Genomic DNA, 458899 nt, shown 5'->3' on the forward strand with positions numbered 1-458899 from the left:
TTATCTTCCAGCAGGAATGCAGGTAACAACGTAATACCGGCTCCGGCAATCGCACACTCACGGGCGTACACCAGGTTATCCGTCATATGGGCGTTATCCGGCAGATAGCGGTAATCCCCGCTGTCACTTCGCAGCAGCCACTCTGACCAGGCTTTGTGGGTAATGCAGCGGTGCTCTACCAGCTGACGAGGATGCGTCAGCGGCGCTCTGCGCGCGAGGTAGTCCGGTGAGGCCAGCATGTAGCGCGGGCAGTGGCCGATTATGCGGCCAATCAGCGAGGAGTCCTGCGGCTTGCCGGTGCGCAGGGCCACGTCAAATCCGGATTCGACCAGATCCAGCACGTCGTCAGAAATTGAGACATCAAGCGAAACATCCGGATAACGATGCTGAAATTCCGCATTCAGGTGCGCCAGTAGCGTCGCGCCAATCCCTGCCGGACAGGTGATACGAAGCCGTCCACTGGGATTGTCACGCAGGCGTTGAATGGCGTACTCCGCCCGTTCGCTAGCCGCCAGCATCTCCCGGCAGTGCACCAGATAATGTTCACCTGCAAAGGTCAGATTGAGCCTGCGCGTGGTGCGATTGAGCAACCGTAGCCCCACCTGCTGCTCAAGCTGGCTGATACGCTGGCTGACGCTGGATTTCGGCAAATCGGCCTTCTGCGCAGCCGCAGTAAAACTGCCCATCTCCGCCACCAGCGCAAACAGCGCCATATCCTGAAGCTGTTTAAACATGATTGTTCATCCTGTACGAACACTTTGTTCCTGATTGTCCATCTTATCATGCAGCTGACCACTTAATAGACTAGCCTCAACAAAACGCATTCCATTGAGGAGCACCCTATGTCAGTTAAAGCCATTGCCGTTAACCCTGCTGATCCCGTCACTTTTGTTGAAATCACTCAGCCGATGCCGCAGCCTGGCGAGCACGATCTGCTGGTAGAGGTGAAAGCCGTCTCTGTTAATCCGGTAGATACCAAAGTACACGCCGGGCTCGCCAGAAACGGGCTGAAAGATCCGCGTATTCTCGGCTGGGATGCCAGCGGTATTGTCAAAGCCACTGGAGCCAGCGTGACCGGATTCAACGCGGGGGATGAAGTGTGGTACGCGGGCGATATCACCCGTCCTGGCAGCAATGCCACACACCAGTTGATTGATGCGCGCATCGTCGGGCATAAACCCGCAAACCTCGGCTGGGCCGCCGCTGCTGCATTGCCATTAACGGCGCTTACCGCCTGGGAAGGGTTGTTTGAACGGCTGAACATTCAGAATGCCGGATCGGACAACACGCTGCTGATCATCGGCGGTGCGGGTGGGGTGGGATCGCTGGCGATCCCGTTTGCGAAGCACAACAGTCAGGTGAAGGTGATCGCCACCGCATCGCGGGAAGATTCTGCTCAGTGGTGTCGCGATCGCGGTGCAGATCTGGTGGTGAACTACCGCGATCTGAAGGGTGAACTGGCAAAACAGGGGATCGCCGTTGTGGATTATATCTTCATCCTCAACGACACAGACGGCCACTGGGATGCCGTCAGCGAGCTGATCGCACCACAGGGGCATATCTGCACTATCGTTGAGAATGAGCATCCGCTGGATCAAAGCAAGCTGAAATCCAAATCTGCCGCGCTGCACTGGGAGTTTATGTTCACCCGCAGCATGTACCAGACTGCTGACATGACGCGTCAGGGGGAGATTTTAAATGAAGTGGCAAAGCTGGTGGAAAATGGCGTGGTGGAAAGCTCGCTTAGCGAAACGCTGCACGGGCTGAGCGTGGAAAACATTACTGAAGCGCACCGTAAGGTGCTGGAAGGGCATATGCGCGGGAAAGTGGTGGTTGAGTATTGAGGTTTTATCCCCTCACCCCGGCCCTCTCCCCAAAGGGGCGAGGGTGAAAAGACAGCTCCGTGCAATCCCCTCTCCCCTCTGGGGAGAGGGTTAGGGTGAGGGGTAAGAATTACCCCTGCTCCCCCATCATCTCCTTCACCAGCTCGACGCAGCGCAGGAAACGGGAGTCGTAATCCGACTCCTCCACATGCACGAACTCAACGTTATTCTCGTTAAGCATCTCCACCAGCATGGTCTGGAACTCTTTCCTGTCCACTGAACTGCCGAGGCTGCGCATCCCATCGGCTACCCACGGCGTGTTGTTTTCCAGCAGGATCACCAGGTCGAAGCGGTATTCGTCAATCAGCGCCTGCACAAACGGATGTTCGCGTCCTTCGTACTTTTTACAGAACGCCTGAGTGGTGACGAAATCGGTGTCAATAAACGCCACCTTGTTGGCATATTTCACCGCAAAATCAATGTACTGGGCATGGCCGAGGGCGATTTTATCGTAATCGGAATACTGCAACGCCATCTCATCACCGCCGAGATGCGAGAAGACATAATCGCGTCCGTACTCCCACGCGCTGGTGGTATTGAAGATATTTGCCAGCTTGTTGACGAGGGTTGATTTGCCGCTCGACTCACCGCCAAGAATCGCCACCGTGCGCACAAAGAACGGCTTTACTTCAGTGGGGATGTAATCCCAGTAGCGGAACGGGTTTTCGCGGATCTGCGCCCCGCTGATGTTCATGAAGGTGCGTTTCGGATCGATCAGCACCGTCTCGATGCCCAGATGCTCGCGGAACTGCGGCGCATCGGACTCTTCGGAGGTGTAGATCCAGTTCGGGGTAATGCCCTTCTCTTCCATAAAGGCTTTGACGCCGTTGCTCCATACATCCCAGCCGTGCGGATACGGTTCCATCCCCTCTTCGTTAAAGGCATGAATACGAATGTTTTTCTGATACTTAAACGTCTGAAGCAGCCAGCGCAGACGGTCCGGCACCGTAGGTTGCTGCGACATGGCGCTGTCTTCAAACAGCTGGCGGTCACGGGTTTCATCGTAACCCATGATGATGTGCAGCTCATCGACCTGGCTACAGGCGCGCTGGATCAGATAGATGTGCCCGGTATGCAACGGATAAAACTTGCCGAACACCACGCCGATGTTCTTTTGCATACGCGGGAATTCAAGCCCCAGAAAGCGGTGTAATGCTTCCAGCTTCTGCGCGCTGGGGCTTTTGATTTTGGCGTTCAGCAGTTGGCTAAGGTAGCCTTTGGTCATACCGCTGGCGTCCGCTACCTGCTGCAGCGTGCAGCCTTTCTGGCGGATTGCGGTTTTGATGTAGTCAAATGATGACATAAATTACGGTGCCTCCTGCAAAATCGAATACGTAATTATAAGTCGTCAAAGACATTTAACGCATCTGCGAGTTTCTTCACGCCAAAAACCTGCATCCCTTCCGGGATTTTTTTCGGCACGTTGGCGGCTGGCACAATCGCCCGACGGAAGCCGTGCTTTGCCGCTTCGGAGATACGCTCCTGGCCGCTTGGCACCGGACGGATCTCCCCGGCGAGGCCAACCTCGCCAAAGACCACCAGATCCTGCGGCAACGGTCGGTCACGCAGGCTGGAGACCATCGCCAGCAGCAGCGCCAGGTCCGCACTGGTTTCCGAAACTTTAACGCCACCGACCACGTTGACGAAGACATCCTGATCCGCCATTTGCAGGCCACCATGACGGTGCAGCACCGCCAGCAGGATCGCCAGACGGTTCTGTTCCAGACCTACCGCCACGCGCCGCGGGTTGCCCATCATCGAGTGATCGACCAGCGCCTGAATTTCGACAAGCAGCGGACGCGTTCCTTCCCACAGCACCATCACCGAGCTGCCGGAAGTGACTTCATCACCTCGGCTCAGGAAGATGGCCGACGGGTTGCTGACTTCGCGTAGCCCCTGCTCGGTCATGGCAAATACGCCCAGTTCGTTCACCGCGCCAAAACGGTTTTTGTGGCTGCGAAGGGTGCGGAAGCGGGAATCGGCATCGCCGTCGAGCATCACGGAACAGTCGATACAGTGTTCGAGCACTTTCGGCCCCGCCAGCGAACCGTCTTTGGTGACGTGGCCAACCATCACAATCGCCACGCCGCGCGTTTTGGCGAAGCGCGTCAGGTAGGCCGCCGTTTCACGTACCTGCGCCACGCTGCCCGGCGACGACTGGATATCCGCCATATGCATCACCTGGATGGAGTCGATGACCATCAGCTTCGGCTGCTCTTCTTCCGCAATCATGCAGATCTGCTCGATGCTGGTTTCCGAAAGCATATTCAGGTTACCGGTCGGCAGGCCAAGACGGTGAGCACGCATCGCCACCTGCTGCAGAGACTCTTCCCCCGTGACGTACAGGGTTTTCATCTGTTCGGCGAGCTTACACAGCGTTTGCAGGAGTAAGGTAGATTTACCCGCTCCAGGGTTACCGCCGATCAAAATCGCGCTGCCTGGCACGACACCGCCGCCGAGCACGCGGTCAAACTCTTTGAACCCGGTAGAGAAGCGCGGCAGTTCTTCCAGACTGATATCCGAGAGCTTTTGCACTTTCGCCACACCGGCATTGCCTGCATAGCCGCTGAGACGTTCATTGCGCGCCACGCTCGGCGAAGCCGCCACACCACGCACTTCAGTGATGGTGTTCCAGGCATGGCAGGCGCTACACTGGCCCTGCCAGCGCGGATAATCCGCACCACATTCATTACAGACAAATGCGCGTTTTGGAGCTTTCGCCACGGTTTACCTCGTTATCTCAGTGCGGCCTGCAATCGCATGCCGTTATTTCTGGTTCACGCTGCCAGAGAGAATGCAGAACACCCCCATCAGATCAGCATGACGGATAGTCACTTCCGTCTTTTCATTTACTTTTGGCTTGGCGTGGTAAGCAATACCGAGGCCCGCCGCTTTGATCATCGGCAGATCGTTAGCACCGTCGCCGATCGCCACCGTCTGCTCAGCAGGAATGTCATATTTTTCCGCCAGACGTGTCAGCGTGTTGGCTTTGTACTGCGCATCCACGATGTCGCCGAGCACCTGCCCGGTCAGTTTGCCGTCCCTGATTTCCAGCTCATTGGCGACTACTGTCGTCAGACGCAGCTTATCGCGCAGATAGTCCGCGAAGAAAGTAAACCCGCCCGACGCAATCGCCACTTTCCAGCCCAGCGTTTCCAGCTTGAGCACCAGTTGCGTTAACCCTGGCATCAGCGGTAATTCGTCCCGGACCTGACGCAGAATGTTCGCATCGGCACCTTTCAGGGTCGCCACGCGCTGTCTCAGGCTGGCGGTAAAGTCCAGCTCGCCGCGCATCGCGCGTTCAGTCACTTCTGCCACCAGCTCACCGCTGCCCGCCAGTTTAGCGAGTTCATCAATACACTCGATCTGGATGGCAGTAGAGTCCATATCCATCACCAGCAGCCCTGGCGTTTTCAGATGAGGTATTTTGCCAAGCGGCGCAACGTCCAGCCCGGCGTCATGCGCCAGGCGCGTCGCACGCTGCGTCAGAGAACCGGCCAGGCGAATGACCTGATAATCTTCCACGCACCAGGCCGCGACGATAACCATCGCCGCCCCCAGTTTGGTTTGATACTGGGTGAGGCGTTGCTTATCCAGGCCACGTCCGTACAGCAGCCAGCCACTACGGCCAGCGTGGTAATCCAGAGGCATCACCTCATCACCACTTAAAGAGAGCGGCAGTCCTGGCCATAAAGAGACATCGTCAGGCAGGTCGCACCAGGTAATGTTCGGCATTGAAGCTCCTGTGAATTCGTTCGCGCCGGAAGGTTGCAGAGGGAAAATAACGCATGAGGCTACCCTGTAACCATCACTTCTGGCAACATTAAGCCGTAAATTTTCAACAGGTGGAATATGGCTCGCGCAAAACTGAAATTCCGGCTTCATCGCGCCGTGATTGTCCTGATCTGTCTCGCACTCCTCGTGGTGCTGATGCAGGGGGCATCGTGGTTTAGCCAGAATCATCAACGGCAACGCAACCCACAATTTGAAGAACTGGCTCGCACGCTGGCGCGCCAGGTCACGCTCAACGTTGCGCCGTCCATGCGTACCGAAACACCGGATGATAAGCGGATAGCCCAGGTTTTACGCCAGCTAACAGAGAATAGCCGTATTCTGGACGCCGGTGTCTACGACGAACAGGGCGACCTGGTAGCCCGTGCAGGCGAGCATGTCGACGTGCGCGACAGGCTGGCGCTGGATGGGAAAAAAGCCGGAGGATATTTCAACCAGCAGATCGTCGAACCCATTCAGGGCAAAAATGGCCCACTGGGTTATCTGCGCCTGACGCTCGATACCCATACACTGCCAACCGAAGCCAAACAGGTAGATAACACCACCAATATTCTGCGCCTGATGCTGCTGCTCTCACTGGCTATCGGCGTTGTACTGGCGCGCACCCTGCTACAGGGTAAGCGTACCCGCTGGCAGCAGTCACCTTTCCTGCTGACCGCCAGTAAGTCGATTCCCGAAGAGGAAGAGAGCGAGAAGAAAGATTAATGATAAAGTAGGCAGATGATTCGGAAAAGGAACTCTGCCATGACGACGTTACGCCTGCTTATCTCTGACTCTTACGATCCCTGGTTTAATCTCGCGGTGGAAGAGTGCATCTTCCGCCAGATGCCCGCCACCCAGCGTGTCCTGTTTCTCTGGCGCAACGCCGATACCGTCGTTATTGGACGCGCACAAAACCCGTGGAAAGAGTGCAACACGCGGCGCATGGAAGAGGACAATGTCCGTCTTGCACGCCGAAGCAGCGGCGGCGGCGCGGTGTTCCACGATCTCGGCAATACCTGCTTTACCTTTATGGCGGGTAAACCGGAATACGACAAAACCATCTCTACCTCCATTGTGCTCCATGCACTTAACTCTCTCGGCGTGACGGCTGAAGCCTCCGGGCGCAACGATCTGGTGGTGAAAACCGACGAGGGAGACCGTAAAGTGTCCGGCTCCGCCTACCGTGAAACCCTGGATCGCGGGTTCCATCACGGCACGCTGCTACTGAACGCCGATTTGAGCCGTCTTGCGAACTACCTGAATCCTGATAAGAAAAAGCTGCAGGCCAAAGGCATCACCTCCGTGCGCGGTCGCGTGGCGAATCTGGTGGAATTGCTGCCGGGCATAACTCACGCGCAAATTTGCGACGCGATCCGCGAGGCATTCTTTGAGCATTACGGCGAGCGCGTGGAAGCGGAAGTGATTTCACCGGATAAGACCCCGGACCTGCCAAACTTCGCTGAAACCTTTGCCCGCCAGAGCAGTTGGGAATGGAATTTCGGCCAGGCACCGGCCTTTTCGCACCTGCTGGACGAGCGTTTTACCTGGGGCGGCGTGGAACTGCATTTTGACGTAGAAAAAGGTCATATTTCCCGTACGCAGGTGTTTACGGACAGCCTGAATCCGGCCCCGTTAGAGGCGCTGGCGGCACGCCTGCAGGGCTGTTTATATCGGGCGGATATGCTACAGCAGGAGTGTGATGCATTAATCGGTGATTTCCCGGAACAGGAAAATGAATTACGGGAATTGTCGGCGTGGATTGCCAAAGCCGTTCGATAATTTACGACCGTGGGTTGCATTTTTTGTCTTGCCCTCAATGGTTGTAAATACATTCGCATATGTATTTACAACCATTAACAACACTTAACATCAAGATTAGAATTCCTAATTATCTAAATGAGTCCTACCCTCAATAGAATCTCCTCGCTTGTTAGTTGACAAGTTAATTACCTATATAAAAATCCAATCCTTATTTTTCTGTAAAGGAATAACAATGAAAAAAGTGATCCTTGCTGCGGCTATCGCAGTGGCGACTTCTGCGGCCTGTGCTGACTCTTCTGTGGTAATGAAAGTTCAGGGGAAGATGAATAATGCATCCTGTACGCCTGAATTAAGTAACGGCGGTTCTATTAATTTCGGAACTATTGCATTAGACCAACTTTCTCCCACTCAGACTAACCAGATGGGTCAGAAAGATATGTCTCTGACAATTCGTTGCCCGTCGCCAACAAAAGTCGCATGGAGTATTGCCGATAATAAAGAAGACTCTAATGCCGCAGCCCATCTCTCCTCCAGCGAGTTTTATATTCGTGATGCAATGGATAACGGCAACGATGCCTGGGGAGCAGGAACGACGTATGGTGTAGGTAAAACCGATGCGGGTGAAAATATTGGCGCGTATGCGATCAGTACACGTATAAATGAAGTAACAGCAAACGGAATGCCCGCTCAGGTTATTTATGCCCCCGCTTACACAAATGCGAAAGGTGAATATATGTGGCGTAACCTTAGCACGGGTGTCATTGCTAATGGAAATGCCGAAATTGAAACCGCGACAACGCCAGGGAAAATGTCACCACTGGCAGTGACTAACGTTGTATATCCATTTAAAGTCTCTCTGGCTATTGTTAATACTAACCGCCTGACGACAACTGACGAAGCGCAACTCAGTGGTGAAACCACAATAACGCTCATTTATCTTTAATGAACGAAACACAATAGTGTCTCTTTTCACGGCGGGAATATCCCGCCATTTTTATTCCATCACGACTTATACATACGCGAATGTTTATTCATGACATAACAAATTCTCAAACACTTCGTAAGAAAAACTAACTAATTAATTACGGGTTTCATTACTAGAATCTACGCCGCTTGTAATTCAAGTCGTTACCCAATAACAAGCGATATGAAGGTTATAAATATCTTCTGTTACTTAATATTTCAATGGTTAAGGAATAACAATGAAAAAACTTCTTCTTGCCACCGCGTTATCTCTGGCGGCAACGGCAGTATGTGCAGAACCTACCGCAATGCTGAAAGTCCACGGCACGCTGACCAGCGCAGGATGTGTGCCTGAGCTGAGCAACGGCGGTATGGCTGATTTTGGTGAAATTGGTCTGAACTCACTCTCCTCTGCCGTGCCTTATCAGGCGGGCCACAAGGATGTCACACTGACCATCAACTGCCAGTCGCCAACCCGCGTGGGCTGGAACATCACCGACGATCGCGCGGATTCCAACGCAGGTGGAAGCCTGACCTCGACGGAATTCTGGATTGAAAATGGCACGACAGATGGTCAGAAAGCCACCGGCCGTAAGTCACTGAACGGCGTAGGTAAAACCAGCGCAGGTGAAAATATCGGTGCGTACGCGGTATCCACTTACCTGAGCGCTATCACTGCAAATGGCGCGGCGGCACAGCCAATCGCTTCATCACTGTACAAAGGTGGCACCATCAGCAAGTCAAGCTGGCAGAACATGTGGGCTAACGGCATGCTCAAAAGCGATGGTTCGGACGTTCTGACCGTTTCTAAAACGGGCGAGCGTTCTCCGCTGGCGTTCACCAGCGCTGTCTTCCCACTGAAAATTGCGCTGGCCGTTGCGCCAAGCAAAACCTTAACGCTGACAGACAAAACCGAACTTGACGGTCAGTCCACTATCACGCTGGTTTATCTCTAAGCGCGAATAGCCATTCAAAACTCTCTATGTAAATAGAGAGTTTTGTTTTCATTCTCTTCTGAAGAAAAATCATATCTATGAACCTGAAAGTTGCGCTTTTCTTGCCTTCCCTTGTCGTTGCCCTGCCGTCGACACTGTTTGCCGCAGGCATGGTGCCAGAAACCACATTATTAATGATTGATGAAGCCAATCACGGCGGCATCATGAACGTTAAAAACACCGATAATATCCCAACCCTTCTCTATACCTCGATCAAGGATGTGGAAGGTGACGAAGGCGTGAAACTTAATGTCACTCAACCCGTTGTGCGCCTTGAGCCCGGCCAGGAACAACAGGTTCGTTTTATCCTTGAAAGCAAGGAACCGCTCACCGTTGAGCATTACAAACGTGTCGTATTTGAAGGGATACCTCCCAAATCCAGTGACAAAAATGTGAAAGTTGGGATCAACCTCCGCCAGGACTTACCGGTATTAATTCATCCGAAAAATCTTCCTGTCGTCACCGATGCATGGAAATTATTGACCTGGTCCGTTACGGATAATCATATTCAGGTCCGTAATACATCCGCTTATGTGGTACGTTTTTCGACCGCAGTAACGTTACTTCCCTCTCATCAAGCCGGATTACTGAATAAAACCTTTATTCTGCCTGGCGAAACAATGGCTGTGCAGACCCAATCGCCTTTGAGCAATACGGATAATGCGGTCGAATTCAGCCCAGCCAGCCGCTATGGCATTGAAGTCGACAATTTTACCGCCTCCCTTACGCATTAATTTCGGGAAACACTGGTGATTACGTCCTCTTTTCGCCCTCGAACATACCGGGTAGCGCTTGTTGCGGTAGCCTTGCTGCATGCGCAGGCGTTGCTTGCCGCTGACGTTGATTTCAACACCGATATTCTGGCGACGCGGGGCATCAGTAAAAACCTGGCGCATTATTTTTCAGAAGAACAACGCTACCTGCCGGGATCTCACGCGGTACAGGTGAAAATTAACGGTGTTGATAAAGGCACGCTGGCTATTCGTATTGGCGAAAACGGCCAGCTTTGTGCTGATGATGATTTCACCCATGCGGTAGGGCTTCTACCCCTGAGTATCAGTTCCAGCGAGAAGTGTCACGATTTGCTGAAAGATTATCCTTCAGCAACGATTACATTGCTGCCGAACACAGAATCACTGGAATTGTTTGTCCCTGCAGAAGCCATGGATAACGGCTTTTATGCGGCACAGTATTACTCGCACGGTGGCTTTGCCGGACTGATTAACTACAACGCATTCAGTAATTACAACGAATATGGTAGCGGAGGCAACAGCACATTCTCCCAGGGAAACATTGGTGCGGGCCTCAATCTTGCAAACTGGACGCTGCGCAGTAATTACATTTTAACCGATGATAACGGAACCCGAAGCGCTGAAAATCTTTATACCTATGCGGAACACGTTTTTGAAGAACGTAAACTTCGGGCGCAGGTTGGCCAGATAAATGTCAGTTCTTCCCTCTTCGGCGGGAGCCAAATTACGGGTCTGCAGTTTCTGCCTGAAACCGGGTTACAACCCGATATCCCTGCGACCAGTGTTTCAGGTATTGCGCGAACCAACCAGGCACGTGTCGAGGTTCGACAGTCGGGCCAGGTTATCTATTCGTCATTGGTTAATGCGGGTCCATTCACGTTAACTGATGTTCCCGTTGTACGCAGTAATATCGATTTGGATGTCAATGTCGTTGAAACCGATGGTTCAACCACACGCTTCACCGTTCCCTCTTCCGCGCTGAATATTAACGGCTTATCACGGGTTGAAGGTTTAAGTTTTTCCGTGGGGCAGGTCCGTGATAGCGGAGAGGAAGCGCGTTCTCCCTGGGTGGTGAATCTGTCAAATGGCTCACGCATCGGCTCGCGCGTTTCAGCCACCACCGCAGGCGTTGTGGCTGAAAAATACCAGGCGGCAGGGGCTATGCTGGAGTGGTTTATTAACGAAAACTGGCAAGTTTCTCCCGGCATTATGATGAGCAATGCCCGTTATCACGGCCAGCAACAGGGAAATAAGGCCGAACTGCAAAGCAACATTATGCTTCCCGCGCAGCTGTCATTAAGCCTGAGTGCCTCTCATTATACCGGTGGCTATCGCGAAATGACGGAAGCCATGGACCCGGATTCACAATCTTACCAGAATTCCTGGAACGCCAGCCTCAACTGGAATAATGACATTATGGGATCAGTATCGGTGCAATACAGCGCCGATTCCGGGGATGAGAACGGCGGTGGCTCGCGCTACCTGATGGCATCCTGGAGCAAAACGCTGGGGCATGCCTCTCTGTCGTTAAACTGGCAGCATGCGCTGAGCAGTGATGATTCTGAATATAACAGCCAGAATGATGGTGATACGTTTTATGCCAGCTTAATTATTCCCTTCGGCACAGAGCGTATCAGCACGTATATGCGCAGCCAGGGTGATAAACGAAATTATGGCGTCCAGGACAGCGGGAATATTGGGCAAAGCATCAACTACAATCTCTCTGCCGATCGCGAAAGCGAAAGTCGAAGCTACTCCTTCAATGGGAATATCAGCTCTAACCTGCATTATACGCAGTTAGGCCTGGCGGCTGGTCAAAGCGATGACGATCAACACAACTACAGCGCCTCTTTAAACGGTGGCGTTGCGTTACATCCTCATGGGATCACTTTTACGCCTTACCCGATTAAGGACACCTTCGGTATTGCGCGGTTGAGCGAGCCTGAAAGCGGAATTGAGATCAACACGCCGGATGGTACTGTCTGGACAGATGCCTGGGGTCAGGCCGTCGTACCTGGATTAAGGGAGTGGCAGAAATCACAGATTGTTATCAATACCAGTTCTTTACCACAAGGAATGGATTTGTCTAATGGTATCCAGACGATTAACGCGGCATACGGATCGTTTGCACAAATTGATTTCCATGTACTGAATACCCGTCGGGTCATGCTGGAGGTGAAAAGAGGTGATGGTTCCTGGCTCACCCGAGGTCTGAGCATTGTCGATAAAGAGAGCAATTATATTGTCAGCGTTATGGATAACGGCAGCGTATTTATTCCCGATGCGACGGGCACGCCAGAGCTGTTTGTTGTCGATGACAATATGACAAAAATATGCCAAATCCATTATTCCCTGAGTGACGAGAAAAACAAAGACGCCTATTACGAAAACGCAAAAGGATTATGCCAGTGAGTAAATTGCACAAAAAACTGCTTCATACATTGACGTGTTTGACATTGCTCTTTTCAGCGCAAGCGATTTGCGAGGAGTGTCATGTGGCATTTTCCCAGCCGAATGTCTCTTTTGGAAAATTCAGGCAGGACGATATTGTCGCTTCGCAAAAAAACTGGCAGCGAATGCCCGCAAAAGACGTTATGGTCAATGTGTATTGCCCTGAGCCCGTAGTCATGGCCCTTTTTGTCCAGGCGGCATCCGGCCCCGGTGGAGCCGTATTGTTTGGTGATGAAAGCCGGCTGGTAATAAGCGCCTACAATATGATCATTGATGGTCACTCTCACAACCTCTCAAAAACGACCGATCAGGCTAATTTTGCTTATGCTGATAATCCCGCAGCAAAAATACTTTTGAAAAATAACGAAGGTGTAATTGCGCGAGACAATATGAACTATGTTCGTGGAAAAAACATGAGTTTCACGATCAAACTCATTCCTGTTATTAATAATAGCCAACTGCGACATACCAGTGACATCACGGAACTGGAAAGCCATTTGTCATGGGTGTTATTAACGAAGGAATAAATAATTCACCGTCTCGGGTTTATCACTCGGGTGAATAGTTAGAAGAAAAACAGGCATCTGAACTGTGAAAGCAGGTCACGATTGCGCTTAATTATATCTATGTTAAGGAATAACTATGAAAAAAAGTTTGATTGTCGCCGCTCTGGCAATGGCGGCAACAGCAGCCCATGCTGGTGACAGTGCGGTGTTGAAAGTCAAAGCGACACTAAGCAGTGCCTCTTGCGTTCCTGAACTGAGCAATAACGGTGTTATTGATTTCGGTACCATTAAAGTGGGGGAGCTTTCTCAAACCCAGACAACACAGTTGGGTGAAAAAGGGCTCACGCTGACGATCAATTGCCCGACACCAACAAAAGTGGGCTGGAGTATTGCGGATAACCGCACGGATTCCAACGCCAGCACTGGCAGCAGTTCAAACCTGAAAGTGGCGCACGCCACGTCAAACGGCGGCGAGCTGCGCGGCAGCATGTCTACATTTGGCCTGGGCAAAACGCATGATGGTAAGAACATTGGTGCTTATTCAATCTATACCAGCACAGGTGAAGTAACCGCGAATGGTGCAACAGTTGAGCCGATCCGTACTGCGGTGACGGCAGGTTCTGGCATGAGCCGCTGGCAGAAAGCCAATGGCGGCACTATCGCCAATAAAGACCTGGGACTGATGAGCGTAGCACCAGCAGGAAAAACCGACCCGATGTCTGTATACAGCGTCTCTTCCCCCTGAACGTCTCGCTGGCCGTTGAAAGCCTGAAAAAGCTGTCTTTGACGGAAGATACGGAATTTGATGGTCAGGCGACCATTAGCGTGGTGTACCTGTAAGGTGAAAAAATGCCGGGCAGCGAGCGCCGCCCGGCATTGACAACATTACTCTTTATCGCCCAGCAGAACGGATTCCAGCGCGATTTTGATCATGTCGTTGAAGGTGGTCTGACGCTCAGCAGCAGAGGTTTGCTCATGCGTACGGATATGGTCAGACACGGTGCAGATGGTCAGCGCTTTCGCACCAAACTCCGCCGCCACGCCGTAGATACCGGCCGCTTCCATTTCAACACCCAGAATGCCGTATTTCTCCATCACGTCGAACATTTCGCCGTCCGGGGAGTAGAACAGATCGGCGGAGAAGATGTTCCCCACGCGCGCGTCAACGCCCAGCGCTTTTGCGGCGTCAACCGCGTTACGCACCATGCCGAAGTCTGCAATCGCCGCGAAGTCATGATCTTTAAAACGCATGCGGTTGACTTTGGAATCGGTGCAGGCACCCATGCCGATAACCACGTCACGCAGTTTAACGTCCATGCGCACCGCGCCGCAGGAGCCAACGCGGATGATTTTCTTCACACCGAAATCGGTGATCAGCTCTTTGGTATAAATAGAGCAGGATGGGATGCCCATGCCGTGACCCATTACGGAGATTTTGCGGCCCTTGTAAGTGCCCGTGAAGCCCAGCATGCCGCGAACGTTGTTCACTTCACGCACGTCTTCCAGGAAGGTTTCTGCAATGTGCTTCGCACGCAGCGGGTCGCCCGGCATCAAGACGACGTCAGCGAAATCACCCATTTCTGCATTAATGTGAGGAGTTGCCATCTTCAGTTCCTTTTACATTGTTGTTTTTGCCGGGTGGCGGCTGCGCCTAACCCGGCCTACATACTGTTCTCCCTCTCCCTGTGGGAGAGGGCTGGGGTGAGGGCATCAGGCCGCACCCAATCCGTTTAGAACATAGCCTTGCCATATTCCATGTCAGACGTACCAAAATATTTCGCAATCGTCTGGCCGATATCCGCGAAAGTTTCACGGTGACCGAGCGAACCTGGTTTCACTTTCGGGCCATACACCAGCACCGGAATATGCTCACGGGTGTGGTCAGTACCGGTCCAGGTCGGATCACAGCCGTGGTCCGCGGTCAGGATCAGAATGTCATCTTCACCCACCAGCTCCATCAGCTCCGGCAGACGGCGGTCAAACAGTTCAAGACCGGCAGCATAGCCTGCAACGTCACGACGGTGGCCCCATGAGGAGTCGAAGTCCACGAAGTTGGTGAAGACAATAGTCTTGTCACCCGCTTCTTTCATCTCTTTGATGGTAGCGTCGAACAGCGCATCCAGACCGGTGGCTTTCACTTTTTTGGTGATACCGCAGTTCGCGTAGATATCCGCGATTTTACCCACGGAAACCACATGACCGCCTTTCTCGTCGACCAGTTTCTGCAGCACGGTTGGTGCCGGTGGCTCAACGGCCAGGTCGTGACGGTTACCGGTACGCTGGAAGTTACCCGCTTTGTCGCCGATAAACGGACGCGCGATCACGCGGCCGATGTTGTAGCCGCCTTCGGTCAGCTCTTCACGGGCGATTTCGCACAGCTCGTAGAGTTTATCCAGACCGTAGGTCTCTTCGTGGCAGGCAATCTGGAACACGGAGTCAGCAGAGGTGTAGAAAATCGGCTTGCCGGTTTTCATGTGTTCTTCGCCGAGCTGATCCAGAATCACTGTACCGGAAGAGTGGCAGTTACCCAGATAACCCGGCAGGTTGGCGCGCTTAACCAGCTTATCGAGCAGCTCCTGCGGGAAGCTGTTCTCGTGATCGGAGAAGTAGCCCCAGTCGAAGAGAACCGGTACACCGGCGATTTCCCAGTGTCCAGACGGCGTATCTTTACCGGAAGAGAGCTCATGCGCCCAGGCGTAGGCACCCACGACTTCCGCGTTGCCATCCATACCGGCTGCGATTTTACCGGTAGAACCTTCGTGTGCTTTCACCAGACCCAGACGGGTCAGGTTTGGCAGGGTCAGAGGGCCTTTACGACCGTTGTCCGCTTCGCCTTTCGCACAGGCTTCCGCGATGTGGCCCATGGTATCGGAACCCACGTCACCAAAACGTTCTGCATCTTCTGTTGCGCCGATGCCGAATGAGTCCAGCACCATAATAAATGCACGTTTCATAATTGTTCTCCGTACGTAGTGCTTCAAAAAATAGCGATCAGATCAGTATACCGTTATTCGGTGATACGACGATAGACCGTAGGTGTGCTTTCCGGTGCTTTATCGTCAAGCGTGATTGCCGCTTTCACTGCTTTCGCCGCGTCCTGCCAGCTGGCTTCGTCTTTGGCATGGATCACCGCCAGCGGACGTTGGCCGTCAACGCTGTCGCCCAGACGGGCCATATCAGTGAAGCCGACGCTGTAATCAATGGTGTCCGATGCCTGACGACGTCCGCCGCCCATTGATACCACCGCCATACCGAGCGCACGGGTATCCATTGCCGACACAAAGCCTTCCGTATCCGCATAAACCGCTTTGCTGAGCGTCGCGGTTGGCAGATATTTGGCGTAGTTTTCCACGAAATCGGTCGGGCCTTTCTGCGCCGCAACCATACGGCCAAAGATCTCTGCCGCTTTGCCATTGTCCAGCACCGCCTGCAGTTTCGCACGGGCGTCTGCGTCGTCTTTGGCGAGCTTGCCGGAGATCAGCATTTCCACGCACAGCGCCATCGTCACATCAAGCAGACGCGGATTACGGTATTCACCTGTCAGGAACTGCACGGCTTCACGCACTTCAACGGCATTACCGGCGCTGGAGGCCAGAACCTGGTTCATATCCGTCAGCAGCGCGGTGGTGCGCACGCCTGCGCCATTGGAGACGCCCACGATCGCTTCAGCCAACGCAGCAGAAAGTTCATAGGTTGGCATAAACGCGCCGCTGCCCACCTTCACGTCCATCACCAGCGCGTCCAGTCCTTCTGCCAGCTTTTTGGCAAGGATAGAAGCGGTGATCAGCGGGATGGAGTCTACGGTTGCGGTAATATCGCGCGTCGCGTAGAAACGCTTGTCTGCCGGAGCAAGAGAGCTGGTCTGGCCGATAATCGCCACACCAACGTCTTTAATAATGTCGCGGAAGCGGTTGTCATCCGGGAAGATATCGAAGCCCGGAATGGCTTCCAGTTTGTCGAGCGTGCCGCCGGTATGGCCCAGGCCGCGCCCGGAGATCATCGGGATGTAACCGCCGCAGGCCGCCACCATTGGGCCAAGCATCAGAGAGGTCACGTCGCCCACGCCGCCGGTGGAGTGCTTATCCACAATCGGGCCGTTGAGGTTGAGGCTTTTCCAGTCCAGAACGGTTCCTGAATCTCGCATCGCCATGGTCAGCGACACGCGCTCAGGCATCGACATATCGTGGAAGAAAATGGTCATCGCCAGAGCAGCAATCTGCCCTTCAGAGACGGTGTTGTCACGAATGCCGTTGATAAAGAAGCGGATCTCTTCGTCGCTTAATGCATGACCATCACGTTTTTTACGAATAATTTCTTGTGCGAGAAACACGGAAACCTCCATGCGGAATCGGGGGAATTGTGGCGGGTGGCGCTACGCTTACCCGCCCTACGATCCTGTAGGCCGGATAAGCGAAGCGTCATCCGGCGTTGTCTGGCAATCAGTAGCTGCTTGCGCTCTTACCGTCGCCGTGACCCAGCGCTTTCAGCAGGCTTGCCAGCAGGCTGGATGCGCCGAAACGGTAGTGACGGGAATCCGCCCAGTCTGCGCCGAACAGTTCATCCGCAATCGCCAGGAACTGCTGCGCGTCTTCAGCCGTGCGCACACCGCCCGCAGGCTTGAAGCCAACAGTTTTAGACACGCCCATATCACGGATCACTTCCATCATGATGCGTGCGCTTTCTGGCGTGGCGTTGACCGGCACTTTACCGGTAGAGGTTTTAATGAAGTCCGCACCGGCTTTGATGGAGATTTCAGACGCTTTACGAATCAACGCCTCTTCTTTCAGCTCGCCGGTTTCGATGATCACTTTCAGCAGCACGTTTGCCGCCGCGCACGCGTCTTTACAGGCTTTCACCAGGTCAAAACCGACCTGCTCGTTGCCCGCGATCAGCGCGCGGTACGGGAACACCACGTCAACTTCGTCAGCGCCGTAGGCAATCGCCGCGCGGGTTTCCGCCAGCGCAATCTCGATGTCGTCGTTGCCATGCGGGAAGTTAGTCACGGTTGCAATGCGCACGTCCGGCGTGCCCTGCTCTTTCAGCGTCTTACGGGCAATCGGGATAAAGCGCGGGTAGATACAGATGGCTGCGGTGTTACCGACGGGCGTTTTCGCCTGATGGCACAGGGCGATGACTTTCTCATTAGTGTCGTCATCGTTCAGGGTGGTCAGGTCCATCAGTTTCAACGCGCGCAGGCTGCTTGCAGTTAAATCGGTCATAACATTCTCCAACGGCAGTGCCGTATCAATTTTACCTTGCGGGTCTGTGAGTATTCTAACATTCACCCGCATCTACACTTCGACATTCATCACAGTTAATGAAAACTTCGTACAAATTTGCATTACTGTAATGAGATCTGACTCAAATTTTTATTCGCTAACTGCTGGCTAAAGCAGCGATACACCGTGTCGGATCAAAAGCCTCAACAGAACGACTTCCTACAATCTGTGCATCATCCGCAGAACACTAAAGGAAGCGAATATGTCCCACTCCAGCCCCGATGACCTGCAACAACGTTGCCAGCATATTGTGACAAGCCCGGTATTGAGCCCGGAGCAAAAACGTCACTTTCTGGCGCTGGAAGCGGAAAACAATTTGCCCTATCCACCGCTTCCCCAGGCGGCCCGCGCCGCGCTGGACGAGGGCTTTATCTGCGACATGTTCGAAGGCCATGCGCCTTACAAACCGCGCTACGTTCTGCCGGATTATGAAAAATTCCTGGCTAACGGTTCAGAGTGGCTGGAGCTGGAAGGGGCAAAAGATCTCGACGATGCCCTCTCGCTGCTCACGATTCTTTACCATCATGTTCCGTCCGTCACATCAATGCCCGTTTATCTGGGCCAGCTCGATGCGTTGCTGCAACCATATGTTAGAATTCTAACACAAGAAGAGATCGATAGCCGAATAAAACGTTTCTGGCGCTATCTCGACAGAACGCTGCCGGATGCCTTTATGCATGCCAATATCGGCCCGGCTGATACCCCTGTCACCCGCGCCATTCTGCGTGCCGATGCAGAACTGAAGCAGGTTACGCCTAATCTGACCTTTATTTATGATCCTGATATCACCCCGCAAGATCTGCTGCTCAGCGTGGCGAAAAACATTTGTGAATGCAGCAAACCGCATGTTTCTAATGGTCCGGTGAATGATAAAATTTTCACAAAAGGTCGCTATGGTGTGGTGAGCTGTTACAACTCCCTGCCGCTTGCAGGCGGTGGCAGCACGCTGGTGCGCCTCAACCTGAAAGCGATTGCAGAACACAGCGAATCAATCGAAGACTTCTTCACCCGCACCTTGCCGTACTACTGCCAGCAGCAGATAGCCATCATTGATGCCCGCAGCACGTTCCTGTATGAAAAATCCGCCTTCTTTGAGAATAGCTTCCTGGTGAAAGAGGGGCTGATTGATGCCGATCGTTTTGTGCCGATGTTTGGCATGTACGGTCTGGCGGAAGCGGTGAACACGCTCTGCGAAAAAGAAGGTCTTGCGAGCCGTTACGGTAAAGATGAGCAGGCCAACACGCTGGGCTATCGCATCAGCGAACAGCTTGCGGCGTTTGTTGAAAACACGCCGGTGAAATATGGCTGGAAACAGCGGGCAATGCTTCATGCGCAGTCGGGGATCAGCTCTGACACAGGCACTACGCCTGGCGCACGTCTGCCTTACGGTGATGAACCGGACCCAGTCAGCCATCTGCTGGCCGTCGCCCCACATCATCAGTTTTACCACGCCGGTATCAGCGACATCCTGACGCTGGAAACAACGGTGAAACGCAACCCGCAGGCGGTCGTTCAGCTTTGCCTGGGCGCGTTCAATGCGGGGATGCGGGAATTCACCGCTAACGTGGCGGGTAACGATCTGGTGCGCGTCACCGGGTATATGGTGCGGTTATCGGACCTGGAAAAATACCGCGAAGCCGGATCGCGTACTAACACCACCTGGCTTGGCGAAGAAGCTGCACGCAATACCCGCATTCTGGAACGTCAGCCGCGCGTGATAAGCCATGAACAACAGATGCGCTTTAGTTAGTCAGATTATCCCCTTCTCCTGCGTGGACGGGCCGGGCAGCCGCCTGGCGCTGTTCCTGCAGGGCTGTAACCTGCGCTGCAAAACCTGCCACAACCCGTGGACGATCGGACGCTGCAACGACTGCGGCGACTGTGTGCCTCACTGTCCGCACGATGCGTTAAGCATTCAGGCCGGACGCGTCTGGTGGCAGGAGAGTGACTGCCACCAGTGTGATACCTGCCTGCACCTGTGCCCGCAGCAGGCAACGCCGATGGCGCACCGCTTCAGCGTGGAAGAGGTCCTTACCCAGATCCGCAGAGCCGCGCCGTTTATTGAGGGAGTCACCGTGAGCGGCGGCGAGGCGACAACGCAACTGCCGTTTTTGATCGCTCTTTTCACGGCGATCAAAGCCGATCCCGCACTACGCCATCTCACCTGCCTGGTGGACAGCAATGGTTTGTTGAGCGAAACCGGCTGGCAGAAACTACTGCCCGTACTGGATGGTGCCATGCTGGATCTGAAAGCCTGGGGAAATGAACACCATCGCTTCCTGACCGGCCGCGAGAATCCGCAGATTAAGCAAAGTATTCACTGGCTGGCGCAGCATCAACGGCTGACTGAACTGCGGTTGCTGGTGATCCCTGACCAGTGTGATTATCTGGAACATCTGAAGCCGCTGACGACATTTATCCACGGGCTTGGGAACATTCCGGTGCGAATCAACGCATTTCACGCCCACGGGGTATACGGTGAAGCGGCAACATGGCGCAGTGCAACACCGGAGGATATAGAACCGCTGGCGCTTGCGCTTGAAAAACAGAAGATTACAGTCATCCGCCCGGCACTTTATCTATAGCGTAATGCCAAAGACCGAGCGGGTATTCTCAAGCAGCGCATTCGCAATCACCTCTTCTGGCTCATCGCGAAGTTCGCACAGCGTAGCAAACACGCGCGCCGCCTGTTCCGGGCGATTAGGCTGCCCCTGAAAACCGTTCAGCGGCATGTCGGGGGCATCCGTTTCCAGCAGCAGGGAGGTAAGCGGTAGTTGTGCCATCACGTCGCGGGTTTTGCTGGCGCGGGGATAGGTGATCGTCCCCCCGACGCCAATTTTATAGCCCAGATCGATAAAACGCTGCGCCTGCTGCAGGCTGCCGGAAAAACCGTGCACAACGCCCTTGCGCGGCAGATCGATGCGTTTCAGGTGCATCGCCAGTTTATCGTGGGTACGCCGGGAGTGAAGGATCACCGGCAGATCGTGGCGCTTTGCCAGACGGAGCTGCGCGTCGAGGATCGTTTGCTGGCGTTCAAAATGCGGAGCCTCGCGATAAAGATCGAGGCCGATCTCACCAATCGCGACCAGCTTCTTTTCTGCCGTTTGTAAGAGGGCATCCAGCCTGTCAACATGATCATCCGTATGATGCTCAATGACGATGGGATGCAGGCCCAGCGCGGCATACAGCGCCTCGTGGTGGCGAGCAAGCTCTAAAACCCTGTCGAAATGTGCGGCTTCAGTCGCGGGTACAACGATTGCCTTAACGCCTGCCGCCGCCGCGCGTTTGATACTTTGCGCTTCATCACCAGTAAACGGCGGAAAATCAAAGTGGCAGTGCGTGTCGATAAAGCGGTGCATCACGCCAGATCCTCGTTATCCAGTGGAACATCGTTCGCCTGCGGAACATCCACCAGCGGCACGGCCAGTGGATCATTAGCGACAATGGCGGGTGGCGTAATAATGCGTTTATGCCGATGAATCGGAGGTTGCTCCGCCAGCATTTTACCCACCGTTGCCAGGAAGTAACGCCCGCACAGCCGCCCTGTTTTGTAATCCATACGCAACGCCGGTAAGCGACTGCCCAGCGCCATGCTCACCAGTGGCTTAGGTGGATAAATTTCAAAGATGCGCAGTTTTCCCGGCGGTTTTTCGATAAAACGCTGCATCGCACCGTAAGTCGATTCATGCAGCTTTGCGATGTTCACCAGCGGCTGCAGGCTGCTGTCGCCCAGCCAGCGTTCCATGCGCTTAAACCACTGCGGGGTGTAGTACATTTGCGAAGGCACCGTGCGGATGACAACAATGGTTTTCGCCCCCCGCCGTGCCGCTTCCTGAACTGGCACCGCATCGCTGATACCGCCGTCGAGATAGCTGATGCCATCCAGCAATGCGCCAGAACGATAAAAACCAGGAATGGCGCTGGAGGCGCGAATGATATCCAGCCAGTTCTCTTTCTGCGGAGAGAAATAGCCCGGTGAGTAATCATCACCCCGGCTGGCACACATCCAGAATTCTTTCCCGGTATCGAACAGACGCGCAGCGGTATCCATCGCCAGCGGCATCTGGCTGGAAGTAGAATCCAGCAACCAGTCGAGGTCGATCAGGTTTCCTCCGCGCACAAAGCGCACCGGATTAAAAAATTCCTTTGAGGTGGTATAGCGCATAATGACTTTGCGCGCGTAGCCCGGCTGGTTGCAGACATAGGCGGAGAGGTTCTGTGCCCCGGCAGAGGTGCCAAAGTAGAGGTCGAACGGGTTGAATTGCGCGCGCATAAATTCGTCCAGCACACCGGCGGTGAAAATGCCGCGCTGTCCGCCACCTTCACATACCAGTGCAAGCTGACCTGCGCGAAACGGCTTTAACGCCAGCGGCGCAATATTGCCGAGCGTAACGGGAATTCGCTGTCCCACCTCTGCTTTCCTGTTTTTAGTTGTTCTGTTAAGACACAGTAACGCACATCGGCCCTGGGACTCAAACGAGAAAAAGCCAGTCACAAGGACTGGCTTTGGTTGGTATTCTCAGATAGCGTTTTGCTAAGGACGGCGTCGACCCGTAAACAGGCTGACCAGGAACAGGATGATACCTACGACGAAGACAATTTTCGCTGCCCATGCCGCTGTACCCGCCAGTCCGCCAAAGCCCAGTGCGGCGGCAATTAACGCGATAACCAGAAATATAATGCCCCAACGAAACATAAGCCTCTCCTTTACCATAGTTAATGTCGGCCGCTAAACGTGAGCGCTCAGGTCACTCACCGGCGTTATTCCAGTGTCGTTCTTATTTCGCCCGCTGACCTCAGCCAAACGGGCGAATGATGATTTACTTCGCTTTCAGATCATTTTTGACGCTTTTCACACCATCAATCGCTTTCGCGATCGTTTCGGCACGTTCAATTTGTGCCTGTGAATCTACCGTACCGGAAAGCTGAACCACACCATCGGTCGTTTCAACTTTCACTTTACGTGAAGGTACGATGTCATCCGCTAATAGTTTAGCTTTGATTTCACTGGTAGTTGCCGCATCCCCGGCATAACCTTTCACTGACGCATTTTTACTGTCACGAACGTGCAGTTTGTCGCTCACGGACGTTACACCTTCAACGCCTTTCGCCACTTTTACGGCCTGTTCAGCCTGAGCCTGGCTTTCAACAAAACCACTCAGGGTGACCACTTTTTTGTCGGTTTTGACAGAGATATCGGTGCTCTTGATGTTTTCATCATCCACCAGTGCGGCTTTCACTTTTGCTGTGATAGAGCTGTCATCCATGAAATTACCGACTTTATTCATAGAGCTATCGATTTTTTCCCCTGCGCTATTGGCAGTGGACTGTGCTTTATCCATGGTACTGGTTTCCGCAAAAGCAGAACCACTTACCAGAACGCTACCCAGCGTCACAGCCAGCAGAGTTTTAGAAATCTTCAGTCTTGTCATATTCATCGATGTATTCCTGTGTTTTGCCCGTCATTCGGGCGACATACTTCCCTAATTGCTAGTTTTATATATTGCGAATAAACACCAGGACGAAATGGAGAACCAAATGACATGCATTGAACAGTTAATTCATCCACGCCCGGTGTTAAACACTGAGTTAAATATAGATCACAATCACAGTGTCGCTTTCAGAATCGGGTAAAAAACGAGCGATAAGCGAAAAAATTCGATGAATTAAGAACATTCCGCAAGGGATTAATAAGACAGGAATAAAAGAAGAGCACGGCGGCTGCCGTGCTCTGAGAGGGAATTAGTGCTCGCGTGTTTTGCGGAACTGCACGTCAGGATAACGTTCCTGCGTCAGGTTCAGGTTCACCATCGTTGGCGCGATATAGGTCAGGTTATCGCCGCCATCCAGCGCCAGCTGAATTTCGTTCTTACGCTTAAACTCTTCGAATTTCTTCACGTCAGAACACTCAACCCAGCGCGCCGTCGCCACGTTCACCGATTCGTAAATCGCTTCCACGTTGTACTCGCTCTTCAGACGCGCAACGACCACGTCGAACTGCAGCACACCGACGGCACCCACGATCAGGTCGTTGTTAGCAATCGGACGGAACACCTGGACTGCGCCCTCTTCGGAAAGCTGTACCAGGCCTTTCAGCAGCTGTTTCTGCTTCAGCGGATCGCGCAGACGAATACGACGGAACAGTTCCGGCGCGAAGTTCGGAATACCGGTGAACTTCATCATTTCGCCCTGGGTGAAGGTGTCGCCAATCTGGATGGTGCCGTGGTTATGCAAACCGATGATGTCGCCCGGATACGCTTCTTCAACGTGGGAGCGATCGCCTGCCATAAAGGTCAGCGCGTCGGAAATCACCACGTCTTTACCAATGCGCACCTGGCGCAGTTTCATGCCCTTCTCATATTTGCCGGACACCACACGCATAAAGGCCACGCGGTCGCGGTGTTTCGGGTCCATGTTGGCCTGAATTTTAAAGACGAAGCCGGTGAATTTCTCTTCCTTCGCTTCCACTTCACGGGTATCCGTTTTGCGCGGCATCGGTTGCGGTGCCCACTCCACCAGACCGTCGAGCATGTGGTCAACACCGAAGTTACCCAGTGCGGTACCAAAGAAGACCGGAGTGATTTCACCACTCAGGAACAGCTCTTTGTCGAATTCGTGAGACGCACCTTTGACCAGCTCCAGCTCGTCACGCAGTTGTGCGGCCAGCTCTTCACCTACCGCAGCGTCCAGATCCGGGTTGTCCAGACCTTTCACAATGCGCACTTCCTGAATGGTGTGGCCTTTACCGGTCTGATAAAGATAGGTTTCGTCTTTATAAAGATGATAAACACCCTTGAACAGCTTACCGCAGCCGATCGGCCAGGTGATTGGCGCACAGGCGATCTTCAGCTCGTTTTCCACTTCATCCATCAGCTCCATCGGATCGCGGATGTCACGGTCGAGTTTGTTCATGAAGGTCAGGATCGGCGTATCGCGCAGACGGGTGACTTCCATCAGTTTACGGGTACGGTCTTCTACACCTTTCGCGGCGTCGATGACCATCAGGCAGCAGTCCACCGCCGTCAGCGTACGGTAGGTATCTTCAGAAAAGTCTTCGTGACCAGGGGTGTCCAGCAGGTTCACCAGGCAGTTGTGATACGGGAACTGCATCACGGAGGTGGTAATCGAAATACCACGCTGTTTTTCCATCTCCATCCAGTCGGATTTCGCATGCTGGCTGGAGCCCCGGCCTTTTACCGTACCGGCAGTCTGAATCGCCTGTCCGAACAGCAGCACCTTCTCAGTGATGGTCGTTTTACCGGCATCGGGGTGCGAGATAATAGCAAAAGTGCGGCGCTTGGCCACCTCTTGCAGATAAGGAGACAACGTCATAATCAAATCTTCTTATATAAGCGCGGCAGCAGGCCGCGCATCATGGAATACGGAAAATGCGGCTATTTTACCCATCAATGGGGGGCAGGCAATCATTGTTTACACAGGAGCTGCTCCAGTTCGTTCAATGACGTGACGGTCCAGGTCGGCTGGATACCTTCAGGTTGTTCACGGCCGTGCGCATTCAGCCAGACGGTCGACAGGCCGGAGTTCATGCCGCCGAGTATATCCGATTCAGCGGTGTCGCCGACCATCAGGACACGCTCGCGGTCAGGATTACCCGCCAGTTCCAGCGCATAATCGAAAATGCGCGGGTCCGGTTTAGGCACGCCCACCTCTTCGGAAATCACCAGCGCGTCAAAATGATCGCGCAGGCCGGTACGCTCAAGACGGATCTGTTGAAGCGCGGTAAAGCCGTTGGTGATAATCCCGAGCTTTACCTTGCCTTTCAGTGAATCCAGCAGGGAAACGGCCCCAGGCAATGGCGCACAAATATCCGCCATTGCGTTGAGAAACGCATCGTTCAGCAAGCCAGGGCTGACGTTCAACCGCTCCGCCCAGACATCAAAGCGCTGGTGCTGCAGCTGTAACGCGGTGATGGCACCGTTCTGGTAATCCACCCACAGCGGTTTATTCACCGCCTGATAGTCCTGAAAATCTTCTGCGGTGAAGGTAACACTATAATCCAGAAACATCCGCTGTAGGCCACCGAACGAGTCAAACGTAAACAGCGTTTCGTCAGCATCAAAGAAAATCCAGTCCCATTTCATCGTTACAACCTTATTTTCGTTATCCAATCGGCAGAGCCATAATGATGGCGTCTTCACGTCCCTCTGCGGTGGGGTAGTAGTTACGGCGAATTGTCGCCTCGTTAAAGCCCAGGCTTTCATAGAGCGCGATGGCAGCGGCGTTCGATGCGCGTACTTCCAGCCACAGGGTGAAAACGTCACGGGTTTCCAGTTCGCGAATCAGATGCTCCAGCAGTTGCCTTCCCAACCCACGGCGCTGAAATGCGGGATCAACCGCAATATTAAACAGCGTCGCCTCATCCAGTACGACCTGCGTGATGGCAAACGCGGCCATTGTGCCGTCAACATCCAGCCGGTAATTCAGATAGCGTTCGCCCTGATTGCTGGCAAACGTTTTTTCGCTCCACGGAAAGGCATGGGCGCGCGTCTCAATCGCAAACGCCGTTGTCAGATCAGGCGTCGTGAGGGAAGAAATCGTGTTCATATTCGCAAATTTGTTGCCATAGCGCGCTGCGCGCTTTTGGGTTGGCTTTTAGTTCTTCCAGCACAGGCGAGCAAAGGTGGCTCCCCTCAAAGGCGATGTCATCGACCGCCCCCATTCGCCAGCTGTTGCAACGGCTGTCAGGCGGGAGCATCGCAACCCTTTCTGGTGTCAGTTGTAATACCTGTTCGGGCGTCAGCTTCAGGCTTCGAAGAACATCCACGATCAGCGTTTCATTCAGGGCAGGCAGCGCTTCCGCCACCATCACCAGGCGAACATGCGCAGGGATGGAGATAGCGATTTCGCCCTGCAACGCCGTCGGGCGACGCAAGGCCCACTGGGTGATGCCCAGTTGCTGCAACTGCCAGTCTCGTCGGGATGTCATAGCGAAAACTCCTGTCTCTCAGGCGCGCAAATATAGCAAATGTGTCGAAACTGCGCCATCTACCTACTATAATCCCCGCCTGAGTTTATTGAGGAACAATTCATGTCTGCATTTACCCCGGCAAGTGAAGTCTTGCTGCGCCACAGTGATGATTTCGAACAAAGCCGTATTCTGTTTGCCGGAGATATGCAGGATGACCTGCCTGCGCGTTTCGACTGTGCTGAAAGCCGTGCCCACACCCAATATTTCCACCACTGGCAGGTGCTGAGCCGCCAGATGGGCGAACGCGCGCGTTTTAGCCTGGTGGCAGAACCGAGCGATGTCGCCGACTGCGACACGCTGATCTACTACTGGCCGAAGAACAAACCGGAAGCGCAATTCCAGCTGATGAACCTGCTTTCTCTGCTGCCCGTCGGTTGCGATATTTTCGTGGTCGGTGAGAACCGCAGCGGCGTGCGTAGCGCAGAGCAGATGCTGGAAGCGTACGCGCCACTGAACAAAGTCGACAGCGCCCGCCGCTGTGGTCTGTACCATGGACGTCTGGAAAAACAGACAACATTTGATGCTCAGGCATTCTGGGATGAGTATCAGCTTGACGGCCTGACCATCAAAACGCTGCCGGGCGTGTTCAGCCGTGACGCGCTGGACACGGGCAGTAAGCTGCTGCTCTCCACTCTGACGCCACACACCAAAGGGAAAGTGCTGGACGTTGGCTGTGGCGCAGGTGTGCTTGCTACCGTGCTTGCCAGCCATTCACCAAAAGTGCGTTTAACCCTGTGTGATGTCAGCGCCCCGGCGGTAGAAGCCAGCCGCGCAACGCTTGCCGCAAACGGGATTGAAGGCGACGTGATTGCCAGCAACGTCTTCTCTGACATCACCGGTCGTTTCGACATGATTATCTCTAACCCGCCGTTCCACGACGGTATGGAGACCAGCCTTGAGGCCGCACAAACGCTGATTCGTGGTGCCGTTCGCCATCTTAACAGCGGTGGTGAACTGCGTATCGTGGCTAACGCCTTCCTGCCGTACCCGAAAGTGCTGGATGAAACCTTCGGCTTCCACGAAGTCATCGCCCAGACGGGACGCTTTAAGGTCTACCGTACCGTGATGACCCGACAGGCGAAGAAAGCGTAAACATAACGGCCATTTTTGCAGCAATTAAAACCCCGAGCGCATTTTTCTGTTGACGTAAAGCTGAAAACATCTAGAATGCGCCTCCGTGGTTACGATACTTTTACAGTGTCGATGGTATGCGAAGGTGGCGGAATTGGTAGACGCGCTAGCTTCAGGTGTTAGTGTCCTTACGGACGTGGGGGTTCAAGTCCCCCCCCTCGCACCATAAATCACGTTGATATTGCTCGCACTGGGCGAAGGTGGCGGAATTGGTAGACGCGCTAGCTTCAGGTGTTAGTGTTCTTACGGACGTGGGGGTTCAAGTCCCCCCCCTCGCACCAACGAGGCGATATCAAATCAGTAAGATGACTGTGCGAAGGTGGCGGAATTGGTAGACGCGCTAGCTTCAGGTGTTAGTGTCCTTACGGACGTGGGGGTTCAAGTCCCCCCCCTCGCACCAATTATCTTACATCCCTTCTGATGTACCTCTGATTTTTCCCAGTTATTTCAAACTCATCAGTATTACCAGGATTCCACTGACCAGCGCGACGCATGATGGTAACAACACAAAGTGCCGCAATTGCTTATGCCAGATCATTCCCGACGTCACCAGTAAACCTGACACTATCATCGCTTTCCAGACGTCGATGGAGAGATCGGCAAACATTAAACCGCCAATGATTGCCCCAGGCAGTAACACTCCCCAACCACTTCCCAGCGCTCTGCTCAACATGGTTCACCCTCTCGCAGCGATAATGATAACCAATATCATATGATAAGGATTATCATTTGTCAGCATGAAAGGCGCAGATTTTCTGCCTGACATTTACCTTTCCCATAATGACAGGAAATGTGTAAGGTGATAAATTGCACACCGGTTAGCAACCTATAAAATTTTTCTGATAATTATTATTCAATTTCTTGCATTCGCTATTTCACACCAACACCTATTTATTTGTTTTAATTAATAATATTAAAAACGCACTAATATGACATCACAATCCTGGCGGTCTTTAGTCAATAAGAAATATCAATTATCGTTACGTTTGTTTTTATTGCTGAATGCGACCTCTGCGCTGTTCTCGGTAACGAACCCGCTCTATTCAGTGCGCGTGTTATCTCTTCCCCTGTTTGCCATTTTCGCGATCAGCATCGGCCTGCTCATCTGGCACTGGAAAAAAAGAAACCGCAAAATAAATATTCCCGTTGTTTCAGCGATCTTCGGTCTTTTATGGGCCTGGCAAATCGTCTCTAAATTTGAGTTAATCAGGCACGATCAGTCGACCTATTTAATAATGGCACTATTAACTGTGCTGTTTATAGGATCGCTGGCCTTTGTCAGTAACATCAAAGGCTTTACATTACATTCACTGCCCACTTTTACGGTCTGCCTGTGGCTGAGCACTCCTGATAGCTGGCTCAGGATGGCGTATTCATTCGCTCTGCCAATGGTCGCTATTGGTATTCATCACGTTTTGCAGCGACGCAACGATCGTTTCGCCCAGGAGCTGCTCTCCCGCCTGCTGGAAGAACGGGAAACGCTTACCGATTTGAGCATGATGGACCCGCTCACCGGTCTCTATAATCGTCGCGGCCTGCAGAATCGACTGGAGAACCTTCCAACAGCCGATAACGGAGAACATTTTGTATTGCTGCTGGATATTGACCACTTTAAGGCATACAACGACCACTACGGCCATATGATGGGCGACCAGGCGCTGATCCGTGTCTCGGCGGCCATCCGTGATGCCGTGCGTTCACGCGATATTGTGGCTCGTTTTGGCGGTGAAGAGTTTATGGTTCTGCTGTCCAACATTCCGCTCGAACACGCCCGCCAGACGGCAGAGCACATCAGGCAAAAAGTGTACGATCTGAAAATCCCGCATATGTTTAACGAAAGCGTTGCCACGAACGTGACCATCAGTATTGGCATTGCCATATTCGAGAATGAAGACATCGAGGGCGCGCTGGAAAAGGCAGATAAGGCACTTTATGAAGCAAAACATATGGGACGAAATAACATCCTCCTGAGTGAAGAGTTGCCCGTGGCCTGACTGTGCTTCGCCTTTCCGGGACAAAAGGCTTGCGATCGGTATGACCAATAGTTAGGATTGGCAATCATTATCATTTAGATTCTTATCCTATGGCCACTCGTACCGCACAAGCCGTTGAACCGATTCTCTGGCGAGCCAGTCTCTCCGCGGGGAGTGTGACGCTTGCGGACGCCATCCGGGAAAAAATTGCCGAAACCCGCTCCCATCTGCTGGATTTTATCAAGCTCGATGAAACCCACCCGCATCACGCATTGACGCTGGCACAGTGGCAGCGTCCTGTGGAACGGCAGTCATTGCTGGCCACCTATTCCGATCATATCTACCGCAATCAACCAGGGCTGGCACGAGAGAATAAGCCGCTGTTGTCCCTGTGGGCGCAGTGGTACATCGGGTTGATGGTTCCTCCTGTCATGCTGGCGTTGTTGACCCAGGACCGCGTGCTGGATCTCTCACCGGATCATTTCCATGTGGAATTCCACGAGACGGGCCGCGCGGCCTGCTTCTGGATAGATGTTCATGAAGACCAGAACGCGCGTCAATTATCTGCTCAGGAACGAATGGAAATGCTGGTGACACGGGCACTGATTCCGGTTATTGAGGCGCTGGAACAAACGGGTGAGATAAACGGTAAACTCATCTGGAGTAATACCGGGTATTTAATCCACTGGTATTTAACAGAGATGAAACCGCTGCTGGGTGACGAGAAAGTCGATGCACTGCGCCAGTCCTGTTTTTTCGCAAAGCAACTTTCTGATGGTCGCGATAACCCGCTGTTCCGGACGGTAGTCCCGCGTGACGGTCTTCTGGTCCGTCGTACTTGCTGCCAGCGCTATCGCCTGCCGGACGTTCAGCAGTGTGGGGATTGCACGCTGAAGTAGAATCATGAATTGCCCGGTGGCGCTTCGCTTACCGGGCCGACAAATCCCTCGACGCGAAGCCGCCACCTGGCGCACATGACTCAGGCTATCTGCTGATTTTCCTCTTCGGCATTACGTTGTGCTTCTTCCGCTTCCTGCTCCAGCAACTGTTTCTCGTACACTTTAAAGAACGGGAAGTAGATAATTGCCGATACGCATGCCAGAACAATCACCAGGATGGCTGCACGGAAATCCCAACCCAGTGCCCATGCGGCCCCTACCGGTGCCGGGGCCGTCCACGGCACAACAGAAATCACGCGACCAATCAGATCGAACTTCATCGCCGCCCATGCCAGCACGGCGTTAACCATTGGTGCCAGCAGGAAGGGAATAAAGAACACCGGGTTCATCACAATCGGCGTACCGAAAATTACAGGTTCGTTGATGTTAAAGAAGCTCGGCACCACGCTTAAACGGCCAATTGAACGCAGGTGGGCAGAGCGGCTTCGCAAGTAGCAGATAACCAGTCCCATCGTGGCTCCTGAACCGCCGATAACAATAAAGAACGTCCAGAAGGCTTCCATAAAGATATGTGGCAGCGGCAGGCTGGCCGCAAGCGCGGTCTGGTTTGCCCCCAGATTGGTCAACCAGAACATCTGCAGCATCCCGGAGACAATCGCGGCCCCGTGGATACCGGCGAACCACAGCAGGTGACCAATCAGAACCGCCAGCAGGATCGCAGGAAGGGAATCCGCCGCGGAAACCAACGGTTTGAAAATAGACATAATGGCCTGAGGGATCAGCATACCGAACTGAGACTGAATCAGCAGACTCAGCGGATAAAGCGTCAACACCACGACCAGCACCGGGATCAGCAGATCAAAGGAGTTTTTAATCATCGGCGGCACCTGATCCGGCAGGCGAATGCCGATATTGTGCGCCTTCAGGAAACGCATCATTTCAACGCAATACACTGCCACCAGAATGGCAGTAAAAATACCGGTTCCGCCAAGGCTATCGACTGGTAATGTGCCTTTGGTTTTCGGTGCCGCGACCAGCAGAAACGCCATCAGCGACAGCATCGCGCACATGAACGGGTCCAACTGATGCGACTTAACGTAGTGTTTGCCCAGGTTATAGGCGATTGCCGCACAGATATAGATGGACATGATGCCCATCGTCATATCAAACGGCGTCAGGATCTGACCTTCAAACTGCTTCGCCATATCCAGCCAGGCACGCGCGAAGCCCCAGGTGGTATCAGGCGAAAAAGGTGGGTAAGCGAACACTAACAAAAATGAGCCGACGATCATAAACGGCATTGCGGAAATAAAGCCGTCACGGATCGCCATAACATGACGCTGGGAAGAGATCCGCCCGGCAACGGGGCTGACATAGTTCTCAACGAAACGGAATATCAAATTAAACGCAGCATGGTTGGCAGACATAGCAGATCTCCTGTCAGACGTTCGTTACGGGCGCATTCACGCCATACGTTGTTCCATAAATCAGCTTCACAACCTTGCTGGCTCGTGTACCAGCGGTACTGCTCAGACGGAATGATTTCATAATTTGCTCTTATTATTGGATACAGGGGACGTTACGTACTCAGTATTAATCTCTGCATCACGCTCTGCAACCGGTTACTGTAACCGGTTTCTGTGAATGTGAAGGCGATCCAGAAATCGGGCCTGTGGGGTATTTGTTACTTAAGAGATATTTACAGAGCATAAATTCTTATGACAGATTACGCAGGATATTTGTCAGGAGGAAACAATGAGTTTGCAGTCTGTACAGCAGTTTTTTGCCGACAACGCGCCGGATATAGAAGTAATTGAGCTAAGTCAAAGCACCGCGACCGTTGCCCTGGCCGCTGCCGCACACAATGTTGAACCGGGTCAGATCGCCAAAACCTTATCCCTGAAGGTTAAAAATGAGGTGATTCTGGTGGTTGCAAAAGGAGATGCGCGGCTGGATAACAAAAAGCTGAAAGAGGCATTTGGCGCGAAAGCGCGCATGCTCAGCAGCGATGAAGTGGTAACCGTAACCGGTCATCCCGTCGGTGGCGTTTGCCCTTTCGGGCTGGAAAACCCGCTTTCAGTTTACTGTGATGTTTCATTGAAACAGTATCCTGAAGTGCTGCCCGCAGCGGGTGCTATTCACAGTGCTGTGCGAATCTCACCTGACAGAATGGCGGAACTGACTTCAGCGAAATGGGTGGATGTCTGTATTTGATCTGAGCGCCAGAACGCATCTGGCGCTCGAAAGGAAAGCTATAAAAATACGGGGGTACTTAATACCGCGCTACGCGCGTCTCTGGCGGGAAGATGCCTGATAATATCCGCAGCATCCAGTAATCCCACATCTGAATTGACTCCCAGCTTTACCATTGCATTGAACTTGTGAGCCCGAATGGTTTTAATATTACGTTCCAGCTGTGCTGCAATTTCCGGTATGGAATAGCCGAAAGACATATATCGCAAAATCGCCCGCTCAGTTGGGCTCAGCATCCGGTTCTGGCTGACATACCAGTGGCTCAGCATGTTATCGTTGATCCGTTGTGTCTCACTTAGCAACGCGACCACGCCTTCCAGCAGATGATCAAGCGGAACCGACTTACTAATAATACCGTGAAGGCGTGAAGGCGAAAGGTGACTGATTAGCCGTGCTTCCATCTCATCAGATGCCAACACAATTCGCTGAATATCAGCATGGGTAAAAGCCAGATCCCGTAAACAGGCCAGACAGTTACGACGCTCCTCACGCTCATCGGACAACGAATAAATCACCGAGAAAAAAGGCGTATGAGAAAGCGCAGCTTTAAAGCTGTCAAATTTGTTAAAAAGATGCAATGTGTAATGATCGAGCGGAGACATGGCGAAGAGATGCTCCAGCCCGACAGCACTCATTGTGCAATTTTCGATGACGGCGATATGTCTTGTTGCAGTGGTCTTTTCCATTCCTCGAACTCTCCATAGGCCGACATTAAACTCAGCTCTCGCATTCCTTGTGTACTGCTAATCCACGCGTACATATCGGCATTACTGCGCAGGGATAACCGACGCATCGCACTGTTTTTCTGGGCGCTAATCGTTTTGTTGCTCTTCTTGAGCAGGGTCGCAATTTGGTTAATGCCCCAGCCTTTACCCAGCAGACGTAACACCTTGCGCTCGGAGTGAGTCAGGGCAACAAACTGCTCATTCTCATCATCAGGGTCGGTTGTTTCGGGCATTAATAAGGTCTGACTTATCCGTTCAGCGCGTTCACTGCCAGCACGAATAGCGCTTATCACGCCTTCAATAGGCTCGAGATCTGACAGCAGCGTCGTTTCAGGACGCATGAGCAACTCTACGGCGAGTGGGTAAAGCGGGCGGGACACTAAAAATATCCAGTGGATATCGCGGTACTGATTCAGCAATCCGTAATACTGCTCAAGCGTGCCACGTGGGTTCCGATAATCACCTGAAATATCGGCGATAATGACCTCTGCGCGGCGCAGCTGTAGCAGCGTTAATTCCTGTAAAGAACGGCAGTACGTCAAATCATACTCGGGAAAATGACGCGCCATTACGCCACCCAACCCGCTTTGCATAACGGGTACTCTGCTAATTACAATTCCATGTTTACCATTCGATGGCGTCATAGACCCTCCATGTCCTTTTCAATTACCGAATAACGTTCAAACGCTTCAAGGTTAAACCTGTTTCCATCCCTGAGTGCAAAACGGGTTAATACAAGCATAATGTGAGATATACTTAGTCAATTAAGAATCGCCCAAATCAGGACTAATATCTCACAAATAACAATTAATTTTAATTGGTACACCATGAAAATAATAACAATATAAATTAGAAAAACTTAATACGACTTTTATATATATTCACAACAACCATTCATAATATAAATAAAGTAAGCCTCCCTTTGCGCCATAAGTCTCTGCAACTGTTTGCACAAATCTTGATCTGACCAGAGCAAAGGCCATGGCACTTTGTGCTAAAAGTAAGCATTACGGGCCAACGGGCAGGCAGTCTCTCTTTTCTTCAGGGCATTACATGCAGGCAGATCAGTCAACGCAACGTGCTACTACGCGGCTATGTATCCAGTGCGGGCTTTTTCTACTCCAGCACGGGGCGGAAAGCGCCCTGGTCGAGGAACTTTCGACACGGCTCGGGCTGGCGCTCGGGATGGACAGTGTGGAAAGCTCCATCTCGTCAAACGCCATTGTGCTGACCACCATTAAAGACGGGCAATGCCTGACATCCACCCGCAAGAACCACGACCGCGGCATTAATATGCATGTCGTGACGGAGGTGCAGCATATTGTCATTATGGCGGAACACAAACTTCTCGACCTTAAAGAGATAGATAAACGCTTCAACCAAATCAAACCGTTACGTTACCCACGCTGGCTGGTTGTGCTGATGGTGGGGCTGTCATGCGCCTGTTTTTGTAAACTCAATCAAGGCGGATGGGACGGCGCGGTTATCACCTTTTTCGCCAGTAGCATTGCCATGTATGTCCGCCAGTTGCTGACCCACAGGCAACTGCATCCACAAATTAACTTCTGTATCACCGCCTTTGTAGCGACAACGGTCTCCGGCCTGCTGCTGCGTCTGCCCCAGTTCGCCAGTACGCCAACCATCGCGATGGCCGCCAGCGTATTGCTACTGGTGCCTGGTTTTCCGTTAATCAATGCCGTTGCTGATATGTTTAAAGGGCACATTAATACCGGCCTGGCACGCTGGGCGATCGCCAGCCTGCTGACGCTGGCAACCTGTATCGGCGTGGTAATGGCGATGACGTTGTGGGGGTTACCCGGATGGGCGTAATTGATTTTCTGCTCGCACTGGCGCAGGACATGGCGCTGGCTGCTATTCCAGCCGTGGGTTTTGCGATGGTATTCAATGTGCCGCAGCGTGCGCTGCCGTGGTGTGCACTGCTGGGTGCTATTGGTCACGGCTCACGCATGGCTATGATGACGGCGGGCTTTAATATCGAATGGTCGACGTTTATGGCCTCCATGCTGGTCGGCAGCATCGGCATTCAGTGGTCGCGCTGGTATCTGGCGCATCCCAAGGTCTTTACCGTCGCGGCGGTGATCCCCATGTTTCCGGGCATTTCAGCTTATACGGCGATGATTTCGGCGGTAAAAATCAGCCACTTCGGCTACAGCGAACCGCAAATGATCCTGCTGCTGAGCAATTTCCTCAAGGCATCGTCCATTGTCGGCGCGCTCTCCATCGGCCTGTCGATCCCCGGTTTATGGCTGTATCGCAAGCGCCCGCGCGTTTGACATTTGTGTTCTCACGCTGCCATGGTGATAATCCTTTATTCCGTCTGGTGATGATAAGGAAAAGCAGTGGCTAACCCTGGCAGCGAACGCGTCGACCATAATGAAGAATCCAGCCTGAAGGACAAAATTTTTCAGAGCGCCATCGCGCTGTTTGCTGAATACGGGCTGAACGGTGCGCGCATGGAGCAAATCGCCGAGAAAGCAGGCACCACCAAACGGATGGTGGTGTATCACTTCAAAAACAAAGAAAACCTTTACCTTCTGGCGCTGGAGTATGTCTATACCCAAATCCGCGCCAGTGAGAAAGCGCTCAGTCTTGCCGGGATGCCGCCGGTCGAAGCGCTGGTACATCTGGTTGAAGCCACGTTTGATTATCACGCCGACCACCCGGACTACATCCGCATCATCTGCATGGAGAACATGCAGCGCGGCCGCTTTATGCAGCAGTCCAGCTATTTGCGCCAGGTTAACCGCAGCGCTCTGGAATTGCTGGAGGAAATTTTGCGTCGCGGAAAGGAAAAGCAACTCTTCAACCAGACGGTAGACGCGCGCGATCTTCACCGTCTTATCAGCAGCTTTAGCTTCCATTACGTCGCCAACAGCTACACCTTTACCCTGCTGTTTGAAGATGGCGCAGACGAGCAGGCCCAGCGTCAACACTACCGAAAAATGGCGGTTCAGGTGGCGCTTCGTTACACCTGTCCTTAAAATCGCTTGCAATTATATCGCGCACTATCTATATTTTCTTCATGAACGCAAAAACGAACGATACCACCGCCGCGCTGCTGCTGGATAACCAGCTCTGCTTTGCTCTCTATTCGGCAAACCTGGCGCTGAACAAGCTGTACCGGCAACTGCTGGCACCGCTGAACCTGACTTACCCGCAATACCTTGTGATGCTGGTGTTGTGGGAGCAGGATGACATAACGGTGTCGGACATTGGCGAACGGTTGTTCCTTGATTCAGCCACGCTGACGCCACTGCTGAAACGTCTGGAAAGCGCAGGGTTGATTCTCCGCCAGCGCTCCCGTCAGGATGAGCGTCAGGTTGCTGTCACCCTGAGTGATGCGGGTCGCAGCCTGCAGCAGCAGGCCGTTGGTATCCCACAGGCCGTAGGATGCGCGGCGCAGTGTGATACTGACACGATGCTGGTGCTCAAGCAGCAGCTCGAACTTTTACGACAACAGCTCCAGCGCGCGTAAGGCTATACTTTACGCGTATTTATTTAACCTTATATATCGCACGCTATTTAATAGCACACATAAATGTAAGATGAGGAACCTGCCATGTCTTTAGAAAAAGTTGTCTACACTGCCAAAGCCAAAGCCACCGGAGGCCGCGATGGCCGCGCTACCTCTTCCGACGGCGTCCTGGATGTCAAACTGGGTGTGCCAAAAGAGATGGGCGGCATGGGCGGTGACGTCACCAACCCGGAACAGCTGTTCGCTGCTGGTTATTCAGCCTGCTTCCTGGGCGCGATGAAGTTCGTTGCCGCACGCGATAAATTCGCCCTGCCGAAAGACGCCTTTATTGAAGGTGAAGTGGGTATCGGCCCACTGCCAACCGGCTTTGGTATTGAGGCGAAACTGAACATTCACGTAGAAGGTATGGACGCAGCAGAAGCCAAAAAACTGGTGGATGCCGCACACATTGTTTGCCCGTACTCCAATGCCACTCGCGGTAACATTGATGTGACGCTGAATATCATCGCGTAATGCAGGCCGCAACCCTCTTCCGACCGGGAGAGGGTTGCCCCCTCCTTCCCTCTTTCTCTCTGTGCTACCATAAGCCCATATCACGCCCGTCGTCATCAGCAGAGAAAGTGTTATGTCCTCCAGAATCCTGACCACCAGCATTGCTGGCATTGATGCCTTTATGCGCGACCCTCGCGGTGTGTTAACTCATGCCGACGGCGGTACGCTTGCGGTATTTGCCGACAACGCCCCGGCGTTTTATGCGATAACGCCGGAACGTCTGGCGCAGCTTTTGGATATCGAAGCGCGACTGTCTCGTCCGGCGAGCGATGTCACCCTGGACAACCAGTTCTTTGAGGAACCGGATAACGCCCCCGTGGCGGTGCCGATGGGGAAATTCCCCATGTACGCTGGCTGGCAACCGGATGCGGATTTCCAGCGACAGGCTGCGCTGTGGGGTATCGCGCTCTCACAGCCCGTCACACCGGAAGAGCTGGCCGCTTTCATCGCTTACTGGCAAGCGGAGGGAAAAGTGTTCCACCATGTTCAGTGGCAGCAAAAGCTCGCACGCAGCATTCAAATCAACCGGGCCAGCAACAATGGCCAGCCAAAACGCGATATCAACGCTTTTTCAGAACCGGATAAACAGATCCCAAATGGATTCCGAGGTGCAAAATGAAAAACGTCGGCGACCTGATGAAACGTCTACAAAAGATGATGCCTGCCAACGTGAAGCCCGCTTTCACCACGGGTGAGGAGCTGCTGGCATGGCAAAAAGAGCAGGGAGAAATTCGCGCAGCGGCCCTCGCCCGCGAAAACCGCGCGATGAAAATGCAGCGCACCTTTAACCGCTCAGGCATCCGCCCGCTGCACCAGAACTGCTCTTTCGATAATTACAAAATTGAAACCACCGGACAAATGAACGCCCTTGCCGCGGCCCGTCAGTATGTGGATGAGTTTGACGGCAACATTGCCAGCTTTATCTTTAGCGGCAAACCTGGCACCGGGAAAAACCACCTCGCGGCAGCCATCTGCAACGAACTGCTGCTGCGCGGGAAATCCGTCTTGATCATCACCGTGGCCGATATTATGTCCGCCATGAAAGACACCTTCAGCAACCGCGAAACCAGCGAAGAGCAGCTCCTGAACGACCTGAGCAACGTGGATCTGCTGGTTATTGACGAAATTGGCGTCCAGACCGAATCCCGCTATGAAAAAGTGATCATCAATCAGATTGTCGACCGCCGCTCGTCATCGAAACGCCCGACCGGCATGCTGACGAACCATAACATCGACGAGATGACCCGCCTGCTGGGTGAGCGTGTCATGGACCGCATGAAGCTCGGTAACAGCCTTTACGTCATCTTTGACTGGGAAAGCTATCGCAGCCGCGTCACCGGTAAAGAGTATTAGGATATTTCCAGGAAAGGGAGAGGGTCCGGCAGTATATACTGGTGCCACTTCCGACCCAAACGGCCCCTTTTGAGTAAACCATGATGAAAAAACAGTTTCTTCTCAGCACGTTTTTAGGCGCACTGCTGGTGACCGGCGCAGTGCAGGCGGCGTCCTGGCAGGAATCCCTGTCCAGCGCGGCCAACGAGCTAACCAAAGAGAGCGGCAGTTCTCAGGGCGGGCTGTCAGCCTCTTCCCTCACCAGTCTGCTGGGTAATAGCTCCCAAAGCCTGAGCGCAGGTACAATGAATAACGCGGCGGGTATTCTGGAGTATTGCGCGAAGCAGAAACTGGCTTCTGTCACCGATACCCAAAACATCAAAAATCAGGTACTGGGCAAACTCGGTCTGGATACGCAGGAGCAGAAAGCCGATACCAACTATATGGACGGCATTCAGGGCTTACTGAACGCGCAAAATGGCCAGCAGCTCAACCTGAGCACCCTCGGAAACTCTTCCCTGGCGAAGCAGGTGAAAACCAAAGCCTGCGATCTGGTTCTGAAACAAGGCGTTAATTTCCTCTCCTGATCCACCTCATTTTCTGCCACAACACGCCGCGTTTATTACGTTACTCTTTCAACGCGGCGTGAAAGCAGCCTTTTACCACCCTGCCACCGTCTCAGCATCCGCATGTCAGGATGCGACCAGCGTCAAAAAAACTTTTTTATAAACCAAATCCTAACAACAGCACATTTTCGTGACACTAAAATTGCAGCTAAACGTCATCGCAATTACATTGTATTACCCAAAAAATAATCACTTAGCCAGCGAAGTAACTGGCATCATGAGGATATGCAGTTGTCAGAGTTAATGTCCCTTATCCTTTTTCTGGCTTCCGTCGGCATCTACGCCTGGAAAGCTGGCCGTAACACCTGGTGGTTTATTGCTACCCTGGCGGTGCTCGGCATTTTTGTTATTTTGAACATTACCTTATACGCCAGCGATTACTTTACCGGTGACGGTATTAACGATGCCGTACTCTATACCCTTACCAACAGCCTGACCGGCGCGGGAGTTAGTAAGTACATACTTCCTGGTTTGGGTGTGGTCGTTGCACTGGTGGCCATCTTTGGCGCACTGGCCTGGATACTGCGCCGTCGCCGCCACCATCCACACCATATGGGCTACAGTCTGTTGGCGCTTTTCCTTGCGCTGGCCTCGGTGGATGCCAGCCCGGCGTTCCACCAGATCACCGAACTGGTGAAATCTCAGTCGCGCGATGGCGACCCGGATTTCGTTGCGTACTATAAAGAGCCTTCGAAGAAGATCGACAACCCGAAGCTCAATCTGGTCTACATCTACGGCGAAAGCCTGGAACGGACCTATTTTGATAACGATGCCTTCCCGAATCTGACCCCGGAACTTGGCGCGTTAAAAAACGAAGGCATCGACTTCAGCCACACCATGCAGCTCCCCGGCACCGATTACACCATCGCTGGGATGGTTGCATCCCAGTGCGGTATCCCGCTGTTCGCCCCGTTTGAAGGCAACGCATCGGCGTCTATGTCGAGCTTCTTCCCGCAGAATATCTGCCTTGGCGATATCCTGAAAAATTCCGGCTACGAAAACTACTTTATGCAGGGCGCTAACCTGCGTTTCGCCGGGAAAGACGTGTTCCTGAAATCGCACGGTTTTGAGCATCTTTACGGCTCGGAAGAGTTAAAAACCACGGTGGCAGACCCGTCCTATCGCAACGACTGGGGTTTCTACGACGATACCGTTCTTGATGAAACCTGGAAAAAATTTGAAGAACTGTCCCGCTCCGGCAAGCGTTTTTCCCTCTTTGCCCTGACCGTAGACACCCACCACCCTGATGGCTTTGTGTCACGCACCTGTAAACGCAAAAGCTATGATATTAATGGCAAAAACAACAAATCCTTCAGCGCTGTCACCTGCAGCCAGGAGCATATCGCCGCGTTAATCGAGAAAATCAAAGCCTCGCCGTACTTTAAAAACACGGTGATCGTCGTCTCGTCTGACCATCTGGCGATGAAAAATACCGCGTGGGATGAACTGAACAAACAGGATCGCAGCAACCTGTTCTTCGTGCTGCGCGGCGATCGGCCTCAGCAGGAAGTGATTGCCACAAAACGCAATTCGATGGATAACGGCGCAACCGTGCTGGATATTCTGGGCGGGGATAACTTTATCGGACTTGGCCGCAGTACGCTGTCCGGGCAGTCGCTGTCGGAAGTTTTCCTCAACATGAAGGAGAAAATCCTCGCGTGGAAGCCAGATATCATTCGCCTGTGGAACTTCCCGAAAGAGATGAAGGAATTCACCATCGACCAGGATAAAAATATGATTGCCTTCTCCGGCAGTCATTTCCGCCTGCCGCTGCTGCTGCGCGTTTCGGATAACCGCGTCGAACCGCTGCCGGAAAGCGAATATTCCGCGCCGCTGCGATTCCAGCTGGCCGATTTCGCCCCACGCGATAATTTCGTCTGGATCGACCGCTGCTACAAAATGGGCCAGATCTGGTCTCAGCCGCTGTCGCTTTCTACCGACTGGTGTGTCTCTCAGGGGCAACTTGGCGGGCAGCAAACTGTTCAGCATGTTGATAAACCACACTGGAAGGGCAAAACGGCGTTTAACGATACGGTTATCGATACGGTGCGCTATCAGCGTAACGTCGATATGCTGAAAATCGTCGACAACGACATTCGTTACAAGGCGGACAGCTTTATCTTTAACGTAGCCGGAGCCCCGGAAGAGGTTAAACAGTTCAGCGGTATCTCCCGCCCTGAATCCTGGGGACGCTGGTCCAACGCGCAACTGGGTGATGAGGTGAAAATTGAATACACCCATCCGCTGCCGGAAAAATTCGATCTGGTGATCACCGCCAAAGCGTTTGGCCCGAATGCTAACCGCCCTGTGCCGGTACGGGTTGGCGATACCGAACAGATGCTGACGCTCGGCAACGACATCACTACTACCACGCTGCATTTCGATAACCCGTCGCGCAGCAATACCGTGGTGATTGTGCCGCCCGATCCGCAATCCACGAATGAAGGCAACATCCTCGGCCACTCCCCGCGCAAGCTGGGCATCGGAATGGTGGAAATCAAAATAGTAAGTCGCGCAGGCTAACGGTTCGCTATGCTGAACTTTCGTCTGACAACCGATAAAGACATCGCCGCTCTGCCCGCCATTGAACGCGCTGCTGGTCAGCGCTTTCGTGAATGGCCAGCCCTGGAGTGGCTTGCTGACAGCCCCGTCATCTCCGTCGGGGAACACCGGCGCTACGCTGAAAAGGGAATGAGCTGGCTGGCACTGGCGGAGGAAAAACCGGTTGGTTTTATTCTTGCAGAGGTGCATCCCTCATCGCTGTTTATTGTGGAACTCTCGGTACATCTGGACTGGCAGGGAAAGGGGGCAGGCCGGCAGCTCATCTCGTGTGTCGCAGACACGGCCCGCACGTTGGGGCTAACTTCGCTGACGTTGACGACATTTCGCGACGTGCCGTGGAATGCGCCCTTTTATGCGCGGCTGGGTTTTGAAATGATCGCGGTGCTAACGCCTGAACTGCACCAGAAACGAGAGGAAGAAACGGCGCACGGTTTAGCGTATGAATCCCGCTGCGCCATGCGCCTGCCTCTGTAATATCGCCGCTTACCGGGCCTACAAAAACCGCACGCGCCGGGTCAGACAAAGCCGTCACCCGGCGCAACGCACAGTGTTAGAACGTTTCCCAGTTATCACCCGCATCGGCCGTCGCAGTTTTACGCGCCATTACCGGAGCAACAACGGTTTTCGCGGAGGCAAGCTCACGCGCTTTCATCTGCTCCTGCTGAATGCGGAACACTGCGACCGCCTGCGTCAGACGGCTCGCCTGCTCTTCCAGCGCTGCCGCCGCAGCAGCAGACTCTTCCACCAGCGAGGCGTTCTGCTGAGTCACGCGATCCATCTCAGCCACCGCCAGGCCGACCTGATCAATACCGCGGCTCTGCTCGTCAGAGGCAGAGGCAATTTCGCCCATGATGTCGGTCACGCGGGTAACCGCATTAACGATTTCGCCCATCGTCTCACCAGCGCTTTCAACCAGCGTAGAGCCAAGCTCAACCCGCCCGACAGAATCTTCAATCAGGCTCTTAATTTCACGGGCCGCCTGGGCGCTACGCTGCGCCAGGTTACGCACCTCACCGGCAACCACCGCAAAACCACGTCCCTGCTCACCCGCACGAGCGGCTTCAACCGCGGCGTTAAGAGCAAGAATGTTGGTCTGGAAGGCAATGCCGTCGATCACGCTAATAATATCTGCGATTTTCTGGGAACTGCCCGCGATATCACGCATGGTTTGCACCACGTTATCCACCACTTTACCGCCTTTCTGCGCGGTTTCAGACGCGCTCAGCGCCAGGTTACTCGCCTGACGGGCGTTCTCGGCGTTCTGTTTCACGGTGGCAGTCAGTTGTTCCATGCTGGCCGCGGTCTCTTCCAGGGAAGCGGCCTGCTGTTCAGTACGTGACGAGAGATCGTTATTGCCCATTGAGATCTCGCTCGCACCGCTGTAGATAGCGTTTGCGCCGTTACGCACGTCGCCAACGGTACGCACCAGCTCGCCCTGCATGTGGCGCAGCGAGTCGGCCAGCATACCCATTTCGTTAGAGCCTTCCACATCGATACGCTTCACCAGATCGCCGCTGGCGATATGGCGGATACTGTCGATCAGACGGTTCATCGGAGAAATCAGCGCCTGCTTAATGCCCAGCCAGACGGCAACGATCACCACCAGTACAGCCACCAGCACGCTAATCAGCACCCAGATAGCCTGGCTGTAGGAGCTATTGCTGTCTTTCACCGCCGTTTCGTACAGCTTGTCGTTCTGCTGCAGGTAGTTCACGTACTGCTTCTCAAAGCCATCCTGGTAGCTCTGGGTCGGCTGGTCGAAGAAGTCGTTAATTTTGCCTGCACCCAACAGCTGGATCAGTTCAGCCAGCGCACCGTGATAGATATCGTAGTTACGCTTGATCTCCATCGCGGCGGCCTCGCTCTGACGCGGGTCACGTGGCAGAGCCTCGTAGTCAGCCCAGTTTTTTTCCGCCTGTTTCAGAGAGGCAGACGCAATCTGCATCAAATCAGAAACGGTCGCGCCGCTGCCGATATTGTTCTGATCCATCATGTAGCGGATGCCTGCGCGGTTCAGGGTATTACGGGTTTGCAGCAGCGCCACCCAGCTACCGTTCAGGGTGGATTGTTGCTGGCGAATGGTTTGCAGGACGGTGAAGTTCTCTTTGTCATGCTTGAGAGCATTGAAGAAAAGACCACCGGAAGTGAGTTGTAAAAGGCCAAAAATAGCTAAGACCAGCAATAAACTGGTGACAATCTTGATACGGTTTAACATGTTTTCTCTTTCCATCAGACAGATAACAGGATTTTCGGCCTGGGAAAGGAAAACTTTACGAAAAACGTACTATTAATAGTGATATTTCCATCAGGACACCATGTTGAGGTGTTACGAAACGATTAACCCCCAATCTGCGAGGCACACGATTTCATTCTTTTGCTGTATTCCTCAAAGTACGTACTCACCGCAACGTAGGCTTTATGACCGTTAATCATAAAATTCACCCCGGCGATTTGTTCATCATCATTTTTCATGACAACACGCCCTCCACTGATAGCAGTTTGTAGTGCTGCAAAGTCAGGTGTAGCCAGTACAAGATTGGTTTGTATATTACGTAATTTTCTTTTGAGCGCAAAAAGTGATTCAAGTGCTAATAGTGTAAATGCTTTATCATCATCAATATTAAGGTATGAGCTCGACGCAATAAACATACACTGTGCAATTTGAGAAGCCAGATCATAATTATGGCTTTGAATATCTAATGCATATCGTTTGTTATAAATTGTACCAACTGCGCCAGCACTCCCTCCGACTATAATCGTTTCTGTAGATTTTGTCGCAAGTCCAATTGCACTGGTCAATAAGCCAATAAAGGTGACCTCTCCCGCAGCGCTGGCTTGCATTCTTTTTTTATCAGCTTCGCGTTCCCATAGAGTTGCGTAAAATGCAAATCTTTCGTTCACATCACTCAAACTGTTCAGGGAGTATTCAGAAAACTTACACATTTTCTTACTACTATCACGACAATTATCATCCAAATCAACAACAGGGACAGGTAAAGGGCTTGTACATGCGGTCAAAAAAAGGATAAAGAATGATGCTATTGTCTTTTTCATCCTGAGATACCCCTACCGCGAATACAGGGTGAAATTTATAACATGGGCCCCATCAGCATCAATATCCGCATCAGAAATATAATAAACGTGTTCCCCAAAAGGGGTTTGCTCAAGATATATCACCACGGGAGGATTACCCTCCGTATCACTTTTAATCTCCGCCAGCACCGACATATTCACCACCTGAATATAACATAAGTAACTGTACATTTTCAGTTATAGACAGGCGAATTAGTTTTGTCACTACGACTTATTCATTGTGATAAAAATATAAAAACTAAACCTTTTATCAATGCTTCCCTCTCCTTTATCAGAAGAGGGCAGAATAAAAGACAACTATTCACTGCGTTCGGCGAGATGCCGGTTCCCCAGTTCAATAAACTCTTCCAGCAAAGCCGTGAGCTGTTTCATCTTCTCTGGCGTGTATTCCGCCTCAATCTGCTGGTACGCCTCTTCCACCTGCGCCTGGGCGTGCTCATACAGCGCGTTGCCCTCTTTGGTCAGCGACACGTACAGCTTGCGCTGGTCATTCACCGGCTTTAAGCGCAGCACCAGGCCGTCGCGCTCCATACGCGTGAGAATGCCCGTCAGGCTCGGCCGCAAGATGCAGGTACGAAACGCCAGGTCGTGAAAATCCATCGACGGATGTTCGGCCAGCACCCGCACGATGCGCCACTGCTGCTCGGTCAGGTTATGCCGCTTCACAATCGGGCGGAAGTAGGACATCGCCGCTTCCCGCGCCTGCAACAGCGCGATAGTTAATGAATCATGCATAGCCACCTCCGAAAATCATTAACAAGTAAACAATTCAATAATGATGTTTTTATAAACAGCCTGTTTTACGTCAAAAAGTCTAACAGAAACAACCTGATTTTATTAACTATATGATAAATATATTCTTTATGGTTTATATGTAAATTTATTGTTATTCATATCACAAATTTTTCACTTCTGATTGCGAAACGAACAGCAAAAGCATAAAACCAGATCATTAACATATTAATGAAATCGATATCGGAAATCCGGCCTGAGGAATATGTCAATGAAAGGTACTGTTTTTGCCGTAGCGCTGAACCATCAAAGCCAGCGTGAAGCCTGGGGTAAGGCGTTTGAAAAAGCCCCCTACAACACGCCGCCGAAAACCGCCGTCTGGTTTATCAAGCCGCATAACACCGTGATCCGCACGGGTGAGCCGATCCCGTTCCCGCAGGGCGAAACGGTATTAAGTGGCGCGACAGTGGCGCTGGTGGTCGGCAAAATAGCCAGTAAGGTACGTGTGGAAGACGCACCGGAGTACATCGCCGGATATGCGCTGGCGAATGAAGTGAGCCTGCCGGAAGAGAGCTTTTACCGCCCGGCGATCAAAGCCAAATGCCGCGACGGATTTTGTCCGCTGGGTGAAATGACCACCGTTGATAACGTTGATAACCTGACCATCATCACCGAAATCAACGGTCGCGAAGCGGACCACTGGAACACCGCCGATCTTCAGCGCAATGCCGCCGAACTGCTCAGCGCCCTGAGCGAATTCGCCATCCTCAACCCCGGCGATGCGATCCTGCTCGGCACGCCGCACTCACGCGTGCCGCTGCAGCCGGGCGATCGCGTGCGCATTCTGGCGAAAGGTTTTCCGCCGCTGGAAAACCCGGTGGTGGATGAGCGCGACGTTGCCATCGCTCACGGCCCGCACCCGCACGCCACGCTCTTCGCCCTCGGGCTGAACTACGCCGACCACGCCAGCGAACTGGCGTTTACGCCGCCCACCGAGCCGCTGGTATTTATCAAAGCCCCCAACACCTTCAACGGCGATAACCAGACCTCGGTACGCCCGAACAACGTTGAATATATGCACTACGAAGCGGAGCTGGTGGTGGTCATCGGCAAAATCGCCCGCAAGGTGAGCGAAGCCGAGGCGATGGACGTTGTTGCGGGCTACACGGTCTGTAACGACTACGCCATCCGCGACTACCTGGAAAACTACTACCGCCCGAACCTGCGGGTGAAAAGTCGCGACGGGCTGACCCCCATCAGCCCGAACATCGTGCCAAAAGAAGCCATTCCCGACCCGCACAACCTTCGCCTTCGCACCTTCGTCAACGGCGAATTGCGCCAGGAGGGAACGACGGCAGATCTGATTTTCAGCATCCCGTTCCTGATTGCGTACCTGAGCGATTTTATGACCCTGCAGCCTGGCGACATGATTGCCACCGGCACGCCCAAAGGGCTGTCCGACGTGGTACCGGGCGATGAAGTGGTGGTGGAAGTGGAAGGCGTGGGCCGCCTGGTGAACCGGATTGTCAGCGAGGAGACTGCAAAATGAAAAAGATTAACCACTGGATCAACGGTAAAAACGTCGCCGGAAGCGACTACTTCCACACCACCAACCCGGCCTCCGGCGAGGTATTAGCGGAAGTCGCCTCAGGCGGTGAAACCGAGATCCATCAGGCCGTTGCCGCCGCCAAAGAAGCCTTCCCGAAATGGGCCAACCTGCCGATGAAAGAGCGCGCGCGCCTGATGCGTCGGCTGGGCGATCTGATCGACCAGAACGTACCCGAGATCGCCGCCATGGAAACCGCCGATACCGGCCTGCCGATCCACCAGACCAAAAACGTGCTCATTCCGCGCGCCTCGCACAACTTCGAGTTCTTCGCCGAAGTGTGCCAGCAGATGAACGGCAAAACCTATCCGGTCGACGACAAAATGCTGAACTACACCCTGGTGCAGCCGGTCGGGGTTTGCGCGCTGGTGTCGCCGTGGAACGTGCCGTTTATGACCGCCACCTGGAAGGTCGCGCCGTGCCTGGCGCTGGGCAACACGGCGGTGCTGAAGATGTCTGAGCTCTCCCCGCTGACTGCCGATCGTCTGGGCGAGCTGGCGCTGGAAGCGGGCATCCCGGCGGGCGTGCTGAACGTGGTGCAGGGCTACGGTGCCACGGCGGGCGACGCGCTGGTGCGCCACCACGACGTTCGCGCCGTCTCTTTTACCGGCGGTACCGCCACCGGGCGCAACATCATGAAAAACGCCGGGCTGAAGAAATACTCCATGGAGCTGGGCGGCAAATCCCCGGTGCTGATATTTGAAGATGCCGACATCGAGCGCGCGCTGGACGCCGCCCTGTTCACCATCTTCTCCATTAACGGCGAGCGTTGCACCGCAGGCTCGCGCATCTTCATCCAGCAGAGTATCTACCCGGAATTCGTCAAACGCTTTGCCGAACGCGCCAACCGCCTGCGCGTGGGCGACCCGACCGATCCGAACACCCAGATTGGCGCGCTGATCAGCAAGCAGCACTGGGAGAAAGTCTCCGGCTATATCCGCCTCGGCATTGAGGAAGGCGCGACCCTGCTGGCGGGCGGGCCGGACAAACCAACCGATCTGCCTGCGCACCTGCAAGGCGGCAACTTCCTGCGCCCGACCGTGCTGGCGGACGTCGACAACCGAATGCGCGTGGCGCAGGAGGAGATCTTCGGGCCGGTGGCCTGCCTGCTGCCGTTCAAAGACGAAGCGGAAGGTCTGCGTCTGGCGAACGACGTGGAGTACGGTCTGGCGTCATACATCTGGACGCAGGACGTCAGCAAAGTGCTGCGTCTGGCACGCAACATTGAAGCCGGAATGGTGTTTGTGAACACCCAGAACGTGCGCGACCTCCGTCAGCCGTTTGGCGGCGTAAAAGCCTCCGGCACCGGTCGCGAAGGCGGCGAGTACAGCTTCGAGGTCTTCGCGGAGATGAAAAACGTCTGTATCTCCATGGGCGACCATCCGATTCCAAAATGGGGGATCTGATCATGGGAAAATTAGCCTTAGCAGCAAAAATCACACACGTTCCGTCAATGTATCTCTCTGAACTGCCGGGCAAAAACCACGGCTGCCGCCAGTCGGCCATCGACGGGCATAAAGAGATCAGCAAGCGCTGCCGCGAGCTGGGCGTGGACACCATCATCGTGTTCGACACCCACTGGCTGGTGAACAGCGCGTATCACATCAACTGTGCGGATCACTTCTCTGGCGTCTACACCAGCAACGAGCTGCCGCACTTTATCCGAGACATGACCTACGACTACGACGGCAACCCGGCACTCGGGCAGCTGATTGCCGACGAAGCGGTGAAGCGTGGCGTGCGCGCCAAAGCGCACAACATCCCGAGCCTCAAGCTGGAGTACGGCACGCTGGTGCCAATGCGCTACATGAACAGCGATAAGCACTTCAAAGTGATCTCCATCTCGGCGTTCTGCACGGTTCACGACTTCGCCGACAGCCGCAGGCTCGGTGAGGCCATCGTCAGCGCGATTGAAAAATATGACGGCACCGTGGCGGTGCTTGCCAGCGGCTCGCTCTCGCACCGCTTTATCGACGACCAGCGTGCGGAAGAAGGGATGAACAGCTACACCCGCGAGTTCGACCGCCAGATGGACGAGCGCGTGGTGAAGCTGTGGCGCGAAGGCCAGTTCAGGGAGTTTTGCAGCATGCTGCCGGAGTACGCCGACTACTGCTATGGCGAGGGCAACATGCACGACACGGTGATGCTGCTGGGGATGCTCGGCTGGGACAAGTACGAGGGCAAGGTGGAGTTTCTCACCGAGCTGTTCGCCAGCTCCGGCACCGGCCAGGTCAACGCCGTTTTCCCGCTGCCCGCGTAAGGAGCCACCATGCCGCACTTTATTGCTGAATGTACCGACAATATTCGCGAGCAGGCCGACCTGCCGGGGCTGTTCGCCAAAGTGAACGAGGCGCTGGCCGCCACGGGCATTTTCCCGCTCGGCGGCATCCGCAGCCGTGCGCACTGGCTGGATACCTGGCAGATGGCCGACGGGAAGCATGATTACGCCTTTGTGCACATGACGCTGAAGATCGGCGCGGGACGCAGCCTGGAAAGCCGTGAAGAAGTGGCGGAGATGCTGTTTGCGCTGATCAAAACCCACTTTGCAGAGCTAATGGCGAGCCGTTATCTGGCGCTGTCGTTTGAGCTCGCCGAGCTGCACCCGACGCTCAATTACAAACAAAACAACGTGCACGCCTTGTTTAAGTAACACGCTCGGTCAGTCCCCTCTCCCTGTGGGAGAGGGTTAGGGTGAGGGGATACCACTGCGGCCTGATGCCCTCACCCCGGCCCTCTCCCACGGGGAGAGGGCGAAAACAAATAAAAACAGGATATCGCCATGCTCGACAAACACACCCATACCCTGATCGCCCACCGCCTGCATCAGGCGGAGCAATCCCGCGAGCAGATCCGCCAGATCTCGCTCGACTACCCGACGATCACCATTGACGACGCCTACGCCGTACAGCGCGAATGGGTGAGCCTGAAAATCGCCGAAGGCCGCGTGCTGAAAGGCCACAAGATCGGCCTGACCTCAAAAGCGATGCAGGCCAGCTCGCAAATCAGCGAACCGGACTACGGCGCGTTGCTGGATGACATGTTCTTTCATGACGGCTGCGATATCCCCGCCGACCGCTTTATCGTTCCGCGCATCGAAGTGGAGCTGGCGTTCGTGCTGGCGAAACCCCTGCGCGGCCCGAACTGCACCATCTTCGACGTCTATAACGCTACGGATTACGTCATCCCCGCGCTGGAGCTGATTGACGCCCGCTGCCACAACGTTGACCCGGAAACCCAACGCCCGCGCAAAGTGTTCGACACCATCTCCGACAACGCCGCCAACGCTGGCGTGATCCTCGGCGGCCGCCCGATTAAGCCCGACGAGCTGGATCTGCGCTGGATCTCCGCCCTGCTCTACCGCAACGGCGTGATTGAAGAGACTGGCGTCGCCGCAGGTGTGCTTAACCACCCGGCGAACGGCGTGGCGTGGCTGGCAAACAAACTTGCGCCATACGACGTGCAGCTTGAACCGGGCCAGATCATCCTCGGCGGATCGTTCACCCGCCCGGTGGCCGCCAGCAGAGGCGATACCTTCCACGTGGACTACGGCAACATGGGCTCCATCAGCTGCCGTTTTGTTTAGGAGAGAACCATGCAAAACGCTTTCAAAACGGCGCTGAAATCGGGCCGTCCGCAAATCGGCCTGTGGCTGGGGCTGACCAGCAGCTACAGCGCCGAACTGCTGGCAGGCGCGGGCTTCGACTGGCTGCTGATCGACGGCGAACATGCGCCAAATAACGTGCAGACCGTCTTAACGCAGCTGCAGGCCATCGCGCCATATGCCAGCCAGCCGGTGGTGCGCCCGTCGTGGAACGATCCGGTGCAGATCAAACAGCTTCTGGACATTGGGGCGCAAACCCTGCTGGTGCCAATGGTGCAAAACGCTGACGAAGCGCGTCTGGCGGTAAGTGCCACACGCTATCCCCCCGTGGGCATTCGCGGCGTGGGCAGCGCACTGGCAAGAGCGTCACGCTGGAACCGCGTCCCGGATTACCTGCAACAGGCCAACGACGCCATGTGCGTGCTGGTACAGATTGAAACCCGCGAGGCGCTGAAAAATCTGCCGCAGATCCTGGATGTCGAAGGCGTCGATGGCGTGTTTATCGGCCCGGCGGATCTCAGCGCCGACATGGGTTTTGCCGGTAATCCCCAGCACCCCGAAGTTCAGGCGGCGATTGAAAATGCAATCGCGCAGATCCGTGCGGCGGGTAAAGCACCCGGCATCCTGATGGCGAATGAACAACTGGCAAAACGCTATCTCGAACTCGGCGCGCTGTTTGTCGCCGTCGGCGTCGACACCACCCTGCTCGCCCGCAGCGCCGAGGCGCTGGCAGCACGTTTTATCGATAAACCGGTTACGTCAGTCAATAACAATAAATCCGTCTACTGAACGGACGATGTGGAGCGCAACATGACGACCTCAACTCAAGCTGTAGAACATCGCGTGATTAATAAGCTGTTCCGTCGTTTGATCGTGTTTCTCTTTATCCTGTTTGTCTTTTCGTTTCTCGACCGCATTAACATTGGCTTTGCCGGGCTGACGATGGGTAAAGATCTGGGCCTCACCTCCACCATGTTTGGCCTGGCGGCGACGCTGTTTTACGTCACCTACGTACTGTGCGGTATCCCCAGCAACATCATGCTGGCGAAGGTCGGCGCGCGTCGCTGGATCGCCGGGATCATGGTGGTGTGGGGTATCGCCTCCACCTGCACCATGTTCGCCACCAGCCCCGAAACGCTTTACGTGCTGCGCATGCTGGTGGGCATTGCCGAGGCCGGTTTCCTGCCTGGCATTCTGGTCTATCTCACCTGGTGGTTCCCGGCCTATCACCGCGCCCGTGCCAACGCGCTGTTTATGATCGCCATGCCGGTGACCATGATGCTCGGCTCGATCCTCTCCGGGTACATTCTGGCGATGGACGGGCTGTGGAACCTCAAAGGCTGGCAGTGGCTGTTCCTGCTGGAAGGGCTGCCGTCGGTGGTGCTCGGCGTGGTGACCTGGTTTTACCTCAACGACACACCGGATCAGGCCACCTGGCTGGATGAGGACGAAAAACAGGCGCTGAAAACGATGATCGCCCGCGAGCAGGAGATCGCCGTTGCCCAATCCGTCACGCCACGATCGACGCTTCGCGAAGTGCTAACGCCCGCAGTGCTACTCTATACGCTGGCCTACTTCTGCCTGACCAACACGCTGAGCGCGATCAACATCTGGACGCCGCAGATCCTGCAGAGTTTCAACACCGGCAGCAGCAACATTGTGATCGGCCTGCTGGCGGCGATCCCGCAGTTTTGTACCATCCTCGGGATGATCTGGTGGAGCCGCCGCTCCGACAGGCTGAAAGAGCGAAAAAAGCACACCATCCTGCCGTACCTGTTCGCGGCGGCGGGATGGATGCTCGCCTCGGCAACCGATCACAGCCTGATCCAGCTGCTTGGCATCATCATGGCCTCAACCGGATCGTTTACCGCCATGGCGATATTCTGGACCACGCCGGATCAGGTTATTAGCCTGCAGTCCCGCGCGGTGGCGCTGGCGGTGATTAACGCCATCGGCAACGTCGGTTCAGCCGTCAGCCCGCTGTTAATCGGCATCCTGCGCGACGCGACCGGCAGCTTCAGTTCGGGGCTGTGGTTCGTCGCCGGGCTGCTGGTGGTCGGCGCGCTGGTGCTGACGCGCATCCCGATGACGCAGCGGGAGAGCCAGGTGCGTGAACCCAATATTGCGGCGCAGAAGATCCATTAGGGGCGATGATGTGCCAGAGTCCGATCGCTAACATCGACATCAGCAAAGAGTACGACGAAAGTCTGGGCACCGACGATGTGCATTACCAGTCGTTCGCCCGCATGGCGGCCTTCTTTGGCCGCGACATGCAGGCGCATCGCCACGACCAGTATTTTCAGATGCACTTTCTCGATACCGGTCAGATTGAGCTTCAGCTCGACGATCACCGCTACTCGGTGCAGGCCCCGCTATTCGTCCTCACGCCGCCGTCGGTGCCGCACGCGTTTATCACCGAATCGGACAGCGACGGGCACGTGCTGACGGTGCGCGAGGATCTGATCTGGCCGCTGCTGGAGGTGCTCTACCCCGGCACGCGTGAAGCGTTTGGCCTGCCGGGCATCTGCCTCTCGCTGGCGGATAAACCGGACGAACTGGCGGCGCTGAAGCACTACTGGCAGCTGATCGCGCGGGAATCCACCGCGCAACTGCCGGGCCGTGAGCATACGCTGACGCTGTTAGCCCAGGCGGTTTTCACCCTGCTACTGCGCAATGCGAAGCTCGACGACCACGCTGCAGGCGGTATGCGCGGCGAGCTGAAGCTGTTCCAGCGCTTTAACCAGCTGATTGATGCCCACTACCACCAGCACTGGACGGTGCCGGAATATGCCAGCGAACTGCATCTCACCGAATCTCGCCTGACTGATATCTGTCGCCGCTTCGCCAACCGCCCGCCGAAACGGCTGATCTTCGACCGTCAGTTGCGCGAAGCCAGGCGGCTGCTGCTTTTCTCCGACAGCGCGGTCAGCGAGATTGCGTGGCAGCTGGGGTTCAAAGATCCGGCCTATTTTGCACGGTTTTTTAACCGCTTAGTGGGGTGCTCGCCCAGCGCGTATCGGGCGCAGAAAGTACCGGTGTCGCCTGTTCCCCTCACCCCAGCCCTCTCCCAAAGGGAGAGGGAGTAACCGTCCCCTCTCCCTTTGGGAGAGGGTTAGGGTGAGGGAAATCACACTCTCCGATCTCTCGCGAAAAGTACCCGTCGTTGTCCCAATCGTCCCTTCACGTCGTCCCGCTCTCAGGCTTCAATTAAACAACAAAAACAAAACATATATTTAACAACTTTATTCCGATACGAGGTCCCTATGAAGCCTGAAGATTTCCGCGCCGATGCCAAACGTCCGTTAACCGGCGAAGAGTATTTAAAAAGCCTGCAGGACGGTCGTGAGATTTATATCTACGGCGAGCGCGTCAAAGACGTCACCACCCACCCGGCCTTTCGCAACGCGGCGGCCTCCATCGCGCAGATGTACGATGCGCTGCACAAACCGGAGATGCAGGACACGCTGTGCTGGGGCACCGACACCGGCAGCGGCGGCTACACCCACAAGTTCTTCCGCGTGGCGAAAAGCGCCGACGACCTGCGCCAGCAGCGTGACGCCATCGCCGAATGGTCGCGCCTGAGCTACGGCTGGATGGGCCGCACCCCGGATTACAAGGCGGCGTTTGGCTGTGCTCTGGGGGCTAACCCGGCGTTCTACGGCCAGTTCGAACAGAACGCCCGCAACTGGTACACCCGCATTCAGGAAACCGGCCTGTACTTTAACCACGCTATCGTCAATCCGCCGATCGATCGCCACAAACCGGCGGACGAAGTGAAAGACGTTTACATCAAGCTGGAGAAAGAGACCGACGCCGGAATTATCGTCAGCGGTGCGAAAGTGGTAGCGACCAACTCGGCGCTGACCCACTACAACATGATCGGCTTTGGCTCTGCACAGGTGATGGGCGAAAACCCGGACTTCGCGCTGATGTTCGTCGCGCCGATGGATGCCGAAGGCGTGAAGCTGATCTCCCGCGCCTCTTACGAGATGGTGGCAGGCGCTACCGGCTCCCCTTACGACTACCCGCTCTCCAGCCGCTTCGATGAGAACGACGCGATCCTGGTGATGGATCACGTGCTTATCCCATGGGAAAACGTGCTGATCTACCGCGATTTCGACCGCTGCCGTCGCTGGACGATGGAAGGCGGCTTTGCCCGCATGTACCCGCTGCAGGCCTGCGTGCGTCTGGCTGTAAAACTCGATTTCATCACCGCCCTGCTGAAAAAATCGCTGGAGTGCACCGGCACGCTGGAGTTCCGCGGCGTGCAGGCTGATCTCGGCGAAGTGGTGGCCTGGCGCAACATGTTCTGGGCGCTGAGCGACTCCATGTGCTCTGAAGCGACGCCGTGGGTGAACGGCGCGTACCTGCCGGATCACGCGGCGCTGCAGACCTACCGCGTGATGGCCCCGATGGCCTACGCGAAAATCAAGAACATCATCGAACGTAACGTCACCTCCGGGCTGATCTACCTGCCGTCCAGCGCGCGGGATCTGAATAACCCGCAGATCGACCAGTATCTGGCGAAATACGTGCGCGGCTCCAACGGGATGGATCACGTCGAGCGCATCAAGATTTTGAAACTGATGTGGGATGCCATCGGCAGCGAGTTTGGCGGCCGTCACGAACTGTATGAGATCAACTACTCCGGCAGCCAGGATGAGATCCGCCTGCAGTGTCTGCGCCAGGCACAAAGCTCCGGCAATATGGACAAAATGATGGCGATGGTCGACCGCTGCATGTCCGAGTACGACCAGCACGGCTGGACCGTGCCGCACCTGCACAACAACACCGATATCAACATGCTGGATAAGCTGCTGAAATAACGCAGCGGGAGGTTTCAATGCAATCAGATGAACAACGCCTGCGTTTTCGCGACGCGATGGCCAGCCTGTCGGCGGCGGTCAATGTGATCACCACCGAGGGCGAGGCAGGCCGCTGCGGCATCACCGCCACCGCCGTCTGCTCGGTGACGGACACGCCCCCCTCGATCATGGTCTGCATCAACGCCAACAGCGCCATGAACCCGGTCTTTCAGGGCAACGGCAAACTGTGTGTCAACGTGCTGAACCACGAGCAGGAGATCATGGCCCGTCACTTCGCCGGGATGACCGGCATGGCGATGGACGAGCGTTTTACCCTCTCGTGCTGGCAAACAGGCCCGCTGGGGCAGCCGGTGCTCAGGGGCGCGCTGGCAAGCCTGGAGGGGGAGATTAGCCAGGTGCAAACCATCGGCACACATTTGGTCTATCTTGTTGAAATAAAAAATATCATTCTCAGTGAAGAGGGCCACGGCCTGATCTATTTCAAACGCCGTTTCCATCCGGTCATGATGGAACTGGAAGCCACCGTTTGACCCGCCTTTGCGCTGGCCCTTCATGGCCAGCGCTGTTCCCCGCAAAAAATCCTAAGGTTTCCGCTAAATCACGCCGTTATATATCCATAAGAGAAATTTTCTGTGTCTGAATACTGACATCCCCTGTCAGTGCTACCCGCATCATTCAGCGCAGACCCATTAAATATACAGGAAGACCTTATGGCTAAATCGACGCGTAGCCGCTCGGCTGAACGTCTGGTCGATATTCTGGTTGAGCTACATTTAAACGGTGCGGTAAACCGCAGTGCGCTGATGGAAAAATTTAAAATTACCGAACGTACCGTCTATCGTGATTTAAATGCTCTCTCTCCGATTGTTGAACATACCGGAAACGGGCTGTATCGGCTGATCCACTCTGCACAATCGCCTGGCACACAAGGACTGCATCACACGATTGCTAACTTCCTGAATGTGGATACTTTTTTCCCTGAAAGAGATGCAGAGTTTTGGCACAAACTTGAAACCAGGGTGGATGAGAATCATATTCTCATTCTGAACGGTGATGCCGAGAATGAAATCAGCGAGAATATTAACCGCTATTTGCCGATAATTGAGAAATCGATTAAGAATCATAATGTATGCCAGATACAGTATAAAAACAAAACCCGGCTGATTAATCCTTACAAACTCATTAACAAAAAAAACATATGGTATTTACAAGCCACAGAGAATAGTCGGTTAAAATCTTTTTCGCTGAGCCAGATTACCTGGCTGGATATTCAAAGTACGACCTTTATACCCGAAGAAAACGCCGTTGAACTGCTGGAAAAACGCCTCGACCCGTGGGTGTCTGAAGATACTTTCGAAGTGAAAATATTTATCAATCGTAATATTTCTCACTACTTTACGCGCCGCAATTTACTGCCGGAGCAAGAGGTCGTCAGCCAACATAGCGGAGGCATCACGCTACGCTGCCAGGCGGCACATGAAAATCAGATCCTGCCGCTGATTTTCTACTGGCTCCCCAACATTCAAATCCTGGAGCCGGAATGGTTAAAGGATAAGCTCCTTGGAACGCTGGAAAATTATCTTTCGGAGGAGTCAGCGTAGCTAACGTAGTGATCTGAATCACATAATTTCAGCGGCTGGCGGCGAGCCTTAACCACTCGCCCTCCTTTTTGACCGCTCACCTGGCACTTTCAACCACTCACGCATTTACCGTCCTTTACACGCGCACGGATCTGGCAAGATCGCTCCAGCATTAATCAATACCTCCTCACAACGAACCCTGACCCTTTTTTCTTTACATAAAAAACCAGGTCTTACTATGGATACGAAAAAACTACTGAAGCACGTGCCCTGGGCCTTACTCGGGATCCTCGGCGCTTTCTGTCTGGCGGTTGTCGCATTACGCCGGGGCGAACACGTAAGCGCCCTGTGGATCGTGGTCGCGTCGGTTTCCGTCTACCTTGTGGCTTATCGCTACTACAGCTTGTACATCGCGCAGAAGGTCATGAAGCTCGACCCGACGCGCGCCACTCCGGCGGTCATTAACAACGACGGCCTGAACTACGTGCCAACCAACCGCTACGTGCTGTTTGGTCACCACTTTGCTGCCATTGCAGGCGCGGGCCCGCTGGTCGGCCCGGTACTGGCCGCACAGATGGGCTACCTGCCGGGTACGCTCTGGCTGCTCGCTGGCGTGGTGTTGGCGGGCGCGGTACAGGACTTTATGGTGCTGTTTATCTCTTCCCGTCGTAACGGTGCCTCTCTGGGTGAGATGGTGAAAGAAGAGATGGGCCGCGTGCCGGGGACTATCGCGCTGTTCGGCTGCTTCCTGATCATGATCATCATCCTCGCGGTGCTGGCGCTGATCGTCGTGAAAGCGCTGGCTGAAAGTCCGTGGGGCGTGTTTACCGTTTGCTCTACCGTTCCGATTGCGCTGTTCATGGGTATCTACATGCGCTTTATCCGTCCGGGACGCGTGGGTGAAGTGTCGGTCATCGGTATCGTGCTGCTGGTTGCCTCAATCTACTTCGGCGGTGTGATTGCGCACGACCCGTACTGGGGCCCGGCGCTGACCTTCAAGGACACCACCATCACCTTCGCGCTGATCGGTTACGCGTTCATCTCTGCCCTTCTGCCGGTATGGCTGATTCTGGCACCGCGTGACTACCTGGCAACCTTCCTGAAAATCGGCGTTATCGTCGGTCTGGCGATCGGTATCCTGGTGATCAACCCGGATCTGAAAATGCCAGCAGTGACTCAGTACATCGATGGTACTGGCCCACTGTGGAAAGGCGCGCTGTTCCCGTTCCTGTTCATCACCATCGCCTGTGGTGCGGTCTCTGGTTTCCACGCCCTGATTGCCTCCGGTACCACACCTAAGCTGCTGGCGAACGAGAAAGACGCACGCCTGATCGGCTACGGTGCCATGCTGATGGAGTCCTTCGTGGCGATCATGGCGCTGGTTGCAGCCTCCATTATCGAACCGGGCCTCTACTTTGCGATGAACACGCCTCCGGCTGGCCTCGGCATTACCATGCCAAACCTGCATGAGATGGGTGGCGACAACGCGGCGCTGATTATGGCGCAACTGAAAGACGCGAGCGCACACGCTGCGGCGACCGTCAGTTCCTGGGGCTTCGTGATTTCGCCTGAGCAGATCATGCAGACCGCGAAAGACATTGGCGAACCGTCCGTACTGAACCGCGCAGGTGGCGCACCGACGCTGGCTGTCGGTATCGCACACGTGTTCCACAAAGTGCTGCCGTGGGCGGACATGGGCTTCTGGTATCACTTCGGTATTCTGTTTGAAGCGCTGTTCATCCTCACCGCACTGGATGCCGGTACTCGTGCGGGCCGCTTTATGCTGCAGGACCTGCTCGGTAACTTCGTGCCGTTCCTGAAGAAAACCGACTCTCTGGTGGCGGGTATTCTCGGTACGGCGGGTTGCGTAGGTCTGTGGGGTTACCTGCTGTATCAGGGCGTTGTCGACCCGCTCGGCGGCGTGAAGAGCCTGTGGCCGCTGTTCGGTATCTCTAACCAGATGCTGGCCGCCGTTGCCCTGGTACTCGGCACTGTCGTCCTCGTGAAGATGAAGCGCACCCAATACATCTGGGTGACCGTGGTACCTGCACTGTGGCTGCTGCTCTGCACCACCTGGGCGCTTGGCCTGAAACTGTTCAGCGCTAACCCACAGCTGGAAGGCTTCTTCTTCATGGCTAACCAGTACAAAGAGAAGATTGCCGCAGGCGGCACAGACCTGACCGCGCAGCAGATTGCCAACATGAACCACATCGTGGTGAACAACTACACCAACGCAGGTCTGAGCATTCTGTTCCTGGTAGTGGTGTACAGCATCATCTTCTACGGCATCAAAACCTGGTTGAAAGTGCGTAACGCTGACGGCCGCACGGATAAAGAAACCCCGTATGTGCCCGTGCCGGAAGGCGGCGTGAAGACCTCTTCACACCACTAAAAAAATGGCGGGTGGCGCTACGCTGACCCGCCCTACACAGGTACTGTAGGCCCGGATCGCTGCGCGTCACCGGGCTTTTTCTTATCAGGACATGTTATGTTTGGTAACTTAGGCGAAGCGAAAAAATACCTCGGTCAGGCGGCGAAAATGCTGATTGGCATTCCGGACTATGACAACTACGTTGAGCATATGAAGACCAACCATCCGGATAAACCGTACATGACCTATACCGAATTCTTCCGCGAGCGTCAGGAAGCGCGCTACGGCGGAAGTGGAGAAGGCGGCGTCCGCTGCTGCTAAAGGAGAAACCATGACCCCGATTGCCGTCACCCTGCTGACCGGTTTTCTCGGCGCAGGGAAAACCACCCTGCTGCGCCATATTCTGAACGAACAACACGGCTTTAAAATTGCCGTAATCGAAAACGAGTTCGGCGAAGTCTCGGTTGACGATCAGCTGATTGGCGACCGCGCCACGCAGATCAAAACGCTGACCAACGGCTGCATCTGCTGCACCCGCTCCAACGAACTGGAAGATGCCCTGCTGGATCTGCTCGACAGCCGCGATCGCGGGGAGATCGACTTCGACCGCCTGGTGATTGAATGCACCGGCATGGCCGACCCAGGGCCAATTATTCAGACCTTTTTCTCCCACGATATTCTTTGCCAGCGCTACCTGCTGGACGGCGTCATTGCCCTGGTCGATGCGGTTCACGCCGACGAACAGATGAATAAGTTCACCATTGCTCAGTCTCAGGTGGGTTACTCCGACCGCATCCTGCTGACCAAAACCGACGTGGCGGGCGATAGCGAAAAACTGCGCGAGCGCCTGACCCGCATTAACTCACGCGCACCGATTTATACCGTGACGCACGGTAACATCGACCTTTCCCAACTGTTCAATACCAACGGTTTTATGTTGGAAGAGAACATTACCTCAAAACCGCGCTTCCACTTTATGGCCGATAAGCAAAACGACGTCTCCTCTATCGTGGTCGAGCTGGATTATCCGGTGGATATCAGCGAGGTCTCCCGCGTGATGGAGAACCTGCTGCTGTCGTTTGCCGATAAGCTGCTGCGTTATAAAGGAATGCTGTGGATTGACGGCGAGCCGAACCGCCTGCTGTTCCAGGGCGTACAGCGTTTGTATAGCGCCGACTGGGACAGGCCGTGGGGCGATGAACAGCCGCGAAGCGTGATGGTGTTTATAGGATTAGAACTGCCGGAAGATGAGATTCGGGCGGCGTTTGCGGGGTTGAGGAAATAACGAGACGCTAAAGCATTGAGCCTACGCTTACCTGTAGGCTCAAAGAAATTTATCTCAACCACTTAGGTATATTATTAGTGGGTAAAGACTCAATGACGTAATAGTCATCACCATTCGCTATTTATAGCCGAATTTAGAACATAATAAGCCCCACTGCCAAGCAGAGATGGAATCAGAACAAATAAAAATATTGAAGTGATTAAGGCACCAGAAAGCGTAAAAATTCTGTATCCTTTTGCTTTATCGCTGAATGCCAGGAATAAGCCATAACAAAATGGCTGAGACAACATTAAAAATAACATAAGAAAAATAACGATTTTGGCTACTTTTTTAGTAGAAAAGAGGTTATAAACGCAGACGGTCAATCTGACCTTAGTAAAACCTTTGTTCCAGTGGTCAAAACACGCCCCAAAATGTAAATTTACGTTTTAATTTATGACATTTGAAATATTTTTTGGAAATTATTAGAACCTTAATTGTTTCACTTCAAATCATTATTTCGCCCCCATTCAGCCTCTGTTTAGAGAAAAAATTAAACTCATTCTAAACGTAAAAACATTACGCATTGACGTCATGAAAAATCAACCACCCCATAACATTCAAAAGCAAAATAATTAACAAAAACAGCATAAAACTGCGTCCCCCATCACATTTGCAGTCATAAACATCGCTTGTTAAGGTGGCCTCAGATTAATTTGATGATGAGGCATAAAACATGAAAAAACTGAACATCCTTCTCCTTTCTGCTCTGACGGCCGTATCAGGTTCCGCACTGGCAATGGGCGGCAGCATTGAGCAGGGTAAAAACTTTACCAATTTAAATCTGGAAATGGGGAAATCCTCATCCGGTATTTATGTAGACAGTAACTGGCTCAAAAATACCGATGACGGCACCCAGACTGGCGGTGTTGGCGCGGGTTATAACCTGGAACTCGGCCCGGTGATGCTGAACGCGGGTGCGAAAGCTATCTACATCGGCCCGAAAAAAGGCGATAACGGCGTCGCATTCCCGGTCGGTGGCGGTGTGAACGTTGCCCTGACCAACAGCATTCACGTATATGGTGAAGGCTATGTGGCACCAGATGGCCTGAACAACAGCGTGAAAAACTACGTTGAAGCCAACGGCGGTGTAAGCTGGACGCCAGTGAAACCTGTCACTCTGAAAGTAGGCTATCGCCACGTGAGTGTTGACGGCAAAGACGGTCGTCCAAACCACACCCTGATTGACGGCGCATACGTAGGCGGCGGAGTGACCTTCTGATGAAACACCGCATCGCCGCGCTTTGTCTTCTCAGCGCTACGTTACTTCTGACCGGTTGCGTCCAGTATAAATGGGTCAAACCTGGGGTGAGTGATGTTGAGATGAATAAAAAGCTCACGGAATGCGAAGCGCAGGCACTGATCGATCTGCCTCCGGACAATGTCGTCACCGGTTCAAGCTCGGAAAAAACGGACAAAAAGCACAAGAAAAAGGATATTTCCACGAGCTATACGGTTGAAGACGCTAATGAATATCGCAGGGATACGTTAGTAGACAGCTGCATGTTCAAAAGTGGCTGGGACAAGATCGAAGTAAAATAACGCCCCCATAAAAAAACCTGCCAGAAGGCAGGTTTTTTATTACCGCATTTACTGACGTACCACCACCAGCTTCTGGTTCACAAACTCTTTGATCCCCAGGTCCGATAGCTCACGCCCGTAGCCGGAACGCTTCACGCCACCAAACGGTAGCTCTGCCGCAGTATCAGTAAGCCAGTTGATATAGACCATCCCGGTCTCAATTCGTGAAGCCATTTTCTTCGCGCGTTCAATATCCTGGCTGAACACCGCCCCACCCAACCCGTAGTGGGAATCGTTCGCCAGCGCGACCGCTTCATCGTCACTTTTCACCACGTAAATCTGCGCGACCGGGCCGAAGAACTCTTCAAAGTACGCCGGATTCTCGCGTGAGATATTGGTCAGGATTGTCGGTTCAAAGAAGCTACCCTCACGCTGTACCGACTTACCGCCATAGTGCAGTTTTGCACCGTTTTTCACCGCCTCGTTGACCTGCTTAGTCAGCGTCTCAAGCGCATCTTTGGATGACAACGGCCCCAGCGTGGTGCTTTCATCCAGCGGATCGCCAACCTTCACCTGCTTAAACGCCTCGGTGAATTTGGCCAGGAACAGGTCAGCGATTTTTTCATGCAGAATAAAGCGCTTTGCTGCAGTACAAACCTGCCCGGCGTTGGCGAGACGCGCGTTTACGCCAGTTTTCACCGCGTTGTCGAGATCTGCGTCGTCGAGCACCACGAATACATCATTACCGCCCAGTTCCAGGGTCGATTTTTTGATATGTTTCGCCGCCTGCGCCGCAACCACGCTACCGGCTTTTTCAGAGCCAGTTAACGCTGCGCCCTGCACACGCGGGTCCGCAATAATGCTCGCCACCTGATCTGAAGAGATAAACAGGTTGGTCCACGCCCCTTCCGGCGCACCGGCTTCACGTACCAGATGCGCAAACGTCTCAGCACAGTGCGGCACGATGCTCGCATGTTTGGCGATCACCGGGTTCCCCGCCGCCAGGTTAGGAGCCAGGACGCGCATCAGCTGGTAGTAAGGGAAGTTCCACGGCTCAACAGCCATCAGTACCCCGATGGGATGATGCTCGACCCACGCGTCGCCGAAGTCGGTTTTATATTTTACCGGTGCCAGAAACTGTTTCGCGTTGTCGGCGTAATAGCGGGCGATTTGCGCGCACAGTTTCACCTCGTCGCGACTCTGTTCGATGAGCTTACCCATCTCCTGACTGGCAATTTTGGCCAGATCCTCAACGCGCGCCTCAATCAGATCAGCAAGTTTGTGCAGCACCGGCAAACGCTGGTCGATATCGCCTTTCGCCCAGTCGGAGTGGTAGAGCGCATCGGCCGTTTTCAGCGCCTTGTCGACATCCGCGTCGGTGTGGGAGGGATATTCTTTGATGAGCTGGTTAGTAGCAGGATTTACTGTCTGGTAAGCCATATCGAATCTCCATTAATTACCGCTTAGGGTATTAAGGGTAGTCAATATGACTGGGTACGGGCGTAAAGTTGGGTATATACGGAAGGTTCTGAGTAAAGCCCTAGTGCTGCGGTGATGTGGCGATTTTTGCACTTTCCCCCCGCTTCCCTCTATCCTTAACCCATGGAAAAATTAGCTGAACTCAAACGCGCCAAGCTGCTGGCGCTGTCACTGCTGCTGATTGCTGCTGCGGCGTTTATCACTACCCTCTTCCTGCCTCAGACCTTCTGGGTGCGCGGCGTGAAGGCCATTGCTGAGGCGGCGATGGTCGGTGCGCTGGCGGACTGGTTTGCGGTGGTCGCGCTGTTCCGCCGGGTGCCGATACCCTTTATCTCGCGTCATACGGCGATTATCCCGCGTAATAAAGACCGCATCGGCGACAATCTCGGTCAGTTTGTGCAGGAGAAGTTTCTTGATACACAATCACTGGTGGCGCTAATCCGCCGCTATGAACCGGCACAAATGATTGGCACCTGGTTCAGTAAGCCCGACAACGCCAGCCGGGTCGGGCAGCATCTGATTCAGGTGATGAGCGGTTTTCTGGAACTCACCGACGACGGACGCATTCAGCGCCTGCTCAAACGGGCGGTACATAAGGCGATTGATAAGGTCGATTTCACCGAAACCAGTGCGGTGATGCTGGAGAGCATGACCAAAAACAACCGCCACCAGGTGCTGCTGGATGCGATCATTAACCGCCTGATCACGTTGATTCAGCGGGAAAGCACACGAGATTTTATTGCTGCGCAAATAGTCCACTGGCTTAAGACCGAACACCCACGCAAGGCGATGGTGCTGCCAACGGAATGGCTGGGCGATCAGAGCGCCGAGATGGTGTCGAACGCGGTGAATACCCTGCTGGACGACATCAGCCATGACCGCACGCATCAGATCCGCCAGGCGTTTGACCGCGCCACGCTGAAACTTATCGACAACCTGAAAAACGATCCGGAAATGGCGGAAAAAGCCGAGAACATCAAACACTACCTGAAGAACGACGAGGCGTTTAACCGCTATCTGGGTGAGATGTGGGCCGATCTGCGCCAGTGGCTGAAGACGGATATGCAGAGCGACGATTCCCGCGTGAAACAGCGTATTGCGAATGCCGGGCTGTGGTTCGGGGAAACCCTGACGGCCGATGCCAGCCTGCGTGCATCACTCAACGAGCATCTTGAGCAGGCGGCGCACCGTGTGGCCCCGGACTTCGCCGCGTTTTTAACCCGCCACATCAGCGACACGGTAAAAAGCTGGGACGCGAAAGATATGTCGCGCCAGATTGAGCTGAACATCGGTAAAGATCTGCAGTTTATTCGCGTCAACGGCACGCTGGTTGGCGGAACGATTGGCCTGATCCTCTTTCTCTTGTCCCAGTTGCCCGCCGTGCTAGCGCTTTAATCCTCTTCTGGCGGCGCGATCACATAGCGCGTCGCCGCAAAGCGGTTGAGGATCAGGTGCACCAGAAACACGAGGGTGAGCGTCGTCACCAGTGCAACGGTGACGGAGGTAATACGATAAAGATCGCTGAACACCAGGTCAGTGTCCGGGTGCATGTTCTGCCCGAACATAATGCCGATGGTGGTGATACTGGCAAACCCGACGCCCGCACCAACCTTCTCCATCACATGCAGCCGTGCGCCAAACGCCAGCCCAAGACCGATAAGCGGCATCATCAACAGCATATGGCTGCTGTGATCGTAGAGAATAAGTTGCACCACCAGAATATAGAGACAACCCAGCACCACGCCGACCACGCGCCAGATCGAGCTCATCACCGAGCCGCGATAGTGCATCGGAAACAGGATCAAAATCCCCGCCATCAGCGCCGAGAGCGAATCGCTTAAATCACCGATCTGGAAAACGACGAAAATCATCGTTGCAACGGTACCGGAGAGCAGCGACTCATGCCGCACGCGCGCGTCGTCTTTTTCTATCAAAGGTGGCGGCTTGCGTGGCTCAACGTCCGGCAGCAGGTAGTTCATCAACGCGCTCAGGCACACCGCCATCACGCTCGCTTCGATGTTAGAGAACAGAAGCGTGTGCCAGTCGGTGGTGGGATAGCTCATAAAGTTGAGCATCACACTCTGGCACACTACCCCCATTGAGCCGAACAGAAACAGCGGCCCCTTGCTCATAAAACGAAAACGCATCACGTACAGGGCAAATACCACCAGCGTCATGATCGCCGGCCATTGCGACAGATAGCCAATGATAATCACCATTTCAACGCAGTTGAGCGAGGCGCTGAAGATAAACTGCTTCGCCACGTGGCGGTTAAAGACCGGCACCAGCGACAGCAGCATGATCGGGTAGACCACAAAAAATACGCCATAGCTGGTGTTGTAGAAACTGGAGATACTGAGCGCAATCATCCCGGCAAAGACGATGCGCAGGGTCTGGCGAAAGTCGTTTGCCGTATAGACAATGTTACCGTGCGGAGTAAATACCCGCGCCAGAGTGCTAATAGACATAGTGAAGCAGGCTCACCAGATGGATCTGCATCCCGGAGAAGAAGCGCGCAAACGGTCCTTCGCTGTTGTAGAGCTGCACGGTGGCCCGCGCGCCGGTCGGCAGATGTTTCGGCAGCGCCTCATCCAGCGCAACATGGATGCGCATACGCTGGGCATCACGCACCCAACGGTTGGAGGTTTCAGGCTCAGACAGTTCGCCATTCACCGCCTCCTGCCCTGCGAGGATACCGGCATCGCTGCTGGTCACGTGGGCGCGGAACACACGTCCCGGAAAGGCATCAAATACCACGGCGGCATCGGTGCCCTGGTGCGTATGGCGCAGGCTTTTTTCGCGGAAATCGGCCACAATATCGGTCTGGTTATTCACCAGCGCCAGCGCGGCCGAGCCGGACGAGGCATAAAACCCAGGGCTTAACTGCAGGTTACTCACCGTACCATCCGCTTCGGCGTAAACTTTCGTCCAGCCAAGATTCAGTTCCGCTTCATCCAGCGCATTACGGTATTTTTGCAGCGTCACGTTGCGGTGTTCATCCCGCTCACCGCGCTGAATGCGCAGGTTATGAATGTTCGCCTGTAATGCGCTGACGGACTGCTCGCTGCTCTGCCAGGTGGTACGGACTTTATCCAGATCCGCCTGCGAGACATTCTGCAGGGTGCTCAGCTTCTGGTAGCGATCAAAAGTCACTTTGTCGTTACGCGCCGTCAGCACGGCGGTTTTCAGGCTGGCCTGTGCAGAGGCGATCTGCGCGTCCAGCTGATCGTTGGCGAGGCGAGCCTGCTCAAGCGCGATTTGAGCGGCTTCAACCTTATTACGAAACGGCGTGTCATCCAGCTCAAACAGCAGATCGCCCTTCTTCACCTGGCTGTTGTTATGCACATGGACGGCCGCCACATAGCCAGAAACGCGCGCGGAAACCGGCGTCACCACGCGCATCACGGTGGAGTCCGGCGTCAGCGGTATCCAGATATCCGCGACGATAAAGTAGACAAACATCAGCAGGAAAGAGGCAATACTGACCCTTACCCAGCGGGCAAACTTTTGTTCAGGCGTCATTATTTTTCGGTCTTATTATCTTCTTCGCGGATTGTCCGCAAATTGCAGGCGATTTGATTCAGGGTAGCGCTGAAAATCTCAATATGTTCCGGCGCGATGTTTTGCGATACGCGAGCCTGAAACGTCTCAATCACGCGGGTGAGCGTTTTCAGCACGGCGTTGCCTTCAGGCGTCAGGGTAAGCAGCCGGATGCGCTTGTCATAAGGGGACACGGTGCGCAGCAGGTAGCCCTGCTTTTCCAGCTGTGTCAGTGTGCGCATCAGCGGCGGCAGTTCGATACCCTGCACCTCCGCCAGTTCACTCACCGAGACGTTATCCCCCAGTTGCTGAAGCTGCATCATCACCGTCCAGCTCGACTGGGTTAACCCGGTATCGAGAATGGCATCATCAATCACCGCGCGCCACTGGCGCACGACCATCGCCATCCGCATGCCCATCGGCCTGCGGCTAAACAGATCGTCTTCACTCATGGGAAATCCTCTCGTATCACACACTCAAGATAATGGTTATCAGGGTAAGTATCAAGAAACGAGAGGTGAAAGAGCAGGAATTGTGAAAGTTTAATTTAAAAAATACCGTTGGCTCACCAGATAATTTTCAACTGCAATCCATTCGGTGAGGTGCTTATAAAGCAAAATAATGGCGGCGGGAAGTTCAGTACCGACTGAACGAATATACGCCTTTTCAGGTGATAATGGCTGAAAATGGGCACTCTCCTGCCCCACATGTAAATCATGAAGTAAGGTTAAAATTGAATAGTAATCTTTACGCATTACCCTGGGGATTCTATCCACGGTAATTTGACTAAAACATTCCTGGTAGACACGAAGCTGCTTTTCTTTACTCCTTCCCTCTTCAGCCAGAATCAATAACGATTCTTCCAGTTTTTTTTGAACAGCAATCATGTTATCCACTTAATTACCTCGTCCTTTGCTGCATCACACGTTGTGATCAAATTTCTTATACAGTCCTATCAAATTTGTAACAGAAAACTTACGATAAATATTTCTGCGGTGATGACTGACCGTTTTCCCTGTTAAGTTAAGATAACGTGATATTTCTTTATTCTTTTTTCCAGAGACGATATAGGGAAGTAAAATACTCTCCATCTTCGTTAAATCTTTTTCTTTTTCGAGATGATACCACCGGGTATTTTTAATGATAGTAACTTGCTGCTCCGCCTCAGCAAAATGTGCCAGACAGGCGCTCAATTTTCGCACACAACTTTTACAATCTACGGTGAAATCCGCAATCGTGTTGATGAGAATATTTTCAATTGTGCTTTCAAAACAGGCATCACGGGTAATAAAAATTATGTAGCTATGCTCATATTTATTTTTGATTTCCATCAACGCATTCAATGCGTTAGTATCAGACTGACCATAATCCACTACTATTGCTTTGGCTTTTAATAAATGTTCTTTGCTTACTTTTTTTAAGTCATCAACATAAAGGACATTTTTAAATGCGGGAGTTTCTGAAAGAAATTCCTCTATGAGGACATTAAATCCCTGTCTAAAATATCTACAGGATGTCAATACAATAATCATTGCTTAAGCCTTACCATCTCTGTGGATAGCGTTAATCATCACTGGTAATGTTTAAAATTTCAATTCCCACTTTTCCCGCGAATTATAAGAATATTCTTAATCAGAATGAGGCAAAACGTGCGCCTCTTCACAAGTCCAAACAAATATTTTCTTAAAAAAACTGTAATAACATGCAGATACATCTTCGTTTGCGAATTATCCAGGTTCAGAAAGATCAATCTGAATAATGACGCGGTTTCGTTTTGATATGCTGCTAAATGTAACAAGGGATGAATCAATTTTGGGCTTTTTGGTATCTGTTCGGACTAAAGCCATAAAAACAACAGAGGGAAGGTAAAGATGAAAAATGTATTTCAACTGACCCAACTTGCAACACGCATCAGCGTGATTGTAGGTAGCAGCGTTATCATTTCTGTACCCGCATTTGCCAACAGCTGTACGGTATTTTCTGCAGATGGCGTCTGTGGCTTAAAAGAATACCAGATGACTTCACCGTTCAGCCCGGTGCCTACGGCATGGTATTTCACCAGCCCCACCCAGGAAACCGCAATTAATGGCACAGCGAAAGCGCAAAATATCTACTTTGCCAGTGGAACCTCAGCGCGTAATGAATCTGATATACAGCAACTGCTGGTCGATGGTGCAAACCTTAACGGTTATTATATCAACGCCAGTAAGGCTGGCACTGCGCATATTCTGCTGGCAAACAAGGCTTCCGTCGACTGGATCGAAGCGGGGGGTGCCTTAACCCATACGCAAATTAGTGTCGACAACGCAACGCTAAACGGTGCAGATGCCGACATCAATTACGATCAGAAGGATAAAAACGCCGCGGGCAACTTCAGTAAAAATTATGCCAGGGGTAATGCTATCTATCTTTCTCCGGGCGATAACGGTAACACCGACATTGATATTACCAACGGCAGTTCTGTTCATGGTCGTATATTGGCCGGAGGGGCAGGAACACATGATATAACCCTTCAGGACAGCGTCATAGAGGCAGGTAGCGTGTTGTTGTACAACGCCAGCAATGACAACACGATCAATGTGCTTAACAGTAAGATCGATACTACTCATGCGCTTCTTCCCACGGAAAACGCCATTGAAATAAACAATACCGCGCATGCAGGCAAAACCAATACGATCTCTCTTGTCGACAGCGAACTCACCGGGTCGCTGGCAATAACCAGCGCAGGGGGAACCAATAGCCTCTCTGTAAATAACAGTACGATTAACGGCAATATTATTGCCAACCAGGCAGCGCAGACGGCGATGGAGATCACTCGTTCCGTACTCAACGGCAGCATCGATATCAACGGCGACACGGCCACCCTTAAACTGGACGACAGCACGGTTTCAGGAGATATTCGTCTGGATACCAGCACGGCAGACCGCTCTGAAATATGGCTAAATAACAGTGACGTGCAAGGTCATCTTTACGGCAACGGGCAGAACAGCACGCTTCATCTGGCGGGGAAATCGCAGTTTAACGGTACACAGTTCAGTAAATTCAGTGATCTGAACATTGCTGGCAACGTGGCGATTGCTGGTGGCTTCACCAACGATAATGTCGGCCAACAGCTGACAGTCAAAGGTGAGACCCTTACCGCACCGATCCAGCTCAGCAGTGGCAAGCTGGCTTTTGATGCGACAAAAATTATCGCGAATACGTTGTCTCTGAAAGAGGGAGCATCGCTGGCGTTAACCAACCACAGCCAGTTGCAGACACAATCGGATCGGTTATTTAAAGCATCCGCATCTGCTGCATTGCCTGGCGGATATACCGACACCGGGGCGCGTATCACATTTAAAGACAGTACCCTGGTATTAACCGATGCTGACTACCAGCTTGAATACGTTCAGGCGGTCAATAACATGCTGGATCTCACCCAGGGCAACAGCCTGGTGATGCTGGGCGTGATCCGCGACCCGCAAAATGCAGCAGGTACGGCCAGCGTCATCGACGCGGCCACAACGAAGGCTGTACTGGCAAACACGCAGGTCACCTCCAGCAAAAATAAACTGACGATTGGCGCTGAAAACAGCGTTACGGACGATCGCATTGCCGTAAGCAATGGCTTTGGTGCGGCGCAATTACGCTTTGAGGGCAACGATGCACCGTCAATTGAAATCGTCGGTAATCAGGCGCTGACGCTGACCGGCGCTGCCGGTGGCGCGTTGTTCGATGTCGTGAATGCGCCCGATGCGGAAGTGAATGTCACCGTCACCCAGGGCACTTTTTCTATCGGTTCATCTGCTATCGACAATATTACCAGCCAGCTTACCGGCAGCGTGAATGTTGCCGAAAAGGGCACGATGAATATTCTGGCAGGCGATCATACGATAATTTCCCATGGCGCAGGCATTACCAGCAGCGGCCTGGTTAATATCGATCCTGCTGCAACATTGCACGCGGATATAAATCTGCAAAACAATGCCCAGCTTGTCGTCAATGGTTCACTGCAGGCAAGCCAGCTTTCTGCCAGCCAGGATGCACAGATTAGGGTTGGCAAAGCCGACGCCGCAGGCACGCTGATCGCGAATGCGCTGGATCTCCAGGGCGCAAGAATGTTTATCGACCCGGCATGGTCAGATGGCGGCACGCTGGCAGACGCATCAAGAGTCGCCAGCGGCGGCACGGAAATCAATGGTCGCATTACTGTAGGCCAAAACGCGTTGCTGGTGCTGGGCGATACCTCGACCACTGCGGCAGAAGCAGCGTTTGCCGACAGCCAGTTGAAGTGGGGTCCACAGGGTATCACCGCTGCGCTGGCAATCCAGGCACCACAGACGCTCACGGCAAACCAGGGCGGTTTGCGCGTTGACGGCGCGCTCACGGGTAGCACCGGGATGTATGATGCGGAATACAATAAAGCCGGGTTCGCGGACCATTCTCTGCTGATGGTTGACGCACAAGACACAACCGGTGGCAAAGCCGCGCTTTCCGCCGTTGACGGGACGTTAACCGTCGCGGATTCCGCAGCGCTTTACGTTGCGAATGCCAAAGCTAACCAGACCTACGTTGTTGCTAAGGGCTTTAGCGATGTGCAACTTAACGGTGATGGCTGGCAGAAAGACAACCTTTTGTTGAATAAATTACTGATTGCCCGCACCGGGGAAAATAACGGTGAGGTGACAGTGACGACTCGTGCCAGAGCGGCTCAGGACGTGCTGCCTGGCGTGGTCACTGCCCACGCCCTGGATACGCTGATCAATAGTGGAGAAAACTCCAGAACCGCTCAGCATGCGGGACAGCGCTTCCTTTCTGTCGCCATCGACACGCCACAAGCAAGCGTGGATCAGGTGGTGAAAACCGTCAACAGCGCCGCACAAATAGCTTTCGCAGGCGGCGTACAAAGCAACACTCTGGCGGCAGGCGCGTCTGCGGTTAACGCCATTATCGACCGAAACTCAGTGACCAGCCGTGGTTTACAAGCTCCTGAGTCTGACGCCAGCGTATGGGTTCAGACCCTCTACGGTAACCAGCGCAGCCGCGATCTGAGTGCCGGATCGATGCGTTACGGCCTTGACAGTGATTTTTACGGGCTGATGCTGGGCGCGGATAAAGAGTACGAAACCTCGCTGGGCAACATGCGTAGCGGCGCTGCCTTCCATGCCGGGAATGGCGACAGCAACTCGCGCGGGGATTTCAACTCAACGCATAATGATTTCAGCTTCTGGGGGATTTCGCTTTACCAGAACTGGCGTCACAACCAGCTTAGCGTCACCGGTGATGTCAGCCTGACGGAGAGCAATAATGATCTCTATCAGAAACAGCCTGGCTGGATGAACGCAGGCAGTAAGCTGAACGCCAGTGTGGATTCCCGTCTGTTCAGCGCTGGATTGCGGGGCGAATATCTGATTGAGACTCACGTCGTCGATCTCATTCCCTATGCCGCAGTACGCTATAACCAGCTGGTTACACAGTCCTTTGACACTAAAAACAAAGGCGGTGAAAACGTTTTTCATACCGACAAAGGCACCCAGAATATCTGGCAGTTCCCGGTCGGGGTAAACATCAACAAAACGTTCGCGCTGGATTCCGGCTGGAATCTTAGCTCGCAGGCAGGCGTTGGGGTTACCGCCGTCACGGGCGATCGGGATGCGAAAAGCACTCTCCATACCGTTGGCATTCGCAGCAGCGACGCGCTTTCCGCTGAAATCATTGACGACACAACCTTTAACGGGCAGGCAGGCTTGAAGTTCCAGAAAGGAAACATGACTTTCGGGGTAGGTTACAATATTAACGCCTCCAGTCATGATACCGATCAGATTGTCAGCGCAACCTATAAGCTCGCTTTCTGATTATCATCTGCCGCATGCCTGCGGGCATGCGGCATTATTCCAGGTTAGCTTTATTCAACCCGTAAGCCGCATCCAGCGAGCCGGGCTCCATGCGGGACGTGATACCCAGACGGTTCCAGGCGTTGATTGCCACGATGGCGAAGTTCAGCTCTGAAATCTCCACGTCCGAGAAATGCTCCGCCACGCTGCGGTACAATGCATCGCTCACTCCGTGAACGCCAATCTGCGTCAGCGCTTCAGTAAATGCCAGCGCCGCTTTTTCACGGGCGCTAAACAGCGGGGACTCGCGCCAGGCCGCCAGGTGGTACAGACGCAGCTCGCGCTCCCCGGCAATTTTGGCCTCTTTCGAATGCATATCCAGGCAGAAGGTACAGCCGTTCAGCTGTGAAACACGAATGTCGATCAGGTGCTTCAGCGCCGGGTCGATGGAAGTTTTCGCCACTTCCATGCTCAGGGCGGACAGCGCGTTGGCGAGGGCCGGCGTGGCTTTATGATGGTTTACGCGAGTGCTCATTGTCTTTCCTCTTTTTTGTGCGGCAGATGTCATGCGATGAGGCAAATCTACGCCGTTCATGACATAGTAAAAAGATACAAAATGCGTGAAATGAGGTAGGACATGAAGCCGGGCTATCACGAAATCTATTCGCGCTATCGCGATAACATCACGCGCGGTGTGCTGAAGCCTGGCGACAAAGTGCCGGCCATCCGCGTGCTGGCCGAAGAGCTGAAGGTGGCACGCAAAACCGTCGAAACGGCCTACGCCATCCTGACGGGCGAGGGGTATCTGGTGAGCCAGGGCGCGCGCGGCACGCGGGTGAACCCGGATTTATTACTGCCTGATCACCACACCCCCGCAGAACAGACCACCGGTACGCTGCCGGAATCGCTTATCACCCAGCGCGAACGCGCCGGTTTTTTACGGCCTGGCATACCGGCTCTCGACAGCTTTCCCTACAAAAAATGGCTGCTGCTGTCAGGCCAGGCGACACGTTCGATGCGCCAGGAGGAGATGCTCAACCCGCCGGTACTGGGCTGGTATCCCCTGCGCCAGGCCATCGCCAGCTACCTCAATATCTCACGCGGATTGTCCTGCACGCCCGAACAGGTGCTGATCACCAGCGGCTACAGCGGCAGCCTGCGTCTGATCCTCGATACCCTTGCCAGCCGCAGCGACAAAGTGCTGTTTGAAGACCCAGGCTATTTTATGGGCCAGCAGTTACTCAAGCGGATCGTGCCGCGACTGCACACCGTGCCGGTCGATCGTTCAGGTATGGATACGGACTATCTGCTGCGTAATCATCGTGATGCCCGCTTCGCTATCGTCACGCCGTCGCACCAGAGCCCGCTGGCGGTGACGCTCTCACTGCCGCGCAAACAGCAACTGCTCGACTGGGCCTCACAAAACGAGGCATGGATCATTGAGGACGATTACGACGGGGAATTTCACTACACCCGCAAGGTCCTGCCGTCGCTGAAAAGCCTCGACCAGCACGACCGGGTGATCTTTATGGGCACCTTCAGCAAAACTATTATGCCGTCGCTACGGATGGGCTACGTGGTGATGCCCGCCAGCACGGTGGAAGCATTTACCGACTGCGCCGATATCGTCGCCAGCGGCCAGCCGGTGCTGACGCAAAAGATCCTCACCGCGTTTCTCAACGAAGGGCATTTTTTCCGTCATCTGAAGAAGATGCGTGCGCTGTACCAGACCCGCCGCGACTGGATGATTGCCGCCCTGCGTGAGGTGTATGGCGATCTGTTTTTCACCGAGCAAAACGACGGCGGAATGCACATCGTGGCGTTCCTGGCGAAAGGGAGCGGCGACAGTGAGATCGCGCGCTGCTGGCAAGCGCAACAGTTGCAGGTGAATGCGCTCTCGGAGTGGTATCGCGGAACAGGAAAACGCTACGGGCTGGTGATGGGCTATAACAACGTGCGAACGTATCAGGAGGCGATCGCGCTACTGGAAAGACCGAAACAGCAGACGCTGGAACTTCTACTCCGAAATCAGTGAGCTGCCCAATATTTTGCAGGCGGCTGGCCTGCTTGCTCCTGTAGGCCCGGTAGGCGTAGCGCCACCGGGCAATATTACCTGCTCAGAACGTCCACGACACGCTGCCGACAATGCTGCGCTCCGCACCAAAGTAGCAGTAAGAGAGCGAGTTACACGCCGCCACGTAGCTTTTATCCGTCAGGTTATTGACGTTCAACTGCGCGCTCACGCCCTTCAGCCCGACGTTCGACAGATCATACCCCACCACCATATCCACCAGCGTATAAGACGGCAGCGTATGGGTGTTCTGGCGATCGCTGGTGACACCGTTCACGTAACGCACGCCGGAGCCAACGGTCAGGCCATCCAGCGGGCCCGTTTTGACGTCATAGCTCAGCCAGGCGCTGGCCATATTACGCGGGGCATAAACGGCGCGCTTACCCTCCTCTTCCGGGCTGCTCTTCTTATAGCGGATATCGGTGTAGGTATACGCCGCCTGCAGGCGCAGACTGTCGGTCAACTGACCAATCGCCTCCAGTTCGACGCCTTCAGACTCGATTTCCCCGATAGAGCGGTACGGATCGGTCGGCTCCTCTTTGGTGGCGATATTCTTCTGGTTGATGCGGAACACCGAGGCGCTGAACTGGCTGTTCATCCCTTCCGGCTCATACTTCACCCCGGCTTCCCACTGCTTGCCTTTCATCGGGTCGAGGATGTTGCCCTGTTCATCGGCAAAGCTGGTCGGCGTAAACGCGGTGGAGTAGCTGACATACGGCGCGACGCCGTTATCAAACAGATACAGCAACGCCGCGCGGCTGCTGAAGTTGTTTTTGTCCAGATCGCTGCGGGTATGGTTGAAATTGTCGACATTCGACACGCTCACCTGATCGTAACGGCCGCCGAGCGTCAGACGCCAGCGGTCAAAGGACATCTGATCCTGCAGGTAGTAGCCCGTCTGGCGTAGCTTGTGCTTTTCCTTGCTGTACTGAGTGATGTAGTCCGGCTTCGCGCCGTAAACCGGGTGGAACGCGTCGATAGGCGGGAATCCGCCGTAATAGCCGGTCACATTGTTGCTGCGATCCTGATAATCCATCCCGATCAGCACGCGATGGTTCACCGCCCAGGTATCAAAACTGCCGTCCACCTGGTTATCCAGGGTGATGGCATTCATCTTCTCGTCGGAGCCAGAATAGCCGCGGTTCAGCTCGGTTTCGTTCAGCCAGCCTGCGGCATACACCTGGTTCAGTTCCACTTTAGTATGCAGGTAACGCAGCTTCTGGCGCACCGACCAGCCGCTATCAAACATATGCTCGATGTTGTAGCCAACCATGTTTTCACGACGATCGTATTTGTCGTAATCGTCCTCACCCTCAAAGAAGGTGTTGGAGATCTTCTTGCCGTAGTGCGGAACAACGGTGCCGTCATATGGCAGCCCGGAGTGGCTACCGCCTTCCGGATCGCGGTGCAGATAAGCCATCAGATCCAGACGTGTGTTATCGGTGATGCGCCAGGTCAAGCTCGGCATCAGCGCATAACGCTCCTCTTTCAGCGGGTCGAACTGGGAATCGGCGTAGCGGGTCATGCCGCTGAGGCGCACCGCCACGCGGTCGTTATCGTCGAGCGGGCCAGTGACGTCGAACATAGCGCCGCGCTGATCGTTATTCCCGGCGAACAGCTTGATCTCCCCGCCCGGATCGAAGGAGGGCTTACGCGAGGTCAGCGCGACAATGCCGCCCGGCGATGAACGGCCATACAGTACAGAGGCCGGACCGCGTACCACTTCAATATTGTCAAGGAACCACGGGTCCACCACCAGCGAGCTGTGGGAGTTGGTGTCACCCATCATTTTCAGGCCGTCGAGGTAGACGTTATCCAGGCTGCCATCTGAGAAGCCGCGCAAGACAATGTAGTCGAAACGGTTTGAAGCCCCGATCTGGTTGCTGTAAACGCCGGGCGTATAGCTCACGGCCTGGCGCACGCTGGTTGCGCCCTGCTCTTCGAACTGCTCGCGGGTAACAATAGACACCGACTGGGGCGTCTCGATATCCGGGGTTTCAAGTTTGGTGGCACCAGACTGCATCTGCGACGTAACCACCACGGTTTCAGTTTTTTGGGCATCCTGCGCCAGTAAAGGAAAAGCGACGCTACCGGTAATCCATCCCACCAGCAGTGCCAGACGCGACTTAGCAAACATGGTCCTCTCCAAAGGCATTTCTAATTGTTAATAAGAATTATTACCTTTTTGAGAACGCAAACGGCTATGCGCGCTGCCAGGTTACGTATGCGCGATGCCAAACCGCACGGATCGCGTTCGCGCGGGAGAGAAAAATGCGTTAGCGATGTTTTCGCACGTCGCCCGGTGAAACACCGTAGCGACGACGGAATGCAGTGGAAAAGTTGGTAGCGTGCTGATAACCGCACATCCATGCCGCCTGCTGCACGCTATAGCCTTCCAGGAGATAGCGTCGAGCCAGTGCAAGACGGCAGTCGCGCAGGTAGTCAAACAGCGTGGTGCCGTAGCGCTGGCGGAACTTGCTGCGCAGGCTGCTCTGGCTCATTGCGGTCAGCGCCGCGAGCTGAGCGAGAGTGTAGTCCTGCTCCGGTGACTGTTCCAGCATGCTCCGCACGCGCTCCAGACGCGCATGCTCAGGCCGACACGGGCAATGTTGCTGGCGCTGATTCAGGCCGTGGCCAAGCAGTTGATACATCAACCCTTCCAGCAGCAGCTTGCGGGAAAGCACGCTCAGGCCCTGCTGTTGCGCATGCTGAATGCCTGACAGCACAAACCCTGGCACCTGCCAGACGAACGTGGGCGCATTCAGGCTTTGCCACTCCACGAGCAACGTTTCCAGCAGGTTCTCACGCCTGACATCATGGGGATACACGCCAAACGAGAGGGTTTTCAGCGTGCTGTCTGCCGTGTGGCGCGCGCTCATCACCTGTTCCTCACTAAGCCGGGAACTGAACGCCATACCGGAGCGCACCACATACTCATTGCCATTCAGCGTGAGCGTGACGCACCCTTCCAGCACCACCAGCATATAGAGCGGGCTGCTGTGGCGAGAGGTGGTTTCATAGGGTTGTAAAACCCGAACATCCGAGTGGGTAAGTGAAATACCTGACGAGAGTGTCATCTCTTCCACGTCGCCGTGCAGAACCGGGCTACCCGTCGCTGCGTTATCTTTCAGCTGTGGAAAACGATAGTCGATGCCGTAACGCTCGCCAAAGACATGAAAATCCTCAACAAAGAAAACGCGTTTCGTTGACGTATTTTCATTCTGGAGCATAACGCGGTGCCTGCATCGTGTAATAGAGAGCAGACAGTATCACTCATTTAACGCGACGGCAATCTGGTTGCGGCCAGCCATGTTTAATACGCTAAAAGCTCCGGCGTAAAACCGGAGCCTCGAAATATATTTCGCTATCTGAAATATATTTATGCTTCCTGCCACTCAGCAAAAACCTCTTTGTGGTTTTTGGTCAGGATGACTTTATTATCATCCACTTTGTCGACCCAGCCGAGAGGAATATAATGGTGTTTCCCGCCAGATTCCGGATCGCTTTTCGCAAGTTTAATACGCTCGCCATCCAGGTGGTCAACAACGCCGACGTGCGTTCCGCAGCTGGCTACAACCTGAGTGTGATCCTTAATTTCGCTTTTATCTACCATGTCTATTCTCCTGTTTCGGTTATATGGCTGTTGCACGAAATTAACTGTAGCGTATAAATCACGACGATGAAGCCGTATTAGCATTTTGAAACATCATTGACAGAATATAATATTGCGACTATTCAGGCGCGAAGCCCTCACGTCAAAAAATAAGTATCAGATAAATTATTATCTGATAATTTACCTGGCATGATTAAATTAACTAACGGAGAGCTTTTATAATGAACCACAATAATCGTACTGAAATTTGTGAAGCGATAGCAGAGGCGGCGCTTAGTTCTTACTAAACGCCGCAACGCGTTACTCGTCGAAGAACCAGTAGCCCTGGTTAATCAGCCCGGTCAGCTCCTCAACAAAGGCCGGATTATTCAGGGCATCCCCTAGTTCAGCCTGGCCCAGTTCGGTATAACGGCACAGCGCATCCGCTGCCTTCGCATCTGCTGTCTCCAGCAGTTCGCTGTTGATAAAGAAATGACCGTCAATGTTCAGCACGCGCAGTCCACTCAGGCGGGTCAGGGTTTCGCCGCCCTGCAGTGCATCCAGCACCTCTTCCGGCGCATAAGGCGGCTCGGCGGCGGCAATATCCAGCTCATGGCGCGGCGTGGAAACAAAGCTGCCAAACCATCGGGTGAAATCATCAGGCTTGCTGATCATGTCGATCATCATCTGACGAATACGATCGAGTTCGTACTGCTCCACGCGGCCAGGATGTTCGCGACAGGTCAGATCCGGATCGCTGTAATGTTCCCCGCCCAGATCGTTCTCCAGCGCGTAATCAGCAAAGCTGCTGATCAAATCGCGTCCGTTTGGCCCGCGGAAACCAACGGAGTAGTTGAGCGCGGTTTCATGGGTAAAGCCGTCGTGCGGGAATCCTGGTGGAATGTAGAGAATATCTCCCGGCGCAAGATCTTCGTCGATAATGGGTTCAAACGGATCAACATGCAGCAGCGCCGGATGCGGGCAGAACTGACGCATCGGCAGTTTGTCGCCCACGCGCCAGCGGCGGCTTCCCATTCCCTGAATGATAAACACATCGTACTGGTCGATATGTGGACCCACGCCGCCGCCAGGGACCGAGAAAGAGATCATCAGGTCATCGAGACGCCAGTCCGGCAGAACGCGGAACGGACGCACCAGCTCAGCGGCCGGCATGTGCCAGTGGTTCACCGCCTGCGCCAGCAGCGACCAGCCGGTTTCGCCGAGACCGTCGAAGTGCTCAAACGGACCATTGCTGGCCTGCCATTTGCCGTTGGAGTGGCTCACCAGACGGCTATCGACTTCCGGCTCCATCGCCAGACCAGCCAACTCGTCAGGCGTGATCGGATCGACAAAATTCGGGAAGGCATTTTTCAGCACAACGGGTTGCTTTTGCCAGTATTTTTCGAGAAATTCCGGCCAGTTCAGGTTCAGTTGATACGCCATGGTTAGCACCAGTGAAAGGGTAGACAGGCGCGATTATAGGCAAGAAGGCTGAGAGGGAACTTGTCGTGGGTCAATCGACCGCGTGTGGCATGTAGGTCGGGTAAGGCGAAGCCGCCACCCGACACAAACACGACGGGTAAACTTAATCCAGCTTCAGCTCGTCATAATGGGTAATCAGCTTACCCACAATGCCGTAGTCCAGCGCTTCTGCAGGTGACATCCAGAAGTTGCGGTCGGTGTCTTTTTTCACTTTCTCCAGCGGCTGACCGGTCGCGTCAGCGATCAGCTTGTTCACGCGATCCAGCATGCGAATGATCTCACGCGCTTCGATTTCGATATCCGTTGCCTGACCGCGCACGCCGCCCAGCGGCTGGTGGATCATAAAGCGGGTGTTTGGCAGAGAGTAGCGGTGCTCTTTTTTCGCTGCCAGGAAGATGGTGATGCCCGCGCTCGCCACCCAGCCGGTGCCAATCACGTGTACGTCCGGGCGAATGAACTTGATGAAATCGTGAATGGTATCGCCCGCTTCCACGTGGCCGCCCTGGCTGTTGATGTACAGCTTGATCGGATCGTTGCTGACGCTTTGCAGCAGGATCATCTGGGTAATCACTTTCTGCGCCAGTTCCTGGTTGATCTCACCGGAGATCACAATCGAACGAGACTCCAGCAGTTTTTGCTGCAACGCGCCCGCGCCGGTTGACCCTTCCGTTTTATCCTTGTCGCTTTCTTTCAGTGTGTAGTGCATTGTTATGTCCTCAGCATGTCGCGCTCAAAACCAGAGTGTAGCCTGTTTTACCCGTGAAAGTCCTCAGACACAAACAAGGAGGGCGTTTATGAATATTGCTCATGTCGCGCTCTGGACCCGGACGGCAAACGGATTGAGCTTGTCGGTGCAGACGATTAAAAGCGAAGCCTGACGGCGCTTCGCTTATCAGGCCTACATGTCTCGTGCGATTTGTGGATTCACGGGGTCTTGTAGGCCGGGTAAGGCGTAGCCGCCACCTGGCGCATTCCGCTCAGCCAGGAGCCGACAAATCTCCGCATGCTTCTCCTCGGTAAAGGTAAAGCGCGACATAAACCCAAGCCGAATCAGCGAGCCAATCGCCGGCAGCAAGCAAATGCCGAAGAACAGCCCCGCGAGCACGCTGTCGCTCTGGGTTTGCGCCTGCGGCACATAGCCAATCATCGTCAGGAACACGCCGATTAACCCGCCACCTACTGCCACCGACATCTTGCCGGTAAAGGTCTGGCCGGAGAAAGTGATCGCCGCGCAGCGCTTGTGGGTGTGGTACTCCGCGTATTCGATGGTGTCGGCAATCATCGACGAGGTGAGAATGTTGGTCATCATCACAAACAGGGTACTGAGGCCAAGCAGAATAAACAGCAGCGCCGTGTGCTGATAACCCGCGAACCACATCACCACGCGTACCGCGATATCCAGCCCGCAAAGGATCATAAACAGCTTTCGTTTCTGCATCTTGCGCGTCAGCATCGGGGCGATAAGGCACACCACCGCCGCCACAATCCCCATCACACCAATCGCCATCTGCAGGCTACCGTCGCCCATATTGTTGATAAAGAAGTAGATATACAGGCCATTGGCGACGTTATGGAACACGCAGAAAAAGAACGACAGCAGGACGATAAACAGCGGCTTGTTCTGACGCAGGTTGTGGAAAGTGTCACGTATCGTCACCTTTTCCGGGCTCGGCGGGACGCGTTCTTTGATCTGCATAAAGCCATTAAGCATCAGCGGCAGGCCCACCAGCATCATCACCAGTGCCGCCATAAAGTAGCCTTTATCGTTGCTGTACTGAGTGAAAAACGCCGCCAGTTTCGGGAAGAAGATGTTGGCGCAGGCGATCCCGGCGTTGACGCCCAGCATCGCCGCCGTCACCGCGCGGGTGCGCTGGCCGGAGTCGTTGGTCATCACCGACGACATCGACCAGAACGGGATATCGGAGATGGCGTACAGCGTCCCCCACAGGATGTACGTCACCCCGGCGTAGAGGATTTTGGTGGTCATGTCCGCTTCGATTTTGTAAAACGCCAGCAGCGTGACGCCGGTAATCAACAGCGGCGCGATCAGCAAAAAGTGGCGAAACTTACCGAACCGGCTGTTGATGGTGTCCATGATGCTGGCAAACAGCGGATCGTGAACCGCATCCCACGCGCGGGCAATCAGGAAGATGGTGCTCGCTGCCAGCGCCGAGATCCCCAGTACATCGGTGTAAAAATAGTTAATAAACGAGCCCACTAAACCAAAGCTAAAACACTGACCTAACCCATAACCAAAATAAGACCACAACTCGCGAGACGGTATTTTCATTGTCATTGCCATTGTTATATGCCTGCCTGGTTGCCCGACGGTAGCCCGCCGGGTCGTTATGATTAGCCCTGTGCTTTCGGGGCGATCTTACGGAGTTTCTGCATCAGCGCGATTTCGCTACGCGAGAACGGAATACCGTTCTCCTCGAATACGTCGTGGAACCACAGGCGGCAGTAGTCCGTGGACCCTTTCATCACTACCGGCCACGGCAGCCAGGTCTGGGTTTTTCCGCGCACCAGCCCCCACTGATACGGCGCGACCTTCGCCATATACATCAGCGGAAGCTGCTCTTCGATGGTGCCGCCCACATGACGCGCCAGCCATTCGGTGCAGAAGATCGGGCGGCCCAGCGCCTGCAACTGCTGGATAATCGCCGTCATGCGTCCGGTGTTGGTGTAGGCGTGATAGCTCACCACGTCCGACAGTTCCAGAGCGGTCTGGTCCAGCGGATGCTGATAAAACGTCTCACCTTCCTCTTCCGCAGGCAGACGCCACGCACAGACGGTGAGCGGCTGAACCGGATCTTCTTCGCGTACCCAGCGGAACGCCTGCTTCATCAGTTCGTGCGCGCAGGTCTCCAGCTTTTCGTCATACAGCACCTCTTCCGTGCCGCTCGCAAAAATGCCGCGGTTGCCTGGCTCGTTGTAGAGATCCCACAGCAGCACGCGCTTATCGTCGCGGAACTGGCGGACAACATCGCGAATATAGCGCTCAATTTCTGGCCAGCAGTTACGATCGCACACTTTATCGCGACCTGGGCTCGCTGCCGCCTGGCTGTTGTGTTTGCCCGGCACCGGTGGCTTTTGTGGCCCCAGATACGGTTCATCGCCTGAGAATCCGCAGTCGTCCATCAGGGTCAGCATGGTGCTGAACCCGTGGTTATCCGCGATCGCCAAAAATTGATTAATGCGCGCCATCAGGCCGTCACGGTCGTGCTCCCAGACGATAAACGGCAGGTTAATGCGCAGGGTGTTATAGCCCGCCTCCGCCGCCCAACCCAGCTCCCGGTCAATCGTTTCGGCATCGAAGGTCTCTTTCTGCCAGATATCCGTCCAGTTCACCGCCGTCGACGGCAGATAGTTAAACCCGCACAGCCAGCCTTTTTGTTGATACCACGCCTGCGCCTGCGCTTTGCTCCATTGCTCTTTCATTGCATCTTCTCTCACTGATAATGTTTAGCTAATAAATATTAGTTGCATTATAAATGAGCAAATTGCGTTGCTAAGAAAAGCGACGGTCCTCACAAAGTTTATGCTCTGGCGAATAAGAAACGTGATCGGCGGCGCGTCGGCGACCAGTTAGGGTATGATGCGCTTTCGCAAGAGGGAGAAGACGGATGAAGCGAAAGACCAAAGTCACGATGAACGATATTGCGCGGGCGGCGGGGGTATCGCAGGCGACGGTATCGCTGGTGCTCAACCAGTCCCGCAACATCAAGCTCAGCGACGACACGCGCCAGCGAGTCATCAGCATCGCCACTGAACTCGGCTACGACCGCCTTCCCGCCATTCACGCCCCGCGCAACCAGGAAGAGATCGCCCTGCTGGTCAGCTCGTTACAGAGCTACGATCCGTTTATCGACGCCATCAGCCAGGCGCGGGAAGCCGCATGGCGCAACGAATCCCTGCTCACTGTATACGACTACGGCGATGATATTGAGCTGGCGCTGAATATTATCCGCCAGCTGGAGAAACGCAACTGCGTGGGGATTATCCTCGCCTCCCCCGTCACCACGCTGGTCGATATGACTGAATTCCAGGACTGCACCCGCATTCCGCTGGTATTACTGAACCAGCGCGACCCCGGCTCGCCGCTGCTGCCGTCGTTTATTCCGGACGACTACGCCAACGCCTTTCAGGTAACGAAACATCTCATCGCCTGCGGCGCGACGCGCATCGCCCATATCACTGGTGAAAGCTGGATGGAGGCCTCCCGCCAGCGGCTGGCAGGCTACCAGGCCGCGCTGCAACAGGCCGGTTTAGCCTGTGATGAGAGTCTGGTACGCCAGACCAACTGGCAGTTTAGCGAGTCCTTTACCGCCACCACGGCGCTATTGGCGCTGGACGAACGACCGGATGCCATCTTCTGCGCCAGCGACTGGCTGGCGATTGGCTGCTATCAGGCGCTGGCGGTGAACGGCGTTCGTATCCCGCAGGACATGCTGCTGGCGGGCTACGATGACCAGAAGATCTCCGAGCAGCTCACTCCGTCTCTAACCAGTATCCAGCTCCCTTACAGTGAGCTGGGACGACTGGCGGTGGAGTATCTGTGCAATCAGGAAGATGCCGCCACGCACGTGACGCTGGCGGGCAGGCTGAAGGTGCGCGCCTCAAGCAACCAGACCTGAGTCGCTTTACCCCTGCGCTCAGGCGTGATAGGTTAATTTAATGAACACACACTCCGCCGTACTCACCGTGAACCGCTGGTGGCTGCCTTCTTAAAGGCGGCATGGAGTTGTTTTCCCCATTTTCAGATAGCCGCCGAAAGGCGGCTTTTACATTTTAAGACCCCTTTCGGCAATTGCACATTAAGGAGTCTTTATGAACGCGCAAACCATCCTCACCGGCGATCGCCCAACCGGTCCGCTGCACCTCGGCCATTTCGTCGGTTCGCTGCGCCAGCGCGTGGCGCTCCAGCAAACGCATAAGCAGTTTGTGCTGATTGCTGACCTTCAGGGGCTGACCGACAACGGCAGCAACCCGCAAAAAATTCGCGACAACATCCCCGAAGTGCTGGCCGACTACCTCGCCGCGGGCATCGACCCGAACCTGACCACCATCTGCCTGCAGTCCGCCCTGCCCGCCCTTGCCGAGCTGACGATGCTGTATATGAACATCGTCACCGTCGCCCGCGTGGAGCGTAACCCGACGGTGAAAAACGAGATTGCGCAGAAAGGCTTTGCCCGCTCGCTGCCGGTCGGGTTTATGGCCTATCCCATCAGCCAGGCGGCGGACATCACCGCGTTTAAGGCCGAGTGCGTGCCCGTCGGCGACGACCAGCTTCCGATGATTGAGCAGACCAACGAGATTGTGCACAAGATGAACAGCCTGCTACCCGCCCCGGTGCTGCGCCACTGTAAGGCGATGCTGAGCGACACCAGTCGCCTGCCCGGCATCGACGGCAGCGCCAAGATGTCGAAATCGTTGGGCAACACGCTGCATCTTTCGGCCAGCGAGGAGACCATTCATCGTGCGGTCAGCGCCATGTACACCGACCCAAAGCATCTGAAGGTGAGCGACCCTGGGCAGATTGAGGGGAACGTGGTGTTTACCTGGCTCGACGCGTTTCATCCGGACAAGGAGAAAGTCGCGGCGATGAAGGCGCATTATCAGGCGGGCGGGCTGGGCGACCGGGCGTGTAAGAACGAGCTGGAAGCGTGTTTGCAGGAACTGATTGCACCGATGCGGGAGCGTCGGGCGATGTACATGCAGGATAAGGGGGAGTTGATGGCGATGCTAAAGCGCGGGACGGAACGGGCGCAGGGGGTGACGCAGGCGACGTTGAGGGAGTTGAAATTGGGGCTGGGGGTGCCGGTGTTTTGAGCAATGGGTTGCGTGGGTTTTATCGGCCCCGCAAGCTGAAGCGCCGGACGACATTAGCTAAGCATACTGGGCATCATAAGGATTCGTTAAGTGATAGCCCTGTCACTAATGTTGAATATAGTGCTTGTTAAAAATTCCTTATAACAATCAAAGTAGATTGCGAAGGCCGGACTCAAATCATCATTTAACACAATGAAAAACAATAAAAAAATACAAAAAATACTTCGAGGTGCCCCCCTTTTGTGCCCCCACCATTTATTTTGATGTTTTTAAGCTCAACTATTTGGTTTATCTGGGAAAAGATAACAAATCTTCTATTCGGTTTGGATCCGTTGCACGGATCCAAACCAGAACAGAAAAAAACTTTTTTTTGGAAAAACTGTTCACACTGTTCACTAAGGTTTTTTATTCATCATATTCAATCACTTATGCGGTGAACGGTTGGTGAACAGTGAACACTTTACTGTTCACTTTTGCCTTTCGCAGGTAAAAAAAGACCGGCAATTGCCGGTCAGGTCAGGTTATTTCGCTATGGGGTCATCGCATTTCGGTAGCCAGTCGGCGTTGCTTTCTTCCCTTAGCGCGAGATTGGTCTGTATGCCCTGATTTTTACGGCGCTTTTCATAACTCAGCCCGTACTCTTTCAGCATGGCAGGCAGTCCCTTGCCGAACATGGTCAGGCTGAGTGTATTTTTGTAGCCGTGGGCTTCCATATACGCCAGATAGGCATGATACAGATACAGGCGCGGCTGACGCGGAATAATGCTGGCATTGCCGATATACATCCCCTCAGGCTCCGGCAGCGCTTCAAGGTAACCACAAAAATCAAAGGTCGGGTCGGCTTCGCGTTTAATACTGAGCGCCTCGTCGGAGTTTTGCTGTGACTGGAGCAGGGTGCGGGCGGTCATCGGGTCGCTGAACTTCTGCATTAGCTGGCGCACAATCACGGCCAGCTCGCGGGCGATTTTGTTCTTAAGCTGCGGGTCGCGTTCCTCCGGGGCAATCTGTTCCGGAAAATGCAGAATCACCCGGCGACGGGAAACGCCGCCGCTGCGGTCGGTAAAGCGCATCGGGTTATTGTTCACGGCCAGAATCACCGCCGGAATATGGGTGGAGTACGCATCCTTGTATTTCGGGTCTACCGAGACCGCATCCCCGCCGGTGATGGCCTTAAGTCCTGCCCCGTCACCGCTCCATTTTTCCTGGTCAGGCAGGCGTATCAGCGAGAAGCCAATCAGCGCAGCGCGTTCGCGGGGTGATTCCAGCGTTTCGATGGTGGCCGATGTGGCGTTATCTTCCCCGGCAAGCATGGTCGCAATTTCGGCCAGAATACTTTTGCCACTGCCACCGGGGCCGGTCACCTCAAGAAAGAGCTGCCAGTCGTAGCGGTTAGCCAGCACCATAAACAGGGCGGCAAGTATCACGTCGCGTTTTTCCGGTCTGCCACCGGCGGCACGGTCGAGCCAGCGCCAGAAATCAGGCGCATGGGTTTCCAGCGTTTCGCCCTCCACCGGCGGGGTAAAATCGACATCACAGAGCGTGCGCAGCCAGTGTGACTGATGGTGTGGGCTGAATATGCCGGTGGCGGTATCAAGTACGCCGTTGCGAAAACCAATCAGACGCCGTGCAGGGGCGGCCTGCTGCGGAATAACCAGTTTCAGGGTGTCGACCACGGAGGTGATTTTCCCCGACGAGAACGGGGCGCGCAGTCGCTGGAACAGCCCGGCCACATCGCGCTCAAAATCCGACGTCGGGATGATTTTCCATATACCTTCCTCATAGCGGGACAGGAGCTGGCCGTTCGCATCCACAGCCAGCGCTTCGCCGTAATGCTCATGCACCCGCATCGCCTTGTCGCTGGCGCTCATGGCGGTAAATTCCGCCTCGCTCATGGTGTCGAACGGGCTTTGCGCCGGTAGCCGAGTGGCGTCATAAATCGCTTTCCGCGTCGCCTCTTCGCCTTTCTGCATTAACGCATCATTCCAGTCACCAAACACCGGCGGCAGGGCAACAATGCCCTCACAGGCTTCTGCGGCCACTGCGGCTTTTGTCTGGCCGTCGCCATTAAGGTCACGGTCGGCGGCAAGCACAATCTGACAGGCCGGGTGTTTTTGTCGGGCACGGCTCGCCAGAGAAAGGAGGTTCACGGAGGACAGCGCCACCATGACGGTTTCGCCGGTCAGGTGATGGACGGTGAGTGCGGTCGCATAACCCTCCGCTATCCACAGACGTTTTCCTGCCTGTTTTTTCCCTTCAATGATATGACATGCCCCTTTGACCTGACCGCCTTTCAGCGTGCGTTTGAGACCGTCAAAATTGATAAGCTGAAGGTTAACCAGTACACCCGTACCGTCATACAGCGGCACCACCACATCACCGGCGCGGAACGTCACGCCGCCGGTTTTATGCTGGGCGGTGAGCGTCAGACATTCCAGAGCGGGGAAGCCCTTGCGGGTAAGGTAGGCGTTGCCGGTGGCCGGTCGGGTTTTCTCCATCAGTTTCGTGGCCAGCGCGGCCGCCGCTTTACGGTCGGCATCGGTTTCAGTCTCTGCGGCTGCAATCACCTCCGGGTCAACCGGTGACAGATTGCCGGTGACAGTATTCACCTTTTGGGCGGCCTCTGAGGCAGAAACGTCGAATACCTTCTCAACCAGCTTAAGCCCGTCACCTGCGCCGCACTGGTTGCAGAACCATGTGCCTCGCCCCTCTTTATCGTCAAAGCGGAAACGGTCAGAGCCGCCGCATACCGGGCAGGGCTGATGGCGGTTTTTAATGACCTTCACACCCAGCGCCGGGAGAATGTTCGGCCAGTGGCCGCACGCCTGTTTTACGGTTTCCGTTACGTTCATTTTCATTGTTATTTTCTCCCTCAGTGCAGTACAGGCGATGTGATGTGACGGGCGCAAAGTTCATCCATCACCGCGAGCCCGAGAAAGGACAGTGACGGCGCGGCTTTCAGTGGCCCGGCTTCCATTAAATCTTCCAGCAGTGCACAGGCAATCTGACGGCCTTTTTCCTCGCCGTGCTGGCGCAGATAGAAGCCCTCCAGCTCGGCAGCAATGGCGCTTTCCAGCGCGTCGAGGGTGATGTGTGGATAGCGGCACTGATGTTCGCACAGGGTCAGCCACGCACAGGCCACGGCGCGGCGATAAAGTGCAGCACGTAATACGGGCGGTAATGGCTTTTTCATACGTTGCCCTCCCCGGTCAGCCAGTGCTGATTGCAGCGTTCGACCACGCCGTCGAGCTGTGCGGTCATAAGGTAAATCACGGAGGTGAGCTGTAACTGCTGCGCAGGGTCACGGCGCACGGTCGTGCAGTCCTGCACCTGCATCAGGTCGCCGACGAGCTGGCCGACGTTGCGCATATGCTCAAGGCATTCGAGGTCACGGGCGGTAATGGTGGTATTTCTCATGCGTGCACCTCAGCAACCGGCAGACGGCCAGCGAACGAGAGGACGTAATCGCGAACGAGGGAAAGACGTGCGGCGTGTTCATCACCGGCAATGGTGCGAAGCATACAGATACGGGGTTTACGGTCTGCGCGACGAACGGCGGCAAACACAAAGACATACTGCGGGTGTGACGGGGTGAGGGTCGTAGCCATAAGGGCAACCTCCTGTGAATAGCGGTTATTGCCACCACCGGAGTTCCTACGCTCATGGGTGGTGACCCGAACGGGGGTAGGAATACCGGCTTCACAGAATACCGGCCAGCCCGAAGGCTGCCCCGCCCGGACCACCATTATCTGACAAGGGCTATGGGATAAGCACCACAGCCCGAAAAATGGGTGTGCCTGAGCAACGACGTAAAAAAAGACGCATGGCGCGTCTGTTGTCGCCTGTGAATTACACGGGTTCCTACGCCCGGCTGCCGATTTTGCGACAGCGGGGAAACTATACCTGGAAACGGCGAAAAGAAGCAAGCCAGAAAAAGGGGCTGTTTGCTGAACGGTCATCATCATGCGTCATAGCCCCGGTTGCGTTCGGCAATGCGGTCAGTCATCCATTCGGTGATTTCAGACTGCGCCCACGCCACGTTTTTTCCGCCCAGGCTGATTTGTTTCGGGAAAGCCTCGCGGCTGATGAGGTCGTAAATGGTTGACCGGGACAGGCCGCACAGATGCATCACTTCAGGCAGGCGGATAAAGCGCTCCTGAACGGCATCAGACACCGGCATCAGCGGCGCGGCAGGGGCAGAAGACGGGAAAGAAAAAGCGGTGTGCATCGGGCTACCTCACAAAGTCCATACAATGCCGGTCGTGTCCGTCCGGCTTCGGGTAGCTCTCTATTTTGTGAATATTTCCCCTCAGGGCAACAAGTCATTTTGTAGTGCTTCACCACACAACAGAGCGATTTTTATACAGTGGCAAACAGTGACAATCGTTGACAATCTCTGATAACAAAATGGCAAACCGTTGATTACTTTTATTTATATATTTTTATTTTTTAATCGAAATAAAGTCTAAGCAAGCTGGTCAGTCAAAATCAGAAAGGTGAACAGTAGTGAACAGTCGGTGAACAGTTACACCCTCAACTGTTCACCCTTTATCTCACTGTATTACTTATCTTTTTCTTTTCAGTGAACAGTAGTGAATAGTTATAAGTAAAAAAACAAACAGTGAGTAAGGTTTTCCTGAGACTTTTCTCTGGCCAGCCGGGTTTTAAGGTCTGTTTGTGCCATTTTTGCCACAACGGCAATGAATCGTGTTGTTGTGTCTGGCGCGGCAGAATCTCCTCAGATTGAAACGAAGAGGAGACCCGACATGACTCAGACTGCTGTTATTCCCGACTACCTTAAACCCGCAATGGAGCGTCTTGAGACGGCCAGAGAAGCGCATCTCACCAGTGCCCGATGCATGAATGAAACCACGGCGGCCATCAGCCAGGTGAAAGCACAAAAAAAGGAACTGGAGCAGGAAAACGGCAATGACTCCGGCGCATGGCGCGCCGCCTTTCGTGCCGGTGGTGCTGTCATTACCGACGAGCTGAAACAACGCCATCTGGCGCGCGTGGCACGGCGGGAACTGGCGCAGGAATGTGACAATATGGCTGAGGTGCTGTCTTTCGAGCTGGACAGCCTTAAGGGAGCCTGCGACCGGACGGCCAGAGCGTATCGTCAGGCACATCACAGCGTCCTCAGCCAGTATGCAGAGCATGAGCTTGATGTTGCCCTGCGTGACACCTGTAGCGCGCTGGTCAGGGCAATGAAGCTCAACATACTGGTTCTGAATAACCCGCTTGCCAATACCACCGGGCATCAGGGATATATTGAGCCGGAGCAGACCGTTATGCAGCAGGTAAAAGACCGGCTTGAGCAGGCGGTGAAAGGCTGCAATATCCGTCTGACCGATGAACCGGTGCTGTTTAAAACAGGGCTGTCGGCCTCCACGCTGCCGCATATGGAGTATGACGTTGCGGCCACACCCGTTCAGCGGAAAGTCTGGCAGGAAAAAATGCGGGAACGTGAAGCCAACCTTAAAGCACGGGGGTTACTGTCATGATGCGCTGTCCTTTCTGCCGCACTGCGGCCCACGTTCGCACCAGCCGCTATATGTCTGACAGCGTCAAAGAAAGTTACCTGCAGTGCCAGAATGTGCACTGCTCGGCGACATTCAAAACGCATGAGTCCATCTTTGAAGTGATACGTTCGCCGGTCATCGATGAGAAACCCGCGCCGGTGCCGACAGTCCCCGTGGCACCCCGTCGGGTAAAAGGCTGCTACAGCTCGCCGTTCCGCCATTAATCAGGAGAGACAACCCGTGACCACCCTGACCTTACAGCAGGCCTATGAAGCCTGTCAGACGAACAAAACCGCGTGGCTGAACCGTAAAACCGAACTGGCCGCCGCAGTGCAGGAATATCAGGAATTATTGCTGGATGACAATGCATCAGGCTCCCGCAGATTACAGTCGCTGCGCGACCTGATTGACGTAAAAAAGTGGGAAGTTAATCAGGCCGCCGGTCGCTACATCTTCTCGCATGAGGAGGTACAGCGCATCAGCATCCGTAACCGGCTGCATGATTTTATGCAGCAGAACGGCGCAGAGATGGCCGCCGCTCTGGCACCGGAGCTGATGGAGATTAAAAACCAGCCCGCGATGATAAAAAACCGCGCGCTTGACCGTTCGATGGCATATCTCCGTGAAGCCCTTTCCGTCTGGCTGACCGCAGGAAATGACATTAATTATTCTGCACAGGACAGCGATATTTTAACGGCCATCGGATACAGGCCTGACGCGCCTTCGCGGGATGATAATCGTGAAAAATTCACCCCTGCACAGAACATGATTTACACCCGTCGACGCGCCGAACTGGCCGAGCAGTAACCTGTCAAAAAATCCCCATAATTCCCGCCTTTTTTCCCGAATTAAGCCATGCATCCAAAGGGTGCATGGTTTTGCATGCGTTTTCCCGCTCCTGTACTCCCGACCAGCGCCAGTCCCGGCGCGGCCTGAGGCCGCCTTTGCACCTGCATTAAAAGCGGCCCCTTAAGCGGGCAGGCGTGGCGGGGAGAGCATTGCGCGCTATTGCAACTGACAATTTACTTAAGACATTATAGATTTAATGTAATCTTTGATAACATTAACCAATTAGTATGAAACCAATCTTCCAAAGTTAAGCCCCTAAAGGGGGTAAATCTAAAAACGGGAAAAGTTATGGAAAGCATAGTTTTTTTTAATAACAAAGGTGGTGTCGGTAAAACCACATTGCTGTGTAATGTTGCTGCCTATTTAAGTTTGGAACTTAACAAAAAGGTTCTGGTCGTTGACGCTGACCCTCAATGTAATACCACTTCGTATTGTTTAGGTGAGCAGAAGATATCTCAAATATATAGCAATGAAAAACGAATTACTATCGAGCATTTTTTAAACCCCGTGCGTCGAGGAAAAGGATATGCTTCGGAAAGAATAGTCCCTATCAAAACAAGTAGGTTTGGATTTGATCTAATACCAGGAGACCCCAAATTAGCTCTGAGCGAAGATTTTTTAGCATCCGATTGGGATCCAGCAGTGGCTGGGAAACCTCGAGGCATGCAAACAACATTTGTCTTCTCTCATCTCTCCTCACTATATAACGACTATGATTATGTATTATATGACGTTGGTCCATCCTTAGGTGCTTTGAATAGAGCAATAATTATATCGTGCGATTATTTCATAATTCCGATGTCAGTTGACATGTTTAGTTTGCTGGCATTAAACAACATTAATCTGTCATTAAAGAATTGGATGAATGGTATTAAAACTGGCTTAAAAAACCATATGAGCGAAGAAGGGGAAGAATTTACAATTGGAAATGAAAGTCTAGAGTGTAATTTGCAATTTTTAGGTTATGCAATGCAGCAATACCGAGGGAAAACAGTACGAGGTGAGAAAGTCAAAGTTAATGCTTATGAAAAAATAGCATTAAAAGTCCCTAAAATTATAAAGACGGAAATAGTGGCAAACTACTCTCACAATAAAAATATTGATTTTGAACTAGGTCAAATTGAAAACATGTATAGCCTAATTCCATTATCACAACTGGCCAACGCACCTATTTTTTGCCTTAAGAATAAAGATGGTGTCGTGGGGTCACATTTTTCAAAAGTAAATGACGCTAAGAAATTATTTGACAGCATTTGCTCAAATATCCTAAAAAATATTGAGGCAGTTAAACCATGATAAATTGGGATGAAGCTTTAATATCTGATCTAGCCAGAAGAAAATGCATTCTTTTCCTTGGCGCAGGTGTGTCAATGAATAGCACTGGTAACGGAGGAGTCAGGCCTCCAAGTTGGAAGGAGTTTTTGGAAAACTGTTTGCCGGAATTGAATGCGGCTTCTTCAACCCAAATAAAAAAACTAATTAAAAATGAAGATTACTTAACGGCCTGTGAACTAATCAAGTCAAAATTAGCAAAAGGTAAATTCGACCACATAGCTAAGAGTGCATTTTTAACCCCACAGTATACTAAAGCAGAAATACACGAGCTTTTATTCAAGTTGGATTGTAGAATTGTAGTCACTCCAAATTTTGATAAAATTTATGAAACTTTTGCGATAAGAGAAACGGAAGGCACGGTAAGTGTACGGAACTATTATGATACAGATATAGTTTCTGCCGTGAAAGATAGCGGCAGGGTCGTTTTGAAGATTCACGGTACAATTGATAACACCTCAAAATTAATTTTTTCTAGGACGGATTACGCCAGTGCAAGATCGCAGCACAGAGACTTTTATGAAATACTTAATGCATTAGGATTAACACACACATTCCTATTTATAGGATGTGGGGCAAATGATCCGGATATCAGATTGCTGCTTGAAGATGCATTTTTCAAACATAATGCCGTAAAACCACACTATATGGTTGTTTCAGACAAGAGTATTCATAAAGACATGATGCCTGTTATCGAAAAAACATTAAATGTCAACATGCTTGTTTACAAAACAAGTAAAGGTAGCCATCAAGAATTAATTGATAGTTTAAAAAATTTAGTCCAACAAGTTGAGATTGCACGAGTTGAATTAAAGGAGAATATGAATTGGTAATCCCCCCCCCCCTCATTCATATATTTTTAAATGAGGGGGCAGACTTAGCAAAATCGAATGGTGATATGTAGCCATTAGAATTACTATAAATATAATCAGCCCACCACTGAACCATCAATCGACGTTCATCCAAATGCTCAGAAGTATGAATATATGCAGCACGTACATTGTTGCGCTCCGAATGGCTCAACTGACGCTCAATAGCATCATCGCTCCATAGCCCTGACTCCCCCAGTGCCCCACGCGCCATTGTTCTAAATCCATGCCCGCAAACTTCGGTTTTCGTGTCATAGCCCATCGCACGCAATGCACCGTTTACCGTGTTTTCACTCATAACCTTGGTTGCGTCATGATCCCCCGGAAACAGCAGCTCTTTATCGCCACTAATTTTCTTGAGCTGCTCTAACAAAGCCATAGCCTGCCGACTAAGAGGAACAATATGTTCCTCTTTCATTTTCATGCCACGATACGAGTAACGCACGCCTTCGATTTCTTCTCGTTTTGCAGGTATACGCCAAAGAGATTTATCGAAGTCGAACTCATCCCAACGCGCGAAACGTAGCTCACTGGAACGCACAAAAGTTAGTAAGGAAAGCTCGACCGCGATCCGTGTCATTACACGGCCACGATAAGCAGCAAGACGAGCAAGAAACTCTGGGAACCGGCTGGAGGGTAAAGCGGGGTAATGTCGCGCTTTGGTTGTCGATAGCGCACCGGCCATATCACTGGCTGGATTTGAGTCGATGTAATCATTCTGTACGGCGTAACGCATTATGGCTGTGACACGCTGTTGCAGGCGCTGAGCAACATCATGCTTGCCACTGGCATCAACCTTTTTAATCGGGGCTAACAGCTGACTGGTTTTGAGCTGGCGAATGTCGGACGAACCGATATGAGGGAAGATATAAAGCTCAAGATAGCGAAGAACGCGCGATCGATGGTCTTCACTCCATCGCTTGTTACTGGCGTGCCATTCGCGAGCAATGGTTTCGAAGGTGTATGCCCCCGAATTCTCGGCCTGAGCTTCTTTCTGTTCAGCTTTAGGGTCGATACCCTGCACTAGCAGCTTTTTAGCTTCGTCGCGCTTTGCTCTTGCCTGAGCAAGCGTCACAGTTGGCCAAACACCAAAAGCGAGGCGATCCTCTTTTTTGTCAGAGGGGCGTCGGTACTTCATGCGCCAGTATTTAGAACCCTTGGCCGACACCTCGAGATACAAACCGCCGCCATCGGCCATTTTGTAGGTTTTATCTTTTGGCTTTGCGGTCTCGACCTGTCTGGCGTTGAGCTTCATTTGGGGGCACATTTCTAATCGAAGTTAAGATGCCCCCAATTATGCCCCCAATGACATCCGGATTTCAACGGACAACCTCGGACGACTCAGGATGAAAAAAACGCTGCAAGCACTGATTTTAAAGGGATAATTGGACTTTCTCGGATGGTCTTGGAAGTACTAATGGTGCCGAAGGCCGGACTCGAACCGGCACGTATTTCTACGGTTGATTTTGAATCAACTGCGTCTACCGATTTCGCCACTTCGGCACTGAAGGGGATGCGGAAACGTTCTGGATTATACCTGTCGCGCGCCGCCATGCAAGCGGCGACGCGCTAAACCCGCGCTAAGTGCCCAAAAAACCAGCGCCCTTCGTCAGTCCAGCTCGGAAACCGCCAGCCGAATCACGCCTGCCGCTTTCTGCTCCGGTAGCTTCAGTACCTTCGCCCACATCTCCTGTACCATATCGCAGGAGAGCTTCTCTTTGCCCACCGCGTTCTCCGGCATCTGCAGCAGCTGGATGTCTTCGCCGTACTTGTCGGCCAGCTCTTTCATAATCGGGCGGACGGTCGTCACGGCGGCTTCACGTTCTGCCGGGGTCACGGTGTGGCGGTTTTTGCCGTAGGCGGCGCGCATCATGTCGGCGTCGGCCTGCATGCGGCGGGCCATCATCTGTTTATCCAGCACGCGCATCGGGTTGACGCCCCCCTTCACTGCCGGATAGAGGAAACGGAAACAAGCATCATCACTTACCTTCTGTATAGCGGCGGTCTGCTCCATATTGGCCTTCATATAATCCACCACGTTGGCGTCCGGAGCGTGCTGCAGACGCGACATTTGTAGCGTCAGGATCTGCGGCTGGATCACGTCGATGATGTGCTGCTCGGACTCGCCCATCTTCTGCATGGTGAGGATCTGCTCGCGGATGCGCTTCTGGAACGCGGGCTCCTGCTCTTTAATCACCTGCCAGGCGGGCATCGCGTTGAGGGTCGAATCAAGCTGCTGTTCGGGGGTTTGCTGCTGGCGTTGTTTGTCGAAGTACACCCAGAACGCCACGGCGGCGGCCAGGACGGTGACAACGACAATACGGGTCCACGTTTTATTCATCTCGCATCCTTATCCTTTCGCTATGCCGGTTTACACCGGCACGCCGCTGTGGAAGCGAAACTCGTTGTCCGGTGTTGAGATAAGTGTGGCTTCAATTTCGCCAAAATGCTGCACCCGATGTGAGATATCGTTGCCGCTCACCTGCTGGGCAAGTGTCAGATAGTCCTGATAATGGCGCGCTTCCGAGCGCAGCAGTGAGAGATAGAACTTCTGCAGCTCGTCGTCGAGGAACGGGGCCAGAGCGGCGAAGCGTTCGCAGGAGCGGGCTTCGATGTACGCCCCGCAGATGAGTTTGTCGATGAGCGTCAGCGGTTCGTGGGTGCGCACTTCCCTCAGCATCCCTTTGGCGTAGCGGCTGGCAGTGATTTTGACGTACGGAATGTCGCGTGCCAGCATCGCCTCGCGCACCTGCCAGAAATGGTGCAGCTCTTCTTTTATCAGCAGCACCATGCTGTCGATAAGCTGCTGGCCCCACGGGTCGTCAGTTTTAGGCATCACGCTTTTGCCAATCTGCTTATGCAGGGTGATGAAATCCGGCTCCGGCCCTTCACGGAAGGTGAAGGCTTCGTAGGGTTTGAGCCAGTCGAGCAACGCATCGGCACCGCTCTCGTCGGCGACGTATTTACGCACCAGCAGCAGCGCGGTCTGCGCGGCCTTGAGCTCGCACACCATGTGGTCGGTGAGCAGCAGCGGCAGGTTAGCCGGGTCGCGGGCTTTATCAATCCATGCTTGCGGGGTCGGGCACTGGAGGAAGTTAAGAACAGGGGCAAGTATCTGCGGGTAATCCATGGTTCTGCCTTGAAAAAGCGGTGGCCATCGCCACCGCCTGAATCGCTTAGTGACGCACGCCGTCGTCGTCTTCGTCGATGTAATCTTCGTCGTCTTCGTCGCCGTCTTCACCGTTCGGATCTTCGAAGTAGGTTCCCCAGCCGTCGTACTCCACGTCAAACTTCTCGGCCAGGTTCATCAGTTGTTCGACCTGGGCGTCAATCAGTTCCGCGTTCAGCGCGCCTTCGCTCAGGATATCGCAGCAGATGACGGTGTCACCCTCTTCCACTTCCAGCTCTTCCGGCTCGGTCACTTCGTAACCCAGTTTGAACGCTTCTACCGCCAGTTTTTCCAGCGCGTCGAAATCGTCAGCAGAGAAATGGTGCTCGATGGTGTACAGCGCGTCCGGATCGCTACCGTCTTCCAGCAGTTCTTCAATAATCAGACGCGTCTCTTCGCGTTGCTCTTCCAGGTGTTCCGGGTTTGCCATGGCTCATTCCTCTTTAAAGTGCGGCAGATACTTCTATTTTCACACACGGATGTGTTTGCCTCCACCTTTGTTAGAAAGATTTGTGAAACGGGGTTGCAAATGAATAATTACACATATAAAGTGAATTTTAATTCAATAAGTGGCGTTTGCCATGTGAGGATAAAATGTCTGATCTGTACAAGAAACACTTTCTGAAATTGCTCGATTTTACCCCTGCACAGCTCACTTCTCTGCTGACCCTTGCCGCACAGCTAAAAGCTGATAAGAAAAATGGCAAGGAAGTACAAAAACTTACCGGTAAAAATATCGCGCTCATCTTCGAAAAAGACTCAACCCGTACACGATGCTCTTTCGAAGTTGCCGCATTTGACCAGGGCGCACGCGTTACATATTTAGGGCCGAGCGGCAGCCAGATTGGGCATAAAGAGTCAATTAAAGACACCGCGCGCGTGCTGGGCCGGATGTACGACGGTATTCAGTATCGCGGTCACGGTCAGGAAGTGGTTGAAACGCTGGCGCAGTATGCGGGCGTGCCAGTGTGGAACGGGCTGACCAACGAGTTCCACCCGACGCAGCTTTTGGCAGACCTGCTGACCATGCAGGAGCACCTGCCGGGCAAGGCGTTTAACGAGATGACGCTGGTTTATGCGGGCGATGCGCGTAACAACATGGGCAACTCGATGCTGGAAGCGGCGGCGCTGACCGGGCTGGATCTGCGCCTGGTGGCCCCGAAGGCCTGCTGGCCGGAAGAGAGCCTGGTGGCGGAGTGCAGCGCGCTGGCGGAGAAACACGGCGGGAAGATCGTCCTGACGGAAGACGTGGCGGCGGGCGTGAAGGGTGCAGACTTCATCTATACCGACGTGTGGGTGTCGATGGGCGAGGCCAAAGAGAAGTGGGCGGAGCGGATTGCGCTGCTGCGCGGGTATCAGGTGAATGCACAGATGATGGCGCTGACCGGCAACCCGAATGTGAAGTTCCTGCACTGTCTGCCTGCGTTCCATGACGACCAGACCACGCTCGGCAAACAGATGGCGAAGGAGTTTGATCTGCATGGCGGGATGGAAGTGACGGATGAGGTGTTTGAATCGGTGGCGAGCATTGTGTTCGACCAGGCAGAAAACCGGATGCATACGATTAAGGCGGTGATGGTGGCGACGCTCGGGGAGTAATGGACTCCTCTGCGCGCTGGTGCCCTCACCCCGGCCCTCTCCCACAGGGAGAGGGAGTAAACCCGTTTAGCTAATCAGCATCTTCACCACAACTTTACGCACCTTCGCAGGCGTGCCCACCGCACACAGCGGTTTGTGCACTTCGCCCGGCCAGAACACCACAAAATCCCCTTCGCTTAATACCACGGTTTTCTCCTGCTCACCTTCCGGCAGAAACGCGATGTCTTTGTCCGCCAGCCAGTCGGTGTCCGGCGTGCCATGCGGCAGGGTGCTGAAGGTCATCCCTTCCTGGCCTTGCATAATGATTTGAATATCCAGGTAACGCGCGTGGTACTCGGCGCGACGTTCGGCAAACGGTTGAGTCATGTCTTCGGAAACCAGATAAAACAGGTTGTTGCCGTCGATATCGTGTTTACCGAGCGGTGTGGCGTCGGTGACGTGTGCTTTGACATGCTCAATGGCCTGACGCAGCTCGTGTGGCAGCCAGGACTGCAGATGGTGGATATTGCCAACAATCATGATTAAACCCTCAATATAAAACATTGTTTCATTTTTGTCTTTTATACGAGAATTCAGGCTGCCATACCACTCCTTTTTAGAACAGTTTTGCGCAAGCGCATGTTTATCGAAAAATGTGTTAATACGCTGTTAACCCCTCGCGGGCAATTATGCAGTGGTTATGCATAACATCTGCCTGCACTCGCCAGTCGGAAGTTTTAACTCATTGAATTAAAAGCCTTAACAACAAAAACCGCTACCGCTTCACATTTTGTCATTTTGGTAATTTGCGCTTTAAACCCATAATTATTTATTGATTTCCCTTAAGTCAAAAATAGTTAATTGCGATAATTGCATAGTCATTCCCGCACCTTAACTTAATTATTCAAAATCAATAGGTTAACTGAATATTTCAAAACATTAAATTCTACAAAATAATAACAAACACAAATAATGCAAACAAATCCTGCTTAGCTATTCACCTGCCATTAATATTAAATTAATCATTATCTGATGCGAATCATGCAAATGAAAACAAACCGCTTAATATCCATTTCTGCGTGAGCAACATCACAATACGAATTATTTAACCGCCTAGTATTGGCCCTGAAATCAATTGAGCTTAGCCGCCATGAAATAAACATACACACATGGCGCATGCCCTTTTTATTCTGAAAAAAGTCAAAGGAATAATTATGGAAAAGCACTACGTCGGTTCTGAAATTGGTCAATTGCGTAGCGTTATGCTGCATCGCCCAAATTTAAGTCTGAAACGGTTAACCCCGTCGAACTGTCAGGAGCTGTTATTTGATGATGTGCTCTCGGTTGAACGGGCGGGTGAAGAGCATGATATCTTCGCAAACACGCTGCGCGAGCAGGGTGTGGAAGTCCTGTTGTTGACCGACCTTCTGACACAAACGCTTGATATTGCGGAGGCTAAAGCCTGGTTACTGGAGACACAGATCTCTGATTATCGTCTCGGGCCGACCTTTGCCGCTGACGTTCGCAGTTGGCTGGCGGATATGTCACACCGCGAACTGGCGCGTCGTTTAAGCGGCGGATTAACCTACGGCGAAATTCCTGCCGCGATTAAAAATATGGTGGTTGATACCCACACGGCGAATGATTTTATTATGAAGCCGCTGCCTAATCATTTATTCACCCGCGATACTTCCTGCTGGATTTATAACGGTGTCTCCATTAACCCAATGGCCAAACCTGCGCGTCAGCGTGAAACCAATAATTTGCGTGCAATATATCGCTGGCATCCGGCGTTTGCTGACGGTGATTTTATTAAATATTTCGGTGACGAGAATATTAATTACGATCACGCCACCTTAGAAGGCGGCGACGTATTAGTAATTGGCCGTGGCGCGGTATTAATCGGCATGTCTGAACGCACGACGCCACAGGGTGTGGAATTCCTCGCTAACAGCCTGTTCAAACATCGCCAGGCCGAGCGCGTAATTGCCGTTGAGCTACCAAAACACCGCTCCTGCATGCACCTCGACACCGTCATGACCCACATCGACGTAGATACCTTCTCCGTCTACCCGGAAGTGGTGCGCAAAGACGCCCAGTGCTGGACGCTCACCCCGGACGGACGCGGTGGCCTGCAACGTACCCAGGAAGCCGACCTGCTGCACGCCATCGAAAAAGCGCTCGGCATTAATCAGGTCCGCCTGATCACCACCGGCGGCGACGCCTTTGAAGCCGAACGCGAACAGTGGAACGACGCCAACAACGTCCTGACCATCCGTCCGGGCGTGGTGATCGGCTACGAGCGCAACGTCTGGACCAACGAGAAGTACGACAAAGCGGGCATTACCGTGCTGCCCATTCCAGGCGATGAGCTGGGACGCGGGCGCGGTGGCGCGCGCTGCATGAGCTGCCCACTGGAACGTGACGGAATTTAAAGGAGCCATCATGGAACGAAAACCCACTCTGGTTGTGGCACTCGGCGGTAACGCCCTGCTCAAACGCGGCGAGCCGCTGGAAGCGGAGATCCAGCGCCAGAACATTGCGCTGGCCGCCCGCACTATCGCCGGGCTGACGGAACAGTGGCGCGTAGTGCTGGTTCACGGCAACGGACCACAGGTCGGGCTGCTGGCGCTGCAAAACAGCGCCTACGACAAAGTGACCCCGTACCCGCTGGATATCCTCGGTGCCGAAAGCCAGGGGATGATCGGCTACATGCTCCAGCAGGCGCTGAAAAACAATCTGCCCCAGCGCGAGGTGAGCGTGCTGCTCACCCAGGTGGAAGTGGACGCCGCCGACCCGGCATTCAGCAACCCGACCAAATACATTGGTCCGGTCTACAGCGAAACGCAGGCCCAAACGCTGGCCGCGGAAAAAGGCTGGGTATTCAAGGCCGACGGCAGCTATTTCCGCCGCGTGGTGCCCTCTCCGCAGCCGAAACGCATCGTCGAGAGCGATGCCATCACGGCACTCATCCAGCGCGACCATCTGGTGATCTGCAACGGTGGTGGCGGCGTACCGGTGGTGGAAAACGCCAGCGGCTACCACGGTATTGAGGCGGTGATCGATAAAGATCTCTCCGCCGCACTGCTGGCGCGCCAGATAGAGGCAGACGCTCTGCTGATCCTCACCGATGCCGACGCGGTGTACCTCGACTGGGGCAAACCGACCCAGCGACCGCTGGCGCAGGTCACGCCGGAACTGCTCAAAGAGATGCAGTTCGACGCGGGTTCGATGGGGCCGAAAGTGGCCGCCTGCCGCGAGTTTGTTGAAGCCTGCAACGGCATTGCCGGGATAGGCGCGCTGGCGGACGGCGCGGAGATCCTGGCGGGCGAGAAAGGCACGTTGATTCGTAACTGAGTCGTTTTCCCCTCACCCTAACCCTCTCCCAAAGGGAGAGGGAATGTAAGCTCCCCTCTCCCTTTGGGAGAGGGTCGGGGTGAGGGCATCAAACAGCTAAATTTTAAAAAGGATTTACCCATGGCCATTAACCTGAAAAACCGTAACTTCCTGAAACTGCTGGACTACACCCCGGCAGAGATCCAGTACCTGATCGACCTCGCCATTGAGCTGAAGGCCGCCAAAAAAGCCGGACGTGAAAAGCAAACCCTGGTCGGGAAAAACATCGCCCTGATCTTTGAAAAAACCTCCACCCGCACCCGCTGCGCCTTTGAAGTGGGGGCGTTTGACCAGGGTGCGCAGGTGACCTACCTCGGCCCAAGCGGATCGCAGATCGGCCATAAAGAGTCGATGAAAGACACTGCCCGCGTTCTGGGACGTATGTATGACGGCATCGAGTATCGCGGCTACGGCCAGGCCATCGTTGAAGAGCTGGGCGAGTACGCGGGCGTGCCGGTGTGGAACGGCCTGACAGACGAATTCCACCCGACCCAAATCCTCGCGGACCTGATGACCATGCTGGAGCACGCACCGGGCAAAACCCTGCCGGAGCTGAGCTTTGCCTACCTGGGTGACGCGCGCAACAACATGGGCAACTCATTGATGGTCGGCGCGGCCAAAATGGGCATGGATATCCGCCTCGTCGCGCCGAAATCCTTCTGGCCGGAAGCGGGGCTGGTGGAACAGTGCCGCGCCATCGCCAAAGAGACCGGCGCACGTATCACTCTCACCGACGACGTGGAAGAAGGCGTGCAGGGAACTGATTTCCTCTACACCGACGTGTGGGTCTCTATGGGCGAGCCAAAAGAGGCCTGGGCCGAACGCGTCAGCCTGATGAAGCCGTATCAAATCAACGCAGAGGTGATGAAAGCCACCGGCAACCCGAACGTCAAGTTCATGCATTGCCTGCCAGCGTTCCACAACGAGCACACCAAAGTGGGCCGCGAAATCGAAATAGCCTACGGCCTGAAAGGGCTGGAAGTGACGGAAGAGGTCTTTGAATCACCGAACTCTATCGTTTTCGACGAAGCAGAGAACCGCATGCACACCATTAAAGCGGTCATGGTGGCGACACTCGGCGACTAACCACCGCCCGGCGCGCCACTGGTGCGCCGGGTTCAGGAGAACATCATGGGCAAGTTCAAATTTCCCTCCGCTTACACCATTCTCTTTTTTCTGATTGCTGTTGTTGCTGTGCTGACATGGATTGTTCCGGCCGGGCAGTACCATATGGCGATGAACGAGGCGCTCGGTAAAGAAGTGCCGGTTGCCGGTACTTATGCGCACGTGGCGGCACACCCGCAGGGGCTGGTTTCCGTGCTGATGGCACCGATTGCCGGGCTGTACGATCCGGAGTCCGGCCAGGCCGGGGCGATCGACGTGGCGCTGTTTATCCTCATCATCGGGGGCTTTCTCGGGATCGTCACTAAAACAGGGGCGATTGACGCCGGGATCGAGCGCGTCACCACGCGGTTACGCGGCCGCGAAGAGTGGATGATCCCGATCCTGATGGCGCTGTTTGCCGCAGGCGGCACCATCTACGGCATGGCCGAAGAGTCGCTACCTTTCTATACGTTACTCGTACCGGTGATGCTGGCCGCGCGGTTCGATCCGGTTGTCGCGGCATCTACGGTGCTGCTCGGGGCGGGGATCGGCACGCTCGGCTCGACCATCAATCCGTTCGCCACCGTCATCGCCGCCAACGCCGCTGGTATTCCCTTTACCAATGGCATCGCCCTGCGCGTGGCGCTGCTGGTAATCGGCTGGGTAATCTGCGTGGCGTGGGTCATGCGTTACGCCCGTAAAGTGCGCCGCGATCCGTCGCTCTCCATCGTCGCGGACAAACAGGAAGAAAACCTCGCCCATTTCCTCGGCAACAAAGGCGAGCAGTCGCTGGAATTTACCCCGGTGCGCAAACTCATCCTCGTGATTTTCGCCCTCGCCTTTGCGGTGATGATCTACGGCGTAGCGGTGCTGGGCTGGTGGATGGCGGAGATCTCGGCGGTGTTCCTTGCCAGCGCGATTATCGTCGGCCTGATCGCCCGCATGAGCGAAGAGGAGCTAACCTCAACCTTTATCAACGGCGCGCGAGATTTGCTGGGCGTCGCGCTGATTATCGGCATCGCGCGCGGTATCGTAGTGATCATGGATAAGGGCATGATTACCCACACCATTTTGCACAGCGCTGAGGGGATGGTCACCGGGTTGTCGACGGTGGCGTTTATCAACGTGATGTACTGGCTGGAAGTGGTGTTGTCATTCCTTGTGCCTTCTTCGTCCGGCCTGGCCGTTCTGACGATGCCGATCATGGCACCGCTTGCCGATTTCGCTAACGTCAACCGCGACCTGGTGGTTACGGCTTACCAGTCGGCGTCCGGTATTGTTAACCTGATCACTCCTACTTCTGCCGTCGTGATGGGCGGGCTGGCTATCGCCCGCGTGCCCTACGTGCGTTATCTGAAGTGGGTCGCGCCGCTGTTGGCGATCCTGACGGTGGTGATTATGGTGGCATTAAGCCTGGGGGCGTTGTTGTGACATTTTGAAGTTGTAGGCCCGGTAAGCGTCGCGCCACCGGGCGTTTTTTCAGCCACTTACATGGGAAATAGTTATGACGGAATATGGTGATTACTCTCCAAAAGAACAGCTACAGCTGACGGTCTGCCAGCGTCTGATCGCGGAAAAGAGTTATCTCTCTCAGGAAGAGATCCGCCGCGACCTGCAGGAGCATGGTTTTGAGACCATCAGCCAGTCCACCGTTTCACGTCTGCTCAAGTTGCTCGGCGTCATAAAAATTCGAAATGCCAAAGGGCTAAAGATTTATTCGCTGAATCCTCAGCTGCGCCCTGCCCCCGATGCCGCGCGTACCGTTTCCGAAATGGTGGTCAGCGTGGAGCATAATAGCGAATTTATCCTTATCCATACCGTCGCCGGATATGGCCGTGCGGTAGCGCGAATTCTGGATTATCACCAGTTACCGGAAATTTTAGGCGTGGTTGCCGGAAGCAGTATTGTCTGGGTTGCGCCTCGTTTCGTTAAGCGCACCGCGCTGGTGCATAAACAAATTAATTATTTACTCAGAACGCATTAATATTCACAAAGAACCGTTTGCATTGAGTAAAGTGTGCATTAAATCGCTTGATCCGAACGTCGGGGTGCGTATAATGCCCGACAATTTGCCGGGAGGAAGCATGGTCAAGCGTGTACGACATATCGTCTTACCGCGTCTGAAATCAGACGCTGGCCTGCCGTTTTTCTTCCCGTTGCACAATCTATTCCCAGAGCCCCTCATTTGAGGGGCTTTTTTTTGCCCGGCGTCAGGAGATAAACATGAATCCGCTTTATCAAAAACACATCATTTCCATAAACGACCTCAGCCGCGAAGAGCTGGAACTGGTTCTGGAAACCGCGGCAAAACTGAAAGCGAATCCGCAACCGGAGCTGCTGAAGCACAAGGTGATTGCGAGCTGCTTCTTCGAAGCCTCCACCCGCACGCGCCTCTCCTTTGAAACCTCCATGCACCGCCTGGGCGCGAGCGTGGTGGGCTTCTCGGACAGCAGCAATACGTCGCTGGGTAAAAAAGGCGAGACCCTGGCGGATACCATTTCGGTTATCAGCACCTACGTTGACGCCATTGTGATGCGCCATCCACAGGAGGGCGCGGCGCGTCTGGCGACGGAGTTTTCTGGCGGCATTCCGGTGCTCAACGCCGGGGACGGCGCTAACCAGCACCCGACGCAGACGCTGCTGGATCTGTTCACCATTCAGGAAACTCAGGGCATGCTTGAGAACCTGAACATCGCGATGGTCGGTGACCTGAAGTATGGCCGTACCGTTCACTCGCTGACCCAGGCGCTGGCAAAGTTCAACGGCAACCGCTTCTTCTTCATCGCCCCGGACGCGCTGGCGATGCCGCAGTACATTCTCGATATGCTGGACGAGAAAGGCATTGCGTGGAGCCTGCATGCCAGCATCGAAGAGGTGATGGGCAACGTGGATATTCTCTACATGACTCGCGTGCAGAAAGAGCGTCTGGACCCGTCCGAATACGCCAACGTGAAGGCACAATTTGTGCTGCGCGCCAGCGATCTTGAAGGCGCACGTAGCAACATGAAGGTGCTGCACCCGCTGCCGCGCATTGATGAGATCACAACAGATGTGGATAAAACGCCGCACGCCTGGTACTTCCAGCAGGCCGGAAACGGCATCTTTGCCCGCCAGGCGTTACTGGCACTGGTTCTGAATCGCGAATTAGCTCTGTAAGGGGAGACGACCATGACACACGATAACAAACTCCAGGTTGAAGCCATCAAGCGTGGCACCGTGATTGACCACATCCCTGCGCAGGTCGGCTTTAAGCTGCTGACGCTGTTCAAACTGACCGAAACCGACCAGCGCATCACCATCGGCCTGAACCTGCCGTCGGGCGAAATGGGCCGCAAGGACCTGATTAAAATCGAGAATACCTTCCTGACTGACGAGCAGGTGAACCAGCTGTCGCTGTACGCACCGGACGCCACGGTTAACCGCATCGACGATTACGACGTGGTGGGTAAATCCCGTCCGAGCCTGCCGGAGCGCATCGAGCGCGTGCTGGTCTGCCCGAACAGCAACTGCATCAGTCATGCTGAGCCGGTTTCATCCAGTTTTGCAGTGAAAAAACGCGCCGATGACATCGCACTCAAATGCAAATACTGCGAAAAAGAGTTTTCTCATTATGTGGTGCTGGCCAACTAATTGAGGTTGGTAATGAAATCCCGGCTGTTATAATGGCCGGGAACATTCTTAACGCTGTTATTCTGGAGAAAACATGAGCAAAGTACTCGCGACGGAAAATGCACCAGCCGCTATCGGCCCATACGTTCAGGGCGTCGATCTGGGCAGCATGATCATCACTTCAGGCCAGATCCCGGTTAACCCAAAAACTGGCGCTGTGCCGGAAGATGTGGCAGCGCAGGCGCGTCAGTCGCTGGAAAACGTGCAGGCAATCGTCGAATCCGCTGGCCTGAAAGTGGGCGATATCGTGAAAACTACCGTGTTCGTGAAAGATCTGAACGATTTCGCCACCGTTAACGCCACGTACGAAGCATTCTTTACCGAACACAATGCCACCTTCCCGGCGCGCTCCTGCGTGGAAGTGGCGCGTCTGCCAAAAGACGTGAAAATTGAAATCGAAGCGATCGCCGTTCGTCGCTAAGTCGGTTTCATTTGCAAACAGGCAGCCTGCGCTGCCTTTTTTTTCGACTTTTTTTCTCCTCGTAACAGCATGACTTCCCCGCTGGTCCCTCTCTACACTGCGCGGCAGCAAACTCTTTCCCCGCTTATGGACTAAAAATGAAAATCTCAAACATTGCGCTTGCGGTTGCCACACTGACCGTCGCTTCTTCCGCCCTTGCACACGGATATATTGAATCCCCGGCCAGCCGCGCCTATATGTGTAAACTGGGCCAGAACATTGATTGCGGGCTGGTCGAATATGAACCTCAGAGCGTAGAGCGCGCCTCGGGTTTTCCGGCGGGTGCACTGCCGCCCGACGGTGAACTCGCCAGCGCGGGGATTGCCAATTATTCCCAGTTAGACAAGCAAAGCATCAACGCATGGACTAAAACGCCGATGACAGCGGGCATGCATGCGTTCGTCTGGCATCACACCGCGCCCCATAAAACCACCAACTGGCGTTATTACATCACCAAACAGAACTGGAACCCGAATAAACCGCTAACCCGCGATCAGTTTGAACTGACGCCGTTCTGTACCGTTAACGGCAACGGGCAAGCTCCTGCGATGACGCAATCCATGAACTGCAATGTGCCGCAACGCACTGGCTATCAGGTGATTTATGGCGTGTGGGAAATTGCCGATACGCAGAACAGCTTCTACCAGGCAATCGATGTGGATTTCGGTAATGGGGGTAACACCACGCCAGACGAAACGCCCGCGCAACACACGGAATGGAGCAAAACGCTGAGCGGCCAGATTGCGGGTAATAATCTCAACGCTGGCGATAAAGTCATTGCCCGCTTCTTCGATGCCAATGGCGAAGTGTTAGCCATGAGCACCTCACTCACTATTGCTTCCGCGGAACAGGGCGACGCCAACCAGTGGGCATTCGATCTGGCTCAAAAGATCAACGCGGAGCACAGCGACGTGCGCGTCGGAGTGAAAGACGAGAGCGGTACGGTCAATCCGGCGCATGGCGCAAACAGCGTGTTTGTGCGCGAAGGCAGCCCACTACGCAGCGTGGCTATCTCGTATGAGGAGCAGAAACCGCAGGTCAACGAAACCCTGCAGATTTCTGACGTTCGCTACAGCAAAGTCGACAATGGCCAGGCGACGGTAACATTCCACGTCAACACCAGCGGCGACGTAAACCTTGAAGCCCACGTGATGAACCACATGGGGGCGGATAAGGGCTATCTGAAACAGGATATGAATAACAGCAATCAGGACGTCACTATGACCCTGACAGGCGTAACCGCGGGTCATCATATGCTGAAATACTACGCCACCAACAAATCCGGGACGCTGTTTGCTCAGGATGTGATCGATATGATGCTGGAAAATGCAGACTCATCCGCACCAGCCGGACAGTACGATTATACCTTCCCGGAGAACATCTCTTCGTATACCACGGGTACAACCGTATTCCAGCCGAAAGACGGTAAAACCTATGAGTGCAAGCCGTTCCCGTACAGCGGATATTGCAAACAGTACAGTAAAACATCAACGCAGTTTGAGCCAGGTACAGGCTCTCACTGGAAAGAGGCGTGGGTACTGAAGAACTGAGTTGCCTTTACGCCCGGCGGCACTTCGTTTGCCGGGCCTACACGTCACGTAGGCCCGGTAAGCGTAGCGCCACCGGGCGCTTTTGTTACGGATTTCGCGTCGCCCTAAGCAGCGTCTCCAGCGGATAGACCGCTGCAATCACCACCTCATCCTGAATCTTCGCGGCGCTATCCAGCTCGCCCTGAATCGACGCTATTTCTTTATCATCCAGCGTCCCCTGACGCGCCACCAGATCTGTCAGCCTCAGACCAATGGAGGCCAGCTTATCCACCTCCTCGATCACCGGTTTCAGCGCCTTCAGTTGATAGCTGTTTTCACTGAGCGCCAGCGCATCGCTGGTGTTGCCCTGCCAGCGGTTAAACACGTGGCGCAGCGCCTCGGCGCTTTCCGTATCTTCCGCGTCGCTCACCAGCCTGTCGGCCCACTTGTTCATCTGGCGCACGGTGGTGCTTTCGGCGTTAATCGCATCAGCGAAGCGGTTAAGGGGCTCAAACTGATGATAGTTCCCGGCCTGGAATTTCAGATGCTGACGCGTGTAATACTGCGCCGGTTCAATCGCCTGGGCGAGGATCTGCAGCGGCAAGGTATCGGCATTGTTCGCCAGACGTGTGAACTGCACCTGCTGCTGAGTGTGCTGCTGCAGTCCGACCGACACCGTCGACCAGCTGTCCATCGCCTGCAGACGGGTGTACATATTGTCGACATCGTTGACGTCCTGCGCCGACCATAACCGCTCCGCCACCGCAAAGGCGCGCGGCCACAGGCGGATATCCAGTACCGGCGCGACCACGTTTTCGGCCCACAGTGCAGCCTCACCGCCCAGCAGGTTGACCTGATTAGCAGCATCCGGCACCACCGGAGGAATGCCTTTCGGCACCTCGTCCAGACGCGTGCCGCTGATCGGGTAGCGGGCGTTGCCCACCAGGAAATAACCGCTTAGCTTGTCGTTATCAACGGAGACGACCGGGCGCGTTTCCCCCATCCAGGTGTCGACGGTAAACGTCACCTGATTGTCATCACGCCACTGAATGTTATCCACCGCACGACGGGATTTCCCCGCAAAATCAATAAATCCACGCCAGCCGGAATCCCCTTTCACCAGCGTAAAGCTCCCTTCCACCGGTTTACCTTTCAGGCGCGGCATAGAGAAGGCCCAGCTCTGGGCACTGTCGGTGTCGGCTATCACATCCACACCATTCAGACCCTGCGGCACAATTTCATTGCGATAGTGATAGGCGGTGGACTGAGGCTGATCGAGATAGAAACCGGTGGAGAGAATGCCCTTATAGCCATTCTGCGCCACCTGTCCCAGCGCATCCTGCCCTTGCCAGGACTGGATCAGAATGCTTTTTGGCAGATCGGGATGGTAGATCTCATCCCAGCCCACCATCTGGCGGTGATGTTTTTCGAGGATCGTTTCCAGCTTGCGGTTGAAATACGCCTGTAGCGCGTGGCTGTCTGCAAGCCGGTTGTCGCGCATGAATGTCTGAATCGCCGCGTTCGCTTTCCATTGACTGTCGTCAACCTCATCACCACCGATATGCAGACACGGATCGGGGAAGATCGCCGCCAGTTCGCTGACCATCGCATCGGCGAAGGTATAGGTCGCCTCTTTTGTCGGGTCCAGCACCGGTTTCAGCACACCCCAGTGACGCTCCATCTGGTACGGCCCCGGCGCGCTCATCAGTTTCGGGTAAGCAACAGCGATGGCAGAAGCATGGCCCGGCATGTCTATTTCCGGCACCACGCGGATGCCGCGTTCGGTGGCGTAACGCACAATATCGCGCATCTGTTCTGGCGTATAAAACAGCCCGTCGCTGGCAAGTTGTGTCAGTTTTGGATAGCGCTTCGAGGCAAACCGCCAGCCTTGATCGTCGGTCAAATGCCAGTGCAGGACGTTGAGTTTGGCGGCAGCCATGCCGTCAATCTGGCGTTTAATATCCGGCAGAGGAATAAAGTGGCGCGCCGAGTCGAGCAGCAGTCCGCGCCACGGGAAACGCGGGGAGTCCTCAATGGAGACCCACGGCAGAGAGGTATTTTCCGGCCCGTTCTGCATCAGCTGAAGCAGGGTTTCCATCGCACGAAGCGCACCGAAGCGGGTGTTGGCGGAAATCGTTACACCGTTAGCGTCCACCGTCAGTTTATAGCTCTCATCGCTGTCCGGCAGCGGCTGCGGCTTCACCTTTTTAGCTATCGCGATGCGAATGGTCGGTTTTTCAGGCTTGTCGGCCTGCGGCTGTAGCGTCCAGCCGGTTTGCATGGCGATACGCTGGCGCAGGCGGTTGACCGCGTCACCGAGATCGTCCCCGCTGACGCTGACGGAAATCGTGTTGCTGAGCACCAGCGCGCCCTGGGTCGTCGGACGTTCGACCTTTGCAGGCCAGGGCATCAGGGGGAGATCGCCTGCCGGAGCGGCAAACGCTGACGCGCCGAGCATAAGCCCGGCGGTTAAGAGGCTGTACCGTAACATGAATGTTCCTTATCTGACGGGCCGAAAAGAGGCAAAACATTCTGTTAACATGCGCTTAATTTGTCGTCAAGCGAATGGCATGACGGAGATCACAGGTTGTTGAATTTGGGAGGAAAGCCAGCTGCCGGGTGGCGGCTTCGCCTTACCCGGCCTACGTTTGGATCGTAGGCCCGGTAAGCACAGCGCCACCGGGCGTGGTGTTTACTGCCACCCATACCGACGGCTGTAGAACCCTTTCACCATCTGCGTCAGCACCATGTAGCCCGCAAGGATCGCCACCAGCCACGGGAAGTAGCTCAGCGGCAGCGCCTGCAGTTGCAGATAGCTTGCCAGCGGCGAGAACGGCAGCGCGATCCCGAGCACCATTACAATGCCGGTCATGATAATCAGCGGCCACGCGGCGCGGCTCTGGATGAACGGAATGCGACGGGTACGGATCATATGCACAATCAGCGTCTGCGACAGTAGCCCCACCACGAACCAGCCGGACTGGAACAGCGTCTGGTGCTCTGGCGTATTGGCGTGGAACACAAACCACATCAGGCAGAAGGTCAGAATGTCGAAGATGGAGCTGATCGGGCCGAAGAAGAGCATAAAACGGCCCAGATCGGACGGATTCCAGCGCTGTGGCTTTTGGATCTGCTCATCGTCAACGTTATCAAACGGGATCGCCACCTGAGACACATCGTACATCAGGTTCTGGATCAGCAGGTGCAGCGGCAGCATCGGCAGGAACGGCAGAAACGCGCTCGCCACCAGCACGCTGAAGACGTTACCGAAGTTAGAACTGGCGGTCATTTTGATGTACTTAAGCATATTGGCAAAGGTACGACGCCCTTCAATTACGCCTTCTTCCAGCACCATCAGGCTCTTTTCCAGCAGGATGATATCGGCCGCTTCACGGGCGATATCCACCGCACCGTCTACGGAGATGCCAATATCCGCCGCACGCAGTGCGGGTGCATCGTTAATGCCGTCACCCATAAAGCCCACCACATGCCCCTCACGGCGAAGCAGGGTCACGATGCGCTCTTTGTGCATCGGCGTCAGACGGGCAAACAGCGTGGTGCGCTGGGCCAGTTTTGCCAGCTCATCATCCGTGAGATGCTCAATATCGCTGCCCACCACCACGTCGCCCGCGTCCAGCCCGACTTCGTGGCACACTTTGGCGGCCACCAGCTCGCTGTCGCCGGTGAGGATTTTGACGGTGATGCCGCTCGCTTTCAGCGCTTTTAACGCAGGCGCGGTGGTCTCTTTCGGCGGATCGAGGAATGCGATGTAACCTTCGAGGATCAAATCGGATTCGTCGATACGCTGATAATCCCCTTCACGCGCAGGCAGGAATTTACTCGCGACGGCCACCACGCGCAGCCCCTGACGGTTCAGGTTATCAGTGACGCGTTTAATGCGGCGCAGCATGGTGTCATCCAGCGGCACAATGTCGCCGTTATAGCGCACCTGGCTGGAAACGTTGAGTATTTCCTGTAGTGCGCCTTTGCAGATCAGCTGATGCACATCCTGCTGCTCACTCACCACGACTGACATGCGGCGGCGCTCAAAGTCGAACGGGATCTCATCCACCTTTTGCCAGCGTCCTGAGAGCGTGCGGGCAGACTCTTCATCGACACCTTCCAGCACGGCGACGTCGAGCAGGTTTTTCAGCCCGGTCTGGTAGTGGCTGTTCAGCCAGGCGCTGTGCAGCACGCGATCGCTGGTTTTGCCGGAAATATCGGTGTGGTTCTCCAGCACGATTTTATCCTGCGTCAGCGTGCCGGTTTTGTCGGTGCAAAGGATATCCATTGCGCCAAAGTTCTGGATAGCGTCGAGGTGCTTGACGATCACTTTCTGCTTAGAGAGTTTTACCGCCCCGCGTGCCAGCGTGGAGGTGACAATCATCGGCAGCATTTCTGGCGTTAAGCCGACGGCCACGGAGAGCGCGAACAGCGCCGCTTCCCACCAGTCACCTTTGGTGTAGCCGTTGATCAGCAGCACAATCGGCGTCATTACCATCATAAAGCGAATTAAGAGCATGCTGACGCGGCCAATGCCTTTCTGGAAGGCATTCGGCTCGCTTTCCTGCTCGGTCACGCGTCCGGCAAGCTGTCCAAACCAGGTGTTTCCGCCTGTTGCAGTTACAATTGCCTGCGCCGTCCCGCTCACCACCGTGGTGCCCATAAAGCACAGGGTGTCGCATTCCAGTGGGTTAACCTGCTGCGGATCGCGGCTGCGCGCCACCTTTTCAACCGGAAGCGATTCACCGGTCAGCGACGCCTGCGCCACGAACAGATCGCGCGCCTGAATGATGCGTAAATCGGCCGGGATCATATCTCCGGCGGCCAGCTTCACCAGATCGCCCGGCACCAGTTGGTCGATAGGCAGTTCGACCCAGGCATTTTCACCGAGATCGTTAATCACACGCGAGACGGTCGCCGTGTTGCTCACCATGGCTTTCAGGGCATCCGCCGCTTTGGTGGAGCGGGCTTCCTGAATAAAGTTCAGCAGCGTGGAGATACCCACCATCAGGGCGATCACGCCTGCGGCAAACAGATCTTCGGTCGCGTAGGAGATAATGCCCAGCACCGTTAACAGCAGGTTGAACGGGTTACGATAGCAGAGCCAGAGATGGACCCACCACGGAGAGGGTTTTTGCGCCGGGATTTGATTATCGCCGTGCACGGCACGGATTTTTTCCACTTCGGCCGCATTCAGCCCTTCCGGATGCCCGCCAAAGGCGCGCCAGACTTCGTTTTCGTCCATTGCGGCCACATTCAGGCAGCGCTCGGTCAGGCTGGCCGGGATCGTTGCCCCCGCCAGATTTTTGGCGTTCGGTAGCGGGTCGCGCTGGACAAGGCGATGTGGCAAATGGCGGCTCAGCTGTGCAAGGAGCTGCCGGGTGATATTTTTTAGCATAGTCATTCCCCCGCATCCGCGAAGGCGGACACAGTTATTCCTTCAGGCGTGGCAATGCCGTACCTGAGAGGCACTTAATTTTTCAAGCAGGAACGTTTGAGCGTCACTGCCTCACATCACCGGTGAGACAGCAAAGGGCTGGCTTACCGGAAAGAAGGTTTTCTCCCGTTCAGGAGAGGTGTGGGATCAGGGTCCATGTCGCCTCCGGTAAGTAAAAAGTAGGGTGTCGCCGCGCAGTATAAGGATTTATCCATACCGTTTGTGGCAAATCGGGCGGTATTATAACTTCACATAAATAAACCGAACGTAAACCAGACTTTGCCCATAGCGAAATCACGCTATAGCATTAGGCTCTATTGATTGTCGTTGTTACAGGGAAATCAGCATGCAGAACCGCCTTACGATTAAAGACATCGCGCGTTTAAGCGGCGTGGGGAAATCCACCGTCTCGCGCGTGCTTAACAACGAAAGCGGTGTCAGCGAACGCACGCGCGAACGCGTCGAAGCGGTGATGAATCAGCACGGCTTTTCCCCTTCCCGCTCGGCGCGCGCCATGCGCGGGCAGAGTGACAAAGTGGTCGCCATTATTGTCTCACGTCTGGATTCCCTGTCAGAAAACCTCGCCGTTCAGACCATGCTGCCCGCCTTTTATGAGCAGGGTTATGACCCGATCATGATGGAGAGCCAGTTTTCGCCGCCGCTGGTGGAGGAGCATCTCGGCATGCTTCAGCGGCGCAACATTGACGGCGTGGTGCTGTTTGGCTTTACCGGCATTAAAGAAGAGATGCTGAAACCGTGGCAGCCGTCGCTGGTGCTGCTGGCGCGCGATGCCAGCGGGTTTGCCTCTGTCTGCTACGACGACGAGGGGGCGATCATCACCCTGATGCAGCGCCTGTACGATGACGGCCATCGCCACATTAGCTATCTGGGCGTCCCGCATGTGGACGTCACCACCGGTAAGCGTCGTCATGAAGCGTATCTGACGTTTTGCAAAAAGCATAATCTGCCCGCTGTCGCCTCCCTGCCAGGGCTGGGCATGAAGCAAGGCTACGAGCAGGTCGCGAGTGTGCTCACACCACAGACCACCGCGCTGGTGTGCGCCACGGATACCCTGGCGCTGGGGGCGAGCAAATATCTTCAGGAGCAACGCATCGACGGACTGCAGGTGGCAAGCGTGGGGAGCACGCCGCTAATGAAGTTTTTACATCCGGAAATTATCACCGTCGATCCCGGCTACGCCGAGTCCGGCAGACAGGCTGCTGCGCAGCTCATCGAGCAAATCAACGGGCGCGCAGAGCCGCGTCAGATCGTTATTCCCGCCTATCTCTCATAACCCACTTGAATGGTTTATTGTGATCTTCGCCCGATTTCGGGAACGTTCCCATTTTCGCCGTCACGCTGAAGGAGTAGGCTTGCGCTCAGGTCATTTCCCCCTTCTCCATCTGTCATGAGGTTTCATGATGAGTAAAGTCAAACAAGCAGATATCGACCAGTTGATCGTCCTGGTTGGCGGCCGCGAAAACATCGCCACCGTCAGCCATTGCATAACCCGCCTGCGCTTCGTGCTGAACGATCCGGCAAAGGCCAACCCGAAAGCCATTGAAGAGCTGTCGATGGTCAAAGGCTGCTTCACCAACGCCGGACAGTTCCAGGTCGTCATCGGGACCGAAGTGGGCGATTACTATCAGGCGCTGCTGGCCACCACGGGGCACTCTTCTGCCGATAAAGAGCAGGCAAAGAAAGCGGCACGCCAGAATATGAAATGGCACGAGCAGTTAATCTCCCATTTTGCGGAGATCTTCTTCCCGCTGCTGCCAGCGCTGATCAGCGGGGGCTTGATTTTAGGCTTCCGTAACGTCATCGGCGATGTCCCGATGAGCGACGGTAAAACCCTGGCGCAGATGTATCCGGCGCTGCAAAGCATCTACGACTTCCTGTGGCTGATTGGCGAAGCGATCTTCTTCTACCTGCCGGTGGGGATTTGCTGGTCCGCGGTGCGTAAAATGGGCGGTACGCCGATTCTGGGTATCGTACTCGGTGTCACGCTGGTCTCTCCACAGTTAATGAACGCTTACTTACTTGGGCAGCAGGTTCCGGAAGTGTGGAATTTCGGTCTGTTTACCATCGCGAAAGTGGGCTATCAGGCGCAGGTCATCCCGGCACTGCTGGCAGGTCTGGCGCTGGGCTTTATTGAAACCCGCTTAAAACGCATGGTGCCGGATTACCTTTATCTGGTGGTCGTACCCGTCTGCTCCCTGATCCTGGCCGTCTTCCTGGCGCATGCCTTTATCGGTCCGTTTGGTCGCATGATCGGTGATGGCGTGGCCTTCGCGGTTCGCCACCTGATGACCGGCAGCTTCGCGCCGATTGGTGCCGCGCTGTTTGGCTTCCTGTATGCGCCGCTGGTGATCACCGGTGTCCACCAGACCACGCTGGCGATTGACATGCAGATGATTCAGAGCCTGGGCGGCACGCCGGTCTGGCCTATCATTGCGCTCTCTAATATTGCGCAGGCCTCTGCGGTAACGGGCATCATCATCGTCAGCCGTAAACACAACGAACGCGAAATCTCGGTTCCGGCGGCCATCTCTGCGTACCTCGGCGTCACCGAACCGGCGATGTACGGTATCAACCTGAAATACCGCTTCCCGATGCTCTGCGCGATGATCGGCTCTGGTCTGGCGGGCTTGCTGTGCGGTCTGAACGGTGTAATGGCGAACGGGATTGGCGTCGGCGGCCTGCCGGGCATCCTCTCCATCCAGCCCGCATTCTGGCAGGTGTTCGCACTGGCAATGGCGGTAGCAATTATCGTCCCAATGGCACTCACCACTGTGGTTTACCAGCGTAAGTTCCGTCAGGGCTCGCTGCAGATTGTTTAACGTCTTCTTTCGGGGCGCAGTTGCGCCCCTTCGCATTTGCAGGAACGCATTATGAATACCCTTCCTCACTGGTGGCAAAACGGCGTCATCTATCAGATCTACCCGAAGAGTTTCCAGGACACCACCGGATGCGGCACCGGCGATTTACGCGGCGTCACGCAACGCCTGGATTACCTGAAAACCCTCGGCATTGATGCCATCTGGCTGACGCCATTTTATATCTCTCCACAGGTGGATAACGGCTACGACGTGGCGAACTACACCGCCATCGACCCGTCCTTTGGCACGCTGGATGATTTTGACGAGCTGGTCGCACAGGCGCATTCACGGGGCATCCGCATCGTCCTCGATATGGTGTTTAACCACACGTCAACGCAGCATGCGTGGTTCCGTGAATCGCTGAATAAAGCGAGCCCGTATCGACAGTTTTATATCTGGCGCGACGGCACACCGGACCAGTTCCCCAATAACTGGCGCTCCAAATTTGGCGGTAACGCCTGGCGCTGGCACGCCGGGAGCGAGCAGTATTACCTGCATCTCTTCGCACCGGAGCAGGCCGATCTCAACTGGGAAAACCCGGACGTGCGCGCCGAGCTGAAAAAAGTGTGCGAGTTCTGGGCAGATCGCGGCGTGGACGGTTTACGTCTCGATGTAATTAACCTGATTTCGAAAGATCAGGCCTTCCCGAATGATGACGTTGGTGACGGTCGTCGTTTCTACACCGACGGACCACGCATCCACGAATATCTGCAGGAGATGAGCCGCGACGTCTTTACCCCGCGCAACCTGATGACCGTGGGCGAAATGTCCTCGACCTCGCTGGAAAATTGTCAACAGTACGCCTCTCTTGACGGGCGCGAGTTGTCGATGACCTTCAACTTCCACCACCTGAAAGTGGATTATCCCGGCGGCGAAAAATGGACGAAGGCAAAGCCGGACTACGTAGCGCTGAAAACTCTCTTCAGCCACTGGCAGCAGGGGATGCACAACAAAGCCTGGAACGCGCTGTTCTGGTGTAACCACGATCAGCCGCGTATCGCCTCACGCTTTGGCGACGAAGGAAAATACCGCGTTCCCGCTGCGAAGATGCTCGGCATGGTGCTACACGGGATGCAGGGCACGCCGTACATTTACCAGGGCGAAGAGATTGGCATGACCAACCCGCACTTTTCGCGCATTACCGATTACCGCGACGTGGAAAGCCTGAACATGTTCGCCGAACTGCGGGCAAAAGGCCGCGATCCGAACGAATTACTGGCGATCCTGGCGAGTAAATCCCGCGACAACGGACGCACGCCGATGCAGTGGGACGCCTCGCACAATGCGGGCTTTACCGAAGGCGAGCCGTGGATTGGCGTGTGTGATAACTACGAAACCGTGAATGCTCGTGCAGCGCTCGATGACCCGGATTCGGTGTTTTACACTTATCAGTCGCTGATCCGCCTGCGCAAAACCCTGCCGGTGCTGACATGGGGAGATTATCAGGATCTGCTGCCTGAGCACCCTTCCCTGTGGTGCTATCGTCGCCAGTGGCAGGGGCAAACCCTGATTGTGATCGCGAACCTCAGCGCTGAATGCCAGCAATGGCAGCCAGATGCGCTCAACGGCGAGTGGCAGGTAGTCATGAGCAACTACACCGAAACGACAAATCATCCGCTGGCAATGACCCTACGACCGTTTGAAGCCGTGTGGTGGCTGCAAGGTTAATGTTCAGGAGAGACGGCTCAAAGGCCGTTTCTCTTTTATTATCAGGTTTAACGATACGCTAAATGTACGACGATAACTTTTACATTTTATATCAGCCAAAATAAAAATAGCCCTGCCAATAAAATAACCTCGGCAGGACATTATGAAAAACATTATTATTAAAGCAACGTGTATTAGCGCATTATTGTTAAGCAGTCAGGGTTGGTGTGGAAATACCTCGGTCGATCTTCGCTTTGGACATAACACACGCTCCGACGTCAATGATTCTCGCATTAAAGTCATGCATCAGGCTGATAACGGTTTTTATTTCTCCGTCGAAGCCGCGCAAAACCACAACGATACCTTTTTTGGTGATACAGACCGCTATAATTCCGACGATAAAGGCTTAACAGAGGCCGCACAAGAGATCGAAACGCGCTGGCGTTTTGACCTCGGCAACGGCTACGCTGTCGCCCCCGGCATGGTGACCGTGTTTACCGCCAGCAATACACACTATCGTCCTTTTATTCAGGGCTGGAAATCCTTTGATAACGGCCTGAATCTGTCGGCACGTTATCGCTATAACACCGTTAATGACGCGCACAGCGACAAGGCGTTAGACGGTAGCGGCTACACCCGACGTGAGTCTCACCAGTTCGATATCTGGTTTGCTTATAACATCGGGAAATTCGGCATGTCCTATAACCCGCGCTTCCGCTGGCAGGATAATGTCGATCAGGGAACCGGTGATGATACCTACTGGGAACACACGCTCGCCTTCAACTATAAACTCGACGACGGCTGGACGCCTTACGTTGAGCTGGTTTCACTGGATAAAACCTATATCAACGATGACGGCAACCATGAAAATGATTACGCCGTCCGCCTGGGCATTGTGAAACAACTTTAAACGCCCTTACACCGTATCGTGCTGCAACAACCTGCAGCCGATACGGTCAACGGCGCTCAGCAGTTCCAGTTGGCCTTCCCGCTGATAAAGCGAGATGGCATTGATATCAATGTCTAAAGGCCAGCACAGCGTTGAGATCGCCGCCAGCGTTGAGCCACGGCGGGTTATCGCGACAACTTTCAACCCCTTTCGCAGCGCGTTGCGCGCCATTTCGATTAAAGACTGCGTCTCACCCGATTTACTGATAAGGACCAGCGTGCCTTTTGATACGCGGGTTAGCTGGTGCATATCGTTCAGAATCAGATGCGGCAGGCTCGCGAGCGACAGAAAGCGTGATAAATAGTTAAGACTGGTGAGTGATGCCCCGCGCGCATAAAGATAGATATGGCTGGAATGAATAAGTTGCCCGGAAACGTCCGCCTCAATCTCTTCACTTTCCACACGCAACAGCGTGTGTGACGGTGCCGCCGCATGCTGGTCGCGCAGAAACCGATACCGCAGCTCCGTATAGCTCTTATACCCCATTTTCTTACAGACACGGTTAACAGACGTTGTCGTGGTATAGGTATCACGAGCGATCTCTTTTGCCGATATATCAGAAATATTATGAGCGTGATATTGAATGTATTCAAATATCAAACGTTCGCTTCCCTGGAAAGAATTCATGCTGTGTATCCTTTTAAAAACCGCTTTGATATTAGCAGCTTTCATTAATACGCGCTGGAAGGCGCTTCACATATTTCCTGAATAAGTATCACGATACGTAATAAGTATTATCAAACATTAATCTTTGTATTTGATTCTCCTTATACTGCCGATACTTTCACAGCAGGAAGCCATTATAATGACGAAACAAAAAATTGTCGCGGTAACCGCCTGCCCGACAGGCATTGCCCATACGTTTATGGCGGCAAATAAAATTACTGAATGGGCGAAACAGCACAATATTGAGGTTAAGGTCGAAACGCAGGGAAGCGATGGTGTAAAAAACCGTCTCACCGCGCAGGATATTGCCAGCGCCACTGCCGTCGTACTGGCGATCGATGTCCCCATACAAGATGCAGAACGTTTCGATAATGTGCCTCATCTCAAGGTCCGTACTCAGGAACTGATTAAACATACCGATCGCTATCTGGACCAGGCACTGTCGCTGGACAAAACGGTCGCCCACATTGAGAACGACGCGGAAAACCACCGCTCGGCATACCAGATTTTTATCGGTCACATCATGGCCGCCATTAGCTATATGTTACCGGTTGTGGTAATGGGCGGCCTGATGATGGCGACCGCAAAAATCACAGGCCAGTTTATCGGGATTGAGAATTCGCCGTTTAGCGTGCTGGATAAGCTCGGCTTTATGACGATTAAGTTTATGTATCCGGTATTTGCCATGTACCTGGCATTTTCCATTGCCGGAAAACCCGCGCTCATTCCAGGGCTTGTTGGCGGCATCATGTCGGACGAGGTCTATAAACGTTTCTTTGACATCGAAAACTTTATGCCTTCAGGCTTTTTTGGTGCCATTGGTATCGGGTTCTTTGTGGGCTACCTCGTGCGCTGGCTCAACGATAACATCCACGTCAGACAGCAACTCACCACCATTAAGACCATGCTTATCGTGCCGCTCATCACCGGTATTACGCTGGTAATGGTGATGGAATATCTGATTAATCCTGTCTTTGGTTCGCTTAATCAGCTCATGGTGACTTTTTTCACCTCTGCGGGGGACACCGGACGAGGCTTCTATTCGGCCATGATCGCCGCAGGTACGGCGTTTGACCTGGGTGGGCCAATCAATAAAGCCGCCGGTTCAGTGGCACTCGGCCTGAACGGTGTAAGCGAAACGTTCGACTTAACCGCGCGTGAACTGGCGATTGTCATCCCTTCCATCGGCGTTGGTTTCGCCGCTTTTCTTAACGGGCGGTTTGGCCTTCCCGCCGTTTTCAGCAGCGAAGAGAAAACGGTCGGCAGTACCTCATTATTGCTGGGCGTCATTGGTATCTCAGAGGGTGCCATTCCTTTCATTCTGAAAAACCCGCGTTTGATCCCCGTGTTTATGGCAGGAGCCGTCTCCGGTGCGTTACTGGCGATTACGTTAGGGGTAAAGCAGACCTTACCACTGCCAGCAATATGGGGATGGCCGCTGGCGACCAACGTCGTTGGCTATCTGGTCAGTGTCTTGGCAGGGTCGCTGATCTGTGCGCTGGGCGTGCTTTATCTCAGCCCGAAGAGCACTGACTAAGGACACTATCATGAGCCAAATTCACGTTATTGCACATACGCACTGGGATCAGGAGTGGTATTTCACCCATCAGGACAGCACCGTCCTGGCGGCATATAACTTCGCTGAGGTGGTTGCTACGCTGGAGCGCGACCCCGCGTATACCTGCTATCACCTTGATGGTCAGATGGCCGTAGTCGACGATTTTCTGGCGATCAACCCTGACTATACCCCTCGCCTGCAAAAACTGGTGCGGGATAAGCGCCTGTTTGTGGGGCCGTGGTATAGCCAGACGGATACCTACAACGTTCACGCCGAATCAATGATTCGCAACCTGAAATACGGCATATCGGCAGCAGAGGCGCTGGGGCACGCTATGCAGGTGGGCTATCTGCCGGATACGTTTGGTCACAATGCACAGATGCCAGCCCTGCTGCGCGGCTGCAATATCGACAATATTGTTTTCTGGCGCGGCGTGAATCACGATGAACAGGCCAAAAACAGTCAGTTCCTCTGGCGCGCGCCATCGGGCGCAACCATCATCGCCTGCGCAATGGCGATGGGATATGGCGCAGCGAAAAACATCCGCGCAGAGGCGAGCTACTTAGAAGAAAAAATCTATCCTGCCGTTAATCTGTTACGCGAACGTGCGGGTATCACCGACCTGCTGCTGCCCTGCGGTGGCGACCAGGTCAACATCGATCCGACACTGCCTCACATACTGAAACTCGCAAGTGAGCGTTCACCCACTCACGATGACTATCAGATTGACTCCTTAGAGCACTATGTCGAACTTTTACGTGCCCAGAGCCAGGACTTTGAAGTCTGGGAAGGAGAACTGAAATCACCGCGCTATACCCGCATCCACAAAACCATCGGATCGGTTCGCTACGATATCAAAAAGAAAAATTATGAGATTGAACAGTTCATTCTCCGCCAGCTGGAGCCAACCATTGCGCTGGCTCGCCATCAGGGCCTCGCGGTGAATCTTGCGCTGGTCGACAGCATCTGGAAAATGTTGCTGCGTTGCCATGCGCACGACTCTATCGGCGGTTGTAACAGCGATGCCACGAACCGCGACATCCTTCATCGCCTGGAGCAGACTGAGCAGCGCTGTCACAGCCTGTGGAACCTGGTGATAAAAGCGCTGGCGGCTTCCTGCTGCCAGGAAAATGATCTGCTGATCGTTAACCCTCTGGGCACAACAACGCAACGGATCGTAAAAACCACGCTCTATAGCCGGTCTGAGCATATTGCCCTCTCGCACCTGGGAAAACCGGTCGCGTTTGAGGTTCTGGCACGCGAGATGCTTCCCGGAGGCAGTGTTATCTCACTCACCTCTGAAGGCGAAAACGAAACAGACCTTCCCCCGTATTATCGCTGGCACATCGCCCTGGAGACACCAGCTCTGCCGCCCGTGGGTTATCTGTCAGTCAGCGTAGAAGAGAATGCGCTTCCTTATACATTGCCCCAGGCCGAACCCGGCCGGACGATTGAAAACACAGCTTATCGGCTTGAGTGTGATGCGGGAGTGCTGACGCTTGTAGATAAATGCCGCGACAGGTGCATCGCCGGGATCTTTAGCTTTGAAGATTGCGCCGATGCCGGGGACAGTTACGATTTCTCGCCACTTGCGGGGGATAAACCGATCCTGAGTAGTGATTTCACGCTCATCAACTGCATCAAAAATCCACTCCTTGAGAGAATGTACCTTGAGGCAGTTTTGCACCTGCCGCCGGATTTATCCTCACGCGGGCAAAACAGTACCAGACCGCTGCACATTCACATGGAGTGTGAATTACGTAAAGACGATCCAAACCTGTATGTCGACATTTCGCTGGAAAACAACAGTTGCGATCACCGGTTACGCTTGCTGATCAACAGTGATATCAGCACACAACACTCTGTTGCTTCCCAGCCCTTCTCGGTGATACAGCGCACGATCGGGCATGATGCCAATCGCTGGCAGGCGCGCTACCGGGAGTTACCTGTTGATATTGAAACCAGCGAGGGCATTATCAGCATTGCTGAGCCTGGCAAAGCGTTAGCGATCAACAGCCGGGGGATGAAAGAGTTTCAGATCCTCGATCGTCAGCCTGCCACAATCGCGCTGACACTGTTTAAATCTACGGGCGTTCTCGGTCGTAGCGATCTTGAATGGCGGCCAGGACGTGCTTCGGGTATTAACAATACGGTGGTTGAAACACCGGATGCTCAGTTGCTTAAGCCGCTGCACTTTTCCTTTACGCTGGCGCTGGCGGACAACGCGGAGCATTCCACGTTACGTAACCTGGAAAACCTGGCGCTCGGGCAACCCTTTACCTATCAACGGCAAACATTACACTCACTCGATAATCGTCTTGAGCGTTTTGCCCTGGACGTTAATGCTCGCCCCCTCCCGGCTGTTTTTTCATTGCTGGAAATACCCGCGCCTCTGGTGCTTTCCGCTCTGCCACACGCCCGTGTATTGAGCGGCACGCTTGTGCGTGTTTTTAACGCCGGGACACATCCCGTGCCCGTACCACCGGGCCTGGCGGAACGGGCTCAGGTGAATTATCTGGAAGAAAAAGTACCGCCCGTGAAGCTAATCCAACCCTGCAGTACCTGCGATTTCCTTATTGAGGCCTGACATGAACTTGCTTGCTTTGACGCACCCCGAACTTATTTTTATCAATCCACCTGCCCGTTCGCCGGAATCACTCATCCGGCTGATGTCTGAAGCATTGTTCAGGCAGAAGGTCATTGATGATAAAGCAGCTTTTGTCCAGAGCGTTTTACACCGAGAAAATGAAGGACCGACGGCGCTTGGTGAAGAACTTGCTGTACCACACGGTAAATCCTCCGCCGTGCGGCAGGCTGCATTTTGCATGGCGCTCTTTGATGAGCCGGTGATGTGGCCTGGCCTTGAAGGGGATGAACCGGTCAGGATCGTCTTCCTGCTGGCGATTCCTGAAGCCGAAGCGGGAACCACCCACATGCAATTGTTAACAACGCTCACGTGTACGCTTATGGAAGAGAGCGTTCGCGCAAATCTGGTCGCGGCGCGAACAGGCGAAGAAGCACTGGCCGTTCTGCAGCCCGCAAAAGCCCACCCGGATGCGGACGTTAAGCCGGCGCGCACGATGTTGATTCCTTTACTGCTCGGCATTATCACCGCCATCGCTTTTGTCAACGCAGGGTTGAGTTGGGCTGCAGGCAGCTAATGTCATGGGCGCTCAGCGGCGTATACGCTGAGCGCCTGTTTTTGTTGAATTTTTAAGCGAAAATTTGATGTCTATTTTTTACAAACGCTGTGATGCCCGCCATTTGTACTCTCCTCTTTTTACTTTGTTCTGAATCAAGAAAATCGCAAACATGTTTGATGCAAATCACTATATGTAGCATTTAAAATGCATGCCGACCCAACATCTTGTATTTATCGTCTACTATTTCAACAACAACACGGCGACTCAGCTCTCCGGAATTGTGGATAACACGTGTTGGGAACGAGGGAAGTCTCTGGCCTGGTTGGTAATCCGACCGCCGCAGTCTTCTCCACCTCTGTGGATAACCTGTTTTTAAAATGGAGTGATCATGACACCGCATGTGATGAAACGTGATGGCTGTAAAGTGCCGTTTAAATCAGAGCGCATCAAAGAAGCCATTCTGCGTGCAGCTAAAGCAGCGGGAGTCGATGACGCAGATTACTGCGCCACCGTCGCAGAAGTCGTTAGCAGCCAGATGAATGAACGCAGCCAGGTGGATATCAACGATATCCAGACCGCAGTAGAGAACCAACTGATGTCTGGTCCCTACAAGCAGCTGGCACGCGCCTACATTGAGTATCGCCACGACCGTGACGTTCAGCGTGAAAAACGTGGTCGCCTGAACCAGGAAATTCGCGGTCTGGTGGAGCAGACCAACTCCTCGCTGCTCAATGAAAATGCCAATAAAGACAGCAAAGTGATCCCGACCCAGCGCGACCTGCTGGCCGGTATTGTCGCTAAACACTACGCGCGCCAGCATCTGCTGCCACGCGACGTGGTTTCCGCGCACGAGCGTGGGGAAATCCATTACCACGATCTCGACTACTCGCCGTTCTTCCCGATGTTCAACTGCATGCTGATCGACCTGAAAGGTATGCTGACCCACGGCTTTAAAATGGGTAACGCCGAGATTGAACCACCAAAATCCATCTCTACGGCCACGGCGGTAACGGCACAGATTATTGCTCAGGTCGCCAGCCATATTTACGGCGGCACCACCATTAACCGCATTGATGAAGTGCTCGCGCCGTTCGTCACCGCGAGTTTTAACAAGCACCGTAAAACAGCGGAAGAGTGGCAGATCCCGGACGCCGACGGCTATGCACATTCCCGCACCGAGAAAGAGTGCTATGACGCCTTCCAGTCGCTGGAGTATGAGGTCAACACACTGCATACCGCCAACGGCCAGACGCCGTTTGTCACCTTCGGCTTTGGGCTGGGCACCAGTTGGGAGTCACGCCTCATTCAGCAGTCCATTCTGCGCAACCGTATTTCTGGCCTGGGCAAAAACCGCAAAACGGCGGTATTCCCGAAACTGGTATTCGCTATCCGCGATGGCCTCAACCATAAGTCTGGCGATCCGAACTACGACATCAAACAGCTGGCGCTGGAGTGCGCGAGCAAGCGCATGTATCCGGACATCCTCAACTACGACCAGGTCGTGAAAGTCACCGGCTCGTTTAAAACACCGATGGGCTGCCGCAGCTTCCTCGGCGTTTACGAGGATGAAAACGGTGAGCAGATCCACGACGGGCGCAACAACCTGGGCGTGATCAGCCTCAACCTGCCGCGCATCGCGCTGGAAGCCAAAGGTAATGAAGACGCCTTCTGGACACTGCTTGATGAACGCCTGCAGCTGGCGCGTAAGGCGCTGATGACCCGCATCGCGCGTCTGGAAGGGGTCAAAGCCCGCGTAGCACCCATCCTCTATATGGAAGGAGCCTGCGGCGTGCGTCTGCAAGCGGACGATGACGTATCGGAAATCTTTAAAAACGGTCGCGCGTCTATTTCTCTGGGCTATATCGGCATCCACGAAACCATTAACGCGCTGTTTGGTGACAAGCATGTCTACGACAGCGATGTTCTGCGTGAGAAAGGTATTGCTATCGTGCAGCGTCTGCGCGATGCGGTAGACCAGTGGAAAGACGAAACCGGCTACGGCTTTAGCCTCTACAGCACGCCGAGCGAGAACCTGTGCGACCGCTTCTGCCGTCTGGACGCTGCGGAATTTGGTATCGTTGAAGGTGTCACCGACAAAGGTTACTACACCAACAGCTTCCACCTTGACGTCGAGAAAAAGGTGAATCCATACGACAAGATCGACTTCGAAGCGGCCTATCCGCCTATCGCCAGCGGCGGCTTTATCTGCTACGGCGAGTATCCGAACATCCAGCACAACCTGAAAGCGCTGGAAGACGTATGGGATTACAGCTATCAGCATGTACCGTATTACGGTACCAACACGCCTATTGATGAGTGCTATGAGTGCGGCTTTACTGGGGAGTTTGAGTGTACGAGCAAAGGCTTCACCTGCCCGAAATGCGGTAACCACGATGCGGCCCGCGTTTCCGTGACTCGTCGCGTGTGCGGCTATCTCGGTAGCCCGGATGCGCGTCCGTTCAACGCCGGTAAGCAGGAAGAGGTGAAGCGCAGGGTGAAACATCTGGGGAATGGGCAGATCGGGTAATCCGCTGCCACGTTAATGCCCGGTGGCGCTGCGCTTACCGGGCCTACGGACCGCTCTCTTTTGTAGGCCGGGTAAGCGCAGCGCCACCCGGCGTGGTTATTCGCGATGAACTATCACCAGTACTACCCCGTCGACATCGTCAACGGACCCGGCACCCGCTGTACCCTGTTTGTATCAGGCTGCGTTCACGAGTGCCCCGGCTGCTACAACAAAAGCACCTGGCGCTTAAATTCAGGCATGCCGTTTACCGCTGAGATGGAAGACCGGATCATTAACGATCTGAACGACACGCGTATCAAACGCCAGGGGATATCGCTCTCCGGCGGCGACCCGCTCCATCCGCAAAACGTACCGGAGATCCTCAAGCTGGTAAAACGCATCCGCCGCGAATGTGAGGGCAAAGACATCTGGGTCTGGACGGGCTACAAACTGGATGAACTGAATGCGCATCAAATGGAAGTGGTGGATCTGATTAACGTGCTGGTCGACGGCAAGTTTGTGCAGGATTTAAAAGACCCTATGCTTATCTGGCGCGGCAGCAGCAACCAGGTTGTGCATCATTTGCGTTGATCGCTACAGCCGTTTGTTTGCGTCATGATAAACGGCTGATTTTTCACGTTTTCCCACGGCTACCACAAACACGGTCACAACCTTATCCCGCACCTGATAGACCAAACGGTAACCGGATGATTTAAGTTTAATTTTGTAGCAGTCAGCTATTCCGTTTAAGCGGGAGGATTCTACTCTGGGATTTACCAGTACAACAGCCAGCTTCTTTTTAAACTGGGTTTTCACCGTCTCACCCAGTTTATGCCACTCCTTTAATGCCCTCGGGTCGAATTCCAGTTCATAAGTCATCCAGACTAACCTTAACTCCCTTTTGCGGATGAGCCAGTCGTTCCCGGACTGTCTGTATTAATGCGTCTTCGCTGTCGCTGAGGGTGACGGTTTTCACCGGCATACGCCCCGTCTCCGCGACGTACTGAAACAATAAGCGCACAGCTTCCGTAGGAGTGATGTTGAGTTTTTCCAGCACGGCATAAGCCTCGTTTTTGAGTTTGTCGTCCAAACGGACGTTCAGCGTGGCCATTATGCCTCCAGTAGAATCGAATGTGTAATGCAGTTTAGCATTACATTTGCATTACATCGAATTTTGGATAGCGCCTCTCAAAACCGGCTCAAACTCTCCATTGCCACCGCCTTAAACTCGGCAAAATCCCCGCAACTACACAGCCGCGTCATGGCACGTTCGCGCAGGAAGGTGACGAAAATATCGTAAATAGCCATCGCCTCTTCGTACTCGCTTTTGCTGATGGCGAGCAGGAAGATCACATGCGCGGTTTCGTCTCCCCATTTAATGCCCTGCGGGGCCAGCACGGTATAGACCACCGTTTTCTGCGCCAGCAGCCCGAGGGAGTGCGGCAGCGCAATGCCGTCACCCAGCATGGTGCTGACGATGGCCTCACGCTCGACGACGGACTCCAGAAACTCCGCGCCAACAAAGCCTTCGCTTTCAAGCTGTTCGCACAGTTCGCGGAACAGGGTTTGCTGGTCAATCGGCTTATCGATAATACGGAAATGGGCGGCGTCGAAGTATTTATCCAGCATCCACGGACGTGTTCTGTCCACCAGCACCAGCTTGCCGATCTGTTCTAACTGATAATCGGTCGGGAACGGGGCGATCATCACCGCCGGTTTAGATTTTTCGCTCACGCGGGCAGTTGAAATCACGAAGTCTTCGCCGATGGATTCGGCCAGTTCATACTCGCGTAAGGTGAGTGTACGGGTGATCTCTATCTGCGGGTATTTGCGCTGCAGCACCGCCTCGATCATGCGCACCATCGCGTTACCGGCGTCGCACACCAGCAGCACGCGCGGCTGACGCTGGTAGCCAATGTTGTAGTGACGCTCCAGCCCGACGCCGATATGCAGCACCAGGAAGCCAATCTCGTTTTCGCTGATCACGTACGGCGTGTATTTGCCCCAACTAGAGACCGCCGCGAGCGTCATGTCCCAGGCCATCGGGTAGTGCTGCTTGATGTTATCCAGCAGTGGATTCGGGATCATGATTTGATAGCGCACGCGGGTGATCATGGTTTTGATGTGCGTGAGCAGATCCGCATGCAGTTGTTCGTCGCTGAGCAGGTTGTAATTATAGTGGGTGTTGATGTAGCGCAGAATATAGTTCACCAGCGCTTCATCGTCGTCGGCGTTAATCGCGCTTGGCGCAATCTCCTGAATCTGACGGGCGGCAATGTGGACGCACAGCCAGCTCTCTTCCGACGGGGAAAGCGCTTTGCCCGCCAGTTGCTGTATCGTCACCGCGATATCTTTCGCCGCCTCGCGGACGTTCTCTTCCACATCCTCCGCATGGAATTCCGGCAGCGGGTAGCCTTCGCTGATGCGGCGGACCGACACCGCACAATACAGACGCAGGAACAGTTCACCTTCGTCGGTGAGGCGGATGTGATGGCGCGTAAGCGCGTCGTGCAGTACAGGCACCATCTGTTCAGCCACACCCGCATTCAGCGCCACGTCGGTCACCAGCGGGTTCAGGCTGTCCTGCTGCGCCAGCTCCCAGAGCAGGTCAGTCAGGCAGGCGCGGGTCGCCATCTCGCTGCCAAACAGCTTCATGCCGTGGCGCGGGCGGGTTTCCAGCGTCAGGTTGTAACGGTGAAACCACTCGCGCACTTCCACCATGTCGCTTTGCAGCGTGGCACGGCTGACAAACCACTCATCCGCCAGATCTTCGAGCTTGAGGGAAAACGCCGAGGTAAGAAAACGTACTACCAGATAGTGCACGCGCTCAGGCCCCGTCCGGGGGATACGCAAGGTGCGCGGGTGAGACTCCTGAAGTTGCTGATAACGCGCTGCATCGTCAATTCTAAGCTGGTAGCCATTGCCGCGGCTCAGAATAAACTGCGCGCCGTGGCTCGCCAGCAGCGCGTTCAGGGCGGTGATATCAGCACGGACGGTTCGCGTGGAAACCGACAGCCGCTGCGCCAGTTCGTCCTGCGGCAGCGTCTCGTTTTGCAACAGATCGAAAAGTTGCGCTAAACGTTGGTTCGGAAATCGCACGGGGTTGTCCTCTTACTGCTTAGGGTGAAATAACCATCTGGGATGGACTGCCAACCGGCGTATAGTCCGGTTCAAAACTCAGTTTGCCGTCCCGCCCAACGCGGAAACGGGTAATGTTGTCGCTGCGCTGATTCATGACGTACAGCCAGCGCCCCTGTTTATCGAGCGTCAGGGTGCGCGGGTAGTCGCCCCGCGTCCAGACATCATCCTGATGCGTCAGCGTGCCATCCGCTGTTACGGTAAAGTGCCCGATGCTGTTATGCAAACGGTTAGCTACGTACAGCTGCTTGCCGTCGGCGCTTAATACGAGCCCGGCAGCAAAACTGGTGCCTTTGTAGCCTTCCGGCAGGGCTGAGACCGTTTTTCCCTCTTTTAGCCGCCCCTGACTGTCCATCACATAATGGGTGAGCGTAGACGCCTCTTCGTTAATCAGCCACAGGGCATCACCTTTCGGCGTAAAGACAAAATGGCGCGGCCCCGCCCCTTTTGAGGAAGCGTTGATAAATGGCGGATCGTTCGGCGTCAGCTTTCCGCTTTGATCGTCAAAGCGGTACTGATAGATGCGATCCAGCCCCAGATCGGTAGAAAAAACAGACTTCCCGCTCGGATCGGCGGCGATCATGTGCGCATGGGGGCCGTTGTGATCGCTGATGGCGAAGCTACCCTCAACAGCGGCTTCCGGTTTCGCCGCACCCGGTTCACCTTGATCCTGATGTGTGTCCGTCGCGTCACCCAGACTACCGTCTGTGTTGATCGGCAGAACAGCAATCGATCCGCTGACGTAGTTCGCCACCAGCAGGTGCTGGCCGTTCGGTGTCAGAGAGAGATAAACCGGCCCCGCACCGCCGGAGGAAACCTGATTCAGCTCACTCAGTTCGCCGTTCTCGCCCACCCGCAGCGCCTGCACTACGCCCTGCTCTACTTCACTTGCCAGATAAAGCGTTTTGCCGTCGTGCGAGACGGCCAGTTGCGCGGCGTTCGGCAACTTGCTCACCAGCGTCTTATTACCGAGCGCTCCGGTTTGCGGATCGACGGTAAAGCGGTACAGCCCTTCACCGTTCGGATTATAGGTGCCGACCCAGGCATACTGGGTTTGAGCGACAGCGGCGGTAGCCAGTAAAGAGAGTGAAGCGACAAGCAGGTTACGGGTGTGCATGGTGGCTCCTTCAGGTTTGTGCGGTGTGTTTCCCCTCACCCCGGCCCTCTCCCAAAGGGAGAGGGTTAGGGTGAGGGGTGTTGTTTTTGCTATTTAACCAGCTTCTTCGTCATTTCAAGCAGCGTGCGCACATCTTCCGGGCGCGTGTCGCCGCTGGCTTTGTCGATAATCGAGCTGTAAATATGCGGGATGATTTTGCTCACGCCTGCATCCAGCGCAATCTGCAGGATCTCTTCGAAGTTTTCCAGATCGATACCGCCGGTCGGCTCCAGCCAGAAATCGTGACGGGCGCAGGCTTCCGCCACCGCTTTGTACTCATCACGGCACTTCAGGCCACCCATCGGGAAGTATTTGATGGAGCTGCCGCCAAAATCTTTCAGCAGAGCAATCGCGGTTTCAACCGGCACAATACCGTCCGGCGCGGCGCTGCTCAGCGGGCCGGTGGAGATTTTCACCATCCCGACGGTGCCAGTCGGAGAGACCAGACCGTTGACGACGGAATCATTCTGCCCCAGCAGCGCGCGGCTGGTGGCCACGCCGGTGAAGACCTGGTTGACGTGCTGCGGCTGCACCTGGCGGGAAATTTCACTCACCATCGCCGACTGGTTTGGATCGCCCGCGCCCAGACCCACAGAGAGCGCATTATCAATCAGTGCCGCGTACTCACGCATATCCGCGACCGCGCTCGCTACGTCCGGGTAGTTTTTGGAGAGCACGCCCACCAGCACATGACCTTCCGCCGCCTCATAAATGGCGCTGGCGTTGGCCTTAGAGCCAGCCAGTACGTTCAGGCAGACGCGGTCACGGTAAAAATTGGGGGTCAGTTTCATGCGTTTTTCTCCTGTCCTAACACTTCGCTAATGCGGCGGTACACGATGTTCAGCTGATCAGCGTTCACGCTGCGCACATCCGCTTCGATAATCCCTTCGTTGGCCTTGTAGCCACGGAAGTAAATGGCGTATTCACCCTGCTTCAGCGCATTCACCAGTTCGCCAGTGCCGACACCCGTGGTGGCTTCGTCGAACTTGATCTCGGTGCGGGCGATGTCACGACCGGCGCTGTCCCAGACCACGCGCGCCGTGACGCCGTTCAGGGTATTCAGCGCGTCGATAAACGGCGTCATTTTGGCGACCATCTCGGCACCGCTCTCTTTGGTCGCCGTGAGGTAGTGTTCGATGGCGCAGGTCAGGCCGAGGATGCCCTCTTTGCCCACCTTCATGGCACGGCCAATGCCCGCCGTCTGGCGTTTTACCCACTCAACATATTGAGTTTTACCGATCACCAGCCCGCTGGTTGGCCCTTCGATCGCCTTCGCGCCGCTGTAGATCACCAGGTCAGCACCGGAGCGGTAATAAACATGCAGATCTTCTTCCGCTGCAGCATCGACGATCAGCGGCAGATCGTGTTTACGCGCCACCACTGCCGCTTGCTCCACGCTGAGCATGCTTTTCTGCACGCAGTGGTGAGATTTGATGTAGAGGATCGCCGCGGTGCGTGGGGTGATCGCCGCCGCCAGCTGATCGGCAGAGCACTCATTAGCGTAGCCCGCTTCCACCAGCTTGCCGCCGCCCAGCGCCACCATCGTGCCGACCGGCGCGCCAAAGTTGACGTTGTGGCCTTTCGGCAGAACGATTTCATTGTTTTCAATTGGCGTGACGTGCAGATTTTCCAGCAGCCAGTCGCTGTCTTTTACCAGCACCGCCGCCACGGACTGGGCAATGCCTGCCGACGCACAGGAAACCACCGTCGCCCCTTCCACATCCAGCAGTTTCGCGATGTATTCGCCGGTTTTGTTGACCAGATCCTTCATCTCAAAATAGTGGTTCATCCCGTCCATCGCCGCCTGCACCACTTCCGGGCGCGGCGTGGAGACACCCAGCGCCGTCATGCGGCCAGAGGTATTGATAACTTGCTTTAAGTGGTACTTCTCATAAATCGAAGGCATGTTCCGTGCTCCCTTGTTCGGTCATATAGCCCTTGCCCGCGCGGATCGCGGCAAGCGGCACCAGAATGTGTTCAGCCTGCAGGCTGTCGTTTTCGGCATCCGTCAGCACCGTCGGCTGGCGTTTAATGGTGAACAGCGTCAGGTCGGCGTCGAGCCCTGGCTCAATACGCCCTTTGCGCGTCAGGCGCAGGCCGTCGGCGGCGTTCGCGGTCACGCACGCAATGACCTGCGGCAGTGACATGCCAATAGCGAGGAATTTCGACATTACGCTTGCCAGGCTGCCCACCGGACCGTTGATACGGTTGCGGCAGTAGATATCCGAGCTGATGGTGTGCGGCAGAATGCCCATCGCGATGGCGCGTTTCGCCACCTCAAAGCTAAAGCTCGCCGTGCCATGGCCGACGTCCAGACGCACGCCGCGTTTCAGCGCAGACGTGATGGAGGCGCGCAGTTCGCCGGAAGGCGTCAGAATGCGGTTCGGTTTGCCGTTGTAGCAGTGGGTAATGATGTCACCAGAACTCAGCAGCCCGGCAATTTCGTCAAGGTTTGGCGGGTTGTTGCCAATGTGGACCATCAACGGCAGATCGCCGTTCTCTTTCTGGATCGCTTTCGCGCGTTCCAGCGGCGTAATGCCGTTTTCACCGACCACGCTGCTGCTCATGCGCGCTTTCAGGCCGACAATAAAATCAGGGTGGCGTTTAACCGCCTGCTTCACTGCATTAGCATCAATGTTGGCCATATTGGCCAGTTCGTTCTGGGCAATCAGCCCCACGCGGGAGATGTTCAGCAGGGCAAAGACTTCGGTGGAGGCTTTGCGGGTGATGTCATAAAAATCGTCCACGTCGTCCGCGCCGGTACTGCCTGCGTCCACAACGGTGGTCACGCCCGTAGCAATGCCTACGCTGTCCGGCTCGTCATGGTAAATCGGCGAATTCGGGTAGCAGTGAACGTGAGAGTCAATCCAGCCTGCGCTGACGAACACTTCGCCGTTCAGCTCAACCGTTTTATGAGCGGGCGCGTCAATCTCGCCAAGCGCCGCGATTTTCCCGTCCTGAATGGCGATATCGGTCAGGGTATCGTCGGTAAGGCGCGCACGGCGCAGGAGTAAATCAAACATGGGGATCTCCTGATAAGGCGGGCGCAGATGCGCCCGCAGGTATTAAAGGGCGACCGGGAACAGCCAGCCTAAAATCATTGCGCCGAGGATGGCACCACCGGTAATAGGCTTCTGCCAGATATAGAACAGCAGTGCGCCAACCAGGGAACCGACGCCGATGGGAATGGAGGCGGTCATGGCGCTGAGGATAATCAACGGCCCGAGGAAGCGGCCAGAGGCGTTACCCGCGCCCATCATCACGTCTGCCCCGTAGGTGGAGTTGCTCTGATTGATGGTGAACTTACGCGCCAGGATAATGACGTAACCAATCGCCAGACCAATCACCAGGCCGGTAATCAGCGAGGCAATAAAGTTGGTCACCGGGAACATGATGCCCGCACCCAGCAGCAGCGCCGGCACGCCGAGGCCTACACCGGTCTGGATCGCGCCGCCGATATCAAGAATACCGACCAGCGAGCCTTCAATAATACGGGCGAACAGGAAGCTCGCGCCGAACGCCGCCACCGCGCCGTACACGCCGGTATCGATGCCTGCTTTCAGCATCGCCACGAAGGCCACTTCGTTAAACGCGCCGATGCCGTACAGGTAGTACATGTGCGTCCCGGCGAACACACCGGAGGAGAGCAGGCCAACGAAGATCGGGAACGACCAGTCGGCATACCAAAAACCTTTATTTTGTTCCATGTCGAGGCTCCTGTTATTTACCGCTGAGCGAGTTGTGGATCATGTCGAGCCAGTTCGGCACGGTCAGATGGAAGGATTCGATCATCTTCATGTCGAAGCCGCGGAAGAAGCCGCTCAGCACGAACAGCAGGACGATGGCCGCCATCATCACTTTGGTGACGTGGTTCCAGCCGCTCTCTTCAACACCTTTACCAATCAGAATACCCAGTACCAGCCCCGGTACGGCGTTACCCATGATCAGCTGTGCAGCACCGCCAAAGATGGTGGCCCAGAAGCCGGATTTTTTACCTGCGTCGATGGCCGCCAGCCAGAAGATCACTGGCATCACGGTGTTCACCAGCAGGTTAGCCGCGGGCACCAGTACCTTCACGGCGGTCACCTGGAGTGCGGCCGGAACGGAAGAGGCGGTCAGGTTAAGGAAGGTCACAACAATCATGCCGATGATGCCGCAGGCAATTGCCATTTTGCGCGGGTCATGCAGTGTTTCACCGACGTTACGGTTTTTGATCATCAGCGCCGCCGCCCCCCAGTTCGGGATGATGCGGTGGTCAACGTCCTGTGTGAAGGCACCCGCGGCCACGGAAGAGGCCCAGGCGTTAAAGAAGAAACCTAACCCAAAGGAGAAGTGGGATGCCGGGTCCCCTTCACAGGAGTTCAGTTCCCCCAATGTGCGAAACGCGCCCATACCCTGAGTGGTAGGCGCATGAAACATGCGTGCAGCCCCGGCTCCTACACCGACGCCAACCAGGCCGCCAATGATGAGCGATTTTATTAAAATAATTAAGAACATCAGTCTGCCCTTTTATGAATAATCAGCGTTGCGTGACGAAATCCACCTGGTCGAGATTGATAGCAGTCACGTTGACGGTCACATCCAGCTCCACGCTGTAGGTGCGTCTTTCCCGGCGCAGAAAGAAGAACAGAAATGCTTCTTTACGCACCGCTTCTTGCGCCTGAACAACCTGCACATCCTGTGGCTCAATACGCAGTAAGATATGCGGTGAGGCTTTCATCACCGCGGCCTGAACGTGGTTGAGTGCATCGGCAAAGGCGCGCGCTTTGGCGTCGCCCTTCCCCTTCACTCTCACCGTGGTTGTGAACTGTTCTTTCATACTTACGCGCCGTGCTTCTTCTGCCACGCCTGTACCAGACGCTCGCCCAGCTCTTCTTTATCCATAAAGCCAAAGCCCAGCACGTTGCAGCCTTCGTTGATGGCGGTGACGCCTTCATCCACTGAACGCATACCGTATTTCGCTTTGTAGCCATATTTGGTTTGCGCGGTAATAGCCCCCGCGCCGCCGCTGCCGCAGAAAGAGATACCGAAAGTGGCGTTTTCCGCTTTCATTACGTCGCCCAGTTTCATATCTGCTGCCATACCCGGCACGACAACCGCGCGTCCACCTGCTTTTTCCACACCCGCAGCCACTTTCTGACCTTTACCCAGGCGATCGCCAATCACGACTGTAATCTGTTCCATGTGTTGCTCCTTAAAGGTTGTCTTTCGCGACTTCGAAGTGAACGGAGAGCAGCCAGGCTTCTTCATCAGGAAGGTTGCCAAACTGCGCGACCACTTCACGGGCAAGCCGCATTGAATCAGGTGAAATTTCATCGAACAGCTCCGCTTCAACCTCCGGCAGCGGCTCGCCGGTCACGGACCGGTGCGCCATCGCGCGGACGTGGGAGGTCAGCATCTGTTCCTGTACTGCATTGGGGATGATGTTGTGCCGGGCCAGCAGGGCATAGACCTGCTGCAGCATGGTGTTCGCGAGCTGTTCTGTTTGCACCGCCTGTTCCCCAACGTCGTTCATTACCGCTCCGTTAATCACTGGTCTTACCCCGTTAATGGCTCTGGGATAAAACTAACGTTCACGGTGGAGGGTTTGTAGCGAGTTGTTTTCCACTTCAAAGTGGAAAGGCGAGCAGCAGCAGTGATCTGTGCCACATAAATACGGTGAATATGGATAAATAGCCATATTTACGTGATGAATATCACGCTATTAAGCGGCAAATAAGGGTCAATCACAGCGAAAAAGATTTCGAGCAGGCTCGTAGAAATGTGATGTGGATAAGGTTTTCTTATGGGGATTCGCTAGAGTGGCGACGGGTGCTTGAGACTGACCGTCTCATGCATGGGACGGAAAGTGGAAAGCCCCTACCTGAATTTAAATCAGGACGGGGCTGTAAACGACACGTCTAGCCACGTGATGTTTGCTACCTCGCCCGCTTAAAGCAAGGAGGCATCCATGAAACGCAGAAACCCAAGTATCGGGGTTTTGATGATTATTTCTTTGACAATAATCATCTTAACACTGGTGACGAGGAAAACACTGTGCGAGATCCGTTTTCGAAACGGCTCGCTTGAAGTGACAGCGCGGATGGATTGTCGCTCCGGAAAGTAGGGAGCAAGCATGCGGGGGCGCTTAGTGCGCCTCCGCACACGGAAAAAAGACGTACAGCTCAGGCACCCAATTAGCGGTACTTTTTGTGATACGTGTTGCGTGTTGCCACTATCTGGTCGGCTACCGTCTGGGCTTCCTTCACTTTACCTTCATTCGCCAGCTTCAGCGCACCGTCGATCTGGCCGACCAGCACGTCAAAACCGTGGCGGAAATCTTTCATCCCGGCGCTATCAGGTGCCTGGTTTTCCAGCTTCGGTGGTGTGGCTTTTTGCGCGTCCAGCGCCGCTTCACGCATCTTCGTCAGTGCGTCTTTCATTTCCGTCGCATTGTCGGTTTTCTGAACGACCTTCAGGTTTTCACTGAGGATATCCATGTTGTCTTCAAGATCGGCAGCAAACGCAGAAGAACCAAGAACCAGCGTTGACGCTGCGACGATCGCTAACAGGTGTTTACGCATTGCTCACTTCCTTTTTTATTATTAATAACGCTTTTCAGGTCTTACTGTCCGGCGATTTTCATCTCCGGCAGAAGCACTGAACCACACTGTATATTGCTGCGTGTTTCAATATCGTTACCGACCGTAACAATATTGCGCCACATATCCTTCAGATTACCGGCGATGGTAATTTCGCTTACCGGATACTGAATTTCGCCGTTTTCAACCCAGAAGCCTGCCGCACCGCGAGAGTAGTCGCCAGTAATGCCGCTCACGCCCTGCCCCATTAACTCGGTAACCACCAGACCGGTGCCCATCTCTTTCAGCATCTGCTCAAAGCTCAGGCCCTGTCCGGCAATGCGCCAGTTATGAATACCGCCCGCGTGACCGGTGCTTTTCAGCCCCAGCTTGCGCGCAGAGTAGTTAGTCAGCAGCCACTGGGTCAGTACGCCGTCTTTGATGATATCGCGACGTTCGGTACGCACGCCTTCGCTGTCGAACGGGGTGGAAGCCAGCCCTTTCAGCAGATGCGGGTGTTCTTCAATGGTCAGCCATTCCGGCAGAATTTGCTTGCCCAGCGAGTCGAGCAGGAAAGTGGATTTACGGTAAACCGATCCGCCCGCAATCGCGCCCACCAGATGACCAAACAGGCCGGTGGCCACTTCATTGGCAAAAATCACCGGGGCCTTCATGGTGGACAATTTGCGTGGAGATAAACGTGAAAGGGTACGCTGCGCGCACTCAGCACCGACCCACTCAGGAGATTGCAAATCGCCCAGCGCGCGCCCAATGGTATAGGCGTAGTCACGCTCCATATCGCCGTTCTCTTCGGCGATCACACAGCTTGAGAGCGAATGGCGGGTGGAGCAGTAACCCTGCAGCATGCCGTGGCTATTGCCAAACACTTTGATGCCGTAGTGGCTGTTAAAACTGCCGCCTTCGGTATTCGTGATGCGTTTATCGGCCTTAAGAGAGGCTTGTTCGGCACGGGCTGCCAGTTCGATCGCCTCGTCAGGCGTGACCTCCGCCGGGTGGAAAAGATCGAGATCCGGTGCGTCAAACGCCAGCAGATCTTTATCCGCAACGCCTGCGTAAGGATCGGGTGAGGTGTAGCGCGCAATATCCAGCGCCGCCTGAACCGTACGGGCGATGGCATCCGGACTGAGATCGGTGGAGGATGCGCTACCTTTGCGGTTCTGGTGATACACCGTGATCCCCAGTGCGCCATCGCTGTTGAATTCCACATTTTCCACTTCGCCATAGCGGGTGCTCACGCTAATGCCGGTGGTTTTGCTGACCGCCACTTCCGCGCCATCTGATTTACCTGAAGCGAGCGTCAGCGCGGTGGAGACGGCTTCTTCCAGAATCTTACGCTGCGCTTCAACTTGTGAGGTTACTTTCATCGCAAATGCCATACTGTAAGAGAGAGTTAACTGAAGTCTAACAGAGAACCGTTTTTCAGTGCGCGTCTTAACTGGTAACATTAGCCTCTTTTTTTAAGGAGCCTGACATGACTAAGCAGCCCGAAGACTGGCTCGACGACGTTCCCGGTGATGACATCGAAGACGAAGATGATGAGATCATCTGGGTCAGTAAAAGTGAAATTAAACGTGACGCCGAAGAGTTAAAACAGCTTGGCGCAGAAATGGTAGATCTGGGTAAAAACGCGCTGGATAAGATCCCGCTCGACCAGGATCTGCGAGATGCCATTGAACTGGCACAGAAAATCAAAAAAGAAGGCCGCCGTCGCCAGCTTCAGCTTATCGGTAAAATGCTGCGTCAGCGTGACGTCGAGCCAATCCGTCAGGCGCTGGACAAGCTGAAAAACCGCCACAACCAGCAGGTTGCGTTGTTCCATAAACTGGAGCAAATCCGCGATCGTCTGATTGAACAGGGTGATGACGCCGTACCGGAAGTGCTGAACCTGTGGCCGGACGCCGATCGCCAGCAGCTGCGATCGCTTATCCGCAACGCGAAGAAAGAGAAAGAAGGGAACAAGCCGCCGAAGTCTGCGCGCCTGATTTTCCAGTACCTGCGCGAGCTGTCTGAGAACGAAGAGTAATCTGTGCGGTTTTGCGCCGGATGGCGGCGTAAGCGCCTTATCCGGCCTACAAGGTCGTGCGAAAGAATGTAGGCCCGGTAAGCGCGAGCGCCACCGGGCTTTTTTTTACTCTGCGGCCGCGGCTTTCTTCGCCAGGCCGTCCAGCAGCTTCTGATGAATCCCACCAAAACCGCCGTTACTCATCACCAGAATGTGGTCGCCAGGCTGTGCCGCTTTTACCACCATATCCGCGAGCGCATCCACGTCCGCACTCCAGTGCGCAGGCTGAATGCAGGCGTCGGCCACTTCAGCCACTTGCCACGGAATATGCTGCGGCTGCAGCAGGAAGACTTCGTCGGCACGTCCTAAGGACGGTGCAAGGTCATCTTTGCAGATGCCCATTTTCATGGTGTTAGAACGCGGTTCCAGCACCGCCAGAATGCGTGCGGTTCCGCCCACTTTGCCACGCAGGGCGGCAAGCGTTGCCAGAATCGCCGTTGGGTGATGCGCGAAATCGTCATACACCGTCACGCCGTTGGCTTCACCGCGCAGCTCCAGACGGCGACGGGCGTTGATAAATGTGCCCAACGCATGAGCGGCATCCGCAGGCTGAACGCCCACATGACGCGCCGCGGCAATTGCCATCAGGCCATTGTGCATGTTGTGTTCACCCACCAGGCCCCATTTCACCTCACCCACTTTTTCGCCGTCGAGCAGCACTTCCCACTCGGAGGCGTCTGTATTGAGTTTTTTCGCCTGCCAGTGGCCCTGCTCGCCCACCAGTTCCTGCTCGCTCCAGCACCCCATCGCCATCGTCTGCTTCAGGTTGATGTCGTTCTCCGGCAGGATAATGCGGCCCTGACCCGGAACGATGCGCACCAGGTGGTGGAACTGTTTCTGGATCGCTTTCAGATCGTCGAAGATATCCGCATGATCGAATTCAAGGTTATTGAGGATCAGCGTGCGCGGGCAGTAATGTACGAACTTGGAACGCTTGTCGAAGAACGCACAGTCGTACTCGTCGGCCTCGATCACAAAGAACGGGCTGTCGCCCAGGCGTGCAGAAACATCAAAATTGCCCGGCACTCCGCCAATGACAAAGCCCGGCTTGTAGCCGCAGGCTTCAAGTATCCAGGTTGCCATTCCGGCAGTGGTGGTTTTGCCATGCGTACCGGCCACGGCGACAACCCAGCGATCGCGCAGCACGAAATCATGCAGCCACTGTGGGCCAGACATAAACGGAATATTGCGTTCCAGCACCGCTTCTACACACGGGTTACCGCGGGTCATCGCGTTGCCAATGATGACCAGATCCGGCTGCGGGTCCAGCTGGCTGGCATCATATCCCTGAATGAGTGAGATCCCTTCTTTCTCAAGAAGCGTGCTCATCGGCGGATACACATTGGCGTCCGAACCTGTCACCTCATGGCCCAGCGAGCGCGCCAGCATTGCCAGTCCGCCCATGAAAGTGCCACAAATCCCCAATATATGAATGCGCATACGTCACTATCCTTCTTCAATGTGGCGCACATTTTACTCACATGTCAGCGGCTGTGAAACGCATTTCAGGTAAATCCGTATTTTGCTGGCGCGATTCACCTCTGCGCTAATATTTGAATGTTTGTTAAGATTGTTGGACATCAACCGCTTTACTCAACATAAGATGCAGGGAAAGTGTTATGAAAACGTTAGGTGAATTTATTGTCGAAAAGCAGCACGAGTTCTCTCATGCTACCGGTGAGCTCACTGCTTTGCTGTCGGCAATAAAGCTGGGCGCTAAGATCATCCACCGTGATATCAACAAGGCCGGTCTGGTCGATATCCTGGGTGCCAGCGGTGCCGAGAACGTTCAGGGCGAGGTTCAGCAAAAACTTGACCTGTTCGCGAATGAAAAACTGAAAGCAGCACTGCGCGCGCGCGACATCGTTGCGGGTATCGCCTCTGAAGAAGAAGATGAGATTGTCGTTTTCGAAGGGTGTGAACACGCAAAATACGTTGTTCTGATGGACCCTCTCGACGGCTCCTCCAACATCGACGTTAACGTCTCTGTTGGAACCATTTTCTCTATTTACCGTCGCGTTACGCCGGTGGGTACGCGGGTCACCGAAGAGGATTTCCTGCAGCCGGGTAGCCAGCAGGTTGCCGCCGGTTACGTTGTTTACGGCTCCTCCACCATGCTGGTCTACACCACCGGTTGCGGTGTACACGCTTTCACCTACGATCCGTCGCTGGGTGTGTTCTGCCTGTGCCAGGAACGTATGCGCTTCCCGGAGAAGGGCAACACCTACTCCATCAACGAAGGCAACTACATCAAATTCCCGAATGGCGTGAAAAAGTACATCAAATTCTGCCAGGAAGAAGATAAGTCGACCCAGCGCCCGTACACCTCCCGCTATATTGGCTCGCTGGTGGCGGACTTCCACCGTAACCTGCTGAAAGGCGGTATCTACCTCTATCCAAGCACCGCCAGCCACCCGGATGGAAAACTGCGTCTGCTGTACGAATGCAACCCAATGGCATTCCTGGCTGAACAGGCGGGCGGCAAGGCGAGCGATGGTAAAGAGCGCATTCTGGATATCGTGCCGGAAAGCCTGCACCAGCGCCGTTCGTTCTTCGTCGGCAACAACCACATGGTTGAAGACGTTGAACGCTTTATCCGGGAATTCCCGGACGCGTAACACACTGCCCAGGGGAGCCCTCTGGCTCCCCTTTTCTCCGTCAGGCAGTCTGAGCCGTCAGTTTAAATGACGCCATCGCCTCCATCAGTTCGCGTGACTGCTCCTCCAGCGAGCGTGTCGCTGCCGAAGATTGCTGTACCAGCGCCGCGTTTTGCTGCGCAGTTTCATCCATCTGATTCACGGCGATATTCACCTGCTCAATGCCACGACTCTGTTCCTGAGACGCGGTCGCAATTTCACGCATCAGTTTGGTCATACGCAGCACTTCGGTCGCGATCTCATCCATCGTCTCACCGGCCTGCTGTGCCAGCTCACTGCCCTCGTTAACGTGAGTTTGCGAATCACTGATAAGCGAGCGGATCTCTTTCGCGGCATCGGCACTGCGGCTGGCAAGGTTACGCACTTCCCCCGCGACAACTGCAAACCCGCGCCCCTGCTCACCCGCACGCGCGGCTTCCACGGATGCGTTCAGCGCCAGGATGTTCGTCTGGAACGCGATACCGTCAATCACGCTCAGGATGTCGGCAATGCGCGCCGAACTGCCGGAAATATCGCGCATCTTCTCAATCACATAGCAGACCATTTCGCTGCCGTGATCGGCGGTATCAGAAACGGATTTCGCCAGCTGGTGCGCCTGCTCGGCGTTATCCGCATTGAGTTTCACCGTGGCGGTGATCTGTTCCATACTGGCGGCCGTCTGTTCCAGCGACGTCGCCGTGGACTCGGTGCGTTGCGCAAGGTTCATGTTCCCCGCCGTCAGTTCGCGGCTGCCGGTATCAATCTGCGAACTGGCATCACGCACGCGCAGGACCGACCCCATCAGCGACTGACGCATCTCTTCAATAGCCGCATTGAGCCGATTAAACTCCTGGCTCGCAGGCGCGTTCAGCGTATGGGTTAAATCACCGGCCGCCACGTGCTCCAGCTGGGCAATCGACGCCGACAGCGGCTTCAGCAGCATATGGCGCAACACCAGCCAGGCGAGCACAATAATGCCAGCCGTCAGCAGCGCCGCGACGATAATCAGGATCAGTACGCGGGTTTTGCTCGCCTGCACGGCGCTCACTTCCGCCTTCCCGCGCGCTTCGCTCCACGTCTGAAACGCCTGCATATCATTATCAAACTGCTTCGCCACCGGGATCAGCGAGTTCTCCAGCAAATCGTAATAGCCGTCCGCGCTTTGCTCGTTCAGCGCTTTCAGCATCGGGTTGATCCCCTGCTGATTGTACGCCGCGAGGCTCTTTGCCACCTTATCCAGCAGCTTTTGTCCCTGCTCATCCGCCACGCCACCGTCGATCACACCTTTCAGCGTTTTCTGTGCCTGGACGATTTCCTGATTGATGTTTTTCACCGATTTCGCGGCATCGTCCAGCATGCCGATTTCCATCATACGGACGGCCTGGCCCGCTTCATTGCGCGCGCGCAGGATCAGCGTATAGCCAGAATTCAGCCGCACCATCTGCTCACCCTGAAGGTGGTTGATGCGCTGCAGTGAACTGGAACTCTGTGTGAGGGCATAAATACCAATGCCGCTGACAATCAGCAGCAGAAAGGTCATAACGGCCAGTAAAGAAAGCAAGCCGGTACGAATCGATAGCGTTTTAAGCATGATGTTATTTCCGGTAGCGAGATATTTCTGGGCATAAAAAGAGAATATCGGCCGCGACCGGAAAATGTTTAGACTTTAAGCAAATTCAGTATGTTATCACTTTGTTGAAGATGTACTTACACGTGTTACAGGCGAGCTCTGGCGGTTCTCCCAGAGCACCGTCAGACCGCGCTGTAGCGCAATAAAAATAAACAACAAAATGCCGATGGCGATTTTGGTCCACCAGGAACTGAGCGTGCCGTCGAAATTGATATAGGTCTGAATCAGCCCCTGGATCGCCACGCCAAACAGCGTGCCCAGCACCGTACCGACGCCGCCGCTAAGCAGCGTGCCGCCAATCACTACCGAGGCAATCGCATCCAGCTCCACGCCGACACCTGCCAGCGCGTAGCCCGCCTGGGTGTAAATCGAGAACACGATTCCCGCGAGCGTCGCCAGCCCCGTTGAAAGCATATAAATGCGAATGGTAGTGCTGCGGGTGGAAATCCCCATCAGGTTTGCCGAAGTCGCGCTGCCGCCAATGGCGTACACCTGATTACCAAACCGGGTACGATGGGCGAGGAAGATCCCAATCACGACCACGCCGAGCATTAACAGCCCCATCGCACTCAGGCGTCCGCCGCCGGGGATTTTCCACGCCAGGCTGGAAAGCGTGTCGTAGATCGGGTGGTTAATCGGAATCGACTCTTCGGACACCAGATAACTGACGCCGCGCAGGAAGAACATCCCGGCAAGGGTGATAATGAAGGCCGGAATTTTTAGCGCGTCGATCAGAAGCCCCATAAAAGCACCAAAGGCGCAGCCCATCACCAGCACCAGCGGGAAAGCCAGCAGCGGAGAAATCCCCCAGAAGCCAATCGCTTTGGCAAGGAATACGCCGGTAAAGGCAATCACCGAACCAACGGAAAGGTCAATCCCGCCGGAGAGGATCACAAAGGTCATACCAACGGCGATAATACCTAAAAAGGCGTTATCGGTCAGGATGTTGCAAATCACACGCGTGGAGGCGAAGCCGGGGAACTGGGTCAGACAATAGAGGTAGCCCAGCACAAACACGCCCAGCGTAATCATCAACGGTAAATTACGTTTTATCATGACCGCGGACCCCCTTAATGATGCTAACAAAGCGCGGCGACTGGACGATCAGCACACAGAGCACGACCACCGCTTTCACCACCTGATTGAGTTCCGGCTGGAACCCGGAGAGCAGAATCCCGGTATTCATCCCCTGGATAATCAGCGCCCCGACAACGGAAAGCAGCAGGTTGAAGCGTCCGCCCATCAGCGAACCGCCGCCGATGACCACCGCCAGGATCGCATCCAGCTCCAGCCATAAACCGGCGTTATTGGCATCAGCCCCGCGAATATCTGCCGCCACAATGATGCCCGCGATGGCGGCACAGACGCCGCTCAGGACGTAGGTCAGCATCACCATCAGCCGCGTATTTACCCCGGCGTTTTTCGCGGCACGAATGTTGATCCCCACCGCTTCAATAAACATGCCCAGTGCCGTTTTGCGCGTGAAAAGCCAGAAGACGATCAAGGTTACCAGGGCAATGATCACCGGCGTCGGGAAGAACAGGAGGTTGCCGCTGCCGATCCACGCGAGGCTCGGGGAGTTAAACGTGACGATCTGCCCGGACGTGATGAGCTGCGCCACACCGCGTCCGGCCACCATCAGAATCAGCGTGGCGACAAACGGCTGGATCTTGAGGATCGCCACCAGAATGCCGTTCCACAGCCCGGCCAGCACGCCGGTGCCTAACGCGGCCAGCAGCACCACTGGCAGACTATGCCCGGAGACGGTCATTGAGGCCGCCGTCGCCCCCGCAATAGCCATCACCGCCCCAACGGAGAGGTCAATCCCGCCGGTGGCAATCACCAGCGTCATCCCAATCGCCAGCAGCGCCACGGGGGCGGCACGGTTTAAAATATCTATCGGACTGCCGAACAGGCGGCCATCCTGCACAATAATCTGGAAGAAATGCGGCGCGACCAGGCTATCAACCAGCAGCACCAGCAACAGCGCAGCGATTTGCGGCGTGCCGGTCGGCCAGTTGAAGCGGCGCTTTGATTCTCCAGTTTGCGGAAGCGAACGGGGCATCACGATTAACTCCTTATGCCGCGATGGCATTCATGATCGCCGGAACGGACAATTTCTCCAGCGGGATCTCGGCCACCTGCTTGCGATCGCGCATGATAATGACGCGATCGGCATACCCCACCAGCTCCTCCAGCTCAGACGAAATAACCAGCAGCGCCAGCCCGTCGGCACACAGTGTTTCAATCAGGCGGATAATTTCCGCGTGTGCGCCAACATCAATGCCACGGGTCGGTTCATCAAGGATCAGGAACTGCGGTTTGGTCAGCAGCCAGCGCGAGAGCAGCACCTTCTGCTGGTTACCACCGGAGAGAAATTCGATTGGCTGTTCGGCGCTCGGGGTACGAATTCCCAACTGGCGGATAAAGCGCTCGGCAATGGCGTTCTGCTCTTTACGCGGGATGGGCCGCAGCCAGCCGCGCTGGGCCTGCAATGCCAGAATGATATTTTCCCGCACCGAGGCGGCGGCAATAATGCCGTCCGTTTTTCGGTCTTCCGGGCAGAAGCCAACGCCCAGACACGAGGCCTGATGCGGCGATCGCAGCGTTTGCGGTTTGCCTTTAATCAGTGCGCTGCCGCTGTCGGCAGGCTTGATCCCGAAGATCACTTCGGCGGTTTCGGTACGGCCTGAACCCAGCAACCCTGCCAGACCGACAATTTCGCCGGGCCGCACCTCCAGGTTAAACGGCGCGATCACCCCTTTCTTGCCGAAATGGCTAAACGCAGCGACCGGTTTTTCACTCAGCAACGTGCGCCCTGCACGCTGTAGCGCGTTGGTCTCCAGCTCTCGCCCCAGCATCATTTTGACCAGCTCGATCTGCGGCAGCTCGCGGGTTTCACGGCAGCCAACAAAACTGCCGTTACGCAGTACCGTGATGCGATCGCTCACTTCATAGACCTGATCGAGGAAGTGAGTCACGAAGATCAGGCTAACCCCCTGATCGCGCAACTGACGCATCAGGGTGAAAAGCATCTCTACCTCCTGCGTATCAAGGCTGGCGGTCGGTTCATCAAGGATTAACACTTTGGCCGAGAGATCGATAGCGCGGCAGATGGCGACAATCTGCTGCATCGCCACGGAGAAGCGGTTCAGCGGTTCACGCACGTCGAGGGAGAAGCCGTAAGATTCCATCAGCGTTGCGGCCCGCGCTTCCATCTCTTTGCGACGGAGCAGGCCAAAACGTCTTGGCTCACGGCCAATAAACAGGTTATCCGCCACCGACATGTTCGGCAGCAGGTTGACTTCCTGATACACCGTTCCGATGCCCAGTTGTTGGGCATGGGCGGTATTTTTGGGCGAAATGGCGTTGCCTTCCAGCCAGATAGTGCCGCGATCGGCATGATAAACGCCGGTCAGGGCTTTGATTAGCGTCGATTTCCCCGCGCCGTTCTCACCGAGTAACGCCATGATCTCGCCGCGCCGCAGACTGAAATCGACATTATCCAGCGCTTTTACGCCGGGAAAGAATTTGCTCAAGCCCTCTGTGCGGAGGATTTCCTGGTGTTGTTCTGTGGTCATGGTTCCCCCTCACCCTGACCCTCTCCCCGGAGGGGAGAGGGGACTATTCGTGCCAGTCTTTAATTTTCTGCCCAACCCGCCTTTTTCCCTCTCCCCTCCGGGGAGAGGGCTAGGGTGAGGGGCTTAGTAACCCATATTTTTCTTCTTCTCTAACTCTTCTTTGGCCGTGTCAGGCAGGTAGAGTGTGGATTTGGTGATGGTCAGCTGTTCCGGTTTGGTGCCGTCTTTCTTGAATTTCTCCAGCGCATCGAATGCCGGGCCGGCCATGTTTGGCGTCAGCTCAACGCTGGCGTTCGCTTCACCGTCCATCATCGCTTTATAGATGTCAGGTACACCGTCGATAGAGCCAGTGAGGATATCTTTGCCCGGCTTCAGGCCCGCTTCTTTAATGGCCTGGATAGCACCGATCACCATGTCATCGTTGTGGGCGTAAACCATGCAGATGTTTTTGCCGTTGTTTTCAGCTTTGATAAAACTTTCCATGACCTCTTTGCCCTTACTGCGGGTAAAGTCACCGGACTGAGAACGGATAATTTTGATATTTGGCGCTTTAGCGATAGCTTCCGCAAAGCCTTTCTTACGGTCGATAGCCACGCTCGCACCCACGGTGCCCTGCAGTTCAACCACGTTACACGGCTTGCCGTCGACCTGTTTTACCAGCCAGTCGCCAATCAGTTTGCCTTCCAGCACGTTGTCGGCCGTAACGGTGGTCATATAGAGAGATTTGTCTTTTACATCAATGGAACGGTCAAGGAGGAAGACCGGAATTTCAGCATCTTTGGCTTCCTTCAACACCGGCTCCCAGCCCGTTGCCACGACAGGAGCAATGAAGATGGCATCAACGCCCTGCGCGATAAAGGAACGCACGGCTTTGATCTGATTCTCTTGTTTTTGCTGCCCGTCCGCGATTTTCAGCGTGATGCCGCGTTTCTGGGCCTCGCTTTTCGCTACGTTGGTTTCAGCCGCGCGCCAGCCAGACTCGGAGCCAACCTGCGAAAATCCTACGGTTAATGGAGCAGCGAATGCCATAGACGACATGGCTGCTGAAACTGCTGTGACAAGAAGTAAGCGCTTCCACATATGAACGTCCTCGTAGGGGGTTTATTGTTGGTTAAAAGATGTTCTGCGAAAAAACTATAGCCAATGAAATATGTAACGGATTGCGTTACATCACACTTCAGAAAAGTGAATGAAACGTTAATCACAAGTTTGTAATCGCTTTCATTTCCGCATTTAAAATGCAGCTGAGTTTATGGATTTTCCTGTCATGGAATCGGTCTGAAAAGTGAGACGAACAGGGAGATAAGGCGAAAACAGGCGGAGACATTCAGCGTCAGTTGGCTATAATACCTGCCACTTGTTTCCCATCCAATTTAAAGGACACAGACATGAGCTTACTCAACGTCCCTGCGGGTAAAGAACTGCCAGAAGACATCTACGTTGTTATCGAAATCCCGGCCAATGCCGATCCAATCAAATACGAAATCGACAAAGACACGGGAGCGCTGTTTGTTGACCGTTTCATGTCTACCGCGATGTTCTATCCGTGCAACTACGGCTACATCAACCACACCCTGTCTCTGGACGGTGACCCGGTTGACGTGCTGGTCCCAACGCCGTACCCGCTGCAGCCAGGTTCTGTGATCCGCTGCCGTCCGGTTGGCGTTCTGAAAATGACCGACGAAGCCGGTGAAGATGCGAAGCTGGTTGCTGTTCCGCACACCAAGCTGAGCAAAGAGTACGATCACATTAAAGATGTGAATGACCTGCCAGAGCTTCTGAAAGCACAGATCGCTCACTTCTTCGAGCACTACAAAGACCTCGAAAAAGGCAAGTGGGTTAAAGTTGATGGCTGGGACAACGCTGAAGCTGCAAAAGCAGAAATCATCGCGTCCTTCGAGCGTGCGGCTAAGAAGTAATTCTTACTGCTGCTCATTAAGGCCCCGCGCGTCGGGGCTTTTTTGTGGCTGGTGAGTTTCGCCCGGCGGCGCTACGCTTGCACGGGCCTACAATGAATAGTGCAATTTATTGAAATAGTTGCGGATTGTAGGCCGGGTAAGCGCAGCACCACCCGGCAAGAAAGGCGGCTAAACTGTTGATGCCGGGCGCGAAAAAAACAACGCCACCTTTCGGTGGCGTTATCGTTTATCAGTACTGGTCTCTGTCTAACCAGTTACCGCTTTCAATCCGCGTCAGCCCCTCGACCGGACGCTGGTAGACGTACATCCACGCACTTCCGTACGGCGTCTGGATCAACTGGCGTGCGTATTCACCGCCCCTGGTGCGCAAGGCATCAAGTTCGGCAAGAGTAGCATTATCAATACGATAAACCTCACCCTGTACCGTTCCGTTCCCCGGAACCGCGCCTGGATAGTGGCCCAGACTGTACAACTGGTAGTTCTCGATATTGTAATTTCCCAGCAACTGGGCGTTGGTCATCCAGTGGCTGTTGCCTTGCTTGGTTCGTAAACTGCCGTAAACAAATATTCGCATTGCTAAAACTCAAACTGATAGAGCAGATCAAGTGCCTGGTCTACGCCGGACACTGCTTCCAGATATAGCTTGGGCATCAGGCGGTAGCGTAGCGTGAGTGTTGCCAGTGAGTCAAAGATACCCACACCATATTTTACCTGCAGACCCGGCAGTACATAGCCGCTGACCACCACCTGCGAGGAGTCACCCACGCCCTGGGTGTCCAGCGCCAGATTGCTTACGCCGAACGTCTCGCCGATTTTACCCACAACCTGACCACTTTGTGCAACCCCCAGCCCCACTAACATTGATGTCATCGCCGCACTGTCGCTTTGACCGCTCTCCAGGCCCTGTCCACGCAGCAGGTAAGACAGCGCTTCCTGTTGTGACATAGCCGGGTCGGAGAAGATTTCCGCCTTCGGTTCATCAGCAGAGCCGGTCACGCGCACGCCAGCGATCACATCGTCTTCGGTCGCTTCCGGGTTACGAATCGCCTCAATATTCAGCAGGGGCTGATCCGGTGGGCCGGAGAACAGCAGCTCGCCTTTACGCACAATCAAATCCTGACCGTAGGCATGGAAACGCCCTTCAGGAATGTTGATCTGTCCGTTCAGGCCAAGCCCTTGTTTATCCTGCGCCACTTTCAGGTCGCCCGTGAGTCTCGCCTTCAGCCCAAACGCATCCAAACGCACGTTATTCCCCACGTGCACGATAAGATTACTATTGATCGGTATGCCTGCGCTCTGCTGTTCGACAGGTTTCAGATTTTCATTGAGCATAACTTCATCACTGGAGACGCCGACCGCGCTTTCCGGCACCTCATGAACCACGATACGCGCCCACGGCACGTCCACACGTCCGTCCAGCGTAAAGAGGCTTGGCGTGGCTTCAAAGACCACGTCCGGCGACACGTCGAGGCGCACCATCGGCGGCACCGTGATGCGTACCCGGCTGCCCTTCGCAGCGATGCGGGCACGCCAGTTATCAAGCTGACTCCAGTCGGCATCACCGCTCAGGTTGATTTGTCCCTGCTGAGTCAGCACCGACCCGGTAAGCGTCGAGCTTCTGCCGTTAAAGTTCATGGCAAGCTGGCTCGGCTGCATATCAAACGGCATAAAGTTGCCGTCGATATCGATACCGCTCAGCCGCATCTGTCCGAACAGTTGCGGGCTTTGCGCATCACCCGCCAGACGCAGATTGGCATTCAGCGTTCCTGCGGCTTTCTCCCCGCGCGAGAAAATCGGGTTCACCATTGCCAGGTTGAAGTTGCGGATATTCACGTTGCCACCGAGGTTACGTCGTCCTTGCGGATCGGTAACTTGCACCTGTCCGTCGAACTGGCCGTTATTGGTCAGACGGATCATCCACCCCAGCTCAGCGCGGTTGTTATGCAGATCCGCGTTCAGACTGAGGGTATCGAACGCTACTGGCAGCGGAGCGTCGTTTACCTCCTGCGTCACCTTCACGTTGCGCCCGGAGAGCGTGACGCTGCCCTGCGGCAGCCCCTCTTTGGTGGTGTCCCACGCCACATCCGCTTTACCGCTAAAGACACCGCTCGCCTGCGTGGTGTCCGGCATAAACGGTTTCAGCATCGCCAGGTCGAAGCGGTTGAGATTAACCTGCGCACGCCCTTCAGCGCCTGCATCAATGGTTTGTGGCACGCACAGCTCAGCGTTCGGGTTGGTCCAGCAGTGCGGTCCAATGCTGATCTTCTGCTCGGCGTTACGGTAATCCAGAGCGATGGAACGCGACAGCACCAGCGGGCCGACTGGCGTACTGAAGCGGGTGTTATCCAGCGTCCCCTTCCAGCGCGTCTCTTTACGATCGAAACTCCCGGAAAGGTGCAATTGCCCGGATACCGGCTCACCCTGTACGCGCAACTGGAGATCGTGCTGCTTTTCGTTGCCTTTGGCGTCCAGCGTCACCAGATTGATATTCACATCCGGCTGAGAAATACGCTCCACGCGCAGGTTCAGGTTGCCGCCGATCTGATCGGTCGATTTCACATCCCCTTCAACACGAACGCGCGCAATGGACAGCGCCTGCCACCGCAGGTTACTGGCAGTGATATCCGCCAGCAGCTGTGGCGCATCCACCGTGCCGCGCACCTTCAGCAACCCTTTCGCTGTGCCGCCAAGACCCGGCAGGGCGTTATCCAGATTCGGCGCGTCAATGGTGGCATCCAGGTCGAGATCTTTCACGCCCAGCTCACCTTTGATATCCGCCGTGTTGCGCCCCAGCGCCACGTGCAGGCCGGGGATCACCCACTGCAGGTAACTGTTGCCCTTCACCGAACCGTCAACGTTTACCTTGTTCTGCTTCACGTTGCCGGTGAGTTTGATTTCCGGCACGTCCATCTGCCATGTTCCACCGTACAGGCTGCCGCGCGTTTTAATCAGGCCATCAAGTTTTGACGGCCAGTCCGGCACCTCTTTGGCGGTGTTGATACCTGTGAGCTTCAGTTCACCGCGCCAGCTGATCGCCTGCTGCCAGTCGAGCAGTGCTGTCAGTTCGGTTTTCCCTTCCAGCGCCGCCACGGTCAGCTTGTCGAGATTAACCTGTAACTCGTTCCCCTTCGCATCCAGGGTGATATCCGCTGGCGGCACGCCCTGCCCCTTCACTGCCGTACGGAACGACAGCGTGTAATCGGTCATTTTGCCGCTCAGGTTCAGCTTCAGGTCATCGGCCTGGAACTGTTTTTCGCCGGTGAATGGCCAGTAGAGCTGCTGGCTGACGATTTCAAGGTTTAGCGGTAAACCGGCCTCTGCCAGCTGGGTTTGCCCGCGCAGAACCATATCCACCGGGCCGGAGAGGTTAACGCCAAACTCCAGCTTCTCGCGCAGCGCACCACCGACTTTCAGCTTCACCTTCTCGCCCTTAAGCGGATCGATATTGAGCGCGCTGTTCAGCGTAATATCCACCGGCCAGTTGTCGCGCAGCAACGCGTTCCCCGACGCATTAACGGAGCCCTGGTTAGTGTCGATATCCAGCGCATCGAGCTTCATATTGCCGTCAATGCTGCTGACTTTAAGCAGCATGTTATAGACCGTCAGATCGGTATCGCCCGTCAGACGCAGCTGCTCGCCTTTGAATTCCTCAATGTTAAGGTTCAGCGGCAGATGAACGTCGGTCATCTCCGGCAGTACCGGTTTTGAGAAGAGATCTTTCAGCGTTTCGCCCAGCGGTTTCTCTTCCGGCTGCGGGTTCTGGATCTTCGGCTCGACAATCTCGTCCTGGGCCACGTCCGCCACTTTCGGCAGCGCAATCAGCAGCCCCTGCAGGGAGGTTGGCGTCAGGGTCAGGTTTTTCTCCTGCCAGCGCAGGCCGGAGGTGAAGTCCATCACCGAGACGGTGGTGTCGTCGATTTTGATATTGACGTTGTCCAGCGCCACACGGTAAAGCGCGATCGGGTACGGCGTGGAGAGGTTCAGCGGGCCGCTGTCCTCTTCTTCCACGGGCGCAGATTTCGGCATTTTTTTCGAATCTATCGCTACGTTCACATCTTTTAACGACAGATCGTTCACGCACAGCTTGCTGTCCCGCAGACAGCCCAGCTTCACCGCCAGATGGAACTCGCCCGCATTCACCGCCACGCCTGGCTGTTCATAACGAATATTTTTCAGACGCAGATCGCGCCAGCCGCCCGTCACCTGGCCAATTTCCAGCCCCGGCACCCAACGGTTCGCGGCATTAAACAGCAGATGCAGGCCGGTGGTGGTGCCCACCAGAAACGCCACCGTACCGAGCAGCAGCATGATAAAAATCAGCACTCCGAGGCTTATCTTCTTCCATAAACTCATAATTCAGGCCCCAGACCGATGTAAAACTGTAAACCGTGTTCATCTTTATCACCCACCGGCACGGCGAAATCGAGCTTGATTGGCCCAACCGGGGACTGCCAGCGCACACCCACACCCGCGCCGGTTTTGAAGTCACTTTGGCGGATGTCGTTCACCGCTTCGCCGCCATCAACGAACATCGCCCCCCACCATTTTCCGCTGACGTTGTACTGATACTCCAGCGATCCAGTCGCCAGTTTTGATGCCCCTGTCAGTTGGCCTTTTTCGTTTTCCGGTGAGATCGATTTGTATTTATACCCGCGAATGCTGCGGTCGCCCCCGGCGAAGAAACGCAGGTCCGGTGGAACGCGCTCGAAATCATCCGTTTCAATCCAGCCGAGGTTGCCGCGCACCACAAAGCGGTGTTTGTCGTAGAGCGTTCGTATCCAGACGTTTTGCGCCTGCACCACCGTGAAGTCCACGTCGGAACCCCACATGGTGTTGGAGTAGTCGATAGAGTAACGCTGGGAATCACCCCAGGTGGGCATCAGCCCGCCGCGCGAGCGGGTACGGCTGATCATCACGCCAGGGTACAGCAGCATCGTCGTGTTAGTGACGTTGGCCTGGGTAAAGTGGTCAAGGCTCCAGCGCAGGTTTATCGCGCGCTGCCAGCCGCTGGAAAGATCCCAGTAACGCGACACGGCAAGTGTGGTTGAATCCGCCTCGGTATCGTTCAGATCGGTCCGTTTGAAGCCGCCCTGAACCAGGTAATACTGCTCAAGCGGGTTTTTCAGCAGCGGCATTTTGTAGCTGAAATCGAGCTGTTGTTCCGGCGCGGAGATGCTGGCGCTGGTGGTCAGGCTGTGGCCGTAGGAGTTCATCCACGGTTTTTTCCACGTCGCCTTCACGCGCGGGCCGACGTCCGTCGAGTAGCCGACGCCGGTCTCAATGGTGTTCTCGGTGCGCGGCGAAACCACGCCATGCAGCGGCAACACTTTGGTTTTACGCGCTTTATCGAACTCCGGTGCAACAACGACCGAGTTAAACCAGCCGGTTGCCGACAAACGACGGTTCAGCTCGCCCAGGTCGCTTGACTGGTAGTAATCACCCTTTTTGAAGGGCACCAGGTTTTGCAGATACTCTTCGCGGATTTGCGATCCTTCAAACGTCACATCACCAAAGCGGTAGCGCTGGCCGCTGTCGTAATCGATATCCCAGAACGCCTGACGCCTGTCCAGCGCCACACCCAACTGGCTTTTATTGAACTGGCTGTCGAAGTAGCCTTTACGCAGCGAGACGCTGGTTAAGGACTTTTTGAAGCGGTCGTAATCACCGTGATTCAGCACGGTGCCAACGTTAGGGCGCGTGCTAAGAAGATCTAGGTAATCCCGGTCCGTGCGCGCACCGCCGCGCAGCACCACGTTGGTGCCGCCAATCAATACCGGCTCACCCGGCGAAACACGGGCAATCAGCACCTGCCGCCCTTTGGCCGGAGGTGGACGTAAATCGAAATCAATGGTGGGTTCGTAATACCCCAGCGCCTTTAGCCCTTCACGGATCGCATCATCAACGCGCGCGCGAAAACGCCGGTCCGGCGTCACTTCATCACTCTGGATTGTTGACAGCTGCGCACGCACGTTTTTTTCCAGCGCCCCGGATAACCCCTCAACCTGCAAACGGACATTCGCCGCGCTGGCAACCCCGCTTGTCAGCAATAGACTGACCAAACATAACTGGCGGATCTTTGTCACGTTTTCTCCTGAATATCCCTGTTTCCACCCTGGAAGCAAATGATGTGCCGCTCCGCGACTCAATACGGCCTTTCAGCCAAAAACCCAATTAGCGGGTTGAAAAAGGGTCTAACACCCAAATATTTCTTATGATTAAATCTAGACTCATTCAGCGCTTTTATTGTGTTCAATTAAACGCGCCATGACAACCTTAACCAAAACATCGCTACCTGGGAGGCCCCACCGTGAGTTTATTCGACAAAAAGCATCTGGTTTCACAAGCCGATGCATTACCGGGACGGAATACCCCAATGCCTGTGGCGACCTTACACGCCGTAAACAACCATTCAATGACAAACGTTCCTGATGGAATGGAGATCGCCCTGTTCGCGATGGGCTGTTTCTGGGGGGTTGAACGTTTGTTCTGGCAATTGCCTGGCGTTTACAGCACCGCAGCGGGATACACCGGGGGCTATACACCAAACCCAACCTACCGCGAAGTGTGTTCCGGTGACACCGGCCATGCGGAGGCAGTACGTGTGGTGTATGACCCGAGCATCATCAGCTATGAACAACTGCTGCAGGTATTCTGGGAAAACCACGACCCGGCGCAGGGTATGCGTCAGGGCAACGACCACGGCACGCAGTATCGCTCTGCCATCTATCCGCTGACCCCGGAGCAGGATGCCGCCGCTCGCGCCAGCCTGGCGCGCTTCCAGGAGGCGATGCATGCCGCAGGGGATAAACGTCAGGTGACAACGGAAATCGCCACTGCGAAGCCGTTTTACTATGCCGAGGACGATCACCAGCAGTATCTGCATAAAAACCCCTACGGTTACTGTGGCATCGGTGGTATTGGCGTTTGCCTGCCGCCACAGCTGGCCTGATTACTGGTTTAGCGCCACGCGAGCCGCGTGGCGCGTTGCATTGGTCACCGACCCGTAATCCATCACCTTTCCCTGCAACAGCAGGTTATACACCGGTGCCTGCGCCCTGTTGAGTCGCGTCTGCAGCAGATGCACGGCTTCTATACCCAAATCGCGGCAGGGTACAGTGACGCCCGTGACCGGTTTTTCCAGACGATGTTCTAAATTCCACGCAAAATCGGTGGTGATGATCGAAATATCGTCCGGCACACGCAGCCCGTGACGCTGCAAAGCCCTGAGTACACCCTCCGTCATGCTGGTGCTGTTCGGGAAGATAACGTCCGGCCACTGCTGTCTGTCGTGGCTAACCAGCCACGCATCCAGCGCTCGCTCGGCCTCTTCGGCGGTAAACCACTCCGTCACCAGCAAATCCCGCTGCGGCTCGAAGGCAACGTGAAAATGGCGGTACGCCTCTTTAATCCCGTCCAGCCGGGCATATAACGTCTCGCGGCGCAGACAGGTCAGCGTCAATACGCGGCGGTGCCCTTGCTCAAAAAGGTACTGCATGGCGGTAAAACCAATGGCGCGATGGTCAGGCGAAACGGAATCCAGCACGCGATCCCGGTCGACAGAATTAATTAAGACACAGGGCTTATTAAGCGTACTCGCCAGTTTGAATATGGTGGAATCATCTGTGCCAATGATAATGATCGCATTAATATTTTTATGGCTGGCCTTTTCCATAAATAATTTCACATCGGCGTGCTGTTCTTCTAATCCGCAATAACTGACCCAGACATTATGTGGCGCGCTGGCTTCGGCAATACCTTTAGTGACTTCCAGATAAAAAATATCGCCGCGCCCCTGGAAGGTTCTTTCCGGGGCAAATACCGCGATGCCGTTAATCAGCAATCGCCCGCTCGCCATCGACTCCAGTACGCCTAATTCCCGCGCGGTGCGCACTATTGCCTCGCGAGCCTTATCGCTGGTGTAGGATTTGCCGCTTAGCACCCTCGACACCGTGCTGACGGAATACCCCGTCAGGGACGCGATTTCCTCCATTTTTAACTTGCCCGCCATAATGTGACCTCGCTCTCAATCAGTTTTTGCAAATATTTGCAGAAACAGCGCTTTGATTTTAAAACGAAATTTCAAAATGGTTAGAGTTTACTTATTGACCTTGCGAGTATTCTCACAAAAACACATTGTCGCGGTTGCTCTCCTTTCCTATTTTCCGGTCATCACTCTTTTCGACTGAAATTAAGGTGTGACATGGAAAAGGTACGTTTTGGCATTATTGGTATAGGTAATATCGGTACGGTCCACGCGCGCTATTTACTGGCGGGGACCGTCAGTGACGCCTGTCTGACGGCGGTTTGCGATAATGCACCGGAAAAGCACGCTGCCATTCGCCAACTGGTGGGCTCCGTTCCTCTTTTCAGCGACGCGCAGGAGATGCTCCAGAGCGGGCTTATCGACGCGGTCATTGTCGCGACGCCCCATTACGACCACCCGCGCCTGTCGATGCTGGCAATGCGTAACGGCATCCACACCCTGTGTGAGAAACCGGCGGGCGTTTATACGGCGCAGGTGCAGGAGATGAACGCCTGCGCGCGCGAATGCGACGTGGTGTTTGGCATCATGTATAACCAGCGCCCTAACCCGCTTTATCAGAAGGTTAAAGATCTGATCGACAGCGGCGAGCTGGGCGAGATCCGTCGCTCTAACTGGATCATTACCAACTGGTATCGCTCGCAAAGCTACTACAACTCCGGCGGCTGGCGCGCCACCTGGAAAGGCGAAGGCGGCGGTGTGCTGCTCAATCAGGACCCGCATCAGCTCGATCTCTGGCAATGGCTGGTGGGCATGCCGATCCGTCTGCGTGCGTTTTGCCAGTTCGGTAAGCATCGCGATATCGAAGTGGAAGACGAAGTGACCGCCTATGCGGAGTACGCCAACGGCGCGACAGGCGTGTTTATTACCACCGTCGCAGAAACACCGGGAACCAACCGTCTGGAGATTGTGGGCGATCGCGGCAAAGTGGTCGTTGAAGCGGGCAGACTGCGCTACTGGCGGTTGCGTGAATCAGAAACTGCATTTAATGCCCGCTGGCAGAACGGCTTTGGTGAGCCCGAATGCTGGGAGGTGTCCATTCCGGTTGCGCCTGAATATAGCGAACATCACGTCATTACCGCCAATTTCTGCGCCGCCGTACTGCGCGGTGAGCCGCTGATTGCGCCAGGTCTGGAAGGTATCCGCGGGCTGACGCTGTCCAATGCCATGCACCTTTCCACCTGGACGGACGACTGGGTTGAGCTACCGCTGAACGAAAAACAGTATCTGCGCCTGCTCCAGCAGCGCATCGCCACCTCTGTTGATAAAGAGACAATAAGCCGAACGCTGGATGCCTCAGGCACCTGGTAACACCGGAGAATGCATAATGTTAAATGTCGCTATCGTGGGAACAGGGAATATCTCGCATAACCATATTCAGGGCTATTTGCAGTTTGGTCAGCGCTGCCGGATTGTCGCGCTGGTGGATATCTACCCGGAAAAAGCAGAAGAGAAAAAAGCGCGCTATGGCCTGACGGAAGCCCGCGTGTATGAGAGCCACCAGCAGATGCTGGCCGCAGAGCCAGAACTCGATATCGTCGATGTCTGCACGCCGCCCTACGTACACGCAGAAATCAGTATCGACGCGCTCCACGCCGGTTGCCATGTGCTGTGTGAAAAACCGATGGCAGCCTCGCTGGAAGAGTGCGACGCGATGATTGCGGCACAGCAGGCGAGCGGAAAGATTCTCTCGATCATTGCGCAGAACCGTTTTACCGACGCATTCTGGCGCTTAAAAGCGGCGCTGGATTCCGGGCTGGCAGGCAATATTTGCCACGCGCAGGTAGATTCGTTCTGGTGGCGCGGGCACTGCTATTACGACCTGTGGTGGCGCGGTACCTGGGAAAAAGAGGGGGGCGGCTGCACGCTCAACCATGCGGTACACCATATCGACGCCATCCAGTGGATGCTTGGCTTCCCGTCTGAAGTGGTGGCGATGATGACCAACGTGGCGCATGACAACGCCGAGGTGGAAGATCTCAGCGCCGCCATTTTCAAATACCCCGGCGGCGCACTCACCCAACTGACCGCCTCGGTGGTGCACCACGGCGAAGATCAGAAGATCATTATTCAGGGCGATAAAGCGCGCATCTCTGCGCCGTGGCAGGCGTTTGCCAGCGTCAGCGCCGATAACGGTTTCCCGCAAGAGACCCACGACCTGCAACGTGAAGCCTTACTTAACGCCGTTTTTCATGAGACCCCGAAACTCACCTGGACGCTGCACACCGGGCAGATTAACGACCTGCTGCAGGCTATCGAGCGCCGTACCGCCCCGCTGGTGGACGGCGTACAGGGCAAGCGTTCGCTGGAACTGATTACCGCTATCTATAAATCGGCCATTACCCGCAGCGTGGTGTCGCTACCGATTGACCGCAGCGATCCGTTTTACCGTACCGGCGGGACTAACGCCCTCGCCCCCCGTTTTTATGAGAAATCCACAAGCGTCGCCAACTTTAGCGAAGTGGGCGCAATCCCTCTCGGCAAAGATCTGGATCGAGGAATGTAACCATGAATAAGAATGATGGAATGAACTACGCCCCGGTCGGCAAACCGCAGCCGGTTGTCCATGAAGGTGAATTCATTTTTGCCGCCGCGGCACTCGACCACGGCCATATCTACGGAATGTGTAACGGGTTGATTGAAGCGGGTGCCACGCTGAAGTGGGTCTACGATCCCGATCCGGCCAAAGTGGATAAATTCATCCAGCAGTATCCGCAGGTCATGGTCGCCAGTTCACTGGACGTTATTCTCAACGATGACGAGGTTCGTCTGGTGGCCGGTGCCGCCATCCCGTCTGAGCGTTGCGCACTGGGGCTGAAATCGATGGCGGCGGGCAAGGACTACTTCACGGACAAAGCGCCGCTTACCACCCTTGAACAACTGGCAGACGCCAAAGCGATGGTTGAAAAAACCGGGAAAAAATACGCGGTGTATTACAGCGAACGCCTGCACGTGGAGAGCGCGGTCTTTGCCGGTCAACTGGTGCAGCAAGGGGCAATTGGCCGCGTAGTGCAAACGCTCGGCACTGGCCCGCACCGTGAAGGACAAGGCCGCCCGGACTGGTTCTACGATCGTCGTTACTTTGGCGGCATCCTGTGTGATATCGGCAGCCATCAGATTGAACAGTTCCTGTTTTACACCGGCAACAGCGATGCGTGCGTGGTCGCCAGCCAGGTGCGCAACGTCAATCACCCGCAGTATCCGGCCTTCGAGGATTTCGGCGACGCGATGCTCAAAGGCGAGAACGGTGCCAGCGGTTATTTCCGCTGCGACTGGTTCACGCCTGACGGACTTTCAACCTGGGGAGATGGCCGTCTGACGCTGCTCGGCACAGAGGGCTATATCGAAATCCGCAAATATGTCGACTTGACCCGTGGTGAGCAGGATGTGGTGTACCTCGTCAATAAAGAGGGAGAATTCCGCTATCCGGTGGCCGGACAGGTCGGGTTCCCGTTCTTTGGCGAACTGATCCTCGACTGCCTGCACCGCACCGAACATGCCATGACCCAGGCGCATGCCTTTAAGGCTGCGGAGCTGTGCGTAAAAGCACAAATGCAAGCCAACGCAGCGGGATAAGAGGAGGCAGAAATGACGATCCTGAACACGGCGATTATCGGAGGCGGAGCTATTCATGGTTGCCATGTGAATGCCCTGCGCCAGATCCCTAACGTAGCACTGCGCGCGCTGGTGGATACTGATAGCGTTAAAGGGCTGAGGCTGGCGATGAACTATCAGTGCCGCTTTTATCAGGATTACCGGGAAATGCTGCTGGATGATGCCATTGACGTGGTGCATATCTGCACGCCTCATTTTGAGCATAAAAACATGATCCTGGCGGCGCTCGCCGCCGGGAAGCACGTTTTCTGCGAAAAACCGGTGGGCATGAACGGCAGCGAGCTTGCTGACATTGCCGCCGCCGCTGCGCAGGCGTCCGGTAAACTTGGCGTGTGCTATCAGAACCGACTTAACCCAACCAGCCTGCGCATCCGCAAAGAGCTGGCGGAAGGAAGTTTGGGTAAAATGCTGGGCATCAGGGCCGTACTGACCTGGTCCCGCTCAGGCATTTACTACACGGAAAGCCCGTGGCGTGGCCGCCTGGCAACAGAGGGCGGAAGCCTGCTGATCAACCAGGCAATCCATACGCTCGATCTGATGCAATGGTTCGCCGGTGGCGTCACGCGGCTGAAAGGCGTTGTCGATAGCGGTGAACTGGCCGACGTCACCGAAGGGGAAGACAGCGCGATGGCGACGCTGCACTTTGCAAATGGCGCGCGGGGCCTGTTTTATGCCAGTACCTGCCACACCACGGACTCCCCTCTTCTGCTGGAAATCCACTGTGAACACGGCACATTGCAGCTCAACGATAACGCGCTGTGGCGCATCACGCCTGGCGAGCGGTTAAAACTGGAGAGCGACGCCCCGCCTGACGGCACAGCCAAAAGCTACTGGGGGATCGGCCATCAACAGGCGATCCGCCGTTTTTATCACGCCATTCATCACCCGGAAATAACGGATTACACCGATATCTGTGAAGCCGGAAAATCACTCACGCTTGTGGAGGCTATTTATCGGTCATCTCAATTAAGGCAATGGATAGAGATAAATAAGTAGAACGTAATTTGTATTCCAGCAGTTAATAAAAAACGACCCGAAAACGGGTTAATAGCTACCCTACACTGGATAATATTATGGTCAAACCAACTGAACGTAGAGTTGGTTATGGCGTGGCGCTTGGCTACGGCATAACCGATCTGTTTGGCGGAGGCGCTTTCGCCATTATCGGCACCTGGCTGCTATTTTTTTATACCACGTATTGCGGACTGTCCGTCGTTGAAGCTGGCTCAATATTTGCCATCGCCCGCGTTATTGATGCGCTATTAAGCCCGATTATGGGTTATATCACCGATAATTTTGGCGATACGTGGTTGGGCCGTAAATTTGGACGTCGCCGCTTCTTTTTATTACTGAGTTCACCGTTAATGTTCCTGTACGCCCTGCTGTGGTTGACCGATATGGGCTACTGGTATTATCTGGGGACCTACCTCTCTATTGAACTGCTGTCGGCGATGGTGCTGGTGCCGTGGGAAACCCTGGCGGCCGAAATGACCAACCGCTACGAAGAGCGTAGCCGCCTCTCTGGTGTGCGAATGATCTGCTCGCAGCTGGGCGGTTTTCTTGCGGTATCGGTTCCCGGTGTCATTATGCAATTTACCGGTAAGGATAATTCGTTTACCTACACCCTGACCGGGCTGATATTTTCCTGTGTCTTTTGTATTGCGGTCTTTATTACCTGGTACACCACCTGGGAAGCAAAAGATGTGCATCAGGAGTCCGACTTCAAAGTGGATAATCAGCGCAGCAGTGGCATTGGCAATCACCTCAAATATCTGGTGCTGGATCTCTTTTCGTCATTCCGGATACGCGCCTTCCGTCTGCATATTCTGATTTATATCTTCTCGTTCACGGCGATGGACGTATTCGGTTCCGTCTTTACCTATTACGTGGTTTATTGCCTGAGCCAGGACGCCGCGGCGGTGTCGGGCTGGCTGAGTATTGCGGCCTTTGCTTCTGTGCCGGGCACTTACGGATTTATGCTGCTATTAAACCGGCTAAACATGACGCCATCCGCCGCCCTGCGCCTCTCTTACGGCTGTATTTTCTGCGTGCTGCTGTTCCTGTTTACGATCTACCTGACTAAAACGCAGGTACCGACGCTATTGTTCTCGGCGGTCTTTATCCTGTTGGGTGCCGCACGCTCTGGTCTGTATTATATCCCGTGGAATATCTACAGCTTTATTCCTGATATCGACGAGATGGTCACGCAGCAGCGCCGCGAAGGGATTTTTGCCGGTGTAATGGTACTGACCCGCAAAAGCACCGTCGCGATTGCCATCATGATTATCGGCCTGGTGTTGCAGGAGTCCGGTTTTGTAAAAGGCAGCGGTGCACAACCTGAGAGTGCGCTGGGGGCGATTATCGGGCTGATGATTTTTGCCACGGCAGCCCTGCTGGCGGTGAGCTTCTTCACCACTTACAAATTCAAACTCACCCGCGACACGCACAAAGTCCTTCTCAAAGAAATTGCCCGCCGCAAGCTGGGTGGCGATTACCGCGACTGTGATGAACATACCCGCGTGGTGATCAGGCAGTTGACGGGCTACGAGTATGACGAAGTGTGGGGTGGAGCAGCCACGCGGCGCACGGTTAAAACCGTGAAGTTATCAGCAGCAGAATAGCAACACGCGCCGGACCGGTTCCCTGCCTGTCCGGCCTGTTTTTGCTAAAAACGTGACCTCTGGCAGATTTACACGCCTTTACGCTATACTACCCGCTGAAATAATCGGCTCAACGCTACGAGCTGACGTTCAATGTGTTTTCACACAAATGTAATCAACTTCCCTTCCGAGGATCTGGCGAGAAGCCGGATAAACTATGTTAAACAGTATTTTAGTAATACTTTGTCTTATTGCCGTCAGTGCATTTTTCTCGATATCAGAGATCTCGCTGGCCGCATCCCGAAAAATCAAACTTAAGCTGCTTGCCGACGAAGGCAACATCAATGCCATGCGCATTCTGAAAATGCAGGAAAACCCAGGCATGTTCTTCACCGTGGTGCAGATTGGCCTGAACGCGGTCGCCATTCTCGGCGGTATCGTGGGCGATGCAGCGTTTTCTCCGGCATTTCACAGCCTGTTTATTCCGTACATGTCCGCTGAGCTTGCCGAGCAGCTGAGCTTTATTCTCTCCTTCTCGCTGGTCACTGGCTTGTTCATCCTGTTTGCCGATCTGACCCCGAAACGCATCGGTATGATTGCGCCAGAAGCTGTGGCTTTGCGTATCATCAACCCGATGCGCTTCTGCCTGTTCGTGTTCCGCCCGCTGGTGTGGTTCTTTAACGGCCTGGCAAACGTGATTTTCCGTATCTTCAAGCTGCCGATGGTGCGTAAAGATGACATTACCTCCGACGACATTTATGCAGTAGTGGAAGCGGGCGCACTGGCCGGGGTGCTGCGCAAACAAGAGCATGAGTTAATTGAAAATGTGTTTGAACTGGAATCCCGTACCGTCCCCTCTTCCATGACGGGCCGTGAGAGCGTGATCTGGTTTGATCTGCATGAAGACGAACAGAGCCTGAAGAACAAAGTGGCGGAGCATCCGCACTCCAAGTTCCTGGTTTGTAATGAAGATATCGACCATATCATCGGCTATGTGGACTCGAAAGATCTGCTGAATCGTGTGCTGGCGAACCAGAGCCTGGCGCTCAACAGCGGCGTGCAGATCCGCAATACCCTGATCGTGCCAGACACCCTGACGCTCTCAGAAGCGCTGGAAAGTTTCAAAACGGCGGGTGAAGACTTCGCGGTTATCATGAACGAGTACGCTCTGGTGGTGGGTATCATCACGCTTAACGACGTCATGACGACGCTGATGGGCGACCTGGTCGGCCAGGGGCTGGAAGAGCAGATTGTTCAGCGTGACGAGAACTCATGGCTTATCGACGGCGGTACGCCGATTGAGGACGTGATGCGTGTGCTGGATATCGATGAATTCCCGCAGTCCGGCAATTACGAGACTATCGGCGGGTTTATGATGTTTATGTTGCGTAAGATCCCGAAACGCACTGACTCGGTGAAATTCTCCGGCTTCAAGTTTGAAGTGGTGGATATCGATAACTACCGCATCGACCAACTGCTGGTGACGCGTATTGATAACAAACCGACCATGCTGGTGCCGAAACTGCCGGATGCTGAGGAGAAGGTGTCGGCGTAATGCTTTGTATACCCCACAAACATCAACGGCTCCCATCGGGAGCCGTTCTTTTAACTACTGCATAGCACGTTGGTTAAGCCATCTCAGTCTGCAGACGCATAACCTGACGGTTGACTTCGGACATCACAGACAAGTGCTGTTTGTCCTTCACTTTTGGGATAAGGATTTTGCCCTTATCGAACTCAAAAGCGCCAACATCCTTGATGTACAACCGTCCACGGAACAGGATCTTCACGTACTTCGCCACCTGAAGCGGGTTGTAGCGTTGGAAAATTTTCATTCTTGTATCTCCTGCGAATCATACGCTCTTGCGGTGCCACAATCGGCCCGACTGTCCTGAGCGCAAATTTTATTGCTCAATGACTATAGACCAGAACCTCGAAGTTACCCAGTGTGCATAAGTTTATTTACCGTTTGATTACACTTATTCAGAATAATCTTTGCAAACCGTGACGGAGGGCAGTATAAGCCGTCGTTTTTTCATGGATATGTGCGTTCGCCCGCAAACTGGCATCGGGATTGCGGGAAAACCACATTGATCGCACTTATGATTAAAAGCGTAAGACCAAGTGGTCGGATCACCTGCATACAATAAGGAAACACCATGACCCTACGTAACATCCTTGCAGCAGCATGCCTGTTGCTGCCCCTGTGGGCTTGCGCTCACAACATTGAAAAAGGACAACGTGTACCGCCAGTCGGCATTGCTGACCGGGGAGAATTGATTCTCGACAATGATAAGTTTAGCTATAAACCCTGGAATAGCGCGCAGCTCGCAGGGAAAGTGAGAGTTGTACAACACATTGCCGGTCGTACATCCGCAAAAGAGAAAAATGCAACCCTGGTAGAAGCGATCAAGGCCGCAAAATTCCCACATGACCGCTACCAGACCACCACGATTGTTAACACCGACGATGCCATCCCAGGCTCCGGTATGTTTGTCCGTTCAAGCCTTGAGAGCAATAAGAAGCTCTACCCGTGGTCGCAATTTATTGTCGACAGTAACGGCGTGACGCGTAAAGCCTGGCAACTGGAAGAAGAGAGTTCGGCAATTATCGTGCTGGATAAAGATGGCCGGGTGCAGTGGGCAAAAGACGGGGCATTGACCCAGGAAGAGGTGCAGCAGGTGGTTGCTCTGCTGCACAAGCTGCTCAGTCAGTAGAGCGACACCCGGAAGCCAGGATTGAGGAATGATTCGCGCGGGGTATAGTCAAGCGGCTTCCCCTGCCAGTCATGCACATGCGCACCGGCGGCAGCGGCAACGGCGTGTCCTGCCGCCGTATCCCAGACGTTGGTTGGCCCAAAGCGCGGATAAAGCTGCGCCTGCCCCTCTGCCACCAGGCAAAACTTCAGCGATGAGCCAATTGACGTCGTCTGATGCTCGCCCAGTTGCTGCAGGTACTCCTGCAGTTCGCTGTCGCTGTGCGAGCGGCTGATAACCACCAGCGGTGGACGCGCATCACGCACCTGAATCTGCTTACGTACACCGCACTCTTCCTTCCAGGCTTTGCCTTCCGCAGCGCTGTACATCACTTTCATCACCGGCGCATAGACCACACCCAGTACCGCTTTCCCTTTTTCAATCAGGGCTATATTCACGGTAAATTCACCGTTACGCTTGATGAACTCTTTGGTGCCGTCCAGCGGATCGACCAGCCAGTAACGCTGCCAGTGCTGGCGTTCGTCCCAGCTTTGCGGGGCCTCTTCTGAGAGGACCGGAATATCAGGCGTCAGCGCCTGTAGCCCTTTCAGGATCACGCCGTGCGCCGCAATATCCGCCGCGGTGACCGGAGAGTCGTCCGCTTTGCTGACAACGTCTATTGGTTTTGCACCGTCGTACACTTGCATAATGGCATCACCCGCATCCCGTGCGAGCTGACAAATCTTATCTAACATTCTCCACCTCTTCGTTAACGCAGTGGGCATAACTTATTGTTTTAGTTATATCGTAATGTGAACAATTCCGCTATCTGTGAAGCAATTCCGGTTTAAGCGTACTTTTTTCTGGCAGGATTCACACTCCCGTAAGCAACAAAAAAGAGATACATATTCTTTTGTGGCCTGGATCGAAAAAAGGACTCCTCAGATGATTAAGTTTAGCGCAACGCTCCTGGCGACGCTGATTGCGGCAAGCGTTCAGGCGGCGACGGTAGATCTCCGTATTCTGGAAACCACCGACCTGCACAGTAACATGATGGACTTCGATTACTACAAAGATACCCCTACGGAAAAATTCGGACTGGTACGCACAGCAAGTTTAATTAACGCCGCCCGCAGTGAAGTGAAAAACAGCGTGCTGGTGGATAATGGCGACTTAATCCAGGGTAGCCCGCTCGGCGATTACATGGCCGCGAAGGGGCTGAAAAAAGGTGAGATCCACCCGGTGTATAAAGCGATGAATACGCTGGATTATACCGTCGGCAACCTGGGTAACCACGAGTTTAACTACGGCCTGAGATACCTTCACGATGCGCTGGCTGGCGCGAAATTCCCTTACGTTAACGCCAATATTATCGACGTTAAGACCAAAAAGCCGTTATTTACGCCATACCTGATTAAAGAGACCAAGGTCGTCGATCAGGATGGTAAAACGCAGACGCTGAAGATTGGCTATATCGGTTTTGTGCCGCCACAGATCATGACGTGGGATAAAGCCAACCTCAGCGGGAAAGTCACCGTTAACGACATCACCGAAACCGCACGAAAATATGTGCCGGAGATGCGTGCAAAAGGAGCGGATCTGGTTGTCGTTGTTGCCCATTCCGGCCTGTCGGCAGATCCTTATCAGGTCATGGCGGAGAACTCGGTTTATTATCTGAGTGAAGTTCCGGGGGTGGATGCGATTCTGTTTGGTCACGCCCACGCGGTCTTCCCAGGCAAAGATTTCGCCAGCATCAAAGGAGCGGATATCGAAAAAGGGACACTTAACGGCGTGCCGTCTGTGATGCCAGGCATGTGGGGCGACCATCTGGGTGTGGTGGATCTGGTGCTGAATAACGACGGCGGTAGCTGGAAGGTTACCCAGTCTAAAGCCGAAGCGCGTCCGATTTACGATGCCGCGGCCAAAAAATCGCTGGCAGAAGAAGATAAAAATCTGGTCAACGTGCTGAAGCATGACCACGACGCCACCCGCGAATTCGTCAGCAAGCCGATCGGAAAATCAGCCGACAACATGTACAGCTTCCTGGCGCTGGTACAGGATGACCCGACCGTGCAGGTAGTCAACATGGCGCAGAAAGCCTATGCCGAGCATTTCATTCAGGGCGATCCGGATCTGGCAAAATTACCGATACTTTCTGCTGCTGCGCCGTTCAAAGTGGGTGGCCGAAAAAATGACCCGGCAAGCTACGTTGAAGTCGAAAAAGGCCAGTTGACCTTCCGTAATGCTGCCGATCTTTATCTCTATCCGAACACGCTGGTAGTCGTAAAAGCGACCGGCAAAGAGGTGAAAGAGTGGCTCGAGTGCTCCGCCGGACAGTTTAACCAGATAGATCCGAACAGCAGTAAGCCACAGTCGCTGATTAACTGGGACGGTTTCCGCACCTATAACTTCGACGTAATCGACGGCGTGGATTATCAGATTGATGTCACGCAGCCAGCGAAATATGACGGCGAGTGCCAGGCCGTTAATCCGCAGGCGGAGCGTATCAAAAACCTGACCTTCAACGGCAAGGCGATTGACCCGGATGCCACCTTCCTTGTAGTGACGAATAACTACCGCGCGTATGGCGGTAAGTTTGCCGGCACGGGTGATAGCCATATCGCCTTTGCGTCACCGGATGAGAACCGTTCGGTGCTGGCAGCGTGGATCAGCGCGGAGTCGAAAAAGGCGGGCGAAATTCACCCGGCGGTGGATAACAACTGGCGTCTGGCCCCGATCCACAGCAAAACGAAGCTGGATATCCGTTTTGAAACGTCACCGTCTGATAAGGCGGCTGCGTTTATTAAAGACAAGGCACAGTATCCAATGAGTAAAGTCGCGACCGACGATATCGGGTTCGCGATTTATCAGGTGGATTTGAGTAAATAGGGGTGGTTGTGCCGGGTGGCGCTGCGCTTATCCGGCCTACCCGAAATCCTCGAACCCGCAGGCCGGGTAAGGCGAAGCCGCCCCCCGGCGTTTAGGCCGCCCGCTCATCCCTATTCGCCAGCACCTGCGGCGTATTGACCTCTATCCAGTCCGCCAGCGCGGCCACTTTCTCGCTCACCTCCATACCGAGCGGCGTCAGACTATACTCCACGTGCGGTGGCACGACCGGATACGAAACGCGATCGACAAAACCATCTTGTTCCAGCGCCTGTAACGACTGAGCCAGCATCTTCTCGCTGACACCGCCCATCTTGCGGCGCAAATCGCTAAAACGATGCGTACCCTGACGTAACGCCACCAGGATCAGCACGCCCCAGCGGCTGGTGACATGCTTAAGCACGTCGCGTGAAGGGCATTGCTCCGCGAAAAGATTGCCATCGCGCAGTTGCTCGCTGAGGGTCGGTATCGTCGTTTTCATACTTACCTTTTTGTACGTACTTACTAAAAGTTAGTGATGGTGATAGTGTGCCACAACACCAGACAAACACGAAGGAGATTCATCATGATCGCGATTACCGGCGCTACCGGCCAGCTTGGTCAACACGTTATCGAAGAACTGCTGAAAACCGTTCCGGCCAACCAGATTGTCGCCATTGTGCGTAACCCGGCAAAAGCCGACGCATTGCACCAGAAAGGTATTGTCGTTCGTCAGGCGGATTATACCGACCAGGCGGCATTCACCACCGCACTGAACGGCGTAAATAAGCTGCTGCTGATCTCTTCCAGCGAAGTGGGCCAGCGCGCCGTGCAGCATCAGAATGTGATTCACGCCGCCAGAACGGCAGGCGTGAAATTCATCGCCTACACCAGCCTGCTGCATGCCGATAAATCCCCGCTCGGTCTGCACGTTGAGCACGTTGCCACCGAAAAAGCGCTGGCGGAATCTGGCATACCTTATGCCCTGCTGCGCAACGGCTGGTACACCGAAAACTACCTGGCAAGCGCACCGCCAGCCCTGGAGCACGGTGTGTTTATTGGCGCGGCGGGTGACGGCAAAATCGCTTCTGCCACCCGTGCGGATTACGCCGCGGCAGCAGCGAAAGTTATTGCTGAAGAGGGGCACGCAGGTAAGGTGTATGAACTGGCGGGCGATCATGCCTGGACGCTGAGCGAGCTGGCAGCAGAACTCAGTAAACAGAGCGGGAAGCCGGTAGCCTATCAGAACCTCAGCGAAGACGATTTTGCCGCCGCGCTGAAGGGCGTTGGCCTGCCTGCCGGGCTGGCGGATATGCTGGCAGATTCCGACGCGGGTGCGTCCAAAGGAGGCCTGTTCGATGACAGCCATACGCTCAGCAAATTGATTGGTCGCCCGACCACGCCGCTGGCGGAAAGCGTCAACGCCATCCTGTAATTGTTAAGAATTGGTTATTTTTTGTGGCATCCCCTCGGGTCATCTCTGATAATGGAGAGATGACCCACAAGGAGGCTCACCGTGCAAGGCGTACCGGAACAGTTCATTGATGAGAGAGACAGCGCACGCTTTCGCCATCTGGCGCAGTTGCCGGGCCTGGAACTCTATCACGCACATATCTCTGAATACGCCTTTGAGCCCCACACCCACGAAGCCTTCGGTATCGGCACTATTGAAACCGGTGCCGAACGCTTTCGCTATCGCGGAACACAGCACCTCGCCCCTGAAAAATCCGTCGTCACCATGAATCCGGACGAGATCCACACCGGTGAATCTGCGACCGAAGGCGGCTGGCGCTACCGGATGGTCTACATCGAACCCGACCTGCTGGAAGAGATGACCGGCCTGCGTCACTGGTGGTTCAGCGACGTCACTCGCTACGACCCGCAGCGTTCGCAGCAAATCGGCCGGCTGATTTACGGTCTGTGGCATACGGACGACCCGCTGGCGCAAAAAGGCTTACTGCTGGATCTCATTGAGACCTTCCAGCCGCTCGCCCGCCACGCGCCGGTGAGGCAAGAAGGCGCACATCGCTTTGAACGTGTGCGCGAGTATTTGCATGACAACTATATGCACCCTCTGACGCTGGACGAGCTGGCAAACGTCGTCTCGCTCAGCCCGTACCATTTCCAGCGCCAGTTCAAAGCCCATTTCCATGTGACGCCGCATCAGATGCTGATGGCGATCCGCCTGTGGCGCGCCAAAGCCTTCCTCACCCACGGTATGCCCGCCGCCGAAGTGGCTGCCGCCACCGGATTGACCGATCAGTCCCATCTCACCCGCGCCTTCACGCACCGTTACGGCATTACGCCGGTGCGTTACCAGAAACAGGTTACGCCGCGTTAATGCGCAATCTCATACAATACGCACACATTTTGCCCTCCTACACTGCGTGCAGAGTAAATCAATGTGGATGGAAAAATGATTAGCGGCGTGTTGTATGCCCTGCTTGCAGGTTTGATGTGGGGGCTGATTTTTGTCGGCCCGTTGATAGTGCCGGAGTACCCGGCAATACTGCAGTCCACCGGACGTTACCTGGCGCTGGGGCTGATTGCCCTGCCGCTGGCGTGGCTGGGGCGCACGCGCCTGCGTCAGCTTAGCCGCCAGGACTGGGTAACCGCGCTGGCGTTGACCATGATGGGCAACCTTATCTATTACGTCTGCCTCGCGAGTGCCATTCAGCGCACGGGCGCGCCGGTGTCGACCATGATTATCGGTACATTGCCGGTGGTGATCCCTGTCTTCGCGAACCTGCTTTACAGCCACCGTGACGGCAAGCTGGCGTGGTCAAAAATGGCTCCTGCACTGGTGTGCATCGCCGTAGGGCTGGTGTGTGTGAACATTGCCGAGCTGCGCCACGGGCTGGATGATTTCAGCTTATGGCGTTACGGTTCCGGCATCTTGCTGGCGTTTATTTCCGTGGTGTGCTGGGCATGGTATGCCCTGCGCAACGCGCGCTGGCTGCGGGAGAACCCGGATAAACATCCGATGATGTGGGCGACGGCGCAGGCGCTGGTGACGCTGCCGGTTTCTCTTGCGGGTTACGCAGGAGCGACTATCTGGTTAGGCCAGCAGCAACCGGAGTTCGCGTTACCCTTTGGGCCGCGCCCGTGGGTGTTTGTTGGTTTGATGGTGGCCATTGCGGTGCTGTGCTCGTGGGTGGGCGCGCTGTGCTGGAACATTGCCAGCCAGAAACTGCCAACGGTGATCCTGGGGCCGTTGATTGTCTTTGAGACGCTGGCCGGGCTGCTTTATACCTTCCTGATGCGCCAGAGCGTGCCGCCGCTGTTAACGGCCTGTGGGATCATTCTTCTGGTGGTTGGTGTGGTGATTGCGGTGAGAGCGAAGCCGGAAAAACCGAGGGTCGTTCCGGCGTCGGAGGTGTGATTTTTTTGCCGGGTGGCGGCTGCGCCTTACCCGGCCTACAAGTAGCCGTTTCGTAGGCCGGGTAAGCGCCAGCGCCACCCGGCATGATATTAAAACGTTTCCCAGTTCCCTTCTGACGCCGCCGCTACGGGCTGCGCTTTTGGCACATAGGTTTTCACCGGTGCCGCTTTGACCGCCTGATTACGCGTTATTTTGAACACCGCCACCGCTTCGTTCAGGCGTGCAGCCTGATCTTCCAGCGCTGCCGCTGCCGCCGCAGATTCCTCCACCAGCGAGGCGTTCTGCTGGGTCACGCGATCCATCTCTGCCACCGCCTGGCCTACCTGATCAATACCGCGGCTCTGCTCGTCAGAGGCAGATGCAATTTCGCCCATAATATCGGTCACGCGCGTGACCGCATTGACGATTTCCGCCATCGTCTCGCCTGCTTCGTTCACAAGCTGAGAACCCGCGCTGACGCGCTCGCCGGAATCATCGATCAGCGCTTTGATCTCTTTCGCCGCCTGTGCACTACGCTGGGCCAGGGTACGCACTTCACCCGCCACCACCGCAAAGCCGCGACCTTGTTCACCTGCACGCACCGCTTCCACCGCCGCGTTCAGCGCCAGGATGTTGGTCTGGAAGGCAATACCGTCGATCACGTTAGTAATTTGCGCGATTTTACTGGAACTGGTGGCGATTTCGTCCATGGTGCGCACCACGCCTTCCACCACGTTACCGCCCTTCTTCGCGGTTGAGGAGGCGTCCAGCGCCAGACGTGAAGCCTGACGCGCATTATCGGCATTTTGCTTCACGGTTGCAGTCAGCTGTTCCATGCTGGCTGCGGTCTCTTCCAGAGAGGCGGCCTGCTGTTCGGTGCGGGAAGAGAGATCGTTGCTGCCCGCAGAAATCTCGCCTGCACCGGTGTAAATGGTATCGGCACCTTCACGTACCACGCCCACCGTATTCGCCAGCGAGGTTTGCATCTCCTGAACGTTGCGCGCCAGGATCGCCATTTCATTATTTCCCTCTGCCTGAATCGGCTGGGTTAAATCGCCTGCCGCAATGGCGCGGATATGGTTAATCACCTCTTCCAGAGGCAGCAACAGCACGCGGCGCATCGCGATCCAGCTGGAGATAATCACCGCAACCACCAGAAGCATCACCGCCGAAAGGACCCACAGGATGCGCTTATAGTCGCTTTCATTATCCTGAATGCCTTTATTCGTGAGCGCGGCCTGTGCTTCACGCCATTCGCGATAGACCTTTTGCATCGCCGTCTGTTTCTGTTCGGCGTTCTGTTTGAACATATCCTCCAGGTTGCCCTGGCTCAGCAGAACGTTCATTTGCGTCAGCGTTGCAGAGTAAAGGCGGTATTGTTCTTCTAACTGGTCCGACAGCTTCTCATCCAGACCCGGCGTTTCCGGCAGCGCATAGTATTTATCGTAATGAACCTGTGCGTCTGCCAGCAGGTTTTTCGCGGTGTTGACCAGCTCATTCAGCTGTCCGCCGTTAATCTGAGAGGCCATGCTGCTTTGCAGGCGCAACATGCCACGGTTCAGGGTCACGCGTGCCTGGTTCAGACTGATCCAGGCGTCGGTAAACTCCGCCACGTTTTGGCTGGAAACCTGAGAAACGGTGAAGTTATCTTTGTCGTTATTGAGTGCATTAATGAATATGCCTGCGGAAATCATTTGCATGAGGCCGAGCACAAGCAGCACTGAGATCAGGAGAGTAATGACTTTTATACGTTTAAACATGCGTTGCCTTTTTTATATGCAGGTATTGTCTGACGTGTCTCTATCGGCAGGCATGGCGGGTTGTTTACTGTTTCTCCACCTTTAAAAACTTTCTAAAGTCCTTTCCTGAATTTATTCAGTACGTTAATACCACCCATTTTTTGTGATCAACGTCGTATTTTCACCCTTGCCACTAAAGGGTTATAGCCTTCACTTAAAGATGCATTTAAAATGCATCTTATATTTTTGATGATGAGGTAACTGCTATGGCCTTCCGCGACCAACCCCTCGGCGAGCTGGCGCTCTCCATCCCTCGCGCTTCTGCGTTGTTCCGTAAATACGATATGGATTACTGCTGTGGCGGCAAACAAACCCTGGCGCGCGCTGCCTCGCGCAAGGAGCTGGATGTCGAAGTGATCGAAGCAGAGCTGGCACAGCTGGCCGAGCAGCCCATTGAGAAGGACTGGCGCACCGCGCCGCTTGCAGAAATCATCGACCACATCATTGTGCGTTACCACGATCGTCACCGTGAACAACTGCCGGAGCTGATCCTGCAGGCAACCAAAGTTGAGCGTGTTCACGCCGACAAACCTTCCGTACCGCGCGGTCTGGCGAAATACCTGACCATGCTGCATGAAGAGCTTTCCAGCCACATGATGAAAGAAGAGCAGATCCTCTTCCCGATGATCAAACAGGGAATGGGCAGCCAGGCGATGGGCCCGATTAGCGTGATGGAAAGCGAGCATGACGATGCAGGTGAACTGCTGGAAGTGATCAAACACACCACCAACAATGTCACACCGCCGCCAGAAGCGTGCACCACCTGGAAAGCCATGTACAACGGCATTAACGAGATGATCGACGACCTGATGGAACACATCAGTCTTGAGAATAACGTACTGTTCCCGCGTGCATTAGCCGGGGAATAAAAAAAAGCCCGGTGGCGCTAACGCTTACCGGGCCTACATTTCTTTCAAACGTATTAACGCATTCCCGCCATACGTTTCTTACCGATAAACAGCCAGCCCAGCCCCAGCGCGATGAACCACAGCGGCGTGACGATCAGCGCCTGACGGGTGTCATCTTCCAGCGTCAGCAGAACCAGCACGAACACGAAGAACGCCATGCACACCCAGCACATCAACTTGCCCAGCGGCATCTTGTAGATCGACTTTTCATGCAGGTGTGGGCGCTGTTTGCGATATACCAGGTATGAACACAGAATGATGGTCCAGACGAACATGAACAGGATCGCAGAGACCGTGGTGATCATGGTGAACGCACCGATCACGCTTGGGTTGACGTAAAGCATCACCACACCGCCCAGCAGGCAGATGCAGGAGAAGGTCAGCCCTTTCGCCGGTACCGCACGTTTAGAGAGTTTCGCAAACGCACTCGGGGCAACGCCTTCCTGCGCCAGACCAAACAGCATACGGCTGGTGGAGAACACGCCGCTGTTCGCGGAAGAGGCCGCAGAGGTTAACACCACGAAGTTAATCAGGCTCGCGGCAGCAGGCAGCCCCACCAGCACGAACAGCTCAACGAACGGGCTCTTGCTTGGCACCACCGAGCTCCACGGCGTCACGGACATAATAATGATCAGCGCGAACACGTAGAACATGATGATGCGTACCGGAATAGAGTTGATGGCGCGCGGCAGGGATTTCTCCGGATCTTTGGTTTCCGCCGCCGTGGTGCCGACCAGCTCAATACCCACAAACGCAAATACCGCAATCTGGAAACCGGCAAAGAAGCCGCTGATGCCTTTCGGGAACCAGCCGCCGTCATTCCACAGATGGGCAAACGACGCCTGCACGCCGGTTGGCGACTGGAAGTGCGTCAGCACCATTACCAGCCCGACGACAATCAGCGCGATGATGGCGACGATTTTGATCATCGCGAACCAGAACTCCATCTCACCGAACATTTTAACGGTGGCGAGGTTCAGGCTCAGCAGCAGAATAATGACCGCCAGCGAGGCAACCCAGTCTGAGAGGCCAGGGAACCAGAACTGCGCATAGGCCGTGATGGCGACAACATCGGCCATTCCGGTCACCACCCAGCAGAACCAGTAGGTCCAGCCGGTAAAATAGCCCGCCCAGGGTCCGAGCAGATCGGAAGCAAAGTCGCTAAAAGATTTGTATTCGAGATTCGAGAGCAGCAATTCACCCATTGCACGCATCACGAAGAAGAGCATAAAACCGATGATCATATAAACGAAGATGATCGACGGCCCGGCAAGACTGATGGTTTTACCCGACCCCATAAACAGCCCGGTACCGATGGCACCCCCAATGGCAATAAGCTGAATGTGACGGTTTGTGAGATTTCGCCGTAGCGACTGTTCAGACGACGCCTCTTCGGCGGCGGCGGCGACTTTGACCTGATCTACCATGTGATATTTTCCTGTTTATGCCTGTCTGTGTTGTTAAGGCTCTTCTGGCCTTTAAATACGTCAATGAATGACGGTCCCTTGTACGGGCTAATCGATATTAGGTAAGAATCGGCGGGATGAATACTATGATTTGGATATTATGTTAACAATATGTTGAAAGTGAGTGTCATATCACTCATACAGCGCGAAACAGCTCACAAAAATACACGCAACAGTTTCGTTTGCAAGATAAAATGTTGATTCCGTCGTAACTATAGGTTTTATCACTCTTTTCCTCTCCCCGGGCGGAGAGAGGAAATAAGAAAAGCCGATTACAGGATTTCCAGCAGCTCGACTTCAAACACCAGGGTGCTGAATGGCGGGATGGACGCGCCAGCGCCGCGCTCGCCATAGGCCAGATTCTGAGGGATAGTCAGCTCCCATTTGGAACCTACTGGCATCAGGGTCAGGGCTTCGATCCAGCCGGCGATGACGCCGTTAACCGGGAATTCAGCCGGTTCGCCACGTGCAACGGAGCTGTCAAATACGGTACCGTCGATCAGTTTACCAGTATAGTGAACGCGAACGTGGTCGGTGCGGGCCGGGATAGCGCCGTCGCCCTGGTTGATCACGCGGAACTGCAGGCCGGATTCGGTGCTGTTCACGCCTTCACGCTCACGGTTTTCTTCCAGATATTTCACGCCTTCTGCCGCCATCTCTTCGAAGCGCGCGCGACGCACGGCGTCAGCACGTTCGTGGATTTCACGCAGCGCACGGTGAACAACGTCAACCGGAACGGCCGGATGATTGCCTGCCAGCGCGTCAGCGATACCCGCCACCAGCGCTTCCGGTAACAGACCTTCCAGGCCGGATTCGCTCAGTTGCTGTCCTACCTGCAAGCCGATGCCGTAGCTTGCCTGCGCTTCGATAGTGTCAAAAGTCGGGGTGGTCATGGGTTTTCCTTCCATCACATTTAAAGTAGCGGGCAGCATATCAGCCATGCCCTTATGGGTAAAACTTTGTCTTAAGTAAAGGTGACAAACCGCGACGAAACAGAAACAATAGGGCCAGTCAGGATTTTCCCAAATTTATGTCACGAAAGCTGGTTTTGTTACGCCCGTCAGGCAGTTAGCAAACTACACTTCTCAGGACAGGATAAAAAAAGACGCGGAGCAGGAGGAGAGCCATGCCCGGCCGATTTGAACTGAAACCTACCCTGGCGAAAATCTGGCATGCGCCGGATAATTTTCGCATTATGGACCCGCTGCCTCCCCTGCACCGCAGAGGCATCATTATTGGCGCGCTGCTGGTGATCGTTGGCTTCCTGCTTCCTTCAGGCGGCGATGACGTCGACACGATGCCAGCCACTCGCGATGCGCAGTTGGATATCCAGTCGCAAACACGGCCGCAGCCAGATTCACAGCCAATGCAGACTCAGCTGGTCACCCCTTCCGGCGATCCGGGCCAGGTCGCCCCCGTTGAACCTGAACCCGTTCAGGAAGAACAACCGCAGGAACAGACCCCTGCACCACAAGCTCAGCAACCCACGGGGATTGAACAACAATGGCGCTCTTACCGAGTCGAGCCGGGTAAAACCCTCGCGCAACTGTTCCGCGACCACAATCTCCCCGCGACGGATGTCTATGCTATGGCGCAGGTTGAAGGCGCAGGAAAACCGCTCAGTAATTTGCAGAACGGTCAGATGGTGCAGATCAGGCAGAACGCCAGCGGCGTGGTGACCGGGCTAACAATCGATACCGGAAACGGGCAGCAGGTACTGTTTACCCGCCAGCCGGACGGCAGTTTTATCAGAGCACGTTAATTGCGTAGGCCGGGTAAGGCGAAGCCGCCACCCGGCACTTCTGTTCTCAGGCACTCCGCTTATTCACCCACCAGATACCCGAGCAGACCAGCACCAGCGCAATCGCGTATTTGATATCCAGAATATTTTCGCCAAGGAAAATGGCGGAAAGCACCGTCCCCGCCACGGGCACAACGAAGTTGAACGGGGCTATCATGCTGACGCGGTTCACCTTAAGCAGCACGCTCCATAGTGCAAACGCCACGGATGACAGCAGCGTCAGATAGCCCAGCACCGCAACTGCGGTAATGCTGTGCACCTCCAGCGTTCCGCCAGTTACGTACCCGCCAACAACCAGCACAAGCCCGCCGATAGCCAGCTGCCAGCCGGTCATCACCATTGGGTCGACTGTCTGAGAGATGCGTTTCCCGTAGAGCGTGGCGGCAGAGAGAATAAAGGCCGCCAGCACGACAAATCCGTCGCCGTACCAGACAAAGTGGAATTCACTCAACCCGCTGTGGAAGTTCACCAGCATCACCCCGGCAAACCCCAGAATACAGCCGAGCGTTTTGTTATAGCTGAGCTTGTCGTTGTGGTAGATAAAGTGCGCCAGCAGCACGCTGAAGAACGTGCCGGTGGCATTCATGATCGAACCGTTAACGCCGGTCGTATAGGCCAGCCCGATATAAAAGAAAGTGTACTGAATGGCCGTCTGGGTCAGACCCAGGATGGTGAGTTGCCCGAATTGTGTGGCCGTCAGCCTGGCGATGGGCTTACGCTGCGCCAGTGCAAAAAGCAGCAGTAACATACCGGCAAACAGGAATCGATATCCGGCAAATACCACTTTCGACGGGATATCATCGGTCGCAATCTGGAAGAGTTCATAGCCGCTTTTAATGGCCGGGTAGGAGCTACCCCAAAGCAGACAGCAGAGCGTGGCGCAGGCATAGGCCACATTTCGACGGGCAAAGACAGGCGTGGGCAGAGCGGTATCCATGGCAAATCTCAAAGATAAAATTGCGTTTCAATTTATTATCAAAGAATGCGCCAGGAATAGCTACCATACAAGCCCAAACGACCATTTCTGGTAGCCTGAAAAAGCAAAACGCCGGCACAAGGCCGGCGCTTCGACGTGAGCAGAGTAAAAAATTACTCAGCTACAACGTTAACAACCAGTTTAGCGAACACTTCGCTGTGAACCTGGAAGTCAACTTCGTGCTCACCAGTGGTACGCAGAACGCCGTTCGGCATGCGAACTTCGCTCTTAGCCACTTTAACGCCTGCTGCAGTAACTGCATCAGCGATATCGCGGGTACCGATGGAACCGAACAGTTTACCTTCGTCGCCAGCTTTAGACGCGATGGTAACGGTGCCCAGTGCGTTGATTGCTTCAGCGCGAGCATTAGCAGCCGCCAGAACGTCAGCCAGTTTAGCTTCCAGTTCAGCACGACGTGCTTCGAAAAACTCAACGTTTTTCTTGGTAGCCGGAACAGCTTTACCCTGTGGAACCAGGAAGTTACGAGCGTAGCCCGCTTTAACGTTTACCTGATCACCCAGGCTGCCCAGGTTTGCTACTTTATCAAGCAGAATAACTTGCATTACCTTATCCTCTTAAAGTCGTATTAATGGACCGTGCCCGATTACTGATGACGATCAGTGTACGGCAGCAGAGACAGGTAGCGAGCGCGTTTGATAGCGCGAGCCAGCTGACGCTGATATTTTGCACGAGTACCGGTGATACGGCTTGGGACAATCTTACCGCTTTCGGTGATGTAGTTTTTCAGCGTTGCGATATCTTTATAGTCGATCTCTTGAACGCCTTCCGCGGTGAAACGGCAGAACTTGCGACGACGGAAATAACGTGCCATATGGCTAGTCTCCAGAATCTATCAAATCAATCTGCTCGGCATGCAGAACCATTTTGCTCAGACCATTCTTTGCTTTGTGGCAAGAGATGAACCCCTGAACCATGACTGCACTACCGACCGTTATACTGTGAGTAATGGCCTGGTTTTCGTGTCCGCTAATAATCACGGGCATTTGGCACCACGCCTGCCGGTGAAACCCGGCTTCCTCTTGCACAGAACGATGCTCAAGCACGAACTGGCAATGCGGAATTCCTGATGGACTGACCTTTCGAAGGGGAGCCCTGCATACAATGCCGGACAACGCCAGACGGTTGGTCATCAGAAATTACTCTTCAGAATCCCCAGCATCAGAATCATCTGCGGTTTCGTTTGCGAAATCATCGCGACGCTCACGGCGCTCGTCTTTCGCTTTAACCATCGGAGATGCTTCGGTAACTGCGTTTTTGGTACGCATAACCATGCTGCGGATAACGGCATCGTTGAAGCGGAAGGTAGTTTCCAGCTCATCGATCACTTCCTGCGGCGCTTCAACGTTCATCAGAACGTAGTGTGCTTTGTGCAGTTTGTTGATCGGATAAGCCAGCTGACGGCGGCCCCAGTCTTCCAGACGGTGGATCTTGCCTTCTGCACCAGTGATGGCAGCAGAGTAACGCTCGATCATGCCCGGAACCTGTTCGCTCTGGTCAGGATGGACCATAAAAACGATTTCGTAATGACGCATCGAATTGCTCCTTACGGATTATTCAGCCTCCTGTCTGGGTCAGCCGCGGCCCATGGAGGCAAGGAACGTGTTAAAGGGCGGCTGAAAAATTGACGCGTCATAATACTTGCGTGCCCCTGGAAACTCAAGCTGATCGCACAAATAATTCGCACAAAGCGCAAAGCTGGTCTAAGTGGGTGATTTAAAATTAATCACATTGAGAAGCGTTGTTTTTTTGAACAACAGCATCAGAAATGGTCAGCAATCCCCGCCAGAGAACCGATTACACTTTAATCAAAGCCCATCCGAAACCAAAAGGAGAGCATTCAACCGTCAGACAGCACGCAGTCGTGGAGCGCATATCATGAAAAAAATCGCAATTGCCATTATGGCTGCACTTTTGCTCAGCGCAAACGCAATGGCAGCCATTAAGATAGATGGCCGACAGGCCAGAAATATGGATGATGTGCAGAGCTTAGGCGTAATCTATATCAATCATAATTTCGCCACTGAAAGTGAAGCAGATCAGGCGCTTAATGAAGAGACCGAGGCTCAGGGTGCAAAATATTATCACGTGATGTTAACGCGTGAACCCGGCAGCAACGGCAATATGCATGCAAGCGCAGATATTTACCGATAACGCTTTAACGCTAGCACCAGGAAAGCCAACGAAAAATATAGCCATAGTTTGACTTGCCCCCTGTCCGGGGGCTTTTTTTTGAAAATGGCCCTGAAATACCACCGGTTACAACTGTTTCGGTATTCCAGAGCACTTATTCACTTCTGCCCGTAATAGGCATTTGGCCCATGCTTACGCATGAAATGCTTGTTCATCAGGTAATCATCAATATCCTGAAGATGCGGGTTAATGTCGCGAGCAATCCACGCCATTTTCGCCACCTCCTCCATGACCACCGCGTTATGCACAGCATCATGAGCATCTTTTCCCCATGCAAACGGACCGTGTTGATACACCACAATACCCGGTGTATGCAGCGGCTCACTCTCGCCCAGGGTTTCAATAATCACGTTGCCGGTATTGAGTTCATACTCGCCTTCAACTTCAGCCTGCGTTAACGCCCGCGTGCAGGGAATATTGCCGAAGAAGTAGTCCGCATGCGTGGTCCCGAGCGCCGGAATGGCCAGCCCGGCCTGCGCCCAGGCCGTGGCATGTGTCGAGTGTGTATGAACAACACCGCCGAGTGAAGGATAACGCCGATAGAGCGCCAGGTGAGTCGCGGTATCCGAAGAAGGACGCCACTTCCCTTCGACGACGTTGCCATCGAGATCCACCACCACCATATCGTCAGCTTTCATGGTGTCATAGGCCACACCACTTGGCTTAATCACGATCAGCCCCTGCACGCGATCGATAGCACTCACGTTGCCCCAGGTGAAGGTCACCAGGCCATAGCGCGGCAGATCCATATTGGCCTCAAAGACCTGCTGTTTGAGCTTACGCATGTTCAGCCTCCAGTAAGCCTGCCCGTGCCATACGCTCGCGCACCCAGTCGCGTGCTTTTGCCACTTCCGCAGCCGGGTCGTCCGACGTTTCGCTCCACATCTCAATCAGATAAGGCCCGCAATAGCCGGTCTGTTTGAGGGTCTCGAAGCACCGTTCGAAATCCACCACCCCGGTGCCGAACGGAACATTCTTGAATACGCCAGGACGGGTATCTTTGACGTGTACCGCCACGATATGCCCCATGCCCGCCTGCAGTTCCATCTGTACGTCATTATCCCACGCCGACAAATTGCCGATATCCGGATAAAGCTGGAACCACGGATTATTCAGGTAGTGAGCATACCCCAGCGCCTTGCTGATGGAGTTCATCAACGGGTAATCCATGATCTCCATCGCCAGCGTCACCTGCGCACGGCTTGCCATTTCGACGCTCTCTTTCAGGCCGTCACGAAAACGGCGTCGCGTTTCGTCGTTAGCTTCCTGATAGTAGACGTCGTAACCCGCAAGCTGGATCACACGGATACCGACATCCTGCGCAAAACGAATGGCTTTACGCATGATTTCCAGCCCCTCGGCGCGCACGGCATCATCTTCACTCCCGAGAGGGAAACGACGATGGGCGCTCAGGCACATGGACGGCACGCGCACGCCGGTTTCAGCGATGGCATTGACCAGCGCCAGACGCTGTTCGCGGCTCCAGTCGAGGCGGGAGAGGCGTTCGTCTGTCTCATCCACTGACATTTCGACAAAATCGAAACCCAGCTCTTTTGCCAGTTGCAACCGCTCCAGCCAGCACTCCCCCACAGGGAGTGCCTTTTCATAGATGCCAAGCGGGACCTGTTTAGACAACATACCCGCTCCTTAGCCCCAAAGCTGAGCGATTGAGCGTTTGAACTGACGCGCCGCTTCCACCGGAGAGGCGGCATCACGGATGCTACGACCGGCGATAAACACGTGAATCGGAATCCCCTTGAACAGCGGCAGATCTTCCAGCGCCAGGCCACCGGTAACGGTCACTTTAAAGCCCATATCGGCCAGACGTTTAATCGCGCTGATATCCGCTTCACCCCACGCCACACCTGCGGCCTGCGCATCACGGCTACGGTGATAAACCACCTGCTGGATACCCGCATCGCGCCACTCCTGCGCCTGCTCCCAGGTCCAGAAGCCGGTCAGCTCAATCTGCACGTCGCCGTTGAACTCTTTTGCCACGTCCAGCGCGCCTTTCGCGGTGTTGATATCTGCACAGCAGATCACGGTGACCCAGTCCGCGTTAGCTTCAAAACACATGCGAGAGAGGATTTTGCCCGCGTCGGCAATTTTGGCATCGGCCAGCACGATTTTATGCGGATAGAGCGCCTTCAGGTCACGAACAGCACGAACACCTTCACCCACGCACAGGATAGTGCCAACTTCGATGATATCCACCTCTTCCGCAATCAGACGGGTGGTTTCATAAGCGTGAGACAGCGTCTGGTTATCCAGCGCGACCTGCAACATTGGTAATGACATTTTCAATTCCTCTTAAACGGCCGCCGCAGTGGCGTTATCAATTAAATCCAGCACTTCCTGCTCGGTGCGGCAGGCGCGTAAACGGTCAAAGTTGGCTTCGTCATCAAACAGATTCACGATCTGCATGATGCCGACTTCCTGATGGGTATTGGCATCGACGGCCGCCATGGTGATCAGAATATCGACCGGGTCGTTATCTTCATGGTTAAACACCAGCGGCGTTTTCAGCGTCACGAGGGCAAAGCCGGTTTTTTTGACGCCCTCTTCCGGGCGGCCATGCGGCATCGCCAGACCCGGTGCAATCACAAAATAGGGGCCGTGCTGCGCAACGCCATCCAGAATGGCCTGGTAATAGCGCGGCTCGACGACGTCAGCCTTAACCAGCAAATCCACGCTCAGTTTTACCGCTTCCTGCCAGGTGCTGGCTTCCGCCTGTAAAAGAATGGAATTATTCTCTGCCAGCGAATCACGTAGTTTCATACAGCGTCCTTACTTCACGTCTTGTGGGAAGTGCTCTTTGATCACTTCCAGCAGTTTTGGCCCAAAATCCGCCGGTGACAGCATGTTGCGTACACCCACCACATATTTATTGCCCGTCACGCTGATCTCACCTGCGATATGGGTAGAGGCGATAATGATGTCTGCACCGTTCAGTTCACTTTTGTATTCACCCACCGCGCAGCTGTTCACCGTGTGGTCAATGTTTGACTGGGTTAAAAACTGATCCACTTTCATCTTCATGATCATGGAGCTACCTTGCCCATTGCCACACACAGCCAGGATACGTACGGTCATAATCGAAACTCCTTAGTGAGCAGAAACTTCTGCTGTTTGTTTTTCCGCATCTTCTTCAGCTCGCAGAGAACGGCCAGCGAAGAACATATAAACCAGAGCAATCAGGATGATGACGGTCATAAAGACCAGACCGACAGAGGCAAAGCCCTGCATCATCGGCGGTGCCAGAATTGACCAGTCCGCCATCCCCATCCAGGCGCTCATACCGGTGAGCTTGACGGCCCACACGCAACCGAAGATTTCAATCATGCCCATCACCAGGCAGATCTTGAGCGCCGCGCGCCAGCCGCCGAAGTGGTTAGCGAATACGCCGATGGTGGCGTTGGAGAAGAACATCGGGATGAAGCCTGGAATGATCAGGATGGACGAGCCGCAGCCCACCAGGATGCCAACCGCAATCAGCTGGCCGATGGTGCCCCACATAAAGCCCCAGACCACCGCGTTTGGCGCAAAGCTATAGATAGCCGCACAGTCAATCGCCAGTACCGCACCGGGGATCAGGCGCTGGGAGATACCGTTGAAGGCTTCCGACAGCTCGGCGACGAACATACGCACGCCCTGAGTAATGATGAAGATTGCCACCGCGAAGGAGAAACCGGTCTGCAGGATATAGACCGTCCAGTGGGTTTTCCCTGCCATCGCCTGAACCACATCAATACCGAAAGAGAGCAGGATGGCACCGAAGAAGATAGTCATCACAATCGCCGTAGAGACGATGTTGTCGTGGAAAATGTTCAGCCAGCCCGGCAGCTTCAGATCTTCAACGCTCTCCTCTTTTTTACCCAGATACGGTGCGACTTTGTAAGCAATCCAGGAGGCAAACTGCTGCTGGTGGCCGATGGAGAAGCCACAACCGTCTGTCACTTCCTGCGTTGGCTTGTACATCATGTTGGAGGTGATACCCCAGTAGAGCGACACCATCACGGCGGTGAAGATGATCGTGGTCCACATCGGGTAGCCGAAGATATAGAGAGAAACCGCAATCAGCCCCGCCTGCTGGAACATAATGTGGCCCGTCAGCATGATGGTGCGGATGCCGGTAATCCGGCGCAGCAGAACGTAAATGATGTTTAGCGCCAGCGCGAGCAGAACAGCATACCCAACCCAGCTATAAGCGTCGCCCATGCGATCGATGGTCGCCATCATGGAGGCGTAGGTATCAGAGATGGCACCGTTAATGCCATACACTTCCGACATCTTAGCCACGACGGGCTTAAACGTGCCGGTCAGAATGCCAGACCCCGCCTGCAACAGCATGAAACCGATAATGGTTTTAATGGTGCCTTTGATAATGACGCTGACGCTTTTACGCAGAAGGATATAGCCCAGGCACGTCACGATACCCAGCAACAGCGGGGCGTTAGTCATTACCTGATTAAAGAACACGGTAAAGACGTTGTAGAGGATCTCCATAACTCTCTCCAGAAAATGAGAACACGAGGGGCAATCCCTGTGTGGTTGGTGTCATCACTCTAGTAATCACAAATAATCACCACAAGATTGCATTTGATTATTTGTGACGCATCACGCAATTTATTTCCATGTTGTTAGTAATGATTTTCACTACCGATTTAAAAAAACAAATTAAGTCTTATAATTCATACAATTAATCATTTATAAGCGATATATTAACAAGATAAAAACGGATTATCTGTGATGTGACAAAGGTAAAATTCCGCAATTTAGCCGTTGCAAACCTGTTCAAAGAGTGCCAGCATTAATCACAACAAATCACCATATGATTATTTTTGATTAAAACCAGGAGTCAAACGATGAGTAAAGTGAATACCATCACCCGTGAATCATGGATTCTGAGCACCTTCCCGGAATGGGGTAGCTGGCTGAACGAAGAGATTGAGCAGGAACAGGTTGCTCCTGGCACCTTTGCAATGTGGTGGCTCGGCTGCACAGGGATCTGGCTGAAATCTGAGGGTGGCGCAAATATTTGCGTTGATTTCTGGTGCGGCACAGGCAAACAGAGTCACGGTAATCCGCTGATGAAAAAAGGGCATCAGATGCAGCGCATGGCGGGCGTGGAAAAGCTCCAGCCAAACCTGCGCACCACGCCATTTGTCCTTGATCCGTTTGCTATTCGTCAGATTGATGCCGTGCTGTCTACTCACGATCATAACGATCACATCGATGTGAACGTGGCGGCCGCAGTCATGCAAAACTGCCCTGATAACGTTCCGTTCATCGGCCCACAAACCTGTGTGGATTTATGGATCGGCTGGGGCGTACCAAAAGAGCGCTGCATCGTGATGAAACCAGGCGATGTGGTGAAAATCAAAGACATTGAAATCCATGCGCTCGATGCCTTTGACCGTACCGCACTCATCACCCTGCCAGCCGATCAGAAAGCTGCAGGCGTGCTGCCAGACGGGATGGATGAACGTGCGGTGAACTACCTGTTCAAAACGCCTGGCGGCTCTCTGTATCACAGTGGTGATTCTCACTACTCTAACTACTATGCGAAGCACGGTAACGAGCATCAGATCGACGTGGCGCTGGGCTCATACGGTGAGAACCCGCGCGGCATTACCGACAAAATGACCAGCGCCGATATGCTGCGTATGGCGGAAGCGCTGAACACCAAAGTGGTGATTCCGTTCCACCACGATATCTGGTCAAACTTCCAGGCCGATCCACAGGAAATTCGCGTCCTGTGGGAGATGAAAAAAGACCGTCTGAAGTATGGTTTCAAGCCATTCATCTGGCAGGTCGGCGGTAAGTTCACCTGGCCGCTGGATAAAGACAATCTCGAGTACCACTATCCGCGTGGCTTCGATGATTGCTTCACCATTGAACCGGACCTGCCGTTCAAGTCATTCCTGTAATTGTGCCCTTCAGTCGCCAGGCCTTACGCCTGGCGATGCCATATTTATCTTAGTAATTTCATGCTATTTCAAATATCATCTTTTCAAATCAATTCTTATCGGAATAGCTCATGACGGAAGCGCAACGGCATCAAATATTACTGGAACTCCTGGCGCAAACAGGGTTTATCACCGTTGAGAAAGTGATAGAACGTTTAGGGATTTCCCCAGCAACAGCGCGGCGTGATATCAACAAGCTGGACGAAAGCGGTAAGCTCAAAAAAGTTCGCAACGGCGCGGAAGCCATCAGCCAACAGCGCCCCCGCTGGACGCCAATGAACATTCATCAGGCACAGAATCACGATGAAAAAGTGCGGATCGCCAGAGCCGCTTCGCAACTGGTTAACCCCGGTGAAAGCGTGGTAATCAACTGCGGCTCCACGGCATTTCTGCTGGGCCGGGAGATGTGCGGAAAGCCGGTGCAAATCATCACCAATTATCTGCCGCTGGCCAACTATCTTATCGACCAGGAGCATGAAAGCGTGGTGATCATGGGAGGGCAGTACAATAAAAGCCAGTCCATCACCCTGAGCCCGCAGGACAGCGAAAACAGCCTTTACGCGGGGCACTGGATGTTTACCAGCGGCAAAGGTCTGACCGCTGACGGCCTGTATAAAACCGATATGCTTACCGCAATGGCGGAGCAAAATATGCTTAACGTCGTAGGCAAGCTGGTGGTACTGGTCGACAGCAGCAAAGTCGGCGAACGCGCTGGCATGCTGTTCAGCCGCGCTGAACAAATCAGCATGGTGATCACCGGTAAAAATGCCAACCCGGAGATCCTCCGGAAACTGGAAGATCAGGGCGTCACGGTGCTGCGTGTTTAAAGATGCTGACGGAAAAACTCGACGGTAGCCTCCAGCGCCGTTGGTGTAATGCGGTGCCGGACACCCGCTTCCCACAGGCAGGTAAGATTACCATCCAGGCCTTCATGCTGTAGCGCCTGCTGCAGACGGAAAGTTTCGACTGCCGGGACCACATCGTCCGCTTCTCCATGCCACAGCAGGAGCGGGCGGTTGGCCAGATGCGGTAACGCGTGAGTGATGTCCCACTCAGCCAGCACCGCGTCAATATCCTTCGGTTCCTGAGGCGGGAACAGCGTCTGCGACAGGGAGGAAAAATAACCTGACCCCATCAGACAGGCTACGGATCGCACTTCGGGGTGGCGGGCCATTATCCCCAGAGCCGTCATTCCCCCCATCGACGCCCCCGCTACCGCCAGGCGTCCATCCGCCACCAGCCCCGCCTCATAAAGCGCATCACGCAGCCCGGCGAACTCGGTCAGATTACCGTGCAGAATTTGCCAAAACTGCCCGAGACGGGCGTGTTCATCGCCCGAAAACCGCGCGCCATGATCGGGCGCATCCGGCATCACTACCCGAAAACCAGCCTGCGCCAGCGCCACGGCAAAATAGCTGTAGACCAGCTTAGAAGAGGTGAAACCATGATAAAAAACGACCACAGGCAGCGGTTGTGCATCTTTTCCAGCAGGGAAAGCGTGTATGATTTCATGCGTACCGAGGCGTCGGGTTTCAAGTTCAATCATGGTCGATCCTTTACTAATGAATGATTCATAATGTTGAGAACTGGGTTACGATTTCGCGATATTTTCATTCGAAATTTACGCCTCAGATAACACTTCGGGAACATTCCCCCAAAACTAAATTTACAGACAACTACACTATGGCTATCAGGAAACGAGATATGGTTATGCGCAGGTTTGCTGCTTTATTGCTGGTCTCTCTGCTCAGTGGCTGTAGCGTCTTGCAGGGAACACCGCAACCCGCTCCCCCGGTCGCCGATCACCCGCAGGAAATTCGTCGTAATCAGACGGAAGGATTACAACGGATGGGCACCGTCTCCGCGATGGTTCGCGGTTCCCCGGATGACGCGGAAGAGGCAATCAAAGCACAAGCTGTCGCCGCAAAAGCAGATTATTACGTCATTATCATGATTGATGAAACCATCATTACGGGACAATGGTATTCACAGGCAATTTTGTACCGTAAGTAAGTTAATCATTTGAACGACATTTACACTGCTTTGCGTCCATAGACATTTTCCTGTCCACAATAAACTCCATGCCAGCAACAAGGGAAGTGAGTTTATTCGCGAAGGATTGCCCGGCGGATACCGGAGACATGTGAAATGGAGCTGACGATGAAACGAACTCTTGCTTTGACCTCTCTGTTACTCTCAGCAGGCCTGGTGAGTACAACCGCGCAGTCAGCTGAATTCGCCAGTGCTGATTGTGTCACTGGCCTGAATGAAATTGGCCAGATCTCCGTCAATAACATTACGGGGAGCCCGCAAGACGTTGAGCGTGTCGTTGCATTAAAGGCCGATGAGCAAGGCGCTTCCTGGTATCGCATCATCCAGATGCAGGAAGATAACCATGTCGATCACTGGCGGGTACAGGCCATTCTGTATGCATAATTCTTCAGTATAAAAGCCACTGATTTTAGTGGCTTTTCTCAGCACACACGGGTGGGCCTGTTTCAGTTAAACGGCTAACCTACTCTGCCCGTGGCGCGCAGCAGCAGATCGTTTTGCACCTGTTCACTCATCAGCGTTCCGCCACGGGTATCCAGCATCATGCGGCACCACGCCTGCGCCACTGGTGGTGATGCGTGCCGTAACATCTGACTTCCGGTCCCCAGTAAAAAGAGCTGCCGGGTGATCTCCCTGCCCTGCGCCTCCTGCGGCTTACGCAGCTTCTGTTGCAACTGCCGCCAGCTACGATCAAAATGCCGATCCTGGCCTTTTACCTGGGCGAACTCTTCGGTGAGCAGGTCGAGCGTGCCAGGCTGCTTCGCCAGCACCCGCAGAACATCCAGGCACATAATATTCCCCGATCCTTCCCAGATGCTGTTCACGGGCATTTCCCGGTACAAACGGGGAAGCTCACTCTCCTCGCAGTATCCAACGCCACCCAGAACTTCCATCGCCTCTGCGACAAATGGAATACCCGCCTTGCACACGCTGTATTTCGCGGCCGGGGTGAAAAGCCGCGCCCAGAGAGCTTCATGCACGTCCTCGCGCTTATCCCATGCACGCGCAAGGCGGAACAGCAGCGCCGTTTGCCCCTCCAGCACCAGCGCCATGCGGCTTAGCACCTCGCGCATTAGTGGCTGGTCGATAAGGTTTTTCCCGAATGTCTGCCGCTGATGGGCATGGTAAAGCGCTACCGATAATGCCCGGCGCATCAGGCCGTGGCTACCCAGTGCGCAGTCGAAGCGCGTCAGGCCGCCCATTTTGAGGATTTGTCGGACACCCTCTCCCTCTTCCCCAAGCAGCCAGCCAGAGGCGTCGAGAAATTCCGCTTCACTGCTGGCATTTGAACGGTTGCCGAGCTTATCTTTCAGGCGCTCCAGACGCACGGCATTACGTTGCCCGTCAGGCAGAAAGCGCGGTACAAAAAAGCAGGACAACCCGCCCTTAGCCTGCGCCAGCACCAGATGCGCATCGCTTTGCGGCACGGAGAAAAACCATTTGTGCCCCACTAGCCGATAGCTGCCGTCACTGCATTTTTCCGCGCGGGTGGTATTGCTGAGTACATCCGAACCGCCCTGCTTTTCCGTCATTCCCATGCCGATCAGCAGCCCGCGCTTTTGTGCGCCCGGCGCGAGATGAGGATCGTAGCGATCGCTCATCAGCGGCGTCAGCCAGTCATGAAATGCTCCGGGAAGTGCCTTCTGTAGCAGTGGAGTGGCGGCGAAGGTCATGGTGATGGGGCAAAGCGTACCCGCCTCCACCTGTGCATGCAGGACAAAGCGCGCGGCTCTGGCGACAAACGAACCGTTGCGCGCCTCCTCTTCCCACGCCAGATTATGAACACGGTTGGCGCAAAGCCCCTGCATCAGAAGATGCCACGCGGGGTGAAACCGGACGTCATCCAGCCTCTCCCCCGTGGCATCATAACGTAGCAGCTCCGGCGGGTTAACGTTCGCCAGCCTGCCCAGTTCCAGTGACTCCGCCGTGCCTAACTGCTGCCCGATACTGGCAAGAAGGTCTGTATCCCACTCCGCACCTTCGCGGACAACCGCATCGCGCAAGGCGCAATCAGAGAGAAAAAGGTTGCTGTTAGAAAGCGGTACAGGTTGATTAAAAACGGTATGTGTCTGCCAGAGCATGCTGTCTCCCTCCTTCAATGGCAATGACGATAAGTATGGACAGAGCGCGCGCACGCTGCATGGGAGGGGAGTCACACGATGGCAATCCCACTGAAATCATTCGTGAAATAGCTCACAGAACATAAGAATAAACTATTTCATACCCTCTCTTTTATTGAATAATTTATTCTTACCCTTATCTGTGAGGATCGTTATGCAACAGGATGCGCACAAGCGTGCATTAATTGCAGGCTCCATTGGTAATTTCATCGAGTGGTACGAGTTCGCCGTCTACGGTTTTCTGGCGACCGTCATTGCGAAGAATTTCTTCCAGCTTGAGGGAGAAGGGGGGCTGACAAGCCTGATCCTCACCTACGCCTCGTTTGCTATTGCCTTCTTCTTCCGCCCGTTAGGCGCGGTGGTATTTGGTCGTCTCGGCGACAGGATTGGCCGAAAACCGACGCTGATTATTGTGCTGGTATTAATGACGCTGGCGACTGCCGCCATCGGTATTGTGCCGGTTTATGCCAGCATCGGGATTGCCGCGCCGCTGATAATTACCCTGCTTCGCATCCTGCAAGGGCTGTTCGCGGGTGGCGAGTACGGCGGTGCTGTCTCGCTGATGACGGAGTTTGCCCCGCGCGGCAAGCGAGGCCTCTACGGCGCGTGGCAGTCCTTCACGGTGGCGCTGGGGCTGCTGGCTGGCGCAGGCGTCGTGGCGTTGCTCTCCGCCCTGCTCACGCCTGAGGCGTTGCATGACTGGGGCTGGCGCATTCCGTTCTTCCTGGCGCTGCCCATGGGAGTTGTCGCGCTGTGGCTGCGGGTGAGCATGGAAGAGACACCGAGCTTTGTGCATCAACAGGAAAAACCCGTCGTTGCTCAGGCCAATACCGCTTCCACGCTGAAAGCCATCGTCATGGGGATCGGGCGGGTAATGGTCTGGTCCGCGGCGGGTTACACCTACCTGGTGATTATGCCGACTTATCTGCAGTCCGCGCTGCACACCGGATTTAACCAGGCGCTGCTGATTGCGGTAATTTCAAATATCGGCTTTGCGTTGACCATTATTCCCTCGGGAATACTGAGCGACAGGATCGGACGCCGCACGGTAATGATTATCGCCACGGCATTATTGCTGATCCTTGCCCTGCCGCTGCTGAAAATTCTGCAGGCGGAGTCCAGCACGCTGGCGGTAAAAGCGGTAGTCGTATTGATTGCGGGTGGTCTGGTTGGGATGCTGGCAGGACCGGGCCCGGCGATGCTGTCTGAGATGTTCCCGACACGCGTGCGCTATACGGGGTTGGGGCTGGCTTATTCTCTCTCTAACGCCATCTTCTCAGGTTGTGCCGGGCTGATCATTACAGGACTGATAAAAGAGACGGGCAACCTGGATATTCCGGCGTATTACGTGATGGCAACAGCGGTGGTAAGTATCTTCGCGCTGATGACGCTGAGAAAGGATGACCATTTACGATCGTTAGAGGAGTGAGGCAAATGCCCGGTGGCGCTGCGCTTACCGGGCCTACGGTACCGTGCTTTTGTAGGCCGGGTAAGGCGAAGCCGCCACCCGGCACAACAGGCTACCCGCGCTGACGCACCGCTTCAAACAGACAGATACCCGTCGCCACGGAAACGTTCAGGGACGATACGCTGCCCGCCATCGGGATGCTGATCAGCTCATCGCAGTGCTCGCGCGTCAGACGACGCATACCTTCGCCTTCTGCCCCCATCACCAGCGCCAGACGGCCGGTCATTTTGCTCTGATACAGGGTATGATCCGCTTCACCGGCGGTCCCGACGATCCAGATATTCTCTTCCTGCAGCAAACGCATGGTGCGCGCCAGGTTGGTGACGCGGATCAGCGGAACGTTTTCCGCCGCGCCGCAGGCCACTTTCTTCGCGGTCGCGTTCAGCTGTGCAGAGCGATCTTTCGGCACGATCACCGCATGCACGCCAGCCGCATCGGCGCTACGCAGACACGCTCCGAGGTTATGCGGATCAGTTACGCCATCGAGGATCAGGAAGAACGGGTTTTCCAGCTCAGCAATCAGATCCGGCAGATCGTTTTCCTGATACTGGCGGCCCGGTTTCACGCGGGCAATAATGCCCTGGTGAACCGCACCGTCACTTTTCTCATCCAGGAACTGACGGTTCGCCAGTTGGATCACCACGCCCTGCGCTTCCAGCGCGTGGATCAGCGGCATCAGGCGCTTATCTTCACGCCCTTTCAGAATAAACACTTCCTGAAAACGCTCCGGTGCGCGCTCAAGAAGGGCCTGCACCGCATGGATGCCGTAAATCATTTCACTCATTGATGATTCTCATAATAGATAATTCCCCTCTCCCCTTTGAGGAGAGGGTCAGGGTGAGGGGAGAATTTACTCCGCCTGCTTTTTCCTGGCTGCGCGCTTCGCTTTGGTTGCAGCCGCTATTTTCTGTGTTTTAGCGGAAGGCTTTTTCGTTGAGCGGGCCTCTTTCTTCGCCGCCTTCGGCTTCTGTTTCTTCTCGCCACGGAACGCGCTGTCCGGCTCGAAGTTCACCTTTTTACCCGCCTGACGACGTCTACCGCTCGTTTTGCCGTTTCCACCTTTTTTCGCCCTTTCACGCTCGGTTTTGCCGACGTTACGCGGAGCACGTTCGCTGGAGATCAGGCTGAAGTCGATCTTACGGTCGTCCATATTAACGGCTTCAACTTTCACTTCCACGCGATCCCCCAGACGATACGTCTGGCCGCCGGATTCGCCAATCAGACGCTGGCCGACCTGGTCGAAACGGTAATAGTCGTTATCCAGGCTGGAGACGTGCACCAGACCGTCGATAAACAGCTCATCCAGACGAACGAAGAAACCAAAGCCGGTCACGCTGGCAATCACGCCTTTAAAGACGTTACCCACCTGATCCAGCATAAAGTCACACTTCAGCCAGTCCGCCACGTCGCGGGTTGCTTCATCGGCACGGCGCTCGGTCATGGAACAGTGCTGGCCCAGCTGCAGCATCTCTTCCATGGAATAGTGGTTGCCACCGGTTTCGGTCGTGTTCCCTTTGTGGCCCTGCTCCTGCGCCAGCAGATACTTGATCGCGCGGTGCAGAGAAAGGTCAGGATAACGGCGGATCGGCGAGGTAAAGTGCGCATAAGACTGCAGCGCCAGACCAAAGTGACCCCGGTTTTCCGGATCGTAAATCGCCTGCTTCATGGAGCGCAGCAGCATCGTCTGCAGCATTTCTGCGTCAGGACGATCGCCAATAGACTCCAGCAGCTCGGCGTAATCACGCGGCTCTGGTTTGTTACCCCCCGGCAGCTCCAGACCGAGTTCAGCCAGCACAGAGCGGAACGCGGTAATGGCTTCCGTAGTCGGTTTATCGTGAATACGGAACAGCGCAGGCTCTTTGGCTTTCTCAACGAAACGTGCCGCCGAGATATTCGCCAGGATCATACACTCTTCTATCAGCTTGTGCGCATCGTTACGCTGGGTCTGCTCAATACGCTCAATGCGACGCTCAGCGTTGAAGATGAACTTCGCCTCTTCGCTCTCAAAGGAGATCCCACCGCGCTCTTCACGCGCCTGATCCAGCGTTTTGTAGAGGTTATGCAGCTCTTCGATGTGTTTGACCAGCGGCGCGTACTGTTCGCGCAGATCCTGGTCGCCCTGCAGCATATGCCAGACCTTGGTATAGGTCAGACGCGCATGAGAGCTCATCACCGCTTCGTAGAATTTATATCCGGTTAAGCGACCTTTGTTGGAGATGGTCATTTCGCAGACCATACAGAGGCGGTCAACCTGCGGGTTCAGGGAGCACAGGCCGTTGGAGAGCACTTCCGGCAGCATCGGCACCACCTGAGACGGGAAGTAGACCGAGGTGCCACGGCTGCGCGCTTCATTATCCAGCGGCGTGTGCGGACGAACGTAGTAACTCACGTCAGCGATAGCCACCCACAGACGCCAGCCGCCACCGCGTTTTTTCTCACAGTACACGGCGTCATCGAAGTCGCGGGCGTCTTCACCATCAATAGTAACCAAGGGCAGATCGCGCAGATCCACGCGGCCCACTTTGGACTCTTCCGGTACTTCTTCGCGAAGACCTTCAACCTGCTCTTCAACCGCTTTTGGCCAGACGTACGGAATTTCATGGGTGCGCAGCGCCATATCAACGGCCATCGTTGTGCCCATGTTATCGCCCAGCACTTCAACGATTTTACCTACCGCTTTGGTGCGGCGCGTTGGACGCTGGGTGAGTTCCACCACCACCACAAAGCCCATACGCGCACCCATCACCTCTTCCGGTGGGATCAGAATGTCGAAGCTCAGACGACTGTCGTCCGGCACCACAAAGCCCACGCCCGCATCGGTAAAGTAGCGACCAACAATCTGGCTGGTTTTTGGCACCAGTACGCGTACAACACGCGCTTCACGGCGGCCTTTACGGTCTGCCCCCAGCGGCTGCGCCAGGATCTGGTCACCGTGGATGCACATTTTCATCTGTTCAGATGAAAGATAAAGATCGTCTTTGCGGCCTTCCACACGCAGGAAGCCAAAGCCATCACGATGACCAATGACGGTGCCTTTCAGCAGGTCGAGGCGTTCTGGCAGCGCATAGCACTGGCGGCGGGTAAAGACCAGTTGCCCGTCGCGCTCCATCGCGCGAAGGCGGCGGCGAAGGGCTTCAATTTGCTCTTCACCTTCAATGTTTAATTCAACGGCAAGTTCTTCACGGTTGGCGGGTTTTTCGCGTTTTGTTAAGTGTTCAATGATGAACTCGCGGCTGGGGATAGGATTCGCGTATTTTTCGGCTTCGCGTTCCTGGAAAGGATCATGTGACATATCGGTTCCTCCGTTGTCAGCTCCGGTGGAAATTTTCTTCATTCCACCAGCAATAATTTATAAAGCGGTTGATTCTCTTCAACCAAATCGGCCAGCGTGTAGTTATCCAGTTCCATGAGAAAACTTTGCACGGCCTTAGAAAGCGCCTGTTTCAGGCGGCAAGCGGGCGTAATGTGGCAGAACTCGCTGCTGCAATTCACCAGAGATAACGGCTCCAGTTCACGTACCACATCCCCAACACGAATACTCTGCGCCGGTTTACCGAGACGGATCCCACCATTTTTCCCTCGGACGGCAGCAACGTATCCGGCACGGCTAAGTTGATTGATTATTTTGACCATATGATTACGGGACACACCGTAGACCTCTGTCACCTCAGAGATACTGGTCATTTGCCCTTCGGGTAACGACGCCATGTAAATCAGCGCGCGTAAGCCGTAATCGGTGAAACTTGTTAACTGCACATCAACCTCAGGAAAAAAGGGAAAACGCGGTCAAACCGCAGAGATATTCATTAATGATGATAAACCAGCCAGATAGTTGGCGGCTAATTTATTTGACAGACGGGGCGAAAAAGCGGAGATCCAGGAGCGGTCGCCGGATGGCGCTACGCTTATCCGGCCTACGGGTCTCCCCGCAGGCCAGCAGTCACGAAGATTATGCGTCGAACGGGTCGCGCAGGATCATCGTTTCAGTACGGTCCGGGCCGGTAGAAATAATATCGATCGGCACTTCAGTCAGTTCTTCAATGCGCTTAATGTAATCCAGCGCTGCCTGCGGCAGGCCGCTACGCTCTTTCACGCCGAAGGTGGTCTCAGACCAGCCTGGCAGGGTTTCGTAGATTGGCTCGATGCCTTCCCAGTCGTCAGCAGCCAGCGGAGTGGTGGTCACTTCGCGGCCATCTGGCATACGGTAGCCGACGCAGATTTTCACTTCTTTCAGGCCGTCCAGTACGTCCAGCTTGGTCAGGCAGAAGCCAGACAGGGAGTTGATCTGCACTGCACGACGCACTGCAACCGCATCCAGCCAGCCGGTACGACGACGACGACCGGTGGTCGCGCCAAACTCGTTACCCTGCTTGCACAGGAACTCGCCGGTTTCATCAAACAGCTCGGTCGGGAAAGGACCCGCACCCACGCGAGTGGAGTAGGCTTTGATGATGCCCAGAACGTAATCCACATAACGTGGGCCCAGGCCAGAGCCAGTTGCCACGCCACCAGCGGTGGTGTTAGAGGAGGTTACGTATGGATAAGTACCGTGGTCGATGTCCAGCAGCGTCCCCTGCGCACCTTCGAACATGACGAAATCGCCACGCTTGCGCGCCTGGTCCAGCAAATCGGACACATCAACCACCATACCGGTCAGAATGTCTGCAATCGCCATGACGTCATCCAGCACTTTCTGGTAGTCAACAGCGTCAGCTTTGTAGAAGTTCACCAGCTGGAAGTTGTGATATTCCATCACTTCTTTCAGTTTTTCAGCGAAGGTTGCTTTGTCGAAGAGGTCGCCCACGCGCAGACCGCGACGTGCCACTTTATCCTCGTAAGCCGGACCGATGCCACGACCGGTGGTGCCGATCGCTTTCGCGCCACGCGCTTTTTCACGCGCTACGTCCAGCGCCACATGATAATCCAGGATCAGCGGGCAGGCTTCGGAGAGCAGCAGACGCTCACGAACAGGGATACCACGGTCTTCCAGACCTTTCATCTCTTTCATCAGCGCAGCCGGAGACAGCACAACACCGTTACCGATGATGCTGGTGACGTTTTCGCGAAGAATGCCTGATGGAATAAGATGGAGGACGGTTTTTTCACCGTTGATTACGAGAGTATGGCCTGCGTTGTGACCGCCCTGGTAGCGTACAACATATTTAGCCCGTTCAGTCAGAAGATCAACAATCTTCCCTTTACCTTCGTCACCCCATTGGGTGCCCAGTACGACGACGTTGTTACCCATTTTTTCAAAATCACCGTTTGCTTAAAAATGGATTCTACCATCGCTTTTTCAGATATACAGCACTTTTTGACCCTAAAATATGCCAGTTATGGCTACTTTTTGATCAGCCAATCGTTTTCCTCAACATGTAGTAGATCACGATGCCAGCAACCACAAGTCCACCACCAAAACGACGCAAAATATTATCCGGCAGTTGGCTCATGGTGGCGATCATTCGACGCCAGGCACGGGGATAAAGCATCGGGCCAAGACCTTCCAGCACCAAAACCAGGGCCAGTGCGAGCCAGATCGTTGAATTCATTTTTGATCCTTATAAAAGAAAACCACCGCTCCGTTGAGAGCGGTGGTTTGAATACTCAAACTGATCGGAGTTTATCGCGTTGCGTTAGCTGGCGTCTTCATATAACGGAAGAAATCGCTGTCCGGGCTGAGCACCATTACATCCTGGTTGCTCTGGAAGCTATTCTCGTAAGCACGCAGGCTACGGATAAAGGCATAGAAGTCCGGGTCCTGGCTGAATGCATCCGCAAACAGTTTCGCCGCTTCGGCATCGCCTTCACCACGCAAGATACGGCCCTGACGCTCAGATTCCGCCAGCGTTTTGGTCACTTCGTAATCCGCTGCCGCACGCAGTTTCTCCGCCTCTTCCTGGCCCTGCGAACGGTGGCGACGCGCTACCGCTTCACGCTCAGCGCGCATACGGTTGTAAATCGCCTCAGACACTTCTGCTGGCAGGTTGATCTGCTTGATACGCACATCCACCACTTCGATACCCAGTGCAGCCATACTGTTCGGGTTGATCACCGGCACTTTGCCATTGGTCTCAGCCTGAACGCGTTCAGCCGCTTTCGCAATCGCGTCATCTGCAGCTGGCGTCGAGACTTCGTCTTCCGTACCTGCAGAACCGGAGTTCAGCGCATCGCGTACTTCAAGGGTCAGACGACCACGGGAGTCCGTCACGATGTCTTTCACATCCAGACGACCAATCTCAGAACGCAGACGGTCAGAGAACTTACGTTTCAGCAGCACTTCCGCCTGAGAAACATCACCACCGCCTGTTGCCAGGTAGTAGCGGCTGAAATCACTGATACGCCATTTGATGTAAGAATCAACGATCAGGTCTTTCTTCTCTTTGGTCACGAAACGGTCGGCCTGGTTATCCATGGTCTGGATACGGGCGTCGAGCGTTTTCACTGATTCAATCAGTGGGATCTTGAAGTGCAGGCCTGGTGCATAGACCAGCGGTTTTTCTTCGCTGTCACGCAGAACCTTACCGAAGCGCAGGGTAATACCACGCTCGCCCTCTTTCACCACAAAGATAGAGGTATAAAGTACGACCAGTACGATGATGATGATCGCAATAACTGACTTACGCATCCTTATTCCCCCTGACGCTGGTAGTCGTTACGCTGCGCGTTAGCACGGCGTTGGTCCATAATGTCACCATCGTTCGAAGAAGGCGTTGTGTTCGCGCTGGCGCTGCCCGATGAGACTGGCGGCAGGCGCAGCAGGTTATTCGCCCCACTGTTTCCCGACTTCGCAGCAGGCGCAGAACCGCCTTTCAGCATCTGGTCCAGCGGCAGAACCATCAGGTTTCCGCCTTTGCTGTCGTTAACCAGCACTTTACGCGTGTGGCTCAGCACTTTTTCCATGGTCTCGATATAGAGACGCTCACGGGTAATTTCCGGTGCGGCTTTATATTCCGGCAGGATCTTCGCGAAACGCGCCACTTCACCCTGCGCTTCCAGGATGGTCTGGGTCTTGTACGCGCGCGCTTCTTCCAGAATACGCTGTGCCTGACCGTTAGCACGCGGCTGAACTTCGTTGGTGTAGGCTTCTGCTTCGCGGATGTACTGCTGCTCGTTTTCACGTGCGGCAATCGCATCGTCAAATGCGGCTTTCACCTCTTCCGGCGGACGGGCAGCCTGGAAGTTGACGTCCAGCAGGGTGATACCCATGTTGTATGGACGGATGGTCTCTTCCAGCTCGCGCTGGGTATCGCTACGAATAACGGTACGACCTTCGGTCAGAATGCGGTCCATGGTGTATTTCCCGATCACACCACGCAGGGCGCTATCGGTTGCCTGACGCAAGCTGTCATCAGCGCTGGTCACGCTAAACAGATAACGCTCAGGATCGGTTACGCGGTACTGCACGTTCATCTCAACGCGCACCACGTTCTCGTCCGAGGTCAGCATCACGCCAGAGGCTGCCAGTTCACGGACAGATTCCACGTTCACTGCGGTCACGTCGTCAATGAAGGTCGGTTTCCAGTTCAGGCCCGGCTCAACCAGATGGCTGAACTTGCCGAAACGGGTGACCACACCGCGTTCCGCTTCTTTAATGGTGTAGAACCCGCTGGCGGCCCAGATGATTACCACAGCAGCGGCCACAATGCCCACCACGCGGCCACCCATTTGCGGGCGCGGCCCCTGAGTGGAGTTGCCACCCGAGCCAGAACCTTTACCTCCGCCAAGTCCACCAAGTTTTTTGCTTAGTTTGCGGAAGATATCATCCAGATCCGGCGGCCCCTGCTCGCGACCACCTTTGTTGCCATTTCCCCCAGAGTTGCCGCCTTGATTATTGCTGCTTCCCCACGGGTCGCGGTCTTGTCCGTTATTACCGGGCTGATTCCACGCCATGTATATGCTCCATATTTGTTATGCAAGGGCGAATTATTCAGGCTTCCCCTTTCTGGTCAGACGATATAGTCCGCCAGCGCAGGTTCTTGTTTACAGAGGCGACGCCAGTCAACGATCGGCATACGCACCTGCATCCCCACGCTGCCGTCATCCTCCATCCACTCTTTTTCTATCGCCTGAAGCTGATAAAACCGGCTGCGCAGCCTGCCTTCCTGTGGTGGCAGGCGCAGCGTGTGCTGAGCGACCTCACCGGAAAGACGTTCTGTCAAAGCCTGGAAAAGCAGTGGCACACCAATACCGGCCTGGGCCGAAAGCCAGACCCGAATCGGTTTGTTCTCTTCATCCCGGTCGATACGCGGTTCAAAATCATCCAGCATATCGATCTTGTTCATCACCAACAGGGTTGGGATTTCGTGGGCGTCGATCTCTTCGAGCACCACGTTTACCGCGTCGATGTTCTCCTGTACACGCACGTCTGCCGCATCAATCACATGCAGCAGCAGGGTCGCCTGTCGCGTCTCCTGCAGGGTAGCTTTAAACGCCGCCACCAGGTCATGCGGCAGATGGCGGATAAACCCTACGGTATCCGCCAGCACGGTTTCACCGACATCCGCAACGTCAATACGACGCAACGTTGGGTCCAGGGTCGCAAACAGCTGGTCTGCGGCATAAACCTGGGCCTCAGTGATCTGATTAAACAGGGTGGATTTACCGGCGTTGGTATACCCCACCAGCGACACCGTCGGGATGTCGGCTTTCGAACGCGCGCGACGCCCTTGCTCACGCTGTTTCTCAACGCGTTCCAGACGTGAGAGGATCTGGGTAATACGGCCACGCAGCAAACGGCGGTCGGTTTCGAGCTGGGTTTCACCCGGACCGCGTAAACCAATCCCGCCTTTCTGTCTTTCAAGGTGGGTCCAGCCACGCACAAGGCGCGTTGCCAGATGGCGCAGTTGCGCCAGCTCAACCTGCAGCTTACCTTCGTGGGTACGTGCACGCTGAGCAAAAATATCTAAAATCAAACCCGTGCGATCGATAACACGGCATTCGCAAAGACGTTCCAGGTTACGTTCCTGAGCCGGAGACAGCGCATGATCAAACAACACGACTGATGCGCCGGTTGCTTTTACGGCATCCGCAATTTCTACTGCTTTACCTTCACCAACAAAATACTTTGGGTGCGGCGCTTTACGGCTACCGGTAATCACCTGCATTGCTTCGACACCGGCGGAAGAGACCAGAGATTCAAACTCCTGGAGGTCTTCCATATCTTTGTCTTGCGAAAAATAGATGTGTACCAGCACCGCCTGCTCACCGGCATCATAACGGTCAAACAAGCGTAAAACCCTCAAAAAAAAATCAGCGGGGAACGCAGATTCCTGGCTCCCCGTGTGGATAACAGCCAGAAACCTTATTCGGTGTCTTCGCTGTCCTGCGCAGGAGAAGAAGAGCCCTGCGCGTTGCTGCCATGATGGTAGTTACTACCAGTGCCGCCGCCAGCGTTATTGCTGTGATGGGAAACCGGACGAGACGGAACAACAGTAGAAATCGCGTGCTTATAGACCATCTGGCTGACCGTGTTTTTCAACAGGATCACGAACTGATCGAAAGACTCAATTTGTCCTTGCAGCTTGATACCATTCACCAAATAAATAGAAACTGGAACACGTTCCCGACGCAATGCGTTCAGGAACGGATCTTGTAAAGATTGCCCCTTAGCCATTCTATCTTTTCCTTATATGCTTGTTTTGTACTTAGAACCTTGCGATTCTGAAAAATTGCGCACGATACGGCTTAATTGTACACATTCAGTGAGCGATATCACCAACAACCTGAATGACTTCGTTTAGCGCCTGTTGTGGTTTTTCACTGTCTAACCAGTGAACCCCCTCCCAACCGCGTAACCAGGTTATCTGGCGTTTCGCTAACTGCCTCGTGGCGCAAACACCTCGATAAACCATTTCATTGTATGAAATCTCACCTTCAAGATATGACCACATCTGGCGATATCCCACACAACGAATGGAAGGCATGTCCGTATGCAAATCTCCACGGGCAAAAAGCGCCCGCACTTCTGCTTCAAAACCTGAAGCCAACATCTGATGAAAACGCTGCTCAATTCGTTGATGGAGCAGTTCACGGCTCGCCGGGGCGATGGCGAACTGATGCACCTGATACGGCAGAGCGTCTCCTGACGTTTGCGTCAGTTCCGTTAAAGTTTTACCCGAAATGAAAAAAACTTCCAGTGCTCGGGAAAGCCTTTGCGGATCATTTGGATGAATCCGTGCTGCGGCAACCGGGTCAACCTCTTCCAGTTGCTTATGCAGAACGTCCCAGCCTTGCTCTGCCGCCTGCTGTTCAATCTTTGCTCTCACTTCCGGGTCGGCAGATGGCAGAGGCGATAACCCCTCCAGCAGCGCCTTGAAGTAGAGCATGGTTCCGCCAACCAACAGCGGTATACGTCCCGCTGCCGTTATCTCGGCCATTTCAGCTAAGGCATCGCGACGGAAATCCGCTGCGGAGTATGCCTGCGCCGGGTCGAGAATATCCAGTAAACGGTGCGGTGCCGCGCGCAGTTCATCTGCGTCTGGCTTTGCCGTGCCGATGTCCATTCCCCGATAAATGAGGGCAGAATCAACGCTAATCAACTCTACTGGCAAAACTTTACGTAACTCAATGGCTAACGCCGTTTTGCCGGAGGCCGTTGGGCCCATTAAAAAAATCGCCTTAGGCAGGCTCGCCTTACTTACGTCAATCATGTTTCAGGGCGGTCATCGCCGTTTGTAAATCAACAGGTTGTAATAATCCACCCGGTGGCGTTTTGACTAACTGCGGGCAAAGGCGTTCAACCTCTGCCAGCACGGTAATCGCCTGCGCCATACTCCACGGCGTGTGTTCGCTTGCCAGATGGCGGGCGATCCACTGCGCGGTGTTGGCGGCATCAAACGACGTTTGCTGCGCCAGGTAGCCTATCAGTTCAGGAATCAAGTTTTGTAAATTTTGTTGGCGTAAGGGTAAAGGCACTGCGCGAATCGTCACATGCTGCGCTTCCAGTACACATTCAATGCCCATTTCTGCCAACAGCGGCGTGGCACGCTGCAATACCGCTGTTTCTTGTGCGGATATTTTCAGGCGAACAGGGATCAGCAACGGCTGTGCACAGGCCGCGTTGTCCCCAGGCGTAAGCTGGGCTTGTTTAAGCCAGCGTTCCGCCACCGGCAGCGCCAACAGCAGCAGCGTGCCCTCGCGTTCGAGCAAGGCCATATCCGGAGCAATAATGGTCAATACCCGGCCAAAACTTTGGTGGTGCCCGTCCAGCGCGGGAGCGGGTACTGAAATAGGTTCTTTACGCTCCACCGCCGGGGTGTCCAGCAACTTGCGGTACAACGCTCCTTGCTGCTTTTGATAGCCCGGCTGAGCGTTCGGGTAGTTCGCACCGGTTGGACGCGGCGCACTTCCTGCCGATCCAAATCGTGGCGCTGCCGGTTCGCGCGCGGCGGCAGGTTCAGCGAAATGGTTACGCCCCGCCGCCACCCGGTTTTCCGGCAACGGACGAGGCGTTGGCTCTACCTTTTCCAGCGGCAGGGCCGGTTCCGCCTGCTGCTGCAAAACGCTCACTACGCCCTGATAAATAAAATCATGTACCAGACGCGACTGATGGAAACGCACCTCATGTTTGGCTGGGTGGACGTTCACATCAACCTGATGCGGGTCAATCTCAAGGTAGAGCACAAACGCAGGCTGCTGGTCAGCGCCGAGCTTATCTTCACAAGCCTGGCGGATTGCATGGTTGATTAACCGATCGCGCATCATACGGCCATTGACATAGCAATACTGGATCTCCGCGAACGCAGAACTGCCTGCGTGGGGATCGGCAACCCAACCGCGCAGCGCCAAATCACCATGCTGCCACTCAATAGCCAGCGCTTTCTCCAGGAACGGCGTCCCGCAGATAGCTCCCAGGCGACGCTCTTTCTGCCCCCCTTCTGCCACCGCACGATACTGGCGCATCACCTTGCCGTTATGGCTGAGGTTGATGGTGACGTCAAAACGTGCCAGCGCGATGCGGCGGATAATCTCATCGATATGACCAAACTCGGTCTTCTCGGTGCGCATAAACTTGCGTCGGGCGGGCGTGTTGTAGAACAGATCCAGCACTTCCAGCGTGGTGCCGACAGGGTGTGCCGCGGGTTTAACCGTGACGTCCATGTCGCGCCCTTCAGCATAGGCTTGCCAGGCTTCCTGCTGTTCAGCGGTGCGGGAGGTGAGCGTCAAACGGGAAACGGAACTGATACTGGCCAGCGCCTCACCGCGAAAGCCGAGGCTGATGATTGCTTCCAGATCGTCAAGCGAGGCAATTTTACTGGTCGCATGACGCGCCAGCGCTAACGCCAGCTCGTCTTTTTTGATGCCACAGCCGTTGTCACGAATGCGAATGAGCTTTGCGCCACCGCGTTCGATATCAATATCAATGCGGGTCGCGCCCGCATCAAGGCTGTTTTCCACCAGCTCCTTTACTACCGACGCAGGGCGTTCCACCACTTCACCGGCGGCGATTTGGTTCGCAAGCTGCGGCGGTAGAACCTGAATCGGCATAAATTCTCCTTAGTTGGTCGCGGTCATCTCACCCGGCAGCGTGGCACTGGCCGTCTGTGCTGCCCCGCCCTGCGGCGCGGACTGCAGCGGATGCGCGTCAAAATATTTACGCAGACCGTTATAAATCGCTTCGGCAACTTGCTGCTGATAGCTGTCGCTGCCCAGCAGACGTTCTTCACCGTTATTACTGATAAAACCCGTCTCCACCAGGATCGACGGAATATCCGGCGAACGCAGAACGCCAAGACTCGCATGTTCCGGACGACGTTTATGCAGCGAACCCACGCTCTGCAGCTGGTCCAATACGTTAGTGGCGACATCATACCCGACGCGCTGCGAATGACCGAACTGTAAATCCAGCACCGCCTGGCTAAGATAAGGATCGGACTGGCTGTTTGCCAGCACATCACCCGCACCACCTAATAGTTCGGACTGCTTCTCATGCTCTTCAAGCCAGTTGGCCATTTCACTGTTGGCTCGACGATTCGAGAGCACCCATACCGACGCGCCGGTTGCGTTACGGTTAGGTGCGGCATCCGCATGTATGGAGACCAGGAAGTTAGCGTTCTGCTTACGCGCCACATCCGAACGCCCCATCACCGAGATAAAATAATCTCCGTCACGGGTCATTACGCCTTTAAACATCGGGTCATTATTCAGCAACGTGCGCAGCTTGCGGGCAATGGCGATAGTGACATTTTTCTCTCGTGTCCCCCCCGGCCCAATAGCCCCAGGGTCCTGCCCACCGTGTCCGGCATCAATGGCAATAATGACTTTATCGCCGCTGACCGCACGGCGCGCACTGGCCGCAGGACGCGTTACCGTATTACTGCTGGTAACGCTGGTCATACGGTCGTTTGGTGATTTAAACGGGTTCCGGGCCGGTTCAGCGGGACGCGGGCTATAAACCGGCTCCTCCACGCGCTTCGCCACAACCGGCGGCGGCGGAACGTCAGCGTTGATGGTAAAGACCACCGTGTAGTTCGCCCCGTTTTGCTGCTTCACGGCCTGGGTTTTACCCTTTTCAGTCAGATCGACCACCAGCCGTAACGACTGTGCGTCTTTCGGCGTGCCAGAACGAATGCTTTTGACCAGGTTGTTGCCGCTGAACTGCAGCGGTAGCCCCTGGATCACACCGGTCTGTTTGATATCCAGCGCCACGCTGTGGCTGTCGATTTGTGAGAAAGCATATTCAGGATCGCCCATAAAACTAAAGGTAATACGGGCCTGGCTGTCGCCGTTCGACACCTGAATATCCGAGAGATTTGCTGCCCCGGCGTGCGCGCACAGCAGCACCGTTGCAGCCAACAACCAACCTTTAACGCGATTAATCATCCCGTCATCCCTACGCTCAACCGGCCAAACGCGCCAGTAAGGAACAGCCTGATGAGGAAACAGCACTGATGCGCGCCTCACGCCCTTGTGCCTGGTAATCTATGTGAATTTCGACATCCGGGTCAGGCAGTACACCCGCACCTTGTTGCGGCCACTCCACCAGGCAAATGGCGTCATTGGCAAAATAATCGCGGATACCCATAAATTCCAGCTCCTCCGGGTCCGCAAGACGGTATAAATCGAAGTGGTACACCATGAGATTTTCAAGCGTGTACGGTTCTACCAGCGTATAGGTCGGGCTTTTTACGTTCCCGTTATGGCCTAACGCCTGCAAAAAACCACGGCTGAAGGTTGTTTTACCCGCGCCTAAATCGCCATACAGATAAATGACCGTAGCCCCCTGACAGGCTTGCGCCACGCGCTTGCCGAGATCTAAGGTGGCTTGTTCATCAGGTAAAGGAATCGCTCGATTAGTCATTTTCTACGTCAATCACATCCGGGTTAACAACACGCCGCAGCGTGCCAAAAAGATCGGTGGCGAGCATACCGCGCGTACCATAAAGCGCTGCCAGCCTGTCGGCTGCCGCACCGTGGATAACGCATCCCGCACAGGCTGCATCATAAAGGGGAAGTTTCTGTCCGAGCAACGCGCCGATGATGCCTGAAAGCACATCGCCCATGCCGCCGCTCGCCATGCCTGCGTTTCCGGCATCAATAATGCCCTCTGCATCGTCACTGGCAATGACGGTTCCTGCCCCCTTCAGAACGGCAACACCTCCGTAACGTTTTACCAGACGCTGAGCAGAAAGTAAGCGATCGCTTTCAATTTCTGCGACGCTGCAGTTAAGCAGCCGCGCGGCTTCGCCGGGGTGTGGCGTCAGGATGCGATTGTGACGCTTATCCGGGTTGATTGCCAGAAGGTTCAGCGCATCCGCATCCCACAGCATCGGTTTACGAAAATTCTCAACTTTTCGCAGGGCGTGTTTCCCCCAGTCCTGCTGCCCAAGTCCAGGGCCAATCACCACCACATCAGCCCATTCGAGGCTCTCTTCAAGCGTCTGCGGTGTAAGTTCATGCACCATTAGCTCCGGGCGGGCAGTAATGATCGGGGCAATATTTTCGATGCGCGTAAGTACGCGCACCAGCCCGGCACCGCTGCGCAATGCCGCCTCGCCGGTCATGCGGATAGCGCCTGCCGTTCCGTGATCTCCCCCTACGATCACCAGCCTGCCGTGATCGCCTTTGTGCGATGTCGGGCGGCGCGGCGGTAACCACTGCGCGATCTGCGAGGCATCAAAACGCGAAAGATGCGTCTCCTGCCCGGCTAACCAGCTTTCCAGTCCCAGCGCGTTATGGTGCAGCGTACCCACCACATCCCGTGCTTTACCGGTAAGCAGCCCTGGTTTCAGGGCGATAAACGTCACGGTATGCGACGCCTGAATCACAGCCCCCGGTGTCGTGCCAGTTTGCGCCACTAATCCCGACGGAATATCCAGCGCAACAACAGGTGCAGGATGCGCGTTGGCGCGCGCAATCAAAGCAGCAATACTCTCGCGTGGCGCGCTACGCAGCCCGGTGCCCAGCAGACCATCAATAATGACATCAATATCATCCGGCCAGGCAATATCTGGTGCGTGGATCACTCCGCCCGCATTCAGCCAGGCTTCCCGCGCGTCGCTTGCTTCTTCGGGTAACGGTTTATCACTTTCCAGCGCCAGCAGGGTTACATTTATACCTGCCGCCACGGCCAGGCGAGCGACGACATAACCATCGCCGCCGTTATTGCCATGCCCGCATAAAATCAGCCAGTGCGAAGATTGTGGGTAGGTGTTACGGGCCACGGTAAACGCCGCCTCTCCAGCCCGCTGCATCAGTTCAAAAAGGGTTATGCCGAGGCTGTCTGCGGCCTCTTTTTCGGCACGCCTGAGGTCATCCGCATGCCAGATGGAATGTGGTATACTTGTGGGGTTTTTCTTCACAGTATGGTCCGTCATGTCACAGCCCCTCGATCTCAATCAGTTAGCACAAAAAATTAAACAGTGGGGCGCTGAACTTGGCTTCCAGAAGGTCGGCATCACCGACACCGACCTTTCCGCCAGCGAGCCTAAACTTCAGGCGTGGCTGGACAAACAATACCACGGCGAGATGGAGTGGATGGCGCGTCATGGCATGATGCGCGCACGTCCACACGAGCTTTTGCCGGGCACATTACGCGTCATCAGCGTGCGCATGAACTACCTGCCCGCCAACGCGGCGTTTGCCCGCACGCTAAAAAATCCCTCGCTGGGCTACGTCAGCCGGTATGCCCTGGGGCGGGATTACCATAAGCTCCTGCGTAACCGCTTAAAAAAGCTCGGAGAAACTATTCAGCAGCACTGCGTTTCGCTGAATTTTAGACCGTTTGTCGACTCCGCGCCTATTCTTGAGCGCCCGATAGCTGAGAAAGCCGGACTTGGCTGGACAGGTAAGCACTCACTTATCCTCAGCCGTGACGCCGGATCGTTCTTCTTTCTTGGTGAACTGCTCATTGATTTGCCGTTACCGGTAGATGGCCCGGTAGAGGAAGGTTGCGGACGCTGCGTGGCCTGTATGACTATCTGCCCGACAGGGGCTATCGTCGAGCCCTATACCGTTGATGCACGCCGCTGTATTTCGTATCTCACCATCGAACTGGAAGGGGCTATTCCCGAAGAATTCCGTCCGCTTATCGGCAACCGTATCTACGGCTGCGACGACTGTCAGTTGATTTGCCCGTGGAACCGCTATTCACAGCTTACGGATGAAGAGGACTTTAGCCCGCGTAAAGCGCTGCATGCCCCGCCACTTATTGAGCTGTTCGCCTGGACCGAGGCCTGGTTCCTGAAGGTGACTGAAGGTTCGGCCATTCGCCGTATTGGTCATCTGCGCTGGCTGCGAAACGTCGCCGTTGCGCTGGGTAATGCGCCGTGGGATGAAGCCAATATTCAGGCGCTTGAAAGCCGCCGAGGTGAGCACCCACTTCTCGATGAGCACATAGAGTGGGCGATTGCGCAGCAAATCGAGAAGCGAAATGCCTGTGTGGTCGAGGTGCAATTACCGAAGAAACAGCGTCTGGTCAGAGTGATCGAAAAAGGGCTTACGCGCGATGCCTGATATATTCACAGCCTGTGCATAAAAATAAAAACTCAGGCACCATCAGGCTTTGCACACAGATCAAGTGATCTCTTTAACATTTTGAAATCAAATTTTTTTCTTATAATACAACTGATTATAAAGATACTATTCACCCTGCGAAGTTTTTAGCCCTTCCGGGTAAAGCATAGTTTCTGTGGATAACTCTGTTTACAAGAGTATTTCGGAGGCAACGGAAAACGTCCCCAGCGCATCTTTTCGCTGTGGATAGTTTGGATATAAAGAAGAATCTGGAGCGGGAAACGAGACTCGAACTCGCGACCCCGACCTTGGCAAGGTCGTGCTCTACCAACTGAGCTATTCCCGCTTGGGTGGTCTGTGCTTTGGAAGCACTTTCAAATTTTGGAGCGGGAAACGAGACTCGAACTCGCGACCCCGACCTTGGCAAGGTCGTGCTCTACCAACTGAGCTATTCCCGCTTGGGTGGTCTGTGCTTTGGAGGCACTTTCAAATTTTGGAGCGGGAAACGAGACTCGAACTCGCGACCCCGACCTTGGCAAGGTCGTGCTCTACCAACTGAGCTATTCCCGCAAATTTGTTGCTGCCGTAACGTGTAATTCTCTGTCGTTACGGGAGGCGCATTATACGAGAAATCCGTTTAGCTGCAACCCCCCTTAAAGCGATTTTTTTGAAAATACGTTCAAGTGCTTATTTAATCGGCAAGCTGCACAATTTAACGACAAAAACCCGGTCACGCAAGGTGCCGGGTCGCAAAAATCACAGCTTAATAAAGTTTTCGCGGTAGTACGCCAGCTCTGCCACGGACTCACGAATGTCATCCATAGCCTGGTGCGTCCCCTGCTTTTTAAAGCCGTCGAGGATTTCAGGTTTCCAGCGGCGCGCCAGCTCTTTCAGGGTGCTGACATCCAGATAGCGGTAGTGGAAATAAGACTCCAGCTCCGGCATGTACTTAAACAGGAAGCGGCGATCCTGACCAATGCTGTTCCCGCAGATAGGGGATTTACCCGCCGGAACCCACTGTTTCAGAAACTCAAGAGTCGCCAGCTCTGCCTGGCGGTCGCCCTGGGTGCTGGCCTTCACGCGCTCCACCAGCCCGCTGCCTGTGTGGGTACGCACGTTCCACTCATCCATCAACGCAAGCTGATCGTCAGACTGATGTACCGCAATGGTTGGCCCTTCAGCCAGAATATTCAGGTTTGCATCGGTCACCAGCGTTGCAATTTCAATAATGCGATCGCGCTCGGGGTCCAGCCCGGTCATTTCAAGATCGATCCAAATCAGGTTGTTTTCGTCCGCGCTCATGTTATTTTCCACCCTTCTCGCATAACCGGCAGTAGCAGGTTAACTAGTATTAATTAGAGTGTATCATAGAGGTTTTGCCCGTTACGGGCGACCAGGAGCCAGCGCGATTGAGTAAAAATAAACTCTCCAAAGGGCAGCAGCGCCGTGTGAATGCTAATCACCAGCGCCGTCTTAAAACCACTACGGAGAAGCCGGATTACGACGACAACCTGTTTGGCGAAGCAACAGAGGGCGTGGTCATCAGCCGCTTTGGAATGCATGCCGACGTGGAATCCGCCGACGGTAAGATCCACCGTTGCAATATCCGTCGCACCATCCGTTCACTGGTGACCGGTGACCGCGTCGTGTGGCGGCCGGGTAAAGAGGCGGCGGAAGGTGTCACGGTTAAAGGCATTGTCGAAGCGGTTCATGAACGCACGTCGGTGCTGACCCGCCCTGATTTCTACGACGGCGTAAAACCGATTGCCGCCAATATCAACCAGATTGTGATTGTGTCGGCGATTTTACCTGAGCTGTCGCTCAATATTATCGACCGTTACCTGGTAGCCTGCGAAACCCTGCAGGTTGAGCCAATTATCGTACTGAATAAAATCGATCTGCTGGATGACGAAGGCCTGGCTTTCGTGAACGAACAGATGGATATCTACCGTAACATTGGTTATCGCGTTTTAATGGTTTCCAGCCACACCAAAGATGGTCTGAAGCCGTTAGAAGAGGCGCTCACCGATCGCATCAGCATTTTTGCGGGTCAGTCTGGCGTCGGGAAATCGAGCCTGCTGAATAATCTTCTCGGCCTCCAGCAAGCGATCCTGACCAACGATGTGTCTGATGTTTCTGGCCTGGGCCAGCACACCACGACCGCCTCGCGTCTGTATCATTTCCCGCATGGTGGCGACGTGATTGACTCACCAGGAGTGCGTGAATTTGGTTTGTGGCACCTTGAGCCGGAACAAATCTTCAACGGATTTGTCGAATTCCATGATTATTTAGGTGCTTGCAAATATCGCGACTGCAAACACGATAATGACCCAGGCTGTGCCATTCGCGAGGCGGTGGAAAACGGTGAAATTGCGGAAACCCGTTTTGAAAACTATCACCGCATTCTTGAGAGCATGGATCAGGTAAAAACGCGTAAAAACTTTTCTGATTCTGAAGACTGACAACTAAGCTAAGCATCGCTAAAATCGTCCCCCTTTTTTCAGGTTCCGGCGGCTAAATGCCGGATCAGGAACGACAAAACAATGGCCTGGAGGCTACCTTGTTAAACTCATTTAAACTTTCGCTTCAATACATTCTGCCAAAACTGTGGCTCACTCGCCTGGCGGGCTGGGGCGCGAGCAAACGAGCTGGCTGGCTGACCAAACTTGTCATCGACCTTTTCGTGAAATATTACAAGGTCGACATGAAAGAAGCGCAGAAGCCAGATACCGCCAGCTATCGCACTTTCAATGAATTCTTCGTGCGTCCGCTGCGCGACGAAGTACGCCCACTAAATACCGACCCAAACGTGCTGGTCATGCCTGCCGATGGCGTAATCAGCCAGTTGGGAAAAATCGAAGACGATAAAATTCTGCAGGCGAAAGGCCACAACTACAGCCTGGAAGCACTGCTGGCAGGTAACTACCTGATGGCCGATCGGTTCCGTAACGGTTCGTTCGCCACGACCTACCTCTCTCCGCGCGACTATCACCGTGTACATATGCCATGCAACGGCATCCTGCGCGAGATGATTTACGTGCCAGGTGACCTGTTCTCCGTGAACCACCTCACCGCGCAAAACGTCCCAAACCTGTTTGCCCGTAACGAGCGCGTCATCTGCCTCTTTGATACTGAATTTGGCCCAATGGCACAGATTCTGGTGGGTGCTACCATTGTAGGCAGTATCGAAACCGTCTGGGCGGGAACCATCACGCCACCACGCGAAGGCGTGATCAAGCGCTGGACATGGCCTGAAGGCGAAGCGGAAGGCTCTGTGGCTCTGCTGAAAGGTCAGGAGATGGGTCGCTTCAAGCTGGGCTCTACCGTCATTAACCTGTTTGCTCCGGGTAAAGTGAACCTGGTGGAACAGCTGGAGAGCCTTTCCGTCACTAAGCTGGGCCAACCGCTGGCGATCTCTACTGAAACCTTCGTAACACCAGACGCAGAACCTGCGCCGCTGGCGGAAGAAGAGATCAAAGCCGAGCACGATGCCAGCCCGCTGGTAGACGACAAGAAAGACGAAGGCTAACAACAGAAGGATCGCTGACGTGCGCCCGATTATCGTATTACTGATGGCCTGGTGCCTCAGCATGGGGGCGTACGCGGCGACAGCCCCCGACGCCAAACAGATAACCCAGGAACTGGAGCAGGCAAAAGCGGCAAAACCCGCTCAGCCAGAGACGGTCGAGTCGCTCCAGTCCGCACTGAATGCGCTTGAGGAACGTAAAGGTTCTCTTGAACGTGCTCAGCAATATCAGCAGGTTATCGACAACTTCCCTAAACTCTCACAAACGCTGCGTTCGCAGCTTAATAACCTGCGCGATGAGCCGCGCGACGTGCCTGTGGGAATGACGTCTGACGCGCTGAATCAGGAGATCCTGCAGGTCAGCAGTCAACTTCTGGAAAAGAGCCGCCTGGCGCAGCAGGAGCAGGAGCGCGCACGTGAAATTGCCGACTCGCTCAGTCAGCTTCCGCAGCAGCAAACCGACGCCCGACGACAGTTAAATGACGTTGAACGTCGCGTCGGCACGCAATCCGGCAATACCCCACAAAGCCAGGCACAAAATCTTGGGCTGCAGGCCGAATCCGCCAGACTCAAAGCGCTGGTCGATGAGCTGGAGCTGGCGCAGTTGTCTGCCAATAACCGTCAGGAGCTGTCGCGCATGCGCGCCGAGCTGGCGCAGAAGCAGAGTCAGCAGCTTGATGCTTACCTGCAGGCTCTGCGAAACCAGCTGAACAGCCAGCGTCAGCGCGAAGCGGAGCGTGCGCTGGAAAGTACCGAACTGCTGGCGGAAAACAGCGCTAACCTGCCTGTCGGGATTGTCGATCAGTTTAAGGTCAACCGCGAACTTTCTGCCGCGCTGAATCAGCAGGCACAGCGTATGGATCTGGTCGCGTCGCAACAGCGTCAGGCGACCAGCCAGACTCTGCAGGTCCGTCAGGCACTCAACACGCTGCGCGAGCAGTCACAGTGGCTGGGTTCATCGAACCTGCTCGGCGAGGCACTGCGCGCGCAGGTTGCTCGCCTGCCGGAGATGCCAAAGCCGCAACAGCTTGATACCGAGATGGCCCAGTTACGCGTCCAGCGCCTGCATTTTGAGGACTTGCTTAACAAGCAGCCGCAAATCCGCCAGCTTCGCCAGGCGGACGGACAACCGCTCACCAGCGAGCAAAACCGTATTCTGGAAGCCCAGTTGCGTACTCAGCGCGAGCTGCTGAACTCCCTGTTGCAGGGCGGCGATACGCTGATCCTTGAGCTGACCAAGCTGAAAGTCTCCAACAGCCAGCTGGAAGATGCGCTGAAAGAGGTGAACGAGGCGACACACCGCTACCTGTTCTGGACGTCCGATGTGCGTCCAATGACTTTCTCCTGGCCGATCGAGATAGTGCAGGATCTGCGCCGCCTGATTTCACTGGATACCTTCAGCCAGTTAGGCCAGGCCAGCATCATGATGTTGACCAGCAAAGAGACCATCTTCCCGCTGCTCGGCGCGATAATTCTGGTTGGCTTCAGTATCTATTCACGCAGGCACTTTACCCGTTTCCTTGAGCGTTCCAGCGCCCGCGTGGGAAAAGTGACCCAGGATCACTTCTGGCTTACGCTACGTACCGTGTTCTGGTCGATTCTCGTCGCCTCGCCGCTGCCAGTGCTGTGGATGACGCTGGGTTACGGCCTGCGTGAAGCCTGGCCTTATCCCCTTGCAGTGGCGATTGGCGATGGCGTAACGGCCACTGTGCCGCTGCTGTGGGTAGTAATGATATGCGCAACGTTCGCCCGTCCCAATGGCCTGTTTATCGCCCACTTTGGCTGGCCGCGTAACCGCGTTGCGCGGGCGATGCGTTATTACCTGATGAGCATCGGGCTTATTGTGCCGCTGATTATGGCGCTGATCATGTTCGATAATCTCAACGACCGTGAATTTTCCGGCTCCTTAGGCCGGCTCTGCTTTATGCTCATTTGCGGAGCATTAGCAATGGTGACGCTAAGCCTGAAACGAGCCGGTATTCCCCTTTACCTCGATAAAACAGGCGGCGGCGAGAACATGTTCAACCGTCTGCTGTGGAACTTGCTGCTCAGCGCACCTCTGGCGGCGATGCTGGCTGCAGCGGTCGGTTATCTTGCCACCGCGCAGGCGCTGCTCGCGCGGCTCGAAACCTCGGTAGCCATCTGGTTCCTGCTGCTTGTGGTTTATCACATTATCCGCCGCTGGATGCTGATCCAGCGGCGGCGTCTGGCCTTCGACCGCGCCAAGCACCGTCGGGCAGAAATTCTTGCCCAGCGTGCGCGGGGTGAAGAGGAGTCCCACCACACCAACAGCACCGAAGGAACGACAGAGGCAGATGACGTTGAGCTGGATCTTGATGCGATCAGTACCCAGTCCTTGCGTCTGGTGCGTTCAATACTGATGCTGATTGCGCTGTTGTCCGTGATTTTCCTGTGGTCAGAGATTCACTCTGCGTTTGGCTTCCTGGAGAACATCTCCCTGTGGGATGTGACCTCTACGGTGCAGGGCGTAGAAAGCCTGGAGCCGATCACATTAGGGGCGGTGCTGATTGCAATTCTGGTACTGATTATCACGACGCAACTGGTACGTAACTTCCCGGCACTGCTTGAGCTGGCGCTGCTTCAGCACCTGGATTTAACGCCCGGCACAGGTTATGCCATTACGACCATTACCAAGTATCTGATCATGTTCTTTGGCGGGCTTGTAGGCTTCTCGATGATTGGCATTGAGTGGTCGAAACTGCAGTGGCTGGTTGCCGCACTCGGTGTGGGATTAGGTTTTGGTTTACAGGAGATCTTCGCCAACTTTATCTCCGGCCTGATCATCCTGTTTGAAAAACCGATTCGTATTGGCGACACGGTGACGATCCGCGATCTGACCGGCAGTATCACCAAAATCAACACCCGAGCAACAACGATCAGCGACTGGGACCGCAAAGAGATCATTGTGCCGAATAAGGCATTTATCACCGAGCAGTTTATCAACTGGTCGTTGTCTGACTCCGTCACGCGTGTGGTACTGACCGTACCAGCCCCGTCCGATGCCAACAGCGAAGAGGTGACGCAGATCCTGTACACCGCGGCGGAACGCTGCTCGCTGGTGATCGACAACCCGGCACCGGAAGTCTTCCTCGTCGATTTGCAGCAAGGGATACAGATTTTCGAATTGCGTATCTACGCTGCCGAAATGGGACACCGTATGCCGCTGCGCCATGAGATCCACCAGTTAATTCTGGCAGGCTTCCGTGAACACGGTATCGATATGCCGTTCCCACCGTTCCAGATGCGTCTGGAAACGCTGGACGGGCGTAAAACGGGAAGAACACTGACGTCAGCAGCGCGAACGCGCCCGGCAGGGAGTTTGTAATCCACACACACCGGCCATCAGTTATGGCTGGTGTTTCTCGCGATGATAATGGCTACAGACAGAATTGATAGCGAATAAAAAATTGCCATAACCAATACGCACTGATAAAAAGAGTTATCAGATAAAGAAACCAATATCGTTTCCTTTTAATAACAATGGCATATATTGCCGGGAAAAATACAGGGAGAGAATAAAAGATCCCTACATCACGGATGTCATCATTTTCAATATAGTTCATCAGATCGCAAATATTTTTTATATCACCTTGACCTATCCACCACTCTTTATCCTGAACAGAGCAGAATACAATCCAGAACAGAGAGGCAATGAACCATAAAAAACTTAGCGTGAAAACTTTCCAGGACATTACTCGCTCTCCAGTATTTTCATTATAGTCTGCTTTTTTTCAATAATTCGGCGACCATACTCGCTGTATTCTCGTGTTGGAGATCCTATCTTATCATGAATAGAATTAGTTATATTGCTTGCATTTCTCTGTATCCCTCGATTATAACGTGAACCAGCAAGTATAATTTGTTCATCGGTAAGAGTAGCAGTATTGATCCCAGGATTATCGTACAGAATTAAGTCACGTAAATGGAAGGCGACTATTCGAATATTGAAGCCGTTGTTTAATAAACATTGAGCAAGTCTATACTGTTGAAAATGGTCCAGAGATTCAGGATCAATACCCAAAGTTTGCGCAGCGACACCAAGCTGTATAGCGATAGATCCAACTGAGGTTTTATTTGAGTATTTATTCTTTTTGTGTAATACCTCGTCTATGACCTGCCTGGCTTGTAGAACACCTGTTCCTTTGAATCTTTCCGGCATTCCGCCTACCTCTGATACTGCAACACCAGCAAGCAACAGCACAGGAATCTCTGCTTCTTTTGCATACTGCTTAATCATATTCTTATGATATATAAGCCATGCACTCTTATAAATCCATAAATATGCGTCACCCGTCATAAAGTTCCAATCGGTGGGGATCATATACCAACGAAAAGCGTCAAAGCCATCCCAGTGTGGGAATCCATATTCATCAACCTTACAAAAAAGCAGCGTTTCATTCATGAACTCAAATCCATTTTTTATACTTAACGCACTCGTCATCACACCCATATCACCCGAAAGTATCGGGTGATATCACTTACAGCCCAACTATTATTCCGCGGCCCACTCGCGCGATTCTGCCGCCCGACGGCGGTAATTCTCATAAATCCCCATCGCCAGCAGCGAGAAGAAGATCGGGCCGCCGACCATCCACAGTGCGCTGTTCCAGTCATTCGCCTCAATCACTGGCTGGATAACGGTAAAGATATTGGCAAACGCCACCACCAGCACCACAACGGTGGTCGCCAGCAGCGTTGCGGTACGAGTTTTGAAAATCACAAACGGGCGCTCAAGATCCTGCTTCGCCTTAAAGAACGGGAACGCCAGCGTCAGGAACAGATAAGGCAGCGTCATTGATACGTTCGCCATCAGGGTCAGTTTGTTATAAAACGCCGACGCGGTATCGCCACCAAATGACACCAGCAGAATGAACACGCACACCAGCAGGCACTGCATCCACATCGCGTTGGCAGGCATACCGGCAGTATTCAACTGCGTCATGCGTGAGGGCCACAGCGCTTTTGGCGTGCCCTGAATAATCGCTTTCAGCGGCGAGTAAATCAGTGTGAAGAACGCCCCGGTATAGGCGAGGAACATAGACAACCCGGTAATGCGCGCAAACCAGATCCCCATCGTGGTGGCTGCGTCAGGCGTCAGGTGCATTGCCTGACCAAGCGTCATGCCCAGGCTTTTCATCAGTACATAGGTGATGTTGCCGAGGTTTGTGGTGTTGTTACTCAGAACCTGCTGCCAGTTGGTGCTGACACCCCACAGGAAAATCGCCAGCGAGTAGCCAATGGAGATCACGATCGCAGCGAAAATAATGCCTTTGGCGAAGTTCTTTTCCGGGTTTTCGGTCTTGTCGACGAGGCCACCCACCGCCTCAATGCCACCGTAGGCAAAAATAGCAAACACCACGAACGAGAGCATAGCGAGGCCGGACTGATAACCCGGATTAGGCGACGAAACAAAATTCACCTCCTGGGCGAAATGCCCGCCATTCAGGCACAGGATTGCAATGCTCACCAGTAACAGCACCAGGTTCAGACACATGACGGCAATCCCCCCCACCGCCGTAATGCGGGCGATTTTGTTGATGCCTTTAGATGCCACCAGCGTCACCACCACCATCCAGCAGACCGCCAGAATACCGACCACCTGCGTGGAACTCAGGCCAGCCAGCGACCAGACCTGCGTTTTATCGGTGCCGAACAGAAACGTCGAGAACGGCACCCAGACTTTAGCAGCGGTACTGACCATCCAGACGACGTAAGAGGAGAACCACATGAATGTGCCGATAAAGGCATAACGTGGGCCAACGCTGTTGTTCATCCAGGAGTAGATGCCGCCCTCTTCTTTACGATAGGCCGAGCCCATTTCAGCCATCATCAGCGCAAACGGGATAAAGAAGAACAGAGCAGAGACAATGTAGAACGGCGTTGCGCTATACCCCATCAGGTAGAACGCAGACGGGCTGTTCGCAAAACCAAAGACTGATGTGAAGATCATCAGAATGAGCCCGGTCAGGGTCATTTTTTTAATTGAGTGGGACATGTAACCATCCGAAGGAGAAATAAACTGCGCGGATGTTATCAGATGACCAGACAAAAATTGTGGCTATACGGGTCAAATTAAGAAATTGACCTGTGTATAGAGAAAGTGGCAGTTTTTAATGTTGTTGTGCGGAAATGGAAAGGAAGGTTGCCACAGGGAGCGTAGGCCGGGTAAGCGCAGCGCCACCCGGCATCTTTTTAGGCGCGATCGACCGTAAAGGCAATCACATCGCCAAGCTGTTCAGCGCCCAGCGCCAGCATCACCAGACGATCCACACCCAGCGCCACGCCGGAGCAATCCGGCAGACCTGCTTTGAGCGCCTCAAGAAGGTTTGTGTCAATCGGCTGCTGCGGCAAACCGCGCGCATTGCGTTTGCGGTTATCCTGCTCGAAACGCTGCTGCTGTTCGCGCGCGTCGGTCAGTTCATGGAAGCCATTCGCCAGTTCAATCCCTTTGTAATAGACCTCAAAACGTTCTGCCACACGATGATCTTCGGTACTGATCTCCGCCAGCGACGCCTGGCTTGCCGGGAAGTGATAGACAAATGTCGGGCGATCTTTGCCAATCTGCGGCTCTACGCCAAAGGTGAACAGCAGTTGCAGCAGTGTGTCGCGGTCTTCTTCGGTATCCGCCACGTTGCTCAGATCCAGCTTAGCCGCCACCTCACGCAGTTGGGTTTTATCCGCGGAAAGAGGATCGATCTCCAGATGGCGCTGGAACGCCTGCTGGTAGGAAAGCGTTTCAGCCTCAGAGCAATCCAGCACCTGCTGCAGCAGATCGTCCACCTCGTTCATCAGACGGTACATGTCGTAATGCGGACGATACCACTCCAGCATGGTGAATTCCGGATTATGATGCCGCCCCATCTCTTCATTACGGAAGCTACGGCACAGCTGATACACCGGGCCACATCCCGCCGCCAGCAGGCGCTTCATGTGGTATTCCGGGCTGGTCATCAGATACAGGTTCATGCCCTGAGAGTGGCCAGGACCAACAAAACGGGTTTCAAACGGGACCAGATGAATATCCGTTACCGTTGCCTGACTCATGCACGGGGTTTCCACCTCCAGGACGCCGCGATCGGCAAAGAAGCGGCGGATCTCCGCCATAATTGCTGCGCGTTTTAACAGGTTTGGGATGGATGCGCTCGGCTGCCAGGTGGCCGTTTCGCTCATGAGTGTTTCTCCGATTTCAGACAAGGGCACGAAGTCTACTCGTAAGCCGGGGCGGAGACAAATTTTGCGCAGTAAAAGCGCCCTTTTCATTACGCAGAAAAATAACGTGACGAAATTCATCAATCACGATGATAAATCACCGCACATAACAGCAAAAAAATCGAACACGTCAAATTTCCCTCACATCCATACGGTTATACTGTTTTACCCATAAAGGAGCAGTGGAATCGCTTTCGCAATCGTCCGTTCGGACAGGTGAGCTACCTTTAGTTCACGCGTTGCGGAAAAACAAAAATCTGGAGGAATGTCGTGCAAACTTTTCATGCCGATCTTGCCGTAATAGGCGCTGGCGGAGCTGGATTACGTGCTGCAATTGCTGCCGCGCAAGCCAATCCAAACGCTAAAATCGCACTGATTTCAAAAGTCTATCCCATGCGCAGCCATACGGTTGCCGCAGAAGGAGGGTCCGCCGCCGTCGCGCAGGATCATGACAGCTTCGAATACCATTTCCACGACACGGTTGCAGGGGGCGACTGGCTTTGCGAGCAGGATGTCGTTGACTACTTCGTGCATCATTGCCCTACGGAAATGACCCAGCTTGAGCAGTGGGGATGTCCGTGGAGCCGTCGTCCGGATGGCAGCGTCAACGTTCGCCGCTTCGGCGGGATGAAGATCGAACGCACCTGGTTCGCCGCCGATAAAACCGGCTTCCACATGCTGCATACCCTCTTCCAGACCTCCCTACAGTTCCCGCAAATTCAACGCTTTGACGAACATTTCGTCCTCGACATTCTGGTTGATGACGGACATGCGCGTGGTCTGGTGGCGATGAACATGATGGAAGGCACGCTTGTCCAGATCCGCGCGAATGCGGTGGTGATGGCTACGGGCGGTGCGGGCCGTGTTTATCGTTATAACACCAATGGCGGCATCGTCACCGGCGACGGCATGGGCATGGCGCTCAGCCACGGCGTGCCGCTGCGCGATATGGAGTTCGTGCAGTATCACCCAACCGGCCTGCCGGGCTCCGGCATTCTGATGACGGAAGGCTGCCGCGGTGAAGGCGGTATTCTGGTTAACAAAAACGGTTACCGTTATTTGCAGGATTACGGCATGGGCCCGGAAACCCCGCTCGGTGAACCGAAGAACAAATATATGGAACTCGGCCCACGCGACAAAGTGTCTCAGGCCTTCTGGCACGAGTGGCGCAAGGGCAACACGATCTCTACACCGCGCGGCGACGTGGTCCACCTCGATCTGCGTCATCTGGGCGAGAAGAAACTGCTGGAGCGTCTGCCGTTCATCTGTGAACTGGCGAAAGCCTACGTGGGCGTCGATCCGGTGAAAGAGCCGATTCCGGTGCGTCCAACGGCGCACTACACCATGGGCGGGATTGAAACCGATCAGCAGTGCGAAACCCGCATTAAAGGGCTTTTTGCCGTGGGCGAGTGCTCCTCCGTGGGCTTACACGGTGCGAACCGTCTGGGTTCGAACTCACTGGCTGAGCTGGTGGTCTTTGGCCGTATGGCGGGCGAGCGCGCAATGGAGCGAGCAGCAACCGCGGGCGAAGCCAACAGCGCCGCGCTGGATGCACAGGTCACGGACGTCGAAAAGCGCCTGAAAGATCTGGTGAACCAGGAAGGCAACGAAAACTGGTCGAAAATCCGCGACGAAATGGGCCTGTCGATGGAAGAAGGCTGCGGTATTTACCGCACCCCAGAGCTGATGCAGAAAACCGTCGACAAGCTGGCGGAGCTGCAGGAGCGCTTTAAGCGCGTGCGCATCACCGACACCTCCAGCGTCTTCAATACCGATCTGCTCTATACCATCGAGCTGGGTCATGGCCTGAACGTGGCGGAATGTATGGCGCACTCTGCGCTGGCGCGCAAAGAGTCACGCGGGGCGCACCAGCGTCTGGATGAAGGCTGCACCGAACGTGACGACGTCAATTTCCTGAAACACACCCTCGCCTGGCGCGACGCGGATGGCACCACACGTCTGGACTACAGCGACGTGAAAATCACCACGCTGCCACCGGCTAAACGCGTGTACGGTGCAGAAGCAGAAGCCGCCGAGAAGAAGGAGAAGGCGAATGGCTGAGATGCAAAAACTGAAAGTTGAAGTGGTGCGCTACAACCCGGAAGTAGACACCGCACCGCACAGCGCTTTCTATGAAGTCCCTTATGACGAGCAAACCTCTCTGCTGGATGCGCTCGGCTACATCAAAGACAACCTGGCACCAGATCTCAGCTACCGCTGGTCTTGCCGCATGGCAATCTGCGGCTCCTGCGGCATGATGGTCAACAAAGTGCCGAAACTGGCGTGTAAAACCTTCCTGCGCGATTACACCAAAGGCCTCAAGGTTGAAGCACTGGGTAACTTCCCGATCGAGCGCGATCTGGTGGTCGATATGACCCACTTTATCGAAAGCCTGGAAGCGATTAAGCCTTACATCATTGGCAACCCGCGCACACCGGAGCAGGGGCCAAACACCCAGACACCTGCGCAGATGGCGAAGTACCACCAGTTTTCCGGCTGCATCAACTGCGGGCTGTGTTATGCCGCGTGCCCACAGTTTGGCCTGAATCCGGAGTTCATCGGTCCGGCCGCCATTACCCTGGCACACCGCTATAACGAGGACAGCCGCGACCACGGCAAAAAAGAACGTATGGCGCAGCTTAACAGCCAGAACGGCGTCTGGAGCTGTACTTTTGTGGGTTACTGCTCCGAAGTCTGTCCGAAGCACGTCGACCCGGCCGCTGCTATTCAGCAGGGTAAAGTGGAAAGCTCGAAAGACTTTCTTATCGCTACCCTGAAACCACGCTAAGGAGTGCATGATGACGACTAAACGCAAAGCCTATGTGCGGCCGATGCCGTCCACCTGGTGGAAAAAACTGCCGTTTTATCGCTTCTATATGCTGCGTGAAGGCACTGCGGTTCCGGCTGTCTGGTTCAGCCTTGAGCTACTGTACGGTGTTTTTGCCCTCAAACACGGCCCTGAAACCTGGGCCAGTTTTGTCGGTTTTCTGCAAAACCCGATCATTGTGATCCTGAACCTGATCGTGCTTGCGGCGGCACTGCTTCATACCAAAACCTGGTTTGAACTGGCTCCAAAAGCGGCGAACATCATTGTAAAAAGCGAGAAAATGGGGCCAGAGCCAATCATCAAAGGGCTCTGGGGAGTGACGGCCATTGTCACCGTGGTCATCCTGTTTATCGCACTGTTCTGGTAAGGAGACTACTGTGATCAATCCAAATCCAAAACGTTCTGACGAGCCGGTCTTCTGGGGCCTGTTTGGCGCAGGCGGTATGTGGAGCGCTATTATTGCGCCGGTGATTATCCTGCTGGTTGGCATTATGTTGCCGCTGGGGCTGTTTCCGGGTGATGCGCTGAGCTACGAGCGCGTGCTGGCGTTTGCGGGCAGCTTTATTGGCCGCGTGTTCATCTTCCTGATGATCGTCCTGCCGCTGTGGTGCGGACTGCACCGCATTCACCACGCGATGCACGATCTGAAAATCCATGTACCGAGCGGTAAATGGGTGTTCTACGGTCTGGCGACGATCCTGACCGTGGTGACGCTGATCGCCGTGGTGACCATCTGATTAATCAAACCCGCCACCCGGCGGGTTTTTTACTTCTGCATTTTCCCCACCAGCCACTGTGAAAACTCACGCATCGCGGGAGTTTCCGCCCGTGACTGCAGTCTTGTCAGCCAGTAACTGCCGAGGTCAATTTGCGTCGTGAATGGCTGCACAATGCGTTCGTTGTTAAGCAGATGAGTAAACATATCCACAGGCGCGATGGCAATCCCCACGCCAGCCTGCGCAGCTTCGAGCATAGTGACGGACGAATCAAATACCATCACCCGATGCATCGGTGACGGAGGATGTTCACCCGCTGCCTGCATCCACGCAGACCATTCATCGCGTCGATAGGAACGCAGCAGCGTAAACTTCAGGATATCGGCTGGTGTTTTTAGCCCGGCGGCGATCTCAGGCGAGCAAAGCGGGGCCAGCGGCGCAGGGCAAAGAAATTCAGCATCGGTTCCATGCCACGCTCCGCCACCGTAGCGGATCGTATAATCCAGCCCTTCAGCCGCCGGATCAACGCGATTGTTATGGGTCGAAAGATGAAGATCAATATGCGGATAGCCGCGACGGAAATCATCCAGCAGCGAAAATAAAACGCCTGTGGCAAAGGTCCCCACCACGCCAATTTTCAGCTTTTCCAGAGCGCGATGACTGGCAAAGCGATCCAGCATTCCGGCGATCCGATCGAACGAATCGTTCAGTACCGGCAGCAAATTTTCACCTTCTGTTGTCAACATCAGCCCGCGCGACACGCGGACAAACAGCTGACAATTCAGATGCTGCTCCAGCGCCTTAACGTGCTGGCTGATGGCGGAATGGGTTACATTCAGCTCTATGGCAGCGTGCGTAAAACTGAGGTGCCTTGCAGCCGCCTCGAAAGCACGAAGCGAATTAAGCGGGAGATAACTGCGCGTCATTGCCACATCCGTTAGAAAAATTAACATCTAATGCTAAATTTAACCGTTTGTCAGCGACAGTCAAATTGAACAGACTACGTGTGTCTGACGGGCCCGGACACACCTTTGACTCTCTATTACGGAAGATAACTGATGATGAAAAAATCCCTTTGCTGTGCCCTGCTGCTCAGCACCTCATGTTCTGTGTTCGCCGCGCCGATGTCAGAAAAACAGCTAGCTGAGGTGGTGGAACGTACCATTTCGCCCCTGATGAAAGCGCAGGCCATTCCGGGTATGGCGGTAGCCGTGATTTATCAGGGTCAGCCGCACTATTTCACCTTCGGCAAAGCCGATGTCGCTGCGAACAAACCCGTCACACCACAAACGTTGTTTGAGGTGGGTTCTGTCAGCAAAACTTTCACCGGGGTACTGGGTGGCGATGCCGTTGCTCGTGGCGAGATTTCGCTGAACGATCCGGCAACAAAATACTGGCCTGAACTGACGAGCGGACAGTGGCAGGGCATTCGTCTGCTGGACCTGGCGACTTACACCGCCGGTGGCCTGCCCTTGCAGGTTCCGGATGAGGTAACGGATAACGCTTCTCTGCTGCGCTTCTATCAAAACTGGCAGCCACAGTGGAAGCCAGGCACCACTCGCTTGTATGCAAACGCCAGCATCGGTCTCTTTGGTGCACTTGCGGTTAAACCTTCCGGCATGCGCTTTGAGCAGGCTATGACGGAGCGAGTCTTTAAGCCGCTAAAGCTGAATCATACCTGGATTAACGTCCCGAAAGCAGAAGAGCCGCACTACGCCTGGGGTTATCGTGAAGGTAAAGCCGTCCACGTTTCGCCGGGTATGCTCGATGCAGAAGCCTATGGCGTTAAAACCAACGTGGAAGATATGGCGGAATGGGTAAGGGTTAATATGCGACCTGACACCCTTCAGGATGCTTCGCTGAAGCAGGGTATTACCCTCGCGCAGTCGCGCTACTGGCGCGTGGGTTCCATGTATCAGGGGCTGGGCTGGGAGATGCTTAACTGGCCTGTTAACGCCAAAACAGTGGTCGATGGCAGCGACAATAAGGTGGCACTTGCACCGTTGCCTGCAGTAGAAGTGAATCCGCCAGCACCACCGGTAAAAGCATCCTGGGTGCATAAAACGGGTTCAACGGGCGGCTTTGGCAGCTACGTGGCCTTTATCCCTGAAAAGCAAATCGGCATCGTAATGCTGGCAAATAAAAGCTATCCGAACCCGGCGCGGGTGGAAACGGCTTACCGTATTTTGAGCGCTCTGCAGTAAAACCCTGCCGGGTGGCGGCTTCGCCTTACCCGGCCTACGAGGTCCATGCGTTGTGTTGGCCGGGTAAGCGCAGCGCCACCCGGCGAAACATCCCGCACATTGCTCCGCTTTTTTCCTGCTGTCATCTACACTTAACAAAAAACAGTAAGGAAACACCTATGCGCATTCTGCCTGTTATCGCCGCAGTGACAGCCGCGTTTTTAGTGGTGGCCTGCAGTTCCCCTACCCCGCCTCCTGGCGTGACCGTCGTCAGTCATTTCGACGCCCAACGCTTCCTCGGAACATGGTATGAGATCGCCCGCCTGGACCATCGGTTCGAACGGGGTTTAGAGAAAGTCACAGCAAATTACAGCTCGATGGATGACGGTGGTATTCAGGTCATCAATCGTGGCTATAACCCTGATCGTGAGATGTGGCAGCAGTCAACGGGTAAAGCGTACTTTACCGGCGACCCGAGCAGGGCCGCACTGAAAGTCTCGTTTATTGGGCCGTTCTATGGCGGTTATAACGTCATTGCCCTGGACCGGGAGTATCGCCACGCGCTGGTCTGTGGGCCGAATCGCAACTATCTGTGGATTCTCTCCCGCACGCCGACCATTTCACCCGAAATGAAACAGCAAATGCTGGACGTGGCGACCCGTCAGGGGTTCGATGTGTCGAAATTAATCTGGGTTGAACAACCGCATTAATGCGTACTGAGCTTCAACCCAATAATCCCCGCCACAATTAACGCGAGGCTGACGATACGCGCCAGACTCGCTGACTCTCCCAGCAACAAAATGCCCGTAATCGCTGCACCCACCGCGCCAATTCCCGTCCAGACGGCATACGCTGTCCCCACGGGCAGGGAACGCATCGCCCATGACAACAGGACGATACTCACAATCATCGCCGTAATGGTAATGACACTGGGCGTCAGGCGGGTAAAACCGTGGGTATACTTCAGACCAATTGCCCATACCACTTCGAGCAGACCGGCAATAAATAGAACAATCCAGGACATAGCAGGCTCCTTAACTTAAATGCAAGTTGGGGCCGTCCCCGATGAAAGAAGCGCTTACGGGTCGTCCCGCAAGGCAGAGATCACGGGTCATATTTTGGTTAGCGTGCGATTTTTTTTCAATCCTTTTGTGCTGAACGCGTTAAGGCAAGAAATAGCCTCAGTATGCCGCGTAGTTCAGGCATTTATCGCTCATCCGACTTCCCTATGATGGTGTGCTTTCTGATGGCAGGAAGCCAAACCTCTAGCCGACTGCGAATCTATTATGTTCAAAATTCTTTTGATTGACCGTTGTCACTTCACCCGTGCGGGATTTGAAGCATGGCTCAATCATTCTGGTCTGTTCCCTGGTCACTTCGTTGTGACCGGGCTGAATAACCTTTTTCTCGCCAGAGAGCATATTCTGCAATGGAAACCGACGCTGGTCATCGCTGACTTACACGGTTTCCGACAAGATATTCACCATTTCCAGCAGCTCTCATCACTGTTGATTGCCAGTGAAACATTGCCTTTTATTCTGCTGCAGTCGGGGGAAGCACAGGACATGTCAGACTATCTGGCGCAGTTCCCGGTCTGGTCTTCTCTGTTAAAGAAAACTGACCTTGAGGCACTGGCGGGCGTCATTAATGATGCGCTTACATCATGTGCAAGCGTTGAAATACCGCAGGCTGCTGCCCCCTTGCTCACCCGGCAGGAGGAGAAAGTGCTGAATTTATGGATGGACGGCGCGAGCAACCAGAAGATTGCCAGCCATCTGAGCATCAACGGGAAAACGGTTTATACCTACAAACGAAATATCCGTATGAAACTGCATATGGATACGCGCTTCTCCCCGTTTTTATCTCTGCAGGAAGTGGAGAATTGACGGTACGGTGAACGTTACGCGCCGTACCGTCCATACGTCATTAGTTCTGCGCTTTCGTCGCTGCGCCAGAAATAGCGTTACCACCGTCGGAGATATCTTCCCCCACGCCACGAGTGGTATTACATGCAGTCAGCACTGAAGAGAGCACCAGAACAGAAAAGATCGCTGCAATTGTTTTCTTAACCATAATATCTTCCTTTTATAGCCAAAGTTGTTTTGTGTATAGCAACTTAAGAATAGACAAGATCCCGACGTTTGACGGAAAAGGAAGCGTTTTTAGGAAAATTAGAGGAGATTAGCTGGCCGCGTGCGAAATGATATGGCCGAGATCCTGGATATCTTCACCCACACCACGCGCAGTATTGCATCCGGAAAGGCACGCGCCGGACAGCACGAGTAAAAGCAGAATTTTAACGGTACGTTTCATCATCCCTGCCTGCCAAAATCAGGCGCAGCGGGCGCTGCGCCGTTCATCATTTACATGAATTACTTCACGCGGGATACGTATTCGCCGGAGCGGGTATCCACTTTGATCACTTCACCGATCTGAACGAACAGTGGAACTTTAACCACTGCACCGGTAGACAGGGTTGCTGGTTTGCCGCCAGTACCTGCGGTATCACCTTTCAGACCTGGATCGGTTTCGATGATTTCCAGTTCTACGAAGTTCGGTGGAGTCACAGCGATAGGCTGGCCGTTCCACAGAGTCACGATGCACTCAGCCTGATCCAGCAGCCATTTGCCGCTATCGCCAATTGCTTTAGCGTCAGCAGACAGTTGTTCGAACGTTTCGTTGTTCATGAAGTGCCAGAACTCACCGTCGTTGTACAGGTAAGTCAGGTTCATATCGACAACATCAGCGCCTTCAGCGGAGTCAGTAGACTTGAAGGTTTTCTCAACACGAGTACCAGTCAGCAGGCGACGCAGCTTAACGCGCGCAAATGCCTGGCCTTTACCTGGTTTAACGAATTCGCTGGCTTCAACCGCATACGGTTCGCCGTCCATCATGATTTTAAGACCAGCACGAAAATCGTTGCTATAGTACGTTGCCATAAGGCCCTCTAAATTTGTTAACTGGTAGCTAAGCCACAAAATGGCGCATATTGTAACCCTAAATACCCCATCCAGAGAAGATTGGTTATCGCAACTTGCCGATGTAATCACCAGTCCTGATGAATTGCTGCGTCTTTTAGACCTCGAACAGCATCAAGAGTTGCTCGCTGGCCGCGAGGCGAAGCGCCTTTTTGCCCTGCGCGTTCCCCGTGCGTTTGTTGCCCGGATGGAGAAAGGTAACCCTGACGATCCGTTATTAAAACAGACGCTTACCTCGCGTGATGAATTTATTACTGCGCCAGGTTACAGCACCGATCCGCTGGAAGAGCAGAACAGCGTGGTGCCGGGACTACTGCACAAGTACCTGAACCGCGCCCTGCTGCTGGTTAAAGGCGGCTGCGCGGTCAATTGCCGCTATTGCTTCCGCCGACACTTCCCGTATGCCGAAAATCAGGGAAATAAGCGTAACTGGCAGGTAGCGCTGGACTATATCGCGGCACATCCGGAGCTGGATGAGATTATTTTTTCCGGCGGTGACCCACTGATGGCAAAAGATCATGAGCTGGACTGGTTGCTGACCCAGCTTGAAGCCATCCCGCACATTAAGCGTCTGCGCATTCATAGCCGTTTACCGATAGTCATTCCGGCGCGGATCACTGACGGGCTGGTATCACGATTTGAGCAGTCTCGTTTGCAGGTGCTGCTGGTGAACCATATCAACCACGCGAATGAAATCGATGAGGCGTTCCGTGCGGCAATGGCGCGTCTGCGTAAGGCAGGCGTGACGCTGCTGAACCAGAGCGTACTGCTGCGTGGCGTGAATGATAGCGCCCGCGTACTGGCGGACCTGAGCAACGCATTGTTTGATGCGGGCGTGATGCCCTATTACCTGCACGTGCTGGATCGCGTTCAGGGTGCAGCACATTTCATGGTGACAGACGAAGAAGCCCGGCAGATTATGCGCGAACTGTTAACGCTGGTTTCAGGCTATATGGTGCCGAAGCTGGCGCGCGAGATTGGCGGTGAGCCGAGCAAGACGCCGCTGGATTTGCAACTGCGGCAACACTAAAAAGGCAGATGGCGCTACGCTTACCTGCCCTACAGGAGGCAGACGCAGCGCCATCAGCAATTTACATCAGTTCGGGCACTTATAGACCTGGCCGCTCATCTGGCTGGCCGTTGGCACGAAGCTGGACAGCATCCCCTGCGTTGGGCTGCTCACACCGTAAATCACATTGCCGCCCATTGCCGCAGCCTGGTTACGCAGGGCATTCGCCGCGCCGCGCATAGAGCCGCCCTCCTCACCGTGCTGACCCGACATCCAGTTGCTCTGCTCACCGGTTGCCGAGCCTAACAGCTGGCATTCACTGCCCGGCTTATCTTCTACAAAGCGAACACCCTGGCCCGCTGCCGACAGCTCGTTACTGGAGCTGCAACCCGCCAGCAGCAATGCTGCCCCTACGATCCCTGCACAGACTTTTACGCGCATGTTATTCCTCGTTTTCAATAAGCTGGACTGTAGTTGTCCGTGTGTAAATCTTATACCTAAAAGATGACCAAAAGAAAAACCCCAGGACATTTCTGCGAGCCAGGTTCCGCCCTGTACTCCTCCGACATCCTAAATGAATTCTGATATTACCCTTAGGGATATCGTGTTTTTGCCCTTAATCGTTTTTAGTGGTGCGACGTACAACTTTTGTACGCAACTAAAAAGGGGGCTTCATGAGTACATCATCCTCAGGAGAGGAAAAAGTGACATGGGTGGGCTATCTGGCGTTCGTGCTTACCATTGTCTTTTTCTCAGGGTTTTTCGCCAAAAGTACCGAATGGTGGCGGGTACTGGACTTTACCGTCCTAAACGGCAGCTTTGGCCCGGTGAACGGTGCGCTGACGTTTCGCGGTGAGGGTGGCACAGGGGCAAAAGACGGGTTCTTATTTGCCCTTGAACTGGCTCCTTCGGTCATTTTATCGCTCGGTATTATCGCTGTGACCGAGGGATTAGGGGGGTTACGTGCGGCGCAACAGCTTATGACGCCCATTTTACGCCCACTGCTTGGCGTGCCGGGAATATGCTCCCTGGCGCTGATCGCCAACCTGCAAAACACCGACGCTGCGGCTGGGATGACAAAAGAGCTGACCGACGAAGGCGCAATTACCGACCAGGAGCGCGCCATTTTCGCGACCTTTCAGACCAGCGGTAGCGCCATCATTACCAACTATTTTTCTTCCGGTGCCGCACTCTTCACCTTCATTACAGTGCCGGTGATTACACCGCTGGCCGTGATTCTGGTGTTTAAATTTGTTGGCGCTAACGTCCTTCGCCTGTGGATCGCCCACATGGAAGGGCAACCCGTAAAGGAGGAAAAAAATGATCGCCCAACCGCGTAAAAATATTATGGATCTGTTTATTGAGGGCGCTCGTCGCGGCTTTACCATCGCCACCACCAGCCTGCTCCCGAACGTGGTCATGGCATTTGTCATCATTCAGGCGCTTAAGGTTACCGGCCTGCTGGATATTGTCGGTAAGGTCTGTGAACCGATCATGGCGCTGTGGGGACTTCCGGGCGCGGCAGCGACGGTGTTACTGGCCTCGGTGATGAGCATGGGCGGCGGTGTGGGCGTCTGCGCCAGCCTGGTCGCCGCTGGCACACTTAACGGCCACGATGCCACCATCCTGCTGCCCGCAATCTACCTGATGGGCAATCCGGTGCAAAACACGGGCCGTTGTCTGGGCACCGCAGGCGTGAACCCTAAGTATTATCCGCACATTATTACCCTCTGCATCATTAACGCCCTGCTTTCTATGTGGGTGATGCAGCTACTCTTCTGAGGACATAAAAATGGATTTTTCAGTGCTCGACCCCCACCTTTTCCGCAATGCACAACTTTACGCCCCGGAGAATCGCGGGCGTTGCGATCTGCTGATCGCCGCGGGAAAAATCGTGGCGATTGAAAAAACGGGCCACGTTAAAGCGTGGCCGGACTGCCCGGAAAGCGATCTTGCCGGGGCGGTGGTTTGCCCTGGATTTATCGATCAGCATGTCCATCTTATCGGCGGCGGCGGTGAGGCGGGTCCGCATACCCGCACTCCGGAGGTGCGGTTGTCCGCGCTCGTGGCGGCGGGTATCACCTCCGTGGTCGGCTTACTGGGTACTGACGGCGTGACGCGTCATCCCGAATCGCTGCTGGTAAAAACGCGGGCGCTTGAGCATGAAGGGATCAGCGCATGGATGTTGACGGGTGCCTACGGGCTTCCCTCGCCAACCATTACCGGCAGCATTGAGAGAGATGTGGCTCTGATTGATAAGATCATTGGCGTAAAGTGCGCAGTGTCCGACCATCGTTCTTCTGCTCCGGGTAATGATCAGCTCGCTAACATGGCTGCACAGTCCCGCGTGGGCGGGCTATTAGGTGGCAAAGCTGGGATATCGGTTTTCCATCTCGGCAACAGTCCAAAACTGCTGGAGCCGCTGTTTAACATCCTGAATAACGCCGATGTTCCCCGGACGAAGCTGCTGCCGACGCACGTTAACCGCGCCCACGCACTGTTCCTCGCCGCCCTGAACTATGCCCGCGAAGGGGGCTATATCGATATCACCACCAGCATCAGCGAACCTATTGATGCAGCCAGCGCCATCGTGACGGCCCGTGAAGCACAGGTGCCGTTTAACCGGCTCACTCTCAGCTCAGACGGTAACGGCAGCCAGCCGAATTTTGACACCAACGGCAATCTGGTGGGCATTGGCGTTGCGGGTTTCGAGTCCCTGCCGGAGACGCTGCAACGGTTGGTCAAAGAGTATCATCTGCCGCTTGAGGAGGCGCTTCTCCCGTTCACCCGCAACGTGGCGGAGTTTCTCGGACTGGCGCATAAGGGCCAGCTCATACCCGGTTGCGATGCCGATTTTCTGGTGCTGACGGATGAACTGAAGATTCGTGAGGTCTGGGCCAAAGGCCGCCAGATGGTGCGCGAAGGCACCGTATGCGTCAAAGGCACCTTTGAATAGTGGGACAGGCAATAAAAAACCCCAGGCATCGCTGCCTGGGGTTTCCGTTCTGAAGGGGTCAGAACAACATGATTACATCATGCCGCCCATACCACCCATGCCGCCCATGCCAGCAGCACCTAAGTCAGGCGCGTCACCTTTAGGCAGGTCGGTCACCATGCACTCGGTAGTGATCATCAGACCAGCAACAGATGCCGCGTACTGCAGAGCAGAACGAGTCACTTTCGTTGGGTCCAGGATACCGAAGTCGATCATGTTGCCGTATTCTTCAGTTGCAGCGTTGTAACCGTAGTTACCTTCGCCCGCTTTCACGTTGTTCGCAACAACAGATGGCTCTTCACCGGCGTTAGAAACGATCTGACGCAGAGGGGCTTCCATCGCGCGCAGCGCAACTTTGATACCCACGTTCTGATCTTCGTTCTGAGCGGTCAGGCCAGCCAGTTTAGCGGCAACACGCACCAGCGCGACACCACCACCCGCAACTACGCCTTCTTCTACCGCAGCACGGGTCGCGTGCAGGGCATCGTCAACGCGTGCTTTTTTCTCTTTCATTTCAACTTCGGTAGCCGCACCGACTTTGATTACCGCAACGCCGCCTGCCAGTTTCGCTACGCGCTCCTGCAGTTTTTCACGGTCGTAATCGGACGTTGCTTCTTCGATCTGCTTACGGATCTGACCAACACGGCCCTGAATAGCGGCTTCTTCACCCACACCGTCGATGATGGTGGTGGTGTCTTTGTTGATCACAACGCGTTTCGCCTGGCCCAGGTCTTCCAGGGTCGCTTTTTCCAGCTCCATACCGATCTCTTCAGAGATCACGGTACCGCCGGTCAGGGTAGCGATATCCTGCAGCATCGCTTTACGGCGATCGCCGAAGCCAGGTGCTTTAACCGCAGCCACTTTCACGATGCCGCGCATGGTGTTAACCACCAGGGTCGCCAGCGCTTCGCCTTCAACGTCTTCAGCGATGATAACCAGCGGTTTACCTGCTTTCGCAACGGCTTCCAGAACAGGCAGCATTTCGCGGATGTTGGAGATTTTTTTGTCAGCCAGCAGGATGAACGGGCTTTCCAGCTCAACAGCGCCAGTCTCTGGCTTGTTGATGAAGTATGGGGACAGGTAACCGCGGTCGAACTGCATACCTTCAACCACGTCCAGTTCGTCTTCCAGACCGGTACCGTCTTCAACGGTGATCACGCCTTCTTTACCGACTTTATCCATCGCTTCAGCGATCAGTTTACCTACGGTTTCGTCGGAGTTAGCGGAGATAGTACCTACCTGCGCAATGGCTTTAGAGTCAGAGCACGGTACGGACAGCGCTTTCAGTTCTTCAACAGCGGAGGCGACAGCTTTGTCGATACCACGTTTTAGATCCATTGGGTTCATGCCCGCAGCAACGGCTTTCAGCCCTTCAGTGATGATCGCCTGCGCCAGTACGGTTGCGGTGGTGGTGCCGTCGCCTGCAGCGTCGTTCGCTTTAGAGGCCACTTCTTTCACCATCTGCGCACCCATGTTTTCGAACTTGTCTTCCAGCTCGATTTCACGTGCAACAGAAACACCATCTTTAGTGATGGTTGGCGCGCCGAAGGATTTATCCAGCACTACGTTACGGCCTTTCGGGCCCAGAGTGACTTTCACTGCGTCTGCCAGTACGTTTACGCCGCGGAGCATTTTTACACGAGCGTCGTTACCGAATTTTACGTCTTTAGCTGCCATGTTCTTATTTCCTCAAATTCGTACAGTTTCGTGCGTAAATTACGCTTCAACAATTGCCAGAATGTCGCTCTCGGACATGATCAACACTTCTTCATTGTCGATCTTCTCGGATTTCACGCCGTAGCCATCGTTGAAAATTACGATGTCACCAACTTTAACGTCCAGTGGCTGCACAGTTCCGTTTTCCAGGATGCGGCCCTTACCGACAGCGATGATTTCGCCACGCGTTGATTTTGCTGCTGCAGAACCGGTCAGAACGATGCCGCCAGCAGACTTGGTTTCAACTTCTTTACGTTTGACGATCACACGATCATGTAACGGACGAATACTCATTGATAGCTCTCCTTTGAGAAAGTCATTATCAGTTATGGATGACGCCGGTCCGCACGCGGTTTTCCGACTAGTGCCCTGAGAGATGGGGATAGCTTTTTCCCCCTTCAAGGGGGAGTCGAAAAAAAATTTGCGAAAGTGTTACCATCGCCTCTCTTTAGGTGGTGGCAGGACGATGTCAATGAGTGGACTCAAACAGGAGTTGGGGCTGGCACAGGGCGTTGGCTTACTCTCAACTTCCTTGCTAGGCACGGGTGTCTTCGCGGTTCCCGCACTGGCGGCACTGGTGGCCGGAAATAACAGTTTGTGGGCGTGGCCGGTGCTGATTGTACTGGTGTTCCCGGTGGCAATTGTCTTCGCCATCCTCGGACGACATTTTCCCAGCGCGGGCGGTGTGGCGCATTTTGTCGGGATGGCGTTTGGCCCGCGTCTTGAGCGCGTCACCGGCTGGCTGTTTCTCTCCGTTATCCCGGTTGGCCTGCCTGCAGCGTTACACATCGCGACCGGCTTTGGGCAGGCGCTGTTTGGCTGGCATAACGAACAACTGCTGCTTGCGGAGCTGGGTACGCTGGCGATTGTCTGGTGGGTGGGCTCACGGGGAGCAAGCTCCAGCGCCAACCTCCAAACGCTGGTCGCGGTGCTGATCGTCGCACTCATTGCCGCTATCTGGTGGGCGGGTGATATCACCGTGGCGGAAATCCCATTCCCGGTATTGACGGAAGTCGACCATTCACAACTGTTTGCCGCGCTTTCAGTGATGTTCTGGTGCTTTGTCGGTCTGGAAGCCTTTGCCCATCTGGCGTCGGAGTTTAAGCAACCCGAGCGGGATTTTCCGCGCGCCCTGATGATTGGCCTGCTGTTGGCCGGCTCGGTCTACTGGGCCTGTACCGTGCTGGTATTACACTTTAACGCGTTCGGCGCGGATAAAGCCGCTGCCGCCTCGCTGCCGGGCATCGTGGTTGAATTGTTCGGTGTGAAGGCACTGTGGGTCGCCTGCGTCATCGGCTACCTCGCCTGCTTTGCCAGCCTCAACATTTATATCCAGAGCTTCGCCCGGCTGGTGTGGTCGCAGGCGCGCTACAAACCTGAGAGCCGCCTCGCGCGGTTATCCAAACGTCAGCTGCCGCTGAATGCGCTGAATGCCGTGCTGGGCTGCTGCGTTCTGAGTTCGCTATGCATTTATGCATTGAATATCAATCTCGATGCGTTGATCGTCTACGCCAATGGCATTTTCATCATGATCTACCTGCTCTGCATGCTGGCGGGCTGTCGTTTGCTCAAAGGACGCTATAAAGCACTGGCGGTCGTCGGGGGTGTACTTTGCTTACTGTTGCTGGCGATGGTGGGATGGAAGAGTTTGTACGCCATTGTCATGCTGGCGGGGCTGTGGGTATTTTTACCGAAGCGGCAAAATTCGTAGGCCCGGTAAGCGAAGCGCCACCGGGCAAAAAAATCACCGATCGTCTTTATGATCTAAACGGTCGCGCTGTTCATCCTTGCGCTGATACTCCCCGTCGAAGGTATCGCCCGGCCCTGTACTGAAGCCTCCGCCCGGCATACGGCTAAAGCGCAAATGCGGCAACAGCTTCATGGTCAGGTGTTTTTGCACCGGCGGCAAAAGCAGTAAAAGGCCGAGGAAGTCGGTGAAGAAGCCCGGCAGAATAAGCAGCAGGCCCGCAATAATCAGCGATACGCTTTTGATCATCTCGGCTGCCGGGCTTTCGCCTGCGGCCATCTTCTGCTGCATTAACAAGAAGTTTTTGAAACCCTGATTACGCACCAGCGACATGCCGATGACGGAGGTGAAAATCACCAGGATCAGCGTCAGCAGGACGCCCAGCACATGAGCAACCTGGATGAAAATGGAAATCTCAATGTAAACATAGAGAAAGAAAGCAATAAACGGTATCCAGCGCACTGGCATCTCCTGTGTGGCAGGTGCCATAGGGCCCCTGTCTGAATGTGTTCGCGAAACGCGTCTGTAAGACATGGTGGCGGTTAGCCAAAATTCAATCGGTTTGCACGGATATTTTTTTCGGAAATATTAAAGCGGTGACTCATTTCACAGATTAATAATTATCATGGGATCGGGACGATAATAAGTGATCCAGATTACGGCAATTCGCTATCATCAGCATATGATCTCGAACATCTGGCTGATTGAGGGAATAATCGTCGGTCAGAAAATATTCAAAACCACATATATACTGTGTGTTTAGTACAATCCATCGGCAGCTTGAAAAGAAGGTTCACATGTTAAACAACATTCGTATCGAAGAAGATTTGTTGGGTACCAGGGAAGTTCCAGCGGATGCCTACTATGGTATTCACACTCTGAGAGCGATTGAAAACTTCTACATCAGCAACAGCAAAATCAGCGACATCCCTGAATTTGTACGTGGCATGGTTATGGTTAAGAAAGCGGCAGCAATGGCAAATAAAGAGCTGCAGACCATCCCCAAAAGCGCTGCAAATGCGATTATCGCCGCCTGCGATGAAGTGCTGAACAACGGCAAATGCATGGATCAGTTCCCGATTGACGTCTATCAGGGCGGCGCGGGTACTTCCGTCAACATGAATACCAACGAAGTGCTGGCAAACATCGGCCTGGAGCTGATGGGTCATCAAAAAGGTGAATACCAGTACCTCAACCCGAACGACCACGTTAATAAATGCCAGTCCACTAACGACGCCTACCCTACCGGCTTCCGCATTGCGGTATACGCCTCGGTGGTGAAACTGGTCGATGCGATCAATCAACTGGGCGATGGCTTCCAGCGTAAAGCGGTTGAGTTCCAGGACATTCTGAAAATGGGTCGTACCCAATTGCAGGACGCGGTTCCAATGACCCTCGGTCAGGAGTTCCACGCGTTTAACGTGCTGCTGAATGAAGAAACCAAAAACCTGCTGCGCACGTCTGAACTGTTACTGGAAGTGAACCTCGGCGCAACCGCCATCGGTACACGCCTGAACACCCCAGACGGCTACCAGCAACTGGCGGTACAGAAGCTAGCTGAAGTTTCTAATCTGCCGGTAGTGCCTGCAGAAGACCTGATTGAAGCAACGTCTGACTGCGGCGCGTACGTCATGGTACACAGCGCCCTGAAACGTCTGGCGGTGAAACTGTCTAAAATCTGTAACGACCTGCGCCTGCTCTCTTCCGGCCCGCGCGCTGGCCTGAACGAAATCAACCTGCCAGAATTGCAGGCCGGTTCGTCCATCATGCCAGCCAAAGTGAACCCGGTTGTACCAGAAGTGGTGAACCAGGTTTGCTTCAAAGTCATCGGTAACGACACCACCGTGACCATGGCCTCTGAAGCCGGTCAGTTGCAGCTGAACGTGATGGAGCCAGTGATTGGCCAGGCGATGTTTGAGTCTATCCACATCCTGACCAACGCCTGCTACAACCTGCTGGAAAAATGCATTAACGGTATCACCGCGAACAAATCCGTGTGTGAAGGCTATGTATTCAACTCCATTGGGATTGTGACCTACCTCAACCCGTTCATCGGCCACCATAACGGCGACATCGTCGGTAAGATTTGTGCCGAAACCGGTAAAAGCGTGCGTGAAGTCGTTCTGGAGCGCGGGCTGTTGACTGAAGCCGAACTGGACGATATCTTCTCGGCGCAAAATCTGATGCACCCGGCATATAAAGCGAAACGATATACCGATGAAAGCGAACAGTAACCGTTCAGGCTAGGCTTCCGAAAGGCACGTCACTTGTGACGTGCCTTTTTTCTTTTTAAGCATTACCAATTACACAACATTTCAATATCAACTTGTTAATAAACAAGGTAGGCACTTATGTTTGGAGCAGAACTCGTCATCGTCTTGTTGGCGATTTACCTGGGAGCAAGACTCGGAGGGATTGGCATCGGTTTTGCCGGTGGCCTCGGGGTGCTCGTTCTTACCCTTATCTTTCAGATTAAACCCGGCGCAATCCCGTTTGACGTCATCGAAATCATCATGGCAGTTATTGCTGCTATCGCGGCCATGCAGGTCGCAGGCGGTATGGACTATCTGGTGAGCCTGGCGGAGCGCATGCTGCGCCGCCATCCAAAATACATCACCTTCCTTGCTCCGCTGGTGACATGGTTTATGACCATTCTTGCCGGTACTGGCCACACCGCCTTCTCCACGCTGCCGGTGATTACCGAAGTGGCAAAAGAGCAGGGCATTCGCCCGTCCCGTCCGCTCTCTATTGCCGTCGTGGCGTCACAGATTGCGATTACTGCCTCGCCAATTTCTGCCGCCGTGGTTTTCTTCGCGGGAATTCTTGAGCCGATGGGCGTGAGCTATCTGACGCTGCTGGCGATCTGTATTCCGGTCACCCTGATTGCCGTGATGATAACCGCTGTGCTGTGTAACTTCCTCGGCGCAGAACTGAAAGACGATCCGGTTTACCAGGAGCGTCTGGCGAAAGGTGAAGTGAAGCTGCGCGGTAGCCAGGTCTTTGAACTGAAACCACACGCGAAACGCTCTGTGGTGCTGTTCCTGATCGGCATTGTCGCAGTGATGTTCTACGCAACCGCCATCAGTGACACCGTGGGCCTGATCCAGAACCCGGTTCTGCCACGTAACGAAGCGATCGTGGTGTTCATGCTGACCATCGCCACGCTGATTAGCATTACCTGTAAAATCGACACCAGCGAAGTGCTGAACGCCAGTACCTTTAAATCAGGTATGAGCGCCTGCGTGTGTGTGCTGGGCGTGGCATGGCTCGGTGACACTTTCGTGAAGGCACACATCAGCGATATCCAGACCGTTGCGGGCGACCTGCTGCACAACTACCCGTGGCTGCTGGCGGTGGTACTGTTCTTTGCCGCCACCCTGCTCTACTCCCAGGCAGCGACTACCAAAGCGCTGATGCCTGCGGCACTGATGCTGGGCGTGTCACCACTGACGGCGATTGCCTCTTTCGCGGCGGTTTCTGCATTGTTCGTTCTGCCAACCTATCCAACCCTGCTGGCAGCGGTTGAAATGGATGACACCGGCTCAACGCGCATCGGTAAGTACGTGTTTAACCACGCCTTCCTGATCCCTGGTGTGGTCGCGATTTCGCTTTGCGTTATCCTCGGCTTTATCATCGGTGGCGTTGTGTTGTAAACGGTTAGTGATGGTAAAAAAAGTTAAAAACGGGCCGCTCTGCGGCCCGTTTCATTAATGAGCAATCGCCTTGCGTGATATAGTGAAGACTTTCGTGATGAGGAGGTCAACTTGTGAACACGCCTGATGCTGTTGTTGTACTGTGTACCGCCCCGGATGAAGCCTCTGCCCAGGATCTCGCCGCCAAAGTGCTGGCCGACAAACTGGCAGCCTGCGTCACACTTCTCCCTGGTGCGACCTCCCTCTATTACTGGGAAGGCAAGCTGGAGCAGGAGTACGAAGTCCAGATGCTGCTCAAAACCAATCTGGCGAACCAGCAGGCTCTTCTCGATTGCCTCAAGTCTCATCATCCTTACCAAACCCCAGAGCTGCTGGTGCTGCCAGTGGTCCACGGCGATAACGATTATCTCTCATGGCTCAACGCGTCCTTACGCTGATCCTGCTGCTGTGCAGCACGTCAGTATTTGCCGGGTTATTTGATGCTCCCGGCCGTTCGAATTTTATCCCTGCCGATCGGGCATTTGTTTTCGACTTTCAGCAAAATCAGCACGATCTCAGCCTGACCTGGCAGGTGAAAGAGGGTTATTACCTCTACCGCAAGCAGGTGAGCATCACGCCTGCAAAGGCTAACGTGGGCGCACTGCAGATGCCCGCTGGCGAGTGGCACGAAGACGAGTTCTATGGCAAAAGCGAAATCTATCGCCAGCGCTTAAGCGTTCCCGTTACGGTGGTTCAGGCCGGTAAAGGTGCAACGCTGACCGTGACGTATCAGGGCTGTGCCGATGCAGGCTTCTGCTATCCGCCGGAAACGAAAGTGGTTCCGCTCAGTGAAGTCAACGCCGCCGCTGTTTCCCCTCCCCTTCCTGAGAAGAAAGGCGAAGACCGCGCAGATCTTCCCTTCTCTGCACTCTGGGCTTTACTGATCGGCATCGGCATTGCCTTTACGCCGTGCGTACTGCCAATGTACCCGCTGATTTCCGGGATTGTGCTTGGCGGTAAGCAACGTCTCTCGACCGCACGCGCACTGCTGCTGGCCTTCATCTATGTGCAAGGTATGGCGCTGACCTACACCGCGCTTGGCCTGGTGGTCGCCGCGGCCGGACTCCAGTTTCAGGCAGCACTCCAGCACCCTTATGTGCTCATTGGCCTGTCGGCGGTGTTTATCCTGCTGGCCCTGTCAATGTTTGGCCTGTTCACGCTGCAGTTGCCATCTTCCTTGCAAACCCGTTTAACCCTGCTGAGTAACCGTCAGCAGGGAGGCTCTGCAGGCGGTGTATTTGCGATGGGCGCGATTGCCGGGTTAATTTGCTCACCATGCACCACAGCCCCGCTCAGCGCCATCCTGTTGTACATCGCCCAGAGCGGCAATATGTGGCTCGGCGGCGGTACGTTATACCTCTACGCGCTGGGCATGGGTCTGCCGCTGATCCTGGTGACGGTGTTTGGCAACCGTCTGCTGCCGAAGAGCGGCCCGTGGATGGAGACGGTAAAAACCGCGTTTGGCTTTGTCATTCTGGCGCTACCGGTGTTCCTGCTGGAGCGCATCATTGGTGACGTGTGGGGCATGCGGCTGTGGGCAATGCTCGGTGTTGCGTTCTTCGGCTGGGCATTTATCGTCAGCCTGGGGGCGAAAAAACCGTGGATGCGTCTGGTGCAAATCCTCATGCTCGCTGCCGCACTGGTGAGTGTGCGACCGCTTCAGGACTGGGCATTCGGTACACCGGCCATCCAAACCCAGTCGCATTTGAGCTTCACACAGGTTAAGAACGTAGATGAACTGAACATCGCACTGGCGCGGGCCAATGGCAAACCGGTAATGCTCGATCTCTATGCTGACTGGTGTGTGGCCTGCAAAGAGTTTGAAAAATACACCTTTAGCGATCCACAGGTACAAAGCGCACTGAAAGAGACCGTTCTGCTGCAGGCGAACGTCACGGCAAATAATGTGCAGGATAAAGCGCTACTGAAGCACCTTAACGTGCTCGGCCTGCCGACTATTCTGTTCTTCAATGAACGAGGCGAAGAGCAACCGATGCAGCGTGTAACCGGGTTTATGGACGCAACGGCATTCAGCGCACATTTGCGCGATCGCCAACCGTAAACAACACTTTAAACGGGAGAAACCGTGGGAATAGCGGAGGAGAAAACCGTGCAACGCGAAGACGTACTGGGACAAGCCCTGCAATTACTTGAGATTCAAGGGATCGCCAGCACCACGCTTGAGATGGTCGCCGACCGTATCGATTACCCTCTGGACGAGCTTAAACGCTTCTGGCCCGACAAAGAGGCGCTGCTTTACGATGCCCTGCGCTATCTTAGCCAGCAGGTTGATATCTGGCGCAGGCAGTTGATGTTGAATGAAGAGCTGACAGCAGAGCAAAAGCTGCTGGCGCGCTATACCGCCCTGAGTGAATGTGTAAGCAACAATCGCTATCCGGGCTGCCTGTTTATTGCGGCCTGTACGTTCTACCCTGACCCAGGGCATCCGATCCATCAGCTGGCGGATCAGCAAAAACGTGCTGCTCATGACTTCACCCATGAACTGCTGACCACGCTGGAAGTGGACGATCCGGCGATGGTGGCAAAACAAATGGAGCTGGTACTGGAAGGCTGCCTGAGCCGCATGCTGGTGAACCGTAGCCAGGCAGATGTGGATACGGCGCACCGTCTGGCGGAAGACATTCTGCGCTTTGCACAATGCCGTATGGGTGGTGCGCTGACTTAAACCAGTATCCCCGCCCAGGCGGAGAGGAACAGGCAGAGCGCCATCAGACGCTGAAATCGCACCATCGCCACGGTGGTGCGAAATACCCGGTTTACCGCCTTCCCCAGCCACGCCCAGCACATCAGACACGCAATTGAGATAACCAGGAACCACAGTGCCATTAGCGCAACATCCCGTAGCGCATGATCGCTTGCGGGAGCAAACAAGCTCACGACCGCCAGCGCCATCATCCAGGTTTTAGGATTGACGATCTGCAACAATGCCGCTGCCTGTGCAGTGAATCGTATCTGGCTTTCAGAGGAGAGACGGGCGGCGGGTGCGCTGAACAGTTGCCAGCTCATCCAGCTTAGCCACAGCACGCCCGTCCAGCTCATCACCTGACGTACCAGCGGAAACTGGCGCAGCACTTCGCCTGCCCCCGCCCCGGAGATCAGCACAATCGCGCTGGCCGCAATACACCCGCCCAGAATAGCAGGCACGGTATTTTTCACACCATAGTGCTGACTGTTGGTAAGAACGAGGATATTCGTTGGTCCGGGTGTTATCGAGGCGACAAACGCGAACAGCAGGAAGGGCATCAGACTCACAGGTGGCTCCTTTATTGTTAGAGCCATCAATGTGCCGCTATTTTCTGGAAACGTCTGGAAGGTTTGTGCATAAGCGACGGTACTGCGCCGGGGACATACGATACGCACGCTGGAACCAGCGTCCCAGATGACTTTGATCGGCAAAGCCGACCTCCGCCGCGACATCAACTGGCTGTTCGCCTCGCGCCAGTAACTGCCGCGCCTTTGCCAGACGTAACTGGATAAGCCAGGCATGCGGTGCCAGATGAAACTCGCGCTTGAAGCAGCGCGTCAATGTGAAACGGTCGGTCCCCGTCTCGCGTGCAAGATCAGACAACCCAACATTGTCTCCCATATGGGCATAGAGATAATCCCGCGCACGATGCGCCACGGCAGCGCTTTGCAACTGAGACGGCACTCTTTTGCGCCAGTGGCAGTGAGCAGTGATCTGCGAAAGCAGATTATCCATCGTGCTTTGCTGGACAATTTTCATCTCGTCGTTATGCAACGTGGCAAAGGTATCACCAATAGAGCGTACCAGCTGCGGCTCACGTGTCAGCGTTTGGGCAAAATGGAGCGAATAGCTTCCCGGCGTGGATTCATATAGCCCGTGCAGCGTATTGGTCAGCCACCTCTCATCAAGATAAAAAGTCAGATAAGTAAACCCGCCTTCCAACGGCGCATCGCCGTCATGGATCTCCCCAGGCTCCAGTAAAAACGCATCACCTGGGTGGCTTCGATGACGCTCACGCCGACAGTGAAATTGCTGCGTACCCGAGAGAGTGATGCCTGCCAGGTAGCTATCGTGCCAGTGCGGATCGTAGGCATGGCCTTCGAAGTGCGCTTTAATGGTTTCAATACCCGTATCTGCATGCTGACGCAGTTCAAGCCAGTCGTTCGCCATACTGTCCTCCTCGTGCTATCAGCATTGCCGCGTTGAACCGGGACTGTCTGGAAGATTTGTGCAATTTCGCTGCGCAAACGGACAGATTGCCGCAAAGTTAAGCAGTTGAACAGCTTTTCCCGAAATATTGTTGACGCTCGTGCCTGATTGCGGTTTAATGCGCTCCGTTGCCCGGATAGCTCAGTCGGTAGAGCAGGGGATTGAAAATCCCCGTGTCCTTGGTTCGATTCCGAGTCCGGGCACCACTATTTAAAGAACCCAGCCTATGGCTGGGTTTTTGCTTTTCTGCGTTTATAAATCCCTTCTCTTTTATCCCTGCTTCTTTTTCCAGTGAGATCGTGCGGTCTGGCGTGCCCGGTGGCGCTGCGCTTACCAGGCCTACAAGGTTTGTAGGCCGGATAAGGCGAAGCCGCCATCCGGTATGTTTTCTCGCGCACAAAGCAAAAAACCCCGCACCTTACGGTACGGGGTTCTTTTAATTGATGCCTGGCAGTTCCCTACTCTCACATGGGGAGACCCCACACTACCATCGGCGCTACGGCGTTTCACTTCTGAGTTCGGCATGGGGTCAGGTGGGACCACCGCGCTACAGCCGCCAGGCAAATTCTGTTATCTGTATCAGGCTGAAAATCGTGTCTCTTCGCCAAAACATCTTCGGCGTTGTAAGGTTAAGCCTCACGGTTCATTAGTATCGGTTAGCTCAACGCATCGCTGCGCTTACACACCCGACCTATCAACGTCGTCGTCTTCAACGTTCCTTCAGGACTCTCAAGGAGTCAGGGAGAACTCATCTCGGGGCAAGTTTCGTGCTTAGATGCTTTCAGCACTTATCTCTTCCGCATTTAGCTACCGGGCAGTGCCATTGGCATGACAACCCGAACACCAGTGATGCGTCCACTCCGGTCCTCTCGTACTAGGAGCAGCCCCCCTCAGTTCTCCAGCGCCCACGGCAGATAGGGACCGAACTGTCTCACGACGTTCTAAACCCAGCTCGCGTACCACTTTAAATGGCGAACAGCCATACCCTTGGGACCTACTTCAGCCCCAGGATGTGATGAGCCGACATCGAGGTGCCAAACACCGCCGTCGATATGAACTCTTGGGCGGTATCAGCCTGTTATCCCCGGAGTACCTTTTATCCGTTGAGCGATGGCCCTTCCATTCAGAACCACCGGATCACTATGACCTGCTTTCGCACCTGCTCGCGCCGTCACGCTCGCAGTCAAGCCAGCTTATGCCATTGCACTAACCTCCTGATGTCCGACCAGGATTAGCTGACCTTCGTGCTCCTCCGTTACTCTTTGGGAGGAGACCGCCCCAGTCAAACTACCCACCAGACACTGTCCGCAACCCGGATTACGGGTCCACGTTAGAACACCAGCCATTAAAGGGTGGTATTTCAAGGGCGGCTCCACGCAGACTGGCGTCCACGCTTCAAAGCCTCCCACCTATCCTACACATCAAGGACCAGTGTTCAGTGTCAAGCTATAGTAAAGGTTCACGGGGTCTTTCCGTCTTGCCGCGGGTACACTGCATCTTCACAGCGAGTTCAATTTCACTGAGTCTCGGGTGGAGACAGCCTGGCCATCATTACGCCATTCGTGCAGGTCGGAACTTACCCGACAAGGAATTTCGCTACCTTAGGACCGTTATAGTTACGGCCGCCGTTTACCGGGGCTTCGATCAAGAGCTTCGCGTTGCCGCTAACCCCATCAATTAACCTTCCGGCACCGGGCAGGCGTCACACCGTATACGTCCACTTTCGTGTTTGCACAGTGCTGTGTTTTTAATAAACAGTTGCAGCCAGCTGGTATCTTCGACTGATTTCAGCTCCACCCGCAGGGGCTTCACCTACATATCAGCGTGCCTTCTCCCGAAGTTACGGCACCATTTTGCCTAGTTCCTTCACCCGAGTTCTCTCAAGCGCCTTGGTATTCTCTACCTGACCACCTGTGTCGGTTTGGGGTACGATTTGATGTTACCTGATGCTTAGAGGCTTTTCCTGGAAGCAGGGCATTTGTCACTTCAGCACCGTAGTGCCTCGTCATCACACCTCAGCGTTAAAAAGGTACCGGATTTACCTGGAACCTCCGCCTACATGCTTAAACCGGGACAACCGTCGCCCGGCCGACATAGCCTTCTCCGTCCCCCCTTCGCAGTAACACCAAGTACAGGAATATTAACCTGTTTCCCATCGACTACGCCTTTCGGCCTCGCCTTAGGGGTCGACTCACCCTGCCCCGATTAACGTTGGACAGGAACCCTTGGTCTTCCGGCGAGCGGGCTTTTCACCCGCTTTATCGTTACTTATGTCAGCATTCGCACTTCTGATACCTCCAGCATGCCTCACAGCACACCTTCAACGGCTTACAGAACGCTCCCCTACCCAACAACACATAGTGTCGCTGCCGCAGCTTCGGTGCATGGTTTAGCCCCGTTACATCTTCCGCGCAGGCCGACTCGACCAGTGAGCTATTACGCTTTCTTTAAATGATGGCTGCTTCTAAGCCAACATCCTGGCTGTCTGTGCCTTCCCACATCGTTTCCCACTTAACCATGACTTTGGGACCTTAGCTGGCGGTCTGGGTTGTTTCCCTCTTCACGACGGACGTTAGCACCCGCCGTGTGTCTCCCGTGATAACATTCTTCGGTATTCGTAGTTTGCATCGGGTTGGTAAGCCGGGATGGCCCCCTAGCCGAAACAGTGCTCTACCCCCGAAGATGAGTTCACGAGGCGCTACCTAAATAGCTTTCGGGGAGAACCAGCTATCTCCCGGTTTGATTGGCCTTTCACCCCCAGCCACAGGTCATCCGCTAATTTTTCAACATTAGTCGGTTCGGTCCTCCAGTTAGTGTTACCCAACCTTCAACCTGCCCATGGCTAGATCACCGGGTTTCGGGTCTATACCCTGCAACTTAACGCCCAGTTAAGACTCGGTTTCCCTTCGGCTCCCCTATTCGGTTAACCTTGCTACAGAATATAAGTCGCTGACCCATTATACAAAAGGTACGCAGTCACCTAACAAGTAGGCTCCCACTGCTTGTACGTACACGGTTTCAGGTTCTTTTTCACTCCCCTCGCCGGGGTTCTTTTCGCCTTTCCCTCACGGTACTGGTTCACTATCGGTCAGTCAGGAGTATTTAGCCTTGGAGGATGGTCCCCCCATATTCAGACAGGATACCACGTGTCCCGCCCTACTCTTCGAGTTCACAGCATGTGCATTTTCGTGTACGGGACTATCACCCTGTACCGTCGGACTTTCCAGACCGTTCCACTAACACACACGCTGATTCAGACTCCGGGCTGCTCCCCGTTCGCTCGCCGCTACTGGGGGAATCTCGGTTGATTTCTTTTCCTCGGGGTACTTAGATGTTTCAGTTCCCCCGGTTCGCCTCGTTAACCTATGTATTCAGTTAACGATAGTGTGTCGGAACACACTGGGTTTCCCCATTCGGACATCGCCGGGTCAAGGGTTCATATCACCTCGCCGGCGCTTTTCGCAGATTAGCACGTCCTTCATCGCCTCTGACTGCCAGGGCATCCACCGTGTACGCTTGGTCGCTTAACCTCACAACCCGAAGATGTTTCACTTCATGATTGCGAAAATTTGAGAGACTCGAACACACATTAACTGTGTGTCGTTTCAATTTTCAGCTTGATCCAGATTTTTAAAGAGCAAATATCTCAAACATGACTCGCAAGTCAGTTTTGAGATACAGGTGTCGGTGACTTTCACTCACAAACCAGCAAGTGGCGTCCCCTGGGAGGTCTGACCTCATCAGTTAACGCTTGGCGTCCCCTAGGGGATTCGAACCCCTGTTACCGCCGTGAAAGGGCGGTGTCCTGGGCCTCTAGACGAAGGGGACGTACAGTCTCAATCGCAAGACGCCTTGCTGTTTACTTTTCATCAGACAATCTGTGTGGACACTACAAAGGCAGGTTCTTTAAGGTAAGGAGGTGATCCAACCGCAGGTTCCCCTACGGTTACCTTGTTACGACTTCACCCCAGTCATGAATCACAAAGTGGTAAGCGCCCTCCCGAAGGTTAAGCTACCTACTTCTTTTGCAACCCACTCCCATGGTGTGACGGGCGGTGTGTACAAGGCCCGGGAACGTATTCACCGTGGCATTCTGATCCACGATTACTAGCGATTCCGACTTCATGGAGTCGAGTTGCAGACTCCAATCCGGACTACGACGCACTTTATGAGGTCCGCTTGCCCTCGCGGGGTCGCTTCTCTTTGTATGCGCCATTGTAGCACGTGTGTAGCCCTGGTCGTAAGGGCCATGATGACTTGACGTCATCCCCACCTTCCTCCAGTTTATCACTGGCAGTCTCCTTTGAGTTCCCGGCCTAACCGCTGGCAACAAAGGATAAGGGTTGCGCTCGTTGCGGGACTTAACCCAACATTTCACAACACGAGCTGACGACAGCCATGCAGCACCTGTCTCACGGTTCCCGAAGGCACATTCTCATCTCTGAAAACTTCCGTGGATGTCAAGACCAGGTAAGGTTCTTCGCGTTGCATCGAATTAAACCACATGCTCCACCGCTTGTGCGGGCCCCCGTCAATTCATTTGAGTTTTAACCTTGCGGCCGTACTCCCCAGGCGGTCGACTTAACGCGTTAGCTCCGGAAGCCACGCCTCAAGGGCACAACCTCCAAGTCGACATCGTTTACGGCGTGGACTACCAGGGTATCTAATCCTGTTTGCTCCCCACGCTTTCGCACCTGAGCGTCAGTCTTTGTCCAGGGGGCCGCCTTCGCCACCGGTATTCCTCCAGATCTCTACGCATTTCACCGCTACACCTGGAATTCTACCCCCCTCTACAAGACTCCAGCCTGCCAGTTTCGAATGCAGTTCCCAGGTTGAGCCCGGGGATTTCACATCCGACTTGACAGACCGCCTGCGTGCGCTTTACGCCCAGTAATTCCGATTAACGCTTGCACCCTCCGTATTACCGCGGCTGCTGGCACGGAGTTAGCCGGTGCTTCTTCTGCGGGTAACGTCAATTGCTGCGGTTATTAACCACAACACCTTCCTCCCCGCTGAAAGTACTTTACAACCCGAAGGCCTTCTTCATACACGCGGCATGGCTGCATCAGGCTTGCGCCCATTGTGCAATATTCCCCACTGCTGCCTCCCGTAGGAGTCTGGACCGTGTCTCAGTTCCAGTGTGGCTGGTCATCCTCTCAGACCAGCTAGGGATCGTCGCCTAGGTGAGCCATTACCCCACCTACCAGCTAATCCCATCTGGGCACATCTGATGGCAAGAGGCCCGAAGGTCCCCCTCTTTGGTCTTGCGACGTTATGCGGTATTAGCTACCGTTTCCAGTAGTTATCCCCCTCCATCAGGCAGTTTCCCAGACATTACTCACCCGTCCGCCGCTCGTCACCCAGGAGCAAGCTCCCTGTGTTACCGCTCGACTTGCATGTGTTAGGCCTGCCGCCAGCGTTCAATCTGAGCCATGATCAAACTCTTCAATTTAAGTTTGATGCTCGTGAATTAAACTTCGTAATGAATTACGTATGTTCACTCAGAGACTTGGTATTCATTTTTCGTCTTGCGACGTTAAGAATCCATGTCACTTTGAGTGCCCACACAGATTGTCTGATAAATTGTTAAAGAGCAGTTGCGACGCGCTTCAGCGCTCTGTCGCGAGGTGGCGTATATTACGCTTTCCTCTTTCAGAGTCAACCCGTTATTTCAGGATTTTTTCTCTTCAACCGACCGGGCTGTCTGTGAAGTGATTCACATCCGCCGTGTCGATGGAGGCGCATTATAGGGAGTTCTCCGCAGGCCGCAACCGTTAAATGACAGAAAAATGACTGACTGCTGCATTCCACAGCAAAACCCCGCCTTATACCTTTTTACGCACAGAGTTATCCACAATTATGTCCAGACCGGCCGGGTGATCCTGCAAACCAAGGGGAAAAATCAACTATACTAGCGGCAAATATTCCCCCTGCAGGCCACCCCCATGACTACACAACGTCTAACGCGTGACTGGCGCATCCCTACAGCAGGACTGCTGGCGCTGGCGATCCTCTTTGCCGGGTTTACCCTGCATGCCCACTGGAACACCTTTATACAGTGGTGCCTTGCCACGCAAATCACCCTGCACCGCTATCTGGTAATGTACCTGCTGCAGCTCAATAACCACCAGTACAGCGGCGGTTTATGGTTGCTGACGGGCGCTTTCTTTTATGGCGTACTGCATGCTATCGGGCCGGGACACGGCAAATTTATCGTCACCACTTATCTCACTACAAATAAAGAAAGCCAGCTCGCCGCGCGCGTCGTGCCGTTTCTCGGCAGCCTTATGCAGGGTATAAGTGCGATTCTGTTTGTCTTTATTCTGGCGGTTGGGCTCAACCTTGCGTCGGGTGATATCAGTACCAGTCGCTGGTACGTAGAGAAGATCAGTGCCGTGCTGATTGGCGCATTTGGCATGTTTATCATTTATCAGGCGCTAAAGAGTCTGCGTCCCCGCAGAATGGTTATCTCAGCCATCAAACCATTCCATCAGCATGATGAACACTGTGGCTGCGGCCATCACGGGGTGGGGTTGGATTTGACCAAAGGCGACTGGAAAACGCGCCTGGGGGTCATTCTGGCAATCGGCGCACGTCCGTGCAGCGGTGCAATTATGATCCTGATGTTCTCGAACGCGCTCGGGATCGTGACCTGGGGCATTGCCGCTGTGATGACCATGTCGCTGGGAACGGCGCTCTCAATTATGGGGCTGTCGCTGGCGGTGCGTTATGCACGTGAGCGCACAGTGACATTTTTTGGTGGTGACTCCAGCCTGAACGGGGTCTTGCCTGTCGCCAAAATTATCGGGGGGATCGTACTGATCCTGTTTGCCACCATTCTGTTCCTGACGGTAATTCCCATCAGCGCCAACGGCGACTATATCGCCGCCGGGTGCTAATAAAAGAAAACCCGCCAGCGGCGGGTTTCATCACTACTCGTTAATTCGTGGATGCTGGTCCACCAGGCGAGAACGCTTTTTCTGCAGCTCTTCAATCTCTGCATCAATGTCTTCTATCTTTTGCTCTACATTATCGTAGTGCTCACGAAGGATCTCTTTCGCTTCCTGGATATCAGACGCCGCAGGCGTTGCGCCTTTCAGAGGACGGTTTGCCGTCTCCTTCATGGTGATACCCGTAATCAAGCCAATCACCGCGATAACCATCAGGTAATAAGCAGGCATCATCAGGTTCTGCGTACTCTCCACCAGCGAAGCTGCGAGTGTCGGCGTCAGACCGGCAATCAGAACCGAGATGTTAAAGGCCGCCGCCAGCGCACTATAACGAATGTGCGTCGGGAACATAGCTGGCAGCGTAGAGGCCATCACTCCGATAAAGCAGTTGAGGATCACCGCCAGCATCAGCAGGCCAGCAAAAATCAGGCCCAGCACATTACTGTTAATCAGAATAAAGGCCGGGATCGCCAGCGCAAACAACGCCACACTGCCAAGGATGATAAACGGTCGACGACCAAAACGGTCACTCAACAGACCCATAATCGGCTGCACAAACAGCATACCGACCATGATGGCGATAATAATCAGCACACCGTGATCTTCCGAGTAGTGCAGGTTATGCGACAGGTAGCTCGGCATGTAGGTCAGCAGCATGTAATAGGTCACGTTGGTGGAAATCACCAGACCGATACAGGTCAGCAGGCTGCGCCAGTGTTTGGTCGCAATCTCCTTGAACGACACTTTCGGGCCTTCCTGCAACCCTTCGCGGTCCCCCTGCTCCAGCTTATCAACATGCTGCTGGAACGCAGGCGTCTCTTCCAGCGCGTGACGCAGGTAAAGACCAATAATACCCAGCGGAAGCGCTATAAAGAACGGAATACGCCAGCCCCAGTCGAGGAAGTTCTCTTCACCAACCACGGTTGAAATCAGCACCACGACCCCCGCGCCCATCACAAACCCGGCAATCGAACCGAAATCCAGCCAGCTTCCCATAAAGCCGCGTTTACGGTCCGGGGAATACTCCGCGACGAAGATCGACGCACCGGTATATTCGCCCCCGACGGAGAAGCCCTGCGCCATCTTACAGAGCAGCAGCAGAATCGGTGCCCATATGCCAATCGAGGCGTAGGACGGTATCAGGCCGATACAGAATGTACTGATCGACATAATAACAATGGTGATAGCAAGTATTTTCTGGCGACCATATTTATCGCCGAGCATACCGAAAAAGAGACCACCCAGTGGACGAATCAGGAAGGGAACGGAGAACGTACCCAGTGCGGCAATCATCTGCAGGCTGGGATCGGCACCAGGGAAAAACACTTTACCTAATGCATAGGCCACGAAACCGTAGACACCGAAATCGAACCATTCCATCGCATTACCGAGCGAAGCGGCGGTAATCGCTTTACGCAGCTTTGCATCATCGATAATGGTGACGTCGCGCAGCGTAATCGGTTTAACTTTTTTCCTTCTAAGCATAGCTTTCCTCGTAGACTCAGCCCTGTCCGATTCACAGTCCCGTTCGCGATCTGTGAACCTGGGATTCGCTCCATGCGAATCACCTTATTCAAGCGTAGCAGGTTTACTTACATTGACGTTTTGCGTCGATACAACCGAACCTGTTGACGCCTGTCTGGGCAGTTAATGACCTTTTTACCCTACCAGCGTTTATATATGTGATCAACTTCACACATATTCTTTCCAGTTCGTCAGTTGTTTTCAGCAAATGTCAATTAATGCGGGCACACCCTTTTTCAGGCGATACCCAGAAAATATTTTCACGCAGGTTATTATTGCCTGCAGAACAAAAAAACAGCCACATTCCTTCACATCAACTTTACATAATTTTTAATTATTCAAAGACGATTTCTCTGTTTACATTGAATATGTGACGAAGATAACTAAAACATTGTTTTATTTTCATTGAATCATTATTCCATTGATCGCATGATAAATCCGAACGTAACACCTTATGCGCTTGCACGCGTAGTTAGCAGAGCACATTTATTAAATTTTATTGCATGGATAATAAATTAACTGACTTATAAATCAGTCACTTAATTGAATTCAATGAATTGTATTTTTGATCTTTCCGCCAGTCACGCGGGATGAGATGTGAGGGTTAATGATGAAAATTAAAGCCACGATAGAACGCATTCCCGGTGGGATGATGCTGGTTCCGCTGGTGTTGGGCGCGATCTTAAATACGCTGGCACCAGACACTGGCGCTTATTTTGGTGGTTTCACAAAAGGGATGATTACCGGAACAGTACCGATCCTGGCCGTATGGTTCTTTTGTATCGGTGCCTCAATTAATTTGCGTGCTACCGGTACAGTTTTACGGAAATCCGGCACGCTGGTGCTCACCAAAATAGCCGTCGCATGGGTGGTGGCAATGATCTGCGCGATGTTCATTCCAGAGAATGGTATTCAGACCGGGTTCTTTGCCGGATTATCCGTTCTGGCCATCGTTTCAGCAATGGACATGACTAACGGCGGGCTCTATGCCAGCCTGATGAACCAGTACGGCACAAAGGAAGAATCGGGCGCGTTTGTACTGATGTCTCTGGAGTCCGGCCCGCTGATGACCATGCTGATCCTCGGCTCTGCGGGTCTGGCCTCCTTTGAACCCCATCACTTTGTCGGCGCGATCCTGCCGTTCCTGATCGGTTTTGCGCTGGGTAACCTCGATCACGATCTGCGTGATTTCTTCAGCAAAGCCACGCCGGTACTGATCCCGTTCTTCGGCTTCGCGCTGGGTAATACCATCAATCTGAACGTGATCCTTGATACCGGCCTGCTGGGGATTGTACTGGGCGTGGCAGTCATCGTTATCACCGGCATCCCGCTGATTATCGCTGACCGCGTCATTGGTGGAGGAAACGGTACAGCGGGTGTAGCCGCCTCTTCTGCGGCAGGCGCTGCAGTGGCGAACCCGGTGATTATTGCCCAAATTAACCCGGCGTTTGAACCCGTTGCGGCTTCCGCCACGGCGCTGGTTGCCGCCAGTGTGATTGTGACGGCGATTCTGGTGCCCATCATCACAGCGCTGTACGCCAGACGCTTCGGAAATGCTCCAGACGTTCAGACAGGATCTAAACCCGTCGAATTACACCATTGATACACCCTCCCCCTCCTGTAAAGAGGGGGGTTACTTCAGCCACCAAAAATCTCTTCCACCATCCCTTCAACCAGTCGTTTTGCCGAACAGAGTCTTGGCATTCCCAGCGCTACCGTTTGCCAGTTCTGCGTCACTGACCAGCTCACCGGATGTTTATCCGCCTGGCACCAGTCACCCAGCCAGCCCATCATATCTTTATGATCCATCAGGCCCGGAGCGGCGGGCGTCGCTAGCCATTGATGGTAAAAATGGCGGGTCGTGGGCGAGGCATTAATCCCCTGCGCAAGGTAGTTCGCCGCCATGCTGCGCAGGTTGTCTTTGAGCATTGCCGCCACATCGTCATTCCCCAGACGGCAGGCATCACCAAATGGCCCCCAGCGTAACTCTTCCAGAGCAATATAGCAGCGCCCGGCCAGTGACCAGCCGTCATACTGCCCGGCACGCCAGCGGGTAAAAATTTGCTCGCTATGTTCCCCCGCCTGCACCGTTAGCCCGCGCTGCGTAAGCGCCTTCTCTTTATAAGCGGCACGTTGTTTAAAGTGAGAAGAGAGTTCGTCGTACTGCTGCATGAGCCCCGGAGACTGGGCCACACGCAGGTTCGTCTGCTGACGCAACGCCAGCAGTTTGTCAGTCATACGCGTCAGCGCCAGATGGCCGGGGTCAAGCATACCAGCCAGTTTCTCCGCCAGGCCCAGGCGTAATGCCGCATTTTCGTTGAGCATTCCCGCCATCGCCCACGGCCGCAACCGGGTTTGCGTCATGATCTCCTGAGTCAAACGCTCACGAAACTGCAGCTGCTGTGGGCCCAGTTGGGTATGACGCGACGCGTCCACCCCCTGAACCAGATCGACCATAAATTTCGGATGAATACACTCCAGCGTCCGCCCAGGACCGTTCAGTAGCGGTGTTGTCATGGTTGCTCTGCCGCGAATAAGGTTTGAATATCATCACGTAACAGTCGGGTATCTTCCTGAATCCACGTCGCAGTCGTGAGGCTTTGTTTTAACAGCTGGCTGAGCGCTCGGGTCGAATGCTCATTTTGCTGCCGCACGGCGAGGCTATCACGCAAACTTTCCTGTAACCCGGCCAGGCATAGCGAGAATTCAGCAAAGAACGTTGCCATACCTGCCGTAACAGAGACTTCGACCTGCGCAGCCAAAGCCTTACGGATTTGTTCACAAAACTGATCAATATGTCGCATAAACTTGTCATGAAGTTGCGCGACATCGATAACGTACCGCGTGCGCGCCACCACATAACCCTCCCAGCCCCAGCCAGGGTTGTTTAGCCAGCGCGATACCGTCTCACGCATACTACCCGCCCCGGAAGGCTGCCCCGCCGGGCGGTTATCCGGCGCAATGGCATCGTTAAACAGCACGCGAGTGTTGAAGTTAAGCTGATTCGCCTGAAACGCCGGGAAGCTGATGCGCGCCCGAAATCCGGCGTCGCTTAACTGCTCTTTAATCCGCGTCTCTATCGGACGCATCGCCTCATTCAGCGAACGCGCCAGCGTCGACTCCAGTTGATCGAAACGTAACGCCAGCTCGCGGGCAATTTTATTTTGCGCATCCAGCATAATCAGCTCGCAGGAGGAACGGATCTTACTCAGCACGATCTGTGCCTGCCCTTCGTCCTCAAGCACCAGCTGATTCAGCGCGTCCGGCTCGTCGTTGCGCGGTGCAAGGCCCGCCAAATCTAAAATATTATGGCGGCTGAAAAGATGACCAATCGCCTGCTGGAGCGACGTCTTCTGCCGGGCCATAAACTCATCGGTGGCATTAAGCGCCTCTTCCACTTCATGTGTCACTTCATCACTGACCACACTCTGGCGCGTCTGCAGCATCGCCATATCATCCTCAAGGCGTGTGATATTCAGCTCAAGCTCCTCAAAAGCGACCGTCAGCCCCTGATAGCGAAAATCAAGATACTCCCTGGCATTTTGCGCGTAGTTAAGCAGCTTATGCGACGCAGAACGCAGAGCGAACAACGAGGCGTTGGCATACGCGGCGTAAATCAGCTTGCGGATCGGCTGTTCGAACAGAGAATCTTCCCACAGCAGATCGGCGGCGTGGCGAATATGGTCAATATCATCCAGATCGGCCGTGCGCCAGCGACGTCCTAACGCAGCTTCGGCAAAATCCTGCACCCAGCGCTGCTCCAGGGGATCGGGAAGCCGCCCGTAGGTGTTCATTTCATACCGGGCGCGGTTCGCCAGATAAGCCCACATCGACGAAACCGGGTAAATCTGTCCCGGCGAGATATTCCCTTTCATTAAGGTGCCGGAAATCATCGCCCTGACCTGCTCTTCGTCATCACTGTTGCGGTCTTTCTGATCAAACTTATTGACCAGCGCATACAGCGGCACCGATTTTCCCGCCACGGAAATCGCCTGGCGGACCTCTTCATCGGAAATAGATTTGAGCTGGGTATAATCCATCACCGCCAGCACCGCTGACGCACGTGCCAGCTGTTCGCTAAGCATTTTTTGCAGGTGCGGTTGCCCGGCTTCATTCGGCCCCGGCGTATCAAGCAACGTCAGCTGACCAAGATGCGCATCCAGACCCGCAAGATGGACAAACTCCACTTCAATCACCGGAATGTGTTCAATGGCGGCGTACTCAGAAAACGGGAAGTCAACGCCCAGTGCCTGGGAAAGCCGCACCAGGTCATTAAGGCTCTTCAGGCAATGAAATATCGGCTCTGCCCCCAGGTGATGCTTTTCAAACGCCTCCCCTTTTTCAATGCGCTCCAGCAGCGTGTTCATGTCTTTATCAATTTCCAGACGCTGCGCCAGCTTACCGCGATCGTAATCGCAGAGCTTTTTCTGCAACTGCTGAATCAATGCATCAATAGGAGAGGCATGCGAGAAATGCAGAACCGGCTCTTTCTGGTCCGGCGTATGGCGAATCAGGGTAGGAAGTGCTGTCATAGGGCGATTGCGGTTCGGCAATACTTCAGTCCCCACAATCGCGTTAATGGTGGTCGATTTACCCGCCTTCATGGTTCCGACGATAGCCAATACCATTTCAAGACGGGTTATTTTACGTAATTCATTATTTAGCATTGCCTGCTGTGCATCAACGCCGCGAGCGCTGAAATGCAACGGCAGAACATTGTTATTAACGCCCGTAATGGCGGCGGCGGTACTGTCCAGCATCGCCATTGGCATTGATTTCAACGTATCAAGATTCTGCAGTGCGAGCTGTAACAAGCGCTCTGCTTCCTGGCTTAATTCAAAAATGGTCTGTGTGTGCATGATAAAAGCCTTCCCTTAACGCAAATTTATTACTTTTATTAAGCCACTTTGTTTTAATAATGCTGTTTCGGCTTATATGATCACGTATGGAAAACATGTTCACTAAATATAACTACTTGATGGTAATAAGAAATATATTTCTATCCTTGCAAGGCGTGTAAAACATCCCCCTTGGCCAGGAAGCCAAAAGATAAAAAACGTCGCTCAGTTTCAGGAAACTTAAGGATATATCATTGTTATTTACCCACCTGGAAAGAGAGGTAATTCACCACCGCCATCAAATGAATGACGTCAGAGAGCAGGATAAATAACAACGTATCGCTTAACCTTATCCGAAATGGAAGAGCGTAGCAATTTGATGCAATAAAATATTCGATATATTTAGCGTCGTTTCTATTCATCGTGTTAATGAAGTAAGCATCGCTTAACTGACTGACAGGAAGTGTCACTCCGGACACATTTTTCATACTTTTTTTATCACGCAATGGCACCGACAAAAGTGTGGATTTGCGTTATACTTGCGGCCTTTTACGGCATCCTGCCGTCATTTAGCTGGCATTTTCCAGCGTGTTAATTAACACTTTTTTGAGGATACCAACATGCAACTCCCACACTGCCCGAAATGCAATTCTGAATATACCTATGAAGATAATGGCATGTTCATTTGCCCGGAATGCGCGCATGAATGGAACGATGCAGAGCCGTCGCAGGAAAGCGATGAACTGATCGTTAAAGATGCGAACGGTAATCTGCTGGCTGACGGCGACAGCGTCACCGTGATTAAAGACCTGAAGGTAAAGGGCAGCTCTTCCATGCTGAAAATCGGCACTAAAGTGAAGAACATCCGTCTGGTTGAAGGCGATCACAATATCGATTGCAAAATTGACGGCTTTGGCCCGATGAAGCTGAAATCTGAGTTCGTGAAAAAGAACTGATTCACCCGCCCGGTAGCGCTTCGCTTACCGGGCCTGCGGGGACTACACTTAACGGGCTTCTCTTACCTGAGGTAATGATTATGCCATTAAGTCCCTACATCTCATTCGCCGGTAACTGTGCAGAGGCAACCGCCTTCTATCAGCACGCTGTCGGCGCAGAACTTCTCTATAAAATCACCTTCGGCGAAATGCCAAAAGACGACCACAGCGAAGAAGGCTGCCCGTCTGCCATGCAATTCCCGGATTCAGCCATCGCCCACTCTAATGTCCGTATTGCTGGCAGCGATATCATGATGAGCGACGGTCTGCCGCCAGGCAGCAGCGCACAGTACGCCGGATTTACGCTGGTACTGGATACACAGGATGTCGAGGAAGGTAAACGCTGGTTCGATAACCTTGCCGCAGGTGGCAATGTCGAAATGGCCTGGCAGGAGACCTTATGGGCGCACGGCTTCGGCAAAGTCACCGATAAATACGGTGTGCCTTGGATGATTAACGTCGTTAAGCAGCAGCAAACAGCGTAGGCCGGATAAGCGCAGCACATCCGGCAACAGCACCCGGAGGCGCTGCGCTGACCGCGCCTGCATTGGCTGTCATCGCTATCACATTAACTCTTCAAATTCCCGCAACCCAGACTTAACCCAAATGTCATATTGATGCGCCAGCATGAGGCCACATTTAACGTGAGGCCCCGCACATGCAAACCGTCATCCGCGTCGAGAAACTGAGCAAGACCTTCCATCACAATAAGGCTCTGCATGCCGTTGATCTGACCGTCCAGCAGGGCGAAATGGTAGCGCTGCTGGGGCCATCCGGTTCAGGTAAATCCACCCTTCTGCGCCATTTAAGCGGCCTTATTACCTGCGATAAAACGCCGGAAAGTCACGTCGAGCTGCTGGGTAACACCGTGCAACGCGCAGGCCGCCTGGCACGCGATATTCGCAAAAGCCGCGCCCAGACGGGCTACATCTTCCAGCAATTCAACCTGGTGAATCGTCTGACGGTGCTGGAGAACGTGCTGATTGGCGCACTCGGCAGCACCCCATTCTGGCGCACCTGCCTGCGCTGGTTTTCGCCATCCCAGAAACAAGAGGCTCTGCAGGCGCTGACCCGCGTTGGCATGGCCCATTTTGCCCACCAGCGTGTCTCCACTCTGTCCGGTGGACAGCAGCAGCGCGTGGCGATTGCCCGCGCATTAATGCAAAAAGCCAAAGTCATTCTGGCCGACGAACCGATCGCCTCGCTGGACCCGGAATCGGCCCGCATCGTAATGGAAACCCTGCGCGACATTAACCAGAACGACGGCATCACCGTGGTGGTAACGCTGCACCAGGTGGATTACGCCCTGCGCTACTGCGAGCGCATCGTCGCGCTGCGTCAGGGGCACGTCTTCTTTGATGGCGCAAGCCACCAGTTTGATAACGAACGTTTTGACCATCTCTACCGCAGCATTAACCGCGTCGAAGAGAACGCGCAGGCTGCTTAACGTCTCCACAACGAGGAATGGAAATGAGCTATAAAACGGTTGCCGCGCTGGCCTTCACCAGCATGTTCAGCATCAGCACCCTGTTAAGCCCGGCCCACGCCGAAGAGCAGGAAAAGGCGCTGAACTTTGGCATTATTTCGACGGAATCACAGCAGAATCTGAAGCCTCAGTGGGAACCGTTCCTGAAAGATATGGAAACCAAACTGGGGATCAAAGTGAACGCCTTCTTTGCCCCGGACTATGCGGGCATCATCCAGGGGATGCGCTTCAACAAAGTGGACATCGCCTGGTACGGCAACCTCTCCGCCATGGAAGCGGTGGACCGCGCGAACGGCCAGGTCTTTGCCCAGACCGTTGCGGCTGATGGCTCCCCAGGCTACTGGAGCGTGCTGATCGTCAACAAAGACAGCCCAATCAACAACCTCAACGACATGCTCGCCAAACGCAAAGATCTCACCTTTGGTAACGGCGACCCGAACTCTACCTCAGGCTTCCTCGTCCCTGGCTACTACGTCTTCGCCAAAAACAACGCCTCCGCCAGCGACTTCAAGCGCACGGTGAATGCCAGCCATGAAACGAACGCTCTGGCCGTGGCGAATAAGCAGGTCGACGTTGCGACTAACAACACCGAAAACCTCGACAAGCTAAAGACCTCCGCACCAGACAAGCTGAAAGCACTGAAGGTGATCTGGAAATCGCCCCTTATTCCTGGCGACCCAATCGTGTGGCGTAAAAACCTGTCTGAAAGCACCAAAGACAAGGTCTACGACTTCTTCATGAATTACGGCAAAACGCCGGAAGAGAAAACCGTTCTGGAGCGTCTGGGCTGGGCACCATTCCGCCCATCAAGCGACCTGCAACTGGTCCCGATTCGCCAGCTGGCGCTGTTTAAAGAGATGCAGGGCGTGAAGGACAACAAAGGTCTGAATGAGGAAGAGAAGACCAGCAAAGTGTCGGCCATTCAGGCACAGCTGGACGATCTGGACCGCCTGACCGCCGCGCTGAGCGCCATGACCAGCGTGAATAAAGCGGTGCAATAACTGACGTCCCCTCTCCCTTGAGGGAGAGGGTTAGGGTGAGGGGGAAATGCGCACGCTGATGCCCTCACCCCGGCCCTCTCCCACAGGGAGAGGGAGAACAGATCGTAGGCCGGATAAGCGTAGCGCCATCCGGCACACAAAGACCCACGGAGTAAAACATGCAAACCATCACCCTCCCACCGCCGAAACGCAGCTGGTTCTCGCTTTTAAGCTGGGCCATTCTGCTGGCGGTGCTGGTTATCTCCTGGAAGGGCGCGGAAATGGACCCGCTGCTGCTCGTCAAAGATTCCGGCAACATGGCAACCTTCGCCGCGGACTTCTTCCCGCCGGACTTCAGCCAGTGGCAGGACTACCTCGGTGAAATGGCCATCACCCTGCAAATTGCCGTCTGGGGTACCGCCCTTGCCGTCATTCTCTCTATTCCGTTTGGCCTGATGAGCGCCGAAAACATCGTGCCGTGGTGGGTGTATCAGCCGATGCGTCGCCTGATGGACGCCTGCCGCGCCATCAATGAAATGGTCTTTGCGATGCTGTTCGTGGTGGCTGTCGGTCTGGGTCCGTTTGCGGGCGTGATGGCGTTGTTCATCCATACCACCGGCGTGCTCTCCAAGCTGCTCTCTGAAGCGGTTGAAGCCATTGAGCCCGGCCCGGTGGAAGGCATTCGCGCGACGGGTGCTAATAAAATCGAAGAAATTCTTTACGGCGTGCTGCCACAGGTGATGCCGCTGCTCATCTCTTACTCCCTGTACCGCTTCGAATCTAACGTCCGTTCCGCCACGGTCGTCGGCATGGTCGGCGCAGGCGGGATTGGCGTCACCCTGTGGGAAGCGATTCGCGGTTTCCAGTTCCAGCAAACCTGCGCATTGATGGTGCTCATCATCATCACCGTCAGCCTGCTGGATTTCCTCTCTCAACGTTTGCGTAAGCACTTCATCTGAGAAGCGAGGCTTTGTTTTATATGCACTTATCCAGACATCCGACCAGTTACCCGACCCGCTGGCAAGAGATTGCGGCAAAGCTCGAAGTGGAACTGCGCACGCACTACCGCTGCGGAGATTACCTGCCTGCCGAACAGCAGCTTGCCGATCGCTACGAAGTGAACCGCCACACGCTGCGCCGCGCCATTGACCAACTGGTTGAGCGCGGATGGGTACAGCGCCGTCAGGGCGTCGGCGTGCTGGTACTGATGCGCCCGTTCGACTACCCGCTTAACGCCCAGGCGCGCTTTAGCCAGAACCTGCTCGATCAGGGTAGCCACCCCACCAGCGAAAAGCTGCTCTCGGTGCTGCGTCCGGCCTCCAGCCACGTGGCGGACGCGCTGGGGATTCAGGAAGGCGACAACGTTATCCACCTGCGCACGTTGCGCCGGGTCAACGGCGTGGCGGTGTGCCAGATCGACCACTACTTTGCGGACCTGACGCTCTGGCCTGTGCTGCAAAATTTTGCCAGCGGTTCGCTGCATGACTTCCTGCGCGATGCCACCGGCATTGCGCTCAAACGCACCCAGACGCGCATCAGCGCCCGCCGCGCGCAGGCGAAAGAGAGCAAGGTGCTGGAAATTCCCAACATGGCCCCGCTGCTCTGCGTGCGCACCCTCAACCACCGTGACGGCGAGATCAACGCGACGGAATACTCCGTCAGCCTGACCCGCGCCGACATGATTGAATTCACCATGGAGCACTGAATGCATTTCGATACCTCCACCCGTCAACGCTGGATGCGCGTGCTGGCCCATAGCCAGCCTGCTGCGCTGTGCAGCCGCATGAACGCGCTCGACCTGACGCCGGACTACGACACTATCCGCGCACCGGAAATAGGCCTGGTGCAGATCCAGGCGCGCATGGGCGGCACCGGCGAACGCTTCTTCGCGGGCGATGCCACTCTCACCCGCGCGGTGATCCGCCTGAACAGCGGCACGCTGGGCTACAGCTACGTGCTGGGTCGCGACAAACAGCACGCCGAGCGCTGCGCGGTGATCGACGCCCTGCTGCAGGAACAACCGCATTTCCAGACCTTAATGGAAACCCTTATCGCCCCGCTGGAAGCTGACCGCGCCGCACGACTTGCCGCACGTCAGGCCGAAGTGAACACCAGCCGGGTCGACTTCTTTACGCTCGTTCGCGGAGACAACGCATGACGCTTCAACCTGCTTTTCCCCTGGCCGTCCAGGATGCCCAACAGAGTTTTCGTCGCCTGCTGAAAGCCATGAGCGAGCCGGGCGTGATCGTCTCGCTGCACCAGCTTTCGCAGGGCTGGCTGCCGCTCAACCTCGCCTCCACCAGCGTGTTGCTGACCCTCGCCGACAACGACACCCCGGTGTGGCTTTCAGGCGCATTGCTGAACGATATCGCCAGCCAGAACCTGCGCTTTCACACCAACGCCCCGCTGGTTGAGCAGCCGCAGCAGGCGGTCTTTGCCGTGGCCGACGAGCAGATCAGCCATGAACAACTGAATGCCTTGAGCGAAGGCAGCGCCGTCGCCCCGGAGACCAGCGCCACGCTGATTTTGCAGGTCTCCAGCCTGAGCGGCGGGCGCATGTTGCGTCTCACCGGCGCGGGCATCGCCGACGAGCGCATGGTCGCGCCGCAGCTGCCGGAGTGCATCATTCATGAACTCACTGAACGCCCGCACCCGTTCCCGCTGGGTATCGACCTGATCCTGACCTGCGGTGAGCGCCTGCTGGCGATCCCCAGAACCACCCACGTGGAGGTGTGCTGATGTACGTTGCCGTTAAAGGGGGTGAGAAGGCGATCGCCGCCGCCCATGCGTTGCAGGAGCACAGACGATGGGGTGATGAAGCGCTTCCCGAGCTGAGCGTCGCCCAGATTGAGCAGCAGCTTAACCTCGCCGTCGACCGCGTAATGACCGAAGGCGGCATCGCCGACCGCGAGCTGGCGGCGCTGGCCCTGAAGCAGGCCAGCGGCGATAACGTGGAAGCCATCTTCCTGCTGCGCGCCTACCGTACCACGCTGGCGAAGCTGGCAGTGAGCGAGCCGGTGAAAACGGCGGAGATGCGCCTGGAGCGCCGAATTTCTGCCGTTTATAAGGACATCCCCGGCGGCCAGCTGCTCGGCCCCACTTACGACTACACTCATCGCCTGCTGGATTTCACGCTGATGGCGAACGGCGAAGCACCGCAACTCAATACCGCGGAACCTCAGCAAGATCCTTCCCCACACGTCTTTAGCCTGCTGGCGAAACAGGGGCTCGCTAAAGCAGAAGAGGATTCAGGCGCTACGCCTGACGACATCACCCGCACGCCGCCGGTTTACCCGTGTTCACGTTCTTCGCGCCTGCAACAGCTGATGCGCGGCGATGAAGGTTATTTACTGGCGCTGGCCTACTCCACCCAGCGCGGCTACGGGCGCAACCACCCGTTTGCGGCAGAGATCCGCAGTGGCTACCTCGACATCGAAATTGTGCCGGAAGAGCTGGGTTTTGCGGTGAACGTCGGTGAACTGCTGATGACCGAGTGCGAAATGGTCAACGGTTTTGTCGCGCCTGAAAACGAAGCTCCGCACTTTACCCGCGGCTACGGGCTGGTGTTTGGCCTGGGCGAGCGTAAGGCCATGGCGATGGCGCTGGTCGACCGTGCACTGCAGGCACCGGACTACGGCGAACACATTTCCGGCCCGGCGCAGGACGAAGAGTTCGTGCTGGCGCATGCGGATAACGTGGAAGCGGCGGGTTTTGTCTCGCACCTCAAGCTGCCGCACTACGTCGATTTCCAGGCCGAACTGGAACTGCTGAAACGCCTGCAACGGGAGCGCGAAAATGGCTAATTTAAGCGGCTACAACTTTGCCTATCTGGATGAACAAACCAAACGCATGATCCGCCGCGCCATTCTGAAAGCGGTGGCGATCCCTGGCTATCAGGTGCCGTTCGGCGGCCGCGAAATGCCGATGCCCTACGGCTGGGGCACCGGCGGTATTCAGCTTACCGCCAGCGTGATCGGCGAAGCGGACGTGCTGAAAGTCATCGACCAGGGGGCCGACGACACCACTAACGCCGTGTCGATCCGCAACTTCTTTAAGCGCGTCACCGGCGTCAACACCACTGAAAAAACCGAAGATGCGACGCTGATCCAGACCCGTCACCGCATCCCGGAAACCCCGCTTACGGAAGATCAGATTTTGATTTTCCAGGTGCCGATCCCGGAGCCGCTGCGCTTTATCGAGCCGCGCGAAACCGAAACCCGCACCATGCACGCGCTGGAAGAGTACGGGATCATGCAGGTGAAGCTGTATGAAGACATCGCCCGCTTCGGCCATATCGCCACCACCTACGCCTACCCGGTGAAGGTCAACGGGCGCTACGTGATGGACCCGTCGCCGATCCCGAAATTCGATAACCCGAAGATGGACATGATGCCTGCCCTGCAGCTCTTTGGTGCCGGACGTGAAAAACGCATCTACGCCGTCCCGCCGTATACCCGTGTCGAAAGCCTCGATTTCGACGACCATCCGTTTACGGTGCAGGAGTGGGACGAGCCGTGCGCCATCTGCGGCTCGAAGCATAGCTATCTGGACGAAGTGGTGCTGGACGACACGGGCAAACGGATGTTTGTCTGCTCCGACACCGATTACTGCCGCCAACAGAGCGAGGCTAACGGCCAATGAAACCGCTGCTTTCGGTTAATAACCTGACCCACCTGTACGCGCCGGGCAAAGGCTTCAGCGACGTGTCATTCGAACTGTGGCCGGGCGAAGTGCTCGGCATTGTCGGCGAGTCCGGCTCCGGTAAAACCACCCTGCTGAAGTCCATCTCCGCGCGCCTCGCGCCACAACACGGCGAGATCCTGTATCAGGGACGCTCCCTCTACGGCATAAGCGAGGCCGAGCGCCGCCGCCTGCTGCGCACCGAGTGGGGCGTGGTACATCAACACCCGATGGACGGCCTGCGCCGTCAGGTCTCCGCCGGGGGCAACATCGGCGAGCGGCTGATGGCGACCGGTGCACGCCACTACGGCAACATCCGCGCCACCGCCCAGCACTGGCTTGAGGAAGTTGAAATCCCGGCCTCGCGCATCGACGACCTGCCGACGACCTTCTCCGGCGGTATGCAGCAGCGTCTGCAGATCGCCCGAAATCTGGTCACCCATCCGAAGCTGGTGTTTATGGATGAACCCACCGGCGGGCTGGACGTCTCGGTGCAGGCGCGCCTGCTCGACCTGCTGCGCGGTCTGGTGGTGGAACTGAACCTCGCCGTGGTGATTGTCACCCACGATCTGGGCGTTGCCCGTCTGCTGGCGGACCGTCTGCTGGTCATGAAGCAGGGTCAGGTGGTGGAAAGTGGGTTGACCGACCGCGTGCTCGACGATCCACACCATCCGTACACCCAGCTGCTGGTGTCATCCGTATTGCAGAACTGATTGTGTTTTGCCGGGTGACGCTTCGCTTACCCGGCCTACGGACTGCACTCTTTGTAGGCCGGGTAAGCGAAGCGCCACCCGGCAACCCAAACCCACGAGGCCAAAATGATCCACGTTGAAAATGTCAGTAAGACCTTTGTGCTCCACCAGCAAAACGGCGTGCGCCTGCCGGTGCTGCAAAATGCCTCGTTAGAGGTCAGCAGCGGCGAATGCGTGGTGCTGCACGGCCACTCCGGCAGCGGAAAATCGACCCTGCTGCGCTCCCTGTATGCCAACTACCTGCCGGACGAAGGCCACATCCGCATTCGCCACAATGATGAATGGGTCGATCTGGTCCAGGCCCCGGCGCGCAAGGTGCTGGAAGTACGCCGCTCGACGATCGGCTGGGTCAGCCAGTTTTTGCGGGTGATCCCGCGGATCTCCGCGCTGGACGTGGTGATGCAGCCTCTGCTGGATCTCGGCGTGCCGCGTGAAACCTGCGCCGCCAAAGCCGCCAGCCTGCTGACGCGCCTCAACGTGCCGGAACGTCTGTGGCACCTCGCCCCGTCGACCTTTTCCGGCGGCGAGCAGCAGCGCGTCAATATCGCGCGTGGTTTTATCGTTGATTACCCGATTCTCCTGCTCGATGAACCCACCGCCTCGCTGGACAACAAAAACAGCGCGGCAGTGGTTGAGCTGATCGAGCAGGCTAAGGCTCGCGGGGCGGCGATCGTCGGGATCTTCCACGATGAAACCGTTCGCACCCGTGTAGCAGACAGATTGCACCCGATGGGGACAAACGTATGATTATTAATAACGTCAGGCTGGTGCTGGAAAATGAGGTGGTAGGCGGCTCGATTGAAATTCAGGACGGGGTGATCCGCGCCTTTGCTGAAACCCAGAGCCGTTCACCCGAGGCGATGGACGGCGAAGGGGGCTGGCTGTTGCCGGGCCTTATCGAACTGCATACCGACAATCTGGACAAATTCTTCACCCCACGCCCGAAGGTTGACTGGCCAGCCCATTCGGCGATGAGCAGCCACGACGCGCTGATGGTCGCCAGCGGCATCACTACGGTGCTGGACGCGGTGGCGATCGGTGACGTGCGCGACGGCGGCGACAGGCTGGAGAACCTGGAGAAGATGATCAACGCCGTGGAGGAGACGCAAAAGCGCGGCCTCAACCGTGCCGAGCATCGCCTTCACCTGCGCTGTGAACTCCCGCACCACACCACGCTGCCGCTGTTTGAAAAACTGGTCGGCCGCGAGCCGGTCTCGCTGGTTTCGCTGATGGATCACTCTCCGGGGCAACGCCAGTTCGCCAACATCGAAAAGTATCGCGAATACTATCAGGGCAAATATTCTCTCAATGATGCCGAGATGGCGCGCTACGAAGAAGAACAGCTTCAACTTGCGGCACAATGGTCGCAGCCGAACCGCCTCTCCATTGCCGCGATATGCCGGGACCGCAATATTGCGTTAGCCAGTCATGACGACGCTACGCACGATCATGTACGCGAATCCCACCAGCTTGGCAGCGTGATCGCCGAATTTCCCACCACGTTCGAAGCCGCAGAAGCATCACGCCTGCATGGGATGAACGTGCTGATGGGCGCACCGAACATCGTGCGCGGCGGTTCGCACTCCGGTAACGTGGCGGCAAGTAAACTCGCCTCGCTCGGCCTGCTGGATATCCTCTCTTCCGACTACTACCCCGCCAGCCTGCTGGATGCGGCATTCCGCGTCGCGGACGACGAAGGCAACAGCTTCACGCTGCCGCAGGCGATTCGCCTGGTGACGAAAAACCCGGCCTCCGCGCTTAATCTTCACGATCGCGGTGAAATTGCCGAGGGGAAACGGGCGGATCTGGTGCTGGCCCACCGTAAAGGTGAACACATCCATATCGACCACGTCTGGCGTCAGGGAAAAAGGGTGTTCTGATGGGAAGACTCATCTGGTTAATGGGGCCTTCGGGCTCCGGTAAAGACAGCCTGCTGTCCGCACTCCGGCAGCGCGAACATTCACAGCTGCTGGTGGCGCATCGCTACATCACCCGCGCGGCCAACGCCGGAAGTGAGAACCATATCGCTCTGAGCGAGCAGGAGTTTTTTATCCGCGCCGGACAAAACCTGCTGGCATTGAGCTGGCATGCGAACGGCTTTTACTACGGCGTCGGCATTGAGATCGACCTCTGGCTGCATGCGGGTTTTGACGTGCTGGTCAACGGCTCGCGCGCGCACCTTCCGCAGGCCAAAGCCCGGTATGAAGCGGCTTTGCTGCCGGTCTGCCTGCAGGTTTCGCCGGAAGTTCTGCGTAGCCGTCTACAAAGCCGGGGACGAGAAAACGCGCGGGAAATCGAGCAGCGGCTGGAGCGAGCAGCGCGCTACACCCCGTCGGGCTGTCATGTCCTCAATAACGACGGAAGTTTGCTACAGTCAGTCGATAACTTCTTATCGCTTATCCGTCAGAAGGAGAAACAGCATGCCTGACTGCCAGCTTCGCCCCGCCACTGCCGATGACGCGCAGACGGTTTACGCCCTGATCTGCGAGCTTAAGCAGGCAGAGTTCGATCACCAGGCGTTTCATGCGGGCTATCTTGCCAATCTGCAGGATCACAACATGCGCTACCAGCTTGCCGAGCTGGACGGGCAGGTCATCGGCATGATCGGCCTGCACATGCAGTTTCACCTGCACCACGCGCGCTGGATCGGCGAGATCCAGGAGCTGGTGGTGATGCCGCAGGCGCGCGGGCTAAAGGTGGGCAGCCAGTTGCTCGCCTGGGCGGAAGACGTTGCGCGACAGGCCGGGGCTGAGCTGACTGAACTCTCCACCAGCGTGAAGCGCGTGGACGCGCACCGTTTTTACGTGCGAGAAGGATATACCCAGAGCCATTTCCGATTCACCAAACCGCTGTAGAGGTGCGTTATGAGTCTGACTATCACACTGACAGGAACCGGAGGGGCACAGCTGGTGCCGGTGTTTGGCTGCGATTGCGCCGCGTGTCGCCGGGCGCGCTTGCAGGACAGCTATCGCCGTCGCCCCTGCAGCGCGGTGGTCAAATTCAACGATGCAGTCACGTTGCTGGACGCGGGCATTCCGCACCTGATGGACGACTGGCCCGCGGGCAGCTTCCAGCAGTTTTTACTCACTCACTATCATATGGATCACGTCCAGGGGCTGTTCCCCCTGCGCTGGGGCGTTGGCGCGACGATTCCGGTCTACGGCCCGCCGGACGACGCAGGATGCGACGATCTGTTTAAACATCCGGGGCTGCTGGATTTCAGCCATACGCTGGAGCCGTTTGTGATATTTGAACTCCAGGGACTGCGGGTTACGCCGTTGCCGCTCAATCATTCGAAACTCACGTTCGGGTATCTGCTGGAGTCAGCCCACAGCCGCGTGGCGTGGCTCTCTGATACTGCCGGACTGCCGGAAAAAACGGTGAAATTCCTGCTCAACAACCAGCCGCAGGCGATGATCATCGACTGCAGCCACGAACCGCGCGCTGAAACGCCGCGTAATCATTGTGATTTAAACACCGTGATTGCGCTGAACGAGGTGATTGGCTGCCCGCAGGTGATTCTGACCCACATCAGCCATCAGTTTGACGTGTGGATGATGAATAACCCGCTACCGGAGGGCATTGAAGCGGGATATGACGGAATGGTGCTGGTGCTTGATTAGTTTTGCCGGGTGGCGGCTGCGCCTTACCCGGTCTACGATCCAGGGTTTTGTAGGCCTGCGTAAGCAAAGCGCCACCAGGCTTTAGCCTCGGTCGTAATCTTCTTCCAGCCTGCGCTCGTCATCTTCCAGACGACGCCGATCGTCATCAAGCTGTCGCTGACGCTCGTCTAATCGGCGGCGTCTGTCGTCGAGCTGCCGACGACGGTCGTCGTACTGCCGGCTGTCGGTTTGACGGCTGCGATCGTAACGATCGTTGTCATCGTCATTACGGCTGCTGCCGGGGTTATAGGCATCGTTGATCGCCTGCTGAATATTACCGATGGCATCATCAATAATGTCGGCGTGAGCCAGTTGGCTGGTGAGTGACAGCAGAGCAAATAACAGCGCGGTTGAGTAATGTTTCATAAAGCCAGTCTCGCAGGTGGGCTGGCTTTACGGTAATGAACGACTGGAGCGAGAGGTAGCGGAGGAATCTCAATTCTGCGCCTGTTCAATTGCCGCAATCGCGTCGACTCGCACCTGATGTCTTCCACCCTCAAACTCAGCATCCAGCCAGGCATCGACAATCATTTTTGCCAGCTCCAGCCCGACCACGCGCGAGCCAAATGCCAGCACGTTAGTATTATTATGTTGACGGGAAAGCTGCGCAGAATAGGGTTCGCTACAGACCACTGCGCGAATACCGGGGAATTTATTGGCCGTAATCGAGATCCCAACGCCAGTGCCGCAGATCAAAATACCGCCGTCGACCTCATTATCGAGAATGGACTGTGCAACGGAACTGGCGTAGTGCGGATAGTCCGTTCGTTCAGAAGACCATGCGCCCTTATCTTTCACCTCCACACCACGTGCGTGCAGGTGAGCCAGAATGTCCTCTTTTAGAATAAAACCAATGTGATCGCAGCCGAACGCAATCCTTTTCATGGTGTGCCTCATGTGAGTTAACTTTACGAACATGATGAGTTTTGTGATTTAAGACCGGTAATCTGTGCAATAAACCGCCAAAACCATCGTATTGCTCTGTGTTCTACACGCCTGACTTTCACATTTCAATAGCATCCTGATCGCATAACGCGCTTACTCTGGGAGATACTTTTACCTAGCAATGATATAATTTATTGATTTTAAAAGGCATTAAAAAATCACTGAAAACACAAACTTCACGAAAAATAAAACTTTATGAATTTATAAATTCTGTGAAGTTATCAGCATATTTCTCAGGAAGGATGTGGTGATATAGTGTCGTCTTCATTGTTAAGGACAAAAGAGAGCGATGAGCCAGCCAGAATTTGAAAAAGAGCTGCCTAATGGCATCGGCCTGGCACCTTACCTGCGCATGAGGCAGGAAGGGATGACGGATAACGAAAGCCGAATTGTTGACTGGCTGCTTCAGCCAGGGAATCTGAGCGGTGCGCCAGCGATTAAAGATGTAGCTGAGACGCTGATGGTCTCGGAAGCCATGATCGTTAAGGTGGCAAAACTGCTCGGTTTTAGCGGTTTTCGTAACCTGCGTGCAGCACTGATTGACTACTTTTCGCAATCCGAACAGGTGCTGCCCGCAGAGCTGGCCTTTGATGAAGCGCCGCAGGATGTGGTTAACAAAGTGTTCAACATTACCCTGCGCACGATTATGGAAGGCCAGTCCATTGTCAATGTGGATGAAATACACCGCGCGGCCCGCTTCTTTGCCCAGGCAAACCAGCGCGATCTGTACGGTGTCGGCGGCTCCAATGCCATTTGTGCCGACATCCAGCACAAGTTTTTACGTATTGGCGTGCGCTGCCAGTCCTATCAGGACGCGCACATCATGATGATGTCTGCCTCACTGCTGAAAGAAGGAGACGTGGTGCTGGTGGTGTCGCACTCCGGGCGCACCAGCGATGTAAAAGCCGCTGTAGAGTTAGCCAAAAAAAACGGCGCGAAAATTATCTGTATTACCCACAGTTATCATTCTCCGATAGCCAAACTTGCAGATTATATTATTTGTTCGCCAGCACCAGAGACCCCTTTATTAGGGCGTAACGCCTCAGCGCGTATATTACAACTCACATTATTAGATGCATTATTTGTTTCCGTTGCACAACAAAATATAGAACAGGCCACATTAAATATGCAAAAAACAGGCGCTATTGTGGATTTCTTTTCTCCTGGCGCACTGAAGTAAACAAAAAGGTTAATCCCGCACCTGCGGGATTAACAAAAATGTACCCTACGTTGAGAACATTGCTATGAATAAATATCTGAAATATTTCAGCGGCACCGTTATGGGCTTAATGTTATCCACCAGCGTATTTGCTGCTGCGGAATATGCGGTGGTATTAAAAACGCTCTCCAATCCATTCTGGGTAGATATGAAGAAAGGGATTGAAGATGAGGCTAAAACCCTGGGGGTGAGCGTTGATATTTTTGCCTCACCATCGGAAGGGGATTTTCAGTCTCAATTACAGCTTTTCGAAGACTTGAGTAACAAGAATTATAAAGGTATTGCTTTCGCCCCTCTCTCCTCGGTAAATCTGGTGATGCCCGTGGCGCGCGCCTGGCAAAAGGGGATTTATCTGGTGAATCTCGATGAGAAAATCGACATGGATAACCTGAAAAAAGCGGGCGGTAACGTGGAAGGTTTCGTCACCACGGATAACGTGGCCGTCGGGGCAAAAGGTGCCGCGTTTATTATTGATAAGCTCGGCGCACAGGGCGGTGAAGTGGCGATTATCGAAGGGAAAGCGGGTAACGCATCGGGTGAAGCACGGCGCAATGGCGCAACCGATGCCTTCAAAAAAGCAAGCCAAATCAAACTTGTTGCCAGCCAGCCTGCAGACTGGGATCGCATTAAAGCCCTGGATGTGGCAACCAACGTTCTGCAACGTAACCCGAATCTCAAAGCGTTCTACTGCGCAAACGACACTATGGCAATGGGCGTAGCGCAGGCTGTAGCAAACGCTGGTAAAACGGGCAATGTCCTGGTGGTTGGCACAGACGGTATCCCGGAAGCCCGCAAGATGGTCGATGCCGGGCAAATGACCGCTACCGTCGCACAAAACCCAGCGGATATCGGTGCGACAGGGTTGAAACTGATGGTAGATGCGGCGAAAACCGGAAAGGTGATCCCACTGGAAAAAGCACCTGAATTCAAGCTGGTGGATTCAATTCTGGTAACGAAATAACGCAGACTTTGTGCGGATTGATGCCCTTACCCCACCCCTCTCCCGCAGGGAGAGGGTGAAAAAATAAGGAGTAAACATGGTCACGCCATATATTTCGATGGCGGGGATCGGCAAATCCTTTGGTCCGGTTCACGCATTAAAATCGGTTGATTTAACGATATTTCCTCACGAGATCCACGCATTATTAGGGGAAAACGGTGCCGGTAAATCAACCTTAATGAAAGTATTGTCGGGAATACATGAACCGACCAAAGGCACTATTACGATTAATGAAACCCATTACGATAAACTCGATCATAAACTAGCCGCCCAGCTGGGCATCGGAATTATTTATCAGGAACTCAGCGTCATTGATGAATTAACGGTGCTGGAGAATTTATATATTGGCCGACATCTGACGAAAAAGGTCTGCGGCGTCACAATTATCGACTGGAAAGAGATGCGCATTCGCGGCGCAATGATGCTCTTACGCGTCGGATTAAAAGTCGATTTAGATGAAAAGGTAGCGAATTTATCCATCAGCCACAAACAGATGCTGGAAATTGCCAAAACCTTAATGCTCAACGCCAGAGTGATCATCATGGATGAACCCACCTCTTCCTTAACCAATAAAGAGGTGGACTATCTGTTTCTGATCATGAATCAGTTGCGAAAAGAAGGCACCGCCATTGTGTATATCTCGCATAAGCTGGCAGAAATTCGTCGGATTTGCGATCGCTACACGGTGATGAAAGACGGCAGCAGCGTCTGCAGCGGCATGGTCAGCGATGTGACAAACGATGACATTGTGCGTCTGATGGTCGGTCGCGAGCTGCAAAACCGCTTTAATGCGATGAAAGAGAGCACCGGCAACATCGAACGCGACACCGTTTTTGAAGTGAAAAACGTCACCAGCCGCGATAAGAAAAAAGTGCGTGATATCTCGTTTAGCGTGAATCGCGGCGAAATCCTCGGTTTCGCAGGGTTAGTCGGCTCCGGCCGGACCGAACTCATGAACTGCCTGTTCGGCGTGGATAAACGCGCGAGCGGCGAAATACGCCTCAATGGCAAAACCATCTCCCCTCGTTCACCGCTGGATGCCCTGAAAAAAGGAATGGCCTACATCACCGAAAGCCGCCGGGAAAACGGCTTTTTCCCCAATTTTTCTATCGCCCAGAATATGGCAGTGAGCCACAGCCTGAAAAATGGCGGCTACAAGGGAGCAATGGGGCTGTTTCGCGAAAGCGAGGAGCAAAAAACTGCCGAAGTACAGCGCCAGTTGCTGGGGCTGAAATGCCATAACGTTGAACAGAACATCACCGAACTCTCCGGCGGTAATCAGCAAAAGGTACTGATTTCCAAATGGTTATGCTGCAACCCGGACGTCATCATTTTTGATGAGCCCACCCGCGGCATTGACGTCGGTGCCAAGGCCGAAATCTACAAGGTGATGCGCCAGTTGGCTGACGAAGGCAAGGTCATCCTGATGGTGTCATCCGAGCTACCTGAAATTATCGCCGTCTGCGACCGCATCGCCGTGTTCTGCGAAGGGCGACTGACGCAAATCCTGACCAATCGCGACGACATGGGCGAAGAGGAGATCATGGCATGGGCATTACCACAAGAGTGAAAGGCAATATGGATGAGAAAAAGCCGTTTAATTTCGCGCTGTTCTGGGACAAGTACGGCACTTTTTTCATCCTCGCGATCATCGTTGCCATCTTTGGCACGCTGTCGTCGGAATACTTTCTGACCACCAATAATATCACGCAGATTTTTGTGCAAAGTTCAGTGACGGTGCTGATTGGAATGGGCGAATTCTTTGCCATCCTGGTCGCAGGTATTGACCTCTCCGTCGGGGCTATCCTTGCGCTTTCCGGTATGGTGACAGCAAAGCTGATGCTGGCTGGCGTCGATCCGTTCCTCGCGGCTCTGATTGGCGGCGTGCTGGTCGGCGGCGCACTGGGGGCGATTAACGGCTGTCTTGTGAACTGGACCGGGCTGCATCCATTTATTATCACCCTTGGCACCAACGCCATTTTCCGTGGCATTACGCTGGTGATCTCCGATGCTAACTCGGTGTACGGCTTCTCATTTGACTTTGTGAACTTCTTTGCCGCCAGCGTGTTAGGTGTTCCCGTACCGGTCATTTTCTCGCTCATAGTGGCCGTGATCCTCTGGTTCCTCACAACCCGCATGCGGCTGGGACGCAACATCTACGCGCTGGGAGGCAATAAAAACTCGGCGTTCTACTCCGGTATCGACGTGAAGTTTCACATGCTGGTGGTCTTTATCATTTCTGGTGTGTGTGCCGGGCTGGCGGGCGTGGTCTCCACCGCACGTCTGGGTGCTGCAGAGCCGTTAGCCGGGATGGGGTTTGAAACCTACGCCATCGCCAGTGCCATCATTGGCGGCACCAGCTTCTTCGGTGGCAAAGGTCGCATCTTCTCAGTCGTGATTGGCGGTCTCATCATCGGCACCATCAATAACGGGCTCAACATTTTACAGGTTCAAACCTATTACCAGCTGGTGGTGATGGGCGGGTTGATTATTGCCGCTGTCGCCCTCGATAGATTGATCAGTAAGTAAGGAATTCACAATGAAAATATCACCCTCCCTGATGTGTATGGATCTACTGAAATTCAAAGAACAGATTGAATTCATTGACCAGCACGCGGACTACTTCCATATCGACATCATGGACGGCCATTTTGTGCCAAACCTGACGCTGTCGCCATTCTTTGTCGGCCAGGTGAAGAAGCTCGCCACCAAACCGCTGGACTGCCATCTGATGGTGACACGTCCGCAGGATTACATTAGCCAGTTGGCACAGGCTGGAGCGGATTTCATCACCCTGCACCCCGAAACGATCAACGGCCAGGCCTTTCGCCTGATAGATGAAATTCGCCGTCATGGCATGAAAGTCGGGCTGATCCTCAATCCAGAAACCCCGGTTGAGGCAATGAAATACTATATTCACAAGGCAGACAAAATTACCGTTATGACCGTCGATCCCGGCTTTGCTGGTCAGCCGTTCATCCCGGAAATGCTGGATAAAATTGCGGAACTGAAAGCCTGGCGCGAACGCGAAGGGTTGAGCTATGAGATTGAGATCGACGGCTCCTGCAATCAGGCTACGTATAAAAAACTGATGGCCGCCGGGGCAGACGTCTTTATCGTCGGGACATCCGGCCTGTTTAACCATGCAGAAAATATCAGTGATGCATGGCAATTGATGGCCGGACAGATCCTGTCGGCAAGAAACGAGGGCGTTCCTCATGCAAAAACAGCCTGATGTTGTCGCCGGAGTGGATATGGGGGCAACCCATATCCGTTTTTGCCTGCAAACAGGCGATGGCACTGTGATCCACTGCGAGAAACAACGAACGTCAGAGGTCATCAGCTCTGGCGTGGTCATTGGCGTCACGGAAATGATTAACGCGCAGTTGCAGCATTTTCAGGTTCGCTGTCGCGGTCTGATGATGGGCTTCCCGGCGCTCGTGGGCAAAGATAAACGCACCATTATCTCTACGCCAAATCTGCCGCTTCAGGCAACGGAACTGTTCGACCTGGCAGGTAAGCTGGAAGATGCGCTGAGCTGCCCGGTAGAGTTTTCCCGCGATGTTAACCTGCAGCTCTCGTTTGACGTCGTGCTGCACAACCTGCAGCAGCAACAGGTGCTGGCGGCTTATCTCGGTACGGGTATGGGATTTGCCATCTGGCTGAACGGTGCCCCCTGGACCGGCGCTCATGGCGTAGCAGGCGAACTCGGGCACATTCCACAAGGCGATATGACCCGCCATTGCGGCTGTGGCAACACGGGATGTCTGGAAACCGTCTGCTCCGGCATCGCGCTGAAACGATGGTATGAACAGCAGCCGCGTGAGTATGCGATTGGTGAAATTTTCACCGCCGCGCGTGATGAACCCTTTGTGCAGCAACTGCTGGCTCATGCAGCTCGCGCTATCGCCACCAGCATCAATCTGTTCGACCCGGACGCAGTGATCCTTGGCGGTGGGGTGATGGACATGGACGCCTTCCCGCGCGAAACGCTGATTGCCGGGATAAAACAGCATCTGCGGCGTCCGCTGCCGTATGAAGCTGTGCGCTTTATCACCGCATCGTCATCAGCCTTTAACGGCGCACAGGGCGCGGCGACACTGGCGCGCTGTCAGTTTATGTCATCACCTTGCGCAGCGCCTGCGCCAGCTGTACACGGGTAAACGGCTTACGCAGCAGCTCCACGTCCGGTAGCTGTGGGTTATTCGCCGGACGGAGATCCTGCCCGCTGATCAGCAGCACCGGTAGCTGCGGATAATGGCTGCGCACCTGGTGAATCACTTCGGCACCGCTCAGGCTTCCCGGCAGCATTAAGTCGCTGATAAACATGCCAATGTCTGGTGATATCTCCAGCATCTTCAGCGCCTGCTCGCCGCTTTCCGCTTCAAGCGTGAGGTAACCAAGCTGATGAAGTTGCTCGCACAGGGTCTGGCGAACATCAGCTTCATCTTCCAGCACCAGCACCAGTTGCTCGCTTTCAACAGTTGCCGTCGTCGCCAGCGTTTCATCATGAGGAACAACCGAAAGCGCCGAACGTGGCAACTGGAGGCGCACCGTTGTACCCTGGCCCGGCGCACTTTCGATCTCAACGCGTCCACCTGACTGGCGCACAAAACCATACACCATCGACAGCCCTAACCCGCTCCCACTCCCGGTCTGCTTGGTGGTGAAGAACGGCTCAAAAACCTGCGATTTCACCTCCTGTGACATCCCGCTTCCGTGATCGATAACCTCCAGCGCCACCATATCCTCCCGGCGTCCGTCACTGCGGGTCACGCGCTGGTTCCAGGTGCGGATCTTTATCACGCCAGCCTGCCCTTCCATCGCGTCGCGGGCATTCATCACCAGGTTAATAATGGCGTTTTCCAGCTGGCTGACGTCAATCCACGCAGGCCATGCGGGAGATTGCGCTTCAATTTCCAGCGTGATGGTGGCAGGTAAGGAATGGCGCATCAGCTCGCTGAGATTTTCCAGCAGCGGTTTCAGCTCCACCGCATGCGGATGCAGAGACTGCTTACGGGAGAAGGCCAGCAGACGCTGGGTCAACATGGCTCCGCGCTCAGCCGCTTTCAGCGCGCGGGTGATGCGCGGCGCATCCGGGGAGTCCGGATCGGTCAGTTCCAGGCTGCCGATAATCACCGCCAGCAGGTTGTTGAAATCATGCGCCAGCCCGCCCGTCAGTTGCCCGACGGCCTTCATCTTCTGGCTATGTAACAGCGCCTCTTCCAGCCCCTGACGCTCGATGCGGTCAATCTCCATCTGCGAAGTCTTTTCTTTCAGCAGCCGCGTGGTGTGCTCAAGCGATGCGGTATTGCGGGCAAAAACGTTAAACGCGCGCGCCAGTTCACCCAGCTCGTCGCGCCGCTGCAATGCGGGCACCGACACATCCGGCTCCCCGTGAGCCAGCCGCGACATCGCGCGTGAAATGGCCGTCAGGTTGGAGCCAAGGTTGCGGTAGATATACCAGCAGGCGCAGCCGGTGATGATCAGCGCCAGCACCGCGAACACGCTGATAAACACGCTGATCGAGCGCAGTTCCTGATGACTCTGGTCAGTACGCAACGTGGAGGCCCGCGCTACCTGTTCCACGTACTGATTGATATCGCTGTTGAGTATCGCCACCAGCGCTTTGATGTGAAACATATACCAGCTGATAGAGAGATCGCTCTCTTCCAGCTGCTTCGACAGCGGAGCGAGTTTGCGCAACTCGTCGTTAAAGTCGGGCAGCACAAAATCCACCACCGGTTGCGTCGCACGGCGGGGCAACGTCGCCGTCACCGCATCCAGTTGCTGCACCGTAGCGCGCGGCGAAGGGGTTCCGATAGCGGCAACGATCAGTCGATCCATTTCCATAAGCTGCCGCGCATCCGGCACGTTGCTGCCGTAACGACGGTTGAGATCCTGCAGATGGCGCAGATAGCTCTGGCTCTGGTAGAGCGAACTGAGCAGCGCGTTACGCTCCAGGTGGCGTCGCTGCCCGCGCTCCAGCATCCCTGTCACGCTTTGCTGTAATTCATTACTGCGACGAATAATTCTCGCCACCAGCGCCGGTTCCTGCTGTGCCAGAGGCGCATCGGCAAGCTGCTCCAGCGAATGCCGCAGTGCCGTTTGAGACTGTTTCAGCCTGTCCGCTTCGCCTTTGTACTCCAGCGCCCCCACGACCTGAGAAAGCCGCACCGCCGCCGTCGCCACGTTCGCCGTGTCACGCGCAAGGTTCATGCTGCCGGTCATGTCATCCAGCGTTTGCTGCTGCACCTGCTCCTGAATCTGGCTGGCATGGCGAAAGCCGAGCACCGCCACGCCGCTCACCATCAGCGTTACGGCGACCACCAGCAGATTGAAAATCAGCAGGCGGCCTCGGGCGCTGGCGAAGAACGGGGGACGTGGGGACATGTATTCGGGCTCCTCTGCGGTTCGGTGCCCTCACCCTGGCCCTCTCCCGGTGGGAGAGGGAAAAGAGAAATGTGACGGCGATTAACTATTCATAACTATGACAAATATGAACGGCTTCTGACATTTTGCATTTACGCACCTGTGATGAAGTGCAGATATCGACATTCACAGGAGATCCGCCATGAGCAGAACCCCGGTATTAGAGATGCGCAGCATTGCCAAAACGTTTGGCAATTTCCACGCGCTCAAGGGTGTGGATTTGACGGTCTTCCCCGGTGAGATCCACGCGCTGATGGGGGAAAACGGCGCGGGAAAAAGCACGCTGATGAAGATCCTCGCGGGGGCCTATACCGCCACCGGGGGCGAAATCCTGATCGACGGCCAGCCGTTTCATATCAGAGGGCCAAAAGACGCCCTGGCCGCAGGCATTACTTTGATTTATCAGGAGATGCAGCTCGCGCCCAATCTGACCGTCGCCGAAAATATCTTCCTCGGCAGTGAGCTGTCGCGCGGCGGGCTGGTGCAGCGCAAAGAGATGGCCGCCCAGGCGCAGGCGGTAATCGACCGCCTCGGCGCGCAGTTTAACGCCACCGATCTGGTGATGAAGCTGACCATCGCCGAGCAGCAGCAGGTGGAAATCGCCCGCGCGCTGCACCGCAACAGCCGCATTCTGGTGATGGATGAACCCACCGCCGCCCTCTCCTCGCGGGAAACGCATCGTCTGTTCGAACTGATTTTGCGCCTGCGCGATGAAGGCATGGCGATTATCTACATCAGCCACCGCATGGCTGAAGTCTATGAACTTTCTGACCGCGTCAGCGTTCTGCGCGACGGGCAATACGTCGGCAGCCTGACGCGCGACAAACTGAACGCGTCAGAGCTGGTGCGCATGATGGTTGGTCGACCGCTCAGCGACCTGTTCAACAAAGAGCGTGATATCCCGCTCGGCAGCCCGCGCCTCAATGTGCATCACCTCACCGATGGTAAAAAAGTGCTGCCCTGCAGTTTGCAGGTGCGTTCCGGCGAAATCGTCGGACTGGCGGGGCTGGTCGGGGCCGGGCGCTCCGAACTGGCGCAACTGATCTTCGGCGTGCGCAAAGCCACCGGCGGCATGATCGAGGTCGACGGCGAACCGGTGGTGATCCACTCCCCGCGCGCGGCCATCGAAAACGGCATCGGTTTTCTCACCGAGAACCGCAAGGAGCAGGGGCTGTTTCTGGAGCTGGCGGCGCAGGAGAACATCACCATGGCGACGCTGGAGCGCGACGCCACCTTCGGCATGCTTAACCGTAAAAAAGCGCAGTCGATTTCCGATGACGCCATCGCCCTGCTCAACATTCGCGTGCCGCATTCTCAGGTGCGCGCGGGCGGACTCTCCGGCGGCAACCAGCAAAAATTGCTGATCTCCCGCTGGGTGGCGATCGGCCCGCGCATTCTGATTCTGGACGAACCTACGCGCGGCGTAGACGTTGGCGCGAAAAGCGAGATCTACCGCATCATGAACCAGATGGCGCGCAAAGGCGTGGCGATTTTGATGATCTCCAGCGAACTGCCGGAAGTGGTGGGCATGAGCGACCGGGTGTACGTGATGCGGGAAGGCAGCATCGCGGGCGAACTGCACGGGCGCGACATCTCTCAGGAAAACATTATGACGCTGGCAACCGGCGTGAACGACACTCATCATCAGGCGGTGCAATCATGACAACTCCAACCCATCCGCAGCAGGTGGCGAAATCCGCCTCCGCCAAAAAAATGCTGATGAGCGATCTGATGCAAACGGTCGGCATTTTACCGATTTTGATCCTGATTGTGGCCGTATTTGGCTTTATCGCCCCTAACTTCTTCACCGAGAGCAATCTGCTCAACATTACCCGTCAGGCGTCGATCAACATCGTGCTGGCGGCGGGGATGACCTTCATCATTTTAACCGGCGGGATTGACCTCTCCGTGGGCTCGATTCTGGGTACCACGGCGGTGGCGGCAATGGTGGTGTCGCTTATCCCGGAATTCGCCATGCTTTCCATCCCGGCCGCGCTGATGCTCGGCATGGTGCTGGGGCTGTTCAATGGCGCGCTGGTGGCCTTTGCCGGGCTGCCGCCGTTTATCGTCACCCTCGGCACCTATACGGCGCTGCGCGGCGCTGCGTATCTGCTGGCAGACGGGACCACGGTGATCAACTCCAGTATCAGCTTCGAGTGGATCGGCAATAACTATCTCGGCCCCGTGCCGTGGCTGGTGGTGATCGCCCTTGCGGTGATCGTGATTTGTTGGTTCATTCTGCGCCGCACCACGCTGGGCGTTCATATCTACGCGGTCGGCGGCAACATGCAGGCGGCACGCTTAACCGGCATCAAGGTCTGGCTGGTGCTGTTGTTTGTGTATGGCATGAGCGGCCTGCTCTCAGGCTTAGGCGGCGTGATGAGCGCCTCGCGTCTCTACAGTGCCAACGGCAATTTAGGCATGGGTTATGAGCTGGATGCGATTGCGGCGGTGATCCTCGGCGGCACCAGCTTCGTCGGCGGGATCGGCACGATCACCGGCACGCTGGTCGGCGCATTGATCATCGCCACCCTTAACAACGGTATGACGCTGATGGGCGTCTCCTACTTCTGGCAACTGGTGATCAAAGGGGCGGTGATCATCATAGCGGTGCTGATCGACAAATACCGTACCCGACACCACCAAAGTGCATAACAACAAAACCCTACAAGCGAGGAAGAGAAGATGCGTTTGAAACCCTTAGTGACCGCGCTCTGTGCTGGCGCGCTGCTGGCCGCAACACCGTTTGCGCAGGCAAAAGATCTGAAATCCATCGGCGTGACGGTGGGTGACCTGGCTAACCCGTTCTTCGTGCAGATCACCAAAGGTGCCGAGCTGGAAGCGCGCAAGCTGGCGGGCGATAACGTCAAGGTGACGCTGGTCTCCAGCGGTTACGATCTGGGTCAACAGGTGGCGCAGATCGACAACTTTATTGCCGCTAAAGTCGACATGATCATCCTCAACGCGGCAGATTCCAAAGGGATCGGCCCGGCGGTGAAACGCGCGAAAGAGGCGGGGATCGTCGTCGTTGCGGTTGACGTGGCGGCGGAAGGGGCCGATGCGACCATCACCTCCGATAACACCCAGGCAGGCGAGATGGCCTGTAAGTACATTACCGACCGCCTGAACGGCAAAGGCAACGTGGTGATCATCAACGGACCGCCGGTCTCTGCGGTTCAAAACCGCGTGGAAGGCTGTCAGACTGAGTTCAAACGCCACCCGGATATCAAAGTGCTCTCGGACAACCAGAACGCCAAAGGCAGCCGTGAAGGCGGTCTGGAAGTGATGACCTCCCTGCTGGCGGCGAATCCGAAGATCGACGGCGTGTTCGCGATTAACGACCCGACGGCGATCGGTGCCGATCTGGCAGCGAAACAGGCGCAACGTAATGAGTTCTTTATCGTTGGCGTGGATGGTTCCCCGGATGGTGAAGAAGCGCTGAAGCGGGAAAACTCCCTGTTTGTGGCGACCCCGGCGCAAGATCCGCAGGTGATGGCGGCAAAAGCGGTGGAGATTGGCTATGACATTCTCCAGGGCAAACCTGCACCGAAAGAGCCTGTGCTGATCCCGGTGACGATGATCGATAAAAAGAACGTCGGATCATATAAGGGGTGGACGGTTAAGTAATCCCTCACCCTAACCCTCTCCCCAAAGGGGAGAGGGAACGATTACACCCTCTCCTCTTTGGGGAGAGGGCTGGGGTGAGGGGTACATTTTGCACATAATCGAAGGAGTCCCCATGAAACGCTCCGAAATTAACGAAATCCTCGGCCACACGCGGCAATTCTTTTCCATGCACGATGTGCATCTCCCGCCGTTTGCCAGCTTTCCGCCAACACAATGGCAGCAGCTTAACCCGGCCGCATGGCAGGAAGTGTTCGACCTCAGGCTCGGCTGGGACGTGACGGCATTTGGTGGCAACAACTTCGCTGCAGAGGGCCTGACGCTGTTTACCCTGCGCAACGGCTCCCCCAACGGCGTGCCCTATGAAAAGTGCTATGCCGAAAAAATCATGCACGTGCGCGACGGCCAGGTGACGCCGATGCATTTTCACTGGCGTAAACGGGAAGACATCATCAACCGTGGCGGTGGAAACCTCATCATTGAGTTATGGAATGCCGGCGCGCATGAAGAGACCGAGAACACTGACGTGACGGTCACGATCGACGGCTGCCGTCAGACCCACGCACCCGGCAGCCAACTGCGCCTCACACCAGGGGAAAGCATCTGCCTGACGCCCGGCCTGTACCATAGTTTCTGGGGAGAACGCGGCTTTGGCGACGTGCTGGTGGGCGAAGTCTCATCCGTTAACGACGACGAACACGACAACCACTTTTTGCAGCCCATCGCCCGCTATAACAACATTGAAGAAGACGAACCGGCGGTGCTGGTGTTGTGCAACGAGTACAACCTGTTTCGGATATAAGGAGTGAATGATGCCACTGATTTCTCTTGCCGATGGTCTTGCGCACGCCAGGGAGCATCGCTATGCGCTGGGTGCGTTTAATGTGCTCGACTCCCATTTCCTGCGCGCGCTGTTTGCCGCCGCGAAGCAGGAACGCTCGCCGTTTATCATCAATATTGCCGAAGTGCATTTTAAGTACGTGTCGCTGGATTCGCTTGTCGAAGCGGTCAAGTTCGAAGCCGCCCGTCACGCTATTCCCGTGGTGCTGAATCTCGATCACGGGCTGCACTTTGAAGCGGTAGTGCGCGCCCTGCGTTTAGGATTCAGCTCCGTGATGTTCGATGGTTCCGCGTTGAGCTATGAGGAAAACGTTCGCCAGACGCGGGAAGTGGTGAAGATGTGCCACGCGGTGGGCGTGTCGGTGGAGGCGGAGCTGGGCGCGGTTGGCGGTGACGAAGGCGGCGCGCTGTATGGGCATGCGGATGAAGCGTTCTTTACCGACCCACAACTGGCGCGCGAGTTTGTCGATTTAACTGGCATTGACGCGCTGGCGGTTGCTATTGGCAATGCACACGGCAAATACAAAGGCGAGCCAAAGCTGGATTTCCCACGCCTGGATGCCATTCGCCAGCAGACGGGGCTACCGCTGGTGTTACACGGTGGCTCCGGCATTAGCGATGCCGATTTCCGCCGTGCCATCGAGCTGGGCATTCATAAAATCAACTTCTATACCGGCATGTCGCAGGCCGCGCTCACTGCCGTTGAACAGCGCATGGCGAACCGCCAGCCGCTCTACGATGAGTTTGCTGAACTGTTGCTAGGTATAGAAGAGGCCATTACCGATACGGTCGCCGAACAGATGCGCATTTTTGGCAGCGCGGGGCAGGCATAATGGAACGCAAAGGGATCATCGCCGCAGGCAACATGCTGGTGGATCACGTCCACCAGATTGTGCAATGGCCGGAGCGCGGCTGGCTGGCGGAAATCACCCACAGCGAACGCTCTACCGGCGGCGCACCGCTGAACGTTCTGCTAACGCTGGCGAAAATGCACGTCGGCCTGCCGCTGCAGGCGGTGGGGTTGATTGGTGAAGATGGCGACGGGGATTACATTCTGGCGATGCTCGATCAATACCACGTCAACCGTCAGCGCGTGCAGCGCACCACCTTTGCGCCAACCTCCATGTCGCAGGTGATGACCGACCCGAGCGGACAGCGCACCTTCTTTCACTCTCCGGGAGCCAACCGCCTGCTGGATCTCCCTGCCTTTGACCGACTCGACGGCGCGATGAAGATCTTCCATTTAGGCTACCTGCTGCTGCTCGACAGCCTGGATATGCCGGACGATGAATTCGGCACGCGCAGCGCGCGGTTACTGGCGCAGATGCGCGACCAGGGATACGAAACCTCGCTCGATCTGGTCTCCCGCAAGGGCGATCCACGCTATCAGCCGCTGGTGCTCCCTGCCCTGCGTCATCTCGATTATCTGGTGATTAATGAACTGGAAGCCGGGGAGTTTAGCGGGCTGGAGATGCGCGACAGCAACGATGCCCCGCACATCCCCCATATCGCTGAAGCCGCCTCACAGCTGCTGGCGGCGGGCGTCCGGCAGCGCGTGGTGATCCACTGCCCGGAAGGTGCATGGGGCGAAGCGCCAGGTGAAGAAGGCCGCTGGCTTCCTTCCTGGATGCTGGAGCAGGAGGAGATTATCGGCAGCGTCGGCGCGGGTGATGCGTTTTGCGCGGGGTTTTTATACGGCTGCCATGAATCACTGCCGCTGGCGGAGAGCATTTATCTGGCGCACGCCTGTGCGCGGGCAAGCCTGCTGGCCGCCAATGCCATTGATGGCGCGAAAACGCTGGCAGAGCTGCAGCTTTTTATCAAAGAGAATATTTAGGCAGCCTTGTCGCTGTGAGAGACATCGGTGGCAAAAACGTATCCAAGCCCACGTATAGTCTTAATCAGCGCGGGCTGGTGCGGATTCGCCTCGATTTTTCGGCGCAGGCGCATGATCAACACATCAATGGTGCGGTCAAACACTTCAGCACTTTCACTGTGGGTCAGTTCCAGAAGCTGCTCGCGGCTCAGTACCCGGCGGGCGTTTTGCGTCAGCGCCAGCAGCAACCCGTACTCGCCCTGCGTTAACGGCACGGTGTTACGCTGCGGATCGCTCAGCTCACAGCGGGTGGTATCCAGCGTCCAGCCGTTAAAAGCAATACCCGCCACGCGTGGCGCGGTTATTTCCGCCGCCAGCGCTCCGGTGCGACGCAGCACGGCTTTGACGCGAGCAACCACCACGCGCGGGTTGAACGGCTTGCCGATATAGTCGTCGGCCCCCATCTCCAGCCCCACGACCACGTCTGATTCACTTCCCAGCCCTGTCAGCATCACCACCGGCAGTTCCGGACGTTGTCGTTGCACCTGCAGCAATATCTGTAGCCCGTTGATATCCGGCAGCATCATGTCCAGCAGTACCAGAGCGATACCCGGTTCCTGCTGAACCAGGTTCAGGGCATCCTGACCGTTATGGCAGACGAGCACAGTAAAGACGTGCTCGTTGAGCACATCCTTCAGCAGTTCGCAGACTGCGGTATCGTCATCAACCACCAGAATCGCCGGTTTCATCGCATGCTTCCGTCAGGGGATTATGTTAAGTCTGAACCATTCTGCCGTCGGCTCCAGCCAAAGTGGTTTTTACGTAACGGAATTTCAACCCATGTCACATCCACTGCCCTTTCGACACGTCAATTTTGACGATTGTCTGCTTTTCGTCAGGGTTTTGAGCGCATATCGGCCGTAAAGTCTGGATATACCCACACTAAAAATATGGCATAGAAGCTGCATAGTGGGTGCGAAAGCGTTTATTAACTGGAGCAGACTGATGAAAAAAGTCGTCACGGTTTGCCCTTATTGTGCCTCAGGTTGCAAGATCCACCTGGTGGTCGATAACGGCAAAATCGTCCGGGCGGAGGCAGCACAGGGGAAAACCAACCAGGGTACGCTGTGCCTGAAAGGGTACTACGGCTGGGATTTTATTAACGATACCCAAATCCTCACTCCTCGCCTGAAAACCCCTATGATCCGCCGCGAGCGCGGAGGAAAACTGGAATCCGTCTCCTGGAACGAGGCACTGGATTACGTCGCCACGCGCCTGAGCGCCATCAAAGCCAAATATGGCCCGGATGCGATTCAGACGACCGGTTCCTCACGCGGGACGGGAAACGAAACCAACTATGTGATGCAAAAATTCGCGCGCGCCGTTATTGGGACCAATAACGTCGACTGCTGCGCTCGCGTCTGACACGGCCCATCGGTTGCAGGTCTGCACCAGTCGGTCGGTAACGGCGCAATGAGTAATGCCATCAACGAGATAGATAATACCGATCTCGTCTTTATATTCGGCTATAACCCGGCGGATTCACACCCTATCGTCGCGAATCACGTGATTAACGCGAAACGCAACGGGGCGAAAATCATCGTCTGCGATCCGCGCAAAATCGAAACCGCGCGCATTGCGGATATGCACATTGCATTGAAAAACGGCTCGAACATCGCGCTGTTGAATGCGATGGGGCACGTCATTATCGAAGAGAACCTGTACGACCAGGCATTTGTCGCCGCCCGCACGGAAGGCTTTGACGAGTATCGGAAAATTGTCGAGGGCTATACGCCTGAATCCGTTGAAGCGATTACCGGCGTGAGCGCGCAGGAGATCCGCCAGGCGGCACGGATGTATGCCGGGGCGAAAACCGCCGCCATCCTGTGGGGCATGGGCGTGACCCAGTTCTACCAGGGTGTGGAAACCGTGCGCTCGCTCACCAGCCTCGCCATGCTGACCGGAAATCTGGGCAAGGCGCATGTGGGTGTGAACCCGGTGCGTGGCCAGAACAACGTGCAGGGTGCCTGCGATATGGGTGCGCTACCGGACACCTATCCGGGCTATCAGTACGTCAAATTCCCGGAAAACCGCGAGAAGTTTGCGAAGGCCTGGGGCGTGGAGAGCCTGCCGGAACACACCGGGTATCGCATCAGCGAGCTGCCGCACCGTGCGGCGCACGGTGAAGTACGGGCGGCCTACATCATGGGTGAAGATCCGCTCCAGACCGACGCCGAGCTGTCTGCGGTGCGCAAAGGGTTTGAAGATCTGGAACTGGTGATTGTGCAGGATATCTTCATGACCAAAACCGCAGCGGCGGCGGATGTGATTTTACCGTCGACATCATGGGGCGAGCACGAAGGTGTCTACACGGCGGCAGATCGCGGCTTCCAGCGCTTCTTCAAAGCGGTCGAGCCGAAGTGGGATCTGAAAACGGACTGGCAGATCATCAGTGAAATCGCCACCCGCATGGGCTACCCAATGCACTACAACAACACCCAGGAGATCTGGGACGAGTTGCGGCATCTGTGCCCGGACTTTTACGGCGCAACCTATGAAAAAATGGGGGAACTGGGGTATATCCAGTGGCCGTGCCGCGATGAGTCCGGTGCCGATCAGGGCACGTCATACCTCTTTAAAGAGAGATTCGACACCCCGAACGGGCTGGCGCAGTTCTTCACCTGCGACTGGGTCGCGCCGATCGACAAACTCACCGACGAGTATCCGATGGTGCTCTCCACCGTGCGTGAAGTGGGTCACTACTCCTGCCGTTCGATGACCGGTAACTGCGCGGCGCTGGCGGCGCTGGCAGATGAACCAGGCTACGCGCAAATCAACACCGCCGACGCAGAACGTCTTGGCATTGAGGATGAAGCGCTGGTGTGGGTGAACTCGCGTAAGGGCCGGATCATCACCCGTGCGCAGGTCAGCGATCGTCCGAACAAAGGGGCGGTCTATATGACCTACCAGTGGTGGATTGGTGCCTGTAACGAGCTGGTGACGGAGAATTTAAGCCCGATAACCAAAACGCCGGAGTACAAATACTGCGCCGTAAACGTCGAGCCGATTGCCGATCAGCACGCTGCGGAACAGTATGTGATCGATGAATATAACAAGCTGAAAGCCCGCCTGCGTGAGAGCGCTATGGGTTGAAGCCGTTAATTAATCAGTGAATAAAGGGAGTGATATATTCGCTCCCTTTTTATTTCCGCTTAAAACATTAAAAATATCAATTGTTATTCTGGAAAGCGGCTCGCAGAAATAATGTAATTTACGCAGAACAGAATTACATCTTTGCATTTTAATTCAGAAGGATAAGATATGCGTCGGGTGCTTAAGACTTTCTGTCTTGAGCATTGTTGAGGGACAGAAAGTGGAAAGCCCCGGGAAATTTGCATTTACCCGAGGCTACCCGCCTCAACACCAACAAGTTGAGGGTAGCCTCTTATTCTTTCGTAAGCAAGGAGTAAAAGGCATGACGCCATTAAAAACTGTGTTAGGCATTGTTTTTATTATCTGTCTAACCATAGTGATATTTACCTTTATTACTCGCGGCAAGCTGTGCGAGTTTTCAATAAAGAGTGAACATCAGGAGGTGGCGGCGAAATTAGCCTGCATCGCGGGCTAACCTCTACGGGCGGAATGACAGTTCCGCCCGGCTTGCAGGATGCTGAGGTCTTAATGCACCCGTTTTTTTCTTCCGCCACCGCGATTATACTTCGCGGCATGTACCCAGATGATAAGAATCCATGAAACCATTTTTGTTGTTGTTATTACTTTTTACGTCACTTACCCGTGCCGACGAGATTGGCAACCAGTACAAAGAGCAGGCTGAAGCAGGCGATGCACGCGCGCAGTATTATCTTGCCGATACGTACCTCAGTTCTGGCGACAGCCAAAAAGCCGCACTGTGGGCGGAGAAAGCGGCAAAAGGGGGCGATGTCGATGCGATGGGTTTACTGTCCCAAATCCAGTTTATACAGGGCGATTACGCTCAGGCCAAAGCGCTGGCGCAGCAGGCCACCATCGCAGGCAGCAAACGCGGAGCGATTATGCTGGCACGTGTTCTCGTGAATACGCAGGCGGGCAAAACCGACTATCCGCAGGCCATCAAACTGCTGCAGACGGCGACCGGGGATCTCGACAACGATTCCGCAGTAGACGCGCAGATGCTGCTGGGGCTGATTTACGCCAACGGCGTTGAAGTGGCGCAGGATGACGTAAAAGCGGCATCGTGGTTCAAGCGCAGCTCGTCTCTCTCACGGACCGGTTATGCAGAATACTGGGCCGGGATGCTGTTCCAGCAGGGTGAGAAAGGCTTTATTGCACCGAATAAACAGAAAGCGCTTTACTGGTTGAACCTGAGCTGTACGGAAGGGTTTGATACGGGATGTGAAGAATTTGATGCGTTGAGCGGGGAGTAAAGTGCCGGGTGGCGGCTTCGCCTTACCCGGCCTACAAACCCCGTAGGCCCGGTAAGCGCAGCGCCACCGGGCTTAGGATGTTACTGATCGGCCGTCTTATCAAAACGACCCAGCACCTCACGTTCATACGCCAGTGCTTTTTTACGGTCGAACTTGTGTTCCCACTTGGCGATAACCAGCACCGCCAGGGCGTTACCCACCACGTTCAGCGCGGTACGCGCCATGTCGAGGATACGGTCAACACCGGCGATAAACGCCAGACCTTCCAGTGGAATACCGACGCTGCCGAGCGTCGCCAGCAGTACCACGAAGGAGACGCCCGGCACGCCAGCGATACCTTTTGAGGTCACCATCAGGGTCAGCACCAGTACGATTTCCTGCCACAGCGACAGGTCAATGCCGTACAGCTGGGCAATAAAGATAGCGGCAATACTCTGGTATAGCGTTGAGCCATCCAGGTTAAAGGAGTAGCCGGTTGGCACCACGAAGCTGGTAATTGACGCCGGTGCACCGTAGGCTTCCATCTTCTCGATAATACGCGGCAGCACACTTTCAGAGCTTGCCGTGGAGTACGCCAGAATCAGTTCGTCTTTCAGGATGCGAATCAAAATCCAGATGCTCAACCCGCACAGGCGCGCCACAATGCCCAGCACGACCAGCGCGAAGAACAGGATCGCGAAATGCACCAGGATCACCAGCTTCGCCAGCGGCCACAGGGAGGCAAAACCGAAGTTCGCGACCGTCACGGCGATCAGCGCAAACACCCCGACCGGCGCATAGCGCATTACCATGTGCGTGACTTTGAACATGGTTTCAGAGATAGAACGGAAGACGGTCACCAGCGGCTCACGGTGCGTTGCGGGCAGAGAAGAAAGCCCCAGACCAAACAGCACCGAGAAGAAGATGATTGGCAGCATCTCGCCCTTCGCCATGGATGCCACGATGTTGGTCGGCACCAGCGACAGGATAGTCCCCATCAGACCATGCGCATGGCTCTGCACGTCAGCCGTTGTGCTTTGGTATTTCGAAATATCCACCGTTGCCAGCTGCGACATATCAATACCAGACCCCGGCTGGAACACGTTCGCCAGAGTAATGCCGAGAACGATCGCAACCGTAGTGATCACTTCGAAATAGATAATGGTTTTTGCACCGATACGGCCTAGCTGCTTCGCATCACCCACACCGGCAATACCCACTACCAGCGTCGAGATCACAATCGGCACCACAATCATCTTGATCAGATGAATAAAGATATCGCCTGCCGGAGAGAGCAGGTTCGCAATCAGCCACTCGCGGCTGTCGCTGTGATAATGGAGATAACTGCCCAGCAAGATGCCCAGCACAAGGGCCAGCAAGATTTGCCAGGCCAGGCTGACTTTCAAATTTTTCATAGAAACTGACTTCCTCAATGAAATCCCCACACCACAAAACTGCATGAATATGGAGACATACTGAAAGGGTATGAATTGTGTTGCGTTGGTTTATGGGATTTTTTAACGCGGCGTATGAGTATCATTTGCACGGCATGCTGCGCAAGCCTTATAGAACGAGGCTTTTCACTGCAAAAAGGGAAGATGACGTGAATTTGTAATAATTCTTATAAATAACCTTTTGTTATAAAAACGCTTTTTTCCTGATAAATGTGAATAATCGTCAACCTAAATTATTTCCCTTCAAAGTTTCATTCGCTCATTTTTCATACTATTCAAACAATGCGTGATCTGCCGCCCAAATAATAAACAAAGCTGGCAAAGCCCCTACAATTAACGTTTTTGCGACATATTATTAACATCTTACAAGGAGAAAAAAAGCCATGAGCCAAATCCACAAACACGACATTCCCGCAAACATTGCGGACCGCTGCCTGATCAACCCGGAGCAATACCACGAGAAGTATCAGCAATCTATCGCCAGCCCGGACGCCTTCTGGGGCGAGCAAGGGCATATCCTTGACTGGATCACACCGTATCAGAAGGTAAAGAACACCTCCTTTGCGCCGGGTAACGTCTCCATTAAATGGTATGAAGACGGTACGCTGAACCTCGCCGCAAACTGTCTGGACCGCCATCTTGCCGAACGCGGCGATGAAACGGCCATCATCTGGGAAGGCGACGATGCTTCGCAGAGCAAACATATCACCTATAAAGAGCTACACCGCGACGTGTGCCGCTTCGCCAATGTGCTTCTGGAAAGGGGCATTAAAAAAGGCGACGTGGTCGCTATCTATATGCCGATGGTACCGGAAGCGGCGGTGGCCATGCTGGCCTGCGCGCGCATCGGTGCTATTCACTCCGTTATTTTCGGCGGCTTCTCGCCGGAAGCGGTTGCCGGGCGTATTGTCGACTCTAACTCTAAGCTGGTGATCACCGCCGATGAAGGCGTGCGCGCCGGGCGTGGAATTCCGCTGAAGAAAAACGTCGACGAAGCGCTGAAAAACCCGAACGTGAAAACCATCAGCAATGTTATCGTCCTGAAGCGTACCGGCGGCAAGATCGACTGGACCGAGGGGCGTGACCTGTGGTGGAGCGACCTGATCGAGAAAGCAAGCGATCAGCACCAGCCAGAAGAGATGAACGCGGAAGATCCGCTGTTTATCCTCTACACCTCCGGCTCCACCGGCAAACCGAAAGGTGTGCTGCACACCACCGGTGGCTATCTGGTCTATGCGGCCACCACCTTCAAATATGTGTTCGACTACCATCCGGGCGACATCTACTGGTGTACCGCCGACGTGGGCTGGGTCACCGGACACAGCTACCTGCTGTATGGCCCGCTGGCCTGCGGCGCAACCACGCTGATGTTTGAAGGCGTGCCGAACTGGCCAACCCCGGCGCGTATGTGCCAGGTGGTCGACAAACACAAGGTCAACATTCTCTACACCGCACCAACGGCAATCCGCGCATTAATGGCGGAAGGCGATAAGGCTATCGAGGGTACTGACCGCTCTTCCCTGCGCATCCTCGGCTCCGTGGGCGAGCCAATCAACCCGGAAGCCTGGGAGTGGTACTGGAAGAAGATCGGCAACGAAAAATGCCCGGTAATGGACACCTGGTGGCAAACCGAAACCGGCGGCTTCATGATCACCCCGATGCCGGGTGCCACGCAGTTGAAAGCGGGTTCCGCAACCCGTCCATTCTTCGGCGTACAGCCCGCGCTGGTGGATAACGAAGGTAATCCGCTGGAAGGTGCCACTGAAGGCAACCTGGTGATTGTCGATTCCTGGCCGGGTCAGGCGCGCACGCTGTTTGGCGACCACGAGCGCTTTGAGCAGACCTACTTCTCGACCTTTAAAAACATGTACTTCAGCGGCGACGGCGCGCGTCGTGATGAAGACGGTTATTACTGGATCACCGGACGCGTGGACGACGTGCTGAACGTCTCCGGTCACCGTCTGGGTACGGCAGAGATTGAATCCGCGCTGGTATCACATCCGAAAATCGCTGAAGCCGCGGTTGTCGGTATTCCACACAACATTAAAGGCCAGGCGATTTACGCCTATGTGACGCTAAACCACGGTGAAGAGCCGTCGCCAGCGCTGTATGCCGAGGTGCGAAACTGGGTACGTAAAGAGATTGGCCCGCTAGCCACGCCGGATGTGCTGCACTGGACCGACTCGCTGCCGAAAACCCGCTCCGGCAAAATTATGCGCCGTATCTTGCGCAAAATCGCGGCAGGTGACACCAGCAACCTCGGTGATACCTCGACGCTCGCCGATCCGGGTGTGGTGGAAAAACTGCTCGAAGAGAAGCAGGCCATCGCGATGCCTTCATAATTTTTTCTCCCTCTCCCCTCACCCTAACCCTCTCCCCATAGGGGAGAGGGGATAAAACAAACCAACCTTACCTTTGGAGACTCTGTGATGAATAACGATATTTGTCAGCAGATAGAGAATAGTGCGCACTACAGGGAGCTCGTCGATAAACGGCAACGGTTTGCCTTCTTTCTTTCCATCATCATGCTGATTATCTACGTCGGCTTTATTCTGCTGATCGCCTTTGCCCCGCACTGGCTTGGTACGCCGCTGCATGCGGGCACCAGCGTCACGCGCGGTATTCCGATTGGTATCGGCGTGATTGTGATTTCGTTTGTGTTGACCGGCGTCTACGTCTGGCGTGCGAACGGTGAATTTGATCGTCTTAATAAAGCTGTCCTGCGCGAGGTTAAAGCATCATGAAGCGAGTCCTGACGGCGCTTGCCGCCACACTTCCCTTTGCTGCCAACGCAGCGGATGCCCTTACCGGCGACGTACAGCGCCAGCCCACCAACTGGCAGGCGATCATCATGTTCCTGATTTTCGTGGTGCTGACGCTGTACATAACCTGGTGGGCGTCGAAACGCGTGCGCTCCCGTAGCGATTACTACACCGCGGGCGGCAACATTACCGGTTTCCAGAACGGGCTGGCGATTGCAGGTGACTTTATGTCTGCCGCCTCGTTCCTCGGGATCTCCGCGCTGGTGTATACCTCCGGTTATGATGGTCTGATTTACTCTCTCGGCTTCCTCGTCGGCTGGCCGATCATCCTGTTCCTGATCGCCGAGCGCCTGCGTAACCTGGGCCGCTACACTTTTGCAGACGTGGCCTCGTATCGTCTTAAACAGGGGCCGATTCGTTCCCTCTCCGCCTGCGGTTCACTGGTGGTGGTCGCGCTGTATCTGATTGCGCAGATGGTCGGTGCGGGCAAACTGATCGAGCTGCTGTTCGGCCTGAACTACCACGTTGCGGTAGTGCTGGTCGGCGTACTGATGGTGATGTACGTGCTGTTCGGCGGCATGCTTGCCACCACCTGGGTGCAGATCATCAAAGCGGTACTGCTGCTCTTCGGCGCGAGTTTTATGGCCTTTATGGTGATGAAACACGTCGGGTTCAGCTTCAATAATCTGTTTACCGAAGCAATGGCGGTGCATCCGAAAGGGGAAGCCATCATGAGCCCTGGCGGGCTGGTGAAAGATCCGATCTCCGCGCTCTCGCTCGGTCTGGGCCTGATGTTTGGTACAGCGGGCTTACCGCACATTCTGATGCGTTTCTTCACGGTGTCAGATGCGCGTGAGGCGCGTAAAAGCGTCTTTTACGCCACCGGCTTTATGGGTTACTTCTACATTCTGACCTTTATCATCGGCTTTGGTGCGATCATGCTGGTGGGGGCGAATCCGGCGTTTAAAGACGCGGCAGGCGCACTGATTGGCGGTAACAACATGGCAGCGGTGCATCTGGCTGACGCGGTCGGCGGCAATTTGTTCCTCGGCTTTATCTCGGCCGTGGCCTTCGCCACCATTCTCGCAGTGGTTGCCGGGCTGACGCTGGCGGGGGCTTCTGCGGTATCGCATGACCTCTACGCCAACGTGATCCGTAAAGGCGCGAGCGAACGTGACGAGCTGAAAGTCTCCAAAATCACCGTGCTGGTGCTGGGTGTGGTGGCGATCCTGCTGGGGATTTTGTTCGAGAAGCAGAACATCGCCTTTATGGTGGGACTGGCCTTCTCGATTGCGGCAAGCTGTAACTTCCCGATCATCCTGCTCTCCATGTACTGGTCAAAACTGACTACCCGTGGCGCGATGATTGGCGGCTGGCTTGGCCTGCTGACGGCGGTGATTTTGATGATCCTCGGCCCAACGATTTGGGTGCAGATCCTCGGCCACGAAAGCGCTATCTTCCCGTATGAATACCCGGCGCTGTTCTCCATTGCCGTGGCGTTTATCGGTATCTGGTTCTTCTCGGCCACCGACAATTCGGCGGAGGGCAACCTGGAGCGTGAGAAATTCCGCGCCCAGTTTATCCGTTCACAAACCGGCCTGGGCGTTGAGCAAGGCCGTGCGCACTAAACCTTTCTCCCCGGTCATTCTGGCCGGGGAATTTAAAACATCACCCACGCCACCAGCGGCGCAATCAGTACCATCACCACGCCGGAGAGCATCATCACCAGGCTTGCCACCACGCCCTCCTGCTGACCCAGCTCATACGAACGCGCCGTGCCTGCGCCGTGCGAGGCTGCGCCAAATCCCGCCCCTTTCGCCATTCCTTCGCGGATGGAGAGCCGCAGAAAAAGCATATCGCCCACCGCCATGCCGAAAACGCCGGTGACGACCACAAACAACGCCACCAGATCCGGCTGCCCGCCGAGCGGTTTCGCCGCAGCCAGTGCAAACGGCGTGGTCACCGAGCGCACGGCCAGGCTGCGCTGAATTTCATCGGAGAGGGTAAACAACCGCGCCAGCCAGACGGAGCTGCATACTGCCACCACCGTCGCGGTCACGACGCCTGCGCTGAGCGACATCCAGTGACGTTTGATAATCGCCAGGTTGTCATAAACCGGGACGGCAAAGGCGATGGTCGCCGGGCCGAGCAGCCACAGCAGCCAGTGGGATTCGCCAATGTAGTTCTGCCAGGAGATATGCCCGAACACCAGCATCAGCACCAGCAGGATCGGCGTAAAGACCAGCGGCATCAGCGGCAGGGCGTGAAAGCGGCGATACAGCCGCTTGTTGGCAAAGTAGATCACCAGCGTGGCAATCAGGCACAACACGCTAATCTGAAAGTTAGTCATGCTTCTGCCTGCTGATTTCAAAACGGTAGACCTTATCCACCACCCAGGCGGTGGCTCCCAGCACCATCAGCGTGCTCAGGGCGATAACCGCGAAAATGCGCCAACCGTCCACCATCAGAAGCTGCGCATAGTTCACTACCGCCACCACGGCTGGCACAAAGAACAGCAGCATCTCTGCCAGCAGCCAGCGCGCGCCGGCACGCACCCAGTTAAGGGGGATGACGCGGCACAGGATGAGCGCCAGCATCAGCACCATTCCTACCAGGTTGGCAGGCAGCGGCAAGTGCAGCCAGCCGACAAGATATTCCGCAAAAACAAACAATCCCGCGTAGAGCAGTACCTGAACCGATACCTGGAGTCGTTGCACAACGGCAGGCGTAACACGGCTTAACGCCACGGCCATGAATGATTTCCTCAAAATGAGACGAAGCGCCAGTATAGTGAGCGCACGTAATGGACTGAAATGAATTAAAATCATCGAAGGTATAGTTTCGAGGAATAATCATGGACATAAGAACGCTGCGCTATTTTGTCGAGGTGGTTCGCCAGCAGAGTTTTACCCGCGCAGCGGAGAAGTTGTTTGTCACCCAGCCAACCATCAGCAAGATGCTGAAAAACCTTGAAGATGAACTCAACTGTACCTTACTTATCCGCGACGGGCGCAAGCTGTTGCTGACCGACACCGGACGTGTCGTATTCGAGCGCGGGCTGGCGATCCTGGCAGAGTTTCGCCAGCTTGAGGCCGAGCTTGGTGATATTAACCACCTCACGAAAGGGCTGCTGCGCCTGGGCATTCCGCCGATGGTGGGGATGATGATGGCCGGGCCGATTAGCCTGTTTCGCCAGCGCTACCCCGGCGTGGAGCTGAAGATTTCGGAATTTGGCGGCCTGACCGTGCAGCAGGCCGTATCTAACGGCGAGCTGGATGTGGCGATGACGGCGCTTCCGGTTGAAGAAGAGAGCGGGCTGGCGACGCTGCCACTCTTTAGCCACCCGCTGTGTGTGCTGGTGCCACGTTCCGGCGACTGGCTGAAAATCGACTCCGTGAAACCTGAACGGCTCGGCGAACATCCATTGCTGATCTACAACGAAGATTTCGCCCTCAGCCGCCAGCTAATGACGCTGTTTAATCAGCACAACGTGAAACCACGGATTGCAGTCCGCAGCGGGCAGTGGGACTTTCTGGCAGCGATGGTACAGGCAGGCGTAGGGATTGCGATTCTGCCGCAGCCGATTTGCGAGCGGCTGGATAAAAACACGCTGCGCTGGGTCCCGCTGGAAAGTGACCTGCACTGGCAGTTAGGGATGATCTGGCGTGAAGGAGTGTATCTGTCGCACAGTGCGCAGGCGTGGTTACAATGTTGTGAGGGGTTTTGGGTGCGGTCTGAATAGTGCCGGGTGGCGGCTTCGCCTTACCCGGCCTACGGTTCAAACGTAGGCCCGGTAAGCGCAGCGCCACCGGGCAAAACAGCGCTACTGATTTTCTATCAACAGCGCTTCCAGCAGATCCAGATCGTGCAGCAGCTTTTGCAGCGTCTCGTTGCTGATCTGGCGCGTGGCGCGCAGGTGGTAAAGCTCAGCACGCTCGGAGCGCAACGCCGCCAGGCGGAAACGGCGCTCCAGATTCTCCTCCTGCAGCGAGCTTTCCACATCGTTTCGCCCGTCAGCACGACGACGCAGATTACCAATCACGCGTGAACTCACTTCCGTCAGCAGCTGATTGTCGATGTTCTCTTCGGCATCGGCGGCCAGACGCTCCTCCATCTTCTGAATCGCCACAATCGCCACTTCGGCGGTGGCCGCACGGGCGATGCGCTCCTCTTTATGCTGCTGAGAGGAATCCCCGACATCAATGTGTTGCAGCAGAATGGGCAGCATGATCACGCCGACAAACAGCGAGAAAAGAATCACGCCTGCCGCCAGGAATACCAGTTCGTAGCGCGCCGGGAAGACATCGCCAGTCGGCAGCAGCAGCGGAATAGAGAGCACACCGGCGAGCGTAATCGCCCCGCGCACACCGGCAAAGGAGGCAATCAGCAGCTCACGCATTGACCAGGAGCCGAACTCCATCGGCTTTTTCTTCAGGAAACGCTGGCTGAAGTTTTTCATCGTCCACAGCCAGCCGAAACGCACCAGCATCAGCGCCAGGTAGATCAGCACGATATCGGTGAACAGCATCCACGTTTCGACGTTCGGGTCGGCTTCTGCTGCCACCAGCGAGGACTCCAGAATACCCGGTAATTGCAGGCCCAACAGCAGGAATACCATGCCGTTAAACACGAACTCCAGCATCGCCCAGGTGCTGTTGGCACGCAGGCGCATCGCCAGCGGCGCGCGGCGCATTACGCCGGAACGGGTGATGGTCATCCCGGCCGCGACCGCCGCCAGAATGCCGGATACGCCGATATGTTCGGCAATCAGGTAAGAGGCAAACGGCAGCAGGAACAGCAGAACGATCTGCGTGGCGGGCTCATCACCGCCCCAGCGGCTGAGGAAGCGCAGCGAACGGCCATACAGCCAGCTCACGACAAACCCGGCCAGGATACCGCCAATCGCCACTTTGAAGAATTCAACGGTTGCTCCGCCCACGGTGAAGACCATCGTCCCCATGGCGACCGCCACGGCAAACTTCAGGGCCACCAGGCCAGAGGCATCGTTCATCAGTGCCTCGCCTTGCAAAATCCCCATAATTTTTTTCGGAATACGGCCTTCGCCGACGATGCCGGAAAGCGCCACGGCATCGGTTGGTGACAGCACGGCGGCCAGTGCAAAAGCCGGAATTAACGGGATACCCGGCACCGTCCAGTAGATCAGGAAACCAATCCCGACCACGGTCACGACCACTAACGCCAACGCCAGACCAAATATCTCTCGCCCGTGTTCAAGAAATTCGCGCGTGGGGGTTTTCCAGCCATCGGCAAACAGCAGCGGCGGGATAAACAGCACGAGGAACAGTTCCGGGTCGAACTCCACGTGCAGGCCAAACGTCGGCCACGCCAGCAGCGCGCCGATGGCGATTTGCATTAACGGCAGGGGGACCTGAAAGGGCAGTACGCGTGTAACCACCCCGGATAGCGAGACCACAAGGGTCATGATGAGTATTGTGAAGAAGATTTCCATGCGTTCCCTGTTTGCTGTGTATCTTATTAGCCAAACCTAAGGCGTCGTGCCTTTTATTCTATCTTCTCCAGAGTAACGCAAAAGGCAACGGGATGAGTCCTGAAAATAAAAACGGGCGGCCTGAGCCACCCGTTTTCGCATAAAAGGACAACTTAGATTGCCCAGCCGCCCGCGTAGAACGCCACCAGTGCGATAGCGATCACCACGGTGCCAATGTTCAGCTTGCGCCACTCACCGGAGACCAGACGGCCAATCACCAGCGATGCGAAACCGATCATGATGCCGGTAACGATGTTACAGGTCAGCACGATAAACACGGCGGTAATCAGGCCAGACATCGCATCCACGAAGTCAGCAAAATCGATTTTCGCCACGTTGCTCAGCATCAGCAGGCCGACGTACATCAGCGCAGGCGCGGTCGCATACGCTGGCACCAGGTAAGAGAGCGGAGAGAGGAACAGGATCAGCAGGAACAGCACGCCGACGGTGATTGCCGTCAGGCCGGTTTTACCGCCTGCCGCCGTGCCCGCTGCGGATTCAATGTACACCGCCGCCGGAGCCGCACCGACCAGGCCGGAGAAAACGCTGCTCAGGGAGTCGGTGGTCAGCGCTTTGCCGCCATCGATAATCTGGCCGTCTTTATCCAGCAGGTTCGCCTGTCCAGCCACCGCACGGATAGTACCGGTCGCATCAAACACGGCGGTCATCACCAGCGCCAGCACGCTTGGCAAAATCACCGGATTCAGCGCACCCACAATATCCAGGCTACCAATCAGGGAATTGCCTTTGTCATCGCTCAGCGACGGCATGGCGAAAATCCCGGAGAAGTGCACGGTCGGGTCGAAAATCAGGCCAACAATGGAGATACCAATAATGGTCAGCAGAATACCGCCAGGGACTTTCAGTTTTTCCAGGCCGATAATCACCGCCAGACCAATCAGCGACATGATCACCGGGAAGCTGGCGAAGTGACCCAGCGCAACCGGCAGGCCATCCAGCGGGTTCTTGATCACCAGGCCAACGCCGTTCGCGGCGATCAGCAGCAGGAACAGACCGATACCAATACCGGTGCCGTGCGCCACGCCCTGCGGCAGGTTGCGCAAAATCCAGCTACGGATGCCGGTGGCGGAAATAATGGTAAACAGCACACCCATCAGGAACACGGCACCGAGCGCAACCGGCACGCTGATATGCTGACCCAGCACCAGGCTGAACGCGGTAAACGCGGTCAGGGAGATGGCGCAGCCAATCGCCAGCGGCAGGTTCGCCCACAGGCCCATGACGATAGAGCCGACACCCGCGACGAGGCAGGTGGCAACAAAGACAGCCGCAGGCGGGAAGCCCGCTTTGCCCAGCATCCCCGGCACAACGATAACGGAGTAAACCATCGCCAGAAACGTTGTCAGACCGGCAACGACTTCCTGACGCACGGTGCTGCCGCGAGCAGAAATTTTAAACATGGCGTCAAGTGAACCGCCGGTACGCGCAGATGGCGTAGACATAGAAAACATCCCCTGAGAATTTTTATAGGTCGTCTGTAAGCGTGGTGGAGACTCCACTGCCAGCAAAACGTCAAATCCTTGTGCTGCGTTTGCGACGAAAGGGGCGTCGCAAAAAAAGCAAACGTTTAGCTCCGCGCTTACAAAACGGGTGGTCAAATTAAGGCAAACGATTATCTAGCCTAATACCTGCCCTTTTCAACTGAACTTTCTCGTTTTTCGCTAAAATTCACTTATGACGATGAAGAAATAAGCAGAGGATGCGCAAACGTTATCGTCTGTGCGCAATATAGTTACATTTCAATCTTCACCTGGGATAGTGAGTGGGCCGCCTTTTTCAAGCGTTCGCTGCCAGCCAGGACGTGCTTCCACGTTATTCTTCCACGCCTGGGTATGAGGCAGATGCTCAATACCCCCACGTGCCAGCAGTGCAAAGATCGGGAAACTCATCTGAATGTCGGCCATGCTGATATTTTCGCCCGCAAACCAGCTGTTTTGTGAAAGGTGCGATTCAATATAGCGAGCGTGCGTTTCCAGCTGGCGGTTGAGATACGCTTTCTGCACGCCCTGCCCCAGCGCTTTACCGAGCGTGCGCATGCCAAACGGCACAGGCGGCTTTCCCAGACTGTTGAATACCAGCTTCATTAGCAGCAGCGGCATCAGCGAGCCTTCTGCGTAATGCAGCCAGAAGCGATACTGCACTTTATGGGCAGGATCTAACGGCTTAAGCCGGGATTCGGCATCATATGTCTCCTGCAGGTATTCCAGAATAGCGCCCGACTCGGCCAGAATCAGTCCGTTATCTTCAATCACCGGAGACTTACCCAGCGGATGCACTTTTTTAAGAGACTCCGGTGCCAGCATGGTCTTTTCGCGCTGGTAGTGAACAATCTCATAAGGCAAAGAGAGTTCTTCAAGCGCCCAGATCACTCGATGTGAACGCGACTGGTTAAGATGGTGGACCGTTAGCATCATTTTCTCCTGTGAGTCGTTCTCATTAACTATAGAAAATCGAACAACATCGCGAAAAAAATTTGGCTAAAAAACATCCTCTCCTGCTGGCGAAAAGGCGGAGCTTGCATAGAATTAAAGTGTCAGCACAATCCGGAACCTCCCCAACCAGCTCGACACGAGGGGTGCTGATGTCGGGGGAAACCCTCCCGTGAACCAGCGGGATAGAGAGAAAGACAAAGACCGGGAATAAACTAAAGCGCCCTCAGTGGCGCTTTAGTTTTTTGGTTAATCCTCTTCGAGCAACCGTGCACCTGTTCCCTGTGCGCCCAGCGTATCGCCAGGGTTACGCAACGGACAATCGCTGCGCGACAAGCACCCACACCCAATGCACCCGTCCAGTTCATCACGCAGTGCCACAAGGGTATGTATTCGCCTGTCCAGCTCGTCACGCCACTGGGAAGAGAGATGTTTCCACTCCTTCGCGCTCAGCGTGTGTCCTTCCGGTAAGACGCCGAACGCATCACCGATGGTCGCCAGGGGGATTCCGATTCGTTGCGCAATTTTAATAATGGCCACGTAACGGAGTACATCGCGCGTGTAACGCCGCTGGTTGCCCGCATTACGGATACTTTTAATTAACCCTTTGCTTTCATAGAAGTGGAGCGCCGACACCGCCACACCGCTTCGTTTTGCCACTTCGCCGGGCGTTAAAAGCGCTTTGATTCGCGGCAATCTCTTTTCCATAAAACCTCTTTACCTCAAGTTAACTTGAGGAATTATACTCCCCCGCAGAGAAAACGACGAATCAACAGAGAAAGTTGTATCTACAGAGGGGCAACCTTATGTCGCATCAGCAGATTATTCAGACACTTATTGAATGGATTGATGAACATATCGATCAACCATTGAACATTGATGTGGTCGCTAAGAAGTCGGGCTATTCGAAATGGTATTTACAGAGAATGTTCCGCACCGTCATGCATCAGACGCTGGGTGAATACATTCGCCAGCGCAGGCTGCTGCTGGCGGCGCAGGCGTTACGCTCTACGCAGCGGCCCATTTTTGATATCGCGATGGATCTGGGTTATGTGTCGCAACAAACCTTCTCCCGCGTGTTTCGCCGCGAGTTTGACCGCACACCGAGCGATTATCGCCACCAGTTAAATTAAGGCGTTTAGTGCAAAGGTTGCTGCTGCCAGGCCATAAAATCCTGCGGCGGCATCGCTTTCGCGAAGTGCCACCCCTGACAATATTGCACACCACGCTTTAACAGCCAGCTCACCTGCTCGGCGGTCTCCACGCCTTCAGCAATGGTTTTTAGCCGCAGGCTCTGTGCCATCTCGATAATATGCTCAGCAATCAGGTGGCTGGTGCTGTTGGTGGTTAAGGTGTCGATAAAGGATTTGTCGATTTTCAGGATATCGACGTTCAGCGAGTAGAGATTATGCAGGTTGGAGTAACCTGTACCAAAATCATCAATCGCCACCTCATAGCCCGCCTGGCGGAACGCCTGGATGACGGGCGTGGTTTTTGGTACATCAATAAATCCGCGTTCCGTCACTTCGATTTTAATCTGCTGCGCCCGCACGGCGTAGTGTCTGGCTTTTTCTGATATCAGGGCAATCAGGCGAGAGGAGTGGAAATCCGACGCTGACAGGTTAATCGAAATATAAAGATGCGGATGGGTTGCCAGGAAATGCCCCAGATCGCTGAACACCTCTTCGACGACATAATCCGTAATGCGTTCGATCATCCCCTCTTTTTCTGCCAGCGGAATAAATTCCGCCGGGCTCATAACCTGCCCGTTAAACCCAGGCCAGCGTAATAACGCCTCAGCCCCCACACACCGGTTGTTTTTTATATCAATAATCGGCTGGTAGTGTACGCATAGCTGGTGTTTATTTAATGCCCGATGCAGTAATCGTCCAGGGGAATTCAGTTCACGGTGAGTACGTGACCACATCAGTAAAATAATGATGCTGCAGATCATTCCCAGCGGCAGCGTTAAGGTAGCCTGATGATAGAGCGTTTCATAAAAGCGGGTATTAGACGTCGAGACGATCGCGGCAATAGGACGTTTATCCGATTTAACAATCGTATAGAAACGGTCATCCTTTTGAAATGACGATTCCTTATGTCGAATCATCGAATTTAATAATGATGCGTTGGTTTTCTGACTGACGGAAAAAAATGCATTGGTGACCGTGTCATACACGCCCCACGACAAAGAATGATCTGACGACATCACTTCGCTGTAAGAAAGCGGGTTGACCACCACCACATAATTCCCGCGCTGCATATATGTCATTTTATAGCCGGTAAAAAATGGCGTATCACGATAATAATAGATAGCGACATCGGGTTTACGTTTGTAATTGGCCGCAGGTATTGGATAAGGTTGGTCCGGGGTAAAAACGGTCGAACAAAGAAAATTCTGACCTTCGGCATAAATTAAATCAGCGACAAACAGGCGACCGCGAACAACGTTCAACATATATTGACGATGTTCCGCCGAGCAGCGTTTTCCCTGATATTTTTCGGCGTCGTCTCGTGCTAAATCAACCTGTTGAATCACCAGCTCTGTTTTGTCTAACGCCAGTTCAGCAAATGTACGTAGCTGGGTACTTGTTTCCGACACGGCTCTTAACTGGGCAAACCATAGCGCAAGCATCACCGGTAGCATAACTACCATGATGATCCCTGCTGCCCTGAGTATCTTGCGCCGCGCGCTACGATTCATTTCCCGCCCTATATCCCTGCATTTTGTACGCCTGTAATTATGAAGGCCGGATGCTATGATAAACAGGTGATTACGTTGCATGAATCATGCGAAGTTAGCAACTGACTTTTGGTATTAAAAATCTGAAATTTCGTTATGACGATAATATTTTCCCGTAAGCTAAACTTAAAGTATTCGTTCCGTTTCTATTAAGGGAAATAATTGTCCATTGCGAGCGGGAGGTTTTAAGATAACACAACAGAGGATCGTTGATTAAGGCAAACTTCTGACAGCATGAAAAAAGTACAATGCGAACATGACGCATGCTACTAATTGTTCGCGGCGGGTTTCCATTTTGATTTATAAATAATCAGACGCAACCACCGTTTTGCCTCTTCCTGCACGTTTGGCATCATATAATGCTTTATCGGCACGCGTAAGAACGCCAGAGGTATCACGCTGGCCCTGACACACTTCGACAACCCCGGCGCTAAAAGAGAGCGCCAGTCTTTTATCACCAACCAGCAAGGGTTTCGTGATTAACGCGGCCCGCAATCGGGCCGATAACAGCGTGGCCGCAGTGCCATCCGCGCGCGCAAGCAGAAGTAAAAACTCTTCCCCTCCCACGCGCCCCAGTGCGGAGCCCGTCGGGCTTAACTCCCGGAGCCTGTCGCAAAAGTGAATTAATGCAGCATCCCCGACCTGGTGCCCCCATTCATCATTGATCTGTTTAAAGTAGTCCAGGTCAAACATCAGTACGCAAAAATGGCTGCTGGCATCCTGCCTTGAGCTTGCCGCCAGCGCCAGCTTGAGCCGCTGCAAAATGGCAGAACGGTTGAAACAGCCGGTGAGATCGTCAGTGGTGGCTTTCACCGCCAGTTGCTGCTCCGCTTTTTTTCGCTCGGTGATATCCAGGCCAATGTTGAGAATAGAGTTATCCGGCAACAGAATGTTAGACCACAGGATGGTCAACGGCGTCCCGTCTTTACGCACAGGATGCCATTCATACATATCCTTGAGCGGGGAAATATGCACCGACTCCCGTACCCGACGTCGCTCCTCGGGATCAGGGTAGAACAAAGCCAGCGGATCAGCATGCGCGCTGATCTCTGCCATGCTCCAGCCAAACACTTTTTCGCATTCCGCATTCCACAACACGCAGCGGTTATGTCTGTCGAAAGAGTTCATTAATACCGGGGCCCGCTCAAACAACGTCTTATATTGCGTGACGACCCGCTGCATCTCCTGAGCCGTTTTTTCTCGGGCGATAATTTCGTCAAAATAGTCTTTTAATTTCTCAACTAACACCACGACAATATTTTTCAGGATCGGCAGAGAAGAGAGCTTTTCATCAAAAGCCAGGAAGAAATAGCCGCTGCAGTGCCCGTCCTGGGTTGAAAGTTTACACAACACACCGCTTTGCAATTGCGAGTAACCGGGGTGCTGAGGCGGGAACAGCGCCTGGCCGATGTTCTCTTTCCAGTAGACCACTCGCCGATCGGTGGTGCCGTTGCAGCAGAGTACCGGCAAGAAAATCAGCCACTTCGAACGAGTGGCATGTCACCTCACCCGCACATTCCACGCGCTGTATACTGTCATTATCCACACTGACCCAGGCGAGAGTTGACCCCAGCGCCCCGTTGATGGTTTCAAGCATTTCCGCCAGTGAACACAGATTGTTGAGCTGAGGCATCAGCTTCGCCAGCGCGTGTAGCGCCTGCATGCTGTCGTTAACAATCTCGCGTTTTTTTTCTTTCATCATTTTTTTCGCAGGTCATTAATCGATATAGCAACCGCAACAAATCAGATTAAAGAAAGAATATATCAGGGCCATCAGAGAGTATGCTGAGTGTAATAAAAACAATACACAAAAGTAAAAAAGCCAAATAATTCAAAAACCTGAATTATTTTCTGCGGGTACATTTATTTGTCCACTCAAGCATAATCCATAGGTTTAATACTGTAAATGTGATACACCTTTTTCATATTACTGCGGTTTTGCTATCTTGATGAATTCATTATGAAGAGGCGGACGCCGTCTGCGACGATATATTTTCCACAGCATTAAATTCCCTCTTTTACCTCACACGGACACTGGCGAATAAAACAGCAAATGTGATATAGTTCACACATATTGTGTAACGAGAAACATTGTTTCATTCCAGTTCGTCTGTTTTGTCGAGGATGGGTTTTATGGCGACCATTACTACCAGCATGGTTCTCCTGCGCTGGCCATTGTTGAGCGCGGTTTTGATGTTTTTAGCCAGCACACTGAACATTCAGTTTCGCAAATCTGACTACGCCGGACTGGCGGTGATCAGCACCCTGCTGGGGCTGGGCGCTGCATGCTGGTTCGCCACGGGCCTGCTCGGCATCACCCTGCTGGACATTGCTGCCATCTGGGACAACGTCAAAGCAGTGATGATTGAAGCCATGAGCCACACGCCACCCGACTGGCCGATGGTCATTACCTAATCACTCGATGTTGAAAGCCTCCTTTGCGAGGCTTTTTTATTTCCAATTGTAATGATAACCATTCTCATATTAATATAGCCGCGTGATGATTAACTTTTGATGCATTCCGCATGTCTGACCGCGCCGCTACTACCGCTTCTTTAACGCTTGAATCGCTTTACGGCGCGCATCACGGCTGGCTGAAAAGCTGGCTCACCCGCAAGCTGCAATCCGCCTTTGACGCCGACGATATCGCACAGGACACCTTCCTGCGGGTAATGGGTAGCGACGCGCTGGCGACCATCCGCGATCCGCGCTCTTTTCTCTGCACTATCGCTAAACGGGTGATGGTCGATCTCTTCCGCCGTAACGCGCTGGAAAAAGCCTGGCTTGAGATGCTTGCACAACTGCCCGACGCCCTTGCACCTTCACCCGAAGAGCGCGAAAGCCAGCTGGAAACCCTGCAGCTTATCGACACCATGCTGGACGGGCTAAACGGCAAAACGCGCGAGGCGTTTCTGCTTTCGCAACTGGAAGGGCTGACTTACAGCGAGATCGCACTGAAACTCGGTGTTTCCGTCAGCTCCGTGAAAAAATACGTGGCGAAAGCCGTCGAGCACTGCCTGCTGTTTCGTCTGGAGTATGGGTTATGAATCCTTCGTTAACCGATTCCCGCCGTCAGGCGCTGCGTTCAGCTTCCCACTGGTATGCCGTGCTAAGCGGCGAGCGCGTCAGCCCACAACAGGAAGCGCGCTGGCAACAGTGGTATGAACAGGATCAGGATAACCAGTGGGCCTGGCAGCAGGTTGAAAACCTGCGCAACCAGCTTGGCGGTGTGCCTGGCGACGTTGCCAGCCGGGCGCTGCATGATACCCGCCTCACCCGCCGTCACGTGATGAAAGGATTACTGCTGTTGCTCGGCGCTGGCGGAGGCTGGCAACTCTGGCAGTCGGAAACCGGCGAAGGTCTGCGGGCAGATTACCGCACCGCCAAAGGCGCAGTCAGCCGTCAGCAACTGGAAGATGGCTCCCTGCTCACGCTGAATACCCAAAGCGCGGCGGATGTGCGTTTTGATGCGCATCAGCGCACCGTCCGGCTCTGGTACGGTGAAATCGCCATTACTACCGCGAAAGATGCGCAGCAACGCCCCTTCCGCGTCCTGACCCGTCAGGGCCAGCTCACCGCCTTAGGGACAGAATTTACCGTCCGCCAGCAGGATAATTTCACGCAGCTTGACGTGCAGCAGCACGCCGTGGAAGTGCTTCTCGCCAGTGCCCCCGCGCAAAAACGCATCGTGAACGCTGGTGAAAGCCTGCAGTTCAGCGCCTCTGAGTTTGGCCCAGTGAAACCGCTGGATGACGAGAGTACAAGCTGGACGAAGGGCATCCTGAGCTTCAGCGATAAACCGCTGGGTGAGGTGATAGCCACGCTAAGCCGTTACCGCAACGGCGTGCTGCGCTGCGATCCCGCCGTTGCCGGGCTGCGCCTGAGCGGGACGTTCCCCCTGAAAAATACCGATGCGATCCTGAACGTTATCGCGCAAACGCTTCCCGTTAAAATTCAGTCTATTACGCGGTACTGGATAAACATTTCACCGCTGTAAGAAAAATAATTCTCATTTCGATTGTCCTTTTTACCCTTCTCGTTCGACTCATAGCTGAACACAACAAAAATGATGATGGAGAAGGTATGACGCCGTTACGCGTTTTTCGTAAAACAACACCTTTGGTTAACGCCATTCGCCTGAGCCTGCTGCCGCTGGCCGGTCTCTCGTTTTCCGCTTTTGCTGCACAGGTTGATATCGCACCGGGATCGCTCGACAAAGCGCTCAATCAGTATGCCGCACACAGCGGAATTACCCTCTCGGTTGACGCCAGCCTGACGCGCGGCAAGCAGAGCAACGGCCTGCACGGCGATTACGACGTCGAGAGCGGCCTGCAACAGCTGCTGGACGGCAGCGGACTGCAGGTAAAACCGCTGGGAAATAATAGCTGGACGCTGGAGCCCGCGCCCGCGCCAAAAGAAGATGCCCTGACCGTGGTCGGCGACTGGCTGGGCGATGCGCGTGAAAACGACGTATTTGAACATGCTGGCGCGCGCGACGTGATCCGCCGTGAGGATTTCGCCAAAACCGGTGCAACCACCATGCGTGAGGTGCTTAACCGCATCCCTGGCGTCAGCGCGCCGGAAAACAACGGCACCGGCAGCCACGACCTGGCGATGAACTTTGGCATCCGGGGCCTGAACCCGCGCCTCGCCAGCCGCTCGACCGTCCTGATGGACGGCATCCCCGTCCCCTTTGCCCCTTACGGTCAGCCGCAGCTTTCACTGGCTCCCGTTTCGCTCGGCAACATGGATGCCATTGACGTGGTGCGCGGTGGTGGTGCGGTGCGTTACGGACCGCAGAGCGTGGGCGGCGTGGTGAACTTTGTTACCCGCGCCATTCCGCAGGACTTTGGTATCGAGGCGGGTGTGGAAGGTCAGCTCAGCCCAACCTCTTCACAAAACAACCCGAAAGAGACGCACAACCTGATGGTGGGCGGCACAGCGGACAATGGTTTTGGCACCGCGCTGCTCTACTCCGGCACGCGCGGCAGTGACTGGCGCGAGCACAGCGCCACCCGCATCGACGACCTGATGCTGAAAAGCAAATATGCGCCGAATGAGGTGCACACCTTCAACAGCCTGCTGCAATATTACGATGGTGAAGCCGACATGCCCGGCGGCCTGTCCCGCGCGGATTACGACGCCGATCGCTGGCAATCCACCCGCCCGTATGACCGCTTCTGGGGCCGTCGCAAGCTGGCGAGCCTGGGCTACCAGTTCCAGCCGGACAGCCAGCATAAATTCAACATTCAGGGGTTCTACACCCAAACCCTGCGCAGCGGCTACCTGGAGCAAGGCAAACGCATCACCCTCTCGCCGCGTAACTACTGGGTGCGTGGTATTGAGCCACGCTACAGCCAGAGCTTTATGATCGGCCCTTCCGCGCACGAAGTGGGCGTGGGCTATCGCTATGTGAATGAATCAACGCATGAAATGCGTTACTACACCGCCACCAGCAGCGGGCAGTTGCCGTCCGGCTCAAGCCCTTACGACCGCGACACGCGTTCCGGCACCGAGGCGCACGCCTGGTATCTGGATGACAAAATCGACATCGGCAACTGGACCATCACGCCAGGTATGCGTTTCGAACATATCGAGTCATACCAGAACAACGCCATCAAAGGCACGCACGAAGAGGTGAGCTATAACGCACCGCTTCCGGCGTTGAACGTACTCTATCACCTGACTGACAGCTGGAATCTTTATGCAAACACTGAAGGCTCGTTCGGCACCGTACAGTACAGCCAGATTGGCAAGGCTGTGCAAAGCGGCAATGTGGAACCGGAAAAAGCGCGAACCTGGGAACTCGGTACCCGCTACGACGACGGCGCGCTGACGGCGGAAATGGGGCTGTTCCTGATTAACTTTAACAATCAGTACGACTCCAACCAGACCAACGACACCGTCACTGCACGTGGCAAAACGCGCCATACCGGGCTGGAAACGCAGGCACGTTACGACCTGGGTACGCTAACGCCAACGCTTGATAACGTTTCCGTCTACGCCAGCTATGCGTATGTGAACGCGGAAATCCGCGAGAAAGGCGACACCTACGGCAATCAGGTGCCATTCTCCCCGAAACATAAAGGCACGCTGGGCGTGGACTACAAGCCGGGCAACTGGACGTTCAATCTGAACAGTGATTTCCAGTCCAGCCAGTTTGCAGATAACGCCAATACGGTGAAAGAGAGCGCCGACGGCAGTACCGGCCGCATTCCCGGCTTCATGCTCTGGGGCGCACGCGTGGCGTATGACTTTGGCCCGCAGATGGCAGATCTGAACCTGGCGTTCGGTGTGAAAAACATCTTCGACCAGGACTACTTCATCCGCTCTTATGACGACAACAACAAAGGCATCTACGCAGGCCAGCCGCGCACGCTGTATATGCAGGGGTCGTTGAAGTTCTGATGTGTTAACGCCCGGCTTGCCGGGCTTTTAGCTGGAATGTGACTATGTTGGCATTTATCCGTTTTCTTTTTGCAGGCCTGCTGCTGGTGATCGGCCACGCCTTTGCCGCCACGGTTCAGGACGAACACGGCACGTTTACACTCGATAAAACGCCACAACGGATTGTGGTGCTGGAACTCTCGTTCGCCGATGCGCTGGCCGCCGTGGACGTTAGCCCGGTCGGTATTGCCGACGATAACGATGCAAAACGCATCCTGCCCGAAGTGCGTGCGCACCTGAAACCGTGGCAGTCCGTCGGAACGCGCGCGCAGCCGAGCCTGGAAGCCATTGCTGCCCTGAAACCAGACCTGATCATTGCCGACAGCAGTCGCCATGCGGGGATTTACACCGCCTTGCAGCAAATCGCGCCGGTACTGCTGCTTAAGTCCCGCAACGAAACCTACGCTGAAAATTTGCATTCTGCGGCTATCATCGGCGAAGTGGTCGGTAAAAAACGAGAGATGCAGGCGCGTCTGGAACAACATAAAGAGAAGATGGCGCAGTGGGCCAGCCAGCTTCCCAAAGGGACACGCGTGGCCTTTGGCACATCACGCGAACAGCAATTCAACCTGCATACCCAGGAGACCTGGACCGGCAGCGTGCTGGCCTCTCTGGGGCTGAACGTTCCCGCTGCGATGGCGGGCGCGTCCATGCCGTCCATCGGCCTGGAGCAACTGCTGGCGGTCAATCCTGCCTGGCTGCTGGTTGCCCACTATCGCGAAGAGAGCATTGTTAAACGCTGGCAGCAAGATCCGCTCTGGCAGATGTTAACCGCCGCGCAGAAGCAGCAGGTTGCTTCAGTCGACAGTAACGCCTGGGCGCGGATGCGCGGTATTTTTGCCGCAGAGCGTATTGCCGCTGACACGGTAAAAATCTTCCACCATCAGCCGCTTACCGATGTGAAATGACCGCGCTAAAACACCCGGTGCTGCTGTGGGGGCTTCCCGTTGCAGCACTTATTATTATTTTCTGGCTGAGTCTGTTTTGCTACTCGGCCATTCCTGTTTCCGGAGCAGACGCAATCCGCGCCCTGCTGCCTGGACACACGCCAACGCTACCAGAAGCGCTGGTGCAAAACCTTCGTTTGCCGCGAAGCCTGGTCGCCGTTCTGATCGGCGCAAGCCTGGCGCTCGCGGGCACGCTGCTGCAAACCCTGACCCACAACCCAATGGCCTCTCCTTCACTGCTCGGCATTAACAGCGGCGCGGCGCTGGCTATGGCGCTTACCAGCGCGCTGAGCCCGACGCCGGTTGCAGGCTATTCCCTGTCGTTCATCGCGGCATGCGGGGGCGGCGTGAGCTGGCTGCTGGTCATGACCGCAGGAGGCGGGTTTCGTCATACCCAGGACAGAAACAAACTGATCCTCGCGGGTATCGCGCTGTCGGCCTTTTGTATGGCCCTTACCCGCATCACCCTGCTGCTGGCCGAAGATCATGCTTACGGCATCTTTTACTGGCTGGCAGGCGGAGTGTCCCACGCCCGCTGGCAGGATGTCTGGCAGCTCTTGCCGGTGGTGGTCACTGCAGTCCCTGTCGTGTTGCTGCTGGCGAATCAACTGAACCTGCTCAACGTCAGCGACAGCACCGCCCATACGCTGGGAGTGAACCTGCCGAGACTGCGTTTGATCATCAATATGTTAGTGCTGCTTCTGGTTGGCGCGTGCGTCAGTGTGGCAGGTCCGGTGGCGTTTATCGGCCTGCTGGTGCCACATCTGGCGCGCTTCTGGGCAGGCTTCGATCAGCGCAACGTACTGCCGGTGAGCATGCTGCTGGGGGCCACGCTGATGCTGCTGGCAGATGTACTCGCACGCGCGCTGGCCTTCCCCGGCGATCTGCCCGCAGGCGCAGTGCTGGCGCTGATTGGCAGCCCTTGCTTTGTTTGGCTGGTGAGGAAGCGAGGATGAAAATTGCGCTGGTCATTTTCATCACCCTTGCCCTGGCGGGCTGTGCGCTGTTATCACTCCATATGGGGGTGATCCCAGTGCCGTGGCGCGCGCTGCTGACCGACTGGCAGGACGGACGCGAGCATTATTATGTATTGATGGAGTACCGACTGCCGCGCTTGCTGCTGGCACTGTTTGTCGGTGCAGCCCTCGCCGTGGCGGGCGTGCTGGTACAGGGGATTGTGCGTAACCCGCTGGCATCACCGGATATTCTCGGCGTTAACCATGCCGCCAGCCTGGCCTCTGTGGGGGCACTGCTTCTTATGCCATCACTGTCCGTGATGGTGCTGCCGCTGCTGGCCTTTGCGGGCGGTATGGCGGGGTTGATCTTGCTGAAGATGCTGGCAAAGACCCACCAGCCGATGAAGCTGGCGCTCACCGGCGTGGCGCTTTCCGCCTGCTGGGCGAGCCTGACGGATTACCTGATGCTCCTGCACCCGCAGGATGTGAACAGTGCCCTGCTGTGGCTGACGGGTAGCTTATGGGGGCGCGACTGGCACTTTGTGAAGATTGCCGTGCCGTTGCTCATTCTGTTTTTGCCGCTGAGCCTGCGCTTTTGTCGCGATCTCGACCTGCTGGCGCTGGGCGATGCACGGGCAGCCACACTCGGCGTGTCGGTTCAGCGCACCCGGCTCCAGGGGCTGATGCTGGCTGTCGCGATGACAGCAACCGGCGTGGCCGTCTGTGGCCCGATAAGTTTTATTGGTCTCGTCGTGCCGCACATGGTGCGCAGGATCGCCGGCGGGCGTCACCGCTGGCTGATGCCCGTTTCGGCCCTGACGGGCGCGTTGTTGCTGGTCATTGCCGATCTGCTGGCACGAATCATTCATCCGCCGCTGGAGCTTCCGGCAGGCGTGCTGACCGCCATTATCGGCGCACCATGGTTTGTCTGGCTGCTTGTGAGAATGCGATAAATGAGATTACGTACTGAAAATCTGACTGTCAGCTATGGCGCACAAACCGTGCTGGATGGGCTTTCTCTCGCCCTGCCTGCCGGAAAAATCACTGCCCTGCTCGGCCCTAACGGTTGCGGGAAATCGACGCTGTTGAACTGTTTTTCGCGCCTGTTAGCGCCTCAATCCGGCACAGTATGGCTCGATGAAAATCCCATAAAGGGTTTATCAGCACGCCAGCTGGCACGTCGTCTGGCGCTGTTACCGCAGCACCATTTAACCCCCGAAGGGATCACCGTCCGGGAGCTGGTCTCCTACGGTCGCAGCCCGTGGCTGTCGCTCTGGGGGCGGCTCTCCGTTGAAGACAATGCGCGGGTCAACGTGGCAATGCACCAGACTCAGACGCAACATCTTGCCGAACGACGCTTAACCGAGCTTTCCGGCGGTCAGCGCCAGCGTGCCTTCCTGGCGATGGTGCTGGCGCAGGATACGCCCGTTGTGCTACTGGACGAGCCGACAACGTATCTTGATATTAATCACCAGGTTGAGCTGATGCGGTTAATGGGCGAACTGAAAGCGCAGGGGAAAACCGTGGTGGCGGTACTCCACGATCTGAATCAGGCCAGCCGTTACTGCGACCATCTGGTGGTGCTGGCCAACGGGCGCGTGATGGCGCAAGGGACGCCGGAAGCGGTGATGCAACCGGCATTACTGAAAACGGTGTTCAGCGTGGAAGCGGAAATTCATCCTGAGCCGGTGTCGGGTAAGCCGATGTGCGTGGTGGTGTAATCCGTTGCGCCTTGTCCGGCCTGCGGAATCGCATCAAAAAATCCCTTTCTGCCGGACCTTCTGCATTTTTTCCGTCGGTGCATCGACCTTGCTCACTTCCACATTATCGCGCTCTGGCGCTGGCGTGCTGGCGGCGCTCCTGGCGGCAATACGCAGCTGTTGCAGAGCGAGCTGGTGCTGCTCCATCAGTGGCCTGAGCGCTGCCACCTCTTCACGAATTTTCTCAAGCTCTGCCAGCTGTGCTGAAGGTTCCTCGCGTTGCGCCTGGGGCTGAAGTTCACCCAGCAACGTGCCGAGCGAGAGATTTTCGCGCCCAAGCGACTCGGCCACATGGTGGCAAAGCGCAGGCTCCATCAAAAACAGTTGCAGCCCCGCCAGATAGATATCACGGTGAAACGCGCGGATTTCCATGTTGGCGTCATCCACGCTGGATGACTGGTTCACTGACTGGTGCCAATGCTGCAGGTGTTGCATCGCGCGCAAATCCGCGCGCGACTGCTCTGGCGTCAGGTGCAGGGACAGATTTACGCGGCGAATCTGCCCTTTACGCATCCTCGCCCACCTCTGCCATTAACGGTTCTTCGACAACCTGTGCGCCCGACTCAGAATGGTAAAGGCAAATCTCACGCGACAGGGCGCTCTGCGGGCTATCAATCGTCACCACGCGATCGCCGAGCGTTGAATACGCCTGACGAATCGCCTCTTCAATCAGATGCGCACCGCCGCCCACCAGATAGACGCGATTCGGGTTCTTGGCGAACTTCTTCGCTTCATAAGCCACCTGGTCGCCCAGCTCCTGGATCTTGATGGCGATCTTTTCGAGGATCTCGTCGATACGCGATTCATCGTTAATCACGCTCTTCACGAAATCCAGATCGTGGCGGCGCTTGATCAACTCATTCGCCACCAGGTAGCTGGAGTCACTGTCTGCAGCGGCCAGCAGCTTACGCGTCGCATCCGTGACCATCGCCACGCCGATCTCGTTGTTGCCGTAAATGGCCGACACATCGTCAAACTCACCCACCACGATCCCCATATCCAGCGTGGTGCCACCGCAGTCAACCACCAGCGATTTGGTAAATTCGTTTACGTTGGAGTTGAGAAGATGCGACAGCGCGGCTGGCAGGCTCTCCGGCATCACCTGCACATCCACAATGCGGAACAGCTCGCCTTTATTCAGCGTGATTTCACGCATCAGGTTCTTACGCTTCGCTTCAATGCGTTCTTCGTTACGCTGGCAGTCATCCGGGTTGTAGAACTGGGTAATGGGCAGAGTGACGATCACCTCGACATCACAGGGCGTCACGCCGGTTTGCAGCAGCGCGTGGTGTACCGCCAGCAGGTTCAAATCGTCGTACTGGTAGTCGATATGGGTCGTCGACAGCGCCTTATCGGACGTCGCATCGTAGGTGTATTTGGTGGTGCCGATGGTGTAGTTATGCACCGCCTGACCACGCAACAACGCCGCGCTCTTCCAGTCTTTACGGAAGGAGTTTGGCGAGACAACGGTTTTCAACGTACCGTTCTCAATCCAGCTAATTTTTACATTGGTGGAGCCATCATCAATGGCGAATTTTTTACGCATCTGGTTCATGAAAAATATCTCATTCAATCTTAAATAAGGGGCCATCCCTGGCGGCGCATACCTTGAGGGGGTATTCAGCGTCAGGCCGTTACAACACGGCCTCTTCAGTTAATATCCGGCGGGCACCCAGGTAGTGGTCCTGCCAGAAGGCGTCGGAAAGCTGGCTAATACGTATGTTCAGGCCGGTTCGTGGCGCTTCGATAAATTGCCCATCGCCAAGATAAACGCCGACGTGATCGGCTCCCGGACGCTGGTTAATGTTGAAAAAGACCAAATCCCCGCGACGTAAGTTGTCCTGGCGGATATGGCGTAACGTCCGGTCGTGGTACATGCCGTTGGCGGTACGCGGCAACGTGCGGCTTAACACCGGGTTAAACGCGTAAAAGACCAGGCCGCTACAGTCGAATCCTTCTTCTGGCGTTTCTCCGCCCCAGACATACGGTTTACCAATCTGCTGTTGCAGCAGGCGGATAACCTGCTTAAGCGAGGCCTGCAGGCGCGGGCTGATCTTCTCGCCAGGCAGCGGTGCCCAAATCATATCGGTGGATAACGTACCAGGCTGCCAGCGCTTGTGCATCGCCAGCAGCTCGCGGTTTTCCGCGCGTTCAAGGCGGCGCTTTTCACTGTCGCGCCGCTTTTGCTCTGGCGTAACGGGCACCACCGCAAGACGTGAGCGGGATTTTTTCAGCAACGCTTCCCGGTTACGCATCCGGGCCTTCACCGCGTTCTCTTTTTCCGTCGCGGTAACCGTGCCGTTGCGCGGAGCCGCCTGCACAGACGCGCTTACCGCCATCATCAGTGAGGCGGCAAGTACCAGACCTGCGACTTTCTGACTATGTGTAAAGATGAACATCGTAAAACCGTTTATTTCTTCTGCGAGAGTCTGTCGACTATCGGCTTAATGACCTTTTCGCCGTGCTGACCAAAGAACTGATACAGCGATTCGCTGGCCGACTGGGTGAGTACCATGATCTCAATGCGGCGGTTCGATGAGCTCAGCGGATTAGCCGGATCAATCAGCATCTGATCTGCCATCCCGCTCACCTGCAGGACTTTGGTTTGATCCAGGCCAGCATTGGTTAAGACTCTGCGCGCCTGCATCGCACGCTCGCCCGACAGGTTCCAGTTGTTATAGAGATCCTGGTCGCGAAAACGCGTGGCATCCGTATGGCCGGTGATGATGATCTTGTTATCGATCTTATTCAGCGCAGGCGCGAACTCCGTCAACAGACGTTTAAAGAACGGCGTCAGGATCGCGCTGCTGCGCTGGAACATTTCGCGTTTCTGATCGTCAGTGATCAGAATGCGCAACCCTTGCGGCACAATCTCAATTTTCAGGTTTGACTGTGCATCATAGGCTGAGGTGATTTTCATGATGATCCGCGCCAGATCTTCAATTTCACGCTGCGAACGGTGGTTAACGTCTTCCAGGCTCTCGCTGTTTGCCGCCACGGCCGTCAGTTTTGCCGCGTCTTGTTTATCCTGTTGTTTCTTATGTTCGCCACGGTCACGCTTTTCAGTCGCCGCGATTTTCCCCCCCACACCATTGGGCTGGGTAATGGGGGATAATGACTGGCCTTCGAAAATAGATTCGCCATTAAGCTGAGAGACAATCTCTTTACGCTCTTCCTCGCTGACCGAGCCCATGATCCACAGCACCATAAACAGCGCCATCATCGCCAGGGTGAAGTCAGCGAAGGCCACCTTCCACGCGCCGCCATGAAAGGCGTCATGGCTTTTGCGCGAGGAGCGTTTAATGATGGTGGTATGTTCTTTTCCGCGACCGCCACGCATCAGGATTCACCCGTCATCTGGTTTACCCAACCATCAAGCGTGGCAAACGTTGGTTTTGAATCCAGCGGCAACATTTTGCGTCCCGCATCCACCGCCAGCAGCGTCGGCTTTCCGGCAACGTGGTTCACCAGCACAGTACGAACACACTCGATCACCGCCATCTGTTTTTTGGTGCGCTGTTCCATGGCGTTCGCTACCGGGTCCATCAGGCAGTAACAGAAGAAAACGCCGAGGAAAGTGCCGACCAGAGCAGCAGCGACTTTTACCCCAATCACGGCAATGGAACCGTCGATCGACTGCATGGTGATAATGATCCCCAGAACCGCCGCACAGATCCCGAAGCCTGGCATCGCTTCTGCGGTACGCTGCAGCGAGCGGGACGGCTGAAGGAGGTTCTCTTCCATCGCCACCAGCTCCTGCTCCAGGATACCTTCCAGCTCGTGCTCGTTGATTTTGCCCATCGCCATCAGACGGAAGTTATCCGCAATAAAGGTGATGATCGCCTTGTTCTGCAAAATCAGCGGGTATCTCTGAAACAGCGGGCTGCTTTCCGGCACCTCGATATGCTCGTCCAGCACCTTCAGCCCCCCGTCCTGCACCAGTTCGAGCAGTTCGTACAGCAGCATCAGCAGTTGACGCTGGTACTCGTCGGTGTATTCATTTTTACGCATAATGCCGCGAAACTGACGGTACATCTCTGCCAGAACGGGTTTTGGGTTAGCAAGCACCATCGCCCCCATCCCCGCCCCCAGAATGATAATGATCTCACCGGGTTGCCAGAACGAGGCCAGACGCCCGCCAGACATAAGAAAGCCGCCGACAACACAGGCGAAGATGATGAAAATACCGAGAAACTTTTGCATATACCTTTCACTTCTGGAAAAAACACTGGATCTTTTGAGCGATCTTTTTATTGAGCTGGCAGACGCGCGCCTCGGTCAGGTCGAGGACTAACGCAATCTCTTTCAGACTCATTTCCTGCTGGTAATAGAGCGAGAGTATTAATTGCTCACGCTCATCAAGGCTTGCCAGCGCAGCCCTTAACGTACCGCTGGTGACCATTTCATCCTCCAGCGAACGGCTATTCAGCGTACCGTTCAGGGCATCTCCGCCCAGTAAATCATCGAGACTCTCCAGCGTCTTTGCGCAGTCCAGCAGCAGATATTCGTGATACTCCTCAGCAGTGATGGAAAGATGCGTGTTCAGATCTTCAAAGCTCGGCGTTCTGCCAAGCACGCGCGTGATTTCCCGAATCGCATCGTTGATCTTATGGCTTTTCTGGCGCAGCCTGCGGGGACGCCAGTCCAGCTCACGCAGTTCATCCAGCACCGCACCGCGGATACGCTGCGCCGCATATGCACCAAACTGCTCATCGGGATGACCATAACGACGCAGGGACGTCAGCAGACCCATTAACGCGATCTGCTCCATATCTTCTCTGTCCATCACGCTGCTGGTCTGCCAGGCGAGCTGTTTCACCACTCTGTGTACCAGCGGCAAATACGCATTGACGTATTTCGCCTCATCCGCCGGTGTCAGCGAGTCATCCGCAATAAAATCCATCATTTCCATCAACTGCCGTGACTTACTGGAAAACCATTTTGCTGATGATTACGTCCTTGAACGGCATCCGCGTATTCAAACTCTGGAAGCGCTCGGTGTAGGCGCTCATTAACTTGTCGCGCAGCACTTCAACGCTCATTCCGCGAACGGCGTCATAATCCAGTGACGAAAGCATATTGACCGTTGCCCCGCGAATAGCAGGCGATAACTCTTCGGCACGACGAGTATCTGCTGGTGAGTCGGTCGTCAGGGCCAGCTCCAGCAGTAAGTAACGTTCAGAATCGCTGTGGCTTTTTAAGGTCACGACGACGTTTTTGATTTCAACAAACTCCACTACACTCTCCTCCGATGAGGAGAACAGGTCGCTAATGGCGGAGCGCTTATGCTCGTCCTGGCTCAGCAAATGCGTACCCAGAACGGTGAGAACAGCGGCGAAGGTTGCGGCGATAAGGGCAATAACCAGCCCTAAAGAAAATGTCTTAATTGTCATAATGGATTTGCTTAAACCGTAAGTAGAACTGAATCGTCTTTACCTGCAGAGGACAACGTCTCTTCTGCTTCTATCACTGCTCCCGTATCCGGCCCCTCTTTTACAGCATGCTGAGGCGCTCTTTGCCCTTGCTGTTGGCCGGACTGGGAAGAGACCTGTACGTTTACCTGAACAAAGTTTTGTTCCGTCAGACTCTGGCGCAGCTCATTGCTGATTTGCTGAAGCGCGCGATAGGTTTCCCCATTGCTGGCAGTGATATGCACCTGCATGCGCCCATTTTCGATCTGCAGTGAAATATCCACTTTGCCCATCTCCGGTGGGTCAAGGCGGATCGTTGCATGCTGCACCTGGTTCCTGACCTGGAGCTGCAAACGATCGTTTAAAGCACTGTGCAGTTGCTGTGCCCACTTCGCTTCATCCGCATCCAGCCTGACCGGAGGAAGGTTGACCGTCTGTTTATCCATCATGGTGGAAAAGGTCTGGACGGTGGCCGGTTGCCCTGCGGTGGGCAGGAGGGTCACCATCGGTTTAACCGGTTCCAGCGCGGGCGGTGTTACGGCTTCCAGGGCGGCCGCTGACGTAGCATGCAGGGTCAGCGGTTGCGGCATCACCTTCAGCGGCGATATTGCCGGTTGCTGGCCTGCAGAGACGTTTTGCATCTGCAGCGCATCGCCGGTCAGAGGCGCGCTGCTCTGCGTAACACTGAGCGTTTTCGCGGGCATCTGGCTTGCCATTAACAACGCATCCAGCAGCATATTGGGCGAACCGATCACATCCTGCGCCATCGTCATACCGTCGGGACGCTGCGTTTTCTCGTCGTCCTCCTCTTCAGGTTTTACGCCCGCCAGCACCATAGCGCTGTCGCGCGGCTGCTCACCCCCCATCAGGGTATTAATGATGTTAAGCAGCGCATCGTTAAACCCAGGTGCGGCCTGGCTGTCTGTCTCTGAAGCTGGCGTCTGGGTGAGCGTCGCCCCTGACGCGGTGATACCCGGCAATATGCTTGCCGTCTCGGTCGCGTCAGCGGCAACAGGAAGCTGGGTCATGTGCGAAAGCATCAGGTTCATCGCCCAAAATCCTCAACACTGGCAAACTGCGCATACGCCGTCGCCCCCTCCTTATTACGGCGGGCGCGTGCCATCTTCTGCTCCAGCTCGTCGCTTTGCTCCTGGCAGAAACGGCTGACCATGGCATGTGTTTGTCTGAGTTCTTCGAGCGCTTCTCGCTTTTCGGCGCTTAGCGTTTGCCCTTTCAGCGAGGTCAGCAACGCGGCTATCTGAGCATCAACGTCCTGCATTTTTGGCCAGTCGTGCTGACTGGCCGAATGCCTGAGGGAACGCGCCAGATAATGCATAACCTGCATATCATCCATTTTGCTGCCCCATTTTTTCCCAGCCGTCCTGAAGATTACGGAGGACGACCTCCACCTCTTCGACATACGTGACCGAGAGTTTGTGGCTTGCATCGTAAAGCCGATAAACGCAGTAGTCGTAAAGGTTGGCCAGGCTCAATGCCAGCTCGCCGCCCTTTTCAAAATCCAGTGAACTGGTGAGCGCATTCAGAATGTCGATGCATTTATTAATGCTTTGCACCTTGCGGTCATAACGGCGCGCAGCGATATGACTTTTCGCGCGAACCAGTTCGTCCATCAGGCCGTTAAACAGCATTAAAACCAGCTGATGCGGGTTTGCTGCGGCGGCCTGAATAGCCAGATCGGATTGTTGATAATGGCCGTAGCCCTGCTGTTCGTTCCCGTACATAAAAGCGTTGATTTCCTTAAGCTAAACCAAACATACCCATGGTGTTGTTCATCTGCGTCATTGCTTGCTGCAGTTGGGTAAACTGCTTCAGATAGCGGTTATAAGAGCTTTCATAACGCGTGTTCATCGCTTCGGTTTTGGTATCAATGTCGCTCTGCTGGCGATCCAAAACTTCCTGTCGGCCTTTGAGTAAGCCATTGGTCGAGTTCAGATAGCGATCGAGCGATTTATCCATCGCTGTCAGCATCCCCTCTTTGCCATTGAACAGATCGTTCAGCTTCTGAGGATCGGCTTTGATCGCCTCATCCAGTTTTTTGCTGTCGATTTGCAGCTTGCCTTCCCTGTCTGCGGTAATGCCGAAATCGGACATCCGCTTGTCGCCAAACATCTGACGCATCACATCATTCAGTTCGCGATCAAGAGAGGACATCGTGGCATCACCGGCAAACGCGCCGCGTGTGTCGCCATCTCCGCTACCGCTTTTCGTGAGCTTGCTGAGCGTGTCCTGAAGCGTGTTGTAAGCATCCACAAAGGTCTGAAGCTGCTCTTTTGTCCCGGTGCTATCCGTCCCCACTGAAATGGTCAGCGGCTTGTCCTTTTCCGTCACCGCCGTCAGTTCGATGGTCACCCCGTCGATCAGCTTATCCAGCGTGTTAGAACTGTTGGTGAAGGTCATATCACCCATCTTGATGACCGAATCGGCTGCCTTAGAGATCTCCTTCGGATTTGAAAAATCCAGACCGGACGGACTGCTGACCGAAATCGTGTTTTTTGAGCCGCTCTTGTCACTGCTTAACATCAGAGTGACTTCGCCATCGGAACGGATCAGCGAGGCCGTAACCCCAGGGTTATCTTTATCACCGTTAATCGCTTTCGTGAGGTCGCTGAGGCTATCCATATCCGTCAGATCAACGGTGATGGTTTTGGCATCCGCGCCTTCACCGAGCGTGATATCCATCGTGCCGGAGGCATCTTTAATGGACTGGTCGGTCATTTTGTCGAAGCCGATCTGATGGGCGGAAGCCAGCGCAGTGACCTCAATGTTGTAGGTGCCCTTCAGTGCATTCGAGTTTGCGGTAACGTTCGCGATACCTTCACGGCTCATGCTGACGGCATTTTTCAGCATGCCGGCGTCAGTGCTGTTCAGCCCGCTCATCGCCGTGCGGAAATCAGTCAGTGCCGTTTTCAGCGCGTCGAGCGCTTTTTTCTGCGAATCCATCGTCGCGGTTTTTGTCTTAAGCTGGTTTTGCAAAGACATGATGTCGTATGTCGCCAGCTGCTGAGCCAGAGACTGGGGATCAATGCCGCTAAAATCTGCCATATTGTTGTTCTCCGTTCGCACCTGTTGCTAAACCATGACCGTTTGATGCAACCTTCGTGCCAGTTTTTATATCGTTTAAATTCAGTGAGTTAAAAAACAGAAGGAAAGCGACTTTCCCCTGAAGGGAAATAACAGGAAGGGGATTGCCGCAAACAAAAACACCGCCTTACAGCGGTGTTTTAGGACGGTATTAAGGATTAACCCAGCAGGGACATCACCATACCGGACATGCTGTTGGACTGTTTCAGCATGGACATACTGGTTTGCGCCAGCATCTGGTTGCGGGTCATGCTGGACGCTTCAGACGCAAAGTCTGCGTCGCGGATGTTACCCAGCGCCAGGTCGGTGTTGTCTTTCATGTTTGCCAGGTTGGCTGCGGTGTGGCCCAGACGGTTGATGGTCGCACCGAAGCTGGAACGCACAGAACCGACGGAATCCAGCGCGGTATTCAGGTTATCGATCAGCGCTTTCGCATTATCAACGCTGGTCTGGCTGTCATCATCAGCCAGAGTAATCAGACCGGAAGCACCATTCCAGTAAGAGCCCGTTTCGAGTTCACTGAAGCCGCCGCTGGCGTTGTTAACCGCACCAGTCGCACCGTTCAGTTTGTCGCTCATTTTCACAACCAGGCTTTCACCGGAAGTCGTACCAATCTGGAAGTTCAGATCGTTAGCGAACTTGCCAGAAGCACCGAACAGCTTCTCACCTGCATAAGAGGTGTTACCCATGATGTTGCGCAGTTCGTCGTTCAGGGAGTTCAGTTCAGAATCGATCGCTTCACGGTCTTTTTTGGAGTTCGTGTCGTTCGATGCCTGCGTTGCAAGGTCTTTCATGCGGTACATGATGTTGCTGACTTCGTCGAAAGCACCTTCAGCCGTCTGCATCAGCGCAGTTGCGTCAGAGATGTTGCGCTGTGCAACAGCCATACCGTTGGTCTGGCCCTGAAGACGCGTCGCGATTTGCAGACCTGCAGCATCATCCGCCGCGGAGTTAATACGTTTACCCGTGCCCAGACGCTCCATCGCGGTGGACAGCATGCTGTTAGATTTATTCAGCGCATTAACGGAAGCCATGGAAGAGGCGTTAGTAAAAATAGAAAGTGCCATTTTAGAATTCTCCTTTTGAACCTGTCTGTCAGGTTCTTCTCTCTGGTACTCAATTAAAACGGCACAGCCAAATGAAGAATTAAATGGGAAATGAAAAAAAATTCTCTTTTTCTTAAACAAAGAGAGCGAACAAATCTGGCAATAAAGGAATAACAGAGAATACCCTGACTCACTAAATAGAATATAAAGCGACACAATACCCACACAACTTAAGCGTACATAACATTTTCTTACGCTTTTTTTTGTTGACCTGAAAAGAATCGCATTCTCAAAATCATCAAAAAACAAATTCTTTACAAGGACAAACAAATAATTAATAAAAAGATCAACAACCCACTATAGTTAACTTTTAACCATATCCATTAATACGCCTATGGTTTATTTGCTTAATAATTTGTTGCACATCACACTTTTATAGCGTAAAAATGTGCCACGGAAGAGAAACTTCCTAAACACGCCTAAGAAAAGGCTTATACTGCCAGGCGAAAAACCCTAAAATCATAAGGGAATTTTCGTTTTTGACTTCAGCGCAGCGCCTTTTTTGCACATTTCCCGCAGGCAAGCGGCAATTCTCTGTGAATTTTAAACGGAATTAATGATTAATTTACATTAAGCATTTCGCTTAACTTTTAAGCGATGCCTGACGAATGACATTCTTCTGGAGTGGGCACCGACCATCACTTGCCATGAATAAAACATATTATGCGGTAAACAACTGGTTAGTCGATTTACCCTCTGGCTCGATCATTAACCTTGTTTCTGGCGAAAGAAAACGCCTGGGCGAGTATCAATTAAAACTTTTAGATGTCCTGGTCTCAAACGCGGGGAAAATACTGACTCGCGAGGAATTGACGACGCTGGTCTGGGAACGGAGGGTTATTGGGAATAATAGCCTTCCGAATGCGATTCATGCATTGCGAGCCGCGCTGGAAGATGATGGAAAAGCACAGAAAATTATCAAGACCATCCCCAAAAAGGGTTATTTACTCGAACAGGCCTGGTGCCGCTCCGTAGAACGGGAAAGCGAGGATATTGAGCAGACGGAAAATCTGCCCGCCCCGTACACTGATGATGCTGTTATCGAGGAAGGCGACTATTGTCCGGTGCCTGCAGAAATGCTTGTTCCGCCGGAACCGGAGGGGAGCGAGCCACTTCCGGCTCCTGAGGAAGTAACCCGCACGCGCACCTCTCACCCATTCATTGCCCTGGCGATCCTGGTTTTGGTCGTGATTTGCAGTGCTATAGCGGGCTGGGAATATGCCAACTCGCACGGCTCCAGGCTGGTTGCCACCGAGCAAGAGTCCGGGGTTTACAGCAATATCCGCATCTATGAAATTTCGGAGTCGAACCGGCTGGACATGAATAAAGAGGATTTTTACAGCAAGATCAAAGATCCCTTGTACGCCATTAATCAGCAGATCAAATCGCAATCGATCAGCATGACGGTCTATTACCAGAGCATTAACCAGACGCTCAATTATACCTTTGCCTTAAACAGCCGCTGTGACAGCAAACAGCTGGTGATGGCGATTTATCACTGGCGTATCGACCCGGTACAACTGAACAATCTGATATTGCGCGAGACGAGGAGGAAAATCAGTGAGATGGAAACCTGCGCTTAACTGGAAATGGTTGCTGTCATACCTTCTGATTGCCGCCGCCGTGTTTACCGGCGTCCATACTCTACGCACGCCAGTCACCCCGCAGGCAAACGTGGAAGGCTTTCTGCAACTGGGCTTTTACGACCTCCTGTCGCGGCGTAAAGAGATCTACGATTCGCATATGCAGACGGTTAATCATGCCATTCTGACAACCATCACTAACCCTAACGATAACCGTTTTGTGCTGAAAGGTAAGTTTGCAGAAATCGACGAGCAAGACGGCAAACGTTTCTTTTCTTACACGCCAATTTATTACAGTACGGTACAGAAAGGGCTGATGATTGATGGTCTGGTGGATATGCTGATGCATATCGATTTCTGGATGCAGCCGGTCTATATCGGTGATATGCCGTTGGTCGTTGGGCAGAGTGGCGCGATTTTTCTCTATCCTCTGCACAACTAAGACAGGCGGTGTCGTCACCGCCCCTCTGAGTTAACCCAACAGATTTTTCACAGTCGACAGCGACACGTTCCCCTGCGCGGACAGGGCTTGCGACAGCAGGCTATACTGCGTTCCGCTTTTTGCCAGAGCACTGCCGAGCGCGCGCGCGGTGTCCAGCGCTTCGCGAGGCGTATAGGCCGTTGCCATGTCCTGAATACGGGCTGACACCCGCTCCTGATGCTGATGCAATTTGCTGCGTTCACGGGTGATTTGCTCCAGCGTCTGCTGCAATTTTCCGCCAGCACCGCGCTCCCACTGCTGGCTAATCTGGCCGATTTCATCCTCGCGGCTGATCTCGGCGCGCGGAGCCAGGAGCGTAAAGGCATCCGCCGGAAACTGCTTCCCTTCCCCACGCACGCTTAAATGCTGGCTGACGCGCCCCCAGAGAGATTCATCAACCTGGAACATCGCTTTACCTTCACGGCTCAACGTCGCGTGGATACCCAGGCGGCCCAGCCCCACATTCAGGTGGACCAGCGCCTGACGCGGAGTCGCCTGTGCCGGTATCGCAATAGCAGTCAGCTCACGCTTGCTGCCGCCAAGCGCAAATACCAGCGTCTCGCCTGATGTCTGCTCCAGTACGTTTTCCATGCCCGGCAGCGTAAAGCTGACCTTACTGCTTTGCTGCAACGTCACATTGAAATTACGATCGACCGTTCCGCCAGATATCTCACTGCGCTGCTGCAATAACGACGTTACCGACGCGGCGTGCTCGCTCTCGTTCCCTCGCATCGCCTGATGACGCAGCATGAGCAGTTGCGTTTCCGTTTCCGAAAGATAGCTCTCCGCCTTTTGTACTGCAGTCAGTTGCTGATTCAACTGAACGTTGTAGCGTAAAGGACGGCGTGAAAGCAGGGCAGACTCCGGAAATGGCGGCGTTCCTCCAGAGGTAAGAGGCCGTTGCTCCGTGCGTGAGATCGCCGACGCCGCCCCCGGCGTGGTTCTGACGGGAGCGGGCGTCGTGGATAACGAGTTTGTTTTTAAACCGACTTGCATACGTATTACAACATGCTGAAGAGCGAAAGCTGGCTGATCATGCTGTACGCTTTGTTGGTTATCTGTACAGAGTTGGTGTAGAGCTGAAGATTAATGTTGGTTGTCGCCCAGTCGGTATCTGACAGATCGCGAACGACCTGATCGTTCGCCATGCTGACGTCCGTATGCGCATCGTCCAGCATGGTCAGTCGATTCTGACGTCCACCCAGGTCGGTAAATAATGCCGCAACTTTATCGCGTGACTGACCAGACATCGTCAGCATCTCGTCGATATCCTTCTGGTAATCGTTCACCGACAGCGACGGGTCCTGCATTTTGTCGCTGAGGGCTTTGAGCTTGTTTAGCATCTCCAGATCGTCACCGCTGCCGGAAAATGCGCCCACAACGTGGGTATTTTCCGTCACGTTAACACCGTTCGCTACCGTGGTTTCACGCGTGCCGTTGTTGCCCTGGTAAACATATTTCCCCTGCGCCTCATCCCAGACCACCGGTTTGGTGTCCGTTTTCGTACCGGAGAAGAGATAGCCACCGCTTTCGTTCTGCGCGTTTATAGAGGCCACCAGCGAGTCCAGCATGGAGGAGAGTTCGGCACCATAACCCGACATATCTTCCCCGCTGTGCACGCCGCCGTTTGCGGCAGAAAGCAGTTTATCGTTCAGCGCTAACAGCTGATTGCTCATGGCCGTAATGTGCGCTTCCTGGCTGGAGAGCGCCCCGCTCAGCCCGGTAATGTTATTCTGATACTGCTTAATGGCCGATTGCTCGCGGTTAAGCTGCACCAGACGCGTTGCGGCAACCGGATCGTCAGACGGAACGTTGATCCGCTTCTGCGTGGCCATCTGTTCCATCAGTTTGCTGATGCGTGTACCGTTAACGCCAAGCTGCGCCATCATGGCATCGGAATTATAAAGACTACTGATTCGCATAAATTCGTTCCTTACTCCCCGTTAAAACAGGCCTAACAGGTCATTGAAAATCTGGTTACCGGTGGCAATCACCTTGACGTTGGACTGGTACGCCTGCATATACACCTGCAGGTTAATCGCCTCTTCATCCTGGTTGACCGCGCTGAGGTTGTTGCGCTGGAGCTGGGCCTGGTCGAGAACCCCTTTCGCCGCATCCAGTTCGCTCTGGGATTTTTTGCTGGCGATGCCCACGTTCGAGATGATCGCCGCCGCCCCTTCATTCAGGCTCATATTGCCCATCCCGCCGATATCAACCTTTTTATTTTTCAGATCAATCAGCGCCTGAAGGTTGTCGCCGTTACCCTGCTCATCGGGAGAGCCAGACAGAGCCAGTTCGTCAGGCTTAAGGTCGTTCACCTGTAAAATTCCGGCAGGGTTAGTCAGATCGAAGGTAAACAGCGGCTTACCAGGATTGCCATTCTTATCAAAACCTTGCGCGAGCTGATCGTTGAACATGGTGGCAACCGCTTCCGCCATCCCCTGCACGGAAGCCTGCATCTGTGCCAGATCGCCGGTTTCATAGTCGTACAGCGCACCGAGCTGGCCGCCCGTTGAAGGGTTGAGTGAAAAGGTGGTGTTCGAAAAACTCAGGCTCAATACAGGATTACCGCTACCATCCAGGCTACAGCTCAACTCCCCGGCCACTTTCCCGCTCACCAGCGGCTGACCGTTTTTCATCGACACGGAATAGCTGCCGGTGCTGTCTTCCGTCACTTTAACGTCAGCGTAGGTACTGAGCTGTTTTACCAGCTCGTCACGCTGATCGCGCAGTACGTTACTGTTGCCCCCGGTTGATTCCATCTCCATGATTTTTTTATTGTAATCAGCGATACCGTCCGTCAGGCTGTTGATCTGCCCGACCATGGTGTCACGCTGGTTGGAGACCGACGTTTTCTGGCTGTTGATAAAGTCGTTCATGCTGTTGAAGCGCGTCGCCAGAGAGCCCGCCTGGTTCAACAATTGCTGACGGTTCGCCTCACTTTCTGGCTCTTTTGTCAGCGCGCTCAGCGCCGCGAAAAAATCATCCAGACCGGTTCCCAGGCTGGTGGAATCGGTGCCGATCACTTTTTCCAGCGAGCTGAGGTACTGGTTGTTGATGGTGTAATATTTCTCTTTGCTGTTGCTCTGCCACACCTGGCTGGTCAGATACTGATCCGAAACACGGCGGATACTGTCTACCTGCACACCGGCCCCGGCGGACATTCCACCCTGGCCCATCGTCACCACGGAGCTTTGAATAATGCCCTGGCGGCTGTAGCCTGGCGTCAGAACGTTGGAGATGTTCATGGAGGTCACGCTCATCCCAAACTGCGCCGCCTGCAAGCCACTCCAGGCAATGTTGATCATGTTCATTGATTACTCCTGCCCACGACGCATAACGGGTATGACCGGGGGGGTTAATTGCTGAGGATGCTCTTGTAAAGCGGCCATACTCTGCGAATTCTTAAGCGGTGCCTGCGCCTGCGGCCCCAGTTGCGCAATGATCATCTGCGCAATACCGGTGCTGCGTTGCGATGCCAGCTGAGAGGTCAGCTTGTCGTCGTAAAACTCCTGCATCATGCGCTGCTGCTTACTGTCGAACGGGTTGTCGTCCACCAGCGCCTGCGACGCTTTACGCATCTCTTTCATCATGGAGCGCAGGAACATGGCTTCAAACTGTTCAGCCGCCTGCTCAAGGTTTTGTGGTTTGACCTGCCCGGTCATGTCGCCGGGCAGCAGGGGGGAACGAGGGGCGATCGCATTTAACATAACCACTCCTTAAATCACCACCAGCTCGGCATCCAGCGCACCGGCTTCATGCAGAGCCTGCAGGATTGCCATGGTGTCATCCGGCGATGCGCCGAGGCTATTCAGCGTGTTCACAATACTGCGCAGGCTGGTTCCGGCAGCAAGGGTGACCATTTGCCCACGACCGCGATCGACATTCACGTCACTCTCCGGCGTGACAACCGTCTGCCCCTGGCTAAATGCTCCCGGCTGGCTGACGCTGGAAGATTCACGAATGGTAACCGTCAGGTTCCCGTGCGAGACGGCTGCGGCGCGAACAACCACGCCATTGCCAATCACCACCGTACCGGTACGGGCATTGAACACAACGCGCGGCGGCTGTTTACCGGCATTGATCTGCACATCTTCCAGCATCGACATAAACGCCACGCGTTCGCCCGCAGAAAGCGGAGCATTAACCACCACGTTGGTCGCACTTTGTGCCGTAGCCGTGCCCGAACCAAACGCAGTGTTGAGCGCAACCGCGACGCTGTTAGCGGTTTTAAAGCTCGGACGTTTCAGGTTCAAAATCACCTGGTTGTTTTGCTGAAAATCAGACGGAATCTCACGTTCCACCGATCCCCCGTTTGGCACGCGCCCTACGGTTGGGGTGTTGATCGTCACGCTGGAGCCGCTGTTACCTTCCGCTTTCACGCCGCCGACCACCACGTTTCCCTGTGCCAGGGCGTAGACTTCACCGTCTGCGCCGCGCAACTGCGTCAGTAGCAGTGTCCCGCCACGCAAACTTTTCGCGTCACCGATAGACGAAACCGTCACGTCAATGGCCTGACCACGGGCGTAACCCGGCGGCAGCGTGGCGCTGATCGCCACGGCGGCCACGTTTTTCACTTTGGGATCGATTTTCGTCGGCAACTGCACACCAAACTGGCGCAGCATATTGGTCACCGACTGGCTGGTGAATTTCACCTGGTTTTTATCGCCGGTGCCGTCCAGCCCCACAACGAGGCTGTAACCTACCAGCTGGTTACCACGCACGCCCTGGATGTCCACAACGTTACCCAGACGTTCCGCCAGCGCGCCTGTCGTCCACAACAGCATCAGAAATAGCATTGCCTTACGCATGGCAGACTCCATTAAATAGGGAACAGTGGATGGTTAAAGAAGCGGGTTAACCAGCCTGCGGAATTGGCATCGCTCAGCGCGCCGCGTCCCGCATAGGAGATACGTGCGTTAGCAATACGCTGCGATGAAACCGAGTTGTCACGCTCAATGTCCTCGGCACGCACCAGCCCCGTCACGCGCATATATTCATCGCCCTGATTAAGGGTGAGCCATTTCTCGCCACGCACCGCCAGCACGCCGTTAGGCAACACCTTATAGACCGCAACGGTGATGGCACCGCGCAGGCTATTTTGCTGCTGTGAGGTGGCATTACCGTTAAAGTTACGGTTGCCGTCGATCGAGCCTGAGAGCTTGTCAACAGAATGGCCAAAGGCCTCCGGCACGCCGATGGACACATCGTTTTTCTTACCGAAATTGGTCCGCGCCTGTTTGCTTGCCTGGGTTGACTCATCGAGCTTCACGGTCAGGATGTCGCCCACACGATAGGCACGGCGATCCTGCGTTAAAGACCAGTTGTAGTTGGCGTTATACAGACCACCGCCCTGCACCTGGGCAGACGGCATGGAAAAATCTTCCGGCGGCGCATAGGCCGCGTCGTCTTTATGTACCAGCAGCGCCGGGCTTTCACACCCGGCCAGCAGAAGTACAAAAAAGCCGAGAACACACTGCTTTTTCATTTTTCGTTCACTTCACTTCACGCATTACATCGACTGCGTGACAAACTTCATCATGTCGTCCGCGGCAGAGACCATTTTGGCGTTCATCTCGTAGGCACGCTGGACGGTAATCATATCGACCATCTCTTCCACCACCTGAACGTTGGAGCCTTCAAGCGACCCCTGCTCAAGCTGACCGAAAGCCTCTTCCCCCGCGACACCCTCAACCGCTTCACCGCTTGCGGCCGTTTCGCGATACAGGTTGCCGCCGATGGCTTCAAGCCCAGCCGGATTCACAAAGTTCACCAGGGTGATCTGCCCCAGCTCAACCGGTTCCGTTTCGCCCGCAACCGTCGCCGTGACGGTGCCGTCTTTGCCAATCTGGATATCTTTCACGTTATCCGGCAGCTCAATTTGCGGCACCAGTGGCAGCCCCTGGGCGTTGGTCAGCAGGCCATCCGGGTTCTTCTGGAAGTTACCCGCGCGGGTATAGGCAATATCGCCATCGCTGGTTTCTACCTGGAAAAAGCCCTGGCCGGTGATCGCCACGTCCAGCTTCTGCCCGGTGTTCTGAATATTGCCGGTCGAGAACTCTTTCTGGGTGCCGACAATTTTTACGCCAGTACCAAACTGGATGCCGGTTGGCGAGGTGTTGTTCTGATCAAGCTGACCGCCCGGCGTGCGCTGATTCTGATAAAACAGATCGGCAAACATCACGCGATCGCGCTTGAAACCGGTGGTGTTGACGTTCGCCAGGTTGTTAGAGATGGCGCTCATCTTCGCGTCTTGCGCGGCAAGTCCGGTTTTACTGATCCATAAAGCGGGATTCATCGTTATTCCTTACTCAATCAGGTATTACGCAACAGACGGTTGCCTGCCGTGGCCAGGTCTTCCGCGGCCTTCATCATTTTGATCTGCGCTTCAAACTGGCGGTTAAGCGCGATGCTCGACACCATTTCGTTGATGGCCGAGACGTTGGAGCTTTCAAGATGGCCGGAAACCAGCTCGACCTCTTCCGTCCGTGGGTTGACGTCAGCACGGGTGACCATAAATCCGGCGGCGTTTTTGCTCAGCTGGGAGGCGGGAATATCCACCAGCTTGATGCGGTCAACGTCCATCTGCGTCGCGACATTGCCATCATCCGGCACGATAGAGATCACACCGTCGTCCGCAATGCTGATGGCGGAAAACGGCGGCAGTACAATCGGGCCGTTATCGCCGGAGACAGGCAAGCCATCGATGGTGAGATCGCCTTCCGGCCCCACTTCAATTTGGCCGTTGCGGGTATAAACCTCCCGGTTACCGCTCACCAGCGCGATCAGCCCGCTGCCTTTGATAGCGACATCCAGATTGCGCCCGGTATCACGCGTTGCGCCTGGCGTCAGGTCGACGCCGCCCTGCTGCTGCTGCACCAGGTAACGGGAGGCGTAACCCTCCCCCTGGATTTGCTGCGACATGGCACTGTCGAGATCGTGACGGAACCCTTGCGTGTTCACGTTCGCCAGGTTGTTGGCATGGATCTGCTGTTGCGACAGGCTCCGGGACGCGCCGCTCACGGCGGTATAAATTAAATGGTCCATTACACCGCCTGGAACAGCGCCGTCATCATGCTGTCGTTGGTGCTGATCACTTTGGTGTTCGCCTGGTAATTACGCTGCGCGGTCATGAGCCCGACCAGTTCCGCCGTCAGGTCAACGTTAGAGCCTTCCAGCGTGTTGGAAGTCAGCGCACCCAGCAGGCCGGTGCCCGGTGTACCGGTCAATGGCGCGCCTGAGCTGGCGGTTTGTGTCCAGGTGGTGCCGTTTTGTGACGACAGGCCGTTCGGGTTGGCAAAGGTCGCCAGGAGCACCTGCCCCTGCAGCAGACGCTCACCGTTAGAGAAGGTGGCATAGACGCTGCCGTCTTTATCGATCATCTGCCCGGTACGCTCGCCGGACGCGTAGCCGTTGCCGTTGTTTTTACTGACGGAGAAGTCAGAACCGAACTGCGTGGTGCCGTTGTAGCTCAGCGCCAGTTCGATACTTTCTGCACCCGGAATATCGGCCTGAATATTGACCGTGCCGTTTGGGGTCTCCAGCACGCCCTGCTCGGTAAAGGTCATTTTCTGCGTGGTGCCCATATCCTGGTCATCCATGTAGTAATGCACTTCCCATTCGTTATCGCTGGTTTTAACGAAATATTGCTTCAGGGTATGTTCACGCCCCAGAGAGTCATACACCTGCGTGGCATACGTGTGGTTATAGGACGTTTCGTCGGTCGGGTCGAACGTGGTGGTGGTTGGCAGCTTTTCGTTGGCATTGAGGTTAGCCGTGAAATCGAGCGTGCTGGTGGCCTTCGCTGGCAGCGAGCCGCTGCTGATGGTCAGGTTACCGACAGTACCGGTCTGGATCACGCCATTGGCATCGACCGGATAACCCTGAAGATACATGCCCTGGTTGTTGATCAGGTTGCCGAGGCTGTCCGTCTGCATGTAACCGGCACGGGTATAAGCGGTGGTGCCCGAGCTGTCGCGCATCACGAAAAAGCCATCGCCGTTGATCGCCAGGTCAAGGCTACTGGCAGAGGAAAAAATGCTTCCGTTTTTAGAGATACTCTGCGCGATATTGGTCACGCCCACACCCAACGGCTGGCCTTCGGCATACAGGGACGCAAACTCCGCACGACCCGATTTAAAGCCGACAGTACCGGAGTTCGCAATGTTGTTGGAAATCGCACCCAGCTGTTGGTTAATGGCATTTAAGCCAGAAATAGCAATATCAAAGCTCATAATTGTTCCTGATTAACTCATTAATCCCTTTGGGTTTTTGTCTTGCGACTGCCCAAACTGTGTGATGTTGTTGTAAGCCACCTCACCAACGCCGGTGATATTCAGCACGGTTGGGCTGCCATCAAGCGGAATACGCACGTTGTTCACCACGCCGCCCACTTCAACCGGTACTTTGGTTTCCTCTGTATCGGTTACCACGGAAAGGGTGTATTTCCCCTCTTTCAGGCCCAGCTCTTCAGGATCAATGTTGAAATTCACCACGCCCTTTTCCTGCTTGCCCAGCTCGATTTTGGTCTCGTTGCCACTCTCATCTTTTACGATGACGGTAACGGTATTGGCGGCATGACCCAGCGTCAGGCGACCATCAATATTGGTACTGCCATCGGTCTCGACGGTGTCGGTCTGGACCATCACTTTCTGACCCACCAGGTTGCCCGTGGAGAGTGTCTGGAGGTTGTCCATCAGTACCGCGTTGTTCGCCATTAACTGGGACATCGTTTCCATGGACTGCACCTGCGTCAGCTGCGCAAGCTGGCTGACATACTCCGTACCGTCTGTCGGGTTCAGCGGGTCCTGGTTCTGGATCTGCGCCACCAGCAGCTGCATAAACAGGTTATTCATGCCTGCTGCGGTGTTGTCATTCGCCGTCACGCCGCTGTCGTAAGGGGTCGTGCCGGATTGAGTGGATACTCCATTCACGCTCATGAATTACGCCTCTCCAAGACGCAGCAGGCTTTGCTGCATGCTTTTTACATTGTTAAGAACATCGACGTTGGTTTCGAAGTTACGGGACGCGGACATCATGTCGGCCATCTCTTCCACCACGTTGACATCCGGATACCAGACGTAACCGTCTGCATTCGCCATCGGGTGATGCGGCTCATAGCGCTGCACCGCATTACCCGAAGAGACAACATCCAGCACCTGTACGCGCGCGCCGGTCAGCGCGTTGTCGCTCATGAGCTGGTCGTTTTGGTAAACCGCAGCAAAGACCGGGCGGCGCGCTTTATAGACATTGCCCTCATCCATCGCCGGGGTTTCGGCGTTGGCGAGGTTACTGGCGATGGTATTCAGGCGGACGGTTTGCGCCGTCATCGCCGAACCCGAAACTCGGTAAATATCGCTAAAAGCCATTTTTAGTTACCTGATTCAATCACTTACCTTCAATTGCCTTCTTCAGGCCGGTGAATTTCATATTCAAAAACGCCAGGCTCATCTGATAGTCCTGCACATTTTTTGAAAACTCCGCCTGCTCCACATCCAGCGCGACGGTATTGCCGTCCGAGGAGGGTTGGTAAGGCACGCGATACATCTCCTGCGGCGCTGAGTCGGGAAAGAAATCCCGCTGTGAACGTTGCATCTCCGCGGCAAAATCAATATCTTTAGCCTGGAAATTGGGTGTATCGACGTTAGCCAGATTTGCTGAAAGCAGTTCCGCCCTGGAAAGTCGAAGTGCTACAGCCTGCGGATGAACGCCCAATGCCTTATCAAAAGTAATACTCACAACTCACTCCTTTCTGATGATGGACACCTGCGATAGTCCGTGTTGCTACAGCCTTTAAAGCAACTATCGTGCCAGGTTTTTAACATCATGAATTTAATAAGTTTTTCACTATCACCCTCTGTAAAAGGGAAGGTCTTTTTCCGCCACGCTGTATCGGTAGCGCTACTGTGCCTTTTTGCACTGCCTGCCAGCGCACAGCCGCAGAATTCCACCGCCCGTAAGCAGGTCTATGCTCGCGTACAACAGCAGGCCGCAGAGACCATTCGCCAGGAAGCACTGCGTAACGGCTGGGAGGATTACCAGGCGAAGCTGAATCTGTTTATTCCCTCTGAAATTGCGCAATACGCCCCCTGCCCCGCACCGCTGAGCGTGAGCATGCCCGGAGGAGAGCACCTTGATTTGCGTCGCCTGCGGTTCGACGTGCGCTGCGACGCAGGCAATGGCTGGGATGTCGCGGTCACGGTAAAACCTGACATTTACCTGCAGGTGCTGATGACGAAAGAGACCCTGGAACGCGGCCACGTAATTGCCGCCTCCGACCTCACGCGGCGGAAATTTAATATCAGTAACTTGCGCAGCGGCTATCTCACTCGCCCGGATGACGTGATCGGCTTAACCCTGAAGCGCCGTACCCGCGAACTTCAGCCACTGAGCATGAGCCAGCTGGATTCACCGGTGATGGTGGAACGGGGACAGCGCGTACTGATGGTGGCCAATCAGGATGGCGTCGAAGCGCGCACCATGGGCATTGCCAGTAAAAAAGGACGCAAAGGGGAGATGATCAAAGTCAAAAACGAAAGCAGCGAGCGTGAAGTCACTGCGATGGTGGTTGATATGGGCGTGGTCAGAACCGGCTACACCGCCCCCCGGTAAAAATATTTCACCCGGTTTAAGTTTGCTCTGTGATGCGCCGCTTTACGGGTATAAGGCACCGGGAAAGGCCGTTTCCGCGATGAGGCCTGACGAAAACGATCAATAAAAAATCCGAAGATGGAGTAATGCGATGAAAGTGACATCAACCCAGTACGCAATGACCAGCGCAGTCAACCAGGCCAGTTCCACGGCCCCGACTCGCACGACGAGCGCTGATGAGATGAAAACGTCACGAGCCGCTGCCATCGATCCTGTACTTGGCGATGCGCAAAGCCAGCTGGCCGCTCTGCCGGAAGTTGATATGGCGCGCGTTGCGAGCATGAAAGACGCGATTGCGAACGGGAAAATTAGCGTGGATATCGACTCGCTGACCAGCGCAATCGAGAAATATTATCAGAGGTAACAATGAGTAACGCCGCACAGTGCGTAAAAATGCTGGTCCAGGGCATGGTTGAAGATCGTGAAACATACAGCCAGCTGAAAACCCTGCTTGCCGATCAGCGCCAGTGGCTTATCGCACGCGATGCAGCAAAACTGGATCAGTTGAATCCGCAGTTGATCTCCCTGTATGAGCAACTGTCGCATAACAGTAAACAGCGCTACCAGTTACTCACCCAGCTGGGTATTCCTGTCGGCACACCCGGCCTGCGCACGCTTTTCTCCCGCCTTCCTGCTCAGCATCAAAGCCAGCTCAATACGCTCTGGAATTCACTTGAACAGATTGCCGCTGAGTGTAAATCGCTCAATGACAATAATATTACGGTGCTGTCGATGCAGCAGGAGATCCTGCAAAATCTGTTAAATATTAGTGAGCCGGAAAACTGGCTTTATGAGCAGCTTTAACTTTCACAGAAATAAACAATGTCATCCGAAAACGAAAATATCATCAACACTATCATTTCCCAGTATATGGCAAACGCGCATAAACAAAAGGCGCACTATGAAGATATGCTGCCTAAAGTTAAGCTGAAACGGCATAACATGGAACATTGCCAGCTATTATTAGACAGAGACGAGTTATTATCATTACTGCCTAAAAATGGCGTTGTTGCGGAAATTGGCGTTGATAAAGGCGACTTTAGTGAAAAGATCCTCAATATCTGCTCCCCGGAAAAACTTTTCCTGGTAGATGCCTGGCACACAGAACGCTACCACGACGGGCTTTTCGAAAGCGTAACGGCTCGCTTCTCGAAAGAGTTAGAAGAAAACGTTATAGAAATCAAACGTGGGCTCTCCGTCGAAACAGCCAGCCAGTTCGCCGATCGCTCACTTGACTGGGTATATATTGATACCGACCACTCATATGAGACCACAATCCGTGAATTGTGTGCATACGCCGAAAAAGTAAAACCTGGCGGCATCATCTCCGGCCATGATTACACTATGGGTAATTTTGTTAAATGGTATCGTTATGGTGTTATTGAAGCGGTCCATCAATTCTGCGTTGCCTTTGACTGGGAGCTTATTTTTATCACTGCTGATGTGACAGAAAACCAAAGTTTTGCGATCAGGAAAATCCAGTGAACGAAAAAAACCGCCTTCATCAAACGAGTATACCCGCCGATTTACCACTCGAACAATTAATGGTTTTATTTAAGGGTGCCACAGAAAATGGGTCATCGGTCATGCTTAAAGGGGCGGACCCGGACAGATTCCATGAACTGGCGTTGTACTTCAGCCGTGAAAGTTATTTTTGCACCGGGCAGCCGGAGCAGGATCACTATCATTTCTCACCGCTTTTAAAAAATAAACAGAGAATTCTTGTTACCGCGACACAGGATAACTTCCATTTTGTGCAGCCTGTGATGCGTCTTATGCGTGAACAAGGCCATTACGTGACAACGCTCAGCAGTGAAGGACTGAACCAGCAGACACTGCTAAATGCGCTTCGCCATTGCGATGTCGCGTGGTTTGAATGGGGAGATGGTGCAATTATTCCGGCCAGTAAATTGCCGAAATATTGCAAAATAGTCTGCCGGATGCATCGTTATGAATTGTACAATCAGTCATATATGCAGGCGGACTGGCAAAAAGTCGATGAGGTTATTTTCGTCAGTGAGGCGATGAAAAACCGTTTCGTAACATCAATGGGTGATAAACTTCCGTCTGAACTTAAAATTTCCGTAATCGCCAATCTCACGGAACATCAACCCGTTATAACCTCCACTTCTCATCGACATCCTTACCATATCGCCTGCGTTGCACGATTTGCCCCTCAGAAAAACCTCATAATGCTTCTTCCAGTATTACAAATGCTGGTTAAACATGAACCCCGATTTAAATTATTTATTGCCGGACGCATTGAAGACACGTGCCTTTATGACTCGTTTAAAGAACTGGTTTCACTCTATGGCTTAAATGATAATGTCATGATCTGTGGCACAATCGCTTCATCTGAGATGGCGAAATGGTATTCAGATAAATCATTTTTACTGTCAGTGAGTTACAACGAAGCCCATCCGATGGGGATCTTCGAAGGCATGCTGGCAGGTTTGAAACCCGTTGTTTTCCACGCGCCGGGGGGTGTTAGTGAATACTTGCCAGCAGAATATCTTTTTATTAACCCTGACGATGCGGTAAAAAAAATCATAGCCGGCAATCCAGATCCGACTCGTTATGCGATTGAAGCATCAGAACTTTTACAAAAACGTGCAGAACCAGAGCGGTATCAGCAGATATGGGAAACGAATACACAGGCATCATTTCTCTTTTCTGTCATCATTCCTTGCTACAACCGGGAAAAATACCTTCTCCCGGCCGTTGCATCAGCACTGAACCAACGGGATCATCATTTTGAAGTTATCGTCGTTGATGACGGTTCAACTGACCGGAGTTTGCAAACCATTGCGCATATTGACGATCCCCGTTTAAAAATTATTCGTAAGCAGCATACCAACGCACCAGATACCCGTAACTACGGCATAGAGCACGCTCGTGGTGAATATATTGTTTGGTTAGACAGTGACGATCTGTTGCACAGCAATGCGCTGAGCCATTATCGAACGCTTTTGCAACGCTGGCCTCAGGCGGATGTCTTATCGTGTGGAATGGAAATATTGGGAAAAAACAATCAGTATTTCTCACTCTATAATCACCCGCCCAAAAAATGGTTAAACTATCTACCGCAAGGGAATTTTATTTCTAATCCGGGCTGTTGTGTACGCCGCACCCTCTATAAAGCAGTCGGGAATTACAATACGACGTTTTTACGCGCACATGATTATGAATTCTGGTCGAGAGCGGCAGGTGTGGCAAAGATTGCGTTTACGGAACGATGCAATATTGCTTATCGCCTCCATGAAAATAATCTGACAGGATTAGGTAAGCCTGTAGATACGCTTTATGAATACTTAATTTTTAACGCAATTATTCAGCGTTACAGAAAAGAAGAACTGTTCCCTGGAAAAACCCGTCAGGAAATTGATGAATTCATTACTCATCGCAAGTCCATGCTGCTGGAGGAGACAGGGCTTGATAATACCATTATCGTTCTGGATGCCATCTCGTTGCCTCTGGAGCAACTGCCCGTACTCCTGCAATTACTTGGAAGCCAGGATGACAGGAAATTCCATGTAGTTATTGTTTCTAATAAACCGTTACCGTTTTCCGGCCTGCCAGTGTTAATTTCCGGGACATTAGAAAACACTGTATTAAGGGAATATGCGTGCAATACGTACCCTGGCAAGCATTGCCGGTTCTTTTCACTCGACCAGGATGTTCAAAACACGCCTCATCTCATAAGCGATGTGAAGAATGCGCTGCTAAATAATACTGTGCTTCCTGCCGGAGTACAGCGGCTCTCTGTATAGCCTTTGTCATTGACGATAAGCTGCCGGCCCTGAACGGTGCTGGCAGCTTATCAATAAGATCAGATTATAGACAGCCCACATAGCAGCGTGTAATCCGCATGGTTGTTCCCGTCATCTTCCTGCGGCTGCTGTGTCTTCCAGTCGTACCACGCGCTAAACAGCGCAATAAAATCATCCACAGTTAGCGTTTCGTTATCTTCAAGCCACAGGCTGCACAGCATCTTCAGCTGGAAAAACTGACGTGTTAAAGACTTCAACGCCACACCATAGTTGCTGGCATTGCGGCATGGAAAATGCTCGCTGTACAACCGGTACAGCAGCACGTTACGCGCGATAAAGGGTTGCTCCGACAGCAATGGAATCACCTTCATCTCCAGCTCGCGCAAGCGGTCCTGTAAACGTGCCGGTTGCATCACGGCCAGCTCACTGAGCTTAAACATCAGCATCATCTTCTGCATACCGGAGACATTCACATTAAGACGCATCGCCCCCATCTCACCAAGCGCTTCAACACGGTTGATCTCAATCGGCGGCAGCAGAGAAAGTTGCTCATTAAGAATGCCACTCTGCGCCAGCTGCGCGAGTTCATTACCCATTACCGCCAGACGCTGCGGATCACGCTGGTTCTCTTCCAGATAACGCTGCGCCTTGCTGAGCAACACGCCAATCGCATACAGGCTACTTTCCAGCGTCAACGCGGGATGAACGGCGATATTGATACATTGCTGGTTAAGTGTCTCATCCCAGGCATTATCGTCCCGAACGCTATCTGATTCGGCTTCATCGGTATGGAGCAGAAACGCCTCCGGATTGAGAAGAATTTCACGCGCCGCGCTTTCACAGGCCGCGTTAAGACTGTCACGCTGCTGGTTGCCAACGGTCAGGCGCGTTTTAGGCCAGTCGCCTGACGCCACCTGGCAGGCGGGGCAATCGCAGGACGCGTTACGCGCGTTAAACCGGATCACGTATTCAGGCTGGTAGTGTTCAATCAAGTCCATACATGCTGCTCCAGCCGCTGCAATGGCGGCGTTTGTCATTGAAAATTTTTACGGAAAAACCAGTGTGTGCAGTCGATAACCTCGCCGCTCATCGGGTCTTTACCTTCGGGTAAAAAAGCGAAGCTCGGCTGGAAGCCAAGCCAGCAGTGCGACTGCATCTGTTCTGGCCAGCAGTCATCAAGGCTTTGTGCCTGCCGGTAGTGCTCAAGCAGCGTCGGGATATACGCGCCATTCACGGCATAAGCGCAACCACAACCGCCGTCCAGCACGCGTGCCACGCCGGGAAGCGCCTTGAGAGGTGAAATACGGTTGTAGCGTGCGCCCAGCAACACGACCTGCCAGTCGATATGCGGCAACCGTGTCAGCAGCTGGTTGACGGTTTTCAGGGACATCTCCTTGCGCACAAACTTCACTGACGTATCAAGGAGAAGCACGCTGCCCCACTGTTCACGCTGCGCCTGTTCCAGCACCTGGCAGTGCCTTTCAAGCTCGCTGTGAAGCGGGTTGTTGGCAAACGGCACCAGTTGATCGCCCTTCAGCCCCAGCGCCACCAGCGCCTGCATCTGGCTTGCAAGCACATCGGAATGCTGCGGATCGTAAAGCACCGCCACCTTGTCAAACGCCTGCCACTCAACAGAGGCACTTAGCGGAGCCTGGCTTAAGCGCCGGTAGTGGCTCAGCAAGTTCCGGTCAGTAACGAAATCTTCCAGCGTTAAGTCCACGGGCGTTGAGGTGCCGAGGACGAAATCTTTATCGTATGTGTTAGCGCTGTGGGAGATGCAGAGGATCGCCTGACGCGGATCGATCTGCTGGACTGGCGTAGTGTAGTTGTTCAGAAACGCCTGCTCTTCCGCCAGCCTCGCGGTATCTTCATAGCGATGATTTTTCAGGAGATTGCGGTGATAGCCAAAGGTGCCGTTAAGCGCATGGCGCTCACCAAATGCATGCGTGCGGTAAATTTTATCGAGGTGGCTATACCAGATATAAATGGTATCGCTGCCGGAAAACAAGGCGTTGTTATCCTGCATGGCCGCCACCTGCATGCTGATTTTATTCGGCGGATAGTAGTCATCATCATCGAAACAGATGATGTATTCGCCTTTCGCCATCTCATTGAGCAGATTGCGCTTTTTGCCCAAACCAAGCCGCTCCGGGCTGTGAACATAGCGCACCGTACACGCCGCCGGATCAACCATCATGTTAATCAGGTCTTCATTGCTGTGCTCAGAGTCATCCAGAATGATGAGCTCGCGCTTTTCTGCAGGGTAATCCTGGTACTGGAAGATATAGAGCAGGTAGGGCAAAAAAGCGCGGCGGTTCCAGGTCGGACAGACCACGCTGACAAAAGGTGTATCGCGTTTTATTTTTTGCTGCTGGCGTTTCAGCAGGGCCTGCATCAGGTTTTTTGTCATCTTATCGCTGCCGTTGTGCCTGTTGTTGTCGTAACCAACACTGTGCCGACATGGCATCCGTGATTTTCTGATCGCGGCGCTCCTGCGCCAGGCGAAGCGCATCACGTCGGGATGCCAGCACCTGCTCCAGACTTTTTTCTTTGCGCGATTCCGCCAGCAGATTTCCCTGCAGCTTTTGCGCCTCCACGCTTGCCAGCGCCTGCTCCTGCTTTTGCCAGTCAATGACGCGTTGAATATGGCGCTTATAGACCGACTGATTGCTGAGCATTACCGCACTCCCCTGTATCTCCTGAACGGTGCTGGTGACCAGGTTCGACAGCGCGTGTATGTTCTTTTCCAGCCGCTGGCACAGCTGCTGCTGGGAGGCCAGTTTAACGCTGAGATCCTGCACCGCGCGGTTACGCATCTGGTGGAGTTGCTCAAGGGTATAAATGATCTTCTTCATCGTGAATTATCCTGCCTGCGCCAGTACGTTCAGATCGGCAATGGTCTTGTCGAGCGGCGCGGCGTTTTGCACTTCCTGCTGCAGAAATCGGGTAATCGCTGGCGAGAGGTTTACCGCCTTGTCAGCCATTGGGTCGGCACCCGCCACATAGCCGCCGAGGGGGATCAGCGGTTTGATGCTCTGATATTCAGCGTAAAGCTGCTTCAGGGTTCGGGCGGAAAGCTGGTGTTCCCGCTGCGTCACCTGGCTCATACAACGACTGATAGATTGCGCGATATCGATCGCCGGATAATGTCCGGCTTCCGCCAGCTGGCGCGACAGCACAATGTGCCCGTCCAGCACGGCGCGAGCGCAGTCCACAATCGGGTCTTGCTGATCATCGCCTTCTGCCAGCACGGTATAAATCGCGGTCATGGAGCCATGACTCTCGCTGTTGCCCGCGCTTTCAACCAGCCGGGGGATTAAGCCAAACGCCGAAGGTGGATAACCTTTGGTGGCTGGCGGTTCGCCCAGAGAGAGCGCGATTTCACGCTGCGCCATGGCATATCGCGTGAGGGAGTCCACCAGCAGCAGGACATCTTTACCTTTGTCACGGTAGTAGCTGGCAATGGTGTGGCACAGCTCAGTGGCTTTAATACGCATCAGCGGCGATTCATCCGCCGGTGCTGCCACGATCACCGACTTACGGCGTCCGGCCTCACCCAGCGAATGCTCAATAAACTCTTTTACTTCACGGCCACGCTCGCCAATGAGCCCTACCACCACCACTTCCGCCTGGGTGTAGCGAGTGATCATCCCGAGCAGCACGCTTTTCCCCACGCCACTGCCCGCCATCAGCCCCACACGCTGTCCTTTGCCGATAGTCAGCAGGCCATTGATCGCCCGTACACCGACGTCAAGCGGAGCGTCTACCGGCTGGCGCTTCAGAGGATGCACCTGCGGCAACTGCTGTGGCAGCACCGTGTCTCCGGTCAACTTGCCCTGATCATCTATCGGCTCACCTAAGCCGTTAACCACGCGTCCCAGCCACTGATCGCCAATCAAAACCCCGTGTTGTTTATCCATCGGGTAGACGCGCGCCCCTGCAATCAACCCTGCGGGCTGTTTAAAAGGCATGAGGAACGTGACATCGCGATCAAATCCCACGACCTGCGCGTCAATCAACTCCCCCTCCGCGCCTTCGACCTGGCAAAGCTGGCCCACGGCAAGACGGCAACCCACGCATTCGAGCAAGATCCCGGCGACGCGTACCAGCCTGCCCGCCACACGCGCCAGGTTAATGTTTTCCAGGGAGCGGAGGACTTGCTCGAAATCGGCGTCACTCATCGTGAGATTCCGGCAGCAGGTTCGCTTTCAGGGCATCCATACACTGGTCAAGGCGATGCTGGCATCCAACGTCCATTTCGGTGGTGTTGGTGATCACGCGGCACTCGCCGGGCGGCAGTTCGGGATCGGCCGTCAGCCCCCAGTGCACCACTTTTTCAGGCTCCGCCTCGCTGATACGGCGATGCTCGTCGCTGTTTAACAGCACTTTGACCTGCTCCGGCTGCTGCGGTAATGCGCTAAGCGCCTCTTCCACCAGGGTGAGAATTTGTGTCGGATGGAGGGAAAGTTCGCAACGAATCACCTGGCGGGTGACTTTTTCCACCAGTTGCAGCAGCTCTTCGCGGCGGCGTTGTTCATAGTTCGCCATGAACGCTTCCATCGACGCGATAATGCTGTCCAGGGGATGGGCAGCTTCCAGAAATTGCTGACGCGCCTGCATTTTTCCCTCGGAGCGCCCTTTACGCACGCCCTCGTCAAAACCCAGGCGCAGCCCTTCCTGATATCCCTCTTCTTTGCCCTCTTCCATTCCCTGCGCAAAACCGCTGTTCAGGCCATCCTGAAAACCTTGCTGAAGCTGCGCCTGAATGGCCGCCCCGTCGACGGCATGCGTACTTTCTTCAGGATGTCCTTGCACCACGCGGCGTTTACGCAGCGGCGGGAATTTGTGCAAACGCGGCTTGATCACCGCCTGACGGCTATTGGTCAGTGCACTCAGGGGTAAGCTCTGTTTTTTATACATGGGTTACTCCATGGTCTGCTCGGCAAACAGCTGCACCTGAATTTCACCCTCTTCTGCCAGCTGGCGCACCGTGGCCATGATCTCTTTACGCACATGGTCAACGCGGCTGACCGGCACAGGCCCCAGACGCGTAGTGGTGGATTGCAGCAGGGTGACCTGGCGTTTTGGCATAACGTTGAAAATGGCCTGGCGCAGCACCGGCTCGGTGCCTTTGAGCGCAATCGCCCACTCTTCAATGGCAATTTCTTCTATCAGGCGCTGCAGGGTGGCAGGCGTCTGGCGGCTGAGGATGAAGAACTCGTACATTTCCTGTTCCAGCTCATCCACTACGTCAGCATCACGCTCACGCAGTTGTTCCAGCAACTGCTGCTGGTTGCCCGGAATACGGTTAACGATGTTGGCGGCGTGCTTAATACCGATCACTTTCGAGCCATGCTCGGAGAGCACCGCCACACCGCGCTCAATCAGCCTGTCCAGCTCGTCAATGACGTCACGGTTGACGTCATCCAGACGTGCGATACGCCAGACGATTTCGTCCTGACGCTCCTGCGAGAGCGCACTGAGCACGCCCGCCGCCACGTCCGGCGGCAGAAACGCCAGAAATACCGCCTGAAGCTGAAGGTGCTCCTGCTCAATCAGCGCTGCCAGTTGCGGGACATCCACCCACTGCAGACGTGCCATACGGTGACGAATTTCATCGCCGTAGATACCGTTAATTACGCTGCTGGCAATTTCGCCCCCCAGCGCTTTCTCCAGAATGCCGCGCAGGTAGCTGCGTGACGCACCGTTGATCCCGCTCTGCTCGCGGTAATCATCGAAGAAGTTATTCATCGCGTGGCGGGCGTGGTCGACCTTCACGCCATGCAGACGCGCCATGGTGTCGCTCAGCAGGATCACCTCATCGCGGTTCATCTTCTGCATCACTTTTGCCGCCGCTTCTTCACCGACGCTGAGCAACAGAATGGCGGCCTGTTCCAGTCGGCTGCGCCCTGTTTTTACGCTACCTTTACTGCTATTGCTTACTGTCAGTTCGCTCATTGCTGTTGATCCATTGTTTCAATACTTCGGCCATACGTTCAGTTTCGTTTTCCGCCAGCATTTGCAGGTATTCCACCTTAGTTTCCAGGCCAGAACTTTGCGGTGGCAGTTCCCCATCCTGATTGAAGGCTGGCCCTGGCAGCCCCGACAGACCCGCTTCAGTCGTCACCATGTTATTTTCGATAGCCTCGGTCTGAGCGGAGCCCTCTATTGCGGCAAGCTCCGCCGGTTCACGACGGCCATAGCGCTGTGCCAGTGGACGCAGACCGAACAGCAGCGTGAGTAAAATCAACATGCCGATCCCGCCGTTCTGCCCCCAGTACTGAATATTCGGGTCTTGCCACCACTTCAGTTCCGGCATGCCATCTACGGTTTTTTCCACGAAGGCCAGCCTGTCCAGGGTAAGCGAATCGCCGCGCGACTTTTCAATGCCTGCGGCATCTTCCACCAGCCTTGTCAGTGCCGTCAGTTGCTCTGGCGTCATGCTGGCAAGCGCAGGCGCAGCCTGGTTTAACGCCACCGCCACGCGCAGTTTCTCGAGCTTGTAACCCGGATGGCGGATATGACGAATATCGCGGTCGAAGGCGTACTTACGCTGCTCCTGGCTGCGGCTGGAGAGGGAACTCGGTGTGCTGGTTTGCGTTTGAGTCTGTGCGGCCTGTTGATTCGCGGCCATCGGTGGCGTAACCGGTGCTGCAGGCTGGTTAACCGGACGGTTGCTCAGTGAACCCGGTATCCCGATAGCCAGTTCATTGGTGGTGTTTTCCCGCGAGATGTTCTCATCGCTGATTTGCGGCTCTTTGCCCAGGCGCTCCTGCGTCTCTTCCACACTGCTCATGTCGACGCTGGGCGTCACGCTGATACGGAAGTTATCGCTGCCAAACAGCGGGGTTAACAGACCGGCAATATTGTTGATGGTTTCGTTTTTGATACGTTCGATCACATCGCGGCCCTGGCGAATGTTCGCCATGTTGCTGCTGCCCTGCTGACCGTTTTCTGACAGCAAATTCCCGGCCTGATCCACCACCCGCACGCTGGCGGCCTGCATGCCAGGCACGCTCCCGGCAACCAGTTGTACAATTGCCGCAACCTGCTGCTCATCCAGATGTTTGCCATAACGCAGTTGAAGCATCACCGACGCGCTGCTTTGCGGTTTGTTGGTCATCACAAAGGAGCTGGCCTCGCTCAGCCCCAGATGGACGCGCGCGTTCTCAACCGGATCAAGCGCCATAATGCTGCGGGCCAGCTCGCCTTCAAGGCTGCGCTTGTAGCGAACGTTCTGGACAAACTGGCTGCTGCCCAGCATCTCTTCCTTGTCCATCAGCTCGTAGCCGTCCGGCATCACGGCGGTAATCCCTTTTGCCGCCAGCGCCATACGCGCCCGCGGCAGTTTGTCTTCCGGGATCAGAATTTGCCCGTTGTCCGGGTTAACGCGGTAGGCAATCGATTCGGCCCCCAGCACCTCAACAACCTGCGCCACGGGCAGCTTTTCTTCACTGCCGTACAGCGCAACGTAACCCTGGTTACTGCGCCAGAGCGAAAATACGATGGCCCCGGTCAGCAAAAGGGTGCCTGCCGCAATAAGCCATTGCGGTTTCAGGCGGCCTGCCGGGAGGGGAAATGCAGAAAATGTCTCTTTTAACTTAGTCAGCACGAGGAAACCTTACAGCGGAGTATTCATCACTTCGTCAAGCGCAGTGGTGAGCTTGTTACGCACCTGCATCATGGCGGAAAAGGCCACGCTGGCTTTTTGCGATTCAATCATGGCCCCGGCCAGATCGTCGCTCTGACCCAGCTCAATGGCCTTTTGTTTTGCTCCTGCGGCGTGCTGCAGGCCATCAACATTGTCGATGGCATTATTCAGGACCTGCGAGAAGGAGAGTTCATGTGCGCCCGTGACGCCGGATAAGGTCGCCCCCGGCGCGATAAAAGCGGAGTGGCTCAGCGCACCTGAAGAGGCCACCGCAGCCGTGGTATGCATTCGGTCCAGCATAGCCTGCTGGCTGGCTGACATACCGATAGCGTTAATTTTGTCCATGTCGTTAGTCTCTTGCGTGCGTTATGAGTAGCATTCGATATCGATACCTTCCTCGCGCATTGCGGCGAGTCGGTAACGTAAAGCACGCGGCGTGATACCCAGGAAAGCGGCCGTTTTGGACTTATTGCCGTTATGGCGCTTAAGTAATTCGATGATGTACTGGTACTCTGCCATCCGGCCATGCAGTTTAACGTTGCCAATGGCGGACGGAGCCGTCTGCGGTTCACGGTAGGCAGGCATCAACTCAACAGCCGAAACGGGGCTCAGCGACGCAGGAACGGGCAAACCAAAGTCGTTTGCAGTGATCACTTCGCCGTTGCTCAGAATCATCCCGCGCTGAATGACATTCTCCAGTTCGCGGACGTTACCCGGCCAGTCATAGGCCAGCAGCGCATGGCGGGCTTCGTCGCTTAAGCGAATATTGCCTTTGTGAAAGGCTTTATATTTGGCGATAAAACGCAATGCCATCGGGATAATGTCCAGGCGGCGTTCGCGCAGCGGGGTAATATGAATGGGAACAACCGAAATACGGTAAAACAGATCCTGACGAAAACGCCCTTCCGCAATTTCCTGCTGCAAATCTTTATTGGTGGAGGCAACCAGACGAATATCCAGTGGGATTTTTTTATGGCTCCCCAAACGCTCAACTTCCTGCTCCTGTAACACGCGCAATAATTTTGCCTGAAGCGCGAGTGGCATATCACCGATTTCATCCAGCAGCAACGTTCCGCCGTTTGCCTGTTCAAATTTCCCGGCAACGCCTGTTACCGCACCGGTAAATGCGCCTTTTTCGTAGCCGAATAAAATCGCTTCCAGCATACTTTCAGGAATGGCGGCACAGTTCACACCCACATACGGTGCATCAGCACCTAATGCATTTTCATGGATGTAACGTGAAACGCACTCTTTACCTGTCCCCGTCTCGCCTGTAATAAGTACCGATACATTATATTTGGCAACACGGCGTGCTAATGAAAATACATTTACGCTTTCAGGCGCACTGGCAACAAATCCATTTTCATTACGGACTTCATGTTCAATAACAATACTCATAACAACTCACCAACATTTAAGATAATTGTTAGCCTGAAGCGCATACGGGCCTGCTACGCCATTGTTGGCGCATTATTAAAAGGCAAGTATTCGATATGGACAAAATGAATTAACCGAATGCGTAAACACTACGGAAACTCATGACTTTTGCGCATTATAACGGCAGGTTAGGAATTGTCTTGTTTTTAATGGGTATTAAAATCTTAATTCATATATTTCAATAGGTTAGAGGAAATATTAATGATGATTAATCGTCCCAAAATAACGAATTAATAATCTTTACCGTCTTGATTATAACCTATAAACAGCGTCTAATTCATATCCCTAATAAAGCCCTCCATGCCAGGGTCGTTATGAAGCGGTAAACCGGCGCATTTACAAAGCGACACGGTTAAACAAAACTTAAATATTTTTCTGCCGATAAGCAAATCCCTGAAAGAGTTAACCTTCTGCGCTTATGGCTAACGTTATGCGGAAACCCTATGTCAGTTGCTCCACAGAGAATCAGAATCTACCAACGTCAGGCGCTCCCCGATATGGTAAAGCTCGATGTGAGCAAACTTGGCCGCCCGTGGCATAAGCTGCCAAAATTGATGAATGACAGCTTCGATATCTTCGATGCCCGTTTGAGCATTTATTTCCTGAAAAAACTTCGCGTCAACGTTGCCTTAAAATCGATGAGCTTTGCTATCGATCAGAACTATAAAAACACGCAGCTGTTTTCAACGCCGTTCGGGTCCATTGCATTTAATATTGACCGTACATTGTTATTACAAATTCTTCATGACTATTACGGGCTGGGTAAAGAGAGCCGTAATAAATCTCTGGATATTCATCAGCCGATCACAAAAACAGAAGACAGGCTGAAAAATAAAATCGGTCTGGATCTGACGCGCCTCCTGATTGACGAAGCGATCTTCGGCCAGAATATAGAGATTAAAAGCGACAACACCACCGTGATTAATCAGTGGTCATGGTGCGTGACGTTCACGCTGGAAGGGTATGAGGAAGGCAGCTTCACGCTGCTGTTTGATAACGCCCACGTGGACCAAATGCTGGCCACGTTGCGCTCACCTGAAACAGAACAGCAGGCGGGCCGTCAGGCAGCACCGACCCCGTCGCAAATCGAACGCCTGTTTTACAGCATGCCGCTGAAGTTCAGCGGGCATGTTGCCAGCCTCAATTTGACGGTTTCCCAACTGGCGAAAATCAAGCCTGGCGACATTATTCCCGTAAACATTAATGAAAGCGTTCCGGTGTATATCGGAAAAGAACAGATTTTTGACGCCAAAATCGCAGAAGATCGCGGCAAGTTATTACTCTGTGAATTTAATGACAGAACCATTGAGAAGCATTATGAGTGATCAGCAACAAGACCTGAGCCAGTCCCTGGATTTTGGCGACCTGAATCTCGGAGAGATGCCGCGCGAAGAGACCGTGGAGGGCAATATTCGTCTGGATCTCCAGGCAGAACCGGAAACGTCGTCCGGCATTGACGATCTGCGCAAAATGGCGCTGTTTAGCCGCATTCCGGTCACGCTGACGCTGGAAGTCGCCTCCGTTGACGTGTCGCTGGCCGACCTCCTGACCGTAGGCCACGACTCGGTGATTGAACTGGATAAAATGGCGGGCGAGCCCCTGGACATCAAGGTGAACGGCATTCTGTTTGGTAAAGCCGAAGCCGTGGTGCTGAACGATAAGTACGGCCTGCGTATTCTGGAGTTCAACAGCAAAGAGCTGGGCGAGCTGACACCATGATCGCGCGTTTTCGCATCGCACTGCCCTGGCTACTGCTGGGCGGTTTGCTCTTTTCCCCGCAACTGCTGGCTGCCAATGGCGACATTACGCTGTTCAGCTCAGCAACCACCGACGGCGGCCAGGATTATAACGTCAAGATTGAAATCCTGATCCTGATGACCCTGCTGGGTCTGCTGCCGGTGATGCTAATGATGATGACCTGCTTTACGCGCTTCATTATCGTGCTGGCGATCCTGCGCCAGGCGCTCGGTCTGCAACAAAGCCCGCCCAATAAAATACTTACCGGGATCGCGCTGGCGCTTACGCTGCTGGTGATGCGCCCGGTATGGACCACCGTTTATCAGGACGCCATCGTGCCGTTTCAGAATGACGAAATCACCATGAAACAGGCGTTTGGTAAGGCCGAAGTGCCGCTGAAAAACTTTATGCTGGCGCAAACCAGCAATAAAGCGATGTCGCAAATGATGACGATTGCGGGCGTGACGGGCGATCCGAAAGAGCAGGATTTAACCGTCGTCACGCCTGCCTACCTGCTGAGCGAGCTGAAAACGGCTTTCCAGATCGGCTTTATGATTTACATCCCTTTCCTGGTCATTGACCTGATTGTCGCCAGTATTTTGATGGCAATGGGGATGATGATGCTTTCGCCGCTGATTGTCTCGCTGCCGTTCAAGCTGATGCTGTTTGTGCTGTGTGACGGCTGGACGCTCATCGTCGGTACACTCACTTCAAGCGTGCAGGGGCTATAGCTGTGGTCACAATGGATATCGCCGGGGACATCATGGCGACCGGCATTAAACTGGTGCTGGTTATCTCTGCTGTCGCGATTGTACCCAGCCTGATTGTCGGCCTGTGCGTCAGTATCTTCCAGGCCACAACGCAAATTAACGAACAGACCCTGAGCTTTCTGCCTCGCCTTCTGGTGACGCTGGCGGTCCTGATTATTGGCGGTAAATGGATGCTGACCCAACTGGTCGACTTCACCGTTAATATTTTTCAGCAGGCGGCGGCACTGGTGGGTTAGCAGGCAATGGGCATCGATATTCATGCGCTGATTAACCCTCTGCTGGCGTTAGTCTTCCCGTTTTTTCGCATCCTGGCGTTTCTGCACTTTTGCCCGGTACTGGACAACCGCGCCTTTAGCCGTCGGATTAAAACCGTGCTCGCCCTGGTGCTGGCCGTCATCATCACGCCGATGCTGCCTGAAAAAGTGTTGCTGAACGAGCTGTTCTCGATGCGCACGCTCCTCCTCACGGGTGAACAACTGCTGTGGGGAATGCTGTTTGGGATGGCGATGCAGCTGGTGTTTGTCGCGCTGCAAACCGCCGGACATATTCTTTCGATGAATATGGGGCTCGGCATGGCAATGATGAACGACCCGGTGAACGGCAGTTCGACCACGGTGATTTCCCAGATGATCTACACCTTTTGTGGGCTGCTCTTTTTCGTGATGGACGGGCATCTGCTGGTGGTGACCATTCTCTACAAGGGCTTTGTCTGGTGGCCCATCGGCCAGGCGATTAACAAACCGACGCTACTGCTTATCGCGCAAAGCCTGGGCTGGATCATGTCCTCCGCAACGCTTATCGCCATCCCGACAACCTTTGTCATGTTGATTGTGCAGGGCGGTTTTGGGTTGCTTAACCGCGTCTCACCCACGCTGAACCTGTTCTCGCTGGGTTTTCCTATCAGCATGCTCTTCGGCCTGCTCTGCATCTCGTTGATGATGAACAATATTCCCGATCACTACCTCAATCTGACCAATGAAATCCTGGCCAGGCTCGAAGCCGTGAGGAGCCACTAATGGCTGCCGGTGGCGATAAAAGCGAAAAACCCACAGCGCAAAAGCTACGCAAAGCGCGCGAAAAGGGGGATTTACCCCGTTCCAAAGACCTCACTATGGCCGTGGGCCTGCTGGCCTCATTCATCACCATGGGTACGTTTTTTCCCTATTACAAACAGCTGGTGGAGGAGTCGTTTACCTCGGTAGGCATGATGGCCGGACGGCTCGACGACAACGGTGCATTAAGCCAGTTTTTGATGCTCAACGTCTGGGTGATTATCCGTTTTATCGCCACGCTGGCACCGATTCCGATCGCCTGCGTTGTGGCAAGCCTGGTCCCCGGCGGCTGGATTTTTACCGTATCAAAGCTGACGCCAGATTTTAAAAAACTCAGCCCGATTAGCGGCGTGAAGCGCATGTTTTCCAGTAGCCACTACGTTGAAGTCGGCAAGATGATGCTCAAGTGCGGCATCATTCTGGCGGTGCTGTACAGCATGGTGCACAGCTCACTGAATCCGCTGCTGCATCTGCAACGCCTTAGCCTGAACCAGGCGATCCACCAGGGCTTTGGCATCCTGCATCACGTGCTGGTTTATTTCATTGCCGTGATTGTCATTTTCGCCCTGCTTGACGTGCCGCTGACCAAATTTATGTTCACCAAAAAAATGCGCATGACCAAGCAAGAGGTGAAAGAGGAGTACAAGAACAACGACGGTAACCCGCAAATCAAGGGACGTATTCGCCAGCTACAACGTCAGATGGCGATGGGGCAAATCAGCCGTACCGTACCCGACGCTGACGTGATTATTACCAACCCCACGCACTATGCGGTGGCGCTGAAATATGACCCGAAAAAAGCCGAAGCGCCTTACATCGTGGCGAAAGGGATGGATGACATTGCACTCTATATTCGCGACGTGGCCCGACACCATCAGATTGAAATTGTGGAGTTTCCTCCGCTGGCGCGCGCGGTCTATCACACCACGCGCGTGAACCAGCAAATTCCCGCGCAGCTTTTCCGCGCCATTGCGCACGTGCTGACTTATGTCATGCAGCTTAAATCCTGGCGTACCGGCCAGCTTGAACAAAAACCCCGCCTGAACAGGCAGATCAACATTCCAAAAGAGGTCTTAAAAGCCGATGGCGAACAGTAAGTTACAGCAGACGCTTGCCATACTCCGTAAAGGGCACGTGGGCGTCCCGATACTGCTTCTTAGCGTACTGGCAATGGTGATGTTGCCATTGTCGCCGCTGATGCTGGATATCTTATTTACCTTCAACATTGTGTTGGCGGTGGTGGTTCTGCTGGTCGCGGTCAATATGCAGCGTCCACTGGATTTTGCCGTCTTCCCGACGCTGTTGCTGATCACCACACTGATGCGCCTGACGCTGAACGTGGCATCCACCCGCGTGGTGTTGCTGCACGGTCATGAAGGCGAAGGCGCGGCGGGTAAGGTGATTGAGGCGTTCGGCCAGGTGGTGATCGGCGGCGATTTCGTCGTCGGCTTCGTGGTCTTTATCATCCTGATGATCATCAACTTTGTGGTGGTCACCAAAGGGGCCGAGCGTATTTCTGAGGTTTCTGCTCGCTTTACGCTGGACGCCCTGCCGGGTAAACAGATGGCGATCGATGCAGACCTCAACGCCGGGCTGATTAACCAGAACCAGGCACGAGACCGCCGCAAAGAGGTGAGCAAAGAGGCCGATTTCTACGGCGCAATGGACGGGGCCTCCAAGTTCGTTCGCGGGGACGCCATCGCCGGTATTATGGTGTTGATCATCAACGTCATCGGCGGGATCTGCATCGGTATTTTCAAATACAATCTTGATGCCAGCCACGCGTTCCAGCAGTACGTGCTGTTGACGATCGGTGATGGTCTGGCCGCACAGATCCCTTCCCTGCTGCTGGCAACCGCAGCCGCAATTATTGTTACCCGCGTCAGCGACGGCGACGACGTTAGCGACGAGATCAAAACGCAGCTGCTGGCGAAGCCCCATGTGCTGTACACCGCCGCGTTCGTCATGTTTATTCTGGCGATTGTACCGGGCATGCCGCACATCGCCTTTCTGTGCTTTACCGCGCTGCTGCTGTTTGCCGCCTGGCGACAGAGTAAAGTGGTTAAACCCGCGGAAGAAGAGACCGATTACGACGCCATCAACGATGCGCTGGCAACGGATACCACGCCCGGTATCAACTGGGAAAGTATTCCGCTGGTGGAGCCCATTGGCCTGAACCTCGGTTACAAGCTGGTCACGCTAATCGATTCGGCCAAAGGCAGCCCGCTTTCACAGCGTATCCGCGGCGTGCGACAGGTGGTTTCAGAGCAGTGTGGCGTACTGTTGCCGGAGATCCGCATCCGGGAAAACTTCCGCCTGAAACCCGCCCAGTATGCGATATACATCAACGGTATCCGAACGTCGCTTGGCGAGGTTTATGCCGATAAGCTGATGGCTATTCCGGGAGCGGAACTGTATGGCGAAATTGATGGCGTGCTGGATACCGATCCCGCTTATGGCATGGCGATCGTCTGGATCGATCCGGAACAAAAAGCCACGGCGTTGAACCTGGGTTATCAGGTGGTGGATTGCGCCAGCGTGGTGGCGACGCACGTGAATAAAATCGCCCGTCAACATCTGCCCGACCTGTTCAATTACGACGATATTACGCATCTGCATGCTCGCCTGGCGCTACAGGCCCCTAAACTGGCGGAAGATTTGACCAACGCGCTGAATTTCAGCCTTCTCCTGCGCGTATATCGTCAGCTGCTGCTGGAGCAGGTTTCCCTGAAAGATATTGTCACTATCGCTTCCACCCTGTTAGAAAGCTCCGCGGTGACCAAAGATCCGATCCTGCTGACGTCAGATGTGCGTTACGCGCTGCGCCGCGCCATCATCCATTCTATCAACGGGGATCGGCAACAGCTGGCGGCTTATACCATCGATAACGCCCTGGAAAACATTCTTCTCGGTGCGCTCAACCAATCCCAGCAGGCGGGGAAAGTGGCGCTGGACAGTTTTGCCGTTGACCCCAACATTTTGACGCAGCTGCAAAACACGATGCCGATCATTCAGGAACAGATGAAAGCGAAAGGCATGCCGCCGTTGCTGCTGGTCACGCCACAGTTAAGGCCGTTAATTTCACGCTATGGCCGTCTGTTTGCCAGCAATCTGCACGTGTTGTCTTATAACGAAGTGCCTGATGACAGTGATTTAACAATTGTGGGAACGCTGGCTTAATTATCTAAAAAACGTAATTTCCATGCGGCCAACGTGCGCGGCATTTTGCGTTGGTCGCGGCCTTCGGTGCTGTAATAGTTCAGCTCTAGGCCACCGCCTTTCACCGGCGAGATCCGGCCTGCCCAGATTTCGCCTTTTGGCGTATACATGATGATGGCCGTTCTGCTGTTCGCAGCGCCCTGTACCCACATAGAGAGCACGCGAGCCCCGATGTTATCGATATCGTTCTGGTAGATATACACGTTCGCGCTGTTGACGAAGTTCTGATAATCATCCCCGACCAGGCTGCGGAATTTTTCATCCATTTCCTGGGTCGGGAAAATTCCCAGCGACAGCAGCGTGGGTTTGGGGCGGGGATCGTCTTCAGAGAGCCTGTAAGCCCCGTCCAGGAACACCCCGGCAGGCATGGATAACCGGCACCCCCAATCGGCGTTGCTGTAGACCTGTAATGAGCCATCTTTTTCAGGGATCAACAGCAGCTTGCAGTTACTGGTTTCAACCATCTTTTCCACAACCAGCATTCCATACAACCGGCGGGCTTCTGCAGTAAACTCATCTTTATTCAGCCCTGCCCAGGCGCGAATATCGAGGGTGACGCTCCACTGGGCATTATGGCTGAACTGGATCACGCCGCCGCTCATGTTTGGTGCCAGCATGTTCCACCATTTGCCTTCCCATTTGAAATCACGGTCAGTGTTGGACAGCGCGCTGATGCCTGCGTAATACGCGCGTTCTATACAGGCATCGGTTGTGCATTTTTCCAGCAGCTTTTCCCAATCGTCGTATTTTTTATTGCTGCCTTCGACGCCTTCGTTCTGAAGGGCCTGATGATAGACAACCGACAGCGTGCTATCCAGCCAGTGCAGGTTGTCATTGTTGCAAATGGTATTTTCGAGGGGCGTAACGGCCCGCTGGCAATTCACCGCGAGCGCGCTGCCACTGAAAAATAACATCAGAAAAAACAGGCTGCTAAAAATGCGACGCGTCATTTTGTTCAACTTTCATGCAAAAGGGCGGCTATTGTGGCGAATGATAACATCTATTGCAATATAAACTCTAAACAATGTCTATATGAATAAATAATGAAAATAAACTGTTAAGTTATCTTCTTATTTTGCCGCGCTTGAATAATGGATGTATTCATAAGGGTAGCATGATAATGAAAATTGATAGCAGCAATCTGACTGTGGCAACGACAACTGCTAATGTTTCGCAGACCGAACCGTCACGGAGTCCATTAGGAACCCGACGTTCCAGCGGGAATATTTGCCCTCAAAGCGGTTACTGGCAAATTGATAACCCTGCGATTAAAAATGTTGTAAATGTTAAAAAAGGGGAAACACTTCCCTGGCAAAATGGTTATCCTGTTAACTGGACGCTCGTAGAGTATGACGTGAGACAGGAATAATTAACATTTACTCGCTCACGGGAAATAGATTTTCCCTTAAAAAGGAAATTCTATTTCCCATTTTATGATCTCCTCTCGATATTTTCCTTTTAATTCGAAAATATCGTGCCATCCCCTGTGACAAAACATTTACACCTCCTCGCATAATCCACTGATTATAAAGACCTTTATCTTTACACCTCTGAATAAAGATCGTTTTGACCAATTAATCCCAAATTATCGATCGGTATTACGTATAGTTTTTAACAACAATTCCGATGATTGATTTTATCGATCGATATTGATCATTCGATCGACTTTGACAATCAAATGGCGAGACGGTAGTATTTATTCAACGTGTTATGTTCCCCTTTGATTTATTTACATCCAGTAAGAAAGACCGCATACCACTGCTTTTAACCATCCCTCAATACGCTGCGCGTTTTATCCGTGCGAGTAATAGCTCTGATTTGGTGTCAGTAGAGATTTCCGGAGTATTCAGTGATCGAAAGTCTAAATTTCAGAAGACCGCTAAACATTTGCTTCTCGGTACTGGCTGTGACATTTGTGCTGGTTGGGCTTCTGACCTTCCATACGCAGTGGACGAAAGCCGTCGAAATATATAAACGGCAAAACCGTCTTTATATCAATAACGTGGCAACCTTCCTTGATAAGTACCTGGCGGGCTATGAAAACAGTGTAAAAGAAATGGCCAGGGTTGCCGCCGATCAGCATAAGTTTGATGGTGATGCCAAAAGCGAGCATACATTAAGAAACTGGATGATCGAGCGCCTGCGTATTATGCCTGATGCAATCTCGATTATTCATGCCGATAACAAGGGGCATTTCACTCGTTTACCCTATGTCGAAGCCGCTTCCAGTTGGGAACCCGGTAAAGAGCCCTGGTTCACCCTCTCCATAGAGAATTCAGACGCTGCACATTTCACGGTGAGCAGAGACCCTTTCGCCAATAAAGAGCGCGTGATAACCCTTTCTCTGCCGGTCATCAATGGCACAGACGGCTCGAACCAGGGCGTGCTGGCACTCAATCTGAACATGGATAAAAGCACGGAGATTTTGAATACCGCCCAGCCGCCCACCAAAAGCAACACCTTTGTAATGACCCGTGGGGGCGAACTGGTTATCAATCCGGGTTACCCGATTGATCCGGCCAAACTTAAAGCTCTCGCGCGTTATGCCCGAGAATTTCGCGGCGATTTTGTCATGGATTCACACTATTACGCCTACCGTTCCATCACGTCTGAATCGTGGCTGGTCATGCATGAGGTGGACGAGAGTGAACTCAACAACCAGGTCTGGAATCAATGTATTGCTATCCTCTGGGGAATACTGTTTACGCTGGTGATGCTGTTTTTCTGCTGGTGGGCTACCCGCTCCGCAATGAACGCCATTTTTATGCGCATAGCCACCAGCATCCGAAACGGGGCGATCAAACCCACTGCCGTCGAAGAACTTATTTTTGAAGAAATTCATAACTCACAGCAGCGGCAGAAAAATATTGCTCATGAAGCACTGACCGACGGGTTAACCGGCCTCAAAAACCGCCGCGCTTTTGATGCTGATGCCGCACAGTGTAACAGCGATCCCCTGGCGTACCTTGCCATGGTTGATATCGATAATTTTAAAAACATTAATGACACCTGGGGCCATGCCGTGGGGGATATTGTGCTAAAAACCGTGGCCGAATTAGGGTTGCGGCTACGTGGGCTGGAGAACATCACCCTCTATCGTTACGGTGGTGAAGAGTTCGCCATCCTGTTTAACGGCATCTCTCAGGAAAAAGCGATAAGTTATCTGGAAAAGTGGCGAATAACCGTTAATACCCGCCATTTCAGGGAGAACGAGCTGAAAGTCTCATTCAGCGCAGGGCTTTGTCAGATGGGGAGAGGCTCGCTGCCTGAAGTGATTGCTCATGCTGATAAGTTTTTATATGAAGCAAAGAAAACGGGCAAAAACAAAATCGTCTCCCGCTAATGCGATCTATTTCTCCCACCCATTTAAGTTGAACAGTCGTTGTGTCGTTTTACGCTGTAGAGTTGTGGCTACGAGGCTGGCATGGAAAAAAGTACACATTTTGTGATGCAGTGTGTCGAAAAAAATAAACTCGATGCGGGTATCGATTTTGTTATTCAACCTATTTTTGATCTCTCACGGTTCGTCTGCATTGGCGGCGAAGTGCTGGTGCGCGGTACTCACCGGCGTCATATTGTTCCTCCCCATTTGTTTATCAATGAGCTGGAGAAGAGCGGCGGGATCGTATCCATGGGCGATTACATTATGGCCCAGGCTTTTGAGTATATTTCCCGTCAGAAACCCGACGTCCGCGACACGCAAATATTTACCTTCAATATCTCCTGGATTCAGCTGCAGGATGGGCGCTTCGCCGCACGGGTACTGGCGTTGCTTGAAAAATATAATCTTACGCCGCGCCAGATTATCTTTGAGATAACCGACGGTAACGCTGCACCGGATGACGAGGTTAGCCTTAATCTCACCAGCCTGCGCGATGCAGGGATGAATCTGGCCTGGGACGGTATAGACTGCATCGCCACGCTGCAGTCGCGGCTGGCGCTGTATATGCCTGATTACGTCAAGCTGGACCGCAGTTGTCTGGCTCCGGGAAACCTTGAACGAACCTACGCTATGCTGGATCACCTGGCGCAGTGGGATATCGACGCCATTATTGAAGGCGTTGAAAACTACACGCACGTTTCCTCAATGCTTCGCCACGGCGTGAAATACGGTCAGGGATTTCTGTTTTCGCGCCCGGTCAGTAAGGAAGCATTTCATCAGCAGTACATGCAGCCAGAACGCGCGTAAGGCGTCCCTGATATGTATCAAAAGCATTTCCTGCGCAAACAGCGATACCGGTTCCTCGCGGCGTTTGCTGCATTCCTGCTGACCCTGGTTGTCACCACTGCGCTGGTCTGGAAAATTCTGGAACTGGGCGCAAGTACCCGTTTCTCGCTGCCTTCGTTGACAGGCGGGGGGATTATTTTACTGTTGTCGACGACTGTCGCTCTTCTCACCTGGCTACTGGCAGCCCGACGGCATTCACTCTATTCACAGCTGGCACATGCCATCAAACTGCATCAGATCCATCCGCATTACCAGCCGCTTATCTGTGCCCAAACCAATACGGTTTCGGGCGCGGAGGTCCTCGCCCGCTGGCATCATAATGAACTGGGTTTTATTCCCCCCGACGTTTTTATTCCTGTAGCAGAAAGTACCGGGCTTATCATGAACCTGACGGACAGCCTGATGGAACAGGTGGTCGATGATTTGCAGCAGGGCATTGTAACCTTGCAGCCTGGCTTTAAGCTCAATCTCAACATCAGTTATACCCACGTTGTGGATAGCCATTTTGAGCTGTTCGTTGATTACTGGGCACCCATTTTTGACGCGCTGGGCATAACGCTGGTTTTTGAGATCACCGAGCGGGAAAATATCGCTATGTGCGATGATATCGTGCAGAAAGTGGCGCATATAAAACGCAGTGGAATCAAAATTGCGCTGGATGATTTTGGCACGGGCTTTTCTAACCTGGCGTTTATATCCAACCTGAATCCCGACAGCATTAAAATTGACCGTATGTTTATCCGTCAGATCTCGAAAGATACCGCCACGCCGTTGATTGACTGCGTGATTGATATGGCCAGGCGGATGAACATTCTGACCACGGCTGAGGGAGTGGAATATGACTACCAGGTCGATTACCTCAAAGCGAATCAAATCGATTGCCTGCAGGGTTATTTTTTCTCTAAGCCGCTCTGTTTTCGTGATTTTGTTGGATTCTTACAGCACTATCGCGCCCAATAAAAAAGCCCCAAAAGGGCTTTTTTATATGAAGCGTGACAGGACTTAGAACGGAATATCGTCGTCGAAGTCCATTGGCGGTTCGTTAGACGGAGCCGGCGCAGACTGCTGCTGCGGACGAGACTGCGCGCCGCCGCTGAACTGGTTGCCGCCCTGCGGCTGCTGAGGCTGACCCCAACCGCCCTGCTGCTGGCTCTGACCGCCACCTGCCGGTGCACCACCGCCCTGACGACCACCCAGCATCTGCATGGTGCCGCCTACGTTAACCACCACTTCCGTAGTGTACTTCTCAGCGCCGGACTGATCGGTCCATTTGCGGGTACGCAGCTGGCCTTCAATATACACCTGAGAACCTTTACGCAGATATTCACCCGCCACTTCAGCCAGTTTGCCAAACAGCACAACGCGGTGCCATTCGGTCTGCTCTTTCATTTCACCGGTCGCTTTATCACGCCAGGATTCGGAAGTAGCCAGCGTAATGTTGGCAACTGCGCCACCACTCGGCATGTAGCGTACTTCCGGGTCCTGGCCCAGATTACCGACGAGAATCACCTTGTTTACGCCTCTGCTGGCCATGTTCGTGTCTCCTGAATACGTTTCTTAATAAGTGTAACGCGCGAGTGTACCATTTCCATGCTGCATTTTGATAGCTGCGAGATGGATTCCAGAGTTCTTACGCGAACTCAACATTGTTACACAGCGAATCAGAAAATGCATTCCAATACTGTATATTCAAACAGGTCAAATTGTGTCATAATTAGCCGTTTCTGACAGCCGTTTGTCCTTCAAACAAACCAGGCAATCCGTGTTCCAACCGGGAAAGGTGAATGGATAAGATCGAAGTTCGGGGCGCGCGCACCCATAATCTCAAGAATATCAACCTCATAATCCCACGCGACAAACTCATTGTCGTGACCGGGCTTTCGGGGTCTGGCAAGTCCTCACTGGCTTTTGACACCTTGTATGCCGAAGGGCAGCGTCGTTACGTTGAATCACTCTCTGCGTACGCACGTCAGTTCCTGTCGCTGATGGAAAAACCGGATGTAGACCACATTGAAGGGTTATCTCCTGCTATCTCTATTGAGCAGAAATCCACCTCGCATAACCCGCGTTCAACGGTCGGTACAATTACCGAAATTCATGACTACCTGCGTCTGCTGTATGCACGCGTGGGTGAGCCGCGCTGCCCGGACCACGACGTCCCGCTGGCGGCCCAGACCGTGAGCCAGATGGTGGATAACGTGCTGTCGCAGCCGGAAGGCAAACGCCTGATGCTGCTTGCGCCGATCATCAAAGAGCGTAAAGGTGAACACACTAAAACGCTGGAAAACCTGGCAAGCCAGGGTTATATCCGCGCCCGTATCGACGGCGAAGTGTGTGATTTGTCAGATCCGCCAAAGCTGGAGCTGCAGAAGAAGCACACTATTGAAGTGGTGATTGACCGCTTCAAAGTGCGTGGAGATCTGGCAACGCGCCTGGCAGAATCGTTTGAAACGGCGCTGGAGCTTTCCGGCGGCACGGCCGTGGTCTCTGATATGGACGACCCGAAAGCGGAAGAGCTGCTCTTCTCCGCCAACTTTGCCTGCCCGATTTGCGGCTACAGCATGCGCGAGCTGGAACCGCGTCTGTTCTCGTTCAACAACCCGGCGGGCGCGTGCCCGACGTGTGACGGCCTGGGCGTACAGCAGTATTTCGACCCGGACCGCGTGATCCAGAACCCGGAGCTGTCGCTGGCGGGCGGGGCCATTCGCGGCTGGGATAAGCGTAATTTTTACTACTTCCAGATGCTGAAATCGCTGGCAGAGCACTATAAGTTCGACGTTGAAGCCCCGTGGGCCAGCCTGAGCGCAAACGTACACAAAGTGATCCTGTTCGGTTCCGGTAAAGAGAACATCGAGTTCAAATACATGAACGATCGCGGCGATACCTCCGTGCGTCGCCACCCGTTTGAAGGGGTGCTGCACAATATGGAGCGCCGCTATAAAGAGACCGAATCCAGCGCAGTGCGCGAAGAGCTGGCGAAGTTCATCAGCAACCGCTCCTGCGCCACCTGTGACGGCACGCGTCTGCGTCGCGAAGCGCGCCATGTGTTTGTCGAAAATACGGCGCTGCCGACCATCTCAGACATGAGCATCGGCCACGCGATGGACTTCTTCAACAACCTGAAGCTCTCCGGCCAGCGCGCGAAAATCGCCGAAAAAGTGCTGAAAGAGATCGGCGATCGTCTGAAGTTCCTGGTGAACGTTGGCCTGAACTACCTGACCCTTTCCCGCTCGGCTGAAACCCTTTCCGGTGGTGAAGCGCAGCGTATCCGTCTGGCGAGCCAGATCGGCGCGGGCTTAGTCGGCGTAATGTACGTGCTGGATGAGCCGTCCATCGGCCTGCACCAGCGCGATAACGAACGTCTGCTCGGCACGCTTGTCCATCTGCGTAACCTCGGCAACACGGTGATTGTGGTTGAGCACGACGAAGATGCGATCCGCGCTGCAGACCACGTGATCGATATTGGTCCGGGTGCAGGCGTACACGGCGGTCAGGTGGTTGCGGAAGGGACGCTGAAAGACATTATGGCGGTGCCGGAGTCGCTGACCGGCCAGTACATGAGCGGCAAGCGCAAGATTGAAGTACCGAAACAGCGCGTTGCGGCAAACCCGGAAAAAGTGCTGAAGCTGACCGGCGCGCGCGGCAACAACCTGAAAGACGTGACCCTGACGCTGCCTGTTGGCCTGTTCACCTGTATCACCGGCGTCTCCGGTTCCGGTAAATCGACGCTGATTAACGATACGCTGTTCCCGATTGCGCAGACGGCGCTGAACGGTGCGACGCTGGCCGAGCCTGCGCCTTACCGCGACATTCAGGGGCTGGAACATTTCGATAAGGTTATCGACATTGACCAGAGCCCAATTGGACGTACGCCGCGCTCCAACCCGGCGACCTATACCGGCGTCTTTACGCCCGTACGTGAACTGTTTGCCGGCGTTCCAGAATCACGCTCGCGCGGGTATACGCCAGGCCGCTTCAGCTTTAACGTGCGTGGTGGCCGCTGTGAAGCGTGCCAGGGCGACGGTGTGATTAAGGTTGAGATGCACTTCCTACCGGATATCTACGTACCGTGCGATCAGTGCAAAGGCAAGCGCTATAACCGCGAAACGCTGGAGATTAAGTACAAAGGCAAAACCATCCACGAAGTGCTGGATATGACCATCGAAGAGGCGCGTGAGTTCTTTGACGCCGTCCCTGCGCTGGCACGTAAGCTGCAGACGCTGATGGACGTGGGCCTGACCTACATTCGTCTGGGGCAGTCCGCCACGACGCTCTCCGGCGGTGAAGCGCAGCGCGTGAAGCTGGCGCGTGAGCTGTCTAAACGCGGCACCGGTCAGACGCTTTACATTCTGGATGAGCCGACCACCGGCCTCCACTTTGCCGATATCCAGCAACTGCTGGACGTGCTGCACCAGTTACGCGATCAGGGCAACACCATTGTGGTCATTGAGCACAACCTGGACGTGATTAAAACTGCAGACTGGATTGTCGATCTCGGTCCGGAAGGCGGCAGCGGCGGCGGTGAAATCCTCGTCTCCGGTACGCCAGAGACCGTTGCTGAGTGCGAAGCCTCGCACACCGCGCGCTTCCTTAAACCGTTGCTGTAATCATTCTGAAAACCACAGCCGCAGGGTTGTGGTTTTCAGACCCTGCTTTTCTCTTCAACCATCGTATTGGTAATCCAGCCGATTGCTTGCGCGGCTCTTTCACCACTCAAGGTCACAATAACATCCTGACATTCTCTATCCTGATCGATCTGTTTTTTCGCTTCCAGTAGCGTCGCCTTAGTCCCTACAACGCCAAAGCGGGTGAAAATGGCTTTACAGGTCGGCTCGTTGAGTAAATCTTGCAAAGTGGGATCGGTGATATTTCTGTTGCGGGCAATAAACTCGGTGATCATACTTTGATGGATAATATATTGCACAACCCCATTACTATCCAGCACAGGCAGTCGCGTAATATTTCTGTCTTTCATTTTCGCATCCAGCAAGTCATTGTACAGTTTTATTTCTGCATAATTGCCGTCTCTTTGCATAACCACAAATTTTTCATCCATGGGCCGCATTACTTCGCTTGCCAGAATTGCCTTTAATTTATCATCGCCAGCCAGAGCAGTTGCAATATCTTGCGCATGCTGTGTAACAGCATTTAAACTGTCCCGAGAAAAATAGAAGGCAATTACTGTACTGATCCATGCCGAAATAACAGGCAATAAAATCATAATCAGATCTTTAACAAGGGGAAAGATATTATCTAATGTAGCTTTATCACCAGTTGTTCGATACAAAACCATAATTGCGATAATAAGAAGAAAGGCAATAATGCCCATCCCTCCATAAAGAACAATTCCCCCTATCTTTTGCCGTGGTAAAGAAGAGTCGTTTTGCGCTGTCGACTCCGTGGGAATGGATACTTTGCTGTCCATGCTACCCCTCCTGACTGTTCAGGATTCGGATATAGCATCTGACTAACGAGGGATTTCTTGCCTTATCCCAGACACCATCACCGGAGGTGCTGTCCCGATCACCACGTCCGTTAGTGTTACCTTCAACGGTGACAATATTATCTTTAACAGATAATTGATCCTGAATAACAATCCCGATATGAGAAAAATCATAAACAACAAAATCACCCGCCTGAGCATTATGATTTTCTGAAAGTACGGTAAGCCCTGTCTGCGCCGCCCATTTTTCCCATCCAAATGCGCTGGCATCACGGCAACGCCATTTCTCTGCTAATGAGAATGTCGCAATATTTAAACGCTGCCGGACAGCCTCATCCTGTAGCCACTCCCGCATTATCCAGCAGGTAAATGCAGCACACCAGGGCCATGCTCCGGGTTGCAACCAGGTTGCGCCCTGATATTCAACAACTCTGGCACCTGTATTATTCACACTCCCTTCACGGGTTCCCACTTCATTCTTTGCGATCTGAATTAGTTTATCAATTATTTGGTCCATAATTACCTCCACTATGCAATAGAGATAATTATGTGAGGGTGAGAGTTATTGTCTTTCACCCATTTTCATTAAAAATGTCAGCGCTGAATACAACTTTTACAGGGACATTTTGCGTTTAACGTCTTCCGGCAACAATTCCATTGCCTGCTTATATGACGCGTCTACCAGATAATAAATTTGCGAACCCGGAATCGAACCGTCGAGATAAACGGTGCTCCAGTGCGCTTTATTGAGATGTTGGCTCGGCCTGACGTCACTATGTTGCTGACGTAACAATTCGGCCAATTCCGGGCTGGTTTTCAGCGATGCCGCCGGGCGGCCTTCAACCTCTTTCACCATGGCAAACAGCACATCGCCGACCTTAATCTGCGTGGCTTTCCAGTCGCTGTGGACGCTTTGCTCCGCGCCCGGTTTGCTCATGCAGTACTGCAGTATCTCCGAAATTGTCATCTTTATTCCCCTTGTAGCGTTGCGATAATTTTACGCGAACCACCGTGAATGCGATGTTCTCCCAGCCAGATCCCTTGCCACGTCCCCAGCTGTAGCCGCCCATTGTGTACCGGCAGCATTAACGATACGCCCAGCAAAGAGGATTTAATATGCGACGGCATATCATCCTCCCCTTCATAGTCATGCTCATAAGGCGCGTTATCCGGGACGGTCTTCAGAAAATGGTGCTCCATGTCAGACCGGACAGTGGGATCGCAATTTTCATTTAGCGTAAGAGAAGCTGACGTATGCTGAAGCAGCAGATGCAGTAAACCCGTATTGATGCGCGAAAGGTCGCGGATCTGCCCGATGACTTCGTCCGTCACCAGATGGAACCCGCGTGGTTTAGCGCTTAAGGTCAGGGTCTGTTGATACCACATGTGCTGCTCCGTTATGAAAGAAGGTTCTTTCTAAGTGTGCAGCAAGAAGACGAAAGGTAAAACCCGCGGCGGTGAGTTTTGATTAAAAAAGAATCAAAGCCGCCGCCGATAAATTAATATTCAGAGTTAACAATCACCTCTTCACCAAATTTCCCGGCCATCGGTAGGGGTCGATAAGTCGAGTTAGAGGCGCGCAACACCCTGATCCCTCTGGCACCGACATCGTGCGCCGCGGTGATGTCGTTATCCGAATCCCCGTAAAACACTTTGATGTGTTTCTGTTCCAGCCACTGGGTTTTGGTGTTTTGTCCCTCTTTATCCCCCGCAAATATGACCGGGTTCATACTGGAAGCCGGTATGAGGAAATCGTCCTGCAGAGTTTTAGACACCGTTTCAGTTTTGGTCTGACTGCGGCCCGTCACGAAGTAAATGCTGTCGCCGCGCTTAACGTGCATGGCAATGAGCGCGCGGGCAACCTCTTTCGGAATGCTGAACTCATCCCAGCCGTTATTCATCTTTTCCCAGAATGCGGGGTTCTTGAGATATTCTTCGCTGTCCGGCGACCAGGTTTTCTTGCCGCGCCAGAAGCCAGGGCTTGAGAACAACACGGTATCGTCAATGTCAAAGCCCACGGCCATTGGCGGGCGGCCCATCAGGCTGTTTTCGATTTGCGCCACGGAAACCCAGTGAATGGGAGCCTGTTCAGCAAGCATGGCGGCGGTGGTGCCGGTGTAAAGCGGCGTCGGTGCGGAAGCACGCGCCACAACTGCACTATTAAGCGAGAACAATAAGCAGGCGGCGCTGAGCGCCAGTGTGATCTTGCGCATATTTTCCCCTGAATATTCAGTTTGTTATCGTTTTATTTTGAGCGGATGGTCAAAAAACTCTCCGACCATAACCCCAGCGGGAGGGGAAGGAAAGGAGTTTTTGCTTATGAAACTGAATAAAAAGAAGAAGATCACAAAGCGCGGAAGAGGCGTGTAGGCCCGGTAAGCGAAGCGCCACCGGGCAATAATTGGCACCGAAGCAGGGTGGCGGCTGCGCCTTACCCGGCCTACATATAGCATGCAAGTAAGTGAATACTTACATCACAGCAGCAAATGCCTGTGCCACGCGCTGAACATTGCTGGCGTTCAGCCCCGCCACGCACATGCGCCCGCTGGCAATCAGGTAAACACCAAATTCTTCGCGCAGCCTGTCGACCTGAGCGGCGCTCAGTCCGGTATAGCTGAACATCCCACGCTGCTTAAGCAGATAGTCAAAGTTATGCCCTGGCACCGCCTCTTTCAGCACATTCACCAGTTCCTGGCGCATCGACAGAATGCGCTTACGCATCGCTTCCACTTCTGCAAGCCAGGTGGCTTTTAACCGTTCATCACCAAGAACCGTTGCCACCACCTGCGCACCAAATGCTGGCGGGCTGGAGTAGATGCGACGAACGGTCGCTTTCAGTTGACCCAGCACGCGGCCCGCCGCTTCAGCGTCTTCGCACACCACGGAGAGACCGCCGACTCGCTCACCATACAGGGAGAAGATTTTTGAGAAGGAGTTACTGACCAGCGCGGGCAACCCGGCGCTGGCAATGGCGCGAATGGCGTAAGTATCCTCTTCCATGCCCGCACCAAAGCCCTGATAGGCGATATCAAGGAACGGGATCAGGTTACGCGCCTTCAGCACCTCAATAACGGCATCCCACTGCGCATTGGTGAGATCCGCGCCGGTTGGGTTATGGCAGCACGGATGCAGCAGCACAATACTGCGCTCCGGCAGGGTGTTCAGTTTTTCCAGCAGCGCGTCAACGCGCACGCCGTTAGTTTCACTGTCGAACCACGGATACGTCGCCACTTTAAAGCCCGCACCTTCGAAGATGGCTACGTGGTTTTCCCACGTCGGGTCACTGACCCACACGCCGGAGTCCGGAAAGTATTTCTTCAGGAAATCCGCGCCAACTTTCAGCGCCCCCGAGCCGCCCAGCGTCTGGATGGTCGCCACACGTTTCTGCGCGAGCACCGCGTGATCGGCACCAAACAGCAGCGGCGCGATGGTATTGCGGTAGGTATTTAACCCTTCCATTGGCAGATAAAGCGAAGCACCGTGCGGAACAGCATTAAGACGCGCTTCGGCTTCAGCAACGGCCTGCAGTTGAGGAATAATACCGTCCTCGTTGTAATACAGACCAATGCTGAGGTTCACTTTGTCGCTGCGAGGATCTTCTTTGAAACGCTCCATTAAGGAGAGAATGGGGTCGCCAGCGTAGGCGTCAACTTTCTGAAACACGCGATGTTCTCCGGAATTCGATGAGGCAGGGATTTCAACAATAAACCGGATATGAGAGAAGATCGAGCGTTTAACAAACGTAGGCCGGGTAAGGCAAAGCCGCCACCCGGCACCGGTTGTAACTTAATCGATATATTTCATCGCCACCCGCGAGGTCAGGCGCGTGATAAGTTCGTAAGCACTCACTTTCGTGATTTCAGCAATGCGTTCAACGGGCAGACCTTTGCCCCACATCACCACCGCATCACCTGCTTTGTCCTGCGCGTCTGGCCCCAGGTCAACACAGATCATGTCCATCGCCACGCGGCCGACAGTCTTCACTTCGCGACCATTCACCAGCACCGGCGTGCCAGACGGTGCCGCGCGCGGATAGCCATCGCCGTACCCCATCGCGACCACGCCGAGACGCGTGTCGCGCTCGCTGGTCCAGGTGCCGCCGTAGCCCACCGGTTCACCCGCTTTGTGTTCACGCACGGCTATCAGATTAGAGACCAGCGACATCACCGGCTGGAAACCAAAATCTGGCCCCCAGGGTTTATTCTCCAGCGGCGACACGCCATAAAGAATAATGCCCGGACGCGCCCAGTCGAAGTGCGACTGCGGCCACAGCAGAATGCCGCCGGATGCCGCAATTGAGCGCATCCCCGGCTTGCCTTCGCAGAAGGTAGTAAAAATATCGAGCTGCTGTTCGGTCGCACCACATTCAGGTTCATCGGCACGCGCAAAGTGGCTGACGATATTCACCGGCTGGCGAACATTTTTGCACTGACACAAACGCTGATAAAACGCCTCAGCATGCTCCGGGCGCACGCCCAGACGGTGCATTCCCGTGTCGAGCTTCATCCACACGGTGACAGGTTCACTCAGATCAGCCGTTTCCAGCGCGGCAAGCTGTTCTTCGTTATGGACTGCCGTGTGCAGATGCTGGTCTGCAATCGTCGGCAAATCGGTCGCTTCAAAAAAGCCTTCCAGCAGCAGTATGGGTTGGGTAATACCGCCTGCACGCAGGCGGAGAGCTTCTTCGAGACGGGCAACACCAAAGGCGTCGGCATCGGGGAGCGTTCGCGCGGTCTCAAGAAGACCGTGTCCGTAAGCGTTCGCTTTCACGACTGCAACGAGCTTGCTGGCGGGTGCCAGTTCACGCAGGCGTTGCAGGTTGTGTCGCAGAGCGCGGCGGTTAATAACAACAGTTGCCGCTTGCATGTAAATTCCTTATTCGTCGTCGTACTGCGGTCCCGCATAGTTATCAAAGCGCGACCATTGGCCGTTAAAGGTCAGACGTACCGTACCGATTGGGCCGTTACGTTGCTTACCGATAATGATTTCGGCGATCCCTTTCAGGTCGCTGTTCTCGTGATAAACCTCATCACGGTAGATGAACATGATTAAGTCGGCATCCTGCTCAATGGAGCCGGATTCGCGCAGGTCGGAGTTGACCGGGCGTTTGTCGGCACGTTGTTCCAGGGAGCGGTTAAGCTGCGACAACGCCACCACCGGCACGTGCAGCTCTTTAGCTAACGCCTTGAGCGAGCGGGAAATCTCGGCGATCTCCAGCGTACGGTTGTCGGAGAGTGACGGCACGCGCATCAGCTGAAGGTAGTCGATCATGATAAGCCCGATACCGCCGTGTTCACGGGCGATACGGCGCGCGCGGGAACGCACTTCCGTTGGCGTCAGGCCGGAGGAGTCATCAATGTAGATATTACGTTTTTCCAGCAGAATGCCCATGGTGCCGGAGATCCGCGCCCAGTCCTCATCATCAAGCTGACCGGTACGAATGCGGGTCTGATCCACGCGTGAAAGCGACGCCAGAGAACGCATCATGATCTGTTCTGAGGGCATCTCAAGACTGAAGATGAGTACCGGTTTATCCTGCAACATCGCCGCATTTTCGACGAGGTTCATTGCAAACGTGGTTTTACCCATCGACGGACGCGCCGCGACGATAATCAAATCCGACGGCTGCAGACCGGCGGTTTTCTTATTCAAATCGTCATAGCCGGTATTCACGCCGGTGACGCCATCGTGCGGCTGCTGGAAAAGTTGTTCGATACGCGCGACGGTGGCATCAAGCACGTCGGCGATATTTTTCGGGCCTTCGTCTTTATTCGCACGACTTTCGGCGATTTTAAAGACACGGGACTCGGCGAGATCGAGCAGGTCTTCGCTGGTGCGGCCCTGCGGATCAAAACCGGCTTCGGCAATTTCGTTCGCCACCGAGATCATCTCGCGGACGACAGCACGTTCACGGACAATATCCGCATAAGCGCTGATGTTCGCTGCACTTGGCGTGTTTTTCGAGAGTTCTGCCAGATAGGCAAACCCGCCGACGCTGTCCAGTTGCCCCAGACGCTCCAGCGATTCCGCGAGCGTAATCAGGTCAATCGGGCTGCCCGACTCCTGCAGACGCGCCATTTCGGTAAAGATATGGCGGTGCGGGCGGGTATAAAAATCTTCCGCGACGACGCGCTCAGCGACGTCATCCCAGCGTTCATTATCCAGCATTAAACCGCCCAACACCGACTGTTCCGCTTCAATCGAGTGCGGCGGGACTTTTAACCCGGCGACCTGGAAATCACGCTCGCGAGGCTCAGTCTGTTTGTTGAAGGGTTTGTTTCCTGCCATAGTGAATGGAGTTACCGAGATAAAGAGTGGGTCGAAAGATTACCATATTTTTCTTACGGAGGGAGCATGGCAACGCGCATTGAATTCCAGAAACATGGCGGACCAGACGTGCTGAAAGCGGTGGAGTTTACCCCTGCCGCGCCTGGCGAGAACGAAATCCAGGTTGAAAACAAAGCCATCGGCATTAACTACATCGACACCTACATTCGCGGCGGTCTCTATCCGCCCCCGTCGCTGCCGAGTGGGTTGGGAACGGAGGCTGCAGGCGTGGTCATTAAGGTGGGTAGCGCCGTTAAGCATATTAAAGAAGGCGATCGCGTGGTATATGCGCAATCGGCGCTGGGAGCCTACAGTTCCGTTCATAACGTCCCGGCGGACAAAGCGGCAATTTTGCCCAATGCCATTTCGTTTGAACAAGCCGCCGCCTCATTCCTGAAAGGGTTGACGGTCTATTACCTGCTGCGCAAAACCTATGAAATTAAACCCGATGAGCAGTTCCTGTTTCATGCTGCTGCGGGTGGCGTGGGGCTGATCGCCTGCCAGTGGGCGAAAGCGTTGGGTGCAAAACTGATTGGCACCGTCGGCAGTGCGCAAAAAGCGCAGCGCGCGCTGGATGCGGGCGCATGGCAGGTGATTAACTATCGGGAAGAGAGCATCGTTGAGCGGCTGAAAGAGATCACTGGCGGCAAAAAAGTGCGCGTGGTGTATGACTCGGTGGGGAAAGATACCTGGGAAGCCTCGCTGGACTGCCTGCAACGTCGCGGGCTGATGGTGAGCTTCGGTAACGCGTCAGGCGCGGTGACCGGTGTGAATCTGGGTATTCTGAACCAGAAAGGTTCGCTGTATGTCACACGCCCTTCGCTGCAAGGTTACATCACTAACCGCGAGGAGCTGATCGAGGCCAGCAACGAGCTGTTTTCACTGATCGCCAGCGGTGTCATTAAAGTGGATGTTGCGGATGCGCAAAAATACGCGCTGACCGATGCACAACGTGCGCATGAGGTATTAGAGAGCCGGGCAACACAGGGCTCAAGCCTGTTAATTCCCTGAGTCCTGAAAAGAAATTGGGCTTCCCGTGGGAAGCCCTTTCTTTTTTTAGTTCGGCTGTATGTAGGGTACAGCTCGATGAATTCTTTAGCGGCAGCCATAGTGACAGATTCGATAAGTAAATCCTATTCCGTTCTAAGCAATGCTGCCGGAAAAGTTGCAGGTATGTGACGAACCCCTCAATACCTTAGTAACGGAAGCGGTTATTGCGCTGATAACTGGGGACTTTTGGCGTTTTTATCGCCCGTATCGCCCACACAGCGGCAATGGCCAGCAGCAGCCACGGCAACAGTTTGATCGTCAGAGCAAATAACCCACCGATAAACATCACTACCGTCGCCACAACGATCGCGGCCAAAATACCGAGCAGCGAAACGCCCGTGACCATCAGCATGACAAAAAAGCCAATCACAAAAAGTAGTTCCAGCATGGTGCTCTCCCACGAGTTCCCGAATGATACATCGATCATTACAAAAAGCATGCCAAAACTAAGCTATTGTTATAAAAGAAAAATGCCCCGCAAGATTTTGCAGGGCGTGGTGAATTTGACGATCTTTTAGCGAAATTTAACGTTTATCGGCGACCAGGCGCAGCGCGTGCTCCAGCACCTCGATATCCGCGCCAGCTTTATGCGCATTCTCGCTCAGGTAGCGACGCCACTGACGCGCTCCAGGAATACCCTGGAACAGGCCGAGCATATGGCGGGTGATATGTCCAAGATACGTGCCGTTGCTCAGCTCGCGCTCAATGTAGGGATACATAGCACGCACTACCGCAACCGGATCGGTGTCTGCACCTTCAACGCCGTAAATTTCACGATCGACCGTCGCCAGAATGCCAGGGTTCTGGTACGCCTCGCGCCCGACCATCACGCCATCCATGTGCACCAGATGGGTTTTGGCCTCGTCCAGCGACTTAATGCCGCCGTTAATCGACATTGTCAGGTGCGGGAAATCACGCTTCAGTTGATACACGCGCGGGTAATCCAGCGGCGGGATTTCACGGTTCTCTTTCGGGCTGAGGCCAGAAAGCCAGGCTTTACGCGCATGGATGATAAACATCTCGCACTCGCCCTTTCCGGCCACCGTGTTGATGAAATCGCACAGGAATTCGTAGCTGTCCTGGTCGTCAATACCGATACGGGTTTTGACCGTCACCGGAATGGAAACCACGTCACGCATGGCCTTGATACAGTCCGCCACCAGTTGGGCGTTCCCCATCAGACACGCGCCAAACATACCGTTTTGTACACGGTCGGAAGGACAGCCGACGTTCAGGTTGATCTCGTCGTAGCCGCGTTCTTCCGCCAGCTTCGCGCACTGCGCCAGCGCAGCCGGATCGCTGCCCCCCAGTTGCAGGGCAACCGGATGTTCTTCTTCGCTATAGGCCAGATAGTCGCCCTTACCGTGAATAATTGCACCCGTGGTCACCATTTCGGTGTACAGCAGCGTATGGCGGGAGAGCTGGCGCAGGAAGTAGCGGCAGTGTCTGTCTGTCCAGTCGAGCATCGGCGCAATGGAGAAACGGTGTGCGGGGAAAGTGGTCTGCAATTCTGACGACATGGCGAAGTTTTAAGCATCTGGTGGAAAAGGGGCGCTACTATAGCACAAAGAAAAGCCGGAGGCGCATCGCCTCCGGTGCATGTTAGAACGTCATACTCAGTTGCGCACCCGCGCCCCAGGTTTCGTCCTCACCGTACAGACCCATCAGGTCAACATGCACGGTGTTAAACGGCGCAAAACCGACACCGCCGGTAAAGACATTACTGTCGTTCCCTTTCATATCCGCACGGAAACCGGCACGGACGGCCAGCCAGCTCAGCGGTGTAACCTCGGCACCTACCCCTGCGTACTGCGAGGTATCTTCACTCTTAAAGCCTTTGGTTTCGGTCAGATCGCCATCGGCGGTAAGCGTCACCAGATCGTTATGCCAGGCGGCACCGGCCGTCACCAGCGGACGGATCTGGTACGTGTCTTTATAACTCACTACCTCACCCGTGCGACCGTTGCGGATGCGAACATCTTTGGTATCGATATCGCGAGACATCAGGTTTTGTCCGCTCACGCCTACCGTCCAGTTTTCACCGAAATCGGCAGCAATACCCGCATCAACGTTAAAGCCGGTGTCGTCCGTACGGTAGCGGCTGTCGTTCCACTTGTTACTGTCGTAATCGTAAATCGAGGTCGTGTAATTATAGACCCAGGTTTTTTGCAATTTTGGCGTGACGCCCACTGAAACCGGGACGCCACCGAGATCGAACTGACGGGCAACCGCAATACCGTAGTCGGAGACAATCGCCGCCCGGCCAGACGCCGTTGAGTTGAGGTTTTTGGTAATTTGATCGGTGCCGTTAACTGCGGCATCCAGCGCGACACCAGCCGCCACCGCATCGCTATTTTGAATGCCGCGCAGATAATCAATATCCTGCTGGTCGATAGAGGAGCTGACGCGTCCGTGGGCATAACCTTTTGCCATAAAAGCGACAGAAAGCACATCGTTAGGAATACTCACGGCAATGCCTGCACCTGCCGTGGCGCGTGCGGTTTTGCCTTTGAGATAATCCAGCTCATCAGCAAGATCTTTCGCCGCGCCCTGGAACTGGTTAATTGAACCTAACGGGTTAGTAATGATTTCAGCGGGCGTAAGGTTATCAATCACATCCTGATAGTGATTGATTTTATCGTTGATATTATCGATCTCGTCCTGAAGATTGTCTTTATCCGTGATCTGCGCGCCAACAGAAGGCAGAATTACCGTCACATCATCGTCAGGCTTCGCTTTAGCCAGCAAGGCCGGGTTGATTAACGCCCCGCTGCCATAGCTGCCTGCCGCCACGCCCGTCCCCCCCATTGCGTCACTGCGTGACTCTGTCCAGGTATTGGCTGCCCCCGCCTGATTTGCCATAAATAAGGAGACAGCGATGCTAACCACCGAAAATTTAAAATGTTTTTTCACAGTATGCTCGTCTTATAGTCTGTTATGAAATAACCCCTGTCTGTTATCACTCAAACAGGCGCGAACTATTGCTGTGAATAAGTACAAAAAGACCCGCTATTTCCTTAAGTTAAATTCCCTATATGGCCTGTTGTAATTTGTGACGGCCCTCAATATTTATAGAAGAGGAAATTATTTTCGCCCAGGTTTTCCATCGTGCGGGCCAAAAAACTGCGGGGGGTGGTCAACCCAGCGATCCTCACGCGTCGCGGCATATACCGGGTTCAGCGGGTAGTAAATGCGGTTGTGCTTTTTATTAGCCTCCCCGACAACCAGTAAACGCACCTCTTCATCGGTGTTATTGATAAAGGTGTGGCACACACCCGTCCCGGCGGGGAAACCCACGCTGTCGCCGGGTTCCAGCTTCCATAAATAGCCGTTAATCCAGGCCTCGGGATACCCTTCCAGCACGTAGACAAACTCCTCTTCGTCACTTTCTGCATGAGGATAAGAGGTGCGTCGCCCCGGTGGAAGGCGTTCATGATGAATGCCAATGCGACCCAGGCCCAGCTTGCGGGCCAGCGGAGCACCAATGGAAAAAAGCTCATCACTGTCGGGATAGGTTGAATCATCCGCGCCTTCCACATCGCGCCAGTGCCGAATACAGTCAGGTCTTTTCATGGTCTTATTTCCCGAATTGCAATGCGACAGGTATAGCACAGCCTGGCGGATCTCGGTGTTTTTAGCAGAACATGATAAAGTAAGGGTTTGCCGCCCTATTACATCCGAGGTGCTAAATGGATAAGTCCACAAACGAGCTGTTAGCGCAAGCTGAAAAGCTGTGTGCGCAACGCAATGTGCGCCTGACCCCGCAGCGCCTTGAAGTGTTGCGTCTGATGAGCCTTCAGCAAGGGGCGATTAGCGCCTACGATTTGCTCGACCTGCTGCGCGAAAGCGAACCGCAGGCCAAGCCGCCGACCGTTTACCGCGCGCTGGACTTCCTGCTGGAGCAGGGTTTTGTGCATAAGGTGGAATCCACCAACAGCTATGTCCTGTGCCATCTGTTCGATCAGCCAACCCATACTTCGGCCATGTTCATCTGCGATCGCTGTGGCGTGGTGAAGGAAGAAGGTGCGGAGGGCGTTGAAGATATTATGCACTCACTGGCCGCCAGAATGGGCTTTGCCCTGCGTCATAACGTGATTGAAGCGCACGGGTTGTGCTCTGCATGCGTGGAAGTGGAATCCTGCAGTCATCAGGACGCATGTCAGCACGATCACTCTATTATCGTGAAGAAAAAACCGCGCTAGCAGCAAAAGAAAAGGCGGCTTATGGCCGCCCTCAGGGAGTCGTTGCGGGTAGTTCGCCGGTTACCAGCGGTAGTCGTTACGGGTTTCCCAGTCTTTGACTTCGTTTTCCGCCTGATCTTTTTCGTAACCGTAGCGTTCCTGAATTTTCCCGACAAGCTGATCGCGCTTACCTTCGATAACGGTCATGTCGTCATCCGTCAGCTTACCCCACTGTTCTTTCGCTTTACCTTTGAATTGCTTCCAGTTGCCGCCGATTTCGTCTTTATTCATAATCGTGTCCTCGTGTTAAGCGTCTATGAGTATCGTCCGCTACGTTCTTTTCTGCTGGACGTGATTATTATTGTAGTTAAGGATTCGGCTGTTGTTTTTATATTCGGAATCTTTAACCGTTACGATATATCGTGGCGGGAGGGAAGCCAGGTGTTATTTTGCCAGTGGCGGTGCCAGATAACTGCCAGCGAAAGTCCCCGCAGTGAGAGAAAGACCGCGAGCGCCAGCCATAAACCATGATTGCCCAGATACGGAACCGTGAGCAGCGTCAGCCCAAAACCTGCCGCGGCAACCGCCATGCTGTTGCGCATCTCTGTTCCCCGCGTCGCACCAATAAACATGCCATCCAGCAAATAACACCAGACACCGACAACCGGTAAGATCACCTGCCAGATGATGTAGTGGCCCGCCAGTTCTCGCAGCGTCGGTAACGTGGTGAGTAAGGCAACAATATGCCCGCCAAAGCAGGCATACATCAGGGCAAATGCCAGTGCGACCATGCCCGCCTGACGGCAGGCCGCGCGCCAGACTTCGCGAAGTTGGCCGCTTTCACGAGCGCCATAGGCCTGCCCGGAGTGCGCCTCAACGGCATAGGCAAAACCATCCAGCGCGTAAGCGGTAAAGGTTAACAATGTCATCAGCACGGCATTCACCGCGACAATTTCTGGCCCAAGACGTGCGCCAAAAACGGTCAACGCACCAAAACAGAGTTGTAGCAGGAGCGAGCGAAGCATGATGTCGCGGTTGAGCGCCAGCAGCTTGCGAATGTTGCCACGCCACGCGGTTTTCAGCATGACGAGGGAGATACCACGCATGGCCAGCACGCGCCAGACCATCCACAGCCCGATGAGCAAGGTGCCGTATTCGGCTATCGCCGTCGCCAGCGCGGCTCCCCGCACGTTCATATGCAGACCCATCACCAGCCACAGGTCGAGTACGATGTTCAGAAGGTTTCCCACTACCAGCAGGATGACCGGCGCGCGGGCATACTGAACCCCCAGCAACCAGCCGAGCAAAACCAGGTTCGCCAGTGAAGCGGGCGCACTAAGCCAGCGAATTTCCAGGAAGCGCCGCGCCTGCTCAAGCACCGCCTCGCTGCCACCCACAATATGGAGCGCCAGATCAATCAGCGGGGTTCGCAACAAAACGATCAATGCGCCAGCGCCGAGCGCCAGAATGAGCGGCTGAACCAGTGCACGCGCCAGCCGTAACGGATCTTTCGCACCATACGCCTGTGCCGTCAGGCCCGTGGTACTCATACGCAAAAAGAGTAGAAGCATGAAGAGGAAGCTGGTCGCCGTCGCGCCAATCGCCACGCCGCCGAGGTATACCGGGGAGTCCAGATGCCCAATCACCGCCGTATCCACCAGCCCCAGCAGAGGAACGGTGATATTGGAAAAAATCATCGGCAGCGCAAGACGCCACAATGCTTTATCTGAAGCCGTCAGCAGTGACATGAAAAAATACCGGGACAGAAAAATGAATCAGGCTGCGGAGGTGCCGCAGCCTGTCAGGAAGAGATTACAGCCACTCACCGTTGCGGATAACGCCAACAGCAAGACCTTCAATGGAGAAACTCTGCTCGCGGAGATCCACCACAATCGGGGAAAACTCGTTGTTTTCCGGCAGCAACTGCACGGTATTACCCTGTTTTTTCAGGCGTTTAACCGTGACTTCGTCATCAATACGCGCAACCACAACCTGGCCGTTGCGCACATCCTGGGTTTTGTGAACCGCCAGCAGATCGCCATCAAGAATACCGATATCTTTCATCGACATCCCACTGACGCGCAGCAGGAAATCGGCGCTCGGCTTGAACATACCAGGATCAACCTGATAGTGGCCTTCGATATGCTGTTGTGCCAGCAAAGGTTCACCCGCAGCGACACGGCCCACCAGTGGGATGCCCGTCTCTTCTTCCACCAGCAGACGAATGCCGCGCGACGCGCCAGAGACAATCTCAATCACGCCTTTACGCGCCAGCGCTTTAAGGTGTTCTTCGGCAGCGTTTGGAGAACGGAAGCCCAGACGCTGCGCGATTTCCGCACGCGTGGGTGGCATACCCGTCTGGCCGATATGATCCCGAATGAGATCAAACACCTCTTGCTGCCTGGTCGTTAACGCTTTCATTCCGCCCCCTGGGTGTATATACAGTTATGCTGTGAGTATATACAGTCAAAGGCGATTTTGGAACCAAAAACTGCACAAAAAACCAGGGACTTAATTATTTCTCGAGGCTCATCGGAAATGTGACCAAAGCAGCGTGACCCAGGTAATAGCCGCCGTGATAATCGCCAGCAGCACAGCAGCAGACCCCATGTCTTTCGCACGGCCAGAAAGCTCATGGAAATCAGAACCAATACGGTCAACAACAGCCTCAATAGCGCTATTGAGAATTTCCACTATCATCACCAGAAGCACAGAGCCAATGAGAAGAACGCGGGTTATAGCATCAACATCAAGGAAACAGGCGATAACAACCGCGACGATAGCGGCGACCCCTTCCTGGCGAAAAGCGGCTTCATTGACCCACGCGGCACGGAAACCTTTCCATGAATAGCCGGCAGCTTTGATGATTCGGGTTAACCCGGTGGTATTATTGGCCATTAAAAGAACCTTTTATTGGAAATAGCGTCAGTAACTATAGCGACAGCACGTTTTGCTGCCGCCTGAAGTATGACGGGTAACAACAGAAATTTTGCGCGCTTTCTGTTATCCTTGCGCCGCAATTGCATTATTAACCAGAGGCTTTACATCGTTTATGTCCGGCTGGCCACGAATTTACTACAAATTACTTAATTTACCATTAAGCGTCCTGGTAAAAAGTAAGTCTATCCCAGCAGAACCCGCGCTGGAATTAGGGCTCGATACATCACGCCCTATTATGTACGTTTTGCCTTATAACTCGAAGGCTGACTTGCTGACGCTTCGCGCCCAGTGCCTGGCGCATGATTTACCTGACCCGCTTGAACCGCTGGAAGTTGACGGTACTCTGCTGCCACGCTACGTGTTTATTCACGGCGGGCCGCGCGTGTTTACCTATTACACGCCGAAAGAAGAGTCCATCAAGCTGTTCCACGACTACCTCGATCTGCACCGCAGCAATCCCGATCTGGATGTGCAGATGGTGCCGGTCTCCGTGATGTTCGGTCGCCGTCCGGGTCGCGAAAAAGGCGAAGAGAATCCACCGCTGCGCATGCTTAACGGCATCCAGAAGTTTTTCGCTGTCTCCTGGCTGGGGCGCGACAGCTTCGTGCGTTTCTCCCCTTCCGTCTCGCTGCGCCGCATGGCGGACGAGCACGGCACCGACAAGATCATCGCGCAAAAACTGGCGCGCGTGGCGCGTATGCACTTTGCCCGCCAGCGTCTGGCTGCTGTAGGCCCACGCCTCCCGGCACGTCAGGATCTGTTCAATAAGCTGCTGGCCTCCAAAGCGATTGCCCGCGCGGTAGAAGACGAAGCGCGCAGCAAGAAAATTTCGCACGAGAAAGCACAGCAGAATGCCATCGCGCTGATGGAAGAGATCGCCGCGAACTTCTCCTACGAGATGATTCGTCTCTCCGATCGTATCCTGGGCTTTACGTGGAACCGCCTCTATCAGGGCATTAACGTCCACAACGCCGAGCGCGTGCGTCAGCTGGCGCACGACGGCCACGAGATTGTCTATGTACCTTGCCACCGCAGTCACATGGACTATCTGCTGCTCTCCTACGTGTTGTATCACCAGGGGCTGGTGCCGCCGCACATCGCTGCCGGTATCAACCTGAATTTCTGGCCGGCAGGCCCGATCTTCCGTCGCCTGGGTGCATTCTTTATTCGTCGTACCTTTAAGGGCAACAAGCTCTACTCCACCGTTTTCCGTGAATATCTCGGCGAGCTGTTTAGCCGCGGTTATTCCGTTGAATATTTCGTGGAGGGCGGCCGCTCCCGTACCGGTCGTCTGCTCGATCCGAAGACCGGCACGCTGTCGATGACCATCCAGGCGATGCTGCGCGGCGGAACCCGTCCGATCACGCTGGTGCCCATTTACATCGGCTATGAACACGTGATGGAAGTAGGCACCTACGCCAAAGAGCTGCGCGGTGCGACCAAAGAAAAAGAGAGCCTGCCGCAAATGCTGCGCGGCCTGAGCAAGCTGCGCAACCTCGGCGAGGGCTACGTGAACTTTGGCGAGCCAATGCCGCTGATGACGTACCTGAACAATCATGTCCCGGAGTGGCGCGAGTCTATCGATCCTATCGAAGCAGTACGCCCGGCCTGGCTGACGCCAACGGTTAATGGCATTGCTGCTGAGCTGATGGTGCGTATTAACAACGCAGGTGCGGCAAACGCCATGAACCTGTGCTGTACCGCGCTGCTGGCCTCGCGCCAGCGTTCACTGACGCGTGAGCAACTGACCGAGCAGCTTGATTGCTACCTGGACATCATGCGTAACGTGCCGTATTCCATCGACGCTACCGTGCCGTCTGCGACTGCCAGCGAGCTTATCGATCACGCGCTGCAGATGAACAAGTTTGAGGTCGAGAAAGATACGATTGGTGACATCATCATTCTGCCGCGCGAGCAGGCGGTGCTGATGACCTACTATCGCAACAACATTACGCATATGTTGATGCTGCCATCTTTAATGGCAGCCATCATTACCCAGCATCGTCGTATTTCGCGTCAGGAGCTGCTGCGCCACATTGAGGCCATCTATCCGATGCTGAAAGCGGAGTTGTTCCTGCGCTGGAGTAAAGATGAGCTGGCGGTAGAGCTTAATAAAATGATGGAAGAGATGCGCCGTCAGGGGCTTATCACCATCAACAACGATGAGCTGAACATCAATCCATCGCGCTCTCGTACCCTGCAACTGCTGGCGGCCGGTGCGCGCGAAACGCTGCAGCGTTATGCGATCACCTTCTGGTTGCTGAGCGCGAACCCGTCCATCAACCGCGGAACGCTGGAAAAAGAGAGCCGGACGCTGGCACAGCGCCTGTCCGTTCTGCACGGCATTAACGCACCGGAATTCTTCGATAAAGCGGTATTCAGTTCTCTGGTGCTGACGCTGCGTGATGAAGGGTTTATCAGTGATACGGGCGATGCCGAGCCGGAAGAGACGCTGAAGGTTTACCAGATGCTGGCAGACCTGATTACGTCGGATGTGCGTTTAACGATCGAGAGTGCGACGCAGGGCGAGTGATGTTAAAAGCCGGGTGGCGCTAACGCTAACCCGGCCTACATGTTCTGCTAAATCGTAGGCCGGGTAAGGCGAAGCTGCCACCCGGCTTTTTTATGAGAAGTAACTCATCGCCAGCCCCAGAAACAGCACCAGCCCGACGTAGTTATTATTCAGAAACGCTTTAAAGCACGCTTCACGTTCGCGCTTCGCGATCAGCTTTTGCTGGTACGCAAACAGCAGCCCCGCCACCAGCACCGACCAGTAAAACGCCCAGTTCAGCCCGTTCAGACGACCAATCGCCACCATCAGCACCAGCACCGCCACCTGCAGGATACCGATGATCAGTTTGTCATGACGGCCAAACAGAATGGCGGTCGATTTGATGCCAATTTTCAGGTCATCGTCACGATCGACCATCGCATACTGTGTATCGTAAGCGACAGCCCAGAGAATATTCGCCAGGAACATCAGCCAGCAACTGAGCGGTACAGATTCGCTAACGGCAGCAAACGCCATCGGAATCGACCAGCCGAACGCCGCACCCAGCACCACCTGCGGAAGATGGGTATAGCGCTTCATAAACGGGTAGACCCAGGCGAGCGCCAGCGCAGCAACGGAGAGCAGGATGGTCATGGTGTTGAGCGTTAACACCAGCAGGAACGAAAGCAGCACCAGCACCACAAACAGCGTCCGGGCCTCTTTCTCGGTGACCTGCCCACTCGGCAGAGGACGGCTGGCGGTACGTTTGACGTGCCCGTCAAATTTCCGGTCCGCATAGTCGTTCACCACGCAGCCCGCTGCACGCATCAGCCAGACGCCCGCCACAAATACCGCCAGTATCCACAGCGGCGGCAGGCCAGGCGTTGCAACCCACAGCGCCCATAAGGTCGGCCACAGCAGCAGCAATGCGCCAATGGGTTTATCAGTACGCATTAAGCGGTGATAGGCCAGCAGCTTATTCTGCGTCAGACTCCACTCCATTTTCTCTTCCTCTTAGTACAACGGCGACGCCGGTAAAAAAAGCTCCGTCAGTATTAACGGCTTGCCACTCAGGCGAAGACGGGAACGACGCCCCCACAGATCGGCATCGCGACCAATTTCAATAAAATCTCGGGTGAGTTCAGACGAGGTGAACAGATACCGCCCCAGCGGTGTTTTCCCGAGGCGTTGCAGCGCCAGCTCCGGCCCGGAAAGGGTGGACTCAGGTACAACCGTCCGCCCGGCAAGCCACGGCTCACCGTCGGCACACAGTAAAATTTCACGCAGCCAGTAGCGATCTTCTTGCGGCAACAGCGGCAGTTCATGGGTAACGTCATCAGCAGAGACAAACCCTTCCTGAATCATCGTCACCGTGACGGTTTTGCCCTGTTGCTCAAAACGTTTCGTCATGGAATCTTCCAGCAGCAACCAGTCCAGTTGCTCCGGGTCAAGCGCAGGTATTTGGTCGAAATAGCGCAGCGCACGCAGTTGCGTTAGCGCAGGGTGTGACATGCCAGATTCTCCGATACATAACGTAATGGCATTGTATCGCAGAAAAGCAGATTGAGGGCGGCCAAACGTTATTTAGCGATCACTATCGCAACAATGGCGCAACAGCACGGTCAGAACCAAAAAAAGTGCGCCCACTCAGGCGCACTAAACGACTAACAAATCAGCACTGTGGGGAGACGATCACCCCTTGCCTTTTACACTGCTGATAAAGGTGGAACGGGCAGTGGTTGAACCTAAACGCTCGGCTTCATCAAGCAGTTTCAGTGCTTTATCGACATCACCACTCTTAACGGCCTGCTTAATCGCGTTGTTGAAATAGGTTTCGGTATCGTTCAGTACCGGCTCGGATGGCTTCGCCGGTGCTGGGGCTGGTGTTGCGGCGGCAGCGGTTGCAGCTGGGGCGGCATAGACTGGGGAAGCGGTGTTGCCTACCGTGACAGGGCCGGTACTGGAGGAGCCAAACAATGGGCCAACCAGCACACTGGAACCGCTGTTCGTTTTCACCTTCAGCTTTAACGTTCCGTCGGTGACGTGACGAGCGATCGGGTCTGGAATATCCGGAACGGCATTACCGGTGCCTTTTGCATAGGCTTTGGCCGGATCGAGCAGCGTGGTGGTCTTCTGGAGATCTTGCTCAGTGGTAAAGACCAGCACGTAGAGTTTTTGCTGGCCCAGCGCAGGCGTCAGGCGCATCACGCCTTCCAGACGATCGGCGCTCATCACGCCAGGCTCCTGATACGTAAAGTATTCACTTGGGAAAAAGGCAGATGGCGTCATGTTCTGATCGAGAATCAGCACGTTTGGCGCAAAGACGCTGGTCTGCTTGTTGACTTCACTGGTCAAGGTAATAGCCAGCTCACCGATATTGGCAGGTACGCTATACGCAGCAACCGGACCGGTAATCCCCGGAACATTCAGTGACTGACCACCCGTTGAGAGCTGGGTGGTCTGGGTTTTAGACTGATCGACAGGGGTCCAGACAAGCTGTTGCAATGCCGCTGTCGGAATGGCTGGGGCAGAAGTCGTGTTTTGTGGAACGAAATTCACATTGGCGAGCGTCACTGCAGGCGCACATGCCAGCAACCCTGCGGATAAGCAAAGAGCAAGGAGAGTTTTGTTCATTTTCATTGTTATCACCTCATAAAGCACAGGTTCAGCGGTAGCCAGGCAATAGCGCGCCGTCCCGAAGGATTGAGGGGCTTTCGCCCCTCAGTTTGGTCATTACGTCAGATTAAGACCGGATTACCACCAGATTTCCATCTGAGCGCCGAAGGACCACTCATCGTTGTCGCCGCGGCCGAAGGAGCTACCATTGAAGCCATCTTTAAACGCTTTACCGTAGTTAGCGTTGTTAGATGGGTTACCGCTGTAGTCATAACCCCACTTCTCATCCCACTTCGCGTAGGTTGCGAAGACACGAATCGCCGGACGAGACCAGATGCTGTCGCCCGCCTGCCATTGTTGTGCCAGGGTGATTTTATACTGGTTGTTGGTTTCGTCAGCGCTTTGCGATTTAACGTTGTCGTAGCCCACTTCCAGCAAGGTGCTCATGATCGGTGTCCATTTGAACATCGGACGCACGCCCACGGTCCACCACTTGGTACCGTTGTTGTTATCCCAGTCGATGTCCTGGTACATACCGACGTACATCAGGTCCCAGCGATCGCCCAGAGAAATTGCACCGTGATCAAGGATACGCAGCAGGCTACCGTTGTTGTTGATGTCGTAGGCATAGCCACTATTACCATCGATACCTACACCAGAACCTTGAGACAGACCTTTACCCTGAGATGTCATTGAATCGGTAGCGTACTGAACAACAAACTTGTTGTAGCCTTTCAGCATGCTCTGGGTGTGTTCAGCAGTGAACATCCAGCCATCTTTGGACGCGCCGTCAACCAGGCGATAATCATCACGCGGGTTAGCACGACCGTAGTCAACACCCAGCTCCAGGGTGCCGCCTGGGTTGATTTCCATCTGCGCTAAACGCACGTCAAACACGTCGTTTGCGGTACGGGTGGTGTAATCATAAATGCTGTTGCTGGCGAAGGAGGAAGAACCGCCCGCTTCGGAAGAACGGGTTGCTGCCAGAGAGAGTTTACCGAAGCCCAGATCGATATTTTCCAGACCCGCACCAGGACCAGAGATATCCCAGTAGTAGAAGTCGATCATATGAACGTCGTGACGCTGATAGAAGCGCTTACCGGCCCAGATGGTGGAGCCAGGCAGCCACTCAATCAGGTTTTTACCCTGCACGTTGGCTTCACGGAACGCCGGGTCAGTCGCTTCCCAGTCGTTCTGTTGCGCCACGGAGTACGCTACGTTGGTGTCAAAGTAGAAGCTCTTATCACCTTCTTTCCACACTTCCTGGCCCAGCTTCAGCTCAGCATAGGTTTCACATTCGTTACCAAGACGGTATTTACTTTGAGCACCGGTCGCCTGGAAACATTGTTGTTCACCGCCACTACCCGTCCAGCCGATACCGGAACGAGCATAACCATGGAAATCCACAGCCAGTGCCTGAGCAGACATTACGCCCGCTGCGACGGCAACTGCCAAAGGAAGTTTGCGCAGAGTAATCATTATTCTATCTCCTGAGATCATTGCTTTTCTTTGTAATTGGAATGCTTAGACGCCTGGCTCTTTATGCAGCCGACGACATGCAGTGCCATCCTCACGGAATAAATGGCAACGCTCTGGCGGCAAGCCGATAGCGAATTTGGCACCCTCTTCTACCAACACCACGTCATTCTGGCGGTAGACCAGGTTTTGACGGATGGCGGGGATCTGGATATGAATCTGTGTTTCGTGACCAAGTTGTTCGACGACCTGAACGTCCCCTTCGAGGGTCACATCGGCGATGTGGCTCGGCAGTAAATGCTCAGGACGGATACCCAGGGACATATTTGCCCCGACCTGTACGTTGGCACTGTCGACCGGCAGCCAGACTTGCTGACGGTTTGGCAGCTCCACCTGTACCTGTTCAATCGCCGTCGCGGTCACTTTGACCGGCAGGAAGTTCATCTTTGGCGAGCCAATAAAGCCCGCAACAAAGCGGTCTGCCGGGTAGTGATAAAGCTCCAGCGGTTTGCCCACCTGTGCCACGCGACCGGCATCCAGCACCACGATTTTGTCGGCCAGCGTCATCGCTTCGACCTGGTCGTGGGTGACGTAAATCATCGTGCGGCCCAGGCGTTTGTGCAGACGGGAAATTTCGATACGCATCTGGACGCGCAGCGCGGCATCCAGGTTGGAAAGGGGTTCATCGAGCAGGAACACACGCGGTTCCGCTACCAGCGTACGGCCAATCGCCACGCGCTGACGCTGACCACCAGAGAGCGCTTTCGGTTTACGCTCCAGCAGGTGCGCCAGCTGCAACACTTCCGCCACCTGAGTGACGCGCTGATTAATGGTCTCTTTTTTCGCGCCAGCCAGCTTCAGGCCAAAAGACATGTTCTCGGCAACGGACAGATGGGGATAAAGCGCATAAGACTGGAAAACCATACCCACGCCACGTTCGGCAGGCGGGATGTCGTTCATGCGGGTGTCACCAATAAACAAATCGCCACTGGTGATCGTTTCAAGACCGGCAATCATACGCAGCAGAGTCGATTTACCGCAGCCTGACGGGCCAACGAACACCACGAACTCACCTTCGTGGATGTCCAGATTGATGTCTTTCGACACCACTACGTCGCCCCAGGCTTTCGTTACATTACGCAGCTGTACGCTCGCCATGCCCTTCTCCCTTCGTTACAACCTGTCACCGACAGAAACATTCAAGATAAGTTCACTATGGGGTTTTCATTACTTTCGTGAATCCTCCACCCCCCGGCTTTTTTATGGGGGAGGAGGCGGGAGGATGAGGAAGCAGGCTCTGCGACCGCAGCTGGCGGGCTGAGGCGAAAATCGTGAAGCCGCCTGCAAAATTCGGAGGGTTTTTATGTGCGCCAGCACTCATAACTTAAATTTATGTTACAGGGATCACACAAACAAGGGGTGGGGCGTAGGGCGTGGGAGGATGGAAAGAGGATGTCAAATAAGGAGACTGAGTCACGTTGAACCACTGAAGTCGTACCACGAGCACATCACCAAAAAAGGATGGCAGATATGAAGATCAAGACTGGCGCACGCGTTTTCGCATTGTCCGCCCTGGCAGCAATGATGATTTCCGCTCCGGCTCTCGCCAAAATTGAAGAAGGTAAGCTGGTTATCTGGATTAACGGCGACAAAGGTTATAACGGCCTGGCCGAAGTGGGTAAAAAATTCGAGAAAGACACCGGTATCAAAGTTACCGTAGAACACCCGGACAAGCTGGAAGAGAAGTTCCCGCAGGTTGCAGCAACGGGTGATGGCCCGGACATCATTTTCTGGGCGCATGACCGTTTCGGCGGTTACGCACAATCTGGCCTGCTGGCTGAAGTCACGCCAGACAAAGCCTTCCAGGACAAGCTGTTCCCGTTCACCTGGGACGCCGTCCGCTATAACGGCAAGCTGATCGCGTATCCGATCGCGGTTGAAGCCCTGTCTCTGATTTATAACAAAGACCTGGTGCCGAACCCGCCGAAAACCTGGGAAGAGATCCCTGCCCTGGATAAAGCGCTGAAGGCGAAAGGTAAATCGGCCCTGATGTTCAACCTGCAAGAACCGTACTTCACCTGGCCGCTGATTGCTGCCGATGGCGGTTACGCGTTCAAGTTTGAAAACGGCAAATATGACGTGAAAGACGTGGGCGTGGACAGCCCAGGCGCGAAAGCAGGCCTGACCTTCCTGGTTGACCTGATTAAGAACAAGCACATGAACGCAGATACCGACTACTCCATCGCGGAAGCGGCGTTCAACAAAGGCGAAACCGCGATGACCATTAACGGTCCGTGGGCCTGGACTAACATCGACAAGAGCAAAATCAACTACGGCGTCACGCTGCTGCCAACCTTCAAAGGCAAGCCGTCTAAACCGTTCGTTGGCGTGCTGAGCGCGGGTATCAACGCCGCCAGCCCGAATAAAGAGCTGGCGAAAGAGTTCCTGGAAAACTACCTGCTGACCGATCAGGGTCTGGATGAAGTGAACAAGGACAAACCGCTGGGTGCCGTTGCGCTGAAATCCTTCCAGGATACGTTAGCGAAAGATCCACGTATCGCGGCCACCATGGATAACGCCCAGAAAGGCGAAATCATGCCGAACATTCCGCAAATGGCGGCGTTCTGGTATGCCACGCGTACTGCAGTTATCAACGCCGCAAGCGGTCGTCAGACTGTTGATGCTGCGCTGAAAGATGCTCAGGGTCGTATTACTAAGTAATCAGAAAAACGGCGGGTGGCGCGTGCGCTTACCCGCCCTACGACTACGGCACGATCCGTAGGTCAGGTAAGCGCAACGCCACCTGACGATAAGTTTCCATCGCTGTATGAGGAAGAACCCCATGGATGTCATTAAAAAGAAACACTGGTGGCAAAGCGACGCGCTGAAGTGGTCAGTGATTGGTCTGCTGTGTCTGCTGGTGGGTTACCTTGTTGTTTTAATGTACGTACAAGGGGAGTATCTGTTCGCCATCATGACGCTGATTTTAAGCTCTGCTGGCCTGTATATTTTCGCTAACCGTAAAGCCTATGCCTGGCGTTATGTTTACCCAGGTGTTGCCGGGATGGGGCTGTTTGTTCTGTTCCCGCTGATTTGTACTATCGCCATTGCATTCACCAACTACAGCAGCACCAACCAGCTCGCGCAAGAACGCGCAACGCAGGTGCTTCTGGACCGTTCTTATCAGGCGGGTAAAACGTTTAATTTCGGCCTGTATCCTGCCGGAGACGAGTGGACGTTAGCGCTCACTGACGGCGAAAGCGGCAAACATTATCTTTCCGACGCGTTCAAGTTTGGCGGTGAGCAAAAGCTGACCCTGAAAGAGACTGACGCGCTACCGGAAGGCGAACGCGCCAACCTGCGTATCATTACCCAAAACCGTCAGGCGCTGACCCAGCTCACCGCCGTGCTGCCCGATGAAAGCAAAGTGACCATGAGCTCGCTGCGCCAGTTCTCCGGCACGCAGCCGCTCTACACCCTGGCGGATGACGGCACGCTCACCAACAACCAGAGTGGCGTGAAGTATCGCCCGAACAATGACATCGGTTTTTATCAGTCTGTGAATGCCGATGGCAACTGGGGTGATGACAAACTCAGCCCAGGCTACACCGTTACCATCGGCTGGGATAACTTCACCCGCGTGTTTACCGACGAAGGTATTCAGAAGCCCTTCTTCGCTATCTTCGTCTGGACGGTGGTCTTCTCGGTGCTAACGGTGATCCTGACCGTTGCCGTGGGCATGGTACTGGCCTGTCTGGTGCAGTGGGAGTCCCTTAAAGGCAAAGCGATTTACCGCGTGCTGCTGATCCTGCCGTATGCCGTACCATCGTTTATCTCGATTCTGATTTTCAAAGGACTGTTTAACCAGAGCTTCGGTGAAATCAACATGATGCTGAGCGCGCTGTTCGGCATCAAACCGGCCTGGTTCAGCGACCCGACCACCGCCCGTTCGATGATCATCATCGTGAACACCTGGCTGGGTTATCCGTACATGATGATCCTGTGCATGGGGCTGCTGAAAGCTATTCCGGACGACCTGTACGAAGCCTCGGCAATGGACGGTGCAGGCCCGTTCCAGAACTTCTTTAAAATTACGCTACCGCTGCTCATTAAGCCGCTGACGCCGCTGATGATTGCCAGCTTCGCCTTTAACTTTAACAACTTCGTGCTGATTCAGCTGTTGACCAACGGCGGCCCGGACCGTCTCGGCACCACCACGCCGGCAGGCTATACCGACCTGCTCGTGAGCTACACCTACCGTATCGCCTTTGAAGGCGGCGGCGGTCAGGACTTCGGTCTGGCGGCGGCGATTGCCACCCTGATCTTCCTGCTGGTAGGCGCACTGGCGATTGTGAACCTGAAAGCCACACGCATGAAATTCGACTAAGGAGGGCACTGACTATGTCTATGGTTCAACCTAAATCTCAGAAACTGCGCCTCCTCGTGACGCACTTAGGGCTGCTGATTTTCATCGCGGCGATCATGTTCCCGCTACTGATGGTCATCGCCATCTCCCTGCGTTCGGGTAACTTTGCCACCGGGAGCCTGATCCCGGATGAAATTTCCTGGGAGCACTGGAAGCTCGCGCTGGGCTTCAGCGTGGAACACGCGGACGGACGCGTGACGCCACCGCCGTTCCCGGTGCTGCTGTGGCTGTGGAACTCGGTCAAAGTGGCGACCATCACCGCGATCGGTATCGTGGCCCTTTCCACTACCTGTGCTTACGCGTTTGCCCGCATGCGTTTCCCTGGCAAAGCCGCGCTGCTGAAAGGGATGCTGATTTTCCAGATGTTCCCGGCCGTGCTGTCACTGGTGGCGTTGTATGCTTTGTTTGACCGTCTGGGCCAGTACGTGCCGTTTATCGGCCTGAACACCCACGGCGGCGTGATCTTCGCTTACCTGGGCGGTATCGCCCTGCATGTGTGGACCATTAAAGGCTATTTCGAAACCATCGACGGCTCGCTGGAAGAAGCGGCAGCACTGGATGGTGCCACACCGTGGCAGGCATTCCGCCTGGTGCTGCTACCGCTGTCGGTGCCTATCCTGGCGGTGGTGTTTATCCTGTCGTTTATCGCTGCTATTACCGAAGTACCGGTCGCGTCTCTGTTACTGCGCGATGTCAACAGCTATACGCTGGCCGTCGGTATGCAGCAGTACCTCAACCCGCAGAACTACCTGTGGGGCGATTTTGCCGCTGCGGCGGTACTCTCCGCCATTCCGATTACCCTGGTGTTCCTGCTGGCGCAGCGCTGGCTGGTTAACGGCCTGACGGCGGGCGGTGTAAAAGGTTAAGTTTCATCATGTTATGCCACTGCAACCCTCAACTTTGACGTATTGTATTGACCCAACTTGTGACTGTTATTCGGCGGCCTCCGGGCCGCCATTTTTTTATTCGCGTTTCAGCCGCTTCGAGTTGCACAGCCAGAGGGTGATCACCAGCAGCAGGATCGCTGCTGAGTAGATCAGCACGTCGAGCGGGGATTTATGATCGACGATGATCAGCCGCACAATCGCGGTGATCCCAATGTAGACAAAATAGCGCAGCGGGAAGTGAAAGCCGGACTGAAAATACTTCACAATCAGGGCGATAAATTCAAAGTAGAGAAAGTAGACCACCAGGCCTTCCACCAGCTCATATTTGCTGGTTTGTTCAGGGGCGAACAGCACATCTGCCAGATGCACCGTCTCTTTACCCAAAAAGACGACCAGGATCAGGCCAAGGCTCAGCAGACCGAGATTCAGCACGGTCTGGAGGATTGTTGAGATAAACTCAACGCGCGGACGAGTCAGGGATGTCATACAGCACCTCATTCTCCAGGGCGAGGTTCCTGTATAACGCAAAAATGTGACGGGGATCTATATTTTTTGTTTATGTTTGGGGCATTCGCATGCCTGCCGGGCGGCACTGCGTTTGCCCGGCCTACAAAAAACAATGTCGTAGGCCCGGTAAGCGCAGCGCCACCGGGCAAGCAAGCATCAACGGAAGTTAATGTTCTTATCGCTGGTCATATCATAAAGCTGGAACTTACGACCAAGCTGCTGACCGCCATCACGCGTCAGCGGCGTCCAGCCAATCGCCGCACGGCTGCGGGTTGGGCCTGACGAGAACAGATCCAGCGGAATCGATACGTAGACTCCTTTGGTGAAGTCCCCTTCCCCGTATTCGTCCGGCGAGACGTTGGTGATCGTGGCATAGCCACCGACAACCACGCCGCTGTCGAAGTGTTTAGAGATATCGAGCGTACCGCCCTTATCGCCTGCCAGATACTGCCCGACGCTGGCTTTCACCAGCACGTCCTGCGCGAACGACGGCGTCCAGTAGGCGGTCAGGTGGCCAGTTTTCACGCTGTAGTCGGTGAATTTCATCATGTCCTGCGCGCTGCGCCAGTCACGCTGTTTCACGTAGTTAGCATCAATCCCAAATGCCCAGTTACTGTCGACAGGACGATAAAGCACCTCTGCCCCCGCGCCGCCGTACATGGTTTCCAGATAACCGCCGTAGACCTGGCCATAGAAACCATTACCGAAGTACTGGAAGTAGTTGGCCTGCAGGTTATTCACGTAAGCATCGTTCTGCACATATTCACGCACGCGGGTACGCACGCGCGGCAGCTTTGAGTCGCTCGGCGGATTGGTATAGTTAAATTTGTCGTAGTTGTTGGCAATGTTGCCGAACAGGCTTCCTGTCGTCAGCAAGTGATCGGTGACCCACAGATCCGCTGTCGCCATCACACCCAACTGATACATATAGAAGTTTTCAGGCCCGCCGACGGACTGGTTCAGCACCGGATCGATATGGAAATCGAAGCGGGATTTATCGATATACCAGCCCTGCTCGGTAGACTCAGGCACTATCGGTTCAACGCGTTTTTGTACCAGCTCGGTTTCATGCCCAAGCGGTTCGCCTTCCAGATGACGCTTAAGGCTGGCAACGTCCGTTTCCGTGGTGACCTGCGGCAGGTTAAGACGGTTTTCCGTCACGCGGATGGTGCGAACCCCGTCTGGCAGATCGTTCATGATGATCCGGTTAGCGCGTTCGATCCCTTCACGCGAGTCGCGGTATTTCACCTGCTCACCGGTAACGTACAGCGTATCGCCTTTTACCTGAATTTTTGGATCGGCCAGGCCGGCATTGTATTTCAGCAGCGTCAGCTGATTCGCCACGACGGAATGCTGAATGATCGCATCCTGCGGCTCTGGCTGATATTTCGGTCGCGCATTGTCGTTGTAGTGCGGCCGCATATCGTTAAAGTTAGTGCGCAGCGTGAAGCCAAACATCACGGTATTGCCACGCTCGTAGCTGAGGTTAACGTCGGCCCAATCGGTGACACGGTAAATAGCACCGACGTTAAACTTGCTCTTCTGCTCAATCTTCCCGGCGAAATCCTGCGAATAGTTATTCCCTTCATACTCCAGCTTCAGGCGCAGCGGCTGCCAGGGCGTTTGATACTCTACGCCGCCAAACAACGAGGCCGGGCCGTGGAACATTTGATCGCCGTTGATGGAACCGGCTTTCTGGTAGCTGTTATCGCGATAGCAATATTTATCGCTGTAGGAACAGAATGGGTTTTTGACGTTACCGCTGGTGCCGAGATAGCCCCAGCCAAGACCGAGAGAGAAATCGAACGGTCCCCAGGCCTTGCTGGCAACAACATATTCCGCATCAAACAGGCCGGTCCCGCCGATATCTTTCGCGCCAACGGAAACCTGCGGCATCCAGTAGCTCTCTTCCCACAGACGCAGCTTCACATCGAAGGCTTTGTCTTTATAGGTCTGGTTGCCGGAGAAGGATTCAACGCTGCTGTACTCTTTTGTACGCACATCGGTATAGCGCAGCGTGGTTTCGAGCCACGGAAACAGCTGGACGGACGCGGAGTAGTAGCGGTACTGATCGTTATCACGGTAGTTAAGGCTGATTTCCCCTTCGCGAGCCATCCGCGCGGTCGGGGTTTGCAGTAAACCGACGCCGCCAAAGTCTGATTGCGACGGACCAACGGGTGCCGGATACGTTTCTGCATGGCAGGCCGCGCTCACGCACAGCGCCAGCATGCTGTAGAGATAGGTTCTTTTCATTATTCCGGTATCCGCTGCGTCAGGGAATGAAGGATGTCGGTATTAAGCCCGTCATACGCCTTCGTCCAGAAATGGTCGGCAAAACCGACAAAAATCACGCTGCCGGGCATGGGTTCGATATGGCGTTTATTCCAGTAGGCCACCGGCGTTTTTTGCGTGCGCCCGTCAGGGTAAACCACCCAGGCATAACTGTTATCCGCGCCGCTGAGCAGGCTTTGCTCGTCGAGATAGCTCGCCACGTCGCGGCCCGGTGTAAATGGCGCTTTTCCCGGACGGCTGACAAGGCCCATCACGGTGATAGTTGAAGGCCGTGCCGGAAGCCAGAGCGAATATTCCCCTTCCAGCATCGGGTTACCGTTTTCCGCGACGCGCACGTCATCCGGGTCGAGATTCACCTTCTGGCGTCCCGTTACTTTCACCGCCTGAAGCTGCTGGCGAACGCTGTTGATGGCTGCCGCATCGTCACCGTCTTCCTGCCCGGCTAATTCGGCTAATCTGGCAAGCAGTGCAGCGTGTTTTTGTTCCGCCTCAACCGTTGCCTGTCGTTCACCGATCACCGCCCCCGGCCACCAGCTGTTGGCAAGCCTCGGCTGCCCGACGAGATCGAGCAGATGCCCGGCATTGGTTAACGTTTTAGGCTCGGCACTGTCAGGCGTGTAGACCTTTACCGTTCCGGCTGACCATGCCACAGGCGTTGTCAGGCTTGCGATCAGCGCTACGCGGATAAGCATCTTCATGATTTCGCCGCCTTAATCAGGGTGGTTTTTATCGGGAAGAAATCTGCACCGAGATACTGCAAGGACTGGCGGATCTGCCCTTCCTCATCCACCCAGAAACGGTTATGCCAGGTAGCCTGATCGGTTGTCACCTCTTCATCCAGCACACGAACCTGAGTCTCATCACTGCCCACTTTCACGCTGTCCGTACCGTCCCAGCGGAAGAGGGAGCGGGCCGTGGCGTAGCGCACCTGTTTGTGCTCGGTCCAGCCCATCGTGCGCGTCCAGCTTGCCCCGTCGGTAATCTGATTCGGCTTAATGAGCGGGTCAGCCGCGAGGTTATTCACCTCAAGCAGGTTATCGCCGCCGAGCAGGGTTTTCACGATACGGCCATGCTGCGTCACGATGGTGGCCTGATCCTGCGTCACCCATTTCTGCTGCCCGTTTTCGTCGAAAGCGAGCACCACAAACAGTTGCGGGCCATCGTTGAGCTGCATGTACTGGCTGGCATACGGCATGTTCTGCAGTTCGTCATCGGTCAGATGCACGCCCGGCGTGCCGAACATGCTGTCCCACAGTGAGTTTCCCAGCCCTTTGGTGGTGGCTGAGCACGCCTGCAACAGCAGGCAAATCAGGATGATTGCAGGTCGCTTCACGACTCTTCTCCGAAGGGGCGAAATAACCACACCGAAGTGTGGTTATGATTAAAACACCCGGAATTACTGGGTGCTGGTGGTCGTGGTGGTCGTGGTTCCGGTGTTGGAGCCATCACCGCCACCGGTTGCCGCCAGCGCGACACCCACGGCTGAACTTACGGTGCTGGTGCTGGCTGCGGTAGAACTCCCCGCAGACGCAGACGTCGCAGCCGAACCTGCCGCTTCCCCGACCTGAACCGGAGCCGCATAGACAGATGTCGCCGCAAGTGCAGATATGGCAAAAATGCCATACAGGACTTTCTTCATAACAATTTCCCTTCAATGAATGAATGGAGATTTGCCCGAAAAGAAATTCAGGCGGATTCGAGTATACACAACTAAAGCAGAGGGATTGCCGTGCAGGTAAATAGGGGGAGAGTTTTCGGACTAATGGATAAAATTGAAACCAAAGAACAATTTGAAAAATATATAATCACAATAAATCAAACAGTTATAATAACAATCTTGCTAAATGCTTCTCCGTATATTCCTAAAATAAACCTCAGCAATTAGCAGGTTAACGGCTTTTTTCAGATTAAACTCAGAGCAGGAATTTGAGTTAATTAACAGACATCAGGAATTATCCGATAAAAAAATGCCGGCATTACGCCGGCAATTTTCATGACATATTAATTACGCACGCCATGCTTTATAACGGTTAATCAAACCGTTTGTAGAACTGTCGTGGCTGTCGATCGCGTTATCATCACCCAGCTCTGGCAGAATACGGTTTGCCAGCTGTTTACCCAGCTCAACGCCCCACTGGTCGAAGGTGAAGATGTTCAGGATAGCGCCCTGAGTGAAGATCTTGTGCTCGTACAGAGCAATCAGCGCCCCCAGGCTGAACGGCGTGATTTCGCGCAGCAGGATGGAGTTGGTTGGGCGGTTGCCTTCGAACACTTTGAACGGCACCACGTGGTCCAGCGTGGCCGGATCTTTACCCTGGTCACGGTATTCCTGCTCCACTACCTCGCGGGATTTACCGAACGCCAGCGCTTCGGTCTGTGCGAAGAAGTTAGACAGCAGCTTCGGATGGTGGTCAGACAGCGGATTATGGGTGATAGCCGGGGCGATGAAATCGCACGGCACCATTTTGGTGCCCTGGTGAATCAGCTGGTAGAACGCGTGCTGACCGTTGGTGCCCGGCTCGCCCCAGATGATTGGGCCAGTCTGGTAATCCACGGCGTTGCCGTTACGGTCAACGTATTTACCGTTGGATTCCATGTTGCCTTGCTGGAAGTAGGCCGCAAAGCGGTGCATGTACTGGTCGTATGGCAGGATCGCTTCGGTTTCAGCACCGAAGAAGTTGTTGTACCAGATACCAATCAGCGCCAGCAGTACCGGCAGGTTTTTCTCAGGCGCGGTAGTGGAGAAGTGTTTATCCATCGCGTGCGCACCGGAGAGCAGCTCAACGAAGTTGTCAAAGCCCACGGACAGGATGATGGACAGGCCAATCGCGGACCACAGAGAGTAGCGGCCGCCAACCCAGTCCCAGAACTCAAACATATTTGCGGTATCAATACCGAACTCACCCACCGCTTTGCCGTTGGTGGACAGCGCCGCAAAGTGTTTCGCCACGTGCTTGTTGTCACCCGCAGTTTTCAGGAACCAGTCGCGCGCGCTGTGAGCGTTGGTCATGGTTTCCTGGGTGGTGAAGGTTTTAGACGCCACCAGGAACAGGGTCGTTTCCGGGTTCACGTTCTTCAGCACTTCGGCGATGTGGGTCCCATCGACGTTAGACACAAAGTGCATGTTGAGGTGGTTTTTGTACGGACGCAGCGCTTCGGTCACCATGAACGGGCCGAGGTCAGAACCGCCGATACCGATGTTCACCACGTCGGTGATCGCTTTGCCGGTGTAACCTTTCCAGCTACCGGAGATGATCGCTTCCGAGAAGGATTTCATCTTTTCCAGCACCGCATTCACTTCTGGCATCACATCTTTGCCGTCAACGATGATCGGCGTGTTGCTACGGTTACGCAGCGCCACGTGCAGCACAGCACGGTCTTCGGTGCGGTTGATCTTCTCACCGGAGAACATGGATTTGATCGCGTCTGCCAGTTCTGTCTCTTTCGCCAGATCCTGCAGCTTTGCCAGCGTCTCTTCGGTGATGCGGTTTTTGGAGAAATCCACCAGCATCAGGTCATCAAAGGTCGCGGAGAACTTACTGAAACGATCGGCATCTTTCGCGAACAGATCCGCGATGGTGACATCTTTCATTTCATCAAAATGTTTCTGTAGTGCCTGCCAGGCAGCGGTCTGCGTTGGGTTGATGTTTTTCATTAGCAATACTCTTCTGATTTGAGAATTGTGACTGCGGTCGATTGTAGCGCCTGCAAATAAAAATTGTGATGGTTTTTATGCCATTGCCCTGGCCTGCATCAAACGCAGGTGAAAAGCCCCGAAAAGTATAGCTGCTGAAGTGCCCCTCCGGGGCGGCGAAACGTCGCCCAAAATGCGCTAAAACGGAGCATAAAATATGGCCCTGTTATAAGTCCTGTTACTGAGGGATACCCCCCTATAAAAAATCCGCATAATCCCAGCATTGACAGGACCTCCCCCGCATTTTATTTATAGGGCCGTATTTTGCGCCTGCACCTGTTTTCGTTTCATTCTTGTGCCAAGGTCGCTTTATTCATTCCCTGACACGAGGTTGTTATGACGAGTTTTGTGGTCGCCAAGTTTGGCGGCACCAGTGTGGCAGACTACGATGCCATGAACCGCAGCGCCGATGTGGTGCTGGCCGATCCGAATACCCGCCTGGTGGTGCTTTCTGCCTCTGCCGGCGTGACGAACCTGCTGGTTTCTCTGTCTGAAGGACTTGAAGCGACAGAACGTTTCGTGAAGCTGGATGCACTGCGCAAAATTCAGTTCGACATTCTTGAACGTCTGCAGAACCCGAACGTGATCCGCGAAGAAGTGGAACGTCTGCTGGAAAATATCACCACGCTGGCAGAAGCCGCGTCTTTGGCAACCTCCACCGCCCTGACCGACGAACTGGTCAGCCACGGTGAGCTGATGTCCACCCTGCTGTTCGTTGAGATCCTGCGTGAGCGTAACGTTCAGGCGCAGTGGTTCGACGTGCGAAAAGTAATGCGTACCAGCGATCGCTTTGGCCGTGCCGAGCCAGACGTCGACGCACTGGCGGAGCTGACCAACCAGCAACTGGCCCCGCGTCTGGCGGAAGGCATGGTCATCACCCAGGGCTTTATTGGTAGCGAAGCGAAAGGACGCACAACAACGCTTGGCCGTGGCGGTAGCGATTATACCGCCGCCCTGCTGGGCGAAGCGCTTCACGCCACCCGCGTGGATATCTGGACTGACGTTCCGGGCATTTACACCACCGACCCGCGCGTGGTGTCTGCCGCAAAACGAATTGATGTGATCGCCTTTGAAGAAGCCGCTGAAATGGCGACCTTTGGCGCGAAAGTGCTGCATCCGGCCACGCTGCTGCCTGCTGTGCGCAGCGACATTCCTGTTTTCGTCGGCTCCAGTAAAGATCCGAAAGCAGGCGGTACACTGGTCTGCAAGAAAACCGAGAACCCGCCGCTGTTCCGTGCGCTGGCGCTGCGTCGTAAACAGACGCTGGTCACGCTGCACAGCCATAATATGCTGCATTCACGCGGTTTTCTGGCTGAAGTGTTTGGTATCCTGGCACGCCACAATATCTCTGTAGATCTGATCACCACGTCCGAAGTGAGCATCGCGCTGACGCTGGACACCACCGGCTCCACCTCTACCGGCGACACCCTGCTGACGCAGTCGCTGCTGATTGAGCTTTCCGAGCTGTGCCGCGTGGAAGTGGAAGAGAACCTGGCGCTGGTTGCCATCATCGGCAATAAGCTGTCGCGCGCCTGCGGCGTGGGTAAAGAGGTCTTTGGTGTGCTCGACCCGTTCAACATCCGCATGATTTGCTACGGCGCATCCAGCTACAACCTCTGCTTCCTGGTGCCTGCTGAACAGGCCGAGCAGGTCGTGCAGAAACTTCATCATAATTTGTTTGAATAAAATTCGTTAGCAGGATAAACAATACCTACAAGCCGGGCACAGACCCGGCTTTTTCATAACTAAACACAACACAATCGCAAGGAAATAACTATGCTTTCCGCCATCACCCGGCTGTTCCCGTTATGGGCGCTGCTGCTCTCTGTACTCGCGTATTACACTCCTGCCACATTCACAGGCATCGGCCCGTGGGTGACGACACTGCTGATGCTGATTATGCTCGGCATGGGCGTACACCTGAAAATCGACGATTTTAAACGCGTGCTGTCGCGCCCGGCTCCGGTCGCGGCAGGTATTTTCCTGCACTATCTGGTGATGCCGCTCGCGGCGTGGCTGCTGGCAATGGCCTTTAAAATGCCGCCAGACTTATCCGCCGGGATGGTGCTGGTGGGCAGCGTCGCCAGCGGGACGGCATCCAACGTGATGATCTATCTGGCGAAAGGCGACGTAGCGCTCTCCGTCACCATCTCGTCTGTTTCGACGCTGGTGGGCGTGGTTGCCACGCCGCTGTTAACCCGCCTGTATGTGGATGCCCATATTCAGGTAGACGTGATGGGCATGCTGCTTAGCATTCTGCAAATCGTGGTGATCCCGATTGCGCTGGGGCTGGTCATCCACCATCTGTTCCCGCGCGTGGTGAAAGCCGTCGAGCCGTATCTGCCCGCGTTTTCGATGGTCTGTATTCTGGCAATCATCAGCGCCGTGGTGGCCGGCTCTGCGTCGCACATTGCGTCCGTGGGCGTTGTGGTGATCGTCGCGGTGGTGCTGCATAACACCATTGGTCTGCTGGGCGGTTACTGGGGCGGGAAGCTGTTTGGCTTCGATGAATCGACCTGCCGCACACTGGCGATCGAAGTGGGAATGCAGAACTCCGGTCTGGCGGCGGCGCTTGGCAAGATCTACTTCTCACCGCTGGCGGCACTGCCGGGCGCACTGTTCTCGGTCTGGCATAACCTGTCCGGTTCACTGCTGGCAGGCTACTGGTCAGGAAAACCAATTGATGACCAACCGAAAAAAGATGCGGTGAAACAGAGTTAATTTGCTGCACTTGCTTTACACTGAAGCCTCCCCTTCAGGAGGCTTCAGCAATGGCTACACCACGTTTGACCCAGAAAGACATGACGGAAGCGGAGCAGCGTGAACTGAAAACGCTTCTCGACCGCGCCCGCATCGCGCATGGCCGCACGCTGACGAATGCCGAAACCAATCAGGTAAAAAAAGAGTACATCGATAAACTGATGGCGCAGCGTGACGCCGAGGCGAAGAAAGCCCGCAAACTGAAAAAGCAGCAGGCTTATAAACCGGATGCAGAGGCGACCTTTTCCTGGTCGGCTACTACATCTACCCGTGGAAGGCGCTAATCAGCGCCCTTTCTTTTTGCGGCCCGGCTGGGTAAAGCGTTTCCCCGCAGGTTTGCCTCGCCCTTTCTCTTCCGCTGGCGGAGCCTTCACCACCGGACGTTTAATCGCCTGGGTTTTCGGTTTCGCTTTTGCCTTCGGCTTCGCTTCAGACGATGAGTTTTCGATAAGTTTAAACAGCTCAATCAGCTCATCATCGGTTAAATCACGCCATTCGCCCAGCGGAATACCGGACAGGCTAACGTTCATGATGCGGGTGCGCTCCAGCTTCGTGACTTCATAACCGAAATGCTCGCACATACGGCGGATCTGGCGGTTCAGGCCCTGCACCAGGGTAATACGAAACGCGAAGGGTGCTTCTTTCTTCACCTTACATTTCTTCGTGACGGTACCGAGAATCGGCACGCCAGCCCCCATGCCTCGGATAAATTCGTCCGTGACCGGTTTGTTGACCGTGACAATATACTCTTTCTCGTGGTCGTTACCGGCACGCAGGATCTTGTTGACCAGATCCCCGTGGTTGGTGAGGAAAATCAGCCCCTGAGAGTCTTTATCCAGACGACCAATCGGGAAGATGCGGCTACTGTGGTTAACAAAATCAACGATGTTATCCCGCTCGCCATCTTCCGTGGTACTGACGATACCAACCGGTTTATTCAACGCGATAAACACCAGGTCTTCAGCATCACGCGGTTCGATGAGCTGACCATTCACTTTGACCACATCGCCAGGAACAACCTGGTCGCCGATAGTGGCGCGTTTGCCGTTAAGAAACACGTTACCCTGTTCAATGTAACGGTCAGCCTCGCGACGTGAGCAGATCCCGCTCTCGCTAATGTATTTGTTTAATCGGGTTGATTGAGTTGGCAGCATAGTTTCTCCTGTAGAGGCGAAATATACCTTAGGTTTAGGCCGGAAAAAAAGATTAGCCGACGGTAACTGAGACGGGTTTTTTAGTTTGCGAGACGCTTTCAGGATTTTGCGGCCTGCCATTTACCCGCGTGCGCACTCCTTTTAGATTTGCTCTCCAGACAGAATTATTTGTAGTTTATAAATTACAGGGAGTAATATGAAGGAGATCGTTCAGACAGAGTCCTTCCGACGCTGGGAGCAAAACCTGACAGATCGGCGAGCAAAGACGATTATCGCTTCACGGCTCTTTCGGCTGGCAAATGGCCTAACGGGCGATGTTAAACCCGTGGGTGAAGGAATAAGTGAACTAAGGGTTCACTTTGGTCCGGGCTACAGAATCTATTTTAAACAACAAGGTGATTGTATCATCGTGCTGTTAAGTGGCGGTGACAAAAGCAGCCAGAATAAAGACATACTAATGGCAAAAATGCTGGCCAAAACATTCATACTGCAGGAGTGATGCACATGAATAAATTAACCCCCTACGATCCCGCCGAAGCACTGGTTGATGACGAGGAAATCGCTGTATTTATAGCTGATGCGCTAGAAACCGGTGACTCAGCGTATATCGCTAAAGCCCTGGGCGTTGTCGCGCGAGCCAAAGGAATGTCGAACATTTCACAGCAAACCGGCTTATCACGAGAGCAACTTTATCGGTCATTCAGTGACAAGGGAAACCCAACGCTTAAAACCACGCTGGCGGTCATGAAAGCATTGGGTTTTGGGCTATCAATCAAACACGCTGGAGATTAATACTCATCCCGCTCGTCATCTTCATCCGGCTGTTCCATCACGCTATACGCCACCGCGCAGAACAACGAGTTAAGACGTTTCATATCCCCCAGCAGCCCCAGATGCAGGGAGCTGGTTTCGATACTCTGCACGTTCTGCTGATGCAGACGCTCAACGTGGGCGTGCGAGTAGCGGCGGTTAAGGATGCGGAAACGATGTTTGTTACGACGCAGGCGGCGCGCGCTCGGTACGTCGCTGGAGAAGAAGACCGACATCGCCAGCTTGAGGTTGCTTACCAGTTGTTCGTGCAGCGCTTCCAGCTCTTTCAGCCCTTCGATGGAAAACGCCCGACGCGCGGCCAGCGATTTATCAGCGATTTCGCTGCCCATGCGCTCAACGATATCTGAGGCCTGCTCAAGGTTAAGCGACATCTCTATGATCTCTGCCCAGCGGCGGGACTCCTCCTCCGCCAGCTCATCCTGCGGAATGCGCGCCAGATAGAGCTTGATGGCGGTATAGAGCACGTTGATGTCGTCCGCCAGCCTGCGCAGCTCCTTCTCTTCGCGCGGCTCGCCGTGCATCACTTTTTGCAGCCCTTCCAGCATGGTTTCCATCGCATCGCCCATGCGCAGCGTCTCACGCGCGGCATTGGCGATAGCCAGCGCGGGCGTATCCAGCACGGAGGTGTCCAGATGCTTCGGTTTCAGGCGCGCGTCCAGCTCAGGTTCATCGCGGATAAGGCGCTCACAGAAGCGGGCCATCGGCGCGGCAAAGGGGACCATCGCCAGGCAACGAATCAGGTTATAGAAGACGTGGAAGTAGATAACCAGTTCTGCTTTTGGCAACGGCAGGCCGTCCATCAGGTTTGCCAGTGGATGGACGAACGGCAGAATGACAAGGCTGCCCACCAGCTTAAACAGCAGGCTACCGAGCGCCACGCGGCGAGCAGCGGCGTTGGCGGCGCTGTTATTGAGCATCGCCAGCAGGCCGGAGCCGAGGTTGGCACCAATCACCAGACACAGAGCCACCGGGAAGGAGATCGCCCCTGCGGCGGTGAGCGTCGCCGTCAGCAACACCGCCGCAAGGCTGGAGTAACTAACGATGGCAAACACCGCGCCAATCAGCGCGTCCAGCATGATGTCGCCAGTCAGCGAGGCGAAGATGACCTGCACGCCGTTAGCCTGCGTAATCGGTGTGACGGCCTGAACAATCAACTCCAGCGCCAGCAAAATCAATCCAAGGCCAATTCCCACGCGGCCAAGCTGCCCCGCACGGCTCTGCTTACGGCCGAGGAAAAAGATGACGCCGATAAAAATCAGCAGCGGCGACAGCCAGGAAAGATCGAAGGTCAGAATACGCGCCATCAGCGCGGTACCGACGTCAGCGCCGAGCACGATCACCAGCGCCGGGGCGAGCGCGACCAGATCCTGCGCCACAAACGAAGTGACGAGCATCGTGGTGGCGTTGCTGCTTTGCACCAGCGCCGTCACGCCGATGCCCGCGCAGAAGGCGAGCGGCTTCTTCTCAACGCTGCTGCTGAGAACGGTACGTAAACGTGCGCCAAACACGCGCATTACGCCGGTACGGACAATATGGGTGCCCCATACCAGCAGTGCCACTGCGGAGAGCAGGTGTAACAAGGTCAACACGGATGGTTTTCCTCCTTATCGTTATTCATTTTCCTTAGGTTCAGTATAAGGGTTTAAACGTAAGAAAGAGACAGGGCACCCTGGAGGTGCCCTGTTTGTTGTAAGGAAAAGTGACGTTAGTCGGCGTCGTAACCTAAGTTAGGCGCTAACCAGCGCTCAACGTCAGAGACGCTCATACCTTTGCGCAGGGCGTAATCTTCAATCTGATCGCGCTGCAATTGCGCCACGGCGAAGTATTTGCTGTCCGGATGGCTAAAGTACCAGCCGGAAACGGACGCGCCCGGCCACATGGCAAAGGACTCGGTGAGCTTCATGCCGGTATGCGCTTCGACATCCAGCAGTTTCCAGATAGTGCCTTTCTCGGTGTGTTCCGGACAGGCCGGATAACCCGGAGCCGGACGAATGCCCTGGTAGTTTTCGCGAATCAAGTCCTCGTTGCTGAGGTTTTCATTCGCCGCGTAGCCCCAGTGTACCTTACGCACGCGCTCGTGCAGGTACTCTGCGAAGGCTTCCGCGAGGCGGTCGGCAATCGCTTTCACCATGATTTTGTTGTAATCGTCGTGCTGCGCGTCGAACGCATCTGCCAGCGCGTCTTCTTCCAGACCACCGGTCACGGCGAATGCACCGATATAGTCGGCTTTACCGCTCAACTTTGGTGCGACGAAATCGGCCAGGCAGTAGTTAGCAAAGCCGACTTTCTCGGTTTGCTGGCGCAGATGGCGGCTCACTGCCAGCACGTGGGTGCGGGTTTCATCGCGATAGATCTCGATGTCGTCGCCCACGCGGTTTGCCGGGAACAGCCCCACCACGCCGCGCGGATTAAGGGCTTTCTCCGCACTCAGCTTGTCGAGCATGTCGTTGGCGTCTTTAAACAGGCGCTTCGCCTCTTCTCCCACCACCTCATCTTCGAGAATGCGCGGGTATTTGCCTGCCAGCGACCAGGTCATAAAGAACGGCGTCCAGTCGATGTAGTTGCGCAGCGTTTCGATGCTGGCGGTCACGTCCTGCACACCCAGACGGTGCGCAACCGGCGGCGTATAGCTCGACCAGTCAAACGCCAGGTCGTTATCGCGCGCCGCCTGAAGTGAAACAGGCGGGGTGCGCGGTTTCTTACGGCCATGCTGGATGCGAACGGTTTCGTACTCTTTGCGGGTGCGCGCCACAAAATCGTCGCGCTGAGTGTCGGAAAGCAGCGCGGAGACCACGCCCACGGTGCGCGAAGCATTCTGCACGTAGACCGTCGGGCCGCTATAGTTCTGCTCGATCTTCACCGCCGTGTGCGCTTTCGAGGTGGTCGCCCCGCCAATCAGCAGCGGAATGGTGAAGCCCTGACGCTCCATCTCTTTCGCCACGTTAACCATTTCGTCCAGCGACGGGGTAATCAACCCGGAGAGGCCAATCAGGTCGGCATTCACTTCGCGCGCGGTCTTGAGGATTTTATCCGCCGGGACCATCACGCCGAGGTCGATAATCTCGTAGTTGTTGCACTGCAGCACCACGCCAACGATGTTCTTGCCGATGTCGTGCACATCGCCCTTCACGGTGGCGATCACCATTTTGCCGTTACTGGAGCCTTTCTCTTTGCTGGCTTCGATAAACGGCTCCAGATAGGCCACGGCCTGCTTCATCACGCGCGCGGATTTCACCACCTGCGGCAGGAACATTTTGCCTTCGCCGAACAGATCGCCGACCACGTTCATACCGTCCATCAGCGGACCTTCGATCACTTCAATCGGGCGGGCTGCCTGCTGGCGCGCTTCCTCGGTGTCCTGCTCGATGAACTCGGTAATGCCTTTCACCAGCGAGTATTCCAGACGCTTTTTCACGTCCCAGGAACGCCACTCGGCCTGCTGAACGTTGGCCGATTCATCCGATTTGCTGCCGCGGTATTTCTCCGCCAGGTCCAGCATGCGCTCGGTGGCGTCGTCGCGGCGGTTGAGGATCACGTCTTCCACCGCGTCGCGCAGTTCTGCGGGCAGATCGTCGTAAATCGCCAGCTGTCCGGCGTTAACGATCCCCATGTCCATCCCGTTGCGGATGGCGTAGTAGAGGAACACGGCGTGGATGGCTTCACGAACCGGGTCGTTGCCGCGGAACGAGAACGACACGTTCGACACGCCGCCGGAGATCAGCGCATGCGGCAGCTCGCGTTTAATGTCTTCACACGCGCCGATAAAGTCCTGGGCATAGTTATTGTGCTCTTCAATCCCGGTCGCGACGGCGAAGATGTTCGGGTCGAAAATAATGTCTTCCGGCGGGAAACCCACCTCTTCGGTCAAAATCTTGTACGCGCGACGGCAAATCTCAATCTTGCGCTCGCGGGTATCGGCCTGACCGACTTCATCAAAGGCCATCACCACCACGGCGGCACCGTAGCGGCGCACCATCTTCGCGTGGTGGATGAAGATATCCACGCCCTCTTTCATCGAGATAGAGTTGACGATGCCTTTGCCCTGGATGCACTTCAGCCCTTTCTCGATCACTTCCCATTTGGAGGAGTCAATCATGATCGGCACGCGGGCGATGTCCGGCTCACCGGCAATCAGGTTGAGGAAACGCACCATCGCCGCTTCGGCGTCGAGCATCCCCTCGTCCATATTGATATCGATAATCTGCGCGCCGCTTTCCACCTGCTGACGAGCAACGTCCAGCGCTTCGCTGTACTTCTCTTCTTTGATGAGGCGTTTGAATTTTGCGGAACCGGTAACGTTAGTACGCTCACCCACGTTCACAAACAGGCTGTCGTCGCCGATGGTCAATGGCTCAAGACCGGAGAGTCGACAGGCAACCGGAAGCTCCGGCAGCTTGCGCGGCGGCAGCCCCGCCACCGCATTGCTCATGGCCGCGATGTGCGCCGGCGTGGTGCCGCAGCAGCCGCCGACGATGTTCAGGAAGCCAGATTCGGCCCACTCGCGGATTTGCGCTGCCATGGTGTCAGCATCCAGATCGTATTCACCGAACGCGTTCGGCAGACCGGCGTTCGGGTGGGCGGTGACGTAGCATTCCGCAATGCGCGAAAGTTCCTGCACGTACTGGCGCAGTTCGTCTGGCCCCAGCGCGCAGTTCAGGCCGAAGGAGAGCGCGTCGGCGTGGCGCAGAGAGTTATAAAACGCTTCGGTTGTCTGGCCGGACAGGGTACGGCCGGAGGCGTCGGTGATGGTGCCGGAAATCATGATCGGCAGATCAACACCCAGTGCCTCGAACTCCTCTTTCACCGCATAAATCGCGGCTTTGGCGTTAAGGGTGTCGAATACGGTTTCAATCAGGATCAGGTCGGAACCGCCTTCCACCAGCGCTTTAGTCGATTCACGGTAGGCCGCGACCAGCTGATCGAAGGTGATATTACGAAACGCCGGGTCGTTGACGTCCGGTGAAATTGACGCGGTGCGGTTAGTCGGGCCCAGCACCCCGCCAACGTAGCGAGGCTTGTCCGGCGTGCGGGCCGTCCACTCGTCGGCGCAGGCACGCGCCAGCTTCGCCGCCTCAAAGTTGATTTCCGCCGACAGGGATTCCATCTGGTAATCCGCCATGGCGATGGTTGTCGAGTTGAAGGTGTTGGTTTCAACGATATCCGCACCCGCTTCAAAGTAGGCGTTGTGGATATCCTTAATGACGGACGGCTTGCTGAGCACCAGCAGGTCGTTGTTTCCTTTCAGGTCACATGGCCAGTCAGCGAAGCGCTCGCCGCGGAAATCGTCTTCACTCAGACGATAGCTCTGGATCATGGTGCCCATGCCACCGTCCAGCACCAGAATTCGTTCATTTAACTGCGCACGCAGTTGCTCTACTTTGCTGCTCACACTTGCTCCCGACAACGCTCAACAAGGCCAAAAGGCTGCGCTCCATACTGGCATAATCTCGCAGGGCGGAAAAGTCACACTGCGGTAACATGAGACATGTTCACTATCACTCCTCCGATCAGTCAGGATAACGGTTGCAAATTCACCAAATAAAACGAAAATGATTTCCACGATACAGAAAAAGGAGATCGTCATGGTCGCGACCGTTCCCGCCAAACGCGGCAGAAAACCTGCCACCACTGCCGCTACACCACAAGGTGGACAGGTTCAGTCTCTGACGCGTGGCCTGAAGCTGCTGGAATGGATCGCCGAGTCGCACAGCAGCGTGGCCCTGACAGAGCTGGCGCAACAGGCCGGATTGCCAAACTCCACCACGCACCGCCTGTTGACCACTATGCAGCAGCTGGGTTTTGTCCGTCAGGTCGGTGATCTGGGGCACTGGGCGGTGGGCGCGCATGCGTTTATCGTCGGCAGCAGTTTCCTGCAGAGCCGTAACCTGCTGGCGATTGTGCATCCCATTCTGCGCAAGCTGATGGAAGATTCAGGCGAGACGGTGAACCTGGCCGTTCTGGACCAGAGCGACCATCAGGCAATTATCATCGACCAGGTGCAGTGTACGCAGCTGATGCGCATGTCCGCCCCGATTGGCGGCAAGCTGCCAATGCACGCCTCCGGTGCGGGGAAAGCCTTTCTCTCTCAGTTGAGCGAAGAGCAGGTGACGGGGCTGCTGCACCGTAAAGGGCTACATGCCTATACCCACGCCACACTGGTGTCACCGGTGCATCTGAAAGAAGATCTGGCGTTGACCCGCAAGCGTGGCTACTCGTTTGATGATGAAGAACATGCGCTGGGCCTGCGTTGCCTCGCAGCCTGTATTTTTGACGAGCACCGCGAGCCGTTCGCCGCCATCTCCATCTCCGGGCCGATTTCGCGCATGACCGATGACCGCGTGACCGAGTTAGGTGCGCTGGTGATTAAGGCCGCGAAAGAGGTGACGCTGGCGTATGGTGGGATTCGTTAAGATTGAGGCGGCCTGATGCCCTCACCCCGGCCCTCTCCCACAGGGAGAGGGTGCAAACCTAATGCAAAACCGCTGCTTGCGTCGGTAAGCGTACACATCTTCCACGTGCCCGTTTTTGATGCGCGTTTGCAGCCCGCGCCAGTAGCTGGCGCGGAAAAGATCGGCATGCATCTCTTCAAATAACGGCCCAATGCGCGGGTCGGCACACAGCCAGTGGCGAAACTCCTCCGGAAAAACATCTCCCGGCGAGACGCTGTACCACGGCTCGCTGGACAGTTCATCTTCCGGATAACGGGGCGGCGGGATGTCGCGGAAATTCACTTCAGTCATGTAGCAAATTTCGTCGTAATCGTAGAACACTACCCGCCCGTGACGGGTGACGCCGAAGTTTTTAAACAGCATATCGCCGGGGAAAATGTTGGCTGCGGCAAGCTGGCGGATGGCATTGCCGTACTCTTCGATCGCATCGCGCAACGCCTGTCCTTCGGACTGCTCCAGCCAGATATTCAGCGGCACCATACGGCGCTCAATGTAGAGGTGGCTAATGGAAATTTTGTCGCCAAGATCGGTGATTTTGGCAGGCGCTTCCTGCAATAACAGCGCCATTAACGCCGGATCGATTTGTTGCTTATCCAGTACAAAATTTTCGAACTCCTGCGTATCGGCCATCCGCCCGACACGATCGTGCTCTTTGACCAGTTGATAACAGGCGCGGACGTGGGCAGCAGTCATCTCTTTCTGCGGTGCAAATCTGTCTTTTATCACCTTAAACACGCGGTCAAAGCCCGGCAGGGTGAAGACCAGCATCACCATGCCACGTATGCCGGGTGCTTCAATAAACTGCTCATCCGCGCTGGCAATATAGTGCAGATATTCGCGGTAGCTTTCGGTTTTGGCGTGCTTCTGGCAGCCAATGGCCATGTACAGCTCGGCGGTGGTTTTGCCTGGGAGGATCTCGCGCAGCCATTCCACCAGAGCCGCAGGGAACGGGGCATACACCATAAAATAAGATCGGGCGAAGCCAAACACGATGCTGGCCTCGGCATTCGCGGTCAGGCAGGTATCGACAAACAGTTCACCGTCATCGGTACGGTGGACAGGCAGCAGAAACGGGACCGTTTTCGTTGCCATAACCAGTTTGCCAACCAGCCAGGCTGCCTTATTCCGGTAAAACAACTCATTGGCGACCTGCAAATGGCTGTGCGCGAGTTCCTCTTCGCCGAAGGTTTCAACGAGATGCGCAATGATATAGCCGATATCCCGGCTTTTGTTCTCCCAGGGCAAGCGCAGCGGCAAATCCGTTAACACGCGGTGCAGGAGCTTTTCCCAGCCGCGATCGGGGAAAAAGTCTTTCGCCAGCGGGCGTGGGATGGTACGAAAACGGCGTTCCGGCTGAGAACTGAAAATAAATAACCGCTCAGGAGATAACGAGCGGTGGTCAAATAACCGACAATAGACAGAGTTGAAAAAGCTCTCTGCAATCTCGAAGCGCGGATAGTCAGGCAACAAATGGGTGTAATGCTCCTTCACTCGCAGTAAAAATGCCGCGTCAGGATTTTTACCATCGGTGATGCAACGCAACTGCTCCACGACCAGCCCCACATGGTGATCGTAGAGATGGATTCGCTGCTTCATGGCCTGCTGTACGGCGTGCCAGTCGGCGTGCTCGAAGCGCTGCTGCGCGCCAGATGTGACTTCCAGAAAACGACCATACTGGGCATCAAAGCCCTGCAGGATAGTTTGAGCAATCAGTAATTCCAGGCCACGCGGCATATCTCCCCCTCATCCCAACCCTCTCCCAGGAAAGGAGAGGGGGAAAACATCAGAACTGTGCTTCTTCGGTTGAACCCGTTAAGGCGGTCACGGAGGAGGCTCCGCCCTGGATGATGGTGGTGACATTATCGAAGTAGCCGGTTCCGACCTCCTGCTGATGAGAAACGAAGGTGTAGCCCTCTTTGCCTGCTGCGAACTCTGGCTGCTGCACCTTCTCGACGTAGTGCTTCATGCCCTCGCCCTGCGCGTAGGCATGCGCCAGGTCGAACATGTTGAACCACATGCTATGGATACCCGCCAGGGTGATAAACTGATACTTGTAGCCCATGTCAGATAGCTGCTGCTGGAAGCTGGCGATCGTTTTATCGTCCAGATTCTTCTGCCAGTTAAAGGACGGCGAGCAGTTATAGGCCAGCAGTTTGCCTGGGTATTTCGCATGAATCGCATCGGCAAAACGTTTTGCCAGTGCCAGATCCGGTGTTGAGGTTTCACACCAGACCAGATCCGCATACGGCGCGTAGGCCAGACCACGGCTGATTGCCTGTTCAATGCCCGCATGGGTGCGGTAGAACCCTTCGCTGGTGCGCTCACCGGTAATAAATTCGCTGTCATACGGGTCACAGTCAGAGGTGATCAGGTCAGCCGCGTCCGCATCGGTACGGGCAATCACCAGCGTTGGCACGCCGAGTACGTCAGCAGCCAGACGTGCAGCGACCAGCTTCTGAATCGCTTCCTGGGTTGGAACCAGCACTTTACCGCCCATATGCCCGCACTTCTTCACCGATGCCAGCTGATCTTCGAAGTGTACAGCCGCTGCACCGGCCTCAATCATCGATTTCATCAGCTCGAAGGCGTTCAGCACACCACCGAAACCCGCTTCCGCATCCGCGACGATCGGCAGGAAGTAATCAATAAAGCGCGGATCGTTGGGTTCGATACCTGCCGCCCACTGGATCTGATCCGCACGGCGGAAGGTGTTGTTGATCCGATCCACCACTGACGGCACGGAGTTGGCCGGATAGAGCGACTGATCCGGATACATGCTGGAGGCCAGGTTGGCGTCCGCCGCGACCTGCCAGCCAGAGAGATAGATAGCCTCAATACCAGCCTTCGCCTGCTGCAGTGCCTGGCCGCCCGTCAGCGCACCGAGGCTGTTGATATAGCCCTTTTTGGAGCCACCGTGCAGCAGACGCCACATTTTCGCCGCACCGTTCTGTGCCAGCGTGCATTCCGGGTTGACCGAGCCGCGTAACTTCACCACGTCCTCTGCGCTGTACGGGCGACGGATGCCTTCCCAGCGCGGTTGTGTCCACTCTTTCTGTAATTCTTCGATTTGTTGGGTACGGGTTTTCATGTGCAGATGCTCCATATTGTTATGAGGTGGATTACGCAAGCAGGCGGTAGCCTGGCAGGGTGAGGAAGTCGATTAAGTCATCGGATGTAGTGATTTGCTCCATCAGGCGCGCCGCGTCATCAAAACGCCCGCTGCTGAAACGGTGCTCACCCAGCTCGTCCTGGATCACCCGCATCTCTTCGGCCAGCATCTGGCGGAACAGGGATTTAGTCACAGGCTTACCGTTGCTGAGCGTTTTTTGATGATGGAGCCACTGCCAGATAGAGGTACGAGAGATCTCCGCGGTGGCCGCATCTTCCATCAGGCCGTAGATTGGCACGCAGCCGTTGCCGGAGATCCACGCTTCGATGTACTGCACGGCAACGCGGATATTGGCGCGCATACCCTCTTCTGTCCGTTCACCCTGGCAGGGCGCCAGCAACTGTTCTGCAGCCGTCGGCGCATCGTCTTCGCGCGTGACAAACAGCTGGTTTTTGTTATCGCCGAGGACGCGGTTAAAGACTTCCATTGCCGTATCTGCAAGCCCCGGATGCGCGATCCATGTCCCGTCGTGGCCGTTGCGTGCTTCCAGCTCTTTATCGGCCTTCACTTTACTGAGCACCTGATTGTTGCGCTCAGCGTCTTTGCTCGGGATAAATGCCGCCATCCCGCCCATCGCAAAGGCTCCGCGCTTGTGGCAGGTTTTAATCAACAGACGCGAGTAGGCGCTGAGGAACGGTTTATCCATGGTGACGACCTGACGGTCCGGCAACACCCGATCCGCATGATTTTTCAGGGTCTTGATGTAGCTGAAGATGTAGTCCCAGCGTCCGCAGTTCAGGCCCACAATGTGGTCGCGCAGGGCATGCAGGATTTCATGCATCTGGAATACCGCAGGCAGCGTTTCAATCAGCAGCGTGGCCTTGATAGTGCCGCGCGGCAGGTTAAAGCGATCTTCCGTGTAGCTGAAGACGTCACTCCACCACGCCGCTTCCTGCCAGGACTGCGTTTTCGGCAGATAAAAATACGGGCCGCTGCCTTTCGCCAGCAGGTTTTTGTAGTTGTGGAAGAAGTACAGTGCGAAATCAAACAGGCTGCCGGGAATGGCTTCACCGCGCCAGGTAACATGTTTTTCAGGCAGATGCAGCCCGCGTACGCGACAAATCAGCACAGCCGGATTCGGCTTAAGTTGATAAATTTTACCGGCGTCATTGGTGTAGCTGATGGTACCGTTAACGGCGTCGCGCAGGTTGATCTGCCCCTCGATGACTTTGCGCCAGTCCGGTGCCAGTGAATCTTCAAAATCCGCCATAAAGACTTTAACGTTCGCGTTCATGGCGTTGATCACCATTTTGCGCTCTACCGGACCGGTGATCTCGACACGGCGATCCTGCAAATCTTCAGGGATGCCGCGGATTTTCCACTCACCGTGACGAATGGAAGCAGTTTCCGAAATAAATCCCGGTAACTTACCATCATCAATTTCCTGCTGTTGGTGAATGCGTGCCGCCAGCAGCTTATTGCGCTGTGGGGTGAAACGGGTCACCAGTTCGGTCAGGAACCCGATAGCCTCTGACGTCAAAATTTGCTGTTCTTGTTCACCATTCGGCTGGGTAAAGGCCAGTTCATCAACCGTTGTTGCCTGTTGAGTCATTACTCTACTCCTCATCAAAGATCCAAAATCACTCCCCCAACGCGAGCGAAAGATCGTTGTGTAGTTTTCGCTCAGCAGAGTTAAGACTATCTGTAATTTTTCCAAAATCAAAAACAATTTCCATTTTAATTTAAATATCATTGCAACCACATGATTAATATAGAATTAAAGTTTTATTGGGTGTTGAATGGAATTTCGGAAATAAAAAAGGCACCCGAAGGTGCCTGATACGAATAGCTGAAACGCTTTAGGATCGTTTAACGCAGACGATTACTCCAGCGTCGGATTCATGTGGCGAAGATCGTATGGCGTAATTTGGTAGACGTAATAGTTGAGCCAGTTGGTGAACAGCAAATTTCCGTGGCTGCGCCAGGTCGCCCCTGGCTTGTTCTGCGGATCGTTTTTCGGAAAATAATTGTACGGGACATCCGGATTGAGCCCCGCTTCGACATCACGGAAATACTCTGATGCGAGGGTATCGGGATCGTACTCAGGATGTCCGGTAACAAAAGCGATGCGTTTGTCTTTACTGGCGAACAGGTAAGCATCCCCATGTTCCGTTTCGGCCAGGATCTCCAGATCGGTGTAATCGCGGATCAGCTGTGCGGGGAAATCAGCATAACGGGAATGAGGCGCGAGGAAGGTGTCATCAAACCCGCGTGTCAGCAGCGCATGTGGATGAAGAATATGGTGTTCATATACGCCGGAGAGCTTTTCTGTGCGGGTTTGCTTCGGGATGCCATAAAGAATATTCAGCGCAGCTTGTACTGCCCAACAGACAAACAATGTGGACGTAACGTGATCCTTTGCCCACTCCAGCACCTGTTTGATCTGCGGCCAGTAAGCGACATCGTTAAATTCAACCAGGCCCAGCGGGGCACCAGTGACGATCAACCCGTCAAAGTTTTCTTCACGGATATCATCGAAATTACAGTAAAAGTTATTCAGATGCTCAGAAGGCGTATTACGTGATTCGCGGGCATCGATACGCAGAAGCTGGATATCCACCTGCAGCGGGGAGTTCGAAAGCAGACGCAGGAACTGGTTCTCAGTTTCGATCTTTTTAGGCATCAGATTGAGAATAAGCACCTTCAGCGGGCGAATTTCCTGACCTGTAGCACGTGAAGCCGTCATGACGAAGACATTCTCTTCACGCAAGAAATTGACGGCTGGTAGCTCGTCCTGCACCCGAATCGGCATAACCTTATTTCCTCACAGCATACGTATAAACGTTTAGACATCCAGACAGCTAACCATACCCAGAAATGGGCTGAATGTCGAGCCTGCAAGCGGAAGGTGAGAAAGTTTCAAGGAGGGGGAAGAACAAAAGCAAAAAACCCCGCACCTTACGGTACGGGGTTCTTTTTAATTGATGCCTGGCAGTTCCCTACTCTCGCATGGGGAGACCCCACACTACCATCGGCGCTACGGCGTTTCACTTCTGAGTTCGGCATGGGGTCAGGTGGGACCACCGCGCTACAGCCGCCAGGCAAATTCTGTTATCTGTATCAGGCTGAAAATCGTGTCTCTTCGCCAAAACATCTTCGGCGTTGTAAGGTTAAGCCTCACGGTTCATTAGTATCGGTTAGCTCAACGCATCGCTGCGCTTACACACCCGACCTATCAACGTCATCGTCTTTAACGTTCCTTCAGGAGACTTAAAGTCTCAGGGAGAACTCATCTCGGGGCAAGTTTCGTGCTTAGATGCTTTCAGCACTTATCTCTTCCGCATTTAGCTACCGGGCAGTGCCATTGGCATGACAACCCGAACACCAGTGATGCGTCCACTCCGGTCCTCTCGTACTAGGAGCAGCCCCCCTCAGTTCTCCAGCGCCCACGGCAGATAGGGACCGAACTGTCTCACGACGTTCTAAACCCAGCTCGCGTACCACTTTAAATGGCGAACAGCCATACCCTTGGGACCTACTTCAGCCCCAGGATGTGATGAGCCGACATCGAGGTGCCAAACACCGCCGTCGATATGAACTCTTGGGCGGTATCAGCCTGTTATCCCCGGAGTACCTTTTATCCGTTGAGCGATGGCCCTTCCATTCAGAACCACCGGATCACTATGACCTGCTTTCGCACCTGCTCGCGCCGTCACGCTCGCAGTCAAGCCAGCTTATGCCATTGCACTAACCTCCTGATGTCCGACCAGGATTAGCTGACCTTCGTGCTCCTCCGTTACTCTTTGGGAGGAGACCGCCCCAGTCAAACTACCCACCAGACACTGTCCGCAACCCGGATTACGGGTCCACGTTAGAACACCAGCCATTAAAGGGTGGTATTTCAAGGGCGGCTCCACGCAGACTGGCGTCCACGCTTCAAAGCCTCCCACCTATCCTACACATCAAGGACCAGTGTTCAGTGTCAAGCTATAGTAAAGGTTCACGGGGTCTTTCCGTCTTGCCGCGGGTACACTGCATCTTCACAGCGAGTTCAATTTCACTGAGTCTCGGGTGGAGACAGCCTGGCCATCATTACGCCATTCGTGCAGGTCGGAACTTACCCGACAAGGAATTTCGCTACCTTAGGACCGTTATAGTTACGGCCGCCGTTTACCGGGGCTTCGATCAAGAGCTTCGCGTTGCCGCTAACCCCATCAATTAACCTTCCGGCACCGGGCAGGCGTCACACCGTATACGTCCACTTTCGTGTTTGCACAGTGCTGTGTTTTTAATAAACAGTTGCAGCCAGCTGGTATCTTCGACTGATTTCAGCTCCACCCGCAGGGGCTTCACCTACATATCAGCGTGCCTTCTCCCGAAGTTACGGCACCATTTTGCCTAGTTCCTTCACCCGAGTTCTCTCAAGCGCCTTGGTATTCTCTACCTGACCACCTGTGTCGGTTTGGGGTACGATTTCGTGTTACCTGATGCTTAGAGGCTTTTCCTGGAAGCAGGGCATTTGTCACTTCAGCACCGTAGTGCCTCGTCATCACACCTCAGCGTTAAAAAGGTACCGGATTTACCTGGAACCTCCGCCTACATGCTTAAACCGGGACAACCGTCGCCCGGCCGACATAGCCTTCTCCGTCCCCCCTTCGCAGTAACACCAAGTACAGGAATATTAACCTGTTTCCCATCGACTACGCCTTTCGGCCTCGCCTTAGGGGTCGACTCACCCTGCCCCGATTAACGTTGGACAGGAACCCTTGGTCTTCCGGCGAGCGGGCTTTTCACCCGCTTTATCGTTACTTATGTCAGCATTCGCACTTCTGATACCTCCAGCAGCCCTCACAGGCCACCTTCAACGGCTTACAGAACGCTCCCCTACCCAACAACACCTAAGTGTCGCTGCCGCAGCTTCGGTGCATGGTTTAGCCCCGTTACATCTTCCGCGCAGGCCGACTCGACCAGTGAGCTATTACGCTTTCTTTAAATGATGGCTGCTTCTAAGCCAACATCCTGGCTGTCTGTGCCTTCCCACATCGTTTCCCACTTAACCATGACTTTGGGACCTTAGCTGGCGGTCTGGGTTGTTTCCCTCTTCACGACGGACGTTAGCACCCGCCGTGTGTCTCCCGTGATAACATTCTTCGGTATTCGTAGTTTGCATCGGGTTGGTAAGCCGGGATGGCCCCCTAGCCGAAACAGTGCTCTACCCCCGAAGATGAGTTCACGAGGCGCTACCTAAATAGCTTTCGGGGAGAACCAGCTATCTCCCGGTTTGATTGGCCTTTCACCCCCAGCCACAGGTCATCCGCTAATTTTTCAACATTAGTCGGTTCGGTCCTCCAGTTAGTGTTACCCAACCTTCAACCTGCCCATGGCTAGATCACCGGGTTTCGGGTCTATACCCTGCAACTTAACGCCCAGTTAAGACTCGGTTTCCCTTCGGCTCCCCTATTCGGTTAACCTTGCTACAGAATATAAGTCGCTGACCCATTATACAAAAGGTACGCAGTCACCTAACAAGTAGGCTCCCACTGCTTGTACGTACACGGTTTCAGGTTCTTTTTCACTCCCCTCGCCGGGGTTCTTTTCGCCTTTCCCTCACGGTACTGGTTCACTATCGGTCAGTCAGGAGTATTTAGCCTTGGAGGATGGTCCCCCCATATTCAGACAGGATACCACGTGTCCCGCCCTACTCTTCGAGTTCACAGCATGTGCATTTTCGTGTACGGGACTATCACCCTGTACCGTCGGACTTTCCAGACCGTTCCACTAACACACACGCTGATTCAGACTCCGGGCTGCTCCCCGTTCGCTCGCCGCTACTGGGGGAATCTCGGTTGATTTCTTTTCCTCGGGGTACTTAGATGTTTCAGTTCCCCCGGTTCGCCTCGTTAACCTATGTATTCAGTTAACGATAGTGCAACGGATTGCACTGGGTTTCCCCATTCGGACATCGCCGGGTCAAAGGTTCATATCACCTCGCCGGCGCTTTTCGCAGATTAGCACGTCCTTCATCGCCTCTGACTGCCAGGGCATCCACCGTGTACGCTTGGTCGCTTAACCTCACAACCCGAAGATGTTTCACTTCATGATTGCGAAAATTTGAGAGACTCGAACACACATTAGCTGTGTGTCGTTTCAATTTTCAGCTTGATCCAGATTTTTAAAGAGCAAAACTTCGCAGTGCACCTTTTCAGGTTCACTCTGAAGTTTTCTTGTGTTCGCAGTAAAGATGGTGGAGCTATGCGGGATCGAACCGCAGACCTCCTGCGTGCAAAGCAGGCGCTCTCCCAGCTGAGCTATAGCCCCATCGTTTTGCCAATCTCTGTACCGCTCATCCTTTAAAAGGAGTTTGGTAGGCCTGAGTGGACTTGAACCACCGACCTCACCCTTATCAGGGGTGCGCTCTAACCACCTGAGCTACAAGCCTGCAGAGATTTTTACTGCTGTTTTTCATCAGACAATCTGTGTGGACACTACAAAGGCAGGTTCTTTAAGGTAAGGAGGTGATCCAACCGCAGGTTCCCCTACGGTTACCTTGTTACGACTTCACCCCAGTCATGAATCACAAAGTGGTAAGCGCCCTCCCGAAGGTTAAGCTACCTACTTCTTTTGCAACCCACTCCCATGGTGTGACGGGCGGTGTGTACAAGGCCCGGGAACGTATTCACCGTGGCATTCTGATCCACGATTACTAGCGATTCCGACTTCATGGAGTCGAGTTGCAGACTCCAATCCGGACTACGACGCACTTTATGAGGTCCGCTTGCCCTCGCGGGGTCGCTTCTCTTTGTATGCGCCATTGTAGCACGTGTGTAGCCCTGGTCGTAAGGGCCATGATGACTTGACGTCATCCCCACCTTCCTCCAGTTTATCACTGGCAGTCTCCTTTGAGTTCCCGGCCGGACCGCTGGCAACAAAGGATAAGGGTTGCGCTCGTTGCGGGACTTAACCCAACATTTCACAACACGAGCTGACGACAGCCATGCAGCACCTGTCTCACGGTTCCCGAAGGCACATTCTCATCTCTGAAAACTTCCGTGGATGTCAAGACCAGGTAAGGTTCTTCGCGTTGCATCGAATTAAACCACATGCTCCACCGCTTGTGCGGGCCCCCGTCAATTCATTTGAGTTTTAACCTTGCGGCCGTACTCCCCAGGCGGTCGACTTAACGCGTTAGCTCCGGAAGCCACGCCTCAAGGGCACAACCTCCAAGTCGACATCGTTTACGGCGTGGACTACCAGGGTATCTAATCCTGTTTGCTCCCCACGCTTTCGCACCTGAGCGTCAGTCTTTGTCCAGGGGGCCGCCTTCGCCACCGGTATTCCTCCAGATCTCTACGCATTTCACCGCTACACCTGGAATTCTACCCCCCTCTACAAGACTCCAGCCTGCCAGTTTCGAATGCAGTTCCCAGGTTGAGCCCGGGGATTTCACATCCGACTTGACAGACCGCCTGCGTGCGCTTTACGCCCAGTAATTCCGATTAACGCTTGCACCCTCCGTATTACCGCGGCTGCTGGCACGGAGTTAGCCGGTGCTTCTTCTGCGGGTAACGTCAATTGCTGCGGTTATTAACCACAACACCTTCCTCCCCGCTGAAAGTACTTTACAACCCGAAGGCCTTCTTCATACACGCGGCATGGCTGCATCAGGCTTGCGCCCATTGTGCAATATTCCCCACTGCTGCCTCCCGTAGGAGTCTGGACCGTGTCTCAGTTCCAGTGTGGCTGGTCATCCTCTCAGACCAGCTAGGGATCGTCGCCTAGGTGAGCCGTTACCCCACCTACCAGCTAATCCCATCTGGGCACATCTGATGGCAAGAGGCCCGAAGGTCCCCCTCTTTGGTCTTGCGACGTTATGCGGTATTAGCTACCGTTTCCAGTAGTTATCCCCCTCCATCAGGCAGTTTCCCAGACATTACTCACCCGTCCGCCGCTCGCCGGCAAAGTAGCAAGCTACTTCCCGCTGCCGCTCGACTTGCATGTGTTAGGCCTGCCGCCAGCGTTCAATCTGAGCCATGATCAAACTCTTCAATTTAAGTTTGATGCTCGTGAATTAAACTTCGTAATGAATTACGTATGTTCACTCAGAGACTTGGTATTCATTTATTGTCCGAAGACATTAAGAATCCATGTCACTTTGAGTGCCCACACAGATTGTCTGATAAATTGTTAAAGAGCAGTTGCGACGCGCTTCAGCGCTCTGTCGCGAGGTGGCGTATATTACGCTTTCCTCTTTCAGAGTCAACCCGTTATTTCAGGATTTTTTCTCTTCAACCGACCGGGCTGTCTGTGAAGTGATTCACATCCGCCGTGTCGATGGAGGCGCATTATAGGGAGTTCTCCGCAGGCCGCAACCGTTAAATGACAGAAAAATGACTGACTGCTGCATTCCACAGCAAAACCCCGCCTTATACCTTTTTACACACAGAGTTATCCACAATGATACGAAAAAGTGAAAATGTGCGAGCGTTGCGCAAACGTTTTCGTTAAAATGCTCGCGCTTTACAAGGATGCCCCGTCAGGTGTGTTAGATGAGTTTTTCGCAGGAAAATTCATCTAACGCTCTCTGTAATCGTGAAATCCAGGGGATTTACCATGCAACAACGTCGTCCAGTCCGCCGTGCTCTGCTCAGTGTTTCTGATAAAGCCGGTATCGTCGAATTCGCTCAGGCTCTTTCTGCACGTGGCGTGGAGCTGCTATCTACAGGTGGCACTGCGCGCCTGTTAGCAGAGAAAGGCCTGCCGGTAACCGAAGTGTCCGATTACACCGGTTTCCCGGAAATGATGGATGGACGCGTCAAAACTCTGCACCCGAAAGTGCACGGCGGTATTCTGGGCCGTCGCGGTCAGGACGATGGCATTATGGAACAGCATGATATCGCCCCCATCGATATGGTTGTTGTTAACCTCTACCCGTTCGCCCAGACCGTTGCCCGCGAAGGCTGTTCTCTGGAAGACGCCGTAGAGAATATCGATATCGGCGGTCCGACCATGGTGCGCTCCGCAGCCAAGAACCATAAAGATGTGGCCATCGTGGTGAAGAGCAGCGACTACAACACCATTATTAATGAGATGGATGCCAACGAAGGTTCCCTGACGCTTGAAACGCGTTTCGACCTCGCCATCAAAGCCTTCGAGCACACCGCAGCATACGACAGCATGATCGCCAACTACTTCGGTAGCCTGGTGCCGGCTTACCACGGTGAAAGCAAAGATCCTTCTGGACGCTTCCCGCGCACCCTGAACCTGAACTTCATTAAGAAGCAGGATATGCGCTACGGCGAGAATAGCCATCAGCAGGCTGCCTTCTATATAGAAGAAGAGGTAAAAGAAGCCTCTGTTGCGACCGCTCAGCAGGTTCAGGGCAAAGCGCTCTCCTATAACAACATTGCCGACACCGACGCCGCGCTCGAATGCGTGAAAGAGTTCAGCGAGCCAGCTTGCGTTATCGTCAAGCACGCCAATCCATGCGGCGTTGCGGTAAGCACCTCCATTCTGGATGCTTACGATCGTGCGTACAAAACCGACCCGACCTCCGCGTTTGGCGGCATTATTGCCTTTAACCGCGAGCTGGATGCCGAAACCGCTCAGGCCATCATCTCTCGCCAGTTTGTTGAAGTGATCATCGCGCCATCGGCATCCGAAGACGCGCTGAAAATCACTGCCGCCAAACAAAATGTGCGCGTGCTGGTTTGCGGCCAGTGGGCGGAACGCGTTCCGGGACTGGACTTTAAACGCGTGAACGGCGGTCTGCTGGTTCAGGATCGCGACCTGGGTATGGTGACAGAAGCCGACCTGCGCGTGGTGACCAAACGTCAGCCAACCGAACAGGAACTGCGTGACGCGCTGTTCTGCTGGAAGGTGGCGAAGTTCGTGAAATCCAACGCCATCGTCTACGCGAAAGAGAACATGACCATCGGGATAGGCGCAGGCCAGATGAGCCGCGTCTACTCCGCGAAAATCGCCGGGATTAAAGCAGGCGACGAAGGGCTGGAAGTGAAAGGCTCAGCCATGGCCTCTGACGCCTTCTTCCCGTTCCGTGATGGTATCGACGCGGCGGCTGCAGTGGGCATCACCTGCGTGATCCAGCCTGGCGGCTCTATCCGCGACGACGAAGTGATTGCCGCTGCCGACGAACACGGCATCGCGATGATCTTCACCGACATGCGTCACTTCCGCCATTAATTCCCGGAGCAGAAAATGAAAGTATTAGTGATTGGTAATGGCGGGCGCGAGCACGCCCTGGCATGGAAAGCGGCGCAGTCACCGCTGGTGAAAACCGTTTTTGTCGCACCGGGTAACGCGGGTACTGCGCTGGAGCCTGCGCTGCAGAACGTGGCTATCGGCGTGACCGACATTCCCGCGCTGCTGAGCTTTGCCCGGAACGAAAACATCGATCTGACGATTGTTGGACCGGAAGCACCGCTGGTGACTGGCGTCGTTGACGCCTTCCGCGCCGCAGGCCTGAAAATCTTCGGCCCGACGGAAGGTGCCGCACAGCTGGAAGGCTCTAAAGCCTTCACCAAAGATTTCCTCGCGCGTCATAACATCCCGACGGCGGAATATCAGAACTTCACCGAAGTCGAGCCCGCTCTGGCCTACTTACGTGAAAAAGGCGCGCCGATTGTCATCAAGGCCGATGGTCTGGCCGCCGGTAAAGGCGTTATCGTGGCGATGACGCTCGAAGAAGCGGAAGCTGCGGTTCAGGATATGCTGGCGGGCAATGCCTTTGGCGATGCAGGTCACCGCATCGTGATTGAAGAGTTCCTCGACGGCGAAGAAGCGAGTTTCATCGTGATGGTTGACGGCGAGCACGTTCTGCCGATGGCCACCAGCCAGGATCACAAACGTGTGGGCAATGGCGATACCGGCCCGAATACCGGCGGGATGGGCGCGTACTCCCCTGCTCCGGTGGTCACTGACGAAGTGCATCAACGCACCATGGATCGCATCATCTGGCCTACCGTGAAAGGGATGGCGGCGGAAGGTAACATCTACACCGGTTTCCTTTACGCTGGCCTGATGATCGACAAGCAAGGCAATCCGAAGGTGATTGAATTCAACTGCCGCTTCGGCGATCCGGAAACTCAGCCCATCATGCTGCGCATGAAATCTGACCTGGTCGACCTGTGCCTGGCGGCCTGCGAAGGCAAGCTGGATGAGAAAACCTCCGAGTGGGATGAGCGTGCGTCGCTGGGCGTGGTGATTGCTGCGGGGGGATATCCGGGCAACTACAACACCGGGGATGAGATCCACGGCCTGCCGCTGGAAGAAATCGAAGGCGCGAAGGTATTCCATGCCGGTACGACGCTGGCTGACGACGATCGCGTACTCACCAACGGCGGTCGCGTGCTGTGTGCGACCGCACTGGGTCATACCGTGGCAGAAGCGCAGAAACGCGCCTATGCGCTGATGGCGGATATTCACTGGAACGGCAGCTTCAGCCGCCAGGATATCGGCTATCGCGCGATTGCGCGGGAGCAAGGCGAGTAAGTAAGGGAGCCGTCTTTACCCCTCACCCTAACCCTCTCCCCTAAGGGGAGAGGGAACCGATCGCGATCCCATTAAAAACTTTTTTCTGTCGGCTGCCAGGTACAGAAATCTTCGTTCGCCACCAGCAGCAGCTGAGAGCCTTCCGGCGCTTCCAGCCATGCCACACTCACATCCATAGATGAATGGCGCTGACGGCGCTCAATATGTTGAATTGCCCAGGATTCGAGGTCAGGCTTGACAGTCTGCCCTTCGCAGGTGGTTACCGAGCCATCGGTATGCCAGCGCCCCTGGCGCAGCACAACGCGTCCCAAACGCAGCGCATCACTGGTCTGACGGATCTGTTCAGCACGGTAACGGTAGAGAGCAACTTGATCGCTCGAAAGCTGCTGCTTCTGGCCGCTGACTTCGCGCTGCATAAAACTCAGCTCGCCGTGGTCGTCAAAACGCACTTTCACGTGTTCGGGGGTCTTGCTGTAGACGTTCAGTTCGATCAGCGACAGGTCTTCTCCCTGCCAGCGATATTCCGCCGTCGAGGTATTGCCGCTATGCCACGGACTGAAAGCGGAAAGCAGATGCACTTCACCGCCGGAATCTTTGCGCCAGATCCTGACCGCACCCTGATTGTCAGCGTAGCCGCTGGCGGTAAAGGGAGGCAGAGAGGAGTCGTGGCTACAGGCGGACAAGAACAGCACGCCTGCCAGCGCGAGCGTTCCACGCCAGATAGACAAAAGGGGCGTTGCCGCCCCTTCGTTAAAACTGTTCACTGCCACGCGTCTTACTTAACTGCGTCTTTCAGTGCTTTACCAGAAACAAATGCCGGTACGTTAGCTGCGGCGATTTTGATTTCTTTACCGGTCTGTGGGTTGCGGCCAGTACGCTCAGCGCGGTGGTTCACTTTGAAGGTACCGAAACCAACCAGTTGTACAGCATCGCCTTCTTTCAGAGACTCAGTAATAGCAGCCAGGGTAGATTCCAGAGCAGCTTTAGCCTGCACTTTAGACAGATCAGCCTTGTCCGCAATTACATCAATCAGTTGAGTCTTGTTCATAAGTTATCCTTTCAATGTGTTTATCGCTTGCTAAGCATCGAGTGCGACGAAAATGCCAAAAAAGCACTCTCCTGCATACACGCACCGATAGCCACTTTTTTTCGCCCCCCAAATGTAGACCAGACGGGGGGCAGAAGGGAAGAGTCGAGGTGCGACAAAACAGGCGTTAAATCACGTTTTGTTGTCTCATTGGTTAAAAATTATACCAATATTGCTCTCACCGGCCTCACGTAAGTCTGCACGCAGCCCTTTGATCAGCTCAATATCGCGTTCTTCGCACTCTGCCAGCAGGCGGAAAATCTCCCACTGAATGTCCCATTCCTGCTCAACCGCCGGGTTCGCCCGCAATTCTTCGTCGGTCATTTCGCGGCCTTCCTGGGTCATTTCCAGCATCGCCACGGTCGTAATGGATGCCTTACTGACTTCGATAGCATGTTCCAGCGTTTCGCCACTCAGACGGGAGTGAATCAGCTCGCTTAACGCCACGCAGGCGTCGATGGCCGGATAGACACCATACAGGTCAAAATCATCCGCTACCGGAATAGCCTCTTCCAGCTTCTCGAGCTGAGAGTCGAAGTTCACCTTCGCGTCTTTGACCGTTAACGTCTCCCAGATTAAATCCAGGATACGGCGATAGATGTGGCCATCACCAAACTCGGTCTGCTTGCAGAACGCGGCATAATTGGGATACATGCGCTCGCACAGGCAGGCCATAAAGGTGACGTGCTGCCAGCTTTCCAGCTTCTCAAGGCGCAGGTGAATCGGGTTTTGTAGCATGATGATGTCTCGAATCGAAAATTAGCCGCAGTTTACCTGAATCATGGCTGAATTTCCTGCCAACGAACAAAAGCCGGACGCGCGGAGGCGACGGCATCCGCCCAGCGTGTCGGTTCAGGTAAACGGTAGCCCTTCATGCAGCGTTGCACCCACGCCAGCGCGCTGTCCATGCTCACCCGATGCCCGGTGGCGATAAACAACGGATTACAGCGTGCCTTGCTGCGCCAGACCCACGCCAGTTGCTCACCTTTATCGATAAGCGGTGCCAGCGCGCCCGGCTCGTCGGAGAGTGGCTCAAACTTACCGCAGAGGCGTTTCTTGGCGACACCGATGGTCGGCACGTCCACCAGCAAACCAAAGTGGCTGGCAACGCCTAAACGGCGCGGATGGGAGATACCGTGTCCGTCCACGAAAAGCAGGTCAGGTTTTTGCGAGAGTTGTTCCCACGCTGCCAGCAGCGCGGGATATTCACGGAAGGAGAGAAAGCCAGGAATGTAGGGCATGGTGGTAGCGATGCGCGCCACCTTGTACTCCACCAGCTCAAGCGAGGGATACTTCAGCAGCACCATCGCCGCGCGCGTCACTTCTCCGCCCTGCTCAAAACCGACGTCCGCTCCGCCAATGTACTGCGGGGGATCTCTGTCCGGGCGATCCTCGCGGATCACCGATGAGGCCAGTTCGATTTGTTGAGCGCGTAGCGACGCGAGATCCATAACCACTCCTTACTTGTGATACTGCGCAGAAAGCCGATGCACCGCCTCCACAAATACGCCAGCGTGTTCTGGCGGCACATCCTGATGAATACCGTGGCCGAGGTTAAAGACGTGGCCCTCACCCTGGCCGAAACCAGACAGTATAGTCGACACTTCTTCTTCAATGCGGGCTGGCTGTGCGTAGAGCATGGACGGGTCCATATTGCCCTGCAGCGCCACTTTGTCCCCCACGCGACGGCGCGCATCGGCGATATCGGTGGTCCAGTCGAGGCCCAGCGCGTCGCAGCCGGTCGCCGCCATCGCTTCCAGCCACTGACCGCCGCCTTTGGTAAACAGCGTCACCGGCACGCGACGACCTTCGTTTTCACGCAGCAGGCCATCGACGATTTTGTGCATGTAGTACAGGGAGAACTGCTGATAATCGCGCCCGGTCAGCACGCCGCCCCAGGTATCGAAAATCATCACCGACTGCGCGCCCGCTTTGATCTGCGCGTTGAGATAGAGCGTGACGCTCTTCGCCAGCTTGTCGAGTAGCGCATGCAGCGCCAGCGGCTCGGCGTACATCATCTTTTTGATCACGGTAAAGGCTTTGCTGCTGCCACCTTCCACCATATAGGTCGCCAGCGTCCACGGGCTACCGGAGAAGCCAATCAGCGGCACTTCGCCTTTCAGTTCGCGACGGATAGTGCGCACGGCGTTCATCACGTAGCCCAGTTCGCCTTCCGGATCGGGGATCGGCAGCTTATCAACATCAGCTTTGCTTTTGACTGGGGAGGTGAAACGCGGGCCTTCGCCGGTTTCGAAGTACAGGCCAAGGCCCATCGCATCCGGAATAGTCAGAATGTCCGAAAAGAGAATGGCAGCATCCAGCGGGAAGCGACGCAGTGGCTGGAGCGTCACTTCACAGGCCAGCTCGGCGTTTTTGCACAGCGACATAAAATCGCCGGCCTGCGCGCGCGTGGCTTTGTACTCCGGGAGATAGCGTCCCGCCTGGCGCATCATCCACACCGGGGTGACATCAACGGGCTGGCGCAGCAGCGCACGCAGATAACGATCGTTCTTCAGTTCGGTCATTTTTGCATTTCCTTAAGCGTCATGGCCTCAGTGTAACACTACTCATACTCGGCCCGACACATCGCCACGGTATCTTCTATCAACCGACGCGCCACGGTGCCTGGCGGCGGTAGCAGCGGTAAATCGTCATAGCGATACCAGTTCGCTTCCAGCAGCTCTTTCTGATCGATAACAATCTCACCGCTGTCGTATTCGGCCATAAACGCGGTCATCAACGACATCGGGAATGGCCACGGCTGTGAAGTGACATAGCGCAGGTTCTTCACCTTAATACTGCTCTCTTCCATCACCTCGCGCGCCACCGCCTGCTCCAGCGTTTCGCCCACTTCAACGAACCCGGCCAGCACGGTATGAATGCCGTTGCGATGACGGGTATGTTGCGCCAGCAGGATGGAATCCTCGCGGCGGATAGCGACGATGATGCACGGCGCAATCTGAGGGTAGTAGCGTTCGCGGCAGTGGCTGCAGAGCATCGCCCATTCGGTTTTGCTCGGATGCATGGTATGCCCACAGTAACCACAGAATTTATGCGAGCGATAAAACTCCGCCAGTTGCACACCACGGCCCGCCAGCTGGAACAACCCCACGTCCAGATCCAGCACCTGACGAACAGATCCCATATCCTGGCGACGAGCTTGTTGGATCAACCACACAGGCTCACCCTGCCACTCACCGATCCTCAGTGCGGACTGGCCTGCAAGATCAAATTTTTCTGCTGTGCCGTAGGGTATTTCCCCGGCAGGCAGCCATAATTTTTGTTCGTGACTGACGATCCACCAACCAAGATCTGATTTTTCAATAATACGATCCATATCTATTGCACTACCTTCGCTTCACTGACATGTTGTTAGCATTGTGGTTACATTTTGGTTAAGCCGATTCAATTCTAAACCTTGCGGAGTCGAACATGTTAAACCAGCTAGAAAGCCTGACTGAGCGCGTTAGAGGAAGTAATACACTGGTGGATCGCTGGCTACATGTGCGCAAGCATCTACTCGTGGCGTATTACAATCTGGTCGGTATTAAGCCTGGCAAAGAATCGTTTATGCGGCTGAATGAAAAAGCGCTGGATGACTTTTGTCAGAGCCTGGTCGACTACCTGTCCGACGGCCATTTCAATATTTATGAACGTATTATCCGCGAAATGGAAGGCAGTAACCCGTATTTAAGTGCATCAAGGCTCTGTCCACTGCTGGAAGCCAATACCCAGCAGATCATGGATTACTACGATTCCACGCTTGAGAATGCGATCGATCACGATAACTATCTTGAGTTTCAGCAGGCGCTGTCCGATCTCGGTGAAGCGCTGGAAGAGCGATTCACCCTGGAAGACAAGCTGATTGCCCTCGCGTTGGATAACGACCTGAACGCAAGCAATGAAGATAACATCGCGCGGCCTGCTTGAGTTCTTAGTCGTTAACGAGTAATTTACAAATAGTCGCCCCTCTCACGAGGGGGATTTTTCTTGTCGGAGTGCCCAGTGTGAAAGCACGGGCTGAGACCGTTAATTCGGGATCCGCGGAACCTGATCAGGCTAATACCTGCGAAGGGAACAAGAGTAAAACTGCTTTGTATCGCCCCTGGGCGATCTCCTCTTGCTTCATCCGTCGTCTGACAAGCCATGTCCTTCACTTTTGGAATGAGCTATGTCTGCAACAAAACTGACCCGCCGCGAACAGCGCGCACAAGCACAGCACTTCATCAATACGCTGGAAGGCACTGCTTTCCCGAACTCAAAACGTATTTACATCACCGGTCCGAAGAACAATATCCGCGTCCCGATGCGCGAAATCCAGCTCAGCCCGACGCTTATCGGCGGCAGCAAAGAACAGCCGCAATATGAAGTTAACGAAGCGGTGCCGGTGTACGACACTTCCGGCCCGTACGGCGATCCGGATGTTGCCATTAACGTCCAGCAGGGTCTGGCGAAACTGCGCCAGCCGTGGATTGACGCACGTAACGACAGCGAAGAACTAAACGAGCAAAGCTCTGCGTACACCAAAGAACGTCTGGCTGACGATGGTCTGGACGAACTGCGTTTCACCGGTCTGCTGACGCCAAAACGTGCGAAAGCGGGTAAATGCGTCACGCAGTTGCACTACGCGCGCCAGGGTATCGTCACGCCGGAGATGGAATTTATTGCCATCCGTGAAAACATGGGCCGCGAGCGCATCCGCAGCGAAGTGCTGCGCCACCAGCATCCGGGCGAAGGTTTTGGTGCTCGCCTGCCGGAGAACATCACGCCAGAATTTGTGCGTGACGAAGTGGCCGCCGGTCGCGCCATTATTCCTGCCAACATCAACCACCCGGAATCCGAGCCGATGATCATTGGCCGCAACTTCCTGGTGAAGGTCAATGCCAACATTGGTAACTCAGCGGTCACTTCGTCCATTGAAGAGGAGGTGGAAAAGCTGGTCTGGTCTACGCGCTGGGGCGCAGATACGGTAATGGATCTCTCTACCGGGCGTTATATCCACGAAACCCGCGAATGGGTGCTGCGTAACAGCCCGGTGCCGATTGGCACGGTGCCAATCTATCAGGCACTTGAGAAAGTGAACGGCATCGCGGAAAACCTCACCTGGGAAGCCTTCCGCGATACGTTGCTTGAGCAGGCTGAACAGGGTGTGGACTATTTCACCATTCACGCCGGTGTGCTGCTGCGCTACGTGCCGATGACGGCGAAGCGCCTGACCGGAATTGTCTCGCGTGGCGGTTCGATCATGGCGAAGTGGTGCCTGTCTCATCACCAGGAAAACTTCCTCTACGAACACTTCCGCGAGATCTGCGAAATCTGCGCCGCCTATGACGTATCCCTGTCGCTGGGCGACGGCCTGCGTCCGGGCTCCATCCGCGACGCCAACGACGAAGCACAGTTTGCCGAACTGCACACGCTGGGCGAGCTGACCAAAATCGCCTGGGAGTATGATGTGCAGGTGATGATTGAAGGTCCGGGACATGTGCCGATGCAAATGATCCGCCGCAACATGACCGAAGAGCTGGAGCACTGCCACGAAGCACCGTTCTACACGCTGGGCCCCTTGACGACCGACATCGCACCGGGTTACGACCACTTCACGTCGGGAATTGGTGCGGCGATGATCGGCTGGTTCGGCTGCGCAATGCTCTGCTACGTGACGCCAAAAGAGCACCTTGGGCTGCCTAACAAAGAGGACGTGAAGCAGGGGCTGATCACCTACAAGATTGCCGCCCACGCGGCGGATCTCGCCAAAGGTCATCCGGGCGCGCAAATCCGTGATAACGCCATGTCGAAAGCACGCTTTGAATTCCGCTGGGAAGATCAGTTCAACCTGGCGCTCGACCCGTTCACCGCCCGCGCCTATCACGACGAAACCCTGCCGCAGGAATCCGGCAAAGTGGCACACTTCTGCTCTATGTGTGGGCCAAAATTCTGCTCGATGAAAATCAGCCAGGAGGTGCGTGACTACGCCGCCGCGCAGACTATCGAGGTGGGTATGGCGGACATGTCAGAAACCTTCCGCGCCAAAGGCGGCGAAATCTACCTCAAAAAAGAGGAGGCATAATGTACCAGCCTGATTTCCCCCCTGTCCCCTTCCGCTTAGGGCTTTACCCGGTGGTGGATAGCGTAGCGTGGATCGCTCGCCTGCTGGAGGCGGGCGTTCGCACGATCCAGCTGCGCATCAAAGATAAACGCGATGACGAGGTAGAGGCCGATGTGGTCGCCGCCATTGAACTGGGGCGGCGCTATGATGCCCGCCTGTTTATCAACGACTACTGGCGGCTGGCGATCAAACACCAGGCCTACGGCGTGCATCTCGGTCAGGAAGATCTGGAGACAACCGACCTCAACGCCATCCGCAAAGCAGGCCTGCGCCTGGGCGTGTCGACGCACGATGATATGGAGATTGATATTGCGCTGGCAGCCCGCCCGTCCTATATCGCGCTCGGCCACGTTTTCCCGACACAAACTAAGCAGATGCCGTCTGCCCCGCAGGGTTTGACGCAACTGGCGAGTCACGTCGAACGCCTGGCGGATTATCCAACGGTCGCTATCGGTGGGATCAGCCTTGAGCGCGCCCCCGCCGTTCTGAAGACCGGCGTCGGCAGTATTGCTGTCGTCAGCGCCATCACCCAGGCGGCAGACTGGCAGACCGCTACCGCACAGCTCTTACAGCTGGCAGGAGCTGGCGATGAATGACCAGGATTTTATGCGCTACAGCCGCCAGATCCTGCTTGAGGATATCGCCATTGACGGGCAGCAAAAGCTGCTCGCCAGCCGGGTTCTGATTGTCGGCCTGGGAGGATTAGGCACGCCCGCGGCGCTCTATTTGGCAGGCGCTGGTGTCGGCACGCTGGTGCTGGCCGACGACGACGAGGTGCACCTCAGCAATCTGCAGCGGCAAATTCTCTTTACCACCGGGGATATCAACCAGCCTAAAGCACAGATCACACAGCAACGGTTGAATCTGCTAAACCCGGATATCGAACTGATTGCACTCCAGGAGCGGCTCAGCGGCGAAAGCCTGTTGCGTGAAGTCGCCCTGGCCGATGTGGTGCTGGACTGTACGGACAATATGGCCACGCGTCAGGCGATCAATACCGCCTGCGTGGCGCAGAACGTACCGCTCATTACCGCCAGTGCAGTCGGCTTCGGTGGGCAGATGATGGTCCTGACGCCGCCGTGGACGCGGGGATGCTATCGCTGCCTGTGGCCGGATGATGCGGAGCCAGAACGCAACTGCCGCACGGCGGGCATTCTCGGCCCCGTAGTGGGCGTGATGGGCACTCTGCAGGCGCTGGAGGCTATTAAGCTCCTCAGCGGTATGGAGATGGAACGTAATACGCTGCGCCTGTTTGATGCCCGCTCCGGTAACTGGCGGCATCTGGCGCTTCACCGCGCCAGCCACTGCCCGGTATGCGGAGGGCACGATGCGCATTCTGTTTAACGATGAGCCAATGCAGTGCGACGAAAATCTCACCATCGCCGCGCTACTTGAGACGCTACGCCAGCTTAAACCGGGGACGGCACTGGCGCTCAATCAACAGATCCTGCCGCGCGAGCAGTGGGAGCACCAGCAGGTGAGCGAAGGCGATCAGATCCTGCTGTTTCAGGTTATTGCAGGGGGCTGAAATGTTACGTATTGCCGATAAAGTCTTTGATTCGCATTTGTTTACCGGAACCGGGAAATTCGCCTCGCCGCAGCTGATGGTGGATGCCATTCGTGAAAGCGGCAGCCAACTGGTAACGCTGGCACTGAAGCGCGTGGATCTGCGTCATCACAGTGATGCTATTCTGGCACCGCTGCTGGAAGCGGGCGTCATGCTGCTGCCAAACACCTCCGGTGCCAAAACCGCTGAAGAGGCAATTTTCGCCGCCCGACTGGCACGTGAAGCCCTCGGTACGCACTGGCTGAAGCTGGAAATTCACCCGGATGCACGCTGGCTGCTGCCTGACCCAATCGAAACCCTGAAAGCCGCGGAAAAGCTGGTGCAACAAGGGTTTACCGTGCTGCCCTACTGCGGTGCCGACCCCGTCCTGTGTAAACGTCTGGAGGAAGTTGGCTGCGCGGCCGTCATGCCGCTGGGCGCACCTATTGGCTCTAATCAGGGGCTGGAGACCCGCGCGATGCTGGAAATTATCATCGAACAGGCCACCGTGCCGGTGGTGGTTGACGCTGGCATCGGCGTACCAAGCCATGCCGCCCAAGCTCTGGAAATGGGTGCTGACGCGGTGCTGGTGAACACGGCGATTGCCGTCGCTGACGATCCGGTGATGATGGCGCGCGCCTTCCGCCTGGCGGTGGACGCAGGTTTACTGGCGCGGCAGTCTGGCCCCGGCTCGCGCAGTTTTCAGGCGCAGGCCACCAGCCCGCTGACCGGGTTTCTGGAGACACTCTCATGACCACATTTACCGATCGCTGGCGGCAGCTTAACTGGGACGATATTCGCCTGCGCATCAACGGCAAAACGCATGCTGACGTGGAGCGGGCGTTAAATGCCCGTCATCCGTCCCGCGAAGACATGATGGCCCTGCTCTCCCCGGCGGCCAGCGCATACCTGGAACCGATGGCACAGCGCGCACAGCGTCTCACACGCCAGCGCTTTGGCAACACGGTGAGCTTTTACGTCCCGCTCTATCTTTCAAACCTGTGCGCCAATGACTGTACCTACTGCGGCTTTTCCATGAGCAACCGCATCAAGCGCAAAACGCTGGACGAAAACGAAATCGCGCGCGAGTGTGCAGCCATTCGGGAGATGGGCTTCGAGCATCTCCTGCTGGTAACGGGTGAGCATCAGGGCAAGGTCGGGATGGACTACTTCCGCCAGCACCTGCCCGCCATTCGCCGTGAATTTTCCTCGTTACAGATGGAAGTGCAGCCTCTGTCACAGGACGAATACGCAGAGCTAAAAACCCTCGGGCTCGATGGCGTTATGGTCTATCAGGAGACGTATCACGAGGCGACGTACGCCCGTCACCATCTGAAGGGTAATAAACAGGATTTCGTGTTTCGGCTGGAAACGCCGGACAGGCTGGGCCGGGCCGGTATCGACAAAATTGGTCTTGGTGCCCTGACAGGCTTGTCTGACAGCTGGCGAGTGGATTGCTATATGGTGGCAGAGCATCTGCTATGGCTGCAGCAACACTACTGGCAGAGCCGCTACTCGATCTCCTTTCCACGGTTGCGCCCGTGTACGGGGGGAGTTGAACCTGCTTCGCTGATGGATGAAAGGCAACTGGTGCAAACCATCTGCGCGTTTCGTCTGTTCGCGCCAGAGGTCGAATTATCGCTCTCAACGCGTGAATCACCCGCGTTCCGCGATCGGGTGATCCCGCTGGCGATAAACAACGTCAGCGCCTTTTCCAAAACACAACCAGGCGGCTACGCCGACAACCATCCGGAGCTGGAGCAGTTTGCCCCGCATGACGATCGACGCCCGGAAGCGGTTGCAGAAGCCCTGACAGCGCAAGGGCTACAACCCGTCTGGAAAGACTGGGATAGCTGGCTGGGAAGAGCCTCGCAATTACGCTGAAACACAATGTAAAGCAACGGAAAGGTTACGAAGCGGCTCGTAAGACATTAACCGGGTGATTGTCGGCTGACGCCCGGTTTTTTTATGCTAAAAGGGTCAGCAACGGAAGCTGACCAGGGCGAAAAGTTTCTTCCTCGTTTCGCCCTGCCTTCACGCTTCAGGCCGGTTTCAACAGCCCTGACGCTCTTCGATACAAAATTGTAACCGGTTTCAGTAAATTGCCGATTTCTTTGTGATGCCTGACACACAATCGCGGTAAAGCGGTTGTTGAAGCGGTCTGCACGGGATAATTATCAATAAACACATGTAGATCGAGGCTGACTATGAAGAACATCGTTTTATGCTGTGCAGCGGGAATGTCAACCAGCATGCTGGTTCAACGTATGAAAGATGCCGCGCAGAAAAAAGGGGTCGAAGTAACCATTAAAGCCGTTCCGGTCGCGGAGTTTAAAGACAACATCGCGACGGCCGACATCGTATTACTGGGGCCACAGGTTAAATACGAACAGGCAAAACTTCAGGCGCAGGCCGACCCGCTAGGCAAGAAAGTCGCGGTAATCGATATGATGGATTACGGCATGATGAAAGGTGATGCCGTACTGGAAAAAGCGCTCAAGCTGCTGGAGTCATAATGGAAGACTTAGAAACAACGATCATGGAACTGTTGGTCAACGCAGGTGCGGCGCGTAGTGCGGCCCTGACGGCGTTACAGATGGCACGCAAAGGTGACTTTGACGAAGCTGAAAAAGCGATGGAAGAGTCGCGCGAATATGTGAAGCATGCGCATACGATTCAGACTCAACTCATCGGGCTTGATGAAGGAACCGGGAAGCTGCCGGTAAACCTGATTACCGTTCACTCTCAGGACCACCTGATGAACGCGATGGTTATCCAGGATCTGGCGGGCGATATGATTGAGCTTTATCGTCGTTTGCCGCTGATTAACTGAATAAATCCTGGTGGCGCTACGCTTACCAGGCCTACAAAACAGCATAAAAAAACCCGCCGAGGCGGGTTTTTTATTGTCGGGTGGCGCTACGCTTACCCGACCTACGAGGCACATGCCCGGTAATGTTTATTACCGGGCATCAACGATTACTCGTTGTCGGAACCGCCCAGACCTGCGTTCAGCAGTTCTGCCAGGCTCGCGGAGGCATCTTCAGCAGTTACCTGCGGTGCTGCTGGCAGTTCGCCCGCAGCACGACGACGCATACGATCCTGGTGGTACGCATAACCGGTACCCGCCGGGATCAGACGACCCACGATAACGTTCTCTTTCAGACCGCGCAGTTCATCACGTTTACCTGCAACAGCCGCTTCGGTCAGGACACGCGTGGTTTCCTGGAACGATGCTGCAGAGATGAAGGACTCGGTTGCCAGAGACGCTTTGGTGATACCCAGCAGGTCACGTGCGAAGGTCGCACTGACTTTGCCATTCGCTTCCAGCTCGCGGTTAGCGATCTTGACGCGTGAGTATTCAACCTGCTCGCCTTCCAGGAAGTCGGAGCTGCCCGCGTTTTCGATGGTTGCTTTACGCAGCATCTGACGAACGATAACTTCGATGTGTTTATCGTTAATCTTAACGCCCTGCAGACGGTATACGTCCTGTACTTCGTTAACGATGTAACGGGTAACAGCATGCACACCACGCAGACGCAGGATGTCGTGCGGCGCTTCTGGACCATCGGAAACCACGTCACCACGTTCTACACGTTCACCTTCGAACACGTTGAGCTGACGCCACTTAGGAATCATCTCTTCGTACGGCTCGCTGCCATCTACAGGCGTGATCACCAGACGGCGCTTACCTTTGGTCTCTTTACCGAAGGAGATGATACCGCTGATTTCAGCCAGGATTGCCGGCTCTTTCGGACGACGTGCTTCGAACAGGTCCGCAACGCGTGGCAGACCACCGGTGATGTCCTTGGTACCGCCGGATTCCTGAGGAATACGCGCCAGGGTGTCACCAGAGCTGATCTGTACGCCATCTTCCAGCTGTACAATCGCTTTACCTGGCAGGAAGTACTGCGCAGGCATATCAGTACCAGGGATCAGAACGTCGTTACCCTGAGCATCAACGATTTTCAGTGCAGGACGCAGATCTTTACCACCGGTAGTACGTTCAGCAGAATCCAGAACCACCAGAGAAGACAGACCGGTCAGCTCGTCGGTCTGACGAGTAATGGTCTGGCCGTCAATCATGTCAGTGAAGCGGATGAAACCACTTACTTCGGTGATAACCGGCATGGTGTGTGGGTCCCAGTTTGCAACGGTTTCACCGCCGGCAACCTGCTCGCCATCACCTTTCGCCATAACCGCACCGTAAGGCACTTTATAGCTCTCTTTGGTACGACCGAATTCGTCGATCAGCTTCAGCTCGGTGTTACGGGAGGTCACAACCAGCTTGCCTGCGGAGTTAACAACAGACTTCGCGTTGCTGAGCTTGATGCTACCTTTGTTTTTCACCTGGATGCTGGATTCAGCAGCCGCACGAGATGCCGCACCACCGATGTGGAACGTACGCATCGTCAGCTGTGTACCCGGCTCACCGATGGACTGTGCCGCGATAACGCCGATGGCTTCACCTTTATTGATGATGTGGCCACGCGCCAGGTCACGACCGTAGCAGTGTGCACATACACCAAAGTCGGTGTCACAGGATACAACGGAACGCACTTTCACTGAGTCAACAGAGTTCGCTTCCAGCAGGTCACACCACTGTTCGTGCAGCAGCGTGTTGCGTGGAACCAGAATGTCTGCCGTACCCGGCTTCAGAATATCTTCCGCAGTTACACGACCCAGAACGCGATCGCGCAGTGGCTCTTTAACATCACCGCCCTCGATAACCGGGGTCATGGTGATACCTTCGAGGGTGCCACAATCGTCTTCGGTGACGACCAGATCCTGCGCAACGTCAACCAGACGACGTGTCAGATAACCGGAGTTCGCCGTTTTCAGTGCGGTATCCGCCAGACCTTTACGCGCACCGTGCGTGGAGATGAAGTACTGGAGTACGTTCAGACCTTCACGGAAGTTCGCGGTGATTGGCGTTTCGATGATGGAGCCATCTGGCTTCGCCATCAGACCACGCATACCTGCCAGCTGACGAATCTGTGCTGCGGAACCACGCGCACCGGAGTCGGCCATCATGTAGATGCTGTTGAAGGAAACCTGCTGCTCTTCAACGCCGTCACGGTTAATCACGGTTTCGGTCTGCAGGTTATCCATCATCGCTTTGGATACACGATCGTTCGCCGCTGCCCAGATATCGATAACTTTGTTATAGCGTTCGCCTGCGGTGACCAGACCAGACTGGAACTGCTCCTGGATCTCAGCAACTTCAGCTTCCGCTTCAGAGATGATCTCGTGTTTCTTCTCCGGGATGACCATGTCATCGATACCAACAGATGCACCTGAACGCGCTGCATAAGCAAAGCCGGTGTACATTGTCTGGTCAGCGAAGATAACGGTCGGCTTCAGGCCCAGAATGCGGTAACAGGTGTTCAGCATTTTGGAGATAGCCTTCTTGCCCAGCGCCTGGTTGACGATGGAGAAAGGCAGACCTTTCGGTACGATCATCCACAGAATGGCACGGCCAACGGTCGTGTCTTTCAGGCTGGTTTTCGCAACGAATTCGCCGTTTTCATCTTTTTCGTATTCGGTGATACGCACTTTAACGCGCGCATGCAGAGAGGCCAGGCCAGCGCGGTAAATACGCTCAGCTTCTTTAGGGCCAGTCAGCACCATGCCTTCGCCTTTGGCGTTAACACAGTCACGGGTCATGTAGTACAGACCCAATACAACGTCCTGAGAAGGAACGATGATTGGTTCACCGTTCGCTGGAGACAGGATGTTGTTGGTAGACATCATCAGCGCACGTGCTTCGAGCTGGGCTTCCAGCGTCAGCGGTACGTGAACAGCCATCTGGTCACCATCGAAGTCGGCGTTATAGGCCGCACAAACCAGCGGGTGCAGCTGGATAGCTTTACCTTCGATCAGGACTGGCTCAAATGCCTGGATACCCAAACGGTGCAGGGTTGGTGCACGGTTCAGCAGTACCGGGTGTTCGCGGATCACTTCGTCCAGGATATCCCAAACGACAGCTTCTTCACGCTCAACCATTTTCTTCGCGGCTTTGATGGTGGTGGCGAGTCCTCGCAGCTCCAGCTTGCCGTAGATGAACGGTTTGAACAGCTCCAGTGCCATTTTCTTCGGCAGACCGCACTGATGCAGACGCAGGTAAGGACCTACGGTGATTACAGAACGACCGGAGTAGTCAACACGCTTACCGAGCAGGTTCTGACGGAAACGACCCTGCTTACCTTTGATCATGTCGGCCAAAGATTTCAGAGGACGTTTGTTAGAACCGGTGATCGCACGACCGCGACGACCGTTATCCAGCAGGGCATCTACCGCTTCCTGCAGCATACGTTTTTCGTTGCGTACAATGATGTCCGGCGCAGCCAGATCCAGCAGACGTTTCAGACGGTTGTTACGGTTGATAACGCGACGATACAGATCGTTCAGATCCGACGTTGCGAAACGACCACCATCCAGTGGAACCAGCGGACGCAGATCTGGCGGCAGAACCGGCAGAACGGTCAGGATCATCCACTCTGGTTTGTTACCAGACTGAACGAACGCTTCCAGCAGTTTGATACGCTTGGTCAGCTTTTTACGCTTGGTTTCGGAGTTGGTTTCGTTCAGCTCTTCGCGCAGCGTTTCGCACTCTTGCTCCAGATCCATGCTCTTCAGCAGGGCCTGGATAGCTTCCGCACCCATTTTCGCGTCGAATTCGTCACCGAACTCTTCCAGCGCGTCCAGATACTGTTCTTCGGTCAGGATCTGGTTACGTTCCAGGTTCGTCATCCCGCCTTCGATCACAACATAAGATTCGAAGTACAGAACACGTTCGATATCGCGCAGCGGCATATCCAGCAGCAGACCGATACGGGACGGCAGAGATTTCAGGAACCAGATGTGAGCAGTCGGAGACGCCAGCTCGATGTGGCCCATACGCTCACGGCGTACTTTGGTTTGGGTCACTTCAACGCCGCACTTCTCACAGATCACACCGCGGTGTTTCAGGCGCTTGTACTTACCGCACAGGCACTCGTAGTCTTTTACTGGCCCGAAAATACGCGCACAGAAAAGGCCGTCACGCTCAGGTTTGAACGTACGGTAGTTGATGGTTTCCGGCTTTTTAACTTCACCAAAAGACCATGAACGGATCATGTCTGGCGAAGCCAGAGCAATCTTGATCGCATCAAACTCTTCGGTTTTAGTCTGCGCTTTCAGAAACTTTAATAAATCTTTCACGGATTTGCTCCCGTCGGAGTTAGCACAATCTGGTGTCGGGGGTTAACCCGACACCAGTGACCTGTTTGAGCGAGAATTACTCGTCTTCCAGTTCGATGTTGATACCCAGCGAACGAATCTCTTTCAACAGTACGTTGAAGGATTCTGGCATGCCCGGTTCCATCTGATGGTTGCCGTCCACGATGTTTTTATACATCTTGGTACGACCGTTGACGTCATCAGACTTAACGGTGAGCATTTCCTGCAGGGTGTATGCTGCGCCGTATGCTTCCAGCGCCCACACTTCCATCTCCCCGAAGCGCTGACCACCGAACTGAGCCTTACCACCCAGCGGCTGCTGAGTAACCAGGCTGTAAGAACCGGTAGAACGAGCGTGCATCTTGTCGTCGACCAGGTGGTTCAGTTTCAGCATGTACATGTAACCTACGGTTACCGGACGTTCGAACTGTTCACCGGTACGGCCGTCAAACAGCGTAATCTGACCAGACGTTGGCAGACCACCCAGTTGCAGCAGCTCTTTAATTTCAGCTTCTTTTGCACCGTCGAATACCGGCGTTGCAATTGGCATACCTTTGCGCAGGTTCTCTGCCAGACGCAGCACTTCTTCATCGCTGAAGGTGTTCAGGTCGACTTTCTGACGAACGTCGGTACCCAGATCGTAGGCACGCTGGATGAATTCGCGCAGTTTCGCGACTTCCTGCTGCTGTTTCAGCATGGCGTTGATCTTATCGCCGATACCTTTCGCAGCCATACCCAGGTGGGTTTCCAGGATCTGACCGATGTTCATACGAGACGGTACGCCCAGTGGGTTCAGTACGATATCTACCGGCGTACCGTTAGCATCGTGCGGCATATCTTCGATCGGGTTGATCTTAGAGATAACACCCTTGTTACCGTGACGACCTGCCATCTTATCACCAGGCTGGATCTGACGTTTAACAGCCAGATACACCTTAACAATCTTCAGCACGCCTGGTGCCAGATCGTCGCCCTGAGTGATTTTGCGGCGTTTCGCTTCGAGTTTTTTCTCGAACTCGTGTTTCAGTTCGTCATACTGCTCAGCCAGCTGTTCCAGCTGATTTTGTTTCTCTTCGTCGGTCAGGCCCAGTTCCAGCCAGCGATCGCGTGGCAGTTTGTCGAGCTTCTCAGCTTCAACGCCACCGGCAACCAGCACCGCATAAATACGGCTGAACAGACCTGCTTCGAGGATCTGCAGTTCTTCAGACAGGTCTTTCTTCGCCTGTTTGAGCTGCATCTCTTCGATTTCCAGCGCACGCTTATCTTTCTCAACGCCATCACGAGTGAAGACCTGAACGTCGATAACCGTACCGGAAACACCGTTTGGTACGCGCAGAGAAGAGTCTTTAACGTCAGACGCTTTCTCACCGAAGATTGCACGCAGCAGCTTCTCTTCTGGCGTCAGCTGGGTTTCACCTTTCGGCGTTACCTTACCAACCAGAATGTCACCGCCGGTCACTTCCGCACCGATGTAAACAATACCGGATTCATCCAGTTTGGAGAGCGCAGCTTCACCCACGTTAGGGATGTCGGCAGTGATCTCTTCTGGCCCCAGCTTGGTGTCACGGGACACACATGCCAGTTCCTGAATATGGATGGTGGTGAAACGATCTTCCTGAACCACACGCTCAGAGACGAGGATGGAGTCTTCGAAGTTGTAACCGTTCCACGGCATGAACGCTACGCGCATGTTCTGACCGAGCGCCAGTTCACCGAGGTCGGTGGACGGACCGTCTGCCAGCACGTCGCCGCGCTCAACTGGCTCACCCAGAGATACACAAGGCATCTGGTTGATACAGGTGTTCTGGTTAGAACGGGTGTATTTGGTCAGGTTGTAGATGTCGATACCCGCTTCGCCTGGATACATCTCGTCTTCGTTAACTTTAATAACGATACGGGATGCGTCGACGTACTGAACGGTACCGCCACGCTTAGCCACTGCAGTAACACCGGAGTCAACGGCAACAGCACGTTCCATACCAGTACCAACCAGCGGCTTATCAGCACGCAGAGTTGGAACGGCCTGACGTTGCATGTTCGCACCCATCAATGCACGGTTGGCGTCATCGTGTTCCAGGAACGGGATCAGGGACGCACCGACGGAAACCACCTGCTGAGTGGATACGTCCATGTAGTCAACCTGGTCGCGGCTGAACAAGCTGGATTCGCCTTTGCTACGGCAGGTAACCAGATCTTCTACAAAGTGGCCTTCGTCATCCAGGTTGGAGTTCGCCTGAGCAATAACGTAGTTGCCTTCTTCGATAGCAGACAGGTAATGAATTTCGTCGGTTACAACACCGTCAGTCACTTTACGGTACGGGGTCTCAAGGAAACCGTATTCGTTCGTCTGTGCGTACACGGACAGGGAGTTGATCAGACCGATGTTCGGACCTTCAGGCGTTTCGATTGGACATACGCGACCGTAGTGGGTCGGGTGTACGTCTCGAACTTCGAAGCCTGCGCGTTCACGGGTCAGACCGCCTGGGCCGAGTGCAGAGATACGACGTTTGTGCGTAATCTCAGACAGCGGGTTGTTCTGGTCCATGAACTGAGACAGCTGGCTGGAACCGAAGAACTCTTTCACTGCTGCAGAAATCGGCTTGGCGTTGATCATATCCTGAGGCATCAGGGTATCCAGATCGCCCAGAGACAGACGCTCTTTCACCGCACGCTCTACACGCACCAGGCCAACGCGGAACTGGTTTTCCGCCATTTCGCCTACGGAACGGATACGACGGTTGCCGAGGTGGTCGATATCGTCCACTTCGCCTTTACCGTTACGGATATCGATGAGCTTCTTCATCACTTCGATGATGTCGTCTTTGCTCAGGATACCGGAACCTTCGATTTCATCGCGCAGCAGAGAACGGTTGAACTTCATACGACCCACAGCGGACAGATCGTAGCGGTCTTCGGAGAAGAACAGGTTCTCGAACAGGCTTTCAGCCGCTTCGCGAGTTGGTGGCTCACCAGGACGCATCATGCGGTAGATTTCAACCAGCGCACTCAGACGATCGGTCGTTGGGTCGACGCGGATAGTCTCAGAGATATAAGGACCGTGGTCCAGATCGTTGGTGAACAGCGTTTCGATACGTTTGTGGCCAGACTGGCTCAGCTTAGCCAGCAGATCCAGGCTCAGCTCCATGTTAGCCGGGCAGATCAGCTCGCCAGTTGATTCATCAACGTAATCTTTCGCGGCTACTTTTCCTGCAATGTATTCAACCGGAACTTCGATGTGTTTGATATCATCTTTTTCCAGTTGGCGGATGTGGCGCGCGGTGATACGGCGACCTTTTTCCACATACACTTTGCCGTCGGCTTCGATGTCGAACGACGCGGTCTCACCACGCAGACGTTCCGGCACCAGCTCCATCTGCAGCTTGTTGTCGCGGATTTCAAAGATCACTTTCTCAAAGAACAGGTCCAGGATCTGCTCAGTGGTATATTGCAGCGCACGCAGAATGATGGTTGCAGGCAGCTTACGACGACGGTCGATACGGACAAACAGGTTGTCTTTCGGATCGAACTCAAAGTCCAGCCAGGAACCACGGTAAGGAATGATGCGTGCGTTATACAGTACTTTACCGGAAGAGTGCGTTTTACCTTTATCGCTGTCGAAGAAGACACCAGGGCTACGATGCAGCTGGGAAACGATAACACGCTCAGTACCGTTGATAACGAAAGTACCGTTGTCTGTCATGAGTGGAATTTCACCCATGTAGACTTCTTGTTCTTTAATGTCTTTAACGGTGCCTTCCGGCGCTTCGCGCTCGTAGATCACCAGACGCAGTTTTACGCGCAGCGGTGCGGAATAGGTCACGCCACGGATCTGACATTCCTGAACGTCAAACACCGGTTCGCCAAGGCGGTAGCTGACGTACTGCAGCTCGGAGTTACCGCTGTAGCTCTGAATCGGGAACACGGAACGGAAGGCTGCTTCCAGGCCGTACTGCCCTTCAGGATCTTGCTCGATAAACTTCTGGAACGAGTCAAGCTGGATAGAAAGGAGATATGGAATGTCCAGAACTTGTGGACGTTTACCAAAATCCTTACGAATACGTTTTTTCTCGGTATAGGAGTAAACCATAGGGTTCCTCAGCTCGCTGACAAGTCGACCCATCTGTCCGACGAAGGGACAGTTTGTGCAACACCATTTTGTGGACCGGAAAATTGAATACTTTCCGCAATACCTGTTGCTATCACGCTTAAACCATTTCATTGCGATTTACACAGAGCGAGCACCCTGTCGCAGTATATTAAGTCGTCGATAGAAACAAGCATTGTCAGGACAATCAGCAGTCAAACAGTGTGAAATGCTACTGATGCCTTACAGCGCAAAAAGGCTGGTGACTAAAAAGTCACCAGCCATCAGCCTGATTACTCAGGCTGCAACCAGAAAAGTTGGCTTATTTAACTTCAACTTCAGCGCCAGCTTCTTCCAGAGATTTTTTCAGTGCTTCTGCGTCGTCTTTGCTCACGCCTTCTTTCAGCGCAGCTGGAGCAGATTCTACCAGGTCTTTAGCTTCTTTCAGACCCAGGCCAGTTGCGCCACGTACTGCTTTGATAACAGCAACTTTGTTAGCGCCAGCAGCTTTCAGAATTACGTCGAATTCAGTTTTTTCTTCAGCAGCTTCAGCCGGGCCCGCAGCTACAGCTACAGCAGCAGCAGCAGAAACACCGAATTTTTCTTCCATTGCAGAAACCAGCTCTACAACGTCCATTACGGACATAGCTGCTACTGCTTCAATGATTTGATCTTTAGTGATAGACATTTAAATTGTTCCTGAAAATCAGAATAAGTTTATACGTAAGCAAATGCTTTATAAAGATAACTGCGATTAAGCAGCTTCTTTTGCATCGCGTACAGCAGCCAGAGTGCGAACCAGTTTGCCAGCCGCAGCTTCTTTCATGGTTGCCATCAGGCGTGCAATTGCTTCTTCGTAGGTCGGCAGGGTTGCCAGGCGATCGATTTGCGATGCCGGGATCAACTCACCTTCAAAGGCTGCAGCTTTGACCTCAAATTTTGCATTCGCTTTCGCGAACTCTTTGAACAGACGAGCAGCAGCGCCCGGATGTTCCATAGAGTATGCAATCAGGGTCGGACCAACAAACGTGTCTTTCAGGCACTCGAACTGAGTACCTTCAACTACGCGGCGCAGCAGGGTGTTACGAACAACACGCATGTATACGCCAGCTTCACGACCTGCTTTACGCAGTTCAGTCATTTTGTCTACAGTAACGCCACGGGAATCCGCAACTACTGCAGACAGCGCGCCTTTGGCTACTTCGCTGACTTCAGCAACAATCGCTTGTTTGTCTTGAAGATTTAAAGCCATTAGCTTTGCTCCTGGATGTTTGCCGGAACTCATGTTCCGGAACTCACTTCACTCAACCCAACGGGAAGAGCGTCTTAATACGGTGAGCAGAAACAAGCCAGAGTATTAAAAATAATCTTAGCGTTCTGTCACCGTCTACGCAGGGGATTAAGTCTCTTGCGAAACACCTGCGGTCTTCGACGGAGGCCTGGATAGGCCAGGCTCCAACGAACAAATCTTTTAGCCGCTAACTTTCGTTAGCAAACGTGGGGGGTAAGATTGTAGACAAAATCACCGCCCACGTAAAGGCATTAGTTTGCAGCAGCGCTCAGGCCAGCCTGGTCAACTGCAACACCTGCACCCATGGTAGTGGAGATGCTAACTTTCTTGATGTACACGCCTTTCGCCTGAGTTGGTTTTGCTTTTTTCAGCGCAACCAGCAGAGCTTCCAGGTTTTCTTTCAGTTTGTCAGCGTCAAAGTCCACTTTACCGATGGTGGTGTGGATGATGCCGTTTTTGTCGTTACGATAACGAACCTGACCTGCTTTAGCGTTCTTAACCGCTTCAGCAACGTTAGGGGTTACAGTACCGACTTTCGGGTTTGGCATCAGGCCGCGTGGACCCAGAACCTGGCCCAGCTGGCCAACAACGCGCATTGCATCTGGAGAAGCAATAACAACGTCAAAGTTCATTTCGCCTTTCTTGATCTGATCAGCCAGATCTTCCATACCTACCAGTTCAGCGCCGGCAGCTTTAGCAGCTTCAGCGTTTGCACCCTGAGCAAATACAGCTACGCGAACGGAACGGCCAGTACCGTGTGGCAGTACAGTCGCGCCACGAACGTTCTGATCGGATTTACGAGCGTCGATGCCCAGGTTAACGGCAACGTCAACGCTTTCAACGAACTTAGCAGTTGCCAGTTCTTTCAGCAGAGCGATAGCTTCGTTGATGTCGTACTGTTTGGTCGCATCAACTTTGTCACGGATCACGGACATGCGCTTGGTCAGTTTAGCCATTTCTTAGTCCTCCACTACCAGGCCCATGGAACGTGCAGTACCTTCGATGGAGCGAGTCATCGCTTCAATGTCGGCACCAGTCATGTCGGCAGCTTTGGTCTGCGCGATTTCCTGCAGCTGAGCGCGGGAAATTTTACCCACTTTGTCTTTGTTCGGCTTACCGGAACCAGACTTGATACCCGCCGCTTTCTTCAGCAGAACAGCTGCTGGAGGGGTTTTGGTAACGAAAGTGAAAGAACGGTCAGCGTAAACAGTGATTACGACTGGGATTGGCAGACCTTTTTCCAGGGATTCAGTTTTTGCGTTGAACGCTTTACAGAATTCCATGATGTTCACACCCTGCTGACCCAGAGCTGGACCAACTGGTGGACTTGGGTTCGCCATACCAGCTGCAACCTGCAGCTTGACGTAGGCTTGTACTTTCTTAGCCATTCTAAAATCCTCTGATTGGGTAATAGCGCCTCAGGGAGGCTCCCCGTGAATAAAAATCGTTTTACGGGCCATAACCCATAAAAACAAAAGGCGCGAAATTGTATTCCAATCTCGCGCCTTGTGCAACGATTAAATCGTCGCTTTTTTGATCGCTGCTTAGGCTTTTTCGACCTGGGCAAAGTCCAGTTCTACCGGAGTCGCACGACCGAAGATAGAAACGGAAACTTTCAGGCGGGACTTCTCGTAGTCCACTTCTTCAACCACGCCGTTAAAGTCAGCAAACGGACCGTCATTAACACGAACCATTTCACCCGGTTCAAACAGCGTTTTAGGACGCGGCTTATCACCAACCTGCTGCAGGCGGTTCATGATCGCATCGACTTCTTTGTCGCTGATTGGTGCCGGACGGTCAGACGTGCCGCCGATAAAGCCCATTACGCGCGGTACGCTGCGCACCAGGTGCCAGCTCGCGTCGTTCATCACCATCTGAACCAGCACGTAACCTGGGAAGAATTTGCGCTCGCTTTTGCGACGCTGGCCGCCACGGATCTCAACCACTTCTTCGGTCGGAACCATAACTTCGCCAAATAACTCTTCCATGTTGTGTAATTTGATATGCTCACGCAGCGACGTAGCTACGCGGCCTTCAAAACCGGAAAACGCCTGAACGACGTACCAGCGCTTTTTAGGGGCTTCAGACATCTCAGAACCTCAGGCCAGTGATAAAGGATACCAGGCGAACCAGAATACCATCCAGTCCCCACAGGATCAGTGACATTACAGCGGTTACCGCCGCTACGATCAGCGTGGTGTGCAATGTTTCCTGGCGAGTCGGCCAAATGACCTTGCGGACTTCGGTACGCGCTTCGCGAGCGAAAGCGACAGTCGCTTTGCCTTTTGTCGTCAACAGCGCGACACCACCCGCTGCAGCAATCAGAATTACCACTGCAAGCGCGCGTAGCGGCAGCATCATGTCACGATAAAGATAGTTGCCGACAATCGCCACGATCAGCAGCACGGCTACAACTACCCATTTCATCGCTTCCAGGCCGCGCCCGCTCCCTTGAGCTTCGGTATTCGCACTCATAAACCAACCTGTCAGAAGTATTCTACAAACATTTTCACCCCGCGATTGCGAGGCAAACCAAATCGAAACGCTTAATCGCTTTTCGGATTATACGCTCTCTGCAGAGCCTGTCTCAGCAATGATTATGACAAAAATAATCACTGATGAGCCAGGTTCTGATGTGAAAGCGTGCAAAAAGGGCATCAAATGATGCCCTTTTATTGCGCATTGCGTCAAATGTTATCAGCGATTAGCCGAGAACTTTAGCAACAACGCCCGCGCCAACGGTACGGCCGCCTTCACGGATTGCGAAACGCAGACCGTCGTCCATCGCGATTGGGTGGATCAGAGTCACAACCATCTTGATGTTGTCGCCTGGCATTACCATCTCTACGCCTTCTGGCAGTTCGATGGTACCGGTCACGTCAGTTGTACGGAAGTAGAACTGTGGACGGTAGCCTTTGAAGAACGGAGTATGACGGCCGCCTTCGTCTTTGGACAGGATGTACACTTCAGATTCGAACTTGGTGTGTGGCTTGATTGAGCCTGGCTTCGCCAGTACCTGACCACGTTCGATTTCTTCACGTTTGATACCACGCAGCAGAACACCAACGTTCTCACCGGCACGGCCTTCGTCCAGCAGTTTGCGGAACATTTCAACGCCAGTACAGGTAGACTTCGCAGTCTCTTTGATACCAACGATTTCAACTTCTTCGCCAACTTTGATGATACCGCGCTCTACACGACCGGTAACAACGGTACCACGACCGGAGATGGAGAATACGTCTTCGATTGGCAGCAGGAATGGCTTGTCAATCGCACGCTCTGGTTCCGGGATGTAAGAATCCAGGTAGCCAGCCAGTTCGATGATTTTCGCTTCCCACTCTGCGTCGCCTTCCAGCGCTTTCAGTGCAGAACCACGAACGATTGGGGTGTCGTCGCCTGGGAAATCGTACTGAGACAGCAGTTCACGAACTTCCATCTCTACCAGTTCCAGCAGCTCTTCGTCATCAACCATGTCGCATTTGTTCAGGAACACGATGATGTAAGGAACGCCTACCTGACGACCCAGCAGGATGTGCTCACGGGTCTGAGGCATAGGGCCGTCAGTCGCAGCAACAACCAGGATCGCGCCGTCCATCTGCGCAGCACCGGTGATCATGTTTTTAACATAGTCGGCGTGGCCTGGGCAGTCTACGTGTGCGTAGTGGCGAGTCGGGGTGTCATATTCAACGTGAGAGGTGTTGATGGTGATACCACGAGCTTTTTCTTCTGGCGCGTTATCGATCTGGTCGAATGCACGAGCGGAACCACCGTAGGTTTTTGCCAGAACGGTAGTGATTGCAGCGGTCAGCGTTGTTTTACCATGGTCAACGTGGCCGATAGTACCGACGTTAACGTGCGGTTTTGTACGTTCAAACTTTTCTTTAGACATCGATTGTCCCTCTAAGACACGGATAAATCGGTGATATCACCACATCAACCAGGCGAAATGCCTGAACTGTTGAATACATTTACATTGAAACAGAGAGAAACGGGAGGGAGAAGTGAAGTGGTGCTGATACCCAGAGTCGAACTGGGGACCTCACCCTTACCAAGGGTGCGCTCTACCAACTGAGCCATATCAGCACGTATTGGAGCGGGCAGCGGGAATCGAACCCGCATCATCAGCTTGGAAGGCTGAGGTAATAGCCATTATACGATGCCCGCATCCTGAAACTCGGCTACCCAGTTCTTTCTGTAACAAAAAAAGAGATTTCTCTCTTTTTAAGTTCGAGCTGGTCGATTTTTTTAACCAGCTCCGGCGGCGCTTACGCTGCCAGAAAGTGGTGGTGGGGGAAGGATTCGAACCTTCGAAGTCTGTGACGGCAGATTTACAGTCTGCTCCCTTTGGCCGCTCGGGAACCCCACCGGACTTGATGGTGCCGACTACCGGAATCGAACTGGTGACCTACTGATTACAAGTCAGTTGCTCTACCTACTGAGCTAAGTCGGCATCAAGTAGCGCGCATTCTATGGAGACATGCGCGGTCATGCAACTAAAAAATTGCATAAAACGTTCTTTCGCTCACATTTTATGCGAAAGGAGTGCTGAACGCTGTAAATTCACTCATCTGCGGTCAAATATTCAGCATGAAAGTCCAATTTACACCGTATATACCGTAGCGTGATGACTCACGCGTAAAGCATCGCTTTCCCATATTTTTTCTTATTATTCCTGTCATCTGGTGTTAACCTCCTGCCCATTGTCCAAAATTAACTATGTGATGAGCCATGACCCGGCTGTATTGTGCTGGCTCACAGAAGCATGCTTATGAGCAAAAAAGAGCAAACGTTAATGACACCTTATCTTCAGTTTAACCGCAGCCAGTGGGCTGCCCTGCGTGACTCCGTCCCTATGACGCTGACGGAAGGTGAAATCGCGCGGTTGAAAGGGATAAATGAAGATTTGTCGCTAGAAGAGGTCGCAGAGATTTACTTACCGCTATCTCGCTTGCTTAACTTCTATATCAGCTCCAACCTGCGCCGCCAGGCGGTACTGGAGCAATTCCTCGGCACTAACGGCCAACGTATTCCTTATATCATCAGCATTGCGGGCAGCGTGGCGGTGGGCAAAAGCACCACCGCACGCGTATTGCAGGCATTGCTGAGCCGCTGGCCCGAGCACCGCAGCGTGGAGCTGATCACCACCGACGGCTTTTTGCATCCGAACGAAGTATTAAAAGAACGCGGTCTGATGAAGAAGAAGGGCTTCCCGCTCTCCTATGATATGCACCGCCTGGTGAAATTCGTCTCTGACCTGAAATCGGGTGCGCCTAACGTCACCGCGCCAGTTTATTCACACCTGATTTACGACCGCATCCCGGACGGCGACAAAACGGTTGTGCAGCCGGACATCCTGATCCTGGAAGGGTTAAACGTCCTGCAAAGCGGAATGGATTATCCTCACGACCCACATCACGTGTTTGTTTCCGACTTCGTCGATTTCTCTATATATGTTGATGCACCGGAAGATTTGCTGCAGAGCTGGTATATCAACCGCTTCCTGAAGTTCCGCGAAGGGGCCTTCACCGATCCTGACTCTTACTTCCACAACTACGCTCAGCTCTCTGAAGAAGAGGCAATCAACGTGGCAACGGGTCTGTGGAATGAGATCAACTACGTGAACCTGAAAGAGAACATTCTGCCGACGCGCGAGCGCGCGAGCCTGATCCTCACCAAGAGTGAAAAACACGCTGTCGACCAGATTCGTTTACGGAAATAACGGAGCAGACATAAAAAACCGGCTTAACGCCGGTTTTTTTGTTTATGCATGCGGCTTCTCGCCGTTTTCATCCTGATCGACCGCGAAGCAGGCCACCAGTTGCCCACCGTAATCCTTCAGCTGTGGCTGTAGCTGTGTACATGGACCAAAGCGACGACGGCAGCGGGCGTTGAACGCACAGCCCGGAGGCGGATTTAACGGGCTTGGCAGTTCACCGGTCAGCTTAATGCGCTCACGTCGATCGTCCGGATTCAGGCGCGGAGTTGCTGACAGCAGTGCCTGGGTATACGGATGGCGAGGGTTATTAAAGATCTGGTCCTTCGTCCCCTTCTCCACACAGCGCCCCAGATACATCACCATGACTTCATCGGCAATGTGCTCCACCACGGACAAGTCGTGCGAAATAAACACATACGACAGCCCCAGTTCCTGCTGCAGATCCATCATCAGGTTCAGCACCTGCGCACGCACGGAAACGTCGAGCGCCGAAACCGGTTCATCGGCAATCACCACGTCCGGGTCAAGCATCAGACCACGGGCGATGGCGATACGCTGACGCTGACCGCCGGAGAACATATGCGGGTAGCGATCGTAATGCTCGGTTTTCAGGCCGACTTTCGCCATCATCGCCAGCGCTTTTTCACGACGCTGTTCTTTGCTGAGATTACTGTTAATCAGCAGCGGCTCTTCCAGAATCTGCCCCACTTTTTTACGCGGGTTCAGGGAACCGTACGGGTTTTGGAACACAATCTGGATTTTCTGGCGACGCAGTTTCTGCGCCTGTGGATCGTGCTTGAGCAGATCCTGCCCCTGATAATAAAGCTCACCGCCCGTCGGAACTTCAATCATCGTCAGCAGACGTCCCAGCGTAGACTTCCCACAGCCAGATTCTCCCACCACTGCCAGCGTTTTACCGCGTTCGAGCGTAAAGGAGACGCCATCCAGCGCTTTGACCAGGCGTTCAGGGGCAAACAACCCCTTCTTCACCGGGTAGTGTTTTTTCAGGTCGATGGCCTGCAACAGCAGTTGTTGCGTGGCGGCCTGTTGCGTACTCATAGTGTTGGCCTCCCGGCATCATCGAGTGGGTAATGGCATTTCGACTGGCGACCGTCTGCCAGCAGGTTAAGCTCTGGCTCTTCCGCACGGCATTTATCCGTCGCATACGGGCAGCGCGGGTTAAGCAGACAGCCCTGCGGACGGTCATATTTACCCGGTACGACACCCGGCAGCGACGCCAGGCGCGCTTTATCCTGGGCGAACTCCGGCAGTGCGCGCAAAAGCGCCTGCGTATACGGATGACGCGGCGCGCGGAAGATATCGTGCGAACTGCCGGTCTCCACCACCTGCCCTGCATACATCACGATGATTTTATGTGCCGCTTCAGCCACCAGCGCCAGGTCGTGCGTAATCAGCACCAGCGCCATGTTCTCTTTCTGCTGCAGTTCCAGCAGTAACTCAATGATTTGCGCCTGGATAGTTACGTCCAGCGCCGTCGTCGGTTCATCCGCAATCAGCAGCTTCGGTCGACAGGCAATTGCCATCGCGATCATCACGCGCTGGCTCATCCCGCCTGACAACTGGTGCGGGTAAACGTCCAGACGCGAAGCCGGGTCAGGAATCCCCACCTGCGTCAGCAGATCGATAGCGCGCTGACGACGGGTTTTCTTGTTCCCGCCCTGGTGCACCTTAATCGCTTCCATAATCTGGAAGCCGACGGTGTAGCACGGGTTCAGGCTGGTCATCGGGTCCTGGAAGATCATCGCCACTTCCGCGCCCACCAGCTGGCGGCGCTGTTTTTCGGAAATGCGCTTCAGATCCTGCCCGTTAAATTCCAGGCTTTCCGCCATCACGCGGCCTGGATAATCAATCAGCCCCATAATCGCCAGAGAACTGACAGACTTACCGGAACCCGACTCCCCGACGATACCGACCACTTCACCCTGATTTACGCTGTAACTAATGCGGTCCACGGCGCGAAACGGTGTGCCTTCATCGCCGAAGTGCACCGATAATTTATCTACATTTAATAACGCCATCTCGTGCCTCTTACTGCTTCAGTTTGGGATCAAGTGCATCACGCAGACCATCACCCATCAGGTTAAATGCCAGCACCGTCAGCAGAATCGCCAGACCAGGGAAGGTGACGACCCACCAGGCGCTTTGCGCGAACTGCAACACGTCGGAGAGCATGGTGCCCCACTCCGGTGTTGGCGGCTGCGCACCCATGCCAAGGAAGCCAAGAGCGGCCATATCGAGAATGGCGTTAGAGAAACCGAGCGACGCCT

At 54.5% G+C, this 458899-nt stretch carries 431 protein-coding genes, 15 tRNA genes, 6 rRNA genes, 1 pseudogene and 1 riboswitch (2 of these 454 running past the window's edge); of the genes and pseudogenes, 210 read left to right on the plus strand and 243 right to left on the minus strand.

Annotation, left to right across the window (positions count from 1 at the left end; translation table 11 throughout):
• A protein-coding gene (locus tag ABGB15_RS18085; protein ID WP_215723355.1) for a LysR family transcriptional regulator crosses the window boundary here: on the minus strand, window positions 1–734 show its 5' portion. Its footprint begins 166 nt before the window's first position; the window shows 734 of its 900 coding nt (coding positions 1–734); its start codon is at window positions 732–734; its stop codon lies beyond the left edge, outside the window.
• A gap of 108 nt (window positions 735–842) precedes the next feature.
• On the opposite strand from ABGB15_RS18085, the gene ABGB15_RS18090 reads away from it, so the two are divergent.
• Window positions 843–1844 carry a zinc-binding alcohol dehydrogenase family protein gene (locus tag ABGB15_RS18090; RefSeq protein ID WP_215723356.1) on the plus strand — a complete coding sequence of 334 codons (1002 nt, stop codon included), beginning with the start codon at window positions 843–845 and terminating at the stop codon, window positions 1842–1844.
• A 109-nt stretch (window positions 1845–1953) separates the two neighbouring features.
• Here the strand turns inward: ABGB15_RS18090 and nadR are convergent, their stop codons facing one another.
• Genes nadR through serB form a run of 3 tightly spaced genes read right to left on the minus strand, consistent with a single transcriptional unit; the run spans window position 1954 to window position 5618 of the window.
• Window positions 1954–3186 carry a multifunctional transcriptional regulator/nicotinamide-nucleotide adenylyltransferase/ribosylnicotinamide kinase NadR gene (gene nadR / locus ABGB15_RS18095; RefSeq protein WP_152083373.1) on the minus strand — a complete coding sequence of 411 codons (1233 nt, stop codon included), beginning with the start codon at window positions 3184–3186 and terminating at the stop codon, window positions 1954–1956.
• A gap of 35 nt (window positions 3187–3221) precedes the next feature.
• Window positions 3222–4607 (minus strand): DNA repair protein RadA, encoded by a 1386-nt coding sequence (gene radA, locus ABGB15_RS18100; protein WP_152083372.1) that lies wholly within the window; start codon window positions 4605–4607, stop codon window positions 3222–3224.
• A 42-nt stretch (window positions 4608–4649) separates the two neighbouring features.
• Window positions 4650–5618 (minus strand): phosphoserine phosphatase, encoded by a 969-nt coding sequence (serB, locus tag ABGB15_RS18105; protein WP_152083371.1) that lies wholly within the window; start codon window positions 5616–5618, stop codon window positions 4650–4652.
• Window positions 5619–5735: 117 nt separating this feature from the next.
• Here serB and ABGB15_RS18110 point away from each other — a divergent pair, with 117 nt between their 5' ends.
• From ABGB15_RS18110 to ABGB15_RS18145, 8 genes are all read left to right on the plus strand, one after another.
• On the plus strand, window positions 5736–6380 hold the full coding sequence (locus ABGB15_RS18110; RefSeq protein WP_152083370.1) for a YtjB family periplasmic protein: 645 nt from the start codon (window positions 5736–5738) through the stop codon (window positions 6378–6380).
• Window positions 6381–6419: 39 nt separating this feature from the next.
• Window positions 6420–7436: a lipoate--protein ligase LplA gene (gene lplA, locus ABGB15_RS18115; RefSeq protein ID WP_152083369.1), complete on the plus strand. Its 1017-nt coding sequence runs from the start codon at window positions 6420–6422 to the stop codon at window positions 7434–7436.
• Window positions 7437–7650: 214 nt separating this feature from the next.
• Window positions 7651–8361, plus strand: coding sequence for a DUF1120 domain-containing protein (locus ABGB15_RS18120; RefSeq protein ID WP_152083368.1), 711 nt, complete (start codon window positions 7651–7653; stop codon window positions 8359–8361).
• A 259-nt stretch (window positions 8362–8620) separates the two neighbouring features.
• Complete coding sequence (locus ABGB15_RS18125) at window positions 8621–9337, plus strand: DUF1120 domain-containing protein (protein WP_152083367.1); 717 nt, start codon at window positions 8621–8623, stop codon at window positions 9335–9337.
• Between the two features lie 77 nt (window positions 9338–9414).
• Window positions 9415–10110 carry a fimbria/pilus chaperone family protein gene (locus tag ABGB15_RS18130; protein ID WP_152083366.1) on the plus strand — a complete coding sequence of 232 codons (696 nt, stop codon included), beginning with the start codon at window positions 9415–9417 and terminating at the stop codon, window positions 10108–10110.
• 15 nt (window positions 10111–10125) lie between these two features.
• Complete coding sequence (locus ABGB15_RS18135; protein ID WP_215723357.1) at window positions 10126–12540, plus strand: fimbrial biogenesis usher protein; 2415 nt, start codon at window positions 10126–10128, stop codon at window positions 12538–12540.
• Window positions 12537–13106, plus strand: a complete 570-nt coding sequence (locus ABGB15_RS18140) for a hypothetical protein (protein ID WP_313326608.1) — start codon at window positions 12537–12539, stop codon at window positions 13104–13106. The genes ABGB15_RS18135 and ABGB15_RS18140 overlap by 4 nt, the downstream gene beginning before the upstream one ends.
• A 115-nt stretch (window positions 13107–13221) precedes the next feature.
• Entirely contained in the window at window positions 13222–13830 is a 609-nt protein-coding gene (locus tag ABGB15_RS18145; protein ID WP_369064254.1) for a DUF1120 domain-containing protein, read from the plus strand.
• A gap of 140 nt (window positions 13831–13970) precedes the next feature.
• Here the strand turns inward: ABGB15_RS18145 and deoD are convergent, their stop codons facing one another.
• The 4 genes from deoD to deoC form a co-directional block, all read right to left on the minus strand.
• Complete coding sequence (gene deoD, locus ABGB15_RS18150) at window positions 13971–14690, minus strand: purine-nucleoside phosphorylase (protein WP_152083362.1); 720 nt, start codon at window positions 14688–14690, stop codon at window positions 13971–13973.
• A gap of 125 nt (window positions 14691–14815) precedes the next feature.
• Window positions 14816–16039 carry a phosphopentomutase gene (deoB, locus tag ABGB15_RS18155; RefSeq protein ID WP_152083361.1) on the minus strand — a complete coding sequence of 408 codons (1224 nt, stop codon included), beginning with the start codon at window positions 16037–16039 and terminating at the stop codon, window positions 14816–14818.
• A 53-nt stretch (window positions 16040–16092) separates the two neighbouring features.
• Window positions 16093–17415: a thymidine phosphorylase gene (deoA, locus tag ABGB15_RS18160; RefSeq protein ID WP_215723359.1), complete on the minus strand. Its 1323-nt coding sequence runs from the start codon at window positions 17413–17415 to the stop codon at window positions 16093–16095.
• Window positions 17416–17524: 109 nt separating this feature from the next.
• Entirely contained in the window at window positions 17525–18304 is a 780-nt protein-coding gene (deoC, locus tag ABGB15_RS18165) for a deoxyribose-phosphate aldolase (protein ID WP_023310320.1), read from the minus strand.
• 262 nt (window positions 18305–18566) lie between these two features.
• Between deoC and ABGB15_RS18170 the strand changes: the two genes are divergently transcribed.
• Both ABGB15_RS18170 and ABGB15_RS18175 read left to right on the plus strand, forming a co-directional pair.
• Window positions 18567–20114: a YjjI family glycine radical enzyme gene (locus ABGB15_RS18170; protein WP_215723360.1), complete on the plus strand. Its 1548-nt coding sequence runs from the start codon at window positions 18567–18569 to the stop codon at window positions 20112–20114.
• The gene (locus tag ABGB15_RS18175; protein WP_215723361.1) at window positions 20089–20949 is read left to right on the plus strand and encodes a YjjW family glycine radical enzyme activase; all 861 of its coding nucleotides are present in this window, start codon (window positions 20089–20091) and stop codon (window positions 20947–20949) included. The genes ABGB15_RS18170 and ABGB15_RS18175 overlap by 26 nt, the downstream gene beginning before the upstream one ends.
• Here ABGB15_RS18175 and ABGB15_RS18180 read toward each other — a convergent pair.
• The 8 genes from ABGB15_RS18180 to ABGB15_RS18215 form a co-directional block, all read right to left on the minus strand.
• A complete protein-coding gene (locus ABGB15_RS18180) occupies window positions 20944–21726 on the minus strand; it encodes a TatD family hydrolase (protein ID WP_152083357.1) in 783 nt (260 codons plus the stop codon). The genes ABGB15_RS18175 and ABGB15_RS18180 overlap by 6 nt on opposite strands.
• Entirely contained in the window at window positions 21723–22775 is a 1053-nt protein-coding gene (locus tag ABGB15_RS18185) for a patatin family protein (RefSeq protein ID WP_152083356.1), read from the minus strand. The genes ABGB15_RS18180 and ABGB15_RS18185 overlap by 4 nt, the downstream gene beginning before the upstream one ends.
• 123 nt (window positions 22776–22898) lie before the next feature.
• The gene (locus ABGB15_RS18190; RefSeq protein WP_003856556.1) at window positions 22899–23060 is read right to left on the minus strand and encodes a DUF1328 domain-containing protein; all 162 of its coding nucleotides are present in this window, start codon (window positions 23058–23060) and stop codon (window positions 22899–22901) included.
• Between the two features lie 124 nt (window positions 23061–23184).
• Window positions 23185–23802, minus strand: a complete 618-nt coding sequence (gene osmY / locus ABGB15_RS18195) for a molecular chaperone OsmY (RefSeq protein WP_152083355.1) — start codon at window positions 23800–23802, stop codon at window positions 23185–23187.
• A 304-nt stretch (window positions 23803–24106) separates the two neighbouring features.
• On the minus strand, window positions 24107–25696 hold the full coding sequence (prfC, locus tag ABGB15_RS18200; RefSeq protein WP_152083354.1) for a peptide chain release factor 3: 1590 nt from the start codon (window positions 25694–25696) through the stop codon (window positions 24107–24109).
• 92 nt (window positions 25697–25788) lie between these two features.
• A complete protein-coding gene (gene yjjG / locus ABGB15_RS18205; RefSeq protein WP_152083353.1) occupies window positions 25789–26466 on the minus strand; it encodes a pyrimidine 5'-nucleotidase in 678 nt (225 codons plus the stop codon).
• Window positions 26467–26485: 19 nt separating this feature from the next.
• Window positions 26486–26929 (minus strand): ribosomal protein S18-alanine N-acetyltransferase, encoded by a 444-nt coding sequence (gene rimI, locus ABGB15_RS18210; RefSeq protein ID WP_152083352.1) that lies wholly within the window; start codon window positions 26927–26929, stop codon window positions 26486–26488.
• The gene (locus tag ABGB15_RS18215; RefSeq protein ID WP_152083351.1) at window positions 26898–27311 is read right to left on the minus strand and encodes a DNA polymerase III subunit psi; all 414 of its coding nucleotides are present in this window, start codon (window positions 27309–27311) and stop codon (window positions 26898–26900) included. Before ABGB15_RS18215 ends, rimI begins: the two co-directional genes overlap by 32 nt.
• Before the next feature lie 102 nt (window positions 27312–27413).
• On the opposite strand from ABGB15_RS18215, the gene rsmC reads away from it, so the two are divergent.
• From rsmC to ABGB15_RS18235, 4 genes are all read left to right on the plus strand, one after another.
• Window positions 27414–28445, plus strand: a complete 1032-nt coding sequence (rsmC, locus tag ABGB15_RS18220; protein WP_152083350.1) for a 16S rRNA (guanine(1207)-N(2))-methyltransferase RsmC — start codon at window positions 27414–27416, stop codon at window positions 28443–28445.
• A 118-nt stretch (window positions 28446–28563) separates the two neighbouring features.
• Window positions 28564–28650: transfer RNA gene (locus tag ABGB15_RS18225), tRNA-Leu, on the plus strand.
• A gap of 28 nt (window positions 28651–28678) precedes the next feature.
• Window positions 28679–28765 (plus strand) — tRNA-Leu (locus ABGB15_RS18230).
• A gap of 32 nt (window positions 28766–28797) precedes the next feature.
• Window positions 28798–28884: transfer RNA gene (locus ABGB15_RS18235), tRNA-Leu, on the plus strand.
• A gap of 42 nt (window positions 28885–28926) precedes the next feature.
• On the opposite strand, the gene ABGB15_RS18240 is transcribed toward ABGB15_RS18235, so the two are convergent.
• The gene (locus ABGB15_RS18240; protein ID WP_152083349.1) at window positions 28927–29157 is read right to left on the minus strand and encodes a DUF1435 domain-containing protein; all 231 of its coding nucleotides are present in this window, start codon (window positions 29155–29157) and stop codon (window positions 28927–28929) included.
• A 256-nt stretch (window positions 29158–29413) separates the two neighbouring features.
• Here ABGB15_RS18240 and ABGB15_RS18245 point away from each other — a divergent pair, with 256 nt between their 5' ends.
• Both ABGB15_RS18245 and fhuF read left to right on the plus strand, forming a co-directional pair.
• Window positions 29414–30478 carry a GGDEF domain-containing protein gene (locus ABGB15_RS18245; RefSeq protein WP_152083348.1) on the plus strand — a complete coding sequence of 355 codons (1065 nt, stop codon included), beginning with the start codon at window positions 29414–29416 and terminating at the stop codon, window positions 30476–30478.
• An 89-nt stretch (window positions 30479–30567) separates the two neighbouring features.
• The gene (gene fhuF, locus ABGB15_RS18250; protein ID WP_215723056.1) at window positions 30568–31356 is read left to right on the plus strand and encodes a siderophore-iron reductase FhuF; all 789 of its coding nucleotides are present in this window, start codon (window positions 30568–30570) and stop codon (window positions 31354–31356) included.
• A gap of 80 nt (window positions 31357–31436) precedes the next feature.
• Here the strand turns inward: fhuF and ABGB15_RS18255 are convergent, their stop codons facing one another.
• Window positions 31437–32783 carry a PTS sugar transporter subunit IIC gene (locus tag ABGB15_RS18255; protein WP_152083346.1) on the minus strand — a complete coding sequence of 449 codons (1347 nt, stop codon included), beginning with the start codon at window positions 32781–32783 and terminating at the stop codon, window positions 31437–31439.
• A gap of 328 nt (window positions 32784–33111) precedes the next feature.
• On the opposite strand from ABGB15_RS18255, the gene ABGB15_RS18260 reads away from it, so the two are divergent.
• Window positions 33112–33570 (plus strand): YbaK/EbsC family protein, encoded by a 459-nt coding sequence (locus ABGB15_RS18260; protein ID WP_152083345.1) that lies wholly within the window; start codon window positions 33112–33114, stop codon window positions 33568–33570.
• A 38-nt stretch (window positions 33571–33608) separates the two neighbouring features.
• Here ABGB15_RS18260 and bglJ read toward each other — a convergent pair whose 3' ends face one another.
• Both bglJ and ABGB15_RS18270 read right to left on the minus strand, forming a co-directional pair.
• Window positions 33609–34244, minus strand: a complete 636-nt coding sequence (gene bglJ / locus ABGB15_RS18265) for a DNA-binding transcriptional activator BglJ (protein WP_152084464.1) — start codon at window positions 34242–34244, stop codon at window positions 33609–33611.
• Window positions 34241–34978, minus strand: a complete 738-nt coding sequence (locus tag ABGB15_RS18270; RefSeq protein WP_152083344.1) for a LuxR C-terminal-related transcriptional regulator — start codon at window positions 34976–34978, stop codon at window positions 34241–34243. The genes bglJ and ABGB15_RS18270 overlap by 4 nt, the downstream gene beginning before the upstream one ends.
• Before the next feature lie 409 nt (window positions 34979–35387).
• Between ABGB15_RS18270 and ABGB15_RS18275 the strand changes: the two genes are divergently transcribed.
• From ABGB15_RS18275 to ABGB15_RS18320, 10 genes are all read left to right on the plus strand, one after another.
• Window positions 35388–36164: a threonine/serine exporter ThrE family protein gene (locus tag ABGB15_RS18275; RefSeq protein WP_152083343.1), complete on the plus strand. Its 777-nt coding sequence runs from the start codon at window positions 35388–35390 to the stop codon at window positions 36162–36164.
• Entirely contained in the window at window positions 36155–36628 is a 474-nt protein-coding gene (locus tag ABGB15_RS18280) for a threonine/serine exporter (RefSeq protein ID WP_215723055.1), read from the plus strand. Before ABGB15_RS18275 ends, ABGB15_RS18280 begins: the two co-directional genes overlap by 10 nt.
• A gap of 66 nt (window positions 36629–36694) precedes the next feature.
• Window positions 36695–37336 (plus strand): TetR family transcriptional regulator, encoded by a 642-nt coding sequence (locus ABGB15_RS18285; RefSeq protein ID WP_152083341.1) that lies wholly within the window; start codon window positions 36695–36697, stop codon window positions 37334–37336.
• Between the two features lie 41 nt (window positions 37337–37377).
• Window positions 37378–37830 (plus strand): MarR family winged helix-turn-helix transcriptional regulator, encoded by a 453-nt coding sequence (locus tag ABGB15_RS18290; RefSeq protein ID WP_215723054.1) that lies wholly within the window; start codon window positions 37378–37380, stop codon window positions 37828–37830.
• A gap of 84 nt (window positions 37831–37914) precedes the next feature.
• Window positions 37915–38343 carry an organic hydroperoxide resistance protein gene (locus ABGB15_RS18295; protein WP_063148258.1) on the plus strand — a complete coding sequence of 143 codons (429 nt, stop codon included), beginning with the start codon at window positions 37915–37917 and terminating at the stop codon, window positions 38341–38343.
• A 112-nt stretch (window positions 38344–38455) separates the two neighbouring features.
• Window positions 38456–39001: a primosomal protein DnaT gene (gene dnaT, locus ABGB15_RS18300; protein WP_215723053.1), complete on the plus strand. Its 546-nt coding sequence runs from the start codon at window positions 38456–38458 to the stop codon at window positions 38999–39001.
• Entirely contained in the window at window positions 38998–39735 is a 738-nt protein-coding gene (gene dnaC, locus ABGB15_RS18305; RefSeq protein WP_032643964.1) for a DNA replication protein DnaC, read from the plus strand. Before dnaT ends, dnaC begins: the two co-directional genes overlap by 4 nt.
• An 83-nt stretch (window positions 39736–39818) precedes the next feature.
• Window positions 39819–40301 (plus strand): DUF2501 domain-containing protein, encoded by a 483-nt coding sequence (locus ABGB15_RS18310; protein WP_152083338.1) that lies wholly within the window; start codon window positions 39819–39821, stop codon window positions 40299–40301.
• 270 nt (window positions 40302–40571) lie between these two features.
• A complete protein-coding gene (gene opgB / locus ABGB15_RS18315) occupies window positions 40572–42863 on the plus strand; it encodes a phosphatidylglycerol--membrane-oligosaccharide glycerophosphotransferase (RefSeq protein WP_215723052.1) in 2292 nt (763 codons plus the stop codon).
• A 9-nt stretch (window positions 42864–42872) separates the two neighbouring features.
• Entirely contained in the window at window positions 42873–43376 is a 504-nt protein-coding gene (locus ABGB15_RS18320) for a GNAT family N-acetyltransferase (protein WP_215723051.1), read from the plus strand.
• Between the two features lie 76 nt (window positions 43377–43452).
• On the opposite strand, the gene tsr is transcribed toward ABGB15_RS18320, so the two are convergent.
• The 3 genes from tsr to hpaR all read right to left on the minus strand — a co-directional run bounded on the left by tsr (window position 43453) and on the right by hpaR (window position 46730).
• The gene (tsr, locus tag ABGB15_RS18325; protein ID WP_313326641.1) at window positions 43453–45117 is read right to left on the minus strand and encodes a methyl-accepting chemotaxis protein; all 1665 of its coding nucleotides are present in this window, start codon (window positions 45115–45117) and stop codon (window positions 43453–43455) included.
• A 122-nt stretch (window positions 45118–45239) separates the two neighbouring features.
• Window positions 45240–45956, minus strand: coding sequence for a hypothetical protein (locus ABGB15_RS18330; protein ID WP_215723049.1), 717 nt, complete (start codon window positions 45954–45956; stop codon window positions 45240–45242).
• Window positions 45957–46292: 336 nt separating this feature from the next.
• Window positions 46293–46730, minus strand: a complete 438-nt coding sequence (gene hpaR, locus ABGB15_RS18335; protein ID WP_152083333.1) for a homoprotocatechuate degradation operon regulator HpaR — start codon at window positions 46728–46730, stop codon at window positions 46293–46295.
• Window positions 46731–46998: 268 nt separating this feature from the next.
• Between hpaR and hpaG the strand changes: the two genes are divergently transcribed.
• The 16 genes from hpaG (at window position 46999) to ABGB15_RS18415 (ending at window position 63577) form a co-directional block, all read left to right on the plus strand.
• Window positions 46999–48276 carry a 4-hydroxyphenylacetate degradation bifunctional isomerase/decarboxylase gene (hpaG, locus tag ABGB15_RS18340; RefSeq protein WP_215723048.1) on the plus strand — a complete coding sequence of 426 codons (1278 nt, stop codon included), beginning with the start codon at window positions 46999–47001 and terminating at the stop codon, window positions 48274–48276.
• Window positions 48273–49739, plus strand: coding sequence for a 5-carboxymethyl-2-hydroxymuconate semialdehyde dehydrogenase (gene hpaE / locus ABGB15_RS18345; protein ID WP_152083331.1), 1467 nt, complete (start codon window positions 48273–48275; stop codon window positions 49737–49739). Before hpaG ends, hpaE begins: the two co-directional genes overlap by 4 nt.
• A gap of 2 nt (window positions 49740–49741) precedes the next feature.
• Window positions 49742–50593 (plus strand): 3,4-dihydroxyphenylacetate 2,3-dioxygenase, encoded by an 852-nt coding sequence (hpaD, locus tag ABGB15_RS18350; RefSeq protein ID WP_215723047.1) that lies wholly within the window; start codon window positions 49742–49744, stop codon window positions 50591–50593.
• Window positions 50594–50602: 9 nt separating this feature from the next.
• Window positions 50603–50983, plus strand: a complete 381-nt coding sequence (locus ABGB15_RS18355) for a 5-carboxymethyl-2-hydroxymuconate Delta-isomerase (RefSeq protein ID WP_215723046.1) — start codon at window positions 50603–50605, stop codon at window positions 50981–50983.
• A 129-nt stretch (window positions 50984–51112) separates the two neighbouring features.
• The gene (gene hpaH, locus ABGB15_RS18360; protein WP_215723045.1) at window positions 51113–51916 is read left to right on the plus strand and encodes a 2-oxo-hept-4-ene-1,7-dioate hydratase; all 804 of its coding nucleotides are present in this window, start codon (window positions 51113–51115) and stop codon (window positions 51914–51916) included.
• 9 nt (window positions 51917–51925) lie between these two features.
• Entirely contained in the window at window positions 51926–52723 is a 798-nt protein-coding gene (hpaI, locus tag ABGB15_RS18365; protein ID WP_215723044.1) for a 4-hydroxy-2-oxoheptanedioate aldolase, read from the plus strand.
• 21 nt (window positions 52724–52744) lie between these two features.
• Window positions 52745–54079 carry a 4-hydroxyphenylacetate permease gene (hpaX, locus tag ABGB15_RS18370; protein ID WP_152083326.1) on the plus strand — a complete coding sequence of 445 codons (1335 nt, stop codon included), beginning with the start codon at window positions 52745–52747 and terminating at the stop codon, window positions 54077–54079.
• An 8-nt stretch (window positions 54080–54087) separates the two neighbouring features.
• Window positions 54088–55020: a 4-hydroxyphenylacetate catabolism regulatory protein HpaA gene (gene hpaA, locus ABGB15_RS18375; RefSeq protein WP_215723043.1), complete on the plus strand. Its 933-nt coding sequence runs from the start codon at window positions 54088–54090 to the stop codon at window positions 55018–55020.
• A 177-nt stretch (window positions 55021–55197) separates the two neighbouring features.
• The gene (hpaB, locus tag ABGB15_RS18380; protein WP_212478255.1) at window positions 55198–56760 is read left to right on the plus strand and encodes a 4-hydroxyphenylacetate 3-monooxygenase, oxygenase component; all 1563 of its coding nucleotides are present in this window, start codon (window positions 55198–55200) and stop codon (window positions 56758–56760) included.
• A 17-nt stretch (window positions 56761–56777) separates the two neighbouring features.
• Window positions 56778–57290: a 4-hydroxyphenylacetate 3-monooxygenase reductase subunit gene (locus ABGB15_RS18385; protein ID WP_215723042.1), complete on the plus strand. Its 513-nt coding sequence runs from the start codon at window positions 56778–56780 to the stop codon at window positions 57288–57290.
• A 180-nt stretch (window positions 57291–57470) separates the two neighbouring features.
• Entirely contained in the window at window positions 57471–58361 is an 891-nt protein-coding gene (locus tag ABGB15_RS18390) for a YafY family protein (protein WP_215723041.1), read from the plus strand.
• A gap of 217 nt (window positions 58362–58578) precedes the next feature.
• Complete coding sequence (locus ABGB15_RS18395) at window positions 58579–60732, plus strand: carbon starvation CstA family protein (protein ID WP_215723040.1); 2154 nt, start codon at window positions 58579–58581, stop codon at window positions 60730–60732.
• Window positions 60733–60828: 96 nt separating this feature from the next.
• Window positions 60829–61032: a YbdD/YjiX family protein gene (locus ABGB15_RS18400; RefSeq protein WP_003856610.1), complete on the plus strand. Its 204-nt coding sequence runs from the start codon at window positions 60829–60831 to the stop codon at window positions 61030–61032.
• Window positions 61033–61042: 10 nt separating this feature from the next.
• Entirely contained in the window at window positions 61043–61996 is a 954-nt protein-coding gene (gene yjiA, locus ABGB15_RS18405; RefSeq protein WP_215723039.1) for a GTPase, read from the plus strand.
• 715 nt (window positions 61997–62711) lie between these two features.
• Entirely contained in the window at window positions 62712–63257 is a 546-nt protein-coding gene (locus ABGB15_RS18410; protein WP_215723038.1) for a YfaZ family outer membrane protein, read from the plus strand.
• Window positions 63257–63577 (plus strand): hypothetical protein, encoded by a 321-nt coding sequence (locus tag ABGB15_RS18415; RefSeq protein ID WP_152083318.1) that lies wholly within the window; start codon window positions 63257–63259, stop codon window positions 63575–63577. The genes ABGB15_RS18410 and ABGB15_RS18415 overlap by 1 nt, the downstream gene beginning before the upstream one ends.
• Window positions 63578–63625: 48 nt before the next feature.
• Here ABGB15_RS18415 and ABGB15_RS18420 read toward each other — a convergent pair whose 3' ends face one another.
• Window positions 63626–64996, minus strand: a complete 1371-nt coding sequence (locus tag ABGB15_RS18420; protein WP_215723037.1) for an NAD-dependent succinate-semialdehyde dehydrogenase — start codon at window positions 64994–64996, stop codon at window positions 63626–63628.
• A 162-nt stretch (window positions 64997–65158) separates the two neighbouring features.
• Here ABGB15_RS18420 and ABGB15_RS18425 point away from each other — a divergent pair, with 162 nt between their 5' ends.
• Window positions 65159–66430, plus strand: a complete 1272-nt coding sequence (locus ABGB15_RS18425; protein ID WP_369064255.1) for a DUF445 domain-containing protein — start codon at window positions 65159–65161, stop codon at window positions 66428–66430.
• Here ABGB15_RS18425 and ABGB15_RS18430 read toward each other — a convergent pair.
• From ABGB15_RS18430 to ABGB15_RS18450, 5 genes are all read right to left on the minus strand, one after another.
• Window positions 66427–67503, minus strand: a complete 1077-nt coding sequence (locus tag ABGB15_RS18430) for a DUF2955 domain-containing protein (protein ID WP_152083315.1) — start codon at window positions 67501–67503, stop codon at window positions 66427–66429. The genes ABGB15_RS18425 and ABGB15_RS18430 overlap by 4 nt on opposite strands.
• The gene (locus ABGB15_RS18435) at window positions 67493–68560 is read right to left on the minus strand and encodes an HlyD family secretion protein (RefSeq protein ID WP_215723115.1); all 1068 of its coding nucleotides are present in this window, start codon (window positions 68558–68560) and stop codon (window positions 67493–67495) included. The genes ABGB15_RS18430 and ABGB15_RS18435 overlap by 11 nt, the downstream gene beginning before the upstream one ends.
• On the minus strand, window positions 68557–69027 hold the full coding sequence (locus tag ABGB15_RS18440; RefSeq protein ID WP_215723035.1) for a MarR family winged helix-turn-helix transcriptional regulator: 471 nt from the start codon (window positions 69025–69027) through the stop codon (window positions 68557–68559). Before ABGB15_RS18440 ends, ABGB15_RS18435 begins: the two co-directional genes overlap by 4 nt.
• Window positions 69028–69117: 90 nt before the next feature.
• Window positions 69118–69471, minus strand: a complete 354-nt coding sequence (locus tag ABGB15_RS18445) for a hypothetical protein (RefSeq protein WP_152083312.1) — start codon at window positions 69469–69471, stop codon at window positions 69118–69120.
• Between the two features lie 24 nt (window positions 69472–69495).
• Entirely contained in the window at window positions 69496–70107 is a 612-nt protein-coding gene (locus ABGB15_RS18450; RefSeq protein WP_215723034.1) for a helix-turn-helix transcriptional regulator, read from the minus strand.
• Between the two features lie 339 nt (window positions 70108–70446).
• Between ABGB15_RS18450 and ABGB15_RS18455 the strand changes: the two genes are divergently transcribed.
• Window positions 70447–74412 (plus strand): autotransporter outer membrane beta-barrel domain-containing protein, encoded by a 3966-nt coding sequence (locus tag ABGB15_RS18455; protein WP_215723033.1) that lies wholly within the window; start codon window positions 70447–70449, stop codon window positions 74410–74412.
• A gap of 34 nt (window positions 74413–74446) precedes the next feature.
• Here the strand turns inward: ABGB15_RS18455 and ABGB15_RS18460 are convergent, their stop codons facing one another.
• Window positions 74447–74926 carry a carboxymuconolactone decarboxylase family protein gene (locus ABGB15_RS18460; RefSeq protein ID WP_010427243.1) on the minus strand — a complete coding sequence of 160 codons (480 nt, stop codon included), beginning with the start codon at window positions 74924–74926 and terminating at the stop codon, window positions 74447–74449.
• Window positions 74927–75028: 102 nt separating this feature from the next.
• On the opposite strand from ABGB15_RS18460, the gene ABGB15_RS18465 reads away from it, so the two are divergent.
• Entirely contained in the window at window positions 75029–76426 is a 1398-nt protein-coding gene (locus tag ABGB15_RS18465; RefSeq protein ID WP_215723032.1) for a PLP-dependent aminotransferase family protein, read from the plus strand.
• 82 nt (window positions 76427–76508) lie between these two features.
• Here ABGB15_RS18465 and foxA read toward each other — a convergent pair whose 3' ends face one another.
• The 7 genes from foxA to ABGB15_RS18500 all read right to left on the minus strand — a co-directional run bounded on the left by foxA (window position 76509) and on the right by ABGB15_RS18500 (window position 84977).
• Window positions 76509–78617 (minus strand): ferrioxamine B receptor FoxA, encoded by a 2109-nt coding sequence (gene foxA, locus ABGB15_RS18470; protein WP_215723031.1) that lies wholly within the window; start codon window positions 78615–78617, stop codon window positions 76509–76511.
• Window positions 78618–78738: 121 nt separating this feature from the next.
• Window positions 78739–79692: an AraC family transcriptional regulator gene (locus ABGB15_RS18475; RefSeq protein WP_152083307.1), complete on the minus strand. Its 954-nt coding sequence runs from the start codon at window positions 79690–79692 to the stop codon at window positions 78739–78741.
• Window positions 79693–79841: 149 nt separating this feature from the next.
• Window positions 79842–80075 carry a DUF2171 domain-containing protein gene (locus ABGB15_RS18480; protein WP_152083306.1) on the minus strand — a complete coding sequence of 78 codons (234 nt, stop codon included), beginning with the start codon at window positions 80073–80075 and terminating at the stop codon, window positions 79842–79844.
• A gap of 300 nt (window positions 80076–80375) precedes the next feature.
• Window positions 80376–81497 (minus strand): cupin domain-containing protein, encoded by a 1122-nt coding sequence (locus ABGB15_RS18485; RefSeq protein ID WP_215723030.1) that lies wholly within the window; start codon window positions 81495–81497, stop codon window positions 80376–80378.
• A gap of 142 nt (window positions 81498–81639) precedes the next feature.
• Entirely contained in the window at window positions 81640–82242 is a 603-nt protein-coding gene (locus ABGB15_RS18490; RefSeq protein WP_152083304.1) for an ATP-dependent Clp protease proteolytic subunit, read from the minus strand.
• A 192-nt stretch (window positions 82243–82434) separates the two neighbouring features.
• Window positions 82435–83838, minus strand: coding sequence for an MFS transporter (locus ABGB15_RS18495; RefSeq protein ID WP_215723029.1), 1404 nt, complete (start codon window positions 83836–83838; stop codon window positions 82435–82437).
• A 50-nt stretch (window positions 83839–83888) separates the two neighbouring features.
• Window positions 83889–84977 carry a cellulase family glycosylhydrolase gene (locus tag ABGB15_RS18500; RefSeq protein WP_215723028.1) on the minus strand — a complete coding sequence of 363 codons (1089 nt, stop codon included), beginning with the start codon at window positions 84975–84977 and terminating at the stop codon, window positions 83889–83891.
• Between the two features lie 185 nt (window positions 84978–85162).
• Between ABGB15_RS18500 and ABGB15_RS18505 the strand changes: the two genes are divergently transcribed.
• Window positions 85163–86173, plus strand: coding sequence for a LacI family DNA-binding transcriptional regulator (locus tag ABGB15_RS18505; RefSeq protein ID WP_215723027.1), 1011 nt, complete (start codon window positions 85163–85165; stop codon window positions 86171–86173).
• 193 nt (window positions 86174–86366) lie between these two features.
• Complete coding sequence (gene trpS, locus ABGB15_RS18510; RefSeq protein ID WP_215723026.1) at window positions 86367–87368, plus strand: tryptophan--tRNA ligase; 1002 nt, start codon at window positions 86367–86369, stop codon at window positions 87366–87368.
• Window positions 87369–87889: 521 nt separating this feature from the next.
• Here the strand turns inward: trpS and ABGB15_RS18515 are convergent.
• Genes ABGB15_RS18515 through ABGB15_RS18535 form a run of 5 tightly spaced genes read right to left on the minus strand, consistent with a single transcriptional unit; the run spans window position 87890 to window position 91593 of the window.
• Window positions 87890–90223, minus strand: coding sequence for a primase-helicase zinc-binding domain-containing protein (locus ABGB15_RS18515; RefSeq protein WP_369064256.1), 2334 nt, complete (start codon window positions 90221–90223; stop codon window positions 87890–87892).
• Between the two features lie 14 nt (window positions 90224–90237).
• Window positions 90238–90558 carry a DUF5375 domain-containing protein gene (locus ABGB15_RS18520; RefSeq protein WP_369064257.1) on the minus strand — a complete coding sequence of 107 codons (321 nt, stop codon included), beginning with the start codon at window positions 90556–90558 and terminating at the stop codon, window positions 90238–90240.
• Window positions 90555–90782, minus strand: a complete 228-nt coding sequence (locus tag ABGB15_RS18525; protein WP_369064258.1) for a hypothetical protein — start codon at window positions 90780–90782, stop codon at window positions 90555–90557. Before ABGB15_RS18525 ends, ABGB15_RS18520 begins: the two co-directional genes overlap by 4 nt.
• Window positions 90779–91330: a host cell division inhibitor Icd-like protein gene (locus ABGB15_RS18530; protein ID WP_369064259.1), complete on the minus strand. Its 552-nt coding sequence runs from the start codon at window positions 91328–91330 to the stop codon at window positions 90779–90781. Before ABGB15_RS18530 ends, ABGB15_RS18525 begins: the two co-directional genes overlap by 4 nt.
• The gene (locus tag ABGB15_RS18535; RefSeq protein WP_369064260.1) at window positions 91327–91593 is read right to left on the minus strand and encodes a helix-turn-helix transcriptional regulator; all 267 of its coding nucleotides are present in this window, start codon (window positions 91591–91593) and stop codon (window positions 91327–91329) included. Before ABGB15_RS18535 ends, ABGB15_RS18530 begins: the two co-directional genes overlap by 4 nt.
• Window positions 91594–92131: 538 nt before the next feature.
• On the opposite strand from ABGB15_RS18535, the gene ABGB15_RS18540 reads away from it, so the two are divergent.
• From ABGB15_RS18540 to ABGB15_RS18560, 5 genes are all read left to right on the plus strand, one after another.
• Window positions 92132–92869, plus strand: a complete 738-nt coding sequence (locus ABGB15_RS18540) for a glycoprotein 3 (RefSeq protein ID WP_369064261.1) — start codon at window positions 92132–92134, stop codon at window positions 92867–92869.
• Window positions 92866–93111, plus strand: coding sequence for an ogr/Delta-like zinc finger family protein (locus ABGB15_RS18545; RefSeq protein WP_114260546.1), 246 nt, complete (start codon window positions 92866–92868; stop codon window positions 93109–93111). Before ABGB15_RS18540 ends, ABGB15_RS18545 begins: the two co-directional genes overlap by 4 nt.
• A 16-nt stretch (window positions 93112–93127) precedes the next feature.
• On the plus strand, window positions 93128–93694 hold the full coding sequence (locus ABGB15_RS18550; RefSeq protein ID WP_369064262.1) for a phage polarity suppression protein: 567 nt from the start codon (window positions 93128–93130) through the stop codon (window positions 93692–93694).
• 330 nt (window positions 93695–94024) lie between these two features.
• A complete protein-coding gene (locus ABGB15_RS18555) occupies window positions 94025–95032 on the plus strand; it encodes a ParA family protein (protein WP_369064263.1) in 1008 nt (335 codons plus the stop codon).
• Window positions 95029–95901, plus strand: coding sequence for an SIR2 family protein (locus ABGB15_RS18560; protein WP_252814263.1), 873 nt, complete (start codon window positions 95029–95031; stop codon window positions 95899–95901). The genes ABGB15_RS18555 and ABGB15_RS18560 overlap by 4 nt, the downstream gene beginning before the upstream one ends.
• A 16-nt stretch (window positions 95902–95917) precedes the next feature.
• Here ABGB15_RS18560 and ABGB15_RS18565 read toward each other — a convergent pair whose 3' ends face one another.
• The 5 genes from ABGB15_RS18565 to rraB all read right to left on the minus strand — a co-directional run bounded on the left by ABGB15_RS18565 (window position 95918) and on the right by rraB (window position 99536).
• Entirely contained in the window at window positions 95918–97192 is a 1275-nt protein-coding gene (locus ABGB15_RS18565; RefSeq protein WP_252814265.1) for an integrase arm-type DNA-binding domain-containing protein, read from the minus strand.
• 163 nt (window positions 97193–97355) lie between these two features.
• Window positions 97356–97440: transfer RNA gene (locus tag ABGB15_RS18570), tRNA-Leu, on the minus strand.
• A 106-nt stretch (window positions 97441–97546) separates the two neighbouring features.
• On the minus strand, window positions 97547–98278 hold the full coding sequence (locus tag ABGB15_RS18575; RefSeq protein WP_152083278.1) for a topoisomerase II: 732 nt from the start codon (window positions 98276–98278) through the stop codon (window positions 97547–97549).
• Between the two features lie 30 nt (window positions 98279–98308).
• Entirely contained in the window at window positions 98309–99067 is a 759-nt protein-coding gene (gene miaE, locus ABGB15_RS18580; RefSeq protein ID WP_215723727.1) for a tRNA isopentenyl-2-thiomethyl-A-37 hydroxylase MiaE, read from the minus strand.
• Window positions 99068–99113: 46 nt separating this feature from the next.
• A complete protein-coding gene (gene rraB / locus ABGB15_RS18585) occupies window positions 99114–99536 on the minus strand; it encodes a ribonuclease E inhibitor RraB (protein ID WP_152083276.1) in 423 nt (140 codons plus the stop codon).
• A gap of 99 nt (window positions 99537–99635) precedes the next feature.
• Here rraB and ABGB15_RS18590 point away from each other — a divergent pair, with 99 nt between their 5' ends.
• Both ABGB15_RS18590 and argF (ABGB15_RS18595) read left to right on the plus strand, forming a co-directional pair.
• Entirely contained in the window at window positions 99636–99731 is a 96-nt protein-coding gene (locus tag ABGB15_RS18590) for a hypothetical protein (RefSeq protein ID WP_215723726.1), read from the plus strand.
• Window positions 99701–100705, plus strand: coding sequence for an ornithine carbamoyltransferase (gene argF / locus ABGB15_RS18595; protein ID WP_215723725.1), 1005 nt, complete (start codon window positions 99701–99703; stop codon window positions 100703–100705). The genes ABGB15_RS18590 and argF (ABGB15_RS18595) overlap by 31 nt, the downstream gene beginning before the upstream one ends.
• A 66-nt stretch (window positions 100706–100771) precedes the next feature.
• Here argF (ABGB15_RS18595) and ABGB15_RS18600 read toward each other — a convergent pair whose 3' ends face one another.
• The gene (locus tag ABGB15_RS18600; protein WP_215723724.1) at window positions 100772–101224 is read right to left on the minus strand and encodes a YhcH/YjgK/YiaL family protein; all 453 of its coding nucleotides are present in this window, start codon (window positions 101222–101224) and stop codon (window positions 100772–100774) included.
• Between the two features lie 674 nt (window positions 101225–101898).
• Between ABGB15_RS18600 and arcA the strand changes: the two genes are divergently transcribed.
• The 10 genes from arcA to gbpA all read left to right on the plus strand — a co-directional run bounded on the left by arcA (window position 101899) and on the right by gbpA (window position 110863).
• Window positions 101899–103119 carry an arginine deiminase gene (arcA, locus tag ABGB15_RS18605; RefSeq protein WP_152083273.1) on the plus strand — a complete coding sequence of 407 codons (1221 nt, stop codon included), beginning with the start codon at window positions 101899–101901 and terminating at the stop codon, window positions 103117–103119.
• A gap of 10 nt (window positions 103120–103129) precedes the next feature.
• Complete coding sequence (gene arcC, locus ABGB15_RS18610) at window positions 103130–104041, plus strand: carbamate kinase (RefSeq protein WP_215723723.1); 912 nt, start codon at window positions 103130–103132, stop codon at window positions 104039–104041.
• 120 nt (window positions 104042–104161) lie between these two features.
• Window positions 104162–105166 carry an ornithine carbamoyltransferase gene (gene argF / locus ABGB15_RS18615; RefSeq protein WP_152083271.1) on the plus strand — a complete coding sequence of 335 codons (1005 nt, stop codon included), beginning with the start codon at window positions 104162–104164 and terminating at the stop codon, window positions 105164–105166.
• A 45-nt stretch (window positions 105167–105211) separates the two neighbouring features.
• Entirely contained in the window at window positions 105212–106615 is a 1404-nt protein-coding gene (locus tag ABGB15_RS18620) for a YfcC family protein (RefSeq protein ID WP_152083270.1), read from the plus strand.
• 73 nt (window positions 106616–106688) lie between these two features.
• The gene (locus ABGB15_RS18625; protein ID WP_152083269.1) at window positions 106689–107168 is read left to right on the plus strand and encodes an arginine repressor; all 480 of its coding nucleotides are present in this window, start codon (window positions 106689–106691) and stop codon (window positions 107166–107168) included.
• Window positions 107169–107268: 100 nt separating this feature from the next.
• Window positions 107269–107373, plus strand: coding sequence for a pyrBI operon leader peptide (locus ABGB15_RS18630; RefSeq protein ID WP_168927640.1), 105 nt, complete (start codon window positions 107269–107271; stop codon window positions 107371–107373).
• Window positions 107374–107407: 34 nt separating this feature from the next.
• Window positions 107408–108340 carry an aspartate carbamoyltransferase gene (gene pyrB / locus ABGB15_RS18635; protein ID WP_215723722.1) on the plus strand — a complete coding sequence of 311 codons (933 nt, stop codon included), beginning with the start codon at window positions 107408–107410 and terminating at the stop codon, window positions 108338–108340.
• A 12-nt stretch (window positions 108341–108352) separates the two neighbouring features.
• Complete coding sequence (gene pyrI / locus ABGB15_RS18640; protein ID WP_215723721.1) at window positions 108353–108814, plus strand: aspartate carbamoyltransferase regulatory subunit; 462 nt, start codon at window positions 108353–108355, stop codon at window positions 108812–108814.
• Window positions 108815–108887: 73 nt separating this feature from the next.
• Complete coding sequence (gene ridA, locus ABGB15_RS18645; protein ID WP_008501391.1) at window positions 108888–109274, plus strand: 2-iminobutanoate/2-iminopropanoate deaminase; 387 nt, start codon at window positions 108888–108890, stop codon at window positions 109272–109274.
• 137 nt (window positions 109275–109411) lie between these two features.
• Window positions 109412–110863, plus strand: coding sequence for an N-acetylglucosamine-binding protein GbpA (gene gbpA / locus ABGB15_RS18650; RefSeq protein ID WP_215723720.1), 1452 nt, complete (start codon window positions 109412–109414; stop codon window positions 110861–110863).
• An 85-nt stretch (window positions 110864–110948) separates the two neighbouring features.
• Here the strand turns inward: gbpA and ABGB15_RS18655 are convergent, their stop codons facing one another.
• Both ABGB15_RS18655 and mgtA read right to left on the minus strand, forming a co-directional pair.
• Window positions 110949–113333, minus strand: a complete 2385-nt coding sequence (locus tag ABGB15_RS18655) for a family 20 glycosylhydrolase (RefSeq protein ID WP_313326703.1) — start codon at window positions 113331–113333, stop codon at window positions 110949–110951.
• Between the two features lie 201 nt (window positions 113334–113534).
• The gene (gene mgtA, locus ABGB15_RS18660) at window positions 113535–116243 is read right to left on the minus strand and encodes a magnesium-translocating P-type ATPase (RefSeq protein WP_215723718.1); all 2709 of its coding nucleotides are present in this window, start codon (window positions 116241–116243) and stop codon (window positions 113535–113537) included.
• Window positions 116244–116628: 385 nt separating this feature from the next.
• Here mgtA and treR point away from each other — a divergent pair, with 385 nt between their 5' ends.
• The 4 genes from treR (at window position 116629) to ABGB15_RS18680 (ending at window position 121718) form a co-directional block, all read left to right on the plus strand.
• A complete protein-coding gene (gene treR, locus ABGB15_RS18665; protein ID WP_215723717.1) occupies window positions 116629–117576 on the plus strand; it encodes a trehalose operon repressor TreR in 948 nt (315 codons plus the stop codon).
• A gap of 127 nt (window positions 117577–117703) precedes the next feature.
• On the plus strand, window positions 117704–119122 hold the full coding sequence (gene treB / locus ABGB15_RS18670; RefSeq protein WP_215723734.1) for a PTS trehalose transporter subunit IIBC: 1419 nt from the start codon (window positions 117704–117706) through the stop codon (window positions 119120–119122).
• Window positions 119123–119173: 51 nt separating this feature from the next.
• On the plus strand, window positions 119174–120829 hold the full coding sequence (gene treC / locus ABGB15_RS18675) for an alpha,alpha-phosphotrehalase (RefSeq protein ID WP_215723716.1): 1656 nt from the start codon (window positions 119174–119176) through the stop codon (window positions 120827–120829).
• Window positions 120830–120971: 142 nt separating this feature from the next.
• Window positions 120972–121718, plus strand: a complete 747-nt coding sequence (locus ABGB15_RS18680; RefSeq protein WP_152083261.1) for an oligogalacturonate-specific porin KdgM family protein — start codon at window positions 120972–120974, stop codon at window positions 121716–121718.
• A 6-nt stretch (window positions 121719–121724) separates the two neighbouring features.
• On the opposite strand, the gene ABGB15_RS18685 is transcribed toward ABGB15_RS18680, so the two are convergent.
• The gene (locus ABGB15_RS18685; protein WP_152083260.1) at window positions 121725–122384 is read right to left on the minus strand and encodes a MurR/RpiR family transcriptional regulator; all 660 of its coding nucleotides are present in this window, start codon (window positions 122382–122384) and stop codon (window positions 121725–121727) included.
• Window positions 122385–122562: 178 nt separating this feature from the next.
• On the opposite strand from ABGB15_RS18685, the gene ABGB15_RS18690 reads away from it, so the two are divergent.
• From ABGB15_RS18690 to nrdG, 5 genes are all read left to right on the plus strand, one after another.
• On the plus strand, window positions 122563–123960 hold the full coding sequence (locus tag ABGB15_RS18690) for a PTS fructose transporter subunit IIC (protein ID WP_215723715.1): 1398 nt from the start codon (window positions 122563–122565) through the stop codon (window positions 123958–123960).
• 10 nt (window positions 123961–123970) lie between these two features.
• Window positions 123971–126568: a glycoside hydrolase family 38 C-terminal domain-containing protein gene (locus ABGB15_RS18695; RefSeq protein WP_313326707.1), complete on the plus strand. Its 2598-nt coding sequence runs from the start codon at window positions 123971–123973 to the stop codon at window positions 126566–126568.
• A 1-nt stretch (window position 126569) separates the two neighbouring features.
• Window positions 126570–127142, plus strand: coding sequence for a fructose PTS transporter subunit IIA (locus ABGB15_RS18700; protein ID WP_152083257.1), 573 nt, complete (start codon window positions 126570–126572; stop codon window positions 127140–127142).
• Window positions 127143–127512: 370 nt separating this feature from the next.
• Window positions 127513–129651: an anaerobic ribonucleoside-triphosphate reductase gene (nrdD, locus tag ABGB15_RS18705; protein WP_152083256.1), complete on the plus strand. Its 2139-nt coding sequence runs from the start codon at window positions 127513–127515 to the stop codon at window positions 129649–129651.
• Window positions 129652–129756: 105 nt separating this feature from the next.
• Complete coding sequence (nrdG, locus tag ABGB15_RS18710) at window positions 129757–130221, plus strand: anaerobic ribonucleoside-triphosphate reductase-activating protein (protein WP_152083255.1); 465 nt, start codon at window positions 129757–129759, stop codon at window positions 130219–130221.
• 3 nt (window positions 130222–130224) lie between these two features.
• Here the strand turns inward: nrdG and ABGB15_RS18715 are convergent, their stop codons facing one another.
• From ABGB15_RS18715 to ABGB15_RS18770, 12 genes are all read right to left on the minus strand, one after another.
• Window positions 130225–130509, minus strand: coding sequence for a type II toxin-antitoxin system RelE/ParE family toxin (locus tag ABGB15_RS18715; protein WP_215723712.1), 285 nt, complete (start codon window positions 130507–130509; stop codon window positions 130225–130227).
• Complete coding sequence (locus ABGB15_RS18720; RefSeq protein WP_215723711.1) at window positions 130499–130741, minus strand: type II toxin-antitoxin system RelB/DinJ family antitoxin; 243 nt, start codon at window positions 130739–130741, stop codon at window positions 130499–130501. The genes ABGB15_RS18715 and ABGB15_RS18720 overlap by 11 nt, the downstream gene beginning before the upstream one ends.
• Window positions 130742–130818: 77 nt before the next feature.
• Window positions 130819–132729, minus strand: a complete 1911-nt coding sequence (locus tag ABGB15_RS18725; RefSeq protein WP_152083254.1) for a transcription antiterminator — start codon at window positions 132727–132729, stop codon at window positions 130819–130821.
• Window positions 132730–132748: 19 nt separating this feature from the next.
• The gene (locus tag ABGB15_RS18730; protein ID WP_215723710.1) at window positions 132749–133885 is read right to left on the minus strand and encodes a lactonase family protein; all 1137 of its coding nucleotides are present in this window, start codon (window positions 133883–133885) and stop codon (window positions 132749–132751) included.
• Between the two features lie 89 nt (window positions 133886–133974).
• On the minus strand, window positions 133975–134715 hold the full coding sequence (locus ABGB15_RS18735) for a KDGP aldolase family protein (RefSeq protein ID WP_215723709.1): 741 nt from the start codon (window positions 134713–134715) through the stop codon (window positions 133975–133977).
• Window positions 134712–135830: a DgaE family pyridoxal phosphate-dependent ammonia lyase gene (locus tag ABGB15_RS18740; RefSeq protein WP_215723708.1), complete on the minus strand. Its 1119-nt coding sequence runs from the start codon at window positions 135828–135830 to the stop codon at window positions 134712–134714. The genes ABGB15_RS18735 and ABGB15_RS18740 overlap by 4 nt, the downstream gene beginning before the upstream one ends.
• Window positions 135814–136947 carry an amidohydrolase/deacetylase family metallohydrolase gene (locus ABGB15_RS18745; RefSeq protein ID WP_215723707.1) on the minus strand — a complete coding sequence of 378 codons (1134 nt, stop codon included), beginning with the start codon at window positions 136945–136947 and terminating at the stop codon, window positions 135814–135816. The genes ABGB15_RS18740 and ABGB15_RS18745 overlap by 17 nt, the downstream gene beginning before the upstream one ends.
• Window positions 136948–136989: 42 nt before the next feature.
• Window positions 136990–137631, minus strand: coding sequence for a DUF4310 family protein (locus ABGB15_RS18750; protein ID WP_003856081.1), 642 nt, complete (start codon window positions 137629–137631; stop codon window positions 136990–136992).
• Between the two features lie 13 nt (window positions 137632–137644).
• Window positions 137645–138421: a DUF4311 domain-containing protein gene (locus tag ABGB15_RS18755; protein ID WP_006810337.1), complete on the minus strand. Its 777-nt coding sequence runs from the start codon at window positions 138419–138421 to the stop codon at window positions 137645–137647.
• A gap of 22 nt (window positions 138422–138443) precedes the next feature.
• On the minus strand, window positions 138444–138743 hold the full coding sequence (locus tag ABGB15_RS18760; RefSeq protein ID WP_006810338.1) for a DUF4312 family protein: 300 nt from the start codon (window positions 138741–138743) through the stop codon (window positions 138444–138446).
• A 2-nt stretch (window positions 138744–138745) separates the two neighbouring features.
• Window positions 138746–139108, minus strand: coding sequence for an SFCGS family glycine-rich protein (locus tag ABGB15_RS18765; RefSeq protein WP_006179053.1), 363 nt, complete (start codon window positions 139106–139108; stop codon window positions 138746–138748).
• A gap of 10 nt (window positions 139109–139118) precedes the next feature.
• Window positions 139119–139457, minus strand: a complete 339-nt coding sequence (locus ABGB15_RS18770; protein ID WP_086527803.1) for a glycine dehydrogenase — start codon at window positions 139455–139457, stop codon at window positions 139119–139121.
• 417 nt (window positions 139458–139874) lie between these two features.
• On the opposite strand from ABGB15_RS18770, the gene ABGB15_RS18775 reads away from it, so the two are divergent.
• Window positions 139875–140030 carry a Hok/Gef family protein gene (locus ABGB15_RS18775; RefSeq protein ID WP_017383916.1) on the plus strand — a complete coding sequence of 52 codons (156 nt, stop codon included), beginning with the start codon at window positions 139875–139877 and terminating at the stop codon, window positions 140028–140030.
• 70 nt (window positions 140031–140100) lie between these two features.
• Here the strand turns inward: ABGB15_RS18775 and cybC are convergent, their stop codons facing one another.
• Both cybC and pmbA read right to left on the minus strand, forming a co-directional pair.
• Window positions 140101–140487 (minus strand): cytochrome b562, encoded by a 387-nt coding sequence (gene cybC, locus ABGB15_RS18780; RefSeq protein ID WP_215723706.1) that lies wholly within the window; start codon window positions 140485–140487, stop codon window positions 140101–140103.
• A gap of 41 nt (window positions 140488–140528) precedes the next feature.
• Window positions 140529–141881, minus strand: coding sequence for a metalloprotease PmbA (gene pmbA, locus ABGB15_RS18785; protein WP_152084459.1), 1353 nt, complete (start codon window positions 141879–141881; stop codon window positions 140529–140531).
• A gap of 95 nt (window positions 141882–141976) precedes the next feature.
• Between pmbA and yjgA the strand changes: the two genes are divergently transcribed.
• Entirely contained in the window at window positions 141977–142528 is a 552-nt protein-coding gene (gene yjgA / locus ABGB15_RS18790) for a ribosome biogenesis factor YjgA (RefSeq protein WP_152083248.1), read from the plus strand.
• A gap of 105 nt (window positions 142529–142633) precedes the next feature.
• On the opposite strand, the gene mpl is transcribed toward yjgA, so the two are convergent.
• Window positions 142634–144007 (minus strand): UDP-N-acetylmuramate:L-alanyl-gamma-D-glutamyl-meso-diaminopimelate ligase, encoded by a 1374-nt coding sequence (mpl, locus tag ABGB15_RS18795; protein ID WP_152083247.1) that lies wholly within the window; start codon window positions 144005–144007, stop codon window positions 142634–142636.
• A gap of 179 nt (window positions 144008–144186) precedes the next feature.
• Here mpl and fbp point away from each other — a divergent pair, with 179 nt between their 5' ends.
• Window positions 144187–145185, plus strand: coding sequence for a class 1 fructose-bisphosphatase (fbp, locus tag ABGB15_RS18800; RefSeq protein WP_152083246.1), 999 nt, complete (start codon window positions 144187–144189; stop codon window positions 145183–145185).
• A 40-nt stretch (window positions 145186–145225) separates the two neighbouring features.
• Here fbp and ABGB15_RS18805 read toward each other — a convergent pair whose 3' ends face one another.
• The 5 genes from ABGB15_RS18805 to ytfQ form a co-directional block, all read right to left on the minus strand.
• Window positions 145226–146794 carry a methyl-accepting chemotaxis protein gene (locus tag ABGB15_RS18805; RefSeq protein ID WP_215723705.1) on the minus strand — a complete coding sequence of 523 codons (1569 nt, stop codon included), beginning with the start codon at window positions 146792–146794 and terminating at the stop codon, window positions 145226–145228.
• Between the two features lie 96 nt (window positions 146795–146890).
• Window positions 146891–147889, minus strand: a complete 999-nt coding sequence (gene yjfF, locus ABGB15_RS18810; protein WP_152083244.1) for a galactofuranose ABC transporter, permease protein YjfF — start codon at window positions 147887–147889, stop codon at window positions 146891–146893.
• Entirely contained in the window at window positions 147876–148901 is a 1026-nt protein-coding gene (gene ytfT, locus ABGB15_RS18815) for a galactofuranose ABC transporter, ATP-binding protein YtfT (RefSeq protein ID WP_215723704.1), read from the minus strand. Before ytfT ends, yjfF begins: the two co-directional genes overlap by 14 nt.
• Before the next feature lie 10 nt (window positions 148902–148911).
• Entirely contained in the window at window positions 148912–150414 is a 1503-nt protein-coding gene (ytfR, locus tag ABGB15_RS18820; RefSeq protein WP_215723703.1) for a galactofuranose ABC transporter, ATP-binding protein YtfR, read from the minus strand.
• 123 nt (window positions 150415–150537) lie between these two features.
• Window positions 150538–151494, minus strand: a complete 957-nt coding sequence (gene ytfQ / locus ABGB15_RS18825; RefSeq protein WP_152083241.1) for a galactofuranose ABC transporter substrate-binding protein YtfQ — start codon at window positions 151492–151494, stop codon at window positions 150538–150540.
• A 308-nt stretch (window positions 151495–151802) separates the two neighbouring features.
• On the opposite strand from ytfQ, the gene ppa reads away from it, so the two are divergent.
• Window positions 151803–152333 carry an inorganic diphosphatase gene (gene ppa / locus ABGB15_RS18830; RefSeq protein WP_041911466.1) on the plus strand — a complete coding sequence of 177 codons (531 nt, stop codon included), beginning with the start codon at window positions 151803–151805 and terminating at the stop codon, window positions 152331–152333.
• Window positions 152334–152562: 229 nt separating this feature from the next.
• Here the strand turns inward: ppa and ABGB15_RS18835 are convergent, their stop codons facing one another.
• From ABGB15_RS18835 to tamA, 3 genes are read right to left on the minus strand one after another with little or no spacing between them, the layout of a single operon-like run.
• On the minus strand, window positions 152563–152907 hold the full coding sequence (locus ABGB15_RS18835) for a gamma-glutamylcyclotransferase (protein ID WP_014068657.1): 345 nt from the start codon (window positions 152905–152907) through the stop codon (window positions 152563–152565).
• 2 nt (window positions 152908–152909) lie between these two features.
• A complete protein-coding gene (gene tamB / locus ABGB15_RS18840; RefSeq protein ID WP_152083238.1) occupies window positions 152910–156686 on the minus strand; it encodes an autotransporter assembly complex protein TamB in 3777 nt (1258 codons plus the stop codon).
• The gene (gene tamA, locus ABGB15_RS18845) at window positions 156683–158416 is read right to left on the minus strand and encodes an autotransporter assembly complex protein TamA (RefSeq protein ID WP_152083237.1); all 1734 of its coding nucleotides are present in this window, start codon (window positions 158414–158416) and stop codon (window positions 156683–156685) included. Before tamA ends, tamB begins: the two co-directional genes overlap by 4 nt.
• Before the next feature lie 224 nt (window positions 158417–158640).
• Between tamA and msrA the strand changes: the two genes are divergently transcribed.
• A complete protein-coding gene (gene msrA / locus ABGB15_RS18850) occupies window positions 158641–159282 on the plus strand; it encodes a peptide-methionine (S)-S-oxide reductase MsrA (protein WP_215723702.1) in 642 nt (213 codons plus the stop codon).
• On the opposite strand, the gene ABGB15_RS18855 is transcribed toward msrA, so the two are convergent.
• Complete coding sequence (locus ABGB15_RS18855; RefSeq protein WP_215723701.1) at window positions 159283–160341, minus strand: LacI family DNA-binding transcriptional regulator; 1059 nt, start codon at window positions 160339–160341, stop codon at window positions 159283–159285.
• Between the two features lie 192 nt (window positions 160342–160533).
• Here ABGB15_RS18855 and ABGB15_RS18860 point away from each other — a divergent pair, with 192 nt between their 5' ends.
• From ABGB15_RS18860 to ABGB15_RS18885, 6 genes are all read left to right on the plus strand, one after another.
• Window positions 160534–161685: a Gfo/Idh/MocA family protein gene (locus ABGB15_RS18860; RefSeq protein WP_215723700.1), complete on the plus strand. Its 1152-nt coding sequence runs from the start codon at window positions 160534–160536 to the stop codon at window positions 161683–161685.
• Between the two features lie 16 nt (window positions 161686–161701).
• Window positions 161702–162880, plus strand: a complete 1179-nt coding sequence (locus tag ABGB15_RS18865; RefSeq protein ID WP_215723699.1) for a Gfo/Idh/MocA family protein — start codon at window positions 161702–161704, stop codon at window positions 162878–162880.
• Between the two features lie 2 nt (window positions 162881–162882).
• Window positions 162883–163950 (plus strand): Gfo/Idh/MocA family protein, encoded by a 1068-nt coding sequence (locus tag ABGB15_RS18870; protein ID WP_215723698.1) that lies wholly within the window; start codon window positions 162883–162885, stop codon window positions 163948–163950.
• A 12-nt stretch (window positions 163951–163962) separates the two neighbouring features.
• Window positions 163963–164985: a Gfo/Idh/MocA family protein gene (locus tag ABGB15_RS18875; RefSeq protein ID WP_215723697.1), complete on the plus strand. Its 1023-nt coding sequence runs from the start codon at window positions 163963–163965 to the stop codon at window positions 164983–164985.
• A 77-nt stretch (window positions 164986–165062) separates the two neighbouring features.
• The gene (locus tag ABGB15_RS18880) at window positions 165063–166610 is read left to right on the plus strand and encodes an MFS transporter (RefSeq protein ID WP_152083230.1); all 1548 of its coding nucleotides are present in this window, start codon (window positions 165063–165065) and stop codon (window positions 166608–166610) included.
• A gap of 196 nt (window positions 166611–166806) precedes the next feature.
• Complete coding sequence (locus ABGB15_RS18885; protein ID WP_152083229.1) at window positions 166807–168144, plus strand: hemolysin family protein; 1338 nt, start codon at window positions 166807–166809, stop codon at window positions 168142–168144.
• 73 nt (window positions 168145–168217) lie between these two features.
• Here ABGB15_RS18885 and ABGB15_RS18890 read toward each other — a convergent pair whose 3' ends face one another.
• On the minus strand, window positions 168218–168424 hold the full coding sequence (locus ABGB15_RS18890) for a DUF1107 domain-containing protein (protein WP_003856054.1): 207 nt from the start codon (window positions 168422–168424) through the stop codon (window positions 168218–168220).
• A 324-nt stretch (window positions 168425–168748) separates the two neighbouring features.
• On the opposite strand from ABGB15_RS18890, the gene ABGB15_RS18895 reads away from it, so the two are divergent.
• Window positions 168749–169306, plus strand: coding sequence for a YtfJ family protein (locus ABGB15_RS18895; protein ID WP_152083228.1), 558 nt, complete (start codon window positions 168749–168751; stop codon window positions 169304–169306).
• Here the strand turns inward: ABGB15_RS18895 and cysQ are convergent.
• Complete coding sequence (gene cysQ / locus ABGB15_RS18900; protein WP_152083227.1) at window positions 169300–170040, minus strand: 3'(2'),5'-bisphosphate nucleotidase CysQ; 741 nt, start codon at window positions 170038–170040, stop codon at window positions 169300–169302. The two genes, ABGB15_RS18895 and cysQ, sit on opposite strands and share 7 nt — an antisense overlap.
• A gap of 190 nt (window positions 170041–170230) precedes the next feature.
• Here cysQ and ABGB15_RS18905 point away from each other — a divergent pair, with 190 nt between their 5' ends.
• Entirely contained in the window at window positions 170231–172174 is a 1944-nt protein-coding gene (locus ABGB15_RS18905) for a bifunctional 2',3'-cyclic-nucleotide 2'-phosphodiesterase/3'-nucleotidase (RefSeq protein WP_215723696.1), read from the plus strand.
• A gap of 91 nt (window positions 172175–172265) precedes the next feature.
• On the opposite strand, the gene ABGB15_RS18910 is transcribed toward ABGB15_RS18905, so the two are convergent.
• Entirely contained in the window at window positions 172266–172652 is a 387-nt protein-coding gene (locus ABGB15_RS18910) for a helix-turn-helix domain-containing protein (protein WP_215723695.1), read from the minus strand.
• A gap of 84 nt (window positions 172653–172736) precedes the next feature.
• Between ABGB15_RS18910 and ABGB15_RS18915 the strand changes: the two genes are divergently transcribed.
• From ABGB15_RS18915 to ABGB15_RS18925, 3 genes are all read left to right on the plus strand, one after another.
• Entirely contained in the window at window positions 172737–173585 is an 849-nt protein-coding gene (locus ABGB15_RS18915) for an SDR family oxidoreductase (RefSeq protein WP_215723694.1), read from the plus strand.
• Window positions 173586–173666: 81 nt separating this feature from the next.
• A complete protein-coding gene (locus ABGB15_RS18920; protein WP_215723693.1) occupies window positions 173667–174491 on the plus strand; it encodes an AraC family transcriptional regulator in 825 nt (274 codons plus the stop codon).
• Window positions 174492–174566: 75 nt separating this feature from the next.
• Complete coding sequence (locus ABGB15_RS18925; protein ID WP_215723713.1) at window positions 174567–175532, plus strand: DMT family transporter; 966 nt, start codon at window positions 174567–174569, stop codon at window positions 175530–175532.
• An 89-nt stretch (window positions 175533–175621) separates the two neighbouring features.
• Here ABGB15_RS18925 and ABGB15_RS18930 read toward each other — a convergent pair whose 3' ends face one another.
• Complete coding sequence (locus tag ABGB15_RS18930; RefSeq protein WP_215723692.1) at window positions 175622–177271, minus strand: methyl-accepting chemotaxis protein; 1650 nt, start codon at window positions 177269–177271, stop codon at window positions 175622–175624.
• Window positions 177272–177516: 245 nt separating this feature from the next.
• Between ABGB15_RS18930 and ytfE the strand changes: the two genes are divergently transcribed.
• Window positions 177517–178179 carry an iron-sulfur cluster repair protein YtfE gene (ytfE, locus tag ABGB15_RS18935; protein WP_152083221.1) on the plus strand — a complete coding sequence of 221 codons (663 nt, stop codon included), beginning with the start codon at window positions 177517–177519 and terminating at the stop codon, window positions 178177–178179.
• 53 nt (window positions 178180–178232) lie between these two features.
• On the opposite strand, the gene cycA is transcribed toward ytfE, so the two are convergent.
• Both cycA and fklB read right to left on the minus strand, forming a co-directional pair.
• Window positions 178233–179645 carry a D-serine/D-alanine/glycine transporter gene (gene cycA, locus ABGB15_RS18940; RefSeq protein WP_215723691.1) on the minus strand — a complete coding sequence of 471 codons (1413 nt, stop codon included), beginning with the start codon at window positions 179643–179645 and terminating at the stop codon, window positions 178233–178235.
• Between the two features lie 311 nt (window positions 179646–179956).
• Complete coding sequence (fklB, locus tag ABGB15_RS18945) at window positions 179957–180577, minus strand: FKBP-type peptidyl-prolyl cis-trans isomerase (protein WP_168927638.1); 621 nt, start codon at window positions 180575–180577, stop codon at window positions 179957–179959.
• Between the two features lie 233 nt (window positions 180578–180810).
• Between fklB and ABGB15_RS18950 the strand changes: the two genes are divergently transcribed.
• Window positions 180811–181446 carry an OapA family protein gene (locus ABGB15_RS18950; RefSeq protein WP_215723690.1) on the plus strand — a complete coding sequence of 212 codons (636 nt, stop codon included), beginning with the start codon at window positions 180811–180813 and terminating at the stop codon, window positions 181444–181446.
• A gap of 46 nt (window positions 181447–181492) precedes the next feature.
• Here ABGB15_RS18950 and ABGB15_RS18955 read toward each other — a convergent pair whose 3' ends face one another.
• The 5 genes from ABGB15_RS18955 to rpsF all read right to left on the minus strand — a co-directional run bounded on the left by ABGB15_RS18955 (window position 181493) and on the right by rpsF (window position 184014).
• Entirely contained in the window at window positions 181493–182422 is a 930-nt protein-coding gene (locus ABGB15_RS18955; RefSeq protein WP_215723689.1) for a DMT family transporter, read from the minus strand.
• A gap of 152 nt (window positions 182423–182574) precedes the next feature.
• A complete protein-coding gene (gene rplI, locus ABGB15_RS18960; protein ID WP_006810372.1) occupies window positions 182575–183024 on the minus strand; it encodes a 50S ribosomal protein L9 in 450 nt (149 codons plus the stop codon).
• Between the two features lie 41 nt (window positions 183025–183065).
• On the minus strand, window positions 183066–183293 hold the full coding sequence (gene rpsR / locus ABGB15_RS18965; protein ID WP_000135199.1) for a 30S ribosomal protein S18: 228 nt from the start codon (window positions 183291–183293) through the stop codon (window positions 183066–183068).
• Window positions 183294–183297: 4 nt separating this feature from the next.
• A complete protein-coding gene (priB, locus tag ABGB15_RS18970; protein WP_152083216.1) occupies window positions 183298–183612 on the minus strand; it encodes a primosomal replication protein N in 315 nt (104 codons plus the stop codon).
• 6 nt (window positions 183613–183618) lie between these two features.
• Entirely contained in the window at window positions 183619–184014 is a 396-nt protein-coding gene (gene rpsF / locus ABGB15_RS18975) for a 30S ribosomal protein S6 (RefSeq protein ID WP_152083215.1), read from the minus strand.
• Between the two features lie 343 nt (window positions 184015–184357).
• Between rpsF and yjfY the strand changes: the two genes are divergently transcribed.
• Complete coding sequence (gene yjfY / locus ABGB15_RS18980; RefSeq protein ID WP_152083214.1) at window positions 184358–184633, plus strand: DUF1471 family protein YjfY; 276 nt, start codon at window positions 184358–184360, stop codon at window positions 184631–184633.
• Window positions 184634–184770: 137 nt separating this feature from the next.
• On the opposite strand, the gene ABGB15_RS18985 is transcribed toward yjfY, so the two are convergent.
• Genes ABGB15_RS18985 through ulaA form a run of 6 tightly spaced genes read right to left on the minus strand, consistent with a single transcriptional unit; the run spans window position 184771 to window position 189178 of the window.
• Complete coding sequence (locus tag ABGB15_RS18985; protein ID WP_215723688.1) at window positions 184771–185457, minus strand: L-ribulose-5-phosphate 4-epimerase; 687 nt, start codon at window positions 185455–185457, stop codon at window positions 184771–184773.
• Window positions 185450–186310, minus strand: a complete 861-nt coding sequence (locus ABGB15_RS18990; protein WP_215723687.1) for an L-ribulose-5-phosphate 3-epimerase — start codon at window positions 186308–186310, stop codon at window positions 185450–185452. Before ABGB15_RS18990 ends, ABGB15_RS18985 begins: the two co-directional genes overlap by 8 nt.
• 9 nt (window positions 186311–186319) lie before the next feature.
• Window positions 186320–186970: a 3-keto-L-gulonate-6-phosphate decarboxylase UlaD gene (gene ulaD / locus ABGB15_RS18995; RefSeq protein WP_008502901.1), complete on the minus strand. Its 651-nt coding sequence runs from the start codon at window positions 186968–186970 to the stop codon at window positions 186320–186322.
• A 12-nt stretch (window positions 186971–186982) separates the two neighbouring features.
• Window positions 186983–187450, minus strand: coding sequence for a PTS ascorbate transporter subunit IIA (gene ulaC, locus ABGB15_RS19000; protein WP_013095304.1), 468 nt, complete (start codon window positions 187448–187450; stop codon window positions 186983–186985).
• Window positions 187451–187459: 9 nt separating this feature from the next.
• The gene (ulaB, locus tag ABGB15_RS19005; RefSeq protein WP_108476136.1) at window positions 187460–187765 is read right to left on the minus strand and encodes a PTS ascorbate transporter subunit IIB; all 306 of its coding nucleotides are present in this window, start codon (window positions 187763–187765) and stop codon (window positions 187460–187462) included.
• Window positions 187766–187777: 12 nt separating this feature from the next.
• A complete protein-coding gene (ulaA, locus tag ABGB15_RS19010; protein ID WP_152083211.1) occupies window positions 187778–189178 on the minus strand; it encodes a PTS ascorbate transporter subunit IIC in 1401 nt (466 codons plus the stop codon).
• Between the two features lie 359 nt (window positions 189179–189537).
• On the opposite strand from ulaA, the gene ulaG reads away from it, so the two are divergent.
• Both ulaG and ulaR read left to right on the plus strand, forming a co-directional pair.
• A complete protein-coding gene (gene ulaG / locus ABGB15_RS19015; protein ID WP_215723686.1) occupies window positions 189538–190602 on the plus strand; it encodes an L-ascorbate 6-phosphate lactonase in 1065 nt (354 codons plus the stop codon).
• A gap of 110 nt (window positions 190603–190712) precedes the next feature.
• Window positions 190713–191468 (plus strand): HTH-type transcriptional regulator UlaR, encoded by a 756-nt coding sequence (gene ulaR / locus ABGB15_RS19020; RefSeq protein WP_152083209.1) that lies wholly within the window; start codon window positions 190713–190715, stop codon window positions 191466–191468.
• Here the strand turns inward: ulaR and yjfP are convergent.
• Window positions 191465–192187, minus strand: a complete 723-nt coding sequence (gene yjfP, locus ABGB15_RS19025) for an esterase (RefSeq protein WP_215723685.1) — start codon at window positions 192185–192187, stop codon at window positions 191465–191467. The genes ulaR and yjfP overlap by 4 nt on opposite strands.
• 137 nt (window positions 192188–192324) lie before the next feature.
• Here yjfP and bsmA point away from each other — a divergent pair, with 137 nt between their 5' ends.
• A complete protein-coding gene (bsmA, locus tag ABGB15_RS19030) occupies window positions 192325–192654 on the plus strand; it encodes a biofilm peroxide resistance protein BsmA (RefSeq protein ID WP_152083207.1) in 330 nt (109 codons plus the stop codon).
• Between the two features lie 147 nt (window positions 192655–192801).
• On the plus strand, window positions 192802–193077 hold the full coding sequence (gene yjfN / locus ABGB15_RS19035; protein WP_152083206.1) for a DUF1471 family protease activator YjfN: 276 nt from the start codon (window positions 192802–192804) through the stop codon (window positions 193075–193077).
• A 74-nt stretch (window positions 193078–193151) separates the two neighbouring features.
• Here yjfN and ABGB15_RS19040 read toward each other — a convergent pair whose 3' ends face one another.
• Window positions 193152–194774 carry an isovaleryl-CoA dehydrogenase gene (locus tag ABGB15_RS19040; RefSeq protein WP_215723684.1) on the minus strand — a complete coding sequence of 541 codons (1623 nt, stop codon included), beginning with the start codon at window positions 194772–194774 and terminating at the stop codon, window positions 193152–193154.
• 193 nt (window positions 194775–194967) lie between these two features.
• Here ABGB15_RS19040 and ABGB15_RS19045 point away from each other — a divergent pair, with 193 nt between their 5' ends.
• Window positions 194968–196242 carry an MFS transporter gene (locus ABGB15_RS19045; protein ID WP_152083204.1) on the plus strand — a complete coding sequence of 425 codons (1275 nt, stop codon included), beginning with the start codon at window positions 194968–194970 and terminating at the stop codon, window positions 196240–196242.
• Window positions 196243–196333: 91 nt separating this feature from the next.
• On the opposite strand, the gene rlmB is transcribed toward ABGB15_RS19045, so the two are convergent.
• The 14 genes from rlmB to nnr all read right to left on the minus strand — a co-directional run bounded on the left by rlmB (window position 196334) and on the right by nnr (window position 212096).
• On the minus strand, window positions 196334–197065 hold the full coding sequence (gene rlmB / locus ABGB15_RS19050) for a 23S rRNA (guanosine(2251)-2'-O)-methyltransferase RlmB (protein WP_039024652.1): 732 nt from the start codon (window positions 197063–197065) through the stop codon (window positions 196334–196336).
• Window positions 197066–197131: 66 nt separating this feature from the next.
• Window positions 197132–199573 (minus strand): ribonuclease R, encoded by a 2442-nt coding sequence (gene rnr / locus ABGB15_RS19055; RefSeq protein WP_215723683.1) that lies wholly within the window; start codon window positions 199571–199573, stop codon window positions 197132–197134.
• Between the two features lie 38 nt (window positions 199574–199611).
• Entirely contained in the window at window positions 199612–200037 is a 426-nt protein-coding gene (nsrR, locus tag ABGB15_RS19060; RefSeq protein WP_152083202.1) for a nitric oxide-sensing transcriptional repressor NsrR, read from the minus strand.
• A 193-nt stretch (window positions 200038–200230) separates the two neighbouring features.
• Window positions 200231–201529 carry an adenylosuccinate synthase gene (locus ABGB15_RS19065; RefSeq protein ID WP_152083201.1) on the minus strand — a complete coding sequence of 433 codons (1299 nt, stop codon included), beginning with the start codon at window positions 201527–201529 and terminating at the stop codon, window positions 200231–200233.
• Window positions 201530–201632: 103 nt separating this feature from the next.
• Window positions 201633–201830, minus strand: a complete 198-nt coding sequence (locus ABGB15_RS19070) for a DUF2065 domain-containing protein (protein WP_003855996.1) — start codon at window positions 201828–201830, stop codon at window positions 201633–201635.
• 71 nt (window positions 201831–201901) lie between these two features.
• On the minus strand, window positions 201902–202906 hold the full coding sequence (gene hflC, locus ABGB15_RS19075; protein WP_152083200.1) for a protease modulator HflC: 1005 nt from the start codon (window positions 202904–202906) through the stop codon (window positions 201902–201904).
• Window positions 202907–202908: 2 nt separating this feature from the next.
• Complete coding sequence (gene hflK, locus ABGB15_RS19080) at window positions 202909–204171, minus strand: FtsH protease activity modulator HflK (protein WP_215723682.1); 1263 nt, start codon at window positions 204169–204171, stop codon at window positions 202909–202911.
• A 56-nt stretch (window positions 204172–204227) separates the two neighbouring features.
• Window positions 204228–205508: a ribosome rescue GTPase HflX gene (gene hflX / locus ABGB15_RS19085; RefSeq protein ID WP_152083198.1), complete on the minus strand. Its 1281-nt coding sequence runs from the start codon at window positions 205506–205508 to the stop codon at window positions 204228–204230.
• 74 nt (window positions 205509–205582) lie between these two features.
• The gene (gene hfq, locus ABGB15_RS19090; RefSeq protein WP_152083197.1) at window positions 205583–205894 is read right to left on the minus strand and encodes an RNA chaperone Hfq; all 312 of its coding nucleotides are present in this window, start codon (window positions 205892–205894) and stop codon (window positions 205583–205585) included.
• An 85-nt stretch (window positions 205895–205979) separates the two neighbouring features.
• Window positions 205980–206930, minus strand: coding sequence for a tRNA (adenosine(37)-N6)-dimethylallyltransferase MiaA (gene miaA / locus ABGB15_RS19095; RefSeq protein WP_215723681.1), 951 nt, complete (start codon window positions 206928–206930; stop codon window positions 205980–205982).
• Window positions 206923–208767, minus strand: coding sequence for a DNA mismatch repair endonuclease MutL (mutL, locus tag ABGB15_RS19100; RefSeq protein ID WP_215723680.1), 1845 nt, complete (start codon window positions 208765–208767; stop codon window positions 206923–206925). Before mutL ends, miaA begins: the two co-directional genes overlap by 8 nt.
• Before the next feature lie 9 nt (window positions 208768–208776).
• Window positions 208777–210102 (minus strand): N-acetylmuramoyl-L-alanine amidase AmiB, encoded by a 1326-nt coding sequence (gene amiB / locus ABGB15_RS19105; RefSeq protein WP_215723679.1) that lies wholly within the window; start codon window positions 210100–210102, stop codon window positions 208777–208779.
• Between the two features lie 16 nt (window positions 210103–210118).
• Window positions 210119–210580, minus strand: a complete 462-nt coding sequence (gene tsaE, locus ABGB15_RS19110; RefSeq protein WP_152083193.1) for a tRNA (adenosine(37)-N6)-threonylcarbamoyltransferase complex ATPase subunit type 1 TsaE — start codon at window positions 210578–210580, stop codon at window positions 210119–210121.
• Complete coding sequence (nnr, locus tag ABGB15_RS19115; RefSeq protein ID WP_215723678.1) at window positions 210573–212096, minus strand: bifunctional ADP-dependent NAD(P)H-hydrate dehydratase/NAD(P)H-hydrate epimerase; 1524 nt, start codon at window positions 212094–212096, stop codon at window positions 210573–210575. Before nnr ends, tsaE begins: the two co-directional genes overlap by 8 nt.
• On the opposite strand from nnr, the gene queG reads away from it, so the two are divergent.
• Window positions 212095–213234, plus strand: a complete 1140-nt coding sequence (gene queG, locus ABGB15_RS19120) for a tRNA epoxyqueuosine(34) reductase QueG (protein WP_215723677.1) — start codon at window positions 212095–212097, stop codon at window positions 213232–213234. The genes nnr and queG overlap by 2 nt on opposite strands.
• 270 nt (window positions 213235–213504) lie before the next feature.
• On the opposite strand, the gene ABGB15_RS19125 is transcribed toward queG, so the two are convergent.
• From ABGB15_RS19125 to orn, 4 genes are all read right to left on the minus strand, one after another.
• A tRNA-Gly gene (locus ABGB15_RS19125) sits at window positions 213505–213580 on the minus strand.
• A gap of 36 nt (window positions 213581–213616) precedes the next feature.
• Window positions 213617–213692, minus strand: a tRNA-Gly gene (locus tag ABGB15_RS19130).
• A 36-nt stretch (window positions 213693–213728) separates the two neighbouring features.
• Window positions 213729–213804 (minus strand) — tRNA-Gly (locus ABGB15_RS19135).
• Between the two features lie 186 nt (window positions 213805–213990).
• Window positions 213991–214536, minus strand: a complete 546-nt coding sequence (gene orn, locus ABGB15_RS19140; protein ID WP_215723880.1) for an oligoribonuclease — start codon at window positions 214534–214536, stop codon at window positions 213991–213993.
• Between the two features lie 107 nt (window positions 214537–214643).
• Here orn and rsgA point away from each other — a divergent pair, with 107 nt between their 5' ends.
• The 3 genes from rsgA to mscM all read left to right on the plus strand — a co-directional run bounded on the left by rsgA (window position 214644) and on the right by mscM (window position 220106).
• The gene (gene rsgA / locus ABGB15_RS19145) at window positions 214644–215696 is read left to right on the plus strand and encodes a small ribosomal subunit biogenesis GTPase RsgA (RefSeq protein ID WP_168927637.1); all 1053 of its coding nucleotides are present in this window, start codon (window positions 214644–214646) and stop codon (window positions 215694–215696) included.
• Window positions 215697–215794: 98 nt separating this feature from the next.
• On the plus strand, window positions 215795–216763 hold the full coding sequence (gene asd, locus ABGB15_RS19150) for an archaetidylserine decarboxylase (RefSeq protein WP_215723881.1): 969 nt from the start codon (window positions 215795–215797) through the stop codon (window positions 216761–216763).
• A gap of 19 nt (window positions 216764–216782) precedes the next feature.
• Window positions 216783–220106, plus strand: a complete 3324-nt coding sequence (gene mscM / locus ABGB15_RS19155) for a miniconductance mechanosensitive channel MscM (protein WP_152083187.1) — start codon at window positions 216783–216785, stop codon at window positions 220104–220106.
• Between the two features lie 52 nt (window positions 220107–220158).
• On the opposite strand, the gene ABGB15_RS19160 is transcribed toward mscM, so the two are convergent.
• The 4 genes from ABGB15_RS19160 to epmA all read right to left on the minus strand — a co-directional run bounded on the left by ABGB15_RS19160 (window position 220159) and on the right by epmA (window position 223951).
• Entirely contained in the window at window positions 220159–220473 is a 315-nt protein-coding gene (locus ABGB15_RS19160; protein ID WP_369064264.1) for a YjeO family protein, read from the minus strand.
• Window positions 220473–221183 carry a hypothetical protein gene (locus ABGB15_RS19165; protein WP_152083185.1) on the minus strand — a complete coding sequence of 237 codons (711 nt, stop codon included), beginning with the start codon at window positions 221181–221183 and terminating at the stop codon, window positions 220473–220475. The genes ABGB15_RS19160 and ABGB15_RS19165 overlap by 1 nt, the downstream gene beginning before the upstream one ends.
• Before the next feature lie 90 nt (window positions 221184–221273).
• On the minus strand, window positions 221274–222776 hold the full coding sequence (yjeM, locus tag ABGB15_RS19170; protein ID WP_152083184.1) for a glutamate/gamma-aminobutyrate family transporter YjeM: 1503 nt from the start codon (window positions 222774–222776) through the stop codon (window positions 221274–221276).
• Window positions 222777–222973: 197 nt separating this feature from the next.
• Complete coding sequence (epmA, locus tag ABGB15_RS19175; protein WP_152083183.1) at window positions 222974–223951, minus strand: elongation factor P--(R)-beta-lysine ligase; 978 nt, start codon at window positions 223949–223951, stop codon at window positions 222974–222976.
• Between the two features lie 309 nt (window positions 223952–224260).
• Between epmA and frdA the strand changes: the two genes are divergently transcribed.
• The 4 genes from frdA to frdD are packed head-to-tail and all read left to right on the plus strand — an operon-like array spanning window position 224261 to window position 227554.
• Entirely contained in the window at window positions 224261–226051 is a 1791-nt protein-coding gene (gene frdA / locus ABGB15_RS19180; protein WP_152083182.1) for a fumarate reductase (quinol) flavoprotein subunit, read from the plus strand.
• Window positions 226044–226778 (plus strand): fumarate reductase iron-sulfur protein, encoded by a 735-nt coding sequence (frdB, locus tag ABGB15_RS19185; RefSeq protein ID WP_152083181.1) that lies wholly within the window; start codon window positions 226044–226046, stop codon window positions 226776–226778. The genes frdA and frdB overlap by 8 nt, the downstream gene beginning before the upstream one ends.
• Before the next feature lie 10 nt (window positions 226779–226788).
• Window positions 226789–227184: a fumarate reductase subunit FrdC gene (gene frdC, locus ABGB15_RS19190; RefSeq protein WP_152084458.1), complete on the plus strand. Its 396-nt coding sequence runs from the start codon at window positions 226789–226791 to the stop codon at window positions 227182–227184.
• Window positions 227185–227194: 10 nt separating this feature from the next.
• Window positions 227195–227554, plus strand: coding sequence for a fumarate reductase subunit FrdD (frdD, locus tag ABGB15_RS19195; protein WP_013095272.1), 360 nt, complete (start codon window positions 227195–227197; stop codon window positions 227552–227554).
• A 29-nt stretch (window positions 227555–227583) separates the two neighbouring features.
• Here the strand turns inward: frdD and ampR are convergent, their stop codons facing one another.
• Window positions 227584–228459 carry a LysR family transcriptional regulator AmpR gene (gene ampR, locus ABGB15_RS19200; protein WP_215723882.1) on the minus strand — a complete coding sequence of 292 codons (876 nt, stop codon included), beginning with the start codon at window positions 228457–228459 and terminating at the stop codon, window positions 227584–227586.
• Between the two features lie 132 nt (window positions 228460–228591).
• Here ampR and blaACT point away from each other — a divergent pair, with 132 nt between their 5' ends.
• Window positions 228592–229737 carry an ACT family cephalosporin-hydrolyzing class C beta-lactamase gene (gene blaACT, locus ABGB15_RS19205; RefSeq protein ID WP_215723883.1) on the plus strand — a complete coding sequence of 382 codons (1146 nt, stop codon included), beginning with the start codon at window positions 228592–228594 and terminating at the stop codon, window positions 229735–229737.
• Window positions 229738–229895: 158 nt separating this feature from the next.
• The gene (locus ABGB15_RS19210) at window positions 229896–230426 is read left to right on the plus strand and encodes a lipocalin family protein (protein ID WP_215723884.1); all 531 of its coding nucleotides are present in this window, start codon (window positions 229896–229898) and stop codon (window positions 230424–230426) included.
• Here ABGB15_RS19210 and sugE read toward each other — a convergent pair.
• Window positions 230423–230740, minus strand: a complete 318-nt coding sequence (gene sugE / locus ABGB15_RS19215; RefSeq protein WP_215723885.1) for a quaternary ammonium compound efflux SMR transporter SugE — start codon at window positions 230738–230740, stop codon at window positions 230423–230425. The genes ABGB15_RS19210 and sugE overlap by 4 nt on opposite strands.
• A gap of 262 nt (window positions 230741–231002) precedes the next feature.
• On the opposite strand from sugE, the gene ABGB15_RS19220 reads away from it, so the two are divergent.
• Window positions 231003–231602: a LuxR C-terminal-related transcriptional regulator gene (locus ABGB15_RS19220; protein ID WP_152083176.1), complete on the plus strand. Its 600-nt coding sequence runs from the start codon at window positions 231003–231005 to the stop codon at window positions 231600–231602.
• Between the two features lie 40 nt (window positions 231603–231642).
• Here ABGB15_RS19220 and ecnB read toward each other — a convergent pair whose 3' ends face one another.
• The 3 genes from ecnB to efp form a co-directional block, all read right to left on the minus strand.
• The gene (gene ecnB / locus ABGB15_RS19225; protein WP_003855942.1) at window positions 231643–231789 is read right to left on the minus strand and encodes a lipoprotein toxin entericidin B; all 147 of its coding nucleotides are present in this window, start codon (window positions 231787–231789) and stop codon (window positions 231643–231645) included.
• 108 nt (window positions 231790–231897) lie between these two features.
• A complete protein-coding gene (locus ABGB15_RS19230) occupies window positions 231898–232029 on the minus strand; it encodes an entericidin A/B family lipoprotein (protein WP_152083175.1) in 132 nt (43 codons plus the stop codon).
• Between the two features lie 59 nt (window positions 232030–232088).
• The gene (gene efp / locus ABGB15_RS19235; protein ID WP_152083174.1) at window positions 232089–232655 is read right to left on the minus strand and encodes an elongation factor P; all 567 of its coding nucleotides are present in this window, start codon (window positions 232653–232655) and stop codon (window positions 232089–232091) included.
• 40 nt (window positions 232656–232695) lie between these two features.
• Between efp and epmB the strand changes: the two genes are divergently transcribed.
• Window positions 232696–233724, plus strand: a complete 1029-nt coding sequence (gene epmB, locus ABGB15_RS19240; RefSeq protein ID WP_215723886.1) for an EF-P beta-lysylation protein EpmB — start codon at window positions 232696–232698, stop codon at window positions 233722–233724.
• Between the two features lie 66 nt (window positions 233725–233790).
• Here the strand turns inward: epmB and ABGB15_RS19245 are convergent, their stop codons facing one another.
• A complete protein-coding gene (locus tag ABGB15_RS19245; protein WP_152083172.1) occupies window positions 233791–234144 on the minus strand; it encodes a DUF4156 domain-containing protein in 354 nt (117 codons plus the stop codon).
• A gap of 233 nt (window positions 234145–234377) precedes the next feature.
• Between ABGB15_RS19245 and ABGB15_RS19250 the strand changes: the two genes are divergently transcribed.
• From ABGB15_RS19250 to iadA, 3 genes are read left to right on the plus strand one after another with little or no spacing between them, the layout of a single operon-like run.
• Complete coding sequence (locus ABGB15_RS19250; protein WP_152083171.1) at window positions 234378–235043, plus strand: nucleoside recognition domain-containing protein; 666 nt, start codon at window positions 234378–234380, stop codon at window positions 235041–235043.
• On the plus strand, window positions 235024–235485 hold the full coding sequence (locus ABGB15_RS19255; protein WP_215723887.1) for a YjiG family protein: 462 nt from the start codon (window positions 235024–235026) through the stop codon (window positions 235483–235485). Before ABGB15_RS19250 ends, ABGB15_RS19255 begins: the two co-directional genes overlap by 20 nt.
• Before the next feature lie 10 nt (window positions 235486–235495).
• Window positions 235496–236659 carry a beta-aspartyl-peptidase gene (gene iadA / locus ABGB15_RS19260; protein WP_215723888.1) on the plus strand — a complete coding sequence of 388 codons (1164 nt, stop codon included), beginning with the start codon at window positions 235496–235498 and terminating at the stop codon, window positions 236657–236659.
• A gap of 72 nt (window positions 236660–236731) precedes the next feature.
• Here the strand turns inward: iadA and groL are convergent, their stop codons facing one another.
• Both groL and ABGB15_RS19270 read right to left on the minus strand, forming a co-directional pair.
• Window positions 236732–238375, minus strand: coding sequence for a chaperonin GroEL (gene groL / locus ABGB15_RS19265; RefSeq protein WP_023310114.1), 1644 nt, complete (start codon window positions 238373–238375; stop codon window positions 236732–236734).
• Between the two features lie 39 nt (window positions 238376–238414).
• Window positions 238415–238708 carry a co-chaperone GroES gene (locus tag ABGB15_RS19270; protein WP_003855929.1) on the minus strand — a complete coding sequence of 98 codons (294 nt, stop codon included), beginning with the start codon at window positions 238706–238708 and terminating at the stop codon, window positions 238415–238417.
• A 178-nt stretch (window positions 238709–238886) separates the two neighbouring features.
• On the opposite strand from ABGB15_RS19270, the gene yjeH reads away from it, so the two are divergent.
• Entirely contained in the window at window positions 238887–240125 is a 1239-nt protein-coding gene (gene yjeH, locus ABGB15_RS19275) for an L-methionine/branched-chain amino acid transporter (protein ID WP_152083167.1), read from the plus strand.
• A gap of 33 nt (window positions 240126–240158) precedes the next feature.
• Here yjeH and ABGB15_RS19280 read toward each other — a convergent pair whose 3' ends face one another.
• On the minus strand, window positions 240159–240623 hold the full coding sequence (locus ABGB15_RS19280) for an FxsA family protein (RefSeq protein ID WP_168927642.1): 465 nt from the start codon (window positions 240621–240623) through the stop codon (window positions 240159–240161).
• 335 nt (window positions 240624–240958) lie between these two features.
• On the opposite strand from ABGB15_RS19280, the gene aspA reads away from it, so the two are divergent.
• From aspA to ABGB15_RS19305, 5 genes are all read left to right on the plus strand, one after another.
• Complete coding sequence (gene aspA, locus ABGB15_RS19285) at window positions 240959–242395, plus strand: aspartate ammonia-lyase (RefSeq protein ID WP_152083165.1); 1437 nt, start codon at window positions 240959–240961, stop codon at window positions 242393–242395.
• Window positions 242396–242512: 117 nt separating this feature from the next.
• Window positions 242513–243814, plus strand: a complete 1302-nt coding sequence (locus tag ABGB15_RS19290; RefSeq protein ID WP_152083164.1) for an anaerobic C4-dicarboxylate transporter — start codon at window positions 242513–242515, stop codon at window positions 243812–243814.
• Between the two features lie 113 nt (window positions 243815–243927).
• Window positions 243928–244251: a divalent cation tolerance protein CutA gene (gene cutA, locus ABGB15_RS19295; protein WP_152083163.1), complete on the plus strand. Its 324-nt coding sequence runs from the start codon at window positions 243928–243930 to the stop codon at window positions 244249–244251.
• On the plus strand, window positions 244227–245915 hold the full coding sequence (locus ABGB15_RS19300) for a protein-disulfide reductase DsbD (protein WP_215723889.1): 1689 nt from the start codon (window positions 244227–244229) through the stop codon (window positions 245913–245915). Before cutA ends, ABGB15_RS19300 begins: the two co-directional genes overlap by 25 nt.
• 48 nt (window positions 245916–245963) lie before the next feature.
• Entirely contained in the window at window positions 245964–246539 is a 576-nt protein-coding gene (locus ABGB15_RS19305) for a transcriptional regulator (RefSeq protein ID WP_152083161.1), read from the plus strand.
• Here ABGB15_RS19305 and ABGB15_RS19310 read toward each other — a convergent pair.
• A complete protein-coding gene (locus tag ABGB15_RS19310; protein WP_152083160.1) occupies window positions 246536–247126 on the minus strand; it encodes a LysE family translocator in 591 nt (196 codons plus the stop codon). The genes ABGB15_RS19305 and ABGB15_RS19310 overlap by 4 nt on opposite strands.
• A gap of 37 nt (window positions 247127–247163) precedes the next feature.
• Complete coding sequence (locus ABGB15_RS19315) at window positions 247164–248009, minus strand: AraC family transcriptional regulator (RefSeq protein ID WP_215723890.1); 846 nt, start codon at window positions 248007–248009, stop codon at window positions 247164–247166.
• A gap of 169 nt (window positions 248010–248178) precedes the next feature.
• On the opposite strand from ABGB15_RS19315, the gene ABGB15_RS19320 reads away from it, so the two are divergent.
• Window positions 248179–248254 (plus strand) — tRNA-Phe (locus ABGB15_RS19320).
• Window positions 248255–248493: 239 nt separating this feature from the next.
• Here ABGB15_RS19320 and rrf (ABGB15_RS19325) read toward each other — a convergent pair.
• The 4 genes from rrf (ABGB15_RS19325) to ABGB15_RS19340 all read right to left on the minus strand — a co-directional run bounded on the left by rrf (ABGB15_RS19325) (window position 248494) and on the right by ABGB15_RS19340 (window position 253500).
• Window positions 248494–248609: ribosomal RNA gene (gene rrf / locus ABGB15_RS19325) — 5S ribosomal RNA — on the minus strand.
• 64 nt (window positions 248610–248673) lie between these two features.
• Window positions 248674–251578: ribosomal RNA gene (locus ABGB15_RS19330) — 23S ribosomal RNA — on the minus strand.
• Between the two features lie 222 nt (window positions 251579–251800).
• Window positions 251801–251876 (minus strand) — tRNA-Glu (locus tag ABGB15_RS19335).
• An 84-nt stretch (window positions 251877–251960) separates the two neighbouring features.
• A 16S ribosomal RNA gene (locus ABGB15_RS19340) occupies window positions 251961–253500 on the minus strand.
• The 16S, 23S and 5S rRNA genes sit together here with 1 tRNA gene alongside, the layout of an rRNA operon.
• 493 nt (window positions 253501–253993) lie before the next feature.
• Between ABGB15_RS19340 and ABGB15_RS19345 the strand changes: the two genes are divergently transcribed.
• Entirely contained in the window at window positions 253994–254947 is a 954-nt protein-coding gene (locus ABGB15_RS19345; RefSeq protein ID WP_215723620.1) for a nickel/cobalt transporter, read from the plus strand.
• 33 nt (window positions 254948–254980) lie between these two features.
• Here the strand turns inward: ABGB15_RS19345 and proP are convergent, their stop codons facing one another.
• Entirely contained in the window at window positions 254981–256483 is a 1503-nt protein-coding gene (gene proP / locus ABGB15_RS19350) for a glycine betaine/L-proline transporter ProP (RefSeq protein WP_152083157.1), read from the minus strand.
• Between the two features lie 649 nt (window positions 256484–257132).
• Here proP and kdgT point away from each other — a divergent pair.
• Entirely contained in the window at window positions 257133–258125 is a 993-nt protein-coding gene (kdgT, locus tag ABGB15_RS19355) for a 2-keto-3-deoxygluconate transporter (protein ID WP_215723624.1), read from the plus strand.
• A gap of 35 nt (window positions 258126–258160) precedes the next feature.
• On the opposite strand, the gene ABGB15_RS19360 is transcribed toward kdgT, so the two are convergent.
• A complete protein-coding gene (locus ABGB15_RS19360) occupies window positions 258161–259039 on the minus strand; it encodes a YjcZ-like family protein (protein WP_215723619.1) in 879 nt (292 codons plus the stop codon).
• Window positions 259036–261381, minus strand: coding sequence for a clamp-binding protein CrfC (gene crfC, locus ABGB15_RS19365; protein WP_215723618.1), 2346 nt, complete (start codon window positions 261379–261381; stop codon window positions 259036–259038). Before crfC ends, ABGB15_RS19360 begins: the two co-directional genes overlap by 4 nt.
• A 599-nt stretch (window positions 261382–261980) precedes the next feature.
• Here crfC and ABGB15_RS19370 point away from each other — a divergent pair.
• From ABGB15_RS19370 to phnP, 16 genes are all read left to right on the plus strand, one after another.
• Complete coding sequence (locus tag ABGB15_RS19370; RefSeq protein ID WP_215723617.1) at window positions 261981–262316, plus strand: zinc ribbon domain-containing protein YjdM; 336 nt, start codon at window positions 261981–261983, stop codon at window positions 262314–262316.
• Window positions 262317–262396: 80 nt separating this feature from the next.
• The gene (yjdN, locus tag ABGB15_RS19375; protein ID WP_369064265.1) at window positions 262397–262840 is read left to right on the plus strand and encodes a VOC family metalloprotein YjdN; all 444 of its coding nucleotides are present in this window, start codon (window positions 262397–262399) and stop codon (window positions 262838–262840) included.
• 173 nt (window positions 262841–263013) lie between these two features.
• A complete protein-coding gene (gene phnC, locus ABGB15_RS19380) occupies window positions 263014–263802 on the plus strand; it encodes a phosphonate ABC transporter ATP-binding protein (protein WP_152083152.1) in 789 nt (262 codons plus the stop codon).
• Window positions 263803–263825: 23 nt separating this feature from the next.
• Entirely contained in the window at window positions 263826–264842 is a 1017-nt protein-coding gene (phnD, locus tag ABGB15_RS19385; RefSeq protein WP_152083151.1) for a phosphonate ABC transporter substrate-binding protein, read from the plus strand.
• A gap of 158 nt (window positions 264843–265000) precedes the next feature.
• A complete protein-coding gene (gene phnE / locus ABGB15_RS19390; protein ID WP_152083150.1) occupies window positions 265001–265780 on the plus strand; it encodes a phosphonate ABC transporter, permease protein PhnE in 780 nt (259 codons plus the stop codon).
• A 20-nt stretch (window positions 265781–265800) separates the two neighbouring features.
• The gene (gene phnF, locus ABGB15_RS19395) at window positions 265801–266526 is read left to right on the plus strand and encodes a phosphonate metabolism transcriptional regulator PhnF (RefSeq protein ID WP_152083149.1); all 726 of its coding nucleotides are present in this window, start codon (window positions 265801–265803) and stop codon (window positions 266524–266526) included.
• The gene (gene phnG, locus ABGB15_RS19400) at window positions 266527–266979 is read left to right on the plus strand and encodes a phosphonate C-P lyase system protein PhnG (protein ID WP_215723614.1); all 453 of its coding nucleotides are present in this window, start codon (window positions 266527–266529) and stop codon (window positions 266977–266979) included.
• Window positions 266976–267560, plus strand: a complete 585-nt coding sequence (gene phnH, locus ABGB15_RS19405; RefSeq protein WP_215723613.1) for a phosphonate C-P lyase system protein PhnH — start codon at window positions 266976–266978, stop codon at window positions 267558–267560. The genes phnG and phnH overlap by 4 nt, the downstream gene beginning before the upstream one ends.
• Window positions 267560–268624, plus strand: a complete 1065-nt coding sequence (locus ABGB15_RS19410; protein ID WP_215723612.1) for a carbon-phosphorus lyase complex subunit PhnI — start codon at window positions 267560–267562, stop codon at window positions 268622–268624. Before phnH ends, ABGB15_RS19410 begins: the two co-directional genes overlap by 1 nt.
• Complete coding sequence (gene phnJ / locus ABGB15_RS19415; RefSeq protein ID WP_313327504.1) at window positions 268617–269462, plus strand: alpha-D-ribose 1-methylphosphonate 5-phosphate C-P-lyase PhnJ; 846 nt, start codon at window positions 268617–268619, stop codon at window positions 269460–269462. The genes ABGB15_RS19410 and phnJ overlap by 8 nt, the downstream gene beginning before the upstream one ends.
• Complete coding sequence (gene phnK / locus ABGB15_RS19420) at window positions 269459–270214, plus strand: phosphonate C-P lyase system protein PhnK (protein WP_152083145.1); 756 nt, start codon at window positions 269459–269461, stop codon at window positions 270212–270214. Before phnJ ends, phnK begins: the two co-directional genes overlap by 4 nt.
• Before the next feature lie 105 nt (window positions 270215–270319).
• Entirely contained in the window at window positions 270320–271000 is a 681-nt protein-coding gene (phnL, locus tag ABGB15_RS19425; protein ID WP_152083144.1) for a phosphonate C-P lyase system protein PhnL, read from the plus strand.
• Window positions 270997–272133: an alpha-D-ribose 1-methylphosphonate 5-triphosphate diphosphatase gene (gene phnM / locus ABGB15_RS19430; RefSeq protein WP_215723610.1), complete on the plus strand. Its 1137-nt coding sequence runs from the start codon at window positions 270997–270999 to the stop codon at window positions 272131–272133. The genes phnL and phnM overlap by 4 nt, the downstream gene beginning before the upstream one ends.
• Complete coding sequence (gene phnN / locus ABGB15_RS19435; protein ID WP_215723623.1) at window positions 272130–272681, plus strand: ribose 1,5-bisphosphokinase; 552 nt, start codon at window positions 272130–272132, stop codon at window positions 272679–272681. The genes phnM and phnN overlap by 4 nt, the downstream gene beginning before the upstream one ends.
• Window positions 272674–273108, plus strand: a complete 435-nt coding sequence (gene phnO, locus ABGB15_RS19440) for an aminoalkylphosphonate N-acetyltransferase (protein ID WP_215723609.1) — start codon at window positions 272674–272676, stop codon at window positions 273106–273108. Before phnN ends, phnO begins: the two co-directional genes overlap by 8 nt.
• A gap of 9 nt (window positions 273109–273117) precedes the next feature.
• A complete protein-coding gene (gene phnP, locus ABGB15_RS19445; protein ID WP_215723608.1) occupies window positions 273118–273876 on the plus strand; it encodes a phosphonate metabolism protein PhnP in 759 nt (252 codons plus the stop codon).
• A gap of 81 nt (window positions 273877–273957) precedes the next feature.
• Here phnP and yjdP read toward each other — a convergent pair whose 3' ends face one another.
• Together yjdP and rpiB are read right to left on the minus strand one after the other, a co-directional pair.
• Window positions 273958–274281: a DDRRRQL repeat protein YjdP gene (gene yjdP / locus ABGB15_RS19450; protein WP_215723607.1), complete on the minus strand. Its 324-nt coding sequence runs from the start codon at window positions 274279–274281 to the stop codon at window positions 273958–273960.
• A 69-nt stretch (window positions 274282–274350) separates the two neighbouring features.
• Complete coding sequence (gene rpiB / locus ABGB15_RS19455) at window positions 274351–274800, minus strand: bifunctional allose-6-phosphate isomerase/ribose-5-phosphate isomerase RpiB (protein WP_152083138.1); 450 nt, start codon at window positions 274798–274800, stop codon at window positions 274351–274353.
• 349 nt (window positions 274801–275149) lie between these two features.
• On the opposite strand from rpiB, the gene alsR reads away from it, so the two are divergent.
• The 6 genes from alsR to alsK all read left to right on the plus strand — a co-directional run bounded on the left by alsR (window position 275150) and on the right by alsK (window position 281242).
• A complete protein-coding gene (alsR, locus tag ABGB15_RS19460) occupies window positions 275150–276040 on the plus strand; it encodes a D-allose utilization transcriptional regulator AlsR (RefSeq protein ID WP_152083137.1) in 891 nt (296 codons plus the stop codon).
• Between the two features lie 64 nt (window positions 276041–276104).
• Window positions 276105–277040: a D-allose transporter substrate-binding protein gene (gene alsB, locus ABGB15_RS19465; RefSeq protein WP_215723606.1), complete on the plus strand. Its 936-nt coding sequence runs from the start codon at window positions 276105–276107 to the stop codon at window positions 277038–277040.
• A 76-nt stretch (window positions 277041–277116) separates the two neighbouring features.
• On the plus strand, window positions 277117–278649 hold the full coding sequence (gene alsA / locus ABGB15_RS19470) for a D-allose ABC transporter ATP-binding protein AlsA (protein ID WP_152083135.1): 1533 nt from the start codon (window positions 277117–277119) through the stop codon (window positions 278647–278649).
• On the plus strand, window positions 278628–279608 hold the full coding sequence (gene alsC / locus ABGB15_RS19475) for a D-allose ABC transporter permease (RefSeq protein ID WP_152083134.1): 981 nt from the start codon (window positions 278628–278630) through the stop codon (window positions 279606–279608). Before alsA ends, alsC begins: the two co-directional genes overlap by 22 nt.
• Window positions 279609–279618: 10 nt before the next feature.
• A complete protein-coding gene (gene alsE, locus ABGB15_RS19480; RefSeq protein WP_152083133.1) occupies window positions 279619–280314 on the plus strand; it encodes a D-allulose 6-phosphate 3-epimerase in 696 nt (231 codons plus the stop codon).
• Complete coding sequence (alsK, locus tag ABGB15_RS19485) at window positions 280298–281242, plus strand: allose kinase (protein WP_215723604.1); 945 nt, start codon at window positions 280298–280300, stop codon at window positions 281240–281242. Before alsE ends, alsK begins: the two co-directional genes overlap by 17 nt.
• Here alsK and ABGB15_RS19490 read toward each other — a convergent pair.
• Window positions 281196–283472, minus strand: coding sequence for an ATP-binding protein (locus tag ABGB15_RS19490; protein ID WP_215723603.1), 2277 nt, complete (start codon window positions 283470–283472; stop codon window positions 281196–281198). The two genes, alsK and ABGB15_RS19490, sit on opposite strands and share 47 nt — an antisense overlap.
• A 181-nt stretch (window positions 283473–283653) precedes the next feature.
• Here ABGB15_RS19490 and ABGB15_RS19495 point away from each other — a divergent pair, with 181 nt between their 5' ends.
• From ABGB15_RS19495 to ABGB15_RS19520, 6 genes are all read left to right on the plus strand, one after another.
• The gene (locus ABGB15_RS19495; protein ID WP_152083130.1) at window positions 283654–285174 is read left to right on the plus strand and encodes a sugar ABC transporter ATP-binding protein; all 1521 of its coding nucleotides are present in this window, start codon (window positions 283654–283656) and stop codon (window positions 285172–285174) included.
• Window positions 285171–286166: a ribose ABC transporter permease gene (locus ABGB15_RS19500; RefSeq protein ID WP_152083129.1), complete on the plus strand. Its 996-nt coding sequence runs from the start codon at window positions 285171–285173 to the stop codon at window positions 286164–286166. Before ABGB15_RS19495 ends, ABGB15_RS19500 begins: the two co-directional genes overlap by 4 nt.
• Window positions 286167–286196: 30 nt before the next feature.
• Entirely contained in the window at window positions 286197–287138 is a 942-nt protein-coding gene (locus ABGB15_RS19505) for an ABC transporter substrate-binding protein (RefSeq protein ID WP_215723602.1), read from the plus strand.
• Window positions 287139–287250: 112 nt separating this feature from the next.
• Window positions 287251–287937, plus strand: coding sequence for a D-lyxose/D-mannose family sugar isomerase (locus ABGB15_RS19510; RefSeq protein ID WP_215723601.1), 687 nt, complete (start codon window positions 287251–287253; stop codon window positions 287935–287937).
• A 10-nt stretch (window positions 287938–287947) separates the two neighbouring features.
• Window positions 287948–288808 carry a ketose 1,6-bisphosphate aldolase gene (locus tag ABGB15_RS19515; protein ID WP_215723622.1) on the plus strand — a complete coding sequence of 287 codons (861 nt, stop codon included), beginning with the start codon at window positions 287948–287950 and terminating at the stop codon, window positions 288806–288808.
• Window positions 288808–289812 (plus strand): carbohydrate kinase family protein, encoded by a 1005-nt coding sequence (locus tag ABGB15_RS19520; protein WP_215723600.1) that lies wholly within the window; start codon window positions 288808–288810, stop codon window positions 289810–289812. Before ABGB15_RS19515 ends, ABGB15_RS19520 begins: the two co-directional genes overlap by 1 nt.
• Here the strand turns inward: ABGB15_RS19520 and ABGB15_RS19525 are convergent.
• Complete coding sequence (locus ABGB15_RS19525) at window positions 289809–290540, minus strand: response regulator (protein ID WP_152083125.1); 732 nt, start codon at window positions 290538–290540, stop codon at window positions 289809–289811. The genes ABGB15_RS19520 and ABGB15_RS19525 overlap by 4 nt on opposite strands.
• 256 nt (window positions 290541–290796) lie before the next feature.
• On the opposite strand from ABGB15_RS19525, the gene fdhF reads away from it, so the two are divergent.
• The 3 genes from fdhF (at window position 290797) to ABGB15_RS19540 (ending at window position 294215) form a co-directional block, all read left to right on the plus strand.
• A complete protein-coding gene (gene fdhF / locus ABGB15_RS19530; protein ID WP_215723599.1) occupies window positions 290797–292944 on the plus strand; it encodes a formate dehydrogenase subunit alpha in 2148 nt (715 codons plus the stop codon).
• A 322-nt stretch (window positions 292945–293266) separates the two neighbouring features.
• A complete protein-coding gene (locus tag ABGB15_RS19535) occupies window positions 293267–293419 on the plus strand; it encodes a Hok/Gef family protein (RefSeq protein ID WP_152083123.1) in 153 nt (50 codons plus the stop codon).
• Between the two features lie 121 nt (window positions 293420–293540).
• A complete protein-coding gene (locus ABGB15_RS19540; protein WP_215723598.1) occupies window positions 293541–294215 on the plus strand; it encodes a tetratricopeptide repeat protein in 675 nt (224 codons plus the stop codon).
• A gap of 80 nt (window positions 294216–294295) precedes the next feature.
• Here the strand turns inward: ABGB15_RS19540 and gltP are convergent, their stop codons facing one another.
• Complete coding sequence (gene gltP / locus ABGB15_RS19545; RefSeq protein ID WP_152083121.1) at window positions 294296–295609, minus strand: glutamate/aspartate:proton symporter GltP; 1314 nt, start codon at window positions 295607–295609, stop codon at window positions 294296–294298.
• A gap of 422 nt (window positions 295610–296031) precedes the next feature.
• Between gltP and acs the strand changes: the two genes are divergently transcribed.
• The 3 genes from acs to actP all read left to right on the plus strand — a co-directional run bounded on the left by acs (window position 296032) and on the right by actP (window position 300038).
• On the plus strand, window positions 296032–297990 hold the full coding sequence (acs, locus tag ABGB15_RS19550; protein WP_152083120.1) for an acetate--CoA ligase: 1959 nt from the start codon (window positions 296032–296034) through the stop codon (window positions 297988–297990).
• An 87-nt stretch (window positions 297991–298077) separates the two neighbouring features.
• Window positions 298078–298392 carry a DUF485 domain-containing protein gene (locus tag ABGB15_RS19555; protein WP_152083119.1) on the plus strand — a complete coding sequence of 105 codons (315 nt, stop codon included), beginning with the start codon at window positions 298078–298080 and terminating at the stop codon, window positions 298390–298392.
• Entirely contained in the window at window positions 298389–300038 is a 1650-nt protein-coding gene (actP, locus tag ABGB15_RS19560; protein WP_215723597.1) for a cation/acetate symporter ActP, read from the plus strand. Before ABGB15_RS19555 ends, actP begins: the two co-directional genes overlap by 4 nt.
• Window positions 300039–300070: 32 nt before the next feature.
• Here the strand turns inward: actP and ABGB15_RS19565 are convergent, their stop codons facing one another.
• Complete coding sequence (locus ABGB15_RS19565) at window positions 300071–300760, minus strand: LrgB family protein (protein ID WP_152083117.1); 690 nt, start codon at window positions 300758–300760, stop codon at window positions 300071–300073.
• A complete protein-coding gene (locus ABGB15_RS19570; RefSeq protein WP_152083116.1) occupies window positions 300753–301163 on the minus strand; it encodes a CidA/LrgA family protein in 411 nt (136 codons plus the stop codon). The genes ABGB15_RS19565 and ABGB15_RS19570 overlap by 8 nt, the downstream gene beginning before the upstream one ends.
• A gap of 101 nt (window positions 301164–301264) precedes the next feature.
• Between ABGB15_RS19570 and ABGB15_RS19575 the strand changes: the two genes are divergently transcribed.
• Window positions 301265–302152: a LysR family transcriptional regulator gene (locus ABGB15_RS19575; RefSeq protein ID WP_152083115.1), complete on the plus strand. Its 888-nt coding sequence runs from the start codon at window positions 301265–301267 to the stop codon at window positions 302150–302152.
• Between the two features lie 81 nt (window positions 302153–302233).
• On the opposite strand, the gene ABGB15_RS19580 is transcribed toward ABGB15_RS19575, so the two are convergent.
• The 4 genes from ABGB15_RS19580 to soxR all read right to left on the minus strand — a co-directional run bounded on the left by ABGB15_RS19580 (window position 302234) and on the right by soxR (window position 307077).
• A complete protein-coding gene (locus tag ABGB15_RS19580; RefSeq protein WP_152083114.1) occupies window positions 302234–303880 on the minus strand; it encodes a Na+/H+ antiporter in 1647 nt (548 codons plus the stop codon).
• Between the two features lie 152 nt (window positions 303881–304032).
• Complete coding sequence (ghxP, locus tag ABGB15_RS19585) at window positions 304033–305382, minus strand: guanine/hypoxanthine transporter GhxP (protein WP_152083113.1); 1350 nt, start codon at window positions 305380–305382, stop codon at window positions 304033–304035.
• A gap of 297 nt (window positions 305383–305679) precedes the next feature.
• Entirely contained in the window at window positions 305680–306351 is a 672-nt protein-coding gene (locus ABGB15_RS19590) for a glutathione S-transferase family protein (protein ID WP_152084455.1), read from the minus strand.
• 267 nt (window positions 306352–306618) lie between these two features.
• Window positions 306619–307077: a redox-sensitive transcriptional activator SoxR gene (soxR, locus tag ABGB15_RS19595; RefSeq protein WP_152083112.1), complete on the minus strand. Its 459-nt coding sequence runs from the start codon at window positions 307075–307077 to the stop codon at window positions 306619–306621.
• Window positions 307078–307175: 98 nt separating this feature from the next.
• On the opposite strand from soxR, the gene soxS reads away from it, so the two are divergent.
• Window positions 307176–307502, plus strand: a complete 327-nt coding sequence (gene soxS, locus ABGB15_RS19600) for a superoxide response transcriptional regulator SoxS (protein ID WP_013095071.1) — start codon at window positions 307176–307178, stop codon at window positions 307500–307502.
• Between the two features lie 5 nt (window positions 307503–307507).
• Here the strand turns inward: soxS and ABGB15_RS19605 are convergent, their stop codons facing one another.
• Both ABGB15_RS19605 and ABGB15_RS19610 read right to left on the minus strand, forming a co-directional pair.
• Window positions 307508–309073, minus strand: coding sequence for an EAL domain-containing protein (locus ABGB15_RS19605; RefSeq protein ID WP_152083111.1), 1566 nt, complete (start codon window positions 309071–309073; stop codon window positions 307508–307510).
• Window positions 309074–309412: 339 nt separating this feature from the next.
• A pseudogene (locus ABGB15_RS19610) lies at window positions 309413–310811 on the minus strand (GGDEF domain-containing protein).
• Window positions 310812–311245: 434 nt separating this feature from the next.
• Between ABGB15_RS19610 and ABGB15_RS19615 the strand changes: the two are divergent.
• The 8 genes from ABGB15_RS19615 to fecE all read left to right on the plus strand — a co-directional run bounded on the left by ABGB15_RS19615 (window position 311246) and on the right by fecE (window position 319183).
• Window positions 311246–311527, plus strand: coding sequence for a YjcB family protein (locus ABGB15_RS19615; protein WP_152083110.1), 282 nt, complete (start codon window positions 311246–311248; stop codon window positions 311525–311527).
• Between the two features lie 110 nt (window positions 311528–311637).
• Entirely contained in the window at window positions 311638–312159 is a 522-nt protein-coding gene (gene fecI, locus ABGB15_RS19620; protein ID WP_215723596.1) for a ferric citrate uptake sigma factor FecI, read from the plus strand.
• A complete protein-coding gene (gene fecR / locus ABGB15_RS19625; RefSeq protein ID WP_215723595.1) occupies window positions 312156–313109 on the plus strand; it encodes a ferric citrate uptake sigma factor regulator FecR in 954 nt (317 codons plus the stop codon). Before fecI ends, fecR begins: the two co-directional genes overlap by 4 nt.
• An 86-nt stretch (window positions 313110–313195) precedes the next feature.
• Entirely contained in the window at window positions 313196–315520 is a 2325-nt protein-coding gene (gene fecA, locus ABGB15_RS19630) for a TonB-dependent Fe(3+) dicitrate receptor FecA (RefSeq protein ID WP_020325014.1), read from the plus strand.
• Between the two features lie 44 nt (window positions 315521–315564).
• Window positions 315565–316467 (plus strand): Fe(3+) dicitrate ABC transporter substrate-binding protein FecB, encoded by a 903-nt coding sequence (gene fecB, locus ABGB15_RS19635; RefSeq protein ID WP_215723594.1) that lies wholly within the window; start codon window positions 315565–315567, stop codon window positions 316465–316467.
• Window positions 316464–317462, plus strand: a complete 999-nt coding sequence (gene fecC, locus ABGB15_RS19640) for an iron-dicitrate ABC transporter permease FecC (RefSeq protein ID WP_215723593.1) — start codon at window positions 316464–316466, stop codon at window positions 317460–317462. Before fecB ends, fecC begins: the two co-directional genes overlap by 4 nt.
• On the plus strand, window positions 317459–318415 hold the full coding sequence (gene fecD / locus ABGB15_RS19645) for a Fe(3+) dicitrate ABC transporter permease subunit FecD (RefSeq protein WP_215723592.1): 957 nt from the start codon (window positions 317459–317461) through the stop codon (window positions 318413–318415). Before fecC ends, fecD begins: the two co-directional genes overlap by 4 nt.
• Window positions 318416–319183 (plus strand): Fe(3+) dicitrate ABC transporter ATP-binding protein FecE, encoded by a 768-nt coding sequence (fecE, locus tag ABGB15_RS19650; RefSeq protein WP_152083103.1) that lies wholly within the window; start codon window positions 318416–318418, stop codon window positions 319181–319183.
• A gap of 33 nt (window positions 319184–319216) precedes the next feature.
• Here fecE and ABGB15_RS19655 read toward each other — a convergent pair whose 3' ends face one another.
• The 12 genes from ABGB15_RS19655 to ABGB15_RS19710 all read right to left on the minus strand — a co-directional run bounded on the left by ABGB15_RS19655 (window position 319217) and on the right by ABGB15_RS19710 (window position 328802).
• Window positions 319217–319735 carry a hypothetical protein gene (locus tag ABGB15_RS19655; protein WP_215723591.1) on the minus strand — a complete coding sequence of 173 codons (519 nt, stop codon included), beginning with the start codon at window positions 319733–319735 and terminating at the stop codon, window positions 319217–319219.
• Entirely contained in the window at window positions 319728–320777 is a 1050-nt protein-coding gene (gene parM, locus ABGB15_RS19660) for a plasmid segregation protein ParM domain-containing protein (protein ID WP_174779599.1), read from the minus strand. The genes ABGB15_RS19655 and parM overlap by 8 nt, the downstream gene beginning before the upstream one ends.
• 79 nt (window positions 320778–320856) lie before the next feature.
• The gene (locus ABGB15_RS19665; RefSeq protein ID WP_152083100.1) at window positions 320857–321621 is read right to left on the minus strand and encodes a C40 family peptidase; all 765 of its coding nucleotides are present in this window, start codon (window positions 321619–321621) and stop codon (window positions 320857–320859) included.
• 11 nt (window positions 321622–321632) lie between these two features.
• Entirely contained in the window at window positions 321633–322562 is a 930-nt protein-coding gene (gene lafU, locus ABGB15_RS19670) for a putative lateral flagellar export/assembly protein LafU (RefSeq protein WP_215723590.1), read from the minus strand.
• The gene (motA, locus tag ABGB15_RS19675) at window positions 322562–323425 is read right to left on the minus strand and encodes a flagellar motor stator protein MotA (protein ID WP_152083098.1); all 864 of its coding nucleotides are present in this window, start codon (window positions 323423–323425) and stop codon (window positions 322562–322564) included. The genes lafU and motA overlap by 1 nt, the downstream gene beginning before the upstream one ends.
• 7 nt (window positions 323426–323432) lie before the next feature.
• Window positions 323433–324134, minus strand: coding sequence for a FliA/WhiG family RNA polymerase sigma factor (locus ABGB15_RS19680; protein ID WP_152083097.1), 702 nt, complete (start codon window positions 324132–324134; stop codon window positions 323433–323435).
• A gap of 13 nt (window positions 324135–324147) precedes the next feature.
• Window positions 324148–324615 (minus strand): flagellar basal body-associated protein FliL, encoded by a 468-nt coding sequence (gene fliL / locus ABGB15_RS19685; protein WP_152083096.1) that lies wholly within the window; start codon window positions 324613–324615, stop codon window positions 324148–324150.
• 11 nt (window positions 324616–324626) lie between these two features.
• Entirely contained in the window at window positions 324627–325682 is a 1056-nt protein-coding gene (locus tag ABGB15_RS19690; RefSeq protein ID WP_174779598.1) for a flagellar hook-length control protein FliK, read from the minus strand.
• Window positions 325679–325987: a flagellar protein FliT gene (fliT, locus tag ABGB15_RS19695; protein WP_215723589.1), complete on the minus strand. Its 309-nt coding sequence runs from the start codon at window positions 325985–325987 to the stop codon at window positions 325679–325681. Before fliT ends, ABGB15_RS19690 begins: the two co-directional genes overlap by 4 nt.
• Window positions 325980–326375, minus strand: coding sequence for a flagellar export chaperone FliS (gene fliS, locus ABGB15_RS19700; protein ID WP_152083094.1), 396 nt, complete (start codon window positions 326373–326375; stop codon window positions 325980–325982). Before fliS ends, fliT begins: the two co-directional genes overlap by 8 nt.
• Before the next feature lie 16 nt (window positions 326376–326391).
• Entirely contained in the window at window positions 326392–327696 is a 1305-nt protein-coding gene (gene fliD, locus ABGB15_RS19705; protein WP_313327474.1) for a flagellar filament capping protein FliD, read from the minus strand.
• A 197-nt stretch (window positions 327697–327893) separates the two neighbouring features.
• Window positions 327894–328802: a flagellin gene (locus ABGB15_RS19710; RefSeq protein WP_215723587.1), complete on the minus strand. Its 909-nt coding sequence runs from the start codon at window positions 328800–328802 to the stop codon at window positions 327894–327896.
• 686 nt (window positions 328803–329488) lie between these two features.
• Here ABGB15_RS19710 and ABGB15_RS19715 point away from each other — a divergent pair.
• Both ABGB15_RS19715 and ABGB15_RS19720 read left to right on the plus strand, forming a co-directional pair.
• Complete coding sequence (locus ABGB15_RS19715; protein ID WP_152084452.1) at window positions 329489–330424, plus strand: transcriptional regulator; 936 nt, start codon at window positions 329489–329491, stop codon at window positions 330422–330424.
• Window positions 330402–330866: a hypothetical protein gene (locus ABGB15_RS19720; protein WP_215723586.1), complete on the plus strand. Its 465-nt coding sequence runs from the start codon at window positions 330402–330404 to the stop codon at window positions 330864–330866. The genes ABGB15_RS19715 and ABGB15_RS19720 overlap by 23 nt, the downstream gene beginning before the upstream one ends.
• Before the next feature lie 30 nt (window positions 330867–330896).
• Here ABGB15_RS19720 and ABGB15_RS19725 read toward each other — a convergent pair whose 3' ends face one another.
• Genes ABGB15_RS19725 through flgB form a run of 12 tightly spaced genes read right to left on the minus strand, consistent with a single transcriptional unit; the run spans window position 330897 to window position 340643 of the window.
• A complete protein-coding gene (locus ABGB15_RS19725) occupies window positions 330897–331901 on the minus strand; it encodes a hypothetical protein (RefSeq protein ID WP_215723585.1) in 1005 nt (334 codons plus the stop codon).
• 5 nt (window positions 331902–331906) lie between these two features.
• Entirely contained in the window at window positions 331907–332827 is a 921-nt protein-coding gene (gene flgL / locus ABGB15_RS19730) for a flagellar hook-associated protein FlgL (RefSeq protein ID WP_152083089.1), read from the minus strand.
• 21 nt (window positions 332828–332848) lie between these two features.
• Window positions 332849–334219: a flagellar hook-associated protein FlgK gene (gene flgK / locus ABGB15_RS19735; protein ID WP_215723584.1), complete on the minus strand. Its 1371-nt coding sequence runs from the start codon at window positions 334217–334219 to the stop codon at window positions 332849–332851.
• 3 nt (window positions 334220–334222) lie between these two features.
• Window positions 334223–334615 carry a rod-binding protein gene (locus tag ABGB15_RS19740; RefSeq protein ID WP_152083087.1) on the minus strand — a complete coding sequence of 131 codons (393 nt, stop codon included), beginning with the start codon at window positions 334613–334615 and terminating at the stop codon, window positions 334223–334225.
• Between the two features lie 9 nt (window positions 334616–334624).
• Complete coding sequence (locus ABGB15_RS19745; RefSeq protein WP_225903581.1) at window positions 334625–335716, minus strand: flagellar basal body P-ring protein FlgI; 1092 nt, start codon at window positions 335714–335716, stop codon at window positions 334625–334627.
• Between the two features lie 11 nt (window positions 335717–335727).
• Window positions 335728–336393: a flagellar basal body L-ring protein FlgH gene (gene flgH, locus ABGB15_RS19750; protein ID WP_152083085.1), complete on the minus strand. Its 666-nt coding sequence runs from the start codon at window positions 336391–336393 to the stop codon at window positions 335728–335730.
• Between the two features lie 24 nt (window positions 336394–336417).
• Entirely contained in the window at window positions 336418–337203 is a 786-nt protein-coding gene (flgG, locus tag ABGB15_RS19755) for a flagellar basal-body rod protein FlgG (protein WP_152083084.1), read from the minus strand.
• Window positions 337204–337220: 17 nt separating this feature from the next.
• Window positions 337221–337952 carry a flagellar basal body rod protein FlgF gene (locus ABGB15_RS19760; RefSeq protein ID WP_215723582.1) on the minus strand — a complete coding sequence of 244 codons (732 nt, stop codon included), beginning with the start codon at window positions 337950–337952 and terminating at the stop codon, window positions 337221–337223.
• On the minus strand, window positions 337952–339139 hold the full coding sequence (gene flgE / locus ABGB15_RS19765) for a flagellar hook protein FlgE (RefSeq protein ID WP_152083082.1): 1188 nt from the start codon (window positions 339137–339139) through the stop codon (window positions 337952–337954). The genes ABGB15_RS19760 and flgE overlap by 1 nt, the downstream gene beginning before the upstream one ends.
• A 12-nt stretch (window positions 339140–339151) precedes the next feature.
• Window positions 339152–339844 carry a flagellar hook assembly protein FlgD gene (flgD, locus tag ABGB15_RS19770; RefSeq protein WP_152083081.1) on the minus strand — a complete coding sequence of 231 codons (693 nt, stop codon included), beginning with the start codon at window positions 339842–339844 and terminating at the stop codon, window positions 339152–339154.
• A 3-nt stretch (window positions 339845–339847) separates the two neighbouring features.
• Window positions 339848–340273, minus strand: a complete 426-nt coding sequence (gene flgC / locus ABGB15_RS19775) for a flagellar basal body rod protein FlgC (protein ID WP_152083080.1) — start codon at window positions 340271–340273, stop codon at window positions 339848–339850.
• A gap of 19 nt (window positions 340274–340292) precedes the next feature.
• On the minus strand, window positions 340293–340643 hold the full coding sequence (flgB, locus tag ABGB15_RS19780; RefSeq protein ID WP_215723581.1) for a flagellar basal body rod protein FlgB: 351 nt from the start codon (window positions 340641–340643) through the stop codon (window positions 340293–340295).
• Between the two features lie 87 nt (window positions 340644–340730).
• Here flgB and flgA point away from each other — a divergent pair, with 87 nt between their 5' ends.
• The 5 genes from flgA to ABGB15_RS19805 all read left to right on the plus strand — a co-directional run bounded on the left by flgA (window position 340731) and on the right by ABGB15_RS19805 (window position 345325).
• Window positions 340731–341516: a flagellar basal body P-ring formation chaperone FlgA gene (gene flgA / locus ABGB15_RS19785; RefSeq protein ID WP_215723580.1), complete on the plus strand. Its 786-nt coding sequence runs from the start codon at window positions 340731–340733 to the stop codon at window positions 341514–341516.
• Window positions 341517–341646: 130 nt separating this feature from the next.
• Window positions 341647–341919 carry a flagellar biosynthesis anti-sigma factor FlgM gene (gene flgM / locus ABGB15_RS19790; RefSeq protein WP_152083078.1) on the plus strand — a complete coding sequence of 91 codons (273 nt, stop codon included), beginning with the start codon at window positions 341647–341649 and terminating at the stop codon, window positions 341917–341919.
• Between the two features lie 2 nt (window positions 341920–341921).
• On the plus strand, window positions 341922–342359 hold the full coding sequence (locus ABGB15_RS19795; RefSeq protein ID WP_215723579.1) for a flagellar protein FlgN: 438 nt from the start codon (window positions 341922–341924) through the stop codon (window positions 342357–342359).
• A gap of 18 nt (window positions 342360–342377) precedes the next feature.
• Window positions 342378–343040, plus strand: coding sequence for a class I SAM-dependent methyltransferase (locus ABGB15_RS19800; protein WP_152083076.1), 663 nt, complete (start codon window positions 342378–342380; stop codon window positions 343038–343040).
• Window positions 343037–345325, plus strand: coding sequence for a glycosyltransferase (locus ABGB15_RS19805; RefSeq protein WP_215723578.1), 2289 nt, complete (start codon window positions 343037–343039; stop codon window positions 345323–345325). The genes ABGB15_RS19800 and ABGB15_RS19805 overlap by 4 nt, the downstream gene beginning before the upstream one ends.
• Before the next feature lie 59 nt (window positions 345326–345384).
• Here the strand turns inward: ABGB15_RS19805 and ABGB15_RS19810 are convergent, their stop codons facing one another.
• The 9 genes from ABGB15_RS19810 to ABGB15_RS19850 are packed head-to-tail and all read right to left on the minus strand — an operon-like array spanning window position 345385 to window position 354374.
• Window positions 345385–346323, minus strand: a complete 939-nt coding sequence (locus ABGB15_RS19810; RefSeq protein ID WP_215723577.1) for a hypothetical protein — start codon at window positions 346321–346323, stop codon at window positions 345385–345387.
• Between the two features lie 35 nt (window positions 346324–346358).
• Complete coding sequence (locus ABGB15_RS19815) at window positions 346359–347735, minus strand: glycosyltransferase family 2 protein (RefSeq protein WP_369064266.1); 1377 nt, start codon at window positions 347733–347735, stop codon at window positions 346359–346361.
• Window position 347736: 1 nt separating this feature from the next.
• Window positions 347737–348180, minus strand: a complete 444-nt coding sequence (gene fliJ, locus ABGB15_RS19820; protein WP_215723575.1) for a flagellar export protein FliJ — start codon at window positions 348178–348180, stop codon at window positions 347737–347739.
• A 6-nt stretch (window positions 348181–348186) separates the two neighbouring features.
• The gene (fliI, locus tag ABGB15_RS19825; RefSeq protein ID WP_152083071.1) at window positions 348187–349506 is read right to left on the minus strand and encodes a flagellar protein export ATPase FliI; all 1320 of its coding nucleotides are present in this window, start codon (window positions 349504–349506) and stop codon (window positions 348187–348189) included.
• Entirely contained in the window at window positions 349499–350245 is a 747-nt protein-coding gene (gene fliH, locus ABGB15_RS19830; protein ID WP_152083070.1) for a flagellar assembly protein FliH, read from the minus strand. The genes fliI and fliH overlap by 8 nt, the downstream gene beginning before the upstream one ends.
• A 3-nt stretch (window positions 350246–350248) precedes the next feature.
• Window positions 350249–351283 (minus strand): flagellar motor switch protein FliG, encoded by a 1035-nt coding sequence (locus ABGB15_RS19835; protein ID WP_215723574.1) that lies wholly within the window; start codon window positions 351281–351283, stop codon window positions 350249–350251.
• Window positions 351258–352937: a flagellar basal-body MS-ring/collar protein FliF gene (gene fliF / locus ABGB15_RS19840; protein WP_152083068.1), complete on the minus strand. Its 1680-nt coding sequence runs from the start codon at window positions 352935–352937 to the stop codon at window positions 351258–351260. The genes ABGB15_RS19835 and fliF overlap by 26 nt, the downstream gene beginning before the upstream one ends.
• A 9-nt stretch (window positions 352938–352946) precedes the next feature.
• The gene (gene fliE, locus ABGB15_RS19845; protein ID WP_152083067.1) at window positions 352947–353321 is read right to left on the minus strand and encodes a flagellar hook-basal body complex protein FliE; all 375 of its coding nucleotides are present in this window, start codon (window positions 353319–353321) and stop codon (window positions 352947–352949) included.
• A gap of 21 nt (window positions 353322–353342) precedes the next feature.
• Complete coding sequence (locus ABGB15_RS19850; protein WP_152083066.1) at window positions 353343–354374, minus strand: sigma-54-dependent Fis family transcriptional regulator; 1032 nt, start codon at window positions 354372–354374, stop codon at window positions 353343–353345.
• Between the two features lie 536 nt (window positions 354375–354910).
• Between ABGB15_RS19850 and ABGB15_RS19855 the strand changes: the two genes are divergently transcribed.
• From ABGB15_RS19855 to ABGB15_RS19885, 7 genes are read left to right on the plus strand one after another with little or no spacing between them, the layout of a single operon-like run.
• Window positions 354911–355738 carry a FliM/FliN family flagellar motor switch protein gene (locus ABGB15_RS19855; RefSeq protein ID WP_225903580.1) on the plus strand — a complete coding sequence of 276 codons (828 nt, stop codon included), beginning with the start codon at window positions 354911–354913 and terminating at the stop codon, window positions 355736–355738.
• A complete protein-coding gene (locus ABGB15_RS19860) occupies window positions 355731–356132 on the plus strand; it encodes a FliM/FliN family flagellar motor switch protein (RefSeq protein WP_152083064.1) in 402 nt (133 codons plus the stop codon). Before ABGB15_RS19855 ends, ABGB15_RS19860 begins: the two co-directional genes overlap by 8 nt.
• Window positions 356129–356881 (plus strand): flagellar type III secretion system pore protein FliP, encoded by a 753-nt coding sequence (fliP, locus tag ABGB15_RS19865; protein WP_215723573.1) that lies wholly within the window; start codon window positions 356129–356131, stop codon window positions 356879–356881. Before ABGB15_RS19860 ends, fliP begins: the two co-directional genes overlap by 4 nt.
• Window positions 356882–356883: 2 nt before the next feature.
• Complete coding sequence (fliQ, locus tag ABGB15_RS19870; protein WP_095442794.1) at window positions 356884–357156, plus strand: flagellar biosynthesis protein FliQ; 273 nt, start codon at window positions 356884–356886, stop codon at window positions 357154–357156.
• Window positions 357157–357162: 6 nt separating this feature from the next.
• Window positions 357163–357936, plus strand: a complete 774-nt coding sequence (fliR, locus tag ABGB15_RS19875; protein ID WP_215723572.1) for a flagellar biosynthetic protein FliR — start codon at window positions 357163–357165, stop codon at window positions 357934–357936.
• Window positions 357936–359069, plus strand: coding sequence for a flagellar biosynthesis protein FlhB (gene flhB / locus ABGB15_RS19880; protein ID WP_152083061.1), 1134 nt, complete (start codon window positions 357936–357938; stop codon window positions 359067–359069). Before fliR ends, flhB begins: the two co-directional genes overlap by 1 nt.
• Window positions 359056–361152, plus strand: a complete 2097-nt coding sequence (locus tag ABGB15_RS19885) for a flagellar biosynthesis protein FlhA (RefSeq protein ID WP_369064267.1) — start codon at window positions 359056–359058, stop codon at window positions 361150–361152. The genes flhB and ABGB15_RS19885 overlap by 14 nt, the downstream gene beginning before the upstream one ends.
• Here the strand turns inward: ABGB15_RS19885 and ABGB15_RS19890 are convergent.
• Window positions 361149–362141, minus strand: coding sequence for a lysozyme inhibitor LprI family protein (locus ABGB15_RS19890; RefSeq protein WP_152083059.1), 993 nt, complete (start codon window positions 362139–362141; stop codon window positions 361149–361151). The two genes, ABGB15_RS19885 and ABGB15_RS19890, sit on opposite strands and share 4 nt — an antisense overlap.
• 170 nt (window positions 362142–362311) lie before the next feature.
• Between ABGB15_RS19890 and ABGB15_RS19895 the strand changes: the two genes are divergently transcribed.
• From ABGB15_RS19895 to ABGB15_RS19910, 4 genes are all read left to right on the plus strand, one after another.
• On the plus strand, window positions 362312–362560 hold the full coding sequence (locus ABGB15_RS19895) for a hypothetical protein (protein ID WP_152083058.1): 249 nt from the start codon (window positions 362312–362314) through the stop codon (window positions 362558–362560).
• Between the two features lie 480 nt (window positions 362561–363040).
• Window positions 363041–364534, plus strand: a complete 1494-nt coding sequence (locus tag ABGB15_RS19900) for a sensor domain-containing diguanylate cyclase (RefSeq protein WP_215723571.1) — start codon at window positions 363041–363043, stop codon at window positions 364532–364534.
• Between the two features lie 81 nt (window positions 364535–364615).
• A complete protein-coding gene (locus tag ABGB15_RS19905) occupies window positions 364616–365380 on the plus strand; it encodes an EAL domain-containing protein (RefSeq protein WP_215723570.1) in 765 nt (254 codons plus the stop codon).
• Between the two features lie 12 nt (window positions 365381–365392).
• Window positions 365393–366379 carry an EAL domain-containing protein gene (locus tag ABGB15_RS19910; protein ID WP_152083055.1) on the plus strand — a complete coding sequence of 329 codons (987 nt, stop codon included), beginning with the start codon at window positions 365393–365395 and terminating at the stop codon, window positions 366377–366379.
• A gap of 42 nt (window positions 366380–366421) precedes the next feature.
• Here ABGB15_RS19910 and ssb1 read toward each other — a convergent pair whose 3' ends face one another.
• Window positions 366422–366952: a single-stranded DNA-binding protein SSB1 gene (ssb1, locus tag ABGB15_RS19915; protein WP_023310055.1), complete on the minus strand. Its 531-nt coding sequence runs from the start codon at window positions 366950–366952 to the stop codon at window positions 366422–366424.
• A 251-nt stretch (window positions 366953–367203) separates the two neighbouring features.
• Here ssb1 and uvrA point away from each other — a divergent pair, with 251 nt between their 5' ends.
• Window positions 367204–370026 carry an excinuclease ABC subunit UvrA gene (gene uvrA, locus ABGB15_RS19920; RefSeq protein ID WP_152083054.1) on the plus strand — a complete coding sequence of 941 codons (2823 nt, stop codon included), beginning with the start codon at window positions 367204–367206 and terminating at the stop codon, window positions 370024–370026.
• A 35-nt stretch (window positions 370027–370061) separates the two neighbouring features.
• Here the strand turns inward: uvrA and ABGB15_RS19925 are convergent, their stop codons facing one another.
• The 8 genes from ABGB15_RS19925 to dnaB all read right to left on the minus strand — a co-directional run bounded on the left by ABGB15_RS19925 (window position 370062) and on the right by dnaB (window position 377150).
• Window positions 370062–370844, minus strand: coding sequence for a hypothetical protein (locus ABGB15_RS19925; RefSeq protein WP_215723569.1), 783 nt, complete (start codon window positions 370842–370844; stop codon window positions 370062–370064).
• A 1-nt stretch (window position 370845) separates the two neighbouring features.
• Window positions 370846–371379 carry a hypothetical protein gene (locus ABGB15_RS19930; protein WP_152083052.1) on the minus strand — a complete coding sequence of 178 codons (534 nt, stop codon included), beginning with the start codon at window positions 371377–371379 and terminating at the stop codon, window positions 370846–370848.
• Window positions 371380–371475: 96 nt separating this feature from the next.
• On the minus strand, window positions 371476–371829 hold the full coding sequence (locus tag ABGB15_RS19935; RefSeq protein WP_152083051.1) for an MmcQ/YjbR family DNA-binding protein: 354 nt from the start codon (window positions 371827–371829) through the stop codon (window positions 371476–371478).
• A gap of 2 nt (window positions 371830–371831) precedes the next feature.
• Complete coding sequence (locus ABGB15_RS19940; protein ID WP_152083050.1) at window positions 371832–372248, minus strand: secondary thiamine-phosphate synthase enzyme YjbQ; 417 nt, start codon at window positions 372246–372248, stop codon at window positions 371832–371834.
• Window positions 372249–372361: 113 nt separating this feature from the next.
• The gene (gene aphA, locus ABGB15_RS19945; protein ID WP_152083049.1) at window positions 372362–373075 is read right to left on the minus strand and encodes an acid phosphatase AphA; all 714 of its coding nucleotides are present in this window, start codon (window positions 373073–373075) and stop codon (window positions 372362–372364) included.
• Between the two features lie 256 nt (window positions 373076–373331).
• Window positions 373332–374525 (minus strand): aromatic amino acid transaminase, encoded by a 1194-nt coding sequence (tyrB, locus tag ABGB15_RS19950; protein WP_215723568.1) that lies wholly within the window; start codon window positions 374523–374525, stop codon window positions 373332–373334.
• 123 nt (window positions 374526–374648) lie between these two features.
• The gene (gene alr, locus ABGB15_RS19955) at window positions 374649–375728 is read right to left on the minus strand and encodes an alanine racemase (RefSeq protein WP_215723567.1); all 1080 of its coding nucleotides are present in this window, start codon (window positions 375726–375728) and stop codon (window positions 374649–374651) included.
• Window positions 375729–375737: 9 nt separating this feature from the next.
• Entirely contained in the window at window positions 375738–377150 is a 1413-nt protein-coding gene (gene dnaB / locus ABGB15_RS19960) for a replicative DNA helicase (RefSeq protein WP_152083046.1), read from the minus strand.
• Between the two features lie 66 nt (window positions 377151–377216).
• Here dnaB and ABGB15_RS19965 point away from each other — a divergent pair, with 66 nt between their 5' ends.
• Window positions 377217–378200, plus strand: coding sequence for a quinone oxidoreductase (locus tag ABGB15_RS19965; protein ID WP_215723566.1), 984 nt, complete (start codon window positions 377217–377219; stop codon window positions 378198–378200).
• A gap of 184 nt (window positions 378201–378384) precedes the next feature.
• Here ABGB15_RS19965 and pspG read toward each other — a convergent pair whose 3' ends face one another.
• The 4 genes from pspG to ABGB15_RS19985 all read right to left on the minus strand — a co-directional run bounded on the left by pspG (window position 378385) and on the right by ABGB15_RS19985 (window position 381812).
• Window positions 378385–378627, minus strand: a complete 243-nt coding sequence (pspG, locus tag ABGB15_RS19970) for an envelope stress response protein PspG (protein ID WP_215723565.1) — start codon at window positions 378625–378627, stop codon at window positions 378385–378387.
• A gap of 136 nt (window positions 378628–378763) precedes the next feature.
• Entirely contained in the window at window positions 378764–379759 is a 996-nt protein-coding gene (dusA, locus tag ABGB15_RS19975) for a tRNA dihydrouridine(20/20a) synthase DusA (RefSeq protein WP_215723564.1), read from the minus strand.
• Between the two features lie 82 nt (window positions 379760–379841).
• The gene (locus ABGB15_RS19980) at window positions 379842–381152 is read right to left on the minus strand and encodes a conjugal transfer protein TraF (RefSeq protein WP_215723563.1); all 1311 of its coding nucleotides are present in this window, start codon (window positions 381150–381152) and stop codon (window positions 379842–379844) included.
• Between the two features lie 171 nt (window positions 381153–381323).
• On the minus strand, window positions 381324–381812 hold the full coding sequence (locus ABGB15_RS19985) for a cupin domain-containing protein (RefSeq protein WP_152083041.1): 489 nt from the start codon (window positions 381810–381812) through the stop codon (window positions 381324–381326).
• 116 nt (window positions 381813–381928) lie between these two features.
• On the opposite strand from ABGB15_RS19985, the gene zur reads away from it, so the two are divergent.
• Entirely contained in the window at window positions 381929–382441 is a 513-nt protein-coding gene (gene zur / locus ABGB15_RS19990) for a zinc uptake transcriptional repressor Zur (protein ID WP_152083040.1), read from the plus strand.
• 60 nt (window positions 382442–382501) lie between these two features.
• Here zur and ABGB15_RS19995 read toward each other — a convergent pair whose 3' ends face one another.
• From ABGB15_RS19995 to ABGB15_RS20010, 4 genes are all read right to left on the minus strand, one after another.
• A complete protein-coding gene (locus ABGB15_RS19995) occupies window positions 382502–382711 on the minus strand; it encodes a CsbD family protein (RefSeq protein ID WP_003860314.1) in 210 nt (69 codons plus the stop codon).
• Window positions 382712–382830: 119 nt separating this feature from the next.
• Window positions 382831–384168 (minus strand): MATE family efflux transporter DinF, encoded by a 1338-nt coding sequence (gene dinF / locus ABGB15_RS20000; RefSeq protein WP_215723562.1) that lies wholly within the window; start codon window positions 384166–384168, stop codon window positions 382831–382833.
• A 64-nt stretch (window positions 384169–384232) separates the two neighbouring features.
• Window positions 384233–384841: a transcriptional repressor LexA gene (gene lexA / locus ABGB15_RS20005; protein ID WP_006810486.1), complete on the minus strand. Its 609-nt coding sequence runs from the start codon at window positions 384839–384841 to the stop codon at window positions 384233–384235.
• 108 nt (window positions 384842–384949) lie between these two features.
• The gene (locus ABGB15_RS20010; protein ID WP_152083037.1) at window positions 384950–385318 is read right to left on the minus strand and encodes a diacylglycerol kinase; all 369 of its coding nucleotides are present in this window, start codon (window positions 385316–385318) and stop codon (window positions 384950–384952) included.
• Between the two features lie 154 nt (window positions 385319–385472).
• On the opposite strand from ABGB15_RS20010, the gene plsB reads away from it, so the two are divergent.
• Entirely contained in the window at window positions 385473–387893 is a 2421-nt protein-coding gene (gene plsB, locus ABGB15_RS20015) for a glycerol-3-phosphate 1-O-acyltransferase PlsB (protein ID WP_215723561.1), read from the plus strand.
• Between the two features lie 90 nt (window positions 387894–387983).
• On the opposite strand, the gene ubiA is transcribed toward plsB, so the two are convergent.
• The 5 genes from ubiA to malK all read right to left on the minus strand — a co-directional run bounded on the left by ubiA (window position 387984) and on the right by malK (window position 393101).
• Entirely contained in the window at window positions 387984–388853 is an 870-nt protein-coding gene (ubiA, locus tag ABGB15_RS20020; protein WP_215723560.1) for a 4-hydroxybenzoate octaprenyltransferase, read from the minus strand.
• Between the two features lie 12 nt (window positions 388854–388865).
• Window positions 388866–389363, minus strand: a complete 498-nt coding sequence (gene ubiC, locus ABGB15_RS20025; protein ID WP_152083034.1) for a chorismate lyase — start codon at window positions 389361–389363, stop codon at window positions 388866–388868.
• Between the two features lie 180 nt (window positions 389364–389543).
• Window positions 389544–390491 carry a maltose operon protein MalM gene (gene malM / locus ABGB15_RS20030; protein WP_152083033.1) on the minus strand — a complete coding sequence of 316 codons (948 nt, stop codon included), beginning with the start codon at window positions 390489–390491 and terminating at the stop codon, window positions 389544–389546.
• A gap of 114 nt (window positions 390492–390605) precedes the next feature.
• Complete coding sequence (locus ABGB15_RS20035) at window positions 390606–391949, minus strand: maltoporin (RefSeq protein ID WP_152084451.1); 1344 nt, start codon at window positions 391947–391949, stop codon at window positions 390606–390608.
• Window positions 391950–391991: 42 nt separating this feature from the next.
• A complete protein-coding gene (gene malK / locus ABGB15_RS20040; protein WP_152083032.1) occupies window positions 391992–393101 on the minus strand; it encodes a maltose/maltodextrin ABC transporter ATP-binding protein MalK in 1110 nt (369 codons plus the stop codon).
• Between the two features lie 372 nt (window positions 393102–393473).
• Between malK and malE the strand changes: the two genes are divergently transcribed.
• From malE to malG, 3 genes are all read left to right on the plus strand, one after another.
• Complete coding sequence (gene malE, locus ABGB15_RS20045; protein WP_215723559.1) at window positions 393474–394664, plus strand: maltose/maltodextrin ABC transporter substrate-binding protein MalE; 1191 nt, start codon at window positions 393474–393476, stop codon at window positions 394662–394664.
• Window positions 394665–394785: 121 nt separating this feature from the next.
• Entirely contained in the window at window positions 394786–396330 is a 1545-nt protein-coding gene (gene malF, locus ABGB15_RS20050) for a maltose ABC transporter permease MalF (protein WP_215723558.1), read from the plus strand.
• A gap of 14 nt (window positions 396331–396344) precedes the next feature.
• On the plus strand, window positions 396345–397235 hold the full coding sequence (gene malG, locus ABGB15_RS20055) for a maltose ABC transporter permease MalG (protein ID WP_152083029.1): 891 nt from the start codon (window positions 396345–396347) through the stop codon (window positions 397233–397235).
• 96 nt (window positions 397236–397331) lie between these two features.
• Here the strand turns inward: malG and psiE are convergent, their stop codons facing one another.
• The 6 genes from psiE to pgi all read right to left on the minus strand — a co-directional run bounded on the left by psiE (window position 397332) and on the right by pgi (window position 403710).
• Window positions 397332–397742: a phosphate-starvation-inducible protein PsiE gene (gene psiE / locus ABGB15_RS20060; protein WP_014068487.1), complete on the minus strand. Its 411-nt coding sequence runs from the start codon at window positions 397740–397742 to the stop codon at window positions 397332–397334.
• 177 nt (window positions 397743–397919) lie between these two features.
• Entirely contained in the window at window positions 397920–400016 is a 2097-nt protein-coding gene (locus ABGB15_RS20065) for a YjbH domain-containing protein (RefSeq protein WP_152083028.1), read from the minus strand.
• Window positions 400016–400756, minus strand: coding sequence for a capsule biosynthesis GfcC D2 domain-containing protein (locus tag ABGB15_RS20070; protein WP_313327508.1), 741 nt, complete (start codon window positions 400754–400756; stop codon window positions 400016–400018). The genes ABGB15_RS20065 and ABGB15_RS20070 overlap by 1 nt, the downstream gene beginning before the upstream one ends.
• The gene (locus tag ABGB15_RS20075) at window positions 400750–401388 is read right to left on the minus strand and encodes a YjbF family lipoprotein (RefSeq protein ID WP_152083026.1); all 639 of its coding nucleotides are present in this window, start codon (window positions 401386–401388) and stop codon (window positions 400750–400752) included. The genes ABGB15_RS20070 and ABGB15_RS20075 overlap by 7 nt, the downstream gene beginning before the upstream one ends.
• A gap of 63 nt (window positions 401389–401451) precedes the next feature.
• The gene (yjbE, locus tag ABGB15_RS20080; RefSeq protein ID WP_013095034.1) at window positions 401452–401694 is read right to left on the minus strand and encodes an exopolysaccharide production protein YjbE; all 243 of its coding nucleotides are present in this window, start codon (window positions 401692–401694) and stop codon (window positions 401452–401454) included.
• A gap of 366 nt (window positions 401695–402060) precedes the next feature.
• Complete coding sequence (pgi, locus tag ABGB15_RS20085; protein WP_152083025.1) at window positions 402061–403710, minus strand: glucose-6-phosphate isomerase; 1650 nt, start codon at window positions 403708–403710, stop codon at window positions 402061–402063.
• Window positions 403711–404085: 375 nt separating this feature from the next.
• On the opposite strand from pgi, the gene lysC reads away from it, so the two are divergent.
• The 3 genes from lysC to ABGB15_RS20100 all read left to right on the plus strand — a co-directional run bounded on the left by lysC (window position 404086) and on the right by ABGB15_RS20100 (window position 406793).
• The gene (gene lysC / locus ABGB15_RS20090) at window positions 404086–405435 is read left to right on the plus strand and encodes a lysine-sensitive aspartokinase 3 (RefSeq protein ID WP_152083024.1); all 1350 of its coding nucleotides are present in this window, start codon (window positions 404086–404088) and stop codon (window positions 405433–405435) included.
• 90 nt (window positions 405436–405525) lie between these two features.
• Complete coding sequence (panS, locus tag ABGB15_RS20095; protein ID WP_215723556.1) at window positions 405526–406470, plus strand: ketopantoate/pantoate/pantothenate transporter PanS; 945 nt, start codon at window positions 405526–405528, stop codon at window positions 406468–406470.
• Between the two features lie 50 nt (window positions 406471–406520).
• Window positions 406521–406793, plus strand: a complete 273-nt coding sequence (locus ABGB15_RS20100; protein ID WP_119937941.1) for a DUF3811 domain-containing protein — start codon at window positions 406521–406523, stop codon at window positions 406791–406793.
• Here the strand turns inward: ABGB15_RS20100 and rluF are convergent, their stop codons facing one another.
• Window positions 406794–407663 carry a 23S rRNA pseudouridine(2604) synthase RluF gene (gene rluF, locus ABGB15_RS20105; protein WP_152083022.1) on the minus strand — a complete coding sequence of 290 codons (870 nt, stop codon included), beginning with the start codon at window positions 407661–407663 and terminating at the stop codon, window positions 406794–406796.
• 196 nt (window positions 407664–407859) lie between these two features.
• Here rluF and ABGB15_RS20110 point away from each other — a divergent pair, with 196 nt between their 5' ends.
• Together ABGB15_RS20110 and ABGB15_RS20115 are read left to right on the plus strand one after the other, a co-directional pair.
• A complete protein-coding gene (locus ABGB15_RS20110; protein ID WP_215723555.1) occupies window positions 407860–408162 on the plus strand; it encodes a type II toxin-antitoxin system RelE/ParE family toxin in 303 nt (100 codons plus the stop codon).
• Window positions 408163–408167: 5 nt separating this feature from the next.
• Window positions 408168–408455 (plus strand): addiction module antidote protein, encoded by a 288-nt coding sequence (locus tag ABGB15_RS20115; RefSeq protein WP_152083020.1) that lies wholly within the window; start codon window positions 408168–408170, stop codon window positions 408453–408455.
• Here ABGB15_RS20115 and ABGB15_RS20120 read toward each other — a convergent pair.
• Together ABGB15_RS20120 and metH are read right to left on the minus strand one after the other, a co-directional pair.
• Entirely contained in the window at window positions 408452–410083 is a 1632-nt protein-coding gene (locus ABGB15_RS20120) for a Na/Pi cotransporter family protein (RefSeq protein ID WP_215723554.1), read from the minus strand. The genes ABGB15_RS20115 and ABGB15_RS20120 overlap by 4 nt on opposite strands.
• Before the next feature lie 116 nt (window positions 410084–410199).
• Complete coding sequence (gene metH, locus ABGB15_RS20125) at window positions 410200–413883, minus strand: methionine synthase (RefSeq protein ID WP_215723553.1); 3684 nt, start codon at window positions 413881–413883, stop codon at window positions 410200–410202.
• A 193-nt stretch (window positions 413884–414076) separates the two neighbouring features.
• On the opposite strand from metH, the gene iclR reads away from it, so the two are divergent.
• Window positions 414077–414904 (plus strand): glyoxylate bypass operon transcriptional repressor IclR, encoded by an 828-nt coding sequence (gene iclR, locus ABGB15_RS20130; protein ID WP_215723552.1) that lies wholly within the window; start codon window positions 414077–414079, stop codon window positions 414902–414904.
• A 21-nt stretch (window positions 414905–414925) separates the two neighbouring features.
• Here the strand turns inward: iclR and aceK are convergent, their stop codons facing one another.
• The 9 genes from aceK to ABGB15_RS20175 form a co-directional block, all read right to left on the minus strand.
• Complete coding sequence (gene aceK / locus ABGB15_RS20135) at window positions 414926–416677, minus strand: bifunctional isocitrate dehydrogenase kinase/phosphatase (RefSeq protein ID WP_152083015.1); 1752 nt, start codon at window positions 416675–416677, stop codon at window positions 414926–414928.
• A gap of 49 nt (window positions 416678–416726) precedes the next feature.
• Window positions 416727–418031: an isocitrate lyase gene (aceA, locus tag ABGB15_RS20140; protein WP_215723551.1), complete on the minus strand. Its 1305-nt coding sequence runs from the start codon at window positions 418029–418031 to the stop codon at window positions 416727–416729.
• Between the two features lie 31 nt (window positions 418032–418062).
• Window positions 418063–419664, minus strand: coding sequence for a malate synthase A (gene aceB, locus ABGB15_RS20145; protein ID WP_215723550.1), 1602 nt, complete (start codon window positions 419662–419664; stop codon window positions 418063–418065).
• Between the two features lie 270 nt (window positions 419665–419934).
• Window positions 419935–420864 carry a homoserine O-succinyltransferase gene (metA, locus tag ABGB15_RS20150; protein WP_152083012.1) on the minus strand — a complete coding sequence of 310 codons (930 nt, stop codon included), beginning with the start codon at window positions 420862–420864 and terminating at the stop codon, window positions 419935–419937.
• A gap of 174 nt (window positions 420865–421038) precedes the next feature.
• Window positions 421039–421154: ribosomal RNA gene (rrf, locus tag ABGB15_RS20155) — 5S ribosomal RNA — on the minus strand.
• 64 nt (window positions 421155–421218) lie between these two features.
• A 23S ribosomal RNA gene (locus ABGB15_RS20160) occupies window positions 421219–424124 on the minus strand.
• 170 nt (window positions 424125–424294) lie between these two features.
• Window positions 424295–424370, minus strand: a tRNA-Ala gene (locus ABGB15_RS20165).
• A 44-nt stretch (window positions 424371–424414) separates the two neighbouring features.
• Window positions 424415–424491 (minus strand) — tRNA-Ile (locus ABGB15_RS20170).
• 69 nt (window positions 424492–424560) lie between these two features.
• Window positions 424561–426102: ribosomal RNA gene (locus tag ABGB15_RS20175) — 16S ribosomal RNA — on the minus strand.
• 560 nt (window positions 426103–426662) lie between these two features.
• On the opposite strand from ABGB15_RS20175, the gene purH reads away from it, so the two are divergent.
• Both purH and purD read left to right on the plus strand, forming a co-directional pair.
• Complete coding sequence (purH, locus tag ABGB15_RS20180) at window positions 426663–428252, plus strand: bifunctional phosphoribosylaminoimidazolecarboxamide formyltransferase/IMP cyclohydrolase (protein WP_152083011.1); 1590 nt, start codon at window positions 426663–426665, stop codon at window positions 428250–428252.
• 15 nt (window positions 428253–428267) lie between these two features.
• On the plus strand, window positions 428268–429560 hold the full coding sequence (gene purD, locus ABGB15_RS20185; RefSeq protein ID WP_215723898.1) for a phosphoribosylamine--glycine ligase: 1293 nt from the start codon (window positions 428268–428270) through the stop codon (window positions 429558–429560).
• A gap of 71 nt (window positions 429561–429631) precedes the next feature.
• On the opposite strand, the gene ABGB15_RS20190 is transcribed toward purD, so the two are convergent.
• From ABGB15_RS20190 to nudC, 6 genes are all read right to left on the minus strand, one after another.
• Window positions 429632–430324 (minus strand): DUF1481 domain-containing protein, encoded by a 693-nt coding sequence (locus ABGB15_RS20190; RefSeq protein ID WP_215723904.1) that lies wholly within the window; start codon window positions 430322–430324, stop codon window positions 429632–429634.
• Between the two features lie 11 nt (window positions 430325–430335).
• Complete coding sequence (gene hupA, locus ABGB15_RS20195) at window positions 430336–430608, minus strand: nucleoid-associated protein HU-alpha (protein WP_002445246.1); 273 nt, start codon at window positions 430606–430608, stop codon at window positions 430336–430338.
• Window positions 430609–430794: 186 nt separating this feature from the next.
• Entirely contained in the window at window positions 430795–431385 is a 591-nt protein-coding gene (locus tag ABGB15_RS20200) for a YjaG family protein (RefSeq protein ID WP_152083009.1), read from the minus strand.
• Between the two features lie 41 nt (window positions 431386–431426).
• Window positions 431427–432098, minus strand: coding sequence for a deoxyribonuclease V (gene nfi / locus ABGB15_RS20205; protein WP_215723899.1), 672 nt, complete (start codon window positions 432096–432098; stop codon window positions 431427–431429).
• 9 nt (window positions 432099–432107) lie between these two features.
• On the minus strand, window positions 432108–433172 hold the full coding sequence (gene hemE, locus ABGB15_RS20210) for a uroporphyrinogen decarboxylase (RefSeq protein ID WP_152083007.1): 1065 nt from the start codon (window positions 433170–433172) through the stop codon (window positions 432108–432110).
• 38 nt (window positions 433173–433210) lie between these two features.
• Window positions 433211–433984 (minus strand): NAD(+) diphosphatase, encoded by a 774-nt coding sequence (nudC, locus tag ABGB15_RS20215; RefSeq protein WP_152083006.1) that lies wholly within the window; start codon window positions 433982–433984, stop codon window positions 433211–433213.
• A 95-nt stretch (window positions 433985–434079) separates the two neighbouring features.
• On the opposite strand from nudC, the gene rsd reads away from it, so the two are divergent.
• From rsd to ABGB15_RS20260, 9 genes are all read left to right on the plus strand, one after another.
• Window positions 434080–434577: a sigma D regulator gene (gene rsd / locus ABGB15_RS20220; RefSeq protein ID WP_152083005.1), complete on the plus strand. Its 498-nt coding sequence runs from the start codon at window positions 434080–434082 to the stop codon at window positions 434575–434577.
• A 54-nt stretch (window positions 434578–434631) separates the two neighbouring features.
• Window positions 434632–434741, plus strand: a riboswitch (TPP riboswitch).
• Window positions 434742–434818: 77 nt separating this feature from the next.
• On the plus strand, window positions 434819–436714 hold the full coding sequence (thiC, locus tag ABGB15_RS20225; protein WP_152083004.1) for a phosphomethylpyrimidine synthase ThiC: 1896 nt from the start codon (window positions 434819–434821) through the stop codon (window positions 436712–436714).
• Window positions 436714–437349 carry a thiamine phosphate synthase gene (gene thiE, locus ABGB15_RS20230; RefSeq protein ID WP_215723900.1) on the plus strand — a complete coding sequence of 212 codons (636 nt, stop codon included), beginning with the start codon at window positions 436714–436716 and terminating at the stop codon, window positions 437347–437349. Before thiC ends, thiE begins: the two co-directional genes overlap by 1 nt.
• The gene (locus ABGB15_RS20235; RefSeq protein WP_215723901.1) at window positions 437342–438097 is read left to right on the plus strand and encodes a HesA/MoeB/ThiF family protein; all 756 of its coding nucleotides are present in this window, start codon (window positions 437342–437344) and stop codon (window positions 438095–438097) included. The genes thiE and ABGB15_RS20235 overlap by 8 nt, the downstream gene beginning before the upstream one ends.
• A complete protein-coding gene (gene thiS / locus ABGB15_RS20240) occupies window positions 438081–438281 on the plus strand; it encodes a sulfur carrier protein ThiS (RefSeq protein ID WP_152083001.1) in 201 nt (66 codons plus the stop codon). Before ABGB15_RS20235 ends, thiS begins: the two co-directional genes overlap by 17 nt.
• Before the next feature lies 1 nt (window position 438282).
• Entirely contained in the window at window positions 438283–439053 is a 771-nt protein-coding gene (thiG, locus tag ABGB15_RS20245) for a thiazole synthase (protein ID WP_215723902.1), read from the plus strand.
• The gene (thiH, locus tag ABGB15_RS20250) at window positions 439050–440183 is read left to right on the plus strand and encodes a 2-iminoacetate synthase ThiH (protein WP_215723903.1); all 1134 of its coding nucleotides are present in this window, start codon (window positions 439050–439052) and stop codon (window positions 440181–440183) included. Before thiG ends, thiH begins: the two co-directional genes overlap by 4 nt.
• Window positions 440184–440506: 323 nt before the next feature.
• Entirely contained in the window at window positions 440507–440815 is a 309-nt protein-coding gene (locus tag ABGB15_RS20255; protein WP_010425948.1) for a PTS sugar transporter subunit IIB, read from the plus strand.
• On the plus strand, window positions 440815–441132 hold the full coding sequence (locus ABGB15_RS20260; protein WP_014168157.1) for a PTS lactose/cellobiose transporter subunit IIA: 318 nt from the start codon (window positions 440815–440817) through the stop codon (window positions 441130–441132). The genes ABGB15_RS20255 and ABGB15_RS20260 overlap by 1 nt, the downstream gene beginning before the upstream one ends.
• A gap of 146 nt (window positions 441133–441278) precedes the next feature.
• On the opposite strand, the gene rpoC is transcribed toward ABGB15_RS20260, so the two are convergent.
• From rpoC to ABGB15_RS20325, 13 genes are all read right to left on the minus strand, one after another.
• The gene (gene rpoC, locus ABGB15_RS20265) at window positions 441279–445502 is read right to left on the minus strand and encodes a DNA-directed RNA polymerase subunit beta' (RefSeq protein ID WP_152082998.1); all 4224 of its coding nucleotides are present in this window, start codon (window positions 445500–445502) and stop codon (window positions 441279–441281) included.
• Window positions 445503–445578: 76 nt separating this feature from the next.
• The gene (gene rpoB, locus ABGB15_RS20270) at window positions 445579–449607 is read right to left on the minus strand and encodes a DNA-directed RNA polymerase subunit beta (RefSeq protein WP_014882065.1); all 4029 of its coding nucleotides are present in this window, start codon (window positions 449605–449607) and stop codon (window positions 445579–445581) included.
• Window positions 449608–449926: 319 nt separating this feature from the next.
• A complete protein-coding gene (gene rplL, locus ABGB15_RS20275) occupies window positions 449927–450292 on the minus strand; it encodes a 50S ribosomal protein L7/L12 (RefSeq protein ID WP_002445276.1) in 366 nt (121 codons plus the stop codon).
• Window positions 450293–450358: 66 nt separating this feature from the next.
• Entirely contained in the window at window positions 450359–450856 is a 498-nt protein-coding gene (gene rplJ / locus ABGB15_RS20280; RefSeq protein ID WP_003862338.1) for a 50S ribosomal protein L10, read from the minus strand.
• Between the two features lie 290 nt (window positions 450857–451146).
• Entirely contained in the window at window positions 451147–451851 is a 705-nt protein-coding gene (rplA, locus tag ABGB15_RS20285) for a 50S ribosomal protein L1 (protein ID WP_006810530.1), read from the minus strand.
• A 3-nt stretch (window positions 451852–451854) separates the two neighbouring features.
• The gene (rplK, locus tag ABGB15_RS20290; protein ID WP_008503452.1) at window positions 451855–452283 is read right to left on the minus strand and encodes a 50S ribosomal protein L11; all 429 of its coding nucleotides are present in this window, start codon (window positions 452281–452283) and stop codon (window positions 451855–451857) included.
• A gap of 156 nt (window positions 452284–452439) precedes the next feature.
• Window positions 452440–452985 carry a transcription termination/antitermination protein NusG gene (nusG, locus tag ABGB15_RS20295; RefSeq protein ID WP_003862341.1) on the minus strand — a complete coding sequence of 182 codons (546 nt, stop codon included), beginning with the start codon at window positions 452983–452985 and terminating at the stop codon, window positions 452440–452442.
• Between the two features lies 1 nt (window position 452986).
• Window positions 452987–453370: a preprotein translocase subunit SecE gene (gene secE / locus ABGB15_RS20300; protein ID WP_003862342.1), complete on the minus strand. Its 384-nt coding sequence runs from the start codon at window positions 453368–453370 to the stop codon at window positions 452987–452989.
• A gap of 229 nt (window positions 453371–453599) precedes the next feature.
• Complete coding sequence (tuf, locus tag ABGB15_RS20305) at window positions 453600–454784, minus strand: elongation factor Tu (protein WP_013094997.1); 1185 nt, start codon at window positions 454782–454784, stop codon at window positions 453600–453602.
• Between the two features lie 118 nt (window positions 454785–454902).
• Window positions 454903–454978, minus strand: a tRNA-Thr gene (locus ABGB15_RS20310).
• 6 nt (window positions 454979–454984) lie between these two features.
• Window positions 454985–455059 (minus strand) — tRNA-Gly (locus ABGB15_RS20315).
• A gap of 117 nt (window positions 455060–455176) precedes the next feature.
• Window positions 455177–455261 (minus strand) — tRNA-Tyr (locus ABGB15_RS20320).
• 8 nt (window positions 455262–455269) lie between these two features.
• Window positions 455270–455345, minus strand: a tRNA-Thr gene (locus ABGB15_RS20325).
• A 318-nt stretch (window positions 455346–455663) separates the two neighbouring features.
• On the opposite strand from ABGB15_RS20325, the gene coaA reads away from it, so the two are divergent.
• Complete coding sequence (coaA, locus tag ABGB15_RS20330; RefSeq protein WP_152082997.1) at window positions 455664–456614, plus strand: type I pantothenate kinase; 951 nt, start codon at window positions 455664–455666, stop codon at window positions 456612–456614.
• A gap of 42 nt (window positions 456615–456656) precedes the next feature.
• Here coaA and dppF read toward each other — a convergent pair whose 3' ends face one another.
• The 3 genes in view from dppF to dppC are tightly spaced (at most 10 nt apart) and all read right to left on the minus strand, a layout consistent with a single transcriptional unit that may run on beyond the window.
• On the minus strand, window positions 456657–457670 hold the full coding sequence (dppF, locus tag ABGB15_RS20335; RefSeq protein WP_152082996.1) for a dipeptide ABC transporter ATP-binding subunit DppF: 1014 nt from the start codon (window positions 457668–457670) through the stop codon (window positions 456657–456659).
• Window positions 457667–458650, minus strand: coding sequence for a dipeptide ABC transporter ATP-binding protein (gene dppD, locus ABGB15_RS20340; RefSeq protein ID WP_148421546.1), 984 nt, complete (start codon window positions 458648–458650; stop codon window positions 457667–457669). The genes dppF and dppD overlap by 4 nt, the downstream gene beginning before the upstream one ends.
• A 10-nt stretch (window positions 458651–458660) precedes the next feature.
• Window positions 458661–458899, minus strand: the 3' end of a protein-coding gene (gene dppC, locus ABGB15_RS20345; protein WP_152082995.1) for a dipeptide ABC transporter permease DppC. 664 nt of this gene lie beyond the right edge of the window; the window shows 239 of its 903 coding nt (coding positions 665–903); its start codon lies beyond the right edge, outside the window — the gene reads right to left on this strand; its stop codon occupies window positions 458661–458663.

This window comes from Enterobacter sp. MALB-1 (assembly GCF_041021625.1).
Lineage (GTDB): Bacteria > Pseudomonadota > Gammaproteobacteria > Enterobacterales > Enterobacteriaceae > Enterobacter > Enterobacter oligotrophicus.

What these genes read in the sequence shown, in the direction of transcription:
- ABGB15_RS18090 (WP_215723356.1), top strand. Translation starts at nt 843, where the DNA reads ATGTCAGTTAAAGCCATTGCCGTTAACCCTGCTGATCCCGTCACTTTT.
- nadR (WP_152083373.1), bottom strand. Translation starts at nt 3,186, where the DNA reads ATGTCATCATTTGACTACATCAAAACCGCAATCCGCCAGAAAGGCTGC.
- serB (WP_152083371.1), bottom strand. Translation starts at nt 5,618, where the DNA reads ATGCCGAACATTACCTGGTGCGACCTGCCTGACGATGTCTCTTTATGG.
- ABGB15_RS18110 (WP_152083370.1), top strand. Translation starts at nt 5,736, where the DNA reads ATGGCTCGCGCAAAACTGAAATTCCGGCTTCATCGCGCCGTGATTGTC.
- lplA (WP_152083369.1), top strand. Translation starts at nt 6,420, where the DNA reads ATGACGACGTTACGCCTGCTTATCTCTGACTCTTACGATCCCTGGTTT.
- ABGB15_RS18120 (WP_152083368.1), top strand. Translation starts at nt 7,651, where the DNA reads ATGAAAAAAGTGATCCTTGCTGCGGCTATCGCAGTGGCGACTTCTGCG.
- ABGB15_RS18125 (WP_152083367.1), top strand. Translation starts at nt 8,621, where the DNA reads ATGAAAAAACTTCTTCTTGCCACCGCGTTATCTCTGGCGGCAACGGCA.
- ABGB15_RS18130 (WP_152083366.1), top strand. Translation starts at nt 9,415, where the DNA reads ATGAACCTGAAAGTTGCGCTTTTCTTGCCTTCCCTTGTCGTTGCCCTG.
- ABGB15_RS18145 (WP_369064254.1), top strand. Translation starts at nt 13,222, where the DNA reads ATGAAAAAAAGTTTGATTGTCGCCGCTCTGGCAATGGCGGCAACAGCA.
- deoD (WP_152083362.1), bottom strand. Translation starts at nt 14,690, where the DNA reads ATGGCAACTCCTCACATTAATGCAGAAATGGGTGATTTCGCTGACGTC.
- deoB (WP_152083361.1), bottom strand. Translation starts at nt 16,039, where the DNA reads ATGAAACGTGCATTTATTATGGTGCTGGACTCATTCGGCATCGGCGCA.
- deoC (WP_023310320.1), bottom strand. Translation starts at nt 18,304, where the DNA reads ATGACCGATTTAACTGCAAGCAGCCTGCGCGCGTTGAAACTGATGGAC.
- ABGB15_RS18170 (WP_215723360.1), top strand. Translation starts at nt 18,567, where the DNA reads ATGTCCCACTCCAGCCCCGATGACCTGCAACAACGTTGCCAGCATATT.
- ABGB15_RS18175 (WP_215723361.1), top strand. Translation starts at nt 20,089, where the DNA reads ATGAACAACAGATGCGCTTTAGTTAGTCAGATTATCCCCTTCTCCTGC.
- ABGB15_RS18190 (WP_003856556.1), bottom strand. Translation starts at nt 23,060, where the DNA reads ATGTTTCGTTGGGGCATTATATTTCTGGTTATCGCGTTAATTGCCGCC.
- osmY (WP_152083355.1), bottom strand. Translation starts at nt 23,802, where the DNA reads ATGAATATGACAAGACTGAAGATTTCTAAAACTCTGCTGGCTGTGACG.
- prfC (WP_152083354.1), bottom strand. Translation starts at nt 25,696, where the DNA reads ATGACGTTGTCTCCTTATCTGCAAGAGGTGGCCAAGCGCCGCACTTTT.
- yjjG (WP_152083353.1), bottom strand. Translation starts at nt 26,466, where the DNA reads ATGAAATGGGACTGGATTTTCTTTGATGCTGACGAAACGCTGTTTACG.
- rimI (WP_152083352.1), bottom strand. Translation starts at nt 26,929, where the DNA reads ATGAACACGATTTCTTCCCTCACGACGCCTGATCTGACAACGGCGTTT.
- ABGB15_RS18215 (WP_152083351.1), bottom strand. Translation starts at nt 27,311, where the DNA reads ATGACATCCCGACGAGACTGGCAGTTGCAGCAACTGGGCATCACCCAG.
- rsmC (WP_152083350.1), top strand. Translation starts at nt 27,414, where the DNA reads ATGTCTGCATTTACCCCGGCAAGTGAAGTCTTGCTGCGCCACAGTGAT.
- ABGB15_RS18240 (WP_152083349.1), bottom strand. Translation starts at nt 29,157, where the DNA reads ATGTTGAGCAGAGCGCTGGGAAGTGGTTGGGGAGTGTTACTGCCTGGG.
- ABGB15_RS18245 (WP_152083348.1), top strand. Translation starts at nt 29,414, where the DNA reads ATGACATCACAATCCTGGCGGTCTTTAGTCAATAAGAAATATCAATTA.
- fhuF (WP_215723056.1), top strand. Translation starts at nt 30,568, where the DNA reads ATGGCCACTCGTACCGCACAAGCCGTTGAACCGATTCTCTGGCGAGCC.
- ABGB15_RS18255 (WP_152083346.1), bottom strand. Translation starts at nt 32,783, where the DNA reads ATGTCTGCCAACCATGCTGCGTTTAATTTGATATTCCGTTTCGTTGAG.
- ABGB15_RS18260 (WP_152083345.1), top strand. Translation starts at nt 33,112, where the DNA reads ATGAGTTTGCAGTCTGTACAGCAGTTTTTTGCCGACAACGCGCCGGAT.
- bglJ (WP_152084464.1), bottom strand. Translation starts at nt 34,244, where the DNA reads ATGAGTGCTGTCGGGCTGGAGCATCTCTTCGCCATGTCTCCGCTCGAT.
- ABGB15_RS18270 (WP_152083344.1), bottom strand. Translation starts at nt 34,978, where the DNA reads ATGACGCCATCGAATGGTAAACATGGAATTGTAATTAGCAGAGTACCC.
- ABGB15_RS18275 (WP_152083343.1), top strand. Translation starts at nt 35,388, where the DNA reads ATGCAGGCAGATCAGTCAACGCAACGTGCTACTACGCGGCTATGTATC.
- ABGB15_RS18280 (WP_215723055.1), top strand. Translation starts at nt 36,155, where the DNA reads ATGGGCGTAATTGATTTTCTGCTCGCACTGGCGCAGGACATGGCGCTG.
- ABGB15_RS18290 (WP_215723054.1), top strand. Translation starts at nt 37,378, where the DNA reads ATGAACGCAAAAACGAACGATACCACCGCCGCGCTGCTGCTGGATAAC.
- ABGB15_RS18295 (WP_063148258.1), top strand. Translation starts at nt 37,915, where the DNA reads ATGTCTTTAGAAAAAGTTGTCTACACTGCCAAAGCCAAAGCCACCGGA.
- dnaT (WP_215723053.1), top strand. Translation starts at nt 38,456, where the DNA reads ATGTCCTCCAGAATCCTGACCACCAGCATTGCTGGCATTGATGCCTTT.
- dnaC (WP_032643964.1), top strand. Translation starts at nt 38,998, where the DNA reads ATGAAAAACGTCGGCGACCTGATGAAACGTCTACAAAAGATGATGCCT.
- ABGB15_RS18310 (WP_152083338.1), top strand. Translation starts at nt 39,819, where the DNA reads ATGAAAAAACAGTTTCTTCTCAGCACGTTTTTAGGCGCACTGCTGGTG.
- ABGB15_RS18320 (WP_215723051.1), top strand. Translation starts at nt 42,873, where the DNA reads ATGCTGAACTTTCGTCTGACAACCGATAAAGACATCGCCGCTCTGCCC.
- tsr (WP_313326641.1), bottom strand. Translation starts at nt 45,117, where the DNA reads ATGTTAAACCGTATCAAGATTGTCACCAGTTTATTGCTGGTCTTAGCT.
- ABGB15_RS18330 (WP_215723049.1), bottom strand. Translation starts at nt 45,956, where the DNA reads ATGAAAAAGACAATAGCATCATTCTTTATCCTTTTTTTGACCGCATGT.
- hpaR (WP_152083333.1), bottom strand. Translation starts at nt 46,730, where the DNA reads ATGCATGATTCATTAACTATCGCGCTGTTGCAGGCGCGGGAAGCGGCG.
- hpaG (WP_215723048.1), top strand. Translation starts at nt 46,999, where the DNA reads ATGAAAGGTACTGTTTTTGCCGTAGCGCTGAACCATCAAAGCCAGCGT.
- hpaE (WP_152083331.1), top strand. Translation starts at nt 48,273, where the DNA reads ATGAAAAAGATTAACCACTGGATCAACGGTAAAAACGTCGCCGGAAGC.
- hpaD (WP_215723047.1), top strand. Translation starts at nt 49,742, where the DNA reads ATGGGAAAATTAGCCTTAGCAGCAAAAATCACACACGTTCCGTCAATG.
- ABGB15_RS18355 (WP_215723046.1), top strand. Translation starts at nt 50,603, where the DNA reads ATGCCGCACTTTATTGCTGAATGTACCGACAATATTCGCGAGCAGGCC.
- hpaH (WP_215723045.1), top strand. Translation starts at nt 51,113, where the DNA reads ATGCTCGACAAACACACCCATACCCTGATCGCCCACCGCCTGCATCAG.
- hpaI (WP_215723044.1), top strand. Translation starts at nt 51,926, where the DNA reads ATGCAAAACGCTTTCAAAACGGCGCTGAAATCGGGCCGTCCGCAAATC.
- hpaX (WP_152083326.1), top strand. Translation starts at nt 52,745, where the DNA reads ATGACGACCTCAACTCAAGCTGTAGAACATCGCGTGATTAATAAGCTG.
- hpaA (WP_215723043.1), top strand. Translation starts at nt 54,088, where the DNA reads ATGTGCCAGAGTCCGATCGCTAACATCGACATCAGCAAAGAGTACGAC.
- hpaB (WP_212478255.1), top strand. Translation starts at nt 55,198, where the DNA reads ATGAAGCCTGAAGATTTCCGCGCCGATGCCAAACGTCCGTTAACCGGC.
- ABGB15_RS18385 (WP_215723042.1), top strand. Translation starts at nt 56,778, where the DNA reads ATGCAATCAGATGAACAACGCCTGCGTTTTCGCGACGCGATGGCCAGC.
- ABGB15_RS18390 (WP_215723041.1), top strand. Translation starts at nt 57,471, where the DNA reads ATGGCTAAATCGACGCGTAGCCGCTCGGCTGAACGTCTGGTCGATATT.
- ABGB15_RS18395 (WP_215723040.1), top strand. Translation starts at nt 58,579, where the DNA reads ATGGATACGAAAAAACTACTGAAGCACGTGCCCTGGGCCTTACTCGGG.
- ABGB15_RS18400 (WP_003856610.1), top strand. Translation starts at nt 60,829, where the DNA reads ATGTTTGGTAACTTAGGCGAAGCGAAAAAATACCTCGGTCAGGCGGCG.
- yjiA (WP_215723039.1), top strand. Translation starts at nt 61,043, where the DNA reads ATGACCCCGATTGCCGTCACCCTGCTGACCGGTTTTCTCGGCGCAGGG.
- ABGB15_RS18410 (WP_215723038.1), top strand. Translation starts at nt 62,712, where the DNA reads ATGAAAAAACTGAACATCCTTCTCCTTTCTGCTCTGACGGCCGTATCA.
- ABGB15_RS18415 (WP_152083318.1), top strand. Translation starts at nt 63,257, where the DNA reads ATGAAACACCGCATCGCCGCGCTTTGTCTTCTCAGCGCTACGTTACTT.
- ABGB15_RS18420 (WP_215723037.1), bottom strand. Translation starts at nt 64,996, where the DNA reads ATGGCTTACCAGACAGTAAATCCTGCTACTAACCAGCTCATCAAAGAA.
- ABGB15_RS18425 (WP_369064255.1), top strand. Translation starts at nt 65,159, where the DNA reads ATGGAAAAATTAGCTGAACTCAAACGCGCCAAGCTGCTGGCGCTGTCA.
- ABGB15_RS18430 (WP_152083315.1), bottom strand. Translation starts at nt 67,503, where the DNA reads ATGTCTATTAGCACTCTGGCGCGGGTATTTACTCCGCACGGTAACATT.
- ABGB15_RS18440 (WP_215723035.1), bottom strand. Translation starts at nt 69,027, where the DNA reads ATGAGTGAAGACGATCTGTTTAGCCGCAGGCCGATGGGCATGCGGATG.
- ABGB15_RS18450 (WP_215723034.1), bottom strand. Translation starts at nt 70,107, where the DNA reads ATGATTATTGTATTGACATCCTGTAGATATTTTAGACAGGGATTTAAT.
- ABGB15_RS18455 (WP_215723033.1), top strand. Translation starts at nt 70,447, where the DNA reads ATGAAAAATGTATTTCAACTGACCCAACTTGCAACACGCATCAGCGTG.
- ABGB15_RS18460 (WP_010427243.1), bottom strand. Translation starts at nt 74,926, where the DNA reads ATGAGCACTCGCGTAAACCATCATAAAGCCACGCCGGCCCTCGCCAAC.
- ABGB15_RS18465 (WP_215723032.1), top strand. Translation starts at nt 75,029, where the DNA reads ATGAAGCCGGGCTATCACGAAATCTATTCGCGCTATCGCGATAACATC.
- foxA (WP_215723031.1), bottom strand. Translation starts at nt 78,617, where the DNA reads ATGCCTTTGGAGAGGACCATGTTTGCTAAGTCGCGTCTGGCACTGCTG.
- ABGB15_RS18475 (WP_152083307.1), bottom strand. Translation starts at nt 79,692, where the DNA reads ATGCTCCAGAATGAAAATACGTCAACGAAACGCGTTTTCTTTGTTGAG.
- ABGB15_RS18480 (WP_152083306.1), bottom strand. Translation starts at nt 80,075, where the DNA reads ATGGTAGATAAAAGCGAAATTAAGGATCACACTCAGGTTGTAGCCAGC.
- ABGB15_RS18485 (WP_215723030.1), bottom strand. Translation starts at nt 81,497, where the DNA reads ATGGCGTATCAACTGAACCTGAACTGGCCGGAATTTCTCGAAAAATAC.
- ABGB15_RS18490 (WP_152083304.1), bottom strand. Translation starts at nt 82,242, where the DNA reads ATGCACTACACACTGAAAGAAAGCGACAAGGATAAAACGGAAGGGTCA.
- ABGB15_RS18495 (WP_215723029.1), bottom strand. Translation starts at nt 83,838, where the DNA reads ATGGCAATGACAATGAAAATACCGTCTCGCGAGTTGTGGTCTTATTTT.
- ABGB15_RS18500 (WP_215723028.1), bottom strand. Translation starts at nt 84,977, where the DNA reads ATGAAAGAGCAATGGAGCAAAGCGCAGGCGCAGGCGTGGTATCAACAA.
- ABGB15_RS18505 (WP_215723027.1), top strand. Translation starts at nt 85,163, where the DNA reads ATGAAGCGAAAGACCAAAGTCACGATGAACGATATTGCGCGGGCGGCG.
- trpS (WP_215723026.1), top strand. Translation starts at nt 86,367, where the DNA reads ATGAACGCGCAAACCATCCTCACCGGCGATCGCCCAACCGGTCCGCTG.
- ABGB15_RS18515 (WP_369064256.1), bottom strand. Translation starts at nt 90,223, where the DNA reads ATGAAAATGAACGTAACGGAAACCGTAAAACAGGCGTGCGGCCACTGG.
- ABGB15_RS18520 (WP_369064257.1), bottom strand. Translation starts at nt 90,558, where the DNA reads ATGAAAAAGCCATTACCGCCCGTATTACGTGCTGCACTTTATCGCCGC.
- ABGB15_RS18525 (WP_369064258.1), bottom strand. Translation starts at nt 90,782, where the DNA reads ATGAGAAATACCACCATTACCGCCCGTGACCTCGAATGCCTTGAGCAT.
- ABGB15_RS18530 (WP_369064259.1), bottom strand. Translation starts at nt 91,330, where the DNA reads ATGATGATGACCGTTCAGCAAACAGCCCCTTTTTCTGGCTTGCTTCTT.
- ABGB15_RS18535 (WP_369064260.1), bottom strand. Translation starts at nt 91,593, where the DNA reads ATGCACACCGCTTTTTCTTTCCCGTCTTCTGCCCCTGCCGCGCCGCTG.
- ABGB15_RS18540 (WP_369064261.1), top strand. Translation starts at nt 92,132, where the DNA reads ATGACTCAGACTGCTGTTATTCCCGACTACCTTAAACCCGCAATGGAG.
- ABGB15_RS18545 (WP_114260546.1), top strand. Translation starts at nt 92,866, where the DNA reads ATGATGCGCTGTCCTTTCTGCCGCACTGCGGCCCACGTTCGCACCAGC.
- ABGB15_RS18555 (WP_369064263.1), top strand. Translation starts at nt 94,025, where the DNA reads ATGGAAAGCATAGTTTTTTTTAATAACAAAGGTGGTGTCGGTAAAACC.
- ABGB15_RS18560 (WP_252814263.1), top strand. Translation starts at nt 95,029, where the DNA reads ATGATAAATTGGGATGAAGCTTTAATATCTGATCTAGCCAGAAGAAAA.
- ABGB15_RS18565 (WP_252814265.1), bottom strand. Translation starts at nt 97,192, where the DNA reads ATGAAGCTCAACGCCAGACAGGTCGAGACCGCAAAGCCAAAAGATAAA.
- ABGB15_RS18575 (WP_152083278.1), bottom strand. Translation starts at nt 98,278, where the DNA reads ATGAATAAAACGTGGACCCGTATTGTCGTTGTCACCGTCCTGGCCGCC.
- miaE (WP_215723727.1), bottom strand. Translation starts at nt 99,067, where the DNA reads ATGGATTACCCGCAGATACTTGCCCCTGTTCTTAACTTCCTCCAGTGC.
- rraB (WP_152083276.1), bottom strand. Translation starts at nt 99,536, where the DNA reads ATGGCAAACCCGGAACACCTGGAAGAGCAACGCGAAGAGACGCGTCTG.
- ABGB15_RS18590 (WP_215723726.1), top strand. Translation starts at nt 99,636, where the DNA reads ATGAATAATTACACATATAAAGTGAATTTTAATTCAATAAGTGGCGTT.
- argF (WP_215723725.1), top strand. Translation starts at nt 99,701, where the DNA reads ATGTCTGATCTGTACAAGAAACACTTTCTGAAATTGCTCGATTTTACC.
- ABGB15_RS18600 (WP_215723724.1), bottom strand. Translation starts at nt 101,224, where the DNA reads ATGATTGTTGGCAATATCCACCATCTGCAGTCCTGGCTGCCACACGAG.
- arcA (WP_152083273.1), top strand. Translation starts at nt 101,899, where the DNA reads ATGGAAAAGCACTACGTCGGTTCTGAAATTGGTCAATTGCGTAGCGTT.
- arcC (WP_215723723.1), top strand. Translation starts at nt 103,130, where the DNA reads ATGGAACGAAAACCCACTCTGGTTGTGGCACTCGGCGGTAACGCCCTG.
- argF (WP_152083271.1), top strand. Translation starts at nt 104,162, where the DNA reads ATGGCCATTAACCTGAAAAACCGTAACTTCCTGAAACTGCTGGACTAC.
- ABGB15_RS18620 (WP_152083270.1), top strand. Translation starts at nt 105,212, where the DNA reads ATGGGCAAGTTCAAATTTCCCTCCGCTTACACCATTCTCTTTTTTCTG.
- ABGB15_RS18625 (WP_152083269.1), top strand. Translation starts at nt 106,689, where the DNA reads ATGACGGAATATGGTGATTACTCTCCAAAAGAACAGCTACAGCTGACG.
- ABGB15_RS18630 (WP_168927640.1), top strand. Translation starts at nt 107,269, where the DNA reads ATGGTCAAGCGTGTACGACATATCGTCTTACCGCGTCTGAAATCAGAC.
- pyrB (WP_215723722.1), top strand. Translation starts at nt 107,408, where the DNA reads ATGAATCCGCTTTATCAAAAACACATCATTTCCATAAACGACCTCAGC.
- pyrI (WP_215723721.1), top strand. Translation starts at nt 108,353, where the DNA reads ATGACACACGATAACAAACTCCAGGTTGAAGCCATCAAGCGTGGCACC.
- ridA (WP_008501391.1), top strand. Translation starts at nt 108,888, where the DNA reads ATGAGCAAAGTACTCGCGACGGAAAATGCACCAGCCGCTATCGGCCCA.
- gbpA (WP_215723720.1), top strand. Translation starts at nt 109,412, where the DNA reads ATGAAAATCTCAAACATTGCGCTTGCGGTTGCCACACTGACCGTCGCT.
- ABGB15_RS18655 (WP_313326703.1), bottom strand. Translation starts at nt 113,333, where the DNA reads ATGTTACGGTACAGCCTCTTAACCGCCGGGCTTATGCTCGGCGCGTCA.
- mgtA (WP_215723718.1), bottom strand. Translation starts at nt 116,243, where the DNA reads ATGCTAAAAAATATCACCCGGCAGCTCCTTGCACAGCTGAGCCGCCAT.
- treR (WP_215723717.1), top strand. Translation starts at nt 116,629, where the DNA reads ATGCAGAACCGCCTTACGATTAAAGACATCGCGCGTTTAAGCGGCGTG.
- treB (WP_215723734.1), top strand. Translation starts at nt 117,704, where the DNA reads ATGAGTAAAGTCAAACAAGCAGATATCGACCAGTTGATCGTCCTGGTT.
- treC (WP_215723716.1), top strand. Translation starts at nt 119,174, where the DNA reads ATGAATACCCTTCCTCACTGGTGGCAAAACGGCGTCATCTATCAGATC.
- ABGB15_RS18680 (WP_152083261.1), top strand. Translation starts at nt 120,972, where the DNA reads ATGAAAAACATTATTATTAAAGCAACGTGTATTAGCGCATTATTGTTA.
- ABGB15_RS18685 (WP_152083260.1), bottom strand. Translation starts at nt 122,384, where the DNA reads ATGAATTCTTTCCAGGGAAGCGAACGTTTGATATTTGAATACATTCAA.
- ABGB15_RS18690 (WP_215723715.1), top strand. Translation starts at nt 122,563, where the DNA reads ATGACGAAACAAAAAATTGTCGCGGTAACCGCCTGCCCGACAGGCATT.
- ABGB15_RS18695 (WP_313326707.1), top strand. Translation starts at nt 123,971, where the DNA reads ATGAGCCAAATTCACGTTATTGCACATACGCACTGGGATCAGGAGTGG.
- ABGB15_RS18700 (WP_152083257.1), top strand. Translation starts at nt 126,570, where the DNA reads ATGAACTTGCTTGCTTTGACGCACCCCGAACTTATTTTTATCAATCCA.
- nrdD (WP_152083256.1), top strand. Translation starts at nt 127,513, where the DNA reads ATGACACCGCATGTGATGAAACGTGATGGCTGTAAAGTGCCGTTTAAA.
- nrdG (WP_152083255.1), top strand. Translation starts at nt 129,757, where the DNA reads ATGAACTATCACCAGTACTACCCCGTCGACATCGTCAACGGACCCGGC.
- ABGB15_RS18715 (WP_215723712.1), bottom strand. Translation starts at nt 130,509, where the DNA reads ATGACTTATGAACTGGAATTCGACCCGAGGGCATTAAAGGAGTGGCAT.
- ABGB15_RS18720 (WP_215723711.1), bottom strand. Translation starts at nt 130,741, where the DNA reads ATGGCCACGCTGAACGTCCGTTTGGACGACAAACTCAAAAACGAGGCT.
- ABGB15_RS18730 (WP_215723710.1), bottom strand. Translation starts at nt 133,885, where the DNA reads ATGCACACCCGTAACCTGCTTGTCGCTTCACTCTCTTTACTGGCTACC.
- ABGB15_RS18735 (WP_215723709.1), bottom strand. Translation starts at nt 134,715, where the DNA reads ATGAAACTGACCCCCAATTTTTACCGTGACCGCGTCTGCCTGAACGTA.
- ABGB15_RS18740 (WP_215723708.1), bottom strand. Translation starts at nt 135,830, where the DNA reads ATGCCTTCGATTTATGAGAAGTACCACTTAAAGCAAGTTATCAATACC.
- ABGB15_RS18745 (WP_215723707.1), bottom strand. Translation starts at nt 136,947, where the DNA reads ATGTTTGATTTACTCCTGCGCCGTGCGCGCCTTACCGACGATACCCTG.
- ABGB15_RS18750 (WP_003856081.1), bottom strand. Translation starts at nt 137,631, where the DNA reads ATGGAACAAAATAAAGGTTTTTGGTATGCCGACTGGTCGTTCCCGATC.
- ABGB15_RS18755 (WP_006810337.1), bottom strand. Translation starts at nt 138,421, where the DNA reads ATGTTCTTAATTATTTTAATAAAATCGCTCATCATTGGCGGCCTGGTT.
- ABGB15_RS18760 (WP_006810338.1), bottom strand. Translation starts at nt 138,743, where the DNA reads ATGAAAGAACAGTTCACAACCACGGTGAGAGTGAAGGGGAAGGGCGAC.
- ABGB15_RS18765 (WP_006179053.1), bottom strand. Translation starts at nt 139,108, where the DNA reads ATGGAACAGATTACAGTCGTGATTGGCGATCGCCTGGGTAAAGGTCAG.
- ABGB15_RS18775 (WP_017383916.1), top strand. Translation starts at nt 139,875, where the DNA reads ATGAAACGCAGAAACCCAAGTATCGGGGTTTTGATGATTATTTCTTTG.
- cybC (WP_215723706.1), bottom strand. Translation starts at nt 140,487, where the DNA reads ATGCGTAAACACCTGTTAGCGATCGTCGCAGCGTCAACGCTGGTTCTT.
- pmbA (WP_152084459.1), bottom strand. Translation starts at nt 141,881, where the DNA reads ATGGCATTTGCGATGAAAGTAACCTCACAAGTTGAAGCGCAGCGTAAG.
- yjgA (WP_152083248.1), top strand. Translation starts at nt 141,977, where the DNA reads ATGACTAAGCAGCCCGAAGACTGGCTCGACGACGTTCCCGGTGATGAC.
- mpl (WP_152083247.1), bottom strand. Translation starts at nt 144,007, where the DNA reads ATGCGCATTCATATATTGGGGATTTGTGGCACTTTCATGGGCGGACTG.
- fbp (WP_152083246.1), top strand. Translation starts at nt 144,187, where the DNA reads ATGAAAACGTTAGGTGAATTTATTGTCGAAAAGCAGCACGAGTTCTCT.
- ABGB15_RS18805 (WP_215723705.1), bottom strand. Translation starts at nt 146,794, where the DNA reads ATGCTTAAAACGCTATCGATTCGTACCGGCTTGCTTTCTTTACTGGCC.
- yjfF (WP_152083244.1), bottom strand. Translation starts at nt 147,889, where the DNA reads ATGATAAAACGTAATTTACCGTTGATGATTACGCTGGGCGTGTTTGTG.
- ytfR (WP_215723703.1), bottom strand. Translation starts at nt 150,414, where the DNA reads ATGACCACAGAACAACACCAGGAAATCCTCCGCACAGAGGGCTTGAGC.
- ytfQ (WP_152083241.1), bottom strand. Translation starts at nt 151,494, where the DNA reads ATGTGGAAGCGCTTACTTCTTGTCACAGCAGTTTCAGCAGCCATGTCG.
- ppa (WP_041911466.1), top strand. Translation starts at nt 151,803, where the DNA reads ATGAGCTTACTCAACGTCCCTGCGGGTAAAGAACTGCCAGAAGACATC.
- ABGB15_RS18835 (WP_014068657.1), bottom strand. Translation starts at nt 152,907, where the DNA reads ATGCGAATATTTGTTTACGGCAGTTTACGAACCAAGCAAGGCAACAGC.
- tamB (WP_152083238.1), bottom strand. Translation starts at nt 156,686, where the DNA reads ATGAGTTTATGGAAGAAGATAAGCCTCGGAGTGCTGATTTTTATCATG.
- ABGB15_RS18855 (WP_215723701.1), bottom strand. Translation starts at nt 160,341, where the DNA reads ATGGCGGGCAAGTTAAAAATGGAGGAAATCGCGTCCCTGACGGGGTAT.
- ABGB15_RS18860 (WP_215723700.1), top strand. Translation starts at nt 160,534, where the DNA reads ATGGAAAAGGTACGTTTTGGCATTATTGGTATAGGTAATATCGGTACG.
- ABGB15_RS18865 (WP_215723699.1), top strand. Translation starts at nt 161,702, where the DNA reads ATGTTAAATGTCGCTATCGTGGGAACAGGGAATATCTCGCATAACCAT.
- ABGB15_RS18870 (WP_215723698.1), top strand. Translation starts at nt 162,883, where the DNA reads ATGAATAAGAATGATGGAATGAACTACGCCCCGGTCGGCAAACCGCAG.
- ABGB15_RS18875 (WP_215723697.1), top strand. Translation starts at nt 163,963, where the DNA reads ATGACGATCCTGAACACGGCGATTATCGGAGGCGGAGCTATTCATGGT.
- ABGB15_RS18880 (WP_152083230.1), top strand. Translation starts at nt 165,063, where the DNA reads ATGGTCAAACCAACTGAACGTAGAGTTGGTTATGGCGTGGCGCTTGGC.
- ABGB15_RS18885 (WP_152083229.1), top strand. Translation starts at nt 166,807, where the DNA reads ATGTTAAACAGTATTTTAGTAATACTTTGTCTTATTGCCGTCAGTGCA.
- ABGB15_RS18890 (WP_003856054.1), bottom strand. Translation starts at nt 168,424, where the DNA reads ATGAAAATTTTCCAACGCTACAACCCGCTTCAGGTGGCGAAGTACGTG.
- ABGB15_RS18895 (WP_152083228.1), top strand. Translation starts at nt 168,749, where the DNA reads ATGACCCTACGTAACATCCTTGCAGCAGCATGCCTGTTGCTGCCCCTG.
- cysQ (WP_152083227.1), bottom strand. Translation starts at nt 170,040, where the DNA reads ATGTTAGATAAGATTTGTCAGCTCGCACGGGATGCGGGTGATGCCATT.
- ABGB15_RS18905 (WP_215723696.1), top strand. Translation starts at nt 170,231, where the DNA reads ATGATTAAGTTTAGCGCAACGCTCCTGGCGACGCTGATTGCGGCAAGC.
- ABGB15_RS18910 (WP_215723695.1), bottom strand. Translation starts at nt 172,652, where the DNA reads ATGAAAACGACGATACCGACCCTCAGCGAGCAACTGCGCGATGGCAAT.
- ABGB15_RS18915 (WP_215723694.1), top strand. Translation starts at nt 172,737, where the DNA reads ATGATCGCGATTACCGGCGCTACCGGCCAGCTTGGTCAACACGTTATC.
- ABGB15_RS18925 (WP_215723713.1), top strand. Translation starts at nt 174,567, where the DNA reads ATGATTAGCGGCGTGTTGTATGCCCTGCTTGCAGGTTTGATGTGGGGG.
- ABGB15_RS18930 (WP_215723692.1), bottom strand. Translation starts at nt 177,271, where the DNA reads ATGTTTAAACGTATAAAAGTCATTACTCTCCTGATCTCAGTGCTGCTT.
- ytfE (WP_152083221.1), top strand. Translation starts at nt 177,517, where the DNA reads ATGGCCTTCCGCGACCAACCCCTCGGCGAGCTGGCGCTCTCCATCCCT.
- cycA (WP_215723691.1), bottom strand. Translation starts at nt 179,645, where the DNA reads ATGGTAGATCAGGTCAAAGTCGCCGCCGCCGCCGAAGAGGCGTCGTCT.
- fklB (WP_168927638.1), bottom strand. Translation starts at nt 180,577, where the DNA reads ATGACCACCCCGACTTTTGACACTATCGAAGCGCAGGCAAGCTACGGC.
- ABGB15_RS18950 (WP_215723690.1), top strand. Translation starts at nt 180,811, where the DNA reads ATGCCCGGCCGATTTGAACTGAAACCTACCCTGGCGAAAATCTGGCAT.
- ABGB15_RS18955 (WP_215723689.1), bottom strand. Translation starts at nt 182,422, where the DNA reads ATGGATACCGCTCTGCCCACGCCTGTCTTTGCCCGTCGAAATGTGGCC.
- rplI (WP_006810372.1), bottom strand. Translation starts at nt 183,024, where the DNA reads ATGCAAGTTATTCTGCTTGATAAAGTAGCAAACCTGGGCAGCCTGGGT.
- rpsR (WP_000135199.1), bottom strand. Translation starts at nt 183,293, where the DNA reads ATGGCACGTTATTTCCGTCGTCGCAAGTTCTGCCGTTTCACCGCGGAA.
- priB (WP_152083216.1), bottom strand. Translation starts at nt 183,612, where the DNA reads ATGACCAACCGTCTGGCGTTGTCCGGCATTGTATGCAGGGCTCCCCTT.
- rpsF (WP_152083215.1), bottom strand. Translation starts at nt 184,014, where the DNA reads ATGCGTCATTACGAAATCGTTTTTATGGTCCATCCTGACCAGAGCGAA.
- yjfY (WP_152083214.1), top strand. Translation starts at nt 184,358, where the DNA reads ATGAAAAAAATCGCAATTGCCATTATGGCTGCACTTTTGCTCAGCGCA.
- ABGB15_RS18985 (WP_215723688.1), bottom strand. Translation starts at nt 185,457, where the DNA reads ATGCGTAAGCTCAAACAGCAGGTCTTTGAGGCCAATATGGATCTGCCG.
- ABGB15_RS18990 (WP_215723687.1), bottom strand. Translation starts at nt 186,310, where the DNA reads ATGTTGTCTAAACAGGTCCCGCTTGGCATCTATGAAAAGGCACTCCCT.
- ulaD (WP_008502901.1), bottom strand. Translation starts at nt 186,970, where the DNA reads ATGTCATTACCAATGTTGCAGGTCGCGCTGGATAACCAGACGCTGTCT.
- ulaC (WP_013095304.1), bottom strand. Translation starts at nt 187,450, where the DNA reads ATGAAACTACGTGATTCGCTGGCAGAGAATAATTCCATTCTTTTACAG.
- ulaB (WP_108476136.1), bottom strand. Translation starts at nt 187,765, where the DNA reads ATGACCGTACGTATCCTGGCTGTGTGTGGCAATGGGCAAGGTAGCTCC.
- ulaA (WP_152083211.1), bottom strand. Translation starts at nt 189,178, where the DNA reads ATGGAGATCCTCTACAACGTCTTTACCGTGTTCTTTAATCAGGTAATG.
- ulaG (WP_215723686.1), top strand. Translation starts at nt 189,538, where the DNA reads ATGAGTAAAGTGAATACCATCACCCGTGAATCATGGATTCTGAGCACC.
- ulaR (WP_152083209.1), top strand. Translation starts at nt 190,713, where the DNA reads ATGACGGAAGCGCAACGGCATCAAATATTACTGGAACTCCTGGCGCAA.
- yjfP (WP_215723685.1), bottom strand. Translation starts at nt 192,187, where the DNA reads ATGATTGAACTTGAAACCCGACGCCTCGGTACGCATGAAATCATACAC.
- bsmA (WP_152083207.1), top strand. Translation starts at nt 192,325, where the DNA reads ATGGCTATCAGGAAACGAGATATGGTTATGCGCAGGTTTGCTGCTTTA.
- yjfN (WP_152083206.1), top strand. Translation starts at nt 192,802, where the DNA reads ATGAAACGAACTCTTGCTTTGACCTCTCTGTTACTCTCAGCAGGCCTG.
- ABGB15_RS19040 (WP_215723684.1), bottom strand. Translation starts at nt 194,774, where the DNA reads ATGCTCTGGCAGACACATACCGTTTTTAATCAACCTGTACCGCTTTCT.
- ABGB15_RS19045 (WP_152083204.1), top strand. Translation starts at nt 194,968, where the DNA reads ATGCAACAGGATGCGCACAAGCGTGCATTAATTGCAGGCTCCATTGGT.
- rlmB (WP_039024652.1), bottom strand. Translation starts at nt 197,065, where the DNA reads ATGAGTGAAATGATTTACGGCATCCATGCGGTGCAGGCCCTTCTTGAG.
- rnr (WP_215723683.1), bottom strand. Translation starts at nt 199,573, where the DNA reads ATGTCACATGATCCTTTCCAGGAACGCGAAGCCGAAAAATACGCGAAT.
- ABGB15_RS19065 (WP_152083201.1), bottom strand. Translation starts at nt 201,529, where the DNA reads ATGGGTAACAACGTCGTCGTACTGGGCACCCAATGGGGTGACGAAGGT.
- ABGB15_RS19070 (WP_003855996.1), bottom strand. Translation starts at nt 201,830, where the DNA reads ATGAATTCAACGATCTGGCTCGCACTGGCCCTGGTTTTGGTGCTGGAA.
- hflC (WP_152083200.1), bottom strand. Translation starts at nt 202,906, where the DNA reads ATGCGTAAGTCAGTTATTGCGATCATCATCATCGTACTGGTCGTACTT.
- hflK (WP_215723682.1), bottom strand. Translation starts at nt 204,171, where the DNA reads ATGGCGTGGAATCAGCCCGGTAATAACGGACAAGACCGCGACCCGTGG.
- hfq (WP_152083197.1), bottom strand. Translation starts at nt 205,894, where the DNA reads ATGGCTAAGGGGCAATCTTTACAAGATCCGTTCCTGAACGCATTGCGT.
- miaA (WP_215723681.1), bottom strand. Translation starts at nt 206,930, where the DNA reads ATGATTGACGTAAGTAAGGCGAGCCTGCCTAAGGCGATTTTTTTAATG.
- mutL (WP_215723680.1), bottom strand. Translation starts at nt 208,767, where the DNA reads ATGCCGATTCAGGTTCTACCGCCGCAGCTTGCGAACCAAATCGCCGCC.
- amiB (WP_215723679.1), bottom strand. Translation starts at nt 210,102, where the DNA reads ATGATTAATCGCGTTAAAGGTTGGTTGTTGGCTGCAACGGTGCTGCTG.
- tsaE (WP_152083193.1), bottom strand. Translation starts at nt 210,580, where the DNA reads ATGACTAATCGAGCGATTCCTTTACCTGATGAACAAGCCACCTTAGAT.
- queG (WP_215723677.1), top strand. Translation starts at nt 212,095, where the DNA reads ATGTCACAGCCCCTCGATCTCAATCAGTTAGCACAAAAAATTAAACAG.
- nnr (WP_215723678.1), bottom strand. Translation starts at nt 212,096, where the DNA reads ATGACGGACCATACTGTGAAGAAAAACCCCACAAGTATACCACATTCC.
- orn (WP_215723880.1), bottom strand. Translation starts at nt 214,536, where the DNA reads ATGAGCGCGGACGAAAACAACCTGATTTGGATCGATCTTGAAATGACC.
- ABGB15_RS19160 (WP_369064264.1), bottom strand. Translation starts at nt 220,473, where the DNA reads ATGTCCTGGAAAGTTTTCACGCTAAGTTTTTTATGGTTCATTGCCTCT.
- ABGB15_RS19165 (WP_152083185.1), bottom strand. Translation starts at nt 221,183, where the DNA reads ATGAATGAAACGCTGCTTTTTTGTAAGGTTGATGAATATGGATTCCCA.
- yjeM (WP_152083184.1), bottom strand. Translation starts at nt 222,776, where the DNA reads ATGTCCCACTCAATTAAAAAAATGACCCTGACCGGGCTCATTCTGATG.
- epmA (WP_152083183.1), bottom strand. Translation starts at nt 223,951, where the DNA reads ATGAGCGAAACGGCCACCTGGCAGCCGAGCGCATCCATCCCAAACCTG.
- frdB (WP_152083181.1), top strand. Translation starts at nt 226,044, where the DNA reads ATGGCTGAGATGCAAAAACTGAAAGTTGAAGTGGTGCGCTACAACCCG.
- frdC (WP_152084458.1), top strand. Translation starts at nt 226,789, where the DNA reads ATGACGACTAAACGCAAAGCCTATGTGCGGCCGATGCCGTCCACCTGG.
- ampR (WP_215723882.1), bottom strand. Translation starts at nt 228,459, where the DNA reads ATGACGCGCAGTTATCTCCCGCTTAATTCGCTTCGTGCTTTCGAGGCG.
- blaACT (WP_215723883.1), top strand. Translation starts at nt 228,592, where the DNA reads ATGATGAAAAAATCCCTTTGCTGTGCCCTGCTGCTCAGCACCTCATGT.
- ABGB15_RS19210 (WP_215723884.1), top strand. Translation starts at nt 229,896, where the DNA reads ATGCGCATTCTGCCTGTTATCGCCGCAGTGACAGCCGCGTTTTTAGTG.
- sugE (WP_215723885.1), bottom strand. Translation starts at nt 230,740, where the DNA reads ATGTCCTGGATTGTTCTATTTATTGCCGGTCTGCTCGAAGTGGTATGG.
- ABGB15_RS19220 (WP_152083176.1), top strand. Translation starts at nt 231,003, where the DNA reads ATGTTCAAAATTCTTTTGATTGACCGTTGTCACTTCACCCGTGCGGGA.
- ecnB (WP_003855942.1), bottom strand. Translation starts at nt 231,789, where the DNA reads ATGGTTAAGAAAACAATTGCAGCGATCTTTTCTGTTCTGGTGCTCTCT.
- ABGB15_RS19230 (WP_152083175.1), bottom strand. Translation starts at nt 232,029, where the DNA reads ATGAAACGTACCGTTAAAATTCTGCTTTTACTCGTGCTGTCCGGCGCG.
- efp (WP_152083174.1), bottom strand. Translation starts at nt 232,655, where the DNA reads ATGGCAACGTACTATAGCAACGATTTTCGTGCTGGTCTTAAAATCATG.
- epmB (WP_215723886.1), top strand. Translation starts at nt 232,696, where the DNA reads ATGGCGCATATTGTAACCCTAAATACCCCATCCAGAGAAGATTGGTTA.
- ABGB15_RS19245 (WP_152083172.1), bottom strand. Translation starts at nt 234,144, where the DNA reads ATGCGCGTAAAAGTCTGTGCAGGGATCGTAGGGGCAGCATTGCTGCTG.
- ABGB15_RS19250 (WP_152083171.1), top strand. Translation starts at nt 234,378, where the DNA reads ATGAGTACATCATCCTCAGGAGAGGAAAAAGTGACATGGGTGGGCTAT.
- ABGB15_RS19255 (WP_215723887.1), top strand. Translation starts at nt 235,024, where the DNA reads ATGATCGCCCAACCGCGTAAAAATATTATGGATCTGTTTATTGAGGGC.
- iadA (WP_215723888.1), top strand. Translation starts at nt 235,496, where the DNA reads ATGGATTTTTCAGTGCTCGACCCCCACCTTTTCCGCAATGCACAACTT.
- groL (WP_023310114.1), bottom strand. Translation starts at nt 238,375, where the DNA reads ATGGCAGCTAAAGACGTAAAATTCGGTAACGACGCTCGTGTAAAAATG.
- ABGB15_RS19270 (WP_003855929.1), bottom strand. Translation starts at nt 238,708, where the DNA reads ATGAGTATTCGTCCGTTACATGATCGTGTGATCGTCAAACGTAAAGAA.
- yjeH (WP_152083167.1), top strand. Translation starts at nt 238,887, where the DNA reads ATGAGTGGACTCAAACAGGAGTTGGGGCTGGCACAGGGCGTTGGCTTA.
- aspA (WP_152083165.1), top strand. Translation starts at nt 240,959, where the DNA reads ATGTTAAACAACATTCGTATCGAAGAAGATTTGTTGGGTACCAGGGAA.
- ABGB15_RS19290 (WP_152083164.1), top strand. Translation starts at nt 242,513, where the DNA reads ATGTTTGGAGCAGAACTCGTCATCGTCTTGTTGGCGATTTACCTGGGA.
- ABGB15_RS19300 (WP_215723889.1), top strand. Translation starts at nt 244,227, where the DNA reads ATGGCTCAACGCGTCCTTACGCTGATCCTGCTGCTGTGCAGCACGTCA.
- ABGB15_RS19315 (WP_215723890.1), bottom strand. Translation starts at nt 248,009, where the DNA reads ATGGCGAACGACTGGCTTGAACTGCGTCAGCATGCAGATACGGGTATT.
- ABGB15_RS19345 (WP_215723620.1), top strand. Translation starts at nt 253,994, where the DNA reads ATGACTACACAACGTCTAACGCGTGACTGGCGCATCCCTACAGCAGGA.
- proP (WP_152083157.1), bottom strand. Translation starts at nt 256,483, where the DNA reads ATGCTTAGAAGGAAAAAAGTTAAACCGATTACGCTGCGCGACGTCACC.
- kdgT (WP_215723624.1), top strand. Translation starts at nt 257,133, where the DNA reads ATGAAAATTAAAGCCACGATAGAACGCATTCCCGGTGGGATGATGCTG.
- ABGB15_RS19360 (WP_215723619.1), bottom strand. Translation starts at nt 259,039, where the DNA reads ATGACAACACCGCTACTGAACGGTCCTGGGCGGACGCTGGAGTGTATT.
- crfC (WP_215723618.1), bottom strand. Translation starts at nt 261,381, where the DNA reads ATGCACACACAGACCATTTTTGAATTAAGCCAGGAAGCAGAGCGCTTG.
- ABGB15_RS19370 (WP_215723617.1), top strand. Translation starts at nt 261,981, where the DNA reads ATGCAACTCCCACACTGCCCGAAATGCAATTCTGAATATACCTATGAA.
- yjdN (WP_369064265.1), top strand. Translation starts at nt 262,397, where the DNA reads ATGCCATTAAGTCCCTACATCTCATTCGCCGGTAACTGTGCAGAGGCA.
- phnC (WP_152083152.1), top strand. Translation starts at nt 263,014, where the DNA reads ATGCAAACCGTCATCCGCGTCGAGAAACTGAGCAAGACCTTCCATCAC.
- phnD (WP_152083151.1), top strand. Translation starts at nt 263,826, where the DNA reads ATGAGCTATAAAACGGTTGCCGCGCTGGCCTTCACCAGCATGTTCAGC.
- phnE (WP_152083150.1), top strand. Translation starts at nt 265,001, where the DNA reads ATGCAAACCATCACCCTCCCACCGCCGAAACGCAGCTGGTTCTCGCTT.
- phnF (WP_152083149.1), top strand. Translation starts at nt 265,801, where the DNA reads ATGCACTTATCCAGACATCCGACCAGTTACCCGACCCGCTGGCAAGAG.
- phnG (WP_215723614.1), top strand. Translation starts at nt 266,527, where the DNA reads ATGCATTTCGATACCTCCACCCGTCAACGCTGGATGCGCGTGCTGGCC.
- phnH (WP_215723613.1), top strand. Translation starts at nt 266,976, where the DNA reads ATGACGCTTCAACCTGCTTTTCCCCTGGCCGTCCAGGATGCCCAACAG.
- ABGB15_RS19410 (WP_215723612.1), top strand. Translation starts at nt 267,560, where the DNA reads ATGTACGTTGCCGTTAAAGGGGGTGAGAAGGCGATCGCCGCCGCCCAT.
- phnJ (WP_313327504.1), top strand. Translation starts at nt 268,617, where the DNA reads ATGGCTAATTTAAGCGGCTACAACTTTGCCTATCTGGATGAACAAACC.
- phnK (WP_152083145.1), top strand. Translation starts at nt 269,459, where the DNA reads ATGAAACCGCTGCTTTCGGTTAATAACCTGACCCACCTGTACGCGCCG.
- phnL (WP_152083144.1), top strand. Translation starts at nt 270,320, where the DNA reads ATGATCCACGTTGAAAATGTCAGTAAGACCTTTGTGCTCCACCAGCAA.
- phnM (WP_215723610.1), top strand. Translation starts at nt 270,997, where the DNA reads ATGATTATTAATAACGTCAGGCTGGTGCTGGAAAATGAGGTGGTAGGC.
- phnO (WP_215723609.1), top strand. Translation starts at nt 272,674, where the DNA reads ATGCCTGACTGCCAGCTTCGCCCCGCCACTGCCGATGACGCGCAGACG.
- phnP (WP_215723608.1), top strand. Translation starts at nt 273,118, where the DNA reads ATGAGTCTGACTATCACACTGACAGGAACCGGAGGGGCACAGCTGGTG.
- yjdP (WP_215723607.1), bottom strand. Translation starts at nt 274,281, where the DNA reads ATGAAACATTACTCAACCGCGCTGTTATTTGCTCTGCTGTCACTCACC.
- rpiB (WP_152083138.1), bottom strand. Translation starts at nt 274,800, where the DNA reads ATGAAAAGGATTGCGTTCGGCTGCGATCACATTGGTTTTATTCTAAAA.
- alsR (WP_152083137.1), top strand. Translation starts at nt 275,150, where the DNA reads ATGAGCCAGCCAGAATTTGAAAAAGAGCTGCCTAATGGCATCGGCCTG.
- alsB (WP_215723606.1), top strand. Translation starts at nt 276,105, where the DNA reads ATGAATAAATATCTGAAATATTTCAGCGGCACCGTTATGGGCTTAATG.
- alsA (WP_152083135.1), top strand. Translation starts at nt 277,117, where the DNA reads ATGGTCACGCCATATATTTCGATGGCGGGGATCGGCAAATCCTTTGGT.
- alsC (WP_152083134.1), top strand. Translation starts at nt 278,628, where the DNA reads ATGGGCATTACCACAAGAGTGAAAGGCAATATGGATGAGAAAAAGCCG.
- alsE (WP_152083133.1), top strand. Translation starts at nt 279,619, where the DNA reads ATGAAAATATCACCCTCCCTGATGTGTATGGATCTACTGAAATTCAAA.
- alsK (WP_215723604.1), top strand. Translation starts at nt 280,298, where the DNA reads ATGCAAAAACAGCCTGATGTTGTCGCCGGAGTGGATATGGGGGCAACC.
- ABGB15_RS19490 (WP_215723603.1), bottom strand. Translation starts at nt 283,472, where the DNA reads ATGTCCCCACGTCCCCCGTTCTTCGCCAGCGCCCGAGGCCGCCTGCTG.
- ABGB15_RS19495 (WP_152083130.1), top strand. Translation starts at nt 283,654, where the DNA reads ATGAGCAGAACCCCGGTATTAGAGATGCGCAGCATTGCCAAAACGTTT.
- ABGB15_RS19500 (WP_152083129.1), top strand. Translation starts at nt 285,171, where the DNA reads ATGACAACTCCAACCCATCCGCAGCAGGTGGCGAAATCCGCCTCCGCC.
- ABGB15_RS19505 (WP_215723602.1), top strand. Translation starts at nt 286,197, where the DNA reads ATGCGTTTGAAACCCTTAGTGACCGCGCTCTGTGCTGGCGCGCTGCTG.
- ABGB15_RS19510 (WP_215723601.1), top strand. Translation starts at nt 287,251, where the DNA reads ATGAAACGCTCCGAAATTAACGAAATCCTCGGCCACACGCGGCAATTC.
- ABGB15_RS19515 (WP_215723622.1), top strand. Translation starts at nt 287,948, where the DNA reads ATGCCACTGATTTCTCTTGCCGATGGTCTTGCGCACGCCAGGGAGCAT.
- ABGB15_RS19520 (WP_215723600.1), top strand. Translation starts at nt 288,808, where the DNA reads ATGGAACGCAAAGGGATCATCGCCGCAGGCAACATGCTGGTGGATCAC.
- ABGB15_RS19525 (WP_152083125.1), bottom strand. Translation starts at nt 290,540, where the DNA reads ATGAAACCGGCGATTCTGGTGGTTGATGACGATACCGCAGTCTGCGAA.
- ABGB15_RS19535 (WP_152083123.1), top strand. Translation starts at nt 293,267, where the DNA reads ATGACGCCATTAAAAACTGTGTTAGGCATTGTTTTTATTATCTGTCTA.
- ABGB15_RS19540 (WP_215723598.1), top strand. Translation starts at nt 293,541, where the DNA reads ATGAAACCATTTTTGTTGTTGTTATTACTTTTTACGTCACTTACCCGT.
- gltP (WP_152083121.1), bottom strand. Translation starts at nt 295,609, where the DNA reads ATGAAAAATTTGAAAGTCAGCCTGGCCTGGCAAATCTTGCTGGCCCTT.
- acs (WP_152083120.1), top strand. Translation starts at nt 296,032, where the DNA reads ATGAGCCAAATCCACAAACACGACATTCCCGCAAACATTGCGGACCGC.
- ABGB15_RS19555 (WP_152083119.1), top strand. Translation starts at nt 298,078, where the DNA reads ATGAATAACGATATTTGTCAGCAGATAGAGAATAGTGCGCACTACAGG.
- actP (WP_215723597.1), top strand. Translation starts at nt 298,389, where the DNA reads ATGAAGCGAGTCCTGACGGCGCTTGCCGCCACACTTCCCTTTGCTGCC.
- ABGB15_RS19565 (WP_152083117.1), bottom strand. Translation starts at nt 300,760, where the DNA reads ATGACTAACTTTCAGATTAGCGTGTTGTGCCTGATTGCCACGCTGGTG.
- ABGB15_RS19570 (WP_152083116.1), bottom strand. Translation starts at nt 301,163, where the DNA reads ATGGCCGTGGCGTTAAGCCGTGTTACGCCTGCCGTTGTGCAACGACTC.
- ABGB15_RS19575 (WP_152083115.1), top strand. Translation starts at nt 301,265, where the DNA reads ATGGACATAAGAACGCTGCGCTATTTTGTCGAGGTGGTTCGCCAGCAG.
- ABGB15_RS19580 (WP_152083114.1), bottom strand. Translation starts at nt 303,880, where the DNA reads ATGGAAATCTTCTTCACAATACTCATCATGACCCTTGTGGTCTCGCTA.
- ghxP (WP_152083113.1), bottom strand. Translation starts at nt 305,382, where the DNA reads ATGTCTACGCCATCTGCGCGTACCGGCGGTTCACTTGACGCCATGTTT.
- ABGB15_RS19590 (WP_152084455.1), bottom strand. Translation starts at nt 306,351, where the DNA reads ATGCTAACGGTCCACCATCTTAACCAGTCGCGTTCACATCGAGTGATC.
- soxR (WP_152083112.1), bottom strand. Translation starts at nt 307,077, where the DNA reads ATGGAAAAGAGATTGCCGCGAATCAAAGCGCTTTTAACGCCCGGCGAA.
- soxS (WP_013095071.1), top strand. Translation starts at nt 307,176, where the DNA reads ATGTCGCATCAGCAGATTATTCAGACACTTATTGAATGGATTGATGAA.
- ABGB15_RS19605 (WP_152083111.1), bottom strand. Translation starts at nt 309,073, where the DNA reads ATGAATCGTAGCGCGCGGCGCAAGATACTCAGGGCAGCAGGGATCATC.
- ABGB15_RS19615 (WP_152083110.1), top strand. Translation starts at nt 311,246, where the DNA reads ATGGCGACCATTACTACCAGCATGGTTCTCCTGCGCTGGCCATTGTTG.
- fecI (WP_215723596.1), top strand. Translation starts at nt 311,638, where the DNA reads ATGTCTGACCGCGCCGCTACTACCGCTTCTTTAACGCTTGAATCGCTT.
- fecR (WP_215723595.1), top strand. Translation starts at nt 312,156, where the DNA reads ATGAATCCTTCGTTAACCGATTCCCGCCGTCAGGCGCTGCGTTCAGCT.
- fecA (WP_020325014.1), top strand. Translation starts at nt 313,196, where the DNA reads ATGACGCCGTTACGCGTTTTTCGTAAAACAACACCTTTGGTTAACGCC.
- fecB (WP_215723594.1), top strand. Translation starts at nt 315,565, where the DNA reads ATGTTGGCATTTATCCGTTTTCTTTTTGCAGGCCTGCTGCTGGTGATC.
- fecC (WP_215723593.1), top strand. Translation starts at nt 316,464, where the DNA reads ATGACCGCGCTAAAACACCCGGTGCTGCTGTGGGGGCTTCCCGTTGCA.
- fecD (WP_215723592.1), top strand. Translation starts at nt 317,459, where the DNA reads ATGAAAATTGCGCTGGTCATTTTCATCACCCTTGCCCTGGCGGGCTGT.
- fecE (WP_152083103.1), top strand. Translation starts at nt 318,416, where the DNA reads ATGAGATTACGTACTGAAAATCTGACTGTCAGCTATGGCGCACAAACC.
- ABGB15_RS19655 (WP_215723591.1), bottom strand. Translation starts at nt 319,735, where the DNA reads ATGCGTAAAGGGCAGATTCGCCGCGTAAATCTGTCCCTGCACCTGACG.
- parM (WP_174779599.1), bottom strand. Translation starts at nt 320,777, where the DNA reads ATGAACCAGATGCGTAAAAAATTCGCCATTGATGATGGCTCCACCAAT.
- ABGB15_RS19665 (WP_152083100.1), bottom strand. Translation starts at nt 321,621, where the DNA reads ATGTTCATCTTTACACATAGTCAGAAAGTCGCAGGTCTGGTACTTGCC.
- lafU (WP_215723590.1), bottom strand. Translation starts at nt 322,562, where the DNA reads ATGCGTGGCGGTCGCGGAAAAGAACATACCACCATCATTAAACGCTCC.
- motA (WP_152083098.1), bottom strand. Translation starts at nt 323,425, where the DNA reads ATGCAAAAGTTTCTCGGTATTTTCATCATCTTCGCCTGTGTTGTCGGC.
- ABGB15_RS19680 (WP_152083097.1), bottom strand. Translation starts at nt 324,134, where the DNA reads ATGGAAATGATGGATTTTATTGCGGATGACTCGCTGACACCGGCGGAT.
- fliL (WP_152083096.1), bottom strand. Translation starts at nt 324,615, where the DNA reads ATGACAATTAAGACATTTTCTTTAGGGCTGGTTATTGCCCTTATCGCC.
- ABGB15_RS19690 (WP_174779598.1), bottom strand. Translation starts at nt 325,682, where the DNA reads ATGAACCTGATGCTTTCGCACATGACCCAGCTTCCTGTTGCCGCTGAC.
- fliT (WP_215723589.1), bottom strand. Translation starts at nt 325,987, where the DNA reads ATGGATGATATGCAGGTTATGCATTATCTGGCGCGTTCCCTCAGGCAT.
- fliS (WP_152083094.1), bottom strand. Translation starts at nt 326,375, where the DNA reads ATGTACGGGAACGAACAGCAGGGCTACGGCCATTATCAACAATCCGAT.
- fliD (WP_313327474.1), bottom strand. Translation starts at nt 327,696, where the DNA reads ATGGCAGATTTTAGCGGCATTGATCCCCAGTCTCTGGCTCAGCAGCTG.
- ABGB15_RS19710 (WP_215723587.1), bottom strand. Translation starts at nt 328,802, where the DNA reads ATGGCACTTTCTATTTTTACTAACGCCTCTTCCATGGCTTCCGTTAAT.
- ABGB15_RS19715 (WP_152084452.1), top strand. Translation starts at nt 329,489, where the DNA reads ATGAATAAAACATATTATGCGGTAAACAACTGGTTAGTCGATTTACCC.
- ABGB15_RS19725 (WP_215723585.1), bottom strand. Translation starts at nt 331,901, where the DNA reads ATGCAAGTCGGTTTAAAAACAAACTCGTTATCCACGACGCCCGCTCCC.
- flgL (WP_152083089.1), bottom strand. Translation starts at nt 332,827, where the DNA reads ATGCGAATCAGTAGTCTTTATAATTCCGATGCCATGATGGCGCAGCTT.
- flgK (WP_215723584.1), bottom strand. Translation starts at nt 334,219, where the DNA reads ATGAACATGATCAACATTGCCTGGAGTGGCTTGCAGGCGGCGCAGTTT.
- ABGB15_RS19740 (WP_152083087.1), bottom strand. Translation starts at nt 334,615, where the DNA reads ATGTTAAATGCGATCGCCCCTCGTTCCCCCCTGCTGCCCGGCGACATG.
- ABGB15_RS19745 (WP_225903581.1), bottom strand. Translation starts at nt 335,716, where the DNA reads ATGCGTAAGGCAATGCTATTTCTGATGCTGTTGTGGACGACAGGCGCG.
- flgH (WP_152083085.1), bottom strand. Translation starts at nt 336,393, where the DNA reads ATGAAAAAGCAGTGTGTTCTCGGCTTTTTTGTACTTCTGCTGGCCGGG.
- flgG (WP_152083084.1), bottom strand. Translation starts at nt 337,203, where the DNA reads ATGAATCCCGCTTTATGGATCAGTAAAACCGGACTTGCCGCGCAAGAC.
- ABGB15_RS19760 (WP_215723582.1), bottom strand. Translation starts at nt 337,952, where the DNA reads ATGGACCATTTAATTTATACCGCCGTGAGCGGCGCGTCCCGGAGCCTG.
- flgE (WP_152083082.1), bottom strand. Translation starts at nt 339,139, where the DNA reads ATGAGCTTTGATATTGCTATTTCTGGCTTAAATGCCATTAACCAACAG.
- flgD (WP_152083081.1), bottom strand. Translation starts at nt 339,844, where the DNA reads ATGAGCGTGAATGGAGTATCCACTCAATCCGGCACGACCCCTTACGAC.
- flgC (WP_152083080.1), bottom strand. Translation starts at nt 340,273, where the DNA reads ATGGCTTTTAGCGATATTTACCGAGTTTCGGGTTCGGCGATGACGGCG.
- flgA (WP_215723580.1), top strand. Translation starts at nt 340,731, where the DNA reads ATGAATTTAATAAGTTTTTCACTATCACCCTCTGTAAAAGGGAAGGTC.
- flgM (WP_152083078.1), top strand. Translation starts at nt 341,647, where the DNA reads ATGAAAGTGACATCAACCCAGTACGCAATGACCAGCGCAGTCAACCAG.
- ABGB15_RS19795 (WP_215723579.1), top strand. Translation starts at nt 341,922, where the DNA reads ATGAGTAACGCCGCACAGTGCGTAAAAATGCTGGTCCAGGGCATGGTT.
- ABGB15_RS19800 (WP_152083076.1), top strand. Translation starts at nt 342,378, where the DNA reads ATGTCATCCGAAAACGAAAATATCATCAACACTATCATTTCCCAGTAT.
- ABGB15_RS19810 (WP_215723577.1), bottom strand. Translation starts at nt 346,323, where the DNA reads ATGGACTTGATTGAACACTACCAGCCTGAATACGTGATCCGGTTTAAC.
- ABGB15_RS19815 (WP_369064266.1), bottom strand. Translation starts at nt 347,735, where the DNA reads ATGACAAAAAACCTGATGCAGGCCCTGCTGAAACGCCAGCAGCAAAAA.
- fliJ (WP_215723575.1), bottom strand. Translation starts at nt 348,180, where the DNA reads ATGAAGAAGATCATTTATACCCTTGAGCAACTCCACCAGATGCGTAAC.
- fliI (WP_152083071.1), bottom strand. Translation starts at nt 349,506, where the DNA reads ATGAGTGACGCCGATTTCGAGCAAGTCCTCCGCTCCCTGGAAAACATT.
- fliH (WP_152083070.1), bottom strand. Translation starts at nt 350,245, where the DNA reads ATGTATAAAAAACAGAGCTTACCCCTGAGTGCACTGACCAATAGCCGT.
- ABGB15_RS19835 (WP_215723574.1), bottom strand. Translation starts at nt 351,283, where the DNA reads ATGAGCGAACTGACAGTAAGCAATAGCAGTAAAGGTAGCGTAAAAACA.
- fliE (WP_152083067.1), bottom strand. Translation starts at nt 353,321, where the DNA reads ATGGACAAAATTAACGCTATCGGTATGTCAGCCAGCCAGCAGGCTATG.
- ABGB15_RS19850 (WP_152083066.1), bottom strand. Translation starts at nt 354,374, where the DNA reads ATGAGTATTGTTATTGAACATGAAGTCCGTAATGAAAATGGATTTGTT.
- ABGB15_RS19855 (WP_225903580.1), top strand. Translation starts at nt 354,911, where the DNA reads ATGGTAAAGCTCGATGTGAGCAAACTTGGCCGCCCGTGGCATAAGCTG.
- ABGB15_RS19860 (WP_152083064.1), top strand. Translation starts at nt 355,731, where the DNA reads ATGAGTGATCAGCAACAAGACCTGAGCCAGTCCCTGGATTTTGGCGAC.
- fliP (WP_215723573.1), top strand. Translation starts at nt 356,129, where the DNA reads ATGATCGCGCGTTTTCGCATCGCACTGCCCTGGCTACTGCTGGGCGGT.
- fliR (WP_215723572.1), top strand. Translation starts at nt 357,163, where the DNA reads ATGGGCATCGATATTCATGCGCTGATTAACCCTCTGCTGGCGTTAGTC.
- flhB (WP_152083061.1), top strand. Translation starts at nt 357,936, where the DNA reads ATGGCTGCCGGTGGCGATAAAAGCGAAAAACCCACAGCGCAAAAGCTA.
- ABGB15_RS19885 (WP_369064267.1), top strand. Translation starts at nt 359,056, where the DNA reads ATGGCGAACAGTAAGTTACAGCAGACGCTTGCCATACTCCGTAAAGGG.
- ABGB15_RS19890 (WP_152083059.1), bottom strand. Translation starts at nt 362,141, where the DNA reads ATGACGCGTCGCATTTTTAGCAGCCTGTTTTTTCTGATGTTATTTTTC.
- ABGB15_RS19895 (WP_152083058.1), top strand. Translation starts at nt 362,312, where the DNA reads ATGAAAATTGATAGCAGCAATCTGACTGTGGCAACGACAACTGCTAAT.
- ABGB15_RS19905 (WP_215723570.1), top strand. Translation starts at nt 364,616, where the DNA reads ATGGAAAAAAGTACACATTTTGTGATGCAGTGTGTCGAAAAAAATAAA.
- ABGB15_RS19910 (WP_152083055.1), top strand. Translation starts at nt 365,393, where the DNA reads ATGTATCAAAAGCATTTCCTGCGCAAACAGCGATACCGGTTCCTCGCG.
- ssb1 (WP_023310055.1), bottom strand. Translation starts at nt 366,952, where the DNA reads ATGGCCAGCAGAGGCGTAAACAAGGTGATTCTCGTCGGTAATCTGGGC.
- uvrA (WP_152083054.1), top strand. Translation starts at nt 367,204, where the DNA reads ATGGATAAGATCGAAGTTCGGGGCGCGCGCACCCATAATCTCAAGAAT.
- ABGB15_RS19925 (WP_215723569.1), bottom strand. Translation starts at nt 370,844, where the DNA reads ATGGACAGCAAAGTATCCATTCCCACGGAGTCGACAGCGCAAAACGAC.
- ABGB15_RS19930 (WP_152083052.1), bottom strand. Translation starts at nt 371,379, where the DNA reads ATGGACCAAATAATTGATAAACTAATTCAGATCGCAAAGAATGAAGTG.
- ABGB15_RS19935 (WP_152083051.1), bottom strand. Translation starts at nt 371,829, where the DNA reads ATGACAATTTCGGAGATACTGCAGTACTGCATGAGCAAACCGGGCGCG.
- ABGB15_RS19940 (WP_152083050.1), bottom strand. Translation starts at nt 372,248, where the DNA reads ATGTGGTATCAACAGACCCTGACCTTAAGCGCTAAACCACGCGGGTTC.
- aphA (WP_152083049.1), bottom strand. Translation starts at nt 373,075, where the DNA reads ATGCGCAAGATCACACTGGCGCTCAGCGCCGCCTGCTTATTGTTCTCG.
- alr (WP_215723567.1), bottom strand. Translation starts at nt 375,728, where the DNA reads ATGCAAGCGGCAACTGTTGTTATTAACCGCCGCGCTCTGCGACACAAC.
- dnaB (WP_152083046.1), bottom strand. Translation starts at nt 377,150, where the DNA reads ATGGCAGGAAACAAACCCTTCAACAAACAGACTGAGCCTCGCGAGCGT.
- ABGB15_RS19965 (WP_215723566.1), top strand. Translation starts at nt 377,217, where the DNA reads ATGGCAACGCGCATTGAATTCCAGAAACATGGCGGACCAGACGTGCTG.
- pspG (WP_215723565.1), bottom strand. Translation starts at nt 378,627, where the DNA reads ATGCTGGAACTACTTTTTGTGATTGGCTTTTTTGTCATGCTGATGGTC.
- dusA (WP_215723564.1), bottom strand. Translation starts at nt 379,759, where the DNA reads ATGTCGTCAGAATTGCAGACCACTTTCCCCGCACACCGTTTCTCCATT.
- ABGB15_RS19985 (WP_152083041.1), bottom strand. Translation starts at nt 381,812, where the DNA reads ATGAAAAGACCTGACTGTATTCGGCACTGGCGCGATGTGGAAGGCGCG.
- zur (WP_152083040.1), top strand. Translation starts at nt 381,929, where the DNA reads ATGGATAAGTCCACAAACGAGCTGTTAGCGCAAGCTGAAAAGCTGTGT.
- ABGB15_RS19995 (WP_003860314.1), bottom strand. Translation starts at nt 382,711, where the DNA reads ATGAATAAAGACGAAATCGGCGGCAACTGGAAGCAATTCAAAGGTAAA.
- dinF (WP_215723562.1), bottom strand. Translation starts at nt 384,168, where the DNA reads ATGTCACTGCTGACGGCTTCAGATAAAGCATTGTGGCGTCTTGCGCTG.
- lexA (WP_006810486.1), bottom strand. Translation starts at nt 384,841, where the DNA reads ATGAAAGCGTTAACGACCAGGCAGCAAGAGGTGTTTGATCTCATTCGG.
- ABGB15_RS20010 (WP_152083037.1), bottom strand. Translation starts at nt 385,318, where the DNA reads ATGGCCAATAATACCACCGGGTTAACCCGAATCATCAAAGCTGCCGGC.
- plsB (WP_215723561.1), top strand. Translation starts at nt 385,473, where the DNA reads ATGTCCGGCTGGCCACGAATTTACTACAAATTACTTAATTTACCATTA.
- ubiA (WP_215723560.1), bottom strand. Translation starts at nt 388,853, where the DNA reads ATGGAGTGGAGTCTGACGCAGAATAAGCTGCTGGCCTATCACCGCTTA.
- ubiC (WP_152083034.1), bottom strand. Translation starts at nt 389,363, where the DNA reads ATGTCACACCCTGCGCTAACGCAACTGCGTGCGCTGCGCTATTTCGAC.
- malM (WP_152083033.1), bottom strand. Translation starts at nt 390,491, where the DNA reads ATGAAAATGAACAAAACTCTCCTTGCTCTTTGCTTATCCGCAGGGTTG.
- malK (WP_152083032.1), bottom strand. Translation starts at nt 393,101, where the DNA reads ATGGCGAGCGTACAGCTGCGTAATGTAACGAAAGCCTGGGGCGACGTA.
- malE (WP_215723559.1), top strand. Translation starts at nt 393,474, where the DNA reads ATGAAGATCAAGACTGGCGCACGCGTTTTCGCATTGTCCGCCCTGGCA.
- malF (WP_215723558.1), top strand. Translation starts at nt 394,786, where the DNA reads ATGGATGTCATTAAAAAGAAACACTGGTGGCAAAGCGACGCGCTGAAG.
- malG (WP_152083029.1), top strand. Translation starts at nt 396,345, where the DNA reads ATGTCTATGGTTCAACCTAAATCTCAGAAACTGCGCCTCCTCGTGACG.
- psiE (WP_014068487.1), bottom strand. Translation starts at nt 397,742, where the DNA reads ATGACATCCCTGACTCGTCCGCGCGTTGAGTTTATCTCAACAATCCTC.
- ABGB15_RS20065 (WP_152083028.1), bottom strand. Translation starts at nt 400,016, where the DNA reads ATGAAAAGAACCTATCTCTACAGCATGCTGGCGCTGTGCGTGAGCGCG.
- yjbE (WP_013095034.1), bottom strand. Translation starts at nt 401,694, where the DNA reads ATGAAGAAAGTCCTGTATGGCATTTTTGCCATATCTGCACTTGCGGCG.
- pgi (WP_152083025.1), bottom strand. Translation starts at nt 403,710, where the DNA reads ATGAAAAACATCAACCCAACGCAGACCGCTGCCTGGCAGGCACTACAG.
- lysC (WP_152083024.1), top strand. Translation starts at nt 404,086, where the DNA reads ATGACGAGTTTTGTGGTCGCCAAGTTTGGCGGCACCAGTGTGGCAGAC.
- panS (WP_215723556.1), top strand. Translation starts at nt 405,526, where the DNA reads ATGCTTTCCGCCATCACCCGGCTGTTCCCGTTATGGGCGCTGCTGCTC.
- ABGB15_RS20100 (WP_119937941.1), top strand. Translation starts at nt 406,521, where the DNA reads ATGGCTACACCACGTTTGACCCAGAAAGACATGACGGAAGCGGAGCAG.
- rluF (WP_152083022.1), bottom strand. Translation starts at nt 407,663, where the DNA reads ATGCTGCCAACTCAATCAACCCGATTAAACAAATACATTAGCGAGAGC.
- ABGB15_RS20110 (WP_215723555.1), top strand. Translation starts at nt 407,860, where the DNA reads ATGAAGGAGATCGTTCAGACAGAGTCCTTCCGACGCTGGGAGCAAAAC.
- ABGB15_RS20115 (WP_152083020.1), top strand. Translation starts at nt 408,168, where the DNA reads ATGAATAAATTAACCCCCTACGATCCCGCCGAAGCACTGGTTGATGAC.
- iclR (WP_215723552.1), top strand. Translation starts at nt 414,077, where the DNA reads ATGGTCGCGACCGTTCCCGCCAAACGCGGCAGAAAACCTGCCACCACT.
- aceK (WP_152083015.1), bottom strand. Translation starts at nt 416,677, where the DNA reads ATGCCGCGTGGCCTGGAATTACTGATTGCTCAAACTATCCTGCAGGGC.
- aceA (WP_215723551.1), bottom strand. Translation starts at nt 418,031, where the DNA reads ATGAAAACCCGTACCCAACAAATCGAAGAATTACAGAAAGAGTGGACA.
- aceB (WP_215723550.1), bottom strand. Translation starts at nt 419,664, where the DNA reads ATGACTCAACAGGCAACAACGGTTGATGAACTGGCCTTTACCCAGCCG.
- metA (WP_152083012.1), bottom strand. Translation starts at nt 420,864, where the DNA reads ATGCCGATTCGGGTGCAGGACGAGCTACCAGCCGTCAATTTCTTGCGT.
- purH (WP_152083011.1), top strand. Translation starts at nt 426,663, where the DNA reads ATGCAACAACGTCGTCCAGTCCGCCGTGCTCTGCTCAGTGTTTCTGAT.
- purD (WP_215723898.1), top strand. Translation starts at nt 428,268, where the DNA reads ATGAAAGTATTAGTGATTGGTAATGGCGGGCGCGAGCACGCCCTGGCA.
- hupA (WP_002445246.1), bottom strand. Translation starts at nt 430,608, where the DNA reads ATGAACAAGACTCAACTGATTGATGTAATTGCGGACAAGGCTGATCTG.
- ABGB15_RS20200 (WP_152083009.1), bottom strand. Translation starts at nt 431,385, where the DNA reads ATGCTACAAAACCCGATTCACCTGCGCCTTGAGAAGCTGGAAAGCTGG.
- nfi (WP_215723899.1), bottom strand. Translation starts at nt 432,098, where the DNA reads ATGGATCTCGCGTCGCTACGCGCTCAACAAATCGAACTGGCCTCATCG.
- hemE (WP_152083007.1), bottom strand. Translation starts at nt 433,172, where the DNA reads ATGACCGAACTGAAGAACGATCGTTATCTGCGTGCGCTGCTGCGCCAG.
- nudC (WP_152083006.1), bottom strand. Translation starts at nt 433,984, where the DNA reads ATGGATCGTATTATTGAAAAATCAGATCTTGGTTGGTGGATCGTCAGT.
- rsd (WP_152083005.1), top strand. Translation starts at nt 434,080, where the DNA reads ATGTTAAACCAGCTAGAAAGCCTGACTGAGCGCGTTAGAGGAAGTAAT.
- thiC (WP_152083004.1), top strand. Translation starts at nt 434,819, where the DNA reads ATGTCTGCAACAAAACTGACCCGCCGCGAACAGCGCGCACAAGCACAG.
- thiE (WP_215723900.1), top strand. Translation starts at nt 436,714, where the DNA reads ATGTACCAGCCTGATTTCCCCCCTGTCCCCTTCCGCTTAGGGCTTTAC.
- ABGB15_RS20235 (WP_215723901.1), top strand. Translation starts at nt 437,342, where the DNA reads ATGAATGACCAGGATTTTATGCGCTACAGCCGCCAGATCCTGCTTGAG.
- thiS (WP_152083001.1), top strand. Translation starts at nt 438,081, where the DNA reads ATGCGCATTCTGTTTAACGATGAGCCAATGCAGTGCGACGAAAATCTC.
- thiG (WP_215723902.1), top strand. Translation starts at nt 438,283, where the DNA reads ATGTTACGTATTGCCGATAAAGTCTTTGATTCGCATTTGTTTACCGGA.
- thiH (WP_215723903.1), top strand. Translation starts at nt 439,050, where the DNA reads ATGACCACATTTACCGATCGCTGGCGGCAGCTTAACTGGGACGATATT.
- ABGB15_RS20255 (WP_010425948.1), top strand. Translation starts at nt 440,507, where the DNA reads ATGAAGAACATCGTTTTATGCTGTGCAGCGGGAATGTCAACCAGCATG.
- ABGB15_RS20260 (WP_014168157.1), top strand. Translation starts at nt 440,815, where the DNA reads ATGGAAGACTTAGAAACAACGATCATGGAACTGTTGGTCAACGCAGGT.
- rpoB (WP_014882065.1), bottom strand. Translation starts at nt 449,607, where the DNA reads ATGGTTTACTCCTATACCGAGAAAAAACGTATTCGTAAGGATTTTGGT.
- rplL (WP_002445276.1), bottom strand. Translation starts at nt 450,292, where the DNA reads ATGTCTATCACTAAAGATCAAATCATTGAAGCAGTAGCAGCTATGTCC.
- rplJ (WP_003862338.1), bottom strand. Translation starts at nt 450,856, where the DNA reads ATGGCTTTAAATCTTCAAGACAAACAAGCGATTGTTGCTGAAGTCAGC.
- rplA (WP_006810530.1), bottom strand. Translation starts at nt 451,851, where the DNA reads ATGGCTAAACTGACCAAGCGCATGTCCGTGATCCGTGACAAAGTTGAT.
- rplK (WP_008503452.1), bottom strand. Translation starts at nt 452,283, where the DNA reads ATGGCTAAGAAAGTACAAGCCTACGTCAAGCTGCAGGTTGCAGCTGGT.
- nusG (WP_003862341.1), bottom strand. Translation starts at nt 452,985, where the DNA reads ATGTCTGAAGCCCCTAAAAAGCGCTGGTACGTCGTTCAGGCGTTTTCC.
- secE (WP_003862342.1), bottom strand. Translation starts at nt 453,370, where the DNA reads ATGAGTGCGAATACCGAAGCTCAAGGGAGCGGGCGCGGCCTGGAAGCG.
- tuf (WP_013094997.1), bottom strand. Translation starts at nt 454,784, where the DNA reads ATGTCTAAAGAAAAGTTTGAACGTACAAAACCGCACGTTAACGTCGGT.
- coaA (WP_152082997.1), top strand. Translation starts at nt 455,664, where the DNA reads ATGAGCAAAAAAGAGCAAACGTTAATGACACCTTATCTTCAGTTTAAC.
- dppF (WP_152082996.1), bottom strand. Translation starts at nt 457,670, where the DNA reads ATGAGTACGCAACAGGCCGCCACGCAACAACTGCTGTTGCAGGCCATC.
- dppD (WP_148421546.1), bottom strand. Translation starts at nt 458,650, where the DNA reads ATGGCGTTATTAAATGTAGATAAATTATCGGTGCACTTCGGCGATGAA.